This is a genomic window from Catellatospora methionotrophica (assembly GCF_011297335.1).
Lineage (GTDB): Bacteria > Actinomycetota > Actinomycetes > Mycobacteriales > Micromonosporaceae > Catellatospora > Catellatospora methionotrophica.
This window is the reverse complement of sequence record NZ_JAAOTJ010000001.1, coordinates 741,928-1,203,300: the sequence shown is the minus strand read 5'-3', so window position 1 is coordinate 1,203,300 and position 461,373 is coordinate 741,928. Positions and strand designations below refer to the sequence as shown.

Here is a 461,373-nt window from a genome sequence, read left to right as displayed (position 1 = left end):
TGAGGTGGGTGAAACTGGCACAGTGCGGAGGCTGAGGAGCGTCGCGGCGACTACTGCACGTGATCGGTCTCCGGTCAGGACAGGATCTCTACGTACCCGTCGGTGCCGTGTACGCGGATGCGCTCGCCGTCGCGGATCTGCCGGGTGGCGTCGACCACGCCGACGACCGCGGGCAGGCCGTACTCGCGGGCGATCACCGCGCCGTGCGTCATCAGCCCGCCGACCTCGGTCACCAGACCGGCGACGGCGACGAACAGCGGTGTCCAGCTCGGGTCCGTGTGGGCGGTGACGAGGATGTCGCCGGGTGCGAGATCGGCGTGCGCCATGTCCAGGATGACGCGCGCCCGCCCCTCGACGGTCCCCGCCGAGACCGGCAGGCCGACCAGCGCCCCGGCCGGTAGGCCGTCGCGCCGGTAGTTCCCCGTGATGGCCTCGCCGTCCGAGGTCAGCACGCGGGGCGGCTTGAGCGACTCGTACGACCTGAACGCCTCCCTGCGCTGGTCGATGAGCCGGTCGTCGGCCCGGTTCGTGCGTACGACGTCGTGCAGTTCCTGGAACGTCAGGAAGAAGCTGTCCTCCGGCTCGCGGAGCACGCCGGACCGCACCAGCCGCTCGGCCTCGGCCAGCAGCGCCTGCTTGTAGACGAAGTACCGGCTGACCATGGCGTACTTCGGGTACTCCCGGTAGCCGATGAACGTGCGGACCCGGTCGATCATCTGCTTGGTCTCGGCGGCCTTCTGCGCACCGTCCGGCAGCGCCCGCAGGCGCTCCAGCACCTGCTGCTCCTTGTCCCAGGCCTCGTGGCGCCCCTGCTCGAAACGCTGCTCACCCGCTCCCGGCGCGAAGTTGCGGACGTTGCCGAGGATCATCGGCACGACCGTCGACGGGTGCTCGCGCCACCGGGGCCGGGTGATGTCGATCTCGCCGACGCAGCGCATGCCGTACCGGTCGAGCCAGGCCTCAATGGCGTCGCGGGCCTGCGGTCCGCCGGTCAGCCCGGCGAGCCCGTCCAGGACGTCGTCACCGTCGGCGTGCTGCAGATACGCCACCACCTCCGGGTACGGGCGGATCACGTCCGCGACGCCCAGCAGCGCCAGGCCCATCTCCGAGGTGACGTTGTGCGGCGCGGACTGCGTCAGCGTGTCCGCCGCGTTCTTCTCGCCCAGCCACGCCGCCAGGTGCTCGTTGAGCCACCACGTGGCGTCCATCGCCGTCATGAACACCTGGTGGCTGCGCCGGTCGAACAGGATCCGCCGCAGCTCCTGGAGGTCGGCCAGGATGAAGTCGAACAGCGCCTCGCCGGACTTCGCCCGGATGTCGCGGGCCGCCGTGGCGACGGAGGCCTCGCTGGCCGCGACCAGCTCGGCGACGAGGGCCGGATCGGGCTCGATCGGATCGGGCGTGCCGCCGAACAGCGGCCCCGGCTCGCCCTCGCCGGGCAGCGTATGGATGAAGCCGTCGCGGTCGAGCACGGTCCGCAGCGCGTCCTCCATCAGCGGATCGGACCGGCCCAGGAGTTCCAGGAAACTGTCGCGGGTCGCCGGGGTGGCCACCCGCTGGGTCACGTCGACGAACAGGCGGCCCCCGGCCACCGCCATGGGCATGGGGGTGGTCAGCTGCCAGAAGGACAGCCCGAGGGGCTTCATGGGGTCGGTCATCATCTGCTGGTGGCCGACGGAGACGTAGACGTGGTTCTCCTTGTCGGCCGTCTCCGGGACGGGGAACAGGGTGGTGATCGGGCGGCTCTGCACGATCTGGAAACCGTCGTCGGCCAGGCACCATTCGATGTCCTGGGGGCGGCCGAAGTGGGCTTCGATCGTCCGGCCGAGCTGGACGAGTGCTACGGCCTGGGCGTCTGTCAGCGCGGGCTGGGCCTGCCGGTCCGGGGTGGTCGGTTCTTCCCGGGTGCCGCCGGTCGGTGCGGCGACGACGGCGAGCTGCTTGGCGCCGATCGCCTTGGTGACGATCCCGCCGTCGCGCACCCGGTAGACGTCCGGGTTGACCAGGCCGGAGACCAGGGCCTCGCCGAGGCCGAAGCTGGCCTCCACGGTGGCGAGTCGCCGGTCGCCGGTGATCGGGTCGGCGGTGAACATGATGCCCGCCGCGTCCGGGAAGACCATCCGCTGCACCACCACGGCCATGTGGACCGTGCGGTGGTCGATGCCGTTGCGCTGGCGGTACGTGACGGCCCGCTCGGTGAACAGCGACGCCCAGCACCGGCTGACGTGGCCGAGGATCGCGGCCGGGCCGATGACGTTGAGATAGGTGTCCTGCTGACCGGCGAAGGACGCCGTCGGCAGGTCCTCGGCCGTCGCGCTGGACCGTACGGCGTAGGCGGCCTGCTCGCCGAGCCGGGCGAGTGCGCCGGTGATCGCCGCCGCGAGATCGTCCGGGATGGCGGTCTCTTCGATCGTGCGGCGGATGTCGGCGCTGAGCGCGCCGATGGCGTCCCGGTCGTCGGGGTTCAGCCGGGAGAGCTGGTCGATCCGGTCGTCGAGCGACGGCGCCTGCGCCATGATGCGCCGGTAGGCGTGCGTGGTAACGCAGAACCCGGCGGGCACGTCGATGCCGTCGATCCGGGACAGTCCGCCCAGGTGAGCGCCCTTGCCGCCGACGGTCGCGAGCTGCGTTTCGTCGACGTCCCGCAGGTCTGACACGTACTGTTCGATCATTGCGACACCCTCCGGGGCAGCTGGCGGTATACGCCCGTCATGCCCCATTATTCGTCCGTTCCTGGTCCGGTCGACGATTCTGCGGCATGACCCGGGTCTTGCGGCAAGGCCCCAGGTCCGCTATATGTTGATAGTGGCAAGGAGCGCGGATCTCCTTGCCTTGCTTTTTGCCCGTACGCGGCCCGGGGCGGCATCGATCAGGGTGGACATCGGAGTCGGTGCGGGCGAGGCTGGTGCGATGGTGGAGCCCGATGTCGCGCAGGCGTTACGGACCGGGCCGTTCTCGCTGGCGCTGGACGTCGCGATCGAGGCCAGCGGGATGACGCTGGAACGGCTGTCGGCGCGGCTGCGCGACCGCGAGGTGCGCCTGTCGCGGGCCACCCTGTCGTACTGGCGCTCGGGCAGGTCCCGGCCCGAGCGCGGGGCGTCGCTGGCCGCGCTGCCGGTGCTGGAGGACCTGCTCGGCGTGCCGCAGGGCGCGCTGTCGGCGCTGCTGCGCGGGCGCGGCGGGGCGCAGCCGTGGGCGCATCGGCCGGCGGGGTCGGGTTCGCGGCGGCAGCTGTGGCCCGCCCGGCCCGCGCTGCTGGCGCAGATGAACGCGCCGCCCGACGGGCAGCTGGAGTTCCTGGCCGTCGACGACGTGTTCGTGGTCGGCGAGGCGGGCCGCTCCCTGCGGGTGCGGCTGGTGGTGCGCGCGCTGTGCGACGGCGTGGGCCGCGCGGTGGTGTTCCACCAGGCCAACCATGGCATGACCACGCCGCCGCAGTGGCAGGCGCTGGCGCAGTGCCGGCTGGGCAGGGTGCGCGCCGAGGGGCGGGTCAGCGTCGCCGAGCTGGTGCTCGACCAGCGCCTGTCGGCCGGTGAGCTGACGTTGCTGGAGTACGAGGTGCACTTCGGGGTGTCCGACGAGGAGGACAGCGACTTCTACTACCGCACGTTCACCCGCCGGTGCCGGTTGTGGACGTGCCGGGTCGTGTTCACCGGGCGGGTGCCGTCGCGGGTGTTCCGCTACCGGCAGCGCCGTCTCGACGACAGCCACCGGGAGTCGGCGGAGCTGTGGCTGGGCGGCGGGCAGGCGGCCGTCGCGGTCATGGAGAACGTCAGCCCCGGCGTGGTCGGCGTGCACTGGGACGCGTAAATGCCGGGTAACAGCGCTGCACCCCAGCTGAACTGCTCTTATCTCGCTGCGCAGATCACGGTAACTTACGCGACAAGTAACCCTTAAACATCGATCTGCTTCGCTTCTAGGGTGCCTTCACCATTCGTTGCGTACGAAGGAAGGCACTCATGCGAACCCCCCGCATGCTCGCGGCGGCCGGTCTGGCCGCGCTGCTGCTGGCGTTGACACCGGGCTCGGCCTGGGCCGAACCGGAGGCCCCGGTACGTGTCCAGGCGCGCAAACCGGTCGCCGGTTCATACCTGATCACCCTCAAGCCCTCGGCGCTGGCCGCGCAGGACGTGCGCGCCAGCGCGCAGGCGGCCGTCGCCCGTTACGGCGGCACGCTGCACTCCGTCTACACCCGCACCATGACCGGCTACGCCCTGGAAGGGCTGTCGGAACGGGCTGCCCGCCGGATCGCGGCCCGGCCCGAGGTCGAGGCGGTGACCCAGTCCGGCACGGCGGGCATCGCCACCGGCGTCACCCAGCCCAACCCGCCGAACTGGGGCCTGGACCGCGTCGACCAGGCGGACCTGCCGCTGGACCGCGCCTACCACTACGACGACGCGGCGGCCGGGCAGGGCGTCAACATCTACGTCGTCGACACCGGCATCCGGTTCACGCACAGCGAGTTCGAGGGACGCGCCAAGCTCGGCACCGACTTCGTGTCGCCGTCGACCAGCGGCGGTGACTGCCACGGCCACGGCACCCACGTGTCCGGCATCGCCGCGGGCAAGACCTACGGCGTGGCCAAGAAGGCCAACCTCTGGTCGGTACGCGTGCTCGGCTGCAACGGCATGGGCCAGGACATCGACGTGGCCCGCGCCGCTGAGTGGATCACCGCGAACGCGCAGAAGCCCGCGGTGGTGAACCTGTCGGTCTACACCGACGACCCGGACGTCGCCGCCGACGCCATCCGCTCGTCGATCCAGTCCGGCATCCAGTGGTCGCTGATCACCGGCAACAACGGCTCCAACGCCTGCAACTACGGCCCCGGCGGCCAGATCCCCGAGGCGCTGCAGGTCGGCAACGTCACCTCGAACGACACCAAGGCCGGGGACTCCAACTACGGCACCTGCATGGACCTGCACGCGCCGGGCAGCAACATCCTGTCGGCGTACCACAGCTCCGACACCGCCACGACGACCATGTCGGGCACGTCGATGGCCGCGCCGCACGTCGCCGGTGCCGTCGCGCGCCACCTGAGCACGACGCCGGGCGCGACCCCGGCCCAGGTCCACTCGTGGATCATGGACAACGCGACCACCGGCACCCTGACCGGACTGCCCTCGGGCACCCCGAACAAGCTGCTGTACCTGCCCGGCGACGACGACCCGACGCCGCCGACCGGTGACTTCAGCCTGTCGGCGAGCCCGGCGTCGGCGACCGTGCAGGCCGGTGGCACCGCCACCACCCGCATCGCGGCCAGCGCCGTACAGGGCGGCGCGGTGCCGCAGGTCGTGGGTGGGACGCCGACCACCGTCGAGGCCAACCCGTTCATGATCTCCCAGCGCAGGGAGGGCAGCAGCTTCCCCGGCCAGCAGTCCTGCTCGTCGACGCTGATGGGTCCGCGCACCGTGCTCACGGCCGCGCACTGCCTGCTGGAGAGCCCCGGCCGCAAGTGGTACGTGTACGGGGCGACCAACCTCAACGACCCCGGCTTCACCGCCGAGATCGCCTCGTACTGGACCCACCCGTCCTACTCGCACTGGTCCGAGGGCGCCGACGTCGCCGTGGTCACCCTGGACCGGGACGTGCCCGTGCCCGCGGGCATGACCTACCCGACGCTGAACACCTCCACGGCAAGCAACGCGCCGGGCACCATGGGCGTCTCCATCGGCTGGGGCAAGATCGGGGCCAACACGTACAGCGACGTCCTGCGCAAGGCCTCGATCCCGGTGGCTCCCGACTCCGGCTGCCAGGGCCGCTACACCGGCCAGTACAAGACCCCGGCCATGATCTGCACCGGTTACGCCGACGGGCATGCCGCCGCCTGCCAGGGCGACTCCGGCGGCCCGTTCCTGGTCGGCAACACCGTCGTCGGCGTCTTCTCGTGGATGTCGACGGCCTGTGACTGGTACGCGGTCTACACCCGGGTGTCGACGTACGCCGCCGACATCGCCCCGCACCTGCCCGGCGGCAACGATCCGCCCGCCGGTGACATCACCCTGACCGCGAGCGGCCTGCCGACGGGCGCGACCGCGTCGTTCTCGCCGACCGCGATCGAGGTCGGCGGGTCGTCGACGCTGTCGGTGTCGACGACCGCCGGCACCCCGGCGGGCACCTACGCCGTCACCGTCACCGGCAACGACGGCCAGTCCAGCGCGCAGACCACGTTCACCCTCACCGTCCAGGGCGGCGGCACGCCCGGCAACCTGACCATCACCAACCCCGGCGTGCAGACGTCGTACGTCGGACGCCCGGTCAGCCTCACCGTGCGGGCCGCGGGCGGCACGACGCCCTACCGGTTCACCGCGACCGGGCTGCCCGGCGGGCTGAGCATCAACCAGTCCACCGGCGTCATCTCCGGCACACCCACGACCTGGCAGAACGCCAACCCGACCGTGACCGTCACCGACGCGGCGGGCAAGACCGCCAAGGCCACGTTCTACTGGTTCATCTTCCCCGCGTAACAGCCACCTTCTCCCGGGTGCGGACACCGGGCTGGTGGCGATCCCACCAGCCCGGTGTCCAGCGGGACTACGGCAGTAGGTACGCCGGGTGCATGCCGTCGAGTGCGGCCGGGCAGGGGCAGCGGCGCTCGGCGGGCAGCCGGGCGATGGCGGCCAGCAGCAGGCCGCGCATACGGTCGGTGTTCTCCTTGAACACGGCGAAGACCTCGTCCTGGGTGACGCCGCGGTCGCCGTCGACACCCGCGTCGTGGTCGGTGACCAGGGCGATCGCGGTGTAGCAGAGGGCGAGTTCGCGGGCCAGGGCGGCTTCGGGCGCGCCGGTCATGTTGATGACGGTCCCGCCGGTCGCGGCGTGCCAGCGGGACTCGGCACGGGTGGAGAAGCGCGGCCCGTCGATGACGACCATCGTCCCGGTCGGTTCCAGGGCCAGGCCGGTCGCGCGGGCGGTGGCGTCGAGGGCGGCGCGGCCGTGCGGGCAGTACGGGTCGGCGAAGTTGACGTGCACCGCACCCGACTCGACGAAGGTGCGCTCGCGGCCCGTGGTGCGGTCGATGAGCTGGTCGGGCAGCACGAACGTGCCGGGGCCGAGGTCGGGGCGCAGGCCGCCGACGGCGCAGGGCGCGAGGATCTGGCGTACGCCCAGCGAGCGCAGCGCCCACAGGTTGGCCCGGTAGGGGATGCGGTGCGGCGGATGGCGGTGGTCGCGGCCGTGGCGCGGCAGGAACGCGACGGAGCGCCCGGCTACCTCGCCGACGGCGACGGTGTCCGACGGCGGCCCGTACGGGGTGTCGACGCGCACCTCGCGTGCGCCTTCGAGCAGGCTGTAGAGGCCGGAGCCGCCGATGACGGCGATGTCGGCGGTGCTGTTCATGCTGACTCCCTCGGTGTGGGATCGGGGACGGACCGGCGGCGCAGCCCGCGTACGACGAGCACGGCCGCGGTGACCAGCCAGATCGCGGCCAGGCAGATGGCGAACCCGCGCGGGTAGTCGCGGGGCAGCGCCGACGGGTTGTCGGGGCGGCGGCCGTAGCCGAGCACCAGCGGCAGCGCGACGACCGTGAGCGTGACGGTGACCACCAGCGCGCCCTGCACGACGGGTTTGGCCCAGCGGGGCAGCCACCGGGTCAGCACCGCGCCGACGGCGATGGCCAGCGGCAGCACCAGCAGGTCGTGTCCGAACAGCACGGTGACCATGTAGCGGGCGTAGTTCGGCAGCCAGACGCTGCGATCGGTGAGCACGCCGACGACGCCGTACGCGGCGGCGAGCACCCCGGCGGCGACGAGCAGCCGCCGGGTCCAGGCGGTGGACCGGCTGGTGGTCACGGCTCGATCACCTCGATCCGGTGGACCCATTTGGTCTGCAGGACACCGGGCCGGTTGGGGGCGATGAGCCGACACGGGTAACCGTGGTCGAGGTCGAGCGGTTCGCCGCGTACGCGCAGGGCGAGCAGGGTGAGCGGGTCGTCGGCGTGTGGTGGGGCGACGGTCGAGACGCGGTAGAGGCTGTTCGCCTCCAGGGACTCGACGCGTACGCTCGCGTCGCTGCTGCCCCCGACGGCGGCGACCAGGTCCTTGATCCGTACGCCGGTCCAGGTCGCGGTGGCGCTCCAGCCTTCGACGCAGGTGATCGGCAGCTGGGCGGTGTGCTGGGGGAGCGCGGCGAGGTCGGCAAGGCTCAGCTGCCGGGTGCCGGTCGGGCCGGTGAGTTCGAGGCGGTAGGCCGGGTCGGTGGCGGCGGCGGTGACCCCGGCGGCGACCGCGGACTGGTTCACCGGCAGCCCCTGCGGGCCGATCCGCGGGTCGCGCGGGCCGAGCACCGACAGCCAGGCGAAGGGCCGCAGCGTCTGCCCGATCGTCGCGACGGTGATCAGCCCGATGGCCGCGCCGACGGCGGTGAACACCCCGCGCCTGCTCAGACCCTCCGTCTGCACCGGCCGGTGGGGCGCGGCCAGGGCCCGGCGGATGATCGGCAGCTTGACCCCGAGGTGGATCGCGAGCGAGCCGATCAGGATCCACGCGGTCCAGTAGTGGGCCGTGGTGAAGAAGAAGCTCATCGGGGAGTACCACAGCGCGATGTTGAGGATGCCCGTGGTGACCTGGAACAGCGCGGCGGCGACGAGCAGGAGCAGGCTGAGGCGTTCGACGGCCTGCACGGCGTCGCGAAACGGCGGCCAGCGGAACAGCTTCGGGTAGACCGACCACAGCTTCACCGCGAGCAGCGGCACGATGGCCAGCCCGGTGGCGACGTGCAGGCCCTGCGTGACGCGGTACAGGTCGACCGGCCGCGACGGCCAGTAGAACCAGCCGGGCGGGTGCTGGATGGCGTGGCTGAGGTAGCCGGTGACGAAGCACACGGCGACGGCGATGCCCAGGATGCGGCCGATACGGCTGGTCAGCTGCGGTGAGCGCAGCCGGGACGTGAACTGGCGGGACAGGTTCTTCGGATACAGCCGGGTCAGCGGCTCAGGCACGCGAACCATCGGTCCTCCTCCGTCCACGTCTCGCGCAGGCGCAGCCCGGCCTGTGCGGCCAGCGGGCCGAGGTCGTCGGCGCCGACGACGGCCCACGCGAACGGCTCGCTGGTGCGGTCGGCGTCGGTGAGCGCGACCCGGCCGCGCCAGCCCTGGGTGCCGGGCGGTTCGACCTCGGCGAACACGGTGCCGCCGGGCGCGAGCAGGTCGCGGCAGCGGGCCAGCAGCCGTACGGGGTCGCCGCCGATGCCGATGTTGCCGTCGGCGAGCAGCGCGTGCCGCCAGTCGCGGGCGTCGGCCAGCGGCGCGAACACGTCCTGGACGACGGCGTGCGCGCCGCGGGCGCGGGCCAGCCGGACCGCGGCGGGACTGACGTCGATGCCGAGCGCGGGCACACCGCTGCGGGACAGGGCGGCGGCGAGCCGTCCGGGGCCGCAGCCGACGTCGAGGGTCGCCCCGGTGCAGCGGGCCAGCAGGCCGTGGTCGCCGGGGGTCGGGTCGGCGTGCCAGGCGGTGGTGTCGAGGTGGCGCAGCAGCGTTCCGGCCGGGTCGACCAGCCGCAGCGCGCCGTCGCCGCCGCACGCGGCCCGGTGCAGCGCACCCGCGTACACGGCCAGGGCGCTGGTCAACGCAGGGCTCCGTCGGCGGCGGGCAGGTGGGTGCGTACGGCGGCGGCGAACCGGCCGTGCGGGTGCGCGTCGGCGACGGCCCGCGCGTCGGCGGCGGTGTCCACGTCACGCAGCGTGTCCAGCAGCGTGGTGCGCAGGCCGCGCCGGTGCAGGGCGGCCAGGGTGCGCGCGCCGGTGTCGGCCGTGGACATCGGCACCGCGGCCAGCGCCGCCGCGTGGGCGGGGTCGCGGAGCGCGAGGATCCACCAGCCGCCGTCGGTGGCGGGGCCGAGCGCGGCGTCGGCGGTGTGCAGCGCGTCGGCGGCCCCGGCCAGCAGTTCGGGGGTGAGCTGCGGGGTGTCCATGCCGACCAGGACGGTGGCGACGCCGGGCCGGGCGGTGTCGGCGTACGCGCACGCCAGGCGCTCGCCGAGCCCGTCGCCGCGCTGGGCGAGGCTGGTCCAGCCGGGCGGCGGCCGGTGTTCGCCGTCGACGACGAGCACCCGGCGGACGGCCGGGGTCGCGGTGACGACGTCGAGAGTGTCGGCGAGCGCGGCCGCGGCGATGTCGGCGGCCTGCTCGAACGTGCACGGCGGGCACAACCGGGTCTTGACCCGGCCCGGGACCGGGGCCTTGGCGATGACCAGCAGCTGCGCCTTCACCGGGCGAGCACCTTCGACATGTCGCGCACCGCGCGGGCGGTGCCGAGCACGGTGCCGGTGACCTTCGAGCGGGTGCCCTCGGCGCGGGGCGCGTAGTCGACGTCCACCTCGCCGACGTGCCACCCGGCGCGGGCCGCGGCGACGATCATCTCCAGCGGGTAGCCGAAGCGGCGGTCGCGCAGGTTCAGCGCCAGCAGCGCGTCGCGGCGGGCGGCGCGCATCGGGCCGAGGTCGTGGATGGCCACCCGCAGGTTGCTGCGCATCCGCCAGGCGAGCACCGCGTTGGCCAGCCGGGCGTGCGCGGGCCAGGCGGCGGCGGTGCGCGGCCGGCGGCGGCCCAGGACCAGGTCGGCGTGCCGGGCGAGCACCGGGTCGGCGACGCGGGGCAACTGGGTGAGGTCGAAGGAGCCGTCGGCGTCGGCGAAGCACACCACGTCGGAGGTCGCGGCCAGCAGCCCCGCGTGCGCGGCGGCCCCGAAGCCGCGCTGCGGCACGGCCACCACGTGCGCCCCGTGCGCGCGGGCGACGTCACCGGAGCCGTCGGTGGAGCCGTTGTCGGCGACGATCGCCCGGTAGCCGTCCGGCAGACCGGCCAGAACCGCAGGCAGCGCCGCTGCCTCGTTGAGGCACGGCAACACGACATCAATCATGATCTCGACGATAGTGGGGACGAAGACCCCAAATTCTTAACAACCGGAGATAAGTCCTTACAAAACACAAACGTCGCACCGTGACGGCCTGAGCAGCGCCTAGGTTGTGAGTTCATGCGAGTACTCGTCACCGGCGGCGCCGGGTTCATCGGCTCCCACGTCACCCGCGCGCTGACCGACGCGGGCCACCACGTGACCGTGCTGGACTGCCTGCACCCGGCCGCGCACCGCCCCGGCAGCGCCGTGGCCGAGGTCGCCGGGGTCCCGGTCGTGCACGGCGACCTCCGCGACCGCGACGCCGTCGACGCCGCGCTGGCCGGGGCCGAGGCGGTCGTGCACCAGGCGGCCATGGTCGGCATGGGCGTCGACCTGGCCGACCTGCCCGACTACGTCGGCTGCAACGACCTGGCCACCGCCGTGCTGCTGGCCGGGATGGCCCGGCACCGGGTGCCCCGGCTGGTGCTGGCCAGCTCCATGGTCGTCTACGGCGAAGGCGCGTACGCCTGCGCCGAACACGGTCCCGTCAGGCCCAGTCCGCGTGAACTCGCCGACCTCGCGGTCGGCCAGTTCGAACCCCGCTGCCCCGCCTGCGCGCGGCCGCTGACCCCGGGCGTCGTCGGCGAGGACGACCGGCTCGATCCCCGCAGCGTGTACGCCGCCACGAAGCTCGCCCAGGAACACCTGGCCTCGGCCTGGGCCAGGGAGTCGGGCAGCACCGCGATCGCGCTGCGCTACCACAACGTGTACGGCCCGGACATGCCCCGCGACACCCCGTACTCGGGTGTCGCGGCGATCTTCCGGTCCGCGCTGGAGCGCGGCGAGGCCCCCCGGGTGTACGAGGACGGCGGCCAGCGGCGTGACTTCGTCCACGTCACCGATGTCGCTGCCGCGAACCTCGCGGCGTTGACCGCGCTGGACGCCGAGCGGCCGCCGGGGCTGCGCGCGTACAACATCGCCTCCGGTGACCCGCGCACCGTCGCGCAGATGGCGACCACCCTCGCGGCGGCCATGGACGGGCCGCCACCCGAGATCACCGGCGGGTTCCGGGCCGGGGACGTGCGCCACGTCGTCGCGTCACCGCAGCGGGCCCGCGACGAACTGGGCTTCGCCGCGCGGGTGCCGTTCGAGGCGGGGCTGGCCGAGTTCGCGTACGCCCCGCTGCGGGCCTGACATGCTCGACCTGCCCGTCCGCGCCGAGCCCGGCACCGCGGCCTTTCCCCGTGCCGACCGGATCACCACGGCCGCCGCCGCCGCGCTCGTCGTCGCCTCCGCCGTGGCGGGTGTGATGCTCAACGTGTTCGGCACGCCGGTGCAGGCGGGGGCCCCACCGCTGTACGCGCACTGGCGGCCCCACCTCGGCCCCGGCACCCCGGCCGCGCTCGCCATCGCCGCCGCGGTGATCCTGCACGGCCCCCGGCTCGCCGCGGCCCTGCCGTGGCGGCGGCTGCTCGCGGTCGGCTACGCGGCCGCGACGGCCTGGACGCTCAGCCTAGCCATGGTCGACGGCTGGCAGCGCGGACTTGCCGGCAGGCTCACCGCACAGGCCGAATACCTCACCGAGGTACCCGGTGTCACCGACGTCGGCGCGATGCTGGGCGGGTTCACCAGCCGCATCCTGGACTACCAGCCCGACTCGTGGACCACCCACGTGTCCGGCCACCCGCCCGGCGCGCTGCTCGTCTTCGTCTGGCTCGACCGCATCGGGCTGGGCGGCGGCGGCCCGGCCGCGATCGCCTGCGTGCTGGGCGGGGCGCTGATCGCGGTCACGGTGCCGGTGACCCTGCACGCCCTGGGCCGCCCGGCGGCGGCCCGCGCCGCGGTGCCGTTCCTGGTCCTGCTGCCCGGCGCGGTCTGGATCGGAGCGTCAGCGGACGGACTGTTCGCCGGTCTGACCAGTGCGGCCGTCGCGCTGCTCGCCGTCGCGCTCACCATCGGTCGGCGTGGCCGCGCGGCGGCCTTCGGGCTGGCCGGGGGAGCGCTGCTGGCCTTCGGCTGTTACCTGTCCTACGGGCTGGTGCTGATGGCGCCCATCGTGCTCGCCGTGCTGGCCGCTTCCCGACGGTGGCGCGCGGCAGGCAACACGATCGCCGCCGCCCTCATCGGGGCCGGGGCGGTCGTGGCGGCGTTCACGGCAGCCGGTTTCTGGTGGCTGGACGGGTACCACCTGGTCGTTCAGCGCTACTACCAGGGCATCGCCTCCGAACGGGCGTACCACTACTGGGTCTTCGCGAACCTCGCCGCCGTGCTGCTGGCCGCCGGGCCCGCCGCAGCGGTGGTCGTCCGGCGGGTGGCCGCCAAGCTGCCCCGCGAGCGGGCACCCGAGCTGCTGCTACCGGCCGCCGCCGTGCTGGCGATCGCCGCGGCGGACCTGTCGGGGATGAGCAAGGCGGAGGTCGAGCGGATCTGGCTGCCGTTCGTCGTGTGGCTGGCGGCCGGGGCGGTGCTGCTGCCCGCCGCGAGCCGTCGCGGCTGGCTCGCCGCCGGGGCGGTCACGGCGCTGGCGGTCAACCATCTCGTCGTGACGCAGTGGTGACGGCGGATATCGTTGACATATTGATCATTTAACTATGGTTCGCTCATGCCACCGCCGATGCGTGAGCCGACCTTCCTCATCCTGACCGCCTTGGCCGCCGGTCCCCGCTACGGCTACGCGATCATCCAGGACGTCACGACCCTGTCCCAGGGCCGGACGTCCCTGCTGCCCGGCACCCTCTACACGGCACTGGACCGGCTCGCCGCCCAGGGGCTGGTCGAACTCGACCGCGAGGAGACCGTCGACGGACGGCTGCGCCGCTACTACCGGCTCACCCAAGACGGCGTCGCCGACCTGCAGGCCGAGACCGCTCGGCTGCGCGAGCTCACCACCGCCGCCGAGCACCGGCTGCGCGCCCTGCGACCCCGCACGGCCTGACCGGCCATGTCCGAGAGGCAGACCATGCCGGCGACTCCGTCCCCGCTCGCCCGCCGCTACCGGCGGCTCATGCTGACCTACCCGAGGGCCTACCGCCGCGAGCGCGGTGAGGAACTGCTCGCCACGCTGCTCGAACTGGCCACACCGGACCGTGCACGGCCGACCCTGCGCGAGGCCGCCAACCTGATCGGCCACGGCCTGCGCGCTCGCCTCGGCAGACCGGCCAGCCGCACGGTCGTCACCTGGTCGGTGCTGACCGCGCTCGTCTGTGGACTGTACGTCGCCGCGATGGCCACCCGGCTGGCCTGGGAGACCTCCCGGCCGCACCCCGACCAGGCCGAGACCGTGGCCGTGCTCGCCGAGATCCTGCCCGGCCACCAGGTCGACGGGATCCATCCGGCCCAGGCCCTGTTCACGTTCTACACCGAGCCGTTCGGCCCGCAGATGCTCGACTCGCTCATGTTCGGCGACGGCAACGAGTACGCGCTCGGCACGACGACCGCCTCGCGCGACGGCATCCCGCCCGAGCCGCTGGAGCAGGCGGCGGCCGACGCCGAGCGGCGGCTGCGCGCGGGCGGCTGGACGGTGTACCCGGTGACCCACAACGACACGTACAGCTGCATCGGCCCACCCTGCGACCCGGCCACGATCCCGCGCGACACCAGGTTGTTCGCCAAACGCGGCGACACCGTGTTCGAGCTGGAACTGGTGCCGTCGCGCAACACCGACAGCATCTATCTCGGCCTCAGCCTGAGCCGCGCGACCCCGGCCGCGGTGCTGCCGGCGGGCGTCGCGGGAGGACTGGCGGGCGCGGCTGTCGGGTGGCTGCTGTTCGGCTGGGCCAGCCGCCGCACACAGGACCGGCACGCGGTGCGCGGCACGGCCACCGTGCTGTACGCCGTCACGATGCTGTTCTGGTGGGGGCCGATCCTGCCGTCGGTGCCCGCTGCTGTCACGCACCACCTCGACGAGCCGCACCCGCGCTGGCATCCGCTGTGGGAGTGGCTCGGTCAGCCGACGTTCTCGCTGCTGTTCGTCGCCGGATGCGCGGCCGCGCTGCTCGGGCTGTGCCTGGCCGCGCTGCCGTCGCGCAGGCGGCAGCCGGTGGTCTCCCACGCCCCGGGGGTCGAGGCGCGCTGATTCGGATCCGCGCGCCTGGTTTGAATGTCAGAGGTGTAGGGAAACCTGAGCCGGTGGTTGTCTCCGTGAGAATCGAGCAGCAGGTATGACGACAGACCTGGCCCCGCGCCCGGCGGTGCCCGCCTCCAGGCTGCCGCTGCTGCGTCCCGCCGCGGATCTCGACGACGCCCAGCTGCGGGTGGAGCTGGCCAACACACATGCCGTCGTCGGGCTGACCGGCCTGCGGGCCGTCCCTCGTGACCGCGCCATGCTGCAGACCCGGCTCGACGAACTCGACGCCGAGTACCTGCGCCGCTTCCCGGCCGCGGCGGCTTCGTGGCCGTGGCGGCGCTGACGTTCCGCCCATGACGGCGCGGCCCGGTCCTGCTCAGTACACCTTTGCGTGCAGTCCCGCGCCGGTCAGGGTGCCGCCGTGTCGTCCTGGCCGGCGACGTGGACCTTCGGCATGAAGAACACCGCCACACCCATGAGCACCGCCGCCACCGCCACCGCGATGAACACGTCGTGGGAGGCCGCCGCCAGATCCCCGACGGGGCTGCCGGTCGCGCCGGAGCGCAGCGCGTTGTTGGCGACCGCGCCGAACAGCGCCACCCCCAGCGCGCTGCCCATGGACCGGCTGAACATGTTGTTGCCGGTGACCACGCCGCGCTGCGACCAGCCCACCGTGGACTGCGCCGCGATGAGTGTGGGGGCGGCGACGAAGCCGAGCCCGGCGCCGATGAGAAAACAGCAGCCGCCGACCGCGTACACCGAACTCTGCGCGTCGAGCAGCACCATCAGTAGCGAGCCGGTGATCGTGCCCGCGCTGCCGATCAGGGCCGTCGCCCGGAATCCGATCCGCAGGTAGGCCCGCGACGACTGGGACGCCGTGAGCGGCCAGCCCAGGGTCAGCGTCGCCAGCGCGAACCCGGCGACCAGCGGCCCGGTGCCGAGCACGCCCTGCACGAACGTCGGCACATACGAGGTGAGCCCGAACAGGACCGCGCCCACGGCCAGCGACACCAGGCTGCACGTGACGAGCAGCCGGTGCCGGAACACCCACAGCGGCAGCACCGGCTCGGCGGCCCGGCGCTGCACCTGCACGAACCAGCCGAGCAGCAGCACCGCGGCGGCGGGCACGCCCAGCCCGGCGGGGGACAGCCAGGGCCAGCCGACACCGCCCTCCAGCAGACCGAGGATGAGCAGGGTCGCCCCGCAGGTCAGCAGGGCGGCCCCGAGATAGTCGAGCCGGTGGCGGCGCGACTGCACCCGCTCGTGCAGGTTGCGTGCCAGCATCGTGCCCGCCAGCAGGCACAGCGGGATGTTGATGAAGAAGATCCAGCGCCAGGTGAGGTACTCGGAGAAGAGCCCGCCAAGCGTCGGCCCGACGACCGCCGACATCCCCCAGACACTGGCCAGGTAGCCCTGGACCTTGCCGCGCTCGGCGGTCGAGTACGTGTCCCCGGCGATGGTGAGGCTCATCGGCTGGATCGCGCCCGCGCCCAGGCCCTGCACGGCGCGGAACACGATCAGCGCGGGCATGGACCAGGCGAGTCCGCACAGGATCGAGCCGAGCAGGAACAGCCCGATGCCGAACAGCATGACCGGCTTGCGCCCGAACAGGTCGGCGAGCTTGCCGTAGACGGGCACGGTGACCGCCTGGGCCAGCAGGTACACCGAGAACAGCCACGGGAACTGCGCGAAGCCGCCGAGGCTGGCCACCACCGACGGCACCGCGGTGGCGATGACGGTCGCGTCGATCGCCACCAGCGTCGAGCAGAGCATCAGCGAGATGAGGATCGGGCCGCGCTCCGACCGGAACCCGACGTCGACGGGCGCGGATGACATCAGCCGATCATATGCACGCCCGGCCCGCGCCGTCCGTTTCCGGCCCGGACGGCGCGGACCGCGATCGTCAGCCGAGGTAAAGGACCGCGTCCACCTCGATGTCGAAACCCTGGAGGGCTACGGGGACCGTGGTGCGGGCCGGAAGGTTCTCGGTGCCGAAGAACTCCACGTAGATCTCGTTCATCTCCGGGAAGTCCGCGAAGTCGCGCAGGTAGACGCCTACCCGCACGGCCTGGCTCAGGTCGCCTCCGGCGGCGCGGGCGACCTCGGCCAGGTTCGCGAAGGCGGCCCTGGCCTGCTCGGCGAAGGAGCCGGCCACCCAGGTGCCGTCCGGCCGCACGGGACACGCCCCGGAAAGGAACACGTGGTCTCCGGCGACCACGGCGTGCGAGTACGGCCCACCGGGCGGCGCGGCCCCCTCCGCTGTGATGATCTTCTTCGGCACGAGCGACCTCCGGGTCGGGATGCGATGTCACTTGGCTGGAGCGCCGGTGAAGAAGCTACCGGGCGGCCGTCGGGATCGACCGGATCGACGTGCGGCGACGCCTCGGCGGCTCGTGGCACACTTGCCCGGCGGCTCTACGCTCCGCCTGTGAGCGAGAAGCCGCCACCCCGCAAGATGCCCTGGTTCGCCATCGTGGCGGTGCTCGCCATCTGTCTGGCCACGCCCACCTACTTCGTCTACTCGTTCATCGCCGACCGGCGCACCGTGCAGGAGTTGCCCCCACCGGCCGCCGCCTACCTCGACGCGCTCATCGCCGGGGACCGGGCCAAGGGCTACGAGCTGCTGTGCGAACACCGCCGCGACCAGGTGCCGCTGGAGCGGTGGCGGGCCGACCGCAACATGGAACCGCACGTCACCGGATACCGGGTGATCGCGGGCCGGGTGTCCCGCCCGTCCGAGGGCCCGGTCGGCTACAGCGTCGAGGTGGAACTGCGCTACTCGGACAGCCACCTGGAGCAGGTCGCACTGCCCATGGTGGAGGAGGACTCCGGCTGGAAGGTCTGCACCGACCGAGGCTATTGACGAGCGTCTGTTTCGCGCCGATGGCTACTGTGACCGCGCAACGTCGTATTCACCCTCGGCGCGGGAGCGTGCATGAAGGCCGTCGTCTACACCCGGTACGGAACCCCCGACGAGCTGCGGCTGACCGAGGTGCCGACACCGGTGCCGCAGGGTGGCGAGGTGCTGGTCAAGGTGCGCTCGGTGTCGCTGAACCTGTCCGATTGGGAGGGTCTGACCGGCAGTCCGCTGTACTCGCGCCTCGGCGGGCTGCGCCGGCCGCGACGCCACGTGCTCGGGTCCGACATCGCCGGTCAGGTGGTCGCGACGGGTCCCGGCGCGACCCTGTTCCAGCCGGGCGACGACGTCTACGCCGACATCCTCACCTACCTCGGCGGCTTCGCCGAGTACGTCTGCGTGCCGGAGAAGGTGCTGGCCCGCATGCCCGAAGCGATGACCTACGAGCAGGCCGCGGCGCTGCCCCAGGCCGGGGTCATCGCCCTGCAGGGCATCGTGGAGAAGGGGCAGGTCCGGGCCGGGCAGCGGGTGCTGATCAACGGTGCCGGCGGCGGCTCGGGCATGTACGCGATCCAGCTCGCCAAGCTGCACGGCGCCGAGGTGACCGGCGTCGACAACGGCGAGAAGCAGCAGTCGATGCGGGCGCTGGGCGCCGACCACACCATCGACTACACCCGCGAGGACTTCACCCGCAACGGCCGCACCTACGACCTGATCCTCGACCTCGCCGCCTACCGCTCAGTGCGCGCGTACCACCGCGCGCTGGCGCCCGGCGGGCGCTACTTCTGCGTCGGCGGTTCGCTGGGCACGCTGCTGCGGGTGCTGGTGGGCGGGGCATTGACCGGCCGCCGGACGGGCAAGAAGGTCCGGGTGCTGGCGGTGCGGATGGGCGTCGAGCACCTGGCTCCGATCGTGGAGCTGTGCCGGCAGGACAAGATCGTCACGGTCATCGACAGCCGGTACCGGTTGGACGAGGTGCCGCAGGCGCTGCGCCACCTCGGCGAGGGCCACGCCAAGGGCAAGGTCGTCGTCAACCTCGACTGAGGCCGCCGGTCGCTCAGCCGCCGACGCGTTGCCCTGGCGGTCCCGTCCCGCCGTCAGAGTCGATCACCCGTTGGGGCGAACGCGGCCTCCCTCGTTCGGGGTACGTCCGGAATGGAACGACGTTGTTGTCGCGCGCTGGGCCATAACAGATCATCGATGGCTGGCGGTGTCTCATGTGTGCCACTTCGAGGGGGAGTCGGGCTACCTAGCATCGAGGTTCGCATTCATTCGTATTCGTGGAGGTGTGCCTTGAAGCGTGTGCTCACCGCACTCGTAGCGGCCTCGGCTCTGGTCGCGACACCCGCATTCGCCACCGACGGCAACCTGCCCGGCGGCACCAGCATCGCCGTGACCATCACCGGCCCGGCCGACGGTGCGGCCGTCGCGCCCGGACCGGTCACCGTCACCGGCACGGCGTCGGTGGGCACCGGCGCCCCGGTCGCCGACACGTCGCTCATCTACGTGCTCGACGCCTCCAGCAGCACCGCCAACAACGGCGCGCCCAGCTGCGGCAACATCCTGCAGTGCGAGATCGCCGCCGGGCTGGCCCTCAACGCCCAGGCGCAGAGCGGCACCATCGGCGACGTCGGCCTGGTCGCGTTCGGTGTCACCGCGGCCACCGCCGACGTGCAGCCCGCCCCCGGCGACCAGTTGCTGACCGGCCCGTCGACCGACGGCAACGCCAACGGCGTACGCGACATCGAGGAGGTCGTGTCGTCGACCTTCATCAACGGGGTCGCCACGTTCACCAACAAGAACGTCGGCGGTGGCCAGACCAACTTCGCCGACGCGATCGCCAAGGCCCGCGTGGTCGCCCAGGCGTCCACCCGTGCCCGCAAGATCGTAGTGTTCATGTCGGACGGCTTCGCGGTGGGCGGCGGCAGCATCACCGTGCCGCTGGCGGGCATCCCCGACGACATCGACATCTACACCTTCGCCGTCGGCAGCGGCGCGGACTGCGCCAACGCCGGGCCCAACAACGAGGGCAGCCTGGAGCAGATCACCGCCGCGACCGTCCCGGGCGGGCACTGCGTGCAGGTCACCGACGTCGGCTCGCTGCCGGCGATCCTGCCCGGCGTCATCGCGTCCAGCCTCGACACCCTGTCGTTGCAGGTCGACGGCGGCTCGTTCACCCCGATCGGCAACGCGGCCATCACCCCGGACCTGCCCCAGAACGGGCCGGTCAACGTCTCCTACAGCGTCAACACGCCCGCGCTGGGTGTCGGGACGCACCGGCTCTGCGTACGGGCCGACGGCGCCGACGGTGGCGGGCCGGGCTCGGTCGCCGACTGCCACACCGTCGTGGTCAACGGGCCCGGGGGAGCGTTCGCCCTGGAGGCCACCGGCCTGGTCAAGATTGCCCGTACGCCGGAGGCGGTCTGCCCGCCCGGCGCGACCAAGACCCAGGTCCCGGTCAACCTGCCGCTGGTGACGACGGGTGTGCTGAACGCCAGCTGCACGGCGGCCGGCGGCACCACCACGGCGCGCTCATCGGTGGACGGGGCGACGCTGCTCGGCGGGGCGGTGCAGCTCAGCGCCATCACCAGCACCTGCACCGGTTCCAGCAGCGGCAACACCCGCTCGTCGCAGGTGGTCGGCACCATCAACGGCACCCCGATCAGCGCCGGACCGGCCACGATCGGCATCGCGGGCGTCGCCACGATCCACCTGAACGAGAGCACCACCGGACCGGGCGGACGCCTGGTGCAGAACGCCGTGCGCGTGGAGGTGCTGGGCCTGCTGGGCATCGTGACCCAGCAGATCGTCCTGGGCAGCTGCTACCTGGGGTAGGGGCGGCGCGATCCACACGGTCGCACCGGAATGCGCCTGACCGGCCCGTTCCGGTGCGACCGTGCTACCTCACACTGGTGGGCGGCGCGACCAGTCCGGTGCGGGCACGGATGAGGGACGTCAGCTCCGCAGCCTGGGTGACGATGCCGGTGAACGTCACCCGCGCGCCGTCGCGCAGCACGAGCGTGACGCGGTGGCAGTGCGTCGGCGGCAGTAGCCACCGGGCCAGCGGGGAGGTGCGCCGCCGCTCCTCGATCCGCAGCACGTCGGCCCACGGGACCACGGCCCAGCGCGGATAGCCGGGATGCCCCGACATCAGGCCGAAGTCCAGCGACACGACCAGTCCGCGCTCGTACACGGTGAAGAACTCGTACCTGTGCGGGCCGAGTTTGCGCACACCCCAGAAGAAGTATCCCAGCGACGCGGTCATGAACAAGCACATGCCCATCGGCAGCGCGTCACCCATCGTGACGCCGATGGGCTCGTCGCGCCTGGACTGCAGCAGTGCCAGCACGGCGGCGATCACACCCAGGGCGACGAGCGGGACTGCCACGTTGCCCAGCAGGTAGAGCCCCGCGCGGCGGGTGTCGTAGGAGAACCGCCGCTGCGCCGCGCCGAGTTCCGGATCTGCGGTCGAGTCCATGATCAGTCCTCTCCGAGGGCGGGGTACCGGACTCGACGGTAGGGCCGCGTGCGTGCCAGTGGTGCTGCCCGGTCGCCACCGGACCCGGATCGGCGCTGGTCAGGGTGTGTCCACGGCAGCGGTGGCGGGCTCCCTGACCGGCCCGGACCGGGAGCCGGGCGGCCCGGCCGTGCCGTGTGTCGGTGAGGCGATACACCATGGCTCATCGCCGCGGCTGCCGCTATCTTGATCTCGACCTGCTGGTCTGTCGGCGCGGAGGGCGCGGTGGAGCTGTTTCTCGTCGCGCTCGCGTTCATCTGTCTCGGTGTCGCGCTGCGCTACTTCGCCGACGCGCTGCTGGACTACCTCCTGCCCGTCGTGGTGTTCCTCGGCGTGAGCGTGCTCGGGGCGTTCGGCCTGTCGGAGCTGACGGGATGGTCGTTCCCGCTGATGTTCGTGGTGGTCGGCCTGCCGGTGGGTCTGCTCGTGCTGATGCGCCCGTTCGAATGACCGGCTGCCGCGCCGGGCAGTCGCCGTGGCCGGACCGGCGTTCAGCGCAGCGGGTGACCGGTCAGCCGGTGGCTCCGGCCTTGGCTGCGGCACCCGCGATGACCACCTCCAGGCAGTCGTGGAACAGGTCGTCCACCGTCCGGCCGGGGCCGAAGTAGTCGGTGATCGCGGCGACCACCGTCGGGTGCCGTCGCGTGAAGGCGGCCATGTCGAAGTCTTTCAGCCCTTCCGGGTTTGGGCGGGGGGCCTGCTCCTCCAGGACGTGGCCGACGGTGAAGCGCTCGACGGTCAGGACGATCACGCGGGCGTGCCGCAGCGGGATGCCGCGCGTGACCAGGGTGCTCATGGCCAGTTCGGAGATCGCCGCCATGGTGGCGGACAGCTGCGAGGCGGAGACGACCCGGGCACCGTCGGGGTGGGCGAGCAGCGCGCGGCGCAGCCGTCCGGCGAGCTGACGCAGCCAGTCCTGCCAGGGTTGATCCGGCTCGGGCGGTGACATGTCGCCGAACTCGCGGTCGAGGATCGCGTCGGCGATCGCGGTGACCAGGGCCGCCTTGTTGGGCAGGTGCCAGTACAGCGTCGGCGACTGCACGCCGAGCCGCGCGGCGAGTTTGCGGGTGGTCACGCCGTCGAGACCCTCGGCGTCCAGCAGGGCGACGGCCTCGGTGACGATCCGCTGTCGATCAAGCGCCAACGTAGCACCTCCCGCCGATACTCTATCAGTGCTAGGGTCGTCTCTATCGCCGATAGAGAGGAAGATCGACATGGCGTACGAGAGTTCGCTCCGCGGCCTGCTGCACCGGGCGACGCACCGCGTTCCCGGGGTGTCCGCGCACGTCGAGCGGCCCACCGGACACCAGGGAGCGGCGCATCACGGCCGTGCCCAGCGGCGTGGCATCGCGGCTCAGGCTTCGCGGAACCACGGCGGCGATCACTCGTCGGCGCACCCGCCACGGTTCATGCCGGCCTGGCAGCGCCGGATCGCGGCACTGTTCGGCCAGGAGGTCTGACCGCGTTGCTTCCCCATAAAGCGCTAAATCGCCCAAAAGGTCAACTAGTGTCGTAACGGGGCGAATCGACCTTGAGGCTCCAACATCGCAGCACGTCAAGCGGTAGCCGGACCGCAAGGGGGCCATGGTGGAACGTCGGTATGTCGCGCGGGCGGGGTTCGTAGCAGGACTGCTGCTCGCGGCGGTGCTCACCTCCGCGACGTTCGCGCCGGACCCGGCCGCCGAACCCGAGGGCCGGTCCGGCGGCCGCGGTGACGGCGGCGGCTACGGCCCGACTCCGCCGCCGACGTCTCCGCCGCCGTCCGCGCCGCCGCAGGAGGCCTGGGCCTGGACCCAGCTGATCCCGGGCGGCACCCAGGTCAGGGTCGCCACGCCCGCGGCCACCTGCCCGATCCTGGTGGTCACCACCGGCACCCAGGTGGTACGCCACCAGATGGTCCTCGAGAGCACGGTGGCGCTCTACCCGACCACCGCCACGGTCTGCACCCGGCGGGTCGCCGGCACCGCCACCGCGGCCCGCATCGACGTGGCGACCAGCCCGGTCCCGGTGCGCCCCGACGCGGGTGGCGCGGTGCCGCTGCCGAACTGGACCCAGCCCGGCTCGGCCACGCGGCGGCCCGCGAACATCGCGCTGATCGGCGACACCGGCTGCCGGATCCCGGCGGCGGGCACCCCGCAGGCGTGCACCCCGCAGCCGCAGGACTGGCCGTTCCGGCGCGTCGCGAACAGCGCCGCGGCCAACCCCGTGCCGCCGAACCTCGTCGTGCACCTGGGCGACTACATCTACCGGTCCCGCCCCGGCCCGACGCCGTCGCCGCTGTGCGGCGGACCGGGCACGAGCCCGAGCATGCACACGTGGGGCTGCCTGGTCGCCGACTTCTTCCAGCCCGCGGCACGCCTGCTGGCGCAGGCGCCGTTCGTGTTCGTCCGCGGCAACCACGAGACCTGCGGCCGTTCCGGCGAGGTGTGGTTCCGCTACCTGGCGACCACGCCGAGCACCACCGCGTGCGGCGGGCCGAACCCGCAGGACTTCAGCCCGCCGGTACGCGTCGCGGCGGGCACCCTGGACCTGCTGCTCATGGACACCTCCTGCGCCTCCGACGAGTCGGTGCCGCCGTCGTGTGCCCAGGCGCAGCGTCCCGCGCGGTACACGGCACAGTTCAACGAGGTGAACAGCAGCCTCGTGCAGGCGGGGGAGAACTTCCTGCTCAGCCACACGCCCATCTGGGCCGTACGCGGGCAGACCCCGGCCGGCAATCCGGTGTGGATCGACGAGATCCTGTCCAGTGCCGTGGCGGCGACGAGCCTGGGCATCCTCGACCGGCGGATCGACCTGGTGCTGGCCGGGCACATCCACCTGTACCAGATGCTCACCTTCGACACGAGCACCCAGTTCCACCGCCCGCCCGTGGTGACGGTGGGCGCGTCGGGCACCGAGCTGGACCCGAAGACGTGGCAGGACAGCGACCTGGTCGGCAAGCCGGTCGACGGCGTCGCGATCGGCGACCTCGTCACGAGGAGCGAGTTCGGCTACGGCGTGCTGCGCGACACCGGCACGACCTGGAACCTGCGGTTCTTCAACCAGTTCGGCACGCGGGTGCCGGGCACGAACTGCAACCTCGTCGGCGCGCGCTTCCCCAACTGCGGGTGACGGGCAGCCGGGGACGGAGCGGGCGAAGCCGAGGAGAGCGCGGGCGCTGGATGCCAGATCTCCGCTCGCGCGGAGTTCCCGATTTGAACGGAAAAGAAGGAAGCGCCTGCATAGCCTCGGCTGTCGCCGCTTACTCGGGGATCAGCTCACCGAGCCGGTCCAGTGTATACACCTGGGATCCGTCCGGCAGCCCGTCGGGCGCCGTGATGCCGAGGTACGTCACGGGCCCGTCGGGCAGCCGGCCGTCCCACATCGTCACCTCGGCCCGCTCCCGCCACCGGTCCACCAGGTACGACACGGTGAGGTAGCGGCGCTCGACCAGCGCCCGGACCTGCTCGGCGGTGCTGAACGCGTTGCCCTCCACCCGGTTGAACGACGGCGTGCCCGGCAGGTACAGGTGCAGCCACAGCGCCTGCCAGCCGTGCTCGTTCCTGCTGAACACCATCGGCAGCGCGATCCGGCCCCGGCCGCGCAGCACCGAACGCGCCCGTACGGTCCGCGCGTCGAAGGGCGCGCCCCGCTGGTCCAGCGCCCGGGTCTGGTACCCGAACATCGACTCGGCCACCTCGTCGAACGACTCGCCCGCGTAGACGTAGACCTGCGGAACCACGTAGTGGCCGCCGACCGTCAGGGGCACGTCGATGAACTCGGTCGCGCCGTCGGCGGCCTCGGTGACGTCGCCGGAGTGCACGACGCCGTCGTGGTGGTAGTTCGTCCAGGACACCTGGCCCGCGGTGTGGAACTGCTCGTCGAGCAGCAGCATCGACAGGTCGTAGTCGGTGCGGACGCGGGCCTGACGCCAGTACGCGAAGAAGCGCAGCAGCTCGCCGGACACCGATGCCCGCGAGCCGCGCGGCAGCACCGCGAACCCGCTCTCGGACGCCTTTCCCGACAGCGGCAGCGCGACGTCGAGCACCTCCGGGTCCACCAGCAGCGGACCCGGCAGTTCCGGCAGCCGGGCGCCGATCGCGGCGTCGAGCCGGGCCGACAGCTCGCCCACCAGGTCGGCGGGCAGCGGCGCACGCTCGTCGGGGCCGGTCCAGGCGCGCCGCGACCGGTTCACGTACAGCCGGGCCGACGCGGGCGTCAGCCGGTTGTCGACGTGCTCGCGCAGCGACAGCAGCACCCGGCCCGACGCCGTACCCAGCGCCGCGGTGACCGCGTCGAGCACGGCGGCCCGCTCCGCGGCCGGGGCCAGGCGCAGCAGCCGGTCAGCTGACCGCAGCAGCAGGCCCGGCGCGGCCGACAGCACCGACGCCGCCAAGCCGACATTCCCGGCGCGGATCGCGGCCTCGGCGCGCCCGGCGAGGTTGCCGACCCGCTGCTCGCCGCGCGCGACCGCGAACACGGACTGGGCGTGCGGCCACTGACCGTACTCGTGCGGGTGCAGCCGCTCGCCGAGCCGCTTCCACCGTTCGGCATGGCGCGCGACGTCACCGAGCTTGTCCGGATGCGCGCCGACGACCCGGTCCAGGGCGGACAGCAGCATCCGCCGCTCGGGGCGGCGGAAGGCGCGAAACCGCGTGGCGGTGGCCAGCGAGGTGTCCCCGCCGGATACCTGGCAGGCCAGGCGGAGCACGTCGGTCGTCGTGTCGACACCGATCAGCGGCCGCCCGAGGACGAGCCGGATGCCGTTGAGCACGGCACGGTTCTCCCGGACCGGGATCGCGGCGGGCTGCGCGCCGTCCGCGCAGGCGACCGCCAGCTCGCTGAGGATCGCCAGGTCCGCCTCGCCGTGCGGCGTCGTGCTGCCGGCCATGGCCAGGTAGAGCCGTTCGGCCTCCACGTCGGCGGTGTCGCCGAGCGCCAGCAGGGTCACCCGGTCACCGGCCGTGGCGACCAGTGCGTCGTGCACGGCCAGCAGCTCGTCGTAGGTGTGCTGGTAGGTCCCATACGAGGGCAGGTCGAGCAGGTTGACCCCGCCCGTGGCGAGGGCGTCGCGCAGCTGCTCGTCGGTGGCGGTGCCGCCGCCGGTGAGCACGGCCTCGCGCAGCCGGTCGGTCCAGAACGTGAGGGTGTCCGGGACACCGTCGGGGAAGCCGATGAAGTAGGCGTTGTGCCGCACGTGGTCGCCGACCAGTTCGCGTACCGCGGCGACGGCGGTGGCGGCGAGGTCCATCGCCGGTGCCGGGGCCAGGGCGCCGATGTGCTCCAGCAGCGGGCGCGACGCGGAGAACCCGGCGTCGAGCAGGGCCGCGTCCAGCTGCCGGGCCACCGCGCTGCCGTCGCCGGCCGCGCCGGTGCTGGCAGGCACGCGCAGGGTCTTCTGGATGATCAGCTTCTCGAGCACCTGTGCTCCGTTCCGGTCGGCTGCGGCGGTCGCGGCCCTCGGCCGCGGGGGAAGGTGGGCCGCCGGGGACTCGAACCCCGAACCCTTCGATCCAAAAAGGAGAAGGAAGTGCCTCCATGGCCGCATACGCGGAGAACGGACGCACTGACCAGTCGAATGCTCTCCCATTTGAGCTAGCGGCCCACATGTCGATCATCGCATCGGCCGGGCGGGCTCGGCCAGCGGGTTTCAGTGACGTCGGCGGCTATGCGGCGTCAGGGCTGTGGGCGCGGCGGTTTCGGCGCTTTGAGGGCGTACACCAGACGGCTAAGCCCGCTGGTCTCGTTGACGTCGACTCGGCCTTCGATCAGCAGCCCGCCCGCGCCCCAGGTGAGCAGGTAGCTCATGCCGCGCCGGCAGATGCTCGGGTCGCCGTGGTGCCACCTCTTCGGGCTGTCGGCGGTCAGCCGCCGGGCCAGCGCGTTGGTGGCGTCGGCGTCGGACGCTTCGGCGACGCGCAGCGACGGAGCCCACGCCGTGCCGTCGGCGACCTGCGCGCCCGGTGGGACGTAGAGGTAGACGCGGGTGCCGGGCACGTCCGGTGCGGCGGGCACCCATTCGACCGGGCAACCCAGCGCTCTGGCCGCCTGCACCGGTGTGACCAGCAGGTCGGCCGGTGGGGTGTGGGCCTGCGCGGCGTTGGCCGACGCGGGCAGGCGCAGCACCTCCAGCGATCTGACCTGCCGCCCCCGGGCGGTCAGCCGTAGCCGCACCAGGGCACCGGGCGTGACCCGCGTGTAGTCGGCGGCGCTGACGGCGGTGCCGCCGACGGGCGTGCTGCCGTCGTCGACGGCGATCCAGTAGCCGCGGGTGCGCTCCTCGCCGGTGATGAGGATCCGCCGTTCCAGCACCGTGCCCTCGACCACGTCGGTGCGGAGGTAGCCGATCAGCAGCCACCCGCCGACCAGCAGCGAGAGCGCGCTGACACCGGCGGCGATCAGCACGGCGGCCGGTGGCACGGACGGCATCGTGGACAGCACCACCACGCTCGCGAGTGCGGCGCTGCCGCCGATCCACATCCACAGCAGCCCGAACCACAGCGACGACCGAGGGTGGTAGCTGCCGGGCGGCCCGTACCGGATCTCCCTGCCGCCGACGGTCGAGCGGCGCTGCGCCCTTTCCCTGCGGGCGTCCTGGGCGGCGAACACGACGGCCATGCCCAGCAGGGCGATGACGATCGCCCAGGCGCCGATCTGCTTCAGCTCGTCCACGCCGTCATTGTCGGCGCACCGGGCAAGCGGCCAATGTGGACCGAGACCCGCCGGTCACGCCGGGTGGCGCTGCAGGGCGGTGCGCTGGGCGGGCAGCTGGTGCAGCCATACCACCAGCGCCCGCAGCACCTCCTGGTCGAACGAGACCCGCGCGGCTTCGATGGCCGATGGCGGCACGGCCGCGCGTTCGCCCTGCCGCAGGCGCAGCAGGGCCAGGGCGCGATGGGTGAACTCGTCGAAGTCGGCCGGCTCGGCGGCCTCCAGGGCGAGCAGGCCCTGCGCGACGATCTCGTCGGGCGTCGCGGCCGGCTCGACGGTGACCAGGCGCGTCCGCTGGCGTCGGCGTCCGGCTTCGGTCAGCGTGAGCAGGGTCCGGTTGGCCGTCCGCGTGGACGCCGCAGCGGCGCGGTCTTCGACCAGGTGGCCGGTGCGCCGCAGCCGGTTGACCGCCGCCAGCACCCGGCCGAGCCCCACCGCGCCCTGGTGGCCGAAGGTCTGCTGGTGGCGGGCGTGCAGGTCGAAGGCGGTGGTGGGGCGGGCGTGCAGCATGATGAGCAGCACGTCCTCCAGTGACAGTGCCACAGGCCGCCTCCACCAGCTTCTACAAAGTGTAGAAGTTAACAGAGGCTCGGGACGTCCGGTGTCCGCGCTGGTGGAAACTATTCGGCTTCGTCGCGCAGCAGGTCGCGCAGGATCCGCTCGTCCCCGGCGTCGAGGCTGCCCAGGAAGCGGCGCAGCACCGACGTGCGATCGCTCTCGGCGGACAGCAGGCGGGTCATGCGTTCGGCGACCAGCCCGGCGGCGTCGCGGACCGCGGCATACCGGTATGCCCGCCCGTCGCGCTCGCGGATCACCGCGCCCTTGATGTGCAGCCGGCCGAGGATGGTCACGACCGTGCTGTAGGAGAGGTCGGCCTCCGGAGCCAGCCGGTCGCGCACCTCACCGGGTGTCAGCGCCAGACCGGCATCGGTCAGCACCGTGACGATCTGCGACTCCAGCTGGCCGGAGCGGCGGCGGCCGGAGTCGGCGCCGTCTGGTCGGATAGTGCTCATCAAGACCGACTCTATCGCTGCGGCGGGCCCGCCCGGCCACTGCCCGCGTCGGCCCGCACCAGGTCCGGACAACGTGGACGCCCGCGCCGGTGCGGCACGGTCACTGCGCTCCGCTGGCTTTGACGAGCAGTTCGCCGAGGTCGTACGCCGCCTCAGCGGTCCAGACCAGCGAGGACAGGGCGAGCAGCGCGGGCACCAGATACCAGGGTGCGGTCGCCGAGCGCGGCGGGGCCAGCAGGCTCGCCACCCGCTGGGGAACCGCGCCGCCCCGCCCCGCCGCGTACAAGCCGAGTCCGGGGGCCGCCGCCGCGCCCAGCGCGGCCCGCCCGATCGCCTGCGCGACGGTCCGGCGGCTGCCGACGGCCTGGGCGGCCTGCTCGTCCGCGGCACGCTCGACCAGGTAGCCGACATGGCGGGCGACCCACCACAGCGCCGGGTGCGCGGCCGAGGCGATGTCGGCCATCGCGACCAGCCGGTGGTGGTTGTGGTCCAGGTGCGCCCGCTCGTGCGCGATGACGGCGTCGAGCTGGAGGTCGTCGAGGTGGGCGCGCATGCCGGTGGTGACGACGATGCGGCCCGGCCGTCCTGGCACCGCGAACGCCTGCGGGCGCTCGTCGGGGATCGTCAGCACCGTCGCGGTGCCGTCGCTGTAGCGGCGGGCTTCGGCCAGGACACGACGGTGCCGGCGCGCCTTGAGCACCGCCGGGATGACGGAGGTGGCCAGCAGCACCGCGCTGAGCGTCGGCGCCCACGCGACGTCGGCGGTGTCCGCGTAGACGATGCCCGCCGACCAGTGGAAGAGCGCGCCGACCACCGGCAGCTGCGCGACGGCCTTCAGCGTGAACAACGTCAGGTTGGCGATGCTGGCAGCGGCCGTGGCGGCGGCCGACCAGGCCACGACGCGGGCCGCCCGGCCCGGCGGCAGACGGTCGGCCAGCAACCGCACCGTGATGCTGACCAGGACGGGTGCGACGATGACGGACCACAGGAAATGGTCGAACATGAGGGCCTCCCGCCGGATCTGCGCGGTCGAGTCTGCCACGTGACACCGGCGGGGGGCCTGACGGGCTCAGCTGAACAGGGTGCGGCCCCAGTGGTCGCCGTCGCCGGTGACCCCGGGCGGGCAGGCCCACAGGCCGCTGGACACGTGCCGGATGTACTCGTTGAGCACGTCGGCGCGGGCCAGGCTGCGCTGCACGGGCACGAACTGCTTTCGCGGGTCGCGCTGGTAGGCGATGAAGAACAGCCCGGCGTCCAGGCGGCCCAGCCCGTCGGAGCCGTCGACGAAGTTGTAGCCGCGGCGCAGCAGGTGCGCGCCGTTGTTGAAGTCCGGATGCGCGAGGCGGATGTGGGCCTGCTTGGCGATCACCGGCTCACCGTCGTCACCCCGGGCGTTGAAGTCGGGCTCGTCGAACTCCTTGGCCTGGCCCAGTGGCGCGCCCTCGCCCTTGTCCCGGCCGAAGATCGCCTCCTGCTCGGCCAGCGAGGTCCGGTCCCAGGTCTCGACGGTCATCCGGATGCGGCGGGTCACCAGGTAGCTGCCGCCGGCCATCCACGCCGCGCCGTCCTCGGCGCGGGCCCACAGCTGCTCGCGCAGCAGGTCGGTGTCCTCCAGCTTGAGGTTGCGGGTGCCGTCCTTGAAGCCCATCAGGTTGCGGGCGGTGGCCTGGTCGCGTGAGGTGCTGGAGGTGCGGCCGAAGCCGAGCTGCGAGTAGCGGATCGACACGGTGCCGAAGCCGATCCGGGCCAGGTTGCGGATCGCGTGTACGGCGACCTGGGGATCGTTGGCGCAGGCCTGGACGCACAGGTCGCCGTCGCTGATCTCGGGGCGCAGCGCGTCGCCGGGAAAGTGCGGCAGGGGCTCCAGGGCGGCCGGGATCCGGTCGGCGATGCCGAACCGGTCGAGGCCGGCCGCGTCGCGGAACAGGCTGCGGCCGAAGCCGATGGTCAGGGTCAGCCCGGAGGCGGGCAGGCCCAGGGCCTCGCCGGTGTCGTCGGGTGGGGCCTCGGCCTGGCCGCCGACCGCGCCGAGCAGTCCGGCGTCGCGGCCGGCGGTCATCCGGGCGGCGGCGGCGGTCCACTCGCGCAGCATCTCGACCAGCTTGGCCCGGTCCTTGGTGATCACGTCGAACGCGGCGAAGTGCAGCCGGTCCTGCGCGGGGGTGACGATCCCGGCCTGGTGCTCGCCGAAGAACGCCACCGGCGCGGCCGGCGACGCCGAGGCCGGGGTGGGCGTGCCGCCGACGAAGGCCGACCCCACCGCGACGGCCCCGGCGGCGCCTGCGATACCGATTCCGGCCGTGGTCAGGGCCGTTCTGCGGGAAACCATGGTGCTACCTCCAGGGGAGTGGTCCGGCGGCCGGTGGTGTGCGCACCACCGGCCGCCGGACCCGGTGTCACTTGGCGACGACGGCCGCGACCTTGCTGATCGGCTCGGCGAGGGCGTTGATGACGTCGCTGAGCTCCTTCAGCTCGGCCTGGCTGAGCTGGTTGTGCAGCTTCCAGCCGTCACCGGCGCGGTGCTTGCCCAGCGCGGTCTCCACGTTGGCGAACGCGGTGTCCAGCGCGGTGACCAGCTCCGGGGCGCGCTCCTCCAGGGTCGGGCGCAGCGCCTGCACGGACGCCTTCGAACCCTCGACGTTGGCGGCGAAGTCCCACAGGTCGGTGTGGGAGTAGCGGTCCTCCTCGCCGGTGATCTTCCCGGAGGCGACCTCGTCCAGCAGCTCCTTGGCGCCGTTGGCCAGCTGCAGCGGCGACAGCTTCTCCGCGTTGGCCTTGGCCACGATCTCCTTGACGTCGACCAGCAGCTGGTCGGCGATCGGCCCGGACTTGGAGATGTCCTTCTTCTCCCACAGGTCCTGCTCCAGGCGGTGGAAGCCGGTGAAGGCCATGCCCTCCTCGATGACCTCGGCGCGGCCGTCGATCTTCGGGTCCAGGTCGCCGAAGATCTCGGCGACGGGCTCGATGCGCTCCCAGTAGGTGCGCGCGATCGGGAACAGCGCCTTGGCCTTCTCGGCGTCGCCGGCCTTGACCGCGTTCACGAACTCCTCGGTCTTGGGCAGCAGCGCCGCCGTCTGGCTCTGGATGTAGCGCTGGTAGTTCGCCGTCGCCTCGGCGAGCTTGGCGTCGGCGGTCAGCGGCGCGGCCGACCCGGTGACCTTGAACGCGCCCCGGATGCCCTTGCCGATCATGCCCGGCTTGCAGGCCGTCTCGTACGTGCCGGAGGTCAGCTCGACCTTCAGCTCCCGGGTCAGGCCGGGCGCGATGTTCTCGACCTCGCCCATCACCCGGTCACCGGCGGCGTACACGTAGAACTCGGTCACCTTCGCGCCGCCGTTGGCGATCGTGAACGTCACGGTGCCCGCGGCGGTCTCGGCGCGGCCGACCTCGCACGCGGTGTCGGACGCCTTGACCGCGATCGGGCCGGTGGTGTCGCCAGTGGCGGCCGGCTCCGGGTCGGTGGTGCAGGCCGACATGCCCAGACCGAGCACGGCGGTCGCCGTCAGCACGGAGAGCTTGCGCATGGGTGACTCCTATAGGGGATCGGTGTTTTCGGGGGTGGTTCAGCGGTCGCCGACGCTGGCGGCCGGCTCGGCGACGGGTGTGGGCGAGACGGGGGCGCCCGGCCGGGTCGGCCGGTGCGGCAGCAGGAAGAGCACGAGGACCGGCACGGCGTACGCGACCCAGGCGATCGTCTCCAGCACGGTCGGCGCGGGCGTGAAGTTGAACATCCCGCGCAGCAGTTCGGCGTACCAGGTCGTCGGCGGCAGCACCGCCGAGATGTCGAACGCGATCGTGTTCAGGCCGGGCAGCACCCCCGCTTCGAGCAGGTCGTGCACGCCGTACTTGAGGATGCCGGCCGCGACCAGGACCAGCAGCACCCCGGTCCAGGTGAAGAACTTTGTCAGGTTGATCCGCAGCGCGCTGCGGTACATCAGGAAGCCGAGCAGGACCGAGGTCGCGATGCCGCCGACGATCGCCGCCACCGACCAGGTCGAGGTCGCGCCCTGCACGGTCGCGAAGAAGATCAGCGAGGTCTCCAGGCCTTCGCGGGCGACGGCGAGGAACGCGGTGACCACCACGGCGAGCGGGCCCAGGGCGATGGCGGCGTCGAGCTTGGCGCGCAGTTCACCGGAGATCGACCGGGCCGCGCGGCGCATCCAGAAGATCATCCAGGTGACGAAGACGACGGCCAGGATCGAGGTGACCGCCTCGAACAGTTCCTGTCGCTCGAACTCCAGGTGCGCGCTGGTGTACTGCAGCACCGCCGCGAAGCCGACCGACAGTGCCGCCGCGACGGCGACGCCGAGCCATACGAACCGCAGCCGGTCCCGACGCTCGGACTTGACCAGGAACGCCACCAGGATGGTGACGACCAGGGTCGCCTCCAGGCCTTCCCGTAACCCGATGAGGAAGGTGGGCAGGAAGACGTTCGGCATGGGACACCTCGTGGTCTGCTGGCCGGGGTGTGGCCGGTCGGTATCGTGATGCGGCAGCGCTGCCCATAGGTAGGGGAGGCTGCCCTAAATTAGGGTCGCCTAAACTTTCCTTCTACGTCCAGTAGAAGTCAAGTCCGGTGCTGCCGCGGGCGGATGTCCGCCGTGCGTGGTGCCGTTCCGGGTGAGGATGATCACTCCGGTGGCGGGGCCGCACGTGGAGGCGGCTCTGCCTGAGACGTGGCCGCACTGGCAGAATCGCCGGGTGCGCAACGAGCAACGCCTGCCGACGGGCACGCCGCAATCGCGAGCCTTCGCCCGGCGTGCACAGGTCGTCATGGGTCTGACCGCTCGGCTGAACACGCTGCCGTTCGACGACCTGGACGCGCGCGGGACGGTGCTAGCCGAGATCTTCGGTGGGCCCGTTCCCGGCTCGCTGTCGATCCTGCCGCCGTTCTACTGCGACTACGGGCTCGGGGCCACGTTCGGCGAGCGGGTGTTCATCAATCAGGGGTGCTACCGGGTTGCGGGCCAGTGCTCCGCCCTTCAGGGCGGGGGTGAAGGCCTGCGCTGGGAGGGCCGTCAGGCCCGAGCAGTGCCTTAAACCGGGCGGTTCTGCTGCTCGATGTACTGACGCACGACACTCAGCGGCGCCCCGCCCACGGAGCCCGCGAAGTAGGAACCCGACCAGAGTTTGTTTGCCCGGTAGTAGTGCCGGACCAGGTCGGGGAACTCCTGGCGCATCCGCCGCGACGAGACGCCTTTGAGGCTGTTGACCAGCTTCGCCAGGGCGACCTTGGGCGGGAAGTTGACGAGCAGGTGGACGTGGTTGTTCTCGCCGTTGAACTCGACCAGTTCGGTCTCGAAGTCCGCGCAGACCGCCCGCATGATCTCTTCCATCCGGGCGAGGTGCCGGTCACTGAACACCCTGTGCCGGAATTTGGTCACGAAGACCAAGTGGGCGTGCAGAGCAAAAACACAGTGTCTGCCAGTGCGGATGTCTTCGAGATCAGCCATAAACCAACATGGTACAGTGCTTCTCGTGCAGCTCCGTTACAACTACCGGGTGTACCCGGACACTGCGCAGCGCGAGGCGCTGTCCCGGTCGTTCGGGTGCGCCCGGGTGGTGTTCAACGACGGGCTGCACCTACGCCAGCAAGCGCGGGAGGCGGGTGAGAAGTACCTCTCGGACGGCGAGCTGTCCCGGCGGCTGATCACCGAGGCCAAGGCGACCGAGGAACGGGCATGGCTGGGCGAGGTATCCAGCGTGGTGTTGCAGCAGGCACTGGCGGACCTGAACACCGCCTACCGCAACTTCTTCGCCTCGCTCACCGGCAAGCGCAAGGGCCGCAAGGTGGCCCCGCCCCGGTTCCGGTCCCGCAAGGACAACCGCCAAGCCATCCGGTTCACGAAGAACTCCCGGTTCAGGGTCCTGGACAACGGCCGCCTGCGCCTGCCGAAGATCGGCGACCTGGACGTCCGCTGGTCGCGGACCCTGCCGGCGGACCCGTCGTCCGTGGCGATCATCAAGGATGCGGCAGGCCGATATTTCGCCTCGTTCGTCGTGCAGACGGCCGAGGACGAGACGCTGCCCGAAGCGGACTCCGAGGTCGGTATCGACCTGGGCCTGACCCACTTCGCGGTCATGTCCGACGGCACGAAGGTGGCCGCGCCGAAGTTCCTGCGCCGGGCGGCCCGCAAGCTCAAACGGCTCCAGCAAGACCTGTCCCGCAAGCAACGGGGCAGTCAGAACCGGAAGAAGGCCGTCGTGAAGGTCGCCAGGGCGCACGCCCGGGTGGCAGACACCCGCCGGGACTGGCAGCACAAACTCTCGACACGGATCATCCGCGAAAACCAAGCGGTGTACGTCGAGGATCTGTGCGTGGTCGGTCTCGGCCGGACCCGGCTGGCGAAATCTGTGCACGACGCCGGATGGGCGTCGTTCACGGGCATGTTGGAGTACAAGGCCGCCCGGTACGGGCGCACCTTCGCCAGGGTGGACCGGTTCTTTCCATCCACCCGGATGTGCTCGGCGTGTGGTCGGATCAACGAGAATATGGCGCTGGATATCCGAGCGTGGGACTGCCCTTGCGGAGCAGCCCACGACCGGGACGTCAACGCCGCCATCAACGTCAAGGCCGCCGGGCAGGCGGACTTCAACGACCGTGGAGCGCAGGCAAGACCGGGACTCGTTCCGGCACCGCGCGGCGAAGCGGTAACCCACCCGGACGTTGCGTGTTCCACGCGCAGCGTGGAGGGAATCTCCGTCCTTTAGGGCGGAGAGGATGTCAATTCCTGGACTTCGGCGGCATCACCATCGGCGACCGCGTGCTGATCGGGCCGGGGGTCACGCTGAGCACGGCGGGTCACCCGGTCGAGGTCGACGAGCGCTTCGGCTTCATCACGTACGCGCCCATCGTCATCGGCGACGACGTGTGGATCGGCGCCGCGGCCACGATCACCCCCGGTGTCACGATCGGCCACGGCTCGGTGGTCGGCGCGGGCGCGGTGGTCGCCAAGGACGTGCCGCCGCTGAGCGTGGTGACCGCGACCAGCATCGTCGAGCGCAAGCGACTGCGACCACCCTCGCCCAGCTGATAACACCGCAGGAGTCGGCGCGCCGCACGGTGGCGAGGTGGCACCACCCGCTGTTTCACTGACACGGGCACCGGCACCTGCCACTGACCTCGTCGCATCGGAGGCGTCGTCGAGGCCTGGCCTGAACCACCCTGCGCGGAGCCTGTCACGAGACCGACGGCGGCCAGCGATGGGTGCGCCACGCGTCCCAGGTCGCGAATCCGGCCGGGGGATCGCCGACGGGTTCACTGCCGTCGCGTTCGCCCGGGGTCGGGATCTGGATGAACGCGGCCCACGCGGCGAGTTCCTCGTCGGACATGGGCCACGTGGTGTGCGGGGCCTCGGCCTGGCGCTGATCGAGCCGCCTGCGCTGCTCGGCCGGGGTGACCTCGAAGTAGCGCAGTTCCACCGCCGCGCCCCGGTCCGCTGCCGCCTGGCGTAGCGCGGAGCGCTCGTCCCGGCTCCAGAGGCCGTAGTCGATCACGACGTTGCTGCCCAGTTCGAGGGCGCGCAGCCCGATCTGGATGAGCCGTCCTTCGATCACGTCCTGGGCCGACGCCGGATTCTCGTCGCCGTAGAGCGCCTTGACCCACTCGTCCTTGGTCAGGCGAAGCGCGTTCTGCTCGGCCTCGATGCGCCGGGCAGCCGTGGTCTTCCCGGTGCAGGGAAGTCCCACGGTCAGGAACAGTGTCGGCCGCCTCATCGCCGTCCATCATCTGCCAGGGCGTGCCCCGGCACGACATCCGGGGTGCCCGCACGCGGCGGCCGGGTCCGGGCTCAGCGTGCCGTCCACCCGCCGTCGATCATCAGGGTCTCGCCGGTGATCAGCGAGGCGGCGGGGGAGCAGAGGAACACCACCGCGCCCGCGACCTCGATCGGCTCGCCGATCCGGTGCAGGGCGGCGATCCGTTCCACCACGTCGTCGTGGAACGCCTGGTCGGCGAGCACGGCCGAGGTCCCCGGCGTACGCACGAACGTCGGCGCGACCGCGTTGACCGTGATGCCGTGCGGGCCCCACTCCACCGCGAGGCACTTGGTCAGGTGCGCGATGGCCGCCTTCGTCATGCAGTAGACGGACTCGCCCGGCAGGGCGATCGTGCCCGCCTGCGAGCCGAGGTTCACGATCCGGCCGTGTCCCTGCCCGATCATGACGCGGCCGGCGGCCTGGCTGGTGAAGAAGGTGCCCTTCAGGTTGACGGCGAGAGTCGCGTCGAAGGCGTCCTCGGTGACGTGTTCGGCAAGGCTCTCCGGGGCGATACCGGCGTTGTTGACGAGGATGTCGAGGCGGCCGAACTCGCGTACGGTCGCCTCGACCGCCGGGGTGATCTGCTCGGTGCGGGCGACGTCGAGCTGGAGTTTCAGCGCGCGGCGTCCCCGTGCGGCGATCTCGTCGGCGACACCCGCGTCGGCGTGCACGTCGCGCAGCCCGAGCGCCACGTGGGCACCGGCCTCGGCCAGCGCCAGCGCGATGGCCCGGCCCAGTCCCCGGGCGGCACCGGTGACGAGGGCTACCTGGTCGCGTACGTCGAAGCGGGGCAGGGCGGGGGTGAAGTCCATGGTGGTCCACGGTAGTGCAGGCCGGGCTACCCGGCTGTGGGCGAACGTGCGGCCAGATCACCGCCGCGCGGCGGCCCGGCCCGCCTGCTCACCGCTGATGCCGGACGTACCCGCCGGCCCCTGCTCGTCGACGGGCTTCATCCACCGTGGTGAAAACAGGATGATTTCTGGATGAACTTGCCGCAGAGTAGGTCGCTGCGATGAGTTTTGTCGGTGGCGTCAGTCAGGGTTGGTGTGACAACGACTGCCAGCAGGACTCCCAGACAACCCGATCGAGGTACCGTGCCCAGCCAGCTGCTCGACTCACCCGCCACGTCCGCGACCGCGGTCCCAGGTCGCACACCGCCGGTGATCCGGCTGCTGGTGCTGGCCACGTTCGTTGTCATCCTCAACGAGACGATCATGATCAACGCCATCCCGAACCTGATGGAAGCGTTGAGAATCACCGAGCAGACCGCGCAGTGGCTGTCGACCGCCTTCATGCTGACCATGGCAGCGGTGATCCCGGTAACCGGCTGGTTCCTGCAACGGGTCTCCACCCGCGGCGCGTACACCACGGCCATGGGTCTGTTCCTGCTCGGCACCACGCTGGCCATCGTCGCGCCGAGCTTCGAGGTGCTGCTCGGCGCGCGCATCATCCAGGCCTCCGGCACCGCGGTGATGATGCCGCTGCTGATGACCACGCTGATGCACGTGGTGCCCGAACGCGACCGGGGCAGGGTCATGGGCAACGTCTCGCTGGCCATCTCGGTCGCCCCCGCCATGGGCCCGGCGCTGTCGGGAGTGATCCTGAGCCTCGGGTCCTGGCGGCTGCTGTTCGCCGTCGTGCTGCCCATCGCCGCCCTGATCACCTGGGGTGGCATGAAGCAGTTGGAGAACATCGGCGAGCCCGAGGCGGGCACCATCGACTGGTTCAGCGTGGTGCTGGCCGCCCTCGGCTTCGGCGGCCTGGTCTACGGGCTCAGCCGGTTCCAGGACGCCAGCGTCGGCCTGGCCGCCGGGATCGTGGTGGCCGGGCTGGCCGCCATCGCCGTGTTCGTACTGCGCCAGGTGTCGCTGCAGAAGCTCGGGTCGCCGCTGATGGACCTGCGCACCCTCAAGCACCGGACGTACACGATCTCACTGATCCTGATGTCGGTCGCGTTCATGGCCATGCTCGGCTCGATGATCCTGCTGCCGCTGTACCTGCAGAACATCCGTGGCCTCAGCGCCCTACAGGCCGGGCTGCTGGTGATGCCGGGCAGCGTGGCCATGGGCCTGCTCGGTCCGACCGTGGGCCGCCTGTTCGACCGGTTCGGCGGCCGGGTCCTGGTCATCCCCGGCGCGATCGCGATCTCGCTGGCGCTCGCCGGCTTCACCCAGGTCTCGATGACCATGCCGTACTGGCAGATCCTCGGCCTGCACGCGATGCTCATGGTCGGGCTGGCGGCGACCTTCACGCCGGTGTTCACCCTGGGCCTCGGCGCGGTCCCGCCGCACCTCTACGCCCACGGCAGCTCCATCCTCGGCACACTGCAGCAGGTGGCGGCGGCTTTCGGCACCGCACTCGTGGTCACCGTGATGAGCGCGCGCGCCGACGCGCTTAAGGCCGAAGGGGTCGCCGCCACGGCCGCCAGCCTGGACGGCATGCGGCTGGCGTTCATCATCGGCGTGGTCCTGTCCATCGCCGTGATCATCGCTGCGCTGCTGCTGCCGGCCAGAGCGGACAGCGACGCCGCGAGCGTGGGACACGGTCACTGAGGTCACCGCACGAGGAACGGCCGCATCATGTCGTTGTCCTCGTGTTCGAGCAGGTGACAGTGCCACACATAGCGCCCCGCCAGGTCGAAGGCGGCCTTCACCCGGGTGATCTCGCCCGGGAAGACCAGGACGGTGTCTTTCAGGCCGCGGTCGCCCGGCCGTGGTCGCTGCCTGCCGTCCTTGCCCCGGCCGAGGACCTCGAACTGGACCACGTGCAGGTGGACGGGGTGGGCGTGGGCGCTCCAGTTGTGCAGCTCCCAGACCTCGGTGCTGTTGAGGGCGGGCTGCTCGGTGACCGGGTCGTGCCAGTGGCGCGGGTCGGCGTGCCCGTCCGCGCCGATCGTGTAGAGCATCATCTTGACCGAGTGGTCGTGCCCGAGTTCCTCGTCCAGGGCCAGGCGGCGGGTCCTGGTCTCGTGGCCGAGTGGCCGGATCCGGGGCAGGTCCAGGTCCTCGGGCGCGACGCTGCGGTCCCGGCCGGTCAGCCTCCCGACGGTGAACTTCATGACCTGGCCGGTGGTGGCCGGGTCCGACGGGTTGAAGTCGTCGGCGCAGAGCACGTCCGGGCCCTCGTTGATGAGGTAGAGCTCGGTGCCCTCGCGCAGGCCGGTGAAGTCCACGATGACGTCGGCCCGCTCGGCGGGGCCGAGCAGCAGTTGCTGCAGTGACACGGGTTCGGGCAGGAAGCCGCCGTCGTTGCCGATCTGCCAGATCGGAAGCGCGGCGGGCGCCGGGCGCGCGGCCAGCCGGTCCGCCGCGATCTTCATGATCAGCACCCGGCTGTTGCAGGCGTTGAGCAGCCGCAGCCGGTAGCGGCGCGGTTCGACCTCCAGCACCGGCCAGGTGCTGCCGTTGACCATCATGGTGTCGGCGAGGAACGCCGGATTCCAGATCGGCGGGAACGGGCCGTCGGGCAGGTACGGCCCCGCGTCGTCGGTGAAGGCGCGGCTGGCCGGGTAGAACAGCGAGCCGTCGGTGTTGAAGGAGCGGTCCTGCACCATCAGCGGGATCTCGTGGTAGCGGGTGCCGGGCCGGTCGCCCAGCCGCGGCGCGGGCCCCGGGAGCACGCCGGGCGGCAGGTCCGCGGCACCACCGCGCAGCAGGTAGTACCCGGCCAGTCCGGCGTACACGTTGAGGCGGGTCAGGCCCAGGGCGTGGTCGTGATACCACAGTGTGGCCGCGCGCTGGTCGTTGCCGTAGTGGAAGGTCGCCGAGCCGGGCTGCCAGGCGGTGCCGTGGCGGTGGGTGAACTCCTCGCCGAACGCGTCGTGGAAGGTGCCGACGGTGGCGTGCCCGTGGGGGATGTCGCGGGCCTGCGGCAGGTACCAGGCCTCCGGGTAGCCGCAGCTGTCCTGTGTCGAGCGGCCGCCGTGCAGGTGCGTGACGATCGGCACCGGCCCCCGGTAGGGGCCGGGCGTCGCGGTGAAGGTGGGCCGGGAGTCGCGGCCGGACTCGCCGCCCGGCGGGTTGGCCCAGTGCAGGGTGGGGTCCACCGCCAGCAGGTGCGGGCGGAAGCCCCCGGAGCCGTCGACGAGTTCGTTGACCCAGGTGACGCGCACCGGGCGGTCCACGGTCGCCTCGATGGTGCCCGCCGGGGTCCGGAACCTGCCCGGCCGGGACACGTCCCCGTAGCCCCAGACGGTGGTGCGCGGCATACCCTTGGGCAGGATCTGCTGCCGGAACTGGCGTACGCCGATCCGGTAGTGGTCCGGGCCGTCCTTCTCGCGCCGCTCGGGCGACATCACCGGCGGGACCGTCAGCGGCGTGACGTACTTGCGGATCTTCCTCGGGTGCAGGGCGCCCGCCCGGCCCGCCGCCCAGGCCCAGCCGGCCTGCTGGGACAGCGCCGCGGCGGCGCCGATGGCCACGCTCGCCTGAAGAATCCGCCTGCGGTCGACCACGTCGCACACCTTCCGCCACTGCCGCGCGCCACCCCGAGGGCGGCGTCTGCCAGGAGGAACGAGCAGGCCGACCTCGGGAAACGAGCCGTTCTGCCTGGTCACAGCGCTGCCGGCGTCGACGGCGGTCCGGGTGGCCGTGTCGGCTGCGTGGCCGGTCGGCGGTGTCGACGTGGCTCGATGGCCCCACCCGGCTGGCGGAGGTGGCCGCCCCGCCGCATCCCCTACGCTGCAACAGATCGGCGGACATCGAAGTCACGGCCATGGGTTCAGCAGACTAGAGGGGTGCCGCGTGCCCTTTCCGGTGACCATCGACGGTGGGGACATCGTGCTGCGGGAGCTGGGCGAGCAGGACCTGCCCGCGCTGACGAGGCTCTACACCGATCCCGACCTGACCCAGTTCATGGGCTTCGACCAGCTGGCCGCCGAGCAGGTGCCCGAGGCGCTCGACGCGCACCTGGCCGCGGCCCGCCGGGCACCCCGCACCCAGTACACCCTGGCCATCACCGTCGACGGCGCACCCGACCTGGTCGGGGTGGTCCGGCTGCTGGTCGAGGAGTACGGCCGCAACGCGATGCTCGGCGGCCTCATCGTGATCCCCGAGTCCCCGGGCGTGGGCCGGGGCGTGACCGCCTCCCGCCTGCTCATGGCGTACGGGTTCGGCCCGCTGGCCCTGCACCGGATCTGGGGCGGGCGGCGCACCGACTACCTGCGCATGCACGAGCGCATGACCCGCCTCGGCCTGGTCCAGGAGGGGTTCATGCGCGAGCTGTTCCACACCCATGGCGTATGGCACGACGTCGTCAGCTACTCCGTACTGGCGCACGAGTGGAAGCCCGACGGGCCCGAGGTGTCCATCATGGAGTCGGCCGCCCCGGCGGCTCTGTCGGCCTCCGGCCCGGCCGGGCTGGTGTAGAAGGAGCACACGTGACGATCCCGGACCTGCTGGCCCTGCGCGAACGCGAGGGCGACGTGCTCGCCTGGCGGCCCGAACTGTTCCGGCTCGGCGACGGCGGCGACCGGCAGCGGTTCGAGCAGCTGCTGACCTCGGGACGGGTGCGCGAAGTCTGCGACACCTACGCCGAGCAGGTCGCCGACCTGGTCGCGACGCTGCACCCGCCGCTGAAGGGCGACCAGGGCCGGCTGGCCCGCCTCGCCGCCGAGCACCTGGGCGGCGCCGAGCCGTGGCAGGCCGGTACCTGGGTGTTCTACCCGTGGTCGGGACGGCTGGTGCACCTGCTGGACCGCGACGACTTCCGCCTGCTGCGCACCGACCGCAACCGCGGCAAGATCAGCCGGGAGCAGCAGCGCAGCCTGGCCGGCCGCCGCATCGGCGTCATCGGGTTGTCGGTCGGCAACAGCGCCGCGCTGACCCTGGCCACGGAGGGCGTCGCGACCGCGTTCACCCTCGCCGACTTCGACACCCTGGCCCTGTCCAACCTCAACCGGCTGCGGGCCGGGGTGCACGAGCTAGGCGTCAACAAGACCGTCATCGCGGCCCGCCAGCTGTTCGAACTCGACCCCTACCTCGACGTGGACGTCTACCCCGACGGCCTGCACGACAACAACATCAAGCGGTTCTTCCTCGGCGGCAGCGGCCCGATCGACCTGCTGGTCGAGGAGTGCGACGAGCCGCGCATCAAACTCGCCGCCCGCGAATGGGCCCGGACCTGCCGCATCCCGGTGCTGATGGACACCAACGACCGCGGCATGCTCGACATCGAACGCTACGACCTGGAGCCCGACCGGCCGCTGCTGCACGGCATCCTCGGCCCGACCACCTCGGCGGACCTGGACGGCCTCAGCCGCGCCGAGGTGATCGACAACGTGCTCAAGATGATCGGCGAGATCAGCCCGAAGCTGGCCGCCTCGATCCCGCGCATCGGCGTCGAGCTGAGCAGCTGGCCGCAGCTCGCCTCGGGGGTCGGCCTCGGCGGTGCGCTGGTGGCCGACGCCGCCCGGCGGGTGCTGCTGGGCGAGCTGCGGGAGTCGGGCCGCTACTACGTCGACCTGGACCTGCTGATCCGCGACGGCGACGGCGCCGACCCGCTGTCGGCCGCCTGATCGCGAGGCCGCACGAGGGAGGTCTACCTGTATGTCGACGGCCCGGCGATCTGGGCGACGAGGAACTTCGGGGCCATCTCGCCGTAGCTGTCGGTGATCAGCTCGGCGATCTCGGCCCAGTCGGTGTGCTCGCCGAGGATGGCGGCGGCCACGTTGTGGCCCCAGGGCGCGCGGAAGTACGGGAAGCCCTGGGCGGTCAGTCCGAGCAGCTCGTCGACCGGGGTGCGAAACGTCAGCACCGTCGGCGGCGAGCCGTCGACCACATGTTCGGCGTAGACCGGTGAGCGTGCCGGGTCCGGCGTGTAGACGTGGGCGACGGTGCGCGCGCGTATCCGCCAGCGGACGCCGATCCACGCCGGTTCCTCGTACGTCTCAGGCAGCCGCCGGCAGATCGACCGCAACCGGTCGAGGATCTCCTGTGGCACGTCTGCGGGGCTGGACATGGGCTCGACGGTAACGGCTGCCTGGGACATCCCGCCACGGCCATCGAGACGTGGACGCCGGTCAGGAGGCGGGGAAGTCGGCGCCGCGGGAGACGCTCTCGGCCGCGCGCACCTCGGCCAGGTCCCGCTCCAGCGCGGTGACGACGGTGTCGAACCCGTCGCCGCCGAGCACGAGGCGGCGGGGCGGCGGGTCCTGGGCCAGGGCGGCGATCACGGCGCGTACGCCACGGCGCGGATCGCCGGGCTGCCTGCCGTCCTGGCCGACCATCGCGGAGCGGACCTGTTCCAGCATCGGCAGGTACGCCGCGACCGGCTCGCTGATCGGCTCGTCGGCGAAACCGGCGTACGCCCGGGTGCGGAAGGCTCCCGGCTCCACCGCCAGGACCCGGACACCCAGCGGCTCCACCTCCGTGCGAAGCACCTCCGTCACGGCCTCGAGCGCGAACTTGGTGGCGCTGTAGTGGCCGAAGCCGGTCACGCCGACCAGACCCGCGACCGACGACATGTTGACGATCCAGCCGCTGCCCCGGGCCCGCATGCCCGGCAGCACGGCCCGGACGACCGACAGCACCGCGAAGAAGTTCAGCTCGAACTGCTGCCGCACGGCGGCGTCGGCCATGCCCTCGATCGACCCGTACCAGCCCCGGCCCGCGTTGTTGACCAGCACATCGATACCACCGAAGTGCTCCTCGGCCGCGGCCACCGCCCGCCGGACCTGGTCGGCGTCGGTGACGTCCAGTGCCAGCACGAGCGCCCGGCCCTGCTGGGCCTGCTCCCATTCCCGCAACGGGCCGGTGCTGCGGGCGGTCAGCACCACCCGGTCACCGACCTCGAGCGCGGCCTCGGCGTACGCCATGCCGAACCCGCCCGGCGTCCCACCGGTGATGAACCAGGTCCTCATCAAATACCCCTAAAAGTTGAAGATTGGTAGAAAATACACTTCACGCTGCGATCTCCAACGCCGCGATCGACGCGCCGTGCATCGTGAACCGGTATCGCAGGTCCACCACCCCTCCGGGGAAGTCGCCCTCCAGATGCTGGCGCACTTCGTAGCGCGCGGCGTCGACCGCGCTCGCGCCGACCAGCGTGGTGGTGAACGTGTACTCGCTCGCCGTGCTTGCCACCCAGCCGGCTATCTCCGCCAGCCCGTGGTAGGTGTGGCCGTCGTCGGTCACCACCGCGTCGGGCGTGAACGTCCCCACCGCGGTGGGGACGTCGTGGTCGCGGTGTGCGAGCAGGTAGGCCGTGATCGCGGCAGGCAGTTCGGCGGTGGTGATCGTGCGGCCTTCGGCCCAGTCGACGTCGCTCATGAGCCCACTGTCGGATCTCCCCCGGGGAGAGGGTCAAGTCGTGGACCCTCTCCCCGGGGGAGGGCGCAGACTGGGCAGATGAGGCAAGGGCTGACCATCGGGGAGTTCGCCACGCTGACCCACCTCAGCGTGCGTACGCTGCGCCGCTACCACGAGGCGGGGCTGCTGGAGCCCGCGACTGTCGACCCGGTCACGGGTTACCGCTACTACGGCCCCGCGCAGATCCCCCCGGCGCAGGTCATCCACCGGCTCCGTGAGCTCGGCGTGCCGTTGGCCGAGGTGAAGTCGATTCTCGCCACCGGCGACCCGCGGCGGCGCGCCGACCTGATCGCCGGTCACCTGCGGCGACTGGAGTCCGAACTGGACCGCACCCGGGCGGCCGTGGCGTCACTGCGGCAGCTGCTGCGACCCGAACCGGACGAGCTGGAGGTGCAGGTGCGGGCCGTGCCCGTGCGCACCGTCGCCGCGATCAGCGCCCAGGTCGCCGCCGATGAGCTGCTGGCCTGGTACGACGGGGCGATGGCGGAGTTGGACGCGGCATTCCCGCCGGGGGAGCGGACCGGGCCGCCCGGCGGGCAGTACGCCAACGAGCTGTTCACCGACGGGGCCGGTGCCGCGATGGTCTTCCGGCCGGTTCGCGAGCCGCGCGCCGCGGGCCGGATCGGGGCCGTCGAGCTGCCCGCGGTGGAGCTCGCGTCGACCGTCCACCACGGCCCGCACGACGACATCGACGTCACCTACGGCCGGCTCGGCGCGTGGGTGGTGCGGCACGCACTGGCCGTCGACGGCCCGATCCACGAGACGTACACGGCCGGTCCGCGAGACACCCCCGTCGCCGGGCGATGGCGTACGGAGATCGGCTGGCCGGTCTTCCGCCTCGCCGCGTCCTGACCGGCGTCCCGAGGTGGTCGCCGACCGTTCGGCCGGATGCGCAGTCGGATCGAGGACAACCCGACGTCAGTGAGTATCGGCGCGATTACAGTCCGGATCGGCTTCGGCTTCCTGGTAGTCGGGCGCTCCGTGTGGAGAGCGCCTGCTCGCTCTGAAGGTGGACAAGTGGTGGACCAGCAACGCCCGGCGACCGGGTCGCGCGGCGGCGCCCTCTCGGCGATCGCCACCGTCGTCAGCACGGTCGTCGCCCTGCTCGAATTCCTGACCGACCTCGGCGCGCTCGCCATCGTGCTGCTGGGCGCCATCGCGCTCGGCTTCGCCGGCTGGGGGCTCGCCCGGTCCTGGATCAACCGGCAGGCCCTGCCCGCGACCTTCCTCCTGCTGGCGGTCATCGCCGTCTCCGCCGCCGTCGGCGCGGCCGGCGACCGCCTGCTGCGCCCCGAGCAGACCGTCGTGGCGGCCAGCCAGCCGGGCGGCGCGCAGTCGCCGACGCCGGGCACGCCGACCGGCGACCCCGGTCCCAGCGTCGCGCCATCGGCGAGCGCCCCGGTGCCGTCCCCGTCTGCCGCGGTGTCGCCCGAGGCCACGAGTGCGGCCGGGCAGCCCGCCGTCAAGCGCGCGGCCAAGGGGGTAACCCTGCCCGTCTACTACTCGATGGACCTCGACTCGGACGCTCCCAACTGGGGCGTGGTGCGTAACGCGATCTCCGGCTGGGACATCCGCGGCGCTGTCGGCGTGGGCCCCTACGGGATCGCCTCGTACCGTGACATGACGCTGGTCAGCGGGGAGCCGATCCACCAGACCTGTGAGGCGGCGACCGCGCTGCTGCGCGGCGTCGAGCAGGAGAAGACGCGTGCCGGGACCGCGTTCTGTGTGAAGACCGGCGAGGGCCGCTGGGCCTGGGTGAAGATCACCGGCGTGGACAAGAGCTCGGGTGAGGTCACGCTTGACCTGCACGTCTGGGAGGCCGCCTCCTGACGGCACCGCGGAACCGCCGATTCGCTGAGCGCCGCAGGGTCCGCCGTCCGATCGGCGAGGCCGGTGGCCCCGGCGGGAGAAATGCGGAGGCGAGCCGGGCCGGGAATCAGTAGGTTGCGGTCGTGAGCAGGATCATGTCGGTCAATCTGGCGGTGCCCGAACGTAACCCGGCCACGGGCGTGGGCTTGACGGGTATCGCCAAACGCCCGGTCGACCACCTCGTCACCGTGCGCGCCCCGGGGCCGATGACGACGGGGCTGCACAGCGGCCTGGTCGGCGACCAGATCTTCGACATCGCGCAGCATGGTGGCGACGATCGGGCCGTTTACGCGTACGCGCGCGAGGACTACGACTGGTGGCAGGCGCGGCTGAGCCGGCGGCTGGCCAACGGGCTGTTCGGCGAGAACCTGACCACCGAGGGCGTCGACGTCAACGGCGCGGTCATCGGCGAGCGGTGGCGTGTCGGCCCGCGGCTGGTCCTGCAGCCGGTGTTCGGCCGTGTTCCGGGCATCACGTTCCAGCGCAGGATGGGTGTGCCGCGCTGGACGAAGACGTTCGCCCGGTCGCTGCGCCCCGGGGCCTGCCTGCGGGTACTGGAGCAGGGTGAGATCTGGGCCGGAGATCCGGTGACGGTCGAGGACCGTCCGTCACACGGGGTGACGATCGCGCGGGCCTTCCGGGCGTACGCGATCGAGCCGGAGCTGCTGCCGGAGCTGATCGAGACCGACGGCCTGCCCGCCGCGCTGCGGGAGACCCTCACACGGCGGCTCGTGCAGGTGCGGCAGGGAGGCAGGGCCATGTCGGCGGCGGGGCCCGGCACGATCAGGTGATCTACCGCCGGTCCGTGTCCTCGGACTGCGCGGCCGGGCCGTACAGGCGGGCGATGTCGGGGGAGTCGAGCCAGGCGCTGTACGCCGGGCTCTGCGGCCAGCCCTGCGGTGAGTCCTGCCACTGCTCCTGCCGACCGTAGGGCAGCACGTCGGCCAGGGCGAAGGTGAACGTGAGCTGTTCGACGCCCCGGCCGCTGGTGTGCCAGGTGCGGTACACGGTGTCGCCGTCGCGCAGGAAGACGTTGAACGCGAAGCCGCCGCCGGGCGGTGCGTCGACGTCGGCTCCGAACGGGCTGTCCGCGGTGGAGTACCAGGTCATCTTGTTGCCGACGCGGTCGGCGTAGGCCAGGGCCGCGTCGATCGGGCCCTGGGTGACGACGACGAAGCGCGCGTCGTACTCGGCGAGGAAGTCCAGCCGGGTGTACGACGAGGTGAGGCTGGTGCAGCCGCCGCACTGCCACGTCGCGTCCGGGTCGGGGTCCCACATGTGGTTGTAGACGATCAGCTGCGACCGGCCGTCGAAGATGTCGGCGAGCCGGACCGGGCCGTCAGCCCCGACCAGGGTGTAGTCGGGCATCCGCACCATCGGCAGCCTGCGCCGCTGGGCGGCGATCGCGTCGAGTTCCCTGGTCGCCGCCTTCTCTCGGGCGCGCAGTTCGTCCAGTTCCTTGCGCCAGGCCGTGGCGTCGACGACGGGTGGCAGGGCAGCCATGGTCATCATCTCCTTCGTTCGCCGGATGCGTGATCAGTTCGTTCGCGGACGCGGGAATCTGCCCGCAACCGCCGTTACCCAAACTAACGGGAAGTCGGCGCGGGTGGGCTCAGCGCGCCAGGGCGTGCAGCAGTGCCCGTACCGCCGCGGTGAGGTCGGCGCGGTTCCGCGCGGTGCCCGGGGGCGGGGCCGTCAGCGCCCCGGCTCCGGCGAGGCGATCGAACAGCAGACCGTCGACGCAGGCCACGAAGTGGTCCCCGGCCCGCTGGGGGTCGGTCGCTCCCGCCGCGGCGAGCATGGCTCTGGCTTGCGCGCGTGCGGCGGTGCCGTGGCCGAGGATGTCGCGCAGTTCCGGGTGGTGGGTCGCCTCGAGCACGCAGGCGTAGCGGGCCAGCGCGCGGGTGCGGCCGTCGGTCAGCCACCGGTCCAGCAGCGCGCCGGTCGCGGCGGCGATCGCGTCCAGGTCCGTGTCGCTCAGGGGCATGCTCGGGGCGTACGCCGGGACGTCGTCGGCGGGCAGGTCGCCCGCTTGGAGATCGGCGGCGTCGAGGTCGGCGAGCCGCTGCACGAGCGCTTCGATCAGTGCCTTGCGGGTGCGGTAGTACGCCGAGGTGGTGCCCGTGGGCAGGGCGGCCCGTGCGTCGACGGCGCGGTGGGTCAGTCCGCGCATGCCCTGCTCGGCGACGAGCGCGATGGCGGCGTCGGTGATGACGGCATACCGGGTGACCACGTGGACCCTCGCTTTCTACGCCTGTAGTATGCCGCTTCTACAGCTGTAGAAAGGGTGCGGCATGAAGGCGATAGTCATCGGAGCCGGGATCGGCGGCCTGTGCGCGGCCATCGGGTTGCGCCGCCGTGGCTGGCAGGTCACCGTGCTGGAGCGGGCGCCGCGCTTCGGCGAGGTCGGCGCGGGCCTGACGCTGATGGCCAACGGCCTGCGCGGGCTCGACGCGCTCGGCGTCGGCGACGCCGTACGCGCCGCGGGTCGGGCCGACGCGCCCGGCGGCACCCGCACCGCGTCGGGCCGCTGGATCTCGCGGATCGACCCCGGCGCGATGGACCGCCTGCGGGGCACGGCCGCACTGGGCATCCACCGGGCGAAACTGCACGAGATGCTGCGGGCGGCCCTGCCCGCCACGGCGATCGTCACGGCGGCGGAGGTGACCGCGGTCGGGCAGCAGGTCACCTACCGACACGGCGGCGTGACCACGACCGGGGACGCCGCGCTCGTGGTGGCCGCCGACGGCATCGACAGCGCGGTCCGCGCCCAGCTCTGGCCCGGTCATCCCGGCCCGGTGCACTCCGGTTCGACCGCCTGGCTCGGCGTGACCGGACCCTGGTCCGGTGCCCGCGCGGCCGCGATCAGCTGGGGACCGGGAGCCGAGTTCGGCACGGTTCCGCTCGGCGACGGCCGCGTCTACTGGTTCGCCGCGGTCAACGCGCCCGCCGGACTCCGCTGCGACGACGCGATGGCGGCCCTGCGGGCGCGGTTCGGCGACTGGCACGCACCGGTGCCCGCCCTGCTCGACGCGACCGACCCGGCTTCGGTGATCCGCACCGACCTGCGCCACCTGGCCACACCGCTGCCGTCCTACGTGCACGGGCACGTCGCGCTGCTCGGCGACGCCGCCCATGCCATGACGCCGAACCTGGGTCAGGGCGCCAACCAGGCGATCGAGGACGCGGTGGTGCTCGCCGCGCTGTGCGGCCCGCGCGACGACGTCCCGGCCGCCCTGGCCGCCTACGACCGGCTGCGCCGCCCCCGGTCGCAGCAGGTCGCCCGTGCCGCGGCACAGATCGGCCGACTGGGCCAGCAACTGAGCAACCCGGTGGCTGTGGGCCTGCGCAATGCGCTGATGCGGATGACCCCCTCCCGGGTCGCCCTGCGCTCGATGGCCCGGCACGCCGACTGGACCGCTCCACCGGTTCCTGACACGAGCGCGACCTCCTGAACCTGCCGCCGCCCCACCACGCCGCAGTGGTGTCTCGGGTGGTGAGAGCGCTTCCATCAAGATTTCCTGCGAAGACACCTGTTTCGGAGAGCGGTTACCCGTCTAAAAACTCTTGACTGTGGGGGGATGACAGTCATAATTTTCACTGTCTCAATATGTCAGTGAACATTATGCCCACCGTCCCGGGAGGTCCTCATGTTCCGAAAACCCGCCGCCTCAGGCGCGGCGATCCTGCTGCTCGCCGCCGGGCTGGTCAGTGTCGCCGCGCCCCTGCCCGCGGTCGCCGCCAGCTGCAGCGTCCTGTTCGACGACTTCCAGTACAGCTCGTCCGCCGACCCGAATCTGGCCGCGCGTCACTGGACGGTGCGCGGCGGCGGGGGAGGGCCGGGCATCCCCGGCGCCTCCTGGCTGCCGTCCAACGTGACGTTCCCCGTCGCCGACGGGCAGAAGGTCCTGCAACTGTCGTCCTACACCGACGGCACCGGCGGCGGCACGGCCCAGACCGAGATCTACCACCAGCGCAAGTTCTTCGAGGGCACCTACGCCAGCCGGGTCCGGTTCACCGACGCCCCCGTCGCCGGGAACGACGGCGACCGCGTCGTGGAGACCTTCTTCACGATCACCCCCCTGGCGTACGCGATGGACCCCAGTTACGGCGAGATCGACTTCGAGTACCTGGCCAACGGCGGCTGGGGTGAGACCGGCCCGGCGTTCTTCGAGACCACCTGGGAGACCTACCAGGCCGAGCCGTGGGTCGCCGACAACGTCCACGCCGTCCAGCGCCGCAGCTACGACGGCTGGCACGATCTGGTGGCGCAGGTGAGCGGGGGCCGGGTCAAGTACTTCATCGACGGCGCCCTGGTCGCCGACCACGGCGACAAGTACTACCCCGAGACGCCGATGTCGATCAACTACAACCTGTGGTTCATCGACAACTCCGGTCACTCGGGTGGCCGCAGCACCTACATCCAGCAGGTGGACTGGCTCTACTTCGCGGGCAACGAGGTGATCTCGGGCGACGTCGCCCGTAACCGGGTCAACGCCTACCGGGGCCTGGGGACCACCCACGTGGACACCGTCGGCACCGGCGGCAGCTGCCCCGACCCCGGTGGCAGCGGCGGGCCGATCTCCTCGACCACCTGGTACGGCATCGTCAACAAGACCAGCGGCAAGTGCGTCGACGCCCGTGCGGCGGGCACCGCCAACGGCACCGCGATCCAGCAGTACACCTGCAACAACACCAACGCCCAGCAGTACCAGTTCCAGCCCGTCGGCAGCAACGTGCGCGTCAACAACCGCAACAACGCCGCGCAGGTCCTCGACGTCAGCGGGGTGTCCGCCGCCGACAACGCGGTCGTGCACCTCTGGGCGTACGGGGGCGGCGGCAACCAGCAGTGGACGCCGGTGGCCGAAGGCGGGGGCTACTACCACTTCGTGTCCGTGCACAGCGGCAAGTGCCTCGACGTCCCGAACTCCTCCACCGCCGACAGCGTGCAACTGGTGCAGTTCACCTGCAACGGCACCGGTGCGCAGTCGTTCCGGCTGGTGGCGCAGCCATAGTGCGAAACCGGGGCTCCGCGGCAGGCGCGGAGCCCCGGTGCGGGCGGTCAGGCCCGGTAGACCAGCGGCCGGCAGAAGTAGATGACATACGGCGGCCAGTAGACGACCACGCACTCCCACAGGACGACGTCGCCGACCCCGATCTGGCGGGCGACCTGGTCGACCGTCGTGTCGGGAGTCGGGTCCTTGTAGTCACCCAGGCGCTTGACGCCGTCGGCGTCCTTGCCCGACGCCAGCGCCGCGATCTGCTCGTCGCTCAGCTCCCGTGCCGAATCCACCAGCGTCACCTGCGAGGGCGAGGGCAGCCGGACGCCGAGCGCCTTCTCGGCCTCGGCCTGCAGCCGCGACAGCGCGGTGTCGGGCTTGACGTCGTTAATGGTGACGGCCCGCAGGTCGCGGTCACCGGCCGCGGCGGGTCCGGCCACCACCGCGACGGCACTGACCACGGCCATGGTCAGCAGGGTCAGCCTTCTGCTCAGTTTCATCGCTACCTCTTCTCGGTCCGGGAGCCGGGGATTCGGCACCCGTGGCCACACCGTGGCAGCGGCGCCTGACGCGGTTCTGAAGCACGGCTGAAAGCGGCGGCTGCTGCCTAGCCGACAGTCACAAGGGCGACGTGAGGTGGCCGCCGGGAACGGCGGTGACGATGGTGAGTTCCTGGATGCCCCATGATCGAGGAGACCATCATGTTCCGACGTAGACGGCTCGTGGCCGGTGCGCTCGCGCTGGCACTGGCCACACCCCTGGTGCCGGTCGCGGCCGCCGCCGCGCCCACCGGTGTGGACGTGTTCGCCGAGGAGGCGGCGGGTTTCGCCAAGGACCGGGGGATCACCGAGGCCGAGGCCCGGCAGCGGATGGCCTGGCAGCTCGTCGCGCCCGATCTCGACACCCGGCTCACGGCCGAGCTCGGCAGCCGGTACGGCGGGCTGTGGATCGACGTGCGCGACGGCGACCGGGTGACCATCGGGGCCACCGCGGTCGACGGCGGCGTCCAGGCGACGGTCAAGGCCGCCACGGCGGAACTGGGACTGTCGGTGTACGACCTGGTCCCGGTCAAGCGGTCCTGGGAGCGGCTGTCGGCCGACAACGACTGGCTGGCCGGCGAGGTGATCCGGGTCAACGCGGGGGCGGCGGTGGCGCTGAGCGCGGGCATCCGCACCGATCTCAACGCGGTGCAGCTCGGCCTGCCCGCCGACGGGGTGCTCAGCGCCGCGCAGAAGGCGTTCGTGGAGGCGGCGCGGGCCCGGCTCGGCGCGGGTCTGGTCTTCGGCGCCGCGCCGGGTCGCGGGTTCGCGGCGTTCGCGGGCTGTGTCTCGCCGTACTGCGATCCACCGCTGCGCGGTGCAGTGAAGATCAATTATCCGGGCGTGACGTCCTGCACGGCCGGGTTCGTGGCACAGAGCAAGGTCGACACGAAGAAGTACCTGGTGACGGCCGGGCACTGCGCGATGGGCCGGACCGGTAACTGGTGGAGCAAGAACGCGGGGCTGCACGAGTTCAAGATCGGCGCGGTGCACCGCTGGATCTTCGACACCTACATCGGGGACATGGCGCTGATCCGGATCGACGACCCGTCGGAGATCGGGTGGAATCCGCAGCCGTGGGTCATGGTGACGTGGAGCCTGCAGACGACCGAGAACCAGACCTATCACATCAGCTCCGACAACATGAGCGTCGTCGGCATGCGCGTCTGCACGACGGGGCAGGCCACCCGCATGAGCAATTGCGGACACGTCACGGAGCTCGGCCTGACCGCGAATCTCGGCGGCCTGCCGATGCGCAACCTGGGCCGCACCACCAACTGCAGCAAGCCCGGCGACAGCGGCGCGCCGATGTTCGCCAGCCACGTCGCGTACGGCATCCTCGCCGGCGGGGTGGAGGGTGACTGCGACACCGTCTACCAGGGCATCCGCACCGCGGAGCGGGAACTCAACGTCAACATTCTGCACTGATCGGGTGGGTGTACGCGGCGGTCGCCTTCCCGGCGGCCGCCGCTGCCGTACCGGCCATCGGGTTGTTTTGATCGCGCCATCGCCGGTATTGCGATTCTCGGCTGATATGCCCCATTCCTAACTAAACTTCGTGATGGGAATCACCCCAATCCTCGCAAAACGGAGGTTCAGTGAAGAAGAGGCTCATCTCCCTGATGCTGGCCGCGGCGGCTACCGCCGTCGGGCTGGCCAGCCCCGCCGCGGCCGCACCGGGGGACACCATCGTGACGCTGACCGTGGTCGGGTCCGGTGGGCTCACCATCTCGGTGCCGCTCGCGTCCAACCTGGGCACCGGCTCCGAGGGCACCACGATCTCCGGTCAGATGGGCCCGGTGGTCGTCCTGGACCTGCGGGCCCTGCTGACCCCCGCGTGGACCGCCAGCGTCGTGTCCACCGCCTTCACCACCGGCGGCGCGGGACCCGGCGAGACCATCCCGGCGGCCAACGTCAAGTACTGGTCCGGCCCGGCCACGATCACCCTCGGCACGGGCACCTTCACCCCCGGCCAGATCAACGCGGCCGCGGCCCAGGTCATCAACGTGCCCCGCACGGCGTTCTCGCACACCGGCGGCACCGGCAGCAACTCCGCGACCTGGAACCCGACCCTCGTGGTCGCGATCCCCTCGGACGCCGTCGGCGGTATCTACACCGGGACGGTGACGCATTCGGTGGTGTGACCGCGTCCGCCGGCCGGTGCTGCTGGCCTCCGCCGCCCTCGTGGCGCTCGGAGTGCTCGCGGCGCCGGCCGAGGCCGGACGGCAGGCCCGTCAGGACCCGGGGGCAGCCGCCGGTGGGCTGGGCCTGCAGTTGCTGGACATCCCCGTGGCGCGGGTCGAGGACCCGCGGGCACGGGCGTACATCGTGGACCACGTCACGCCGGGCATGACCATCAAGCGGCGGGTGGAGGTCAGCAACAGCTCGCCGAAGACCCAGCGGGTCGAGCTGTACTCGGGCGCGGCGAACATCGAGCAGAACACGTTCACCGTGACCGACGGCCGCGGCGGCAACGAGCTCAGCCGGTGGACCCGGCTGGCCACGAAGCTGATCGACCTCGCGCCCGGGGCCAAGCAGGCGGTGGAGGTCACCATCGCCGTGCCCGACGCGGCCTCGCGCGGGGAGCGCTACGGCGCGGTGTGGGCGCAGATCACCAGCCCGCCCGGCAAGGGCGGCAACGTGCTGCAGATCCACCGGGTCGGGGTGCGGGTGTACCTCGACGTCGGTCCCGGCGGGGAACCGCCGACGGACTTCCGCATCGAGGGCCTGGCCGTCGAGCGCGGCACGGGGCAGTGGCCGGTGCTCACCGCGCGGGTGACCAACACCGGCGAGCGGGCGCTGGACATGACCGGTTCGATGTCGCTGGCCAACGACACCGAGACGGTCCGGGCCGGGCCGTTCGGCGTCACGACCGGCGTCACCATCCTGCCGGGACAGCAGGGCCAGGTCAGCGCCCCGATCGGCCAGTCGATGCCGGACGGGGTGTGGCACGCGGAGCTGAAACTGCGCAGCGGCATGATCGAGCGCGTGGCCACCGGCCAGTTCTCGCTGCCGCTGGCCGCCGACTCGACCGCGCTGGAGCCGGTGTCCGGCGGCGGACCGCTGCTGATCATCGTGGCCGTGCTGGTGGCCGTGCTCCTCGCCGCGCTCGCCTGGTATCTGGTGCGCAGGCGGCGTCGCGCGCGGGCCGAGTACGACGAGGACCTGTACGTCTGAGCCCGGGTAGCCCGGCTGTCCCACTCGGGGGCAGCCGGGCTTTCCATGCCAAAGCAGACGAATGGGCTTCACGTTCGCCGCGCGGTGTCTAGGGTGATCTTCATGCTCCCTGGTACGCCCGACGACAGGTCTCCCCGCCCCGAACCGGCCGGGTCACGCGCAGCCGCCTGGGGCGTGCTCGGGTCCGCCGCCGCAGCCCTGACCCTGACGGTGGGGGTGCTTGCGGCAGCCCCGGTCTCCGCCGAGAGCAGGCCGCCGGGCCTGGCCGTGGCGGCCACGCCACCGCCCGGATCCTCCGGTGTCACCCTGGAAGTCGTTCCGGGCGCGAGCCCGCGGCCGTCGCCGAGCGACGACTCCGACGACGACGGCGACGGCGATTCCGGTGACGACGGATCGGACGGCGGCGGCTCCGGCGACGGTGGCTCCGGCGACGGCGGGTCCTCGCAGAACGGCGGCGGGTCGCAGAACGGCGGCGGTGCCTCCGGTAGCGGCACCTCCGGCGGGGGATCGAACGGTGCCGGGCCCGCGCAGCCTGCCGCCGGGCAGCCACCCGCGCCGCAGCCGGCCGGTGCGGGGCTGCCGGTCACCGGGACCAGCGTCGTCACGCTGCTGCTGTTCGGCATCCTGCTGGTGTGCGCCGGAGCCGCGACCGTGTTCGCCGCCCGCCGCCGCGCACGGGGTCGCTGAGTCCTACAGCACCGAGTGGGTGATCACGGCTTGGTAGGTGCCGGCCACCACCCCGGTGGGCAGCGTCACCGCCAGTCCAGGGTTCCACGCTGCCGAGTTCGCGGCGCTGAGCAGGCCCTGCCAGCCCGCGGCGAACCGGCGCGCGTCCAGCGCGGTGCCCGGCTGCGGCACGAACAGCCCCGTACCCGTGGTGAGCACCGCCGGACCGGACGAGTACACCACCGAGCCGCCGGGGATGGTCTGGCCCGCCGATCCCGTGCCGGTCGTGAAGTCCGTCATGGACACCGACGCGGTCCAGCTTCCGGCGGCCGGGCCGCGGTCGTCGGTCACGGTGACCACGCCGAGCCGCCCGGAGACCGGGCCCGCGTCCGCGCCGGTCGTGCCGAGTGAGGCCGACGCCGGAACACTGATCGCCAGGCCGCCGAGCGGTGCGATGACCAGGGTGACCGGGCGGGTGGCGCTCTGGCCGACGGCGTCGGTGACCCGCACCGTGAACGAGAAGGTGCCCGCCACGGTCGGGGTGCCCGACAGCAGGCCGGTGGCCGCGTTCAGGGTGATCCCGTCGGGCAGCGAACCGGCGCTCACCGACCAGGTGAACGGGCTCGTGCCGCCGTTCACCGTCAGCTGGTGGCTGTACGGGGTGAAGACCTTGCCTCCCGGTGGCGGCGCGAACGTCAGCGTCGGCGGGGCGTTGACCGTCACCGGCGCGGACGCCGCCGACGCCGGACCGGTGCCCGCGGCGTTGGTCGCCGCGACCCGGAACGTGTAGGTGCTGCCCGCGGTCAGCCCCGTGATGTTCTGGGTGGTGGCCGTGGCGGGGAAGGTCCGCACCGGCTGGGCGACGCCGTCGAGGTACGGGGTCACCGTGTAACCGGTGATCGGCGAGCCGCCGTTCGCCGGTGCCGTCCAGCTCAGCGAGGCGGCGTTGTCGCCCGCGGCCACCGCGGTGATCGCCGGGGCGGCGGGCACGGTGTAGGGCACCACGGCCGCCGAGGCGGGGCTGTCGGGGCCGGTGCCCAGCGCGTTGGTCGCCGCGACCCGGAACGTGTACGAGGCGCCCGCGGTCAACCCGGTCAGGGTCCTGGTGGTCGTGCTCGCGTCGAAGGTGACCGCCGGCTGGGCGACGCCGTCCTTGACGGGGGTGACCGTGTACCCGGTGATGGGGGTGCCGTTGGCGGCGGGGGCCGTCCAGGTCACCGTGGCGCTGGTGACTCCGGCGACCGCGGTCGGCGCGGCCGGTGCGGCGGGCACGGCGGCGTACGCGTAGGCGGCCGCCCCGGCCACGCCACGGGTCACCACGGTGACGTTGACCGCGGCGACCGCTGCCCGGCCCGGCATCGACGAGATGGACAGGGTGCCGTCGGCGTTGGTGGTGAAGCAGCCCGCGGCCGGTCCCGACGGGCACGGCAGCAGCACGACCGGCGTGCCTGCCTGCTGCTCGGTCACCGTGCCGATCTCGATCGCGGTCGCGTTGGCGAGATTGGTCCCGCTGACGGTGACCGCGTTGGCGCCCGCGAACGGGCCGACCGCCGGGCTGACGGTGATGCCGCTGGGCGCGGGGGGCGGCGTCGCCGGGGTGGTGGTCGCCGCGTAGCCGGGGCTGGCGTCGTTGGACGACGCGGTCGCGACCGTCGTCGTCTGGATCAGCGCCGGGGTCACCGCCGCTCCGGTCACGATGGACACCACCGTGATCGGCGGCAGGGTGCTGCCCGCCGGGAACGGGCCGCTGCCGCTGACGCAGGTGAAACTCTGCCCCACCGGCGTCGCGCAGGTCCAGCCGGACCCGTAGGCGCCACGGGGCACCACGCCCGCGGGCAGGGTCTGGGTCACCGAGATCGGGACGGTCTCGTCGGCTCCGGCGTCGACCCCTGCCGTGATCAGGTAGGTGACCGGGTCGCCGGGCTGCGGCGACGAACCGGTGTAGCTGGTCTGCGTCACCGACAGGTCCGGCACCTGGTTGAACGACACCGCCTTGGCGTTGTCGACCTCGTGGAAGTCGGTGATCGACCCGGTCGACCCGACCCAGCCGAACGCGAGCTGCTTGGGATAGCCGCTGGCGTTGAGCCAGCTCGGTGACGGGTACAGCGTCGACGGCACGACCGGCAGGTTCCCGGACAGGGTCAGCGCCACCAGCGAACCGACCGGGGTGAACCTGATCCGGTACTGCCCGGCCGGGACGGTGATGCCCGAGGCGGTGACGAACGACGACGCGGTGGTGTTCGCGACGACCTCGACCGGCACCGCCGACGCCGAGCGCGTCGAGGCCCGCAGCGCCAGGGGCAGGGCCAGGGTCGTCAGCGCGGTGCTGTTGATCGCGCAGTAGCCGACGCCGCCGCTGCCCGGTCCGCGTACGACGACCTGCCCGGCCACCCGGCCGGTGGTGCTGATGTACGCCGGGTTGGTGCAGCCGGTGCCCTGGTAGGTGGCGTTGCTGAAGTTGCCGTAGACGTCCAGCCCGACGCCCAGGTAGGCCTGGGACAGCCCGGACGAGCTGCCGCTGAACGCCGCCGAGTAGCCCAGCGCCCCGCCCGAGGGCCCGAGCGTCGACGGTGACAGCGGATTGGCCGGGTCGACCGCGGCCAGCACGAACGCGAGCCCGTCGGCCCCGCCGCTGCCCCCGCCGTACTGGTAGGAGTTGAAGGTGACGTCCAGGCCCTGGGAGGTCGGCACGCTGACCGCGCCGAAGACCCCGCCCTGCTTGTTCGTCGTGGCGTCGGTCAGCCGGAGCTTTCCCGAGCCCTGCGGGTCGGTCGAGGAGCCGCAGGTGCGCAGCACGCCCGTGTTCGGGTTCCCGACCGCGGTCAGGCAGGCGGAGTTCGTCCCGCCGCCGGGCGCGGCCGGCAGCGCCACCGCGCCGAGGCCGTCGGGCCGGTTGTTGTGGAACGGCTGGTCGAACAGCGTCGTGCCGGCCGCCATGCCCCTTCCCGGCAGGCCGAACACGCCGGCCGCGGCCATCGCGAGGGCGAGCGCGGCGGTAGCCGGCCGTCGTGATCGGCGTGACGAGGACATAGGACCCCAACCCCCACTAGGAGATTCCGCAACGCGCCGGGGTACGGGCCGCCGTGCGATCCGCCCCGAGGGTGCTCGATGCCGGGTCGTGCGGGCCTGGCGACGCCCCCGCTCCGCCTGTGAGACACATGCTAGTCAATTATGGACAAAAGGGACGCAGACCCACCGGTGACAGCGCACCGCCGACAACCCGCCACGGCCTACCGCTCTGTCGACCCGCTGGTTTCCGGGGCCGGAGCGTGGCGGCGCTCGCGGACGCGCAGCGCCGGGCGGGGCACCACCACGACGGCGTGATGGTGCGGGTTGTACGGGGCGCAGCCGGTCCCGCTGGTCTTCGCGTCGTGCATGGCCAGGTCGGCGTGGTGCATCAGCAGCCGCAGGTCGCTGGTCAGGCTGCGCTCGGCGACGCCGATGGACATGCGCAGCTCGACCAGCTCGCCGCCGGGCAGCCGCAGCGGGTGCGCGCTGACCAGGTGGCGTACGTGCCAGGCGTGGGCCAGGGCGTCGGTCAGCAGCTCGTGCCAGGCGAACACGAACTCGTCGCCGTGGATGCGGGCGGCGAACGTGTCGGGCAGGTGCGTGCGCAGCACGAGCGCGATGTGCTGCAGCGCCCGGTCGCCGACCTCGTGGCCGTGGGTGTCGTTGAGGGCCTTGAACTGGTCGAGGTCGGCGAATCCGAGGCTCAGCGGCCGGTGGTCGGCGTAGCGGCGGCCCAGTTCGTCCAGCGCGCCGGCCCGGTTGGGCAGGCCGGTGAGCGCGTCGACGTGCACCGCGTGCCACAGTTTGGCCAGCAGCGCCCGTCGCAGGCGGTTGCCGGTGAGCCGGCAGATGATCAGCGCGGTTCCCGCGGACAGCGCCACGAGCGTCAGCACGGTCAGGGTGTTCGACATCGAGGAGTGCGCCTCCTTCTCGGCGTCGGCCGCGGCGGGTGGGGCGTGCCGCGGCGTCAAGGCCGGTCGGTGGTGGCGGCGAGGGGCCGCCAGGGGTGCCACGTACGTACAACGGTCGATGCCTGTGGTGCGTGGCGGCTGCCGGCGACCGGATCTGGGTGCGTGGCCCGGACAACCGGTTCGGGGTACATCCCGACGTCGCCGGCGCGGCCGTGCGCTTGACCTTGACACGGTGGCAAGGTCTTCACTGTGCCGCAGGAGGTGGCGATGACCACGCAGGAGCAGGACACGAACACCATGCAGGCCATCCGGGCCCTGGCCCACCGCGACCCGTCGGTCAGGCTGCGGGCGGCGCTGGCGGTCGGCACGACCCCCGACCCCCGATCGGTCGGCGGCCTGGTCGAGCGGTGCGCCGTCGAACCCGAGTTCTACGTGCGCGAGATGCTCACCTGGGCCCTGCTGCGCCAGCAGCCGTCGAGTACGGTGCCCACGCTCGTCGAGGAGCTGCGCTCCGCCCAGCCGCAGGCACGCAGCCAGGCCCTGCACACGCTCTCCAAGATCGGGGACCGGCGGGCCTGGCCGGCGATCACCCGGGAACTGCTGACCGACCCCGACGACACGGTGGCGCGCACCGCCTGGCGAGCGGCTGTGGCGCTGGTGCCCGAGGGGGGACAATCCGAGTTGGCCGCGGTGCTGGCAACGCAACTGGGGCGCGGGGGGCGCGAGACGCAGTTGAGCCTCAGCCGGGCGCTGATCGCGCTCGGTGAGGTGATCACGCCGATCCTGCACGCCGCGGCCGAGCACCGCGATCCCGGCGTACGCGGGCACGCGCTGGCCACGCAGCAGTTGTGGCTCGACCCGGACGCCGGTTTCCAGCTCGCGGTCGAGCAGGCGAAACGTGTCGCGGCCCTGGGCCCGGCCGGCGAAAGGGGATGACCGGCAGTGTTGATCGGCGAGGTGGCCCGGCGGTCCGGGGTCAGTGCCCGCATGCTGCGCCACTACGAGTCGCTCGGCCTGGTGCGGCCGACGGGGCGCAGCGGCACCGGCTACCGGGAGTACTCCGGCGAGGACATCCGGCGGATCTTCCACATCGAGAGCCTGCGCTCGCTCGGGCTGTCGCTGCGTGAGGTCGGGCGGGCCCTCGACGATCCCGGCTTCACGCCTTCGGGCCTGGTCGACGACCTCATCCGGCAGACGCTCGCCCGCATCGCGGACGAGACGGAACTGCTGACCCGGCTGCGCCGGATCGGCGCGGCCGAGCCCACCGGCTGGGAGGACGTCCTACAGGTCGTCGCTCTGCTCCAGGCGCTGGGCTCGGACAGTGCCGACAGGCGCCAGCGCGCGGCGCTGTCCACGGCGGCCGAGGACAGCATGCCGGTGGAGGCCCTGGTCGAGGCGGTGCTGAGCGAGGCCGACCCGCACGTGGCCGGAGCCCTGCGCTGGGCTCTGGCGCGATCGGGCGACGACGGCCTGGCGCTGCTGGCGCAGGGCCTCGCCGCGCCGGAGGCCGCGGTGCGCAAGCGCGCCGTGCAGGCCATCGCCGGGATCGGCAACGAGGCGGCGTACGCCGTGCTGCATGACGCGCTGGCGAACGAAGACCTCGCGGTCCGCCGCCATGCGGCCCTGGCGCTCGGCCCCCGGGGCGTGGCGGACACCGTGCCGACGCTGCTCGACATGGTCGTCGCGGAGGTCAACGACGTCGAGGCCGGTGACGCCCTCAGCGTCGTTGCCCGCGATCCCGCCTGCGCGGAACGGATCGCGGCCGGGCTCGCCGCCCGCCTGGACGCCGCCGACGCGGCCACCCGCCGGCGGCTGACCCAGGCGCTCGGGGGCATTCCGGGCGGCACCGCCTCCCGCGCCCTGGCGGTGCTGGCCGCCGACGAGGACCGCGGCGTCGCGCTGACCGCGGCGTACGTCATCGGGCTGCGCGACAGCGCCGGACCCTGATCCCCGGGACCTACCGGGGGGTGTGCCCGGCGCCGACGGTGGACGCGCGCACCCGCAGCTCGCAGGGCACCCGGATCAGCTCGTGGCGCTGCTGGCCGCCGTTGACGGCCTCCAGCAGCCGCTGGCCGGCGACCCGGCCCATCTCCAGCAGCGGCAGCGCCACGGTGGTCAGCGGCGGGCGCTGGTGGACGGCCAGCGACCGGTCGTCGAACCCGACGACCGCGACGTCCTCGGGGATGCGCAGGCCGCGTTCGTGGATGGCGGCCAGGGCTCCGGTGGCGAGGTCGTCGCTGGCCCCGAAGATCGCGTCGGGCGGCTCGGGCGCGTCGAGCAGTTCGGTCGCGAGCGCGTAACCGTCCTGGGGCGACCAGGAGGCGGCGTGCCGGATCAGCGCGGGTCGCAGCGGCGCGCCCGCGGCGGCCAGCGTGGCGGTCAGGCCGTCGAGCCGGTCGGCGGTGGCCTCCCACGAGGCGGGCCCGTTGATGAACCCGATGCGGCGGCGGCCGATGTCCAGCAGGTGCTGGGCGGCCAGCACGGCACCGCCCCGGTCGTCGGGCAGGATGCTGGGCACCGGCTCGGTGGCGGCGTACTCGTAGAGGAACACGTACGGGGTCGCGGGCAGCGGCAGCGCGGGTCCCGAGCGGGGGCGCACCCGGTTGCCGGACATGATGATCAGCCCGTCCATCTGCCGGTCGAGCAGGCGGCGCAGGTGTTTGCGCTCCCGGTCGGGGTCGCCGTAGCTGTTGGCCAGCAGCACCGACACGTCGTAGGCCGATGCCGCGTCCTCGACGCCGCGCATGAGGGCGTTGGTGAAGATGCCCTCGAGGTCGTCGGTGAGGATCGCGATGGTGTCGGTGTGCCTGGCGCGCAGGCCGCGGGCGACGGCGTTGGGCCGGTAGCCGAGGCGGGCGATGGTGTCCAGGACACGCTGGCGGACCTCGGGGCCGACGTCGGGCCGGTCGTTGAGCACCTTCGACACGGTGGCGGTGGACACGCCCGCCACGGACGCGACGTCGCGGATCGTCACGCGCTGGGCGGTGCTGTTCGCTGAGGCCACCGTGCTCCCTAATCGATTTCGTAAAGCGTACCGGCCCGGACTGTAGCAGAAAAGCCCTGTACTTGGTCTTGACACCAGATGTAACCGCTGCTGTAACGTTCGCTCAACGAAATCGATTACGTAACCGTGGAAGGCGAACGATGGCGCTGAGTTTATCGGCCCGGACCCGGCCCCGACGGCGTGGACCGCAGGCCCGCCGGCAGCGGCTCGGGCTGCTGTTCGTGCTGCCCGCCGTCGCGCTCGTGCTCGGCATCTTCGTGGTGCCGGTCGTGGTCACCGCCGTGATGTCGTTCTACGACTGGTCGCTGCTCGGGCAGCGCCGGTTCATCGGGCTGGACAACTACCGGCGTCTCGGCGAGGACACGCAGTTCTGGCAGAGCCTGGGCTTCACCACCCTCTACACGGTCATCGTCACCGCGGCGCTGCTGGTGGTCGGGTTCGGACTCGCCCTGGCGGTGCGCCACCGCAGGCGCGGGGTCGGCGTGCTGCGCACCGCGTTCGTGATGCCGGTCGTGATCGGCTTCGCCACGGCGGCGTACCTGACGCTGTGGCTGCTCGACGACCGCATCGGCATCGTTCCGGACCTGCTGCGCCGGGCCGGGCTGGTCGAGGGCAGCGTGTCGGTGTTCAGCACGTTCCCGACCGCGCTGGCCGCCGTGGTGGTGCTGGTGGTCTGGAAGACCGTCGGGCTGACCATGCTGCTGCTGATGACCGGCATGCAGGCCATCTCGCAGGACTTCTACGAGGCGGCCCAGGTCGACGGCGCGCGCCCGGCGCGCATGTTCCGCTCGATCACCCTGCCGCTGCTGCGCCCCACCATCGGGCTCGTGCTGATCCTGACCGTCATCGGCAGCTACCTGGCCTTCGACCAGTTCTTCATCCTGACCCAGGGCGGCCCCGACAACAGCACCATCCCCGTGGTCTACCTGATCTACCGGGCCGGGTTCATCGACTTCGACCTCGGCTACTCCGCCGCGATGTCGATCGGGCTCATGGTCATCCTGCTCATCCTGACCGCCATCCAGCTGCTGGTCGTGCGTAACCGGGAGGACTCGTGAGCACCACCCTGACCGTCCCGCGCGAGCGGGTCGCCGCGCCGAGGCGCACGCTGCGCCCGCAGTGGCTGCCCGCGGCCGCTTTCTACACCGTGTTCGGGCTGCTGGCGCTGCTGTTCGTCGCGCCGCTGGCGTGGCTGGTCGTGTCGTCGTTCAAGAGCAGCGCCGAGTTCGCCCAGACCCCGCCGACGCTGCTGCCGACCCGGTTCAGCCTGGAGAACTACCAGCGGCTGCTCGACGCGGGCCTGTGGCGCAACGTCGTCAACAGCGTCGGCGTCACCGCGGGCACCGTGCTGGCGGCCACCGTGCTGTCGGTGCTGGCCGGTTACGGCTTCGCCCGGTTCCGGTTCCGCCTGCGCGGACTGCTGTTCCTGGTCATCCTGTCCACCATGATGATCCCGTTCCAGTCGATCATCCCGTCGCTGTATCTCATCCTCGACGAGCTGGGCCTGACCAACTCCCTGCTCGGCCTGGTGCTGGTGTACACCGTGTTCGCCCTGCCGTTCGGCATCTTCACCATGCGCGCCGCGTTCACCGCGGTCCCGGCGGCGGTCGAGGAGGCGGCGATCGTCGACGGCGCCGGCTCCCTGTCCACGCTGTGGCGGGTGCTGGTGCCGATCGTGGCGCCAGGGGTGGCCACCGTCGCCCTCTACGCCTTCTTCACCGCCTGGAACGAGTTCCTCGCGGCGCTCATCTTCACCACCCGGCAGGAGCAGTACACCCTCCCGGTCGTACTGGCCAACCTGCAGACCGGCGCCGGCGGCACCCTCAACTGGGGCGTGCTGGAGACCGGAGCGGTCTTCGCCGCGGTGCCCTGCATCGCGATCTTCCTCATCCTGCAGCGCTACTACGTCGCCGGGCTCACCGGCGGCGCCGTCAAGGGTTAGCACTTCCACAGAGGAGCAATACAGATGAACACCACGCCCCGGCCCCGCCGGCTGGCGGCGGTGGCGGCCGCCCTCGTCGCGGCCACGCTGACCGCCTGCAGCAACACCGGCGCCGACACCCCGTCGTCGCCGACCGGGCAGCTCACCGGCTCCGGACCGGCCACGATGTGGGTCCGCGCCGCCGACGAGCCGATGGACAAGGCCCTGGTCGCCGCCTGGAACGAGGCCAACCCCACCCGCAAGATCACGATGCTGACCGTGCCGGACGCCCAGTACGTGCAGAAGTACGTCCAGGCCGTACGCAGCGGCGACGCCCCCGACCTCGCCGCCGTCGACATCGCCAACGTCAAGTCGCTGACCGGTGAGAACCTGCTGACCGACATCACCGCCCAGGTGAATGCGCTGCCCTACAAGGCCGCGCTCGCCCCGGCCGGGGTCGACATCAGCACCGTCGACGGCAGGATCTACGCGCTGCCGCACCAGCTCGACGTGTCGATGCTGTACTACAACAAGACCCTGTTCACCAAGGCCGGACTCGACCCGGCCAAGCCCCCGGCGAGCCTCGACGAACTCGTCGACGCCGCCCGGAAGATCACCGCGCTGGGCGACGGCGTGTACGGGTTCTCCTTCGCCGGCAACTGCGCGGGCTGCAACGCGTACACCCTGCTGCCCTACATCTGGGCCAGCGGCGGCGACATCATGAACGCCGACGGCACCCAGGCCACCCTCGACGACCCGGCCGTGGCCGCCGCGCTCAACGCCCACAAGACCATGTGGGACGACAAGCTCATGCCCGCCGCCGTCAAGGACGACAACGGTGCGACCTGGCTGTCGGGCTTCCAGTCCGGCAAGGTCGGCATGGTCGCGCTGGGCAGCTTCGCGGTCAGCGTCTACAAGGCCCAGCCCGGCCTGGACTTCGGCGTCACCCCCATCCCCGGGGCCAAGGGCACCGCGTCGTTCCTCGGCGGCGACGTCGTCGGCATCTCCAAGGGCGCCAAGAACGCCCAGACCGCCTGGGACTTCATCGCCTGGAGCATGTCCGAAGACGTGCAGAAGACCGTCGTGGCCAAGACCGGCCAGCTCACCGTGCGCGCCGACACCGCCGACAACAGCTTCACCCATGCCGAGCCGCGGCTGCTGACCGCCAACCAGCTCATCGCCCAGGCCAAGGTGCCGGTGACCGCCAAGTACAACGCGCTGTTCATCGACCCGACCGGCCCGTACCTGCAGTTCATCCGCAACTGGGTGTTCGCCGGGGACCCCGCCAAGGCCGTCGCCGACGGCAAGGACGGATTCGCCAGCCGCCTGCGGTCCTGACCCGCACCCGCCCGTACGTCACCACCCGCACGTCGAGGAGAACGAAATGCAAGACCTGAGCTTCCGGTGGCCGCACCCGCGGTTGCACACCCCGCTCGGCCCGGTCAGCGTCCGGGTGCACACCGGCGAGAACGTGCACGGGCTCGACCCGGACCGCCTCACCGTCACCACCGACGGCGACACCACCACCGTCGACGCCGACGGCCTGGTGTGGGCGGGCGGGCAGCAGCAGGGCCCCGGCCGGGTCACCGTTCGCATCACCGAGACTCCTGACGGCGTGCGGATCGGCGTACGGGCGCAACACCCCGACGGCGTACGCTGCGTGGCGCTGGTCCTGCACGACCAGCCCACCGGCGACGTCACCGGGCTGCGCGAGGGCGACCTGCCGGTGCCCGCCACCGGCCGCGTCGTGCAGTATCCCAACGGCTGGTTCGACCTGGCCACGCCACTGCTGGGCCTGCGCCGCCCGGACGGCACGGTCACCGTCGCGCGCAGCCTCGACACGCAGGTGCGCAGCAAGCGCTTCGCGGTAGTGCCGCACTTCGACGCACCCGAGTCGTGCGAGTTCGAGCTCATCGCCGACGCTGACGCCGCCCGGCCCAGCATGGTGTTCGAGGTCCCCGAATGGGAGCTGCGCCGCACCGGCGACCTCGCCCCGGTGCTCGCCGAGCACACCGCACACGTGCGGGCCGCGTACGACCTGCCGGCCTGGGAGCAGCGCGACGACGTGCCGGACTGGCTGCGGCAGACCTCGCTGGTGGTGTCGCTCAACGGCATGCACTTCACCGGCCGGGTCTTCCTCGACTACGACGGCATGCTCGACACGCTGCGCCGCCTGGGCGAGCAGCTCGACCCGCGGCGCATCCTGGCCTACCTGCCGGGCTGGGAGGGCCGGTACTACCGCTGGTACGGCCGCTTCGGCACCGACGAGCGGCTCGGCGGCCCGGACGGGTTCCGGCGGCTGATCGAGGGCGCGCACGACCTCGGCGCGCGGATCATGCCGATGTTCGGCGCGAACGTGGCCGCCCGCGACCTGCCCGGCTTCGAACACTGGGCGGCCCCCGGCCAGCTGCTCAACGCCAGCGGCCACCAGCCGATCGGATCGGTCGACTGGGACGCCTCGCGCCACTTCGACCACTCGTGGGGCTCGCTGGTCAACCCCGCGTACGAGCCGTGGCGTCGGCACCTCGCCGAGCAGATCGTGCAGCTGTACCGGGAGTACGGCTTCGACGCCGCGTTCCTGGACATCTCCGCGATGTACAACAACGACCCGCGCGGTTCCACCACCGCCGGGCTGCGGGCCCTGGTGGAGCTGATCCGCCAGGACTGCCCGGAGCTGCTGATCGCGGGGGAGGCCTGGTTCGACGGGATCGGCGGCATCATCCCGCTGGTCCAGGACGGGCACCGCGACACCGTGCCCACCCACCACGACCAGCCCGACCCGGCGCTGTTCACCGGCACGAACCGCTCCTTCGGGCACGTGTGCCTCGGCGACCCGGCGTTCGGGTCGACCGGCGTGCACGAGGCCGGTTACAACCGCCACTGGCGGCTGCCGGTCCGCGAAGGCGTCCTGCCCACCCTGACGGTCGTCGACGGCACCCTCGACGCCGCCCCCGACCGCGTCGCGCTCGTCGTGCAGGACGCACACGAGTACGCCGCGAAGTTCCTGGGCTGACCGGCCGCCGCCGCCGTTCCGGATGCCGTCACCAGCGGCACCGGGGCGGCGGCGTCCCACTCCGAGGCGACCGCCTGCGATCAGCGGCTGACGTAGGCGCGCAGTCCGCCGAGCTCCTCGCTGGCGATGAACACCGACCGGACGCTGATGATGGCCTCTTCCACGTGGGTGAGGCAGCCCCACGCCGCGTCGCCCCACGAATCGGCGATCTTCACCTCGGCCGGTGCGGTGCAGCCGGCCGATCCGCCGAGCTGGCACCGTTCGGGATGCGGCCGGGCCGCCTGAGCGGCGGCGGCCTCGCGCAGCCGGGCGTTGAGTTCCGCCTCTGCGGCGGCGCGCTGCTCGGCCTCGGCGCGCAACTGCTGCTCGGCGCGCACAGCCCTGGCCAGCTCCTCGTTGGCGGCCTTGGCGCGGGCCTCGGCCACCTGCCGTGCCTGCTCGCTGTGGTGGCGTTCGATGGCCAGCGCCGCGGTGCCGGCGAAGACCCGTGCCAGCGCCAGGTCGGCCTCGCCGGGCACGCGCGGGGTGCGGTGGTACATGGCGAAGGTCCCCAGCAGTCCGCCGTCGCGGGCCAGGATGGGGGTGGACCAGCACGCGGCCAGATCTGCCCGGTCGGCCAGGGAGCGGAAGTCGTCCCAGAACGGGTCGGTGGCGATGTCGGTCACGATGACCGGCTCGCGCCGGTGGGCCGCGGTCCCGCAGGAGCCGACGCCCTCGCCGGTGGCGATGCCGTCGATGGCCGCGTTGTAGAAGTCGGGCAGGCTGGGCGCGGCTCCGTGGCGCAGGTGCCGGCCGTCGGGGTCGGCGAGCAGTACGGAGACGAGGACCTGCTCGGGGGTGAGCTGCTCGATGCAGCGGGCCATGCCGTCCAGGACCTCGGCCAGGGGCGCCTGGCGGGCGATCTGCTCCAGCAGCGCCCGGTGTTCGGCCATCAGCCGTTGGGCCTGCTTGACCTGCGTGGTCTCCACACCGATCATCCGGATGCCGGTGACCTCGCCGTCGGCGTCGCGGCGCGGTTCGTAGCTGAAGTCGAAGAACGCCTCCCGCTCGTCCGGGCCGGTGCCGAGCAGGACCCGCTCGTCGCGGCCGGTGTACGGCTCGCCCGTGCGGTAGACCCGGTCCAGGAGGTCGAGGAAGCCCTGACCGGACAGTTCGGGCATCAGGCGCGCGAGCGGGACGCCGGTGAGTGCCCGCTGGCCTCCGATGGCGTCGAAGAACGCCGTGTTCGCCGCCGCCACGACGTGATCAGGTCCGGCGAGCGCGGCGTAGACGGCGCTGGACTGGCCGAACATCGAGCGGAGGTCCTCGTCCGCCCGTTGCGCCACGGCCACGTCCGCAGCTGTCGACTGTTGGCCGGGCACCGCCATGTGTAAGCCCCTCATCTGCGGAAACCATCGTGATCGTCGGCTGGCCGGTCGGCCGGTCGACGGTGGCCACCCTACGCCGCACGGCGTAGTCGCTGATCACTACCCGTTTCCGGGGTCCGCCAATCCCGGCCGCGCCAGGCGCGGCCGCCCGTCGGGCCCGCGAGGGCCGACGGCCGGTCCGGCGTCACGGGGCGGACTTCGCCGGCTCCAGCGCGCGGATCCGGGTGAACAACCACGGGGTTGCCAGCAGGCTGATGATCGCGCCGACCGCGGCCAGCATGGCGGGCGCGTACACCGACACGGCTCCGGTCGCCCAGGTGAGCAGCGCGGGGGTGAACGCCGCCGCCACGATCGCCGCCATGCCGAAGCTGATCGAGACTCCGGTGGCCCGCACCGCCACGGGGAAGGCCGTCGGCAGGGTCGACGGCGCGACGCCGGCCAGGGCGGAGACGGCCAGGCACAGCACGCTGTGCACGGCCAGCAGCATCGGGAACGTCGGCACGGCGTGCAGCAGCAGCAGGCAGCCGAACGGCAGAACCGTCAGTACCGCGGCACTCACCATGATCACCGGCAGGCGCCCGGCCCGGTCGGCGAGCCGGCCGAACGCCAGGCAACCGACGACCAGGCATGCGTTGCCGGCGACGGAGGCGCTGAACGCCTCCTGGGACGGGAACGTCAGCCCCGCCGCGATGCGGTAGTAGGTCGGCCCGAAGATGACGAAACAGTAGATGGACAGGTGCCACGGGATCGAGAAGAGGAAACCCGCGACGAGGTTGCGGCGATTGCCGACGAACAGCGTGCGCAGGGTCTGGGCGATGGTCGTGGCGGGCTGCCCGGTCCGGAACGCCGCACTCTCCGGCAGGGTGCGGCGCAGGTAGAGGGCGATCGGGATGATGACCAGGCCGAGGGCGAACGGGATGCGCCAGGCCCAGGCGGCCACGGCGGCGTCGGACAGCACACTGGTGATGGCCAGGCCGACGACCGCCGACAGCAGGCTCGCCAGGCCGATCGTGGCCTGCAGCCACGCGGCATACCCGGATCTCCTGCCCGGCGGTGCCTGCTCGACCAGGAACGCCGCCGCTGCGCCGATCTCGGCGCCCACGGAGAATCCCTGCAGCAGCCGTCCGGCGAGCAGCACCATCGGGGCGACGACGCCGACCGCCGTCACCGGTGGGGCGGCGGCGATGGCGACCATGCCCGCGCCCATCGTGGCCAGGGAGAGCATGAGCGCGGCCTTGCGGCCGGACCGGTCGCCGACGAGCCCCCCGACGAGGCTGCCGATCGGCCGGGCGACGAACCCGGCCCCGAAGACCAGGAAGGTGGCGATGAGCGCCTGCGTCGAGTCGCCCGCGACGAAGAAGTTTCCCGCGATGTAGCTGGCGAAGAACGCGTAGACCGCGAAGTCGTACCACTCGACGACGTTGCCGATGCCCACGGCGACCAGGGCTCTGCGCGGGATGGCCGACTCGTTCACGACCCTCCTCCGCGGTGGGGTGATCGCCTGACCGATGTTCGATGAGAGCCGAGGACATCTATATTGATGAAAGTTTATGACATGGCTAGCCTCCGTGGGAAAGTTTTCTCACTCCACTTAGGAGACTGGTCATGTCACTCCTCCGCCGCAGTGTGGCCGCTGCGCTGATCTCGGCCGCCGTCGCCGCCGTCGGCCTGGCCGCTCCGGCCGCCGCGGCCACCGCCCGGACCCTGCCCGGCTACAGCTTCCAGGCACAGCAGACGGGCTACTGGTGCGGACCTGCGGCCACCCGACTGGCGCTGACCGTACGCGGCTACGCCCCGAGCCAGGCCACCCTGGCCGCACGCCTGCCCACCGACACCGCCGGCACCGACTCGATTACCCAGGTGATGGCGGTGCTCAACAGCTACGCCAACGTGAACAACTGGTACGAGCACAAGGTGGTCAACAGCAACAGCGCCGCCGAGCAGAACCTGCTCAAGTACGACATCGTGTTCGACGTCGACCGCAACTACGCCCTGGTGCTCAACGTGCGCGGCGGGCGCTACGACACCGCGGGGGTCTACCACAACTATCCCGGCGGCCACTACCTGACCGTGGTCGGCTACACCAACTCCGGCGCCAACGCCGTCATCGAGGACGTCGCGCTCGGCAGCGGCCACCGGTACACGATGACCCTGGCCAACCTGTCCTGGTGGATCTGGTCCACCAGCGGCTACACCGCCTGATCGACGACCGGCCCAGCCAGGCGAACCCGGCGAGGGCCGGCTGCGCACCGCAGCCGGCCCTCGTGCATCGAACTACTTGGCGTCGGCCAGGTCCGCGATGGCCCGCGCGGCGCGGAAGTACGGGCTGCGGCCCAGCTCGCCGATCGTCTTGATGCCCAGGGCGTCCTTGAGGTGGTCGGCGGCACGCTCGCTCACACCGGCGAGCGCGGCGACGGGCGCGTTGGCGATCTCCTCCAGGCTCTTGTCCTGGTATTCCTTGTCCAGCAGCTTGGCGAGGTCAGCGGAAACAGCCATGGTCGCTCCTTCGGGGTCGTGATCCGGCGTGGTGCCGGACGTGCGCCCGATCCTTTCACTGCCGCGCCGCGCCGATCCCGGGGACCCCGGCTCCCCGGAACCGTTGGCGCAGCACAGCGCGAGGGCGTCGCGACTCTCGGTCAAGGACGGTCGCCGGTGTACTCCGGGTCGTCGGGCCCCTCGGCGGGCTCGATGGGATGCGGGGTGCGTCCCCGCTGCCGGAGGATCTCGGCCTCGTCGTCCTCGCGGACGATCTCCGGCTCCTCGGGTGTCTGGCTCATCACGGCCTCCTGGATCGGCAACCGGGGACGTACCCCTGACGTGCGGTTTTCATTCACCCGGAGAGGGGCGGGTTTCAGTGACCGGGGGATCGGGGAACGGATACACGTCGCCTGCCGGACCGGCGCGGTGACCCCTGCCTCGGAAGGACCCCCGATCATGGCGAAGTTCCTGACCATCGGATACGGCGACCAGGCCGGTTATGACAGCACCGCCGCCGAACTGCGCGAGCGGGCGCATGCCCACGATGGTCGCCTGCGGCAGGCCGGTGCCGAAATGGGGATCGCGGGGTCGCCGGTGCAGGTGAGAAACCATGACGCCACTGGGACTGTCGTGGAGAAGGGGCCGTTCCTGTCGGCCGCTCTGCCGGTGGCCGGGTTCGCCCTCATCGAGGCGGACTCGCTCGACGAGGCGATCGAAGCGGTGTCCGGCACGCCGTGCGCGATCGCGCACGGCGTCGTCGAGGTGTGGCCGCTGAACGAGGCGTAGTCACCGGGTGACCTTGTCCGCCCAGGTAGGGCCGTATGAGGTGACCTCCACCGGGACGCCGAGCACGTCCCCGACCTCGCCGAACCCGGTGTAGACCGGGACGGCGGTGGTCAACGTCTGCGTCAGCTTCTCCTGGTATGCCAGGTCGCCACGCTCGCCGGGCACGATCCTGTCCAGCTGATCGTAGGACAGGCACATCCGCAGCTCGTGGTGTGCGGCCGCGTCGGCGTGGGTGACGGCGAGCGCGTCGACGCCGCCGCAGACCTCGACGGCGTAGCGGTGGGCGACGGCGTCGAAGTGACCGGCCCGCCACGCGCCCTGCCACGGGCCGTGGCCGTTGTGCCGCTCCGGCAGCGCCGCAGTGAGCTGCTCATCCTCGGTGACCAGGGGACCGGCCCCGTGGCGGGTGGTGTAGGTGCGTACGACGCCCAGCCGCAGGGCGTCGCCGTCGCCGTCCTCGGCCAGCAGGGTCTCGGCGTTGTCGAAGGTCGTGGTGGACCAGGTGGTGTACGGGTGCCAGCCGCGCCACTCGTCGAGCAGCACACCCTGGGCCCCTTCGAACACACACGGCCCGGTCAGCGCCTGCCGGGAGGAGTCGACGAGCCCGGCCGCGCTCCCGAACCACCGGAACGCCTCGGCGACGGCGGCGACCGGGGGCGCGTCGAGGGGTCCGAGTTCGGCGGTGAGCGCGTCGCGGACCGCGCCCAGCTTGCGCGCCAGTATCGAAGGGGATGTGGTGTCCCCGGCGCGGACGGCCAGGTCGGGGTGGGCCAGCGCGAACGCGGCGGTCTCGCCGACGCCCATGCCGCACGAACCGTGCCGGTCGTCGCCGCGCGCGGCCTCGCGGCGACGGTTCGCGGCGCGGTGCCACGGCGTGGTCAGCAGTGCCCGCCGGTCCACGGTGAGCAGGTCGAACGGCGCGGACACGCCCAGTTCCACCAGGTGCTCGGCCTCGGCGGCCAGCGCCAGCGGGTCGACCATCATGAACCGGGACAGGTGGGTGCGTACGCCGTGCAGGGTGCCGGAGCCGAACTGGGCGAAGGTGTGGTGACGCCCGCCGGGCGTCACCACGTTGTGGGCGGCCTGCGCGCCCCCGTTGAACCGGATCACCGTGTCCACCGGGCGGGTCGCGCAGAGCCAGTCCACGATCGTGCCCTTACCGGCGTCGCCGTAGCCGAGGTCGACGACGATGACGTGGCGGGGCTGGTTCACAGCCGGGCCGCCGGGGTGGCCCGGTCGCCGAACCCGGCCGGCAGCGCCGAGCGCACCAGCGCACCCCGCGTGCTGCCGAGCGGGGCGAGGGCCTTGCCGACGGTCGGCCCGGCCGCCGACCCGGCCTCGGCGAGGTCGACCAGCCCCGCGTCCAGATCGGTCGCGTCCTCGCCCAGCCCGACCGTCAGCGCGATGGTCTCGCAGACGGCGTCGAGGTCGTCGAGCTCGATGACGTTCTGGCCCAGCAGCTTGCGCCAGAATCCCAGGATCTGCGCGTCGCCGGTGTAGCTGGCCTGCGCGGGCATGATGAAGTACACGTCGTAGCTGCGCCGCAGTTCGGCGACGATCGCCTCGGTGCTGATCGGCTCGGTGATCGCGTCGCCGACGACGCGGCGCACCTCGTCGGGCTTGACCTGCCCGTAGGCCATCTCGTCGCCGATGATGAACAGGTAGCCCCGCCTGCCGCGGGCGACGGCGTCGAGGTCGGTGTGCCGGGCCATGAAGTACATGGCCAGCTCGTAGGACTCGGTGCGCTGCCCGCCGCCGCCGCCTTCGAGCAGGATCCGGCCCAGGTCGTCGTCGGTGCGGTTGTCGGACTCGAACTGCCCGATCTGCAGCGGCGCGCGGTCGCAGGTGGCGTCACCGATCGCACCGAACAGGATCTGCGGATCGGTGCAGTAGCCCTTGCGGATGAGCAGACCGAACAGCTCCGGCAGTTTCGTCTGCAGCACGCGCGGCACCGAGCCCATCGACCCGGTCACGTCGAACAGGATCGCGATCGGCGTCGACTGCGGGTGCTGGTCGCTGTCGCGGCTCTCCCGGACCGTGACGCCGCGCGGGTTCAGGGCGTCATGCACGGTACGCGCGCCGGAGTCGCTGTGCGCGAAGGCGCTCGCCCCGGTCGCTTTGCGGTACTTGGCCGACGCCGTGTAGACGTCGGTGGACCATCGTCCGCTTCCCATGATCTGCTCCTTAGAGGGTGAAGGGCCGGAAGGTGCGCGGCCCGTAGAGCTTTTCGAGCAGCTCGTCGAGTTCGGCGAGCAGCCGCCACGCGTCGTGCGGGCGGGTGTTCGGGTCGGGCAGGGTGCAGCCGCGGGCGAACCGGGCCAGGGCGGGCGGGGTCCGCTCGCCCATGAGCCAGGTCATGCACCGGGTGGCGAGGTGGATGTCGGTCGCCGGACCGGCGGGGCGCTTGCCGGTGACCTCCGGTGGGTAGAGGTCGTGGTATCCGGCGGCCAGCGCAGGGACGGTCTGGCCGGGCTCGGTGACGCTGTAGCACCAGTCGACCAGGACCAGGCCGTGCTCGTCCGGGTGGATCAGCACGTGGCCGGGGACGACGGCGCCGTGCACGACACCGGCGCGGTGGGCGTAGCCGACGGCGACGAGCAGCCGCCGCCACATCCAGGCCGCGTCGCGCGGGTCGACGCCGTCCGGGTAGGACTGCCTGACCCGGGCGAGGTCGACGAATCCGGCCTGGTGGGCGAGGACCGTCGCGGTGCGCCGGTCGCCGCCGGCCGGGTCGCGGTGGGTGAACGACTCGATCAGCCGTGGGGCGTACGCGTGGTGGCGGGTCTCGCCGTGGCCGCGCAGCCGGGTCAGGGCCTGCGCCTCGCGGCGCACCAGGTCGCTGTCGGCGGGGTGGCGGGGCAGTTTCAGCAGCGCCGCGCCGCCGTCGACGTCGTACAGGTCGGCGAGGTCGCCGGTGTACCGCAGCGCGCCGACGCGGTACGTGCCACGGCGGGTGACCATGGTCGTGCCGTCGCGGTGCGCCGCCCACAGGTCCGCGAGCCGGGCGAAGGCCTGCGTCGCGGTCGCTGTCGCCCCGGCCGGTGCGGCATCGGGGTGCAGGACCTTGGCAAGCGTGCGGTACGCGTGCCCGCCGTCCACGCCGCCGAACAGGTCGCCCGGGGTGCGTGCGGCCAGCACACTGGTGACCGCGTCGTCGAAGCCGCTCATCACCGCTCCAGCGAGGGCCGTAGCAGTGCCGGGTGCAGGATGCGGGCGTCCCCGGCCCGGTAGAGCTTGGACCGGGGTCCGCCGCGTTCGCCGCCGCGCTGGGTGGTGGCCCCGGTGTCGGCGACGAAGCCCGGCACGGACAGCACCTTGCGGTGGAAGTTGCCCGCGTGCGGCTCCTCGCCCCAGACGGCCGTGTACACCCCGCGCAGCTGCGCGATGGTGAACTCGTCGTCCACGAACGCGGTCGCCAGCGGCGTGTACTCGATCTTGGCTCGGGCCCGTTCGAGCCCGGCGGCGAGGATCGCGTCATGGTCGAACGCCAGGCCGGACGCGGTGTCGACGGGGACCCAGCGGGCCGCGGCCGCGTCGCCGCCGACGGTCGGCTCGGGCAGGTGCGGCGCGAACGCGAGGTAGGCGATCGACATCACCCGCATGCGCGGGTCGCGGCCCGGGTCGCCGAACGTGGCGAGCTGCTCCAGGTGTACGCGGGGAAGGATCCCGGTCTCCTCGGCCAGCTCGCGCCGGGCGGCCTGGTCGAGCGTCTCCTCACGGACGAAGCCGCCGGGCAGCGCGAGGCGGCCGGCGTGGGGCTGCTCGCCGCGTTCGACCAGCAGCACGTTCAGGACGCCGTCGCGGATGGTGAGCGTGACGATGTCGACGGTCACCGCGACCGCCGGGTAGGCCCGGGGGTCGTAGCCGTCGAGGAACTCGCGCTCGGTGACCATGCCATGTCCTTCTCGATATGAGATTAACTCGAACTGAGAATGACCATAGGCCGAGGGGTGGCTGTTGTCAATGCGGGACCAGCCGGGCCGGGTGTGTACGCCGGGCGCGTGGGAATCCACATGCGATGGTCATAATCTCTGCATGTCGAACCAAGCGCCCGGTCGCACCTCGTTCTGGACCAGTTTCGCCGGCGTCGTCACCGCCGTCGCCGGGCTGCTGTCGGCCCTGATCGCCGCAGGTGCCCTGATCTTCCAGATCGTCGGCAGGGACGGCACGCCCGCACCGCAGCCGCAGGCCCGCTCCACCACGTCGGCACCCGCATCCGAGTCCGTGGCAGGGCCCGGTTCCCAGCCCACCGCCGGGCCCACCCGGGTCGACGATCCCGGCCGGCCGCTGTGGCACGGCGGCCCACTGCGCTTCGACAACAACGGCATCGACTTCGACACGACGCCACCCACCCGTGACCCCGGCCCGAGCATGGACGTCTACGACGGCGACTTCTTCCAGATCGTCGCCTACAACTCCTCGAACAAGGTCGCGCGCTGGACCGGCACGGGCGCCCCCGGGGCCCGCGACTGCAGCGACCTGCTGGCCGCCCAGGGGGACCGCATCGGGAAGTTCACCCAGAGCCAGATCTATTGCGTACGCACCGGCGGCGGCCGGGTCGTGGCGGTGAAGTTCCTGGACGCCAAGCAGGGCGGCGGCTCCCAGATCGACGCGACCGTCTGGCTCGACCCGGCAGCCTGAGCGGGTTGCCGGACATCGGCGACCTCGCTGTCACCGGCGACGCGGCACTAGGCACGATGGTCGGCGTGCCAGCATCGAGGTGGCCGACAGCGGTGCGCTGGTCGGTGACGTGGCGCTGTTCTGGCACAGCACCGAACACCATGGCTGACTGAACCTGCCAAGGCGGCCGGGTTTCGGCCTCGGGGGCTGTCAGGGATGGTCACCGTGATACGGGCAGGTGCGCTCATCGTAGGCCGGTCCGTTGTGCTGTTTGAGTTTCCCGGTCCAGGATCCGTGCTGGGTGTCGCGACTCAGGACCACTCGGTGGTTGATGTTCTCGGCCAGCCCTTCGCGCCACTGCGTGATGAGTGGCGACTGCGGCCCCAGCATCGCGTCAATCCTGCCCTGGACGAACGAGAGCGGGCAGCCGCTGGTCAGTTCGATCATGGCTGTCTGGTCAGATGCCGGGCCGAAGGAAAAGGCGATCGCTCCGGTCGGGGATACGCCGAAGACGACGACCGGAAAGGCGTCATCGGCGGTGACGTGTTCGATGAATCGCTGAAGCTCCGCGGGGTCGATGGGCTGAGGTCGCGAGGCCCGCGCGTACCTGGCCATGGCCCGCACGCCCAGAACGAATACCGCGGCAACCGCGACGTAGTTCAGGACGGTGGCCCACGTGGGAGTGCTGGCCCAGTGCGCCTGCCAGATGTTGAATGCGGTCCACACCGCCAACACCACGAGTTCAAGACATCCCGGAGGCCGACTGAAGACCTTCCGCGCCGTGGAGACCAGTAGCAATGGAAGGACCACCGCAGCGATCGTCGAAGCAATGCCGGGGACATCAGCCATGTACATATTTAATTATCCTGCGTGTGTCGGGTCAAACGTCAGGCGGATTCGAGGACGCGGAAAGTAAGCGTATGGTGCGCCCGGATGGGAGCATGAGTCCACAAGCGAGCGTGGGAGGGGCGATCGTGGGCACAGGCGATGACGGGCCGTCCTGGCGTACACCGGCGCTGATCGCCGTCTCCGGTGGGCTGTTCGCCCTGGTCAGTGGGCTGGCCGTGAACACGGTGGAGATACCGGCGGGTTGGCGGCCCTACATCTGGCTGCTCACGGCCGTGCTGCTCGTCGGCGCGGTGTTCCTCGCGGTTCAGGACGGCCGGAGCGGTGCGGCTGTCGACCTGGCCGGGATCATGCGTCGCCCGGCGGTCTGGCTGGCGGCGGCGGTGGTGGCCGGTTTCGTCCTGGCGGCCCTGGTCCTGCCGGGTGCGCAGCCTGCCGCCGACCCGCCCGCGGACGGCGGGGCCGCCAGCCGAACCACGCCGATGGAACCATCGGTCGCGCCGAGCAGCGACGGGCCGCCGTCGCGGACCCCCGAGGACGCGCCGTCGCCGACCGCCAGCCCGACCGCCGGCCCGACCGCCGGTGTGCCGAGCCCGGCCGTGTCGGTGCGCGTGCGGTGGCAGGGCCTGCTGGTCATGGACTGCTGCGGTGGCCCCGGTTACTCCCTGGACACGGTGCCGCCGAGCGGTGCCGTGCTCGGTGACGTGCAGGGCGTCGGGTACGCCGAGATCGCCGGTGAGGCGCTGGTGGAGTGGACGGCCGCCACGCCGCCGAGCCGGGCCGACTGCGCCCGGCGCCTGAACGCGGTCGTCGGTCAGCGCCGGCTGGAGGTGCAGGTCGGCTCCGTCGCGTGTTTCCAGACGCGGGCGGGCAGGGTCGGTCACCTGACGGTGGTCGCGTTGTCGCGGCCGGGAGCGCTGGACTCGCTGACGACGAAGGTCGAGGCGACGGTGTGGGATAGGGCCTGACCTACCAGGGCGGCCACCTGGCGGACACGCGTCGACAGGACCCTGCTCTACAGTAATTAACCCGACACGGATAGTGTTGAACCCTGCGAACCTGGTGGGACGCCTGTCGCGCCACATCGCGTGCGACGAGGGTGGCGACGGTGTGTGCGCAGCTTACGGGCAGGTTCTTAACGTCCCGTGAACGGTGCCGTGTGACCTCACTCATCCGCAACGACCTTGCATGTATTTCTATTTATCAATAGCCTTCCCGAGGGTCCGAGCACGAGACATTCCGGGGGGAATCATGCAGTATCGCATTCATCTGTCTGTAACGGTCAATTCAGCGCTTCGATAAGGCGGCGAGCCCGCCCGCGCCACCATGCCCGACACCGCCCCACAGCATGCCGCCGCCGACCTGGCGGCCGGCGGACCGCCTCCGACGCGCGAGAACCCGTGCGCCGGAGCACCGCGAGGCATGGGGAGTGACCTGTCCACGAGAGACGTCATGCGGAAAGAGAAGACATGAATCTGAGCGGCTGCATCGCCGCGGGCGACCGTGTGGCCACCGAGCTGCTGCTGGCCGGTGCCGAACACGCGTCCGGCCCGTTAGACGATCACCGTGTCAGCCCACCAGGAGCCCAGGCGGCGCTCACCGCCTACCACGACGGGGGCCTGGCCGAGGCGGTGACCCTTCTGGACACCATCGATCCGGACGACCCGCGTGGCCGCGACCGGGTGCTGCTGGGCTGCCTGGCCTCGGTCTGGTATCGGGCTTGGGGCGACCAGGAACGCAGCGTGGCCTGGCTGCGTCACGCCGAGGCCGGGTCGGCCGGTGTGGACGCGCCGCTGCGGGCGGCCTGCCACCGGGCCATGGCACTGCACGCCTGCCACCGTGGCGACGAGCCGCTCGGCGACGAGCACGCCCGCGCCGCCTGGGACGCCGCGCCGGAGGAGCACACGGTGCTGCTGGAGGTGATGACGACGCTGAGCAGGGCCCGGTGGGGCATCCGCCGGGAGCGTTTCACCGACGCGGCCGCCGACGCCGAGCGGGCCGCCGGGCTGAGCCAGCTGGGCGGGTTCACCGGACTGGAGCCGTTCGCGCTGAGTGTGGCCGCCGAGGCCAAGGCACGGGTCGGCCGGCTGGACGACGCGCTCATGGACGCGGTGCGGGCCGGGCGGCTGCGCGACACCGCGCAGGTGTGCCACGACGAGGCGTACGCGCTGCTGGTGCTCGGTGCCGTGCACCGCCGCCGCCGGGACCTGGTGCAGGCCAAGGCGGCGCTGGAGGGGGCCGCCAAGCATCTGCCGGCCGGGCCCGCGGCGCTCGCGCTCGACGCCGCGATCCACGGGGAGCTGGCCCGGGTCATCGTCGCCGACGATCCGGCCCTGGCCAAGGACCACGCGCAGCAGGCGGTGACGGGGGCGTACGGCCATGGGCGCACGGCGGCGCTGCTCAGCCGGGCGTGGGTGTCGCTGATCTGCGGCGATGTCGCGACCGCGCTGGTCGACGGGGAGGAGGCGCGGATCGTCGCGGCCCGCGAGGAGCAGGTCGCGACCGGCGCGGAGGCGCTGGAACTGCTGGCCCTGGTCGCGGTCGATCCGCGGGTCGCCGCGGGCCTGTTCCAGAAGTCCCGGCAGGGCTATGGCGAGGTCGGGGACTGGCCGGGTGAGGCACGGGTCCGGGCGGTGGCGGCCGCCGTGCGCGGCGCGACCGGCGGCAGGTCAGCGCGGTGGGAGGTGGAGACGCTGCGCCAGGGCGTGTCGCTGGCCCCGGGGGTCGCCGACGCGCTGACCGTCGTCGCGCGGCGCACCCCGCCGATCACGGTGCTGTGCCTGGGCGGTTTCCGGGTGCTGCGCGCGGGATCGGGCATCGCGCCGAACGAGTGGCAGTCGAAGAAGGCCCGTGACCTGCTGAAGATCCTGGTGTCGGCGCGCGGGCGGCCGGTGCCGCGGCCGCGGCTGATGGAGCTGCTGTGGCCGGGGCAGTCCCTGGCCGCCGGAGGCAGCCGCCTGTCGGTGCAGCTGTCGACGCTGCGGCGGGTGCTGGACCCGGACCGCCGCATCCAGCACGCGCACCTGATCGAGGCCGACCGTTCGGCGGTGGGGCTGAACCTGGATCTGGTCAATGTGGACGTGGAGCGGTTCCTGATCGCGGCGTCGGACGCGTGCGCCGCCCACCGGCACGGCGACCCGGCCGCCGCGGAGCTGCTCGCGGCCGCCGAGGCGATGTACGTGGGCGAGTTCATGTCCGACGACCCGTACGCGGACTGGACGCAGGAGCTGCGCGACGAGGCGCAGGCGGCGTACGTCAGCGTGCTGCGTGCCCGCGTGGTGCGTTCGGGCGATGTGGACGAGCAGGTGTCGTGCCTGCTGCGGATCCTGCGCTGCGACTCCTACGACGAGGAGGCGCATGTGGAGCTGGTGCGGCTGCTGCAGCGGGCGGGCCGGCACGGTGAGGCGCGCCGGCGCTACCGCAGCTACGCCCGCTGCATGCAGGAGATCGGGGTGGCCCCGGCCGCCCCGGACGAGCTGGGCGACCCGGTCCACGAGCCGATCAGCAGGGGTGCGCGCCTGCGCTGACCCGGAACGACCGCGGGCCTAGGGGCCGCCGGGGGCAGGTGCGAACAGCACCCGCCCCCGGCGGCCCCTTTCGCGTCGCCCGGTGCTCGCCACGGGGACTGTCATGTGTCGGACCTCTCACTTCGCACCACCGCTGACCTGCGCCGCCCACCCGCACCGGTCGCCACGCGAAGGGTCTCTGAACCTCGCGCGAAGGAAACCCGAAAACCCCTCAAGAGACTGGCCTTCACATCAGGGGAGGGACGACGGTGAGCATGACGCCAGATCAGCAGCAGCTCGGGCAGGGCGCGGTCAGCGTGTCGCCGTTTCCGGGCGAGCGCACGGTGCACGGCCTGTTCGAGGACTGGGCCGACCGCGCGCCGGACGCGCCGGCGCTGGCCTTCGGGGCCGTGGCGCTGACCTACCGGGAACTGGACGAGCGGGCCAACCGCCTGGCCCACCACCTGCTGGCGGCCGGGGTCGGGCCCGAGGCGCGGGTCGGGCTGTGCAGCCGGGACGAGAACTGGATCGTGGGGGCGCTGGCGGCGCTGAAGGCCGGGGCGTGTTTCGTGCCGCTGGACCCGTCGTACCCGGCCGAGCGGCTGGAGTACATGTGCCGCGACGCGGGCGTCGGGTTCGTGCTGCGCGCCGGCGGCCACGGCACCGAGATCCCGGGCCGGCACGTCGACCTGGACACCCTGGACCTGGCCGGGCAGCCGTCGACCCGCCCGCGGGTGCGCGTCGGGCCGCAGTCGCTGGCGTACGTCATGTACACCTCCGGCTCGACCGGCGGGCCGAAGGGCGTCGCGGTCACCCACCGCAACATCGTGCGCCTGGCGCGCAGCGCCGACGCGATCGAGGTGCGGCCCACCGACACCGCCGTGCAGGCGGCCAACATCTCCTTCGACGCCGCGACCCTGGAGACGTGGGGCGCGCTGCTCAACGGCGCCCGGCTGGTCGGGCTCGGCAAGGACGAGCTGCTGGTCGCCCAGCGGCTGCGCGGCGCGCTGACCGCGTACGGCGTCGACGTGCTGTTCCTGCCGACGTCGCTGCTGCGGCAGGTCGCGGCCGAGGACCCGGCGGTGTTCGCCGGTGTACGCCACCTGTCGTTCGGCGGGGAGCAGGCCGACGCGCGCACCATCGCGAGCCTGGGGGCGCACTGCCCGGACACCGAGCTGGTCAACCTGTACGGCCCGACCGAGATCACCGTGTACGCCACCGCCCACCGCTGCACCGCGCAGACCGGCGCGGACCGCATCGTGCCGATCGGCCACCCGGCCGCCAACAGTGCCGTGTACCTGCTCGACGAGCAGCTGCGGCCGGTGCCGGACGGCACGGCGGGCGAGATGTTCCTCGGCGGGGCGGGCGTGGCCCGGGGTTACCTGGGCCGGGCCGCGCTGACCGCGCAGCGGTTCCTGCCCGACCCGTTCGCCGTCGAGCCCGGCGCGCGGATGTACCGCACCGGTGACCTGGCCCGCCGCCGCGCCGACGGGGCGCTGGAGTTCCTCGGCCGGGTCGACCGGCAGGTGAAGGTGCGCGGCCACCGGGTGGAACCGGCCGAGATCGAGGACGCGCTGCGGGCCCTGCCCGGGGTCGTCGAGGTCGCGGTCGTCGCCGACCGGGCCGCGCACGGCGACACCCGGCTGCTGGCCTACGTCGTGCTGGAGGGCGCCGACCCCGCCGCCGTACGCGCCGAGCTGTCCGAGCGGCTGCCCGCCTATCTCGTTCCGGCCGTGTTCACACAGCTGGCGAAGCTGCCGCTCAACCCCAACGGCAAGGTCGACCTGTCCGCGCTGCCGGTGCCCGCCGCCGATGCCGCCGCACCGGCGACGGAGCTGACGGCGGCACAGCGGGCCGTGCTCGACGTGTGGCAGGAGGCGCTCGGGCGGGCCGTCGACGGCGGGGCCGAGGCCGACTTCTTCGCGATCGGCGGCAACTCGATCGACGCGGCCCGGGTCCGCTCGCGGCTGTCGGCCGCGCACGGGGTCGACGTGCCGCTGCAACTGCTGTTCGACCATCCGACCGTCGCGACGCTCGCCACGGCGCTGGCCGGGCTCGCGAGCGCACCGGCTGCCACGGCTGCGCCCGTGCCGGTCGGCGTGGGGGCCGGACGTGACGTGGCCGATCTGCTCGCCGAGTTCGAGCGCTGAGGAGACTGCTGATGACCGCCCCTGATCTGCTCGAACGCCTGCACGCGCTGCCCGCCGACCGGCAGCGGTCGTTCCTGCGGAGCCTGCGTGACGCCGCCGGACAGTACGACCTGCACCCGCTGACCGCCGCGCAGCGCCGGATGTGGCTGCACGACCGGCTGTGGCCCGGCAGCCCGATGTGCCACGTGCACTTCGCGTTCACGCTGACCGGGGCGCTGGACACGGCCGCGCTGGCGGACGCGTTCGACCGGGTCCTGGCCCGGCACCAGGCGCTGCGCACGGTGTTCGTCGAGATCGAGGGCGAGCCGTGGCAGTGGGTGCTGCCGCAGGCCCCGGCGGGCACGCGGCTGCGGGTCGCCGACACGTTCACCGAGGTCCTGTTCGACCTGGCGGTCGCGCCTCCGGTGCGGGCGACGCTGGTCCCGGACGGCCCGCAGCGGTGGACGCTGCACCTGGAGCTGCACCACATCGTCTGCGACGGGTGGAGCATGGGCCTGCTGTTCGACGACCTGTCCCAGGCGTACGCCGGTGGCGAACTCGCCGCCGCGCCCCGCCACGTCGAGGCCGCCGTCGAGTCCGATGCCGACGAGCTGGTCGCCTACTGGCGGTCGCACCTGGACGGCGCGCCGGCGACCGTGGACCTGCCCACCGACCTGCCCCGGCCGCTGGTGCTCGACGAGTCCGGCGCGGAGCTGACCTTCGCCTGGCCGGTGGCGCTGTCCGAGCAGGTGTCGGCGCTGGCCGCGTCGGTCAGCGGCACGGCGTACATGGTGCTGCTGGCGGCCTGGCAGGCGGTGCTGTCGCGGTACGGCGGCGCGGACTTCGTCGTCGCCACGCCCGTGTCGGGCCGCACGACCCTGGCCGCCGAGCAGGCCGTGGGCCTGTTCGCCAACACCGTCGCCGTGCGCGCCCAGGTGCCCGACGGCACCACGTTCCGGCAGCTGCTGCACCGGGTCCGCGAGACGAGCCTGGGCGCGCTGGCCCACCAGCAGTTGCCGTTCGACACCCTCGTCGACCGGCTGCACACCGCCCGCGACCCGGGCAGCACGCCTCTCGCGCAGGTCATGTTCGCGATGGAGAGCGGCTGGGCCGCCCGGCTGCGGCTGCCTGGCGTCGACGTGCACGGTGTCGAGCAGACCACCGGCACCGCCATGTTCGACCTGACCCTGACGCTGACCCCCGGCCCGGACGGGATCGCGGGCAAGCTGGAGTACCGCACGTCGCTGTTCACCGCCGACACCGCCGACCGGATCGCCGGACACGTGCACCGCCTGCTGGCGGCGGCGCTCGCCGACCCCGACCGCCCGATCGCCGTACTGCCGCTGCTGGACGAGCAGGAGCGCCGGGCGATCGAGGGCTGGTCGGTGACCCGGCCGCCGTCGCCGTGGCGGCCGGTGCTCGACCGGATCGCCGCGATCGACCCGGACCGCATCGCCGTCGACTGCGACGATCGGCGGACGACCTACGGCGAACTGCACACCTTGGCGGGCAGCATCGCCGCTGCGGTCTACGACGCCGTGGACGGACCGGAGACGCCCGTCGCGGTATGGCTGCGACCAGGCCCGCAGGCCGTAGCGGCGTTCCTCGGTGTGCTCGCCGCTGGGGCCGTGTACGTGCCGATCGACCCCGACCTGCCCGCCGAACGCATCCGCTACCTGCTCGCCGACTCCGAGGCCGTGCTGGTGCTCACCGACGCGGCGACCGCGCCCGCGGTACCCGCCGGGCCGGTGCTGCTGCGCGTCGAGGACCTGCCGGACGCGCCGCGCCCGGATGTCACGCCGGGTCCCGACGAGGCCGCGTACCTGATCTACACGTCCGGTTCCACCGGTCGGCCCAAGGGTGTGGTGAGCACCCACCGGGGGCTGAGCAACCTCGCCGACGCCATCGACGACCTGCTCGCGATCACGGCCGGCGACCGGGTGCTGCAGTTCCACGGACCCGGCTTCGACGCGGCCGTGTCGGACATGCTCACCGCCCTGTGCGCCGGCGCCGAGCTGCACATCGTGGCCCGCCACGACCGGATGCCCGGCCCCGACCTGGCGCGCACCCTGGCCCGGCGGCGCATCACGATGCTCGACGTGCCGCCGGTCGCCTTGCAGGCGATGGACCCGGCGCAGGTTCCCGAGCTGCGGGTGCTGACCGTCGGCGGGGAGAGCTGCCCGGTCGACGTCGCCGCCGCGTGGCAGCACGGCCGCGCCTTCTTCAACACGTACGGCCCGACCGAGACGTCGGTGATGGTCACCGGCGGGCGGTACACCGGCGGCCCGGCCGTCCCGATCGGCACGCCGATGACCGGGGCGAGCATCCACGTGCTCGACGCGCGGATGCGGCCCGTGCCGATCGGCGTCGCCGGGGAGCTGTTCATCGGCGGGGCGGCCGTGGGACGGGGCTACCTGGGCCGGGCCGCGCTGACCGCGGCCGCGTTCGTGCCGGACCCGTACGCGGCCGAGCCGGGCGCGCGCCTGTACCGCACCGGTGACCTGGCGCGCTGGCGGGCCGACGGCAGCCTGGACATCCTGGGCCGCCGCGACGGGCAGGTGAAGATCCGCGGCAACCGGGTCGAGCCCGGCGAGGTCGAGGCCCGGCTGCGCGACTGCGCCGGGGTCGCCCGCTGCGCGGTCGTCGTCCGCGAGGACCAGCCCGGACACAAACGCCTCGTCGGATACGTGGTGGCGCAGCGGCCGGGCGGGGTCAGCGCCGACGCGCTGCGCACCGAGCTGCTGCGCGACCTGCCCGAGTTCATGGTCCCGGCCGCGTTCGTCGAGGTGGCCGACCTGCCGACGACCCCGAACGGCAAGCTCGACCAGCGGGCCCTGCCCGCGCCGACGGCGGCCCGGCCGCAGCTGGGCACGCCGTACCGGGCCCCGCGCGGGGCGACCGAGCAGGCCGTCGCCGACGTGTGGCGGGCCGTGCTGGGCCTGGACCGGATCGGCGCCGACGACAACTTCTTCGACCTGGGCGGCAACTCGATGCTGCTGGTCCGGGTCCACGCGGGACTACGGGACGCGCTCGGCGTGCAGATCGCCGCCGTCGACCTGTTCCGGTACCCGACCGTGGCGCGGCTGGCCCGGTTCCTCGACGAGGACACCGCGGCCCCCGCCGCGGCGCGGACGGCCCCGGCGGTCGACGGCCGCGCGGCACTGGCAGCGCGCACCCGGCGGGTGCGGGCGGAGATGGGGAGACGATGAGCGACGACAGTGGACTCGACCTCGCGGTAGTCGGCCTGGCCGGTCGGTTCCCCGGCAGCGGCGACGTGGCCGGGCTGTGGCGCGACGTGCTCGCGGGCAAGCCGGTGTCGACCCGGTTCACGGCCGAGGAGCTGGCCGGGTCGGTGCCCGAGGCCGAGCGCACCCGCCCGGACTACGTGCCGGTGTTCGGGGTGCTGGACGGCGCGGACCGGTTCGACGCGGGGTTCTTCGGCTACTCGCCGCGTGACGCCCGGCTGATCGACCCGCAGCAGCGGCTGTTCCTGGAGTGCGCGTGGCAGGCGCTGGAGTCGGCCGGGCACGTCGCCGACGTCGACGAGCTGTCCGTGGGCGTGTACGCCGCGACCGCGCTGAGCGGCTACCTGCTGCACCACCTGCTGCCCGCCGGGGAGCGGGCCGGGTCGGAGTACGAGATGTCGGTGGCCAACGACAAGGACGCCGTGGCGACCCGGGTCGCGTACCACCTGGGGTTGCGCGGCCCGGCCGTGGCCGTGCAGACGGCGTGCTCGTCGTCGCTGGTCGCGGTGCACCTGGCCGGTCAGGCGCTGCTGGCGGGGGAGTGCGACGTCGCGCTGGCCGGGGCGGCGTACCTGCGGCTGCCGCTGGCGGCCGGGTACCGGTACGAGCCGGGCGGGATCATGTCCCGCGACGGGGTGTGCCGCCCGTTCGACACGGCCGCGACCGGCACCGTCGGCGGCAGCGGCGTCGCGGTCGTCGCGCTGCGGCGGCTGGCCGACGCGCTCGCCGACGGCGACACGATCCACGCTGTGATCAAGGGTTCGGCGGTCAACAACGACGGCCGGGCCAAGGTCGGCTACACCGCCCCGAGCGTCGACGGGCAGGCCGACGTCATCCGGACCGCGCTGCGGGCCGCCGACGTCGACCCGGCGACCATCGGCTACCTGGAGGCGCACGGCACCGGCACCGCCCTCGGTGACCAGGTCGAACTCGCCGCGCTGCAGGAGGTGTTCGGCACCGGCCGGCGCGCGCTCGGCTCGGTCAAGGCCGTCACCGGCCACCTCGACGTCGCCGCCGGCGTCACCGGCCTGATCAAGGCCTGCCTGGCGGTACGCGACGGCGTCGTCCCGCCCAGCCCCTACTTCACCCAGCCGCACCCGGCCCTGGCGGGCGGGAGCCTGTACGTCAACACCGCGCCCGAGTCGTGGCCGGTGACCGGGGTGCCGCGCCGCGCCGGGGTCAGCTCGTTCGGGATCGGCGGCACCAACGCCCACGTCATCGTGGAGCAGCCGCCCGCCGTCGAGGTCACGCCGTCGGCGGCGGCCGAGCACGTGCTCGTGCTGTCGGCGCGTACCCCGCAGGCTCTGGACGACGCCCGCGACCGGCTGCGCGAGCACCTGTCCGGCACCGACGCCGACCTGGGCGATGTCGCCTACACGCTGCGCGAGACCCGCCGCCGCTTCGAGCACCGGCTGGCCGTGGCCTGCCGCACCGCCGAGCAGGCCGTCGCCGCGCTCGGGGCACCGGCCACCCTGGACACCGCCACCGGCGACCTGACCGACGGGACCGTGGCGTTCCTGTTCCCCGGGCAGGGCGCGCAGTACGCGGGCATGGCCGAGCAGTTGTACCGCACCGAGCCGGAGTTCGCCCGGCACCTGGACGAGTGCGCCGACCTGCTCACGCCGCTGCTGGGCGTGGACCTGCGGCACGTGCTCTACCGCGACCGCGACGACGCGCTGCTGCGCCAGACCCGGATCACCCAGCCCGCCCTGTTCACGGTCGAGTACGCGCTGGCCCGGCTGTGGATGCACCGGGGCGTACGCCCGGCGGCGGCGGTCGGGCACAGCATCGGCGAGTACGTCGCGGCGTGCCTGGCCGGGGTGTTCACCCTGCCCGACGCGCTGGCGATCATCGCCGAACGCGGCCGCCTGATGCAGTCGATGCCACCCGGCGCGATGCTGTCGGTGCCGCTGCCCGCCGCCCGGCTGGCCGAGCGGCTGCCCCTCGGCGTGGAACTGGCCGCCGCCAACGCCCCGACGCTGTCGGTGGTGTCGGGACCGGCCGCGCAGGTCGAGGCGTTCGCGGCCGCGCTGGCCGCCGACGGCGTGCCGACCCGGCCGCTGCACACCTCGCACGCGTTCCACTCGGCGATGATGGAACCGGTCCTGGCCGAGTTCGCCGAGCACGTGGCCCGGTTCCCGGCGCACCCGCCGCGGCTGCCGGTGCTGTCGAACGTGACCGGGGAGTGGCTGTCCGACCACGACGCCGCCGACCCGAAGTACTGGGCCCGCCAACTGCGCGAACCGGTCCGCTTCGACGACTGCGTACGGCGGCTGCTGGCCGGGCCGTACCTGCTGCTGGAGGTCGGTCCCGGGGCGGCGCTGACCACCCTGGCCCGCCAGCACCCCGAGGCCGAGCAGCGCAGCACCCCGTCGCTGCCGGGCCCGAAGAACGCCGGCGACGACCGGATCGCGATGGCCGCCGCCGTGGGCCGGATGTGGCTGGCCGGGGTCGACGCCGACCTCGGCGACCCGACCGGCCGCCGCCGGGTGCCGCTGCCGACGTACCCGTTCGCGCGCGAGCGGCACTGGGTCGAGGCCGGTGGCACGCTCGCCGCCGAGACCGCCCCGGCCGTGGTCACGGCCGGGCCGCGCGGCACGCCGCTGGAGGTCGTCCACCAGATCTGGGCCGACCTGCTGGGCATCGCGCAGATCGGCCCGGACCAGGACTTCTTCAGCCTCGGCGGGCACTCGCTGCTCGGCACGAAGATCGTCGCGCGGATCCGGGAGGCGTTCGGCGTCGACCTGCCCACCAGCGCCCTGTTCGAGACGCCCACGATCGCGGGCCTCGCGGCCACGGTCACCGGCCTGCTCGCCGAGCGGCCGCAGCAGCCCACCGACGACCTTGCCGACCTGCTCGCCGAGATCGCGGCGATGTCGCCGGAGCAGGTCGCCCACGAACTGAACCAGACGCAGCGGAAGGACCTGTCGTGACCGAGCAGCAGCTTTTCCGGGTGGTCGTCAACCACGAGGAGCAGTACTCGATCTGGCCCGCCGACCGGGAGAACGCTCCCGGCTGGCGCGACGCCGGATACCAGGGCACCCAGCCGGAGTGCCTCGACCACATCGAGCGCGTGTGGACGGACCTGCGTCCGCTCAGCGTCCGCTGAACCGGGGGAGCCACCGATGACCCAGGAGATGTCAGCCCAGCTGACCGACCTCACCGCCGAGCAGCGTGAGCTGCTACGCCAGCGCCTGGCCGCACGCCAGGCGCGCCCGCAGCGGCTGCCGCTGTCGTTCACCCAGGAACAGCTGTGGTTCCTCGATCGTATGGAGCCGGGCACCGCCGTCTACAACGTGCCGTTCGCCCTGGACCTGGACGGCCCGCTGGACACCGGCGCGCTGCGCGCGGCGCTCAACGCCGTCGTGGCCCGCCAGCAGTCGCTGCGGCTCGCGTTCGCCGAGGACGACCAGGGCCCGTACCAGCGGGTGCTGTCCGACGTGGACGTCGCCCTGCCGGTGGTGGACCTGCGCGGGCTGCCCGCCGAGCAGCAGCGGGCACGGGCCGAGCAGACCGCCGTCGAGCACGGCCTGGCCCCGTTCGACCTGACCGCCGGGCCGCAGCTGGCCGCGTGCCTGCTGGCCCTGGCCGACGACCGGCACCGGCTGCTGCTCGTCGTGCACCACATCGTCTACGACGCCTGGTCCGGTGACGTGTTCGCCACCGAGCTGGTCGCGTTCTACCGCCAGTTCGCCCAGGGTGTCCCGGCCGACCTGCCGCCGCTGCGGACCGACTTCGCCGCCTACGTCCGCGCCCAGCGCGAACCCGGCGCGCTGGCGGCCCTCGACGGGCACCTGGCGTACTGGCGGGACCGGCTCGCCGGTGCGCCGCTGACCAGCACGCCGCGCCCGGACCTGCGCCGCCCGCCGGTGCAGACCCACCGTGGCGGCAGGCACGTACTGGCCCTGCCCCCGACGCTGTCGGCGGCGATGGCGTCGCTGGCCCAGCAGTCCGGGGTCGCGTTCAACGCCGTCGCGCTGGCCGGGTTCACCACGGCCCTGGCCCACACCACCGGGCAGGAAGACCTGGTCGTGGGTACGCCGGGCGCGGGGCGGCCGCGTACCGAGCTGGAGCCGCTGATCGGCTCGTTCGCGAACATGCTGGTGCTGCGGCTGGACCTGTCCGGGCAGCCGACGGTCCGCGAGGCCGTGCGGCGTACGCACCAGAGCACCGGGGAGGCGTACCGGCACCAGGACGCCCCGTACGCGCGGGTCGTGGAGGAGGTCGCGCCGCTGCGCGATCCGGGCATCAACCCGCTGTTCCAGGTGATGTTCACGGTCACCGACGCCGGTGCCGCCGAGCGCGACGCGGCCGGGGTCCGGTTCACGCCGGTCCCGGTCGACAACCAGCTCACCGACTTCGACCTGTTCGTGACCCTGTCGCGCCGGTCCGGCGGCGACGAGCTGGTGCTGGACTACAACGCCGACCTGTACCTGCCCGGCACCGTGGCCCGCCTGGCCGAGCGGACCTCGGCGGTGCTGTCGGAGATGGTCGCCGCGCCCGACACGGCGCTGTGGCAGCTCGCGTCGACGGCCCGGCCGCAGGTCGTGGTCGGCGCGACGTTCACCGCCGACCTGCTGGCCGACCCGCTGCGCTGCTGGCTCGACTTCGCCCAGGCCCCGACCACGGTGCGGCTCGCCCCGTACGGGCAGCTCGTGCAACATCTGCTCGCCCCCGGTGACGCGGCCGCGACGGTCGGGCTGCTGCGCTGGGAGGACTGGCTGCGCCGGGCCGAGACCGGCGCGGACCCGGCCGCCGTCGCCGACGCGGCGATGCGCGACTTCGAGGCCGCCGTCGCCGGGTATCGCGCCCGCACGGCAGCGCCGCTGGCCCTGCTGCGCTGCCCCGCGTCCCCGGCGGCCGCCGAGCGGGGGCTGTCCGGGCTGTTCGCGCGGCTCGACGACCGGCTCGCCGCGCTGGCCCACACCGTCGCGGGCGTGACCGTCGACTGGGCCGAGGAGCACCCGTACGAGATCACCCACGACGCGGTCACCGACGAGCTCGGGCACATCCCGTACCCGCCGGTCTCCTTCGCGGCGCTGGCCGCCATCGCGGTGCGCCGCCTGCCGACGCCGCAGGCCGAACCGGAGCGGGCCGCGTACGCCGCCGAGCGGCTGGCCGACCCGGCCGAGATCGCCGAACGGGTCGCGCCGCGCGCCACCGCGGTCAGCGCGGAGCAGCTCGTCGAGCCGAACACGGACACCGAGCAGCGGCTGGCCGTGATCTGGCGCGAGGTGCTGCGGGTGGAGCAGGTCGGCGCGAACTCCGACTTCTTCGCCCTGGGCGGGCACTCGCTGCTGGCCACCCAGCTTTTGTCGGCGCTGCGCCGCGAGTTCGGCCGGGAGGTGTCGCTGTACGCCCTGTTCACCAACCCGACCCTGGCGGCGCTGGCCGCGGTCGTCGACGCCGCCGACGGGCAGGAGGCCGACGTGCTGCGGCCCGCCCCGGCCGGCGCGGTGCCGGTGGCGTCGTCGATCCAGCAGCGGCTCTGGGCGACCAGCCAGCTCGACAGCGACGACGCCCGGCACAACACGATGTTCGCCGCGACACTGCGCGGGCCGCTGGACGTCGAGGTGCTGCGCCGGGCCGTCGCCGAGATCGTGCGCCGCCACGAGGTGCTGCGCACCACGTACGCCGAGCACCGGGGCCTGCCCCGGCCGGTGGTGCACGCCGAGCTGACCGCCTGGTGCGAGCCGGTCGACATCGCGTCGGCCGCCGACCTGCAGCGTGCGGTCGACGCGCACGCGGGTTTCGCGTACTCGCTGGCTGACGGGCCGCTGGTCCGGGTGCAGGTGCTGCGTTCCGGGCCGGACGAGCACCAGCTGCTGGTCGGGATGCACCACATCATCTGCGACAGCACCTCGTGGGGGATCTTCCTCGACGAGCTGGCGGTGCTGTACGACGCGTACACCGCGGGCCTGCCCTCACCGCTGCCGGAGGTCGCCGTGCAGTACGGCGACTTCGCCTACGACCAGCAGCAGTGGCTGTCCGGTCCACAGGTCGACGCGCACCTGGCGTACTGGCGTGACCGGCTGCGCGATGCGGCGTCCCCGGTGGAGCTGCCCGGCGACAGCCCGTCCGGTGCGGACGGCGACGTCGCGGGCCGGGCCGGGCGGATGTTCTCCGCCGAGGTCGGGGTCGCGGTCCGGGAGCTGGCCAGGGCCGAGGGGGTCACCCCGTACAGCGTGCTGCTGACCGTGTTCGCGGCGCTGCTGCAGCAGGAGTCCGGCCAGTCCGACCTGGTCATCGGCATGCCGACCAGCGGCCGGGACCGGGCCGAGCTCAGCGGCGTCATCGGGTGCTTCGCCGACCTGCTGCCGCTGCGGTTGGACGTGTCGGGCGGGCTGACGTTCCGGCGGCTGGTGCGCCGCCTGCACGCGACCGTCAAGGACGCCCAGGCCCACCAGCGCGTGCCGTTCCCGAAGATCATGGAGGCGTTGCGGCTGCCCCGCGACTCGTCGCGGCACTCGCTGCGCTGCGTGCTCAACTACGCCGACGCCGCCGAGGAGCCGCCGCGCCTGCCGGGCCTGGACGTGGAGCCGCTGCCGGTCGGCGCGGCCGGTGCGGACTTCGACGTGCTGTTCACCCTCGACTGGGTCGGGGACCTGCTGGAGGCCGACTTCACGTACTCGGCCGAGCTGTTCAGCGCCGAGCGCGCCCAAGCGGTCGTCGACCGGTTCGGCCGGCTGCTGACCGACCTGGTCACCGCCCCGGACACGGTCCTGGCCGTGGAGGCGGCCGCGCCGGTGCAGGTCGGCGACGTGGTCGGGCTGGCGACGTCGTTCCCGGTCCGGGCGCTGGAGCCGACGCTGCGGTTCTGGTCGCAGGTGCTCGGCGAGCCCGGCCTGACGGTGCGTGCCACGCCCGCCGGGCAGGTGCGCCGCCCGCTACTGGACGGCGAGGGCCCGTTCCGGGACACGGTGCTGGACGTGGTCCTGCTGCGCTGGCAGGACCTGCTGCCGGGCGCGGTCTCGCTGCCCGTGGCGGTGACCGTCTGGGAGCGGGCGCTGTCGGAGCTGGCTGTCGCGGTCGACGCGCACCAGGCACGGACCGGCACGGAGCTGGTCATCGGCGTGTGTCCCGCCTCGGCGGAGCACACCGGGCCGCGCTGGGCGGGTGTGCTGGGCGGGCTCACCGACCGGCTGGCGGCGTTCGCCGCGACCCAGCCCGCGGTACGGGTGATCGCGATGGACGGGTGGGCGGCCCGCTACGGCGTCACCGACCCGTACCCGGGGCGCGACGGCGCGGCGTACACCGAGATGTTCGAGACCGCGCTGGCCACCACGGTGGCCCGGCTCGCCCGGCGGCGACACCACCCGCAGGTGGGCACGGTGACTGTAGACCCCGCCGATTTCGGGCCGGAACTGGTCGCGGTGCTGCGCGAACAACTCTCCCACGGCCGCGAGGTCGTGCTCGGCACCCGGCCGTTCCTGCCGGAGCTCGCGGCGCTGGTGACCGTCGGCGCGGTACGCGTCGGCAGCCCGCCGCCCGGCGCGCTCACCCTCGACCCGGCCCTGCCCACCGCGCACCTGTGGCAGCTCGACGCCCCGGCCGCACACCCGGCCGCACCCGCGCCGCTGGCCGCCGACCTGCTCGCCGAACTCGCCGAGGACCTGTCCACCGCCGACGCCATCGCCGACGCGGTCCGGACCGGGCGCAGGCGATCGGCCCGTGGACAGGTCGCCGCACCGCGCACCGACCGCGAACGGGCCCTGGCCGCGATCTGGGCCGAGGTCCTGCACACCACCGACGTCGGCATCCACGACGACTTCTACGCACTCGGCGGCGACTCGCTGCTGGCCATCACGGTCGCGTTCCACGCCGCCGAGGCGGGCATCACGCTGTCGGCGCGGCAGCTGACCGAGCGGCGCACCATCGCCGAACTGGACCTGGACCGCGACACCGCCGCGCCCGCGGCGGTGTGCACGGACCTGGCCGCCGGGCCGGTGCCGCTGACCCCGGCGCAGCTGTGGTGGTTCGAGGAGGTCGCCGCCACGATGGACAACCCGTCGTGGTTCAACCACCCCTACTACCTCGACGTGCTGCGCCCGATCGCCGCCGAACACCTGGGCGAGGCGGTGCGGCTGCTGGCCGAGCACCACGCGTCGCTGCGGCTGCGGTTCGTGCGTGGTGAGGACGGCACGCTGCGCCAGCACCACGCCGAAGGCTCCGATGCGGTGCCGTTCGTCAGCCACGACCTGACCGGCCGGACCACGGCCGAGCAGGACGCGGCGATGGAGGCGCTGGCCGCCGCCGCGCAGCCGACCCTGGACGCGACCGCCGGGCCGATGTGCCGGGTGCTGCACTTCGCGACCGGCCCGGACCGGCCGGACCGGATCCTGATCATCACCCACCACCTGGTGGTCGACGCGATCTCCCGCGACCTGCTGCTCGGCGACCTGCGCACGCTGTGCACCCAGCTCGACGCCGGACAGCAGCCGCACCTGCCGCCCAGGACCAGCGCGTACAGCACCTGGGCGCAGCGGCTGTCCACCCACGACATGACCGCCCAGCTGCCGTACTGGCTGGGCCGCACCGCCGAGCAGGCGACCATGGTCCCGCCGGACCTGGCCGGGGTCACCACCCTGGCCGCGGGGGCGATGCTCAGCACCACGCTGACCACCGAGCAGACCGACGGCCTGCACGACGTGGTGCGGCGGCTGCGCTTCGGCGTCCGCGACCTGATCATGTGGGCGGTCACCGAGGCCGTCGCGGCCCGCACCGGCGGCCGGGAATGCCTGCTGGCCACCACCGGCCACGGGCGCGAGGACCTGTTCGCCGACATCGACCTCAACCGGACCACCGGCTGGTTCCAGGTCATGTACCCGGTGCTGCTGGCCCTGCCCGACGGCGGCGACCCGGCCGCACGCGCCGCGCACGTCGCCGCGCAGCTGGCCGAGGTCCCCGACAACGGCATCGGCTACGGCGTGCTGCGCTACGCCACCACCGACGACGCCGTACGCGCGCAGCTGGGCGAACTCGTGCAGCCCCGCATCGCGCTCAACTACATGGGCAACTTCGGCTTCGACGAGGTCTCCCAGGCCGACGACCTGTTCGACGTCTGCGACGCCCCCTACGGCGACACCGACGACGGCGCCGGCCGGTGGCCGTACGACCTCGACGTCGGCGGCGTGATCGTCGCCGGTCGGCTCCGGCTCGACGTCGGCTACAGCACCACCGTCTACACCGCCGAGACCGCGCAGGCGTTCCTCGACGAGCTCTGCGCACGGCTGACCGGTCTCCTCGACCAGGCCTCGGCTCCCCTCCAGAAAGGAACCTCACGATAATGCGACGTCCCACCGGATTCGCGGCTTTCTCCGTGCTGTGGGTCGGACAGTTCCTGTCCGTGCTCGGCACCCGGATGACCAACTTCGCGGTCAGTGTCTGGGTGTGGGACCAGACCGGCAGCACCACCCAGTTCACCCTCACGCTGTTCTTCGCGTTCGCCGCGACGGTCGTGTTCAGCCCCATCGCCGGGGCGATCATCGACCGCTGGAACCGCCGCACCACCCTCATGCTCGCCGAGGTCGGCACCGCGCTGGCCACGCTCGTGCTGCTGGCCCTGTTCCTGACGAACACCGCGAACCTGTGGCAGCTGTACGTGCTCAACTTCGTCACCGGCGCGTTCGTGGCGTTCCAGGTCCCGGTGTTCCAGGCCACGATCACGCTGATGATGGAGCGCGGCAACTACCCGCGCGCCAACGCCATGATGTTCGCGGTCCGCACCACCCCGGAACTGTTCGCGCCGCTGCTGGCCGCGCTGCTGCTCGCCACCACCAGCATCGAGCTGGTGCTGGCCCTGGACAGCCTGTCCTACCTGTTCGCCATCGGATCGGTGCTGCTCATCGCGATCCCGGCGATCCCGCCGCGACCGGCCGACACCGCACCGTCGACGTTCTGGCAGGACTGCCGCCTCGGGTTCACCTTCATCATGCGCAGCCGCCCGCTGCGCAACCTGGAGATCTTCCTGATCGTCATCAACATCCTGGCGTCCATCGGCTGGCTGCTGCTGCGCCCGATGGTGCTGGAGCGCACCGGCGACGACGCCGACGCCCTGGCGCTGGTGCTGGCCACCGGCGCGATCGGCGGCATCGGCGGCACGATCCTGGTCGCGCTGCTCAAGACCCCCCGCGACAAGATGCGCTACGTGCTGTGGGCCACCGTCGCGTTCAGCGTCATCGGCCGGATCGTGTACGGCATCTCCGACGTGCTGCTCGTGCTCGGCTTCGCGCTGATCGTGGTGCACATGTGCATCCCCGTCATCGACGGCTACGCCACCTCGGTCTGGCAGGAGAAGGTCGAGCCGCACTACCAGGGCCGCGTCTTCGCCGCCCGGCAGTTCGTCGAGGAGCTGTCCGTGCCGATCGCGACGCTGATCGCCGGGCCGCTGCTGGAGTACGTCATCGTCCCGTGGATGGCCGAGGGAGAGACGGGCGCGAAGCTGTTCGGCGGCGTGGTCGGCACCGGCTCGGTCGGCGGTATCGGCCTGGTCTTCGTCGCCATCGGTGTGCTCGGCACCCTGCTGGCCGTGGTGTCGTTCCTGACGCCCAGCCTGCGCCGCATCGAGACGATCATGCCCGACGTCGCACCGGAGACCGCGGCAGCCGAGCCCGACCCGGCCACCGACACCCCGGTCGAGGCCAAGCAGCCCGTCGAGGCGGGGGCGGCCCGATGACCACGGTCGCCGAACCCGCCCAGCTGCACGACCTGATCGCCGACGTGCTGGACCTCGACCCGGGGACCGTCACCGACGCCGACACCCCCGCCACCCTGCCCGCCTGGACCAGCCTGCGCCACCTGCAGCTGGTCGTGACCCTGGAAGAGGTCTACGCGGTGTCGTTCGCGTACGAGGAGGTCCGCGACGTGCCGTCGATCGGCTTCCTGCGGGACCTGCTACGCGGCAAGGGAGCCGCCGTATGAGCACCCTCACCCCGCACCAGCAGCGCTCGGCCTGGAAACAGGCCGTCCGCGAGGCCGCCCCGGCGGTGCTGAGGATCAGCCTGCTGGCCAGCTACACCGCCGACCAGCTCGTGCCGTACCTCGGCCTGCCGCTGCACCAGGCCGGGCTGCCCGCCCGGTTCCACGTCGGACCGTTCGATCAGATCATCCGCCAGTGCCTCGACGACCAGGGCGAGACCGCGGCCGCCGCACCCGACGTGCTGGTCACCGCCCCGCGGTTCGAGGAACTCGGCCCGGCCGGACCCCGCTGGACCCCGGACCTGGCCGACATCGCCGACGCGGCCCTGGCCGCCGCCGGGCGCTGGCAGGCGACCCTCGTGTTCGTCCTGCCCGCCCTGCCCGACGAACGCGACCTCGGCGTCGGCGACACCGCCGCCGTCGCCGGAACAGCTGCCCTGGCCACCCAGGCCCGCGAAGCCGTCCGGGCCCAGCTCGCCGGGCGGCCCGGGGTCCTGCTCGCCGACGCCGAGGACGCGATCCGCGACGTCGGCGCGGCCCGCGCCCACCACCCGGCGATGTTCGCCCTCGCGAAGGTGCCCTACACCGAGGAGCTGTTCGCCCACCTCGGCGGGCAGCTCGCCCGGCTGCTAGCGGGCCGGTACGGGGCAGGCGTACGCGCGGTCGTGGTCGACGCCGACACCCTGTCCGGCGCGCCCGCCGCCGCCCTGCGCGGACCGCTGCGGGCGCTGGCCCGCTCCGGCACCCGGATCGGCGTGTGCGCCACCGACCACGCCGTCTGGACCGGGCTGGCCGCGCACTGCCCCGAACTGGTCACCCACGCCGCGGCGACCGCGATCCACTCCGGCCCGGCCGACGTACGGCTCGCCGAGGTCGCCACGTCGCTCGGCGTCCCGCAAGGTTCGGCGGTCCTGGTGACCACCGACGCGGACCTGATGCCCGGCCGGGCGGTGCTGCTCGGGCCGCAGCCGGAGACGTGGCCCGCGACACTGGCCGCCGCGGGCCTGTACGACCGGCCCGCACCCCTGGTCACCGGCCCGGCGGTGGTGGTCGCGGCCCCGGTCGAGGCCACGCCGTCGCCGGTGTCGCTGGACGACTTCGTCGCCAACCTCAACGTCGTCGTCGACGTCCACCCGGCGGCCGGGCGGCTGGACAAGGTCGCCGAGGTGGTGGCCCGCGCCAAGGACTTCACCCTCGGCAACGACCAGGACGCCGCCGCCATCGCCGGCTACGACGGCGAAGTCCTTGCCGTCTCGGTACGGGACCGGTTCGGCGACTACGGCCTCAGCGGCGCGGTCGGGCTGCGCCGCGCCGACGGGGTGTGCACCGTCGACCTGTTCTCGCTGTCCTGCCCGGTGCTGGGCCGCCAGGTCGAGGACGCGGTCCTCGCCGAGATCACGGCCCGCGCCGACGGTGCCGACGTCGTGTTCCGCTACCGGGAGACCGCGCACAACGGGGCCGCGCTGACGTTCCTGCGCGGCCTGCCCGGCACCGCCGCCGGGCAGGCGGGCACGCTGCACGCGCTCACCTGGGAGCAGGCCGCCCCGGCCCGCGCCCCGCAGCGCGCCGCGGTGCCGTTCGGCATCGTCGCGATCGGACAGGCCCTGCCCGAACCGTCCCAGGTCGCCGAGCTCGCCCCGGCGTACACCGACGAACTGGACCGGATCCGCGGCTGGGGATACCGCACGTTCCACCGCGCCCCCGACGGCGTCGGCCTGACCGACCTGGCCGCCGACGCCGGACGCCAGGCCCTGGCCGAGGCCGGCGTCGCCGCCGAGGACGTCGACCTGGTCGTGCTCGCCATCGCCGACCTCGCCGAATACCTGTACTGGGACCCGGCCGCGGCCACCCAGGCCCGGCTGGGCGCACACCGCGCCGAAGCGGTCCTGGTCAACCAGGCCTGCGGCGGTGGCGTCGCCGCGTTCGACCTGGTCGCCGGAAAGTTCGCCCTGCACCCCGGCTACCGGACCGCGCTGCTCATCGGCGCGAACCGGGTCGCCGAACCGTACTGGAACCGCATGGCGATGAACACCAGCATCTACTCCGACGGGGCCGCCGCGGCGGTGCTGCGCCGCGACCACGGCGGCTACCGCTGGCTGACCACCGAGACCATCTCCGACGGCACGTACGCCGACTTCATGCGCATGGACGTCGGCGGCGCGGCCAACCCGTTCCTGGCCGGGCAGCCCGACCAGCCGCACGTACGCAACCCGCAGGACCGCCTCGACGCGTTCTTCAACGGCGACGTACGCGCCATGTACCGGTTCGTGTCGATGATCCGCGCGCGCAGCCGCGAGGTCGTCGACCGGGCCTGCGCCACCGCCGGGCTGACCCGCGCCGACATCGCCCGCGTCATCCACTTCAACGACAACGGCCGCCAGCTCGCCGACCTGGCCAAGGACCTCGACATAGCGCTGCAGCACACCAACGTCGAAGCGGCCCTGGACCACGGCCACATCGGCTGCGCCGACCAGCTCGTCACCCTGCGCCGCCTACAGGCGGCCGGGGAACTGAACCCCGGCGACGTGGTGGCACTGACCAGCACCAGCAGCGGCATGCACTGGATCTGCACGCTGCTGCAGGTGTGAGAGAGACGGAGAAGACATGACCACCGAGAACGACGTCCTGGCCCGCGTACGCGCGCTGCGCGACCCGGCCGCACCCGCCGACCCTGACCTGCTCGCCGACCTCGCCACCCTCAGCACCCCCAAGGCGCTGCGCGAAGCGGGCCGCGGCCTGGCCGCCGTCGCACCGGTCCGGTTCACCCCCGACGGCCGGACCGTGCGGCCGCTGCGGGTCGCGGTCGCGGCCACGTTCACCGCCGAGAACATCGCCCCGATCCTGCACGCCGAACTGCTGCGCGCCGGGATCGCGCCACAGCTGCACGTCTGCGGCTTCGACCAGCTCCTGGTCGAACTCAGCGACCCCGGCTCGGACCTGGCCGCATTCGCCCCCGACGTCACGCTGTGCCTGCTGCACGACGGGGCGCTGCTGCCCCGCGACTGGGACCCCACCGACCTGACCACCCTCACCGACGCGACCGGGCACCGCCTCGACATGATCGAGCACGCCGTCGCCGGGTTCACCCAGCGCACCACCGGCACCGTCGTCCTGCACACCGTGCCGCTGGCCCGCAACCAGCAGCGCCGCGTCATCAGCTACGGCGGCCGGGCCGCCCTCGGCCGCGCCTGGCGCGCCGTCAACCAGCACCTGCTCGACCTGCCGACCCGGCACCCGGCCGTACACGTCCTCGACTTCGAAGCGCTGCTCGCCGACCACCCTGGCCCCGTACGCGACGACCGCCTCTACCGCTTCGCCAGCATGGCCTGGACCATCGGCGCCGAAGCCGCGTACGCCCGCGAAGCCGCCGCGTTCTGCCGCGTCACCGCGGGCCTGTCCGCCAAACTCGCCATCGTCGACCTCGACAACACCCTGTGGGGCGGCGTACTCGGCGACGACGGCCCCGAAGGCATCCAGGTCGGCGGCGCCTACCCCGGCAACTGCTACACCGACCTGCAGCAGAGCCTGCAAGCGCTGCGCCGCCAGGGCGTGCTGCTCGCCGTGTGCAGCAAGAACGAGCAGGCCAACGTCGACGCCGTGCTGGCCGCCCACCCCGAACTCACGCTGCGCCCCGACGACTTCGTGGCGACCGTCGCGAACTGGGGACGCAAGGACCACAACATCCGCCAGATCGTGCAGACCCTCAACATCGGCCTGGACAGCGTCGTGTTCGTCGACGACAGCTCCTTCGAATGCGAACTCGTCGCCCGGGAGATCCCCGAGGTCCGCGTGGTCAGGCTCAGCGGCGACCCCGCCGGGCACGCCGCCGCCGTCCTGGAACCGCAGTTCTTCGGCGCGCTGGCCACGACCGCCACCGACCGCGAGCGCACCGGCATGTACCGCGCCCGCGCCGACCGGGAGCAGTTCGCCGCGTCGTTCGTGTCCACCGGCGACTACCTCGCCGGGCTGGGGCTCACCGTCACGGTCACCCCCGCCGACGAGTACACCCTTCCCCGGATCGTGCAGCTCGCCGCGCGCACCAACCAGTTCAACCTGCACCCCCGCGCCCACGGCGAACCCCGCACCCGCGAGATGGCCGCCTCCGCCGACCACCTCGTGCTCGGGTTCGAGGTGGCCGACCGGTTCGGCCGCGAGGGCCTGGTCGGCGCGGCCTGGGTCGCCACGGCAGGCGACCGGTGGACCATCGAGAACTTCGTGCTCAGCTGCCGGGTGTTCTCCCGCGGCGTCGAGCAGGCAGTGCTCGCCCACCTCGCCGCGCTCGCCCGTGGCGCAGCCGCCGACACCCTCGCCGCCGACTACCGGCGCGGCGACCGCAACAAGGCCGCCGCGTCGCTGGTCGAGACGTTCACCGAGGGCGCCGACACCGACGGGGTCACCGCGTACACCCTCGACCTCAGCGCGGCCGTCCCGGCCGTGCCCGCATGGATCACCCTGGAGTGGAAGGAACCTGCCCATGTCTGATGTCACCGGCACCGTCGTCGAACTCGTCGAGCGGGTCACCGAGCTGCCCGGCATCTCCCCGGCGTCGAGTTTCCACAGCCTCGCCAACTGGACGAGCCTGGCCGCGCTGCGGCTGCTCACCGACATCGAGGACGAGTTCGGCGTACAGCTCGACCTGCGCACCTACCTGGCCGTCGGCGACGTCGGGCAGCTGTCCGACCTGGTGAGCACCGCGCTGGGGGACCGATGATCCTGCGCATCGACCACGTCGGCATGGTCGCCGCCGACCTGAAAGCCGCCGCGACCGGCCTGCGGATGCTGACCATGAACCCCGACGAGCACGACATCGTCGCGACCTACGACGTGGAGTGCCAGTTCTGGCGGCGCGAGGGCGACCCGACCGCGATCGAGATCGTCACCCCGGCCGGGCCGTCCAGCCAGGTCACCGGGCACCTGCGGCGCAGCGGGCCGGGCCTGCACCACGTCGCGTTCGAGGTCGACGACATCGTCGCGGAGCTGGCCGTGCTGCGGGCGCGGGGCGCGGTGCTGGTCGACGACGAGCCGCGCCCCGGCGGCCAGCCCGGCCTGCAGATCGCCTTCGTGCACCTCGGGCCCGCGACCGGGCTGCTCGTCGAACTCGTCCAGTACGCCGAGCCCCGCGTGCGGCCGGTCGCCGAGCTGCCCCGGCAGCGCCAGGCCGTCGGCTGAGGAGCGCGTACCGTGAACGCCGGGCACCTCAGCGGGTGCCCGGCGAACAGACTCCACTTCCGAACACCGTGAGGAACCCCGTTGACCGTGCGCGACCTCGTCTCCACGCGCTGGCTGCCGTACGGCGGCACCGGCCGTGGAGTCTCCGTTTTCTGCCTGCCGCACGCCGGGGGAGCGGCCCGCTCCTACGCCGGCTGGGCCTGCCAGGGTGTGGAGTTCCTGCCGGTCGAGCTGCCCGGCCACGGCACCCGGATGGCCGAGGCGCCGGTCGCCGACCTCGACGTGCTCACCGCACAGCTCGCCGAGGTCGTGGGCGGGCACGCCGCCGGGACCGGCCGCCCGTACGCGCTGTTCGGGCACAGCATGGGCGGCAGGCTGGCACACCACCTCGCGGGCCGTCTGGCGGCGTCCGGGCGACCCGGACCGGTCTGCGTGTTCGTGTCCGGCAGCCTGCCGCCGCAGCAGCCGCCGCCCGTGGACCTGCACGGCCTCGACGACGACCTGCTCGTAGCCACGCTGGTGCGCCTGGGCGGCCTGACGGCCGAGATGGCCGCCGAGGCCGAGCTGATGAGGCTGGTCCTGCCGACGCTGCGCGCCGACCTGGGCCTGTTCGGCGCGGCTCGGCCGGACGGGATCGCGCTACCTGTTCCGATCATCACGCTGGCGGGTGCCGCAGATCCGCTGGCGCAGCCGCGCGACCAGGAGGGCTGGCGGGCCCACACCAGCCGGGGCCTGCTGCGGCGCGTGTTCGACGGCGGCCACTTCTTCCTGCACGACGACCCCGGCCCGGTGCTGCGCGAGATCGCCCGCACCCTGGCGGCGCTGGGCGACCCGCCGCCCGGACCGCTGCAGGGGCGGCTCGGACGGTCGGGGGCGCCTGTCGACGCCCCCGACCGGTGTCACGGCGCGCTGTAGGCGAAGGTGTACGAACCGGCGCCCGACGCCGACTGCAGCAGGTACGTGTAGTAGCCGGCGGTGCCGCTGTAGGTGAGCGTCTCGTCGGGTCCGCTGGTCGCGGCACTGGCCACGACCGTCCAGGCGGACCCGTTCCACTTCTGCAGCTGCAGGTTGAACTCGGCACCTGCGGGGCCGTCCAGGCAGGCGCGGTGCGTGCCCGACGCCGCCGTGTAGTAGTAGGTCCCGTCCGGCTGGAAGGCCGAACCGCCGCTGGTCAGGCTGCCGCTGCGGGTGTTCTGGTACCCGGTGCAGCCGCCGCCCCCGCCACCGCCGATCTTCGCGCGGATGGCGCGGTCCATCGCGTCCAGGCCGACCAGGTTGAACGGCTTGCCCAGCGTACGCATCAGCGAGTCCTGCGAAGGCCGGTAGATGCCGTTGGCGTACTGGTGCCCGCCCTGGAAGCAGCCGATAGTCCCGCCGTCCGGGGTGGCCCGGCCCAGATACGACGACCACTTGGCGCAGCCCGACGACTTGGTCACGTTGATCTCGCGTGGCTCGGAGCCGGTGTAGGTGGTGCCCGCGGTCCAGTACTCGTCGGCGAGCCCGCCCACCGAGTGGCCCAGCTCGTGGATGGCGATCTGCCCCGACCGGGCGTTGCCGCCGGAGGCGGTCGCCAGGCTCGGATAACCCGCGCCGCCGTACTTGGTGGTGTTGCCGACCGCGATGATGGCGTCGACGGCGGGGGCCTGCGCGGCGTACTGCTTGGCCTTGGTCTCGTTGAGGCACAGCAGGCGCTCGATGCCGCCGCACCAGAAGTACATGTCGAGCGCGGTGTTGCGGCTGACCCCCTGGGTCGGGTCGTTGTCCACACCGGACTGGGGTGAGACGACCTCGACCAGCCACACGTTGACCGATGCCCGGTGTGTGCTCCAGGGTGCGGTCGCGGCGATCTCGTCCCACTTGGCCTGGGCGTGCTGGCGCAGCAGTCCCATCTCCGCCGACGTGTACCCGTCACCGACGACGACGAGGTCGAACCGCTCGCTCGACGGCCCGGTGTTCTGGATCGCGACCACGGCGGCGGCCGCCGCGGCGGCCCGGCTGTCGGGGCTCATCGTGGCGGTGCGCTCGGCGGGCAGCAGCATGCTGGCGATGGTGCCGTCGGGGGAGAACACCTCCCGCCACTGCCGGTCCTGCGGCACGGCGGCGGCGGGCGTGGCGGCGAGGGTCAGGGCCGCGGACAGCAGCGCGGCCGCGGTGAGACGCAGGGGATCTCGGCGCATGGGCGCCTCCTCTGAGGGCTGGTACGGGAAACGCCCGCCGCCGCCGAGCCGAAGACATCGACAACGGTGCGTGGATGGCGTCTCACTGTGCCGCCCGGCGGTACCGCACCGGCAATCCCGATGCGCCATAACTGCCAGATGATGGCTGGAACCCCGCACGGCCTTCCCCACGAGGCCGAGGTGACATAACGTGCCGCTCGTGGAGCTCGAATTGCGACATTTGCATTCTCTGTGTGTGATCGCCGACTCCGGCAGCCTGACCAAGGCCGCGACCCTGCTCGGCGTATCGCAACCGGCGCTCACCGCCCAGCTGCAACGCGTGGAACGCGAACTCGGCGCGCAGGTCTTCCTGCGTGGCCGGCGCGGCGTGACCCCGACCCCGCTGGGCCAGTACCTGCTCACCCGGGCCCGCGGGGTGCTGCTGGCGATGGACGAACTACGCAGCAGCGCCCGGCAGCACCCGTCGACCGAACGGCCCGTCATCCGGCTCGGCGGGATCGCCGGGGCGGTGTCGGTCGGTCTGGCCGACCGCCTCAGCGACCTGCTGCCCGAGGCCGAGGTCCGCCTCACCACCGAGTACTCGCCCCGCCTGCTGTGGGAACTGCTGCTGGCCGAGCGCCTGGACGCCGTCGCCACCGTCGACTACCCGGGATTCCCGCTGCGCCAGCCGGTCTCGGTGCTGGCCGAGGTCGTCGCGGTGGAACCGGTGTTCGTCGCGATGTCGCAGCAGCACCGCCTGGCCGGTCAGGACCGGGTCGACCTGGCCGACCTGGCCGCCGAGCCTTGGGCGCTGAGCCCGCCGGACGGCTCCGGCTGGCCCGACTGCTTCCTCGTGGCGTGCGAGCAGGCCGGGTTCAGGCCACGGGTGCTGTATACGGTCGCCGACGCGCAGCCGCTGCGTGAGCTGATCGCCACGCGGCGGGCGATCGCGGCCTGCCAGGCGGTCTTCGACGGCACCGACGGCGTGGTGGTCAGGCCGCTGGCCGGTGATCCGGTGAAGATGCGTCACCTGCTGCTGTGCCGTGAGCAGGGGCCGGTGGCGTACATGTTCGACGGGCTGGTGCGCCTGGCCCGCGAGGCGTACTGGGCCTACGCCAGCCGCCGCCCGCACTACCAGGCGTGGCTGCACGCCAACGGTCAGCGTGGCTGATAGCGCACGCCGCGGTCGGGGGGCCGCGGTTCCATGGGGAAGGATCGAACCGCGGCCCCGGCCGGGGATCAGGACGCGTACAGGTACTTGACTCCGCTGAGGGTCAGCACGCCGATCCGTGAGCCGCCGACGTTGGTGTTGAGGTTGCGCCAGGCGTTGTTGCTGGCGGCCTCGTGGACGTAGCCGCCGACCGTGGTGTAGATCAGCTTCACGCCGTTGAGGTTGGTCGCGGCGATGGTGTTGAAGGTGATGCCGGAGATGCCGGTCCAGTTGTTGGCCCAACCGGTGGCGCTGGTCGCCTCGTACACGGCATTGTTGTTGATCACGTAGAGGACCTTCGTGGTCCCGACGGTGATCGCGGCGACGGCCGCACCCGGCACGCCCGTGTTCAGGTTGCGCCAGCCGTTGGCGCTGCTGGCCTCGTGCACGTATCCGCCGACGATGCTGTAGACGTACTTGACGCCCGACACCTGGATCGCCGCGATCGAGTTGTTGGCGACCCCGCCGATGCCGGTGTTGAGGTTGCGCCAGCCGTTGTTGCTGGCGGCCTCGTGCACGTATCCGTCGACGACGTTGTAGACCAGCTTGACGCCGTTGACGTTGAGCGCCGCCAGGGCCGTGCCCTGGGCTCCGACGACGCCGGTGTGCAGGTTGCGCCAGCTGTTGTCGCTGGCCGCCTCGAAGATCATGCCGCCGTTCAGGCTGTACAGGACCTTCGTGCCGTTGACCCCGATGGCGGCCGTGGCCACCCCGGTCACCGCACCGCCCGGCCCGGACACCGCCTGCGGACGCCAGCCGTTGTTGCTGGCCGCCTCGTACACCTGGCCCGCGGCGACGCCGCAGTTGGCGCTGGTGACGTTGCGCGCTGCGGCACCCTCGCTGTTGATGCCGGAGGGCGAGCCGTTGAACCACGCCTCGGTGCCGGAACCGTCGCGGGTCACCTCGTAGTGCAGGTGCGGACCCGTGGAGTTGCCGGTGCTGCCCACCTGCGCGATCGGCTGCCCGGTGATGACGTACTGCCCGACGCCGAGCGGCGACTGCGCGATCAGGTGGTAGTACGTGGTGCGCCAGCCGTTGCCGTGGTCCAGCGTCACGTAGTTGCCGCCACGGGGCGTGGTGCCCTTGCTCGCGACCGCCCCGCCTGCCGAGGCGACGATGGTCCGGCCGTTGCTGCCGCCGCCGGTGAAGGTCATGTCGATGTTGTACGCGCCGTGGCCGCTGTAGGTCGCCAGCCGCCACGTCTCCCCGCACGGGAACGGGAGCTGGAAGAACGGCATCGGACCGGCGGCGCGGGCGGGTCCGACCCCGACCGCGAGCACGCCCAGCAGGGTCGCGCACAGGCCCGCGAGGGCGCGGGAGAGTCCTCTTCTCAAGGGAGTGCCTTTCGGTGGGCCGCGGCTGCCGTGGCCGGGGCGTGCTCGGGGACGCGCACGTCACGACAGGGCCGGGGACCGGATCAACCGCTGTGGATCGGTGCGTGCGCGGATGTTATGACGGCGCGCATACAACCGGTGCACAACCGCCGACCTGGTTGGTCGCTTTCCGGACAGGGCTTCGCCCGCGGTGGTGGCAGTCTGTGCGGGTCTGCGATCGCCGCAGTCGCGTCCTGTCGGGAGCGTTGATGAAGTCCTTGGTGCGTGAGGGTACGAGCCTGGTCGTCGGCCTGGTCGGCATCGTGTTGCTGGGCCTCGGGCTCAACCAGGTGCTCGACATCGGCAGCTGCGCGTCGGGTGGTCCGTACGTGATCGCGCGTCCCTGCCCGGAGGGTCACGACTCCCTGTTCTGGCTGTCCTTTGTCGGAGCGCTGATGTGGATCGCCGCGATCATCGCCAGTAAGCGGAACTTCGTCGGCCCCGGCGCGGGGCAGATCCTGTGGACGGTCGGCTTCGCCGGCGGCGGTATCGCGCTGCTGCTCAAGGTGCTCAACCAGGAGTCGATGCCGCCGGACGCGAGGCTGGGCGCGTCCATCGTGGCGGCGGTGAACATCCCGATGGGCCTGGTCGTCGGGATCATCGGGATCGTGCAGCTGGTGCGGCAGCGCCGTAAGGGTCACCTGCGGCGGCGTGACGCCCCCGCGCCGGCCGCGCCTGACACCTGGTCACGGATGAAGACGCTGAACGCGCTGCGCAGCACCGGGGCACTCACCCGTGCGGAGTTCGACCTGCTCAAAGCCGACCTCGCCGACCCCGCGCCCGCGATCGACAGGGTGGCCCTGATCCGGCAGCTCGCCGACCGGCGGACCGCTGGAGAGCTGAGCACGGCGGAGTTCGAGAACCGGAAGCGCGACGTCCTCCAGCGCTGACACGCTACCCGGGAATGATTTGAGCGTGATTCACATGTTTTCGAGCGATCACACTGGGTAACGGCGGTTCATGCGCGCGACCGACGGTGACAACACGCCGCCCTGCTGGCTGACCATACTTCACGGCATCAGCGTCGAGGAGGCGATGGTGGACAGTCGTGACCTGGCCGGATTACGCGAGGCGGCGGCCAGGGCCGCGCAGGGGCTGGGGCTGCGCGGGGAAGGGCTGGCACGGTTGTGGGCCACCTTCGATCCGGCCCCGGAGCGGGCCTTCAGCTGCCCGCGCGTGATTCAGCAGGTCCTGCTCTGGCACGACAGCCGAGCCGTCTACTGCCAGATCACCGGGAGCCCGGCGGCGCATGACGCGGAGTGCGACTGCCGCGACGAGTGGCGTCGCGGCGCGACGACCCGCATCCAGGTGTTCGAGCTGGCCGGTGCGAGACCGGCCGCGCGCGCCGGACGTGGACCTGCTCGGACGCCGGTGGCCGGGTGAACGCCGCGAACGGCCGCGTCGAGGATCGGAGCTGCCCGACGCCCGCGCGGCCGGTCGGCCACCCTCCTGCCGTGGTCCGGGCCGCTGCCGGAACTCCAGGGCGGCAGCGGCCTCGCCGATCGACCGTTCTGAACGGTTTGTTCCAGTACGCTCGGCATGTGCGTGATCTGATCTTGAAGTGTTCCCGGCAGCTGGAGCTGTCCGCGGCCGAGCGTGCCTTCCTGGCCCCCGCCGCACCCGACGCCGTGGTCTTCTGCGACCTACAGGGCAGGCATCCCGAGCCGCACGTGGCGACCGGCGTCGAGACGTGGGGCGGCACCTGGTGGGTGCACTGGTCCGACTGCGGACGCGAGATCGTCAAGAAGCAGCGCTGCCCCGGACAGGCCGACCACGGCTGCCTGCTGCCCCTGGGTCATCCCGGCGCGCACAGCTACCAGCTGAGCCGCCAGCGCCTGATCAACGCCTGATCAGCGCATTCCTACCGTTCACTCGTCGACGGGGCGCTCGTCGATGACCTGGACGAGTTTGCCCGTCCGGGGGTTGGTCACCAGCCCGTCGCGGGTCACCCACTCGATGCGCAGGTCGTGGATGGCACCGGCCTTGACCTCGGCCGGATACATCGGGCGCGCCTGGTAGACGGCCTCGATCAGGTGCTCGGTCAGCCCGTCCGGCGGTCCGTCCAGGCTCGCCAGGCGCAGGATGAGCCCGTTCCTGCCGTCCCAGCGACGCGTGACCAGCTGCATCCCGGTCACGACGCGGTCGGCGTCGGCCGCGATGAGCACGTCGCGGATGTCTTCGGTGGGCATGGAAACCGCGCCGAGCCGGGCGCCCTCGCCGGAGCGGCCCATCAGGCGGAAACGCTGGCGCTGCGGGTCCACCCACTCGGCGCGGTCGCCCGCGGGGTAGCGGATGATGGGCATCAGCGTCCGGAACAGGTTCGTGACGAGGACCCGGCCGACCACGCCGGTCTCGGTGACGGGTTCGCCGGTCGCGTCGTCGACGATCTCGACCAGCGTCCGGTGCGGGAACGCTTCGTGTACGCGCACGTCGTCGCCCGGCACCGGGCCGCCGACCAGTCCGGCGTCGACCGAGGCGTAGCCGAGCGAGGCCACCGCCGCCTTGGGGAACGCGCGGGACAGCAGCGGGCGCAGGTCGTTGAAGAGGATGTCCCCGGCGAACAGGACCAGTTCGATGCCGTCCGCGGCGTACCCGGTGCGCACGATGTGCTCGGCCAACGACGCCAGCTTCATCGGCTCGCTGGCGATCACGTCGACCCCGAAGTCTTCGACGAGCTGGACGATGTACTCGTTCGACGCGCCGCCGACGGGCAGCCGCACGTTGTCCACCGGCGCGTGGTGCAGCGCGCCCTCGATGTAGAGGAAACCGCCGTAGAGTTCGCCGGCGCGGAACAGGTTGGCGACCCGGTGCCCCGGCCGCAGACCCGCCTGGACCATGCCGGCGCCGAACGCCGTCAGCGAGTCGGCGTGCTCGGTGCGGGTCCACGGCGAGAATTTCGGGGCGCCGGTCGTGCCGCCGGACTTGTACACGCCCGCGTCGGTCAGCGGCCCGGTCAGCAGCCGGTTGTCCGGCCAGCGGTTCGCCGCCCAGAACGCCGCCTGGTCGACGATCGGCAGCTGGGTGAGGTCGGTGATGGTCTGCGGCACGTCGCGGTAGAGCTCGGCGTAGAACGGCGAGTTGCGGCGGGCGAAGTCGACGAGGTCGGCGAGTGACTTGGCCGGCATGGCTGTCTCCTGGTGGCTGCTCAGCGGATGGTCGCGACGGTCATGCTGTTGCCGCGGAACACGGCGATGACCTCGGTGGTGTGGCGGGTGATGGTCACGTCGTAGACGCCGCTGCGGCCGTGGCGGGTGACTTCGGCGGCCTCGGCGACGAGGTGGTCGCCGACTTCGGCGGCGCGCACGAACGTGATCTGGGCGCTGTGGGCCACGGCCGGGCGGCCGTGGCTGTTGCTGGCGTACGCGAAGGCCGCGTCGGCGAGCAGGAACAGGTAGCCGCCGTGGACGGTGCCGTGCAGGTTCGCCATCGCGGGGGTGGCCAGCATGCGCAGCCTCGCCCGGCCGGCGTCCACGTGCTCCAGCCGGATGCCGAGAGCCTGGCAGGCCGGATCCTCGACGGCGGTCATGCGTGGCCGATCCAGGTGCGGGCCAGGGCCTGGACGCGGTCGCCGGTGCGGTCGGCGAGTTTCTCGGACAAATAGTCCTGGGCCCACTGGCTGGTCGCGACGCGGAACGGCGGATCGTCGGCGGTCAGGGTGCGGATCACGGTGTCGGCCACCTCCTGGGCCTGTTGCCCGGTCGCCGCCCAGCCGTGGCCGACGACCCAGTCGAAGTACGCCGCGAACGTCGGGGCGTACGGGCCGGAGGCGGCCTGGATGGTCTTGCGGTTGACGTCGGGGAACACGCCGAAGCGGGTGCCGAGCACGAAGCCGGGCACGACGACCGACACCTTGACGCCGTGGGCTGCGGCGACCGGGGCGAGGCTTTCCATGAAGCCCTCGACGGCGAACTTGGCGGCGCAGTACGCCTCGTTGAAGGGCTGCCCGACGATGCCGTGCACGCTGCCGATGGTGACCAGCCGGCCGCCTGCCGCGCGCAGGTGGGTCATCGCGGCGCGGCTGACGGCGATGACGCCGAAGAAGTTGACCTCCAGGTTGGCGCGCAGGTCGTCCATGGTCGACATCTCCATGGTCGGGTCGAAGTTGGAGATGCCCGCGTTGTTGACGACCGCGTCGAGCCGCCCGTAGGTGTCGACCGCCGCCTCGACGCAGTCGGTGATCGACGCGGCGTCGGTGACGTCGAGGCGGCGTACGTCGACCGTGACACCGGCCGTGTGGGCGGCGTCCAGCAGCGGCTGTGCCCGGCCGGGGTCGCGCATGGTGGCGAGCACGGTGTATCCGGCCTGCGCGGCGGCCACCGCCGTGGCCAGTCCGATGCCCGAGGAGGTTCCGGTGATGAGGACGGTCTTCATGACGGGGTGTCCGCGAGTGCGGCGACCGGTGCGGCGGCGGCCGCGCGATCGCGGTCGGCCTGGTCCAGCAGCGGCTGAAGGCGGATCGCGGAGACGAACGAGAACGCCGCCAGGATGGTGCCTCCCGCCATCGTCCACCGGGCCGCGTCGAGTATGCCCAGCGGTGCGGTGAGCAGGTTGACCCCCAGCCCGCCGACGAACGCGGCCAGCGGGATGATGCCCCAGGTCAGGGTCCGGAACGCGGCGTGCATGACGCCCTGGTTGTCGGCGCTCATGCGGGACTGGCGGATCGGGGCGCTGCAGACGTTGATGCAGGACATGAAGAAGCCGTAGCAGCCCATGGTCACGGCGATCACCGGCCCGGCGGGCAGCGCCGGTGCGGTGAGCACGCCGAGTCCGACCAGGCAGTGCAGCAGCAGGGCCCAGGCCATGGTCCGGCCCGCGCCGAGCCGCCCGGCGATTTTGGGCGCGACGACGGCCCCGAGCAGCGCACCGACGGCGGCGACGGACATGGCCGCGCCGAACGCGCCGACCGACAGTCCGAGGCCCTGGTAGGCCAGGATCGGCAGCACGGTGACGAAGATCGGGCCGCCGGAGTTGAGCGTGATCGCGGCGACCGACACGCGGCGCAGGACCGGGTCGGCCCAGTTGAGCCGGAATCCCAGGGTCAGCCGGGACCACACCGACCCCTGCAGGGTCGCCTTGACGCCCCAGGGGCGCATGTAGCGGAAGCAGGTCGCCGAGATCAGGTAGCTGGCCGCGTCGACGAGCAGCGCGGCGACGCCCAGGGCGCTGTAGAGCCCGGCGGCGATCGACGGGCCGGCGACCTCGGTCACCGAGCGGGTGCCCTCCAGGCGGGAGTACGCCCGGACCAGCTGTGCCTGGTCCATGGCGGCGGGCACGGCGACCAGGGCGCCCACGTTGAAGAAGATCGTCGCGGCGCTGATGGCGGCGACGCACCCGAACAGCAGCGGTGTGGACAGCACGCCGAGCCAGTACGCCACGGGGATGGCGGCCACGGCGGCGAGCCGGATGAGGTCGCAGGCCACCATGGTCAGGCGCTTGTCCCAGCGGTCGACCAGGACCCCGGCGATCGGCCCGATCAGCGGGATGCCCAGGTACTGCGCCATCGCGACGATGCCGACCTCCAGGGCCGACGAGTGCAACGCGAAGATCATGACGGTGGGTACGACGAACGTCGTGATCCGGTCGCCGACGTTGCTGACGGCGCTGCCGGCCCAGAACAGGTTGAACTGCCGCCCGAGCGACTGCGGCAGTTTCACTGCTGCTCCCGCTGGACGAAGTTGGCGGTCTTGCCGGTGCGGTCGTTGGCGATCAGCGAGTCGGTGATCTGAACCTGGAAAGACTGCGGGTCGTGCAGGAACGCGGTGCTGAGCGTGAACGTCGAGGACAGCAGTTCCTGGCGCAGCCGCCCGGCGGCGTCGGTGTCGAAGTCGCCGCCGGCCAGCACCAGCAGCGTCACGGCGGCGGCCCGGCCGCGCTGCTCGGTGATGACGATCTGTGCGCGGGACACGCCCGGCTGCCGTTCGGCGGCCGCGATGATGTCGTCGACGTGCAGGCCGAGCCCGCGTACCTGCACGACGCTGTCGCGGCGGCCCAGCACCCGCATCACCTGCCCGCCGCCGCAGGGGCAGTCGACGAGCTCTCCGGCGTCGCCGGTCTGGTAGCGCAGCACCGGGTTGAGCATGTCGGGGTTGAGGGTGGTGAAGTCGAGCAGTTCGTCGCCGCCGACGTGGACGAGCTGTTCGGGCAGCGTGTGGAAGCAGTCGGGCGGGCACTGCGGGGAGTTGGTGCCCACGACCCAGGTCTCGGTGCTGCCGAACATGCCCCAGCGCTGGGCGTGCGGGGCGACCGCGGCGATGTCGTCGTCGAGCGCGCTGTGCCAGGCCTCGCCGAGCCACAGCAACTTGCGCAGGTGCGGCAGTTCCAGGCCTGCCGCGCGGGCGTTGGCGAACCACAGCCGTAGCACGCTGGGGGTGCCGCCGAGCGCGGTCACCTGCCGGGTGTGGAAGAACGACAGCCAGTCGGCGTACTCGTCGGCGGTCACCGAACCGAGCGCGATGACCTGGCTGCCGGCGTGGTCGGCGTACGCGCCGGCGAGGAAGTGCGCGCCCCACATCCGGCCCGCGCCCCACGCGTTGACGAACACGTCGTCGCGGTCGAGGGCCTTCCAGTGGTCCCATACGCCCTGCATGTAGAAGCCGGTGGGCGCGTAGCCGACCTTCGGCGCGCCGGTGCTGCCGCCGCTCTGGAACAGCCACGTGGCGCCCTGCCGGGCTTTCGGTTCCAGGTGGGCGAGGGCGACGTTGAGGTCGTCCTTGGCCAGCGGCGGCACGGCGGCCACGTCGTCGAGGGTGAGCAGCTTGTCGTGGTCGGCGTAGCGCGATGCCAGGCCGGGCACCGTCTTGAGCAGCCGCAGGTTGTGCTGCGCGACGGGCAGGCGCGGCTCGGCGGCCGGGGCTGTCAGCGAGAAGGCGGTCATCGTGTCACCAGTCCGAGGTTGGCCGGGTTGAAGGACAGCGCGCCGCCGGAGGCCAGCCAGCGCCGGTGCCCGCTGCGGTACGCGGTGAAGCGGGCGCGGATCATGTCGCGTTGCAGGGTCCGGTCCGGGTCGTCGAACTCGGGGGCGATCACGCCGTCGGGTTCGAGTTCGGAGAACCAGAACCGCTCGCCGTCGTGCAGGAAGTCGATGCAGAAGAACGGGATCGGCAGCTTGCGGGCGAAGTAGGCGGCCGCCTCGGCCAGTTCCGGTGGCACGGGCGGGAAGTCCATGATCCCGCCGCGGCTGGCGTTGGACACCGGCGACCCGGCTTCGGGCGTACGACGCAGCACGTGGGGGTGGGGTTCGCCGTCGATGACGTAGACCCGGTAGTCGACGGTGCCGTCGCCGAGGTAGGGCTGGATCACCAGGGACGTGTCGCCGCCCTGGGCGAGGGTTGCCAGGCCCCGGATGTCCTCGGCGCTGCGGGCCAGGTTGACCCCGCCGCCGCCGCACCAGCCCGACGGTTTGACGATCGCCGGATAGGTCAGGTTGTCCAGCGCGGCCTCATAGCCGTACTTGCCGGTGTCGCGGCCGGTGCCGACCCGGACGGTGGGGATGGGCGGGATCGGGGAGTCGGCGAAGTACAGCAGGGTCGCCAGCTTGTCGTTGGCGATCGGGGACAGGCCCGGCGGGAACGGCAGGTAGAAGCCGAGCTGTTCGAGCACGGCGTAGAGGGCGTACTGGTTGAAGATGTCCATCGCCTGGTACGGCAGCGAGTACAGGGCGGTGATGAACAGGGTGTCGCCGGGGGTGACCGGTTCGCCCTCGTGGAACACGCGGGGTTTGCCGGTGTCGAGACCGTCGACGGTGATGGCGTCGGGTGCGTGGCGGCACCAGGTCATCCCTAGTTCCTCGGCGACTTCGGCGTAGGTGTCCCAGAAGAACGGGTGCCACATCGCCAGGGCCATGGTCGACTCCCGGTCGGGGAAGACCCAGCACATGCGGCGCAGCGTGCCGTCGTGGTCAGGCATGGTCGTCCTCCTCACGGCCGCAGCAGGGACGAGAATCTGGTGCGCAGCTCCCGCTTGAGGACCTTGCCGGTCGGGCCCAGCGGGTAGTCCCCGGCCGTCTCGGCGACGGTGACGGCCGCCAGCGGATGCAGGCCCTTGTCGAGCAGTTGCTTGTTGGCGCGGTCGAGGATCGCCTCGGGCGTGCGCTCGGGCGCATCGGCCTGCAGTTGCACCACCGCGATCGGTTCCTGGGCGATCCCGTCGCGGGCGGGCACCCCGATCACCACGCCGTCGCGGACGAGTTCGGCGCAGTCGGCGAGCAGGACCTCCTCCAGTTCCAGGCTGTAGACCGGCCCGGCGGCGGTGTCGATGACGTCGACGGTGCGGTCGAGGTGGTAGAAGTTGCCGTCGGCGTCCTGGCGGGCCACGTCGCCGGTGAGCCACCAGCCGTTGAGCTCGAAGCTCTCGGTCAGCCGCTCGGCCTTCCAGTAGCCGGGCGTCAGCGACGGGCTCTTGATCGCCAGCATGCCGGCGGTGCCGACGGGGACCTCGTTGCCGTCGTCGTCGAGCACGGTGGCGGTGCAGACCTCGGTCGGCTTGCCCACGCACCGGTCGTTGCGCGGCGTCTCAGGTGTGAACAGGCCACCGAACAGGGCCATGCCCATCTCGGATGAGCCCAGGCCGTCGACGTAGCGCGATCCCGGCAGCGGCTGCTCGTCGGCCGCCTCGGACGGCAGCAGCCAGGGTTTGATCAGCCCGGCCGGGCGCTCGCCGAGCGTCACCAGGCGACGGACGTGCCCGTAGTGGGCCGCGTCGGCGGTGTTGAACCACGAATGGACCCTGGCCGCGCCCTTGACCGGCAGGTCGCCGGTGGCCAGTTCGACGTAGGTGCGGGGGAACGAGGCGAGCATGGTCGGCTGGAACGCCTCCATCACCGGCTCGACCGTGACGCGCCGCCAGTCGCCCATGACGACGGTCGGCAGCCCGAGCAGGGTCGCGGTGAGGAAGTAGCTCAGGCCGCCGGCGTGGGTGTGCGGCATGAGCGACATCAGCCGGTCGTACGGCTCGGCCGGGAAGCGGGTCATGCGGGGCTGCTTGCCGTCCCAGAACGACCGGTGGCCCAGCATCGTCGACTTCGGCGTGCCGGTGGTGCCCGAGGAGTGGATCAGCGCGACGATGTCGTCGTCGGCGTGCTTGAACGGGTATCCCTCCGGCAGCGGAGCCGCCGCGGCGTCGAAGGCGGCGACCTCGGCGGCCAGGGCGATGAAACGCGGCCGCTGCCGCGGGTCCTGCCGGTAGGCGCTGAGCAGGCGGGTGGTGTCGTCGGCGACCACGCCCACGACCCCGACGTGGTTGAGGTAGCGCACCATCACGTCGATGCGCATCGCGTCGTTGACCAGCGCCGGGATGGCGCCCAGCGCGTTGAGCGCCATGAAGTGCACGATCGGCGCGAGGCCTTCGGCGACGACGACGCCCACCGGCTCGCCGGGGCGCACCCCGTTGGCGTGGTACCACTTGGCGTACTGGTCGCGCAGGGCGACCAGGTCACGCAGGCTGTGCCCGCGCAGCACGACCGCGCCCCGGTGGTCGGTGTGGTGGGTGAACGCGTAGGGCACGTCGCGGTGGGGGTTCATCGCGGCGGCGTAGTCGAGGAAGTTGCCCGCGCCGAGCCGCGGCTCGGTCATGAACTGCTGGCGTACCGCCAGGGGTGCGATGGGGGTGGGGTCACTCACCGTCGTCTCCTCTCATGCTTGCTGGGGTCGGTGCTGTGCCAGGATTTGTGCGGCAGCGCGGTGCCCGGAGCGGATCGCGCCTTCCATGAGCCCGAAGTACTCGGTGCTGGTCTCCGCGCCCGCCCAGTGGACGCGGCCGTGCGGGGTCGTCAGGTGCGGGCCGAGCAGGTTCCAGTCGCCGGGGCCGAGCAGCGCCGCGTAGCAGCCCCGGCTGTACCGCTCGGTGACCCAGTTGCTCACCTGGAACCCGGTCGGCTCCGGCAGGCTCGGGAAGATCGCCGCCGCCTGGGCGAGGGCTTCGCGGCGCTGCTCGGCAGGTGTCAGCGCCGCGTACCGGGTCGCCTCGCGCCCGGTGACGAAGCCGGTCAGCACGCCGACCTCCCCGTAGGCGGGGGAGTCGTCGACGGTGGACATCAGCGGCCCGTCGGCGTTGACCGACCAGCCCGACAGTCCCTGCTCACGCCACAGCGGCGTGGGGTAGATCAGGTGCACCTTCACTGCGCGGCCCGGTGCGGTGCCCGGCGTCGTGCGCCGCACCGGCGCGTCGGGCAGCAGCCGGATCTCGTCGGCGAGCGCGGGTGGCACGGCGACCACGACGGCGTCGCAGGTGTACGTCGCGCTCGCGCTGTGGACCGTGGCGGACCGTCCGGTCTGGTCGATGGTGTGCACCGCCGTGTCCAGGCGGACCACGCCCGGACCGAGGCCGTCGGCCAGGCGGCGGCACAACTGGTGGGCGCCCGCGTCGACGCGGCTGTCCTGCGCGCCGCCCTCGAACGCGTTGAGGTAGCGCAGGCCGCCGCCGCTGGCCAGGTAGAACGCCATGTGCAGGACGGAGACGTCGGCCGGGTCGGCGGCCATCATCTCGCCGAGGAACAGCGGGAAGAACGCACGCGCGTCGGGACGGGTGAGTTCGCGCTGCGCCCAGGCGGCGGCGGTCTCGTCGTCGGGGATGCCGGAGCGCCACGGGGCGTCCACGCGTACGCGCTGGACCAGGTCGTCGAGGCGGTCGAACAGGTCGCCCAGGGCCACCGCGCTCAGCGGCGGGAAGCGGCCCTCGCGGGTGACCCGGCCGTGGCCGAGCACGAACCGGCTCTGTCCCCGCATCGTGGTCGGGACCGTCTTGAGGCCCAGGTCGGCGATGGTCTTGGCCAGGTCGGTGTGCCGGTCGCCGAGGTAGGCGGCACCGGCGTCGATCCACGCTCCGGGGGCTACCTCGATGCCGTGCGTACGCCCGCCGACCCGGTCGCGGGCCTCCAGCACGGTCACCTCGACCCCGGCCCGGCTCAGGTCGGTGGCGGCGGTCAGGCCCGCCAGGCCCGCCCCGACGACGACCACTCGGCTCACCGCAGGCTCGCGATGCGTTCAGCCAGCGCGGCCGGGGTGGGCGCGTCGGCGAAGTCGTCGAACGACAGCTCGACTCCGTATTCGCGGGCCACCGCGCTCAGCACGCGGGTGGCCAGCAGCGAGTCGCCGCCCAGTGTGAAGAAGTCGGACTCGCTCCCCACGTCGCCGACCTGCAGTACGCGGCCGAAGATGGCCGAGACGCCCTCAACGCTCATGACAGGTGCCTCCTCATGAATTCGCGGTCGATCTTGCCGGTGGCGGTGTGCGGCAGTTCGCCGACGATCGATATCCGGCTGGGTACGAGATGCCGGGGGACCCGGCTGTCCAGGAACGCGCGCAGCTCGGCGTCCAGGGCGGCCGGGTCGGCGTGCGGCCGCGGCACCACGAACGCGGCCAGCGCCACGTGATCGGCGACGGTGACCCCGGCGACGACCACCGCCGCCACCGACGGGTGGGCGGCCAGGTGCACTTCGACCTCGGCCGGGTTGACCCGGATGCCCCGGATCTTGATCTCGCTGTCGAGCCTGCCGCAGTGGGTCAGCATCCCGTCCGGCGCCGCTTCGACCCGGTCGCCGGTGCGGAAGAACCGCACCCCGCCGACGGTCGTGAAGCGCTGCTCGGTCGCCTCCGGCAGGCCCCGGTAGCCCAGCGCCAGGCAGGGCCCGCCGATGGTCAGCTCACCCTGTTCGCTGACGTGCTGCAGGACGTGCGGCAGCGGCCAGCCGATCGGGACCTGGGTGAAGGTGTCCGGCTGGTTCTTGGCCTGCGGCCCGCACAGGTCGCCCGCGTGCGTGATGAGCGTCGTCTCGGTGCAGCCGTACGTGTTCAGCAGCCTGAGGTGTGCGGTGTCCAGCGCGGCCCAGTCGCTGAGCCGGGCCGGGCTGGCGGCCTCCCCGCCGATGATGACCAGGCGCAGGTCCGCCGGCAGCGCGAAGCGGTCCTCCACCAGGTAGTGCACGAGTTCGTGCCAGAACGCCGTCGGCAGATCCAGGACCGTGACCGCCTGGCGCTCGACCAGGCGCAGGAACCGGACGAAGGAGCCGGTGTGGGCCTCGTCGTTCATGACCAGGCAGGCCCCCGCGGTCAGTGTCGGCAGGATCTCCTCGAAGCAGGTGTCCCAGTTCAGCGAGGCGAACTGCAGGACCCGGTCGTCTGCCGCGATGTCGAACAGGTCGCGCAGCGAGCCGACCGTCGTGGCGATCGCGCGCCGGGGCGTGACCACCGGCTTGGGCTGGCCGGTCGAGCCTGAGGTGAACAGGATGTACGCGGGCCGTTCGGCGTCGACCGCGGCCAGGGGCCGGTGGGGCGCGCGGCTTCCGGTGGCGTGCCAGGGCACGTCGGCCGGGTCGAACACGGTCCGGCAGCCGGCCGCCGTCAGCATCGCCTGCTGCCGCTGCGCCGGGAACGCCGGATCCACCGGGCAGTACGCGCCCCCGGCGGCCCAGATCCCCAGCATCGTGGCGATCGTGCCCGGCGAGTACGTCACCGGGACCCCGACCGTGCCGGGACTCGGCCCGAGCAGGTCCGCCACCGCCCATACGGCTTGGGCCAGCTCCGCGTAGCGGATCGACCGCCCGTTGTGGTCGATCGCCGTCCGCTGCGGATACGTCTCGGCGGCTGCGAGAAACGCCTCGATCAGGCTCACGTGACACCTCCTCCCCCCTCGCGGGTCAGGAGGTGACCATCACATCAGCCGCTGTAAATCGACCACGGATTCGATGGGGATCCGCCATGCGTTGAGTTCATCGGCACAGCGCACGGCGAAGCGGTGCACCAGATCGTGGAACCGGTAGCCGTCCGACCCGGCCGCCACGATGAGGTTCGCCGCGACCAGCTCGTCGAACAGCCGCCGGGTGTGGCCCAGATGGGCGTCGGCGGCGGCGCTGCGCAGCTGGAACGACGGCTGGCCGGTCAGCCCCAGGCGGATGAACAGGTGTGCCGCCGCAGGGCTCAGTGTCGCGTACGCCCCGGCCAGCGCGGCCTGGACGCTGCGCTGCTCGCCGCCGAGGACGAGCCCGTCGCCCTGCTCCCACAGCTCGTCGGCGAAGGAGGCGATGGATTGGCCTGGTCGGGCCGCCAGCAGCGCGGCCACCGACCGGATCGCCAGCGGCCAGCCGCCGCACCACGCGACGACGCGGGTCAGCGCCCGATCCGCCAGGCGCTGCCGACCCACGATCCGGGCCAGCAGTTCGTAGGTGTCCTGCGGGCCGAGCGGCCCGATCGCCAGCGCCTGCACCGCGTGGTGGGTGGCCAGCGCGGGAAGCCGCCGACGGCTTGTCACCACCAGGCGGCTGCCCGGTTCCGGCGGCACCAGCGGCAGAACCTGCCCCACGGAGTCGGCGTCGTCGGCGATGATCAGCACCTGCCGCCCGCTGAGCAGCGTGCGGTAGAGCGCCGCCCGCCCGTCTGCCGTCGGCGGGACGTCCTCGGCTGCCGTGCCCAGCGCCGCCAGCGCCGCCGCCGCGACCTCCGCGGGCGGGGTCTGATCGCCGTGCAGGTCGAGGAAGATCTGTCCATCCGGGAAACGCGCCGCACTCAGCTGAGCCCAGCGCACCACCAGCGCGGTCTTGCCCAGACCGCCCGCCCCCGACACCAGCAGGATCTGGGGTTCGTCGTAGTCGGTGTCCACCGCTCTGGTGAGCACCGACATCTCCCGCTCGCGGCCGGTGAAGTGGCCGACGCTCGCCGGAAGCTGCGCGGGTCTGAGCTCGCCGCGCCGTGGCCGCTCCGGCATGGACGGCGCGTAGTCGTCCTCGCCCCGGAGAATGGACGCGTGCAGGTTGCGCAGCTCCGCGCAGGGATCGCCGCCCAACTCCTCGGCGAGCCGATCGCGCAGCGCCTGGTACGCCTTCAGCGCGTCGGCCTGCCGGCGGCACCGGTACAGCGCCGCCATGAGCTGCCCCGCCAGCCGCTCACGCAGCGGATGTTCGGCCACCGCGGCACTGATCTCGCCGACCACCTCCGCATGGTTGCCCGCGTCGAGCTCGGCGGCGAACCGCTCCTCCAGCAACGCGACGCGCAGCTCGCCCAGGCGCGCCCGGTCCACCTCCACGCCGGGCACGTCGACGCCGTCCAGTGCCTCTCCGCGCCAGACGGCCAGCGACTGCCTGAGCCAGCCGGCGATCTCGCCGGGGGACTGGGCCAGGCGCGACTGGCGCGCCAGCTCCTGGCACCTGTCCACATCCACCACGCAGGCCGCCGGATCGAGCAGGTAGCCGGGATGCCGGGTCAGCAGCGCCTCGCCCACCTTGCGGCGCAGTGACGAGACGAGGCCCTGCACCCGCGACCGCGGCGACGCCGGGGGCCGCTCGCCCCACATGCAGTCGATGATCCTGGCCGTGGATACGACGGTTCCCTTGGCCAGGGCGAGGACGACCACCAGGTTGCGTTCGAGTGGCGACAGCGAAACGGTGTGCCCCGGCACTCGGACCTCGACCGGTCCCAGCAGATCCACCTCTAGCATCTGCACACCCGCCCCCATACGCGTCGATGCGAGTCGTTCCGCGAGGCGGAGAGATCAACTGCCCCGGTCGCCCTAGCCAATCATGGCGCTGTATCGATGAACCAGTCCGCGACGCCGAGGCCGACCCCATGGCCTCATCCATTCGGCCGTATGGGTAGTGCCGGATCACCCGATCGCCGATCGTTTCTCAAGGTTGAGTGACTCAACGTTCGGCACTCCTCACTCCGCGCAAGGTTGGTGTCGGCTCCACCGAACGGCGGCAAGGCCGCACGGGGCGGGAGCGCGCACGCGCTCCCGCCGGCCCGCGTCAGCCCCCGACGGCGATGTCGCTGACCTGCCCGCCGCCCGCCATCGTCAGCCACGACGTGTACAGGCCCTGCTTGGCGTGGAAGCTGCCGCTGCCGATGAACCCGAACCAGTCCTGGCCGTTGACCGCGACGTCACGCACCTGCCCACCCGTGGCCAGCGCCACCCAGTCGGCGTACAGCCCGGCCTTGACGTAGAAGTCGCCCGACTGGATCCAGCCGATCCAGTTCCCCGCGAGCACCACCCTGCTCGCGCCGCCCGCGTTGACCGCCCGCCAGGACGTGTACGCCCCGTCCTTGGCGCTGAGGATCCCGGCCGCGTTGACGAACGCGAACCGCTCGCCGCTGATGGCGATGTCGCGGACCTGCCCGCCGCCGGCCATGGTCAGCCAGCCGCCGTAGATGCCCTGCTTGGCCAGGAAGCTGCCGCCCTGGATCACGCCGATCCAGTCGCCGTCGAGCTCGATCCGTGTCGCGCCGCCGGAGTTGATCGCCTGCCAGGCCGCGTACGGTCCGTCCTTGACGTAGGCGACACCGGCGGTGTTGACGAACGCGAACCGGTTGCCGCTGATGGCGATGTCGCGGACCTGGCCGCCGCCTGCCATGGTCAGCCAGCCGCCGTAGACGCCGTCCTTGGCGTAGAAGTCGCCGCTCTGGATCCAGCCGATCCAGTTCCCGCCGAGCGCGGTCTTCGTCGCGCCACCGGCGTTGACCGGCTGCCACGGCGTGTACGCGCCGTCCTTGACGTGGAGCACGCCTGCCGTGTTGACGAAGGCGAAGCGTTCGGTGACCGCGCCGGCGGCGGGCAGGTCGGCGAACGGCAGGTTGATCGGGGCGCCCTTGGTGACGGTGCCGCCACAGCCGTACGCCGGGCTCAGGTCCTGGACGGCGTTGTTGCGCCGGATCTCGAAGTGCAGGTGCGGTCCGGTGGAGTTGCCGGTGCTGCCGACGTATCCGAGCAGTTGCCCCTGGCCGACCGTCTGCCCGGCGCCGACCGAGGGCGCCTGGACCATGTGCAGGTACCGGGTGGTGTAACCGGCGCTGTGGCTGACGGTGACGGAGTTGCCGCCGCCGGAGGTCCAGCCGGCGAAGGTCACCGTGCCGGGGTAGGCCGCCCCGATGGCCTTGCCGCTGTTGGCGGCGATGTCGACGCCGTAGTGGTCGCTGTCGGTGCTGCCGCACCGGTTGGCCAGCACGCCGGTGACGACCCCGTCCACGGGCTGGATCATCGCGCCGGTCTGCGCGGCCGCGGGCTGTGCCGGCACGAGCGCCAGCGCGCCCATGATTGTCACGGCGGCCAGGTTCCACCAGGTTCGCCGCGCTGCACGAACGTTCATCGACCATCTCCTTGAGGGTGTGGTCGGTGAAGGTAGCAACGGTCGCGTACAACGCGCGTACATACCGGATCGGGTGGCGGCGATCATCCAAAGTGGAAATAATCTGTTAACGATATTGACAGATCTATAGACGTCGGTGATACTTCTTTGTCGGGGAGCGCTCCCACATCGGGGTGGCGCGTCGTCTCCTTTGCCGTGGCCAGGTCACGGAACTCCACCTCAAGGTCGGCTGCCGGTCGCCGCGCGCCCTCTGCTGTCACCGCGCCGCCGGTGGCCGTCGTCGTGCGAGCAGGTGTCCCGCGTACGCCGCTTCGGGCTTGCCCTGCGACGGAAGGCGGGAACGTGCGACGTACCACGAAACTGGACCAGTGGAGCCAGGAGCTGCGCGACGTACGCGATCCCGCCGCGCTGTTCGGCGGCAGCGCCCAGGCGGCCGTGCTGCGCCTGCTCACCATGGCCGGCAAGGTGCCCTTCCGCGCCGCGTTCGACGGACTGACCCTGCGTGAGCAGGCCGTCGTCCGGCACCTGCTCGGACGCCAGCAGCTGCGCCTGACCGCGCCGGGCGCCGACGCGCCACCGGCCCAGTTCGTGCTCGCCCACTCACCGCTGGGCAAGCTGACCGTCCACGAGCCCGCCCGAGGCGACCTGCCCACCGACGAGACGGTCGCCGAACTCGCACTGCCTGAGTGGATCATCGAGATGGTCGACGAGGAGTGCCTGCCGACCCAGGCCGAGGAGGAGCACCAGCGCCACGAACTCGACCACATGCTCTACTCCTGGAACGCCGACGGGACGCTGGCCGAGCGGCTGGAGGAGGTCATCGACTGGGTCGAACGCGTCGAGACCGTGCTGATCTACATCGGACGCCGGATCTTCTCCCGCTCCGACTCCGGCTCCAGCACCCTGATCCGGGACGGGGTCCTGCCCGCGCTGCGCGGACGCGCGCCGGGTGACTGGTGCCCGGAGGAGCGGCTGTTCGTCGCCGCGATCCAGCTGCTGTTCCGCACCGGGCGGGCGGTCCGGTTCGAGGAGTTCAACGGCCGCCAGCTCAGCGCCGTCAGCCTGCGCCGGGTGCTCACCACCCGCTGCGCGGCGTACCTGCGCGCCCTCGGCGAGCAGGCCACCGGGCAGCTGAGCACCGCGACGCTGGCCGAACTGGCCGCGCTCGCCGGGGACCTCGTCGGGCTCGTCGACGCGGGCGGGCACATGCGCTACCGGCGGGTCAACGGGCTGACCTACGCCAAGGACGAGTTCCTGATGCCGTGGGAGCCCGACCAGCGGGTCCAGGACGACCTGCCGATGACGCTGTATCCGGCGAGCACCGCCCTGGCCGACGACGACGCCGACGCCGGGGAGTGGGTGCGCCGGGCCACCGCCGACGCGCTGCGCGCCGCGCACACGGGCGGCGACGAGCGCGAGCTGAGCGCGATCCTGGAGGGGATCGTGCTCGGCGCGGTCGTCGACGCCCGCGCCGACTACGGCATGTCCAGCGGCATCCGGGACCTGTCGCGGCTGGACGGACCCGCCGGGCAGTACGGCCAGGACGTGGCGGAGCTGAAGAAGCCGGACTTCTTCTGCTGCGTGCTGCCCAGCCCGCAGATGGCCGCCGACCTGCCCGCCGCCGCCGTCACCGACATCCTGTGGCAGGTCGCGCAGCGGATGATGTACAACCGGTGGCATTTCGTGCCCGGCAACTTCGACCGGGTTGAGGTGCCCCGCCAGCGGCACTACTTCTTCCCGCCGCTGGTGCCCGACATCGGCGAGTGGGGCGACCTGCGCCACGGCGGCCACAGCACCGCCCGGGTGCGCTACACGCTGCGCGCGCCCGGTGCGGCGATGTGGAAGCAGCCGTTCACGGTCGGCGGGCGGCAGTACCGGGGCGCGTTCGACATCCGGCTGGTGCGCATGGAGGGGCCGCCGTTCACGCTGGCCGACATGCGCGTGGCGTGCCGCTACTCGGCGCTGGTCGACGTGTTCTGGCGGGAGATCGCCGCGTACGCCGACGCGCACGGCGGCTGGACCCCGACGATCACGGCCTACAGCGGCGAGTGGTACGCCAAGGAGGCGTGGCGCGAGCCGGTCCAGCGGCTGGAACTGGCCGAGGACAGCGCCGGGGTGCCCGCGTGAGCGCGGACCGCCACCACGCCGTGGTCAACGGCGAGGACCAGTACTCGCTGTGGCCGGCCGAGCGTGCCGTGCCGGGCGGCTGGACACCGGTGTACACCGGCACCGCCGAGCAGTGCGCGCGGCACATCGCCGAGCAGTGGACCGACCTGCGCCCCGCGTCGCTGCGCGGCGGCGACGGCCCGGCGCCCGATCCGCGCCGCGCCGACGCCACGGTCGACGCCGACCTGTCGGTGGCGGCCGGGCCACGCGCGCCGCTGGACCGGACCCCGCTGCACGTGCTCGTCGACCGGGCGCTGGCCGCCGACCCCGGCCGGGTCGCGGTGCGCTGCCAGGGCGTCGAGGTCACCGCGGGCGAGCTGCGGGCGCGGGTCCGGCACACGGCGCGGGTGCTGCGGGCCCACGGCGCCGGACCGGAGACACCGGTCGCGGTGCTGCTGCCCCGTTCGGTCGACGCGGTGGTGGCGATCCTGGGGGTGCTGGCGGCCGGGTCGGCGTACCTGCCGCTGTCGGTCGTGGACCCGGCCGCGCGCCGGGCGCGGATCCTGGCCGACGCGGGCGACCCGGTGCTGCTGACCGGCCCGGCGGGTGGCGCACCCGACGGCTACCCGGCGGCGGTGCTGGACGTCACCGACCTGCCCGATGTGGTCGGCGACGAGGGCGACGGCGGCTGCCAGGCCGAGAACCTGGCGTTCATCATGTACACCTCCGGCACCAGCGGCGCGCCCAAGGGCGTGCTCGGCACCCACCGCCAGCTGGTCAACTACGTGCGCTGGTGCGCGGAGGAGTTCGCGTTCGCACCGGGCGAACGGGCCGTGCTGCACGCCCCGCTGTACTTCGTCGGTTCGGTCATGACGCTGTTCACGGCGCTGGTCGCCGACTGGGAGCTGGAGGTCGCGCCGGAGCCGGTCGCGTTCGACGACCTGATCGCGCTGACCGGCGCGGCCCCGTGCGGGTTCCTGAAACTGACCCCGTCGCACGTGCGGGCGATGACCGCCCTCGGCGGGGTCGACGACCTCGCGCGGCAGGTGATGATCGGCAGCGAGCCGCTGTATCTGACACCGGAGTTCGACAAGTGGATCGCCGGCAGCCCCAGGTCCGGGTTCGGCAACCACTACGGCATGAGCGAGACCGTCGGCGCGACCTGGTACTGGATCGGCGCGGACCGCACCGTCGGGCGGCGGCTGCCGGTCGGCGCGCCGATCCCGAACGCCGAGGTGCACATCGTCGACGAGCAGGGCGTCGCGGTGCCGCTGGGCCAGGCCGGGGAGATCTGTCTGGGTGGGGCCGTCGTCGGCCGTGGCTACCACGGCCAGCCGGTGCTGACCGCCCAGCGGTGGATCCCGCACCCCGACGGCGGCGGCGCGCGGCTGCTGCGCACCGGTGACCTGGGGCGGATGGGCGCGGACGGGGTGCTGGACGTGCTCGGTCGCGCCGACCGGCAGGTCAAGATCCGTGGCCAGCGGGTGGAGCCGCCCGCCGTCGAGGACGCGCTGCGCCGCTGCCCCGGCGTCGCCGAGGCGGTGGTGATCGCCGAACCCGACGGCCACGACCTGCACCTGGTCGCCTACCTGCGCAGCGACGAGCACACACCGCCCAGCGAGGCGCAACTGCGCGCCCACGCGGCCGGGCTGCTGCCCGAGGCGTCCATCCCGAGCCGCTTCCTGTACGTGGCGCAGTATCCGCTGACCCCGAACGGCAAGGTCGACACCCGGCGGCTGCCCGGCACCCCGACGGTGCGGCCCGCGCTGAGCACCGCGTACGCCGCCCCGGCCGGTGACCTGCAGACCGCGGTCGCGGCCGTGGTCGCGTCGGTGCTGCGCGTCGACCGGCTCGGCGCCGACGACGACTTCTTCGAGCTCGGCGGCGACTCGATGCAGGTCGTCGAGGTCGTCACCCGCCTGGACGAGGAGCTGGGCCTGACGGTCGCCATCGCGGACCTGTTCGACCGTCGCACGGTGCGCTCCCTGGCCGCCGCGATGCACGGCCAGTCGGCCCAGGACGTCGCGCAAGCCGCCGCCGTGACCCCGGCGGACCGGCCCACCGCACCCGGCCTGGCCGCTCCGCAGGCCTCCGACGCCGCGGTGCAGGCCCGGTTCTCCGGCGTGCCCGCCGCGTCCGCTCCGCTGACCTGGGGCCAGACCGCCATGTACTGGCCGATGCGGTGGTTCGGCGAAGCCAGCAAGGACTTCAACATCAAGCGGGTGCTGCGGCTGGGCGCACCGGTCCCGGTCGAGCGGGTCACCGCCGCCTGGTCCCAGCTCGTGTCGCGCCACCAGATCCTGCGGACCCTGCTCAGCGACGAGCCCCGCCAGCACCAGCACAGCGCCGGGGCGTACGTGCCGCTGCTGCTCGACACCACCGCCGCGCGGCTGGACCAGGCCGCCGACACCGCGGCCGCCGAACTGGCCGGCACCGCGTTCGCACTGGACCGGCAGTGGCCGGTCCGGTTCGCGCTGCTGCGCGTCGACGGCGGCGTCGAAGCCGTGGCGGTGGCCGCCTCGCACGTGTCGCTGGACGGCTGGTCACTGGAGCTGCTGCTGGGCGAGCTGCGCACCCTCATCGAGGCCGAACGGGCCCTGCCCGCGCCCGGCTGGCAGCCGCTGGACCAGGCGACCTACGAGGCCTCACCGGCCGGGGCGCGCCGGGCGCGGCAGTGCCTGGACCACTGGCGGGCGAAGCTGCCCGCGGTGCCGGAGCGCATCTTCGACGGCCCCGACCGTGACGCCGGGCCGCTGCCGGTGGTCACGTGGCGCATGGAGTCCGCGGCCGTCGCCGCCGCCGCGGCGGAGCTGGCCCGCCGGACCGCGGTGTCGTCGTCGACGGTGGTGCTGACCGCGGCGCTGCTGATCCAGGCAGCGCTGACCGGCCGGGACCGGGCCGTGGTCAAGCTCATCGCCGGTAACCGCAACACCCCCCGGCAGCGGGAACTGGCCACCGGCATCGCCCAGAACGCGCTGCTGGTCTTCGACGTCGTCGGCGGCGACGTCGAGGACGCGATCCGGCGCTGCTACCGCGACTCCACCGAGGCCTACTTCCACGCCACCTACCCGCCGCAGGCCCTCGACGAGCTGATCGCGGCCGAGGGCGCGCACGCCGACATGTCGGTGTACTTCAACGACTCCCGGATGGGCCGCGACTTCGACGTCGCGGCCGCCGGGCCCGACCGGGCCGCCCTGGACGCGCTGGCCGCGCAGACCACGGTGCGGCAGATCGCCGCCGTCGCCCGCCACGACATGACCTTCTTCCTGGCCATGCCGTACCTGCCCGGCGGCTGCGCCCTGCACCTGCTGGCCGACACCCGCCGCGTCGACGCCGACGCCTGCGTGCGGGCCCTGCGCGGCGTCGAGACGCTGCTGTGCGAGGCCGCGCTGCGCCCCGTCGCGCTGTCCGACGTCGCGACTCTGCTTGACCTCGGCTGAACCCCCGACCCGCCAGGAGACCCGATGACCGACCCCTATCCGCTGCTGCACCAGCTCGCCACCGCCGGTGACCCCGCGCTGAACAGCACCCCGCTGCCGCCCGACGGCCGCTACCAGGTCGTCACCAGCACCGTCGACGACGTCACCGCCCAGATCGTGCGGACCCTGCGCGACGGGTTCGCCGGCCGCGCCCCGGCCGACTTCCCGCTGCTGGTGCTCGGGTGGGGGCGCTGCCGGGTCGGTTCGACCGCGGTCACGAACCTGTTCGGCATGGCCGGGGCCGCCGCGTTCTACCAGCCGGTCAAGACCATCGGCCGGTTCGTGCTCACCGGCGGCGAAGGCTCGCCGTGGAAGCTGCCCGACGGCGAGCCGGTGCTGTTCGCCAAGGAGATGGCCGGACCGTACGTGCCGTTCGAGGCGCTGTTCAACCCGGCCCGCTGCCTGATCGAAGCCGGCTGGCCGGTCGAGCGGCTGCGGCTGCTGATCCTCGACCGGCAGCCCCGCGCGTCGCTGGACTCGTGGATGGCCAAGTGGGAGGCCAAGATCGGGCGCAAGCGGGTGGTGGAGAACTTCACCCTCAGCACCCTCAACTACGCCCTGATGCGCGACTACGCCGCCGCGCAGGGCCTGGCGGTGACGCACTTCCCGTACGAGTCCAGCCGCGCGCCCGAGCAGACCGTGTCGCGGCTGTTCGACCGCCTCGGCATCGCCGGGCTGTACCGTCCGCAGATGCTCACCGGCTGGGGCGCGGCCGGTGACCTGAACTCCGACCAGTCGAAGATCCACCACCCGGTCGAGCCGGAGCCGTACGTCGTGCCCGGCCTGCACGGCAACGCCGACGAGTACCGGTTCCGCGACCGGCAGGTCAGCGTCCTGACCGACGAGGAACTGGCCGTGGCCGACAGCGCCGAGGTCGTCGCCTCCTACCAGGAGTCGGTGCGTTCCTGCGCGCGGGAACTGGACCTGCCCGCGCCGCTGCGAGAAGAGATCTTCGGCTGACCCGATGACCGCCCCCACCACCTCGGCCGGGCAGTGGCGCGAGGCCGCCGCCGCCCGGCTGCGCATCGCGCGCCAGCTGCCCGCCGCCGGGACCGCCTGGACCGCCGTCGGGCTGGCGCTCAGCGTCGCCCGCGGCGTGCTGCCCGTCGTGTTCGCGATCGCTGTCAGCACCACCGTCGGGCAGATCGGACCCGTTCTGCACGCCGCCGCCCCACCGTCGCGGGTGTGGTGGCCGCTGGCCGCCGCGGGGGCCGCGCTGATCGCGCTGCAACTGGCCGAAGCCGCGCAGAAAGCCGTCGGCGAGCAGCTCAGCCGCCGCGTCGACGGGCACATGTACCGCCGGCTCATCCAGGCGTCGCTGTCGACCCGCGAGATCACCCCGCTGGAGGACCCGGCGGTCCTCGACGAACTCGGTGAGGCCAGCCACGAGCTGCGGTTCGCGTTCCGCACCCCGGGTGCCGCCTACGCCGGGCTGATAGCGCTCGTCGGCCCGTACACGCAGGTCGCCGGGTTCACGGTCGTGCTCGCACTGGTGCTGGGGCCGTGGGCGGCGCTGGTGATGCTCGCGGTCGTCCTGCTGTTCCGCCACGGCCAGCGCGGTGGCCTGCGCCGCTACGCCCGCGTGATCCGCGACGTCGCCGCGATCCGCCGCGAGAGCCGCTACCTGCGCGGGCTGGCCATGGGCCCGGCCGCGGCCAAGGAACTGCGCGTGTTCGGGCTGACCGGCTGGCTGACCGAACGATACCGGCACGTCTACCGGCGCGCACTGGCCCCGGTGTGGGCCGAACGCCGCCGCATCTACCTGCGCCCGTACCTGGCATACACCGCCGCCGGGCTGCTCGGGGTCGCCGCCGTGCTGGCCCTGGCCGGGATCCGGGCCGCCGACGGCGCGTACGGCCTGGCCGGGCTCGCCCTGGTGCTGCAGGCGGTGATGGCGCTGATCCGGCTGGGGGAGTTCTATCCCGACTCCGACACCCAGACCCAGTACGGCATGAACGCCGAGACCGCCATCACCGCGTTCGAGACGGCCATGGCCCGCCACCCCGAACCCGCCGACACCGGCCGGAGCACGGCACCGGCCGGCACCGCCCCGGCGATCGACTTCACCGGGGTGCGGTTCGGCTACCCCGGCGCCGCCGCACCGGTCTTCGACGGCCTGGACCTGCACATCCCCGCCGGGCGGTGCACCGCCCTGGTCGGCGTCAACGGGGCCGGCAAGACCACTTTGGTCAAGCTCCTGGCCCGGCTGTACTCACCCGGCGACGGCACGGTCCGCGCCGACGGCGTCGACATCGCCGACCTGCCCGCTCGTGACTGGCAGCGGCGCATCGCCGTGGTGTTCCAGGACTTCGTCCGCTACGAACTGTCCGCCGCGGCCAACATCGGCTTCGGCGCGGTCGAGCACCTCGGCGACCGCCCCGGCGTACGCCGCGCCGCCGACGCCGCCGGGCTGCTCGACGCCCTCGACGCGCTGCCCGCGGGCCTGGACACGGTGCTGTCACGGGCCTACGACGGCGGCGTCGACCTGTCCGGCGGGCAGTGGCAGCGCATCGCCATCGCCCGCGCCATGTTCGCCCTGTACCACGGCAGCACCGTCCTGGTCCTCGACGAACCCACCGCCGCGCTCGACGTACGCGCCGAGGCGGCGTTCTTCGCCCGGTTCGCCGAGCTGACCCGCGGCCGCACCACCCTGCTCATCTCGCACCGGCTGTCCAGCGTCCGGCTCGCCGACCAGATCGTGCTGCTCGACCAGGGCCGCGTCGCCGAACAGGGCAGCCACGACGAGCTCATCGCCGCCGGGGGCCGGTACGCGGCCATGTTCGCCCTGCAGGCCGAACGTTTCGCCGACGACCCCGACAGCGACCCGGTCGCGCAGAAGGTGGGATGACCCGATGCTGAAGGCGATCACCGGCCTGCTGCGCCTGTCCTGGCGGCAGGACCGGCGCAAGATGACGGTCGCGCTGGCGCTGATGGCGGGCAACGCCGTCGCGGTGCCGCTGGCCGCGCTCGCGCTCAAACACCTCACCGACAATGCCGCCGCCGGGCGGGTCCAGGCCGCGGCCTGGTCGGGCGTGGCCGTCGCGGCCGCCGCGATCGCGGCCCTGACCTGCGCACACTTCGCGCACATCGCGTACTTCGAGGTGTCCGAACTCAACGTGCTCAGCACCGACGAGCAGCTCATCGCGATCAGCAACGGCACCGCGCACCTGGACCACCACGAACGGCCCGAACACGCCGACCGGATGGCCCTGGCCCAGGACGAGTTGCAGCGCATCGGCGAAGGACTGCAGGCGGTGCTGACCGGCGGCTCCCTGGCCGTCAGCCTGCTGCTGACCACCGTGCTGCTGACCCTGGCGCACCCGGCGCTGGTGGTGCTGCCGTTGCTGGCGGCGCTGCCGCTGCTGGCCGGCCGCCGCGCCCAGGCCGCCGCCGACCGGGCCCGCGAGGACAGCACCGTCGACACCCGGCAGGCCCGGCACCTGTTCGAGCTGACCACCGACGCCGCCTCGGCCAAGGAGCTGCGCCTACTCGGCCTCGTCGAGCACCTGCAGCAGCGCTACGCCGCCCACTGGCGGCGTGCCACGGCCCGGATCTGGCGCGGCGAGCTGACCGCCGGGCTGTGGCGGGCCGCCGGGCAGGCCGTGTTCGCCTGCGGCTACGTAGCGGCCCTGGTCCTGGTCGTCGGCGACGCCGTACGCGGCCACGCCGGCGTCGGTGACGTCGTGCTCGCCGTCGTGCTGGCCTCGCAGCTCAACCAGCAGGTCACCGCCGCCGTCACGATCACCCAGCAGCTCGTGCGCAGCGGCCGGTCGCTGCGCCGCCTCGACGACGTCCGCGACCTCGTCCGGGCCCCGCACACCACGCCCGGCGCGCCGGTGGCCCCGCCCGCGCGGCTCCTGGAAGGCATCCGCCTGCGCCACGTCACGTTCGCCTATCCCAGCGCGGCCGAACCCGTGCTGCACGACGTCGACCTGCTCCTACCCGCCGGCAGCACCGTCGCGATCGTCGGGGAGAACGGAGCCGGCAAGACGACCCTGGTCAAGCTCCTCAACCGGTTCTACGAACCCGACCAGGGCGAGATCCTGGTCGACGGCGTCGACCTGCGCCACCTCGACCTCGACGCCTGGCGCGCCCGGACCACCGCGGTGTTCCAGGACTACGCCCGCCCCGAACTGACCGCCCGGCTCGCCGTCGGCATCGGCGACCTGCCCCGCGCCAAGGACGACACCGCGGTACGCACCGGCCTGGCCCGCGCCCACAGCACCGTCACCGAACACCTGCCGTACGGCCTGGACACCCGCCTGGGCCGCGGCCACGCCGACGGCGGCGTCGACGTGTCCGGGGGGCAGTGGCAGCAGTTCGCCCTCGGGCGGGCCATGATGCGCGACGCCCCGCTGCTGATGGTGCTCGACGAGCCCGCCTCGGCCTTGGACGCCGAGGCGGAGCACCGGTTGTTCGCGCGGTACGCCGACGGCGCGGCCCGGGTCGCCGCCGACAGCGGCGGGGTGACCGTGTTCGTGTCGCACCGGTTCTCGACCGTCCGCGCCGCCGACCTCATCATCGTGATGGGTGACGGGGGAGTGCGCGAGATGGGCACCCACGACGAGCTGATCCGCCTCGACGGGGTGTACGCGGCCCTGTACGCCACCCAGGCCGCAGCTTACCGGTGAGGCTCACGCTGTCGGATAAAATGTAGATCATCAATATTTACGTGTGTGAGTGTCTTCGATATACATGGACTGCCGTGGCGACATCCACGGCAAACCATGCTGTTCGGAGAGGACGCACATGCGACGTACCCTCGCGGGCGCCACCGGCGCACTGCTGCTGGCCGCCCTGCTCACCCCGCTGTCGGGCGGCACGGCCACCGCGGCACCGGCCGGACCCCCGACCCTGGCCGACGTGGCCACCGCCGCGCTCGCCCGGCACCGGGACACGATCCACGGAACCGACGCCGAGACCTACACCGTGCGCCGCACGATCGCCGACCCCGGCGGCACCGGGCACGTCCGCTACGAGCGGACCTATCGCGGCCTGCGCGTGTACGGAGGCGACCTGGTCGTGCACACTGCCCGCGACGGAGCGTTCGCGGGCGCCTCGACCAGCCTCACCGCGCCGCTGGCCGTCCCCACCACCCCGAAGACCACGGCGAACGAGGCCCGGGCCGCCGCCGAACGGGCCTTCACCGGCACGGTGACCACGGTCGGCGTCCCTGACCTGTTCGTTGACGCCAGCCGCCCGGCTGCGCCGAAGCTGGCCTGGGAGACCGTCGTGCGCGGCTGGGCCCCCGACGGGCAGACCCCGTCGGTGCTGCATGTCATCACCGACGCCCGCACCGGGGCGGTCCTGGGCGGCTTCGACGAGATCGAGCACGTGCTGGGCACCGGCAACTCCATGTACTCCGGCACCGTCCCGCTCGACACGACGCTGACCTCGTCGTCGCCGGTGACGTACTCGCTGATCGACCCGTCGCACGGCAACAACCGGGTGTGCAGCATGGGCGGCGCGACCGGCGGCGGCTGCGCGACGATGACCGACGCCGACAACGTGTGGGGCAACGGCCTGCCCACCCACGTGCAGACCGCGGGAGCCGACGCGCACTTCGGCGCGGCCAAGACCTACGACTACTTCAAACTCGTCCACGGCCGGTGCGGGATCTGGGGCGACTGTGTGGGAGTCACCTCCCGCGTGCACTACGGCAGCAGCTACGTCAACGCGTTCTGGGACGGCGTCCAGATGACCTACGGCGACGGCGCGGGCGGCCTCAAGCCGCTGACCGCGCTGGACGTGGCGGGTCACGAGATGAGCCACGGCGTCACCCAGGCGCTGGCCGGGCTGATCTACTCCGGTGAGTCCGGCGGCCTCAACGAGGCGACCAGCGACATCTTCGGCAACATGGTCGAGTTCTACGCGGGCGTCACCGCCGACCCGGGCGACTACACCGTCGGCGAGAAGATCGACATCTTCGGCACCGGGGCGCCGCTGCGCTACATGTACAACCCGGGCCTCGACGGCGCCTCGCACACCTGTTACGGCCCGACCACCCCGAGCGTCGACCCGCACTACTCCTCCGGGGTCGGCAACCACTTCTTCTTCAACCTCGCCGTGGGCACCGGGGCCACCGCGTACGGCACCAGCCCCATCTGCGGCTCGGCCGCGCCGGTCGTCGGCATCGGCCGCGCCAAGGCTGAGAAGATCTGGTACCGGGCGCTGGACGTGTACTTCACCTCCGGCACCACCTACGCCGCCGCCCGCACCGGCACCCTCGCCGCCGCGGCCGACCTCTACGGCTCCTGCTCCATCGAGCACAAGGCCGTGCACCTGGCCTGGGCGGCGGTCAACGTCATCGGCGTCAACCCCTGCGCGGCACCCGCGGCGGGCAGCGTCGTCTGGCTGCGCGCCGACACCGGCGTCACCACCAGCGCCGGCAAGGTCACCAACTGGGCCGACCAGAGCGGCACCGGCCACCACGCGAGCATGCCCGTGGCTGCCCGCCAGCCGAGCCTGGTCGGCGCCGTCGTCAACGGCAAGCCGGTGGTGCGTTTCGGCGGCAGCCAGTCGCTGAGCCTGGTCACCGTCAACCCCACCACGTTCACCGTTTTCGTCGTCGGCAAGAACACCAAACCGACCGAGACGTACAGCATGATCCTCGGACCCGGCGGCGACAACGCCAACAACCAGCTCCGCTGGGAGAACGGCACCCAGGCCCTCGTCTACGGCAGCAACGGCATCCCCGCCACGACCAGCACCGTCGGCAACACCCGGGTCTTCCACGACCTGGTCGTGCGGTACGACGGCGCGACCCTGCGGGTCTACCGCGACGGGACCCTGTACACCTCGACACCGGTCGCCGCCTCCGGCGGCTGGTCGATCAACCAGATCGGGGCGTACTACTCCTCGTCGTTCATGCAGGGCGACCTCGCCGAACTGCTCGTCTACCCGAGCGGGCTCAGCGACGCCGACCGCGTGGCCACGCAGAACTACCTGAAGTCCAAGTACGCCCTGCCCTGATGACCGGCGCCGGTCCCGCCCCGTCCGGGCGGGACCGGCGTAAGGCCCGCCACGTCGGCTGTGCCGCCCGCACGTTGTGCCGGATCGCAGGGCCGACGGAGCGGCCTGGTGGGTTTGCGAAAGACATGTGGTCGACGGTCGTCGATGCCCTACGCTTCCGTCCATCCGGGAGCGCTCCCAGTCCCGGAATCGTCCTGAAGGGAGCCGCCATGCTCCGGCGACCACTCGCCATCCTGACCGCAGCGCTGCTCGCCGCCACGGGACTGGCCGCCACACCACCGAGCCCGGCCGCCGCCGTCGGCGGAACCCCGGTCAGCCCCGACGCGGCCATGTACCCGCGCGCTGTCCGCCTGGCCCACAGCGGCACCGCCAACGGCCGCCTGCTGCTGACCACCACCGGCTTCCCGCCCGGCGGCCCGGTGGGCGCGATCAGCGAGAGCACCGACGGCGGCGTCACCTACCGCCGGGTCGGCACCGTCGCCGACACCGCCGCCCGCGCGGGGCTGTGCTGCACCACTCTGTTCGAACTGCCCCGCCAGCTCGGTGCGCTGCCCGCGGGCACACTGCTGTGGGCGGGCAGCATCGGTCAGGACGGCGGCGGCACCCGGCGCATGTCGCTGCGCGTTTGGCACAGCGGCGACCTCGGCCGCAGCTGGACCTACCTGTCGACGGCGGTCGAGTCCGCGAACAGCGGAGGCCTGTGGGAGCCGGAGTTCGCCGTCGATGCCTCAGGACGCCTGGTGCTGCACTTCGCCGACGAGAGCCAACCCGGCCACAGCCAGCTGCTGGCCCGCGTGCTCACCACCGACGGCAGGCAGTGGGGTCAGCGCACCTGGACCGTCACCGGCACCGCCGCGGGCCACCGGCCCGGCATGCCCTCCGTACGGCGGCTGCCCGGCGGAAGCTACCTGATGGCGTACGAGGTCTGCGGCTACGGCGGCCAGTTCGACTGCGCCGTACGCCACCGCACCTCACCCGACGGCTGGAACTGGGGCGACCCCGCCGACCTCGGCCCGCTGGCCCGCACCGCAGACGGCCGCTACCTGGTGGCGACACCGACCCTGGCGGTCGCCGCGTCCGGCCGGGTGCTGCTGGTGGCGCAGCAGATCCGCAACGCCGACGGCTCGACCGCCGCGGTCAACGGCGTGGCGCTGCTGACCGCGAACCCGGCACTGGACGGCTGGAACGTGCTGCCCGCCCCGCTCGGCGTGCCCGCGGCCGCCACCGGCGTATGCCCCCACTACAGTCCCACCCTGGTCCCGCTCGACGGCAACGGCCTGGCCCAGGTCACCACCGAACCCGGCACCGACGGCGTATGCCGTGCCCACGCCGCCGCCGCGCTGCTGCCCCCGGCGGTCGCGCAGACCGGCGCCCTGAGCGCCGTCGGCGGCACCTGCGTGGACGCGGCCGCAGGCGGCGACGCCGACGGCGAAGCGGTGCAGCTGTGGACCTGCAACACCGCCGCCGTACAGCGGTGGACCTGGCGTCCGGACGGCTCGCTCACGGTCAACGGCCGCTGCCTCGACGTGCCCGGTGCCGCCACCGGCAACGGCACTCCGCTGCAGATCTGGTCCTGCAACCAGCTGCCCAACCAGCAGTGGCTGCGCCGCCCCGACGGGACCCTGGTCCACCCGCGCTCCGGCCGCTGCCTGGACTCGCCCGGCGGTGCGACCGGCAACGGCACCCGCCTGCAGTTGTGGGACTGCAACGGCTCGCCCGCGCAGCGGGTGATCCCGGCCGCGCTCACCCCGCCGCTGCGGCCCGGCGACAGCGTGTCGTTGCGGGCGACCACACCCGGCCAGGCCGACCGGCGGCTGCGCCACCAGGACCGGCTGGCCGTGATCGCGCCGATCGGTTCCGGCAGCCCGCTGGCGGACCGTCGTGACGCGACATTGATCGTGCGCCCGGGCCTGGCCGACCCGTCCTGCGTATCGTTCGAGGCCGCCGGGCTGCCGGGGGAGTACCTGCGCCACGCGGGCTACCGGGTGCGGCTGGCCCCCGACGACGGGTCGGCACTGCTGCGCGCCGACGCCACCTTCTGCCCCGTGCCCGTCGGGCTGGGAGAGGTGGCGCTGCGCTCGCACAACTTCCCCGACCGGCGACTGCGCCACTACGCGTCCGCGGTCCACATCGCCGTTCCCGGCGGTGGCCAGCCCTTCGACGCACCCGCGGGGTTCACCGAGGACAGCACCTGGGCGGTGGATCCCGGCCTTGCGTGAGCGCGCATTCATTGATGAGTATCGACCGCATGGTTCGTCGACTGATGATCGCCGCGGCGGTGGCCGCGCTGGGGTTCGGCATCGCCCCCGCCTCGCCCGCCCTCGCCTACGGCCAGTGCGCCGCGAACACCAAGTGCGGCTGGCTCTACTACGCCGACGCCGCCCGCACCCAGCTGCAGGGCGGCCACACCACCAACTGCCAGGGCGTGGTCCTCGACTGGGGCATCAAGGCAGGCTACTCCACCTACCTCGTCGAGGGCTGCGACGACCGGCCACCCGTCGAGTAGGCGATCATAGTATTTGAGCTGCGTACGGACTGCCGTGGACGGGAACGGGGCAGCCCGTGCGGTGCCCCGATGGGTTAGGCCGTTCGGGCCAATCCGCCGGGCCGGCTCATCGATCGATGGCGACCCTCCGAACAGCTCGATATCGTGCGCATGCCATGGCCTGAGCTGCTGAGGGCCACCACGTTCGAGGGCGGCAGAGGGTGGCAGGATCATGGGCGCAGCGACGGTCGGCACCTCCGCGCCGCCGCTGCGGGCCACCACCGCACGGCTCGCCGCCTGGGCAAGGCTGGGCCTCATGGCCGTGGCCGTCACCCTGGTCCCGCTGACCCTAGTGGCCCCGGTCAGCGCCGCGACGTCGCTGACCGTCCTGGCACTGGTGGCCGCCTGGACCTCGGCATACGCGTACACCGCGCTGCGCACCGGCCTGACGGGTGCACTGACCTGCGCTGACACACTCATCACTGCGGCGACCTGCCTGAACATCGGGCAACTCGTGCCGCTGCAACAGGTCACCGCAGGCGCGAGCTGGGTGCAGGTCCTCCTGACGACCTGCCTGCTCGGCATCTGTTTCGTCTGGCCCTGGCAGGTGTCGGTCCCGGTCGGCCTGACACTGGCGGCCGTGTTCGCCCTCGGCCTGCGGCTCGCCGGCGTGCCGGCCCTCGGCGCGGGCGCCGTGGCAGTGGCGCAGGTGCTGCTGATCGCGACAGTCATGGGACTGGTCCGCCGCGCCGGACGGGACGCGGACGTGACCCTCGCCGCAGCCCAGGCCGACGCCCGAGCCGCCGCGATCGAGCAGGCCCGCCGCGGTGACGAGCTGCGCCAGCTCAGCCTCCTGCACGACACTGCTCTGGCCACCCTGACCACGATCGCCGCGGTCGACACCACACCGTTCGCCGCGGTCGTGCGCCAGCGGTCCGCCTCCGACGTACGCGCGCTGAGCGGTCCGGCCACGAAACCGGAAATCGGCGCGGTGTCACTGCCGGAACGGCTCGCCGCCGTCGTGGACCAGGCGCCGCCGGAACTGCGGGTGCGGCTGGCATCCGCCGCGTGCACCGTGCCCGGTGACGTCGCCGAAGCGCTGTGCTGCGCCGTCGGCGAGGCACTGGTGAACGTGAGCCGCCACGCGGGCGTCCCCGACGTCGAGGTACGGGTCGAGGCGCCACCTGGTCGCGTGATCGTCCACGTCGCCGACCACGGAGCGGGTTTCGACCTCACCACGGTCGGCCCGCACCGCTACGGTGTGCGGAACTCCATCACGGGCCGACTCGACGCCGTCGGCTGCCGCGTTCACCTCGCATCGGCTACCGGCGAAGGAACTCGCTGGACGTTCGAGTGGCCCCATGAGTGACCCCGCCGCCGCCGTCGTCGCGACGCGGTACGCCCGCGGCACCGCCGTCGCCGCCTGCCTCGTCGCCGGTGGCTGGCACGTCGGCAACGACCTCACCGCCCTGCTGACCAACTGGCACGCCTACCGCCCCGGCGGCAACGTCGTCGGCACGGTGGTCTGGGCTGCGTACGCCCTCGTCGGAGTGGTCGCGGCGCTGCGGATGGCGGGCCGCGACGTGCCCGCCTGGTCGACCGCGGCCGGACTGGGTCTGCTCCTGGTCGGCACACCCGCCGTCACCGCCATGAGCCCGCCCGACCTCGCCTTCAGTTTCGGCAACTGGTCCTGGGGCACCGTCGGCTGGTTCGCCCAGCTCCTGCTGTGGCGCCGTCCGCTGGGCCACCTGCTGGCCCTGCTGGCCGTCAACGGCGTACTGATGATCCTCACTGTGGCGGCCACCGCCGGCGTACAGCAGCTCGACGTCGCCCGGTGGGGCATGATCCTGTACGGCACCGCCGCGCTGCAGGTGGTGCTCGCCTTCGGAGCACGTCGGCTGGAGTTCGAGGCGACCCGCGCCGCGGCCGCCGCGGCCGAGCGCCATCGGATCGCCGCGCACGAGGCCGCCGGGCAGCTTGTGCACCACTCCCGCCAGAGCCGCTACCAGACCAGCGCGCGCACCGCGAGCGAACTGCTCGCCGCCGTGGCTGCGGGTAGCGCCGACCCGGCCGACCCTGCGGTCCGGCGACGAGCCGCGATCGAGGCTGCCCGGCTGCGCCGGCTGCTGGCCGAACACGACGACGTGCCGCAGCCGCTGCTGCACGAGCTGCGCGCCTCAGCAGACATCGCCGAACGGCGCGGAGTGTCGATCGACCTGGACGCAGTCGGCACCGTCCCGCCGCTGCCAGCCCAGATACGCCGAGCACTGGTCGACGGGCCGCTGCATGTGATCGCCGCGGCCCGCACGGCCGCCCGGATCTCGGTGGCCGCCGGGCACGGCAGGGTGAGCGTCGGGGTCGTCGCCGACGCAGACGCCGACCCCGGCGTCCTCACCCGGGCCGGTCAGGCGGTGACCGTCGACTGCCATCGGGAAGGGGACCTGACATGCCTGCGGAGCACCTGGCACGCCGCGTCGACGTCGCACTGATCGACGACCACCCGGTGGTGCTGGAAGGCATCCAGTCGTGGATCAGCCGCGACCCGCTGCAGCGGGTGCGAGTCGTCGCCTGCGGATCAGACCCCGACGCCGTTCTCGCCGGACCCGGCGGCGACGCCGACGTGCTGGTCCTCGACCTGAATCTGGGCGGTGTCCTGATGCTCGACCGCGTCGCGGACCTGAGCGCCGCCGGCCGCCGGATCGTCGTGTTCACCCACGACACCGACGAGCACACCATCCTGGCCGTGCTCGACCGCGGGGCATACGCCTACCTCGCCAAACACGAGGGAGCCGCGCACTTCGTCGAGACGATGGCCGCAGCCGCCGCGGACCGTCCCTACGTCACACCGTCGGTCGCCGGGGCGATGTGGGCCGACACCCGCGGCAGCCGTCCACAACTGTCCGAACGCGAACTCGACGCCCTCCTGCTGTGGTTCCAGGGCATGTCGAAAGCCTCGGTGGCGCTGCGCATGGGCATCTCCGTACACACCGCCACGCAGTACATCGACCGGGTGCGGATCAAATATGCCAAGGCGGGACGGCCGAGCCCCACGAAGGCGGCGCTGCTCGCGCGCGCGATCGAGGACGGGCTGATCACGGCGAGCGAAGTCGGCGAGTACCGGTCCCGTGCGGCCGACCCGAGCGTTGACCCCTGATCGAGGGTCGTGCCGCGGCACGGCTCGGCCGCTGTACTTCAGACGTCGCGCTCCACCCCGACGTCAGAAGGCAGTGACCATGAAGTTCGACCGAGTTCCAGCCGCCCCGCAGGCCCCATCGCCTTTCCCCGTCCGCGCCGCGGCCACGCTGCGCGCCACCGTGTTGGCGCTGCTGCTGGCCGCGGTGGCCCTGCCCGCCGCGCCGGCCCACGCGGGCGCGTCATCGTCGACGCACCCGATCCCAGGCGGCGGCTCCGCCGGAGTGACCGTCCTGTGTGGTCCTGACCAGGCCTATTCCTGTACGTCCGGCGGGTACGGCGGACAGAGCGCGGGCTGGCCCGGCGCCCGCTACGGTGCGGGCATCGCGAGTGCCAACAGCCACGGCTACCACAACTGCACCCTGTATGCCGCCTACCGGCTCGCCGCCAACGGGCTGGCCGATCCGGGCTGGAACGACAACGCCAACGCGTGGGACACCCGCGCCCCCGGAACTCTCGTCGACCAGAACCCCGCCGTGGGCGCCATCGCCCAGTGGAACAGCGGGTACGGGCATGTCGCCTACGTCGAGGTCGTTCACCCCGACTACATCGAGATCACCGACGACAGCTACGGCAGCAACGTCACCCGGCGGCTGCGCATCGCCCGGACCTCGCCGACCTGGCCGGACAACTTCATCCACCTTCGTGACGTGGTTGTCGTCGACCCGGTGACCGCGACCGACGTCAGCGCCTTCTACCGCTACGACGGCGACCAGGTGAACCTGTGGACATGGCACGGGCAGCCGGGCGGCGTCAGCGATCCCGTCGGGTCGTGGACGGCGTCGGGCTGGGACGCGACCCGGATCATGCCGGCAGGCAAGGGTGACCTCGACGGTGACGGTTCGGCGGACCTGGCCACGTTCTACCGCCACGACGGCGGGATGCTCGACATGAACGTCTGGTACGGCACCGCCGGCGGTTTCACCCTAGGCCGGCCGTGGCACGTCGACGCTGCCTGGGAGGGTCAGCGGCTCACGCCCGCCGGAGTCGGTGACTTCAACGGCGACGGCCGCGCCGATGTGGCCGCGTTCTACCGCTACGACGGCAACCAGGTCAACCTGTGGATCTGGTACGGCCAGCCGGGCCGCGCGATGAGCGCGCCGGTGATCGCCTGGACCGCGTCGGGCTGGGACGCGACGCGGATCATGCCCGCGGGCGTGGGTGATCTGAACGGTGACGGCCGCCCGGATCTGGCGACGTTCTACCGCCACGACGGCGGGATGCTCGACATGAACGTCTGGTACGGCACCACCGGCGGGGTCACCCTCGCCCGGCCGTGGCACATCCCGACAGCCTGGGAGGGTCAGCGGCTCACGCCCGCCGGGGTCGGTGACTTCAACGGCGACGGCCGCGCCGACGTGGCCGCGTTCTACCGCTACGACGGCAACGAGGCCAACCTGTGGATCTGGCACGGCCAGACCGGGGGAGTGAGTGGCCCCACCGGAGCCTGGACCGCGTCGGGCTGGGACGCGGCCCGGATCATGCCCGCGGGCGTGGGCGATCTGAACGGTGACGGCCGCCCGGATCTGGCGACGTTCTACCGCCACGACGGCGGGATGCTCGACATGAACGTCTGGTACGGCACCACCGGCGGCGTGACCCTCGCCCGCCCATGGCACATCGCCACCGCGTGGGAAGGCAACCGCCTCACCCCGGTCGGCCGCTGACCCCATCCCATCCCCGCCCACCCGAACACAAGGAGATCCCGTGCTCTACTCCAGAACACACCGGGCCACCCGCATGCTGCGGCTCGCGGTGCTGACCTTCGCCACCGCGAGCACCGTGGCGCTTCTGCCGGCGGTCGCATCGCATGCCGCGGTGTCGAACACCACCCACCCCATTCCGGGCACCGGTTCGAGCGGCGTGACCGTGGTCTGCGCACCGCATCCGGGCTACGCGTGCACGGGCGGCGGCTACAGCGGCCAGAACACGGGCTGGCCCGGCGCCCGGTACGCCGCAGCGGCGAGTGTCAACTCCTACGGCCGCCACAACTGCACTCTCTACGCGGCCTACCGCCTCGCTGCCAACGGCCTGGCCGATCCAGGCTGGAACGACAACGCCAACGCGTGGGACACCCGCGCCGCGTCCGGCGGGGCGCTCGTCGACCAGACCCCTGTCACCGGCGCCATCGCCCAGTGGAACAGCGGGCTCGGGCATGTCGCCTACGTCGAGGTCGTGCACGCCGACTACATCGAGATCACCGACGACAGCTACGGCAGCAACGTCACCCGGCGGCTGCGCATCGCCCGGACCTCGCCGACCTGGCCGGACAACTTCATCCACCTGCGCGACGTCGGGGCCGGCGGGCACCTGCGGCAGTTCTACGTGGCCAACGGCAGCTGGACCGCCTTCGACCTCAGCGCCGCCACCGGCGTATCAGTCGCCGGCAGCCCCGCCTCCGGGGCCGGTGGCCTGTGGGCGCGCGACACCAACGGCCAGCTGCGCCAGTTCTATGTCGCCGGCGGCGGCTGGACGGCGTTCAACGCCAGTGCTGCGACGGGGGTGCAGGTGGCGGGAGACCCGGTTCCTGCGGACGGTGTGGTGTGGGTGCGCGACGCGGGCAGTCATCTGCGGCAGTTCTATGTCGCGAACGGGAGCTGGACGGCGTTCGACCTGAGCGCGGCGACCGGGGTGAACGTCGCCGGTGACGCGGCTCCGGGAGCGGGCGGGCTGTGGGCGCGTGACGTCAACGGCCAGCTGCGCCAGTTCTACGTCGCCGGCGGCTGGACGGCGTTCAACGCCAGTGCTGCGACGGGGGTCCAGGTGGCAGGTGATCCGGTTCCTGCGGACGGTGTGGTGTGGGTGCGTGACGCGGGCAGTCATCTGCGGCAGTTCTATGTCGCGAACGGGAGCTGGACGGCGTTCGACCTGAGCGCGGCGACCGGGGTGAACATCACCGGCGACCCGGCCCCCGGGCCCGGCGGGCTGTTCGCCCGTGACACCAACGGCCACCTGCGGCAGTTCTTCGTCGCGAACGGCAGCTGGACGGCATTCGACGTCAGCGCGGCGACCGGGGTGAACATCACGGGCAGCCCGAGCCCGGACAGCGGTGCGGTCTGGGCGCGGGACACCAACGGCCACCTGCGGCAGTTCTTCGTCGCGAACGGCAGTTGGACGGCGTTCAACGCCAGCGCCGCCACCGGCGTCCCGATCAACGGCGATCCGGTCGCGCTGAGCGGGGGCGTCTGGGCGACGAGCTGAGTCCGGGTAACCGCGAGGACCGGGGACTGGGCCGGGCACCGCTGGGTGCCCGGCCCACCCGGATGCGCTGATGTCGATGTCCGGGCGCTGTGACTCACACGGAGTGCGACGCCGCGTACGCGCTGTTGCATAGATTGCGGTGGTCCCTTAGATCGAGAGGAGCCAGCCGTGGCCGAGTATTCCGGTGCCGTCGAGACCGCCCGCAAGCAGGTGGCCGCCGCCCATGCCGTGCTCGCCGGACACCGGCCCTCGTTGTATGGATGCTGCTCGTGCGGCCGCCACCTGCCGTGCAGTGTGGCACTGGCCTGCGCCCGCTCCAGCGCCCACCACACCGGCATCCTCGCGCTACTGCGCCCGGCCGGGTAGGCGGCCGTCGTCGCAGCTCGTCCGGGTCACCCGCAGGCGCGGCCGGCGATGTCAGGGGCCGCCGCGAGCAGCGCGTCACGTTCCGCGGTGGCGGAGGGATCGGACAGCCGGCGCATGTTTGCCATGTGACCACAGCAGCGGTGATGACAGCTGGTTCGTCGCCGGGATCGGTTGTCGGTTGGGCGTGGCCGAACCGGCGCGGATCGGTCTGATGTGGCGCATTACGTGACGGCACCTCAAAGGATCATCCGCGGGGTGCCGATCCGGCGGCTGAACCGCCAGTGTCGGCTGTCCGGTCAGCCAGTGTCGGGCCGATCGGCCAGCAGTTGGGACCGGCCTCTTGACGGTGTTGACGGATCTCCATACCTTCACTGCCAACATCCATTATCAACGGGGGAACACCATCATGATGCGTCCCGCATCTGCGGTTCGTGCTGCCTGGAGACAGGCGGCCGCAGCCGCAGCACTTCTTATCGCCGGCTCGGCGAGCATTATCGCCGCGGCGCCGGCCGAAGCCGCTCCCGTCACCGCTGTGACGCCGGTGGCTGCCAAGCCGGCCAGTCGCGCCGACGTCGCCGCAGCCGGCATTGCCGCCGCGCGGCGATCTGCTCGGGAGATGGGCCGGGCGATGGAGATCCCGGTGTTGACGTCGGCGACCACGCGGGTGTGGGCGCAGCCGGACGGCAGTGAGACCGCTGAGATCTCGGCTGGTCCGGTGCGGCTGCAGCGTGATGGCCGGTGGCTGGATTACGACTTCACGCTGGAGCGTCGTGCTGATGGCACGGTGGCGCCGAAGGTGCACCCGCATGATCTGGTGATCTCGGGTAAGGCCGGTGCCGGTGAGCATGACCTGGCGACGCTGAGCGCCGGGGGTGAGCGTCTGGGTTTCGGGTGGAGCGGCGTTCTGCCGGAGCCGGTGCTCGAGGGCGCGAAGGCGACCTATCCCGAGGTGGCGGCCGGTATCGATCTGGTGGTCGAGGCGCGGCCGACGGGTTTCGAGCAGTTCTTCATCGTGAAGGACCGCGCGGCGGCGGCCCGGGTGGCGGGCCTGCGGGCGCCCCTGAAGGCGGGCAAGGCGTCGTTCGTGGCCAAGCCGGACGGCTCGGGTGAGTTCCGCGGCGCGCAGGGTGTGGTGGCGCGGATGCCGGTCGCGCTGATGTGGGACGCGCAAGGTCTGGACGCGCGCGGTGAGCGTAAGCGCCAGGCGAAGGTCGCGGTGGATGTGGCCGAGGTCGAGAGCGGTGGCCGGACGGTCGGTCGGGATGTGCGGCTGGCTCCGGATCTGGCGTGGCTCAACGATCCCGCGACGAGGTATCCGGTGGTCGTGGATCCGGGTATCGAGGTCGATCACGGGGTCGGGTTCGACGAGTTCGTGCAGAACACGATCGACCTGTCGGACAACCAGTCGAAGACGGAGTTGAAGGTCGGCTACACCAACGACGGCTGCCAGTGTTACGCGCGCAGTTACCTGCGGTTTGACGGGTTGACCGCGTTCGGCGGGGCGAAAATCCACTCGGCGCAGCTGAACCTGTGGCAGACGTGGTCGCACAACTGCACCGCGACGACCTGGAAGGCGGCGCGTACCACTCACGTCGCCGGGTGGGTGCAGTGGAACAACGAGCCCACGCACATGGAGGCGGCTGGCTCGTCGACCGACTCCAAGGGCTGGAACAGCAGCTGCGCGGCGGGCTGGATCGACGTCGACGTCGCGGCCGCGATCGACGACACGTTCAACGCCCGTGGCGACTCGGCCAGTATCGTGATCATGTCGGACAACTGGAACATCGGGTCGTGGAAGAAGTTCTCCTCCGCCGAGGGCGGCATGACCCCGCACATCAAGCTGAGCTACAACCGGGTGCCGACGGTCTCCGACGTCAAGGCCCAGGGCGACCCGACCTGCCGCACCGGTGCCGGTATGCGGCTCTACCTCAACACGCTGACCCCGACGTTCTCGGCCTATGTCGGTGATGAGGACGCCCAGAACGTCAGGCTTCAGGTCGAGATCACGCCGCTGGGCGGCAGTGCGCGGCCGCTGGTGGAGTCCACGGTCGGGGCGCGTAACAGCTACCTGAACGTCACCGTGCCGGGCGGCCAGGCCCTGGCGGTGAATACCGTTTACACCTATCGGGCCCGTGCGGTGGATCTGGCACCGGACGCGTCGGTCGTCGACGTGTCGGGCTGGAGCCCGCCGTGTGAGATCCAGTATGACGCGACGTCGCTGGACAACGCCCCGGTGATCGAGGGTGTGCCGATGGTCGACGCGAACGGTGACGGCGAGTTGTGGCCGGTGCTGAACTTCGGGCGTAGCACCCCGGTGACGTTGCGGCCGGGTGCCGGTGACGGCGGGGAGGTGCTGCGTTACAGCTACGGCTTCCACCCCGACCGGGTCGGTGACAGCAGTGTGAGTGTGCCTGCCGGGCCTGACGGGTCGGCCACGGTGATGGTGACCCCGTGGGAGGTCGACGGCGGCAACGTCCCGGCGGGTGACTCGATGCTGTACGTGCGGGCGTTCGCGGCCAACGGCAGTATCGCCAGTTCCAAGCTGGCCAGTATGCAGGTGTTCTTCGACGCCACCGGCATGGTCGACGGCAACGGGCAACTCCTGGCGCAGCCGCGCAGGAAGGACGACGTCAACGGCGACGGGACCGCGGACCTGTCCGGGTTCCGTGACCTGGGCAACGGCAAAGCCATGTTCTACCAGTACTCGGGCAGGGCCGATGGCAGCCTGCTGGAGCCGGTGTCGCTGATGACCACCAACTCCTACACCGACGCCGACACCAAGGTCGTGCGCGGCGACTTCAACGGCGACGGCAAGCAGGACTTCGCCGCGTTCAAGAACGTGGGCCCGAGCAGCACCACGGTGTCGCTGCTGCGCTCGACCGGCAACATCCCGACCGGCGACATGCTCGCCGACATCCAGGTCAAAACCCTGCCCTACGCCCTGGCGTCGATCAAACCCGTCGCCGGCGACGTCAACGCCGACGGCAAGGACGACCTCGTCTTCGGCCAGGCCATCGACAGCACCCGCTGGATGCTCAAAACCATGCTCGCCTCGGTCGACGCCCACGGCGACACCAACCCCAACAACGACGAGGTCCTCTTCGCCAACGCCACGAACTGGCTCGCCGCCGACGCCCAGTCGGTGCTGTCCAACATCACCCTGCTGATCGGCGACTTCGACAAGAACCCCGGCGCCGACATCATGGAGGCCTACGACCACGGCGGCTGCCGCACCGCCATGTACCTGCACGCCAACCAGAACCTGACCACCTTCGGCCCCGGCGTGTCGATCTGGGACTCCAACAACACCGGCGGATGGTGCTCGGCCAACGCCAAGTACACCGTCGGCTCCTACGCCCTGGGCTACGGCCTGGACGGCGTCGTGGCGACGTACGACCTCGCCGGCTGCCAGATGGGCATCTACACCTTCACGCCCAAGTACGTCTACAACCCGCAGCAGCAGACCGACGTGTTCGTGTTCGAGCCGCACCGCCAGCAGTTCGTCACGTCGGGCACGCAGTACTGGTGCGCGCCCTCCTCCGCGGCGCTGCTGTCGATGGTCGACCTCACCGGCGACGGCAAGGAGGACCTGATCTACGAGTACGGCTGCTGCGGCCCGCACCAGCAGCGGGTGTGGATGTTCACCGCCACCGGCAACTCCGCCGCCGGCACCACGTTCCAGACCCGCACCCTCAAGTGGCAGGGAGCACTCGGCCCGGCCGGCACCGGCTCGGTCAAACGCGACGCCACCACCCGCTACCAACTCGTCGCCAAGCACTCGGGAATGTGCCTGTCGGTCACCGGCGGCAGTACGGTCGAACACTCGGCCACCTCACAGCAGCCCTGCTCGGCCGCGGAACTCAACGAGCAGTTCACCCTGGAGGAGCGGGGGGCGGCCTACGTCCGGCTGCGGCCTGTGCACGATCCGGGCAAGTGCCTCAACGTCTCCGGGGGCCTCGGAGACGATGGACGCCCGATCATCAGCAGTTCCTGCACCGCCGGTCAGGTCAACGAATCGTGGGAGATGAGGTACCACTCCGGTTTCACCAGCGTGCCGGGCGTCCCGCAGGCGGGCGACATCGTCGTCCAGCTCCTGTCGAACATGTCGGGTAAGTGCATCGGCATCTCGGCTGTCAGCATGGCGGCCGGGGCGGCGGCGATCCAGTGGGGCTGCAACGGCTCAGCCGACCAGTACTTCTACCTGCGCCCGTTGCCGCCGGCGCCGACCGGCACCAGCCCCGTCGCCTCCTGGAACATGAACGGCACCGGCGGCACGCTGGCCGACGGCACCGGACGCGGCGCCACCGCGACGGTATCCGGGGGCGGCACCCAGGGCAGTGGCGTGCTCACCCTGAACGGCACCACCGGCCATGCCACGACGGGCGGCCCGGTGCTGGACACCAGCAAGAGTTTCACCGTGGCCGGCTGGATGAAGCCCACCGCGCTGAACAGCTGGTACCAGACTCTCGTCGCGCAGGAAGGCAGCCAGTACAGTGCCTTCTACCTGCAGATGATGCCGTCAGGAAGCTGGCACTTCTCGATCATCAACAACGCCAACAGCACCAGCTGGCAGTTCGCCGAAGTCATCGCGCCGACACCCGCGCAGATGGGGGTCTGGACCCACCTCACCGGGGTCTACAACGCCGCCAACGCCACCATCACCCTTTACATCAACGGCGCCGCGGTCGGTACGGCGGCGGCACCCACGGGTGTCAGCGTCAGCGGGACGATGATCCTCGGTGCGGCGACGTCGCTCGGACGGGTCGACTTCGTCAACGGCGCCATCGACGACATCCGGGCGTACGACCGCCCCCTGACTGCGACACAGGTCGGCGCGCTCTACACGGCCGGTCGCGCCTGACCGACCGCGCCGGCAGCGACGACGCCCCGGTGATCGTCGCTGCCGGCGCCCTGCCCCCGCGCGGGCACTGCCGGGTGGGGCGACGCCGACCGAGACGGGAGCGGCTAGGCGACGGTGACTGCCAGGGTGTGCCAGCCGGTGGCACCGTCGGGGAACGGGGCCGCACGTTGTTCAGGCTGTGTCTGGCCGGTGCCGTCGGTGGCGCGTACCCGCAGGCTGTGGCCGCCGGGGGTGGCCCGCCAGGGGTGCCGCCACTGGACCCAGGTGTCCTTACCCTCGGTGGGCAGCAGCTCGACGGGTTCCCACGGGCCGTCGTCGACCTGAAGTTCGACGGTGCGGATGCCGCGGCCCTGCGCCCAGGCCACGCCCGCGACGGTGACCGTGCCGGCGGCGACCTTCGCGAAGGCACCGGGCCGGTCGATGCGCGAGGCGGTCTTGACGGGGGCTTGGCGGGCCCAGCCGCGGCGGACCCAGTAGGCGTCGAAGTCGGCGAAGCGGGCCAGTTCGATCTCGGTGATCCATTTGCAGGAGCCGGCGTAGCCGTAGACGCCGGGGGTCAGCATCCGTACCGGGAAGCCGTTGGCGGGCGGCAGTGGTTGTCCGTCCATGCCGACGGCGAGCATCGCGTCGCGTCCGTCGAGCACGGTCTGGGTGGGGATGCCGAGGGTCATGCCGTCGACGGAGCGGGCCACGAGCTGGTCGGCCCCGGGGTGGATGCCTGCCTGGCGGAGCAGCGGCGCCAGGGGCACGCCGAGCCAGCGGGTGGTGCCGATGTACGGGCCGCCGACTTCGTTGGAGACGCAGTTGAGGGTGATGTCGCGTTCGATGAGCCCGAGATCGAGCAGCTGGTCGAAGTCGATGGTGACGGGCCTGTCGACCATGCCGTGGATGCGCAGCCGCCACTGCGCGGCGTCGATGCGGGGGACGGTCAGGGCGGTGTCGACGCGGTAGAAGTCGGCGACGGGGGTGTAGAAGCCTGGGCTGGTGTTGCGGGGGCCGGCCGGTTGCGCCGGGGCGGGCAGGTTGATCGCCGCGCGGGATTGTTCGGAGGAGCCTGACACGAGGCCGCGGATGACGGCGCTCAGGGCGCCGGTTGCCATCGACCCGCCGGCGATGGCCAGGGCGGTGATGAGCAGGCGGCGGCGTCCGGACGGCGCGGTCGGCTCCACGGTGCCAGTGCTCGCACCGACCGGCGCGGCCGGACCGGGGGAGGCCGGCATCCGGGTGATGAGGGCGCCGAGAGCGAAGGCGGCCACGACGGCCGCGACGAGCGACGGCAGGGCGTCTGACGGCTCGGCCGCCGGCCGGGTGAGGACCGCGGCCGCGCCGAGCAGGCCGAGTCCCGCGGCCGCGGCCTGTGCGAGCCTGGGTCTGCGCCTGGCCAGCACGCCTACCGCGGCCGCGGCGATGATCACGATCACGGCGATGGACGACAGCAGCAGCGGCTTGTCGTAGGTGCCGAAGGTGCGGACCGCGTACTCCTTGACCGGTGTCGGGGTCGCGTCGATCACCGCTGAACCGATACCGATCAGCGGTGAGGCCTCCGGGCGCACGATCGCCGCGCAGAGTTCGGCCGCGGCCAGTCCGGCCGCTGCGGACAGCACGCCGGCGAGGGCGTACCTGACGACTGCGGGTGTGCTGATCGGCATGGTGGAGGCCTTTGCGGGAGAGGGCCCGCCGGGTAGGACCGGCGGGCGCCGTCGACGGTGAGGTCCGGTGGCGTCTCCGGCCGGAAACCAGGACGGCCGTTGCGTGCGGACTCCGGTGAGTCCGACTTCACCGGGGATTCGGAGGCCGTGCCGGAACGGATGGGTCTCTGATGAAAATTTCGAGTCCGACTACGCCGTTCAGGCGGAGTCGGACTCGCGGCCCAGCTCCGCCTGAACGGCGTAGTCACCCGGCGCTTTCAGACCTGGTTGAGCCCGCCGTCGACGAACACGTCGCCGCCCGTCATGAAGCTGCTCGCTCCGGAGGCCAGGAACACCACGACGTTTCCCACCTCTTCGGGGCGGCCCATGCGGCCCAGCGGCAGCGACTTGGCGAACTCGTCCTTGAGCTCCTTCGCGGCGGCCTCGTTCGGGGCCAGGCCGGTGATGCCGGGCGTCTCGATGGGCCCGGGGCTGATCGCGTTGACCCGCACCTTCCGTTCCGCGAGCTCGGTTGCCCAGGTACGTGCCAGGGCTCGCACGGCGGCCTTGGAAGCGCCGTAGACACCGAAGGCCTTGGCGCCCCGGGTGGCCGCCGTCGACGCGTTCAGGATCACCGAGGCGTCCTCGTTGAGCAGGGGAAGCGCCTTCTGGACCGTGAACAGCAGGGCCTTGACGTTCAGCCCGAACGTGTCGTCGAAGTGCTTCTCGGTGACCTGCTCCAGCGTGGCGAACTCGCCGCCGCCGGCGTTCGCGAAGACGATGTCCAGGCCTTGGCCGCGCGCCTTGACGGCCGCGTACAGCCGGTCAAGGTCGCCGGGCGAGGTGACGTCGCCGACCACGCCCGTCGCGCCCGCGCCGATGTCGGCCACGGCCGCGTCCACCTGCTCCTTGCGGCGGCCGATCAGGAACACGTGGGCTCCCTCCTCGGCGAGCCGTTTCGCGGCGCCCAGCCCGATCCCGGTCGTTCCGCCGGTCACCACGGCTGTCTTGCCCTCAAGCTGCTTGCTCATCTCGAATCCCCGTCCGCGGCGTCTGCCGCTTCATTGTTCGGCCGACGTTGTCGCCGAGCTGTGCCTGGCTACTTCCTCGATCAGGTTGCATCTCCATACCTCTGATGATCACAATGAAGGTCAGATAAAGGTCATTTAACCCTCAAGGTGAACATTTTGTGGCTGGAGATCGCAGGAGCAGCTGTTCCTGGCGGCCATGCCCGGCACCCGCGACGTCGACCTCGTCGTCGAGGGCGGCCCGCGGACACTGCCCGAACGGGTCGCGGCCGCCTACGTCGACCGCATGGAGCACGGCTTCAGAGACGATCCACTGGTGGCGGTCCTGCGCAGCGCGGTGCTCATCGGCGTCAGGTTCTGCCGGTACGTCGTCGGGGTCGGGCCGGTGGCTCAGATGAGCCCCCAGCAGCTGCAGGAGCACCTGACCCGCCTGGTCAGAAGCGCGCTGTTCGACTGACGGGGCGCTGAACGCCGACTTCGGCCTGGGGGCCGGCGCCGCATGCCACAGTGAGGAATGAGCGAGAGCTACGCCTCGATCGCGTTCACCCGGCACGTCCGCCAGGCACAGGAGCGCTACGGCAGCCGGGCCGCAGCCCAGCGGCTCGGCGACAGCGTGCCTGGCGGCGGGGAGCCCCGGGATCCGCTCACCGCGTTCGAGGCTGACTTCATCGAGCTGCGCGACGGCTTCTACCTGGCCAGCACCTCCGACACCGGGTGGCCGTACGTGCAGTTCCGGGGCGGGCCGCCCGGGTTCGTCAAGGTCCTCGACGAGCACACCCTCGGCTGGGCCGACTTCCGTGGCAACCGGCAGTACATCAGCGTCGGCAACATCGCCGGTGACGACCGGGTGAGCGTCTTCTTCATGGACTATCCGCGACAGCTGCGGTTGAAGGTGTTCGGCCACGCCAGCGTCGTCGACGTGCGCGACGACCCGTCGCTGGCGCAGGCCCTGACGGTCGAGGGCTACCGGGCGAAGGTCGAGCGGGCGGTGACCGTCACCGTCGTGGCGTTCGACTGGAACTGCCAGCAGCACATCACGCCCCGTTACTCGGCCGAGGAGCTGCGGGCGGTCATCGGGCCGATGCAGGAGGAGCTGGAGCGCCTGCGGGCCCAGGTCCGCGGCGGCGCGGCCGAGGCCTGACAGCGGTGTGTTCAGCCCTTGGCCGGCAGTGTGCCCAGGAAGCCGCGGATGTAGCCGGTGATGGCGTCGAGGTGGGTCTCCAGTGCGAAGTGCCCCGCGTCCAGCAGGTGGATGTCGGCGTCGGGTAGGTCGCGCTGGAACGCGCGTGCGCCGTCGGGGCCGAAGATCTCGTCGTTGCCGCCCCAGACCGCCAGCAGCGGGACCTGGCTGCTGCGGAAGTACTCCTGCAGGGCGGGGTAGCCGTCGATGTTGGTCGGGTAGTCGTGGAAGAGCTTCAGCTGGATCTTGTCGTTGCCGGGGCGGTCGAGCAGTGTCTGGTCGTGCAGCCAGTTGTCGGGGCTGACCAGGCTGGGGTCGGCCGCGCCGTTGAGGTACTGCCAGCGGGTGGCGTCCAGGGTGAGCACCTTGCGCGCGCCGGGCTCGGTTTCGGGGTTGGGGTTCGCGGCGTAGGCGAACAGGTCCTTCCAGAATGGCTCGACGAAGCCTTCCATGTAGGCGTTGCCGCTCTGGGTGACGATCGCGGTGACCCTGTCCGGTGCGCGCATGGCCAGGCGCCAGCCGATGGGTGCGCCGTAGTCGTGTACGTACATGGCGAATCTGCCGACGCCGATGTGGTCGAGCAGTCCTGCGGTGAGGTTGCCCAGGGCGTCGAAGGTGTAGTCGAACTCGGTGACCGAGGGCTGGGCGGACTCACCGTAGCCGAGGTGGTCGGGTGCGATGACGTGGTAGCGGTCGGCCAGCGCCGGGATCAGGTTGCGGAACATGTGCGAGCTGGTCGGGAATCCGTGCAGGAGCACGAGCGTCGGTGCGTCGGCCGGTCCGGCTTCGCGGTAGAACAGCTGCTGTCCGTCGATGGTCGCGGTCAGGTGCCGTACAGGAACCATGGTCTGCTCCGATGCCTCGGTGAGTGTGTCGAACCGGGGCCGCCGCTGGCCGGCTCTGCGATGCCGACGTCGATGTCTGATACAGGGAGGTTCGATCCCTAATCGTATAGCCAGGGTCGCGAAACGGGGCAGAGCAGGAGCATACGGACCCGAGATTCAGTGGATGACCCACAGCCGACGCTCCGTACCGACGAGACTCGGCGAACCGGACAAAAGGCGCATTCAAGCGGCTCGCGCGCACGACGCGTTCGTGCCGGGCCGGCGAGTGTGGGTGCCCGAGCCGGAAACGGCGGGAGACGGCCTCGGCCGGCTCCCGCCGTCACTGCTCACCGTGAGAGCCCTAGGCGATGGTGCAGGTCGCGGTGGCCGACTTCGTCCGGTCACTCTCCGAGGTCGCGGTCAGCCGGATCTGGGCGGCCGATCCGGCACCCGCCGCACGCTTGGCGTGGACCTGCACCGGCACGGTCTGGCCGAACTTGGCCGTGACCACGGTCGACGGCAGGGCGGTCGTCCATCCCGAGCTGGTCGTCGTCGCCGAGATCCGGTACACGTCGGCGGCGACGTAGGAGGTCACGTCCTCCGGGTGGCCGGAGGGCACGGTCCCGGCCCGGCCGGTGTTCTGCACTGACAACGTGCAGCTGGTCCAGCCGTCGGCCGGTGCCGACGGCGCGGTGGCCGGGGACACGGCCACCCCGCGCTGGTGCTGGCCCGCACCGTCGAGCGAGCGTACGGCGACGGTGTAGGACAGGACCCCGGCGCCGTCGCGCTGGATGTCGAGCACGTACACCTGCAGCCGGTTGGCCTGGTCGACGTACTCGTACTCGCTGCCCGAGTCGGTGCCGGCGTGGAACAGCGCGTCGGACAGCTGCCGGTAGTCGCCGATGGTCATCTTCTGCGGGGTGCCGTCGGGCCGTACGAAGTCGGTCTGGTCGATGTCCTGCGGGTTGGCGTCGACGGTCCAGATGAACGGAGCGGTGTCGCTGTTCTTCGTCTTGGCCAGCAGCACGCCGGAGTCGGGGGTGAACGAGTCGAAGCCCATCCGGTCCACGACCTCGATGGTGTAGTTGTTGTACCCGCCGCCGTCACACCGCGGGTCGGTGCTGACGCTGCAGCTGGGGCTGCGGTCCCCACCGTCCAGTGCCACGTTCAGGCCGGTCAGCCCGGTGGTGCCGGGCTGCACGGCGCGGGCGGTGACCCGCGCGACCACGAGCCCGGAGCGGGACAGTGCGTTGCGGGACAGCCGCAGCACGTTGCGCTCGTCGACGATCCCGAGCTTGATCTTGTTGCGGAGCATGTGCTGCGCGCCCATGCTGGCACCTCCCGTGGCCGGGATCAGCCACCGGCTGTGCGGCCCGCCCGGTCCGTTGAACGTTCCGCGATCGAGCATCTCCCACGGCCCGCTGTAGGCGCGCCGGGCCGGCGTCGAGTACGGGTTGTTGTAGTTGTCGGCGATCCCGAGGATGTGGCTGAACTCGTGGGCGTACACCGACATGCCGGAGCTCTCGGCCTGGGTCGAACTGCCACCGCCGGCGTTGGGCCAGATGTTGGCCGACGCCTGCCACGAGGTCCACTCGACATACCGGGTGTAGTTCCAGTTGGGCAGCCCGGCGTCCGGCGGGCCCCACGGCTCGGTGACGCCGGCCTTCGTGGCGAACTTCATCTCGCCGAACTCCTGCCAGGTCGACGACTCGTCCTGCCCGGCGCTGAGATAGAAGACGAAGTCGTACTGGGCGACCACGGCACTGCCGACGGCGGCGACCCAGGCGGCGCGGGCATCGGTGCGTAGGTCACGCTGGCAGGAATCACCGCTCGGGCAGCCCGCGCCTCGCTGGAAGCTCTCGATGCCGTACTGGTGGCTCTTGGCGGGCATCTGGTACACGCCGAACGCCCCGAGTTCGATCCCGTACCGGCCGCCGGAGTCCTCCATCCAGTACTCGTGGATGGTGTGCCCGCGGTTGAGCTGGTTCGGCGTGTTGAGGAAGTCCTTATAGAACTGAGGGACCTGCGCACGCGGCAGGTTCTGCACGGCCGTCGGATTGCCGTAGATGGTGGAGCCCGCCGGCCGGGTGACGACGAAGGGCTGGTTCGGGTAGTCCACCAGCACCAGCGCGCCCTTGAAGGTACGCACCGAGCCGCGCACCGCCGGGTTCGCCCAGTTCGTACCAGGGATGGACCGGTAGTCGTCCCAGGTCATGGTGTCGGGTTGCTCGAAGTTCTGCGGGTCGATCGGTCGCGGCGCGTCCGCCGCGAACATCCGGGGCTGGACCTGCGCCCGCTGCCACGGCTGGGTCTGCGGCCAGTGCCGCCGCTGCCACGGATTCGACGGCGCGTCCGACACCGGGCCGGCCGCGACCGGCGCCACGGCCAACCCGCCCCAGGCCAGCGTCAGCACTGCGGCCCATGCCGCACCTCTTCTCCAAGCGATCATCGCGTGCCCCTCAGCAGGTAGGAGTCAAGTCATAGCAATATTGACATGCATGAGTCGATGTTCGCCATGGGTGTCAGGGTGGCTGGCATACTCCATCGCCGACCCCACTCGGAGGATCGTTGCCGGGTTCATCCGACGGCCCACAGCCGCACCCGCCGCCAAGATCGAGGTAGTCGGCGGTCGCCTATGCTCGCTGCCATGCTGCGACGTCTGGCCGTTCCGTTGGCGTTCCTCACCCCGTTGGCCCTGATCGCCGCCTGCGGCCCCGCCACGGCCACCAGCGAGTCGACGCCGGCAACATCGGCTCCGGCTCTGCTCGCCCCCTCAGCCACCGACGGCGGTGCCGCACACGGACTCCGGGACCGGTACGCAGCCACCCAGCGCCTGGCTGGGCTGGCGGAGATGCCTGAACACTCGGACGAGAAACTCGACTACGACGGGGTCGTATGCGGCCGACCGGTGCCGCTGCTGGACCGGCGCCTGGCTGCCGTGGTGCACGCCTTCGGCACTCCTGACGACGCCGAACCGCAGGACTTCGCCAACGTCAACCAGGAGACCGTCGTCTATACCAGCGAAGCCGACGCGACCGAGGCACTGCGGCAACTCTTCGACCTACTGGACGAATGCGAGCGGGATGTGGAGGCGGACCAGGTGACCGACGGTCATGCGGCCGTCGAGCTGCCGAATGAGGTCGGCCTGCCCGGCCGCGCCGTGGCCGCCACCATGACGATCCCCGAAGGTTATCGATTCCCGTACCGCTATGGCTGCCTACGGCACACCCGAGTGGTGCAATGTGTCGCCGTCTGGACCCGTTCCGTCGAACACACCGCAACGTGGTTCGACAAGGCCATCATCGTCACAGCGGAGGGCCTGCGCACCTGAAGCGCTCTCCAGGTGACAGGCGAGAGAGGTGTAGGCCGTCGTCTGTGCGGACCAGGGTCAGTGCGCCGACCCATGCGGAATCTTCTGGATAGTCCCAGCTCGTTGGGTTCGCGAGGACGTGGATCAGCTCCGCCGGGGGGACGACGTCACCGGGAGTCAGGCCTTCACGTCCGTCGTCGGTTACCCAGCTGGCATACCGGCGGACCTCGATCAGACCTTGATCGACAACAGAACATCGGCTAGGTCATGCAGTGGAAGAGTCTGCTCGGCCTCTGTGAGATCGCCGAATACGCCTGGGAGAATGTCCATCTCCATCGCGTTGACGAGGAATGCCCGCTCGATGGCTGTCAGGGTGTCCCACTCGCGCTCTGTCACGCAGGCGATCATGGCACGTGGTCAGTTCCTGGACGAGATGCTAGGCGAGGTGTGCTGATGGGCGGGGGCTGCGGTTCGCCGCAGTCGACCTGTGCCGTTCTCAAGTTCTGCTCCGCGCCGAACGTATCAGGTGTTCGAGTCCGGGACCGGTGGAGTAATGGCAGCTCCGATAGTCTCGGCCGGGTGGAACGCCTGGTCCGACGTGCATACCTCGACATGATCAAGACTATTCTCGCTCCACCGCTACGTGAACGTGGCTTCGTGCGCTCGCACGGCACATTCCGGAGGATCGACGAGTACGGCGACGCTACCTTGCTGGACATTCAGGGTTCCATGGGCAGTGGGATCAACGAGTCGATGTTCTACGTGAACGTCGGAGTATCGACCAGTCGATGGTTGAGGTTCCGCGAAGCCCAGTTCGGCGACGCGCGGTTCCGCAGCCATCCGACTGCGTCCGACGCTCGATGGCATGGACGCCTTCGGCCGCCACCTGAGCACTCCGACGGCATGCCGTGGACGGACCGATGGTCGATCCGCACGGTCGAGACGGCGGACCTGTGCGGAGCGGCTCTACGCCAGGCGCTCGAACATGTCGCATTGACGGCATCTGCCAGCTGGCTCGCGTACTGCCGCCGGATCGAACAGGCGCTGCTGGAGCGAAACGCCGATGAGGTGGTGCGACTCTGCGAGCAACGTCCGCGCCGCCCCGACACGCTCAAGGGCATCGACCAGCTCGATCGCATCACGGATGCTGAGCACTTCTACGCGCGCTGGCTGCTCGACGGGGCTCTGCCGTAACCCGGCGTCAACGGACCGGCACATTCGTCGCCTCGCCGGAGCGGAGGTCGTGAGGCATGGCAGGATCTCCGCGTGGAGTTTCAGCTCTCTGTGTCCGCCTCGCCGGACAGCCACCCATTCGACCTCTGGATAGAACCGGAGGGCATGATGTACCAGTTCCCGGCGAGGAGCACGGTCATCCTTTCATTCCGCGGCCCTGACGCGATGAAGGCCGAGATATCCCACCGATCCGACGGACTGATCGTCTGGCGTCCGGCGGACACCGAGGTCTGGGCCACCACACCCGACGGCAGCTGCGATCAGATCGCAGGATGGCGGGACCTGCCCGCGCCCGGTCTCGACTCGGGCGGTGCACCCATGACGGTCACGCCACGCCAGCTGATCGAAGACCTCTTCCACCCCGAACCTCCCGACGCGCACAGCGACGGCTCGCGGTAACAGGGCTGAACCGCAGGTGCCAGCGGGTCGAGGCCAAGCGCAACAAGCCCTCGCCCGATCACCCCACCAGGCGTCGCATCGGCGCCCGCCCCGGCCCGCAGCTGCCAGCGTTTATCGGCGACCTTGCTCTCGATCACCGGCACACCGCGCCTTCGAGACAGTGTCTAGCGCTGGCGACGCGGCATCGGTGATGCGCGACGTTCACGACGTTGCCCGCGTCGATTGTCAGGCCGCCAATGCGACAGTTCCCGGGACGGGCGTCCCATTGACACCGAGACGGGCCGCCCGCATGGTGGCGCGGGCCCTGCCGCGCCGATTGGAAGACGCCGGGCCTGCGCCAGATCAGGCCGAGACTCCCCGTGGGCAGTGTGGCTCTGTTAGTGAACGATGGCCCCATCTACCCCCCATCTCTGGCCCCACGCTGTCGCCTCGGGGATTCTTGCGAGCGAGAACTGGCCCCACCCGGGCCAGCAGCCATCACCGGCATGTCGACGCTACGCACGGTTACGGCCGAGATTCCTGGTCGGCGATCCGGTCGTACGGACTGGCGCCCGGATCGCGGCAGAACCATGCGTTGCGGCGGTTGAGCATTGCTACGGTTACGCCAGCTTGGCGAATTCGTCGGTGAGTACGGCGTACACCGCCACATCCCGGTGACCATCCGGGAACTGAACCGCCCCGCGCAGGACGCCCTCAAGGGTGAAGCCGAGACGTTCCGCCAAGCGCCGGCTGCGGTCGTTGGTGGTCAAGGTCCGCATCTCGACACGGTGCAGGCCGAGGTCATCGAAGGCGTGGCCGAGCACGGCGTTCAGTGCCCGGGTGACCAGTCCCTGGCCTTCTGCGGCGGCGTCGATCCAGAAACCCACCTCGGCACTTCTCGCGGAACTGTCGATGGCCAGATTCATCGCGCCGACCAGGCGGTGGCCGTTGTCGGCGGGAACGCCAATCGCCAGCGGAAGGCGGGTGCCGTCGAGCCAGGCATGCCCGGAGCGTTCCAAGGCGGTGCGGGTGGTCTCCGGAGTGGGCTCCTGGGAGCCGGGTGACCAGACAGCCAGGCGGACATGGTTGGCGGCGAGCAGGGCGTGATAGGCGGTGGCGATCGCTGGCGTGCGCGGAATCAGGACGGTACCGTCCCCGATCGGCCAGATGAACCGGGTGATGGTGGTCGACATGCAGCGGATCTTAAAGGTGGAATGCTGCGGACGCCGGGGATCAGTGGCCGTCCAACGACGGTCGTCAGGCCGGGCAACGCATCATCTCGACAGATCCGGACGCACTGCCCTCATCGGTAACCTCCCGGCGAGCAGTCGCCGACTGTAACCGCTGCCTGCCGCTCGACCGGCAAAGCCGGGGCCGCTACTCGTTCCCGATCGGAGCGGCCGGAGATCGACATGTGGAGCCAGAATCCGCTCCCAGGTGGGGCCAAAACTCACCCTCGCAGCCAGCAGTGATCACCCGATCTTCCTCGTCGGGCTGTGGCGGCTGTCGCAGCCTCGCGCGTCGTGTAGCCATCCGAAACCCGGCTGACTACCGGGGAAGCACCGGCAACGGCCACCGTCGGCTTCACGACGAGCTTCGCGCTCACCGTCTCGCACTTCCGACACCGCGGCGATCCTGGACCCTGCGCGCGTCCGGAACCACCTCGGTTCGAAGGCTGCGTCGTCGGCAGTCCCGGGACAGCAGACCCATTGACCGCGGGACAGCCCCGAACGGAGGGTGTTGCTGGTCCGTCAGCCACGACCGGGGACCGCGCCGAGCCCGGCACGCGGCCCTCGTTCTGCCCGCTGGCACGCCGAGTTCGACCAAGGAGTCACCATGGCTGACAACACGGCCCAGGTCCTGGAATACCTGGCCCACAAGAAGGTGCCGGAGAAATTCGTGGGGCCGGAAGTGCCGGACGGCGGTCTCCGCCTGGAAACCATCGAGCTGGTCGGCACGCTGCAGGCCGGCAACGCGCAGGAGATCCACGTCCTCAGCGGTGGCGTCGTACTGCGGCTGCCCACAGAGGCCGTACTCGCCATCGACGACTCGAAGTTCGGCCCGACCGGGTCGGCCCGCATGGTCGTGAGCACCACTGCCGTCGCCGAAGCGCGTCACCGTCTTCTACTGCTGCCCGAGATCCGCGACAACACCCCTTTGCCGGTCCTGGAGACTTCGGGGGAGCACATCGACTACGGGATCTACACCGACAAGACCCTCGAGCGGTACAAGGACGTCATCGAGAAACTGCGCCAGATGGCGCTGTCCGTCCCGGTCGGCGCCGGCAGCAACTCGGAGACCGTCTCCTTCGCCTCGAGCGCCACCGGTGACGGCAACGGCAACTCCGACTCCGACCCGATCCGCATGACGGACGACTAATGGCTTCGATCGGCCGCCCGTTCGAGCCGAAGTCGGTCACGATCGTCGCCGATGCCGACGACCTGCACGCCCTCGCCGTACATCGCGAAGTGGATCTGCTCGGATACCCGTGTGTCATCGCGGACCCGCGCGACAGCAACACGCTGACGGCCTACAGCCTGGACACCGCAGACGGGCTGTCCGTCCCGAACGCCGGGCCGGTGGCCGAGACGACGACCTCCGTGTGGTGGCGGCGTCCCCGCAAGGCGGTCGCCGGCGACCACGTCCGCCACCGGGAGTTCCGGCGCTTCATCGGGGCGGAGTGGGATGCCGCGTTCTACGGCTACCTGCGCGCGGTGGCTCTGCAGATCGTCAACGACCCGGCCGCCGAGGACCGGGCCGCGTTCAAGGTCGTGCAGCTCGCCACCGCTCGCAAGGCTGGGCTCACCGTCCCGCGCACGCTGGTCACCAACGATCCCGACCGGGCCGGCGAGTTCATCGACGCCAACGCCAGGGCGGGGCTGCGTACGATCTACAAGCCGCTGACCCCGCCGGCGTACCAGCTCGGGGAGACCCGGGTCATCGACGGAGTCGACGGCAAGCGGGACGCGCTGCGGCAGGCCCCGGTGATCATGCAGGAGTGCATCGAACGCGGCACGGATCTGCGGATCACGATCGTCGACCAGGAGATGTTCGCCGCGACGATCGAAAGCGATACCGACCAGCTCGTCGACTGGCGGCCGACCGCAATGTCAGCTACCGGCGCACCACCCTGGACCAGCAGCTGCACAGCCGCCTGTCCACGTTCATGGCCGACATCGGGCTGCGGACCGGCTCGGTGAGGACGATCTGAGCTGTCTTATCGGCCCGTCGACTATTTGCTGCGGGCCTGGGACAGTTCGCGTTTTCCACCATCGCATACGGAAAGGGTTCGCCTGATGCCTGAGGACCTGACCGGAGACTTTCATGGCTGATGGAGCTGACACACCCAGCCGAGTCGAAGTGCCATGTCCGAGCAGCCCAGAGGTATGGACCCGCCGCTTGCGCCGAGCGCGCGTCCGTGTTCCACCCCGTCGGCCCAGCCCGGATTATTGTCCATGAAGTATTCGACCAGCGGTGGTATGAGCTGGGGCCGTTGTCTGAAGATCAGCCACTCGACGATGCCGGCTGGGTTGCCACAGATCTCGACCGCTCGGGAGAAGACGATGGCCTCGGGGTGGGATGCTTCATCGAGGTACGGGATCACTCCGGTGCGAACCTTGGCGAGCCATGTATGGAGCTTGGGCAGCCGTTGCGACGGGTCGGTGAGGTTCAGCTCCCCGTCGGTGTAGTCGCCGTATCGGAATCCGTTGGCTCTGCCACTGGCGTAGCCGAGAGCTGTCCCACAGATGTAGTCGCCGCCTGAACTGACCCGGCTGGCGTTGGCCGTACGCCAGCGACCGAGCGCTGGCTCACGGACGCCGATCGCGCCTTGCGCCGAGATCCAGCTTCCACGGCGGTTGTACCGATCGGGCTGCAGCGTGATCTCCTGGATCAGCCCGTCGACCTCGCGACGGAGAAGCCGCTTGCTGGGCAGCCAAGCGAATCCCTCCGCTGCCAACTGCGTGGCGAGCCAGTCGCCCGCCGCTCGAATGACATCACGCGGTGCATCGCTGGCCTCACCCAGTGCACTTGCCGCCACCCCGACCCTTTCGTCTCCATCTCCGCGGGTGGGTAGAGGAACCTCCCCGGCTCTATCGTATGGCTGTCGATCATGCTTGCATGCTTCGCACCGGCAAGTCCAGGACGTGATGTGGTGTTGTCCAGAAGCGCGCAGCGGGATAGTGGTTGCCGGGTGTAGTGGCGTGGTGGAAGGTAGGGCTGAGATGTACGTCCTCGTTGATTCGCACATATCAAAGCCGTCCTGGGGTGTATTCGAACTGGCTGCCGGCCTGTTCTGGATGGCGTCCGCAGTCGGCCTGTATCTGGCTTCACGTCGCATCGCCCGTGGTGCCACCAAAGCGCGAGACCGGCTCGTCGGGCCAAAATATTCGAGCTGGCGATTTATCGCCGAACGGCCGAAGCTCGCTGCGGTCGTGGCTACGATGTTCTTCTCTCTTGGCGCATTCGTGATAATTCTGATTGCAGTGCAATGGATCCGCTGGTATCTGAACCACTAGCATCTTGCTGTAGCGCTGTTCAGCGACGCGGCTTACTGCTCAGAGACATGCCTGCTCGGTGGACTGCTGTCGCGTGGCTGGAGCGGCGACGCCGCGGTCCGCGAGCACGGGCTGCGGTTGGGATACGTTGACCCGTTTCAGGAATACGATCCGGTCCTGCAAGCGTCGTCGGAGCCATTTGGTAGGAATCGGCTGTGATCGACGACATCCTTCGGCTGATCCGAGTCGAGACCCCCGCAAGCCAACTGCCGCGACCTGCCCCACTCGCTGCGGTGATTGAGCCGTGCCAGCCGGCACGGCCGGGCACCTTCATGGCGCACAGCCGGTCGACGTTCCGATCGGAGCACGGCGACCAGCGACGATCGCCGCCGAAGACCCTTTAGCCGGATCGGTTGTGGCCGAACGGATACGGGCCGCTGCGGTAACGTCGGCGCGTCGATGATGCGACGACCGTGGATGGGGCCATGAACGAGCTGTTGCGGTTCGCCACCGAGGACGGCGGCGAGATCGTCGTCCAGATCGACGACGAGGAACCCGGTTTCCAGCGCGCGTCCCGGGTCACCGACGGCGTCGCCACCGCCACCGAGACCTTCGAGGGCGCGCTGCGCAGCGTGTCACACGCGGCGAGCTCGGCGCTGCGGGTGTTCCGGGAGGGCGCCCTGCACCCCGACGAGATCGAGATCGAGTTCGGCATCCGGCTCAACGCCGAGGCTGGCGCGGTCATCGCCAAGACCAGCGTCGAGGGGCACCTGTCGGTGAAACTGCACTGGTCGCGCAACCCTGCCGCGCCGGCGGGCGGCGCGCAGTGACCGCCGCCGGCGGGGTCGACGACCCGCGCGCCTACCGGCACCTGGTGCGACTGCGTGGGCGCAACGGCCGCGTCGTCGGCGCGGGCGTGCTGCTCCAGGGCCGGTACGTGCTCACCTGCGCCCACGTCGTGAACTCCAGCCTGGGCCGGGCGCAGATGTCGCAGCCCGCACCCGACGAGACCGTCCTCGTCGAGCTGCCCGCGCTGCCGGAACTGGGCGTGCTCGCCGCGACGGTGATCGGCCAGACCTGGATCGCGGCCGACGAGTCCCGGCCCGAGGACGTGACCGTGCTGCGGCTGGCCACGCCGGTGCTCGGACCGTTGGACACGCCGCCGCTGCGTACCCGGGTCCGGGTCGACAGCGACTTTCGCTGCTACGGATTCCCCGACGGCCGTGACGAGCCGGTGCTGGCGCTCGGCGCGGTCCAGGGCGCGATGGGCCCCGAGTTCGGCTGGCACCAGCTGGTGACCCACGGCGTCAACGGATACCAGATCGCCCCGGGGTTCAGCGGCGGTCCGGTGTGGAGCGACACTGCCGGGGCGGTCATCGGGATCGTGGTCACCGTCGACGGCAGGCAGGGCCGCCGGGTCGGCTGCATGCTGCCGCTGAGCCGGATCGCGTCGCTGCCCGTCATGGGCGAACTGCTGGCCGAGTCGGCCCGGTTCGACCCGACGGCCTGGCAGGCCCACTGGGAGCCGGCCGTACGCGGCACCCGGCTGCGCCCCGGCGACGACACCTGGTACTTCACCGGACGCCGGGCCGTGCTCGCCGACCTGCGGAACTGGTTCGGCACGCAGGGCCCGGAGCAGCCCATCGGCTGCGTCGTCACCGGACCGCCCGGCAGCGGCAAGTCGGCCGTGCTCGCCCGGGTGGCGACGCTGTCGTCGGCGGCGTACCGGGACCAGCATCCGCAGGCGTGGCAGGGCGCGCCCGCCGACACCGTGCCCGAGCCCGGCGCGGTGGACGTGGCGATCCACGCCCGTGACCTGGACCTGGCACAGGTGTGCGCCACGATCGCCGAGGCCGCCGGCTGCCCCGACGAGCGTCCCGAGCGGCTGGTGGCGGCGCTGTGCGCGCGGCCGGAGCCGTTCACGCTGCTCATCGACGCCCTCGACGAGGCCGTCGACGGCGGCGCGTCGATCGTGCAGGGCCTGCTGCTGCCGCTGGCGGCGTACGGCCGCCCCGGGGTGCTGCGGGTGCTCGTCGGCGCGCGCCCGCACCTGGTGCCCGAACTCGGCGGCGGGTACGAGGTCGTGCAGCTCGACGACGACGCCTACCTCGACCGGGACGACCTGCTCGCGTACACCTCGACCAGGCTCAACGCGCACCCGGCGGCCACGGGGGCGGACATCGCGGCCCTGTCGGCGACCATCGCCGACGCCGCCCACCCGCTGTTCCTCGTCGCGCAGCTGACCGTCGACGCGCTGTGCGCCGGGGACGGCCCCGCGGGCTGGACCGGTGACTTCCCGTCGACCGTGCCGCAGGCGATCAACACGTACCTGCTGCGCTCGTTCGCCCCGCAGGACGCCCGGCGCGCCCGGGACCTGCTGCGCCCGCTGGCGTACGCGCAGGACACGGGCCTGCCCACCGGCGAGCTGTGGGCGGCGCTCGCCTCGCACCTGGCCGGGCGCGACTACGGCACCGACGACGTGCGCTGGCTGCGCGACCGTGCTGCGGCGCTGCTGGCCCGCTCGGCCGTCGGCGCCGAGGGCGAGCACCACCGGCTGTTCCACGCCGCGTTCGCCGCCGGGCTGTTTCCCGACCCCGAGTCAGGGGCGAGCGCGTTCTTCGACGCGCTGCTGTCCACCGTGCCGTTGCGCCCCGACGGCACCCGCGACTGGCCCGCCGCGTCCCGCTACCTGTACCGGCACCTGGCGTACCACGCCGAGCGCGCCGGGCGGATGGCGGAGCTGGCGCAGCACCCCGGCTTCCTGCCCGTCGCGGACACCGCCGACGTGCTGCGCGCCCACACCCGATCCGGCCACGTCCTCGGCAGGGAACTCAGCCACGTGCTGGCCTCGTTCGCCGGTGAGACGACCACCGAGGACCCGGCCGAACGCGCCGCTGCCCTCGCCCTGCACCTGATGTACCGGGGACGGCGGGACCTGGCCGACGGCCTGCTGGCCCAGGCCCGGGGCAGCCGCTGGCGGCCGCTGTGGTTCACCGGCGGCGACACCGCGGCGGTCATTCACCGGGGTGCGGTGCGGGCACTGGCCGAGTACGAGGTCGAGGGGCGGCGCCTGCTCGCCTCCTGCGCCGACGACGGCAGCGTGATCGTGCACGCCATCGACCCGGCCCCCATCGGCGGAGTGCTGCGCGGCACCGCCACGCTGACTTTCGTCGCCTCCGTCGACGCGCACGTCGGCGGCGCGACCGCGCTGACACCCCTCGCCGACGAGCCCCGGCTCGCCTCCGGCGGCGCGGACGGCGTAATCCAGGTATGGGACGCCGCCACGCTCGAACCCGAGTTCTCCCTCGACGCCCACCACGGGCCGATAACCGCCCTGTGCTCGTACCGGGACGCCGACGGCCTGGTGATCGTCTCCGGCGGCGCCGACGGCGCGGTGCGGTTCTGGCACTCCTTCGACGACGACGGCAACGTCGGCATCACCAGCCGCCGCGCCCACGTCGGCGGCGTCGCCGCGCTGCGTACCGTCTGGTTCGGCGACGACCTGCTCGTGCTGTCCGTCGGCCGCGACGGCGCGCTGCTGCTCTGGGACCCCGCCGAGCGCGACGTCACGATCACGCACCGGACCGACCGGGACCACGCCGTCAGCGCCGTCGACGTCTGGTCCTCCGACGCCGCGATCCAGGTGACAGCGGTCGCGGCCGACGGCGTCGCGCAGATCTGGGACATCTCCCAGGGCGTCGACGGCGACGGCGACACCGTCACCTCGATCAGCCACCAGGTGACCACCTTCCACGCCCGGCCCGCGTTCTCGGCCGTACGGCTCGCCGCGCACCAGCACGGCCTCCAGCTGATCCGGGCCGCCGGACCCGAGGTCACCGTCACCCCGCTGGCCGAGTCCGACGACGTGCTGACCGTCGAGGGCGTCGAAGGCGTTTCGACGCTCGCCTGCCTGTACTCGGCCACCGGCCCCGATCTGCTGGTGCTCGGCGGCACCAGCGGCACCGTCCGGGTCTGGTCCTACCAGGACGGATACCCGGCCCCTGGGCGCGAGTACGCCACCGTCCCGCAGTCCGCTACCGCCGTCGCCACCGTCGAGCAGGTCGGCGGGCCGGTCGCCGTCATCGCCCACGGCGGCAGCGGCGGCTACTCGTTCCAGCACGAAGTCGGCGGGTCCGTGACCAGCACCGTCACCACGTCCAGCCAAGCCGACCGATACCCCCGGGTGGAGATCCGCCGCCTGCACGACGGCGCCGAGACCGGACCCGCCAAGGTCCTGGCCGCCCCGGCGGTGCTGCAGCTGGTGGTCGGCCGCGAGCCGTCGGGCCTGCGGCTGGGCGCGGTATCGCGGGACACCACCTGCCGCACCTGGATCACCGGCACCGAGGCGGTCGCCGAACACGGCGTGCTCGGCAAGCGCGAGTTCGCGGTGGCGGCGGCCGTCGCCGCGGGCACGCTCGACAGTCGGGCCGTGGTCGCGGTCGGCTCCCGTGACGGCGGCGTGTGGTTCTTCGACCTGGTCACAGGGCGTTCCCGCCGCATGAAGTGGTTCCAGCGCGACCATCACCCCGTCGTCATCGCCCTCGGCCGCATCGGTGACCGGGACGTCCTTGCCACCTGGGACCCGGCACACCGGGAGCGGATCCGGCTCTGGAACGCGGGCAACGGCCGGGAACTGGCCGCCGTCGAACGTACGCACACCGCGCCGGTCACCGCGTTGTCGCTGCACGACGGGCTGCTGGCCTGGGGCGGGTCCGACGGCGTCGTCGCCCTGCACCGGCTCGACGCCAAGGTCGGGGCGGTCAGCGCGGACCTGCGCCAGGCCCACACCGGGCGGGTGACCGCCCTGTGCGGTCTGCGCCTGGGCGACGAGACGGTCACGGTGTCGGGCGGTCACGACGGGCAACTGCGTTTCTGGCCGGTACGCGACGGTGCGACCTACCCGGACGCGGTCTGGCTCGGCACGCCGGTGCTCAGCACAGCCGCCGGGCCGTCCGGTCACCTCGCCGTCGGCACGGAGATCGGCCCGCTGGCCCTGCACGTCGGGCGGACCGCCTGACGGATGCGGCCGGCGGTCCGCGCAGCTCCTCGACCGGCCCCCACCCCTGACCAGGGGTCGATCCGCTCGCGGTGCCGGGATCTACCCCAGCCGCAGCACGTTTCCGAACGGCGTGACAGGGACAGGAGCGTCAGGGCCTACCGGTCGGCGGCCCGGCGCCGGTGGCACGGTGGCCACCGGCGCCGCTGCGCGCGGACATGGGTCAGAGCTTGGTCGGGTAGCGGTAGCCCTGGTCGTAGAGTTGCTGGCGGTAGGCCGCATTGCTGTCCCAGTCGGTGGGGTATGCCTGCTTGCTGTACACCGGCGCGAGGGCGACCACCCACGCCGGGGTCGGGGCCTGCATGCCCTTGAAGCCCGGGATGAAGACCTTGCCGCTGGAATGGGGCTTGCCGCTCTCGACGTGCACGTGCGCCTGCACGATGTAGCGCCATCCGTCGAGCACCACCTCGTAGGTGTAGCAGAACGAGCCGTCGAAGCTGTACTTCTGGTCCAGCGAGTCGTAGTAGTGCAGCAGGCTGTGCGCGGGCTGGGCGGCGTCCCAGGCGGCGAAGACCTCCTGGAACGTGTTCGGGGGCTGGGCTTGGGAGCTGGTCACGGTGTCCTCCTCGTCGGTGACGCCGCCCGGTGACGGCGTACGTGAGGACAGATGGCACGGCGGTGCCCTCGGATACCTCCCGTCGGTTTTCCGACGTCGTGCCTCGTCCGGCACCTGGATTCATCAGCGCAGCCCCGCCGGCAACGGGCGGCGCAGCAGTCGTGCGGCCCGCTGCGCCGGCCGGCGGCAGAGTCGATGATCATCGGTGAGGGAGGCGTCGACCGAGGTCGGCAGCGCACGCCGTCGGGTTCGACAACGGTGTTGTTGTTGCCGTCCTTTACGACATGCGTGCCGTCGTAGTCTCCGCGCCGCAGGTTCTGCGGGCTGCGTCAGGGGTAGGTGGGCGGTAGGTAGGTGGCGAGGATGTCCTTGACGCTGAGGTCGGTACGCAGGTGTCCCTTGCCGGTCTCGGCGTATGCGCCGATGCGGCGGGCTTCGCCGTCGCGGCGGGTCAGGTAGGTGCGGTATGCCGGGTCGTCGGTGGCCGCGGCGAGGGCGCCGGTGTCGATGGTGAAGCGCAATCGTGGCTCGGCGGCGGTGGCGAGCATGATCTCGTCGGTGACGCAGTGGGCGATCACGTCGAGGTCTGTGGTGTCGCTGGCGACGTTCATCAGCGTGATGTCCGGCTCGATGGCATCCAGTGTTGTCCGGGTGGTCAGGTAGGCGCGCAGGGAGTGGTAGAGCGAGGTCACCTGGATGACCGAGCCGGCCCCCGTGTCGCGGACGTAGCCGGCGATGGACTCCGCCTTGTGTCTGGTGTTCTGGGAGGTGTTGAGAACGGTGGGGACGACGCCGCCGTGCTCGCACCAGGACGTGATGGTTTCGGGGCTGATGTCTCCGGACGCGCCACCGACCACGATCAATCGTGCGCCGGGCATGCTCGGTGATACCGCCAGGTAGGTCCGGACTCCCGCTTCGACCCGCTGCCGGCACTCGACCGGGTCGTCACCCCTTTGCTGGACCGCCACCACACACGAGGACGACCCACCTGACAGTTCCAGCATCCGACATCTCCTGACATGGACGGTCCGTTTCGCTCTGTGAAACGATCATCACCCTCAGTAAGAGTCGGGGGTTTGGTGTCATGCTCAGCAAGCTCGCACCACCGCCCGCAACCCGCGTTTTTCGGTGCCCGGTGTCCGGTGTCCGTTTCTTGAGTCACCTCCACCTCGTCGGCCGTGGTCACGGCGCGAGCAGGAGCTGGCCGACGACGAGGACCGCACCCGTCGGCCCCACGCGGGCGGGGGAGTCCGCGGCCAAACGTCGGGCAGTGCCGGCTGCTCGACCCGAACCGTCTGCTCGCTACCGCGGCATGCGCTCAGGTTGGTGGGGCGCGGACCGGACGGCCGAAGATCCGCCTCGGCAGCGCCGGCCGCCGGTCGGCACGGCTCCCATGGATGGGCGACGAGACTCGGCAGGCTCCCGACATCGCGATCGAGGCATGGCGGAGGCGGCGCACTCGGGTAGGCATGGCGGCTTGCCCCGCAACGGCCCATACATGATGATTGCCTCTAAATAGACAAAACGACTGGCAGCGTCGGGTTTGAGGAGTGCACGTGGCGAACGGGTTCCCCGATCAAAATTTCCGGATCATCAATGCCGACACCGGACATTGTCTGGTCAGCCTCCACGGCGGGGTGACCCACGGGTCGCAGGACGCCGCTGACCGGTTGACGGGGGAGAAGGGGCAGATCGCGTACGCCCACACCAACGACCGGGTCCTGGGTGTGCAGAAGCCCGCCGCCGAGGAGCATGAGATCTGGTACCTCAGTGGCCGGGCCGATCCCTGGGGCGTGCCCCTCAACTACCTGTACAACAAGGTCAGCGACATCCGTTCCAACTGGGTCTTGCAGCCGGGGCGACGGGTCGCGGCTAAAGGCGACCAACTTTCGGGTATGGGCATGGGTATGGGTGCCGGTCTGGTACACCCGCTGCTGTCGCAGTCCGGCGTCAGTGACCGGCCGGCCAACCACCCGTACCGGGACATCACCGAACCGGTCAACGAGCTGATGATGTTCGGGTCCGGTCGCGACGGCGTCTGCAAGTGGCGCTCCGCCGACGGGATGATCTTCCCGCAGGACTCGCCCGACCGGGTCGTCACCCTGGCCCTCCGTGCTGCGGACGGCCGACCCGAAGCGGTTCTCGCGACCAGGGGTGCCGCCCCTAACCAGACCTGGAACTTCCCGTCCGCAGTGACCAGGTAACCTGCCACTCCAGCCCTTCTGATGCAGCTGGCAAGACGGCTGGACCTTCGTCCGCCAGAGCATCGGCTACCAGCTCGTCGACCGCCGTTACGGCAGCTGCCTGAGCGCTGCATGGCGCCAGCCCGACCAGATGCTGTCTACTGCGTGCCGTGGGTGGAACGGCGTTGAGCGTCCTGAGTGCGTGCACGGCTGAGCACGTCGAACCAGTCGTGCTGGAGGAGATGGCGGCCGAGGGCCTCGTCCGGTACGAGCCCGACCCTGACTACTGGCTGTCCGCCGAGGGCCTGCCCTACGGATACGACTGTCAGGCGCCGGATCTGGAGGTCGACGTCGGGGAGCTTGAGCTGATCGCGCGGGCCGCCGGTGCGGTCATGCGCTGTGACATCGTGCTGCACATCCTCGTCAGCGATCTCGCCGGCCGGCCGGCCCTGGCCCGCATTGCCCAGCGAGTGGCACGCCGGACCAGCGGCTGGGTGTTCGTCGAGTTCCACACCCCGCCCTCGGCAGACCTGCTCGAGGATCTGGCGAGCGCGGGTCGCTGCATCCGCGTCGGCGATGCCGTCTACCTCGACGCGGCGGCGATGACCACCTGGATCGCCCATCCTGACTTTCACGTCCTCAAATGAGCATCACGCATGCATTCGGCGTTGCCTGTCGTTTCAGAGCCACTCGTTGCGCCATGTGCGGTGAAACCGCCAATGTCGCGCACGCGAAGCGACCATGCTGGACGCGACGCTGGAGCGTGACGCCGGCAGGCGGTTCCTCGACCTAATCGGGGTACCGGCGGACAGCCTTCTGATCAGGTGAAATGGTCGGGATATGACAGTTGTTGCCGTACTGCTGGGCGGCGGGCTCGGCGCCACCCTGCGGTATCTGCTGGGTCTCGCCCTCGCGCCGCCGACCCCTCCGGACTTCCCTTGGGTCACCTTCGCGATCAACGTGGTGGGGGCCTTCGCGCTCGGCGCGGTCATGACGATGCTGACGCTCAAGCGGCTGCGGGCACCGTGGGCCAAACCTTTCCTGTCCACCGGCCTGATCGGCGGCTTCACGACCTGGTCCCACTTCATCGTCGAAGCCGACCAGCTCATCGGCGCCCGCCAGGTTGGCCTCGCCGTCACCTACCTCGTCGTTTCGATCGTCGTCGGCGTGGCCGCCGCGGCCGCCGGAGCGGCTCTGGTGGAACGACTGACCCGCCTTCACTCGGCAGGCGCCTGATGTGGCTGGGCGTGTGCATCTTCCTGGCCGGCGGCCTTGGCGCGCTGTGCCGCGCAACCCTCGACGCGTACGTGACGGCCAGGTGGCGACGGCGGGTGAGCGGGCCGTTCCGGGCCTTCCCCGCCGGCACCTGCCTCATCAACGTCTCGGGCGCCTTCGTGCTGGGCGTGGTGACCGGCTTTGCCGCCGCGAACACCAGCGGCTCCGCGCGGGACTTCGCGACCGTGCTCGGCGTCGGCTTTCTCGGCGCGTACACCACCTTCTCCACCGAAGAATGGCACACCCTGGGCCTGCTCAGAGGCAAAGCCGCCGTGGAGGCATGGAACGTGCTCGGCAGCCTGGTCGCCAGCCTTCTGCTCGCCGGGCTTGGACTGTGGCTGGGCAGCCGCTTCTGAACACGCCCGTGACGCGGGCGCAAGTGGCCGACCCGGATCACGTCTTCCCTGCCAGACCTGCTGTCCCGGCCGCACCGGTGAGACGCGGCGGGCGAGGCCGGAAGGCGAAGTGCCGGCTCGCCTTCTGACAGCTCTTGCGGGACCGGCTAGAGCCAGGTGGTGGTGACGCGTCGGACCGCCCACCCCATCGGTGTACCGGGCCAGGGTCCACAGCCTTGCGGGTTGTCCGGACGCAGTGCAGGCGTGGTGTCAGGAACCGTTGGCCACGAACGGCGCGCGCCTGAGGTACAGGCGTTGTTCCACGACGTCGGCGACAAAAGCTGCCAGATCGGCCCGGGCGATCTTCGTCTGGCGGGTGGACTCGTGCGCATGGTGCTCCACTTTGCCGGTGGCGGGGGAGTCGGTGAGCCGGGGTGGGCGGACCAGCGTCCAGTCCAGGTCGCTCGCAGCCCACACGGCGAGTTCGGCGGGCTTGTCCTCGACTACCGCGCCGCCCAGAGTGTTGATGAGGAAGCTGATCATCTTGTCGCGGCCGGACTTACGGTCGCCGGGTGCGTTGACGCCGGCGCCGCTGATGCCGACGAATCGCTGCGGGCCCTGCTCCGCCATGATCTGCACGAGCGCCCGGGCGGTGCAGGTGTGAAGGTCTGGCTGCTTGCCGGTGGGGCCGAGCGCGGACACCACGGCGTCGGCGCCGGCGGTCAGTTGCCGTAGGGCGTCGGCGTCGGTGGCCTCGCCGGTGACGACGGTAAGGGCGGGGACGCCTGCGGGGACGCGGTTGCTGTCGCGGGCCAGGGCGGTCACGGTGTGGCCGCGCTCGACCAGTGTGGTCAGCAGATGTCTGCCAGTGCGGCCGGTGGCGCCGATCAGGGCGATCTTCATCAGGTGCTCCGGGGGTTGAAGAGGTCGCGTTCGCGGTGTGCGAACTGCGTGAAGTCAATCGGGTCGCGGCCGAGTACGGTGCGTACGTCGTCGCTGAGGCCGGCGGCCATGCCCAGCCGGGCCGTGGTGTAGATCGCGCTGGTGACAGCGACCATCGGCCAGGGCATGCCAAGCCGGGTGCGGGCGTGACGGGTGTAGGCCAGCAGTCCGGGGCGGGTGTAGCGGATGGTGCGGCCGCATTCGGCTGACAGCAGCCAGGCGATCTGCTGGTAGGTCAGTGCCCGAGGCCCGGTGACGGTCCAGGTGCGCCCGGCGTGGTGCGCCGTGTCGAGTAGCGCAGCGGCGGCGACCTCGCCGACGTCAAGGGCGTCGACGAACGCGGTGGCGCCGTCGCCGGCCGGTACGGCGATCTGGTCGCGATCGCGGATGTCGGACAGATGTACGCCGGTCAGGTTCTGGCAGAAGAATGACGGCCGTACGAACGTCCACGTCATGCGGCTGGCGCGGAGCCACCGCTCCACGGCCGAGTGCGGGACGATCTTGTTGCGTTCGGCGCCCTGCAACGACAGGAACACCACGTGACGCACGCCGGCCTCACCTGCGGCCGCGACGGCCGGCAGCAGGTCCCGCCGGACGTTGCCGACCGCCGGTGGCCGCATCAAGAACAGCGACTCCACGCCCTTGAACGCGGCCGGCCATGTCGACGGCCGAGTGAAGTCGAGCACGACGCCCTCGCATCCGGCGACCGGCCCTCCCGTGCGGCTTGCCGCCAGCGCTTCGACGTCGGCAGCCGCGAGCGTCGCGGCGACCACCTTGCCGATGGTGCCGCTCGCACCGGACACCAGAACCCGCCCAGCCATGATCACCGCCTGTCAACGTGATGCATGTACCATACATGTATGTCGGAAGATGATCTGATGGCCCTCGACCGAGCGCTGATCAGGCTGCGGCGCTTCCTGGAGCCGCCGGGCACCATGCCTGACGGCGGCCAAAATGTTGATCTGTCGACACTGCTGGTGGTGGACGCGATCGCCGCAGCCCCGCAACCGGTGACGATCTCTGCGGTCGCGGATGCGCTCGACGTGACGCACTCAACCGCCAGCAGGCTGGTCAGCCGCGCAGTGTCGGCGGGGGCAGTTCAGCGTCTGCCCGATGGCGACGACAGACGTCAAGCCGATCTCGGCCTCACCAGCGACGGTGCCGCCCTGCACGAGCGTGCCGTCGGTCACCGCCTTGCCAGGCTCGCCCGGCTGCTGACCGACTTCACCCCCGAACAGACCCGGCAGTTCGCCGGGCTACTGTCCCGCTTCGCTGATGCAGCCTCCCGCCGACCGCCAGAGCGGCCCTCGCCGGGGAAAGCGGCCTGACGGCTGGTCGTGACGCCGTCGGCGTACGCCGGCTGTTCAGACCGTGGGCTGGTGCCGACTCTACGGCGAGGGCACCCCTCTCGTGGGGCCGCCGAGCGTATCTGGCGTCTTCGCGCTGCTGCGCCGCAGTCCCGCGCCTGCGGCCGGCACCGGCGGGTGGGCGGCACGACGTCGCTTTCCCCGATGCACCGCAACGCCGCCCGGGTCGCAGATGCGGCCCGAGGGGCCTCGCGGTCACTCGAACGGGTGAAACGTCCAGACACGACGATTCTCGCCATTTACGCAGCTCACGCCCCCTGGATGTTAGTAGATGATCTCGGGGCTGGTGTGCGCGCGCCCGTGCCCGAAACCGTCGACCAGAAAGATCGTTATGCCTCTGAAGTCCCACCTGAGCCGGGCCGCCGTAGGTGTCGGCGCCACACTCGCTCTCACGGCGATGTGGGCCACCCCTGCGGTCGCAGACCCCTTCGTCGGCCAAGACGTGCCCAGCACCGCGGTCATCGCCCCAGGCGACACCGGGCCCGTCCGGTTCACGTACCACAACACCGGCGGTCCCGGCCTGTTCCCCGCGTCCGGCAGTTCCGTCGTGTTCACCGCGCCGGGCAACACCACCTTCGCGCCACAAGCCACGATGCCCGGCCAGTACAGCCCGGACGGCACCGACTGGATCTCCAACAACCTCAGCCTGCGCGGCTGCGCCCTCAGCAACAACGCCACGACCCTTACCTGCGAGGCATTCGGCATCAGCGGCGGCTACAGCAGCTGGCCGTCCGGCGGCTTCTTCCGCTTCACCCCGCAGGTCACCGTCAACCCCAACGCCCCCGCCGGCACCACGCTGAGCCCGTCGGGCACCGCCGCCATCACCTACAACGACGTCAACGCCGGCAAAACCCTGACGATCACCGACGGTACGCTGACCGTCGCCACGCCCGCGCCCGTGACCGGCCGCGCCGGCATGTGCCTGGACGTCGGCGGGCGTAGCAACGGTGACAACGTCAGGATCTGGCAGTGCCTCAACCACACCAACCAGCGGTTCGAAATCGAAGGCGGGCGGGTCAAGATCGCCGACACCGTCGGCACCGCCAACGAGATGTGCCTCGACGCGGGCGCCCGCAACAACGGCGCCAACGTGTTCCTCTGGAAGTGCGCGGCCGGTAACACCAACCAGCAGTGGGTCGTCCGCAACGGCAACCTCGTCCTGAAGGACACCATCGGCACCACCGCACAGATGTGCCTGGACATCGGCGGCACCCGCAACAACGGCGACAACGCCAGGATCTGGCAGTGCCTCAACCACACCAACCAGCGGTTCGTGGTCCAACGCGGTTACCTCAAGGTTGAAGACACTCTCTGACCCGAAACCAGGCCCGCCTCCCGGCCTCGGCCGCGAGGCGGGCCAACGCTGTTGATCAAACCCTTCCCCGATCTCGCGGATGTAGGCGCCTTTGGATCCCAGTGCCAGCGCCGAAGTTGTCGGCCCATCGGTCGCCGTGGGTGGGGATCGTGACGAGCTGGACGCGCAGTCTCGGATGTGCGGTGCGCAGGTCGTCGGCGACGAGGGTGGCCTGGGCCAGAGCGAGGATGGTGCTGCGGGCGCCGAGTCGGAGCGTGGTCACTTGCCCCACCCGAGATCGCGGCCGGGCGTTGGCTATTTCTGTGGAAGGCGTGTCGCCTGATCGGATGGCACTTGTCGGCGCAGGCACTGCAGGCATTGCGCTGTCGAGTGTTCAGGCGCCTTTCTGGGCAACTGTGCCCGCCGGGCTCGGACGCTGTTCGGCGCGGTTAACGGGCATGTTCTCGATACAGCTCGGCGATCTTGGCTAGGAAGCGGTGCATGTGCGGGTCAAGATCGTCGAGTGGCATCTGCAGGACTTCCTGTGGGCTGTGCCATCCGATCGCGGTGAACTCCGCAGTGTTGATGAGTCTCGGATTACGCTGCGTCCGTGTCAGCGCTCGCACTTCCAGACCGCGGTGGGCCTGAGCCCGGCGTTCCTGCAGAACCTGCGCCGCAGACACTACGAGATCGCAATCGACACCCCGCCGGCCCGGCGGGTCGCCGCGGCGTTCGCCGAACTCGCCAAGGCGATCTGAACTGGCGCCGAACCGGAGCTTCGCCATGCACGACGATCCGCGAACGCACAGAGCCGGTGAGAGCGCCGTCAAGAATCGCTTGACCGGGGCTTCGAAGCACCGTCGACTCTGCATGCTCAGACACATGCGATGGAGTGTTATGAGGACATGCCTGCGCGCTGAAGATCCGTCCCGAGTGCGAGTTCTGAGCGGATGACCTCCAGCAGGCGTCCGAACCAGTTCGCGCCGTACCCGCCACTGCTGAAGTAGCTGTCATCGAGTGCGGAGTAGGTGATGCGGCCGTCGCCCGTCGAGAGCAGGACTTCTGCCAGTTCGGGATGCTGTGAGAACTTCTGGCGCAGCAGCACTGCCATGACAGCGAGCCGGCGGTCGGCCCAGTCGGTTCGGCGGGATGCGCCTTTCGCCGCGGTCCGGGCAGCCTTCGGGCCCTCCGCCTGGGCGATCCGGTCGTGCCACTCGGGGTCCGAGGTCGACAATGCGAGGATCGCGTGGGTGATCGAGGGGTAGGTGTACCCGAAGGCAGTGATCTCGGCGGGATAGTCGGGTGTGAGCGCGTCAATGCCGGGTTGCTCCGGCCAACCTCGCGCGTAAGGCACCTGGGTCAGGTTCACGGTCGGCGACAGGCGGTCGTCATGTAGGGAGGCTGACCGATGCTGCAGTGTGCTGGCGGCATGCTCGGCGCGTCGAACGAAGTACTCGATCGCCTTCAGGTGGTCGTTCTCGGTCACGGCGAAACTGCCCGCTCCGCCCACGGCCGGCTGGCCGATGTCGCTGATGAGCACCCTGACCGGGAAGTCCTTGCTGTCCATGTCACCAAGCATGCTGCGGCGCTGGTGTTCGGGAATCGTGAAGTAGGCGGCACGAATCGCCAGACGGTTCTCCTCGCTCCGATCGGCTAGGTACCGATCGATGAGCTGACGGCATCGCTCAGACGAGTCCGGCCGCCGGTTCAACTTGTCGACCACATCGAGCAGCTCTCCGATGAGCATGTCGGCGGAGACATGGCTGCGAGGCTCGGCGAAGCGCCACCGCGCGAGGTCGTGAGCCGAAGCCTGTCCATTGTCCAGCGGTTGTGTGGTGATCCACCCGGTGGCGAGCTTAGTCCTCAGTTCGTCAAAACTCATCAAACCCCAGCAGTCGATGACGCCGTCGGCGTAGACAGTCAGGTTCGTCAGGAAATGGGTTCCGCCGTTCTTGACGAAGACAAGCCGGGATTTGCCAGGGATGTGCTCGCCGTCAGCGACCCGATAGATTCGTTCGTACACCATCGGTGCAGGTTAGGGCTCCGCTACGAAGCTTCGGGCACCAGGGCGGACAGTTCGATCTGCAGGCGGCTCGCCAAGCAGGGCGATGCGTCCGAGTCGGCCTGCTGGCGCTACTGCGCGGCACCTCATGCCAGGAACTACGGCAGTTGACCATCGACGACATCGACCACCACCGACAGTCGATCCAGTTGGGCCGACGACCCCATCCGACCGTGACACGGGGTAGGAACGGCGATGCGAAGACGTCCAGCTGTCGATGCTGCGCTGGCGGCGCTGCTGGCGGGCATGGTGCTGGCAGGAGGCTCAGGTGCGTTGCTGGATCGGCGGACGCGTTGAACCGAAGCTGCGGCTGTGGTCAGATCGCCGTGACGAGTTCGGCGTACGCCGCGGCGACCCTCCGGGCAGTCGGGATGTCGATCGCGAGTTCGTAGTGTCCGCGGCGCAGGTTCTACATGAACGCGTGTCCGGCGATGATCACTTGCGCGGTCTTGTCGGTCTGCATCCCGCGCATCGGTCTCAGTCGGTGTTTGAGCTGGCTGTGGTCGGCCTCGATCGGGTTGTTGGCGTAGCGTTCGACGCGGTGCCACGCCTGTGGGGCCATCTCGTCGAGCGCCGCCGGGTACACCGGTGCGGCATCGGTGACCACCTCGGTGGGGGTCACCTTCAAGGTCGCCAGCGCCCTGCGGAAGAACCTGCGGGCCGCGTCGGCGTCGCGGCGGGCGGACACGAGCACGTCGATGACCTGCCCGTGCTGGTCGATTGCCCGCTATACGTACCGCCACACTCCGCCGACCTTGACGTAGGTCTCGTCGACGAACCATCTGTCGCCCGGTGAGTGCCGGCAGAACCGCGCCGCGTCGGCGAGCAATGGCGTGAACGCTGTACCCACCGATAGATCGTGACGTGATCGACCTCGACGCCACGCTCGACCAGCAGTTCCTCGACATCGCGGTAGGAGAGGTTGAACCGCAGGTACCAACGCACGGCGACCACGATCACCTCAGGGGGAACCGGAACCCGGCGAACGTCGTCTTCGCGTTAAACGCCGTTCGTAAGCGGGGCGACGACTTCACCGCTCGAGTGTGCCTCGGCCACACCGAGGCTCAATGCAACGGACCCGACCACCCTGCCCTTCGGCCAGGTGACCTCAAGAAGAAGATTCAGCACACTGTAGTCCGATTCTGCAGGTAGGCCCTGCTCGGCGATAACCCAGCGTCGAAACCGTAACGCTACCGGCAGCAGCCGGAAAGCCTACGGACGGCTGCACCGCCTGTCGGATCGGCGAACCGGGCGGGCGGCCCGTCATCCGAGCGGGTCCGGCTGGTGTGACAGGCTGAGCGGGTGACGCTGGAGCCGACGACCGAAGTCCGCCTGCACCGTGCCGCCCGCATCGAGGACGCCGCGCACATCGCATTCGAACGCCGCCTCAAGAAGCGCGGCTGGGAGCCCACCATCGTCGCCTTCCCCGGCTACGGCCTCGCCGGAAAGGACGGCCCCGGCTGGGTCCGCGTCCTGGGCCGGGTCCTGCTCGCCCGGCCCGACAACGGCAAGCCGCGCAAGCGGGCCAAGAAGGTCCGCGGCTGGCGCAGCTTCGCCACCCTGTCGGTGATGGACGCACCCGTGGTCGTCGAGGTCAACGGCGTCCGCCACGAAGCCTCCGCCGACCGGAGCGGCTTCATCGACGTCACCTGCCCATCCGACCTGCCAGCGGGCCTGTGCGCCGTGCGCATCGGCTGCGAGGGCGCCGAACCGGTCGACGCTCCCGTCCACATCGTCGACCCGGCGGTGACCTTCGGCATCCTGTCCGACATCGACGATACTGTGATGGTCACCTCGCTGCCGCGCCCGCTGCGCGCCGGCTGGAACACCTTCATCCTCGACGAGTTCGCCCGCGCATCGGTCCCGGGCATGTCGGTGCTCTACGAGCGGCTCACCAACGCCCACCCCGGCGCCCCGGTGATCTACCTCTCCACCGGCTCGTGGAACGTCGCGCCGACCCTGACCCGGTTCATGTCGCGCCACCTCTACCCGGCCGGGCCGTTGCTGCTCACCGACTGGGGACCGACCAAGGACAGCTGGTTCCGCAGCGGGCGCGCACACAAGCTCGCGACCCTCAACCGGCTGGCGACTGAGTTCCCGGACATTCGGTGGCTGCTCATCGGCGACGACGGCCAGCACGACCCGGCGATCTACGCGGAGTTCGCCACCAGCCATCCCGCGAACGTCGCGGCGATCGCCATCCGGCGCCTGTCGCCCACCCAGTCCGTGCTGGCCGGCGTGCTGCCGTCGCTGTCCGAGCTGCCGCAGGCGTCCGGTCCGGCGGATCGGCGCCTGCTCTCCGCGCCCGACGGCGCGGGGCTCGCCGGGCTGATGCGCGAGGCGGGATTGCTGTAACGGTGGGATGCCCGCCGCACGGCCTCGCAGGACTCGTCGACGACGTCAAAGCTGTGGTGCCTGTTCGGGACATCGATGATCTCCACCGGCACGCCAGCGCCATCATCCGCGATGGTCGCCGCGATCTCCGGGCTCTCCTGCCCGACCCTGGTCAGCAGGATCGGCGCCGGGTCCGTTGCGTTGAGCCTTGGCACCGTTCGAGGCACACTCGAGCGGTGATGTAGTCGCCCCGCTCACGTTCGGTGTCGCCCGCGAAGACCGCGTTCGTGGGGTTTCGGTTTCCGGCTGAGGTGATCGTGGTCGCCGTGCGCTGGTAGCTGCGGTTCAACCTGTCGTATCGCGATGTCGAGGAACTACTGGTCGAACGTGGCGTCGAGGTCGACCACGTCACCGTGTTCCGGTGGGTGCAGCGGTTCACCCCGCTGCTCGCCGATGCGGGCGATCCCCGGACGCAACAGCGCCAGCAGAGCCGCTCCCTGAACAGATGCCGAACGGCGCTGAGTAGCGCCAAACGGCGCTGATCATGGTTTGTGGGGCTTGTTGGACCTTGTACCCGGGTAAAGGGCGCTTCCGGCACTGCCGCCGGAGTCGGCGCCCTTCGGGTGGCACCGGTTAGGCAGGTTCCTAGGATGGTCTAGACATAGCGGGTTGGATCACCCAGTAGAACCAGCATGAAACGGACACGGGGGCCGTGTGCGCAGCCCCGGTCAGAGTGCGCTACGCTGTACGGGCTGCCGCGGTGAGAGATCAACACGGCAACGGGCTGTAGCGCAGCTTGGTAGCGCACTTGACTGGGGGTCAAGGGGTCGTCGGTTCGAATCCGGCCAGCCCGACGGTGCGAAGATAAGGGCCTTGACCGGGGTTTCTGCTGGTCAAGGCCCTTGGTCTATCAGGTGGTTGGTGCTGTCAGTGAGAGCCGGTCATGATCGCTGGGGACCAGTTGGGGACCAGGACACCATCGCGACACTCTCCAGATGCGCGCTGAGTGACGCTTCGGCGGCGTCGATTGCCCGCCGGTCGGGGTGTAGGTAGCGCTGTGTCGTGGTGAGCGAGCCGTGCCCGGCAATCTTGCGGAGGACATGAACGGGCACACCTGCGTCCGCCATCCACGTGAGGCCGGTGTGCCGTAGGTCGTGTCGGCGTAGGTGCTCGAACCCCAGCTCCTTGACGACGTCGTCCCAGTGCGTTGTGTCGTGGAGCACCGCCGTGGTGATCCGGCCACCGCGCGGGCCGGTGAACAGACCTGCTTCGTCCTCCTCGGCCGAGTCCATGCAAGCCGCGACGAGTGGCCGGATCTCCTCGATGATCGGGACTCGGCGTGCCCGCTTGCCTTTCGTCCCCTTGTCGACCAGGCCGCCCGGCGCGGCCGTCGTCTGCCGGCGCACGGTCCACAGCCACGTTTCCCGGTCGATGTCCGCCTTGCGTACGCCTGACATTTCGCCGATCCGAGCCGCGGTGCCAGCGGCGAACTTGACGACTTCGCCCCAGCCCGCGAAGCGTCCGAGAGATCGTTTCACGAGTGCGTCGGCGAGAGTCGTGACTGCCTGCCAGTTCGGCAGCGCGAGCGAACGCGGGTCGTCCAGCTCGTCCTCTGCTGGCCGATACTCGCGCTGCCAGCCGACGACACGTGCCGGGTTGTGTTCGATGATGCCGTCACGTACGGCCTGCTCCATGACTCTGACCAGGATCGCGAGGCTGTTCTTGACGGTTGATCGGCTGCATTCGTCGGCGAGCGTGGGCCTGGGTCACCATCCTCGACGAGGGCGAGGGCTGCCACAGCCTGCTCGTGCGCCGCGGCAGCGACGGACAGGTGGCCTACTACCTGTGCTGGACCCCGGTGCCGGTGCCGCTGGCACGGCTGGTCACCGTCGCCGGCAGCAGATGGTCGGTAGAGGAGGCGTTCCAGACCGCGAAGGGGCAGGTCGGGCTCGACCAGTACCAGTGCAGAGGATGGACCGCCTGGCACCGGTTCACGCTCCTGGCGATGATCGCCCTGGCGGTGCTGACCGTCGTTGCCGTCGCAGAACGCGCCACGGCCAGCAGCGCCGACATGATCGACCTGACCCTCGCCGAGACCAGACGACTGATCAACACCACCATCCGCAAGACCGTGCCCGCCGACCTGGCGATGGCATGGTCACGGTGCGACGCCGGCAGCAGGCCATCGCCAAGCGCAGCCACTACAAGCGCCGCCACGACTCCACTACCAGCGCATAAGCGCTACAAGCTGCCGCCGCACCAGGCTGGCTGTGCCTGTACGCTGCCGACGTGAGCTGGGAGTTCATGATCCATGCGTATCGCCCGCAGCATGATCGCGTGCGGCCGTTGCTGGACGATGGGCGGGCAATGCCGGTGCCCGAGCCTGGAACACGGCCGACTGCGGCCCAACTCGTCGCAGCCTTCGCCGAAGCTGGCCTACACGGGCAGCTCGGATTCGAGATTGCCGGCCTGGAGCTGCCACAGCAGGATGGGGACGACTACGACCACGCCCGGTATCTCGGGACCGTGTACATGAGCAGCAACACGCCTGCGCGCCGCCCTGATGCTCCGGTCCGTGAGATCACGCTGTACAAGCCGGGCGAGTCGACCTTGGCGGCCACGTTGGCCGTCCGTCATCTTCTCGGCGCTGTCGTCGTCATCGCCTGTGATGATGACCTTGAAGACAGTGTGCTTTTGGTCCGTCCAGACGACGATCCGGCAGCGTTGGCGGCAGTGTGGCAGTGGCCCTGACCAGAACCACCCTGGCCGCCCTACTCGCCTTGTCACGATGTCGCCGTCGACACCAAGCCAGCACCCAAACGAAGTCACCACCAGCAGCGCTCCGAGCCAGCTACCTGCGCATAAGCGCTAAATGCCGCTGCCGTATTAGGGAGTTGCGGGTACCAGCTGGGGACGACACGCCACGCGCTCCCGTACCCTGCTGGAAAACGGCGTTCGCTCACGATGCAGGCCGTGTGTGACGTGCGTATACGGTTGGTCACCCGTCCTGGGGTCAAGGGGTCGTCGGTTCGAATCCGGCCAGCCCGACAGGGTAAACATGCAGGTCAGAACGCCTTACGGGTAAGGGCACGCATCAGTCTGGGCCCTTGATCGTTTTCGCAGAGCGATCCGGACACTGCAGTTCCCTGTGGAGCAGGCCCGGGTGCTACGACGATCGTTGCGCCGCTGTATGTCACGGACATCGGGGTCCGCTGCACCGATAGGTGACAGTTGTAGTCACGCGGCCTGACTGGCCTTCGGGGTCAGTGCTGCTCACGCCTGTCCGGTCCCGGCGTCGACGTCGGCGGCACGCATCCACTTGAACAACGTCATCGGGTGCACGCCGAAGTCGTTGGCGATCTGCTCGACCCTAACGCCGGCACCGCGGGTCTGTGCGACCCGCACGACGTCGTCACGGAACTCTCGGGGGTAGGGCTTGGGCACAGCGACATCCTTCCAGCCTGCCCACAGGGCAAGCCATCTCAGATGTCACCTATCGGCACAGCAGACCCTTACCTCCAAGGAAGGCGAGTCCTGGTCGATCGACGTTCCTGCGGTTCTGTGGATCATGGAACGGATTGCTGCAGGTGATGTCGACCCTCATGAAGTCTGCGATGAGCTTCGCGTCGGGGTAGGCGGTCAAGAGCATGTCGAGGAAGTAGCAGAACACGACAGAGACGTTCTCGACCGACACGTGTTAGTGCCACGCGCCGGTGACGACGTTGACCGCACCGTGCAGGGTGCGGCGGATGTTGGAGCCGGGTGTCATCACAGTACGCAAGCTGATGGCGTCGTGGCCGATCAGCTGCCGGGCACCGTCGCCTGTCCCGGCAGCGGTAGTAGGACCGCAGTCCTGTTTGTGTCGTGCACGATGGTCAGGGCTGCGATGAGCGCACTTTGTGCACCAATTCCTGCCTGGTGGGATTCCTGATCCGTGCCAGATAGCCCGTCGACACCGCTGCGGTGTGCGCCGGGCCCGGACGCGGGCGGGCCCGGCGGCGGTCGCTCAGGAGCAGTTGTCGTTGAACTGGTACCAGGTGGAGCCGGGAATGGTCCCGTCGACGATCGGCCCGATCTGGTACATGTTGGGCGCGGTACCCACGCAGTCGTAGGACAGGTAGCCGGTGCCGGTGGTGACGAAGGTCCAGCCCGTCCCGGCCACCCAGCGGTAGAGGACCATGTAGCCGCCCCCACCGCCCGGGGTGCAGCGGTTGGCTGCGGTGGCCTGGATGTGGGTGCTGTCGATGGAGTACGAGTAGTTGTAGCCGTAGCAGGTGGCCTGGGCCGGGGCCGCCGCGGCCACGGTCAGCGCGCCTGCGGTGAGGGCGGTGGCGGCCAGGGCACGCAGGATCTTCACGTCGAGGGGCTCCGTTCGTTCGTAACAGTGGTTACGGCGGAGCGGACGCCGCGATCGGCCGTCGTCGATCACAGCAGATCGTACTCGATCACGGTCGGAAAAGGCCAGACCGGTCGACCCGACGGTGCGAAACGCCCGGAGTGGTCGTTCTGGACAGGGCTTCTCCGGGTGACGGGCGATCAGGTGGAGCCGTAATGCCTGGTGTGAGCCCGGGGCCACCAGCCACGTCTGGCGGCCACGGTCTTGCCGCATCCCGACGGCCCTGACAGCACGCTGACCGCCCAGGCGCCGGCCCGCAGGCACACCGCATAAGTCGTACCTCGGAGAGGCGTTCGTCATCGGGACGGGCACCATCAACCTCCTGGGTGTCTGGTGTCATCCTCGGTCCCGGCCGTCAGGAGGGCGGTCGACGTCGTCGGAGGTGAGCACCGGGTTCTGCGCGGACCCGGCGCGCCCACCGGGACGTATCTCGATGGGCGCGCCTACCCGAGCCGGGCCGGAGCGGCTAGGACGTCTTGACGTAGACGTCGTGCGCGGCCTGGACGTAGTAGATGTTGGTAAAGGTGACCTGCACGAAGCAGGTGCTGCCAAAGCCTTCACAGTTGGTCTGCAGCACCCCGCCGTTGATCATGCCGGCGGCCTTGACCTTGCCCGGGTCTGCGGCGGTGACGACGAAGACCGGGCCGCCGCTGTCACCCAAGCCCACCGCCGGCCGGCCCTGCTGCTGAGTGGCCAGTGACGAGCGCACCACGATCCCGCTCGGCGCGAGCACGTGCTCGAAGTTGGTGAGGTTGATGACCACGTCGCAGTGCGCCCCCGTCGCCGCCCCGGACGTGCAGACGTACTGGCCGGGCAGGTTGCCGGTCACGCCGACGACGGGCTTGGAGAACTCGCCGACCCCGACGCCGCCGTCGTAGATGCGTGCCGCGCTGCCGCCGGGAGCCCGCACGTACAGCGAATCGGTCTTCGGTAGTGTCGACGGCGCGCCCGCGGTGCCGATCCGGATGCCGCTGCCGCTGTCGAAGGCGACCCCGCCACCCGGGGCGCAGTGCTCGGCGACGATCACACCGCTCTCCGTCGGGATGCCCAGGAACCGCTTCTCGACGGCGAACCCGGTGCTGCACACCGGCCCGCCGTTGACCGGCTGTGCCACCGACCCGGCCCACCACGGAGCGATGTCGAACCCGCGGCTGACCTGCTGCACCACCGGCATCTCCGTGATGGTGCTGCCGGGCGGCAGCATCTCCAGGGTGATGGTGACCAGGATCTGCGGGTTGACGTAGACCGCCAGTCCGCTGCCCTCGACCGCCGGGGCCACCCCCACCAACTCGGGCAGGTCGCCGGACCGGCGCGACAGGCCTTCGGTGGCCTTCAGCAGTTCGCGCTGGCTGTAGCGGGACTCGCCGACCTCGATCCGGATGCCGTCGGCCGCGCGGAACCGTTCGATGGCGTCCTTGACCTTCGCGGGAACGTCGCCGCGCCACCATACGTGCAGGGTGTTCTTGGGCACGTCGAGCCGCAGCCCGCCCAGGCCGCCGTCGTCGAGTTCGCTGATGGCCAGGCCGGCGTCGAGCAGCGGCTCCTGCCGGCGCATAACCTCGGCCGCCGCATTGGAGCCGGCTTTCGGGTCGTCGCTGGTCTCGGCCGGCTTGTCCTCGGCGGGGTCGTCGCCGTCCTTGCCCTTGCCGGCCGGGGCGATGTGTGACGAGACGTCGGCCGGGCGTGGCGCCGCCGCCGCGCCGGGCGCCGCGCCGGCCGCCAGCACCGCCGCCAGCGTCGTGACGCCGATCAGCGCCAGCGGGGTGACCCGCCGCCGGGGCGTGGGGAAGACGAGCATGTGATGCCTCCTGTACGGGATACCGGCCATGACGCGCCGGACGCCACCGATGATGCGGGCTTCGCCGCCGGCACCGCGTCCGCCTGCGACCGGACCCGCCCCTGCCACTGGCGGCAGCGACGGCCGTCCTCGGGTCCCCCCGTGGTCGGAGGGCGTGCCGTCCGATGTGCACCACCGGAGGGACGCAAAGCCGACTGGGCACGGCATCGCCACACCCGCACCCGGCCACTACGCTGCGGAGGCCATCTGATCGATCATGGGAGTAACACATGTGTATCGGCACGTCGGTGCACGCCGACATCCGGGTGTCCGTACAGGACCGCAACGCCCCCGACCGTGCCGCAGGGCACCTCACCGCTGCCGTGCTCGTCGACGGCGACGCCGTGCTGGTCCCCAACCCCGGTCCCGAAGTCCTCGATCCCAAGGCCGAGCTGGAGATCCTCGTCTTCCCGGCCGACCCGGGCGCGCACCTGCCCGTCGAGGTCATCCCGATCTGGAAGTGGAGCCCGTTCCACCTCACCGGCCAGCAGGACCGCCCCCTCGCCGCCGTCGCCCGGCTGCGCCGGCACAGCAGCTACAGCGCCCAGATCAGTCACGTCGACAGCGCCGCGCTGGCCAAGGCGACCGCCGCCCTCGACGGCGACCTGTGGGCCGCGCTGGACAAGCTGGAGGCGATTCCCGAAGGCATCGGCGCCATCAACCCCGACCTGCTCGCCGCCGTCGGCCGGGTCGAGCGTGAGCAGCGTCAGCCTCGGCGATCCGAGCACGGGTTCGAGTCGTACGAGGCCATGGTCGGCGGCTTCTGCATCTTCTTCTGCTTCTGCCACCCGCACGATCCCCGGTAGTCGGCCGTGACCCCGCGTCGCGCCGCCCGGCGCCGCCTCACCGACCTCGCGCTGGCGCTGGGCGCCGGGGTGCTGGACGTCGCCGCGTTCTCCACCGCCGGCGCGAACCTTGACGGTGCCGACCCGCGGTCCTGGCCGCCCGCCGCGCTGCTCGGCTACGGCCTGCTCGGTGCGTCGGCCCTGGTCTGGCGCCGCCGCCAGCCGGTTGCCGTGCTGGCCGCGGCGATCCTGCACGCCCTGGTCGGCACCGTGCTGGTCGCCGGCTACCAGCCGGTCGTCGTGCTGCTGGTCGCGGTCTACACCGTCGGCGCCTACCGGCCGGTCCGGTCCGGCTGGCTGATCGCTCCGGCGGTGCTGCCCTTCGCGGTCATCGCCGTCAACGAAGCCTGGCGTGCTGAACGCGCCGCCGGCCCGCTGCCCGACGGCGCCACCCCGGCCGACCGGTTCTGGCCGGTGCTCGGGGCGCTGCTGGTCATCTACCTGCTGCTGCTGGCGGGGGTGTGGGGTGCCGGCTGCTGGGCCGGGCTCAACCGACGCCGCCTGGCCGCCGCGCAGCGGCAGCGCGCCGAAGCCGCGGCCCGCGCGGTACGCGCCGAGCGGCTGCGGGTGTCCGGCGAGCTGCACGACATCGTCGCCAACGCGGTGACGGTCATGATGCTGCAGGCCGGTGGTGCCCGTGCCGTCATGGCTCGTGACCCCGACCGGGCCCGCGCCGCCCTGGACCAGGTGACGGCGCAGGGCGGGCAGGCCATTGCCGAGTTGCGCCGCCTGCTCGCCCTGCTGCAGGACGAGCCGGATCCGCCGGTCGCCGCCCCCGGTCCGGTCGCCGGGGCCGGTGCAGAACGGCCGACGGCGGATCCGGTCCGGGCGGTCGGGGAGATTGCGGCCGTCGGCGCGTCCACGGCGACCGGCCTCGCCGCGCTGCCTGCGCTGCTGGACCGGTTCCGGGCCACGGGGCTGAGCGTGGATTACGTCCAGGCGGGCCCGCTCCGTGCTGTTGATCCGAGCATCGAGCTGGCCGTGTACCGGGCCGTTCAGGAGGCGCTGACCAACGTGCTGCGCCATGCCGGTGCCGCCGCGCGCGCCGACGTCAGGGTGTGCTGGGGTGACACGGATCTGGCCGTCAGCGTGCGCGACCACGGCCCGGCCACCGCGCCCGACCAGGTGCCCGCCGTCGACCTCGCCGGCCTGTCCACCGGGAACGGTCTGGCCGGTCTGCGCGAGCGCCTGCGCCTGCTCGACGGTGAACTCACCGCCGGCGGTGACGGCGACGGCTTCACCGTCGCGGTCCGGCTTCCGGTGCGCCCGGCCGTCGCCGAGCAGGTGATGGCATGACCATCCGGGTCCTGCTCGCGGACGACCAGCAGCTGGTCCGGTCGGGCATCGCGATGCTCCTGTCGGCCGACCCCGACATCGAGATCGTCGCCGAGTGCGCCGACGGTGCTGCGGCCGTCGCCGACGCCCGCGCGACCGCACCCGATGTGGTGCTCATGGACGTGCGGATGCCCGGCACCGATGGCGTGACGGCCACCCGCGAGATCACCTCCGACGGCTTCTCCGGCGATCCGGACCGTCCGGTCCGGGTCGTCATGCTGACCACCTACCACGTCGACGAGGCCGTCCACGCCGCGCTGCGGGCGGGCGCCTCGGGGTTCCTGCTCAAGGACTCCGCCCCCGCCGAACTCGTGCTCGCGGTCCGCGCGGTCGCGGCGGGGGAGGCGTGGCTGGACCCTGCGGTGGCCCGCACGATGATCGACGATTTCACGGCCCGCCCGCGACCTGCGGGTCTGGTGGCGGTCACCGGCGGACAGGCGGGGCTGACCGGCCGGGAACGCGACGTGCTGGTGCTGGTCGCGTACGGGCTGTCCAACGCGGAGATCGCGACCCGGCTGCTGATCGGGGAGGCGACCGTCAAGACGCACCTCGGCCGGGTGCTGATGAAGCTCGGGCTGCGGGACCGTTCCCAGGCGGTGGCGCTGGCCTACCAGAGCGGCCTGGTCGTACCGGGCACAGCTCCGGGTCTCGACCAGGTCGCCGGGTCACTGCGCCATGACCGGGCTGCCGCTGTCCAGCCGCAGCAGTCCTTGACTAAATCTTACTCATCTATGGGGCATTCCGTTCCCTTGGCATGATCGACACCCGCGAGCGGCGGTCGGGGGACCAGTTGGTCAGGTGCGCTTGGCTGGAAGCGCATCTTGACCGGGGGCTGGACGCCACCGTCAACGGAAGCCAAATCCGATTCGGAAAGTCGCAGGTCGGAAAGATGCGCACGCGGCGCCGTAAGGTATATGTCACGTTGTGATCGTTACGACGGGAGCGCTGTGGGAGCGCAAGATCATAAGCGGTCCTGCGAACCTTTTCGCAGGCGGCGATGAACGTGATCTGGCGTGGATAGACCCGCAGCGCGCTGCGGCAGATCCATGGTGTGGTGAGATCGCCAGTCGGCGAGACCCCGAACCCGTCTGACGCGTGAGACGCGCGCTGGTCGGGCGCGGTAACGACGTCGCACGAGGTCGCGTCGGCGCGGTAGGGTGCCGGCGTGGTTGAAAGGGAAGACGAGCGCCGCGCGCGGGAGATCGTCGCAGCAGCGCTGGGCGTGCGGGTCGTGCGCCACGATGACGGATCCGCGCCCTCGCAGGTGGATGCGCTCATCATGTACGCAGAGGGTCCGGCGCCGCTGGAAGTCATCGGCGATCACGACGACGCCTTCAACCGCGTCTGGCGCGCGATCGAGAAGTATGGCAAGGATCTGCATGTGGAGGGGCTTCGGTCCCGGTGGGTGGTGACCGTAACAGCGAACGCCCATATCAAGGGGCTGGTCCGCGCCTTGCCTGCTCGCTTGCTCGCCGCGCAGGATGAGCCGGGGGCTGATGCGGGATGGCGCCGCCCGCGGCTGCCGGAGATGCTGGACGATCTGGACCTGAACGGGGCCTACCCCTGTGCGGGCGAGCCTGTCGGGCAGGTCAGGTTGCGCCACCCGGGCTGGTCGGGGACGGCCGGCGCCGATGCGATCTCGCTGTGGATCGGGCAGGTGCTGGCGCGCCAGGCGGACGTCCCGGTCAAACTGGCCGCGCACCCGTCCACGCAAAAGCATGCGTTCCTCTGGGCCACCATCGGATCGGACTACGGAACACAGCTCGATCTCGAAGATCGCGGCCAACCTCTACCGACGTCAGCCCCTGTCCTACCCCCAGGGGTAACCCATATCTGGGTCGCCGGGACGATGAGTTCGCAAGGATGCCTGGCCTGGTTTCCCGACCGGGGGTGGTGGCGCGTGCCGATGCCCGCCTTCTCGACCTGCGACTCGACCACCGACGCCAGCGCGGTCTGACGCGAAGCCGCTGTGGGGCGGAACGCCCCCGTTCCCATCAAGGTCATGCGCGTATGGCTCTCGCATGCTCATACAGAGTGATGCAATATGCGGATCGTCATTGCGCGACAAGATTGACAGCTGGCTGCCCCGTCCATGGTCTACGAGGAGCCGGTTAGCGCGTCTTGAGGGGTTGTCACGGGCCACGTCCGGTCCGGTCGTCGTATGGCTGTGTCACCGCGGGCGTACGCGGCGATGCCGGTGGGCAAGTTAGCCCAGAGCTCAGCCCTCCATTCCCGGCCGGATCTCGTGACGATGAGCGGCCATTCCACCAGCCGTGCATCGGCACGCCGACCGTGGTGATGACCTAGATGTCGACGAAGGCGCGCAGCGCGTCCAGCGTCGCCAGTACAGCCTTGCGCTTCCCGTGGCCTTCGATGCGGACGGCGCCGTGCCCATCGAGCTGCGCCCCGGGCAGCTCATCGACGGCATCGTGCAGTGCGCTACGTGTCAGCAGCCAGCTGAGTTCTGTGCGGAAGTCGGTTCGTTCGAACGTCGTGCCGAAGGCCGCCCCAGCGAGTTGCGCGGAGTAGCCGCTCAGCGCGTGGGCTGGGGCGTTGGCGAGCCATTCACGCCATTCGGTGTACTCCTGGCGCAGCTCTTCGAAGCCTTCGCGGAGAGCAGGGTCGGAAACGTCATGCAGGGCGATGCCGCGGTGCAGGGCGAGCAGGCCGACGGTGGCGAGCGCTGCGTGTTCCTCGGTGATGGACGGGTCCGTCTCGGTGGTCCAGAGCTTGACGAGCGCCTCGTGGACCAGGGGCATCCATTCGTCGGCCGTGGGCCATACTCCGGCCGCGGCCATGATGAGGGTGATGCGGGTTGCGGCGAGAACCGCCGGAAGCGGCCAGTCTGCCGCCGAGTCCAGCAGACGTTGGGTGATGCGGTGCAGTTGGCGTCGCCGGGCGGCGTCGAGCCGAAGGTCGCTACGGCGGGTTTCCTCCGCCGGTTCTTCGCTGTCGGTGTCGTCGCACCGTCCGGGTCGTGGTCCGACGATGCACCAGGGCCCGGGCCACCTGCGCGTTGCCCGAGGCTGAGGCCGAGGGTCAGCCCGGCGAGAACCGGACCGACAGCGTCGGTGACGGATTTTCTGGTCTGGTGGCGGCTCTCGGCGCCGCCGTGCGGGGCCTGAACAGGTTCCGGCCAGACCGTGGCGAGGTGTTCCAACGCCCTGTACAGGGCATTCAGCTGTGCAGGGTCGGTGATGACGTCGGCCAGTGGAGATTGTTCCAGTGGTGAAGGCCGTTGAATGCGGCTTTGGGCGGCGTCGATGTCGGTGACGGTGGCGGTGGCGGTGACCTGTCCGGCCGGGCCAACCCATTGCGATTTGTCCGGGCACGTCTTTGTGAGTGTTCGAGGAGTTCGAGCCGCCGACGTCCGCGGCGATGTGGGAGCCGCGCTGAGCTGGTAGAGGCTGCCTGTCCCGTCGGGATGCCTCGCGAGTTTGCGGGATTTGATCTAGATATCGACTGGTGTAAGATTATTGAACGGTCCCCGGTGGCTTGTGGCACACGGGGATCTTGGCATGTCCGACGGGGGCCGGGGGTACTGAAAGTTGTCCAGCAACGGCAATGGGCACTACGAGACCGACGACGCCCGGCAACTGCTGGCCAGGGAACTGCGCCGACTGCAGGTGCAGTCGGGGATGAGCCTGCGTGAGCTTGCCCGGCAGACGCTCAGCAGCGACTCGGCATTGTCGCGATACCTCGCCGGCCAGGTGGTGCCGCCGTGGCCGGTCACCGAGGCGCTGTCCGTGACCGGCAAGGGCGACCTGGACTCGCTGCGGGTGCTGTGGGAGCAGGCGCGCAGCGCCCGGCTCGACGACCGGCTGCGGCCCGCTCCTTCCCCGCCGACAGTCGCTGAGCATCCGGGAGCTGGCCCGGACCTCGGGCCGGACGCCACGACGGCGTCTCCGACGCCTGTCGCGCCCGCCACCGTTGCGGGCACGGACTGCGACGCGGATGGCTGGCGGCAGCCGATGATGATGCGCAGGTCCGTAGCGGCATGGGTGGCGATGGCGTCGGTCGGGGTCGGCCTGCTGATCGGACGGCTGACCTGGGGCGCCGACCCGCCGGACGAGGTCATGGACGGCCCCGTTCTTCAGTCCGCCACCGCACGGCCCACGCCGGCGCGGGGCGTCCCGCCGACCATTCCCTCCGCGCAACCGTCCAGGTCGGCGTCCCAGAACGGCGCGTCGCCGGCACCGTCCGCCAGCGCCCGGCCCGGCGCTGTGGGCACGACAGAAGTGGCCCCCTCGACGCAACGGCGCCTGCTGGCCGGCGGCACCGGCGAGTGCCTGGCCGCGGACTATCTCGCCGTGTACATGATCTCGTGCGCGGACGCGCCGGCAAAGGCCCAGACCTGGCTGCTCATGCCGCTCGGCAACGCCCAGTACAAGATCCAGGCAGCCATCGGGCGATGCCTCGCGAACCTGGACTCGCACACGGTCCGCACCGTCGACTGCAGCGGCGGCGACCCGGGCATGATCTGGATCTGGGACTCGAACTCCCGGCTCTGGAACGTCCACACCGGCCACAGCTTGGTGGCGGACCTCGCGCACAACGTCTACCTACATCCCGATGAGGCCCCCGGCCAGTTCTGGACGTTGCGCTAATCTCGAACGGCCACGCTGCCCCGGGAGCGCCCCGCAACCGTCCCGCCGCGCCGGAGATCACCGCCAGCGCGTGCCGCCAGCGCGCCCCGGGAATGCCCCACAACCGTCCCGCAGCCTTGTCCTGCACCGCTGACGTGGCCAAACATCGAGACATCGAGGTGGCCCGAAGCCGGCCGGCGCCACCCTCGGTCGATGCTCGTCAAGCGATGAAAGGAACTTGAATCTTGTTCAAGCGATCGATTGTGTTGGTTTTCGCGCTGATCACGGCGGTGGGCGGCAGCCTGCTGGCGACCTCTCCGGCGGCGGCCGCCCCGGGATCCGTCAGCGAGTCGTCCGCCGTCGCGGCAGCCAGCCCGCTGCTCAAGTCGACGGTCACCAACAACTGCGTGGCCACCGACTACAACGGCAACGTCTCGATGGTCAGCTGCCCGACCGCCGACGCCGGCGGCCAATACTGGCAGCGGGTGTGGACCGGCACAGCCACCTTCAGGTTGCAGTCGGTGCTCGGCACCTGCCTGGCTAACCTGAACTGGACGCAGGTTTACACCGGCCCCTGCGGCAGCGCCGGGACCACCTGGCAGCGAATTAACGGCCAGCTGTACAACGTCCACACCGCCCGCTGGCTGGCCACGGACTTCTCCAACCAGATCTACCTCACCACCAATGGCACTGGACAGATCTGGGACGTCTCGAACCTGCCGAACCTCTGACCGGTCCCGGCTCCCACCTTCTCCGGAAGGTGGGAGCCACCAGCCGTGCGGGCACCAGCTGCTCGCTACGGCCGCCGGTGAGTAAGCTTTGGTGGCCGCCGACGGAAGGTCTGACCGCGACCGGCGCTGCGACCGGCGTCGCATCGTTAAACCAACTGGATTGACGTGGACAGTGTCGGACCCAGTTGGGTATTGGTTCGTGTCGATCCCGAGACAAACCATTTACCAACATGCAGGTCACTGCTTCGCGGTATGTATGTGTCGGTGGCCGAGTTGAACCTCCACCCCGGCCAGTGATGCCTCTTGAGGAAATGGCGCGGACGCTGACCACGCTCGCGCCGCCCCAGGCCGCGTGACTACACCTGTCACCTGTTGGTGCAGCAGACCCAACGCCATGAGTAGTGGGTAGAACTCGGCACCGATGCATACTCGGCCGGGTGGGTCGCCTGGACGGGATCAGAAGTTCGGCCGAGCTTATCCCGAAAGCCTGTTAGAACCGGTCGGAGCCGCTGGCCGTTTGCCTGGGCCCGCCGCACCCACCAGGATGGGTGGGTGCGTTGGTGGCTCGCAGGAATCGGGACGTTCGGATTTCTTCTGCTCGTCTTCTTCCTAACCCGGCAGGGTCGCAGTCAGGCGGATGAGTGGATGAGCATCCTCGGTGGCCTGGCCGGAGTCGCCGGCACGGCGGTGCTGATCGGACAGCTGGTGCTGCATGCGCACGGCCGGCCCCGATTACAGGCCCGGCGCGAGGTCCTGCGGCGGTGCGCCCTCCACCTATCCAAGGGGGACCTGCCCCGGGTCCGCGACGTGCGCCCGGCCCAGCTCGGGGTAAAGGCGGCCATCGGTTCCACCGGGCCGACCGCCCGGAACGCCCTTCCCTACCTCGAACGCGAGGTGGACAAGGAGCTGGACTGGTTGGTGGCCGGCGGCGGCGTGGTGCTGGTGCACGGCCGTGCCGCGGCGGGCAAGACCCGTACTGCCTATGAGGCGATTAACCGCCTGCGGCCAGAGCACGGGCTGCTGGTTCCGGAGTCAGGCCGGGCGCTCCGAGAACTGGCCGATTCCAGGGAGGAACTGCGGAACGTCGTCGTCTGGCTCGACGACCTTGAGCGTTACCTGACGCCGCAGGGGCTCGACCGCAGCGTGCTGGAGCGGCTGTGCCCGCCAGGCCGTTCCGATGTCGTCGTTCTTGCCACATGCGAGGCGAGGAACTCGACCGGCTGCACTGGCGACCGGCCGATCCGGACAGCGTGCCGGCCGCCGAGGTGTTCTGGACTGGTATCGCTGTGCTCGAACGCATCCCGGAGGACCGGCGCGTCCGCATCGATCAATATCTGAGCGCGGCGGAGCAGCGGCTCGCCCGGCGGAGCGACGACGACCGGATCGTGCGGCGGCTCATCGACCGGATTTCCGCGGTGGTGCCCGGCGCAGCGCTGTCGGGCCTGCACATGGGTGCTGTTGCATGTCGCTGAACCGAGGCCGGGGCGCACCGTGTCGTTGCGCTGTCCCTACACGGCGCTGTCATCGCCGAGGTGGGTTACGGCGTTCGCTGTCGCATGAACGCGTACACCTGCCTGCCGGTCATCTCGGAGACGTTGATCAGGTCCCAGCCGAACCGGTCGAGGATCTCGACGGCGGCGAGCAGTTGGGTGATGCCTTCGCCTGCGGCCATGAGCTGGGACACGATCGCGAGGTGCCGGTGCGGGTAGGGGCGTAGGTCGGCTTTGTTCTCGAGGATGGTCCGCGCGCTGATCATGCGCCGGTGGGCGATCAGTTCGGGGGTCTCGTTCGACATAGGGGGACCCTACACACGGCTTCAGTCACGTGTCCCTACTCGACGGTAGGGGAGCGTCGCATTGACTGAACCAGCTAGGTTGCCGGGCGTGGTCTCCTACCCCGCGCATCGTGCGTCTCGAGCAGCCGTGTCCGGGTCCCTGGTCCTCGCGCTGGCGACCGCAGCGTGCACGAGCCGGCCCGAGTCGACGGTCACGCCCCCGTCCGTAGTCCCCTCGCCATCGGTACCGGCAATCTCGAGTCACGCAACGCCGAAGTATGAGGCCGGCACGGTCGGCCTGTGCGCCAAGACCGACCTCGCGCCGCTGGTCGACCTGTCCCTGAAGGTCGTGCGCAAGGATCCGACGCCGCCGACATCAGGTCCGGGCGAGGCGTGCCTGTTCGAGATGACCACGCCCGACGGGCATATTGCCAGTCTGCGGGTCGAGGCGGTGGCGCTGGCTTCGGCTGGTGATGCTGAACGGCTCTACCGGGCGGAGCGGGCGGTCACCCGGATGATCTCGGACGGGTCAGTGGCGGGGGTGGGGGAGCAGGCGGAGGCGTTCGCGATCCAGTCGGAGCCGGGTTTCAAGTATGCCGAGTACAAGATCCACGTCAGGGATGCGAACCTCGTTCTGGAGGTGTGGCTGGCCGTGGGCGGCAACGTCTTCACGCCGAAGGCCACCCTGGCCGCCGCGACGAGAGCCGTGGTCGACTCCGCCTTCGCCACTGTGTCCCGGGCCTGGGTGGCACGATCCTGAGCGCGGCCGGGTAGGCGTGCGGGGTGTCATCCCCGGACGGCTTCGGGCCACCTGCCGCCCGGCAGCTTCGAATGGTCGCCGACCTGTGTGGCCAGGTCTCGGACGTTGCCGAGCGCGTCGATGAACCGCTCGCCGATGCTGAGCAGGTTGTTCAGGCCGTCCTCGACGAGGTCGCCTGCCGATTCGGCGAGCGTGTCGACGGCCCAGGGGATGTCGATGACGGTCGTCGCGTCGACTGCTGCCTGGGTGAGCTTGCCGGCCAGACCGGTGACGATCTTCGCGAGTTCGACGGCGTAGTCGACGTTCGCCTGGGCGATCTTGAACAGCCATTGGCTGATGAACTCGGCCTTGGCGACCGTCTCGTCGACGGCGGCCTTCTGCTTGGCGGCCTTGTCCCGGTAGGAGCTGGCTGCGTCGCCGCTCCATTTGGCGAGGTTCTCGTTGCGGGGTTCGGTCGTCGCGAACGACAGCTCCGAGACGGGGCCCTTGACGTGGTGCACCCACTTGAAGCTGGTCGTGATCAGTGAAAGGACCGGCAGTTCGTGGTCGAACGCGTACCGGACCCGGTCGAGGATCTTCTCAAGTCCGTCCCTGACCGCATCGAGGTTATTCTTGATCCACCACAGGGCGGCCCCGCCGAGCAGCCAGGCCCAGTCCTTGACCTGCTCGACGATCTTGTAGAACTCGTCGATCGCCTTCTTGACGCCGGTGCGGATCTCCGCGAAAGCCTTGAGGTACGGCTCTCTGTACTCGATGTCGGAGCTGGGTGGTGCCATGCCGAAGTCCTTCCCGGGCCGCGTCAGCCTCAGGCGCTGTAGATCTGGTTGAGGTCAAGGGAGGCGAACGCGTCAGCCTTGTCGTACTCCTTGGCGATCTTCACCAACGCGCCGGCGACCTGGTCGAACTCGACCGCCGCACCACTGAGCACCGTGACCATGAACTCCTGGAAGTCGTTATAGGCCTGGGAGTGCACGAGGGCGTTCATGTCGCCTATGAAGAACGCCGTCACACCCAGGCCCAACCCGTCGGCGGCGTTCCTGACCGGTGCCACCTGATCGGACAGGTCCCGCCATTTCGCGGCCTCGTCCAACAGGGCGTCGGTGACGACAGTTACCTCTGCACCCACGACTCGACTCCCTTCTCACCCGTGGCGGCGGTCATGGCTGGTCGCCGGACTGCGCCGCGCGGAATATGGCAAGAGCCGCGGCGCGCAGCTGTTGCGAGTCGGCTCCACGGATACGGCGCGTATCGCCGCTGATGGCCGTGACGTGGCCCGCGCGGCACGTCGCCGTCAGATAGCCGTGCGGACTGGCAACCTTGCGCTCAACCTCGACTGCAGACGTTTGACGCTCAAGCCGGTGCAAGGTGTCGTCGACTTCGCGCAGGTCGGCCCAGACCGATGCGAGCCATTCGCGGGAATCGACCGAGGGCTCGGCAATCGCCCCGCCGCCTGCAGCCGGACGACCGCTGTCGTCGTTCTGCTCGGACTCGGCGAACTTGCGCAGCGCCACCGTGTTGATCGCCTGCATGAGGGCGGCCCTGTATGCCTGGAACAGCTGGCCCGCGAAGGCATCAGCCTCGATCTTGGTGCTCCAATCGCGGCTGACCTGGACGTCGTCGACCTGGCCCCGTGCGTTGGTGGTGACCTGGATCGAGCCCCCCGCAGCCTCGCCGACCGACCGACCCACCGTGCCGAGCGCCGCACCAGCAGCCCGCACCTCGGAGCAAGCGCGCTCGCGCAGCTCGTGCTCGCCGCCCAGGAAGTCCAGGCTGGCCAGGGCCAGATCGTTGCCGGCTCCGTGCGGTGACAAGTCACGCTCCCGAAGTGGTGGCTGACAGGACGAGTCCCACGGCGGTCCTGTGAGGTTGGCGCCGCGTTGTCGCGTGGTACTCAGGACTGCGGAAGAATACCGCAACGTCGATGCCTCGTGGGGACCCGGCGAAACGTAGAAGCGGGCACCTACGCGCTTGACGGGGTCGTCGGTTCGAATCCGGCCAGCCCGACAGCGAAATAGTTTCTGCTGGTCACGGACCACGGAGACGCTCCTTTGCGGTCCGGGGTCGTCGGTCAAAGGCAAATACACCGGTGATCGACGATCTCAGCCGACTCCACCGGGCATCCGCCGTCTACATCGACTGCTACGAGGCTCTCGGCGACGCTTCGTGATCCCCAGCACCCCGGTCCGGGTCCTGCACGCGCCCACGGTCCGGGGTGCCGAGTCGCTCCCGGCGCTGCAATCGCTGTTCGAGGGACGGCACGAAACCCCAGTGTGGTTCAGCACTGACCGCAGTCGGCTCCCGCGCCAACCCAAGTCGGTGGCCAAGCAGCCCGAGGGGTGGCCCCACCGCTGTCAGCGGTGGGGCCACCCCTCGGGCCGGATGAAATGCCTGCGACAGGGACGCCGCAGCCCGGCGCAGGACCTCGTTCTCCTGCGCCAGTAGTTTCAGCCGCTTGCGCGCCTCGCGGAGCTCTGCGGACACGGTGCCGGTCACGCCTGGTTCGGTGCCGGCGTCGACGTCGGCGGCGGGCATCCATTTGAACAGCGTCATCGGGTGGATGCCGAAGTCGTCGGCGATCTGCTCGACGGGCCTGCTGCACGAATAGGTGACAACCGAGATGGCTTGCCCTGCGGGCAGGCTGGAAGCGTATCTTGACCGGGGTCCATAGGGCCGCGATCCATGGTCTCGACCGGCGGCGGTCAGATCTTCCAGATCGCGTGGACGAGGTTGCCGGTCATGAGTTGGAGGTATCCGCCTCGCGCCGACGTCGCCGGGAGGTCGAAGAAGAACCGGCCGCCGCTGCGCTGCCCGGTCGTGGTCAGTGGAACCGACGGCAGGGCCGGGCCAGACATGTCGGTGTTGGTCTTGGCCTTGTAGAACGCACGCGCCGTATCGAGGAAGCGGAAGTTCTCCGGCCCGCCGGTGATCGGGTCGCCGGCCTTGTCGAGCAGGATCGCGACCGTGACGACGAGCCGCACCCGGTCCGGTGAGAGCGCCGAGACCTCGGCGGCGGTGACGGTGATGGTGGCGTGGCCGTCGCCTCGGAGGTCGGCGCCGAAGGACTCGCCGACACCGAGTACAGGCACGGGGATGTCGACCTCCGCCGACTCGCGGATCACGGGCTTGGGCGTCACCGACGCGTCGGGCTGGACGGCCGGGGTGCAGCCGCCGATCGCGAGCGTGAGCAAGACGGCGGCGAGGCGGGCGGGCGAGGCGGTCATCGGTCGTCAGCTCCAGACGGTCGAGAGACGGGGCGCACCCGGTGCGGGGCGCGCCCCGGTGGTCCACTACGAGGGGTCGGCCCAGCCGGCGATCGGCGTGCCGTAGCTCAGGTTGTGCTTGTACACCTGGTTGTTGAAGTTGCCGGAGACCACCTTCGGTGAGCCGTTGACCCAGCCGACGAAAGTGCCGACGTGATCGGAGTCGACGAAGGGGTCGCCCGAGCTGTTGTAGGTCACTGCGGCGCCAGGGATGATCCCGGCCGTGCCCGGGTGCCACCGGCCGTAGGTACGCGCCCAGCGGGCCGTCGTGCCGGCCTCGGAGTCGAGCCGCTGCCAGTCGTACACACCGGCGTTCTTCCAGACGACCTTGATGAAGTCGGCGCACCAGGCCTGGCAGGGCTTGTTCCACAGCGAGGAGTAGTAGTTGCAGTTGGAGCCCATCGGGGTCTCCATCGTGCGATCGCTGTTGAGTTCCTGGTAGGCCATCTCGACGACCTTGTCGCCCCTGGCGGAGTTGAGGCCGGTACGGGGGACGACCACATTCGCGGCGCCAGCGGCGATCTGCGGTTCGCTGGTCTCGGTGTCCGGGGCGGCGAAGGCGGGTGCGCTGGTCGCCAGGGCGGTGAGCACCCCTGCCGCGGCCATGGCCATCACCGCGCGGTGGCGGTTACAGTTGAGATTCATCGAATCTCCTTCCTGCGCCGCTCCGATGAAGCGACGCTTGTGGATGGGGGAGGGCCCTGCCCGGTGGGTCGCGGTTGGCCGCTGCACCTAGCGGGGCCGACTCCGGTCGCCGCGCCAACGGCGGCCGGAGGTCAGGAAGCCGCGGGCTCGCGACCGGCGGGGTAGATCGCGCAGATGTACTTGTCCCAGAGGCGCCCGGCGTAGTAGTCGTGATCGCGAAGGACCCCCTCGACCTGAAAGAGGCTGCCCTGGCCGCTCTGCACCTGCGGCCAGTTCATCCCCGGCACCTCCATGTAGATCTTGTGCAGGGGGAACGTGTGGAAGAGATGCCGGACGAACAGCGAGACGGCCTGGGCCGGCAGTCCGGTGCCCGCGCTGCTCGGGTGGAACACCGCCCCGATGTAGGTATGCCGCAGGCTCAGCTCGTCGCCGTAGGCCACCACGTGCCCGACCGGTGTGTCGTCGGCGACCCGGCGCACCACGTACTGCAGGAGCACCTGGTTCCACAGCTCCGCCCGGAACCGCTCCAACTGCGGGATCGATCCCCGGTAGCGCCAGCGGAAACCGGTCTCCGGTTCGACGGCGAGGGCGTAGAGGAATCCCAGGTCTTCGCCGACGATCGGGGTCAGCCGCAGCGCCCGGGTCTCCAGCACCGGCACGAGCGGGTCGTGAGGTGGTGCCGCCCGCAGGTGCTCGGGTATCCCGGGCAGCCCGCCGATCCGCAGCCGCGGCCCCTCGCCGCGGCTGTCCAGCCGCGACAGCAGGTCGCCCACGGTCGCGGGGAGCAGTTCCTCGGCGATGACCGGCACGCCGCGCGTCTCCAGCCAGGTGAGCACGCGCATCATCGTCAGGCTGTCCAGGGCCAGGCCGTCGCGCAGTGACGCGCGGTCCGGCACGGCGGTGAGGTCCACGTCGAGCAGGGCCGCGAGGTCGGCGCGGGCTCGCTCGCGCGGCGGGGCGGCCGCGATGTCCGTCGTCATCGGAGGCTCCGATCTGGTGAGGGTGAGGTGCCGTCGGTGAGTTCGCCGGCGAGATAGCGGCGCCGGGTCTCCGAGCGGCGCAGTTTGCCGGAGGATGTCTTGGGCAGACGGCCGGGGCGGACCATCACCACCTCGGCGGGGGCGAGGCCGGTCTCGCCCGCGACGGCGACCGTGACCGCGCGGCGTAGTGACTCGATGTCGGTGTTCCGCGACTCGACCGCGACGACGAGCCGGTCACCTCGGTCGGCGGGGATGGCGAAGGCCGCCGCACCGCCGGGGCGTACGCCGGGCACCCCGGTCGCCACCGCCTCGACGTCTTGCGGGTAGACGTTGCGCCCGGCTGCGAAGAGCACGTCCTTGACCCGGCCGCAGATGACCAGCTCGCCGTCGGCGAAGTAACCGAGATCGCCGGTGCGCAGCCAGCCGCCGGTCCTTCTCGGCTCGCCCCAGTAGCCGCTGACGACTGATCGTCCGCTCACCTCGACCTCGCCGACGGTGCGTGCGGGAACCGACTGCCCGGTTCCCGGGTCGACGATCCGCAGCGAGGTTCCCGGCACGGCATTGCCGAGCCGGACCAGCCTCCGGGTCGCCCGACCGGTGCAGGCGGGCAGCGCCACGCCGTCGCGTTCCAGCGTCTCCCGGTCGACCTCGTCCACGGTGACGCCCCTGCCGATCTGGGCGAAGGTCACCGCCAGAGTCGATTCGGCGAGCCCGTAGGCGCCGACGACGGCACCGGGATCCAGCCCGTGCCGCGCCGCGGCGTCGGCGAAGCGGGACATCGTGGGCGCGTCGATGGGCTCCCCGCCGGAGAAGAGGAGGCGCACCGAGCTCAGGTCGGTGCCGGTTTCGCCTTCCAGCAGCTGCGCCATCAGCCCGAACGCGAAGTTGGGTGCCCCGGTGCTCGTGGCGCGGTGCCGGGAGAGCCGTTCCAACCAGCTCGCCGGCCGCATGGCGAAGGTGATGGGGGACTGCAGCACCAGCGGGCAGCCGCGCGACATCGGCAGCGCCAGGAAGCCGATCAGGCCCATGTCGTGGTAGAGCGGCAGCCAGCTCAGCCAGCAAGCGGTCGCGGGGTCGAGAGAATCGCGGCCCAGCGCCGCCTCGATCGCGTCGAGGTTGGCGGCGAGGTTCCCATGCGTCACCGGCACCCCGCGCGGAGTGCTCGTCGAACCCGACGTGTACTGCAGCACCGCCAGCGCGTTCGGCCCGGGGTGGACGACCTCGCCGGGCAGGGCGGGCGTCGCGGTCAGCGTCTGCAGGGACCGCACCGCCACGGCGGGCCGCAGTTCGTCGGCGAGCCAGGTCAGGTCGTCGTCCACGATGACCAGGTCGAAGGCTGCGTCCGCGGTGACGGCGCGCAGGTGAGCCAGGTGCGTGCGGCGTCCGGTAAGGCCGGGGACCGGCAGCACGGTGAAGGCGGCCCCGCGCAGCCAGATCGCCTGCATCGCCGTGATCAGGCCGATGCTCGTGTCGCCGAGCAGGCCTACCCGGCTGCCGGGACCGATGTGGTGGGCGGCCAGCGTGGTGGCGAGCCGGTGGGCCCGGTCGTGCAGCCGCGCCCAGGGCAGGCTGGTGTCGGGCCGGGATCCGATCCCCGCCACCGTCACGGTGCCGCCACGGCCGGCCGCCGTGGCGATCGCGTCCATCACCGTCTTCATGGCAGGCAGCATGGCCGGGGCGTTTCATCGAAACCGCACGGTTTTCTTCACTGGCAATTCACCCGCACCAGCGGCTACACCTAGTTCAATGAATCCATTATCATGAATGTCCTGCGGAAGCGCTCGGCGCACCACCGTGGAGGACCAGTGAGATACCGGATTCTTGGCGCACTGCGTGTCCTGGGCCAGGACGGGCAGCCGTGCACACTCGACCGACGACAGAGCCGGATCCTGGCCGTACTGCTGCTGGCACCCAACCAGCTCGTGGGCCGCGACTACCTCATCGACGCGGTCTGGGACACCGCCCCGCCCGCCACCGCACCCCGGCAACTGCAGAACTGCATCTCCGCCCTGCGCCAACGGCTGCCCGGCGCCGGCAACTGGAAACACGTCATCGCGGCGGAACCGGCCGGCTACCGCATCCACCTCGATCCCGGACAGCTCGACGCGCAGGTCTTCGAGGCGGGCGTCGCCGAGGCCCAACAACAACAGGCGGTCGGCAGGATCGCCGACGCGGCGGCGAAGCTCCGCGACGCTCTGGCGCTGTGGCAGGGCCCGGCGCTGGCCGGACTCGCCGGCCGCGCCATCGAGGCCGGCAGCGCCCGCCTCAACGAGCGGCGACTCACCATCGTGGAGGACTGCCTCGACCTCGAACTGCGCCAGGGCCGCCACCATCAGGTGGTCTCGGAACTGATCGAGCTCGTCGCAGAGAACCCCCTCCGGGAGATCATGGTCGGCCTGCTGATGCGCGCCCTGCACGGATCCGGTCGGCAGAGCGACGCCCTGCGCGCCTACGACCTGCTGCGACGGCGCCTTCATGACGAACTGGGCCTAGACCCCGGCCCGCAACTGCAGGACCTGCACGCGAACATCCTGCGCAACACCGTGCCCACCGCACCGCCCCCGACCAGCCCCGTCGTCGCGGCGGCGCCGGCCGGGCCGACCGCCCTGCGGCAGCTGCCCGCCCCGGTGCGGCACTTCGTCGGCCGCGACGCCGCCCTCACCACGCTCGACCGCCTCGTCGACGCCACCGGCCAGGACGCGGTGGTCATCGCGGTGATCCACGGCACCGGCGGCATCGGCAAGACCGCACTGGCCGTGCGGTGGGCGCACCGGGCAGCCCTCGGGTTTCCCGACGGCCAGCTGTTCGTCAACCTGCGCGGGTTCGACCCGACCCGCGAGCCGGTCACCACGGCCGAGGCCATCCGCGGCTTCCTCGACGCCTTCGCGATCCCGCCCGACCAGATTCCGATCGGTCTCGACGCCCAGGCCAGCCTCTACCGCAGCCTGGTCGCCGAACGCCGCATGCTGATCGTGCTCGACAACGCCCGCCACGTCGACCAGGTCCGACCCCTGCTTCCCGGCAGCAGCGGCTGCCTCGTCGTCGTCACCAGCCGCAACCAGCTCACCGGCCTCGTCGCGGTCGAAGGCGCACACCCGATCACGCTCGACCTGCTCAGCACCGACGAAGCGAGCCGTCTACTCGCCGGACACCTCGGCCCGGCCAGGATCGCGGCCGAACCAGGCCCGGTGAGCGAACTCGTCACCCGCTGCGCCCTGCTGCCACTGGCCCTGGCGATCATCGCGGCCCGAGCAGCCGCACACCCCACCTTCCCGCTCGCCACCTTCTCAGCCGAACTCGCCGACGCCCAGCGGCGCCTCGACGCGGTCGACGGCGGCGACCAGTTCAGTCAGGTCCGCTCCGTCTTCTCCTGGTCCTACCAGCGGCTGCCGACACGGGCCGCTGCCCTCTTTCGCCTGCTCGGACTCCATCGAGGCCCGGACATCACGGTGCCCGCCGCGGCAAGCCTCGCCGGGATCCCGGCCGGGCAGGCCCGGCAACTGCTCACCGACCTGTCCCGAGCACACCTCGTCAGCGAGCACGCCACCGGGCGATACGCCTTCCATGACCTGCTCAGCGCCTACGCCATGGAACAGGCCGAGGCGCATGACACCGCCGGCGACCGCCGGCTCGCCGTCCGCCGGCTGCTCACCTACGACCTGCGCGCGGCTGCGGCAGCCGACGCGCTGGTGGCGCCGCATCGCCGGCGTACCCCCGGATGGGGTGAGGAGGCGACGGCGGGTGAGGTGCCGGCGTTTGTCGACCACGACGAAGCGCTCGCCTGGTTCGAGGTCGAGCGGGGCAACCTCGTCGCTGCGGTCCGGCTCGGCTGGGAACACCGCGAGTACGAGATCGGATGGCGTCTGGCCAACCTGCTCTGGGGCCTGTTCCACCTGGAGAAGCACTGGGACGACTGGATCGCCACCCACACGATCGGGCTCGCCTGCGCTCGGGGCTGTGGCGACCGCCGGGCCGAGTTCACGATGCTGAGCAGCCTCGGCACTGCCTATCGCGAACGGCAGCGGTTCGCCGAGGCGACCCGCTGCCACCAGCAGGCCCTGGAACTCAGCCGGGAGACCGGCGACCGGCACGGCGAGGCCCAGGCCCTCAACGGGCTCGGTGCGGTCTGCGGCGACCAGCGCGATATCGCACAGTCGCGGCGCTACCTGCTGGCGTCGCTGGCGATCCGTCGCCAGGTCGGCGACCGCTGGGGTGAAGCGATCACCGTCTGCAACCTGGGCGAGGAGGACCTGCAAGCCGGTGACCTGGAGTCCGCCCGCAAGCTATTCCTCACGGCACTGGCGATCCGCCGCGAGATCGGGGACCGCTGGGGCGAGGCGACCGCGCTCAGCTACCTCGGCCAGGTATGTCAGGCCGCCGGCGACCACGCCGAGGCCGCCCGGTCGCTCACCGAGGCGCTCGTCATCCACCGAGAGCTGCGTGCCTACTCGATGGAGGCGCTGGACCTTCACCACCTCGGCGTCGCATGCCGCAGCCTCGGCGAGGGCGCGCGCAGCGAGCAGGCACTGCGGGAGGCCCTGGCGATCTATCGCCGGCTCGGCATGGCCGACGCCGCAGAGGTCGAACTGCTCCTCGCCGCCGACGGCCGTGCCCCGTCGTCGGCGCTGCCGACCCTGGACATACTCGGTAGCTGAGCGGGCGGTCGCGACGAACCCCGGGTCCCGCCGGACGTGGAGCCGTCCACCTGGAGTCCAGGCTGGCGGCTTCGGCGTGCCCGAGAAGAGTGAGAGGCAATACGTCCACTGGACTCTGCCCGATCGGCAGCGCACCGCCGCTGCTGAAGCAGCCGCAGTCGATGGACGATCCGCGCCCACGCCGAGGAGATCCCGGCGACGACCACGACAATCATGATCGGCGTCACGGCCGCGGCGAGCCGTCTCGCCAACCCGGCCAGCAGCCGGATCCCGACGGCGACCGCGAGCATCGGCGTCACCGCACCGACGACCTGCGCCACGTCCCACGGCATCAGCTCGTAGGCGTTGACCGCCCGCGCCGCCGCCTGCGAGTCACCGACCTTGACCAGGCCCGCCACCGACATCGCCCGGCCAGGGCCAGGCGTGCCGCGGTCGAGCACCAGGCTGCCATCGTGCCATCCACGGCCTACGATCGCTGAGGGCATGCCGGTTTTCACGCGTTTGCGGGGCGGCGCGCCTTTCGGCGTGCCGCCCCACAGGGCACCGTACGTTCAGGCGGTGATCTTCTCACGGAACGTTCGCCGACACCCGTTCGTCGGGCAGACCAGCCGACGCACCGTCGCCGCGATCGTCACCCGGCGCGCATCGACGCAGACGTCGTTCACGGTCCGCTCGTGATAGTCGTGCACACGCCCACTGGCTGCGCCGCAGTCCGGGCAAGGCAACGCATGGGCTCTCGTGAGTGCCCGGATCCTGATCCACGCGCCTATGTCGACGACCTCTTCCAGGACCAGCGGCGCCAACCCGGCGAACACCGCCCTGACAACTTGATCATCTTCACACCCGAGCGAGTATCCAACATAGATGTTCGCTACCGACCGTCACCACCGAATGTGCACCTGACCCGTTTTTTGTACATTCCCGTGTGGCGGTGCTGCGGAGGCGGACCACACGGGCTCCGCCACCGCTGCCAGTGGATCCGACGCTCAGCGGAGGGCGCGGAAGAATTCCCGGATGTCGGAGGCCACCAGCTCCGGCTCCAGATGAGCGGCATAGTGCCCGCCGGGAGCGTCGTACAAGCGCCACTGTGTGATGTTCTTGTGGTCGCGCTCGGCGAAACGCCGGACGCCCGTGAAGTCGCCTCTGAAACCGGCCACGCCCAAGGGGTACGTGCTCGGCTCAGCGGGCGCGTGGTCGGCGTCTGCGTCCTCGTGGTAGAAGCGGATCGACGAACCGGCGGTGTTGGTGAGCCAGTAGATGGCGGCGTTGGTCACCACGAAGTCGTCGTCCAGGCGCGTGCCGCCCATCGCTTCGTCGTCCATCAGCTGCAGGTTCCAGCCGAGCAGGCCGGCCGGTGAGTCGGCCAGCGCGTGGGCGAGGGTCTGCGGCTGCTGCGAGTGGAGCTGATTGAACGAGAACTTCGCGGCCATGAACCATTGCAGCTGCTGCATCTGGTCCATGTCTTGATCGGACATGTCGGCGAATTCGGCAGCGTCCCCGGAGGGGAAGGAGAACACCTGCATGACGTGTACGCCGACGACCCGCTCACCGGCATGGGCGGCCAGCCGCGGCGAGATCATCGAGCCGGCGTCGTTGCCGTGCGCTCCGTAGCGCTCGTATCCCAGGCGCGACATCAGCTCCGACCAGGCCGCGGCCGTGCGTTCGGTGCCCCAGCCGGTGTCGGTGGCCGGGCCGGAGAAGCCGAAACCCGGCAGGGACGGGATCACCAGGTGGAACGCATCCGCCGCGTCGCCACCGTGCGCGATCGGATCGGTGAGCGAGCCGATCAGGTCCAGGAACTCCACGACTGATCCAGGCCAGCCGTGGGTGAGGATCAGCGGCATCGCCGCCGGCTCAGCCGAGCGTACGTGCAGGAAGTGGATGTTCTGCCCGTTGATAGCGGTGGTGAACTGGGGATACTGGTTGATCCGCGCCTCCTGGGCGCGCCAGTCGAAGCCGGAGCGCCAATGGTCCACGAGCCGGCGCACCTCGTCCAGACCCACCCCGTAGCCGGGTCCGGGCGCGGGATCGGTCCACCTCGTCCGGTCCAGGCGGGCCCGCAGGTCGGCGAGATCGGCCTCGGGAATGTCGATCCGGTACGGCCGGATCTCCGCGTTGTTCGTCATGATCCGATCCTGCGCCGTGTCAGGTGCCGGCGGCAGTGCACGAGCGCACCGGCCCCTGGCGCACAGTGCCGCCCATCATGTTGACAGGTGCGGGCCGGACGTATGCAATATGCACTCTATCGAGGTCACGGAGGCGGAGTGGGGCGACGGGCCACCACGGCCCAGGCGCTATTGATCATCACCCTTGCCGCCTGGTTCGTGGCTCGCAGTGGATTCGTCTTCTCCGGCGAGTACGGGCCATCGGGGCTCACCGCACTGTCAGGCCTCATCGCCGTGGCAGCGGTCGGCGGTCTCGCGGCGACGGTGCTGGTCATCGGCGCACGGCGGCTGTCGCCGCGGGCGAACCTGTGGGCACTGGCCGGGCAGGCGCTGCTGGCGTTCGGCCCGTACCTCCTGATCGGTGAGGTGTGGGGGCCGGTCGCCGGAGCGGTAGTCGCCTCGGTGCTGTTCACCCTGCCGCACCGGATCTCCTGGCTCTCGGCCGTCATGGTGATCGCGCTCGACGTCGGCCTGAGCGCGGTGTTCGGCCGGGTGGGCGCGGACGGGCTCGCCCTGGTCGGCAGGCTGGTCATCGACGTGCTCGTCGGGGCGAACCTGTTAGGCGTGCTGCTGCTCACCGACGTGACCCGGCGCCTGACAGCCGAACGAGCCGCTTACGCAGCCCTCGCGGTGGCCGAGGAGCGCATCCACAATGCCGAACGGATGCGAGTCACGCTGGGCGCCGACCTGTCCTCGGTGGTTCGGCTGAGCCGGCTCGGCCTGGACGGCGAGCAGGCACGGGCCCGGCTGGCCGAGATCGCCGTGACCGCTCGGCGAGCGGCGCACACGGCACGGTCGATCATCGATACGCGGCGGGAACTTGCCGGCGGGCAGACCGACCCGGACGCCTCCGCGTTCCCGTCGACCACGATCTCGCCGCGGCTGGCCTGGTTGTTCACCCTGGCGACGACCGTCAACTGCGCGCTGCTGGTGCTGGTCAACTTCGCGTTCTACGTTCGGCCGAGCTTCGCGGGGTGGGTGCTCGTGCTGCTGACGCTGGCCGGGTGCGCGATCCTGCAGATGTACCACGGTGCTCCTCAGGTGACCGGTCGCCCACCCCGCCGGTGGCGGTGGACCCTGCCCCTGCACCTGGTGATCCTCGCGGTGGCGGTCGCGCTGACCGGCCCGCATTTCGCCCCCACGATCACGTTGGCGGCCGGGGCGGCGCTGTACCGGTGGCGTCGGCCGTGGTCGTTCGGTGTCCTGGCGATCGTGACGGCGGAGCTGCTGCTGGTTCTGCCGTCCGGCGCAACCGTGGGGGACCACGTCTACCTGGTCGCGAGCCTCACCGGGGCACTGATCCAGGCGTACGCCTACTGCCGCCTGCCGGAGGTGGCGCGCGAACTCGCGCAGGCCAGTGCCGGACTGGCCCGGCTGGCGGTGGTCCGCGAACGTCTCCGGGTCACCCGGGACGTCCACGACCTGCTGGGGTTGAGCATCACGGCGATCGGCCTGAAATGCGAGCTGATCACACGGCTCGTCGACGCCGACCCCGTCCGGGCCCGGCACGAGTTCCGCGAGCTGGGCACACTTGCGCTGCGCGGGCTCGCGGACATCCAGGCGGCAATCTCGGGCGCCCCGGAACTCCGGCTCGCCGAAGAGCTCCGGGCGGTCTGCTCCCTGCTCGACGCGTCGGGGATCCACGCCGAGGTGGCGGTCGGCGCCGCCGCCCTGCCGGCCGACATTGACACGCTGCTGGCCACGGTGGTGCGGGAGGCGGTCACCAATGTCGTCCGCCACACCGCCACCGCCACCACCTGCAAGATCACGCTGACCACGCGGGACGGGACGGCACGGCTGCGCGTCACCAACGACGGTGAACCCGGCCTCGCCGCCGCCGGCGCCGGAACCGGGTTGGTCAACCTGCGGGCCCGGCTCGCCGCCGCCTGCGGTCGACTCAGTGCGGAGTCCGACCACGACGGTTTCGTGCTCACCGCATACGTTCCGTTGCGGCCCGCTCAGCGTGGTCGGCTACACCCAGCCGGCCTCGGCCGCGATCCTGATCGCGTCGACCCGGTTCCTGGCGTCGAGCTTGGTCACCGCTGAAGCCAGGTAGTTGCGGACCGTGCCGTAGGTGAGGAACAACTTCGTGGCCACCTCGCGCGGCGTGGCTCCCGCAGCGGTCAGCCGCAGCACATCGGTCTCCCGCTCGGTCAGCGGGCTGCGGCCGGAACCGAGCGTCGCGTAGGCCAGGTGGGGGTCGATGACCCTCCCACCAGCGGCCACGGCGCGAATCGCGTCGACAACCTCGCGCGGCCCGCAGTCCTTGAGCATGAATCCGGCCACCTGCGCCTGCACTGCACGTCGCAGGTTGGCCGGCCGTCCCACCCCGGTCAACACCAACGTCCGGCAGGTGGGCAGCTCGCGCTGCAACTGCAACGCGGCGTCGATCCCGTCGAGGCCCGGCATCTCGATGTCGACCACGGCCACATCTGGCCGGTGCCGCAACGCGGCCGCGACGACCTCGTCGCCGCGCTCGACGGTCCCCACGACCTCGATGTCGTCCTCGAAGCCCAGCAGCTCCGCCAGCGCCTCCCGCAGCACGCGTACGTCCTCGGCCAGCAACACCCGGATCATCCGCGCTCCCTTCGCCGCCGGCCAGCATACGTCCACCCGCGCGTGCCCGGCGCGCGGCGACCTCGCCGCCGCCGGTCCCTGGTCCGTCCGCGCCCGCCGCAGATCACAGGGCGATCGACGTACAGGCCTCGACGTGTTCGATGATCTCCTCGGCCGTCCAGGATCGCCCGGCAGGCCAGTAGATCTCGTCGCTGATGTGCGGACATCCGGTTCGCCGCTCCAGACCCTCCAGCCGCCAGTTGATAGATCGTTTGTCCCCGCCTGCAGCGGCCAGGAGTGTGCGCACGATGTCGGTCGCGGCGTCTTTCGAGGCGGATCAGGCAGCCGACTGGACCCTACGTAGTCAAAGTAGTCCTCGGCGGCGACGCCGAAGTTCGCCCACCGCTCCCGGACGGCGCACTAATCTCCAGGTCACGGGCGGCCGTGACCAGCCCAGTCCGCAGACGCGGCGTGTCGCTGATCGATATAAAGCGAGATCTCCGGTAGACCGTCCAACGACGAAGAAGAACGCAAACCGGCTACCACGTGGCCACCATACCGGCGGCGAGGTGGCAGGACCTGACCGATGCGCAGTGGGCGGCGCTTGAACCGCTGCTGCCCAAGGGCCGCAAGCCAGGACGGCCGCCGAAGTGAGACAAACGACAGCTCAGCGACGGGATTCGCTGGCGGGTGCGGGTCGGCCTGCTGTTGCTTCACCCACTGGCCGCGGCGGAAGCGACGGCACACGGCCGTGACCACGAGCGCGGCCGTTGACCGTGCAACTGCCAAGGCCGTCGATGGTGACGAGGTCGATGAGGGACGTGCCGGCGCGCAGCTGCAGCAGGCCGACGTCCTCGCGGCGGTCCTCGACCGTGCAGCCGAGGACGTTGCGGTAGAAGGTTTCCATCGCGGCGGCGTCGATGACGCGCAGGACGACATGGTCGATGGCGCTGAGGGTGATCATCGGGTCTCCAGGGCGAGGGCCTGGTCGAGCCAGGCGGTGAACAGAGCGGGGTCGATGTCGGCAGGGGCGCGCAGTTTGACTGCCGCCATGGCTCGGGCGCCGGGCTGCAGGCGGCCGGACGGGTCGGAGATCTCCTGGCCACGCCACAGGCCGAAGGTCACGTATGTGCTGTGTGCCTTGAGGTAGGCGACCGGGGTGTTTCCTGGCTTCGGGCCCAGGCTCCACACCGGGTGACCGTGCCAGAGCGCGCCGCGGCCGGGCAGCACGCTGTCGATCAGCGGGGTGAGGGTGTCGGTGACCTCGCGCTGGGCTGCGGGCAGGGCGGTGAGGTAGCTGTCCACGATGATGATTCCTCCTAGACGGTGCGGTAGGTGGCGTGCACGACGCCGGTGCTGAAAGTGGCCGAGTGGACCAGCGCGAGGCTCTGCTGCTGGTCGCCGTCGAACAGCCGCTGGCCCTTGCCCACGACGATCGGGTGGATGAGCAGGGAGATCTCGTCGAGGAGATCGTTGGCCAGCAGCCAGCGCGCCAGGGTCGGGCTGCCGGTGACCGAGATGTTCTTGCCGGGCTGCTCCCTGAGTTGCCTGATCTGCCCGACGGGGTCGGCCCCCGGCAGCGTGGTGTTGCGCCAGTCGGCGGAGCTGAGCGTGCGGGACACGACGTACTTGGTCGTACCGTTGATCTGGTCGGCGAACTCGACGTCACTGCCCTGCGTGGACCAATGGGCGGCGAACTCCTCGTAGGTCCGGCGGCCCAGCAGCAGCGCGTCGGACTCGGCCATCTGGGTGCCGACCGCGGCGCCCATCTCGCTGTTGAAGTACGGGAAGTGCCAGCTCTGGGGGGACTCGACGACGCCGTCAACGGAGATGAAGTAGCTGGCGACAATCTTGCGCATTGATGATCCTTTCATTGTAGCGATACGCTACGTATCGTTGCGTTGGTGACTGTAGGGGCGGTGGGCGATTCTTGTCAACGCGAAACGTTGCGTATCGTGGATGGGGTAGGATCAGCGCCATGACCCCCGCCCCGAACCCGGACCGGCGCAGCGCCCAGGCCCGCAGGAACATCCTCGACACCACCATCGAGCTGATCGCCCGCAACGGCCACGCCAACGTCACCATCGAAGCCATCGCCGCGGCGGCCGGCGTCGGCAAGACGACGATCTACCGCTGGTGGCCGTCCAAAGGCGCCCTGGCGCTGGACGCGATCAACGACCACGTCGGCGAGGCGCTCGACTTCCCGGACACCGGAGACGTCGTCGCCGACCTGCGCGGCCAGATCACCGAACTGGTCAACCTGCTCAACGGCGACATCGGCGTCGTGTTCCGCGGCGTGATCGCCGAAGCGCAGAGCGCCCCGGCGATCGGCGCAGCCATCCTCGAAACGATCATCGAACCCCGTACCCGAGCGTGCCAGGCACGGCTGGTCACAGCCGTAGCCGTCGGTCAGTTACGCGCCGACATTCCCACCCGGGCCATGGTCGAGCTGCTCTACGCCCCCGTCTACTATCGACTGCTGCTCGGCGCCGACGCCCTTCGCCCTCAGGACGTGCCCGACCTCCTCGATCACTGCCTCACCGGACTCCGATCGCCAGCCGGCGACCGTATGGCGCCATAGCGGCTCGGGATGCGTTCGAACGACAGCGGCTGCCCTGGCCGTGTGCGTCGGCGGACACCAGTGCCGCCAGTCGGGTCCGAGACCCCCGCCCTGGTAACCGCCGGCCGTTCGCCGGCGCGACCGGGCCGTCGGTGCCTACCATCCCCCTCAGCAGACGCGGCGGGCCCGGAGCCGGGCGACCTCGGCAAACGTTGCCTATTACACCGCTGGCCCTCACAACAACCCTGGGGGTCAAGGGGTCGTCGGTTCGAATCCGGCTAGCCCGACAGGGTAAATATGCAGGTTAGAAGGCTGTTCCCGGTCAGGGGATCGGCCTTTCTTGCGTCTGGGGGACCAGTTGGTGGGCTGGAAGCGCATCTTGCCGCTGGTCAAGTGGCCCAGGCAATGCAGGCGCCGGACAGAGTGCCCACCGCATGAAGATCGGGCCGCACCGGCGACGACGAGCGCACCACATCTCCGGATCTGCCGGGACTGACCCAAGCCACGGCGACGCGGACGCTTCGCGGGCTGGGAGGCAGACGTCCGCCCTGCCGCGAGAGGAGTGCGACGCAGCGGCATGGCGGCCTGGCATTGGCTATTCGGTCTTGCCGCGATGAGTGCGGCGCGCCCATCCGAACGCCTGGTCGTACGATGCTGGCGTGACTGTCTACGACATCGCTGCGCAGATGCCCTCTATAGAGGTGCTGCGGCAGCGATGCAAGGCGTTGGCAGTCCTTGACGCGATCATCGGAGGCGACTACTACACCTACAACCGCGCGTGGGGCAATGGCGAGGCGGCGTCGATGCGCAACGGCAGCGGCGAGGAGTACGACATCGTCTTCACGGCCGACGGTGCCTTCATCCGTGGCGTCTACCACGAGTCTTCGATGTTCTCCTACACAGATGGGCAACTGTGGCCAGGCCTGCTCGACGGCTTGCCGGACGTGTTCCGGTCCCAGGTTTCCGAGCCCGCCTTCAGTCATCCGGATGGCACGCTGAACGCCAGCTTCGTCCTGTGGCGCCGTGCGGGCGACGAGCAGTGGCAAGCCGGAGATGACATCGATTTCTCGCCTGCGGACGACGACGAGGTGAATCCGGACGGCTCCTGGCTGCTGGACATCCTCCTTGACGACATCGCGGGGAAGTACCTCGAGTACGCCGAAGACGTCCACGAGGTCGACTTGGTTCGGTCAGTGGTCGAACACATCGTTGCGTTCCTGCCCCTCAGTGAAGAGGTAATTCGGGCACTCAATCCCGAGGCCGAACCGACTTACATCCGGGCGAAGGCGGAGGAGTACGGCTATCCGCTGGCAACCGTGGCTGGGTAGAGGTCAACGACCACCGGCACTGAGACGTCGCATCTGCGGCGAGCCGGGCGGCCATGCCGAGATCAGTGCGTCAAGTGTGGCCGGCCAGCGGAGGTTCCAATCGGCTGGCACTACGATGGCCGCTTGGTTCATAGAGTGCCTGGTGTGCTGGTAGAGCTGGAGGGGTGTATGCCGTATCTGCCGGACTTGGCCACGGTGTTGGCTGACGGTGCTCGGATCACTCGAGACGACGTCGAATATGTCGTTGAGGCTCGTGCGGTGGGCATGGTGGCGTTGCCGAGCGGTCAGGTTGTCGGCTGTGATCCGTTGGTCGACGCGGTGGCAGCGATGCCGTTCACGGTCGCGGTTGCGCCCGGCCGGTATCGGTTGCGCGCATGGGTCGCGGCGGTACACCAGAGCGGGAGCGATAAGCAGGATCGCACTGCCGCTCTCCAGCTCGTTGTCACCGATCAGCCTGCGGTGCGCTGGGAGCTGGCGCTAACGGATGGGCAGGACCCCGCCGAGCTGGGAGCGGACGGGTTCTTCGGCTATCCCGTTGATGCGGGCGTCGGCACGCTGGCGGACATGGTGGCGGTGCAGGCGCTTGCCCGTGGGAGTTCGACCAACTGGACGAGGTCTACATCCCGGCACAGGTTCCTCCGGCACCCGCCGCAGTCGATGCCCTCACCGATGAACCCACCGGAGCGAACGTGATCACCGTAAGCTCCGGCTGGGGCGACGGTATCTACCCGACCTTCATCGGCTATGCCGCCGAGGGCAAGGTGACCAGTTACGTCACTGACTTCCTGGTGATCCCAGATCTGCCGACACTGATCTGACGCGCACATCTGCCGCGAGTCACACGGTCGTGACCCTAGCGCCGCACACAGGGGACCAAGCGGGACTCGTTCAACGGTCACCAACCGCAAGTGCGGCGACAAATGTCCACATACGACTCATGCACCTAAAGATCTTGGAAGATTGACTAAGTCATCGCAAGATCAGCGACAGAGCCCGTTCACTCCTGCGCGCCTCTGTACTCCAGCGCGTACGTCGACAGCAGGTCGGGGTGTTCCTGGCTTACGTGTCCCCGCGCGGGCGTGCGCTTGTCGACCGCAGGCTGTACCTGCCCAGGTCGTGTCGGACGACGAACTGCGCTGCACCGCCGCCGGAGTCCCTGACACGGACGAGTTCGCCACCAAACCCGAATTGGCAATGGCCATGATCCGCCAAGCCGTCGACGCCGGGATGCCGGCCGCGTTCGTCACCGGCGACGAGGCCTACGGACTGGACCCGCTACTACGCGCTGGCCTGCAAGACCTCGGCCTGGGCTACGTCCTGGCGATCGCCCGCAACCGCCGCATCCCGGTCAGCGACGCCCACACCGAACGCGTCAACCAGGTAGCCGTCGACCTCAGCGAACACCTCCAGCGCGGCCAGCCGCACCAGGGTGCCTGGATCACCCGCGCGCCGTGGCGGTTCGCTCACCGTGGGTGGCTGCATCGGCACACTGACGCAGCCGAGTCGCCGCAGCCACGGACAGGTCGCCACCGCGTCGCAGGCGGCCCGCGGCGAACCGGACGCGCCTCAACGCCTGCAACAGCGGTCGGTGGTTGCCGAGATCGTGACGTTCCTGGAGCTACCGCGGGTGGGGCCGCCGCTGTCACCTGTAGTCCAGGCGGTCCTCAGCCCCATGGTGAAGAACACCGAAGCTCCCGCAGATGCGGGCTTCGCGCTCTGCGGGAGCTTTGGTATGCGAGCTCATGCTGGTGACGGCCCCTTTGGATACGGGCCGTGCAGTCCCTACCGGCCAGGCCTACTTCGAGGCGTTGGCGGCCTCGATGATGAGGTCGGCGACTGCGCCGGGTTGGGATACTGGGACGGCATGGGATGCCTTGACTTCCACGGTCTTGGACTTGGCGCGTTCAGCCATGAACTTCTGGGCGGCCAGCGGGATCGCCTTGTCGTCGGTGGCCAGCAGCGCCCACGACGGAATGACCTTCCAGGCTGCCTCGGCCGCCTTGCCCTCCAGTGCGGCGGTCGCGGCCGGACGTTGGGTGGCCGCCATCAGGGCCGCGGTCGGTGCGGGGACATCGGCGGCGAAGTGCTCCCGGAACGCCTCCCGCTTGACGTACAGGTCGGTGCCCTCGCCTCCGCCGGGCAGCGGGAACGGCACGGATTGCAGGTTCGTTCCCAGCGTGTTGCCCGGGAACTTGTTGACCAGCTCCGCTGTGGTCTCGCCGACGTCCGGAGCCAGCGCAGTTATGTAGACCAGGGCTTTCACGTCCGGATCACCTGCGGCGGCGCTCGACATGACGGCCCCGCCGTAGGAGTGCCCGGCCAGCACGATGGGGCCTTCTACGCTGTTGAGGACACTGCGCAGATATGCCGAGTCCGTTGTCAGGTCCCGCAGTGGGTTGGCTGGCGCCACCACAGGGTATCCCTCGGCCTGCAGACGTTCGATCACGCCGTTCCAGCTCGACGCGTCGGCGAATGCGCCGTGCACCAACACCACCGTCGGCTTGTCCTGCTGTTGAACGGGCTGGGGTTCTTCGGCGCGCGCAGATGTGGCGAAGGAGTTGGCCAGGATCGGTGTGGTCACGGCGATAGCCGCTACCAGCGCACTGGTCAGGACTCCGAACGAACGCGTTGTCGATGTGAACTTCATGTTCTCTCCTTCGAAGGTTCGCGCCACGCCACCGTCGAACTTGCGATGGTGCTTGCTCAAGCATTGGTAATGCGAGACGTGATGCGGTCCGAGCGGGCGCAAGAGGCAGATGCGCTATTAGGGCGATTCGTCGCCGCCATCGGATGCTGCGCTGCGGACGCCATTCTACGCCCGTTACGGTATTCCTATACCGGTTTGATATGAAAGCTAGGCACGGTTGCCAGGCGGCCATGGCCGGGATAGTGCCTGCCGTAGACCCTGCGAGCATCGCGGCCGTGCGGGGCATGGACGTGCACAGCCCGCTAGACCCCGGCCCGGATCAGTTCAGCGCCGCGCTCGGCGATCATGATGGTGGCGGCGTTGGTGTTCACGCTGACAAGTGTCGGCATCACCGACGCGTCGATGACGCGGAGGTTATTGATGCCATGCACCCGTAGCTGCGGCGTGACCACGGACTGGTCGTCAGTGCCCATCCTGCAGCTTCCGGCCGGATGGAAGTAGGAACCCGTTCCTGCGCGGACATACTCTTCGACCCCGATGTTGCCGCCTGGGAGCCGTTCCGGTCCGCGCCAAGGATCGAATGCCGCACTCGTGGCGATGGTTCGCGCCTTCTCCACGCCCTCGGCCAGGCGACGCCGATCGCTGGGGTCAGCCAGATAGTTCGGATCGATCAGCGGACCGGTTTCAGGGTCGCCGTCCGCCAGTCGGATGGACCCTCGGCTGCGGGGCACGACGGTCACACCGAAGGTGAAACTGTTCTGCGGAGTGCTGGCCGCTGGCAGATAGTGGAAGGGCACGTGCAGGAACATGATCTGCGCGTCCGGCCCACCGACGGCTTCGCTGCTGCGATAAAGCAGCGAAGTCTCCGCATGGTTGGCGTTGCCGGGCGGAATCTGTCGAGTGGACTCATAGACCACACTGGTCAGCGGATGGTCCTGCAGGTTCTTCCCGACACCGGGAAGGTCGTGCACCACCTTGACGCCCGCCTGTCGCAGTTCGTCCGCGGGCCCGATCCCCGACAACAGCAGAAGGCGCGGTGAATCCACCGCGCCGGACGACACGATCACCTCTCGGTTGGCGCGTACGTCGACAAGTTCGCAGTTATGGCGCACGAGGACACCCGTGCAGCGTCCATCGCGCACGAGCAGGCTTGTCGCGCGCGACTCGGTCCACACCGTGAGGTTGGGGCGGCTCAGCGCAGGTCGCAGGTACGCGACCGCGGTACTCTGCCGCTTTCCGACATTGATGGTCAGGTCATGCCAGCCGACACCCTCCTGCAGCGCGCCGTTGAAGTCTTCGGTGACCGGATGGCCAACCTGTGCGGCGGCGTCCACGAACACCTGCGACAGCGGATTGGGCGTGGTCGACCTCTGCGGCAGCAACGGTCCGCGGAAGCCGCGATACCGCAGATCCCCGTGCGGCACGGTCTCCATCCGCTGGAAGTACGGCAGGACGTCGTCATACGCCCAACCAGGTGCGCCGTCCTGGGCCCACGTGTCGAAGTCGTTGCGATGGCCACGCAGGTAGACCATGGCGTTGATGGAACCGCTTCCGCCGAGCGTCCGCCCGCGCGGCCAGTCGCGCTCCAGGCCGTCCATCGCCTCCTGCGGTACCGTCCGGTACGCATGATCGACTTCGGTGCCCCACAGTGTGGGCCAAGCCGGCGGCACGTGAATCTCCGGGCGGGTGTCCGCGGGGCCGGTCTCCAGCAGCAGGACGCTCGCATCCGGCTGTTCAGACAGCCGTGCCGCCAGGACGCAGCCTGCCGAACCGGCACCGATGATCACATAATCGAATTCCACGCTTCCCCCGATTCGAATGCGCTAGCCAGCGCCGCGCCGCGCCTGGCCACGGCCGCGTAGCAACGGCCGGATGGACTTCTGACGTCGACCGACGCTTCGGCGAGGTAGACCGCAGAACGACCATGCGGCTTCTGGCGACGTCAGGCTGAGCCTTAAAAGCTAGCTTACGTTTAGCTTGTGCACAAGCTTTCTGTGGGCTGCGCCCAGTTGTTGGCTGCGTCGTGGACAATCGCGTCGGCTCGGGTCGAGGTGCTTCCGGCGGTCTGCTTCGCCCGGAGGTCGTGACTTCGGGTGACAGCACGCGAGTGCTGCGCCGTCCCAAGCCCGCAATTCTCATTCCCCTCGGTGATCTGTCTTCGGCCAGCTGACATCGCGCATATGCCAACAATCCCATCTCCCTCGGGCGGAGGGTCAAGCCGCGATCTCAGGTGAGGGTGGCGGACCGCGCGGCCAGCTGGGGAATATCTCGCTCGCCAACCATCGTTCCGTAATCGGAACGCTAAGCGATCGCTCGACCAGTCAGCCGATCGAGCGTCAAAGCTAAAACGCCCAAGGAGACACGGGTCGGTTGAAAGAGCCAGCTCGCGCCGCCTGGATCGGGGGAACCGGCGCCGTGTTTTATGGCTGATCGCGAGAGCGGCCGGCGGCTCGACGCGACCCCCAGCCGAAGTGACTGTCATCTAGACCAGCTGGAAGGTCCACGTTCGTTGACCTGGGCGGCAGCCCCACCGTGAGTCAACACAATTGACTTCAAATTACGACCAAATACCTTGTACACGAGGAACACGTGGACTAGGTTTTTACCATACAGGCGGGGCCAGGAACCAGCTCCCGCGCACTCCCTGAGGAGGAACCATGGGCAACACAGAGCAGCCGGCAGTCGTGATGGTGTTCGCTGAACCGTCCACTTTGAGTGAAGCGGTCGAACTCCTGCGGCGAGACGGCCGCCCAGTGGCCCCGACGAACTGGAGCTGGGACACGGCTTCGACTGCGGCGCACGTGCAAACGCTCCTCGGCGGCATCGGCGGTTCGATGATCCTCGTCGGGCATCCCCGCCGCGGTACCGCGATCTCAGACACCGATGCCGACCGTTCGGCCGTCATGGCGCTGGTGTGCATCGAACTGCTGGCTCTCCGGGCGGGCCGGCCCACCGTGGAACCAGGCGGCGACTTCCCGGGCGACACGCTCGTCTCCAGCCCGGCATCTGCGCGGCGCGAACGCACGACACCGGTCGACTCCGAAGGCACGCTCCCACAGGACCTGGTGTGGATGGCCGACAAGATCGACGCCGTCCTGAGCGAACGCGAGCACGGCACGGCCGTCGCGCGGTGGGCCGAACAGACCGCCGCGCGTCTGGGTCTTGATCGGCGGACGCAGCTGCGCGCGGCCGCCGCGGGACGCCTGCACGACGTGGGGAAGATGAGCATCGACGAGTCGCTGCTGGCGAAGCCCGGCCGGCTCACCGCCGATGAGTGGGTCCAGATGCGCCGCCACCCGGACGAAGGCGCCCGGCTGCTCGTGGAGATGAACCGGCCGGATCTGGCCCCGCTGGTCGCGGCACATCACGAGCGGTATGACGGCAACGGCTATCCGCGCGGCCTGGCCGGCGCCGACATCCCGGTCGAGGCGCGGATCATCGCGGTGTGCGATGCCTGGGCCACGATGCGCGTCGACCGGCGGTACGCCCGCGCGCTCGGGGTCGGCGAGGCGCGCAAAGAGCTGGAGGCGGGGCGTGGGACGCAATTCGATCCCCGTGCGGTCGACGCCTTCCTCGGACTTGCCGACGAGGGGGCCATCGACGAGCCCGCACTGCTGTCCGAGTACGGCAGCCGACAGCCGGCCGGGCACGGCCGCTGCTGATGCTGCGCCGACTCTCAAGCAAGGAGGACTGCCGACATGACCGCAGCAACAGGACTCGTCGATGAGGTCGCCCAAGCCGTGCGCGCCTGTGAATCCGTCTACCGAACGTGCAATGCGGTGGTCGACGCCGTCAGCACCCGCACGGGCGCCTCGGTGAACGTTCTGCTGATCAACGCAAACCATCTGTACCTGGGTGCCTGCAGCGGTGTCTGGCACGCGCCGCAGGCAGTACGCATCGACTACGGCATGGCCGGGCAAGTGCTGACAACCGGCCATACGATCGCGCGCCGCGGCGCTGCCATCGGCTGCCCCGGCCAGCACGCGCGCCGACCGGTCGGCTCGATGATCTGCGCGCCAGTACGCGGCACGCACGAGACCGTCATCGGCGTGGTCACGGTCGAGTCCGACGTCGCCCTGGCCGATCTCAAGCACTGGGCATCGGTGCTGGCCGAGATCGGCACGCTCCTGGGCGCGCGTATCCACCAGCTGGATGGCCCGTCCGAGCCGAGCCCACCCCAGTGGCTGCTCAGCCACACCTTGAGTATCGCCACCGCCAACGACCTCACGGAACTGGCAGCCCGCTTCTGCCGCGCGGCGGTCGACCTGTCCGGGCTGCGATGCGCGGTGACGCTCATCCGTAGGGCCAACGACCTCGTCGACAGCGGTCCGCCGCTCACCGTCGTGGCGGACCACTGCGGGTCCGGCTCCCGGCGACTGGTCGACACCATCGGCGCCCTCCCGCCGGAAAGTCTGTCCAAGCTGATAGACGCCGCAGCACGACACCAGTCCGCATACTCACGAGGCGAAGTGGGCATCGTCGGCCTCGGCGGTTTCGAACCACTCGTCGACGTCGGCGTGCGCACTCTGGTCGCCGCCACTCTGCCGCCGGGCACGCCGCATCCTGACTTCGACGCCGCTACGCTGATCATGGACGAGCTCTCGGTCCAGCCGCTCCCGGACACAGCCGTCATCCTGGAACTGCTGATGATCAACGCCGTCGCTTCCTACGAGCGCATGTCCACACAGCACAGGCTGCAGACTCTGGCCGACTCCGACCCGCTCACCGGGCTGCGCCACCGCCGCCCACTGGCCCGGAGACTGGCCTCCGGCGCTCCATGGTCCACCGCGGTGCTCGCCATCGACATCGACAGCTTCAAGGCCATCAACGACACGTGGGGCCATGACGTCGGCGATCGTGCGCTCATCGAGGTGGCCGACGCCATCCGTCAGGCGCTGCGCGAGGGTGACGAGGTGTTCCGCGTCGGCGGTGACGAGTTCGTCGCGTTACTGAATGTGGCCAGCCGGGACGAGGCACTGCAGATTGCGAACCGGATAGCGGCTGCGGTGGCCGATGGCGGCCGGACCATCAGCGTCGGGGTGACACTGCGGCAGCTGGAGGACGCGGAGACGACTCTGCGGCGCGCCGATGAGGCGCTGTACGCGGCAAAACACGGCAGAGAGCACCACCTCGGCGGTCAATCGGTGTCCGCACGAGGCGCCTGCGGGCAGGTCCGCTGATCCTGCGCGGGCCGGGTGGCGCGCGGCCCGCGCAGAAATGCGGGGCCGAGTGCAGCCGCCATGATCACGTCGATCATGCCAGCCGCCTCACCAGGCGAACATGGGGCGGTCCTGCCGACGGATACCTTGTGCAAGAGTAAACCGTGCTAAAGTTAGTTTGTTGGCGGTGCTGACGCCGCAACGGGCTGAACGAGGCCGCGTGAGCGAGTCGCAAGCACTGTCGATCGAAGCCCGATACGGACGCAGGAGGTCTCGTGACGCAGTCACCAATACGCCCGAATGAGCCCGACTACGCCTCGATGCGCCTAGACGACCAGTTCTGCTTCGCGCTGTACGCCGCCTCGCGCGCCGTGACCAGCGCCTATCGCGTCCTCCTCGAACCAGTAGGGCTGACATATCCCCAGTATCTCGTGATGCTGGTTCTCTGGGAGCGCAAGACCGTCACGGTAAAGGACCTCATTTCCGCTCTACAGTTGGAGTACGGCACCCTGACGCCCTTGATCAAGCGGATGGAGACGAACGGGCTGATCACGCGTCGACGTCGAGGCGAGGACGAACGTGTTGTCGAGGTCGCACTCACCGCGGAAGGTGAAGCACTCAGGGAACGCATCCGTTGCGTGCCGACGACGATCGGTGAAGCGTCAGGACTCACCCAGGAGGAGATCGCCATAACGCGGATGCTGCTTCGGCGCCTCACGGCGAACGAGCTCGCCTTCGCGGCGGCATCCTGATCTCCTGACGGCGGCCGACCGTCAGCTTCGCCACCAGGCTGTGCCCGCAGCGCAGATGGACCATGACGGGCGGCGCCTGCCGGGCGGGTGACAGCTTGCGCCACCGCTCGGCCGAGCTCCGGCGGCCGGGGGGACTCAGCGGGCCAGGAGCTCGCCCAGCCGCCGAATGCCCTCGGCGATGACGGCAGGGCGGTGGGTGGTGAACGACAGCCGCAGGGTGCGCGGGTCGGGCTGCTGGGCGAAGAACGGGCTGCCCGGCACGTAGGCGACGTCGTGCGCGACTGCCGACGGCAGCAGCGCGGCGGCGTCGTGGCCCGCGGGCAGGCGGACCCAGACGAACATGCCTCCGTCGGGGGTGGTCCAGGTGCTGCCGGGCGGCATCGCGGCGGCCAGCGCGTCGAGCATGGCGGTGCATCGGCGGCCGTACTCCTCGCGCACCGTCTTCAGGTGACGGTCGAGGTCGTACCGGGTGAGGTACGCCGCGGCCGCGGCCTGGTCGATCGTCGAGGTGTGCAGGTCGAGGGCCTGCTTGGCGAGCAGGCACGCCCGGTGGACCTCGGCCGGAGCCCGCAGCCAGCCCAGCCGCATGCCCGGTGCCACCGTCTTGGACAGGCTGCCGAGCAGGATGGTGTGGCCGCCTGCATCGTCCAGCGACGACAGCGCCGGCACGGGCTCGCCGCGGAAGCGGAGCTCGTGGTACGGGTCGTCCTCGACGACCCATACGCCGTGCCGGCCGGCGACCCGGACGACCTCGGCGCGGCGCTCGGCGGGCAGGGTGTGCCCGGTCGGGTTGGCGAAGGTCGGCACCAGGTAGATGAGCTTGGGCCGCTCGCGCCGGACGAGGTCGGCCAGCTGGTCGGTGCGTATGCCGTCGGCGTCGGTCGGGGCCGCGACGACGCGCGCCCCGGCGTAGCCGAAGCACTGCAGGGCGGCCAGGTAGGTCGGATCCTCGACCAGCACCGTGTCGCCGGGTTCGAGCAGCACGGTGGACAGCAGCGACAGGGCCTGCTGCGCTCCGCTGGTGATCAGCAGGTCACCGGGATCGGTGGGCATACCGGTGCGGGACAGCCGCGCGGCGACGGCTTCGCGTAGCACCGGGTCGCCGTCGGTGGTGGAGTACTGCAGCACCCGCGGTCCGCTGTCGGCCAGCACCCGGTCGTAGCACTCGCGCAGACCGGACACGTCGAACAGTTCCGGTGCGGGCAGCCCGCCGGCGAACGAGATGATCTCCGGCCGGGAGATCAGCGCCAGCGAGTCGCGGATCACCGACGACGGGGCGGCACCGGCCCGGGCCGCCAACCGGGGTGGGCCCGCGCTCATGCGGAGACCTCCGCTGCCGTACGGCGCTCCAGCACGCTGATCAGCGCGGGCCCGGCGAACGCCAGCACGATGCTCCCGCCGATCAGGACGAACGTGACGGCGTCGAAGCCCTGGCGACCGGCCGCCGACGCGGCCAGATAGGTGAGCCCCGGCAGCGCCGAGACCACCATGGACGCCTTCATGGGCGGCGTGGTCTGCAGCCCGGCCTGGAGGATGAACAGCGGCAGGGCGGTGCCGAGCGTCGCGACCAGCAGCAGGAACCCGGCACGTCCGCCGAGCGCGTCGACCGTCGACCAGCCCGACGTGACGGCCAGCAGCACGGCGGCGGCCGCGTAGGTCAGGTGGAAGCGGTGCGCCGTCACCCGGGCCGGTGAGACGCGCAGCTCGCCGAGCCGGTAGGACAGCACCGCGATGCCGGCTGCCGACGCGCCGGCGACGGCCGCGACGGCCACCCCGAACAGCTGGGTGCTCACGGCCGTCGTGGAGTCGACGATGATGCGGTTGGCGGCGGCGACGGCCAGCGCGACCGTGACACCGCCGAGCAGGAGCTGCCCGGTGCGCTGCGCGCCCGCCAGCGTCCGCCACCGTACGCCGGTGAGGATGAGCGGGCCGATGCTCGCCTCGACGGCCACCGCGAGCGGTGCCGGGATGAGCGACAGCGACCAGAAGAAGCTGAGGAACGTGACCGCGGTCGCGACGTTGAGCAGCACCAGGGCCCGCCCGGCGCCCGGCGGCAGCCGGCGGCCGCCGGCACCGGCCGCTGCGTCGCGCGTGCGCCACCGGTCGACGCCGAGGAAGACGACGGTGGCGATGCCGAAGGCCAGGAACGACAGCAGCAGGCTCTCCGTGCCCGACAGGTTCTCCGAGAGCAGGCCGTTGCCCGCGGCCTGCAGGACGACCGCGACGACGACGAGGGCGAGGCCGGTCACGAGTCGCTCATCGTGTAGAGCCGGCCGCTGTCGACGATGTCGTGGGTCGTCTCCATGTCGGCGACGATCGCCGCGGCGTCCGGGCCGCTGTAGTAGGCGACGCCGGCGGTGCCGGTGGTCATCAGCGGGTCCTTGATCTGCATGCCGAGCTGCGGCAGCCGGATGAAGCACCGGAACGTCGGCAGCCGGCGGATCTCGTCGAGCCCCGGCATGGCGCTCACCGTTCCCCGCCCCGCGGCCCGCATCATGACGAAGCCGATGTCGCCGCGCGGCTGGTAGGGCCGGGCGGCGAACGCGTCGAACTCGGGGCGGCCGAGCAGCGCGTCGGCGAACAGCGTCGCATGGCTGTAGCCGTGCGCCTGGACGAAGACGTCCGCGGCCAGGCCCAGGCCCATCAGCCGGTAGTTGACCTCGATCAGCCGCGGCCCGTCGGGGGTCAGCCGGATCTCCGAGTGGGTCGCGCAGTTGACCACGCCGAGGGCGTCCAGGCAGGCGAAGGTGTACTCGACCACCGCCCACTCGGCCGGGTCCAGGGTGCTGTGGGAGACCTGGTGGCGCAGGATCGGCCGGCCCTCGATCTCGTCGAAACGGCAGATCCAGACGTCGGTCAGCACGTGCCGTCCGGCGACGCTGACCGCGTTGACGACGTACTGCGTGCCGGTCAGGTGTTCCTGGAGCAGCACCGTGTCGTTGACGCCGCCGACCGCGCTGGCGGTGCCGAGCAGCTCGCCGACCGCGCGGTGGACCTGCTCGGCGTCGGCGCAGACGGCCAGGCCGTCGCTGCCGGCGCTGGCCACGGGCTTGACGACGACCGGGAACCGGGTGAAGGCCGCCAGCGCCGCGGGCACCGCCGCCAGGTCGCCGACCTCGACGGTCACCGGTCCGGGCACACCGGCGGCCGCCAGCGCCCGCGCCTTGTGCAGCTTGCTGCGGCGGGCCTCGGCCCGCTCCGGGGCGTTGTGCGGCAGGCCCAGCGCGGCGGCCAGTTCGTCGGCGAGGGTCACCCCGGTCTCGGTGCCCGCGACGACCGCCTCCACGCCCATGTCGCGCAGCACGGCCAGGGTGTCGTCGAAGGACTCGTGCAGCAGCTTCCCGCCGGGCGCGGGATCGGCGGCGAACGCCCCGGCGAGCACGGGCCGGTACAGCAGGAACGGCTCGGTGCCGCGTTCGCGGAGCGCGTCGGCGAGCGCGGCCCCGCTGGAGATGGGGTCGACGACGACTACCTTCACTGTGCTGTCACCTCTCGGGGTCGGGCGCGGTGGTGCTGGTGCCGCAGCGCGGCCAGGACACGGGTCATGAAGCCGCTGGTGGTGTCGTGGCCGCCGACGTCGGGCGTGCCCCCCTCGGCGCGGGCCGCGGCCAGGGCCGCCCGCAGCGCGTCGGCGGGTGCGCGGTGGCCGAGGTGGTCGAGCATCAGGGCCAGGCAGAGCACGGTCGCGTACGGGTTGGCGACGCCGGTGCCGGCGATGTCCGGGGCGCTGCCGTGGACCGGCTCGAACAGGGCGAGCCGGGCCTGCGGGCAGATGCTGGCGCTGGCTGCGAGCCCGAGGCCGCCGAGCAGCGCGGCGCCGATGTCGCTGATGATGTCGCCGAACAGGTTGGGCGCGACCACGCCCTGGTAGCGGCCGGGGTCGCGGACGAGGTGGTAGCAGAACGCGTCGACGTACTCGTCGGTGCCGTCGAGTTCGGGGAAGGCGGCGAGTTCGGCGGCGTACAGTTCCCGCCACAGCCGGCCGGTGTGCGGGACGGCGTTGGCCTTGTGCACGAGCGTGACCCGCCGCTGGCCGGCGTCGCGGATGCGCCCCAGGCTGTAGCGCAGGAAGCGCTGCACGGTGTCGCGGGTGTAGACGCACTCGTCGATGGCGACGGTGGGCCGGTCCGGCGGGCCGACAGTGCCGCCGACCCCGGCGTAGAGGCCCTGGGTGTTCTCCCGGAAGAGCTCGATCGTGCCGGTGGCCAGCGGCAGCGGCCGGTGGTTGACGCACAGGTCCAGGCCGCGGCGCAGCCCCAGCAGGATGTCGCGGCCGTGTGCCATGTCCGGGATGCGCGGGTCGCCCAGCGCGCCGAGCAGCACCGCGTCGAACTCGGCGCGCAGCTGCGCGACGGCGCCCTCGGGCAGGCCGACACCCGTGCGCAGCCACCGGTCGGCACCCCAGTCGAACTGCTCGACTGTGGCGTCTAGGTCGAAGATCTCGGCGACCAGATCCAGGGCGGGCAGGGCGGCGGCCACGACCTCCTGCCCGATGCCGTCGCCGGGGATGACCGCGATCCTCATGCGGCGCCGCCGGTGGTGAGCATGTCCTCGACCGAGCTGAGCCGGCCCGCGATGGCTGTGGCCGCCACGACGTACGGTGAGGCGAGGTAGACCTGGCCCGGCCCGGAGCGGCCGGGGAAGTTGCGGTTCTGGGCGCTGACGGTGACCTCGTCGGGGGTGAGCGACACACCGGGCCCGGCGTTGATGCACGCGCCGCACGACGGCGGGAGCACGGTGACGCCGACCGCGGTGAACAGGTCGACGTAGCCGCGTTCGGTCGCGTACCGCAGCACCTCGTCGCTGCCCATCTGGATGTAGGCCTGCACACCGTCGGGGACCCGGGCGCCGTTCGCGCGGGCCAGGTCGAACACCGACGCGTACATGTCCATGTCGTACGCCTTGCCGCCGGTGCACGAGCCGCCGTAGATCTTGTCGACGCGTACGTCGGCCGGCGCCTGCGACAGCGGGACCGCGTTGCGCGGGTCGCCGGGCAGCGCGACCATCGCCTCGACCGAGCCGAGGTCGACGGTGAGCTCCTCGGCGTAGGCGGCACCGGGGTCGCAGGCGACCGGCGGGCGCGGTGCGGCCCGGCCGGCGGGGCGGGCGGCGAGGTAGGCGGCGGTGACGTCGTCGGGCTCCACGATGGCCGTCATCGCGCCGGCCTCCACCGCCATGTTGCACACGGTGGCCCGCTCGTCCATGTTGAGCCCGTGCCGGCCCGCGCCGGTGAACAGCAGCACCGCGCCGAGGCTGCGACCCTCGGCCACGAGCGGGTCGGCGAGCAGCGTCAGCATCAGATCCTTGGCGCAGACCCCGGGCCGCAGCGCGCCCCGCAGCTCGATGCGGACCACCCGGGGCACCTTGACCAGGATCTCGCCGGTGTACCAGGCGTTCGCGACGTCGGTCGCGCCGATGCCGAAGGCGAGCGCGCCGACCGCGCCCGCGGTGCAGGTGTGGCTGTCGGTCCCGATCACGACCTGGCCGGGCTCGGCGACCCGCTCGACCATGTAGTTGTGGCAGATGGCCTGGCTGCCGCCGGTGGGCACGGCCCCGACCAGGGTGCCGCCGGAGGCGGCGGCGAACTCGGCCTGCCGGCGGGCCAGGTCGTCGACCCGGCGGGTGAGCTGCAGCCCGTTCGGGCGTGCGGCGAGCACCTGCCCGGCCAGTGACAGGTGGTCCTGGAAGAAATACGTCGACGACGGGTCGACGACGGCGGCGTCGGCACCGAACTGCTCCTCGAACATGCCCGCCGCCATCGGGGTCACGTACTCGTGGGAGAAGCGCACGTCGGCTTTGACGAAGTAGGTCTCGGCGACCGTGACGGTGGCGCCGTCGTCGCGCGGGTGCCGGTCGGCCAGATGGCTCTGGACGATCTTCTCCACGCAGTTGAGCGGGCGCGGCGGCCCGAACGTCGCCGCCGCCTGGGTGAGCTTGCCGGCGCGGAAGGCGTGGTTGTAGCCGAACAGGCCGCCGGTGTCGATGATCGCGCGTTCCAGGCCGGTCGCCTGCCTGGTCAGCGCCGACAGCGGCAGCTCGGCGCCGTCGATCAGCTCGGCCAGCACGCCGAAGTCCTCGCAGGTCACCATGCCGACGTTGCGGCAGTTCTGCTGGTAGATGCGTTCGAAGGAGCGGGCGAAGACGAGCTGGACGCCGGCGTACTTCTCGGCGTAGACGGCGTGCTCGCGCGACGATCCGCAGCCCTTGCCGGAGCCGCTGACGATGATCTGCGGCCCTAAGGCCCGGATCGCGCCCTCCTCGAACTGCCGGTCACGCAGGCCGAGGTAGGCGAAGTCGCCCAGGCGCTGGTCGTACCAGTAACAGCACCAGCCGGGGATGATCTCGTCGGTGGAGATGTTGTCGCGCAGCGGCTGCCGGATCAGCTCGGCCGCCGGCGGCCCCTGCCCGCGCAGCTGCGCGGCGATCAGCGCCGGATCCTCCGTCAGGACCAGGACGCCGCCGTCGAGCCGGACCGTGGGTGGTGTGGACATGGTCAGCTGACCTCCGCGAGCATCTGCCGGATCTGTTGGTCGTCCAGCGGGGTGGTGGACGTCTTCGCCGTGTCCAGGATCCGTTTGATCGACGAGTCCTCGACCGGGAAGCCGTGCATCGTCAGCCAGTACCGGATGTTGTTCGCGCCGGACGAGGAGTCGATGAGGACCTCCTGCGCCCGGCCCAGCGAGCTGGCCGGCACGCTGGAGTACACGGTGTCCTTGACGCGCTGGTTGCCCTTCTCGTGGGCCTTGAGGATGGCCGTGGCGTGCACACCGGCGCTGGTCTTGAAGACGTCGCGGCCCATCGCCGGGTAGTTGTCCGGGATGTCCACGCCGAGCACGTCGGCGGCGTAGTCGCAGTAGCGGCGCAGGGCGAGCAGGTCGTATGCCGAGCCGTCTTCGAGGTGGTGGTTGACGATGAGCTGGTCGATGGACGCGTTGCCGGCGCGTTCGCCGACCCCCAGAATCGTGCCGTGGACCCGCTGGCAGCCCAGCGCGAGCGCGGTCAGCGAGTTGGCCAGCGCGAGGCCGCGGTCGTTGTGGCCGTGCCAGTCCAGGCCGACCGGCCGGCCCCGGTCGGCGAAGTACCGCGTCGTCCAGCGGATCAGCGACGCGGTGCCGGCGGGCACGGCGGCGCCGACCGTGTCGCAGAGCGTCACGCGGCCGACGCCGCAGTCGATGGCGACGTCGTAGATCTGGCCGAGGATCTCGGGCGTGCAGCGCACGGTGTCCTCGAGCACGAGGACGAACTCGACGTCCTCGCGGCGGCAGCTGTCGGCGGACTCGACGATGTTGGCCTTGATCATGTCGAGGTCCCAGTCCTCGACGTACTGGCGGATCGGGCTGACCCCGATGAACGCGTACGCCTCGACGCGGACTCCGGCGCTCTGCGAGACGCCGCAGATCGCCGCGATGTCGGCGGGGTGGGTGCGGCCCGCGTAGCCCTGCGCGATCGGCAGGCCGCGGTCGGCGATGTGCCGCGCGATGCGGGCGCACTGCTCGGCCGCGGCCGGTCCGGACCCGGGGAAGCCGAGGTCGGCCGAGCCCACACCGACCTCGGCCATGAAGTCCACGATCCGGAGCTTCTCGTCGATGCTGGGCGTGCGCACGTTCGGCGCCTGGATGCCGTCGCGCAGCGTCTCGTCGAACAGGATGCCGTCGGCGGCGTCGGGGGCCGGCGGCTCCGGCTCCTCGACCGGAACGTTGTTCCAGTTGAACCACATGTCTGAACTGGGCGTGTGCTGGGTGGCGTGCATTCGTTCCCCCCGGAAGTCGTCTGCGGAGCCGTCGGGTCAGTCGTCGAGGCGCTCTACGAACGCCAGCGTGTCCGGTAGGTGGTCGCGGTAGAGCTGGGCGGCGATGTGGTCGGCGACCACCGGTGCCACGTGCTGGATGCTCTGCAGGCCCACGGTGGCGTGGACCAGGTCGGCGAGGCTGTACACGTCGGACAGGCCGGCGTCGTCGCCGTCCTTGGCGCGCAGCTGGTAGTGCGTGGTGAGCTTGGGATAGGCGGCCAGTTCCGGCGGCGTGGTCCGGGCGCCCGCGGTGTGGTCGCCCCAGGTCAGGACACGGTCGGCGAGCGACGCCAGCTCGGGCCGGTGGTGCAGCCCCGGCTGCGGCCCGGTGGCCAGCACGATCCGGTCGACGGCATGGGTCCGGTCCCCGCTGCGGATGAGCACCTTGCCGGCCGTGGCGTCGTAGTCGACGCCGTCGACGGGGCAGCCTTCGAGGATGCGGATCCGCTCGACGTCGCGGACCCTGGCGAGATAGTCCGGATTGGCCGGCGAGCGCCCGTGCGCGAAGAGCCGGTCGAGCAGCCGCAGCCGGTCGTGGTCGGGCAGCAGCCGGTGGTAGGCCAGCAGGGCGTCCAGCAGGTCCGCCGGTGGATGCCCGGCCTCGTCGGGGCGGACGCCGCTGTCGTCGCGCCCCCGCCACATCTCGAAGTAGAGATCCTTCTTCGGGAACGGGCGGCGGGCGAACACGGTCACCGAGCGGCAGCCGGCGTCGAGCGCCCGCACCGCGTTGTCGAACCCGGTGGCGCCGGCTCCGATGACCGCCACCTCGGTGTCGCGCATCGACGTCCAGTCGACGGGCTCCCACGCCCCGGTCACGGTGTGCGCGGGCAGGCCGTCGACCAGGCCGTCCGGTGGGGCCCACCGGCCCGCGCCGGTCATCCCGGTCGCGAGGCAGACCTTGCGGGCGCTGAGCCGGCCACCGCCGCCGGCGGCGACCGTGTCCAGCTCCAGGTGCCCGCCAGGCTGCCCCGCGCCGGCCGTGCGCAGGCCGACGACCTCGGTGCCGCCGATCACGTCGATGTCGAGCACCCGCCGGAACCAGGCCAGGTAGTCGCGCCACAGCGGCAGCGGGATGAACTCGAAACGCGCGTACTCCTGCGCCGAGTAGGCCGAGCAGAACCAGGTCTTGAACCGCAGCAGCGGGTAGCCGCAGTCCGGGCCGGGAATGGACTTCGGCGTACGCAGCTGCGGCATCCTGGCGAACGTCGACCAGGGCCCCGGTTCGTCGACGGGCTGGCGGTCCACGACGACGACCCGCCGGACGCCGCGGAGCTTGAGCTGCGCGGCCAGCGCGAGCCCGCTCTGGCCGGCGCCGACCACCACCACGTCGTGCACCGGATCGCCGTCCGCCGTCACGGTGGGCGGCACCCAGCTCTGCCGCGAGTAGAAGCGGTGCTCGTCGAGCTCCTCACGGATGCGCTCGTCGAGCACGCTGAGCGACTCGAACAACTTTCTCTCCCCCCGATGAGCCGGCGACGTCAGATGGGGTCGCCGAGCATCAGCTCGCGGCGCCACGCCCGGACCGTGTCGTCGTAGCGTTCGACCGCCATCGCCTCGGCGACCGGGCAGTCGATGCCGACCTGCAGCGGCCGGGCGGGACCGCCGGGCACGGTGTCGGAAAGCGACCGGTAGAGGGCGTCGACCGCGCGGTGCCGCTGCGTCGAGTCGGCGTGCGCGGCGGCGAGGACCGGCTCGGTCTCGGCCCAGATCCGCTCCTGCAGCGCGGCCCGCTCGGGGCCCTGCGGGAGCCGGGTGACCCGCCCGAGGACCGCGTGCAGGTCGGGGTAGAAGGGCACGCGGTTGGCGTCGACGACCTTCGCCGCGAACGGGTCGCGCCCGAACCGGAAGTTGATCGACATGCCGGTGTCGATGTACTCGACGTAGTGCCAGATCGACGGCGGGAAGTAGATCGCCTCACCCGGCTGCAGGACGCAGTCGTAGGCGCCCAGATAGCGCAGCAGGTGCAGCTTCTCCTCCTCGCCCATGTTCTGGATCAGCAGTTTGCTGAAGTTCATCGCCGGCGAGATCTTCTCCTGCGCGTCGAGCGGCACCATCACCACCCGCTTGCGTCCGAAGACCTGGTAGAGCAGCACGTTGCGGAAGTCGCCGTCGAAGTGCAGGTGCGCGTAGTTGCCCTGGTTGGCGACGAAGGTGAAGGTGACGAGGTCCTCGGCGCGGTCGGCGCCGAGGCAGATCTCCGGCACCCGCAGCGCCGCGGTCAGCGCCTGCGGCGTGCGGTACTCGACGCACAGCAGGTCGGTGTCCGGGTTGTCGCGCACGTGCTCCAGGTAGGCGTCCAGCCGCTGGTCCTCGATCCGGTTGCGGACCTTCTGGCTCAGGCCCTGCCGGCGCGCCGCGGCAGTGCTGCGCGACAGCGGGCTGGTGTAGTTCTGCTGCACCTGGATGACCTGGTCGCCGAACGCGGCGGCGAACGCCTCCTCGGTGGTCAGCCCGCCCAGCCGGGTTCCCTGCTGGAGGTTGCGGACAATCACCGGCGTGTGCGTGGACACGTGGTCGCGCTGGAAGTCCTCGACACTGATCGAGTCGACGCGCTTGACGTTGTCGAGAGTGATCGGCATGTCTGCCATGGTTTTCGGCACGCTCCTTAGCCCCCTGCATGGGGAGGCGATCCGACACGCGAAACGGAGACCGGTGCCCGGCAAGAGGCCCGGCACACCGATGTGCCGAATTGAACGAACCGACGCCGCTATCGCACCCCGCGGTGGTTCACGGCAGGGCGGCAGGCTGGCAGATCCCCGTTTGCTTGCTCAAAAAGACTCTCATCAACGTCCACATTAGTCAACGGCAGGCGATTCCGGGATGAGTGGGCAATCTCTCCCTCGGCGATGACGTGCGAGGCTGCGCTCCATGATATCGACGATGGTGCGCGTCCGGACGGTCAGTTCCGCGTCTGGGCCAGTGCCGCGTGCACCGGTTTGAGCGCCTGGTACGCCGCCCGGTAGACGTCGTACAGCTCGTCGAGGGCCGCGCCGTCCGGCGACGGGGCGAACTCGCGCTCCACCCGTACGGCGGCGGCCGCGGCGGCGGCCATGCTCGGATAGACCCCGACGCCGACCCCGCCGAGCAGCGCCGCCCCGAGCACGGCGCTGTCCGCGACGGCCAGCCGCCCCAGCGGCCTGCCGAGCACGTCCGCCTTGATCTGGCACCACAGGTCGCTGCGGGCCCCGCCGCCGGACACGGCCACGCCACGCACCGGCACCCCGGCCGCCGCGGCGACGGCGTCGAACGCCTCCCGCGCCGACATCGCCACGCCCTCCAGCACGGCGCGGGCCAGCTCCGCCCCGGTCGTGTCCGCGCTGACACCGAGGAACGACGCCCGCACGTCGGCGTCCCACAGTGGCGCGCGCTGGCCGGCCAGGTGCGGCAGGAACAGCACGCCCCCCGCGCCAGGCGGCGCCGTGGCGGCGTCGGCCAGCACGGCCGCGATCGACCGGCCCTGGGCCTGAGCCCACCAGCGCAACGCGTCGCCGCCGGCCTGGGTCGGCCCGGCGTGCACGATCAGCCCGTCACGCGGCGGAAACGCGATCACCCCGAACGTCGGCACGATCCGGTCGGACACCACGGCCGCGATCTCCGACGTGCCGCACACGAGCATCCCGTCACCGACCCCGACGGCCCCGGACCCGTACAGGTTGCCCCAGGCGTCCATCGTCCCGGCCACCACGGGCGTGCCCGCCGGCAGTCCCCACCGCCCGGAGCCGATCCGGCCGACGACAGCGGCGGGCTCCGCCAGCGGCGGCAGCCGCTCGCCGAGGCCGGGCACCAGCTCGACCGCCTCGCCGAGGTAGCCGTCCGGGCCGGTCAGGCCCACGGCCGACACGGGGTCGGTGGTCACCTGCCCGGTCAGGTCCGCCACGACGAGATCCTTGGGCAGCAGGACCCAGCGGGTACGCGCCCACGCGCCGTGCTCGGCGAACCACGCCGCCCGCGAGACCAGGTACGACGCGTCGATCGTGAACGGGCCGCCCCAGATCCGCTCCCGGTCGGCGGCCGAGAACCGGGCGTCCAGCTCGGCCGCGACGGCCGCGCACCGCTGGTCCTGCCAGACGATCGCCGGACCGAGCGCGCCGTGCGACGCGTCGACGAAAGCGTGCGTGTTGACCTGGCTGACCAGACCCAGCGCGGCGACACCGGTCAGGTCGCAGGACCGGCCGAGCTCCCGCAGGACCTGCGCCGTGGCATCCCGCCAGTCCTGCGGATCCTGCTCCGCCCAGCCCGGCCGCGGCCGGTGCACCGGATAGGCCGCCGTCGCCGCCGCGAGCAGCCGCCCGCCGCCGTCGAAGACCGCCGCCTTCGTCGCGGTCGTGCCGATGTCGAGGCCGACCAGCAGCGGCTCACGCATCGGCGGTCACCTGCGCGCGCGACGGCCCGGCCGCGGCGGTCACCTGTGGGCGCAGCAGCTCCCGCAGCGACGTGCGCAGCTCGGGGTAGCGCTCGTCGGCGATCAGCGAGGCGACCGAGCGCTCGGGGCCGAACGGCACGTCCACGATCGAGGCGATGCGGGCCGGGCGTTGGGTCATGACGACCACCCGGTCGGCGAGCAGCAGCGCCTCGTCGATGTCGTGGGTGACCAGGATGGTGGTGCTGTCGGTGCGGCGTACCAGGCTCAGGAGTTCTTCCTGCAGGTAGGAGCGGGTGAGCGCGTCCAGTGCCGCGAACGGCTCGTCCATGAGCAGCAGGTCGGGCTCGATGGCCAGGCCCCGGGCCAGCGCCACCCGCTGCTGCATGCCGCCGGAGAGCTGGTTGGGGTACTTGTCGGCGTGCTCGGCCAGGTGGACGAGTTCCAGCGCCGCCGCGGCCCGTTCACGGACCGCCGACCGGGACGCGCCGGTCTGTTCCAGGCCGAATTCCACGTTGCGCCGGGCGGTGCGCCACGGCAGCAGGCGGGGGGCCTGGAACACGTATCCGATCCGGACCGTGCCGTCGCCGACGGTGACCGTGCCCTCGGTGGGGGAGACCAGGCCGGCGAGGACGTTGAGCAGGGTGGACTTGCCGCAGCCGGACGGACCGAGCACGGCGACGAACTCCGAGCGGCGCACGCTGAGCGTGACGTCGCTCAGCACGGGACCGCCGCGGTCGCGGCCGAACCGGTGGCTCAGACCGGTGATCTCGACGAAGGACATGTCAGCTCCTGCGGGTGTGGCGGGTCAGGTACGCCTCGACGGGACGGAACATGCCGTACTCGAACAGCAGCGTGAACGCCACGATGCTCAAGCCCCACATGAACACCCCGGACGTGTCCAGCAGCTTGATCGCCGAGCTGATCTGGAAGCCGACGCCCGCACTGCCGACGAGGTACTCCGCGAACAGCGTGACCTGCCACGCGACGCCCAGCATGATCCGGGCCCCGGCCAGCACGTAGGGGACCACGGCGGGCAGCAGTACGGCACGCATGATGACCGACTCGCCGGCGTGGTACGCCTTGGCCATCTCGACCAGGTCCCGGTCGATCGCCCGGGTGCCCTGCACGACCGACAGCATGAAGTAGGTCAGCCCGCTGGCGACCGTCACCGTGACCACCGCCGTGGTGTTGGCGCCGATGAAGATCAGCGCGATGGCGATCAGCACGACCGTGGGAACGGTCTGCAGGAACACCAGCCACACCCGGGACAGGTCCTCGGCGATACGCGAGCGCCCGATGACGATGCCGAGCGGCAGCCCGATGAGCAGGATCACCCCGGCCGCGCTGAGCGTGTGCAGCAGCGTGTCGCCGACCATCTCCATCCAGACGCCGCGCGACACCGCGCTGGTGAACGCCGACCAGACACTGGGCACGGACGGGAAGATGTAGTCGGCGTAGAACTGCGAGCCCAGCCACCACAGAAAGAGCAGGACCAGCGCGGATATGGCGATCCGCGCCGGCCGGAACACTCGGTTCACTTCTTGAGCTGCGAGGTCAGGACGAACATGGCCGGCACGTCGGCGGGCGCGACCTCGATGAAGCCCGCCTGCTGCAGCAGCGGGAACAGCTTCGCCCAGGTGTCGATGTCGCGCTGGGTGACCTGGCGCTGGTCCAGCGGCATGGTCTTGAGGTCGAGCACCTGGCCGACGACGTCGAGCTGCTCCACCGGGATGCCGCTGACCTTGCTGGCGACCTCGTTGACCGCCTTGGGGTCCTGCTGGTACTTGTTCCAGGCGTCCTCGGTGGCCGCGACCAGGTCCTTGAGGAACTGCTGGTTGCCGGCGACGAAGTCGCGCCGCACGATGTAGCCGCCGTTCATCACGGCCGGGTCGCTGAACGCGGCCTGGAACGCGTCGTGCACGCTGTAGATCGCCTCGAACTGGCCGCCCTGCAGCAGCGGGTACGTCGTCGGGGCCTCGATGAACGCGGCGTCGACGCGGCCCAGGGTCAGCTGCTGCGCGGCGGCGGAGGTCTGCTCCAGCTTGAAGTAGTCCTCGATCTTCTGGCCGGTGGCCCCGAGCACGGCGGCCTGCTCGGCGCCGAAGCGCTCCTTGAGCGGCGAGATGGCGACCGTCCTGCCCTTGAGGTCGGCCAGCGTCCGGTACGGCGAGCCCTTCTTGACCAGGATCTGCGGGCCGACCGTCCAGCGGGCCAGCGGGAAGACGTACGTGGTGTCGATGCCGTACTGCTTCTTCACGATGGGCATGAAGCTCGGCACGGTCGTCATCACCTGCAGGTCGCCCTTGCCGAACGCGGGCACCTGCGTGGTGGCGTCGAGCACCTTGAATTCGACCCGGTACGGCTTGCCGCCGAAGTAGGTGTCCTTGTTGGACTGGACATAGTTCCAGATCGGATGGAACGGAACGTCGATGCCGATCGTGATCGTCGACGCCGCGCCCGCGGGCGCGCTACTGCCGTTCTGGCCCTGCGCGTTCTGCGCCGCGGGGGAGCCGGCACACCCGGTGGCCAGCACCGCGGCGGCGACGGCGACACCGAGCAGGCGGGTGGTTCGTATCGTGAGGCGCATTCAGGATCTCCGTGCGTTCGGGGGGTCGGGCGGCAACGAGTCATGACCATAACGGGTCGGTGATCGATGCACCATGGTCCGTCCACAGTGTCCGCCGGCCGTCCACACACGCCGGACGATCATCCGACCGCCGCCAGGACCAGCTCGCGCTCGCGCGGGCCCAGCCCCACCAGACCGTCGACGTCCGGGCCGGTCAGCAGGACCTTGCGCCGCTCCCGCGACAGCATGATCTTCATGCGCAGCAGGTCGACCTCGCCGGCCAGGGCGCGGTAGCCGGCCAGCACGCCGGGGTCGGCGGTCAGTCGCGACAGCCGGGCCAGCAGCAGCCGCTTGTGCTCGGCGAGCAGGTGGAACATCGGGTAGTTCAGCGGCAGCCCGGCGTCCAGATGCCCGCGCAGGTGCTCGCCCAGCAGGGCGTAGACGTCGGTGCCGTAGCTGACGGCGGTCCCCGGCGACAGGTCCAGCGCGCGGTCGAACCACCACCAGCCCTGCCGCGGGTCGAAGCCGGGCGGCGCGGTGCCCAGGGCGTACGCCGTGACCTGCGCGGCCAGGTCGGCGCGGGGCGGGCGTGGCGGCTCGGCGCGGGCGGACAGCAGCTGCGCGTACGCCGTGACCGGCACAGGGCCGCCCGCCTGCTCCTGCAGACGCAGCCCGGCCCGGAAGGCGTCGCGGACCTGCTCGGCGGTGAACTCGACGGTGGTGAACCGGCGCCTGGCGTCGAAACCGACCGCGGTCAGCCGGTCGCCGGCGTGCCCGACGAACAGGTACTCGCGAAACCGCGCGCCGGGCTGCCCGGTCAGCGCGGAGTCCTCGGTGAACAGCACGACGCGGCGGCCGACGGCCAGGTGCTCGCGGACGAAGCCCGCCGCGTCGGTGATCGCCCGCGCGGCGGCGGCGGGCACGGTCTCGGTGGGCAGGAAGCGCTGGTAGGCGAACGCGTCGACGAGGTCGAGGTGGACCTCCTCGGGGCGGGTGGTGAGCCGGTAGGCGTGCAGCTGGACGAAGCCGGAGTCGAACCAGTCCGCGCCGCCGGGTTCGGCCAGTGCCGCGCACAGCGGCAGCGCCAGGTAGGCGTAGGCGTTGTAGTGCCGCTGCACGACGTACGGCAGGGTGTGCGCGACGGTCATCGGGCCTCCTCGGGGGCGGATGCTCCGGCGGATGTCACGACTGCAGCATCCGCCGCCACCGGCCGGCGGCCAGGGCGCAGGCGGCCAGCCCGAGCAGCAGCAGGTAGCCGGCGGACAGCGCCGCGTGCTGGTCGATGCGGCCCAGGCACACCTGCCGCAGGAGCGTGACGGCGTGGTAGAGCGGCAGCGCCTGCACCACGGGGCGGACGGCGTCGGGGAAGCGGTCCAGGGGGAAGAACGTGGTGGCGAACAGGAACATGGGCAGCATGAACAGCTGCAGGTACAGGTAGTCGTACCAGCTGCGCAGCAGGGTCGCCACGAGCAGCCCGCAGGCGGCGAACGCGAACCCGACCAGGGCCGCGGCGGGAATCGCCAGCAGCGCGAACGGCGAGCGCACCAGCCCCATCGCGGTCGCGGCGACCAGGAAGCCGGCGGTGGTCGCCAGCCCGCGCAGCACGGCCCAGCTCACCTCCCCGAACTGGATGTCACGGACCGTCATCGGTGTCGTGATCATCGTCTGGTAGGTCTTCTCCAGCTTGATGCGCATGAAGACCCGCTGGGACGCCTCGTTCATCGCGCTGTTCATCGCCGAGGTCGCCAGCAGCGCGGGCGCCAGGTAACGCGCGTACGGCACCCCGGTGCCCGCGACCTCGCCGACGAGGCTGCCGATGCCCAGGCCGATGGCGATCAGGTACAGCAGGGGTTCGGTGACGTCGGCGACGAACACCGACCACGACCGGCGGTAGACGAGCAGGTGGCGTTCGACCAGCCACCACGGCCGGCCCGCGCCGCGGTGGCGGGTGGTTGCGGTGGCGGCGCTGCCCATGGCGACTCCGGTCATGAATGCAGGTGGCGGCGGTAGCTGCGGCGGGCGGCCAGGTAGCCGGCCAGCGCGGTGAGGGCCAGCAGGGCCAGGTCGACGCCGGCGTCGAGCGGGTTCACGGTCCCGACGGACAGGTCGCGGCACAGCCGGGCGCCGTGCCACAGCGGGCTGAGGTACACCAGCGGCTGCAACCACCCGGGCATGACCTCGACGGGGAAGAACGTCGCGGAGAACAGGTACAGGGGCATGACGACGAACCGGGAGAAGTTGCCGATGACCGACGGCTGCTGCACGGTGATCGCCCACGCGGCGGTCGGCGCGGCGCAGGTGACGCCCAGCAGCACCGCCACGGGCACCGCCAGCGCCGCGCCGGGTGAGGCGGGGATGGCGAAGGCGTACATCACCGCGACGAACACCGCGCTGCTGAGCAGGATGCGCACGGCGATGAACAGCAGGTGCCCGTGCAGGATGTCGTGCGGCTGCAGCGGCGTGTACGCCGCGACCCGGTAGCTGCGCCGGGTGCGTACGGCGTTGAACACGGCCTGGCCGCCCTCGACGACGGCGGTCTGCATCGCGGCCGCGGCCAGCAGCCCGGGGGCGAAGAACGCCGCGTAGCTCAACCCGCCGTCCAGCGGCGAGCGATCGTCGACGAGCCCGCCCAGCCCCAGGCCGATGCCGGCCAGGAACAGCACCGGGTTGACCACGCTGTTGACCAGCACCGGCCGCCACGACTTGGCGAAGATGGCACCCCAGTACCGGAACTCGGCGAACGCGGGGGAGTAGGCGGGGGTGGTCACGGCTCACTCCACCAGGGCCCGGCCGGTCAGCGCCAGGAACACGTCCTCCAGCGTGGCCCGGCGGACCAGGCTGGCGCGGGGCAGCACCCGTGCCTCGATGCGGCGCTGGGCGTCCTGCCCGTCGGCGGCCGCGACGAGCAGCCGGTCGGGCAGCACCTCCAGCCGCCACGGCGCACCCTCGGCGATCAGCTCCTTCACGGCGGCGCAGCCGGCGGCGTGCTCGGTGCCGGTGAAGCGCAGCTCCAGCACCTCCGGCAGGACGTGCGCGCCGATCAGCTCGCGCGGGCTGCCGCCCGCGACGAGGGCGCCGCGTTCCATGATGAGCACCCGGTCGCAGAGCTGCTCGGCCTCGTCCATGTAGTGCGTGGTCACGATGAGCGCCACGCCGTCGTTCTTGAGCCGGATCAGCCGGTCCCACAGCAGCTGACGGGCCTGCGGGTCGAGGCCCGTGGTCGGCTCGTCCAGCAGCAGGATCTCGGGCTCGTTGACCAGGGCACGGGCGATGGTCAACCGCCGGCGCATGCCGCCGGACAGGGCCGTGACGGGGGCGTCGGCCTTCGCCTCCAGCGCGGCGAACTCGATCAGCCGCTCGGCCCGCTCCCGCAGGACCCGTTTCGGCAGGCCGAAGTACCGGCCGTAGACGACCAGGTTCTCCCGGACGGTGAGTTCCTGGTCGAGCATGTCGTCCTGGGGGACGACGCCGAGCCGGGCCCGGATCCGGGGTCCGTCGTGCAGCGGGTCCAGCCCGAACACCCGCAGGGTGCCGTGCGTCGGCGGGGACACCGCGGCGAGCATGCGCATGGTCGTGGACTTGCCCGCGCCGTTGGTGCCCAGCAGGCCGAGCGCCTCGCCCCGGCGCAGCTCCAGGTCGAGGCCGCGCACCGCCGGGACGGCGGCGCCGCCCGGCCCGGCGGGGTAGGTCTTGCCGAGCCCGGACCCCTCGACCAGAAGGGGCTCACGGTGGGCTGAGGTCATGGTGGTGCTCCCCCGCGGCGGACGGCTGGGCATTCGGCCTCGACGGCATCGTCGCGTGCTCGCGCCTGTTGCATATGCGGCGATCGAACTCTAGGGGCAGGCGAGCAGCGCGCGCAAGCCGCTGCACCCGGGGTCGCGGCGGCGGCCACCCCTTCCGCATGCCGGGACCGCGTGGACAGCGGCGGCCGCGTCCCTCCAAAATGGTCGACAATGTGCACGGGGGTTCACGGCTCTTTGCATGAAGAAGTCGTGATTCGAGCTACAGCCTCTTTCGTCAGGCGGGAGCACGACGCTCGCATGACCTCGCGCGTGCGCCGACCCCGACCCGCGCGACGAGAGGAAGCAGCGCCCATGTGGATGCACGCGTCACCCCGGCCGTTGAACGGCCTCGCCGCGCTGGCCGTCCGGGCGCTGCGGGTGTTCCCGCAGCGGCTGCCCGCGGAGCAGGCCGCCCGGGTGCTGGCCGAGCTGGGCGAGCCGGCCGCCTCCGGCGACGGGCTGGTGCCGCTGCTGATGAGCCGGCGCCTGAGCCACGTCGTCCGGGCAGTCTGCGGCGAACTCGACGAGATCGGCGGCGCGGGCAGCGACCTGACCCGGCTGCAGCAGGTGGCCACCGCGATGGCCGACCTGCACCTGGAACAGCTGCGGCTGGTGCAGGCCGAGCTGGGCGCCAAGGGCGTGCCGGTGCTGGTGCCCAAGGGCGTCTTCTACGCCGCGACCGTGTACCCGCACCTGGAACCGCCGTTCTCCACCGACGTCGACCTGCTGGTGCGCTCCGGCGACTTCGACACCACCTGCGACACGCTGCGCCGACTGGGCTACATAGACGACCTCATCGTGCGCGCGAACGTGCCGCTGAAGCTGCCACCGGCGGTGGCGGCCCGCGAAGGCGCGTCGTTCGGCCACTTCGGACAGAGCCGCAGCTGGGTGAAGCTCGTCCGCACGCCGCACCTCGACGAGCACGCCGACTTCATCGCGCGCACCCTGCCCGGCGAGGTGGTCCTGCTGGGCGGGCAGGTGCACCTGTGCGCCCTGTTCGACGTGCACCACAACCTCAACAGCGTGCACGACCCGACCGCGGCCGCGTTCCGGCCCACCGAGGCCGACTGGTGGCAGCACCCGCAGCGGGTCGCCTACCGCGGCGTGGCCTTCGACGCCATCAGCGACGTCACCGCGGCCTGGTTCGCGGCGAACCACTTCTACACCGACGTGATGCTGTACGGCGACCCCAACCTCAAGATCCTCGGCGACCTCGCCGCGCTCACCCGCGCCGGCCGCGTCGACTGGCCCGCCCTGGCCGACATCGCCCAGCGGCACGTCGCCCTGCGGCCCCCGCTGGGCTACGTCTTCCGCATGCTGGGCGGGGTGTTCGGCTGCGAGGTGCCGGGTGACTTCCTGGCGGCCCTGGCCGTGCCCGCCCCCCGCAACAGCGCGCACTTCGCCGACTTCGGCGACCCGCTCGCGCGGGTGCTGGACCTGCCCATCGAACTGACCGTGGGGGAGCACCACCCGTGACCGAGCCGACCACCGTCACCGTGCCCGGCGCCCGCGCCGCCGCCCTGGCGCCGTACCGCACCCGGCTCGGCCGCGACCTGCTGGTGCTGCGCTACGCCGCCGACCCCGACGAGGTCGACCCGCTCGCGCTGCGCCAGGACCACGCCGCCACCCGGCCGCGCCCCGACCGCTTCGCCCGCGCCGACGACCTCGCCGACCCGCTCGACCTCGGCGACCCCCGCCCCCCGGTCGGCACGCCGTACCGGCCGCCCGCCACCGACACCGAGGCGCAGATCGTCGACATCTGGGCCGAGGTGCTCGGACTGGAGGAGGTCGGCGCCGACGACGAGTTCTTCGAACTCGGCGGCGACTCCCTCGGCGCGGTCGAGGCCATCGTGGCGCTGACCGGCGTCTACGGCCCGCGGTGGCGCGGCGACGTGCCACTGGAGCTGGCGCTTCTCGGCGCGCACACCGCGGCGCAGATCGCGGCCGTGCTCACCGACGGCGGGGCCGCCCGGTGAGCGAGGTGACCCTCGACCAGTGGCTCCGCCGGCGCGTCGCCGAGCACCCCGACCGCGTCGCGCTGCGCGAGGGAGACCGGGCGTGGACGTATGCCGCGCTCGACGCGCACATCGAGCAGGTCGCCGCAGCCCTGCGCGCGAGCGGCCTGACCCCGGGCGAACTCGTCGCGGTCGACGTGCCCCGCGCCGCGGGCAGCGTGGCGGCGATCCTCGGCGTGCTCCGCGCCGGCGGCGCCTACCTGCCCGTCGACCCCGCCTACCCCGCGACCCGGCGCGCGCACCTGCTCGACTCCAGCCGGGCCCGGCTGCACCTGGCCTGCACCACCGGCGACGACACGGCGGCCACGGTGCGGCGCCTGCACGACGGCGAGCCGGCCGAGCTGCCGCCGGGCACCGCGTACGTCATCTACACCTCCGGCTCCACCGGAGCGCCCAAGGGCGTCGCCGTCACCCACGGCAACGTGATCAGCCTGCTGCACGCCGCGGCGCAGCGCTTCACCTTCGGGCCCGACGAGGTGTGGCCGTCGTTCCACTCGTACAGCTTCGACGTCAGCGTGTGGGAGATCTGGGCGTGCCTGCTGCACGGCGGCTGCCTGGTCGTGGTCGACGAGCAGACCGCCCGCGACCCCTACCGGCTGGCCGCCCTGCTCGAACAGGAGCGGGTCACGGTGCTCAACCAGGTGCCCACCGTGTTCGGCGCGCTGGTCAAGGCGGCCCTGCGCAGCCGTCCCGACCTGTCGTCGCTGCGGTACGTGGTGCTCGCCGGCGAGGCGGTGCGGATGAGCGTGCTCGCCCAGTGGCGGCGCGGCGAGCTGGCCCCCGGCGCCCGCCTGATCAACATGTACGGCATCACCGAGACCACCGTGCACTCCACCTTCGCCGACGTCACCGACCTGCCCGCCGGGACCGGCGGGGCCACCCTGGTCGGGCACCCGATGGCGCACCTGCGGGCCCGGCTCGTCGACACCGACCTGCGCGAGGTGCCCTTCGGCGAGCCCGGCGAGATCCTGCTCGCCGGGGCGGGCGTCGCCGCCGGCTACCTGCACCGGCCGGAGCTGACCGCGCAGCGTTTCCTCACCCTCGACGGTCAGACGTGGTATCGCAGCGGCGACCTGGCCTACGCCTCCGCCGACGGGCTGTGGTACATCGGGCGCAACGACGACCAGGTCAAGATCCGCGGGTTCCGTATCGAGCTCGGCGAGGTCGAGGCCGCGCTGCGGGCCGCGCCCGGCGTCGACGACTGCATCGTGGTCGCGCCGGCCAACAGCAGCGGGCAGCGCTCGCTCGTCGGCTTCTACACCGGACCCGGCCCGGACGGCGGCGAGCCCGGCCGGGCGCTGGTGAGCCACCTGGCGCGGCACCTGCCCGCGCATCTGGTGCCCGCCACGGTGGTCCCCGCCGCGCAGCTGCCCCGCACCCCCAGCGGCAAGGCCGACCGCCGCCGGATGGAGGACATCTGGCTCGGCCGCGCCACCGCCTGACCGCCCGGCGGATCAGCCCTGCCGGGCCCCGCGCACGACGTCGAGGCACTGCCGGACCAGCTCCGCGGGGTCGGCCTCGGCCCGCAGCACGGTGAGCCCGTTCGCGTCGGCCAGGCGCCGCAGCGCCGCGTTGTAGCGTTCGACGAAGGCCACGTCCTGGTCGAACCGGCCGGGCATCGCACCGTCGCGCCGGATGATCCGGTCGACGAACACGTCCGCCGGGCCGTCGAGCACGAAGCAGAAGTCCGGCCGGACGAGCTGCGCGACGGCGTCGGGCAGCCACGCGGGCGCGCTCAGCCCGCGCGCCTCGAACAGGGCGAGCATGTCGTACAGGTAGCGGTTGCCGACGACGAGTTCGCCGCGGTCCAGGGCGGGCAGCAGCACGTCGGCCTGGTGCAGGTGGCAGTCGGCGAGGTTGAAGTGCAGCAGCGCCTGCTCGGGCAGCACCTGGCCGGCGCCCTGCCCGAACAGGGTCCGGCTGACGTGCGCGTCGTTGCGCCACCACGGCGTCGGCGCCCACGCCGGCACCACCGGCCCGGTCGCCGCCAGCCCGGCCAGCAGCCCCTGCTCCAGGGTGGACTTGCCGCTGCCGTCGAAGCCGCAGATCGCCACCAGGGTCCCCGGGCGGCCGTGCGGCTCAAGGTAGATCTTCATCGGGCTCCTGAACAGACGGGTCGGGGATGGTCACAGCAGTGTCGCCGCGGCTGCTGCCCGCTCGCACCACCAGCGCAGCTCGCCGGGCTCGCCCGCCGCCGCGTCCAGTGCCTTGCGCCAGCCGCGGATGAGCAGCCCGCACAGCACCGTCAGCGACTCGTGCCGCTCGTGCAGGCCGCGCTCGATGGTGGAGCAGGACGTGTACGCCGCCAGCGCCGCCGGCACCGGGACCGGCAGCACACGGGAGTTCATCGCCAGGAACCAGCCCAGGTCGACGGCGGCCGGGGCGATCAGCGGCATGGACCAGTCGATCAGCGACAGGCCGCCGTCGGGGCGCAGGCCGATGTTGTCGAGCTTGAGATCGCCGTGCAGCAGGCTGTCGGGCAGCTCGCCGAGCGCGGCCTCCAGCGGGCCGGTGTCGTCGAACAGGGCCCGGACCAGGTCGCCGACGTCGCCCGGCGCGTACTGGAAGAACAGCTCCCAGCCGCGCAGGATGTCGTCGGCGATCCGGAAGCCGGCCAGCTTGCGCTCGTCGGGCAGGAACAGGGTCACCCGGTCGCGGACCGAGCACCAGGGAACGTCCGCGGTGACCGGCGGCGTCAGCGCGTGCAGCCCGCTGACCGCGCGCAGGACGACGTCGAGCTGTCCGGCGGTGAGCGGTGCGTTGGGCAGCAGCTGGTCGCCGATGTCGTGCATCAGGATCGAGCAGACGTCGCCGTCGCGGGCGGCTCCGATCGCCGGTGAGGTGACCGGGCCGCCGCCGATTCCGCCGGCCTCGGCCAGCACGGCCTCCCGGCACCGCCGGTCGCCGGTCGCCCGCATGATCCAGTCGGTGTCCGCCGCCGTCACTTTGATCACGAACGGCACGCCCGGCCGGTCGGCGTTGCGGTAGATCCGAGCCCCGGAGAACCCCTGCTGGTTCGCCTCCGACCAGCCGGCCGCGGTGACGCCATGGGCGCTGAGCAGCCGCTGGAGGTGGGGAAGGCCGGGCAGGCCCGTCACGCGGTCCACGCCGCATGACGGGCCGGCCCGGGCCGGCGGCGCTCACGCATCGGCGAGCGCCTGCAGGTAGCGGATCGGATCCGAGTTGAAGATCGCGCCGCCCGCCACGAGCAGGGTCGCGCCGGAGACGTACGACGACGCGTCGGAGGCCATGAACAGGGCCGCGTTGGCGACGTCGGCCGGCTGGCCGATGCGGCCCAGCGGGTAGTACTGCGCGCGCTGGCGCACGATCTCAGGCGTGGCCAGATAGGGCTCCAGCAGCGGCGTCTGCACCAGGCCGGGCGCGATGGCGTTGACCCGGATCTGGTAACGGCCCAGCTCCACCGCCATGGACTGCATGATGTGCGTGATGGCGGCCTTGGCCGCGCCGTAGGGGCCCTCGCCGCCGGGGCAGGCGTTCAGCGCGTCGAGCGAGCTGATGAAGATCATCGAGCCGCCCCGGCCGCCGTCGCGCATGACCCGGGCGGCGGCCTGGGCCCCGTACACGTAGGACGACACGTTCAGCGTCCACATCCGTGCCATGGCGTCGGCCTCGACGTCGATCCAGTCGCACATGGCGCCGTCGACGAAGCCGCCTGCGTTGTTGACCCACACGTCGATCGTGCCGTACTTCTCGACGGCCGCCGCAGCCAGCGCGTCCACCTCGCCGCGCTGGGTCACGTCGGTCCGGACCACCAGGGCTTCGCCGCCGACGCCCTCGACGTCCTTCTTGAGCTGCTCCAGCTCGTCGAGGCTGCGCGCGGCGCCGACGACGATCCCGCCGTGCCTGGCGTAGATCATCGCGATGGCGTGGCCGATGCCGCGTCCCGCGCCCGTGACCACGCACACCTTACCGCTGACGTCGAACATGCTTTTCCTGCTTCCCGGGTTGCCTGACGGATCGTCCACTTCGCAGGGCCGCGCCTAGGCCTCGATGCCCAGCGCGTGGCGGCCGAACTGCTCGGCCGCCGTGTCCCAGTTGAGCGCCGCGTGGTGGGAGGCGGCATGGACGTCGCGGTGCAGGCGCTGCATCGGCTCCGCGTCCATGATCCCCCGTGCGCCGCTGGCGTCGTACAGGCGGTTGGCGGCCTGCACGCACAGCCTGACGGCGAAGGACGCGTCCCGCACGAGACGGGCGCGGTCCAGCGCCGGAAACGATCCGCCCTGCTCGCCGCGGTCGAGGATGTCACGGACCGCGGCCCGGTGCAGGGTGCGGGCCGCGTCGACCTCGGCGGCCGCCTCGGCCAGCCGCAGCTGCTGCGCGACCGGCGCCGCGGTGCGGTTCGGGCCGGAGCCGCGCCGGGCCCGCGCCGCGAAAGCGTCCACCATGCCCTGCGCCATGCCGATGACCGGCGCGGACACCGCGTACTCCAGGAACACCTTCAGCGGCACGGCGTAGCTCGCGCGTTTGTGCAGCTCCCAACCCGTCCGGTCGGTGTCGCCGGCGGTATTGGGGTTGATCGTGCGGTGCTCGGGGACGAAGACGTCGCGCACCACGATGTCCTTGCTGCCGGTGCCCCGCAGCCCGGCCGCGTGCCAGGTGTCGACGATCTCGCCCTCGGCGCGCGGCACCAGCAGCCACCGGCGCTCGTCGGAACGGGGACCGCACGCCACCATGAACCAGCTCGCGGCGTCGCAGCCGCTGGAGAACGTCCACCGGCCGGTCACCCGGTAGCCGCCGGCGACCCGCTCGGCCGTGCCGCCGGCCGGGTTGAGCGCGCTGGAGAACAGGGTGTCCGGCCCGGCGGCGAAGTACTCCTCCTGGCACTGCTCCGGGAAGTGGCCCAGCCACCAGTTGTGTGCCGCCCACACCGAGTAGCACCAGGCCGTCGAGCCGCAGCCGCGCCCCAGCTCGTCAGCCACGGCGAAGGCCGTGTCGATGTCGAGGCCGGCGCCGCCGAAGCGCTCGGGATTGCCGACCTGGACCAGCCCGGCGGTCAGCAGGTCCTGGACGGACTCGGCCGGCACCTGGCGCAGCCGCTCGGCCTGCGCCGCACGCTGGGCCAGCACCGGCGCCAGGGCGCGGGCGCGTTCGAGCACGGCGTCGCGTGCGGTGATCGCGGTCACGGGCGGCGCGCCTTCGCGACCGCGGGCCGGCACCGTGCTCCGGCCAGCTGCTGTATCCCGACGTGCAGGGCTTGCGCGATCATGCTCGGCGTCTCCTCCGCCTCGATCCGGTGGACGATGTCGAAGCGGTCCGGGGCCAGGGCGGCGTAGTAGGCCTGGTCCTCGGCGAGCCTGAGCCTGCGGGCGGGTTCCCCGCCGACCCGGTCGTCGCTCCATCGCTCATCGGGCAGCCACAGCAGCACCGAGATCGTCCCGGGCAGCTGGGCGAGCACCGCCGGGTGGTTCTTGGCGTGCATCTCCTTCACCGCGAACCGGCCGCCGTCGGTGATCTCCTCGATCGCCCGGCGGCTCATCGCGTAGTAGTCGCCGTAGGCCTCGTCCAGGCTGAACAAGTCGCCGGCCGCGGACATCGCCAGCATCGCCGCGCGGGTGACGAACCGGTACTCCCCGTCGCCCTCGCCGGGGCGTCGTGCGCGCGAGGTGAACGACGGGACCCGGGCGTAGACCGCGGGCAGGTCCGTGACGAGCTGCTCGACGACGGTCGTCTTGCCGCAGCCCGACCGGCCGCCGATGAGGACGAGGCACGCCGCGCCGTTCGGCGGGGCCGGGTCGGCGTGGACGCCCCGCTCTCCACGACGTGTATCCATCTTACCCCCGTTCCGCGCCGAGGCATCATTACACACTGGACGGTCGAGCGCCACGGGCCGTCACCGTGGCAAGGGGCCTTCTAGCAGCGGCGGCAGCCGACTCCCCGGTTCCGCGTTCCGCATCGGATGTCGACCGGGACTGTGTCCACGATGGAATCGATGTTAATATTTTGCGACGCTGCTGCGATTTTTGCACGCCCTGGCGTCGATGTCTGGGGTGAAGACGGGGGAACAGTTGGTGAACGGAACGGCCATGTCTCGCGCCGACGCGTTGCCAGGTCTCCGTCCGCCCCGCCACACCGCCGCCCGGCCGTCCCGGCGGGGACCCGGTGAGAAAGCGACCGCCCCGCAATCACGATGACCAGGCCAGCAAGCAAGGCGTGACCACCTTGGCCCCCACTTCCGCTCCGCGGCGGCCCGCCGCCCCCGACGCCACGCCCGCAGCGCCGCAGGCAGGTCCGCTTGACGTCTCGTCGCCGCCGACCCCAGCCCACGCACGAAAGACTGGTCATGCTGCAGCCAATATCCAAGCGCGCCACCCTGATCGCCTTTGAGGGCATCGACGGCTCAGGCAAGACGACGGTGGCGAACCTGCTGGTGGAGCGCCTCACCGCACATGGCGTGAGCGCAAGCCTCCACCTCAACCGCAGCCTCAAACCGGTGCGGGACGCCCTGGACACCCTGGCCCGCGAGGACGGCCACCGCGACCGGTTCGAGCTGCTGGGGGCCGGCACCGCACAGCTGATGGCCGCGATGCTCAAGTGGCGGGAGCTGCTCGACGTCGCGCCGTCGCTCGACCGGCCGGAGCACGTCGTGGTGGTCGACCGATACCTGTACACCCATCTCGCGCTCGCCGTCGCCCACGGCACGACCAACGTCGACCTCCTGCGCCGGCTGTTCGGCGTCTTTCCGGAGCCCGACATCGTGCTGTTCGCCGACGTCGACCCCCAGGTGGCGGCCGATCGGGTGCGCCGGCGCGGCCGCGACCTGGACTCGCTGGACTTCCTCACCCGGCTGCGCGCGGGCTACCTGTCGCTGCCGGAGGCCCGGCGGTTCCACCTGCTGCCCGGGGCGGCCGACCCGGCCGAGGTCCTGGACGCCGCCTGGCGCGCGGTGGCGCCGCTGATCCCGGCGGCATCGGCGGTGCGGTCGTGACCGGCCGCGTCCAGCCCGCCACCGCCGTCACCCACCCGCCGCGGGTCGAGGTCCCGGCCGACAACCGGCCGCTGGTGGCGCCGATCTACCAGTCGGTGAAGTTCACCTTCGACGACGTCGCCGAGACCAAACGGCTCTCGCAGGGCGAGCGCGACGGCTACTGGTACTCCCGCAAGTCCAACCCGACGCTGCGGCAGCTCGAACTCACCCTGGCCGCGTTGCAGGGCCGCGAGGCATGCCTGGTGACCGCCTCCGGCGCGGCGGCGGTCAACCTGGCGATGCTCGCCCTGTGCCGGCAGGGCGACCACGTCGTGTGCTTCGCCGAGATGTACCAGCCGACGCGCACCATGATCCGCCGCGTGCTGGAACGGTACGGCGTCCGGCACACCCTGCTGTCGATCGGCGACCTCGACGCCGTCGAGCGGGCGCTGTCGGCGACCCCGACCCGGCTGGTCGTGTTCGAGAGCCCCACCAACCCCGTCCTCAAGATCGCGGACATCGGGCGGATCACCGCGCTGGCCCGCCGGCACGGCGCGCTGACGCTGCTCGACAACACCCTGGCCGGAGTGCACAACCACGCGCAGTTCGACGTCGACATCTTCGTGCACAGCCTGACCAAGTACGTCTCCGGTCACGGCGACGCGATGGGCGGCGCGATCATCGCCGACCAGGCCGTCATCGACGACCTGCGCGCGGAAATGGCGATCCTCGGCGCGACCCTCGATCCGCAAGCCGCGTTCCTGCTGCAGCGCGGCCTGAAGACCTACTTCCTGCGCTACGAACGCCAGTGCCACAACGCCATGGCGGTGGCGCGGCACCTCGCGACCCGGCCGCAGATCCGCGACCTGCGCTATCCGGGCCTGGAGTCGCATCCGCAGCACGAGCTGGCCCGCGCGCAGCAGCGCGACTTCGGCTCGATGATCGCGTTCGACCTGCCCGGCGGCCCGGACGTGGCCAAGCGGTTCGCCGAGGCGCTGGAGCTCTTCACGATCAGTTCGAGCCTCGGCTCGACGGAGTCGCTGATCCTGCCGCCGCAGCTGCTGCAGCCGCGCGACTTCGACGCCCGGCAGCGGGCCTGGTCGGCGATCACCGAGTCGACCGTGCGGCTGTCGGTGGGCATCGAGGACAGCGGAGACCTGATCGCCGACATCGACCGCGCGCTGGCCGCCAGCGGCGCGGCATGACCCAGGCCGAGCAACGGGGGAGCACGTGACGACCGGCGAGAACAGTTCGTACTGGGAGCGGGCCTGCCGCTTCTTCCGCGGCTCCGGATGGGCCGACACGGCGGGCAGCTACCTCGTCCACAACAAGAACAGCGGCACCGTGAAGATCGGGCTGATGCCCCAGCGCACGGTGTCGGTCGGCGGCGGCATCCTGCGGTGCGTCGAGGACGGCCGGCAGACCCTCTCCGCACCGGTGTCCGAAGACCAGATCTTCAAACGGGTCGAGCAGAGCCTGCACCAGGACGCGCCGAGCTTCTTCATCGTCAGCCCGGACCTGCGCCGGCGGTACGTCGACAGCGCGCTGCCGCTGGTGCTGTTCGTGCAGCCCGCCGTCGAGTTCACCTTCTCGGCCGAGCATCCCGACGGCCGGATCGGCTACGCCCGTGACCCGGCGACCGAGCAGCAGGGCGCCGACCTGCTGCGGGCCGCCCTCGCGCAGCCGCTGCCCGCCCCGCCGTCCGGCGCCGGTGAGCCGGGGGAGTGGGCCGAACTCGCCGACGGCTGGACCCCCGCCGAGGACGACGACAGCTTCCTGGCCCGGCTCACCGACGCGGTCGGCGTCCTGCAGGAGCACCCCGACGGCAAGATGACGCTGACCCGCGCCTACACCCACCCGCGAGACCCCGGGCACAGCCCGTTCACGCTGTACGAGCTGCACGCCCGCCGCAACGGCGACTACGCCTGCGGCCACTTCGCCTGCCTCGACGACGGGGTCTACTCCCTGGGCACCACCCCGGAGAACATCCTCGAGGTCGACGGGCCGACGCTGACCGTCGACGTGGTCGCCGCGACGTGCCGGTCGACCGGCGACGAGGACTACCTGGCCGCCGAGCTGTACGACAATCCCAAGCAGCTCAAGGAGCACCGGTCCTCGCTGCGCAACCGGCAGGACCGGTTCCGGCCGTACTGCCGGCCGGACTCGATCCGCGTCGTGCAGGACATGCGCGTCAAGACGCTGCGCAACGTCTGCCACCTGCACTCGGTGTTCAGCGGCGAGCTGCTGCCCGGGGTGACGGTCTTCGACATGCTCGACAACATCTTCCCCCTGCTGGGCGCCCGGCCGCGGCAGCTGCTGGCGGTCGCCGACGCCGAGCCCGCGCCGCACCGCTACTACGGCGGAGTGTTCGGGCACCTGCACCGGGCGGCCGGCGGCTGCTTCCTGAACATCCGCAACGCGCTGCTGCACGACGACGTGATCCACGCCAAGGTCGGCGTCGGCGTTCTGAAGGAGTCGAACCCGTACAGCGAACTGGTCGAGACCAGGGACAAGCTGGCGGGTCTGCTGGAGGCGACCCGGCGGTGGCGGTCGGCTCCTCGCGAAGACAGACCTGACGCCGGTGAGGAACCGGCCCCGCTCCAGGTCGCCCGGGACGCCGCGCGCTGAACGCGCCGCGGTGACCCAGTCCCCTTGGATGGAAGGAGAGCGAATGTCACAACCAGTGTCAGAAGCGTCGCTGGCGCTGAACGGCGGCCAGCGGACCCGGACCACGGAGTGGCCGACGTACGACAAGGGCTACGTCGACCTCTGCGGCGACGACGAGTCCGCCGCGCTGCGCGCCATCAAGAGCCGGCGGCTGTTCCGCTACGACAACCGGCCGCACACCGAGACCGAGGTCGGCCAGCTCGAACGGGAGCTCGCCGGGTTCTTCGACTCCCGGTACGCCCTGGCCTGCTCGAGCGGCACGACAGCGATGGCGCTGGCCCTGTTCGCCGCCGGGGTCCGGCCGGGCGACTCGGTGGCGTGCCCTGCGTTCACGTTCGCGGCGACACCCAGCGCGATCATGCTCACCGGGGCGAAGCCGGTCGTCGTCGAGGTCGACGAGAACCTGCACATGGACCCGGTGGACCTGCAGGCGAAGCTGACCCCGGACGTCAAGGCCGTGGTCGCCGTGCACATGCGCGGCTTCGCCTGCGACGTCGAGCGCCTGGTCGCCGTCGCCGACGGCCACGGCGTCCCGCTGTTCGAAGACGCCGTGCCGGCCCTCGGGGTCAGCCTCGGCGGCCGCAAGCTCGGCACGTTCGGCAGGGCGGGCGCGTTCAGCACCCAGTCGGACAAGAGCATCAACACCGGCGAGGGCGGGTTCCTGATCACCTCGGACCGTGACCTGTTCGAACGCGCGGTGGTGCTGTCCGGGGCGTACGAGCAGCAACTGCACCGGCACACCGATCCCGTCCTGCCGACCATCTCCGACCTCACCCTGCCGATCTTCAGCTTCCGGCTGGACGAGATCCGCGGCGCCATGGCCCGCAACCAGCTCGCCGGGCTGGACAAGCGGGTGGCCACGTTCCAGGGCAACTTCCGCTATGTCGCCTCCCGCCTGGCCGGGCTGGCGCCGATCCGGCTGCGCCAGCCGGTCGCCGAGGACGCGTTCCTGGGCGAGTCGCTGCTGTTCCGCCTGCCGGGAGCCACCCCGGAGCAGGTCGGCTGGTTCGTGCGGGCGCTCAACACCGAGGGCATCGGGGCCCGCGGCCTCGGCGACGCCAGCCGCCCGAACAACCGGTGCTTCTGGAACTGGCGCTTCGCCTTCCCGCACGAGACCGAGCAGGACACCATCCGGCGCTACCAGCGCAGCGCGACGCTGCTCAAGGAGACGGTGGACGTTCCGCTGTCGATCACGCTGTCGGAGGCCGACTGCGACGACGTCGTCGAGGCCGTCACCAAGGTGTGCAACGCCTACCGCCCGCCCAACTCCCCGATCGGAGGCTGATATGACCGGGCCCCTCATCTCCTGTGACGATCACATGGACCTCAGCCAGCTCCCGGCCGACCTGTGGACCACGCGGCTGCCCGCCGCGCTGCTCGACCGCGCGCCGCGGGTCGAGGAGCGCGACGGCCGGGCGGTCTGGGTCTGCGACGGCAAGGTCTGGGGCCGCTGGGTCGGCATGCCCACGGCGGACAGCGGCACGCAGCGGCCGGTCAAGGCGAAGTACGACGCCTTCGACCGGGCCGGGATGCACGACCCCAGCCCGCGTCGGGCGGCCGTGGCCGAACTCCGGCTCGCCGACATGGACCGCGACGGCGTCACCACGCAGGTGATCTACGGGCCGGTGCACCAGCTGGCTGCCGACGACCCCGAGCTGCGCGCCGCCTGCTACCAGGTCTACAACGACTGGCTGCTGGAGTTCTGCACCGCGGCGCCCGAGCGGCTGATCGGCCTGCCGATGCTGCCGGAGACGCCCGCGGCCGCGCTCGCCGAACTGGAGCGGCTGCGCGCGCGGGGCGGCGTCCGCCAGGTGGTCTTCATGGTCGCCAACATCGACCCCAAGCTCGACGACCCGGCCTGGGAGCCGTTCTGGCAGGCGCTGGAGGACAGCGGCATCATCCTGTCCTGGCACATCACGGCGTTCGCCAAGCCGGATCCGCGCATCGCCGGCAAGGCGGCGAGCGTCTTCGAGAACACCAAGCTGTTCCTGTCCAACTTCGTGGAGCCCTTCGTCGACCTGTTCTCCTGGGGCATCCTGGAACGCCACCCCGGGCTGCGGCTGGTGCTGGCCGAGGGCGGCGCGGGCTGGCTGCCGTGGCTGGTGCAGGAGCTGGACCACCTGCACGACCAGCTGTGGGAGGCGAAGGAGTTCTGGGCCGACAAGGGCGGAGCCGAACTGGTCACGAAGCCGAGCGAGCTGTTCAAGCGGCAGGTGTGGGCCACGTTCCAGGACGACCAGGTGGCGATGTCGCTGATCCCGTTCTTCGGCGAGGGGCACCTGCTGTGGGCGTCGGACTACCCGCACCCCGACAGCGTGTGGCCGTTCTCGCGGCAGGCCATCGAGCGCCAGATGCACCACCTGTCGCCGGAGCTGCGGCGTAAGCTGACACACGACAACGCCGCCGCTCTGCTGGGTCTGTGAGCCGCTAAGCTGTTGATGATGAAAACCCCAGAGTTGACCATACCGGCAGAGCCTTCCTGGGCGCCCGGTCGTGATGGCTACTACGGAGACTTCGGCGGCGCTTTCGTGCCCGAGGTGCTCCACGAGACCCTCGCAGAGTTGCGGGACGCCTTCGACGACGCACGGCGCGACCCGTCCTTCTGGAACTCCTACGTCGCGCTGATGGCGAACTACGCGGGCCGGCCGACGCCGGTCACGTACTGCGACAACCTCACCCGCAGGTTCGGCGGCGCGCGGATCTACGTCAAGCGCGAGGACCTCAACCACACCGGCGCGCACAAGGCGAACAACGTCATGGGCCAGGGCCTGCTGGTGCAGCGCATGGGCAAGCGGCGGGTGATCGCCGAGACCGGCGCCGGGCAGCACGGCGTGGCCACCGCGACCATGGCGGCGCGGCTCGGCCTCGAGTGCACGATCTACATGGGTGCGGAGGACGTCGAGCGCCAGCACCCTAACGTCTTCTGGATGCGGCAGCTCGGAGCCGAGGTCGTCGCCGTGACCGACGGCACCCGGACGTTGAAGGACGCGATCAACGCGGCCCTTCGCGACTGGGCGGACTCGATGGCCGACACCCACTACGTGCTGGGCACCGTGTGCGGGCCGCACCCGTTCCCGGAGCTGGTGACCTACTTCCAGACGATCATCGGGTACGAGGCGCGCCGGCAGATGTTGGAGGTCGCGGGCACGCTGCCGAGCCGGGTGTACGCCTGTGTGGGCGGCGGCTCCAACGCGTCCGGCATCTTCACGGGCTTCCTCGACGACCCGGCGGTCGAACTGGTCGGCGTCGAGGCGGCCGGCAAGGGGATCGCGACCGGCCAGCACGCGGCGCGCCTGGCCGGCGGCCAGGGCCGGACCGGTGTCGCGCAGGGCTACAAGACCGTGTTCCTGCAGAACGAGGAAGGCCTGATGCGCGACACGCACTCGGTGGCCGCGGGCCTGGACTACATCGGCGTCGGGCCGATGCTGGCCCACCTGCACCAGCAGGGACGGGTCCGGTTCGAGTCGGCGACCGACGCCGAGGTCGTCGACGCGCTGCGCGTCACGATGCGCAGCGAGGGCATCATCCCGGCGCTGGAGAGCGCGCACGCGTTCGCCGGGGCGTTCCGGGAGGCGTCGGGCCTGTCGAGCGACGACACGATCCTGATCAACCAGTCGGGCCGCGGCGACAAGGACATCTTCACCGTCGCCGACGCGCTAGGCGACGAGGGCTGGGTGGACTTCATCCGCCACAAGGCCGAAGGCTACGCGCGGTGAGCGCCGTGCCGGGCACGAGCCTTGAAAGCCACCTGCGGGGGCGGCTCGAGGACAAGCCGTTGCTGCTCATGACGCACCTGGTCGTCGGCTACCCGTCCCTGGAGGCCAACTGGACGATGCTGGAGGCGATGGACGCCGCCGGGGTGGACCTGGTCGAACTCCAGCTGCCGTTCAGCGAGCCCATCGCCGACGGCCCGGCGTTCGTGAAAGCCAATCACGACGCCATCGAAGCCGGCATGGGCTGGGAGGTGTACTTCGACTTCGCGGCCCGCGCCGCAGCGCGATTCAGCTTCCCGATCGTGTTCATGGGCTACTACAACAGCGTCTTCCAGATGGGCGCGCAGCGCTACTGCGCCCGCCTGGCCGAGGCCGGCATGAAGGGCTTCATCCTGCCCGACCTGCCGCTGGAGGAGGCGTCGCAGCTCACCGCGCTGGCTCGGGAACACGACCTGTCGCCGGTGTTCATCATGTCGCCGACGAACTCGCAGGAGCGGCTGAACGAGATCGGCCGCCAGGCGTCGGGCTTCGTCTACTGCACCGCGCGGCGGGGCGTGACCGGGCGCAAGACCGACCTGTCGCAGGGCGTCGCCGAGTTCATGCAGCGGTGCCGCACCGCGACGCCGGTGCCGCTCGGGCTCGGCTTCGGCATCCGGACCGCCGCCGACGTGCGCAACGTGCGCGGCCTGGCCGACATCGCCATCGTCGGCACGGCCGGCCTCGACGCCTGGCAGGAGCTCGGTGAGGAAGGCTACCGGCTGTTCATGAAGGGCCTCGTGGCAGAGACCTGCTGACCACCACGGCCCGGGGCCGGACCGCCGAGAGCGGCCGGCCCCGGGCCGTGAACAGGGTCAGCGCGGGTTCGACAGGATCCGGTCCTCCAGCCGCACCAGGTGCGCCTGGGTCCACCGGGCGATCCGCCGGGCACAGTCGGCATCGGACTCACCCGGCCGCGCCCCGTCGAGGACCACCGACCGGTACTCGTCGGCCGTGATACCGCACTCCGGGGTGCGCTCCAGCCGCCGCAGCAGCCACTTCTGCCCCCGGCACACCTCGCCGTGGAAGGCGAGGCTGGAATCGGCCATCTTCCAGGCGGCGAGGGTCGCCGACACCCGGGCGGTCATCGCGTCGCCGGAGTCGAGCTGGCCGGCGACGTCGGTGAGGGCGTTCTCCGCCTCGGTCTTCGACGCCCGCGCGAGCGCCCGCCGGTACGACGACCGGTCGAGCAGGTCCTTCATCCGCGCGAAGAAGTCCGGGTTCTTCAGCGGCACCCCGACCGACAGCCGGTAGATGAAGTCCTGGAAGTTCGCGCTCGTCGCGGCGAATTCGACCTCGGTGGCGAGGTAGCGGTCCAGCACGACCGCCAGCGTCGCGGTCGGCCAGACCTTGAGGTCGACGCGGTTGTCGCCGTAGGCGCCGATCCACCTGTTCCACGACAGGCCCAGGGCCGGGTCCTTGCCCGGCCACATCTCCATCGTCTCGTCGACGGGCAGGTCGATGTCGGTGTCGGCGAACGCGTACAGGTCGATGTCACTGAAGGTGTTGCCCCAGCCAGCGGCGATCGACCCGGTCAGGCAGACGGCCTCGGCCTCGGCCAGGCCCGGGAAGCGGCGCAGGAAGCCGTCGAAGGAGACGTCCGGCGGGGCGAGCACGGCCGGTTGTGCGTACAGCACTTCGAGTGCGGGTGAGAACATGATGCGATTCCCGTCGCGAGTGATGGTCGGTGGGCAGTGCGCGCGGGTCAGGCCCGCTCCAGGTGCGCGGCGAGGTCGGCGACGGTCGGGTTGTCGAACACGTCGATGATCCGGATGTCCGGCCAGCGGGTGCGCAGCACCCGGACCAGGCGCAGCGCGGTCGCCGAGGTCAGGCCCAGGTCGAAGAACCCGAAGTGCGGGTCGACGTCGTCGAGTTCGAGGATCTCGCCGAGCGCGGCCGTGATGATCTCGTCGGCGGGCGCGTCCAGGTCGGGCCCGGCCTGGATCTCGACGGGGCTGTCAGCCACAGAGCACTCCTCGGATGGTCGTCGCGACCTCGTGCAGGTGGTCGAGATCGCTCGGGTTCAGCAGCGTCACGATCATTCCGTCGACGCCCGCCGCGCGATACTCGGCCACCTGGCGCCGCACCTCGGCGCGCGAGCCGCACAGAGCCATCCCGCGGGCGGCGCTCGCGGGCAGGTGCAGGCGGCTGCCGAGCAGCTCCAGGCTGTCCTGCAGCTCCTGCTCGGAGTCCGCGATGATCGCGGTGCCCAGCCACGTCTTGGTGATCTCACCGGGATCGCGGCCGACGTCCGCACAGGCCCGGGTCAGCACCTTGATCTTGTGGGCGACCGTGGCGGGCCCGCCGAAGAAGTTGCACGCGTCGCCGAGCCGGGCCACCGTCGGGATCAGCACCTTCTCGCCGCCGCCGCCGATGAGGATCGGCGGGCCGAGCGGACTGATCGGCGGCGGCACGTTCAGCGGCTCGTCGATGCGGTGGTGGACACCCTCGAAGCGCGGCAGGTGCTCGGTGAACATCGCCCGGCAGATCTGCACCGCCTCAGTCAGGGCCTTGAGCCGCTGCCCGGCCGGGGGGAAGTCCATCCCGTACGCGCGGCACTCCTCCTCGTGCCAGCCGGCGCCGATGCCGAGCACGGCCCGCCCCCGGCTGATGATGTCGATCGTCGTCACCATCTTGGCCAGCAGCGCCGGGTTGCGGAAACCGCACGCGGACACCAGCACGCCCAGGCGGGCCGAGGACGTGACGGCGGCCAGCCCGGCCAGCGCCGTGTACGCCTCCAGGATCGGCTCCTCGCGGTCGCCGACGGACTCGATCTGGTGCACGTGGTCCATCGTCCACAGGCTGTCGTAGCCGGCGGCCTCGGCGGCACGGGCGATCCCGGTCAGGTGCTCGAACAGGTCGTGGTCCAGCACGCCGGGGAAGGTGTATCCGGCGAACTGCAGGCCGACCCGCGTCAGCGGCGCCCGGGTCATCCGGCGGCCATCAGCGCGATACCGGCCGCGTCGGCCGCCGAGACCGCCTCGACCAGCCGGAACTCCAGCAGCCGGGCGCACAGGTCGAGCACCGGTTCGCGTACCTCGTCGACGGGATGGCCCGTCTTCGCGGCGACCTCGGCGACGATCTGCTCGACGCTGCGCCGGCCGTCGATCGCCAGCCAGACCGGCCGCGCGTCGCCATTGAGGACGTACCGGCCGATCAGTGTCTCCAGCAGGATGCCCCCGTCGGTCTGCGCGGCGATGGCCGCCACCGTGTCGGTGATGCGGGCCGTCACGTCCAGGCCCCGTACGAGGACGGCGTCGGCTGCGGGGTGGGTCACTTGTCTGCCTCCGTTGCTAGTGCCTGTTCGACGGCCTGCGCGGTCGCGGTGACCGTCGGCGCGATGAAGGGGAGATCCAGGGGCAGGCGCAGCCGGAACTCGTCGTTCAGCCGGGCGCCGATCTCGACGGCGTACATCGAGTCGCCGCCCAGGTCGTCGACGAAGTGCGCGTCGGGCGCGACCGGGTCGACGCCGAGCACCTCCTGCCAGACCGTCCGGACCCGGTCGCGCACGCCGGCCGCGCCGGTGCGCTCCGGCCGGGACGTGCCCGCCGGTGTGCCGGGCGCGGCCTGCGGCCGGTCGAGCCAGAAACGCCGCCGGGTGTAGGGGTAGGTCGGCAGCGGGACCCGCCCGCGGGCCTCGCCGTCGTGGTAGGCGGCCCAGTCGACGGCGACGCCCGCCTGCCACACCGCCGCGACGGCGGCCGGCAGGGTGAACGACGGGCCGATCGGCAGGACCCCGGTGCCCTCGCGGGCGGCTCCGCCGTCGCCGTCGCCGTCGCACGCGGCCAGCGCGGCCGCCAGGGACGCGGCGTCGCCGGGCGCGGCCAGCCACTGCGTCACGGGCCGCGCCCAGGCCGGGGCGTCCAGCCGCGAGTAGGCCACCCCGGCCCGGCGCAGCAGGCGCACGACGGCGAGCACGGTCAGGCCACCGGCCGCGGACCCGGGCAGGCCGTCGAGGTCGGCGCGCCCGGCGAGCTCACGCAGCTCGCGCCGCATCATCGGCTCCTGCGCCAGCAGCCGGGACCCCATCGTGGCGATCTCGCCCGGGGTGCCGTGCACGGCCAGCGACCAGCGGGTGGTCGCGCGCGCCGCCGCCGCCGGGCGGCGCAGGCAGGCGACGGCGTCGGCGTGGCCCGACACGGCCGCGGCCCACCGCTTCGGGAACGTCGCGCGGCCCACCGCCAGGGTGTACGCCACGTCGGCCAGCTCGGCCGGGGAGGTGGCAGGCCGGTGTTCGAGCCAGGCCGCGAGGCGCTGCCGCAGCTGCTCCAGCTCGTCGTCGGTACGCGCGGACAGCGCGAGGACCTGCAGCGGGCGGGCCGGGTCGGCGGCCGGAACGGGCGGCGCCGACTGCAGCACCACGTGGGCGTTGAACCCGCCGAGCCCGAACGAGCTGATCCCGGCGACCCGGGGGACGCCCGCCGCCCACGGCCGGCCGGCCGCGGTGATCGTGAACGGGGAACCGTCGAGGTCCAGGGCCGGGTTCGGCTTGTCGAAGTGCAGGGTTCCGGGGATGGTGCCGGTCTCGACCACCAGCGTGGCCTTGATGAGCCCGGCGACTCCCGCCGCGGCGTCGGTGTGGCCGATGCTCGGTTTGACCGCGCCGAGCACCAGGCTGCCGGCTGCCCGGCCGGGGGTGGCGAACACGCGCCGCAGCGCCTCGAACTCGACCGGGTCGCCGATCGCCGTGCCGGTGCCGTGGGTCTCGACGTATCCCACGTCGTCGGGCGCCATCCCGGCCCGTGCCAGCGCGGCACGGATCACCGTCTCCTGACCGGCGATGTTGGGAACGGTGAAACCGGCGCGGGACCCGCCGTCGTTGTTGACGGCCCAGCCGCGGATCACCGCGCGCCGGCGGTCGCGGTCGGCCGCCGCGTCGGCGTCGCGACGCAGCACCACGATGCCGGCCCCGGATCCCGGTACGGTGCCGTCGGCCTCGGCGTCGAACGCCCGGCAGCGGCCCTGGGCGGACAGCACCCCGCCCTCCTGGCACACGTAGCCGTCGACATCGGGCATGAGCAGGCTCACCCCGCCGGCCAGGGCGATGTCGCAGTCACCGGCGGCCAGGGCGGAGCAGGCCAGCGCGACCGCGCTCAGCGACGTGGCGCACCCCGTCTGCACGGTGATCGCCGGTCCGGTGCAGCCGAGTTTGAACGCCAGCCGCCCGGCGAGGAAGTCCTTCTCGTTGCCGAGGGTGATCCGGGTGTCGGGCTCCCGCCCGGCAGCGGCCTCGGCGGGGGCGATGAAGTCGCGGTGGTAGTGGTTCTCGCCGCAGCCCACGAACACGCCGACGACCGCCTCGCGCCGGCCCGCGTAGCCGGCCTCCTCCAGGGCCTGCGCCGCGACCTCCAGCAGCACCCGGTGCTGGGGGTCGAGCGTCGTCGCCTCGGCCGGGGTGATCCGGAAGAAGTCCGCGTCGAACAGCTCGACGCCGTCCAGCTTCCCGACGGCGTCGACGTACCGGCCACCGGTGCGGACCGGGCCGGCCGGACCATCACCGGTGCGGCTGACGGCGTCGACACCGCCGAGCAGGTTCGCCCAGTACTGCTCGACGTCAGTGGCCTGCGGCAGCCGCGCGGCCATGCCGATGACCGCGATGGGCAGCGCGTGCAGAGGGGGGTGCATCGAAACTCCAGTCGGTCGGCGTCGATCGGCGCCCGCTGCGCTGCAGTCGCCCGTCGGCAGGGTGCGCGGAACGCACCGCAGAGGCGCTCTCACGCGATTGGCGCAGCCGGCACTACCGAAGGCGCTCCGTGGCGGCGTCCGGCGCGGCTTCGGCGGCGCGGACACAGGCGACGAAGTCGCCGAGCCGGGACGCGTCGAACAGGGTCTGGGTGCGCAGCTGCACCCCGAGTTCGGCGCGGGTCCGCCGGATCACCGTGATCACCTGCAGGGAGACCCCGCCGAGGTCGAAGAAGTCGTCGCCGGGCGCGACCTCGTCGAGGTCGAGCACCTCGGCCCAGATGCGCGCGACGGCGGTGTGGCACGCATCGACGGGCTGCCCTTCGTGCAGTGGCGTGGAATCGTGGCGGTCAGGCCTCTCGCCGCTGTCGCTGACCGTCTCGACCGGAGCCGAGGCATGACCGACCGTCGTGCCGTGTAATTCCAACGCGATTCCCCAGTGTGTCGATGAGCGTCGACCGCAGTCTACGCCTACCCTGGATGGCCGGCACGCACCCGCCCGCACGGCGGTCCTATCAGGCCGGTGGGCCGCCGCAGGTGAATGCCGTTGCGGCGGTTACGCTTCCGGCATGCGAAAGGCGGCCGGGCTCGCGTACGTCCGATGTGGAGTCGGGCCGCGCCTGCTGCTGATGCAGGGCGCCGCGGCCACCCACCGGCACTGGGGGGACGGGTTTCTGTCCGCGCTCGCGGCACACTTCGAGGTGGTCGCCGTCGACCACCGCGGGACCGGGCAGTCCGCGGCGGCCGACGGTCCGTTCACCGTCGCCGACCTCGCCGACGACGCGGCCGGCCTGCTCGACGCCGTCGGCTGGTCCAGCGCCCACGTCGCCGGCGTATCCATGGGCGGCATGGTCGCCCAGGAGCTGGCGATGCGCCACCCCGGCCGGGTGGCGAGCCTGTTCCTGGGCTGCACCCGCGGCGGGCGGCCGCTGCCGCGCCCGGCCGCGGCCGCCGGGGTCGCCGCGGCGGTGGTGCGCGGGGACGCGTCGGCGACCGCGTACAACCTCTTCCGGCTGGGGGTGCGCGATCCGGGGACGGTGCGTCCCGACGCCTGGGCGGAGTACCGCGACGCCATGCTGACGACGCCGGTGCCGCCGCGGACCACCGCGCTGCAGATCGGCGCCATGTCCGCCCACGGCCCCGCGGACCGCCTGCACCTGGTCACGGCACCGACGACGGTCGTGCACGGCGACACCGACCGCCTGCTCGCCGCCGACGCCGGAGCACAGTTGGCGGCCGAGATCCCCGGCGCCCGGTTCGTGCTGCTGCGGGCCGGCCACCTGTTCTGGCTGGAGCAGCCGGAACAGGCCGCCGACCTCATCCGCCGGGGCGCCGCGCGGGCCTGAGCCGTCAGCCGTGCCCGGCCAGCGCCAGCCGCCAGCGGTCCAGCACGGAGCGAACCCGGCCCTCGTCCACCACCCCGGCGTCGTGGTCGACCCAGCCGACGATCTCGTCACCCTGGTCGTCGAGGTTGAGCCACAGGTCGAACCGGGTGGGCTCGGGCACGCCGACGTCGACGCACAGCCGCATCCGCGCGCCGCCCGCCAGCGTCCAGGCACGCGGACCGGGCGGTTGCAGGGTGAACATCGTCTGCGTGATCGGGTGACGGGCGGTTCTGCGGTCGACGCCGAGCCGGGTGAGCAGCTCGGCCAGCGGCGCGTCGCGGTGCCCGAGCGCCCGCGACACCTCGGCCTGGGTACGCGCCACGAGCTCGGTGAACGACGGCGCCCGCCCGGCCAGCGGCAGGAGCACCGTGTTGAGCAGCAGGCCCACGCACTGCGCGTCCTGGGCGGTACGCCGGGTCGACACGGGGACCGCGACGCACGTCCCGCCGTCGTCGCCGGCGGTGACGGCGGCCCAGGCCGCCAGCATGACGGCGAACGGCGTCGCCTGCCCGGCACGGGCCGCCGACCGGACCGCGCCGACCTCGGCGGGGGACAGGGTGAACGGCAGGCGGCGCAGGTCCGGTGCCCGGCCGCGCGCGTCGGCCCCGTCGGCGGGCGGCCGTCCCGTCACCGGGCGCAGCCGGTCCAGCCAGTACTCGACGTCCGCCGCGACGTCGCCCGCCGCCGCGGCCTGCCACGGCTGCACCGGCGGCGGCAGGTCCGCCCCGCCGTACAGGGCGGCGAACTCCTCGCACAGCAGCGCCACCGACCAGCCGTCGCAGCAGGCGTGGTGCACCCGGATCAGCACGCGGTGGCGCTCGGCGCCGGTACGCGCGATCACGACCTGCGGCACGGCGACGTCGCCGAGTTCGTAACGCTGCCCGCACAGCCGCGCGGCCAGCCCGCCGACATCGTCGCCGTCGGATCGATGCACCAGTGCCCGGGCACCGGCCACGTGCTCCTGGCACAAGCCGCGCCCGGCGAAGTCGAACCGCGTACGCAGGGCGTCGTGGCGCGCGGTGAGCCGGTGCAGGGCGAGTTCGGCCCGGTCGGGGTCGAACGGCCCGGTGACGTCGAGCTCGATCAGCACCCAGTGCGACGGGCCCTCGTCGGCGAGCAGCTCACCCACGAGGATCTGTTCCTGCATGGCACTGACCGGGTACGGGCCGTCCACCGGGGCAGCGGCGAGCCGGGGCGCGGGCCCGGCGGCGAGCACGAGTTCGGTCAGGTGCTCCACGGACTTCGCGCCCAGCACCTCGTCGACGGCGACGTGCACGCCGAACTGCCCGGCGATCCGCGCGGCCACCCGGGCCGCGGCGAGGGAGTCCACGCCGGCCTGCCGCAGGTCGTCGGTCTCGTGGCCGGCCGAGCGCAGTTCCGACCGCCAGATCTCGGCCAGCCCGGCGACACCGCCGTCCTCGGCCGGCGGTGTCGCCGCGGCCTCGACCAGCGCGGCCCGGTCGAGCTTGCCGCTCGGTGTGGTCGGCAGGGCCGCCAGCACGAGCACGTCGTGCGGCAGCAGGTGGGCGGGCAGCGTGCCGGTGATCCCGCGCCGCACCAGGGCGGTGTCGACGGCGCCCGGTGCGCCGGTCACGAAGGCGAACAGCCGCGTGCCCGTGTCGGGATCCTTGCGGGCGACCACCGCCGCCTCCCGTACGCCGGGAACGGCCCGCAGCGCGGCCTCGATCTCGGCGGGCTCGACCCGGATGCCGTTGATCTTGATCTGGTCGTCGTCGCGGCCCAGGTAGTGCAGCTCGCCGTCGTGCCACCGCACGATGTCGCCGGTGGCGTACATGGTCCCGGCCCCGTCCGGCTCGGGTCGGAACCGCTGCCGGGTCAGCTCGGGCGCCCCGGCATAGCCGGCGGCCACCGCGACCCCGGCGACGTGCAGCTCGCCGGACCCGCCCGGCGGCACCGGCAGGCCGTCCTCGTCCAGCACGTACAGCCGCACGCCGTCGACGGCGGTGCCGATCGGCGGCAGCAGCGGCCAGCTCCGCCGGTCCGCGGGCAGCAGGTAGCGGGTGCACACGTGCGTCTCGGTCGGCCCGTACTGGTTGACCAGGCGGCAGCCGGGCAGCCCGGCGAACAGCCGCTTGATCCGGTCGCCGCACTGCAGCTGCTCCCCGGCGGTGATGACCTCCCGCAGCGGCGGAGCGCCGCCGCCGAACTCGCCGGCGAACAGCGCCAGCGTCTGCAGCATGACGAACGGCAGGTACAGGCGGGCGACCCGCTCCTCGGCCAGCACGCCCCACAGCAGCCTGGGGTCGCGGCGCACCTCGTCGTCGAGGCAGAGCAGGACTCCGCCGGCGGCCAGCGTCGCGAAGACCTCCTGGAACGACACGTCGAACGAGATCGGGGCGAACTGCGCGGTGACGTCTCCCTCGCCGACGGCGGAGTCAGACAGCTGCCACCGGATCAGGTTGGCCAGCGCCGCGTGGGTCTGCATGACGCCCTTGGGCACGCCGGTGGAGCCCGAGGTGAACATGACGTACGCGATCTCGCCGGGGGAGCCGAGATCGTCGGCCGGCAGGGCGGCGACCCCGTCGAGCGACTCCAGCCAGACCGGCGCGCGGTCGCCCGCGAGCGCGGCGGCGACGTCCCGGTGGCCGACCAGCACGCCCGCTCCGGCCTGGTCGAGCATGTAGCGCAGGCGGTCCGCCGGGTAGGCGGGGTCGAGTGGCAGGTAGGCGCAGCCCGCGCGCAGGATGCCGAGGACGCCCGCGACCAGGTCGGCCGAGCGGCGGGCGCAGATGCCGACGGTGTCGCCGGGCCGTACGCCGTGCCCGCGCAGCGCCGCGGCGACGCGGCCGGCCTGTTCCCAGAGCTGCCCGTAGGTCACCGACCGGCCGCGCCACCGCACGGCCGGTCGGTCCGGACCGTGCCGCACCTGGGCCCACACCGGACCGAGGACGTTCGGGTGCGGGCCGGACGGGCCGCGACTCGGCCGGGTCGACACCGGTGACACCGGTCAGCCGGCCGACGGCTCGGCGGCCAGGGTGCCCGCAGGGGTGGCCCGCGAGGCGGCCCAGTGGCGCTCGACCATCGCGCAGACCACCCCGGCGACGGTGACGATCACGCCCAGCGCCACCCAGCCGAGTTTGCCTGCGCTGATGCACAGCGTGATGACGACGGCCGGAGCCACCGCCTCGGCGATGCCGTGGCCCAGCCCCATGACACCTTGATACTGGCCGTGCGCATCGGGCCGGGCCAGCGCGAAGGACAGCTCGAACGTGCCTGCGGCCTGCCACACCTCGGCCAGCGAGTGCACCACGACCCCGACCAGCAGCAGGCCGGTCGCGATCCATGCCGAGGGGCCGGAGGCGTACGCCATCAGGATCCAGGCCACCAGGAACAGCGGCCCGGACCGGACCAGCAGCCGCGCGGCCGACCGCGGCCCGTCGATCGAGCGGGTGGCCGGCACCTGCAGCGCCGCGACGAGCACGGAGGCGACGAACATGACCATGGCCGCCATCCACCGCGGCGACTCCGTGCGCAGCACGATCCACACCGGCAGCGCCTGGATCAGCACGCTGTACTGCAAAGATGCCACCGCGGCCGCGGCGGTCAGGCCGAGGTAGTGGCGGTCGCGCAGCGCGATCCAGCGCCGGTCGGGCCGGGCGTCGGCGTCGCGGTTGAGCACCCGGGTCGGTGGCAGGTGCGGCAGCCGGGACAGGATCGCCGCGCCGCCGAGGAACGTCAGCGTGCTGACGATGATCATCGCGAGGTACGCCTGCCGGGTGTCGAAGGCCAGCACCGCGGCGGCGCCGAGCGTCCCGATCGCGAGCCCGACATTGGTGACGGCCCGCAGGTAGGTGCGCAGCTGCGCGCCCTTGCCCTCCTCCGCCAGGATGCCGATCAGGGCGCCCCGGGCGCTGACCGAGCCCGTCCGGCCGACCGCGGCCAGTGTCGCCACCGCGATCAGCGACCACAGGCTGTCCACCAGCACCAGGCCGAGGCTGGCGATGGCCTCCAGTGCCATGGCGACGACGACGACCTCGCGTGCGCCGCGTCGGTCCGCCAGGTCGCCGATCAGCACCCCCGCGCCGACGCCGACCAGCGAACCGACGGTCAGTCCGATGCCGACCGTCGTCGGGCTCAGCCCGGCAGACCGGATGAGGAAGATGGTTCCGGCGGAGATGAAGATCCCCATGCCGATGGTGTTGACGATCGTCGACAGGGCGAACAGGCGCTGCCGCGGCTCGGACGGCCCGCGGAGCGTGGCGAGCAGTCTGGCCGTGCGGCTGTCGTCTGCGCTGGTGGTCACATCAAGTCCCATCGTTGTGTCAGCGGGGTTCCCGACTCCCGCGAGTCGCGTGCCGACCTGCTCGATCCGGCGGCTCGGCACACCATATGCCGAACCCGGCCCTCATCACAGGCACCCGTGTGATCCATGTTGGACGTTGTTCATGTCGTTGTTAGACATTTCACAACCGGATTGCGGTCACTGCCCGCGTATGATCACATGCGCTGTGCGCGAACCGACGCCGTCGCTCGTCCCCTGGAGCGCATCCACCGACACCGGCACCGCGCTGGTATGCGTGCCGTGGGCGGGAGCCGGAGCGGGCCCGTTCCGCTCCTGGGGGCGGGTGGTCACCACGGCCGCCGTGCACGGCGTGCGCATCGCCGGACGGGAGAACCGCCGGCACGAGCCGGCGCCGGCGACGCTGTGCGGCCTCGCCGCCGGACTCGCCGCCGAGCTGGCGGCGCTGCCGTGGCCGCGGGTGGCCCTGTTCGGCCACTGCTCAGGCGCGCTCGTGGCCTTCGAGACCGCGCGGGCGCTCCGCGGGCTCGACCGGGCGCCGGAGCTGACCGCCCTGATCGTCGCGTCCCAGCTGCCCCCGGCCGACGTCGCCGGGGACTCCGTCGACATCGACCGCGACCAGGACCGGTACGTGCCCGACGAGCTGCGCGAGGAACCCGAGCTGGTCGAGCTCCTGCGGCCGGTCGTCGCGGCGGACATGAGGCTCGTCGCCGGCTACCGGTACGCGCCCGCCGCCCCGCTCACCGTGCCGCTGACCGTGCTCTACGGGTCGGCCGACGGGCGGCTCGACCGGGCGGCCGTCGACGGCTGGCGCCACGAGACCACCGCGGCCACCGACGTGCGCGAGATCGCCGGCGCCGGCCACCTGTTCGGCGGCGCCGCCTGGCACAGCCTCGCCGAGACCGTGGCCGCCGCGGTGCGGCCCCCGGCCAGCCAGGCGCACGGGCCTGACCGCGCCTGACCGCCTGCCGCAGGCGACCCGACATCCGCGCAGCGCCGCGCTGATCGACCATCTCCGTGCCGACCACCGAGCCTGCGAGGCCCCCACCATGACCATGCTGCACGAGCTGATCCTCGCCCAAGCCGGCCGGACGCCCGACGCCGTCGCGGTCCGCGACGAGCGGCGGGAGGTGACCTTCGCCGGACTGGTCACCGAGTCCCAGGAGGTCGCCGCCGGGCTGCGGGCTGCCGGCGCGGGCGCCGGCAGCGTGGTCGCGGTGTGCGCGGACCGCTCGGTCGAGCTGGTCACCGCACTGGTCGGCATCCTGCTGGCCGACGCCGCGTACCTGCCGGTCGACGTGGGCCATCCGGCGTCGCGGCTGGAGTACATGTTCGCCGAGGCGCGGCCCGTCGCGGTGCTCGCCGATCCGGCCCACCACGACCGGCTGCGGGCGATCAGCCCGGCCCCTGTCGCGGACCTGAGCGCCGCCGGGCTGCCCGTCTCGCCCGCGCGGCCCGGACCCGGCGGGCCGGGGTCACCGGCCTACGTCATCTACACCTCGGGCTCGACCGGGCGGCCCAAGGGCGTGGCGGTCCCGCACGAGGGCATCGTGAACCGGCTGCTCTGGATGCAGGACTACCTGGCCCTCACACCGGCTGACGTGGTGCTGCAGAAGACCCCGTACACCTTCGACGTGTCGGTGTGGGAGTTCTTCTGGCCGCTGGTCGCCGGCGCGCGGCTGGTGATGGCGGCGCCCGACGCCCACCGCTACCCGGAGTACCTGGTCGAGGTGGTGCAGCGGGAGGCCGTCACCACGATGCACTTCGTGCCGTCGATGCTGGAGGCCTTCGTCCGCGAGGAGGGCCTGGCCGCGTGCGGTTCCCTGCGGCAGGTCATCGCCAGCGGCGAGACGCTGACCCCCGCGCTGGCCAACCGGTTCACCGCCGCGCATCCGGCGCAGCTGTACAACCTGTACGGGCCGACCGAGGCCTCGGTCGACGTCACCGCGTGGCACTGCCGCCGGCCGGAGACCGGGCTGTCGGTGCCGATCGGCCACCCGATCACGGGAGTGTTCTGCCACGTGGTGCGCCCCGACGGCACGGTGTGCGGGCCCGGCGAGCCCGGCGAGCTGCTGCTCGGCGGGGTGTGCCTGGCCATCGGCTACCTGGGGCGGCCGGAGCTCACCGCCGAGCGGTTCGTGCCCGGTCCCGACGGCCGGCGGGTCTACCGCACCGGTGACCTCGCCCAGTGGCACCCCGACGGCCACCTCGAGTACCTCGGCCGCATCGACAACCAGGTCAAGCTGCGCGGCTTCCGGATCGAACCGGGCGAGATCGAGGCGGTCCTGGCCGCCCATCCGCAGGTCGCCGGAGCGACGGTGCTGCTGCGGGACCTCGGCGTGCGCGGCCCGCGGCTGATCGCCTACGTCTCGACGATCCGCGCCGCCGCCGCGGCCGACCTCGTCGCGTACGCCGCCGAGCAGCTGCCCGACTACATGGTGCCGAGCTACTTCGTACGCGTGGACGAGTTCCCGGTGACCGGCAACGGCAAGGTCGACCGCGCCGCCCTGCCGCAGCCGGCCCGGGAGCACCTGGCATCGGCGTGGGGCGGTCGCGCTCGCGGTGTCGAGTAGTCGACTACCTGCCGCGAGGCGACCTCTGGTGGCTGAACACGACGACATACTGTGCCAGGCGCACGGCGACATCTGCTACGGCCGATGGAGTTCCTTGTTGCCCCGCCATGGGTTCTGGCACCTGACCAACCGCCCGAGGAAGCTCGCATTTCGCATGTCTCGACTCGGGGCGCATCGCCTCAGTGACCGCGGCGCGGCAGGGAACATGCCGTAGGCGGCACCGCCAGCGCGGCGCCTACTTGTGGCGGGAGAGCCGGTGGACCTGCTGTATCCCGGCGGCCTGCGCCTGCCGCTGCCGCCGGAGCAGGTGCCCGCGCCGCGGGCGGCCGAGGCCGCAGCCCCGGATGCGCTGGGCACCGGTTACCGGATGCTTGGCCGCTGGACCAGGCAGCGGAGTCCTACCTGAGGTCACGGGCGGTCGGCGAGCAGGACTCCCGCCCGGCGCGCTCGCCGACGTGGCACCGGAGGGGTTTCGTTTCGCCAGGCTGGTCTCGACCGGTGACGGGGCCTGGAGCCGCGTCATGCATGGGGCCCCGTGGATTGCTCGGCTAGGAAGCCGGGCACCGCTCTCGAATGGTTGGCGCCCCGGACACAATAGACAGTGTGAGATTATTCTCAGTCGATGCAGTAGGCGCCCTCAATTGGACCTGACCTGGGCTTGATCGCCCTCTGTCGCAGTGTGCAAGTTGGACCGGGCAGGTGCTGGTTCCGTATCCGCACAGCTCACATCCGCCGTATGCGGCTGGATGGCTGCGTCGTCTCACATCCTAGGCTTGCACTTGCCGCGGTCGATGACCTCATACAACGATAAAGTGGCTTGTATGAATACGGGGGAACGGGGAAGTGCTGTGCGCGTGTTGTTCGTCGGGGGAGGCTCGGCGCAGCAGCCGAGACTCAGGCGCATCGCTCAGAACGTGTCGAGTGTCGTGCTGTGTCGGGCTTCGGTGCTCGAATGGGTTCATCAACTGCCTGAGAACGAGGCCGTAGTCATCCTCAATGACGACGCCGATCTGGACAAATGGCTGGCTGCGGGCCGCTACCTCCATCGGCAGTGGCCGCTGGACGCCGTCGCGGCGCTCGCGGAGATCGATCAGGACAAGGCGGCGGCTATCGCCGAAGACCTCGGCCTGCGGTTCCACGCGCGGGCGACCGTCCAAGCAGTGCATGACAAGACCTTCATGCGCGAGCGGCTGCGGGCCTCCGGTCTGGAGGACGTGCCGTTCCGCCAGGTCGCCTCCCTGGAGCAGCTGAAGGACTTCTACGGTGAGGTGGGGCCACCGCTGCTGCTCAAGCCATCGCGGGGACGAGCCAGCACCGGGATCGCGACGGCTCGCGACGAGACACAGTTGGCCGCGGCGTTCGACCTCGCCAGCGGTGCGACGGCGCCGCGGCTGGAGCCGTCACCCCCGATCGCGGAACGTTACGTGGAGGGGCCTGAGTTCAGCGTCGAGGCTGTCACCCACGACGGCCACCACTACATCTTCGCGATCGTCGAGAAGTTCAAGGAAGAGATCAGCAAGGTCGAAACGGGTCACCTGGTGCCGGCGCGGATCTCGCCGGAGACCGCGCAGGCGCTGGTCGCGCACGTCCGGCGGTGCCTGTCGGCTCTCGGGGTGCAGCACGGGATCACCCATAGCGAGCTGATCCTCGGGGTCGACGGCCCGTTCCTCGTCGAGACGCATCTGCGTCAGGCTGGCGACTCGATCGTGCCGCTCACCGAGTCGGCCACCGGGGTGGACATCTGCGACCTGCACCTGCGCCAGATCGTCGGCGAGGACTTGGCGGCCTTGCCCGACGTCGCCGCCAGAGCGCAGGCCCCGCAGTACATCGCCGGCAGCGCTATCGGCTTTCTCGTCCCGGACGCGGCCGGACGGCTCGACGGCATCGACGGGCTCGATGAGGCCCGGCAGGTCGACGGGGTCGTCGAGGTGAAGCAACTCGTGCCGGACGGGACCGCCGTGGACGGTCTTACCAGCTCCTATTCGAGGCTCGCCTCGGTGCGCGCGGATGCCGCCGACGGCGACGGGGCGCTCAAACGAGTCGAAGAGGCGCTGGCCCTGCTGCGGGTTCGAATCGTTCCGTAACCATGAGCAGCACGCAAGCTCAGCAACACAGCGTCCGGGTCTACCTGACCGGGTTCTTCCTGACCAATGTCGGCGTCGGCGGGTTCACCCTTGCCACGGGGCTGGCGCTGTTCGCGCAGACCGGCTCGGTGGGCACGTTCGGGCTGCTGGTGGGCGTCGAATACCTGCTCGGCTTCGTCGGTCAGCTGGTCGGGGGCAGCATCCTCGACCGGCGCGACGTGCTGACGGTCGCGCTGATCTCGAACTGCCTGCGCGGCGTCGCGGTGGTCGCCGGCGGCCTGCTGTACTGGTGGACCGAGGCCCCGGCTGCGCTGATCGGGGTGTTCCTGCTGTCGGCGTTCATCCGGCCGCTGTACCGAGCCGCCAGCTTCGTCATGGTCCGGCAGGTTGCGGACACCGACAAGCTGACGCAGGTCAACGCCGTGCGGTTCGGCCTGTTGCAGGTGGCGCAGCTCGGTGGGCTGGGCGTCGTCTCGGTCATGTTCGCCTTGCTGCCCGGTGGCGGCGTGATCTGCGCGATCGGCCTGTTCTTCCTGGCCGGCACCGCCGTGCACCTGCGCCTGCGGAGCATGCCGAACCGCAGGCCGGCCGCGGTGACCAACGGCACCCCGGCTGTCGGGCCAGCCATCACGCTGCGTCAGAATTGGCGTGAACTCGGCCAGCTCCTGGTAAGCAACCCCGGCCTGCGGGTGCACCTGGTGCTCGCGGTGATGCCGTCCGTGATCACGTCTTTGGCGACGGTGCTGGTGGCCCCCGTGAATCAGGCCATGGCAGGCGGCTCGGCGGGCATCGCGGTGCTGGACGGTGGCGCGGCGATCGGCGCACTCGTGACCGTCCTGCTCGTGCGCCGCATCTCCGCCGCACGGCCATACCTGATCGGCGTCGCGTGCGCCACCGCGGCGCTAGCGCTGGGCCTGCTCGCCGTGGCGCCGTCGTTGGCGCTGGCGGGTGCGGCGTTCTGCCTCATCGGCGCAGCCAGCACGTTGGGCGCGACGAGCGGCGACACCCTGCTGCAGTTGCGCTCGGCAAGTGAGGTGCTGGGCCGGCTGTCCATCGCGAGGGAATGCATGACGTCGCTCACCGCCATCGCGCTGATCCCGCTCACCGGACCACTGACCGCGCGCTGGGGAGTCGACAGCACCGCGCTGGTCTTCGCCGCTATCGCGGCCGGCTATCTGGCGCTGTTCCTGACGACAGCCGCGGTGCTGCGTGAGCGGTTCTTCGGTCAGCGTGCCGTCCTGCCGCCCGCAGCCGCATCCACCTACAGAATGGCAGCCTCCACATGACTTCCATGGACTGGGCCACCGCCCTCGACCGACTTTTCGACCAGCCCAACGACCCCGAGGCCCGCACCTGGCTGGAGGGCGCGGTGGCCGCCGGGACCGGCACACCGGGCCAGCGACGCGCCTACGACCTGCTCGTCGCCGGGCAGGACGTCATCGAGCTGCTCGACGCGCTGCCCGAGGCCGTCGCCCAGGCCGTCGCGAAGGCCGGCGCCGACCGGCTCACGATCAGTCCGGCGCCTGGCGAATGGAGCGCCTCCCAGCTCATCCACCACCTGGCCGACAACGAAGCGGTCAACGCCGTACGGATCCGGTCCATCCTCACCGAGGACACTCCGACGATCTTCGGTTACGACTCGGACCCCTGGTCGCGCTTCTACGGCGTGGAGCCGTGGGAGCACGCACTCGAAAGGTTGCGCTGCGCCCGGCGCAACACGGTCGCCCTGGCCCGTTCCCTCAGCGCGGAGGAAATGGACCGGCGGGGCGTGCTGTCCTACCGCGGCGCCGAGTCACTGCGGGTGCTGCTCGCGGTGCTGGCGGGGCACGACCGCGACCACCTCAACCAACTCGAGTCGACGCTGACTGCCACACGTTGACGCGCTCCTCGGGGAGCGTTCGACCACCATGGGGGAAACACCGTGAGCTTTGCCGTGCTCAAACAAACCGTGCTGGACCCGGGCCTGTGCGCCAGCTGCGGCGCCTGCGCAGCCGTGTGCCCGGAAGACATCCTGCGGATCTCACCCGATCAGCCGCTGCCACAGCTGGCAGCCGACAGCGCGAGCGCCTGCGGAGCATGCACGCTTTGCGTCGACATCTGTCCGGGCAAGCACACCGCGGTTCCCGAGTCGGAGCTGCGGATCTACGGCCGGACCAGGTCGGCGGAGGAACGGTGGACGGGCATCGTCCGCAACACGTACTCGGGGAGGGCAGCGCAGACCGCCGTCGCCGGGGCGGCTTCGGCCGGGGGTGCGGCGACCGCCCTGCTGGTGTCCGCGCTGCGCCTGGGGCAGATCGACGCGGCGCTGGTCATCGGCAGGGACGAGACCCGGCCCTGGGTTCCCGTGCCGCGCCTGGCGACGACCGTGGCGGAGATCGTCGCCTGTGCCCAGGCCAGCTACTGCCTTACCCCGAACCTGCAGTTGCTGCGCGACGCGCCGTACACCCGGATCGGGGTCGTCGGCCTAGCCTGCCAGATCGAGGCGCTCAACCGGATGCGCAACCTGCCACAGGTTCCGGCGGCGGCGCAGAAGGTCGCCTTCACCATCGAGCTGGGCTGCGCATCCAACACCCGCCGTGAGGGCACTGAGTACCTCATCGAGCACCGCCTCGGGATCCCGCTCACCGACGTCACCAGGTTGAAGTACCGCGACGGGGAGTATCCGGGCGAGTTCACGGTCTGGGACCGCGAGGACCAGCGCCGCTCACTTCCCTTCCATGAGCTTGTCACCGAGTTCAAGAAGTACAAGACCTACCGCTGCCTGGCGTGCCCCGACTGGTGGAGCGGCCTGGCTGACGTGTCGGTCGCCGACGGCGACCCGAACATCTTCCGCACCAGCCGCGAAGGCGAGCAGATGGACAAGACGTCCTTGCTGATCACCCGCACGCCGACCGGCCAGGACCTCGTCGACAGGGCAGTGCGCAACGGTGACCTGCTCGTGCAGGAGACCGGGTTCCTTCCCGATGAGAGCCTCGGGCTCCAGCGCAAACGCCACCGCTACGCCAAGTACGCGGCGGACTCCCCGCAAGCGGTGCCCAGCCCGCCGGTCGCCGGAGTCGAGGTCGGCGTGCCTCTGGACGACGACGTCCTGATCGAACTGATGAGCGGCGGTGCCGACCATGGGCGCTGACTCCCTGCTCGCGGAGATCTTCGGGCCGGCACGTGAGAACCCCGATCGTATCCGGGTCCGCGCGACAGCGGCGCCGATCGCCGAAGGCGCCGGCCTGATGCTGCGGGCGCACCCCGACAAGGCGATCAGCCAGCGCGCCACCCTGCTGTCGGCGATCGCCAACGGCACGTCGACGCTGCGCAACCTGGCCGACTGCGACGACGTTCGCAGCAACCTCACCGCCCTGGGCGCGCTCGGCGTGCCGCTGAGTGCCGAAGGCCCGGGCTCGGTACGCATCGTCGGCAGGCAGGTCCGCGACATCCGGCTCCGTGACCGGACCCTCGACGTCGGCAACAGCGCCACGACGTCGCGGCTGCTGCTCGCGGTGCTGGCCGGAAGCGGCTCGGACTGTACGGTGACAGGCAACCGGCTGCTGCGGTCGAGGCCGATGAGCGAGGTCATCCAGCCATTGCTGGAGCTGGGCGCGGACCTCGTCGAGCTCGGCGAGCCCGGCCGCCTGCCGGTCAGGGTGCGCGGCACGCGCCTGCACGGCGGCCCGGTCACGGTCGACGTCGACTCGGCACAGCCGGTCTCGGCGCTGCTGTTCGCCGCGACCCACGCCACCGGCACGGTTCGTATCCACCGCCGGACCGTGGCACGTGACCACACCGAGCGGCTGTTGCGCTGGACCGGGGTGCCGGTCGACGAGACACCCGACGTCCTCATGGTGACGCCGCACCGGCCAGCCGCGTTCGACCTGACCGTGCCGGGTGATCCCTCCGGCGCGGCCCTGCTCGCCGCCCTGCACCTGGCTTCGGCGCACCGGCACCGTGAGCTGACGATCCCGCAGGTCTGCCTGAACCCGCTGCGTACGGGCTTCTTCCGCATTCTCGAGTCGATGGGAGCTGCCGTCACCGAATCACCCCGAGCAGCGCACCGCACCGCGGACCCGGAACCGGTGGGGGACCTGCGGGTCCGGTGTGACCGGCGCCTGCGCGGCACCCGGGTGGCCGGGCCGCGGCTGGTGCAGAGCGCCATCGACGAACTGCCCATGGTCGCGGCCCTCGCCTCGGTCGCCGACGGCGAGACGGTGATCACCGACGCGGGGGAGCTGCGGGGCAAGGACACCGACCGGATCAAGACCACACTGGACCTGCTGACTGCTTTCGGCGTCGACGCGCAGCCCACGCCTGAGGGCCTGGTGGTCCGGCCGGGCGGCCCGGTCGTGCCGGCCCGTGTGGACCTGCCCGCCGACCACCGCATCCTATTCGCGGCGTTTGTGCTGGCGGTGCTGTCCGGTGGCGAATGCGAGCTGGCCGGGACCCGTTCGGTCGCCACGTCGCATCCGGGCGCCCTGGACGACCTGCGCTACTTCGCCGAGGTGGTGGCCCGATGAGCGCCGGCTACGCGCTGATTGGCGGCGGCGCCGGGCAGCTCGGCACGGCGGTCGCCGACCGGCTGCTGCGCGCCGGCCGCAAGGTGGTGGTGCTCGACCTGGCGGGTCCCGCCCTGCCCGGCGTCGAATTCCACGAGACGGACCTCGCGGACGAGACGGCTACCGGCGAGCGGGTGCGTCTGCTGCTCGACCGGCTCGGGGCTCCGGAAGTGCTGGTGCTGTGCCAGGGCTGGTCCCCCAAGGGGCCCGACGGTGAGCCGGTCGCCGAGGCCGAGGTTTCGGCGGCACTGTTCCGGCAGGTCATCGACGTCAACCTGACCAGCTGCTTCCTGCTGACCCGCACGATCGTGCCGGCCATGGCGGCTGCGGGTCGCGGGCGGGTCGTGCTCGTGGGCTCCACCGCCGCCGACACCGGGCGCACGACCGCCGGAGCGGCGTACGCCGCCGCGAAAGCGGGCCTGGCGGCACTGACCCGGCTTTTCGCGGTGCGCTACGGCCGCGACGGCGTACTGGTGAACACCGTCGCCCCCGGCAAGATCGCCAATCCCGGCTGGGCCGGTTCGGGCGCGTCGACCGCGGCCTACGTCGCCGACATCCCGCTGGGCCGCCTCGCCGACAAGGACGAGGTCGCGGAGGTCGTCACCTTCCTGGTCTCCGACCGCAACACCTATCTGACCGGACAAACAGTGATCGTAGATGGAGGGCGACTCGCATGACGACGGCGGAATTCATTTCAACGGGCAGGGCCGGCGCGCACGACGCAGTCTGGCTGGAGGATCTGACATGGACCGAATTCGAGGCGAGCGCCCCGCAGGTGCCGTACTGGATCGTGGTCGCGGGCAGCACGGAACAGCACGGCCCGCACCTTCCGCTGGCCGCCGACACCCTGGTCGCCGAACGCATCGCCTCCCTGGCCGCGCGACAGCACGGGGCGGTGATCCTGGGTTCGGCGCGCACGGGTGTGCTCCACGCGTTCCAGGACTGGCCAGGCAGCCAGCGCGTATCGGTCGAGGTGCTCATCGGCCAGGTCGTCGGTATGGCCGGGCCGGCCGTGCAGCACAGCAACCGGGTTCTGATCCTCAACGGCCACGACGAGAACCATGAACCGCTGATGGTGGCCGCCCGCATCCTCAACGAGCGGCACGGCACCGACGTCGTCGTGGTCGAGTGGGCACAGCTGGTCAGCGACGTCATCAAGGAGGTGTCCGACTCGACCAGCGAGTCGCACGGCGGCGAGGGGCTGACCTCGGTGTTCCTGCACTGGTATCCCGAGCGGGTCCGCAGCGAGCTGATCGCGGCCGGAACGATGCCCCAGGGCGACATCACCCGCGCGGACCTGCACGTGCGTAAGCGCTCCCACCTGGTGGAGCGGTTCCGGCTGGAGGACATCCCGTCAGGGGTGCTCGGCGATCCGCGCGCGGCGACCGCCGACAAGGGCAAGGTCGTCGCGGAGGCGCTGCTGACCCGGGTCGACGCGCTGGCCAAGGAGCGGGCGTGGGTATGACCGACAATGCACGACCGGGCACGGCTGCCGGCAGCCTGGCGGTCCTGGCCCGGCTGGAGAGCCCGTCCATGGCTGCGACCGTCGTCGACGAGATCGGCATCGCGGCCGTCCGGGGGCAGGGCAGCCGGATCTGGGACGAGGCCGGGCGGGAGTACCTGGACCTGACCGCCGGGTCCGGCGTGCACGCCCTCGGCCACGGCGACCCAGGGGTGCTGGCCGCCATGCACGCCCAGCTTGACCGCTTCGCCCACGGCGGCTGGCAGGTCAGCTCCCCGGCCAGAGCGGACCTCAGCGAGCAGCTCGCCGCGCGGCTGCCCTGGCCCGACCCGGTGCTGCTGTGGTGCACCACCGGGTCCGAGGCGGTTGAAGCGGCACTGAAAACCGCCCGCTGCGCCACCGGCCGGCGTCAAGTGCTCGGGTTTCTCGGCGGATACCACGGCAAGACCGCCGGCGCGCTCGCCGTCACCGCCAACTCCGCCTACCGCTCAGTCGCGACCGAGGTGCCGGTGGCGGGCCTATCGCTGCCCTACCCGGTGGCGCCAGGCTACCTGCACCGCGACGCTGCGCAGCAGCAGGGGCTGCGATTCGGCCAGGAGATCCTGGAGCACCCGGACTTCGGCGCCGCCGACGTCGGCGGGCTCATCGTCGAGACGGTGCAGGGCGCCGGTGGCATGAACGCGGCCGCGCCGGGCCTGCTGTCGGAGCTGAGAAGCTTCTGTTCGGCGCGTGGCCAGCTGCTCATCGTCGACGAGATCTTCACCGGATTCGGCCGCACCGGCGCCGGTTTCGGGTTCGAACACGAGGGCGTGGTGCCCGACCTGGTGGTGCTCGGTAAAGCCCTGGGCGGCGGACTGCCGCTGTCGCTGGTCGCCGGACCGCGGGCGCTGCTGGACGCAGTCCCGCCGCTGCGGCAGACCAGTACCTTCTCCGCCAATCCGGTGGCCTGTGCCGCCGGGGCGGCCGTCCTGAAACGCCTGGCCGCCGACGACCTGGCAGCTCGCGCGGCCGCCCTGGGCGAGCGGTTGGTCGCCGGGGTGGCCGCAGCGGCCCCGCCGCACGTGCGCCTGGAGACCCTCGGCCGGGGGCTGATGGTCGGCGTACGGATCGCCGAGGCGCCGGCCGACGACCGGGCGGCCTTCACCAGGGCCGTATTGGCGCGGATGCGCAGCATGGGCGTGTTCGCGCTGCGCGGCGGCACCGACGGCGCGGTCGTCAAGTGGACGCCGCCGCTGACCATCGCCGAGGACGAGATCGACCAGTCGGTCGGGGTGTTCGCCCAGGCGCTGGCGATGCAGTCGGCCGACGGGAGGCCGCCGCGTTGACCGGCGTGACTGCATGGTGGGGGCGGGTGTTCGCCGACGGCCTGCTGGGCGGCAACCACACTGTCGTGATCCTCGGCCCCACCGCGGGCCTCGACCACGCGGTGATCGCCGCACGGCTGGCGGTTCCAGACACTGCGTACGTGACCTCCACCGGGTCCGGCGAGATCGTGCTGCGTACCTTCTCGCCGGTCGAGGAGCTAGCGCAGTGCCTGCAAACCTCGCTGGCCGCGCTGAGCGCGCTCGGCGTCGCCGACGGGCAGCGGCGGCTGGTCCGCCACGGCGGTGGCGAGCCCATGGAGGTCCACCGGGAAGGGACGCTCACCTGGGCCCGGGAGCTGAGCGGGGGTCCCGATCCGGTGCCCACGTCATGGCCGGGCTTCGTGCGGGCCGAACCGGCCCCCGGCACCCAGCCGCTCCTGCTGCGCCAGGCACGCAGCCGGATTCATCTGCGCTGCGCCGACTCCGCGCAACTGGAGAGCCTCGACATCGCGCCCGAACAGGTGCTGACGCTGTGCGCGCGGACCGGCGCGAACGGTCTGGTGCTCGAGTCCACCGCCGACGACGGCAGCCAGCGGGTCCGGGTGTTCACCACCTCGCTGTCCGGGCGGGAGGACAACGCCACTGGCGGCGCCGTGCTCGGCGTAGGCCGGATTGCGGCGGCGGAGGGACGGCGCGGCGACATCGCGGTGTGCCAGGGTCCACCGGACCGGCATCGGCAGAGCAAGCTGCACCTGCGTATCACCGACAGCGGCGACGTGCTGCTCGGCGGAACAGTCGAATCACTCCTCACCGGAAGGCTGGCGCTGTGAGCACCACCATCGCTGCGGGAATCCGGGTCTACTCGCGGGCCGACGACCTGCCGGCGGAGCAGGTCCGACTGCTCACCGCAGACGGACGCCTCTACGACTCGCCGGGCTGGCTGCGATACTGCGAGAGCTCGGCCGGGGGCGCCCTGCGCTACCTGACCCTCAGTGACGACACCGGGCGGCTCATCGGGCTGTCGTCGCTGCGGCTGGTCCCGGATCGGCGGGTACTTCGGCTGTATGACCTGAGCACGCTGGTCGGCATGGAGCAGTCGCCGGAGGCGCTGTTCCCGAACGGTGTCGCGGCGGTGTCGGGCGCGCACTGCGTTCTGCTGCCCGCCGGCCACCTCGGGCCGCAGGAGCGCGCGCGGGTGCGCGGCCGGCTGGCTCGCGCGACCGCCGACCTCGCGGAGCAGGAGAGCTGCCGCGCGGTCGGTTTCCTCTACCTCGACGACCTGCAGGCGGCGCAGGACGTCGCCGATGCGTTGCAGGCCGGGCCTCCATTTCTGGCCGCGGCACAGACCGTGCTCGTGCGCGACTGGTCCGACTTCGACGGATACCTCGCCACGCTGCACAAGGGCAGGCGGACCAACATCCGCCGGGAGCGGCGCCAGTTCGCCGAGTCGGGCCTGCGCGTGCGGGTCCTGCACGGCACCGCCGGACTCGACGAGCGCACCGCCCGGCTGCAACTCGCCGTCCGCCGCCGGTACTCCGCGCCGGGCTCGGTCGAGTCGATCCTGGCCGACTACGGCCATCTCGGACGTACCGTCGACGACCAGGTGCGGGTCTTCCTCTGCGAACGCGACGGCGTTCCCGTCGGGCTCAGCCTGGCGCTGCTGGACGGCGACCGGCTGCACCTGCGCCTGGTCGGGTTCGACTATGAGGCCACTGGCGCGGACTTCGCCTACTTCAACATGCTGTTCTACGAGCCGATCCAGTGGGGCATCGACAATGGGGTCGCCGAGTTCTCCTTCGGCTCCGGCAGCTACCCGGCGAAGCTGGCCCGCGGCTGCCGGCCGGTCCCCACCTATGGCGTGGTGCGGTGGCCCGACGAGCTTCGCGAGCAGGCCCAGCGCCGCGTCGCCGAGCGAGCGGACGCGCTGCGTGCCGAACTCGGCCTGCCCCTCGCCCCGCACCCGACCGAAAGGGGAGCCGCGTCGTGACCGAACGCCCTCGCCTCATTGTGCTCGACGCCCCCGGCGGCCCGCACCCCTCCGCATACCTTCCTTCGCTGCTGAAAGAATTCCACGTCGACGTGGTCTGGCTCGCCGTCGAGCCGCAGGAGGCACGCGCGCAGCGAGCCGCCGCCATGGCCAGCGTCACCCAGGCGGGAGGCAAGGTGACCGCCGTGCTCGCCGCACCGGACATGGCGGCGGTGGCCGGCTCACTGCTCCACGAGCGCGACGTGGCGGGAGTGGCGGCCTTCAGCGAGCGGGTCGTCCACATCGCACAGCGGGCCGCCTGGCAGGCCGGCTTGCCAGGCAACCCGCCCGAAGTGCTGGAGGCGCTGCAGGACAAGCGGGTCCAGCGCGCCCGGATGGCCGCGGCGGGGGTGCCCGTGCCGCAGCAGCGCCAGCTGCACACCATCGACGACGTACGCCAGGCCGAGCGGCACGCGTCGTTTCCCGCAGTCCTCAAGCCTTCCGTCGGGATGGGCAGTCTCGCCACCTTCCGGGTCGAGCGCGCCGAGGACCTGGCGGTCTGCTGGCGGCACGGGCTGGAGCTGACGCGCGTGGACCCGCGGGTTGCCCACCACCACCCGGTGATGCTGCTGGAGGAGGAGTTCGTCGGCGATCCGGCCCGGATGGCCGGCGGGCTGGGCGACTACCTGTCGGTCGAGGCCGTCGTCGTCGGGGGAGAGATGACCGTGCTCGCCGTCTGCGACAAACTGCCGCTGTCGGCGCCATACCGGGAGAACGGGCACCTGCTGCCCTCCTGGCGGCCCCTCGACGAGCAGGATGAGGTCGTCGCCCAGGTCCGGGCGGCCCACGTGGCGCTGGGCATCACCTTCGGCGTCACCCACACCGAAGTCAAGCTGACCGCCGCCGGACCGCGCATCATCGAGGTCAACGGCCGCCCCGGCGGCAAGGTCGCCGACCTGCTCATGCTCGCCGCGGGCTACGACCTGCCGCTCAACCTCGCCCGACTGTCCGCTGGCCTGCCCGCCGACGTCGCGGTGACCTGCCGGCGTTACGCCCTCTACGCGACACCGCAGCCGCCGCAGGGCCGCCATGAGGTCGTCCAGGCACCGACAGCGGAGCAGCTTCAGCAGGTCGGCGGGGTACGCGGGGTGCACCACATCGTCCGCGCCGGCCAGGTGGTCGACTCCGCCGTCGGGACGGCATGCCAACTGGCGAGGGTCGCCGCCGACGCGGACAGCGCAGCGGAGCTGATGGCCCTCGCGCACCGGCTGGCTGACCCCGCCTGGTTCACCCTTCGCACCCCCATCGAGCGTGAGACGGAAGGCGCAACCACATGACCCACCATCACCTGACGGACGATCCGCACCCCCACGATGTGGTGCGGGTGTTCATCGGCGAACCGTCCTCGATCGACCCGAGCAACGGCTTCGAGCACGACGGCGCGCTGCTTCTGCGGTTCCTCGCCGACCCGCTGGTCGACTACAGCCCGGACACCGGAGAGGCCCGGCCTGCCGCCGCCGAGAGCTGGCAAGTCTCCCCCGACGGCACGTCGATCGACTTCCGGCTGCGGCCCGGAGTGCGCTTCCACCACGGCCGCGAGGTCACCGCAGCCGACTACGTCTACTCGCTGTCCCGGGTCGTACGCCCCGCCACCGGCTCGAAGTTGGCCTACCATCTGGCCTTCGTGGAAGGTTTCGAGGCAGTGCGGGAAGGCCGGGCCGACACGCTCAGCGGAGTGCTCGCACTGGACCGCCACCTGCTCAGAGTGCGCCTGCAGCGCCCGTTCCACGAGGTGGCGTCGGTGTTCGGGCACCGGGTGACCGCGGCGGTTCCGCAGGAGCTCGCCGACGGTGATCCGGAGGCTTTCCGGGTACAGCCCGTCAGCACCGGGCCGTACCGGGTCGTCCGGCCCTGGGCGCCCGGGCTGGGGCTGACGCTGGAGCGGTTCGCGGGCTATCACGGTGCCAACGGTGCCTTCCCCGACGGCGGCGGCGGGCACGTCGAGCGGCTGGAGTTCCGCATCTACGACGATGTCGAGCAGGCCTACCACGACTGGCACCAGGGCAAACTCGACGTGGTCAAGGTGCCGCCGGCACGCATCGCGCAGGCACTGCCGCTGGGCGAATCGTTCCGCCGTACGCCCTGCGCGCTCATGCAGTACGTGGGCTTCCCCACCGAGGTCGCCCCCTTCGACAACCCCGCGGTGCGGCGCGCGGCCGCGATGGCGATCGACCGCCAGTCGGTGATCGACACCGCCTTCAGCGGCACCCGCCCGCTGGCACAGCGGATCCTGCCGCCCGCGCTGACCGGGGACGACCGGTCCGATCTGACCGGTGTCCGCTACGACCCGGCCGCGGCCCGGGATCTGCTCGCGCGCGAGGGCGTCGAGCCGGTCACGATGGAGTTCAGATACAACGCGGGCCTGGGCCACGACGCCTGGGTCAACAGCGTCATCGACCAGCTCAACACGAACCTGGGCTGGCACGTCACACCGCATCCGATGGTGTGGCCGGAGTTCCTGGCCTGGCTCAAGCACGCCGACACGCTGTTCCGCATGACGTGGGCGATCGACTACCCATCCGCGGACAACTTTCTGTACCCGCTGTTCCACTCGGCTTCCATCGGCAGCAGCAACTACACCCGCTACCACAGCGCCGACGTCGACCGCCTGGTCAGCGAGGCGCGGGCCACCGGGCCCGCGCAGGACAGGCGGAAGCTCTACCTCGAAGCCGAGGCGCAGGTCTGCGCCGACCTGCCGCTGCTGCCGCTGTGGTTCGGCGTCCAGTACCACCTGGTGAACCTGGACCGCTTCACCGTCAACGGCCCGGTGGTCGACATCTTCGGCGAGCCGGTGCTGCGATCGTTCCGGCATCGCAGCTGACGGCACGGGCCGGTCGTCGTGGGGCGACCTGCCCGTGCCGTGCACGGCCCCGAGCTGATGCGGCGGCGGACAGCAGCCGCTGGGGGAGTGCTGGCGGCTGTGTGCCCACTGCGAAGCCGGCCGTACGACGCCGCAACTGTGCGGGCCGGTTCAGGCGCTGCTCAAGGATCGGAACCGGACGAGTTCCTCGTGTACGCGGGGAACCAGGTCGCTGTCCCCACCAGCCGGCAACGCGAGCGTCGGAGCGATGTCGTGGCAGTAAGCCTCGAGTTCAACGGTATGGCGGACCACGGCTTCTGATGCCCCGACGCTGTCGATTAACCACTCAACATGCCACATCTTGCCCAGTCAGGCGCAGTCCTCGATGACTGCGCGGCAGCCGCGGCGACGGGGTGCACCGCGGCTGCGGACGGCGGCGCGCCCTGCCTGCGGTCACCGGCAGGGCGCGCCGCCGCGCGCAGTCAGCGTGTGATCTCGAAGTCGAGCGCGGTGACGGGTGCACCCGACGACGAAACGATGTAGTTGGTCTTGGTGTGTGGGCCGCCCCAGTAGGTCTCCCAGACGTTCCCACTCACCGGTCCGCTGAACACGTGGTACACCCCGGTGGGGGACTCGACGAACTCCGGACTCGCGATCGCGTCGGCATGGACCGTGCTGGAACGGCGGACTGGCGGAGGAGGTGTCCAGGAACCGGCAAGCGGTTCGCCAGGTTTCGGCAAGCCGCTGGATAAGACGTCGGCCCCAGGATGTGCGCACCGGTTCATGCCCTCGCGTGTGAACCGCCTTTCCCACCTACTCCCGAATGGGGTGAGAAACCCATGCGCAGACTCCTTCCGCGTGCCCTGGTGACCGTGCTGGTCGCCGCCGCGATCGTCGTACCTTCCGCTCCGGCGCTGGCCGCGCCGGTCTTCAAGGTGCCGTTCCCGTGCGGTCAGGTCTGGGGCGGGCAGACCCGCACCGACCACAGCCCGGTCAACGCCGTGGACTTCAACCGCGCCGACGACGTCGACGACCTCGTGTACGCCAGCGCCCCGGGGATGGTGGACCTCGTCGGCGACCAGGGCGCCAGCGGCTACGGCAAGTACCTGCGGATCAACCACGGCGGCGGCTACACCACCTACTACGCGCACCTCAACAACTGGTACGTCGCGGTCGGGGCGCAGGTGGGCTACGGCTCGCCCGTCGGGATCGTCGGCTCGACCGGTAACTCCACCGGGCCGCACCTGCACTACGAGCAGCGCCTCAACGGCAGTTCGGTGCGGGTGAAGTTCGACGGCGTCGAGGCGCTGTACTACGGCAGCCGGAACTACACCAGCAGCAACGCCTGCGACGGGGCGGGCACCGGAGCCGGGTACATCGACACGGCCAACAGCGGCGCGCAGAACCTGTACTCCGCACCGGGCACGTCCTATCCGGTCGCCGGGTCCCGCAACGACGGCACCTACGTGACGATCTACTGCCAGAAGGCCGGCCAGTCGGTCACCGGCAAGTGGGGCACCGGCAACGTCTGGAACCGGATCGGCACCAATCAGTTCGTACCGGACGTGAACACCGACACCGGATACACCGGCTTCATCCCGAGCGTCGCGCGATGCCCGTGACCAGCACCTGTCTCGCCGTCGACTCATCCGAAGTCCAGGGAAGGCCGTTCGTGCCCAGATATCGTCAGGTCAGGCCGCGCGGCCTGAGCAGGGTCCTCGCCGCGCTCTGCATCGCGTTGCTCGGTGCCGCTTTCGTCCAGGTGGCCGGCCAGACGGCCGCAGGGGCGGTGACTTTGCGCGCCCGCCAGGGCATCCAGGCAGGCGATGTGATCAATCTCGACGCCGGGTGCGCGTACACCGACTCCGGCAACCTGCTGCTGGCCGACACCGAGGTGCAGCAGCGCAGCGGCTGGCTGCGCCTGGACCTGCGCGGCGCGGCCGACACCGGCGGCTGCGCCCGCGGGGCGTACGCGAACCTGCTCGGCGCCCTCGACCCCGACATGAAGGTCATCGGTCTCCTGAGCAGCAGTTTCGCCTCGGCCGCTGTGCCCGCGGACTTCGCCGCGCACGCCGCCGCGATCGCCTGCGACGGCGCCTACGCCGGGGTGGACGCGTGGGAGGTGTGGAACGAGCCGAACCTGCCCGGCGGGTCGTACCTGTCCGAGGTGGTCTTCGCCGAACTGCTCGCCCGGACCTCCGACAAGATTCACCAGTGCGGCGGGGACGCCAAGAAGGTCGTCAGCGGCGGCGTGACGCCCAACGACCCGATCGGCTACCTGCAGCAGGTCAGCACGGAGATCGGCGCGCACCCGGAGTGGACCGACCACTTCGACTACGCGAACCTGCGCGCGACGATCAACGGCATCGGCCTGCACCCGTACGTCAAGGCGATCGACAGCACCACCTACACCGGCGACACCGGCACCCACCAGCCGCTGTGGAACATGGTGTGGCAGTTCACCTCGAACAGCGCGCTCGAGTTCGCGGGGGAGCCGGTCTACCTCACCGAGTTCGGGTGGCGGCTGCCCGACGACGACGGCGTGCCGAACCACGGGGAGGAGACCACCGAGGCCGAGCAGTGCTTCAACCTGGTCAGCGCGTTCGACCACATCGCGGGCATGCCGAACGTGGTGGCCGGGACGTGGTTCACGCTGAAGGACTTCGGTGACACCGGGCGGCGCTTCGGGCTGTACGACGTCAACGGCGGCGTGCGGCTGGCCCGCTCCGGGTACGTCAACGACCACTGCAACGGCGCGACCGACGGGGCGTACAACACCGACGCCGAGCAGCTGCAGTGGCGCGACGCGGTGGCCCTGGCGGCGGCCGGCGGCCGCAGGACGGACTCGGGGATGACGCAGGCGGCCGCCGCGACCTACGAGGTGGTACTCGCGCCGTCGGACTCGCCGTCGTACACGATGACGCGCAGCACGGGCAGTCTCGCGCTGCCGCTGTCGTCGTTCTACCCGCCGCTGCCGGTCGGCACGTACATCTGGCGCGTCAACAAGATCGTCAACGGGTTGCGCTACCCGGGCAAGGACCAGTGGAAGTTCACCTTCCAGGGCAAGCCCGCCCCGCCCTCCGGCGCGACCGCGACCCCGGCGGCCGACGGCGCCAGCATCAAGATCGGCTGGGTGGACGGGTCCAACACCGAGGACGGCTTCGCCGTCACCGACGGGGCGACCACGGCGAACGCACCGGCGAACGCCACCACCCACACCTGGACCGGCCTGGCGCCGGGCAGCACCCACTGCTACCGGGTACGGGCGTTCAACGCCTACGGCGCGTCGGCGGAGATCGGACCGGTGTGCGCGACGACGCCGTCACTGCCCGCGGCCCCGTCCGGGGTCACCGCCACGGTCGTGACCGGCACGAGCGTGCGCGTCGACTGGGCTGACAACTCCGGCAACGAGACCGCCTTCGACGTCAGCGACGGCACGTCCACCGTCGCGGTGGCCGCCGGGTCCATCTCGTACACCTGGGCGGGTCTGGCCAACGGCGCGACCCGGTGCTTCCAGGTGCGCTCGCGCAACCTGGTCGGGCACTCGCCGTGGGCGGGCAACGCCTGCGCGACCACGCCGACGATCCCGGCCGTGCCGACCTCTCCCACCGCGGCCGCGCCCACCGGCACCAGTATCAAGGTGAACTGGGCCGACCAGTCGGCCAACGAATGGGGATTCGAGGTCTCCAACGGGACGACCTCGCAGGTCGTCGGAGCGAACACGACCACCTTCACCTGGGGCGGGCTGGCCAACGGCACGTACATGTGCTTCCGGGTCCGGTCCTACAACCTGGCCGGATACTCGGCGTGGACGGCATACGCCTGCGCGACCACGCCGACGATCCCGGTCGCGCCCGCCTCCCCGACCGCCGTGGTGGCCAGCGGCACCAGCATCAGGGTCGGGTGGGCGGACCAGTCCACGAACGAGATCGGGTTCGAGATCTCCAACGGTGTCACGTCGCAGGTCGTCGGGGCCAACAGCACCGCCTACACCTGGGGCGGGCTGGCCAACGGCACGTACATGTGCTTCCGGGTCCGGTCCTACAGCCTGGCCGGATACTCGGCGTGGACGGCCTACGCGTGCGCGACGACGCCGACGATCCCGGCCGTGCCGACCAGCCCGTACGCCGCCGCGCTGAGCACGTCGCAGATCAGCGTCTCGTGGCAGGACCGCTCGACGAATGAGACGTCGTTCCAGGTCTACAACGGCGTCTCGACGATCACCGTCGGCGCGAACGTCACCAGCTACACCTGGGGCGGGCTGGCCGCGGGCACGTACATGTGCTTCGCGGTGCGTGCGGTCAACCTCGCCGGAGCCTCGGCGTGGACGCCGTACGCCTGCGCGACGACACCGGCTCCGCCCGCGGGGCCGACGGGGCAGGCCGCGGCACCGCTCAACACCTCCCAGATCAGGGTGACGTGGCAGGACCGGTCGACCAACGAGACCGGCTTCCAGATCTACAACGGCGTATCGACCGTCACCGTCGGCGCGAACGCCACCGGCTACATCTGGGGCGGGCTGGCGTCGCGGACGTACATGTGCTTCGCGATCCGCTCGTACAACGCCTACGGCTACTCGGCCTGGACGCCGTACGCCTGCACGACGACCCTCTGAGCCCTGCGGGGGCGGGTCCGGTCCCGCACCCGCCCCCGCAGCTCAGATGGGTATGGAATCGCGCAGCTGCGCCGCCACCGCGTTGGGCAGGTCGTCCAGGATCGCCGAGGCCGCCTCCCACGCCTGGGCGCAGGCCTCGGTCGCGCCGACCGCCTGATGGGTCTCGCCGAGCCGGATCAGGCTCTCGGCCTCGCCGTAGCGGTGGCCCGTCTCCCGGTACAGCCGCACCGCCTGCAGGTAGTAGGACACGGCCAGCTCCGCCTCACCCCGGCAGCGGTGGATGAAGCCGAGGCTGTCCAGGGTGTGCGCGAGCGCGTTGCGGTTGCCCATCGCGTCCAGCTCACGTGCGGCCCGCTGGCAGTGCGCCAAGGCCTGCTGGTGGTCGCCGAGCTGCGCGTGCAGCCAGCCGACGAGGTTGCGGGCGCGGGCGGCCGACATCGCGTCGCCCAGCGAGTCGGACACGGCCACCGCCTCGCGGGCGTGAGTCAGGGCCTCGTCGTGCCTGCCCTGCTCCTCCAGCAGGAAGGCGATGCTGCGCAGCGAGCGGGCGGCGCCCTGGCCGTCGCCGATCGCGGTGGACAGCGCCAGCCCCTGCTGGTGGTGGCCGTAGGCCTCGTCGTGGCGGCCCATCTTGCTCAGCGCGGTCGCCAGGCCGCGGTGGGAGCTGGCCCGCATCGACGGACTGCCGTGGCGCTGCGCCGCCGCCAGCGCCGGCAGCTGCGAGTCGTGCCACTCCCGCCAGCGGGCGCGCCGGTCCAGGTACGTCTCCAGCGACCAGGCCAGCAGCCACGCCTGCTCGTCCCAGCCCGCCTCGGCGGCCCGGTCGACCGCCGCCAGTAGCGCCGCGCGTTCCCCGTCGAACCAGGCCAGGGCCTCGTCCATGTCGCTGACGGGGTGGACGGTCACGCCGTCGGGCGCCGGGGCAAGGGCGGTCGGCTTGCGGAACGGCTGCAGCACGGTGTCGGCGGCGTGCGCGGTGTGCAGCAGGTGGTCGACCAGCCGCCGTACGGCCTGCGCCTGCTCCTGCTCGGGCAGTGACTCCTCGGCGAGCTCCGCGGCGAACGTGCGCAGCAGGTCGTGCATCGACCACCGGCCGGGGGCGTGCTCTGCCAGCAGGTTGGCGTGGACCAGCTCGACCAGCAGCAGTCGCGCCGCCCGCAGCGGCACTGCTGCCAGGCTGGCCGCCGCCGGTGCTGCCACATCCGGGCCCGGATGCAGCCCCAGCAGCCGGAACAGCGCGGCCCCGGACGCGGACAGGGCCTGGTACGACCAGCGGAACGCGGCCCGGATACCGGCCTCGGTGTCGGGACCGGCGAACGGGTCGAGCCCGTGGCGGGCCGGGCGCAGCTCGTCGGCCAGCCTCGACAGCGCAAGGTCAGGGTAGGTCGCCGCGCGGGCGGCCACGATCGTCAACGCCAGCGGCAGCCGGGCACACGCCTGCACGATGGCGTCGACAGCGGCACCGGCCTCGGCGACGCGACGCGGGCCTAGGCGCGTGCCCAGCAGTTCGCGCGCTTCGGCGGCCGACAGCAGGTCGAGCAGCACCGGTTCGGCGCCTTCGGCCGCGACCAGCCCCGGCAGCTGGTTGCGGCTGGTGACCACGGTCAGGCTGGCGGCCGATCCGGGCAGCAGCGGCCGGGCCTGCTCGGCGTCGCGGACGTTGTCCAGCACGAGCAGCACGCTGCGTTCGGCGAGCAGGCTGCGCAGCAGGCCGATCTGCGCGTCGAGACGCTCGGGGATCTGGTGGACGTCTTCGGCGACGGCGTCGATGAGGGTCCGCACGGCCTCGGCGGTGCCCATCGGCCGGCGGCCGTCGAACCCGCGCAGGTTCAGGTAGAGCTGCCCGTCGGGGAACCGGTCGGCGACGCTGTGCGCCCAGTTCAGGGCTAGTGCGGTCTTGCCGACGCCGGCGGTGCCGACGACGGCGACGACGGCGGGTGTGCGCGGGCGCATGGCGGCGAGGACCCCGTCGAGCTGGGCCCATTCGCGGCGGCGGCCCGCGAATACGGCCGGGGCGGCGGGCAGCTGGCGGGGCACGACCCGGGCGGTGCGGTCCGGACCGGCCGGCGGCGGTGAGGCGCGCAGCGTGCCGCGCAGCAGTTGCAGATGCACCTGCCGCACGGCCGGACCCGGGTCGGTGCCGTACTCCTGGGCCAGGTGGCGGCGCAGGTTCTCGTAGACCTGCATCGCCTCGGCGGTGCGCCCGCAGCCGTGCAGCGCCAGCATCAGCCGTCCGGCGAGCCGCTCGCGCGAGGGGCGCAGCTCGACGAGGTCGCTGAGCAGCCTGATCGCCTGCTCGGGGCGGCCTCGGGCGAGTTCGGCGTCGGCGAGCTGCTCTTCGGCGTCGAGGCGGTGGTCTTTCAGCCGCTGGCGGGCTGTGGCGGCGAACGCGGCCCGTACATCGGCCAGCGCCTCGCCGCGCCACAGTGCCAGCGCGTCGGTCAGCAGCCCGGCGGCGCGGGCGTGCGCCCCGGCGGCGGTGGCCTGCCTGGCGGTGGCGACGGTGTCGGTGAACAGGTGCGCGTCGACGGTGGCGCCGTCGAGGGTGAGCCGGTAGCCGCCCGCGGTGGTGAGGACGGCGGTGTCGGCGGGCAGTGCGCGCAGGGATCGGCGTAGCGCGGACACGGCGACGTGGATCTGGTCGCGTGCCGAGGTGGGTGCGTCATCGCCCCACAGGGCGCCGATGAGCTGGTCGATGGTGGTGACGCGGTGCGGGTGCAGGAGCAGGTATGCCAGCAGGGCCCGGTGTCGCGGCTGGCCGAGGGTGACGGTGTGGTCGCCGGTGAACGCCTCGACCGGGCCGAGAATGCCAAACCGCAAGGTCCGTCCTCCCCGCGCCGTCACTGACCGCCACACCCTATGCACACCCCGTCGCTGCGGCAAGCGCAACGGCTGTGGTCCAGTTCGGACTGCGGGTGGGTGGTAAGGCGAACAGGCACGTGCCGCGGGTGACCCCGGGTCACAGGTATGCGGGCAGCGTGGTGGGGCGGAGTACACGCCGCCACCACGCCGTGCCTACGTCAGTTGCAGTTGTAGTAGTTGCTCGCGCAGCCGTTGTAGACCTTGTAGCAGTTGTACCCGTCGTAGGCGTAGCAGTAGCGGTAACCCTGCGTCCGTGTCCCGCTGCAGTAGCAGCCGGTCACGTAACACGGCGGGCACGCCGCTGCCGCGTCGGCCTTCGGCACGACGAATGCGGTCATGCGGTCACTGATACGCTCGATCAGCTTGATCATTGAAGCTCCTTTCTTCGGGTAGCCGACGCTAACGCCGCGGTGTACACGAACCGCCCGATCGCGCTACGCATCCAGGAATGTATCCGCTTTGTATGTCGCGGCGGCATGCTTGGCCAATGTGGACCGTCGCCGTTGCCGGATTGTTGATCGCCACCGTCTGCGTCGTGCTGGTGATCCGGCGGATGCGCGGGCGGCTGACCGTGGTGACGGTCCACGGCCAGAGCATGGCTCCGGCGCTGCACCCGGGCGACCGCGTGCTCGTGCGCCGCACCGCCCTTGCCGGCGTACGCAGCGGCGACGTGGTCATGGTGGCGCGCCCGTCGCTGGCCGAAAGCGCCACCTGGACCGTGCCGGGCGTGGCGAAGTCCGCCGTCGTCGCCGATGACGCCTGGGCCGACGCGACCGGCGCATGGCTGATCAAACGGGTGGTCGCCGTCCCGGGCGACGAGGTGCCGCGGGACACGGTGGAAGCGCTGCGCCACACCGCCGAGCAGGCGGTGCCCCCCGGCCGGTTCGTCGCGGTCGGCGACAACGCCGAGCTCAGCTTCGACTCCCGAACCTGCGGCTACTTCACCGACGAGCAGCTGTGGGGTCTGGTGGTCAAGCGGCTGGAACCCGCCGTGCCACCGCACGCCTAGCATCGACATCGGCGACGGGATCGGGAGGCGTGAATGGGTTGGGAGTTCTGCCTGCTCGGCCCGCTGGAACTCAGACGCGACGGGGTCGCCGTCGCCGCGGGCTCCGTCAAACAGCGGATGCTGCTCGCCTCGCTGCTGCTCGACGCCAACCGTGTCGTCTCCGTGAACCGCCTCATCGCGACCCTGTGGGAACGTGATCCGCCCACCTCGGCCGTCGCGAACATCCGCACCTACGCCTCGCAGCTGCGCCTGACGCTGACCGACGGCAGCGGTGACAGCCGGCTCGCCGGTCGCCCGCCCGGCTATCTGCTGACGGCGGCCGACGATGAGCTCGATGTCACCGTCTTCACCCAGCGCGCGGCGGCCGGGCGGGCCGCGATGGGCCGTGGTGAGCTGCGGCAGGCGGTCGGCGCCTTCCGGGAGGCGCTGGCGCGATGGCGGGGCGCTGCCGGCGAGGACACCTGCCGGTCCGGCCTGCTCGCGACGCGCCTGGCCGGGCTGGACCAGCAGCGGCTCACCGTCATCGAGGAGCTGGTCGCGGCCCGGCAGCAGCTCGGCGAGAACGCGCAGCTCATCCCGGAACTACGGCAGCTCACCTACGAGCACCCGCTCCGGGAGCAGTTCTGGCAGCAGCTCATCGTCTGCCTTTACCGTACCGGCGACATCGCCGGTGCCCTGGACGCCTATGAGCAGGCCCGCTCCGCGCTCGTCCGCGATCTCGGCGTCGACCCCGGCTCGGAGCTGTCCGCCCTCTACCAGGCTGTGCTCAGCCGCGACCCGGCGCTGCTGCCGGAGCCGAGGGTCGCCGACGGGGCGGAGATCCGCCCGCGGGAGCTCCCCTCGGACGTGGCGCGCCTGGTGGGCCGGGACCGGGAGGTCGCGATGGCGACGGGGGCGCTGGCGGACGTGGCGACCATCGCCTTCTACGGCGCCGGCGGCGTCGGCAAGTCGGCGCTCGCGGTCCATGTCGCCCACCAGATCGCACCGTCGTTTCCCGACGGCCAGATCTATGTGGACCTGAGCGGCCCCGGCGGGCAGCCGCAAGCTCCGGTGGACGTGCTGCGACGGGTCATCCGGACGCTCGGCGTACCGGCCGATCAGATGCCGCAGAGCGAGGCGGAGGCGTCGGCGCGCTACCGGTCCTTCGTGGTGCAGCGCCGGATGCTCGTGCTGCTGGACAACGCGACCAGCGCGGAGCAGGTCCGTCCACTGCTGGTCGGCGGGGGCGGCACCGTCGTCATGATCACCAGTCGGCGGATGCTCGCGACGATCGACCGCGCCGTGCACATCGAGGTGAACCGCCTCACCGAGCAAGCCGCGGCGCAGCTGCTGGCGGCGGTCTGCGGACCCGAGCGGATCGCGGCCGAGCCGACGGAGACCGCGCGCCTGACGGTGCTCTGCGACCGATTGCCGCTCGCCCTGCGCATCGCCGGCGCCCGTCTGGCCGCCCGGCCGCTGTGGAGCATCGGCGAACTGGTCCGGCAGCTGTCCGACGAGCGGACCCGGCTCGATACGCTCGCATGCGGCGATCTGGCCGTGCGCTCCAGCGTCGAGCTGAGCTTCCGTGCGGTCGGCGGCGACGCCGCGACCCTGCTCGGTCTGCTCGGCCTGGTCCGCATCGACGAGTTCACGCTCACCGCGGTCGCCGCCCTGGGCGACCTGTCATCGGCTCAGGCGGCGACGGCCTTCGACCAGCTGATCGAGCAGCGCCTGGTCGAGCAGACCGGGCCCGGCCGGTTCCGGATCGGCGACCTGGTCCGGCTGTTCGCCGGGGACCTCGCCGTCGCGGGCCGTCCCGAGGCGCTGCACCGCCTGCTGTGCTTCTATCTCTGCACGGTGCGCCGGGCCTGGGAACTGGTACAGCCCGCGTTCCGGCCGGCCCGCGACGACGGGTTCTTCGAGACCGTCCCACGGCTGGAGTTCGCCGACGCGCCAGCGGCGACGGCGTGGCTGGATCAGGAGCGGGCCAACCTGCTGACGCTGGCGCGCCAGGTGGCCGACGAGCGCGCCGCCGTCGCCCGCTTCGTGCCGCTGTTGCTCTCCTGCCTGCACCAGTACCTCGCGGCCGACGACAGCTGGGACGACCTGGACGAACTCGCCCAGCTGTCGCGGGCCGTCGCCGTGCGTGATGCCGCCTGGCATGCCGAGGCGGAGGCGATGGTGTGCCTCGCCGCCGTCTGCCGGGCCCGCGGCACGTTCGCCCAGGCCGTCTCCTATCTGGAGCGGGCGGGCGAGCTGCGGCGCCGTTTCGGCGACGAGCACGGCGTCGCCGACTGCCTCACGGCGCTGGGCCGGACACTGGTCCGCTCGGGTGACCTTGAGTCGGGACTGGCCCGGCTGCGGGACGGCGCGGCGCTGTACGACCGGCACGGCCTGCGGCTGGCGGCGGGCCACGCGCTGCACGAGGCCGGGGAGGTCCTGTGCCGCCTGGGTCGTTACGCGGAGGCGGAGAGTTCGTTCGAGCAGGCGCTGGCGGTCCGCCAGGCCGAGCGGGACCTCACCGGCGAGGCGATCACCCTGGCCGCGATGGGCATCACCGACTGCCTGCGCGGCAGCGATCTGCGCGCCGTGGGCAGGCTGACCGACGCGCTCGCCCGGTGCCGGGCCACCTCGGCCCACCATCACAGCTGGCAGGCACTGGTGTGGCGCGCCGCGGCGCACCAGCGGCTGGGGCAGCGCAGCCAGATGGCGGCCGATCTGCGGTCGGCCTGGGACCTGTCACGGTCGTACGGGGACGGCAACCGCGAACGCTTCGCCACCATGCTGCTGGACAAGCTCAGCCGGGGCGACGAGGGCGACCTGAAGGACCGCGTCGCCGCCGAGTACCTGCTCTAGTCGCCGTGGCCCGCCTGCTCCGACAGCTGGTAGCCGGTGGCCTGCAACTGGAACAGCTGCGCGTAGGCGCCGTCGGCGGCCATCAGCGTCACGTGGTCGCCCTGCTCGGTGACGACCCCGTCGGCGAGCACGACGATGCTGTCGGCGTCGCGCAGTGAGCCCAGCCGGTGGGAGATGAGCAGGCTCGTCCGGTCCGCCCGGTGCTCGCGCAACCGCTGGTGCACCTCGAACTCGGCCTGCGCGTCGAGGCCCGCGCTCGGCTCGTCGAGGATCATCAGGTCCCGCTTGTCCCGCAGGAACGCGCGGGCCAGCGCCAGCCGTTGCCACTGCCCGCCGGAGAAGCGGACTCCGGTCTCCGGGTCGCCCTGGTCGGACTCGCCGAAGAACATCCGGCTCAGCATCGTGTCGTACCCTCGGGGCAGCGCCGTGACCGCGGCGTGCACGCCCGCCCGCTGCGCCGCGGCGACCAGCACCGGCCGGTCGTCGATGCTCGCGATGTCACCGAGCCCGATGTTGTCGGCGGCGGTGAGGTCATAGCTCATGTAGTCCTGGAACACCGCGCCGATGCGCGTACGCAACTCCGTGATCTCCACGTCGCGCAGGTCCACGCCGTCCCAGGTGATGCTGCCACGGTCCGGGTCGTAGAACCGGCAGACCAGCTTCACCAGGGTGCTCTTGCCGGCGCCGTTGAGGCCGACGAGCCCGACCGTCGTGCCGTGCGGGATGAACAGGTTCACCCCGCGCAGCACCCACGGGTGCTCGTCGCTGTAGCGGAACCACACGTCGCTCAGTTCGATGCCGCGCCGCAGCACGGGCAGCGCGCGGGGGTCGGCACTCAGCGGCAGGTCCGGTGCGGCGTCGACGACCATCGCGTAGTGGTGGAAGACGGTGAGCTGCTGGTGCGTGTGCGCCACCGACACGATCAGCTGCTGCATCGCACCCAGCACTCCCGGCACGACGACGAGGAACATGGCGACGTCACCGACCGTGAGCGCCCCCGCCCGCGCCTGCCGGGCGGCCCAGACCAGGCCCGCCCCGGCGACGATCGCGCTCAGCGCGGCGAGCCCGCCCTGGGTGATCAGCTCGCGGCGGTCCATCCGGCGCTTGGCCCCGAACACCTCCCGCAGTTCGGCCAGCATCCGCCCGCGCAGGAAGCCGCCGGTGCCGAACAACCGGATCTCCTTGGCGGCGTCGACGCTGCCGAGCAGGTTGCGGTAGAAGAACTCGCGCCGCTCGGTCGGGCCCAGGTCCCAGATCATCGCCGCCCGCCGCCGGGACAGCTGCAGCTCCAGCAGGAGTGTCGGCACCGCCGTCGCGAGGACCGCCAGCGTCATGACCGGGCTGATCACGGCGAGCGAGCCGAGGAAGCCGAGCAGGGTCAGCACCCCCCGGGTCAGGCCGAGCGAACCGTCGACCACCTGAGCCGGTGCGGCGGCGCCCTGCTGCGCCAGCCGGAGCCGGTCCAGGAAGGCGGGGTTCTCGAAGTAGGCCAGCCCGCTGAAGCGCTCCACCGCGCGGTAGAGCTCATCCTGTGCCAGCAGGGCGACACGCTGGTCGAGCTGCGTGCGCAGATACTGGGTCAGCTGCGGAAACGCCGCGGTGGCCAGGCCCGCGACCGCGAGGCCGCAGCCGACCGCCGTGACCGTGGCGAGCGCCCCGCCGGTGGTGATCAGGTCGAGCAGCATCTTGGTGAGCCAGGCGGCGGCCACCGGCACCGCCGCCCCGGCGAGGGCGCAGACGGCGTACGAGGCGGTGGTGGCGGCGGCCCCCCGGCGCGCGATGACGGCCGCGAGCCTGCCCGCGCGCAGCAGCTCCCGGCGGCTGGGCGGGGCGGCGGCGGTGAACTCCGTCGTCATACGGCGGCGGGCCGGGGCAGGCCGGAGAGCATGGAGCCGCTGGCCACCATGGTTCCGTCGGCGGAGACGAGACCGACCGCGGGGAAGCCCTTCACGCCGAAGGCGGCGGCGACCGGCCCCTCGTCCTTCTCCAGCACGACCCGTGCCACGTCGGTCAGCTGCTCGACGGTGGCGGTGGCCTCGGCGGCCACATCGGCGACGACGACGGCGAAGACCCGGTCCCGGCCACCGAGTTCGGCGGCGTAGGCGACGAACTCGGGCAGGCGCTCCCGGCACGGCGCGCAGCCGGGGGAGAAGAAGCCGACGAGCGTCCCGTCGGCGAACGAGGCGGTGGAGACCGCCTCACCAGCGGTGGTGACGGCTGAGAACGAGCCGATCTGCGCGCCCGCCGGCAGGATCAGATCCGTGGCCGTGGGCCCGGTCGGCATCTTGGACAGCAGCGCGCCGTGCTCACGCAGACGGCGGATCATGCCGAAGGCCAGGAGCAGATTGAGCAGGCAGATGGTGGTGACGATGGCGAAAGCGATCCATAGGTATGCCATCCGCGCAGGCTAGCCAGCACGGATACAAGCGCCATACATTTCTGATTCAGCGGTGACGATGTCCAGTCCACATTGGCCGCCCTCGCCCGGTAGGATTCAGGTTGGTTGATCAATCGAGGGATGGTGCTGAGGTTGTCCCTGCGGTTTCGGTGTCTCGGCTCGCTGGAGATCCGCAGCGCGCACGAGTGGCAGGCGGTAGCCGGGGGCAGGGCGCGAACACTGCTCGCCATCCTCATGATCCATGCCGGCGAGCCGATCCCGGTCGGCCGCGTCGCCGACGAGCTGTGGTCCGGTGCTCCGCCGGCCTCGGCGCGGTCGCTGCTGCGCGGCTACGTCCTGTCGCTGCGGCGAGCCATCGGCCAGGACGGCACGGCAGTGCTCACCGCCGAGGCCAACGCCTACTGCCTCCACGTGGGCAGGGAGTCCGTGGACGCGTACCGGTTCGAGCAGCTCGCCGCCGACGGACAGGAGGCGCTGCGAGCCGGTGACGTCGACCGGGCCGCCCGCCTGCTCGATGCGGCGCTGACCCTGTGGTGCGGCCCGGCCTTCGCCGCGGTGGCCACCTCACCGCTGATCGCCGCCTACGCGTCCCGCCTGCATGAACTGCACCTCGCCGCGCTGGAGGCACGGATGGAGGCGGACCTGCTCACCGGGCGGGCCGACAAGCTCCTCGGCCCGCTGAGCCAGCTCATGCAGGAGCATCCCGCCCGGGAGCGGATCACCGCCCTGTGGATGCGAGCCCTCAACGCCCAAGGGCGGCGGGCAGAGGCGCTGAACGCCTACGTGGACGCGCGGCGCAGGCTGGCCGAGGACTTCGGCATCGAACCGGGACCACACCTTCGCCAGGCCCACCGCGACATCCTCGCCGAGCACAGCGTCGACGATCCGCCCGCCTCGGATCCACCGGCGACCCCGGCGGCCGCCGGCCGAAAGCAGCCCGACGGGACCCGCGACGCACCGTGGCAGGCACCGGCCTCCATCGGCGACTTCACCGGACGCGACACGGAACTCGCCGGCTGCCTGAAGGTTCTCGACCAGGGACCGGGCACGGCGATGCACCTGGTCGCGGTCTCCGGCCGGGCCGGCGTGGGCAAGACCACGCTCACCACCCGCCTGGCCCACCTGCTGCGTGACGCCTACCCCCACGGCCAGCTCTACGCCGACCTGCACGGCGACAGCGCGCAGCCGACCGCGCCGGGCGATGTCCTCGGACGCTTCCTGCGGGCGCTGGGCGTCCAGGGATCGGAGATGCCGGAGACCACCGACGAACGCTCGGCCCTGCTGCGCAGCCGCCTGGCCGGGAACAGGGTACTGATCCTGCTCGACAACGCCGCCGGCGAACAGCAGGTCCGGCCGCTGCTGCCCGGCTCCGGCCCCAGCGCCGCCGTCGTGGTCAGCCGCCGGCGGCTGTCGGCACTGGATGTCAGCCACTTCGTCGACCTGGATGTCTTCAGCCCGGCCTGCGCACTGAGCCTGCTGGAGCAGATAGCCGGCACCGAACGCGTCACCGCCGAGCCGGCCGCCGCCAGCGCGCTGACCGCCCTGTGCGGCCACCTTCCGCTCGCCGTACGCATCGCCGCCGCCCGCGTCTCGGCCTCGCCCGGAACGCCGATGTCGTGGCTCGTCCAGCAGCTCGTGGACGAGCGAAGCCGGCTCGACGAGCTCAGCATCGGCGACCTCGACGTGCGCACCACCATCGCCGCCGGATACCAGGGCCTGTCCACCGTGGAGCAACGCACGCTGTGCCGGCTGGCCCTGCTCGACGCCGCCGACTTCCCGGCCTGGGCGGTGGCGGCGGCCGCCGACCTGACGACGGCTGAGAACCGCCAGGTGCTGCGCGCCCTGGTCGACCGGCGCCTGCTCGACGAGGTCCGCGTCGACCAGGCCGGCCAGCTGCGCTACGGACTGCACTGCCTGGTGCGGATCTTCGCGCGGGAACCGGCCCGGCAGGAACCACCGGCAGCACAGCTCGCGGTGATCGAGCGTGCGCTGGACAGCTGGCTTGCCCTGGCCCAGACCGCCAGCGCGGCCCTGGCGGCCGCGACCCTGGCCGACATCCGGCCGCCCCGCCCGGCCGCTGCCGGCGGCGACGGGGTCGAAGCCGCCGCGGGCTCCCCGTCGGCGTGGTTCGAGGCCGAACGCGCGGCCATCGCCGCGGCCGTCGCACAGGCGGCCGGACTCGGCCGCGCCGACCTGTCGTGGGGACTCGCCGCGGCGGCCCACGGCTTCTACGAGCTGCGTGACCTCTTCGACGACGGCCAGCACGCCCACGAGACCGCGCTGTCCGCCTGCCGTGCCGCCGGCGACCGGCTCGGCGAGGCGGTCATGCTGCGCGACCTCGCGGACCTGCACAGTTCCAAACCCGGCTCCGACATCGGGCGCAAGCTCGAACTCGCCGCCGCCGCACTGCGGCTCTTCCAGCAGGTACGCCACACCCGGGGCGAAGCCGACGCGCTCTACCTGTGCGCGACGGTGCACCGCACGCGCGGCGAGCACGCCGAGGCCGTCACCCGGCTGGAGGAGAGCCTGCAGGCCTGCCGCGCAGCGGACTACCACCTCGGCGAGCTGCACGTCTGGCAGCTACTCGGCATCGTGCGCCGGCAGCAGGGACGCAACGATGAAGCGCTCAACTACGCGAACCGGGCCCTGACCATCGCCCGGGACCTGGGCAGCTCCCGCGACCAGAGCGTCGCGCTGGGCCTGATCGGCATCATCCGCCGCGACCAGGACGAGCCCCACGAGGCCGAGCAGGCGCTGGTGGCGGCGATCGCCATCGCCGAGGAGTCCGGCGACCCGGTGCAGCTGGCCTTCCTGCACGGGCACCTCGGCGCGCTCTACGTCGGCAGCGGGCACCCCAGGGCGCGGCCGGTGCTCGAACGCGGGCTGGAGCTGAGCAGAGCGAGCCACTCCGTGTTCGGGCAGGCGCTGGCGCTCAACGCCCTCGGCCGGCTCGATCTCGCCGACGGCGACGCGCCCGCGGCACTGGACCGCCTGGGCGCCTCGGCGCAGCTCTACCGCGACGCGCAGAACACCTACGCCGAGGCCAGGGCCCTCGCCGCCCTCGCCGAGGCGCACCGGCTGGCTGGCGACCCCGAGCAGGCGCGGTCCAGCGCCCGCGCCGCCGTCCTGATCTTCCGGCAGCTGGGCAACGACACCGAGGCCGACCAGACGGCGCTGCTCGCGGGCGAGCGGTAGGAGCCGGGGCCGCTGACCGGGCGCTGCTGCGTGTCGACGACATACAGCCCAGATACATTCCCTGTGGGGGCAGTGATCGCAGGCTGTGATGACCGCGGTGTCCGCGGATCACCGGGGAGCGTCCCGCGAGGCCGCACACCTGCGGCACATCCCGCTCGGCAAGGAGCGAAAGGCCAGCTCGGGATGCCCCGAACGGGTCGGGGCCACGGGCCGGGGCCGAGGTGCCGACCGGTCGGGAGCTATTCGGTCATAGCACAGATACCGCCGAGCCTGCCCTCATTCGTGCATCACTGTGCGTAGTTCGACCTTGTTTGGTGCCACCCGATCTTCAGCTATGGTCCCCACCGTTTGACATCGCCGTCAGAACGGGTGTGGCATGGGCATCCTTGACCAGTTGGCATCGCACGCCGCGACCACGCCGGACACTCCGGCAGTCGAGTGTGGACCCACAGTGCTCACGTACCGTGAGCTGAATCTGGCCGCAGCGCGGCTCGCGGAGCGGCTCGCGGACGCGGGCGTCGGCCCGGAGACCGTCGTCGGGTTGTCCACCGAACGGTCCCCGGAGCTGATCGTGGGGATGCTCGGCATCGCGATGGCCGGGGGAGCGTGGCTGCCGCTCGACCCGGGCCTTCCGGCCGCGCGCCTGTCCTACCTGATCGACGACGCGAACGTCCGGCACCTGGTCGCCGGGCCCGGCAGCGCGGAGCACCTGGCCGGGTGCGGCGCGGTCGGCATCATCCGCCCCGACCTGTCGGCCACCGGCGAAACGGCCTCTCCGCGCCAGGTGCACCCGGACGCCCTCGCGTACGTCATCTACACCTCCGGTTCCACGGGCCGGCCCAAACCCGTCGGCCTGACCTGTGCCGGGCTGGACCACCTGGCCGAGGTCAAAGTCCGGCGCTACGGTGTGCGGCCCGGCGACCGCGTCGCCCAGTTCGCCCCCGCCAGCTTCGACGTGTCGGTGGCCGAGACGGTGATGGCGCTGTCGGCCGGGGCGACCCTGGTCCTGGTCGACAGCGAGGACGCGCTGCTGCCCGGCCCCGACACCGTCGCGTTCCTGCGGGACCGGCGGATCACGCACCTGCTCGTCGCCCCGTCGGTGCTCGCCGCGCTGCCCGAGGCCGACCTGCCCGACCTGGCCGTGATCGGCTGCGGCGGCGAGGCGCTGCCCGCGGCGCTGGCCCGCCGGTGGGGTACGGGGCGGCGGCTGCTCAACGGATACGGGCCGACCGAGGTGACCGTCTGGGCCACCGCCGGTGACGTGCCCGCCGACGCCGCCCGCCCGTCGATCGGGGCCGGCTTCGACGGCGTGACCCTGGCCGTCGGCGACGCCGCACTGCGCCCGATGCCCGCGGGCGCGGTCGGTGAGCTGCTGATCGGAGGGGCAGGACTGGCCCGCGGCTACCTCGGCAGGCCGGGGCAGACCGCCGAGCGGTTCGTGCCCGACCCGGCCGGTCCGCCCGGCGCGCGCACGTACCGCAGCGGCGACGCCGTGCGGCAGCTGCCCGACGGCGGGTTCGACTTCGTCGGGCGGCTGGACCACCAGGTGAAGATCCGCGGATTCCGGATCGAGCCCGGCGAGGTGACCGCCGTCCTGCGGGAGCACCCCGGGGTCCGCGACGCGGTCACCGTCGTCGACGCGCACGGCGACGGCCCGGCCCGGCTGGTCGCCTACGCCGTCGCGGACACCGCCGCCGAGCAGCTGCGCGCCTACCTGGCCGAGCGGCTGCCCGCGTACCTGGTGCCCGCGCTGCTGGTCCTGCTGCCGTCGCTGCCGCTGACCGCGCACGGCAAGGTCGACCGGGCCGCGCTGCCCGCGCCCGACCGCAGCGCCGCCCAGGTCGCCGCAGTCGCCGCGCCCGCGCGGACCGCGACCGAGCAGCGGCTGGCCGCCATGTTCGGTGACCTGCTCGGCATCGCCGCCCCGGGCGTGCACGACGACTTCTTCGCCCTCGGCGGGCACTCGCTGCTCGTCGGCAGGCTCGCGCTGCGGCTGCGCACCGAGTTCGGCGTCGACGTGCCGCTGCCCGCGATCTACCGGGCGCCGACCGTCGGCGCGCTCGCCCCGCTCGTCGACGCCGCTCCGCGCGGTGCGGCGAGCAGCCCGGCGGTCGCGCCGCCGCTGGTGCCGGCGCACCGCGACGGGCCCGTGCCGCTGTCGCTGCCGCAGGAGCGGGTCTGGTTCCTGGAGAGGTTCGCGCCGGGCAACCTGGCCTACAACACGCAGGTGTCGGTACGCCTGCGCGGCCCGCTCGACCACGGGGCGCTGGCCGGGGCGCTGACCCGGATCGTGGCCCGCCACGAGGTGCTGCGCACCCGGTTCGTCGAGGTCGACGGGGTGCCGGTGCAGGAACCGGTGCCGCCGATGCCGATCGACGTGCCGGTGCTGGACGTCGCCGACGCCGACGCCGAGGGCGTCATCGCCGCGCAGCTGCGCCACCGGTTCGACCTGTCCCGCCCGCCGCTGGCCAAGTGGCTGCTGCTGCGCCACGGCCCCGACGACCACACCCTGGTCCAGGTCGAGCACCACTTCGTGCACGACGGCTGGTCGTTCGCGCTGCTCATGTCCGAACTGGTCGCGATCTACCCCGAGCTGGCCGCCGGGCGCGAGCCGCGGCTCGCCGAGCCGCCGCTGCAGTACGCCGACTACGCCCTGTGGCAGCGCGACTGGATGCGCGGCGACGTGCTGCGCGAGCACCTCGACCACTGGACCGCCCTGCTCGACGGCGCGCCGCACGTGCTGGACCTGCCCACCGACCGGCCCCGGCCGCGTACGCAGTCGTTCGCCGGGGCGGCGCTGCGGGTGGTGCTCGACACCGAGCTGACCGCGGCCCTGTCGGCGTACTCGCGCGAGCACCGCAACAGCCTGTTCGCGACGATGTTCGCCGGGTTCGCGGCGCTGCTGACCCGCTACAGCGGGCAGCGCGACCTGCTCGTGGGCACCGGGTCGGCCAACCGGCACACCGCGCAGCTGGAGGAGCTGCTCGGCATGGTCGTCAACACGCTCGTGCTGCGCATCCGCACCGGCGGCCGGCCGAGTTTCGACGAGCTGGTCACCCGCGCGGCCGAGGCGACGGCGGCGGCGTACACCCGCCCCGACCTGCCGGTCGACGAGCTGATCCGGGAGCTGGACCCGCCCCGGGACCCGTCGCGCAACCCGCTGTTCCAGGTCATGTTCAGCTTCCACGACTCGGCGGTGCCCGACCTGGACTTCGGCGGCCTGACCGGCACCCTCACCGAGCGGCACAACGGCTCGGCCAAGGCCGACCTGAACGTCGTGGTGATCCCGCGCGCGGCGCAGCGCGTCGGACGCGCGGCCAGCGCCGCCGACGCGCAGACGGTGCTGGTCTGGGAGTACGCCACGGACCTGTTCGACGAGCCGACCATGCGCCGGATGATCGACCACTACCTGCACCTGCTGGCCGCCGCGGTCGCCGCGCCCGGCACGCCCGCCGACCGGCTGCCACTGGAACCGGCCGACCCGCACGCCGCCGCCGAGGACGGCACCCCACCCGGCGTCCTCGACCTGATCGCCGGGCACGTGCACGCGACCCCGGACGCGGCGGCGATCGTCGACGCCACTGGCACGGTGACCTACGGGCAGCTGTGGCAGCGGGCCGGTGACCTGGCCGAGCGGCTAATCGCGGACGGGGCCGGGCTGGACAGCCGGGTCGCGGTGTACGCCCGCCGCGGCTCGTCGCTGGTGCTGGGCCAGCTCGCCGCGCTGCGGGCCGGGGCCGGATACGTGCCGATCGACCCCGACTACCCGGCCGCCCGCGTCGCGCACCTGCTCGCCGACGCGCATCCGGTGGCGCTGCTGACCACGGCCGACCTGGCCGCCGACCTGCCCACCGCCGGATGCCCGGTGCTGGTCCTCGACGCCGGACGGCCGGACGCACCGAGCCCGCAGACCGGCGCGGCTCGTGGTCCGGCCGCGCTGGACCGGACCCACCCGCAGGCGCTGGCATACCTCATCTTCACCTCCGGTTCCACCGGCCGGCCCAAGGGCGTCGAGGTCACCCGCGCCAACCTGGACCGCCTGCTGGCCTGGCGGCGCGACCTGGCCGGGCCCCGGCCGGGGGAGCGGTGCACGCAGGTCGCAAGCCCCGGCTTCGACGCGTCCGTGATGGAGACCTGGGCGACCCTGACCGCCGGGGCGAGCCTGCACGTCGTGCCCGACGCGCTGCGTACGGACCCGGCCGCGCTGGTCGCGTGGCTGGCCGAGCACCGGATCGACGTGTGCTTCCTGCCGACGCCGCTGGCCGAGGCCGCCCTCGACGAGCCGTGGCCCGACGGGACCAGGCTGCGGGTGCTGGACACCGGCGGGCAGCAGCTCACCCGGACCCCGCCCGCCGGAGCACCGTTCGTGCTGGTCAACCACTACGGGCCGACCGAGACCACGGTGATCGCGACCGGGGACGTGCTGACCGCCGGGCAGACCCCGACGATCGGCACCCCGCACGCCGGGGTCCGCGCGCGGGTCCTCGCCGGGCACGAGCCCCAGCCCGCCGGGCTGCCCGGTGAGCTGTGCCTGGGCGGACCAGGCGTGACCCGTGGCTACGCCGGCGACCCGGCCCGTACGGCGGCCGTGTTCGTGCCGGACCCGTCCGGGCCGCCCGGCTCGCGCATGTACCGCACCGGCGACCAGGCCCGGCTGCGCCCCGACGGGCGGCTGGACTTCCTCGGCCGCACCGACCAGCAGGTGAAGCTGCGCGGCTTCCGGATCGAACTCGGCGAGATCGCGGCCGTGCTGCGCGAACACCCCGACGTCACCGACGCCGTCGTCGTCGTGCAGGGCGCCGGCGGCACGCAGCGGCTGGTCGCGTACACCGTCGGCGGTGCCGAGCCAGCCGAGCTGCGGGCCTTCGCGGCCGAGCGGCTGCCCGGCTTCCAGGTCCCGGCGACGGTGGTGGCGATGGCCGCGCTGCCGATCGGGCCGCACGGCAAGGTCGACCCGGCCGCGCTGCCGCCCGCCGTGCCTGCCGCGACCGCCGGGCGGGCCCCGGTGACCGCGCTGCAGCAGCAGCTCGCCGCGCACTGGGCCGCCCTGCTCGACCGCGCCGATCTCGACCTCGACAGCGACTTCTTCGCCGTCGGCGGCCACTCCCTGCTCGCCGCCCGGCTGATCAGCCGGATCGAGCACAGCCACGGCGTACGCGTCCCGCTCGCCGGTTTCTTCGCCGCACCGACCATCGGCTGGCTCGCCGAGACCGTGGCGGCGACCGGCGCGACGCCGGACCCGGTGGACGCGCCCGACCTGGACCTGGACCTGCTCACCGATGCCGAGGTGGAAGCCCTGCTGGCCGTGGAGAGCGCGGAGGAACGATGAGCGACCCGTCGACCGCCCGGCAGCGGCTGGCCGCCCTGCGCCGCGCCGGTGACCCCGGCCTGGCCCCGCTGTCCAGTGCCCAGCAGCGCATGTGGCTGGCGGCGCAGGCCGTGCCCGGCCTGTCGGCGTACCACATCTGCCGGGTCCTGCGGCTCGACGGGACACTCGATCCGGCGGCGCTGAGCGCGGCGCTGGCCGAGCAGGTGGACCGGCACGAGGCGCTGCGCACCGGAGTGCTGGCCGTCGACGGCCAGCCGCTGCAGCGCGTCACCGCGCCGGGCCGGTTCGCCCTGGACACCGTCGACCTGTCCGGCGGGCCCGATCCGGCCGCCGCCGCCGACGACTGGGCCGCGGCGGCGCTGCGCGGCCCGCTGCCGCTGGACGGCACGCCGCTGCTGCGCGCCGGGCTGCTGCGGCTCGACCGCACCCGGCACCGGCTGGTCCTGGTCGTGCACCACCTGGTCGCCGACGCGTGGAGCCTGGACGTGCTGCTGCGCGACCTGGCCGCCGCCTACTGTGCCCGCCTCGACGGCACCGGCGCGCGCCGCGACCCCGCCCCGGCCTACCGCACCCACGTCGAGCGTGAACGCGCGTTCGCCGCCACCGACGCCGGGCGTGAGCATCTCGCGTACTGGTGCGAGCAGCTGCGTGGCAGCACCGCGCTGGACCTGCCGACCGCGCGGGCCCGCACCGCCGCGCCCGTACGCCGCGGCGGCCTGACCGACGTCGTCGTGCCCGCCGGGACCGCCGACGCGCTGCGGCGGCTCGGGCCCACCCTCACCCCGGTGCTGCTGGCCGCGTACGCCGTGCTGCTGCACCGTTTCACCGGGCAGGACGACCTGGTCGTCGGCCTGCCCGCCGGCCGCCGCGACGAGCGGTTCGCCGACGCCGTCGGCCTGTTCGTCGGCGTGCTGCCGATCCGCCTGCGCCTGTCCGGTGGCGCGCCGTTCACCGAGGTCGCCGGGCAGGCCGCCGCGACGGTGCTGGCCGCCCTCGACCGGGCCGCCGTGCCGATGGAGCAGGTCGTCCGGGAACTGGCTCCCGTCCGTGAACCGGGCCGCAACGCCCTGTTCGACGTCACGTTCGGGATGCTGCCCGGCGGCGGTGACGCGCTGGCGCTGCCGGGCCTCACCGCGACCGTCGACCGGGTGTACGGCGGGCACGCCAAGTTCGACCTGCACCTGGAGCTGCGCGACGACGGGCCCGGCACGGCGCTGGCCGGGCAGCTGGAGTACGACGCCGACCTGCTGTCCGCCGCGTTCGCCGGCGCGCTCGCCGGGGCCTACCCGGCGCTGCTGGCGGCGGTCGCGGCCGACCCCGCGGCGAGCGTTGCCGCGCTGCCGCTGACGGCCCCGCCCGCGACCGTCACGGATGGCTGCCTGCCCGCGCCGGTGCGGATAGACGCCCTGTTCGCCCGGATCGCCGCCGCCGACCCCGACCGGGTCGCGCTGCTGTCGCCCGAGGGCACCCGGCTCACCTACGGCCAGGTAGCGCAGCGTATGCGGCAGACCGCCGCGATGCTGCGCGGGCTCGGCGTGCGGCCCGGCGACTTCGTCGGGCTGGCCCTGCCACGCGGGGTCGACCTGGTCGAGGCCACCCTGGGGGTGCTGCACGCCGGTGCCGCGTACGTGCCGCTGGATCCCGGCTACCCGCCGGACCGGCTCGCGGGGATGATCGCCGACGCCGGCGTCCGGCTGGTGCTGGCCGCCCCCGGCGACATCCCGGCGCTGCCCGTGCCGGTCGTGCGGTTCCCGCCGCCGCGCCCGGCCGACGCGACCGGTTTCGTACCCGCGCCGGGCGACGAACGCGGCGACGCCCCCGCGTACGTCATGTTCACGTCGGGTTCGACCGGGCGGCCCAAAGCCGTGCTGGTCACCCACCGCGGCGTGGTCCGCCTGGCCCGCGACCCCCAGCACGCAGACCGCCGCTGGCTGCACGCCGCCGCACCGGTCTTCGACGCCGCGACGCTGGAGATGTGGACGCCGCTGCTCGGCGGCGGGAGCCTGCTCGTCGTGCCGGGCCGCCCCGGCGTCGCCGAACTCGGCGCGCTCATCGCCGAACACGGCGTCGAGGTCGCGTTCCTCACCACCGGGCTGTTCAACGTCGTCGTCGACGAGGACGCCACCGCGCTCGCGCCGCTGCGGCAGATCCTCACCGGGGGCGACGTCATGTCACCCGACCACGCCCGCCGCGCGTTGGAGGTCGTGGACACGGTCGTCAACTACTACGGACCGACCGAGAACACCACCGCCACCACCGGCCACCGCCTTATCGCCGGGCAGCCGGTGCCCGACGACGTCCCGATCGGCACGCCGCTGCGCGGGACCACCGTCCACATCGTCGACCGCTACCTGCAGCCGCTGCCGGACGGCGTACCCGGCGAGATCCTGACCGGCGGCGACGGCCTGGCCCTCGGCTACGCCGGGCAGCCGGCGCGCACCGCCGAGCGGTTCGTCCCCGACCCGTTCGGGCCGCCCGGATCGCGGCTGTACCGCACCGGCGACTTCGGCCGCCGCGACCGCGACGGCGTCATCAGCTTCGGCGGGCGACGCGACGACCAGGTCAAGGTGCGCGGATACCGGATCGAGCTCGCCGAGATCGAGAACGCCGCCGCGACCCACCCGCGGGTGCGCCAGGCCGCCGTCGTCGCGCACACCGACCCGGCCGGAGACAAGCGCCTGGTCGGCTTCGTCACCGGTGACGCCGACCCCGCGTCCCTGCCCGCACACCTGCGCCGCCTGCTGCCCGCCCACCTGGTGCCGGGGGAGTGGATCGCGGTGCCGCAGCTGCCGCTCGGCGTCGGCGGCAAGATCGACCGCAAGGCCCTGGCCGGCCAGGCCGCACAGCTGACCACCGGACCCGCCGACACCGCCGCGACCCACGAGCCGACCCTGGTCGAGCAGCTGCTCGCCGCCTGGTTCGTCGACCTGCTCGGCGTCGCCGAGGCCCACCCCGGCACCGACTTCTTCGCCGCCGGCGGGCACAGCCTGCTCGCCGCCCGGCTGGCCGCGCGCATCCGCGCCGCGTTCGGCGTCGACCTGTCGCTGGCGGCGGTGTTCGCCACCCCGCGCCTGGGCGACCTCGCCCGCGCCGTCGCGGCCGCACCACGGGCCGGCGCCGCGCCGCTGACCGCGGCCGTGCACACCGGACCCGCGCCCATGTCGTACGCGCAGGAGCGGCTGTGGTTCCTGGAGCAGTACGCTCCCGGCAGCCCGCAGTACCACGTGCCCCTGGCACTGCGGCTGACCGGCCCGCTCGACCGGGCGGCGCTGCGCGCGGCGCTGGCCGCCACCGTGGACCGGCACGCCGCGCTGCGGACCGTGTTCGGCCACGACGACGGCGACCCCTACCAGGTGATCCTGCCCGCGGGCACCGTCCCGCCGATCACCGAGGTCGACCTGAGCGCCCTCGACCCCCAGGTCCGGGCCGCCGCACTGGCCGAGGTCAGCGCCGCCGCGTACCGCGAGCCGTTCGACCTGCGCGCCGCGCCGCCGATCCGGGTGACGCTGATCGCGCTCGGCGACGGGCAGTGGCAGCTCGTGCTCGTACTGCACCACCTCATCGCCGACGGCGGCAGCGCCGCCCAGCTCATCGGCGAACTCGCCGACCACTACGCGCATCCGGCCCCCGCGCTGCCCGAGGCCCGGCCCGGCTACGCCGACTTCGCCGCCTGGCAGCGGGCCCTGCTCACCGGCCCTGCCGGGCAGCGCGCGACCGACTACTGGCGCCAGCAGCTCGCCGACGCCCCGGCGCACCTGGACCTGCCCGGCGACCTGCAGGAAACCCCCACCGGCGACGGCGCGCTACACCGGCTGACCCTGCCCGCCGATCTGCTCGACGGCGTACGCGCGTTCAGCAGCCGCACCGGCGTCACCGTGTACGCCGCGCTGCTGACCGCGTTCGCGGTGCTGCTGTCACAGCGCACCGGCCGCCGCGACCTCGTCGTCGGCACTCCCGTCGCCAACCGCACCGACAGCGCCACCGCCGACATGGTCGGCCTGTTCGTCAACACCCTGCCCGTACGCTGCGACACCAGCGGCGAACCGACGTTCGCCGCACTGGCCCGGCGCGTCTCGCAGACGGTCATCGCCGGGCTCGGCCACGCCGAGCTGCCCTTCGAGCGCATCGTCGACCTGGTGCGGGCCCCGCGCGACCCGGCCCGGCCGCCGCTGGCCCAGGTCATGTTCGCGCTGCAACCCGAACTGCCCGACACGCTGCGGTTCGGGCCCTGCCAGGCCCGGCTGCTGCCCGCCCACCACGGCACCGCCAAGTTCGACCTCACCATGTCGCTGTTCGACACCGGCACCGCCGTCCGGGGCTTCATCGAGTACCGCACCGACCGCTACAGCCCTCGCTGGGCCGCCGCGTTCGCCGACGACTACGCGGCACTGCTCGCGCTGCTGCCCGGCGACGGACCCGCCCCGCTGCACGCCCCGGCCCCACCGCACCCGGCCGACCCCGCCCTGCCCGCTGCCGACGGTGTCGGCACGGTCGGCGGGCAGCTCGCGGACACCGTGGCCGCGATCTGGACGTCACTGCTCGGCGTGGACGCCACCGCCCCCGACGCCGACTTCTTCGCCCTCGGCGGGCACAGCCTCACCGCCGTACGGCTGATCGCCCGGCTGCGCGAGCGGCTCGGCGTCGAGGTGCCGCTGCGGGACCTGTTCGAGGCCCCGCGGCTGGCCGGATTCGTCGCCAGGGTAGGGCAGGCCGCCCCAGCCCGCCGCCGCCCGCCGCTGCGCCCACAGCCGGTGACCGGCCCGGTGCCGCTGGCCCCCGCCCAGGAGCGGCACTGGGTGCTGCACCAGCTCGACCCGGGCTCGGCCGCCCAGAACGTACCGTTCGTGCTGCGGTTGCGCGGCCCGCTCGACCACGCCGCCCTCGAACGCGCGCTGACCCTGGTCGCGGTCCGCCAGGCCGTACTGCGCACCACCTTCACCCTCGTCGACGGCGTGCCGACCCAGTCGGTGCGCGCACCCGCGCCGGTGACCGTCCCGGTGACCGACACCCCGACCCCGGGCGAACTCGCGCACGCCCTGGCGACGGAGGCCGCGACACCGTTCGACCTCGGCGCGGCCCCGCCGTGGCGGGCCCGGCTGCTGCGCACCGCACCCGACGACCACCACCTCGTGCTCGACCTGCACCACATCATCACCGACGGCTGGTCCACCGGAGTGCTGCTGAGCGAACTCGCCGCGTTCTACAGCGGCACACCGGCGCCCGAGCCGCCGCCGGTCCAGTACACCGACTACGCACGCTGGCAGCGAGCCGCCGCCGACGGCGACGACCTCGCCTTCTGGCGCACCTACCTGGCCGGGGTGCCCGACCTGGAACTGCCTGCCGACCGGCCACGGCCCGCGCTCGCCACGCACAGCGGCGGGCACCAGCCGGTCCGGCTCGACCCGGCCCGGCGCGCGGCGATCGAGGCCGCCGCTCGGCAGGCCGGCGGCACCCTGTTCACCGCCGTGCTCGCCTGCTGGGCGGCGACCCTGGGCCGGTACGCCGGGCAGCGGGACTTCGCCGTCGGCACGTTCCACGCCAACCGCGGCCCCGGCGCGACCGACGGCCTGGTCGGATTCTTCGTCAACAACCTGGCACTGCGCTGCGACCTGTCCGGCGACCCGAGCTGGCGGACCCTGATCGGCCGCCTGTCGGGCGGCGTCACCGGCGCGTTCGCCCACGCCGACGTGCCGTTCGAACGCGTCGTCGACACGCTGGGCATCCGCCGCTCGCCGCGCCGGACGCCGCTGTTCCAGGCCATGTGCGTGCTGCAGAACCTGCCGCAGCTGCCCGCCGCGTTCGGCCCGGTGACCGCCGAGTACGTACGCCAGCCCTACCAGCGCGCCGACTTCGACGTCACGCTGTGGCTCACCGAGCAGCCCGACGGCAGCCTCGACGGCGGCCTGTCCTACGACGCCGACCTGTTCGACCCGCAGACCGCCCGCCGCCTCGCGGACCTGTTCACCGCGCTGGTCGATACGGCACTGTCCGACCCGGACGCGCTGGTCGAGGCCAGCGCCCGTGGCGTTCCGGTCGCCGAGATCCCCGTCGGCCCGGGGCCGGCCGGCGTGTTCCTGCCGCAGCGCCTCGCCGAGCAGGCCCGCCGGTCTCCGGACGCGCCCGCGCTGGTGTGGCAGGCCGGGACGTCGGTGGCGACGATGAGCCACGCCGCCCTCGACGCGGCGGCCAACCGGCTCGCGCACCGGCTGCACGCCGCGGGCATCGGGCCCGACGACCGCGTCGCGGTGCTGCTGGAACGCTCCCCGCAGGCGATCGTCGCGTTCCTGGCCGTGATGCGCGCCGGGGGTGCCTACGTGCCGGTCGACCCGGCGTACCCGCGGCCCCGCGTCGCGGCGCTGCTGGAGGTCGCCGCGCCCGCGCTCGTGCTCACCGAACAGCGGTGGCTGCCACTGCTCGACGGCCGCGGCGAACGCGTGCTGCGGGTCGACGGCGACGCCGACGCGGACCTGCCCGGCACCCCACCAGCGGTGGCGCTGCACGGCGACGCGCTGGCCTATGTCATCTTCACCTCGGGTTCGACCGGGCGGCCCAAGGGCGTCATGGTCAGCCACGCCAACCTCGCCGCCTACCTGGACGCGATCATCGGGCCGTTGGCCTTGACCGCCGCCGACCGGGTGCTGAACTTCGCCTCGGTCAGCTTCGACGCCAGCACCGAGGAGATCTACCCGGCGCTGCTGGCCGGCGGCTCGGTGCTGCTGCGGCCCGCCGCGCTACGGGTGCCCGACGCGGCGTTCGACGACCTGCTGGCGGCCGGGCAGCCCAGCGTGCTGAGCCTGCCGGTGACGTTCTGGCACGCCTGGACGCAGCGCCTGGCCACCGGCGACGGTGACGTTCCGGCGGCGGTGCACACGGTGCTGCTCAACGCCGAGGAACCGGCGGTGGCCCGCTACCGGCAGTGGCAGGACGCGGCCGGGGACCGGGTGCGGCTGGTCAACACGTACGGCCCCACGGAGGCGACGGTCACCGCGTCGCTGTACGACCCGGTGGCCGACGGCCGCCAGGCGTGGCACGAGGTGTGGCAGCGGTTCCCGGTCGGCGACCCGCTGGCCAATATGCGGCCGTACCTGCTGGACGCGGCCGGGCGGCCGGTGCCCGCCGGTGCCGTCGGCGAGCTGTGCCTGGGCGGGGTCTCGGTCACGCGCGGCTACCTCGGCGCGCCGGGAGCCACCGCCGGGGCGTACCGGCCGGACCCGTTCGCGGCCGTACCCGGCGCGCGCCTGTACCGCACCGGCGACCTCGCCCGGGAGCTGCCCGACGGGACGTTGCTGCTGCTGGGCAGGGCCGACCGGCAGGTCAAGATCCGCGGGTTCCGGGTCGAGCCGGGCGAGGTCGAGGCGGCCCTGGCCGCCTGCCCCGGAGTCGCCCACGCCGCGGTGCTGACCCGCGACAGCGGCGGCGTACGCGACCTCGTCGGCTACGTGTCCGGCGACCGCGCCCCCGAACCGGGCGAGCTGCGCGCGCAGCTGGCCGAACGCCTTCCCGAACACCTCGTCCCGGCGCGGCTGGTGCGGCTGGCGGCGCTGCCGCTGAGCCCGAACGGCAAGGTCGACCGCACCGCGCTCGCCGCCCGCCTCGAAACCGACCTGGCGGCCGCGGCCCCCGACGCGCGGCACACGGCACCACGCGACGCCGCCGAGCAGACCCTGCACGGCATCTGGGCAGAGGTGCTGGGCCGCGCCGACTTCGGGGTGCGGGACGGCTTCTTCGCCCTGGGCGGCGACTCGATCCGCGGCCTGCTGATGATCAACCGGGCGGTGGCGGCCGGGCTGCGGCTGACCGCCCAGGACCTGTTCCTGCACCAGACGATCGCCGAGCTGGCCGCCACCGCAGGACGGGCACCGGCCGCCACCACCGCGACGATCCCCGCGCAGCGCGCCGGAGGGCTGAGCCGCCAGCAGCTCGACCGGGCGCTGTCCCGACTGAAAGGCGACCGCCCGTGACCGTCGTCGACCTGTACGGCCTGACCCCGGTCCAGGCGGGCATCCTGTTCCACGCGGTGGCCGCCCCGGACGAGCCCGCGTACCTCAACCACCTGCAGTTCGAGCTGCACGGCCCGGTCGACGCCGCACGGCTGGCCGCCGCGTTCGGCTGGGTGACCGCCCGGCACGAGATCCTGCGCACCAGCTACCACTGGGCCGAGGCCGACGAGCCCCTGGCCGCCGTACACGACCAGATCGACTGGCAGCCGACGCTGCATGACGTGTCCGCCGACCCCGACCCGGCGGCGGGCCTGCGACGCATCGTGGAACAGCGGCTGGCCACCCCGCTCGACCCGGCCGAACCCGGCCTGACCCGCCTCGACCTGATCCGGCTCGCCCCCGACCGGCTGCACGTCCTGTGGACCCACCACCACCTGGTCCTCGACGGCTGGAGCCTGGCGACCGTGTTCGCCGAGGCGATGCGGCGCTACCGCGACGGGGCCGCCTACGCGCCGCCGCCCGCCCCGCAGTTCGGGCAGCACGTGGCCTGGCTGGCCGACCAGGACCGGGCGGCCACCGCGCGGTACTGGGCAGGCGAGCTGGCCGGCGTGACGCCGACCGTGCCCGCCGTCGCCCGCGCCACGTCAGGTGACGGCTACGGCCGCCACGTCCACACCCTCGACGCAGCCGCCACGGCCGCGCTGACCGGGCTGGCCCGCGACCATCAGGTCACCCTGGCCACCATCGTGCAGACCGCCTGGGCGCTGTCGCTGTCGCGCTACGCCGACACCGACGACGTCGTGTTCGGCACGACGGTCGCGGGCCGCCCGGCGGGCGTCGACGGCATCGAGTCGACCGTCGGCATGTTCATCAACACCGTGCCGGTCCGGATCACGATCCCCGCCGGGCAGCCGGCCGGGCAGCTGTTGCACACCGTGCTGCGCGGCCAGGCGTCCCGCGCCGCGCACGAGCACGCGGCGCTGACCGACGTCAACGCCGCCGCCGGGCTCACCGGCGGCGGCCAGCTGTTCGACACCCTGCTGGTCGTCGAGAACTTCCCGCTCGGCGCGGCCGCCGACGCCGTCGGCGACGGCCTGACCATGGTCCCGGTACGCGCCGACGAGCACACCCACTACCCGCTCACGGTCACGGTCCTGCCCGGTGACATCCTGCGCATCGAACTCGACCACCGGCGCGACACCGTCACCGACCACGTCGCCACCGGGCTGCTCGACCTGTTCGCGCAGGTGCTCCACCGCCTCGTCGCCGACCCGGCACAGCCCGCCGACCGGCTCGCCGACGCGCCGCGGCCCGCCCTGGGCACGCCCGCGCCGGCCGGGCCGACCGTGGTCGACCTGTTCCTGGACCGGGCCCGGCGCAGCCCGGACGCGACCGCGGTCCTATCCGGAGCGGCGACGCTCACCTATGCCGAGCTGGAGGCGCAGTCCGGCGCACTGGCCCGGTGGCTGTCGGCAAGCGGCGTGGGCCCCGGCGCGATCGTGGCGCTGCGGCTGCCCAGCAGCCCCGAACTGGCGGTGGCCGTGCTCGGCGTCCTGCGCAGCGGCGCGGCATACCTGCCGCTGGACCCGCACGCTCCGGAGGCCCGCGCCGCCGACCTCGTCAGCAGGGCCGGCGCGGTGCTGCGGCTGGACTCCGGGGCCGTCGCGGCCGCGCTCGACGGTGCGGGTGCCACACCGGCCGTGTTCGCACCCGCACCGCCGAGCGCGGCCGCGAACGCGTACACCGTCTTCACGTCCGGCTCGACCGGCGTGCCGAAGGCGGTGGTGGTCGGCCACGCGGCGCTGGGCGCGCACGCCGCCGCGATGGTCGCCGAGTACGGGCTGGACGCCGCCGACCGGGTGCTGCAGTTCACCAACCCGGCCTTCGACGTCGCCGCCGAGGAGCTGTTCCCGACGTGGGCGGCCGGCGGCACCGTGGTCTGCGCCCCGCAGCGGCTGCCCGGCACCGTCGAGGAGTTCTGCGAGCTGCTGTCGGCCACCGGGGTCAGCGTGGTGAACCTGCCCGCCGCGTACTGGCACCTGTGGGTGCAGGAGCTGGCCCGCGTCCGGCTGCCGGAGCGGCTGCGGCTGCTGGTCGTCGGCAACGAGCCGGTGTGGACCGAGCAGCTGCGGCAGTGGCGCGAGCACACCGGCGACCGGGTGCAGGTGCGCAACGCGTACGGCACCACCGAGACGACGATCACCACGACCGTGTACCGGCCCGGCGACGACCTGCCGCCGACCGAGATGCTGCCGATCGGCACACCGCTGCCCGGCATGAGCGTGCGCCTGCTGGACCGCCGCGGCCGCCCGGTGCCCGACGGGGTCATCGGCGAGCTGCACGTCGGCGGGACCGGCGTGGCCGTCGGCTACCTGGGCGACCCGGCCCGCACCGCCGAGCGGTTCGGCCCCGACCCGCAGAACGCGGGCGGGCGGCTGTACCGCACCGGCGACCTGGCGTACCGGCTGCCGGGCGGGGCGCTGGTGCTGACCGGGCGCGCCGACGAGCAGGTGCAGATCCGCGGACACCGGGTCGAGCCCGCCGAGGTCGAGGCGGCCGTCGCCGCCCACCCCGCCGTGACGCAGGTAGCGGTGCTCGCCCACGGCGGCACCCCGGACCAGCCGCCGTACCTGGTGGCGCACGTCGCCGCCGCCGACGAGCAGGCCCTGCGCGCGGTGCGCGCCCACGTGGCTGGCGCGCTGCCGGACTACCTGCGCCCGGCGCGGTGGGCACGCTGGGACGCCCTGCCGCTGCTGCCCACCGGCAAGATCGACCGGGTGGCGCTGGCCGGCAAGCTGCCGCCCGCCCCGGCCGGGGCCGACGCCGCCGCTGCGGCGACCGCGACCGAGCAGTGGCTCGCCGACACCTGGCGGGAGGTCCTGGGCGTACCCGTGCCGTCCCGCGACGCCGACTTCTTCGCCCTCGGCGGCCATTCGCTGGCCGCGACCCAGGTCACCGCCCGGATCCGGCGGGCCTTCGAGGTGGCGCTGCCGGTGGCGTCGGTGCTGGCCGCCCGTAGCCTCGCCGACCTCGCCCGCGTGCTGGACCAGGCCCGCCGCGACCACGCGGGCCGCCCGCTGCCCGCGCTGAATCCCGCCGATCCGGCGGCCGAGCCGGTCACCTCGTTCACCCAGGAGCGGCTGTGGCTGCTCGACCAGCTGGGCGCCGACGGCGGCGCGTACAGCGTGCCCGCCGCCTGGCTGCTGACCGGACCCGTCGACGCGGCGGCGCTGCGGCGCGCGTTCGCGGCGGTCGTCGACCGGCACGCGGTGCTGCGCAGCAGCTACCCCGCCCGTAGCGGCCGCCCGGCGGTGCGCATCCGCGCCCACGTGCCCGTCGACCTGGCGACCTCGACCGCCGCCGACGAGCCGGGCACGATCCGCACGCTGCTGTCGGCCGAGGCGCAGACACCGTTCGACCTGGCCGGCGGCCCGCTGTTCCGGTTCCGGCTGGTGGCGCTCGGTCCGCACCGGCACCTGCTGGTGATCAACCTGCATCACATCGTGTTCGACGGCTGGTCCCACGCGCTGCTCATGGGAGAACTCGCCGACCGCTACGCCGCCGAACGCGACGGTACCGCCGTCCCGGCCGCCCCGCTGCCGGTGCAGTACGCCGACTACGCCGCCTGGCAGCGGTCCTGGCTGGACGGTCCGGCCACCGACCGGCTGCTCGGCTACTGGCGCGACGCCCTCGACGGGCTGCCCGAGCAGCTGGAACTGCCCACCGACCGGCCGCGCGCGCAGCCGCCGCGCTTCGACGGGGCCGTGCACTCCTTCGACGTGCCCGACGGCGTCGCCGCAGAGCTGCGCACCCTCGCCCGCGACGGCGACGCGACCCTGTTCACGGTCCTGCTGGCCGGGTACGCCGCCCTGCTGCACCGCTACAGCGGCCAGCCGGATCTGGCCGTCGGCACGCCCGCCGCCGGGCGGCTCGCCCCGGAGACCGAGCAGCTGATCGGCTGCTTCTTCAACACCCTCGCCCTGCGTTCGCGCCTCGCGCCCGCGACCACGTTCACCGGGCTGGTCGACCAGCTGCGCCAGGTCGTCTACGGGGCGCTGGACCACCAGGAGGCCCCGTTCGAGAAGGTCGTCGAGGCCGTCACCACCGGGCGGCGGCTCGATCGGCCGCCGCTGGTCCAGGTGATGTTCGTCTACCAGAACACCCCGCACCGGCCGCTGCGCCTGGCCGGGCTCGACGCGGCCGCCGTGGACGTGCCCGAGGCGGCCAAGTACGACCTGACGCTGACCATGGCCGAGCAGGACGGTCACCTGCTGGGGCGCTGGGAGTACAACGCCGCGCTGTTCGACGCCGCGACCGTCGAGCAGCTCAGCGGCGCGCTGGTCACCCTGCTGACCGCCGCTGCCGCCGCGCCGGACACGGCAGTGGCGCAACTGCCCCTGTTCTCCCCCGAACAGCAGCGCCGCCAGCTCGCCGCGGGCGCCGGACCGGTCGCCGGCCGCGCCGCCGGGGTGCTGCCCGCGCTGCTGCGCGAGCAGGCCGCCCGGACCCCCGAGGCGGTCGCGGTCCGGGCCGCCGGGCGGCGGCTGACCTACCGCGAACTCGACGTGCGCACCGACGCCCTCGCCCGGCGGCTGGGCGAGCACGGCGTACGCCGCGGCGACCTGGTCGGCGTCTGCGTGCGCCCCGGCACCGACCTGCCGGTGGCCCTGTGGGCGGTCCTGAAGGCCGGGGCCGCGTACGTGCCCCTGGACCCGGCGTCCCCGGCCCGCCGGCAGGCCGCCATCTGCGCGCAGGCCGACGTCGCGCTGGTGCTGGCCCAGCCGGACGCCGTCGACACGATGGCCGAGGTCACCGCGCCGGTGCTGACGTTTCGCAGCACGACCGTCGACAACGTCGACCTCACCGCGGCCGCCGACCCCGGGCCAGCCGACGACTGTGCCGACCCCGTCTGGGCGGCGACCGCCGCCGACCGCGCCGTGCAGACAGGACTGCGAGCACCGGCGGGCCGGCACCCCGCCCGGCGCACCCCGGCACCCGACACCGCGCTGACCCCCGACGACCTCGCCTACGTGCTGTTCACCTCCGGGTCGACCGGGCAGCCCAAGGGAGTGGCCGTCACCCACGGCAGCGTCACCGCGTTCCTCGGCTGGCTCGGCGCGGCGCACCGGCTCGGCTCGGGCGACCGGATGCTGGCCCAGCACGCGGCCGGTTTCGACCTGTCCGTGGGGGAGCTGTTCGGGCCGCTGCTGACCGGCGGCACCGTCGTGGTCGCCGAGACCGCCGACCGCGGCGACCCGGCCCGGCTGCTGCGGCTGCTACGCGACGAACGCATCACGATCATGTACGCCACGCCGACCCTGCTGCGCCTGCTGACCGCTGACGGCGGGCTCACCGGCTGCCCCGACCTGCGGCTGATCATGTCGGCGGGGGAGACGCTGCCCGCCGACCTTGCCCGCACGATCATCGCGCAGTCCGCGGCCGTGCTGGAGAACCAGTACGGCCCGACCGAGGCCACCGTCGGCGCGGCCCGCCACCTGCTCGCCCGCCACCACGACCAGCCCGCCGTCCCCGTCGGGCGGGCCATCGACGACATGGCCGTGCAGGTCGTCGACGCCTGCGGGCTGCTCGCCGCGCCCGGAGCCGTCGGCGAACTGCACCTGACCGGACCGCAGCTGGCCCGCGGCTACCACCGCGCGCCGTCGCTGACCGCGCTGGCGTTCGTGCCCGACCCGTACTCCCCGGTGCCCGGCGCGCGCCGCTACCGCACCGGCGACCTGGGCCGCCTCGGACCCGACGGCACCCTGCACCACCTGGGACGCCTCGACCGGCAGGTCAAGGTGCGCGGCCACCGCATCGAGCCCGGCGAGGTCGAGGCGGTCCTGCTCCAGCACCCGGCGGTCACGCACGCCGCGGTGCTCGCCGTCGGGCAGCGGCTGATCGGGTTCGTCGCGCCCGGCACCGCCGATCCCGCCGCCGTGCAGGCGCACGCGGCCCGGCTGCTGCCGCCGTACCTGAACCCGGCGCAGGTCCTGGCACTGCCCGCACTGCCCCGCACGGCCAGCGGCAAGACCGACCTGGGCGCGCTGGCAGCCCTCGCCGGCAGCGCCTCGGCCCCGGTCGGCAGCATCCCGCCCGCCGACGGCACCGAGACCGAGGTCGCCGCGATCCTCGCCGATGTGCTCGGCGTGCCCGGCCTCGGCGCGCACGACGACTTCTTCGCCACCGGCGGGCACAGCCTGCTCGCCGTCCAGGCCGTCGACCGGCTGCGCCGCCACTTCGGCGTCGCGTTGCCACTGCGCGAGCTGTTCGCCGCCCCGACCGTCGCCGGGCTGGCCGCGCGGATCGAACACGAGATCCTCGCCGACGCCGACGACGACCTGCTGCTGGCCGCGTTGCAGGCCGCCGAAGCCCACCACCCGGACGCCGCCCGCACCACCCAGGAGGACCAGTGACCGACAGCAGCCTCGCCCAGCGGCTGGCCGGGCTCAGCCCGCAGCAGCGCGCCGCACTGGTCCGCGACCTGCGCCAGGCCGCCCCGCAAACGGCCGAGCAGCCGATCGCGCGCCTGCCACGCCAGGAGCCGACGCTGTTCGGCGTGTCGTTCGAGCAGCGCCGGGTGTGGTTCCTGGACCGCTTCGACCCCGGCGGCGCGGCGCACAACATGCCGCTCGCCCTCGACCTCGACGGCGACCTCGACCTCGGCGCGCTGCAACGCGCCCTGGACGGCCTGGTCGTGCGGCACGAGGCGCTGCGCACCACGTTCCTCGACGTCGAGGGCAGCCCCCGCCAGCTCGTCGGCCGCCCCTACCCGGTGGCGCTGGCGGTGGTCGACCTGACCGGCGAGCCCGCCGACCAGCGCGAACCGATCGCGCAGGAGGTCATCGGGGCCGAGGCCGCGCGCGGGTTCGACCTGGACACCGGGCCGCTGTGGCGGGCCTTGCTGGTGCGGCTGGCGCCCCGGCACGCGATCCTGCAGCTCACCATCCACCACAGCGTCTGCGACGGCTGGTCCACCGGGGTGCTGCTGCGGGACCTGGTCGCCGGATACCGGGGCGAGACCCGGCCAGCGCCGCCGATCCAGTACGCCGACTACGCTGCCTGGCAGGCCGAGCACGTCAGCGGGCAGCGCCTGGACGCGCTGGTCGGGCACTGGCGCGAGCAGCTCGCCGGCACGCCGCCGCTGAACCTGCCCACCGACCGGCCGCGGCCCGCGGTCCGCCGCTCCCGAGGTGCGCTGGACACCACCGCGCTCGGGCCGGCACTCAGCGAGCAGCTTCGCGCGTTCTCGCACCGGCACCAGGTCACCCCGTTCGTGACGCTGCTGGCCGCCGTCGAGGTGCTGCTGATGCGCTACTGCGGGCAGGACGACTTCGCCGTCGGCACCGTCCTGGCCGGCCGGGACCGGCCCGAACTGGCCGACGTCATCGGTTTCGTGGCCCGCACCGTGGCGCTGCGCTCCGACATCGCGGGCCCGCAGGCGTTCGCGGCGCTGCTGCGCCGCGTGCACGAGCGGGTGCTCGTCGCGCACGAGCACTCGCAGCTGCCGTTCGAGAAGCTCGTCGACGAGCTGAAACTACCGCGCGACCCGTCGCGGCCGCCGCTGTTCTCGGTGCTGCTGGTCCTGCAGAACACCCCACGCACGGCCGTGGACCTGCCGGGCCTGCGGCTGCGGGCCGTCGAACCCGACAGCCGGGCGGCGCAGTTCGACCTGAGCTGGTACGTGTCGGACACCCCGGCCGGGTTCGAGGTGTCCGTCGAGTACGACACCGACCTGTTCGACGCCGCGACCGCGCGCCGCCTCACCGGGCACCTGCGCACCCTGCTGGCGGCCGCGATGTCCGCACCGGACACCTCGATCCGGCAGCTGCCGCTGCTGTCCGCCGCCGAGCTGCGCCGGCAGCTGCACGACTGGAACGACACCGCCGCCGCCTACCCGCACGCGCCGCTGGGCGAGCTGGTCGCCCGGCAGGCCACCGCGACCCCGGACGCGGTCGCGGTCCGGTCCGTCGACGGCACCGCCCTCACCTACGCCGAACTGGACCGCCGCGCCAACCAGGTGGCGCGCTGGCTGCTGGCCCGCGGCGCGGCCCCCGGCACCCTGGTCGGCGTCGGCGCGGGCCGCGACCCGCAGCTCGTCGCGGCGCTGCTCGGGGTGCTGCGCACCGGGGCGGCGTACGTGCCGCTCGACGCCGACTACCCCGCGGCGCGGGTGGCGCAGATGGTCGACGACGGCCGGGTGCGGCTGCTGATCGCCGACCGGGCCACCGCCGGGCGGCTGCCCGCCGACGGTCTCGAACACGTCCTGCTCATCGACGCCGACACCGAGCTCGGCACCCTGCCCGACGGCCCGGTGCCGGTCGCCGTCGACGCCCGCCAGGCCGCGTACACCATCTTCACCTCGGGCTCGACCGGCCGCCCGAAGGGCGTGACGGTCAGCCACCGGGCCCTGGTCAACCTGCTGGAGTCGGTGCGCCGCCGCTGCGGCCTGGACGCCGGCACGGTGCTGCTGGCCGTGACGTCGCTGTCGTTCGACATCGCCGGGCTGGAGCTGTACGCGCCGCTGCTGGCCGGCGGCCAGGTCGTGCTCTGCGACCGGGAGACCGCCTCCGGGGCCGACACGCTGCGCGCCGCCCTGGAGCGGATCGCGCCGACCGTCGTGCAGGCAACCCCGGCGACCTGGCAGCTGCTGCTCGACGGCGGCTGGCCCGGCGCACCCGGCCTGGTCGCCCTGTGCGGCGGCGAGGCGCTGCCCGCCGAACTCGCCGGTGTCCTGGCCGGGCGGGTCGGGCAGCTGTGGAACATGTACGGCCCGACCGAGACCACGATCTGGTCGGGCGCGCTGCGCCTGGACGGCCCCGACGTCGCGATCGGCGGCCCCCTGGCCAACACCCGGATCTACCTGCTCGACGCCCACGACCAGCCGGTGCCGCCGGGCGCCGCCGGGCAGGTGCACCTGGCCGGCGACGGCCTCGCCGACGGCTACCTGCACGCCCCGGCGCTGACCGCGGACCGCTTCGTGCCCGACCCGTACACCCCCGGCGCGCGCATGTACCGCACCGGTGACGCGGCCCGCTGGCGGCCCGACGGCCGCCTGGACTTCCTGGGCCGGCTCGACCACCAGGTCAAGGTCCGCGGCCACCGGATCGAACTCGGCGACATCGAAGCAGCACTGGACACCGCCGCCGGGGTGGCCCGCGCGGTCGTCACCACCTACGCCGCCGACGGCGGGCAGGCACAGCTCGCCGCGTACATCCAGCCCGCCCCCGGGGCGTCGCCGACCGTCGCCGCGCTGCGCGAACACCTCGCAGGGCTGCTGCCCGGCTACATGGTCCCGGCCCGGTTCGCGGTGCTGGCCGCGTTCCCGCTCACCCCCAACGGCAAGATCGACCGCAAGGCGCTGCCCGCACCGGACACCGCGGCCCTGGACACCGGCACCGCGTACCGCCCGCCGGCCGGCCCGACCGAGCAGACCCTCGCCGAGATCTGGGCCGAACTGCTCAACCGCGACCAGGTCGGCCGGGACGACAACTTCTTCACCATCGGCGGCGACTCGCTGATCGCCGTGCGCATGGTCGCCCGCGCCGGGCAGCTCGGCGTGCAGCTGACCACCAAGCAGGTGTTCCTGCACCAGCAGCTGCACCAGCTCGCCGCCGCGGCCGGCACGGTCCGGCTGGTCGCCGAACAGGGCGAGGTCACCGGCACGATGCCGTTGCCGATAGCCACCCACCAGTTCTACGACGGGGTCAACCCGCGCCCGGACTACCACGCGCTGGCGTTCCGGTTCACCGCCCGCGAACGCCTCGACCCGCGGCTGCTCGACCAGGTCCTCGACGAGCTGGTCCGCCAGCACGACGCGCTGCGCATCCGGCTGCTGCCCGGCGAGCACGGGCAGCGGGGCCGGCTGCACGTCGACCCGTACCGGCCGCGGCCGCTCGTGGAGCAGGTGGACCTGACCGCCCTCGACGAGGCCGCGCAGGAGCGGGCACTGGAGCAGTGGACCGACACCGTCGAGACCGGCTTCCGGGCCGAGCACGGCGACCTGTTCCGGGCGGTGCTGCTCGACGTCGGACCCGACCGGCCCCAGCACCTGCTGCTGGCCGCGCACTACCTGGTCGCCGACGTCGTGTCGTGGCACATCCTGGCCGCCGACCTCGACGTGATCTACCGGCGGCGCAGCCGCCAGGAGCCGTACCGGCTCCCGGCGAAGACGACGTCGCTGCTGGAGTGGATCGACCGGCTCGTCGAGCACTCCGCCGGCCCCGAGGTCGCCGCCGAGACGCCGCTGTGGACCGACCCCGCCCGCCGCGAGGCCGTCCCGATCCCCGTGGACCGCCCCGACGGCGACAACCGGGTCGCCGCCAACGACGCGGCGTTCCTGATCCTGACCGTCGAGGAAACGCGCGACCTGCAGGAGCGGGTCGTCAAGGCGGCCCGGCTGCCGATGGACGCGGTGCTGCTCGCCGGGATCGGCCACGCCCTGACCGCCGCCACCGGCGCGACGACGCTGCCCGTCGACATCTACGTGCCCGGCCGCGACTCGCCCTTCGCGGACATGGACCTGTCCCGCACCGTCGGCTGGCTGACCTACCGCTACCCGATGTGGCTCGACGTGCGCCGCGAACCGTCCCTGCCCGACCAGGTCAGGGCGATCGGCTGCCAGCTCGCCGCGGTGCCCCGCGGCGGGCTCGGCTACGGCTCGCTGCGCTACTACCGCGGCGAGCGGGCCGTCGCGGCGCGACTGGCCGACCAGCCCGTGCCCGACGTGCTGTTCAACTTCTTCGGCGCGGCCCCCGGCGGCTTCCAGGTGCTCAAGCCGCTGGCCGGGACCTCCGGGCACTACCACGACACCGAGTCCGAACGCATGCGCCTGCTGATGATCAACGGGGCGGTGTTCCGCGGCCAGCTGCGCCTGGAATGGGAGTACAGCAGCGACCGCCACGACGCCGCGACCATCGAGGCCTTCATCGCCGCCTGCCGCCGCTACCTGCTCGACCTGATCGACGCCTGCCCACCGGCCGGCAACTGACCTGTCACCCCTTCGGAAGGAACTGCTTTGTCCAAGTTGACCGGCTGGCGCGCGTTCACCGCGCTCTGGGGCGGGCAGACCGTGTCGATGATCGGCTCGGGGCTGTTCGCGTTCGCCGTCGGCGTGTGGGTCTACCAGCGCACCGGCTCCGCGACCATGTTCAGCCTCATCCTGTTCTTCGACATGATGCCCGGCATCCTCATCGCCCCCTATGCCGGAGTGGTGGCCGACCGGGTCAACCGGCGCACCCTGATGCTGCTGGCCAACACCGGCTGCGCGATCAGCTCCCTGCTGGTCGCCGCGATCGCCCTGGCCGACCCGTCCCCCTCCTGGCTGTGGCTGCTGTACCCGGCCCTGATCCTCGGGGGAGTGTCGGCGTCGTTCCACGGCGCGGCCTACGAGGCCTCGTTCGCGCTGCTCGTCGAGGAGCGGCACCTCGGCCGGGCCAACGGGCTCATGCAGTTCGGCTACGGCGTGGCCGAGGTCGCCGCACCCCTGGCCGCCGGCATCCTGCTGCTCTACATGGACATCTGGACGCTGATCCTGTTCGACGTGCTGACGTTCGTCGTGGCGAACATCGCCCTGCTGCTGCTGGCGATACCCCGGCCGGATCCCGAGGACGGCCAGGACGAGCCCACCGGACGGCTGCGCGAGGACCTCACGTACGGCCTGCGTTTCCTGCGCCGCAGGCCCGGCCTGCTGATGCTGCTGGGCCTGTTCGCGATGCTGAACTTCCTGGCCAGCCTCGCCGTCGTCGCGGTGACACCGCTGGTGCTGTCCTTCGGTGACGAGGCGGCCCTGGGCACGGTCACGGCGCTGGGCGGCGCCGGCATCATCGTCGGCGGTCTGCTGATGACCGCCTGGGGCGGCACCCGGCGGCGCATCGTGGGCCTGCTGGCCGCGACGGCGCTGGCCGGGGTCTTCCTCGCCCTGTACGGCGTACGCCCCTCGGTGCTGCTGGTGGCCGTCGGCGCGTTCGGGTTCTTCTTCTCCCTGCCGATCATCAACGCGTCCAGCGGCGCGATCTGGCAGGCCAGCGTCCCGCCCGCCGTCCAGGGCCGGGTGTTCGCCGTGCGGCGCATCCTCGCCCAGGCCAGCGGGCCGATCGCGTTCATCGTCGGCGGTCTGGCCATCGACCGCTGGCTCAGCCCGCTGCTGGCCGAACCCGGCGGCGCGGCCGACGTGCTCGGCCCGGTCTTCGGCACCGGCACCGGCCGCGGCATCGGGCTGCTGTTCGTCGCGATGGGCGCGCTGATGATCGTCGTGGCGGCGCTCGGCGCGGCCAGCCCTGCCCTGCGCGGCGTCGAGCACACCCCCGCCGAGCCCGCCGCCGACGGGCCCGCCCCCGTCGAGCCGCTGCCCCCGACCGGCCCGACGATCCTGCCCGAGTCCGCCCGCACCCACCCCGCCGACGCCGCCCCGCACGCCTGACCCACCACGACAGGAGAAGATCATGGACGAGGACGACCAGCAGTACGCCGTGGTGCTCAACCACGAGGAGCAGTACTCGATCTGGCCCGCCGACCGGGAGCTGCCGGCCGGCTGGCACGGCGACGGATTCACCGGCCGCAAGGCCGAATGCCTGGCCCACATCGACGCCGTGTGGACCGACATGCGGCCGTTGAGCCTGCGCAGGGCCATGGAGGCCGCCGCGGGCTGAGCCGCCGCACCCTCGCGCCGCCCGCCGGTTTCGGCCCGGCGGGCGCGCGGGAACACAGCACCATGCGGCAACGTCAGCGAGACCGGCAGGGACCGAGCGGTCAGGCCCGCCGACCCGGACGGGCCACGTCCCGGCAGGTGGTAGGGTGACCGGCCCGCCACCGTCCGGATGCGCGCCCAGCAGGCCGCGCCGGCTGACACCCTGCCCGCCGAGGTGATCATGTCCGTCCAGTTCGAGCTGCTCGGACCGCTGGCGGCCACCCGCGACGGCCGACCGGTTGCACTCGGCTCCACCAAGCAGCAGCTGGTCCTCGCGGCGCTGCTGCTACGCCCCGGCGAGGCCGTCTCCACCGACGAACTGGCGCGGCTGCTCTGGGGCGAGCGGCTGCCGCCGTCGGGCACGTCCAACATCCGGACCTACGTACGCGGCCTGCGCCAGGCCCTGGGCTCCGGAACCGGAGCGCAGATCCAGACCGTTCCGGGCGGCTACCTGCTGCGCCTGCCACCCGGCTCGCGCGACCTCGACCGGTTCGACGCCGCCACAGCCCGCGGCCGCGCGGCGCTGACCTGCGGCGACCCGGCCACCGCCAGGGCCGAGCTGGCGACCGCCGTCAACCTGTGGCGCGGCGCCCCGCTCGCCGGCCTGCCCCTGCCGCCGGCTCTCACCGGCTCCGTCGCGGACCTCGCCGAGCGGCGGCTGCTGGCCGAGGAGGACTTCGCCGCGGCCGGCATCGCCCTGGGCGAGACCGCCGCCGTGATCCCCCGCCTGCGCGCGCTGCTCGACCGGCACCCGCTGCGGCAGCGGGCCTGGGCGCACCTGATGACCAACCTGTACCGCGCCGGCGACGTCGCCGGCGCGTTGGCCGCGTTCCGGCAGGCCAGGCAGGCGCTCGTCGAGCAGACCGGGATGGACCCCGGCCCGGACCTGGTCCGCCTGCACGACGACATCCTGCACCACCGGCTCGACCCCGGCGAGCCCGGCGCGCGACCCGCCGCCCCGCCGGCAGCCGACCCTGCGGCACACCCCCGGCAGCTGCCCCTCGCCCGGCCCGGCTTCGTCGGCCGCGGCACCGAACTGGCCCAGCTCGACGCGATCCTCACCGATCCGCCGCCGGGACCCGCGGGCATCGCCATCGCCACGATCAGCGGCATGGCGGGCGTCGGCAAGACCACCCTCGCGCTGCACTGGGCCCATCAGGCCGCCGACCGGTTCCCCGACGGGCAGCTGTACCTCAACCTGCACGGATACGACGACGCCGCCGCGTTGTCCCCAGCGGACGCGCTCGTCACCTTCCTCGAGGCGCTCGGCGTGCCGGTCAGCCGCATCCCCGCCGGCGTCGACGCCCGAGCGGGCCTGTACCGCAGCCTGCTCGCAGCCCGCCGCATCCTGATCGTGCTGGACAACGCCCGCGACGCCGACCAGGTCCGCCCGCTGCTGCCGGGCGCGGGCCACTGCTCCGTCCTGGTGACCAGCCGCGACCAGCTCACCGGCCTGGCCGCGGCCGAGGGGGCCCACCCGCTGACCCTCGACGTGCTCACCGCCACCGAATCGTTGGAGCTGCTCCGCAGCCGGCTCGGCGCCCAGCGCGTCGCCGCGGAACTGCCCGCCACCGCCGAGATGATCGAGCTGACCGGCCGGTTGCCGCTCGGGCTGTCCATCGTCGCGGCGCGGGTCGCGGCCAGACCCAGCTTCCCGCTCGAAGCCGTCGCGGCGCAGCTTCGCCCGTCGACGGCCAGGCTGGGTGTGCTCGCCGCAGGCGACATCCGGCGGGTCTTCTCCTGGTCGTACCGTGCCCTGACCCCGCCGGCGGCCCACCTGCTGCGCCTGCTCGGGCTGCATCCGGGACCCGACCTCACCGGCGCGGCCGCCGCGGCGATGCTCGGCAGGCCCCCCGCCCAGACGATCCCGCTGCTGCAGGAGCTGACCCACCTGCACCTGCTCACCGAACACCTGCCCGACCGGTACGCGCTGCACGACCTGCTCCGCTCGTACGCCGCCGAGCTGGCCCAGTCAGCCGACCACGCCGACGAGCGCCACGCCGCCGCGCACCGGATGTACGACCACTACCTGCACAGCGCCCATCCTGCCGCGATGCTGCTCCAGCCCACGTGGACCCCGGTCGAGCCCGTGCCCGCCCTGCCCGGCAACCCGCACGTGCCGCCGCCGGACCGGGCCGCGGCCATGGCCTGGTTCCAGGCCGAGCACCCCGTGCTGCTGCGGGTGCTGCGCCAGGCCGCCGACACCGGCTCCGAGCAGTACGCCTGCCGACTCGCCTGGTCCCTGGCCGCCTATCTCGCACCGCGCGGCCTGTTCCAGGACCAGCGGGCCGCCCAGCAGGCGGCGCTGGCCGCGGCCGAACGCATCGGCGACCTCGACGCACAGGCGCTGGCCTGCCGGATGCTGGCACGAGCCCTCCTGCGCCTGGGTGACCAGCAGGCCGCCGAGGACCACCTGCAGCGCGCCCTGGACCTGTACGAGCAGCTCGGCGACCTGGACAGCCTCGCCCTCTCGCTGCGCCACTACACCGAGCTGTGCACCGAGTGCGGCCGCCTCGACGAGGCGCTCAAGCACGCGACCGAGGCGCTGCGGGTGTCCCGGCAGACCGGCAGCCGGTACGCGCAGGCGCGGGCCCTGAACACCAAGGGCTACCTGCACGCCCTCACCGCCGACTACCCGCAGGCCATCGCGGACTGCGGGCAGGCGCTGGCGCAGCAGGAGCAGATGAACGACCGGGTGGGGCAGGCGGCGACCCTGGACAGCCTGGGCTTCGCCTACCACCGGCTCGGTGAGCCGGACCGGGCGGCCGACTGCTACGAGCAGTCCGTCGTCCGCTTCGGTGAGTCGGGCAACCGCTTCCACGAGGCGCTGACCCTCATCCACCTCGGCGAGGCGCGGGAGGCGCTGGCGGATCTGCCCGCCGCCCGCCAGGCCTGGCAACGGGCGGTGCGGATCTACGACGACCTCGGCGACCGCCCGGCCGCGGACCGGGTGCGGCAGCGGCTCGCCGGGCTGCCACCGCGCTGACCCGTCCCGCTGCACGACGGCCCGGCCCGCGCGGTGCGGGAGCAGGTGTCACGCGGCTCAGCTGGGCACCGGCCGCGTGACATGGAAACGGGATCAGTCCGCGGGGTGCGGGGCCAGAGCCTGCCAGACAAGCCAGCCGGGCAGCAGCAACGCACCGACCTATGCTGCTGCGCGTACGTGATGGCGGATGATCCGATTTGATCTCAACTCAGGTTGAGGTTCTACGCTGCGGCGGTGTCGTCGGAACCGTTCTCACACCCCAACGACCTGCTCACCGTCCGGGAGGTCGTCGCCCGCACCGGGGTGGTCCCGTCCGCGCTGCGGTTCTACGAGGCACGAGGGCTCATCACGGCCGAGCGCAACCACGGTAATCAGCGGCTGTACCGGCGGCACATGCTGCGGCGCATCTCGCTCGTTCTCGCAGCCCGGCGGCTGGGCATTCCGCTCGCCGACGTCGCGGAGATCTTCACCACGCTGCCGGCCGACGGACCGCCGAGCCACCGGGACTGGGTGCGGGTTTCGCGTGGGTGGAAGCGCCAGCTCGCGGAACGGCGGCGTTACATCGTCAACCTTGAGCGCCAGCTCACCGCCTGCATCGGGTGTGGCTGCCTGTCCATGAAACTGTGCGATCTACTCAACCCCGACGACCGCCTACGGACTCGCGGCCAGGGACCGGTCCGTCTCCACGACCCGAGTGACAGCAAGGATGGACCGTGACCTCACGCCAGGGCACCGTCGTCGGCCTGCAGCGGCAGGGCCGCCACGAGCGGGTGGTCGCCCGCGACGGGGCCTCCCCGCGGCGCCCCTCCGGGTGAACCGATCGAGGTGAAGAACCCGGCGTTGACAGCGATGTACCCGCTGAACTCGGAAGGTAGGTCATCTTCGAAGAAGATGGCTTCGACGGGGCATGCGGGTTCGCAGGCGCCGCAGTCGATGCACTCGTCAGGATGGATGTACAGCATCCGGTCACCCTCGTATATGCAGTCGATCGGGCACTCGTCGACGCATGCCTTGTCCATCACATCCACACACGGCATCGCGATCACGTAGGTCATGCTCCGAAAGGCTAGGAGCTGAACCGCACTTGAGCGCAAGCCCGGCCCGGTGCACGCGCCGCCGGAACAACCCGCGAAGAGCCGCAAGGGTGGCCCGCAGCCGTCAGACCTCCGGCGCACGGTGCGCGGCAGTGGCCGCTCCGGTCGATCCATCGGGCGGTGAGGAGTCGGGGCGCTCCAGCACGATCTCGACGAGGCCCGCGTCAGCGTAGCCGAGCCGCAGCAGGACCCCCTCGACGGCGAACTCGTCCGAGGTCGCCCCCGCGGTGTCGCCGAGGATCGTCCGCGCGTGCTCGCGATCGCTGCCTGCGGTCAGTCCGGCGATCAGCGCGGCGGGACGCGGATATGCGTCGTCGCCGACGAGGCGAAATGTCATGCCGCTCAGACCGTCAGGTCCGGTCGTGATCAGCGCCGTCCCGGCGGCGAGGCTCCGCGAGAGCTCGCCCTGCTCACCGTCTTCCGGCTGCCCCAGCGCGGCGAGGTGCCACCAGAGCTCGCCCGCGAACCGGGCCGGGATCGGGTGCTTGCGGCAGGGGAACCACCGCTCCGGCAGCCACGCCCCGCCGCTCGGGTGGAACAGGCGCAGGTCGTTGTGCTCGCCCCGCCAGCACTCGCCCTGGAACTGCCAGAGTGTCCCGCCGTCGTCGAGCGCCGCGGCGTACGCCTGGTCGGTCAGGGCGAACAGCGCATCGGCCGAACCGTGGCCGACCTGCTGGTCGACGCCGATCCACGCCCGGCCGGTCGACAGCTCGACGCCGATGCTCGGGTTCGCGGCGACCTGCACGAAGCACGTGATGTCGGGCTGGACACCGCCGCGTCTCGGGGTCATCGTGCTGCCTCCGGTGTGTTTGCCCGCAGCTTCGCGAGTTCGGCCGTGGGTCCGCCTGGTACGCCACGGTCAGCGATCATGGTACGGCGCTCAGCGTCCGTGCTCGGCGAGCAGATGGTCATGGTCGCGGATCATGGCAGCCGGATCCCACGGTGTGTCGCCTACACCCGATGGGACGCCGACGGCGTCACGGCTGCGGGCTAGGTGGTCCGGCCCAGGTCAGGCACCGACCCGATGTGCGGCGAGGATGCTAGCGTTCGCCGTCGACCCGTGAACCTGGAGCGCGCCGCCATGAAGTACACCGTCTCGATCGAGATCGCCCAACCGAGGGAGCGGGTGGCCCAGCTGCTCGCCGACCCGGCCCAGCTGCCGAAGTGGCTGCGGGGGATGGTGCTGCACGAGCCGCTGAGTGGAGTGCACGGGCAGGTCGGGACCACGTCACGGGTCGTGTTGCAGATGGGGCAGCAGAAGATCGAGGCCACCGAGACCATCACCCGCAGGGAACCGGCAGACCTGCACGCGATTCCGAAGGACATCGTCGTGCACTTCAGCCGCGAGATCGTCAGCGACGGCATGTGGAGCGCCGCGCACGAGCACCTCACCGAAGTCGGCCCCGAGGCGACGCTGTGGGTGAGCGAGAACGAGTACCGGTTCGGCGGCTGGCTGATGCGGTTGGTGGGGCTGGTGATGCCCGGTGCCTTCCGCAAGCAGTCGCTGCGGCACATGCGGGACTTCAAGGCGTTCGCGGAGCAGGGTAAGGACGTCCGTGAGGAGCGGGATTGACCTGCTGCCGCCGCCTCGCCTTTAGCCCGCAGGCTCGTGTGGGAGCCGCGGGCAAGGTCAACGGGGGGTGCGGCGGTGGACAGTCACTCCGCGGGCCTCTAGACGGGCCAGGACCTCGGGATCGTCGAGGTGCGCGAGTCTGACGTCCAGGGTGAGCAGCGCCGGCAGCGACTCCAGCGCCGCCGAACCGGTGCACACGCCGGTCAGCAGCAGGTCCGACAGCGCGGGGTGGCCGGTCAACGGCGTCAGGTCCAGCGGCAGCGGGTGGTAGCCGTGGCCGTCGAGATCCAGCGACCGCAGACCGGACAGCGACTGCACGCCCTCCAGCGAGGTCACGTTGTAGTCGTCGGACTCGCCGCCGGTGTCGATGTCGAGTGTCTGCTCGATGAGCATGTAGACGTCGTTGCCGCCGTCGAAGTCCAGGTGGGTGATCGCCGAAACCTGGCCGGGCGGCACCGCGACGGCGTGCAGCAGTTCCAGCGACGCGTCCAGGCGCGGGCCCGGACCGGGGTAGCCGTCATCCGGGCCGTCGGGGCCGGTCGACTCGATGATCGCTCGCAGCTCGGCGGCGGTCGCATCATCGGCCATCAGGGCGTTCAGAACGCCCAGGTGCAGGCCGCGGTCGGGGAAGGCGATGGTCACGATCTCGACCGTATCGTGCTGCGCGAGCCGCATGCGAGGCGGCACGGACCGGTAGTCGCCCACGTGGTTCCGGACGGCACCGGAGCCCGTGCGCTCCGCGGGGTCACCGCGACGGGCGCGATGACCCCGGCAGTTGCCTCAACGGCAGGGATAGTTGCTCTTGGTGCAGGTGACACCGGTGTTGTAGGCCTCGTTGAAGTGGGTGTAGTAGGCGTCGTACAGGGGGTGCGCGGTGCCGGTCTCCGGGCCCATCTTGACGAAGATCTCTTCGTTCTCGTTCAGCGCGTCCTGGGTCCAGTTCTGCGATCCGGTGTAGACGCGGTACTGGTAGGTGCCGCCGTAGCTGCCGTACGCCATGAAGAACTTGTCGTGGATGGCGGCCTTGCGCCGGATGGCGACCCCGGCGGCGAGCAGTTCGTCGTAGACCGACTCGGTCATGGCTATGCCGCCGGAGGAGTCGGTGCCCACGGCCATCCAGACGTTGCAACCGCCGGACCGGTACGACTTGACGACGTCGACGACCTTCGGGCGGCCGCTGGTGACCGAGGCCATGCCGATGCGCAGCCGACAGTTGCTGTTGGGGGTGAGGTCGTTGAGCCGCGTCGCGATGGTGTCGGTCTGGCCCGCGCCCTCGGGCGAGGCGTACGCGTCGGCGGCGGTGGCCTGGTAGTAGCCGCGGCCGGAAGCGGAGTCGTAGTAGTCGTTGCCGGAGTAGTGCCGCCGGTTCCACAGGTCGGCGAAGTTGGCGTTGAGGCCGTTCATCAGGGCGGTGTCGCCGTACACGGTGATGGTGTTGTTGAAGGCGTCGGTGCCGGTGGCGTAGGTGAGGTTGGCCGACCCGAACCATGAGACGTTGGCGCGCCGGACCCCGTTGGGGTCGGTGGTCGAGGAGAAGGTGAACATCTTGGTGTGCATGTCGCCGTCGGCGCTGGTGCTCATGCACCCGGTGCCGCCGTTGGCGTTGGTGCAGAACCTGTGGTTGGTCAGCTTCTTGACGGTGGTGACCGCGGGGTCGGTGGACGGGGCGTTCTTGCCGTCGATCACGACCATAACGGCGACCCCGCGGGTCTGGGCGCGCAGTAGCGCGTCGGCGGCGGAGTCGATGCTCAGCGAGTGGATGGTGCCCTTGATGGTGGCGCCTGCGGGGGTGTTGTCGATGAGCCGCTGCAGCTCGTTGATGATCGTGTAGTCGCGTCCGGCGGTCGGGTTGGCGAAGTGTGCCCATACCGGATAGCCGCCGATGGTGGCGGAAGTGCTGTGCAGCGCGGCCGTGGCGGGCGTCGCGGTGAGCAGGGTCGTGGCGACGGTGACTGCGGCCATGGCGGCCAGTGACCGGCGGAACCGGCCCGTATCTGAGAAAAGCTTCATGATGGTCGATCTTGTGAAAGAAACCTTCGTCTGTCAATCCGGACGCCGGCCGCGGGTCGGCGAGGCACCGCGTCCGCCTTACCGCACTCCCATCTCAGGCAATCGAGGTTTGTGTATATATCACGCGATGCTGTGGGAGCCGCGCGGCTCCCACAGCATCGTCATGACCTCAGCGGCTGCGGACAGCTCACATGTTCTTGGTGAAGTCGTACAGGTCCAGGGCAGTCTGGTCGAAGTACGGCGACGCCACGATCGTGGGGTTGGGCAGCTGGTCGACGCGGCTGTTGATGCCGTTGACCAGGCCCCAGTTGCCGTCCCAGTTCAGCAGCCAGCCGCCGCCGCTGGCACCCTTGTTGAAGTTGCAGGGAATCTTGATCGTCTCGGTCCAGACATTGGCGTTCTCCTGCGTGGAGTAGCCGTTGCAGCGCAGCAGGTTGCCGCCGTCGAACGGGGCCTGCGCGGGGTAGCCGAACGCGTTCTGCAGGTTCTGCGTGCCGGCGAACGTCCACAGGCCCTGGCCGCCGAGGTAGCTGACGATGTGGTTGCCGTTCAGCGTGCCCATGATCGCCACGCCCATGTCCTCGGCCGGGGCCGACGAGTTGATCCACGCGGTCCTGGTCCAGATGCTGACCGCGGACCAGGTGCCGTACGGCCGCGGGTTGGCCAGGTCGTCGTCGTAGGCCGGGACGAACGCCCAGCTGGAGGCAGCCACGCCGCCCGCGCCGCTGTGGATGCAGTGTCCGGCCGTCCACACCGTGTCGGCGCCGGCGGAGTTCACCACGGTGCCGGAGCACTGGTAGGAGAGCCCGCCGAGCACGAAGAACGCCTTGCCGCTGGTACGCGCGGTCGGGTGGGACGAGGCGAAGTTCGGGTTGACGGCCAGGGTCGACGCGCCGCCGCCCTTGGGGGTGCCCAGGGCGCCTTCAAAGGGCGGGATCACCGTGGGCTTACGGGCGTCGGTGGCCGCCTGTGGCACCACGGTCTCCGCCGCCGCGCTGCCCACGGCCATCGCGCGGGCGTACTCGGGCGACTCCTCGATGGGCCGGGCCGCGCGCATGCGCGCCGGCGTCCAGAACGCGTCGATCGCCTGGGCCGCGGTGACGTTCCGCCCGTACTTCGCCTGCCCGGCTGCCCAGGCGTCGGCGTGGACGGCCACCGCGCCTCCGGTCACACCGGCCTTCGCTGACAGGCCCGCGTCGTCAGGGGTGGCCGCAGCGGACTGGGGCACAGCCAGGGCTACCCCGGCCGCCAGGGCGACGGCCGAGAGGATCCGGGCCGTGGAGGCCTGGCGCCTGGTCGTTGTGACTGCCATTCATGTTCTCCCAACCTGTGGCGGAGCCCGTGCGGCTTCCGCTCAGGCGGTTACTGTTGTCGATGGAGCGAACGTCCAATGAGGATGTTGGACAGCGTTGGACACCTGGACCCGTGGCGTAGGCCACCGCACTGGCGCGGTGGAACGCCACCGCCGGCGGAATGGGCCCCGCTGCGGTGGTCCACACAGACGTAGGGAACCGGACCTCGGCCACGGCCGGCCCTCGGCATGCCCGCCTTTGCGACGTCCATCCTTTATGGGCGGGTCGAGTCGGTGATGTGCCAGCGATGACAGAACGGCCGAACACTCGCGGTGCCCGCACACAGGGCGACCGGGTGGTCGGCAAGGGAGGCAGAATGTACGACCAGCCAGTGTGTCCCGGCGCGAGGCAGGCGTCCCACCACGCACCCGAGGCCCCCCGTCCCGCACTCGCGGTGGATCGTGACGTGCAGACGGTGCACGATCTGGCGCTGCTGCTGCGCAAACTGAGGCACCGCCACGCCCGCCAGCAGGGCGGCACACTGCTGACGTATCGGCAGCTGGCGGCCAAGACCGGCTGGTCGCACGGCATCATCGGCGAGTACTTCGCGGGAAACGTGCTGCCCCCTACCGAGCGGTTCGACGTCCTGACCCGGCTGCTCGGGGCCAGCAGCGCTGAACAGGGGGCGCTGGCCACCGCGCGGGACCAGGTCGAGGAAGGCCGACGTCGCATGAACCCGGGCGGGCCTCAGGAGCCGGTGCCGCAGGGGCTCAGGCGATCGGCATGGCGGCAGGCGCTCCCGTGCCGCAGCAGCTGCCACCGGCCCTGCCCGCGTTCGTCGGCCGCGTGGCGCTGCTCGCCCAGCTCGACGAGGCCACCACCGGTGGGGCAGGCGGCCCGGTCGCGACGAGCGTGGTGCTGTCGGGCACCGCCGGGGTCGGCAAGACAACCCTCGCGGTGCACTGGGCCCACCACGTCGCCGAGCGCTACCCGGACGGCCAGCTGTACGTCAACCTGCGCGGATTCGACCCCAGCGGCTCCCTGATGCCGCCCGCCGAGGCACTGCGCGGGTTCCTGGAAGCACTCGACGTGCCAGCCGAACGCCTCCCGATACACCTGCCCGCGCAGGTGGGGCTCTACCGGAGCCTGCTCGCCGGCCGCCGGATGCTGATCGTGCTCGACAACGCCCGCGACATCGAGCAGGTCCGGCCTCTACTGCCCGGCAGCCCGAGCTGCCTGGTGCTGGTGACCAGCCGCAACCGTCTCGCCGGCCTGGTCGCCGCCGAGGGCGCCGTGCCGGTCACCGTCGACCTGCTGTGCTTCGACGAGGCATGGCAGTTTCTGGCACGGCGCCTCGGAGCAGACCGGCTGAGCTCAGAACCGCAGGCCGCGAACGAGATGATCGAAAGGTGCGTGCGGCTGCCGCTGGCGCTGGCGGTGGTCGCCGCCCGAGGAGCGGCGCATCCGTCGTTTCCGCTGTCCACCCTCGCCGCCGAGCTACGGGAGACCCGGCGGCTGCTCGACGCCCTCGACGGCGGCGACGCCAGCACCGACGTACAGGCGGTCTTCTCCTGGTCGTACCAGCACCTGAGCCCGCCCGCCGCGCGCCTGTTCCGGCTGCTCGCCTGCCATCCAGGGCCGGACACCGCCATCCCCGCCGCCGCCAGCCTGGCCGGGCTGCCCCGCATGCGGGTGCACCGGCTACTGGCCGAACTCGCTCACGCGCACCTGGTCACCGAACACGCGCCGGGCAGGTTCAGCCTGCACGACCTGCTGCGGGGGTACGCGGCCGACCTGGTGGAAAGCATCGACCCACCGGACGCCCGGCGGACGGCGATCCAGCGCGGCCTGGACCATTACCTGCACACCGCACACGCGGCCGCGCTGCTGTTGCAGCCCGGCTGGGATCCGGTCGGCCTGGCCGACGCCCCAGCCGGGGTGACGCCCGAGGAGATCGCCGATCACAGCCACGCCCTGGTCTGGTTCACCGCCGAGTACCGCGTGCTCCTGGCCGCGGTCGCCCATGCCGAACGGGCCCGGTTCGCCGGGCACGCCTGGCGGCTGGCCCGGACACTGGTGGATTTCCTGCAACGCCAGGGCCACTGGTCTGGCCTGGTCGCCGCTCAGCGGACCGCCCTCGCCGCGGCGCAGCAGGTGGACGAGCGGCCCGGCCAGGCGGGCGCGCACCGTGACCTCGCCCGTGCGCTGGCCCGGGTCGGCGAACGGGAGGAGGCCGAAGGCCACTTTCTCGCGGCGCTGGAGCTGTTCAGTGAACTCGGTGACCACACCGGGCAGGCCCGGACCCACCGGGCGTTCGGCGCGCTGCTGGACCGGCTCGGCCGCCATGCCGACTCCCTGCACCAGGCACAGCAGGGCCTGCAGCTGTACCGGGTCGCCGGTCACCTGTCCGGTGAGGCCAGCGCGCAGAACGGGGTGGGGTGGGCCCATGCCATGCTCGGCCAGTACGGGCCGGCGCTCGACCACTGCCGTGCGGCCCTGGTGCTGTTGCGCGAGACCGACGACCGGCACGGCGAGGCGAACACCTGGGACAGCCTCGGCCTCATCTACGCCCGGCTCGGCCGCCACCGCCGGGCGGTGGCGTGCTACCACCGGGCCCTGACCCTCCTCACGCGGCTCGGTGACCGCTACGACGAGGCGGAGACCTTGAACCGGCTCGGTGACAGCCGGTGGTCGCTGGGCGACCGGGCAGGCGCCCTGCGGACCTGGCAGCGGGCGCTGCGCATCTTCGACGACCTCGGCCATCCCGATGCGGAGGGGGTGCGCGACCGGCTGGTTCGCGCCGGCGGCACTGCGGCGAGGGCCGGACGATCCTGATGGTGCCGGGCTCGAACACCGCCGGCCGACCGGGTTCCGGTCGGCCGGCGGTGCCGGTCAGGTGCTACTGGCGGGGGTTGCCGTCGAGCACGGGAGGGGCCGCGCCGACGTAAGCCTGCGCTGCCCTGGCGTCGAGTACCGCGACGTCCAGGGTGCAGTTGTTGAGCCATGCCTGGTGGATCCCGGCCCGGACGCAGACGGCCTGTGCCTGCTGGCGGAGGTCCTGCGGCAGGTCATTGGCGAAGAACGGCCTGCTGGGCGTGCCGTTCTGGATCTGGCCGCTGCAGGGTGCGAGCAGTGTGGCGGTCGGCGGGACCCGCCAGCTCTTGCCGTAGACGTTGTACAGGTCGTTGAACGACAGCGGAACGTTGAAGACGGTGCCGTCGGCTGCTTCGAGTTTGGTGACGTCGTTGTTCGGGTTGCCGAGCAGTCCGCGTACCGTCGTCGGCCAGGTGCCCAGGCCCACCGACAGGTCGACGTGAGTGGCGTTGACCTGGGCCCTGATGCTGTCGCCGGCTTCGTTGACGACGGTGTAGGTGTTGCCGCTGCGGTTGACGACGACGCCGCCGGGCACGGCGAGCTGGCCCGAGGCGAGGGAGGTTAGCGCACCGTTCACGTAGAGCTTCGGGCCCAGCGCCACGACCACGCTGGTGCTGCCCGTCCGCGCGCCGACACACGAGTTGATCGAGGTGTTCGGCCAGTTCGGCGCACCGGACACCTTGCGCGTCTCGACCTCGAAGCCGGTGCCGGTACGCGCCTCGACGAAGTCGCCGCTGGCCTGGAAGTCGTAGGACAACCCGGAGAAGGTGTGCTGGTGGGTGTCACCGATGGCGGTGGCGAACGCGCAGTTGGCGGTCGAGGAGTTGGTCGTGTTCTCCGTGAACACGATGGCGGGGCCCGGCGGGGTGGCGGGCGGCGGGGGAGACCCGAAGCTGAGGTTGTTGGTCTCGCCGGTGAAGCCCTGGGCCACACAGATGGGTGCGGCGGTGCCGCCGTAGTTGATCCTGGTCCGTACGGTCAGCGACGCGCCGGGGTTGAAGTTGGCCTGGAATCCGCCGCCGTCGCCGAACACGTTGAACTCGGCGATCTTCCAGCCCGCGGCCGCGTTGACGTAGTTGCCGCCGGCGATCGTGTAGGCGGTGAGCCCGACGAACGTGGTGACGCTGTCGCTGCCGGGGTTCGCCGTGCCGGACACCCGCAGGTTGGCCAGGTTCGTGATCGGCTGCATGGGCACCACCGCGCCGAAGGGGCTGTTGCGGTAGCAGTGGATGCCGTAGGTGAACCACCCGGCGGGGCAGGGGGCGCTGTAGAAGATGAGCCAGTACTGGATGAACGACAGGCCGGTGGTGCCGTCCTGTGCGTAGATGAACTGCTCCCAGCCGCGGCAGTTCGGGTCGGGCGAGGCCGCGCAGGCGGTGCTGACGAAGAAGTCGGTGTTCAGCTGCAGCGAGTACGCGTTGGCCACCGGCGCCCCCACACCGTTGGGGGGACTGCTGACGCTGGTGACACCCGATACGTTGTCGAACGAGCCGATGGCGTTGAAGATGAACCCGCTGGGCGCCTTGGCCGAGAGGTCATCGCCGTTGCCCACCACCATGGGGCGCGGGCCGGTGCGGGGGCCCATCGGCAGCGCGGGGCGGGGGACCATCGGGTTTCTCGACGGCGTCGCGCACGCCGAGTCCTGCCATGCCAGGTCCGGATAGGTCGCCGTGTAGCAGCCCTTGGTGGGTTTGGCGAGCTGTGAGATCTTCGTCTGCCAGGTCTGCTGGGCCGCCGCGCTGGGGATCGCGTCGATCGCGGCGCTGGCCTGGGCTCCAGTGGATACCAGTAGCAGGGCCGTCATGGCGACCGCGCTCAGTACCCGGCGCCTGGTTCGTGTGGGGCGGGATAGCCTCATCGTTCTCCTCCCGAGTCTTGCCTGTGGGGCATGAGTCAGGACAGCAGACGGCTGTTGTGATGCGGCTGTGAAACGGTTGTGGCCCGCGTGACAGGCATCGACATGCGTCTACGGCAGCGCGGCGACCGTAAACCGCTACGCCGGTGGGGAGGTGGCAAGTACGGTGTGGCTGCGTCCGGTGACCGCGTGCGGCGACGGCTGACCGAGACGGACGCGCTGACGCGAAGGAGCGAATGGTGCCAGCCGCCGTATTGCGTGGTGTCACTCTGGACTGTGCCGACCCGCGCGCACTGGCGGACTTCTACGGTGCGCTCACCGGGATGCGCGAGCTCTTCGGAACTGACGAGTACGTAGCTCTGACGGCCGGCTCCGGCTGTGATCTGGGTTTCCAGAAGGTCGACGCGTACCGGGCTCCGCAGTGGCCGGGCCAGGACGTGCCCCAGCAGTTCCACCTGGATTTCCTCGCCGACGACCTCGACGCGATGGAAGAGCTGGCCCTGGAACTCGGCGCGGCCAAGCCGGACCATCAGCCCGGTGACGGGCGCTGGCGGGTGCTCCTGGACCCGGCCGGCCACCCCTTCTGCCTGACATCCTCCTGACGTCAGCGGCCTTCCCGCATACTGCCGAGCGCGATCCGGCGGGAACGCGACGTCGCGGACCGGCGGCGCCGAAGACTCACGCTGACCGGCCCGCAGCAGGCCGGGCTGATCACGGCGCTGGACGCGCTGGCAGCGCGCCACCTGGCCGTCCCCGGCCCGGACGGCCAGGGATCGGTCGACTGAGCGGGGGTCAGAACCACACCGGGGACCACGTCGAGACTCCGCCACCGCCCGGGGTCCACACGTTCTCCGTGGCAGTGTGCGGATCCGCGCCGTTGGCCACGAACACGTGCCGCCAGCCGTTCGCGGTGACGAAGGACGAGATGTCGGACGGGGCTCCGCCCAGCGTCTTCACCGCGATGGTCGGTGGCTGGCCCGCGGGCCAGACCGCAGCGTTCACCGTGCCGTTGGGCCCCGCGGTGAACGCCTGCCAGTAGGTCTCCTTGACCGTGCCGTCGGGCTGCACCGTGAACACCTCCATCACCAGGCCGCTGCGGGCGGCGGTCACGCCGACGGTGCCGGGAACCTCGGCGATCAGGCGCGAGGCAAGGCTGCTGACACCCGGCGACCAGCGCGTTTCGGTGATCCATCCTTCACGGGTGGCGACATACACATGACGGTATCCGTTGTGCAGGACGGCGCTGATACTCGTGGGCGTACCGCCACCCAGTTGGGTGGTGAGGACGGTCGCAGGGGTCTGGTTCCACAGCCAGTAGGTCTCGCGGACGTTGCGGCCCGCGTCGACGCTGAACACCTGGGTGAGGCCGGAGCCGGCGTCATGGGTGGCGGTGATCCCGACCAGGCCGGGGATCGTGGCCGTGGGGTTGATGCGCCTGGTGGTGGCGGCCGAACCGGCTTGCCAGACGGTCTCGTAGACATGTCCGGCGTCCGTGGCGATGTACACGTGCCGCCAGCCGTTGGCGACCACCGCACTGACGTCGACGGCCCGGCCGGTCAATGTCGCGTTCAGCGCGACCGTGATCGTAGCGGGGGTCTGACCCCACAGCCAGTAGGTCTCCCGCAGCGTATTGTCCTCGTCGACGCTGAACACCTGGGTGAGCCCGGTGCTTTCGTCGTAGGCGACGCCGGTGTGCAGGGTACGCGTGATCGTTTCGTTGCCGAGGCCCTTGTTGGGCCCGTTCACGTCGATGTAGTGGTCCCAGGCGCCGGGAGCATAGGTCTGGTAGCGGTACTGCCCGGTGGGGTTGCCGTTGGCATCCACGCTGCCGTTGAGCTCTGCCACCTCGACGGATGTCACGTTGCCGGTCGCGCTCTTGTTGACCTTGGCCACGAATCCGACGTGCCCGTACGAGGTAGGACCCTCGGACTGGGCGAGATCGCCGGGCTCGATGCCGTCGGACGTGCTCGCTTTCACGGTGTGTCCCGCAGCCGCAGCCGCGTTGTCCCAGTTTCGGGCATTGCCCCATCCGGACACGCTGACACCGGTGTACTTCATCACCCAGTACGCCGCACCGTCGGTGCAGTTGCGGAACACGTATCCGCGCGAGCTCATGTCGGTGCCGCCCTTGCACCAGTCGGACCAGCCGCAGGGCGAGGCGTCCAGATCGGGGTAGTCATTGCCGAAGGTCGTCGTGGCAGACGCCGGCAGTGCGAGCAGCAGCGAGCCGATCGCGGTAGCCAGCACCACCAAGGCGCTTGCTGCCATCGCCCTGATGCTTGTGGCGCGAAGCATGAACATGCGACTCCTGCTCATCGGTCTGACCGGCCAGTACGCCCCCGAGTGCAAGCGGATTCTCGGGCAGCGCGCACTCCGCGCGGCAGACAGGCTGTCCGTCGCTGCGGGCCGCGAGCCAGGATCGCCAGTACGAGAACGGCATCCGCCCTCGTCGTGCCGGCTCAGGCGGCACCTTCGTCTCATCTGCGCTGTGCGACCGGCCGGCCTTGTCGGCCTAGAGGAGAGGGCCGACTGCCAGGTCCTCCGCCTGTCTCGCGTACAGGGTGCGGCGGTATTCGCCCGGCGGCTGCTCGAATGCCTGCTTGAAGGCGCGGTTGAAGGTCGACGGATCGGTGAATCCCCATCGTGCGCCGATCGCGGCCGCGCTGCGTGTGGCCAGCAGGGGGTCGGTGAGGTCGGCGCGGCAGCGCATCAGCCGCTGGCGTCGGATGAACTGACCGATGCTCAGCTCCTCTTCCCGGAACAGATGGTGCAGGTAGCGGACCGAGATGTGCAGGCTGGCGGCCACCGCCGCCGGCGACAGCCGAGGGTCGCCGATGTTCTCCGCGATGTGGGTCTTGATCTGCCGCAGGAGGCCCACCCTGCGGATGTCCGGGGTCAGCTCGTCGGTGACGTCGGTCTGTGCCGCGAGGTACGTGGTCGCGATGTCGACGGCGGCCGTGCCGAGCTTCGTGTCGTGCCTGCTGTCCATGGCGCTCGCCTCGGCTGAGAGGCTGTCGACATAGCCGGCCAGCACCGCTCCGATGCCGGACTGCGCGGGCAGCGGTCGAGCCAGTAGCCCGCGCAGCGCGGCCCCGGGGATGGGCAGTTCGCGGGGCAGGTGAAGGATCACCATACGCGCCGCGCTGCTCAGCACCGCCCCGTCGTACGGCCGCGAGTTGTCGTAGAGCAGGAAGTTGCCCGGTTCGATCCGGGCCTGCGCGTCGTCCTGGTCGATGCCCATCACTCCATCGGTGACCAGTGCGAGTGCCCAATCGTGCGGGTCGGACCGCTGGATCAGGCGCTGCGTGCGCACCGATCTCAGGTCCGGCATCTCCAGGACGGATATGCAGGTGTCACCGGCCGTGATCCGGGTCGCCGAGGCCTGGAAGTCGGCGGAACAGGCACTGCTGACGTGGGTCGGCGCCATCTCCCGGTTGGCCATCTCCCGCCAGCATTCGAATCGGTGCTCCGGTGGCAGGTCCCTGGTATCGAGTTTGACAGCGATCCCCATACATCGAACCTTATCCCTAGCTGCACGTCAGTAAACCCGCAGAGATGCCCGGTGTCGTGATTAGACGTGAAGTCCATCCGGGTAGCCGCAGTGCGGCCGAGCGGCGATGTCGGGATACGGCATCGGTCACAGTGCGCGGATCGCCAGGCGGCTTGCACCGAGCGTCAATGCCCGTCCGGCGCGACTCGTGAAGGCTGGTGGCGAGCGAGCGGTAAGGCTCGCTGTCCAGCTGATGTGACAGACCGGGGCCTCACCACCGAGCGGAACCTCGGCCCTCGCTGGTTGAGGTAGCCGAACATCGCGGTGGGCGGGTCGTGGCCTGTCACCGAATGGAGGAAGCAGTGCGTTCACCCAAGCAGATCATCGCGTCGATCGGCCTGGTCGGCCTCATGACCACGCTGGCCGTCGGCGGGCTCACCGGCACGGCCAGTGCCGACGCCTGCCCGTCCGGAGCGACGTGCGCCTACACCACGACGAACTACGGCGGCGCGCCCGGCCCCGTCTACGGCAACAACACGGATCTGCGGTCCTTCGCCAAGTGGACCGGCGCCGAGTCGATCTACAACAACGGCACCCAGTGCAACGTCTACGTCTATTCGTCGACCAGCTACGGCGGCGCCCGGTATCCGCTGAACAAGGGCACTGGATGGAAGACCATCTCCGGGTCGTCCATCTGGCATCACGCCTGGAGCAACAAGTGGTTCGGCACGGGCTGCTGATGACACGGCCGCGACGAGCTGCCACGGCGTCGGCCGTAGCGGCGTTCGCCCTGGTGGGCCTGGTCGGCTGCGGGACATCGTCCCCGGCCGACCGGGCTCGCCCGGCCCGGCTCTACCCGTTCGCCAGCGCCGTCTACTACACCGACGCCGAGCAACGCGCCGTCGATGTCCAGCTGGAACAGGCCACGGCGACCTGCATGCGCGACCGCGGGTTCAGCTACCCTCCGGCGGCGGCCGCGGCCGGGCCACCGTCGGCGTCAGAGCCGGACAACCCGTACGGCCTGCTCGACCTGGGCACGGCCCGGACCCACGGGTACGGCATCGTGCCGGCGGAGGTGCAGCATCGGCGGCGCAGCCAGGCGGCGACGCCGACTGCCCCCGATCCCGGGTACGAGCTGGCGCTCGTCGGCGACCAGCAGCGCCAGACCATACTCGACCTGCCCGACGGCAGCCAGGCGACGGTGGCCAGCGACGCGTGCGTGACCAGGGCGAGGCAGGCGGTCTACGGCCGCGACTGGGACCGTCTCTACTTCACCGTCCAGGCTCTCAGCAACATGGTCATCACCCGTACCGTGACGGACCCGGCAGTGGTGACAGCGCAGACCGCGTGGTCCTCGTGCCTGAGCCGAGCCGGTCACCGGGCTGAGTCGCCGGACGATCTCCGCAGGGCCATCCAGGTCCGGGCGCAGTCGGCCGCCGACGACCCGGCCATCCGCGCCGTCGCGAAAGCGGAACTGGCGGCGGCCGAGGCGGACGCCTCGTGCCAGGAGCAGGTCGAGCTGGGGCAGGCGATACGCACCGCGCAGGATCGCGCCGAGCAGCGGACGCTCAACGATCAGTTCCGGCGCGACCTGGAGCAGCTCAGGAACCTCAAACAGGCTGCGCTGGCCCGTTGAGCGGTGACAACGGCCGGATGCGAGGGTGCCGCCATGGGTACACCGTCGGCGTCATCGGGCAGATCTGGTCGGCGGAGCTGGCACGGACCGCTGCCGGTGGACCTGCCAGCCGGTGGCGACCACCGCGATCGCGAGACCGGCCACCGGCCCGGCCGGCGAACCGGCGAGGGTCAGCGCGGTCGCGGCCACTCCGGCGGGCAGCCAGGTCCAGACCGGCACCAGCCGGGCCGGTCGTCCCTGTCTGCGCCGCCAGCCCTCGACCGCCATCGGAACGATCAGCGGTGGCAGGGTGGCCGCCAGCACGGTCAGCCAGGTCAGCAGCGCCCGGTCGAAGCGCGCCGCGGCCAGGGTGCCGCCGAGGGCCGCGACGATCGCCATCCCGGAGGTGGCCGACAGTCGGGGCCAGACCGCCCGCAGCGCGAGCGCGCCGGAGAACGTGGTGGTCAGCGCGGGTGCGAACACCCCGACGGTGACGAAGACGTTGCCGTAGACCGCGATGCCCGGCGCGCTGGCCAGCACCGCGACCACGTCGGTGCTGCCGGTGCGCAGCCAGACCCCGGCACCGGCCACGGTGACTGCGATGGCCGGTCCGACCAGCAGGGCCACGCAGATCGCCAGGTCCCGCCGGGTGGCCAGGCCTCGGCTGAAGTCCGGCGCGCGCAGCGCGAACACCGCGACGTAGCCGCCGATCGCGGCGACGTCGGCGAGGCTGGCCCAGCCGCCAGGGTCGGCGGTCAGCGGCGCGGTGTCCGGGCGCAGCAGCAGCACGCATACCGCGACCAGCGCCAGCGCCGCGACCGTGGTCAGCACGGCGATCCGGTTGTTCCACCGGCCGGGCGCGAACGACGCGGCCAGCACGGCGGCGGCCAGCAGCAGGGCTCCGGCCGGGCCGGGCAGCCCGGTGACCTTGGCCAGTGACGCGCCGCCCAGGCCGACGTTGAAGCCGTTCCAGCCGATCATCGCGGCGGCGAGCACCGCGCCGAGCAGGACACCGGCCCGTTCCGGCAGGTAGCGCGGGGCCAGTTCGGTGAGGGCGGCGTTCTCCCCGTACGGCTGGCGCAGCCCCAGCGCGCCCTGCCCGAACAGCAGCGCCGCCATCAGGGCCGCGCCGCCGAGCAGTGCGAGCAGCGGGACGGCGCCGTCGTGCCGGTGGGCCATGCCGGCGCCCAGGATCAGCGCGGCGGGCGCGGCCCCCAGGCCGAGCCAGGCACCGGCCGCCGCGCTCCAGCGGCGGGCCGGCGCCGGCGTCGCGTTCAGTGGTTCGCTCCGGCCCCGAGCAGGCCGCGGATCTCGGTGGCGTACCGGTCGAAGCGCTGGTCGGACATCACCTTGGCGTAGTCGCGTTCGGCCGGCAGGTCGACGTCGATGGTCCGCATGATCCGGCCGGGCCGCGGGCTCATCACCTCGACCCTGGTGGCGAGGAAGACCGCCTCGGCGATGGAGTGCGTGACCAGCAGGATGGTGGTGCCGGTCTCCCGCCAGATCCGGTTGAGCTCGGCGTTGAGCTGCTCGCGGGTCAGCGCGTCCAGCGCGCCGAACGGCTCGTCCATCAGCAGCACCGACGGCTGGTGCAGCAGCGCGCGGCACAGCGCCACCCGCTGCTGCATGCCGCCGGACAGCTCGTGTGGCAGCGCGTCCTCGAAGCCGGTGAGCCCGGTGAGCTCGATCAGCTCGTCGGCGCGGCGGGCCGCCTGACGCCGGTCCATGCCCCGGATCTCGGCCTGCAGCAGGATGTTCTTGCGCGCGCCCCGCCAGTCGAGCAGGGCGGCGCGCTGGAACACGTACCCGATCTCCTTCTGGGCGCCGGTGACCGGCCGTCCCATCAACGAGACCGTGCCGGAGGTCGGCGCCACCAACCCTGCGACGATCTTGAGCAGGGTGGACTTGCCGCAGCCGGACGGGCCGACGATCGTCACGAACTCACCGGGGGCGACCCGCATCGTGACGTCGTCGACCGCGACGGTCTGGGTGCGCTTGGACTGGAAGCGCACGGTCAGGCCGGTGATGTCCACCGCCGGCGCGGCCGTTGACGGGACGGTCACCGGGTCAGCCCTTCGCCGCGTACGTGCCGGACCAGTACTTGCTCGGCGCGCCCGGGTCCTTCAGCTCGGCGTGCTTGGTCATCAGGTCGATGGTCTCGGTCCACTTGGCTTCGGCGTTGACGCCCGGCGCTGCCGCGTCGACCAGTGGCAGGCACAGCGTCAGCTGCTTGACCAGGACGTCCTTGGCGGGTTCGTTCTCGGCGAGTTTCTCCATCGCGGCGGCCGCGGCGGGGATGTCCTTGGCCGCCTCGGCCCAGGACTTCTGGGTGGCCCGGACGAAGGCCTTCACCAGCTCCGGGTCCTTGGCCAGCGTGTCGTCGTGCACGACCAGGCCGGTGCCGAGCAGGTTGAGCCCGAAGTCGGCGAACAGCAGGTGGTCGACCTTTTTGCCGGTCTTGGCCTCGATGGTCGGGGCCTGGTCGTGGAAGAAGCCCTGGATCGCGTCGACCTTGCCCTCGGCCAGCGCGGCGATCTTGCCGGCCGCGTCGACGTTGACGACCTTCACCTCGGCCGGGTCGACGCCGTTGGCCTTGAGCAGCGCGGGGAAGGTCGCATACATCGCGTCACCCGGTGTGCCGCCGACGGTCTTGCCCTTGAGGTCGCTGATCTTCGTGATGTTCTTGTCGGACAGGAACTCCACCGACGAGGGCCCCTTCTGCAGGAACACACCGACGCTCTTCACCTTCATCCCGGTGGTGATGGCCTTGAGCAGCGGCGGAGTGTCGGCCCAGCCGAACTCGGTCTGCTGCTGGGCCACGGCCTGGATGGTCTTGCCGGAGCCGCCGCCTGCCTTGATCGTCAGATCGATGCCCTCGGCCTGGTAGAAGCCCTTGTCGAGGCCGTAGTAGAACGGCGCGTGCTCGCCGTACGGGACCCAGTTGAGGGTCAGCGTGACCTTCTTGTTCTCGCCGGGCGCGGCGGGCTGGTCGTTGGTGCCCGGTGCGCAGGCCCCGGCGGCCAGCAGCAGCGCGGACGCGGCTGCCAGCAGGGGAAGTCTTCTCATGTGGTTGGTCCTCCTAACGCGGCGACGGGAGGCTGATCCCCGTCAGGATGTGGTGAGCGGGACCCCGGAGCGCCTGCTGGCGTGCCAGGGGATGAGTGCTGCCTCGGCCACCTCGACGATCGCGAACAGCACGATGCCGATCAGTGACATCAGGAACAGGTCGGCGAACAGCAGGGCCGAGTCGAGGTTGCCGTTGGCAAGCAGGAGCACGTATCCCAGGCCTTCGTTCGCGCCGACGAACTCGCCGACCACGGCGCCCACCACCGCGAGGGTGACGGCCACCTTTATCCCGGCCATCAGGTGCGGCAGGGCGTTGGGGAATCTGATCTTCCGGAAGGTCTGCCAGGGGCTCGCGCCCATGGTCTTGGACAGGTCCACCAGTTCGGGATCGGTGGACCGCAGCCCGGCCACCCCGGAGATGACCACCGGGAAGAACGCGATCAGCACCGCGAGAATGATCTTCGGGGCGAGGCCGAAGCCGAACCAGACGATCAGCAGTGGAGCGATGGCGATCTTGGGAATGACCTGGGCGAACAGGACTATCGGGTAGAGCGCCCGCTCCATGGTGCGGGAGTAGGCGATCAGGACGGCGGTGAGCAGGCCGAACACCACGGCCAGCACGAAGCCGATGACGGTCTCGTAGAGCGTGACGTAGGTGTTCAGCCAGAGGAACGCCCGCTTCTCGACCATCGTCGCCCACACCTGCGCCGGGGTCGGCACCAGGTAGTGCGGGACGGAGCCGCTCTCCGACAGCGCCCACCACCCCGCGAACACGATGCCCAGCAGCAGCGCGGGCCGCCACAGCACATCGCCGAACCGGACCAGCCGGGTCAGCGGCCGGACCTTGGTCCGCAGGGCCAGCGTGGGTTGACCGGCCGTGCGCGCTGCCGCGCTGCCGACGGTTGATCCACTTGCTGATCCTTGGCGCACGAAGGCTCCTCCCGGGCGGACGGAAAGTTGCCTGGCGATTGCCGGGAAGCGCTTTCCGATTAACGGACAGTAGAGAGGATGGCGTCCATGAGGCAAGGGCTGCCCTGAAGATCTTTACATATTTACATGGAATGTTTGCAGGATCGCTGAGCGGTCCGAACCGTCACCGGATCGGATACGTGTTCAGCAGCCCGCACATACCGTGCCGCCCCTGCTCGCCGGGCACGGCGAAGCCCCGCACCGTGGCGGCGGCCAGATGCTCGGACCGCCCTGCGGCCAGCGCGTCGAGCTGGGCGGCGGTGTCCTGCGCCGCCCGCAGCGCCCCGGCGGCGAACCGCTCCCGCCAGCGCGGCAGGTGCGGCGCCACCAGCCGGGCGGCCGCCCGGTGAAAGTCCTGCAGCGGCCCGAAGTCACCGGCGTCGGCCGCCGCCCGCAACCGCTCGAACCCGAGCACCGCGAGATCACGCCGGGCGTACGCGGCGGCCAGCGTAGCGCTGGGTGCGCCGTCGGAGGGCGGGACGTCATCGGGAGCCCCGCCACCGGGCAGGGTGGCTGCCGCGGCATACCGCTGCGGGTCGGCCAGCACCGCGGGAGGAAACGTCAGCACCGCGTCGCCGGCCTCCGGCAGCCCGCTGTTCTGCATCAACACGGTGATCTCCAGGCCGCCGTGGTTGACCAGCCGGTGAATGGTGCCCGGCGTGAACCAGACCACCGTGCCGGGCCGCAACACCGTCTGCTCGAACCCGCTCATCGTCAGCGTCTGGACCGTGCCCGCCCCGGCCTGCACCACGTACGCCTCGGTGCAGCACAGGTGCAGGTGCGGGGTGCCGCCGACCAGGCCGTCGGGCGCGGTGGTGCCGTACACCCGCAGCTGCGAGACGCCGACCCCGCCGGGCAGTGGCACCATGCCCGGGGCGCCCGACTCAGTCGAAGTATTCATCGGCGTCGTTCGCAGCGGGCAGGCAGACCACCAGGGCCCGCAGGTCACCCAGCGCCCGGTGCCGGGTGCCGGGCGGGATCAGGAACGCCGACATCGGCTTCGCCGGATGGCGTACGCCGTCGAGCTCCACCTCGCCGACCCCGTCGAGGATCACGTACACCTCGGTCGCGATCCGGTGGTGGTGGGTGACCGCCCGGTCGACCTGCAGCAGGTGGACGCTCACCGCACCGGCGGACTCCTGCACGAACGCCCGCCGGGTGGTGCCGCAGGAACACTGCTTGGGGGCGATCTCGTCCAGCGCGATCGTGGCGCTGCTGGCCGGTTCCGGGGTCGTCATCGCGCGGCTCCTGGTCGTCGGTCGTGCCTCGGCTGAAAAGTCGGGAAAGGGTTTTCCCGACGGTGGCTAGACGCTAATGTCCCGCGTAGATGAACGTCAACGTGTCGATGTACGAGGCCGACTCCCGGAGGTGTTTCACGAGGCGACAGCAGCGAAGTCCTTGAGAACGCGACGTGGCGGCGCACGTCCCACCTGCGTCAGGCGACCCGCCTGACCCACCCGACATCCGGGCCTGCGCGTGCGCTGCGCCCGGGTGCGATCGCGAGAAGGATCGCCATGAGTTCTCCCACCGTCCCGCAAACCGCCCGCCGCCGCCGGGCCCCAGCCCTCGCCCTGGGGCTGAGTCTGGTGCTGCTGCCCATGTCCGTGCCCGCGGCCGCACAGGCCGCGATCCCCCCGCAGGATCCCGGCGTCACCCTGCGCACCTACAGCCTCAGCACCGCGCTGACCGGGCTGTGCACCCTCAAACCGGGGCAGACGCCCAACTTCGACAAGCTGATGCCGCTGGTCAACTGGTCGACCCTGGCCGACTTCGGCATCGCCGACAGCTTCCTCACCCAGGTCGTCGCGAACATCAACATCACCACCGCCGGCACGTACGCCTTCCGGCTCACCAGCGACGACGGCTCCCGCCTGCGCATCGACAAGAGCACCGTCGTCGACAACGACGACTCCGACAGCACCTTCACGACCGTCATCAACCACGACGGCGTGCACGGCACGTCCTCGAAGGACGGCACCGTCGACCTGACGGCCGGCTACCACAAGCTGCGCATCGAGCACTTCGACAACACCGGTGGGCAGGTGCTCAAACTGGAGTGGCAGCCACCGGGCGCCACCGCGTTCGCCGTCGTGCCGACCACCGCGCTGAGCACCGAATCCGGCGTCACGCGGGTGACCGCGCCGGGGGCCAAGGAATGCGTCGAAGGCGGCGACGCCCCCGGCGACGGGCTGCCCCTGAACGCCGTACACCCCAACTACACCCTGACCGACCTGCGCCCCAGCGGCTTCCAGCCCAAGGTCACCGGCATGGACTGGCTGCCCGACAACCGGCTGGCCATCACCACCTGGGGCGGCGACTACGGCACCACCCAGCCGCTCGGCGAGGTCTACCTGCTGGGCAACGTCACCGGCACCACCTCCGCCGCGCAGGTGACGGTGAAGAGGATCGCCACCGGCATGCAGGACCCGATGGGCATCAAGTACGTCGACGGCAAGCTGTACGTCACGGAACGGTCCCGGCTGGTCGAACTGAACGACACCAACGGCGACGAGATCATCGACACCAAGCGCACCGTGGCGACCTGGCCCTTCGGCGGGACCTACCACGAGTTCGCGTTCGGCCTGCTGTACAAGGACGGCTACTTCTACCTCAACCTGTCGGTGCAGATCACCCCCGGCGGGCGTACCACCCGACCGCAGCTCGCCGCCAACCGCGGCACCGCGATCAAGGTGAACAAGGCGACCGGCCAGGTCGAGTACACGGCCAGCGGACTGCGTACGCCCAACGGCATGGGCTGGGGTCCCGAAGGCGGGATCTTCGTCACCGACAACCAGGGCGACTGGCTGTCGGCCAACAAGCTGATCCAGCTCAAGCCGGGCCGGTTCTTCAACCACTACAACGACCCGGCCGGTCCGTTCGACACCAGCGCCGTCACCCAGCCGGTCCTGTGGCTGCCGCACAACGAGATCGCGAACTCGCCCAGCACCCCGATCATGCTCACCCAGGGCCTGTTCGCCGGGCAGATGCTGTTCGGTGACGTCACCTACGGCGGCATCCAGCGCGGATACCTGGAGAAGGTCAACGGCGAGTACCAGGGCGCGGTCTTCCGCTTCGCCCAAGGCCTGGAGGCCGGCATCAGCCGCCTCACCCTCGGCCCCGACGGCGCGATCTACGCGGGCGGCATCGGCGACGAACGCGCCAGCAGCAACTGGCGCCAGCAGGGCAAACTCCGTTACGGGCTGCAGAAGCTGACCCCCAGCGGCAGCAGCGCCTTCGACATCCTGGCGATGCGGGCGGTGGCCGGCGGCTTCGAACTCGAGTACACCCAGCCGCTGTCGGCCGCCACACTGAGCTCCCTGACCTCGCGGTACCGCGTCCAGCAGTGGCGTTACACCCCGACCTCGTCCTACGGCGGCCCGAAAGTCGATCTCGAAACGCTGGGCGTCACGTCGGCCATCCCGTCGGCCGACGGCAGGAAGGTCACGCTGCGCATCAACGGCCTGGAAGCCGGACGCGTCGTGCACGTCCACTCGCCACGGCCGTTCAGCGCGGCGTCCGGGCAGTCCCTGTGGAGCACCGAGGCCTGGTACACCCTCAACGCGCTGCCCGGCGTCACCTATCAGGCCGAGCAGGCGGCGCTCAGCAGCGCGACCGTCGGGACCGAACATGCCGGGTACACCGGAACCGGCTACGCCGACTACGCCGACGCGGCCAACACCGGCGGGTACGTCGAGTGGACGGTCAACGTGCCGACCGCCGGAGCCCACGCGCTGGCCTTCCGCTACGCCAACGGCAAGACCGTCGACCGCCCGCTGGCCATCGCGGTCAACGGCACGGCGGTCAGCCCGGCCTTCCCGTTCCCGCCGACAGGGGCGTGGACGACCTGGCGAACCGCGTCACTGACCACGACGCTGCCGGCGGGGCAGGTCAAGATCCGTGCGACCACGACCGGTGCCAACGGCAGCAACCTCGACCAGCTGGTCGTCACTCCGGTGCCCCGTATCTCGCTGTTCGACGGTACGGGTCTGGCTTCGTGGGAGAACGCGGACGGCAGCCAGGCGGCCTGGCCGGTGTCCGGAGGATCGATGGAGTCGCTGGGCGGCAACATCCGCACCAGGGCGAAGTTCGGCGACTTCAAGCTGCACGGCGAGTGGCTGCAACCCGTCTACCCGGCAGACGTCACCGGGCAGGCCCGCGGCAACAGCGGGTTCTACCTCCAGGAACGCTACGAGATCCAGGTGCTGGATTCGTACGGTGACACCACCCTGGCCAACAACGAGGCCGGTGCCATCTACCTCAAGCGCGCCCCTGACCGGAACATGGCCACCGCACCGAACACCTGGCAGACGTTCGACATCACGTTCCGCGCCGCGCGGTTCAACGCGACGGGTACGAAGACCGAAGACGCCAGAATCACCGTGGTGTGGAACGGCGTCGTCGTGCACAACAACGTCGCTGTCAACGGTCCCACCGGCAACGGCCAGCCCGAAGGGCCGACACCCGGCTCCATAGGCCTGCAGGACCACGGCGACCCGGGCGCGAACCCCCGCTTCCGCAACATCTGGATCGAACCGCTGAGCTGACGAATCCCCTGGTGCCGCCGGTCTGGGCGGCACCAGGGTGCCCAGATCCGGCGTACTGGTGGCCGGTGGACGCGGTGCCGACACTCGTTTCCGGACGTTCTGGCCGACCCGAGACGGGTCAGCCTCAGCTGTCAGGTGTGGCACTGCACACCGACGACGATCACGTCGTCGGGGAGTGCGGCCAGGATGGGCACCAGGTCGCCCGGATGAGTGGGCATGTCGGCACGATGCGTGCAGCTCTCGTGGGTGTCGCAGCTGCCGTGCGTCGCCCGGCCGTCCCGCTGGACCCACCAGCCGTCCAGCGTGAGCAGGTCGCTCCGCTGCCCCGCGAGCAGGGCGGCGGTGGCCAGGATCTCATCGCGACCGCTGGCGAACAGCCGGGTCAGGTCGTCCCGGTAGCCCAGCACCGTATCGAGCTGGTCCCACGGATGGACGGCCAGGAACTGCTTGACGATCGGCTGGAGCTCGTAACCGCGCCGCTGCGCCGCGATGTCGTCGAACAGGGTGAGGACACTGACCTCGCCGAAGGTCTCCAGTGGCCGGGGCGGGACATACCGCGCCGACAGCTGCTCCCAGAGATCACACATGTCGTCCGCCAGGCCGACGGCGTGGTCACGTGCCCCGGTCAGGTTCAGCAGCCCGACCGGGCCGCCGGCGCACCGGCCCTGCCTGCTGGGCAGCGGCTCGCCGTCGTACCGTGGCGCATCGTGTAGCAGCCAGGGGTCGTCCTCTGCTCCGGGGCGGATCCAGAATCCCCAGCCGTCACTGCCGCCACGGATGGTCCACGAGTCCCAGATATCCCGCTCGTCCGGATGGCCCTGCATCGCCTCGAACGGTGCGAGCGCGTCCGCGATGGCGGCCTCGACCTCGTTGCGCCGGTGCGCGGGCAGACACACCGTGACGCGGGTGGAGCCCATCCGATCTCCTTTCGCCGGCGCGGACACGTCAGCCGGGGCCGCTCAAGATCGGTGCCCATGGTGCCGGATGACCCGGCTGGCGCGCGCAGCGGTGCCGGGGTCGGCGGCACCGCTGCGGTGTACGAGGTCAGGCGCAGAGCGCGGTGCTGGTGTACTTGGTGCCGGACGGGGTGGTCACCTCGCCGACCACGCACACGGTGGCGTTGCCTCCGTAGAGCTGGTCGCCGTAGTACTGAGCCCCGGTGCCGCCGTACTTCGCTGTCGTGGCGGCCGGGCTCTGGCGGTATACCCACACCTTGACGGTGTTGTTCGGGCTCACCCGGTTCGAGATGCTGGCGGGGCGCCACCCAGGTCAGGACCGTGCCCTGAGGCCGACGGCCAGCCTGCGACCGGAAGCGGGGCGGATTGTCGACGGGACCATGCGCGTTGGTGAATGAGGCGTTGCCGCGTGCCATACGGCTGCTGTCCTGAGCTTGTCGCGGGTTCATCCGCGGGCGACTCACGAACGCATTTCAGCGCATCGAGAAAGCACTTAGGAAGATGCGCTGCGCACGGGCCGGATGCCAGGGTCTTATAGCGGCGGGCGTCGATGGATGCCCGGCTGGGCAGCCCTGGGAGGACATCAGGCATGGACACCACCAGTGCCGGAGCAATGGGCCATGCGATGACGGGACCGCCGGACGGGCGCTGGTTGCGCCGCTTTCGAGACAGCGACGACGGCGAAACCAAGGTGATCTGCTTTCCCCACGCCGGTGCTGTCGCGGGGGAGTATCGCACCTGGCCGGAGGGGTTGCCGCCGGACATCGGCGTGATGGCCGTCCGCTATCCGGGCCGGGAGGAGCGGTTCGACGATCCGATTCCGCCCCGGCTGGAAGCCCTCGCCGACGACATCGCCGGCGCGCTCGGCGAACTGGCACGGCAACCGGTGGTGCTGTTCGGGCACTGCTTCGGGGCCACCGTGGCGCACGAGGTGGCGCTGCGCCTGCAGGAACAGGGGAGCCCGCCGGCCGCCCTGTGCGTGTCGGGCACCCGGCCGCCGCACGCGCTGGCCGGTCGTAGCACCGTCCCCAGCACTGACGAGGACATCATCGCGCACGTCAGGACCCTGGACGCGAACCGTGCCGCGGCCTTCGCCGACCCGATGTTGCGGGAGGCCGTGCTGCCCGCCGTCCGCGGCGACTACCACCTGGTGGGGGGCTACTCCGGCGGGTCGCGGCCGCCGCTCGCGTGCCCGATCTACGCGTACGCCGGTGACGAGGACCCGGAACTGGCACCGGAGGAGATGCGGGGCTGGGCGGACATGACGCGCGGCGGGTTCCGGTTCCGGGTGCTGCCCGGCGGGCACTTCTTCCTCAAATCCGCAGAGCCCGCGCTGCTCGCGGACATGCGCAACGTGCTGGACGCCGTCAGAACCGGCACGACCGTCGCCTGACGCGACCCGGAAAACCCTCCGCAGTGAACGACAACCGATTGGGCATGTGCAGACAATGGTCGACGCGACAAGCTCTCACGACGACACCGTACGGGTCGAGGATCACGCTCAGCTCATCAGTCTCGTCCGTTCGGCTTGGCAACAGACTCTCGGCTACGACACTCCCGACATCGACTCCAGCTTCTTCGACTCAGGCGGCGACTCGTTCGTCCTCATCTCTCTCATCGGCAGGATGGAGAAGGCCTCCGGAGTCACGATCAGGGCCGTCGACGTCCTCCGGGCTCCCACGATGAGAAAGCAGGCCGCGCTGCTCGGCCGGCTGATGGACAAGGACCGTGTGGCGGACTGATGGAATCCCGTTGTCCGCATGATGGCGGCACTCGCGTCAGCCGATACCCGATCATGTTGTCCGCCGAGATCGCGGCGTCAGTGCGGCAGCGGTCGCAGACGCTCCACGTGTCGCCGTCCTGCCTGCTCGTGGGCGCGTTCTGTCTCACCCTGTCCAGGCTCACCGGGGTCGGTGCCGTCGTGGTCGACGTCGGTCATCCCGACCCGGTCGCGGTGCTCGTCGACATCGACGACGACCTGACGCCGGAGGCCTTCATCCGTGGCGTACACGAATCGCTGACCCTGAGCCTGGGCCGACACGCGTATCCCGCCGGTGGAGTCGACGCACCGCTGGACGTGAAGCACTCCGGCGAGCGTCACCTCCTCGCTGTACGGCTGAACCACACCGATGGATACCTCGACTGCGCGGCAGGCGTGTGGGAGGACGGCGAGGCGCAGAGATTCGTCCTGGACTTCCTGGCGGCGGTGGAACAGCTCGCCAGAGCCTCCACGGCGGGGAGCGCCGACGTGACCCTGGCGGATGTCCGATGCATCTCCGCCTCCTCGCTGAAGATCCTCGAAGCGATCAACGACACCGGGCAGGTCTTTCCTGACTCCTCCGTGGACGAGCTCTTTCGCGAGGCCGCCGGCCGCTGGCCCACCGCGTTGGCGGTGCGCGACGCGGAGTCGGTGCTGACGTACGCCGAACTGGCCGTCGCCGCGGCTGAACAGGCCCACCTGCTGCGCGCGGCCGGCGTCGCCGAAGGCGACACGGTGCTGGTCGGTGTGCCCCGGTCGGTGGCGGAGGTGGTGGCCGTGCTGGGCACGCTCTGGACGGGCGCCACCTACTGCGGGGTCGATCTGAGCCAGCCCGCGTCGCACACCGCGAAGGTGCTGGCCAAGGCGTCACCGGCCGCCGCGATCGTGACCGACGACGCGGCGGGCCAGCTCGCCCCCTACGGTGTCCCGACGGTCAGCGCGTGGCAGCCCGGCTGGAAGGGCGGCGGCCAGGCGGCACCCCCGGCCCAGCCCGACCCGGCCCGGCTGGCCTACCTCGCCTTCACCTCGGGCTCGACCGGCGAGCCGAAAGGCGTCGCGATCCCGCACCGTGGCGTGATCCGGTTCGTCCATGACAGCCCGTATCTGGCGCTGGGCCCCGGCGAGCGCTGCCTCCGGCTGGCGCCACTCGCCTTCGACGCCTCCACGCTGGAGATATGGGCCACCCTGCTGACGGGTGCGACCCTGGAGATCTGCCCACCGGACGCGCTGTTCCCCAGTGAGATAGGCGCCCACCTCGCGGAGCGCCGGATCACCGTCGCCTGGCTCACCGCCGGGCTGTTCGGGCTCGTTCAGGAACTCGCCGGGCCGTCCCTGGCGAGCCTGCGGCACCTGCTGGTCGGTGGGGACGTGGTGCCCCACGAACACGTCAGGAACGCGCTGACGAACAACCCCGGCCTGGTCGTCACGAACGGCTACGGCCCTACGGAGAACACCGTCTTCACGACGTACCACTCGCTCCGCGACCCCGACAGCATCGACGGGCCGATCCCCATCGGCAGACCCGTTCCCGGTACCCGGATCTACGTGCTGGACCGACGCGGCAGGCTGCTGACGCCCGGGGCCGTCGGGGAACTGTACGCCGCCGGCGACGGCCTGGCCGCCGGATACGTCGACGACGAAGCCGAGACGGACCGGGTGTTCGGCTACTTCTCGCCGGACGTGCCGGAACGCCTGTACCGCACCGGTGACCTGGTCCGCATCGACGCGGCCAGGCGGCTGCAGTTCCTGGGACGGGCAGACGACCAGGTCAAGATCCGCGGCTTCCGGATCGAGCCCCACGCGATCAGAGCGTCGCTGCTCGCCCAGGACGGGGTCGAGGAGGCGTTCGTGACCGTCACCGACGGCGACAGCCTCGACAAGAGGCTCGTCGCCGCGGTCCGGCTGACACCGGGTTCGGCGATCACACCGGTCGACCTGAGAGACCGCCTGCGGGACGAGCTGCCCTCGTACATGGTCCCCGGCCTCTGGGCGGTCGTCGATCAGCTGCCGATCACGGCGACCGGGAAGATCGACAGGCGGCGGCTCGCGGCCGACGCCAGGCCGGCCCACTCGTTCGCGGTGAGGAAGCCGCATGTATGACGCGATCGTGGTCGGGGCGCGCTGCGCCGGTGCGCCGACCGCGCTGCTGCTGGCGCGCGCGGGCCACCGGGTGCTCCTGCTCGACCGGTCGGCGTACGGCTCCGACACCCTCTCCACGCACCTGCTCCACCAGCCCGGAGTCGCCGCGCTGGCCCGCTGGGGGGTGCTGGAGCACGTCCGCGCGTCGGGCTGCCCGCCGGTGGCGCGAACCGTCTACGAGGTCGCCGACATCCGCATCGACGGCTACGCCGGCGGCGTGGCGGGACAGCGCGCGAAATACGCCCCTCGGCGGCGGGTCCTGGACGCGCTGCTGGTGGACGCGGCGGTCGCGGCCGGTGCCGAGTTCCGCGAGCACTGCCGGGTGACCGGCCTGCTGCGCGACGACACGGGCCGGGTCGTCGGCGTCGAGGGCAGGCACGGGGACCGGGCCTTCACCGAACACGCGCGGCTGGTGATCGGCGCGGACGGGATGCGCTCCACTGTCGCCAAGCTGGTGGCGGCGCCGGTCGAGGTCCAGGACCCGCTGATGACCTGCGCGTACTACACGTACTGGTCCGATGCGCCGACCGACGCCGTGGAACTGTACGAGCGGCCCGGCGGCTGGGTGGCCGCCCTGCCCACCAACGACGCGCTGACGCTGGTGCTGGCGTACTCCCCGCAGTCCCGTTTCGGCCAGATCCGCGCCGACCCGAGCCGTGCCTACGATGAGCAGATACGCGTCACCGCGCCCGCCCTGTACGAGCGGCTGCGCAGCGCCGAGCCCGCCGAGCGCCTTTACGGCAGCGGCGACCAGCAGAACTTCTTCCGGCAGGCGACCGGACCCGGCTGGGTGCTCGTCGGTGACGCCGGCCATCACAAGGACTCCATCACCGCACGCGGCATCAGTGACGCGTTCCAGCAGGTGGAGAGCCTGGCTGGGGAGATAGGAAACGTGCTGGGCGGCGATCCCTGCGCGCTGGACGCGGCCCTGGCCCGGTTCGCCGGGCAGCGGGACGCGACGATGGCCGGCGGCTACCAGGCCACGCTCGGCGTCGCCCGGCTGGCTCCGTTCAACGAGCAGCGCCTCGCCCTGCTGCGAATCGTGCGGTCTGACCCAGAACTGACGGCGACCTACCTCGACATGGTCGCCGGGATCGTGTCCGTCGACGCCCTCTACACCCCCAAACTGCTCGCCCGCCTCTGAACACCAGTATCCGGAGTGGAAGATGGTCGCCTTCAGCGATGAGCACCACATGCTGCGCAGGCTGGTCCGGGACTTCGCCGAGAAGGAGATCGGGCCGTACACCGTCGCATGGGAGGCGAACGGCAGCTTCCCCGCACACGAACTGTTCGCCAAGATGGCCGCGCTCGGCCTGCTCGGTCTGGAGTACGACCCGGCATACGGCGGCCAGGGCGCGGACCACCTCTGCACGGTGGTTTTGCACGAGGAGCTCGGCCGCGTCGGACCGGCGGGAGTGGCCCTGGGCATCGCTGTCCAGACAGACATGGCGACCCCGTCGCTGCACCACTTCGGCAGCGACGAACTCAAACAGCGCTACCTGGTCCCGGCGCTGAACGGCGAGGCGGTCTGCTCGGTCGCGGTCACCGAACCCGACGCGGGCTCGGACGTGACGGCCCTGCGCACCCGGGCGGTGCGCGACGGCGACGACTGGGTGATCAACGGCTCGAAGCACTACGTCACCAACGGCACCCAGGCGGACTGGATCTGCCTGCTGGCCCGCACGTCCGACGAGCCCGGCTACGGCGGCCTGTCCCAGATCGTCGTCCCGACGGACACACCGGGCTTTCAGGTCCAGCGCAGGCTCGACAAGCTCGGCATGCGCTCCTCCGACACCGCGGAACTGACGTTCACCGACCTGAGAGTTCCGGCGAGCAACACGATCGGTACGCCCGGCCTGGGCTTCTACCAGCAGATGAGCCAGTTCCAGAACGAGCGCCTCGCGCTGGGCTACATCGCGGTCGGCGCCATGGAGACTGCTCTGACCAGGACCGCGGACTACCTGAAGGTGCGCCACGCCTTCGGCAGACCCCTGATCGACAACCAGCACCTCGGCTTCACGCTGGCAGAGCTGAGCGCGCGACTGGACATGCTGCGGCAGTACAACTACGCGGCCGCGGAGGCGTACATGCGCGGCGAGGACGTGGACCGTTTCGCGACGGTCGGAAAACTGCAGGCCGGACGCCTGGCGCGGGAGATCGCCGCGACCTGCCTGCAGTTTCACGGAGCCGTCGGGTACATGGAGGAGATGTGGACCGCCCGCTTCTTCCGGGACAGCCCTGTCTGGTCGATCGGCGGCGGCACCGACGAGATCATGCTCTACGTCCTGTCCCGCCTGGACGGCTACCACGCCTAGAACCCGCATCCCGTGACGACGCCGCTTGACTTCGAGTGTGCTCTAACTGCGAGGCTGGGCGGCATGGCGGATGGGCTCACGGTCGGCGAGGTCGCGGACAAGACCGGACTGACGGCGTACACATTGCGCTGGTACGAGCAGGTCGGCCTGCTCGACCCGATCCCGCGCGACCACGCGGGCCGCCGCCGCTACCGGCTGCGCGACGTCGAGCGGCTCGACCTGCTGACCAAGATGCGCGCGACCGGCATGCCCGTGCGGGAGATGGTCCGCTACGTCGCGCTGGTCCGCGCGGGCACGCACAACCGCCGGGAGCGTCTGGAGCTGCTGGAACAGCACCGTACGACGGTGCTGCGCCAGATCAGCGAGCTGCAGCGCGACCTGGCCGTCATCGACCGGAAGATCACCAGATATCGGGGGCACCTGCATGCTGAACAGACTGATTGACCCGGCCGGCCCGGCGATCCCGGCGCTCGGCCTTGGCTGCATGGGCATGAGCACCAACTACGGCCCCGCCGACCAGGATGAGTCGCTGGCGACCCTGCACCGGGCGCTGGAGCTGGGCGTGACGCACTTCGACACGTCGGCGTCCTACGGCGACGGCCGCAACGAGCAGCTGCTGGCGCGTTTCCTGCCCGGCAACCGGGACCGGGTGTTCCTCGCCACCAAGTTCGCCATCCGCCGCGACGGCGGGGTGCACCGGGTCGACTCCAGTCCCGGCTGGGCCCGGCAGTCCTGCGAGGACTCCCTGCGCCGCCTCGGCGTCGACGTGATCGACCTGTTCTACCTGCACCGCCGCAATCCCGAGGTCCCGATCGAGGACACCGTCGCGGCGATGGCCGACCTGGTCCAGCAGGGCAAGGTACGCCACCTCGGGCTGTCGGAGGTCGGTGCGCAGACGATCCGGCGGGCACACGCGGTGCACCCGATCAGCGCCCTGCAGATCGAGTATTCGCTGTTCAGCCGTGACATCGAGGAGGAGGTGAGGCCGGTGTGCCGGGAGCTGGGCATCCGGATCGTGGCGTACTCCCCGGTCGGGCGCGGGCTGCTCACCGGCGCGATCCGGTCGACGGCGGGCCTGGCCGAGGGCGACAACCGGTTGAGCCATCCGCGGTTCGCCGACGGCAACCTCGATCACAACCTGGCCCTGGTCGACCGGATCCGCGACATCGCCGGGGCGGCCGGGTGCACGCCTGCCCAGGTGGCCATCGCCTGGGTGCTCGCGCAGGGCGACGACGTGCACGCGATCCCGGGTACGACACGCCGTACACACCTGGCCGAGAACGTCGCGGCCGCCGACGTCGTGCTCACCGACGAGCAGCTCGCGGCGCTGAGCGGGCTCGGCGAGGCGGCGGGCGCGAGGCTGTCGGCGTTCGCGCAGGCGATGGTCGGTCACTGACCGGCCACCCGTACGGGCCGGAGGCGGCAGGTCTACCGTGACGTCGGCTCCTGGTGACGCCGCGCCACGGGGACCTGCCGCAGCGGCTCAGACGCGGGTCCAGCGCTGGTTGGCCGCAGTGGTGCAGGACCAGAGGATCACCGGGGTGCCGTTGGCGGTGGCGTTGCCGGAGACGTCCAGGCAGAGTCCGGAACCCGCGTTGCTGACGGTGCCGTTGCCGTTGATGTTCCATCGCTGGTTGGCCGCGCCGCTGCAGGCCCACATCTGGACCTTGGTCCCCGGGGTGGCTCCGGTGGGCGAGTCCAGGCACTTGCCGAGCGACTGGATGGCCTGCCCGCTGACGGTCCACTGCTGGTTCGGGCGGCCGCCGCAGTCCCAGATGATCGGCTGGATCCCGTTGGCCGTGCTGCTGCCGGGCACGTCGAGGCAGCGCCCGGAGGCCGCGCCGACCAGCGCGGACGATGTCGGGGTGGTCTGCGTGCCGATGCTGCCGGGCACCGCGCGCAGCGCGGCGTACCAGGTGGCGGCCATCTTGTCGTAGCCGGTCGCGGTCGGGTGGATGCCGTCGATGAGGTCGGCAGTGGTGAGCGCGCTGCGCATGTCGACGAGGTGGACGCGCCGACCGGCGTTGACCTTGCTCTGGACGATGCCGGGAATGGCGGAGTTGAAGGCGCGGGCGGCGCTGTCCTGGCCGGTGTTGCTCAGCGCGATGATGGTCGCGACGAAGACGTCGGCTGACGGGACCGCGGCGGTGATGCGGTCGAGCAGCCCGGACAGTCTGCCCGGAGCGCCGGAGAGCTGGTAGTTCTGCAGGACGTCGTTGGTGCCGATGTGCAGCAGGACCGTGCGCGGGGCCGTGTTCTGGAGCCAGCCGCCGATGTTGGCGTCGATCTGGTCGATCCGCCACCCGGGGTGGCCCTCGTGGTCGTGGTCGCCGAGGGCGGCGGGTCCGTTGAACTGCGTGCCGACCAGGTCGACGCGGTATCCGGCGGAGGCGGTCCGCTGCCAGAGCCCGATCCGGTATCCACCCGGCACCTGGGTGCCCTCGGTAATCGAGTCGCCCAGCGGCATGACCCGTACCCCGCCGTTGGATTCGGCGTGGGCCACGCCACCCGGCATCGCGGTCACCGCGACGGTCAATGCCAGCGTGGCCGCCGCCGTGGCGAGCCGGCGCGCGTACCTGCCCATGGTCGTTCCCTTCGTTCACAACATGGATGACGTGTGATGTATTCGCTCCAATGTGACCGATAACATTGGATGCGTCAAGGGATGAATCTGCCATCTACCTTGGTAGTACTGACGGTCGTTGACATGTGACGTGTTACGTCGTTACGGTGGCGCTGTCCCACTGGGACAGTCGGCCTGGGGCAGCGAGCCGACCGCCGCTCAGCCCGCTGAGCGGTGCGGCGACCACCGGGCCGGTGACCGGCTCACCGGCCGTCACATCCAGGTCCGGCACCACCCCCGCAGACAGATCAACCGCCTGCCCGCCCGGCGCGGCGGTCTGGCCGTGCTGTCCCGCCCCGGTCGCAACCGGATGACGGCAGTGCGGTTCCCTCCCGGCAAGGAGACGACACCGTGACATCCATCCACCACCGACAGGCCCGGCAACGATGGTTCGCCGCGCTCGGCGCATCCGCCGTCGTCCTCGCGGGAACCCTCGTGGCCACCGCGCTGACCGGCCCGGCGGCGTACGCCGCGACGACCGCCGGATGCGGCAAGGCCCCGACCCTGCGCACCGGCACGTACACCATCCAGAGCGGCGGTCAGAGCCGCAGCTTCAATCTGCGCGTTCCCGACGGCTACAGCAACTCCCGCCCCTACCGGCTCATCTTCGCCTACCACTGGCGGGGAGGGACCATGAACGACGTCTCGTCGGGCGGCAGCAGCGGGACCACCTGGTCGTACTACGGCATGCAGCAGCAGTCCGACAACAGCGCCGTCCTGGTCGCCCCGCAGGGACTCGGCAACGGCTGGGCCAACTCCGGCGGCGCCGACGTCACCTTCACCGACGACATGATCCGCATGATCGAGACCGACCTGTGCGTCGACACCACCCAGCGGTTCGCCATGGGCTTCAGCTACGGCGGAGGCATGAGCTACGCGCTCGCCTGCGCCCGCGCGGCCGTGTTCCGCGCCGTGGTGGTGTACTCGGGCGCGCAGTTGTCCGGCTGCGGCGGCGGCGGCCAGCCGATCGCCTACTTCGGCATCCACGGCATCTCCGACAACGTGCTCAACATCTCGCAGGGCCGCTCGCTACGCGACGCCTTCCTGCGCAACAACGGCTGCGCGCAGCAGAACGCCCCGGAACCTTCGGTGGGCAGCGGTCGGCACATCACGACCACCTACTCCTGCCGGTCGGGGTATCCGGTGCAGTGGGCCGCGTTCGACGGCGGTCACGGGCCGGCGCCGGTGGACAACTGCTCCGGCTGCGAGGACGGCGCCCGAACCTGGACCAAGGCGGAGGCCTGGCGGTTCCTGTCGCAGTTCGGCTCGAGTTCCCCACCGAGCTCCGCGCCGCCGAGCAGCCCCACTCCCGGCCAGTCGAACGTACTGCTGGTGGCCCAGCAGTCGGGACGCTGCGCCGACGTGCCCAACTCCAGCACCGCCAACGGCGCCCAGCCGCAGCTGTGGGACTGCCACGGCGGCACCAACCAGCGCTGGACCTACACCGCGAACCGGCAGCTCACGGTGTACGGCAACAAGTGCCTGGACGCCAACGCCAACGGGACCGCCAACGGCACCGCCGTGATCATCTGGGACTGCAACGGCCAGGCCAACCAGCAGTGGGTCCTCAACGCCAACGGCACCGTCACCGGTGTCCAGTCGGGGCTGTGCGTCGACGTGTCGGGCGCGGCGACCGCCAATGGTTCCAAGCTCCAGCTGTGGAGCTGCCACGGCGGCGCGAATCAGCAGTGGAGCACCCGGAGCTGACCGGGACCACCGGGCCGGCCGCACAGTGCCGGCCCGCACGCACTCCGGACGCAGCGGCGGGCACCGCCGAGCTGCGGTATTCGAAAGGAAGAGACGTGAAGTCAGCTCTGTCGACCGTAGGACGATCACTGGTGGCGGTCGCGGCCCTCATCGGTGCCTCGATGGCGGCCGCCGTAGCCGCGCCGGCACCGGCCTCGGCCGCGGTCCAGGCGACGTACTACGTCGCCCCCAACGGCAACGACGCCAATCCCGGCACCATCGGCTCGCCGCTGCGGACCGTGCAACGCGCCCGGGACCTCGTCCGCACCGTCAACACGAACATGACCGGCGACATCCATGTGTATCTTCGCGGCGGCACGTACCCGGTGAGCAGCACCGTCGAGTTCGGCACAGCCGACTCGGGCACCAACGGCCACCGGGTCGTCTACGCCGCTCACCCCGGTGAGACGCCCATCCTGGACGGCGGCGTGCAGGTGACCGGGTGGACCCAGCACAGCGGCAACATCTGGAAGGCGCCGCTCAGCCGCGCCAACAAGCTGCGCGCGCTGTACGTCAACGACAGGCGCGCGTACATGGCGTCCAAGACGATCTCGTCTGCCGGATGCTACGGGACGTACAACATCACGGCCGGTCAGGCCGCATGGGCCTGGGAGTCCGGTGCACAGTGTGACGGTGCCAGGTACAGCGCGTCGGACTTTCCCGCCGTCAACGGCAACCACGACGACATCGAGATCGAGACCGGCACCACCTGGACCACGGCCATCGTCGGAGTCCGCCAGGTGACCAGCGACGGCTCCGGCCGCATCGCGCTGTTCCAGCAGCCGGGCGCGGCCATCGCCCAGGGCGCCTTCAACGGCAACGCCCAGGTCGGCGGCAGCCACAAGGTCATGAACGCCTACGAGTTCCTGGACACCCCCGGCGAGTTCTTCTTCAACAAGTCCACCGGCACCCTGTACTACTACAAGGCGAGCTCGGAGAACATGGCGACCGCCACGGTCTTCGCCCCCGCCAACGTGACCACACTGCTCCGGATCGCCGGCACCTCCACCAGCGGCCACGCCCGCAACATCACGCTGTCCGGGCTCACCGTGCAGCACTCGGACTGGAACCTGTTCACCGTGGCGGGCTCGTCGTACAAGCAGGCGCAGCAGGGCAACCTGGGTGCCACCGCGTACGCGAAGGGCAACTTCCACGTCTACCACTACCGCAACGTCGACGTCACCCCGACCGCCGTCGACATCCAGAACGCCGACGGGATCCTGCTGCAGCGCAACCGGATCCAGCACACCGGCGCCGACGGCGTCGGCATGGTCAACGACGTGCAGAACTCGTCTCTGATCGGGAACTTCACCAACGACATCGCCGGGTCGGCCGTCAGCGTGGGCCACCCCCAGCACGTGTACATCGGCGACCATACGTCGAGCAACCGCGAGAAGTACCCGGTCGGTGTCGAAGGCCTGCCCAAGAGCATCGAGATCAGGAACAACTACCTCTACGACAGCGCCGTGCTGTTCAACGGGCACAGCCCCGTCACCGCCTACTTCGTCGACACCCTGACGGTGCAGCGCAACCGCATCGAGAAGGCGCCGTGGTCGGGCATCACGATGGGCTGGGGCTGGTGGAACTTCGACGGCTCGGCGGGCTCGATCGCGCCCAACCGCCCGACGACCACGGCGCGCAACAACAACATCAGCTACAACCACTTCGTCGACACGGTGCAGCGGCTCAGCGACACCGCGCCCATCTACACCCTGGGCAGCCAGCCGGGAACCACCATCAGCGACAACTACCTGCAGGGCGTGCCGTCCGGGCACAAGTACGGGCTGCACCCCGACGAGGGCTCCGCGTACCTGACGTTCCGCGACAACGTGCTGAGCGTGGACAAGAACGTCACCTGGCTCGTCAACTCCGACGACTGGGGCCGCAAGCACGACCTGAGCATCACGCAGACGTACGGCCCCGTCAACAAGGTGTCGAACAAGAACCTGCCTGGCAGCACGGTCCACGACATCCTCGTGTCGTCGGACTACGTCTGGCCCGCGGCGGCCTACGGCATCGCCGTGAACTCAGGGCTGGAGGACGCCTACCGGAGCATCATCCCGCCGGGCAATCTCGTCCTGCCCGACTATGTGCTCCCGGCCGGCACCTACGTGGGCAGCTCCGGAACGTCGATCCCGATCCGGAGCACCGGCGACGCCACCAGGTCCGTCTGGCTCGCCCCCTACGGCACGACCAGCTTCACCGCGGGGGCGACGATGACCCGCGCCGACGGCACCGCGACCTCCGTCGCCGTGCCCACCGCGGCCGGTGAGTACCGGCTCTACGTGGTCGACGCGCAGGGCGTTCGCTCGGTGGAGTCGAAGTCGATCGTCCGGCGGGAGGGCGCCGGCGGGGGCGGTCGGCAGAACGTCCAGATCGTGGGCGGCCAGTCCGGCCGCTGTGTCGACGCCCCCAACAGCGCCACCGCCAACGGCAGCCAGCTGCAGCTGTGGGACTGCCACGGCGGCACCAACCAGCGCTGGACGTACACCAGCGGCAAGCAGCTGACCCTCTACGGCAACAAGTGCCTGGACGCTTCCGGGAGCGGCACGGCCAACGGCACGGCTGCGGTGATCTGGGACTGCCACGGCGGCACCAACCAGCAGTGGAACCTCAACGCCAACGGCACCATCTCCAGCGTGCAGTCCGGTCTGTGCGTCGACGCCACCGGCGCGGCGACCGCCAACGGCACCAGGCTCGTCCTGTGGGCGTGCAACAGCGGTGCCAACCAGCAATGGAGTCTGCGCAGCTGACGATGCGCCGTCGACCCGGTCTCGCCGATCACGAGACCGGGTCGACGACCCTCGTCAGCGCGCGGACGCCGGCAGGCGGTGCTCAGGCAGCCGCACAGGTGAGTAGACCAGCGGTTTCGGCGTGAACTGGACGTTCGTGTCATGGCATTTCCTCGATAGCAACAGTCGCGGGTCGGCCTGCCCTGGCCTACCCCTGTCCGTGTGCCGGACTTCCATTGCGTACGCGTCGGGCTCCCTCGACGACGTGTGCCATGAAGGATGCCGGTCGGACAGGAAAGTGTCAATCGAAAGCCTCGGATGGCCACCGCTGTCCCGGCGTCGCACCTACGATGGGCGCAACCCCGGGCCGCGGGGTGTGGTCGTCGCAGCGCCGGAGTCCTGGTGAACCTGTTCGAGATCGAGGAGACCTTCCCCGATGTGGCCGGCTCCCGGCTGCCCCGGCGCCAGGCGGGCAACTCGCCGCAGGGTTTGGCGACGACGCTGGTCGCCGACTACACGCTGCCCACCCGCGCCTGGCTGCCGTCGGCCGCCGTCACCACCCTGCTCGGCGAGTTCGGGATCACCAGCGGCGCGGCCCGGACCGCGATCAGCCGCCTGGCCCGCCGGGGCGTGCTGGAGGGCAGCCGCGACGGCAGGCACAGCTTCTACCGGCTGACCGGCGACGCCGCCGACGAGCTCGCAGCGGGGGGAACCTGGATCGCGCGCTTCGCCGAGCAGCCGCGCCCGTGGGACGGCACCTGGACCCTGGTCGCCTTCTCGGTGCCGCAGGAGCACGACACGCGGCGGCGATCGCTGCGCGGCCAGCTGCGATGGCTGGGCTTCGCGCCGCTGTACGACGGGCTGTGGGTCTCGCCGGATCCGTGGAATCCCACCGTCGCCAGGCGGCTGGCCATGCACGGAGCCGGTGCGATGACCGTCTTCCGGGCAGCGCATGTGGACCTCGCCGCCACCGCGGACCGCAACCCGATCGAGGCGTGGGACATCGCCGGGATCGCCGAGCACTACGCGGCGTTCGACCGGCAGTGGCGGCCGCTGCTGCCGGACGTCCGCGAGGGGCGGATCGCCGGAGCGGCCGCGGTCCGGGCCCGTACCCAGATCATGGACGCCTACCGGCACATCCCCCTGCTCGATCCGCAGCTGCCCGTGGAGCTGCTGCCGGCGGGCTGGCCGCGTACGCGCGCCCGCGAGGTGTTCGTCGAGATCTACGACGGCCTGGCCGAGCCTGCGCGCAGGCACGTCGTCGAGGTCGTCGGCCGGTCGGCGGGCGAACCCCCGATCGGCATCACGGCGCACACCGTCGCGATGATGGCCGCCGCCTGAGCCGTTCCGAAGGTGGTCCGGAAGTTTCGGTAGTACCACGATGGATCAACTATGCCGTCTATTTTCGCGCCGCGCGACGGGCGGATTTCGGCCAGTCATGATGATCGCTATAAGAGCGCCGAGAGCTCTATAAACGTCGCCCCAGACGGGTGTGGATCCGGTGTTGCGACGAGCCCGTGTCCCATTTGCTCAGTGATCATCTTCCGGAAGTTATCGAAAAGTTCCCGTTGCGGCAGACATCCAAGCGTGGCAACATGCCCCGGTATCGATGCCCGATCCCACGGTGCCGCGCCGATCGCCCGAGACGACGCAAGCGCCGACCACGAAAGGAGATCCGTGATGACAGCGCCTTCCGCCGCGCATCATGGCCGGAACCCACGGCGACGATCGCCGCTGCGCACCGCCTCGCTCACCCTGGCCGCCGGTGCGCTCACCGTGCTGACCGTCGTGCTCGTCATCCCGAACGCCAACGCGGCGGCCAGCACCCTCGGCGCCGCGGCCGCGCAGTCGGGGCGGTACTTCGGCACCGCCATCGCCGCCAGCCGGCTCGGCGACTCGACGTACACCTCGATCTCGGCCCGCGAGTTCAACATGGTGACCGCCGAGAACGAGATGAAGCCCGACGCCACCCAGCCGAACCGGGGCCAGTTCAGCTTCAGCGCCGGCGACCAGATCTACAACTGGGCCAACCAGCGCGGCATCAAGGTCCGCGGACACACCCTGGCCTGGCACTCCCAGCAGCCCGGCTGGATGCAGAGCCTCAACGGCAGCAACCTGCGCCAGGCGATGATCGACCACATCAACGGCGTCATGGCCCACTACAAGGGCAAACTCGCCGCCTGGGACGTGGTCAACGAGGCCTTCAACGAGGACGGCAGCCGCCGCTCGTCCAACCTGCAGGGCACCGGCAACGACTGGATCGAGGTGGCCTTCCGCACCGCCCGTGCGGCCGACCCGTCGACCAAGCTGTGCTACAACGACTACAACATCGAGAACTGGAGCTACGGCAAGACCCAGGGTGTGTACCGCATGATCCAGGACTTCAAGTCCCGGGGCGTGCCCATCGACTGCGTCGGCCTGCAGACCCACTTCACCGGCGGCAGCTCGCTGCCCGGCAACTTCCAGACCACCCTGTCGAGCTTCGCCGCCCTCGGGGTCGACGTGGCCCTCACCGAGGTCGACGTCACCAACGCCTCGACCTCGCAGTACGCCGGCCTCACCCAGGCCTGCATGAACGTGGCGCGCTGCATCGGCATCACCGTGTGGGGCGTGCGCGACAGCGACTCCTGGCGCTCCAGCGAGAGCCCGCTGCTGTTCAACAGCGGCGGCGGTGCGAAGTCGGCGTACACCTCGGTGCTCAACGCCCTCAACGCCGCCTCGCCGCAGCCGTCGCAGTCGCCGCCCACCTCGCCCTCGCCGGGGACCTCGCCTGGCCCGAGCGCCTCGCCGACACCTCCGTCGGGCGGCATCGGCCGGATCGTGGGCGCACAGTCGGGCCGCTGCGTCGACGTGCCCAGCGCGTCGCAGAACAACGGCACGCGGGTGCAGCTCTACGACTGCAACAACCAGGCCAACCAGCAGTGGACCTACACCTCCGGCAAGCAGTTGACCGTGTACGGCAACAAGTGCCTGGACGCGGCCGGTTCCGGCAACGGGGCCCAGATCCAGATCTACAGCTGCAACGGTCAGGCCAACCAGCAGTGGAACCTCAACGCCAACGGCACCATCACCGGGGTCCAGTCCGGCCGGTGCCTGGATGTCTGGAGCGCCGCCAACGGTGCCCAGGTGCAGCTCTACGCCTGCAACGGCCAGGCCAACCAGCGGTTCAGTCTCATCTCCCAGTAAACCCGCACCACGATCGGGTGGCCCCGGCGGCCGGGGGCGCAAGTCGCCTCCGGCCGCCTCGCCATCGATCAATTGACGTATGACGTATGATGGAACTACGGTGGGGCCCAGCGCGGGCCGCGGTGCCGGAGCCAGGTCACCGCGGCCCGCGTCCGCTGCCTCGGGCTAACGGCGGGTCCAGCGCTGATTGGCCGCACCCGTGCAGGTCCACAGCAGCACCAGCGTTCCGTTGGCGGTGGCGTTGCCGCTGACGTCGACGCACAGCCCGGACTGGCGGCTGCTGACCGTGCCGTCGGAGTTGACGTTCCACTGCTGGTTGGTGCCGCCGTTGCAGTCCCAGAGCTGCACCTTGGCCCCCGCCGTGGCATTGAGCGGTGCGTCGAGGCACTTGCCCAGCGCCTGCAGCGCAGCGCCGTTGACGGCCCACTGCTGGTTCGCGCCGCCGTTGCAGTCCCAGATGACCGGCTGGGTGCCGTTGGCGGTGCTGCTCTGCGGGACGTCCAGGCAGCGTCCGGACGGCGCGCTCACGAAGGTCGCCGTCGTGGGCGGGGGAGTGGTGCCGCCGCCGCTGACGCGGTACACCACCGTGCCGTGCGCCGGAACGCTGGCCGCGATGGTCCCGCTCGTGGAACTGGTGGCGTTCGTCCACGCGTCCAGCAGGGTGAAGGACGTGCCGGTCTTGCCCGCGGCCGCAGCGGTCGTGGAGACGTTGGTGGTGGTCGAGCCCTGGTTGAACAGCGCGACCGCGACATCGCCGTTGGCCAGCCGCTTGGCCAGCACGCGGCGGGTGCCGTCGTGGGAGACCTGGGTGGCCTGCAGGCCGAGCGCGTCCTGGTTGATCGCGATCAGGTTCGCGTTCTTGAGGATGGTCTGCGTCGCGCCGGACATGGAACGCAGGTCGTTTCCGGCGATCAGCGGCGAGGCCATGACCGCCCAGAGCGCGAAGTGGCTGCGCATCTCCGTGTCGCTCATGCCGCCCCGGCCGACCTCCATCATGTCCGGGTCGTTGAACTGGCCGGGCCGGGCGTAGGAGGCCAGGGGGACCGTGACGTTGACGATGTTCTGGATGCCCATCGGGTAGCCGTTGGCCTGCCCGGTGTCCCACGCGTTGGTGATGTCCTCGGTGGTCCGCCACATGTTGGCCACGTCGCCCCAGTTGCGCAGCGGCCCGGTCTTCGCGTGGATGCTGTTGGGGTTGATGCTGTACACGATCGGGCGGCCGGTGGCGGCGAGTGCGTCGCGCATCTTGGCGAAGGTCGCGACCTGCTGGTCGATGGTGCCGGTCGGCGAGCACCAGTCGTACTTGAGGAAGTCCACCCCCCAGGCGGCGAACTGCCGGGCGTCCTGGGCCTCATGGCCCTGGCTGCCGGTCGCGCCGGGGTAGGACCCGAAGTACTGCGCGCAGGTCCGGTCCAGGGGCACCTGGTAGATGCCGAACTTGAGGCCGCGGCCGTGCAGGTAGTCGCCGAGCGCCTTCATGCCGCTGGGGAACCGGGTCGGGTCACCCTGTAGGTTGCCGGCCGAGTCCCGGTTCGGGTTGAACCAGCAGTCGTCGACCACGACGTACTGGTAGCCGAGGTCGCGCATGCCGCTGCTGACCATCGCGTCGGCGTGCTGCCGGATCAGGCCTTCGTTGATGTTGCAGCCGAAGGTGTTCCAGGAGTTCCAGCCCATCGGCGGCGTACGGGCGACCCCGTTGTCCAGGGCGTGGGCGGTGGTGCTGGGCAGGCTGACGGCCGATGCGGCCAGTAGCAGGCCGACGGCGAACGCGGCCAGCCTGTGGCGGGGCCGGTGGCGCAGGTTCATGTTCTCTCCCAGGGTTGTCGCGTGAGCGGGCCAGGAACGTGTGACGTGATAGCCCCGCCGGTGGTCGCTGCTGTCCACAGTGGTGCGTTGACATCACACATCATATGACTTAGCTTGGCTGCATTCCAGCTGACGGCCGGCACTTCCGGCCATTCTCGAGATGAGAATCAATGAAGCAGCGCGTACTCTGGCCGGCCGCCGTCGCGGCGATGCTGGCCTTGGCAGGCTGTGGAAGCGCCACGGGCGACGAACCCTCGTCCAACGCGGCGAGCGGCAAGCTCGTGGTGTGGGACTGGAAGTCCAGTGACAAGACCGCGACCGCATACGTGGAGAAGGCGAAGGCCGACTTCGCGAAGAAGCACCCAGGCGTGACCGTCGAGTTCGTCGCCCAGCCGTTCGACCAGTACTACACCCTGCTCGGCGCAGCCATCCAGGCGGGCAAGGGCCCCGACGTCATGATGTTCAACGGCGGCGGCCAGATCCGCGACCGCGTCGACGCGCTGGTCCCGCTGGACCAGTACGTCACCCCGGACAGGGACCGGCTGACCGGGTGGGCCGCGTTCACCAGGGACAGCAAGGTGTTCGCCGCCCCGGTGACACTGCAGGGCCACCCGATCTACTTCAACAAGAACCTGTACAAGAAGGCCGGGCTCGACCCGCAGCGCCCCGCGACCACCTGGAGCGGCTTCACGGCCGACTGCGCCGCCATCACCAAGGCGACGAAGGCCACCTGCTTCGCTCTGGGCAACAAGGAGGGCGCCGGCATCCAGTTCTTCCTGTCGGCGTTCGGCTCGGGGGCGCTGTCCCCCCAGGAGTACGACGACTGGATCGCCGGTCGCCGCGACTGGAACTCCCCGCACGTCAGGCAGATCTTCCAGCTGTGGAAGGACGTCGAGGACCGCGGGCTGAACAGCAAGGGCGGCAACTCGACCACGATGTTCACCGACGCCTTCGGCATCTTCCAGGCGGGTAAGGCGACCAACATCATCGGCCTGATGTCCGACATCGGGCACTGGAAGGACTTCAACGAGTTTCTCGGCCCCGAGAACGTCGGCGTGATGAAGTCGCCGGTCATCACCGACGGCGCCACCCCCAGCCTGCCGTTCGACGGCGGCATCGGCTACGGGGTCGCCAAGTGGACCAAGGACCCGGCCCTGGCCGCCGACCTGGTGCGCTCGCTGACCTCGACCGAGGCGCTGACCGCGTTCTACACCAACGCCGGCGCGGTCGTGTCCGACACCACCGTCAAGGCCGCCGAGCCTGCGGTCACCTCGCTGGTCGCCGACCTCAAGACCGGCAAGCCCGCGTTACACGTCGCACTGTCGTCGAAGACCATCGAACTGATGGGCCGGCTGTCCCAGCAGATCCTCGACGGTTCCGTCACCGTCGACGCCGCGCTCAAGCAGCTCGGCGAGTCGGACCGAGGCTGACCACCGTGCCGCTCGGTGATTTCACGCCGCTGTCGGCCCGCTCCGCTCTGGCGGGGCGGGCCGATGGAGCGGCCACCACGGCACGCGGCCGGCGCAGGACCGGCGCGCTGTCGGGCGAACGGCTCTCCCCGTTCGTGCTCATCGCCCCCGCCGTCCTGGTCATCGTGCTGTTCCGGCTGTGGCCGCTGCTGCTCGGCGTCAACTTCTCCTTCACCGGAGACGGCGAGCGCAACGGTGCGGCGGTCGGCCTGGACAACTACGCGGAGCTGTTCGCCGACCCCCTGTTCCTCGGCGCCCTGCGCAACGTGGCCTGGCTGGTGCTGCTGCTGCCCGTGGCGGTGGCGATCCCCGGCATGCTCGCGACGTTCATCTACCTGCGCGTACCCGGGCACCGTCTCTACCGCAGCGTCTACTTCTTCCCCGCGGTGCTCTCCCCGGTGATCGTAGGATCCATCTTCAACCTGCTCCTGTCCTTCGACGGCCCCGCGAACAAGCTGCTGGAGGCCTTAGGGCTCGGCCCGGTCGACTGGCTGGGCGACTCCGACGTGGCGATGTTCACCGTCGTCGGCGTACACGTCTGGGCCACCTTCGGGATGTCGCTGGTGGTGTTCCTGTCCGGCTTCGCGACGCTGGATCCGGCCCTGCTCGACGCCGCCCGGTCCGACGGGGCGCGGCTGTCGCAGGTCATCTGGCACGTCATCATTCCGGGCCTGTCCCGGACCATCCAGTTCGTGTTCGTGACCACCATGATCGGAATGCTGACGTCGATGTTCGGGCTGATCTACGTGATGACCAGCGGAGGTCCGGGCGGGTCGACCTACCTGCCCGAGTACTACATCTGGATCCAGCAGGGCCAGATGAACCGCCCGGCGTTCGCCTCGGCCGCCTCCACGGTGCTGTTCCTGGTCATGCTCGTCGTAGGGCTCGCACAGGTCAGTTTCCTGCGGCGCACCGGCCGGGAGGACTGATGCGCGGCGCACGCCTCAGCCGATGGCTGATCGCCCTGCCCATGGCGCTGCTCGCGCTCGCGACGATCTACCCGCTGGTGTTCACCGGCAACGCGGCGATGAAGACCCGGCGCGAGTACATCCTGGACCGGTTCACGTTCGCCGACGCGATCCGCTGGGACAACATCGCCACGGCCTGGACCAGCGCGGGCACGGCGCGCTACTTCGCCAACTCGGTGATCGTCGTGACCGGTGCCGTCGCGCTGCTGCTGCTACTGGGTTCGATGGCCGGATTCGCGCTCAGCCACCTGCGCTTTCGCGGCTCGCGGGCGCTGTTTCTGGGGTGCCTGGCGGCGCTGTTCGTGCCCTTCCAGGTGATCATGGTGCCGCTGGTGCGGACGATGGCCGACACCGGGCTGGTGGACACCTATCCGGGGCTGATCCTCGCCTACGTGGCGCAGTACCTGCCCTTCACCATCTACCTGATGACCAGCTACTACAGCGCCATTCCGGCGGAGATCGTCGACGCGGCGCGCATCGACGGCAACACGACCTACGGGGTCTACCGCAGGATCATGCTGCCGATGGGCCGGCCCGCGCTGCTGTCGGTCGGGGTGCTCAACGCGCTGTTCTGCTGGAACGACGTGCTCGTCGCGCTGCTGATGATGCCGTCAGCGGAGCATCGCACCCTCATGGTCGGAGTGACGTCGCTGCGCGGTCAGTACTCGGCCGACATCCCCACCTTCGCCTCGGGGGTGCTGATCGCTGCCGTGCCCGTACTGGCGGTCTACCTGTTCTTCCAGCGCCGGATCGCCGACGCTGTCACCGCTGGTTCGACGAAAGGCTGACATGCGCATCACTGGGTATCGCGCCCTCAACACCGTGCAGGAATGGGGCCGCCCCGTCGGTGACGCCAACGGCGTGTACGCCGACGGACTCACCGAGGTGCCCGTCGTCGTGGTGACCACCGACGACGGCCTCACCGGCGTCGGCATGGGCCCGCACGTGGAGCTGGACGCGATCTTCGCCGCGATCGACGGGGAGGACCCGCGGGCGGTGACCGCGCTGTACGACCGGATGCTGCGCCAGACGTTCAAAGCCGGGCACTCGGGCGCGGTCTTCGGGGCTATCGGGGCGTTCGACACCGCGCTGTGGGACATCAAAGCCAAGGCCGCGAGCCAGCCCCTGTGGCGGCTGCTCGGCGGCCGCGACCGCCAGGTGCCCGCCTACGCCTCCGCACTCGACATCGGCCTGCCCGACGACGACCTGGTCGCCACCTACCGGTCCTACGCCGAGCGCGGCATCCGGGCGGCCAAGCTCAAGGGCGGTCTCGACGTCGATCGCGACCGGCACCGGCTCGCCCTGGTCGGCGACATGCTCGCCGAGGCCGGTGGTGGGTCCCGGCCCGGCCTGATGCTCGACGCGAACGAGTGCTGGAGCCGCAAGCAGGCGGTCCGGTACGTCGCCGAACTCGAGCGCACGCTGGATCTCATCTGGATCGAGGAACCGGTGCGCCGCTGGGATGCCGAAGGGCATGCCGCGGTGGGGCGGGGCACGCGTGCCTCGGTCGCCAGCGGCGAGAACCTCAGCGGGCTGGAGCAGTTCCGGCCGCTGCTGGCGGCCGGTGCACTGGACATCGTGCAGACCGCGTCGGTGTGGGGCGTGACCCACTTCCTGCGGGTGTCGGCCCTGGCCCACGCCTACGACCTGCCGATCAGCCCGATCGGCACCAACCCGGTCGGGCTGCTGCACGCGGCGACGTCGGTGCCCAACCATCTGGTCAGCGAGCTGCAGGTGCTGTGGCCGCCGGTCGGCATGGACATCGACCTGCGGATCGAGGGCGGATCGTTCGTCCTGGGGGATACGCCGGGGCTGGGGATCTCCCTGGACGAGGCCGCGATGGCGGCCTGTGCGTTGCGTCCGGCCACGGTGCCCTTCGACGGGCCGGGCGTGCGTCCGGAACGGGCCGGCCGGCGACTGCTGGCGGTCGGCGGTTGAGCGGGGGTGGCCCGCGTTCACGGGTGCGGGCCCGCTCGGGCGGGTGCGGTTGAGTGAGGGCGGCCGCCCGAGCCGATCGCAGTGTCAGCGCGCCGTCGGCGTGCGCGCTGACACTGCGATCCGAGGGGCATCGCATCCATGCGACCCTGCCCGGTGCGCGCAGATAACCATTCGTGCAAGAATCTTCCTGGTACGGAGACAGGACAGTGACGTATGACATCTGACCTGTGACGTCTTAACAGCGTGCCGTACACTCGTCGTCGTCGGGTCTGGTGGTCCGGCGACCACTGATCCGGGAGGGCGCGTTGACGCGGCACGTAGTGGCCGACCCGTTCGGCATACCCCATGCATCCGCAGGTGACGCCATCCCGCCCCGGGCCCGTGGGACCAAGCTGGGCATCAACGTCGTGCAGCAGATCGTCAACGACATCGTGCGCGGTGTCCTCCCCCCGGCCTCGACCCTGCCGCCGGAGGCGGATCTGTGCGACCAGTTCGGGGTCAGCCGCACGGTGATCCGCGAGTCCGTCAAGGTGGTGCAGGAGAAGGGCCTGGTCCGCATCGAGCACGGCCGGGGCACCCAGGTCACCGACCCGCGCCAGTGGAACCTGCTCGACGACGTGGTGCTGACGGCGATCATCGCCCACGACGCCAACCTCTCCTTCCTGGACGAGCTGGTCGCCACCCGCACCGCGCTGGAGGCCGACATGGCCGCGGCCGCGGCGACCTCGTACACCGGCGAAGACCGGTTGCGGATCAGCGCCTCCCTCGAACTCATGCGTTCGAAGATCGACAATGTGGCGGAGTTCGCCGCCGCCGACGCGCACTTCCACGACATGGTCATGGCCGCGTCGCGCAACAGGCTCGGGCGCGCCATCGTCAACAGCATCCATGACAAGGCTCGCGGCAGCATGCGCTACCACGGCGAGTACAACGAGGCCGTGATGCGCCAGACCCTGGACGAGCACCAGGCGATCCACGACGCCATCCTGTCCAGGGATCCGGCCGCCGCCGCGGCCACGATGCGTTCCCACATCACCGGCTCGTGGAGCCGCCGGCGGCCGCAGGCCGACGCGCAGGCCCCGTCGGCTTCGGCCGCCCGCCGCCAGAACGCCCGCTGACCCGAGTCGCCCAGCCCGACGCTCTTCATGATGCGATCCGCGGCAGGTCGCCCTGCGATTTCTCGCATCGGGTCTTGCTATGACGTCATACGTATGATGAGCTAGCGCGCAGAGTGCAGCGCTCAGATGGGCACGATGCCTTCCTGGACCCTTGCCGGGTCGGAACGTGCCCGCCTCAGCAGCGTGAACACCCTCAGCCGACGCCGGCCCGCACCCCGCCGCGTGCGGGTCGGCGTCACCTGGGTCGGACCTGAGCCCGGCCACCGCCGATCGCCACGACGATACGGAGTACCGCAGTGCAGCAGCTCGACTGCGCCGGCCGCGCCGCGGACCGGTCTTCTGCCTGCCCGGCCAGGCCCGCCGTTCGCGCGGCCGTCACCGATCACCGGCGGCACCGGTGATCGTCGACGCGCACGCGCAACTGTGGGCGGCGGACAGTCCCCACCTCGCCGCCGACGGGTACGCCCCTGTCCGGCGTGACCACGGCCTCGGCGAGCTGAAGGCGGAACTGAGCGAATCGGAGGTCGACGCCTGCGTGCTCGTCGAGGCAGAAGGCGTGACCTCGGCCGACACCACGCGGTGCCTCGAGATCGCCGCCTGGACCCCGTGGGTGGTGGGCGTGGTGGGCTGGGCCCCGCTGGCCGACCCCGACCTCGGTGAGATCATCGGCAAGCTCCGCGCCGAACCGGGCGGGCAATGCCTCGTCGCGCTGCACGAGCGCGTGTATGAGCAGCCCGAGGACTTTCTCGACCGGCCGGCGGTGCGGGCCGGTCTGTCCACCGTGGCCGGACTCGACCTGGTGATCGAGTTCGCGGTGCGCGCCGAGCAGCTGGCTTCCGTGGCGCGCCTGGCCCAGGCGATGCCGCACGCCCGGATCGTGCTCCAGCAGGCCGGGTCGCCGTGGGTGACCGGCGGTGCCGATGGGCTGAGCGACTGGCAGCGCGAGATCGAGCCGGTCGCCGCGTGCGACAACGTGCTGGCCAAGCTCAACGGGCTGGTGACGCTGGCGCACTGGGAACGGTGGTCGGTGGACGACCTGCGGCCCTACGTGGACCACGCGGTGCAGGTGTTCGGCGCGCGACGGCTGATGTTCGGCTCGGACTGGCCGATGTGCCGGCTGGCGGCCACCTATCCCGAGTCGCTGCGGGCGATCACGACGCTGTTCGGCGGGCTGCACCGGGACGTCTTCGCGGCGACCGCGGTCAGCGCCTATCGGCTGGACGTGGCCGACCTGACCCGGCCCGCCTGAGGTGATCCCGCACCAGGCCACGGCCCGGTGTCGCCGGGGCGGCACCGGGCCGGGCCTGTCACGAGCGGGCTGCGGCGACCCGGTTCTGGTCGAGGCCGTAGACCCGCGTGGCGGTGCCGGCGAGCACGTCGCGCCATCCGGCGGCGTCGAGGTCGGCCAGGCCATGGCGGAGGAGGTCCAGGGTGCGGCCGTAGCGCTCGTGGAGCAGGCAGATCGGCCAGTCGCCGCCGTACATCAACCGGTCCGTGCCGAACAGCCGCAGCGCGTCACGGAGGTGCACACCGAGCCGGGCCAGTGCGTCGCCTTCAGGGTCGGGTCCCAGGTAGAGCCCGGAGAGCTTGGCGTAGACGTGGGGGCGGCCGGCGAGGAACTCCAGCTGTTGCGACCAGCGTTCGGCATGGTCGTGTCCGGTGCGGAGCGCGGGCGCGCCGAGGTGGTCCAGGATCAGGTGGAGCCCGGGGTGGCGGCGGGCGACCTCGGCGGCCGTGGCCAGCGCCTCGGGGCCGCCGGCGACGAAGTCGAACGGCACACCGGCCTGTTCGAGCAGGCCGAGTCCGGCGTCGACATCCGGTCGCAGGATCCAGGCCGGGTCCTCGCGTTCGTGGATCAGGTTGCGTACTCCGACGAACAGTGGATCGTCGCGCAGCCGCGCGAGCCGGGCGGCGGCCACGGACGGCCGGTGCAGCGGAACGTAGCCGACCACCCCGACGACCCGGCGGTCGGATCCGGCGATCTCGAGCATCAGATCGGTGTCGAAGTCGTCGTCGGCGGACTGCACCAGCACGACCCCTCCGACGCCGCGGTCGGCCAGCTCGGGTGCGACCTCGGACAGTGTCATGGTGCGGTCGATCGGTGCGAGGTGGTTGCCGAGCCACGGGTAGACGCCGCGGTCGGGATCCCATACGTGCAGGTGGGAGTCGATGATCGTCGCAGGTGGAGGGTGGGCCATGTGACGCTCCAGGGGTAGGCGGAAACGGGCGGGCATTGTGATGCGGGTAAACATATGATGTCATATCTTCGCTCGATCCGATCCCGGCAGGCGAGAGGAAAGCCATGCATCGCGCGGTATACGAAGGCGAGCGCCGCCTGAGCGTCATCGACGTGCCCGACAGCCCGCCCGGCCCCGGCCAGGTGCAGGTCGACGTGGCCTACACCGGCATCTGCGGCACGGACCTGCACATCCTGCACGGCGTGATGGATCGGCGGGTGGGCGTCCCGGCGGTGATCGGGCACGAGATGTCGGGAACGGTGGCCAGGCTCGGCGACGGCGTCGACGGCTGGCACCCCGGCGACCCGGTCACCGTCCTGCCGGTGCTGCCCTGCGGCGCCTGCCGGACCTGCGCCGCCGGACACGGCAACGTCTGCCCCCAGCTCACCTTCATCGGCATCGACAGCGCCGGGTCCATGCAACAGCGCTGGAACGTGCCCGCGAGCGCACTGGTCCGCCTGCCCGGCACCCTCGATCTGGCCCACGGCGCGCTGGCCGAACCGACCGCCGTGGCGGTGCACGACGTACGCCGCAGCGGTCTGGCCGCCGGTGAGCACGCCGTCGTGGTCGGCGGCGGGCCCGTGGGACTGCTCATCGCCGTGGTCGCCCGGCGTATCGGAGCGCACGTGCTGGTCCTGGAGCCAAGCCCGCAGCGGCGGGCCGTCGCCGACCAGCTCGGCTTCACCGCCGCCGACCCCGCCACCGCCGACACGAACGCGCTCGTCGGCGACTGGACCGGCGGCGAGGGAGCCGCCGTCAGCTTCGAGGTCTCCGGTGCGGCCGCCGGAGTCGCCACCGGCGTGCGGGCCCTGGCCCCCCGCGGGCGGCTGGTGATGGTGGCGATCCATGCCGCACCGCGAGAGGTCGACCTCCACCGCTTCTTCTGGCGCGAACTGACGATGCTGGGCGCGCGGCTCTACAGCAGGCACGACATGGCGACCGCCGTCGAGCTGGTGGCCGCCGGCCACATCCCGGCCGCGGAGCTGATCACCCAGGTGGAGCCGCTGAACCGCGTCGGCGAGGCGTTCGCCGCACTGGAATCCGGGACCGGCGTGATGAAGGTGCTGCTCGACTGCGCGGCCGCCCGGTGACGACGATCGACAAGGAGCACCCATGCAGGTGATCGCACTGCACACCCGGCTCAGGCCCGGCCTGGAAGCCGAGTACGAACGCATCCATGCCAAGCTCTCGCCCGAGCACGAACAGGCCCTGCGCGACAGCGGGGTCCACTCGTGGCACATCTGGCGCGACGGGCTCGACCTGTTCCACACCGTGGTGTGCGACGACTGGGACGGGATGGAGACCGCGATGGCGCGACTGGCGCTGACCGGACGCTGGCACCAGGTCATCCACCCGATGCTGGACATGACGGTGTCCCAGCGCGGACCGCTGCCCCTGGTGTGGCGCCTGCCCTGACCCGCCGCCCCGGCCTCGACCGGAACCAGAGGAGCCACCGTGAACCCACCCGCCCCGGCCACGATGCCCACCCGGCCGCTCGGCCGCACCGGACTGAGCGTGTCCACGCTCGGCTTCGGCGCGGCCGGGATCGGCAACCTTGGCTACGCCGGATCAGACCTCGACGCCGCGCGGGCCGTGGACGCCGCGTGGGAGGCAGGGATCCGCCATTTCGACACCGCACCCCACTACGGGCTCGGACTGTCCGAGCGGCGGCTGGGCGCGGCGCTGCGCGCCCACCCGCGTGACGCCTACGTCCTGTCCACCAAGGTCGGCCGCCTGCTGCACCCGCATCCCGCACCGACCGGCTCCGACCTCGCGGCCGGCGGCTTCGACGTCCCCGACGACCTGGTGCGCGTCTGGGACTTCACCGCCGACGGGGTGGCCCGCAGCATCGAGGAGAGTCTGACCAGGCTGGGCGTCGACCGTATCGACATCGTCTACGTCCACGACCCTGACGACGCCGTCGACGAGGCGGTCAACCAGGCGATTCCCGCCCTGATCGCGCTACGTGACCAGGGTGTCGTCCGTGCCGTGGGCGTCGGCATGAACCAGTGGCAGGCACCGCTGCGTATGGTGCTGGAGACCGATCTCGACGCCGTCATGCTGGCCGGCCGGTACACCCTGCTGGACCGGTCCGGTGAGCGGCTGCTCGACGAGTGCGAGCGCAGGGGAGTGGCCGTGGTCGCGGCAGCGCCCTTCAACTCGGGCATCCTGGCCCGGCCCTGGCCGCCCGACGGCGCCAGCTTCAACTACCGACCGGCGCCGGAGCGGGTGCTGCAGCAGGCCCGGCGGCTGGCCGAGACCTGCCGGGAGCACGAGTTGACCCTGCCGGCGGCCGCGCTGCAGTTCCCGCTGCGTCACCCGGCTGTGGCCGCGGTCGTCAGCGGCATGAGATCGGCCGAGCACGTGCGAGCCGCCGCGGCGGGAATGCGTATACCCGTGCCGGACGCTTTCTGGCGGGCCACGCGTTAGCACGACAGCGGGGTGGGGACGACATCGTCCCCACCCCGCTGCACGGCCGGATCAGCTGCGCAGGGCCCACTGCTGGTTCGTGCCGCCGTGGCATCCCCACAGGTGCAGCAGGGTCCCGTTGGCGGTGCCGTTGCCGCTCGCATCCACGCACAGGTTCGACTGCACGCCGGTGATCGTGCCGTTGGCGTTGACGTTCCACTGCTGGTTGGCTTGCCCGTTGCAGTCCCAGACGACCAGGCGGGTGCCGTTGGCGGTGCCCTGGCCGGTGGCGTCCAGGCACTTGTTGCCGTAGACCATCAGCTGCCTGCTCGTGGTGTAGGTCCACCGCTGGCCGGTGCCGCCCCCGCAGTCCCACAACTGCACCTGGGTGCCGTTGGTCGAGCCGGCGTTCGGCACGTCGACGCAGCGCCCGGACTGACCGCCGGCGATGGTGACGCCCTGCTGGGTGGAGGGCCGCACGCCTGCGGAGTTCATCACCGTACGCGCCGCCGTCGGCCAGTTCCCGCCGGTGACGACCACCGTGCCGGTGTTGGTGTTGCCGCGCGAGCCGCTGGTGATGTTGGTGTTGGTGCTGGTCGTCCAATTGTTGGTCAGGGTCAGGTTGCCGGTGTTGTTGTTGGCCCAGTGCTGGCCGTAGGCCCACTGCCCGATGTTGTCGAACACGTTGTTGCCGGCCGACATGTACCGCGCGCCTTCGTCGAAGTACAGGCCGAGCCAGCCGTTGGTGTTGCGGAACCAGTTCTGGCTGATCGTCGTGCCCGGCAGCGCGGACAGGGCGTAGAACGCCGCACCGTCGGTCATCTGGCGCATGACGTCGTGGACGTAGTTTGCCTGCACGCGGTAGTTCGCCGCGATCGTCGCGCTCGTGTACCGGGGCTGATAGTTGTACAGCCCGCGGTCGATGTAGTCCTGCGCGCCGCCGGCATCGTTGGCGCCCCAGCCGTAGCCGATCGAGATGCCCGTGTACGGCAGGTTGTAGACCTCGTTGTTGGCCATGGCCGAGTCGGCGGCGTACGTGATGAGCAGCCCGACGTGGCTGCGGTAGTCGATGGCCACGTCGTGGACGGAGTTGTCGCTGTAGACGATGTCCCGGTTGGTCATCCGGCTGTCGCCGGGGTGGTGCGCGTCGGCCTGCACGCCACCGGCGATGACGGCACCGGCCGCGATCTGCTCGAAGGTGTTGCCGATCACGTCGATGTCGGCGGCGCCGAGCCCGACGCCGGTCGCGTGGGCGTTGGCGTCGTTGCCGATGCCCAGGCCGACCTGGCCGAGGTTGGTGAACCGGTTGCCGGTGAACCTGATCGCGTTGGCCGCCGACACCTGCACCGCCGCGGGCATCTGCCGCCAGTGGGGCCGGGTCGCCTCGAACTGCGGGCAGCCCGACTGGCACGAACTCAGCCAGTTCGACGGCCGGGACCACGTGCCGTAGATGTACGCGCCGGTCTGCTGGTCGGCGTAGCCCTGGCCGGTGTTGGGCTGCAGCCAGCTGGTGTGCGAGAACTGCAGGCCCGCGAAGGCGAGGTGATGGGCCGGCGCCGCGTAGGTGCCACCCACCCGGAGCAGCGACTCCAGCCGGGGGAGCCGCACATCGGCGGTGGACATGTTCTCGCCGCTCAGCGGCTTGTAGTAGAGCTGGCCGGCGGAGGTGTCCAGGTACCACTCGCCGGCGGTGTCGAGGAACTCACGGGCGTTCACGAGGTACATCGGCCCGGCGCGGAACGGGCTGCTCAGCGTGTCGTAGCCGAAGGTGTTGTTGTTCCAGGCCGGCTGCTCCATGGTGATGGCGTTGCCGCTGATGGACTGCACCGGCACGTACCGGTCGGTGAACGAGTTCACCGACTCCAGCTCGACGCGGTCCTCCGCGGCGACGTTGTTCAGGTACGCCAGCGCGCTGCTGGTGAAGGTCATACCACTGGTCGTCATCGTGAAGTCACCGCGGTTGACCTGGGTACGGGCCCGGGTCGCGATACGGCCGTCGACGTAGAGCTGGCGGCTGTCGAAACCGGCGTTCGCCGCGGCGCGCCAGATGTTCTGCGTGGCGTCGACCTGGGTCCAGCCCGTGACGCGCTGCCCGCCGGAGATGACCGGCTGGGTGCCCGTCGCGGCCTGCCAGAACACGGTGTAGCCGTTCGCGCCCGAGTCCGCGGACGTGAACGTCAGCGGCGCGGACAGGGCGTAGGTGCCACCGGCCAGCTGTACCACGATGTCCCCGCTCATCGTCGGCGCGAGACCGCGCACCGTCGACTGGGCCTGGGTCAGCGAACACGGTTGCGCGGTGGAGCACCCCGTGCCGGACCCGGTGGGCGATACGTACAGGGTGGTCATGACCGCGGCGGCGGCGGGCGTGGCCGACAGCGCCGAAACGGCGACCAGCAGTGCGGCGGTGTAAAGGGGCAGCAGCCGGGATCGGCGTTTCGTCAATCGAGGGGTGCGGCCGAGTGCAGAAGCCACGGGGGCGTCCTTTCGCGAGTTGAGCCGCTGGCGGAGGCGCAGCAGGCACCGGTGACGTCATCAGCGCGAAACGCTGGCGTGCATCACATCACACGTATGACGTCATAGCAATGTGGAGATCGATGGCCGGGCCCTGCTACGAGCCGATCGCCATGGCGAAGATGTGCATCGTCGGCACGCCGGACGCCGGTCGTGAACTGATGTTGGGCAGCTCGACGCGCACGACGGGCTTAGCCGACAGGGACACGCCCGCGTAGTAGATGGTGGCGGCCGTGTTCTCCCGGCGGTTGCCGGGCCGGTTCTGGTAGGCCATGGCGATCGCCGCGGTGGCGCCGCTCTTGGGTCCGCCGTACCAGTCGGGGACGCTGAGGGTGAACGACTGGCGTGTGCCGTCGGCGTAGACCACGGTGGCGGTGCCGCCGACCGCGCCGTACGTTCCGGCGGCCAGGAACCCCAGCTTGCTGCCGGTGCCGCTGATGGCCACGGACTGGCCCGAGGCGATCGCGTTGTCCGCCCCGCCCGGCTGGACGTTGGGCCACCGGAAGGTGATTCCCTCACGGGTCAGGGTCGCGCCGGGAACCACCCCGACCAGGGCGAGGGCCTGCGCGGACAGCGTCGCCCCGTTGCCGTCGAAGTCGCCCACCCCCGTGTTGGCGTCGTTGGTCGTGCTGGCGTTGGCGAAAAGCTGCTCCAACATCGGCGTCGTCTGTCCCGTCGGCTGCGCGCGGTAGGTGCGGCCGGCCTGGACGGTGATCCGTACGCAGTCGGACTCGACCCTGGCGGGGGTCACCGCGGAGCCGTCTGCGGTGTCGACCACGGTGAAGCCGCCGGTGAACAGCCGCGCCCGCACCTGCACCACGCCGGCCCGGTCGGCCCGGATCACCGCCTCGGTGAGCTGGCCCGAGCTCCAGGTCAGGCCCACGGTGTATCCGCCGCGGCCGCGCAGGCCGGTCACCCGGCCGGTGGACCACGCCGAGGGCAGCGCGGGCAGCAGGTGCAGCTCGGCGTTGTGGCTGTGCAGCAGCATCTCGGCGATGCCGGATGTCGCCCCGAAGTTGCCGTCGATCTGGAACGGCGGATGCAGGTCGAACATGTTCGGCGCGAGCCGGGACGTGTTGACCAGGTCCCTGATCAGCTTGTGGGCCCGCGCGCCCTCCTCCATCCGCGCCCAGAAATTGATCTTCCAGGCGAGTGACCACCCGGTGCCGTCGTCGCCGCGCAGCTCCAGCGTCCGGCGCGCGGCTTCGAACAGCGTGGGCGTCGCCCGCCTGGTGATCTGGTTGCTCGGATGCAGGCCGTACAGGTGGGAGACGTGGCGGTGGTACTGCTCGGTCTCGACCCAGTCGGCCAGCCACTCCTGGATGTTGCCCCGCGAACCCACCTTCATCGGCGCCAGGCGCTGCCGGGCCGCGCGGACCTGCGAGCGGAAGTCGGCGTCCACGCCGAGCACCTCGCTCGCGGCGGCGCACCCGTCGAACAGGTCCCGCAGGATCTGGTTGTCCATCGTCGGACCGGCGCAGACGCTGACGTTGGCGTGGTGGGACAGCTCGGGGGAGTTGGACGGGTTGGTCACCAGGTAGCCGAGATTCGGTTCGGTGACCAGCGTGCTGAGGAAGAACTGGGCCGCGCCCTTCATCGCCGGATAGTTGGCGCCCAGGAACGAGACGTCGCCGGTGAACCGGTAGTGGTCCCAGATCAGGGTCGCCAGCCACGCGCCGCCGGTCTGCCACATGCCCCAGAACGCGCCGTCGACCACCGAGGTCGCGCGCCAGGCGTCGGTGTTGTGGTGGGTGACCCAGCCGCTCGCCCCGTACTGCGCCTGGGCGGTCCGGGCCCCGGTGACCGCCAGATCCCGGATCATCGCGAACACCGGCTCGTGGCACTCGGCCAGGTTCGTCGTGTCGGCCGGCCAGTAGTTCATCGGCAGGTTCGCGTTGATCGTGTACTTCGAGTCCCACGGCGGGCTCATCTGGTCGTTCCAGATGCCCTGCAGGTTGGCCGGCTGCGTACCGGGCCGGGAGGAGGCGATGAGCAGGTACCGGCCGTACTGGAACAGCAGCGCGGAGAACTGCGGGTCGGTGACGGACGCGTGCTGGCTGATGCGTACGTCGGTGGGCTGGTCCGCCGCGGAGGTGCGGCCGAGGTCGAGCGTCGTCCGGTTGAACAGTGCCTGGTAGTCGGCGGTGTGCCGGGCGAGCAGGCTGTCGTAGGACAGGCCGCGGGCGGCGCTGAGGTGGCGGCGGGCGATGCCCTGGTGGTCGCCGCTGACGTCGCGGTAGCTGAGGTAGCTCGACCCGATCGACACGAACAGGGTCACGCTGGTCGCGCCGGAGACCCGCAGCGTGCCGCCGGAACTGGAGACGGTGCCGCCGCTGGCGCTCACCCCGGCGAGGGCGTGGAACCGGACGGCCCCGGTCACCCCCTCCATGGAGCCGGAGGTGCCGTTCAGGGCGATGGTGCTGCTGTCCGGGCTGGACACGCTCGACGACTGCGGGCTGTCGAACGCCGCGGTGAACGTGACCGCCCCGGTGCGGTCGGCGGTCAGCCGCATGACGATCACCTGGTCGGGCGCGCTGGCGAACACGTCGCGCTGGTAGCGAACGCCGTTCATCACGTACGTGACCGAGGTGGTGGCGGTGGTCAGGTCGAGCCGGCGGTGGTACTGCGAGGCGCTGCCGGAGGTGGGGAACGTCAGCCGGAGGTTGCCGACCGGCTGGTAGGCGAGCTGCCCGACGGGCTTGCCGAGCATGCGCGCGTTGATCAGGTCCTGGGCCTGGCCCCACTGGTTGGCGAAGACCAGCCGCCGGATCTCTGCCAGCGCCGCCGCGCCCGCGGTGTTGGCGGGATCGTGCGGGCCACCGGCCCACACCGTGTCCTCGTTGAGCTGGAGCCGCTCGGTGTCGACGTTGCCGAAGACCATCGCGCCCAGGCGGCCGTTGCCGACGGGCAGGGCGCGCAACCAGTCGGTGCCGGCGGATTGGCCGTACCACAGCGCCAGGTCGTCGGCCGCGAGCACCTCGGCGGGCGCAGCCGAGCCGGCCTGCGCCTCGGCGGTCCAGGGCAGCGGCATGAGCAGGGCTCCGGCGCCCACGGCACCGGTCTTGATCACTTGTCGGCGGGTCGGATCGGACATCGCTCAACTCCTTGAAGCAACAGCGGGATGGGAGAAGCGCGCCGGAGGTCGACGTGGTGCAAGACAGGAAGTGCGCTGTATGACGTCTGAGCACGCCGCACGCCTGACCCGAACCGCCCTGACGTGCTCGATCGGTGCCCTGCCAGCCGAGGCGGGTGACGGTGCCGACCCTCCCGCGGTCCATCGAATGTGAACGATAACAGGGCGTGAGTCAAGATGTGACGAAAAGGTTTCGCGTGTGCGCAGGTCAGCTCAAGCATCCGCATCGGAGGTAATCCACCGGAGAAGATCGATGGGTGCGGGTGGGTTGACAACCAAGATGTGAACGATAACATCGACCGAGCCGACTTACTGGTAACACGTCATATGACATAGCCACCAAAGCATGTGACGGGTCGGCAAGGTTTCGTCGAGGCGTGCCGGCGGCGCGGCACCCACCGACCGGCGATCTGTGATGGCTCCATCCGCCGTCAGAGGCCGCCACCTGTCAGGTGCGGCACCTGGCAGGCAGCACCCCCACGGCACTCGGCGCGATGGTTCGCGCCCGCCTGGCCATCACTTGTCAGGAAGGGTCCTCATGTCCATCCGGGACGGTCTCCCCCCGCACCGCACCAGACGATGGTTCTCCGCAAGCTCAGCGCTGTTGCTGACCACGACCGGCGCGATCGCCATACTCGCCGCGGGCCCCGCCGGGCTCGGCGGCCCGGCTCCGGCGCAGGCCCACACGATCGTCAGCACCGACTACCAGCAGGTCACCCTCGCCAAAGGGCTGTCCGAAATGGGCGAGCCGATGACGCTGGCCGTGCTGCCGGACCGGTCGGTCCTGCACACCGCGCGTAACGGCACGCTGCGCCGCACCGACGCGGCAGGCAACACCTCCGTCGTCGGCACCATCGCGGTCTACACCCACGACGAGGAGGGCCTGCAGGGCGTCGGCGTCGACCCGAACTTCGCCACGAACCGGCACATCTACCTGTACTACGCCCCGCCGCTGTCGACCCCGAGCGGTGACGCCCCGTCCACCGGCAGCAACTGGTCGGCCTGGCAGGGCGTCAACCGGTTGTCGCGGTTCACGCTGAACTCCGACTTCACCGTCAACCAGTCGAGCCGGGTCGACATCCTCGACGTCGCCGCCGACCGGGGCATCTGCTGCCACACCGGCGGCGACATCGACTTCGACGCGGCCGGCAACCTGTACCTGTCCACCGGCGACGACACCAACCCGTTCGAATCGGCCGGTTACGCCCCGCTCGACGAGCGGACCAACCGCAACCCCGCCTACGACGCCCAGCGGTCGGCGGCCAACACCAACGACCTGCGCGGCAAGATCCTCCGCATCAAGGTCAACGCCAACGGGTCGTACGCGATCCCGGACGGCAACATGTTCGTCGACTCCGACTCCCGGACCCGTCCCGAGATCTACGCGATGGGTTTCCGCAACCCGTTCCGGATCAGCGTCGACAAGGCCACCGGCGTCGTCTACGTCGGCGACTACGGCCCGGACGCGGGCAGCACCTCCAACCGTGGCCCGAGCGGGCAGGTCGAGTTCAACCGGGTCACCGGGCCGGGCTTCTACGGCTGGCCGTACTGCACCGGCACGAACACCTCCAACGAGACCTACGCCGAGTGGGACTTCGCGGCCAACTCCGCCGGATCGAAGTACAACTGCGGCGGCGGGCCGACCAACAACTCGTTCCGCAACACCGGCCTGCCCACCCTGCCGGCCGCGAAGACGGCCTGGATCCGCTACGCCGGGGACTCGGGCAGCCCGTCGGAGTTCGGCGGCGGCTCGGAGTCGCCGATGGGCGGCCCGGTCTACCGCTACGACGCCTCCTCGTCGTCGAGCACCAAGTTCCCGCAGGGCTTCGACGGGCAGTTCTTCGCCGGCGAGTTCGGCCGTGGCTGGGTCAAGCCGATCCACGTCAACTCCGACGGCAGCCGCGGCGCCATCGAGACCTTCCCGTGGAACGGCAAGCAGGTCATGGACATGACCTTCGGACCCGACGGCGCGCTGTACGTGCTGGACTACGGCACCGGCTACTACAACGGCGACGCCAACTCGGCCCTGTACCGCTACGACTACGTCGGCAGCGGCAACCGGGCCCCGACCGCCGTCGCGACAGCCGACCGGACGTCAGGCACGGCGCCACTGACCGTGAACTTCTCCTCCGCCGGTTCGGCAGACCCCGAGGGCGGCACGCTCACCTACTCGTGGGCCTTCGGCGACGGCACCACGTCGACGTCCGCCAACCCGGCCAAGACCTACAGCGCCAACGGCGCCTACACCGCCACCCTGACGGTCCGGGACCCGCAGGGCGCGTCCGGCACCTCCAGCGTGCAGATCGGCGTCGGCAACACCGCGCCGACGGTCACCATCAACAGCCCCGCCAACGGCCAGCTGTTCAGCTTCGGCGACACCGTGTCGTTCAGCATCACGGCAAGCGACCCCGAGGACGCCACGATCGACTGCACCAGGGTCAAGATGACCTACGTGCTCGGCCACGACAGCCACGGCCATCAGATCACCTCGCAGAACGGCTGCACCGGCACCATCGTGGTTCCCGTCGACGGCGAGCACGACGACGCGGCCAACATCTTCGGGGTCTTCGACGCCGAGTACACCGACGCCGGCGGCCTGACCACGCACACCCAGCACACGCTGCAGCCGCGCAAGCGCCAGGCCGAGCACTTCAAGACCTCGTCGGGGATCTCCACCTTCGACAAGAGCGCCGCCGAGGGCGGCAAGACCGTCGGTGACATCCACAACGGCGACTGGATCGCGTTCCAGCCCTACCGGATCAGCAACGTCACCGGATTCAGCGCCCGCGTCTCATCCGCGGGCAGCGGCGGCACGCTGCAGATCCGGGCCGGTTCGGCCACCGGCACCGTGCTCGGCTCGGCGACCGTGCCGGTCACGGGCTCGTGGGACACCTTCGCCACGGTCACCGGCACGATCAGCGGCCCGCCGAGCGGCGCCACCACCCTGTACCTGACCTTCGCCGGGTCGGGGACCGGCTTCCTGTACGACCTCGACTCGTTCACCCTGTCCACCGGCGGAACCTCCCCCGGGACCGGTCCGGTCAAGGGCCTGGCGGGCAAGTGCCTGGACGTGCGCAGCGGCTCGTCGGCCGACGGCACGCAGATCCAGCTACTGACCTGCAACGGGACCTCTGCGCAGACGTGGACGGTGTCGGGGTCGACGCTGCGTGCGCTGGGCAAGTGCCTGGACGTCAGCGGCGGCGGCACCGCGAACGGCACGAAGATCCAGCTGTGGACCTGCACCGGCGGTGCGGCGCAGGTCTGGGCGGCGCAGTCCGACGGGTCGCTGCGTAACCCGCAGTCGGGCAAGTGCCTGGACGTGTCCGGCAACAACTCGGCCGACGGCACTGTCGTGGCCCTGTGGACCTGCAACGGCGGCGCCAACCAGAAATGGACCCTGCCCTGACGCGACGGCCCCTCACCGGTGGTCCCGCACCGGTGAGGGGCCTCGCGTCCCCTTCCCGACCAAGGAGAGCCCCCATGCGCAGACTCCTGCGACCCGCCCTCGGCGCGGCCACCGCCGTCCTCGCCGCCCTCGCCGCGACCGCTGCGGCCAGCCCCGCCAGCGCCGCCGACACCCCCTACGACGTGCTCGTCTTCTCCAAGACCGCCGGCTTCCGACACGACTCGATCGCCGCCGGCATCGCCGCGATCCAGTCCCTCGGCGCGGCCAACAGCTTCACCGTCACCGCCACCGAGGACGCCACCGCCTTCACCACCGGCAACCTCGCCCAGTACGAAGCGGTCGTCTTCCTCAACACCACCGGCGACGTCCTGAACTCCAGCCAGCAGACCGCGTTCGAGTCCTACATCGGCTCAGGGGGCGGCTTCGTCGGCGTGCACGCCGCCGCCGACACCGAGTACAGCTGGCCGTTCTACGGCAACCTCGTCGGGGCGTACTTCGCCTCCCACCCGGCGATCCAGCAGGCCAACATCAAGGTCGAGAACCGGTCCCACCCGGCCACCGCCCACCTGTCGCCGACCTGGACCCGCACCGAGGAGTGGTACAACTACCAGACCAACGCCCGCTCCACCGCACGGGTGCTGGCCACCGTCGACGAGTCCTCATACTCCGGCGGCTCCATGGGCACCGACCACCCGCACGCCTGGTGCAAGACCTACAGCGGCGGCCGGGCCTTCTACACCGGCGGCGGGCACTCGCCGTCGGCCTACTCCGAGACGGCGTTCCGCGGCCACCTGCTCGGCGGCATCCGTTACGCCGCCGGCCGGGCCAAGGCCGACTGCCGCCCGGAGACCGGCTACACCGCCCTCTACAACGGTTCGACCAGCGGCTGGTCGCAGGTCGGGCCGGGCAGCTTCGCCAACTCCGACGGGACACTCACGTCCTCCGGTGGCATGGGCATGCTCTGGTACACCACCCGCGAGTACGTCAACTACTCGCTCAAGCTCGACTGGCGGGTGCCGGGCGACGACAACTCCGGTGTCGTCATCGGGTTCCCCACCCCCAGCAGCGCGCAGGGAGCGCTGGACAGCGGCTACGAGGTCCAGATCGACGCCACCGACTCCGCCGACAAGACCACCGGCGCGATCTACGGCCTGCAGTCGGCCGACCTGACCGCCCGCGACGCGGCCCTCAACCCGCCAGGGGAGTGGAACACCTTCGAACTGCTCGTCGAAGGGGAGCGGCTGCAGGTCTTCCTGAACGGCTCGAAGATCAACGACTACACGAACACCAACGCGGCCCGGTCGATGGCCGGATACGTCGGTATCCAGAACCACGGCACCGGCGACGACGTCGGCTACCGCAACATCCGGATCAAGGACCTCGGCGGCACCCCGCCGACCGGCGACATCACCCGCCAGGCCGAGTCGTACTCCTCGGCCGCCGGAGTCTCGGCGCTGGCCAAGTCGGGCGCCAACGGGGGGCAGGTGCTGGGCAACATCGAATCCGGCGACTGGGCGGCGTACAACGGCCTCGATCTGACCGGCAGCACCTCGTTCCGGGCCCGGGTGGCCTCCGCGGGCGCCGGTGGCACGATCCAGGTCCGGACCGGCTCGGCCGGCGGAACAGTGCTGGGCACCGTCACCGTGCCCAACACCGGCAGCTGGACGAACTTCCAGAACGTCACCACCAGCCTGTCCGGTGTCCCGTCCAGCACCCAGACCCTGTACCTGACCTTCACCGGGCCGAGCGGCTTCCTCTTCGACGTGGATGAGTTCGTCCTGGTCAAGGGCACCGCGAGCACGGGTGTCGGTCCGGTCAAGGGCCTGGCGGGCAAGTGCCTGGACGTGCGCAGCGGCTCGTCGGCCGACGGCACGCAGATCCAGCTACTGAGCTGCAACGGGACCTCTGCGCAGACGTGGACGGTGTCCGGTGCGACGCTGCGCGCACTGGGCAAGTGCCTGGACGTCAGCGGCGGCGGCACGGCGAACGGCACGAAGATCCAGCTGTGGACCTGCACCGGCGGTGCGGCGCAGGTCTGGGCGGCGCAGTCCGACGGGTCGCTGCGTAACCCGCAGTCGGGCAAGTGCCTGGACGTGTCCGGCAACAACTCGGCCGACGGCACTGTCGTGGCCCTGTGGACCTGCAACGGCGGCGCCAACCAGAAGTGGACCCTGCCGTGACCGGCCCCGAGTGCCCCGCGATCCGCACCCCGGGAGGTGGCCCGATGATCACCCCGACAACCCGCCGTCCCCGCCGGCTGGCGGCCGCCACCGTGGCGGCGGCCCTGGTCGTCGCTGGTCTGGCCGTCGCCGTCCAGGCCGACGTCGCACTGGCCGCGACGGTCGGCACGCCCACGCGGATCGTGGGCGGCCAGTCCGGCCGGTGCCTGGAGGTGCCGAACTCCAGCACCGCCAACGGCCCGCAGACCCAGCTGTGGGACTGCAACGGCAGCACCGGACAGGCCTGGACGCTCACCACGGGCGGCCAGCTGACGGTCTACGGCAGCAAATGCCTCGACGCCTCCGGCCGGGGCACCGCCAACGGCACACAGGCCATCATCTGGGACTGCAATGGCCAGAACAACCAGCAGTGGAACCTCAACACCAACGGCACCATCACCGGCGCGCAGTCGGGCCTGTGCCTGGACGCCAACGCCGCGGCGACCGCCAACGGCACGAAGGTCCAGCTCTGGGCCTGCAACGGCGGCGCCAACCAGCAGTGGGCGCAGTCGGTGCCGGGCTCGCCCAGCCCGACCCCGACCTCGACACCACCCGCCGGGGGCGGACCATGCGACATCTACGCCGCGGGCGGAACCCCCTGCGTTGCCGCGCACAGCACCACCCGAGCCCTGTACCGCTCCTACACCGGAAACCTGTACCAGGTCAGGCGCTCCTCGGACGGCACCACCCGCAACATCGGGGTGCTGAGCACCGGCGGTACGGCCAACGCGGCGGCGCAGGACACGTTCTGCGCGAACACCACGTGCGTCATCACGGTGCTGTTCGACCAGTCCGGGCGCGGCAACGACCTCTGGTACCAGGGTTCGAGCGTGGTCCCCGGATCACCGCAGAGCCGGCCGGCCGTGGCGACCACCGAGTCGCTGACGGTCGGCGGCAGCAAGGCGTACTCGCTGTACATCAACCCCGGCAACAGCTACTGGCGCGACGGCCACCTGACCGGTGTCCCGACCGGCAGCGCGCCCGAAGGCATGTACATGGTCACCAGCGGCACGCACGTCAACAGCGGCTGCTGCTTCGACTACGGCAACAGCGAGACCACCCGCAAAGCCGACGCGGCCGGCGCGATGGACGCCATCTACTTCGGCACCAGCTGCTGGTTCGGCGGCTGCTCGGGTTCGGGACCGTGGGTGCAGGCCGATCTCGAATGGGGCCTGTTCCCCGGCGGCAGCAGCACCTGGAACCCGAACCAGCGGGCGTTCACCAGCAAGTTCGTCACCGCCACGCTCAAGAACAACGGCGTCTCGCGATTCGCCATCAAGGGCAGCAACGCCCAGTCCGGCAGCCTCTACACGCTCTGGGACGGCGCTCTGCCCAGCGGATACAGCCCCATGAAGAAGCAGGGGGCCATCGTGCTGGGCAGCGGCGGTGACTGCTGCAAGCCCGACGGCGGCGCCAACGCCAGCGCGGGCACCTTCTACGAGGGGGCCATGGTCGCGGGCTATCCGACCGACGTCACCGAGAACGCGGTCCAGGCGAACATCGTCGCCGCCGGGTACCGCTGATGCGGCCCTGGTGAGGTCAGCGCCGCCGCTGACCTCACCAGGCAGGCTCACCCGCCCGACGCGGGTATAGTCATCTGCACCGAACTTTCCTTGAGCCAGGTTCGGCTGACTCCTCGCAGAGCCTCGCCGCCAGCCGTGCGGCCGCTCTGACCTGCCAAACCGGCAACCTGCGCCGAACAGCCCACGGCCGGGAACGACACGACGCGCCGGGATGCCTACGCAACCGGTTTGCCCCGTCGGGTCCCGGGTACGCGCTGCGCGAGCCGGCAGAGACGCTACGGTGGTGCTCGCCATGTCGGTTGGAGGAGTCGCAGTGAGCGGTACGTCGGTGGAGGACCTGAAGCCAGGTGATCATGCCTGTCTGACATTCTCCGACAACGACGAGCGCCTGGACATCGTCGCGGCGTTCGTGCGCGACGGCCTCCGACTCGGCGAGAAGGTCCTGTGCCTTACCGAGGCGGTCAGCCAGACGGCACTGGCCGACGAACTCGCCGGTCGCGGCCTGGGCGTAGCGTCGGCCACCCGGTCCGGGCAGCTACAGGTCGGCCCCAGCGGCGAGTTCTTCACGCCGCAGGGATCGTTCGACCCCACCAGCACGATAGACAGCCTGCAGGAGCAGATCGACCTGGCCCACCGGGACGGGTACGGCGGCCTGCGGGTGACCGGCGACATGTGCTGGGCGCTGCGCCCGGTCAACGGCGTGGCGGGACTGATGGAGTACGAGTCGCGGCTGACCCGGCTGCTCGCCGGGCAGAACGCCACCGCGGCATGCCAGTACGACCGCCAGTGCTTCGACACCGTGACGATGGCCTCGGCAGCCGACGCCCACGGCATGAACGTCACCGCCGTCACCTACCACGACGACGCCATGCTGCGGATCTGCCGCCAGTACGTGCCGACCGGCGTGCGCGTCGCCGGTGAGATCGACTACCGGGCGATCGAGCCGCTCACCCTCGCCCTGTCCGAGGCGCTCGCGCTCGACGACCACCTCGACGTCAACCTGACCCGGCTCAGGTTCATGGACACCAGCACCGCCGGGGTGATCGTTCAGACCGCGTTCGGCCTGACCGGTCAGCAGACCATGACCGTGCGCTGCACACCGATCTCGGCCCAGGTGCTCGCCGCGCTCGGACTACAGGGCCTGGCGCGGGTCACCATGACGACGGTCCGCCATGACGACTGAACCCGGAAGCCGCTCCGCCCAGGCCCCGGCCGAGGGCCTGCCTGCCGACGCGGTGCTGCTGGTCGAGCTGCCGTTCGCCGAGGCGGAGCTGGCCAGCCTGCGCCCGGCGGTGGCCGCCCACGCCGACGCGGCCGGTCTGCCCGCGGACCGTGTCGACGCGCTCGTCTTCGTCGCGTACGAGCTGGCCACCAACGTCGTGCGACACGGCGGCGGCGAGGGCCGGATACGGCTGTGGGCCGGAACCGACGCCGTCTACTGCAGCGTCTCCGACAGCGGCCCGGGCATCCCGGCCGGCATCGATGGACAGGTGCGCCCTGAGCCCGGCACGCCCGACAGCCGGGGCCTGTGGCTGGTCCGCACGCTCGCCGACGGGATGGAGATCGGCACCGGCGACGGTGGCGGCACGACGGTGACCGCGACGATCACCCACCGGCGATAGGCCGGGGCCGACCTGCGGCGCAGGGCCTCCTACGTGGTGTAGGTGGATGGAGTTTGCCGGAGCCCGTCGGTTGGTATCGGCAGGACATGAGCCTCACCACCACGGCCCGTCGTAAGGCGCGGACGGCCGGCGACAGCCCCGCACTGGAGAAACTGACCCGAGCCGGTCTGCTCGGCTACGGCCTGCTGCATCTGGCGGTCGGCTGGCTCGCCCTGCAGATCGCCCACGGCCGGTCGGCCCGCGGTGACCAGTCGGGTGCGTTCCGGCTGCTGGCCGGGCAGCCGTTCGGCAGGGTCCTGGTCTGGGCCATCGCCGCCGGGCTGGTCGCGATGGCGATCTGGCAGCTGTTCGAGGCGGCGGTCGGCCACCTCGACGAGCAGGGTGGCAGGCGCGTGCTGGAACGGGTCGTCTCCGCCGGGCGCACCATCGCCTACGGCGCGCTGGGCGCGACCGCCATCCAGGTGGCCGACGGCGGCGACCCGGCCACCGGCAGCCAGCAGCGCGAGGCCACATCCGGAGTGCTCGGCCAGCCGGGCGGGCAGTGGCTGGTCGGCGCCGCGGGCATCGCGGTCACCGTGGTGGGACTGGTCCTGGTCGTCCACGGCATCAGGAAGGGCTTCGTGCGAAACCTGCGGCGGAACCTGATGAGCGCGGGGGAGTTCCAAGCGGCGGTTCGCACCGGTCAGCTCGGCTATGCCGGCAAAGGCGCGGTGTACGCCGTCGCCGGGGTGCTCGTCACGATCGCGGCCGCCACCTTCGACCCCGCCAAGTCGGCCGGGCTCGACGGGGCGCTGCACACCCTGGCGCAGCAGCCGTTCGGATACGCGCTGCTGCTCGTCGCGGCGGCCGGTTTCGCGCTGTTCGGGGTGTACTGCTACTTCCAGGCCCGCTACCGGAAGGTGTGACGGCCGCGCCCGGCGCATAACAGTCTCCGGGCACGCTCGTCGACCCCGGTGGGCCACGCAGCCGAACCGGGCGATACCACCGCGTAGATATGGTTCAGGGGATGAATGACAGCGCCGGTCGCCGCCGTGCCGCGGGCGAACTCGAAGGCCAGGTGATGACCGTCCTGTGGTCCGGGGGCCGGTCGATGACCCCGGCCGAGGTTCAGGCACGGCTCGACCCGGCGCCCGCGTACAACACCGTGCAGACGATCCTGATCCGCCTCGTGGACAAGCAGCTGGTACGCCGCAGCCGCGCGGGCCGTGCCCACGCGTACGAACCGGTGCGCAGTGAGGCCGACGCCGCCGCCGCGCAGCTGCGCGCGACACTCAGCGGTGTCGGCGATCGCCACCTGACCCTGCAGCGCTTCGCGGAGACCCTCGACGACGCCGAAGCTCAGGTGCTGCGGCGGCTGCTGTCCGACACGCAGCCGGGGAGCGCCTGGCTCGGCATGATCAGCTAGGGCGCTTCGTCGCCGGGTCGGGCCGATGCCGCCAGGCTGTCGGCGACGTCGGGATCGCCGGTTCCGTGGTCGGGCTGCCACCGATACGTGACGACGTGCGGCTGCGGCATGAACGACGGCAATCGGGGTACCGGGTGCGTGGCCACGTCGGCGCACCGGGCTTCGTCAGCGGCCAGTGTCCAGGCGTTCGGCCGCTGGCAGATGACCGTGGACGGATGGCAAGGTGAGCACATGTGGGCGGGTGCCAGGTGACAGCTTCGGGTGACGGTCTCAACGACGACGTGTTCTCCGCCGACCCTGCCGTCGCTGCTGACATGCGTGCGGTCGACTGGGCGGCGACGCCGCTGGGCGCGGTGGGCGACTGGCCGCAGAGCCTGCGGACCGCGGTGGGCATCCTGCTGTCGTCACGATTCCCGATGTGGATGGCCTGGGGTCCGCAGCTGACCTTCTTCTGCAACGACGCGTACCGCCGCGACACGCTCGGGCACAAGTACCCGTGGGCTCTCGGGAGGCCGGCCAGCCAGGTCTGGGCCGAGATCTGGGACGACATCGGCCCGCGCATCGAGACGGTGCTGACCACCGGCAGGGCGACCTGGGACGAGGCGCTGCTGCTGTTCCTGGAACGGTCCGGCTACCAGGAGGAGACCTACCACACCTTCTCCTACAGCCCGCTGCGGGACGAGTCCGGCACGGCCGTGGGCATGCTCTGCGTCGTCAGCGAGGACACCACCCGGGTCATCAGCGAACGGCGGATGGCCACCCTGCGCGACCTCGGATCCGATTTCAGCATCGTGCGCACCCAGCAGGAGCTGCTGACGTTCACCAGCCGCCAGCTGGATCGCAACCGGTGGGACCTGCCCTTCACGCTCACCTATCTCATCGACGGCACGACGGCACGACTGGCCGGATCGACCGGCGTCCGCACCGGGCATCCGGCCGCCGCGCCGGCGATCGCCCTGGGCGGGCCGGATCAGGTGTGGCCGGTCGCGACCGGCGTCGATGACCAGCTCGTGGACCTGAACTCACCCCGATATGCCGAGCTGCCGGCCGGAGTATGGCCGCTGCCACCGGCGCAGGCCATGATCGTGCCGCTGCTGCGCCATGGCGGAGCGGCGTACGGGTTCATCGTCGCCGGGCTGAACCGCTACCGCCCCCTCGACGACGGATACCGGTCCTTCCTGGAACTCGTGGCCGGACATGTCGCGACCGGGATCGCCAGTGCCCGCAGCTACCAGGCGCAGCAGCGGCGGGCCGAGGAACTCGCCGAGCTCGACCGGGCGAAGACGGTGTTCTTCTCCAACATCAGCCACGAGTTCCGCACCCCGCTGACGCTGATCATGGGACCGATCGAGGACCTGCGGCGCCATCCGGACACCGGTCCGGCGGTGCGGGCGGAACTGGACGTCATTCACCGCAACGGCCTGCGGCTGGGGAAGCTGGTCAACAGCCTGCTGGACTTCTCCCGGCTGGAGGCCGGGCGGATGCAGGCCAGCTACGAGCCGGTCGACCTCGCCGCCGTCACCGCCGACCTGGCCAGCATCTTCCGGTCGGCGGTGGAGAAGGCCGGCCTGCGCCTGGTCGTGGACTGCCCGCCTCTGGGCAGGCCTGTTCACCTCGACCGCGGCATGTGGGAGAAGGTGATCCTCAACCTGCTCAGCAACGCCCTGAAGTTCACCTTCGACGGCTCGGTCACGGTCACCGTCCGCGGATCCGGCGACCACGCGGTCGTCGAGGTGACCGACACCGGCATCGGCGTCGCCGCCGAGGAGATCCCCCGGCTCTTCGAACGTTTCCACCGCATCGAGAACGCACGCTCCCGGTCCAACGAGGGCAGCGGCATCGGCCTGGCGCTGGTGAAGGAACTGGTCGCCCTGCACGGCGGAACCATCGTCGCCGACAGCACCGAAGGCGAAGGCACCCGCTTCACCATCAGCATCCCCTTTGGCAGCGGACACCTGCCGGCCGCCGCGCTGACCGCCGCGACCAGCGCCGCGGGTCCCTCGGTCGCCGCCGAACCCTACGTGCAGGAAGCGCTGCGCTGGGGGCCCGGCCACCTGTCGGCGGAGTCGGTCAGCGCCGCCGAGCAGGCGACGCCGTTGCTCACCCCCCAGCTGTCCAGGCCGGCCAGCGTGCTCATCGCCGACGACAACGCCGACATGCGCGACTACCTCGCCCGGCTGCTGACCGCCGCCGGCTACCACGTCAGCACCGCCGTCGACGGCCGGCAGGCCCTTGCCCAGGCCCGCGCCACGCCGCCGGAGCTGATCATCAGCGACGTCATGATGCCCCAGCTCGACGGCATGCAACTGCTCAAGGCGCTGCGCGCCGACCCGCGCACCGAGGCCGTGCCCGTGGTCCTGCTGTCGGCACGGGCCGAGCAGGAGGCGTCCATCGAGGGCCTGCACGCCGGAGCCGACGACTACCTCATCAAACCCTTCGCCGCGGCGGAACTGCTCGCGCGGGTGCGGGCCAACGTCGAACTGGCCCGGACCCGCAACCACCACGCCCGCTGGCGAACCGCGCTGATCGACTCGCTGCAGGAGGCGTTCTTCGTCTGCGACGGCGACGGCGCGGTCATCGAGATCAACACCGCGTTCACCGACATCCTCGGCTACGGCCCGCAGGGGCTGCCCTACCAGCCGACACACCCGTGGTGGCCCGACGCCGACACCGACCCCCACGCGCACCACGAGGTGGCGACCGCGTTCGACACGCTCCTGCACGACGCGCGGGGCAGCTACACGATCCCCGTCGTGCACCGCCAGGGTCACCGGGTATGGGTCAACGCCACCTTCAACAAGGCCCAGGACCCCGACAGCGGCCGCACCGTCACCGTCGGCACCTTCCGCGACGTGACAGCCGAGCATCACGCGATACAACGTGACTCCGCGATAGCCGCCCTCAACGTCCGGCTGACGCAGGCGGCCGACCTCGCCCATGCCGCCACCGGCGCGCTCACCGAACTGCAGCGGATCTGGCGCGGCGCTCAGGCATGGGGCGTCGTCTTCCGCGCGGCCACCCCACCGGCGGTCACCGGCGCCGACGGAGCGCCGCTGGACTGGGCACAGCTGCCCGAGGACCACCGCGACGCCATCACCGCCCTGCGCGACGGCCCCAACCTCACCGCGACGGCCTCGGGCGCCGACCGGGCCGGCATCCGGCTGGAACACCCGCACGGCACCATGGTGATCTGGCTCGACCTCGGTCCGGACCGCCCCTTCGCCGAGCACGACCGGCTCCTGCTGTCCCTGCTCGCGGCGAGTCTCGCGCAGGGACTGGCCCGCGCCCACCAGATCGACCAGCAGCGGGAGACGGCCCTGGCCCTCCAGCGCGCCATCCTCGGTCCCGCACAACTGCCGCACGGTTTCGCCGTACGCTACGAACCCGCCGCCACACCCCTGGAGGTCGGCGGCGACTGGTACGACACCATCGCCCTGCCCGACGGCCGGATCGGCATCGTGGTCGGCGACTGCGTGGGCCGCGGCCTGCCCGCGGCAGCGGTGATGGGGCAGCTGCGCAGCGCCTGCCGGGCGCTGCTCCTGCAGGACCCCAGTCCCGCCCGCACCCTGATGGCCATGGACCACTTCGCCGCGGCGACGACCGGAGCCGTCTGCACGACGGTGTTCTGCGGCGTGCTCGACCCCCGGACCGGTCACCTCACCTACGCCAGCGCCGGACACCCGCCGGGCATCATCGCCCACCGCGACGGGCGGACCGACCTGCTCGACGGGGGCCGGTCCCTGCCGCTGGCCGCCGCACCGGGCAGGATTCGCGGCCAGGCCGAGCACGTCATGCCGGCGCGAGCGACGATGATGCTCTACACCGACGGCCTCGTCGAAAGACGCCGCCGCCCCCTGGATCAGGGCATCGCCAGCGCCACGACGACGCTGCACGAAGGTCGCGACGCCGACGTCGACCAGCTGGCGACGCATGTCATGGATCAGCTGACCCCGGAAGGCGGCTTCGAGGACGACGTCGCGTTCCTGGTCTACCGGCATCCAGGTCCGCTGCAGATGACCTTCCCCGCCGATGCTGGCCAGCTTGCCCCCGTCCGCAGTGCCCTGCGCGACTGGCTTCGCCGGTGTGAACTACCGGGCGACACCGCCCACGGGGTCCTGCTGGCCGCCGGTGAAGCCTGCGCCAACGCCATCGAGCACGGACACCGCGACAATCCGGGAGAACCCATCGAACTGCGCGCCGAAGCGTTCGCCGACCGGCTCAGGCTCGTCGTCGCCGACACGGGACGGTGGAAGAGCCCGACGCCGAACCCCGCTCGTGGCCGAGGCGTGGGCCTGATGCGCACTATGATGCAGCACGTCAACATCAACTCCGGCAGCGCCGGCACGACCGTCGACATGTACGCGAGGATCCCCTGATGACCGCCACGCCACTGGACGTCAGCACAGCCCGCACCGAGGACGGCAGCACCCGGCTGACCATCTGCGGTGAGATCGACATGACCAACAGCGCCCGGCTCGCCGAGGCCATCAGCAGCGCGTCCGCGCCTGTGCTGCTCGACTTCGCCGCAGTCGAATACCTCGACAGCGCGGGGCTGGCAGTCCTGTTCGCCCAGGCCGACCGCATAGAACTCGTGGCGAACAGGATGCTCCTTCCCGTGCTGACCGTGTCGGGACTCACCGAGCTGATCTCCGTGCGCGAGGCACCGGCGGGCTGAGTGCCCACGGATCGGTCAGCGTCGGTGCGCAGGGCAGGCCCATGATCAGGATCACGGCAGGTCGGCACTGGTTCCGACTACACTAGTGGATCTCTCACATCCGAACGAAGGAAGCACATGGCGCGTCCCTACAAACCCGGCCCGAAACAGTTCGTCTTCGCCGTCGGTGACGGCAACGACCAGCAGGTCACCGTGGGCGACGCGCAAGAGGCCTACATGGCGTTCTCTGACTTCTTCCGGGGCCGCGAGTCCGACACATACACCGTCACGGACGAGCCGGCCGGACAGCGCCTGGTGCTCATGCCCGGTGCCGGGGTGATCTCCCGGAGCAAGGATGGCGACCAGCCCCGGTCGGAGTACCTCAAGGTCGACAGGCCCAATCGCTACCTTCCGAGCGCGATGCTGTTCTTCGAGAACGGATTCGGCGGACTCGACCGCTTCGGCCAGTGGTTCGGCGACCTCGACGACCTCGACGCGTCACCGGAGACCCGCGGCACCGCCCGCGCCGCCACCTTCACGACGGAAGCGGCGGCGATCGAGGAGGTCGCTCGGATCTGGTCCAATTCCGGCATCGTCGACCCGACTGACCAGTACTACATCTTCTTCGACTCCCATGATGCCGACGACGACCGCGCCGAACGGGCCGAGCTGCTCAAACTGATCGAATTCCTCGGCCTGAGCCGCGTCGAGGCTCCCGTCGAGGGCGCCGGGGGCGAGGTCTGGGTGCGCACCGACCCGCGTCTGGACACCGAATTCGCGCGGTGGTCATGACAGGGCGACACGACGTCGTCTTCACGCGCCGCAGCGGCTGGATCCCGCAGGTGATCCGCGAGGACGGCGAGCTGAGGCTGATGCTCGGCGCCGGGGCCGACGCCAACCATGATCCCCGCACGTTCACCTTCCCGATCGGGCCGGCCCATCTCGCGGTGATCCAGGACGACCTGGCCAGACACCTGCTGCTGTGGAGCGCGGTCCTGCCGCTGTGCGAGGCCGCCGGAACCCGGGGCGCGCTCGACGAGAACGCCGCCGTCGCGCTCCTGGACCCGATCCTGCTCGGTGCGCCCGCGGACGTCGACGCGCTCTTTCGGCGCATACCCTGGGAAAAGAGCCGGCTCATCACCCACGGGGCCGACATCGCACTGCTCGAGCGCGGTCAGGTCTGCGCGGCGATGCGCACCGCGACAGCGGAGGCGGACCAGAAGCGGGCGCAGGAGTATCTCGCGGACCGCCGTCGCGCCGAGCGCGGAATCGTCCTCGGCCCGCTCGACGCCGCGCTGCTGCGGTACACAGGCCAGTACGTGCACGGTTCGACGATCCCGAAGCGGCTGCCTGACGCCGTCGACCCCGCGCTGCTGCCCGAGGTCCTGGCCGTGATCGCCACCGCGGAGCAGGCGTGCGCCGGGATGCGGATCGGACTCGATCCACGGCGCGGAAAGCGGGCCACGGACAAGCGCGACTGGGACCGGATGGCGGCGGCGGTCGAGACGGCCGTACGCCGTGAACACCCCGCACTCGCCGACGACGCGGTGCGTACGGTGAGCTTCCTGATGTGCTCGGAGGCCGCGGGCCGCTCCAGGAACACGCCCGTCGAGGATGAGGACGAGGCTGCCGACCTCGGTGAGGGTGCGCGCAAGACGGCGCTGACGTTCACCGATGACAAGGGCGGGGAGAAGAAGTGGGTGCGGGACGGTTCCCGCACCGCCTCGGCCGCGTTCTGGGAGTTCGTCACCGATCGCCACGCCGGGGACAACGAGGTGTTCACCATCGAGGACGAGGCGATGGGCGAAGGGATCCAGCTTCACCTCTACGCGGACTCCGTCGCCCGGATCACCACCGTGCGACAGGGCGAAGCCGGATCGGAACCGGAATACCTGGTCGAGTACGGCCTGGTCGACGGGATCGGCGGATACCGGAAGCTGCTGAGCGCCTTCGTCGGCGGCGGCTGCGCCGCACTCGAACCGTACGGTCCCTGGATGTCTGACGTCGCCGACTTCGAGAGCGCACGCCGGCGGCGCGACGCCCGGTGAGCCCCGGCCTGGGCCAGGGCTCACCGGTGGTTCAGGTGCGAAGCGTCAGCTCACCGGTCACGCGGGGGACAGGGCCTCCGCGTAGTCGTAGAGGCTCTTGATGTCGTTGTCGAAGTAGGGGCCGTCGAACTCGCCGTTGCCGGGGTTGTCACCGTGGCTCACGACGCTGTTGATGTACCCGTAGCCGGTGGCGTCGTTGTACTCCTGCAGCCAGGGGCCGCCGCTGGAGCCGTACGTCATCGGGCAGTACATGCGGATCACCTGGTCGTGGCCCTGCCATGTGCCGCTCTGGCAGAACCACTGGATCTCACCGCCGCCGAGGTTGGACGGGTAGCCGATCGCGGTCATGTACGGCCCGTAGCCCCAGTTCCAGCGCAGGCCGTGCCCGCCGACCGTGTCGACGACCTTCAGGCCCCAGTAGCCGCCGTTGTTCATGATGACGATGGCCATGTCCTCGGGGTAGCTGCCGCTGTTGACCCACGCGGAGCGGGTCGCCACGGTGTAGGCCGCGAACGAGCCGTACGGCTGGCTGCCGCTGCGGTACTGCGGGACGAACACCCAGTTGCCGTACCAGGACCCGCCGGCCCCGCCGCTGTGCACGCAGTGCCCGGCGGTCATCACCAGGCGGCGCTTGCCGCTGGAGACGGTGCTGGCCGAGCACGACGAGCCGCCCCAGGGCGTGTTGAAGTACAGCTTGCCGATGGCCAGCGACTCGTTGAGCAGATTCGCGCCGCGGTCGACGCTCATGCGCGGTGCCACCGGCGCGATCGTGCCGGCTTTCCCGTTCGGCTTGGACGTGGTGTTCGTTTCCTTGCCGGTCGCCTTGGGCCGGGCGAAGTCGAGGTCGACGGCGGCGGCCATGCGCTCGGGCGTCCAATAGGCGACGACCTCTTTCGCGGCCGCCTCATTGGTGACGGGCCGGCCGTCGATGGTGCGGTTGACCGCGGTGATGTTTCCGTTGCGGTCGGCGACGGTGGTCGGCTGGTCAGCCAGGGCTGCCGTCGCGCTGGTCAGCACGAGTGCGGCCGCCAGGCCGGTCACTGCTGACCATTTCGAGATGGGACTCACAAGACTTCCCTTCGGTTGGGGGGAGCGATGTGCGTCCATCCTTATTGGAACATCCCTATGCGTCAATGTATGTGGGGGGATGCGTCTCTCGGGAGAGATTGTTTGGCTGCAATAGGATCTGATGAGAGATGGGAGTGATTCTCGCATCATTCACTGTTGTAGTGATTATTGCGAATTCAGCATGCGTGTATGGAAATCCGCTGTCGCGCCGGTTGATGACGAGTGGCCGGGCAGTCGGCACCACGGCCGTCCGGCCGCCGCGCGGCGAGATCGCCGAAGGTGAGTCACGGTTCGGCGCTTGCGGCGGTGTGCGGCTCCAGGCGGCGACCAGACATGCGGGGCGTGATCATGCTGGCTCACTCGCGAACCGCTCCCGCGTCTCCAGGCGACGCGCGCGCCGGTGAGCAAAATCCAGGATCCCAAGATGTCGAGACATTTAAGTACAATGATGTTCCGTCCTATCCGGTCCCCGATCCTGGAGTCACTGATGCGCGCACGACTAGCAGCCCTGACCGTCGCCCTGCTCACCGCTGTCGCAGGGTCCCTCGCCCTCACCTCTCCGGCGTACGCCGTCACCGGAAGCGCGGCCTGCCGCGTCCAGCCCGGCCCGAGTGGCTACACCAGTTCCTGTGGCACGAGCACCGCAGCCTTCACCTACGTCGTCTCGTTCCAGGTCACCGGTGCCGCACCGGGCACCACGTTCTCCTGGTCGGTGAGCGGAGCGACCGCGAGCAACTCCTACGGCTGCGGCAGTACCGATCCGTTCTGCACCAAATACATCCCTGCCGTGCAGGGCGACCGGGTCCTGTCGGCGACAGTGGGGCTGAGTCTGAGCGGTCAGACGAGCTACGCCTACTCCGATGCCTTCATCCCGGCGACCTGCTCGCTCGGTGGGTGGCCGGTGCTCTGCTGACCACAGACTCTCCCCATCGCTCAGCCGGGGTCGACCCTGGCTGAGCGACCCTCAGCACGGCCAGGGCCGCATGGACCCGCTCCTGTTCACGTCCTTCGGCGATGCGTGAACCCGCTTCCGTTCCGGAAAGGCATCTCGCATGCTTGAAAGAAGACATCGCCGATCGGTGCTCCTGCGCGGCGCGCTGGCCCTGGTGCTGCCAGCGGCCATCGTCTGCGTCACCCCCGGCTCCGCCGCCGCAGCGACCACCTGGACGGTCAGCGGGCCGTCCACCGGTTCGCCGACCTCCGCCCACGTCACGCTCAACGACAACGGCACCCTGTCGTTCGCCGTGTCCAGCCAGGGCGCCACGGTGCTGTCCCCGTCAGCCATCGGCATCGAGACCAGCGCGGCCGACCTGACCAGGAACCTCGCCTTCACCGGCCGGGCCGACCGGACCGTCACCGAGGCCTACGCGATGACCACCGGCAAGCAGCGCAACCGGTCCACCGCCTACAACGAGACCACCCTGTCCTTCACCGGCACCGGCGGTGCGCGGCTGGACGTCGTCGTGCGCGCGTCGAACACCGGCGCGGCCTACCGCTACGTGCTGCCAGGCAGCGGATCGGTCACCGTACGCCGCGAAGCGTCGTCCTGGACCGTGCCGGCCGCGGCCAACGCCTGGCTGCTGCCGGCCCACAGTGAGGACCAGGGCTACCCGGTCCAGACGACAGCCGGAGCGGCGGCCGCGGGCACCTTCCGGGTCCCGGCGCTGTTCGAGGTCAACGGGGTCTTCGCCCTGCTGGCCGAGGCCGGCCTCGACGGCCGGTACGCGGCGGCCAGCCTGACGCACACCGCCGGAGCCGGGACCTACAACACCTCGCTGGACAGTGCGGCCATCACCGCTAATCTGCCGCTGTCCACGCCGTGGCGCACCGCGGCCGTCGGCAACCTGGCCGCGATCACCGGGTCCACGATCGTCGACGACCTGTCCGCGCCGTCCCGGTTGAGCAGCACGTCCTGGGTCACACCGGACACCGTCGCCTGGTCCTGGCTCACCGAACACGCCAGCCCGTCGAACGAGAGCCGCCAGCGCCAGTACATCGACTTCGCCGCCCGCAACGGCTGGGGTTACGTGCTCATCGACGAAGGGTGGCAGGAGAGCTGGGCGCCCAGCGTGGTGAGCTATGCCCGCGCCAAGGGCGTACAGGTGATCCTGTGGTTCAACTCCGCCAACCTCTGGACCGCCCAGCAGCGGGAAACGTGGCTGCCACGGATCAAGAACTGGGGCGTGGCCGGGGTGAAGGTCGACTTCATCTACGAGTTCACCCAGCCCACCCTGCAGTGGTATGACGCGATCCTGGCCCGGACCGCCGAGCTCCAGCTCATGGTCAACTTTCACGGCTCGGCCACCCCGCGCGGCATGCAGCGCACCTGGCCGCACGTCATGACCGCCGAGGCCGTGCACGGCGGCGAGCAGTACCTGCGGGCGTCGAAGAACACGATGGTGCCGTTCCACCGCAACGTCATCTCCAGCATGGACTACACCCCCGTCATCTTCAGCCCGTACAACCGCGACACCACCTTCGCCCACGAACTCGCGACCGCGATCGTGTTCGAATCAGGCTGGCAGCACCTGGCCGACAACCCGGAAAGCTACGAATCCCAGCCGGAGGCGCTGCGCATCCTCAACCAGCTCCCCACCACCTGGGACGAGACGCGGCTGCTCGGCGGCCGACCGGGGCAGGAGGCCTACTTCGCCCGGCGCAACGGCGGCAGGTGGTACATCGGCGGGGTGTCCGCGCTGGCCGCGAAGACGTATACGGCGCCGCTGAGCTTCCTGGGCGGCGGCCAGTGGCTGCTGGAGACCGTCCGGGACGGCGCGAGCGCGCTGACGCGCGAGACCCGCGTGGTCACCAGCACCGCCACCCTGTCGGTGGCGATGCTCCAGCGCGGCGGCTTCGCCGCCGTCGTCTGTCCCTACACCGCGGGCATGACCAGCTGCGGCTCCACCGCCAGCGGACTGCTCAAGGGTCAGGGTTCCGGCCGCTGTGTCGACGTGCCCAACAACACCCAGGCCAACCGGACCCGGGTCACGCTCTTCGACTGCCACGGCGCCGCCAACCAGACCTGGACGGCGACGACGTCACGGGAGCTGAGGGTGTACGGCACGAAGTGTTTGGAGGTCGACGCCGCCAGCACCGCCGACAGGGCCGCGGTCACCATCTTCGACTGCAACGGCCTGGCCCATCAGCAGTGGAACGTCAACGCCGACGGCACGGTCGTCGGTGTGGCGTCCGGCAAGTGCCTGGACGCGGTCGACGCCGGGACCGGCAACGGAACGCTGCTGCAGATCTGGCCCTGCAACGGCGGCCCCAACCAGAAGTGGTCGCGGAGCTAGGGTCCCGCCCACGCCGCTGACCTGCCCACCCCTGAACGGGCAGGTCAGCGGCGGCTGTCAGCTGACGGTGAACTCCAGCTCACCCACGGGGTTGGCGAACTGGCTGACGCGAAGCGACACCTGCATCCGCCACGTTCCGGCCACCGGGAGCATGACCTGCGCGGTGTAGTGGCCCGCCGACACCTGTGTCAGCGGGATGGCGCCCAGTGCCGCCCCGTCGGCGGTCAGGCGTACCACCGGTGGTGCGACACCCTCGGTGGGCTCGCCGGTCGCGGTGCTCAGCCGCAGGGTGATGGTGTTGGGGCCGCGGGTGAGCGGGGTGAGCGAGGCCCGCACCCTGATGTCGCCCAGGGTCGTGTCACGGGTGTCGGGATTGGCCTCGGTCGACGCGCTCGCGGGCCGGGTGCCGCCCTCGGGGCTCGTGTCGACGAGGAATCCGGTGACCAGCAGGGCGACGGCGAGCAGCACGCCCTCGATCGCGGTGGCGCGGGCCACCGGTCGCACGTGCGCCTGACGGGTCCTGCTCGCCGCGTGCTGGAGCCGGGGGAGCAGCGACCACCTGTTCCATGCCGCGATGGCGATGGCGGCCAGCGCGATGGCGATCTTGGCCACCACGAGGCGGCCGTAGCCGGTGTCGGCCAGCGCGGTCCACGAACCGAGGATCCGCCAGACGAGCAGCGTGCCGGTGGCGACCAGGGCCGCGAGGACGCCGGCGGCGGCGCTGGAGAACCGGGCGAGCACCCCGGCCGCGACGGTGCCCTGACCGGACATCGTCGGCAGGGTCAGCGCCAGGCCGGCCAGCCCGCCGAGCCAGACGCCGCCCGCGAGCAGGTGCAGCACATCCGCGCCGACGACGAGCAGTTCGGGGCTCGCCGCGCGGGCGTGCCCGACCAGCGCGGGAGCCGTGACCGCCAGCGCGGCGGCGACCACCGCCGCAGTGCGCCGGGGTGCCGGGCCGGGGCCGAGCAGGGTCACGGCCAGCGCCAGTCCGCCGACGACGGCCGCGGTGACGGTGTACTCGGTCAGCGGCACGGAGGACCAGGTGGCTCCCTCGCCGAGCAGCGAAGGTCCGCCGCCGAGCAGGTACACCGCGGTGATCGGCAGCGCGGCGAGCCAGGCCACGGCGGCGACGGCCGCGGCGGCGCGGGCGAGCCTGGCCAGGCGGCGCCGGGGCTGGTCGAGGCCGGGGTCGGCGGGCAGGAACAGGGTGGCGAACGCGACGAGCCCGGCGGCGAGCAGGAGGCCGAGATAGCCGAACACGCGGGACACGGTCAGCGTCCAGGGCACTGCGGGGGTGCTGTCGGAGCCGTTCGCGGCCGGGGTCTTGACGGGGGTGGGCGCGCCGACGGAGAAGGTGAGCGCGCCGCTGATGGGGTGGCCGTCCTCGGAGACGACCCGCCAGGTGATCACGGTCGTGCCGTTGTTCAGCCGGGCGGGCAGCGCGACCTCCAGCTCGGTCCCGGTGACGGCCGGACGCGCCTCGACCTGTTCCCCCTGTGGTCCGTAGACCTGGACGCCACCGGGGACGCCGCGGACCGCTTCGTCGAAGGTGAACAGGACCCGGTCGGGCGGGCTGGGCAGCACCGCGCCTTCGGCAGGGGTGCTGCTGAGCAGGTGCGCGTGGGCTTGGGCGGGCTGCGGGAAGCCGAGCAGGATCGCGGGTACGAAGACCAGCACCAGCAGTGTCGTCGCCCTGATGCGCCGTGACCGCCGTCCGGTCATGGCCTGCGGCGCTGTCGTACTAGCGCGGCACCGCCGAGGATCGAGCCGAGGATGCCGGCCGCCAGCGCGGCGAGCGTCAGCGCGCGATCGGTCGCCGGGGCAGCCGCGGTGGCGGGCGGCTGCATGGCGTGGGCGTCACCGGTGGCCGGGTGGTGGGCGGTGCCCGCCGTGGGGGCGGTGGTGGTGAAGCTCGGCGCGGGCAGTTCGAGTTCCGCGACGTTCCGCCCGTCCTGCGGGACCTCGATCCAGGCCGATTCGCCCTGCTCGCAGGTCTGGATGGTCGGGAAGACGAGCGCGGTTCCGGCGGCTTCGGGTAGCTGGACGGTGAGTTCGAGGACCTCGCGGTAGCCGTCCGGGAGCGGGGTCTGCGTGGTGAACGTGACCGAGGCGACCCGTTGGGTGATCTTGTTGCCGTGGGCGTCCACGGCGGGCGGGTCGACGGTCGCGGTCTGCTTGGCGATCGTCCACAGCGCTGTGCGGGTGGGGGTGACCGCGGTGATCTGCGCGGGGATCTGAATGGTGACCTTGGTGGTCGGCGAGTCCCCGCAGCCGTGCCCGATGCTGAACTGCAGGACGGCGTGCGCCCCGGCCGCGGTCGTCGACGGGGTGACGCTGACGTGGGCGGCGGCCGGGGAGGCGAAGCCGAACACGCCGACGGTCAGCGCCGCGGCGCTGACCCGCGTGACGCGCCAGGTCAGGGTCCGGGCCGAGCGGCGGTGGTGCCGGACGGCCGGGACCAGGGCGGATCCGATGTCGTTGCGCCGCATGTCGCATCCTCGTGCCTCAGGACGAGTCGGCTCGCCGGGGGTCCGTGCGCGGGCTCGCCGCCGCGGGGGTCGCAGTGATTCGACCAACAGGTCGAACCAATGTCAAGTATGTGAACTGGACCGGGGTGCTGTCCTGCGTTGCGACGCACCAGGCGGCGCGGTAGCGTGCGTTCACATCAGTGAACTCAGGTCCATCACGTGGACAGCCATTTGGGGAGGGCGCAATGCCTAACATCACCGTCGAACTGCTCGCGGGCAGGTCAGTCGAGCAGCGCAGGGCGTTCGCGCGGGCCGTGACCGACAATGCCGTCGAGATCCTGGGGGCCCGTGCGCAGGACGTCCGCATGGTGTTCACCGAGATCACGCCCGACGTCGTCGCCAACGGCGGCGTGCTGGCCAGTGAGGACGCCAGTCGCGCCGGTGTGATCGCCGCGCTCGACAAGGGCTGACACCGCCGTCGGGGTGCGCGTGGCTCGGCGCGGCCGGGCGGTGCGCACGCGCGGCTACCGACGCCTGTCGGCAGCGGCCTGGACGGGTGGCGCGGTGGGGTCGACCGGTGGGTGGTCGGCCCCACCGCCGTGAAGAGGGCGCGTCAGCGCGCGAGGCGGTTGTCGCGCATCGCCGTCAGGCGGGCCTTGACGCTCAGCAGGGTCTCGATGATGAAGTCCTCCCGGCCCTTCTTGAGCCGGCTGATCGGGACCGCGATGCTCAGGGCGTCGACCGACTGGTGCGACAGGGGCAGCGCGACGCCGAAGCAGCGTACGCCCAGGCAGGATTCCTCGGTCTCCTCCGCGTAGCCGAGCTGGGCGGCCTTGTCGATGGTCGCGATGAGGACGTCGCGGTTCGTGATCGTCTGGGACGTGATGGCCTTGATCTGGTGCGGGACGAACGTGCCGCGCACGTCCTCGGGCATCTCGGCGAGCATCGCCCGGCCGAGCGCGGTGCTGTAGGCGGGCAGTCGGCGGCCGACGGCGGAGTACATGCGCAGCGGGTGCTTGGACTCGCGCTTGGCCGTGTAGATGACCTCGGCGCCCTCCAGGCGGCCCAGGTGGACCGTCTCCTCGGTGGCCGCCGCGATCTCGTCCATCACGGCGCTTGCGCGGGCCAGGACCGGGTCGCCGTCGATGTAGGCGGAGCTGACCGTCAGCGTGTGCACGCCCAGCCGGTAGACGCTGCCGGTCTGGTCGGTGTCGAGCCATCCGCGCGCGCACATGGTGCGCAGCAGCGCGTGCAGGCTGCTCTTGGGGATGCCGAGGCGGGTGGCCAGCTGCAGCTGGGTGCCGGGGCCGTTGGCGGCTATGTCGTCCAGGACGTCGAGGACACGCGCGGCTGATTTGACCTCCGAGGTGCCGGAGCTGCCGTTGACCGTTTTGTCCGCGTCCACCGCGGGCCTCCTCATCAATCAACCATGTTCGCACGTACCCGGCGTACAACACTAAACCACAGTTCACATGGAGGGACCGACTTCGGCCCCTTGACTCGTGATCGGGGCCATAGGTATGGTCGCGGTCAGTTCACATAGCGGAACCGGGTTCACAAACGAGGAGAAGTTTTGATCGAGGTTAGGCACTCCGCATCGCCGTCCAGCGTGGAGACGGCGACGAATGCGGACCTGCGAAAGAACTTTCTCGTCGAGAACCTGTTCAGCACCGGCGAGGTGCACGGGGTCTACACCCACGACGACCGGCTGGTCGTCGGCGGTGCGGTGCCCGGTGCGGGCCGGCTCGAACTGCCCGCCTGGGACGTGCTCGGCACACCCTCCCACCTGACCCGCCGGGAGCTGGGCATCATCAACGTCGGCCAGTCGGGCCACGTGCTGGTCGACGGCGAGAAGTTCGAACTGGGCCACCTCGACGGGCTGTACGTCGGCCGCGGCAGCGAGGTCGTGTTCGCCGGTGCCGACGCCGCGTTCTACTTCGTCTCCTCCCCGGCGCACGCGACCTACCCCACCGCCCTGCTGAGCCACGCCGCGATCGAGCCGGTGAAGCTCGGCACGGCGCAGGGCGCGAGCCAGCGCAGCCTCTACCGCTACGCCTGGGGCCAGGAGCTGCAGACCGCGGTGCTCCAGTTCGGCGTGACCGTGATCGCCGAGGGCTCGGTCTGGAACACGTTCCCGCCGCACCTGCACGACCGGCGCACCGAGGTCTACATGTACGTCGACCTGGCCGACAACGACCGGATCTTCCACCTGATGGGCCAGCCGGGCGCCGCCCGCCACCTCGTCGTGCGCGACCGCGAGGCCGTCATCTCGCCGCCGTGGTCGATCCACTCGGGCGTCGGCACCGGCTCGTACGCCTTCATCTGGGCGATGGGCGGGGAGAACAACGACTACACCGATCTGCAGCCAGTGGCGCTGGAGGATCTGTGAACGCCGCTTCCCCGTTCGACCTGACCGGCCGACGCGCCGTGGTGACCGGTGCGGGCCGCGGCCTGGGGCAGGCCATCGCCCGCGGGCTCGCCCAGGCCGGAGCCGACCTGGTCCTGCTGGGCCGGCCGGGCAGCCAGACCGCGACCCGCGACCAGCTGGCCGACCTCGGCCGTGACGTGCGGATCGTCGAGCTCGACGTCAGCGACCACGACGCCGTCGAGCGGGTCGCCGCGCAGGTCAACAGCGACCACCAGGTCGACATCCTGGTCAACAACGCCGGGATCATCGACCGCGCGGACTCGGTGGACGTGAGCCGCGAGTCGTGGAACCGCGTGGTCGACGTCAACCTCAACGGCCTGTTCCTGCTCTGCCAGCAGTTCGGGGCACCGATGACCGAGCGCGGCCACGGCAAGATCGTCAACGTGGCCAGCCTGCTGTCCTTCCAGGGCGGCCTGCGGGTGGCGGCGTACGCGGCCAGCAAGCACGGCGTCGCCGGGGTCACCAAGGCCCTGGCCAACGAGTGGGGCCCGCACGGCGTGCAGGTCAACGCCATCGCACCCGGCTACATGAACACCGACAACACCACCGCGCTGCGTAACGACCCGGACCGCTCCCGGTCCATCCTCGAGCGCATCCCGGCGGGCCGCTGGGGAGACGCCTCCGACATCGCCGGAGCGGCCGTCTTCCTGAGTTCCGCCGCCGCCGACTACGTCAACGGCCATGTCCTGGTCGTCGACGGAGGCTGGATGGCCCGCTGACCCTGGCCTCCAGCGCACCAAACCCGTACGATCCGCCGACCGCCACCAGCCCACCGGCGGCAGGTTTTCTCGCTCGATTTGCGTCACCCCCAGCCGGATGTTCCGGCACTGAAGAGATCGAGGATCAACGTGAAGATCGAATTCCGTCCCACCGCAGTCTTATTGACCCTGTCCCTGGCAGTCGCAGGCCTGACCGCGTGCAGCGAGGCGCCGGCCGGCGAGGCCGACCCCAACGCCGCGGGCGCCTGCAAGCCGGCCGACGTCAAGCTGGTCGGCCAGGTCCGCAACGAGTCGAACCCGTACGAGGCCTCGTGGCTGAACGGCGGCGACGCCTTCGCCAAGTCGGTCGGCCTCACCCAGCAGCGCCTCACCTACGGCGGTGACTCGACCAAGCAGCAGGAGCAGATCAGCCAGATCCTCGCCGGTGACACCAAGTGCCTGGTCATGAACGTGCTCCCCAACGGCGACTCGGACACCGCGCCGATCGTCAAGGGAGCCGACAAGGCCGGCGCATTCCTGGTCACCCAGTGGAACAAGCCGGCCGACCTGAAGCCGTCGGACTACAAGACGTGGATCAGCCACATCACCTACAACGGTGTCGAGTCGGGCAAGCAGATCGGTGACGCGCTCGCCAAGTCGATCGGCGGCTCGGGCGGCATCATCGCGCTGCAGGGCGTGCTGGACACCGCGGCCGCCAAGGACCGGTTCGCCGGCCTGCAGGAGTCGCTGAAGGCGAACCCGGGCGTGCAGCTGCTCGACCAGCAGACCGCCAACTTCTCCCGCGCCGAGGCGCTGACGGTCACCAAGACGCTGCTGACCAAGCACGGTGACAAGATCAAGGGCATCTGGACCGCCAACGACGACATGGCGCTCGGCGCTCTGGAAGCCCTCCAGCAGGCGGGCAAGTCCGGCAAGGTCGCGGTCGTCGGCATCGACGCCGTGCCCGACGCCGTCACCGCGGTCCAGAACGGCACCATGACCGCCACCGTCTCCAGCGACGGCACCTGGCAGGGCGGCATCGGCCTGGCGATCGGCTTCTGCGCCGCCACCGGCAAGATCAAGGTCGCCGACATCGCCGCGGACAACCGGGCGTTCTTCGCCGAGCAGTTCCTCATCACCAAGGACAACGCCGCCCAGTTCGCCGCTCCGAAGACCGACCCCGCGGACTTCGACTGCGCCAACGTCTTCAAGCGTGTGGCCGGGCCCCTGAAGTGACGGTCACCACCGGGGCCGCCGTGCCCCGCCGGATCATTCGGCGGGGCACGGCGTTTCGCGACGCCGGCCCACCGGTCGCGCTGGTCGTCATCTTCGCGGTGTTCGCGGCCCTGAGCCCGCAGTTCCGCAGCATCGCCAACGTCCAGAACATCGTCGACGCCGCCGCCGTGCTCGCCGTAGTCACCTGCGGCATCACCTTCGTGCTGATGATGGGGTCCATCGACCTGTCGTCGGCGGGGGTGATGGGCGCCTCCGCGCTGACCGTGTCACTGCTCGTGGCCAACAACCGCAACGACAACGACCTCGGGCTGCTCGGCATCGCCGTCGCCGTCGCGATGGGCTGCGCGTTCGGTTTCCTGAGCGGGCTCGCGCTGGTCACTTTGAAGGTGCCGTCGTTCATGGCCACGCTCGGGGTGTCGGCCATCGGGCTCGGCGTCGCGACCCTCATGTTCGCCGGGGTCCAGCCCAACATCTCCGACGTCATGCTCAAGAGCTGGGCGATCGAGCGCTTCCTGGGCCTGTCCTACCTCACCTGGATCGCCGCCGCGTGCATCCTGGCGGGCTGGCTCATCCAGCGCTACACCAGGCTCGGCCGGTACGCGTACGCGATCGGCGGGGCCGAGGAGGTGCTGACGCTGTCCGGGGTCCGGGTCAAGCCGTACAAGGTCGCGGTCTTCACCCTCGCCGGGGCGTTCTACGGGCTGGCCGGGGTCATGGTGACCAGCCAGCTCGGCGCCGGTCTCGTGCAGGCCGGCAACGGATACGACTTCTCGGCCATCACCGCCGCCGTCGTCGGCGGCACCCTGCTCACCGGCGGCCGGGGCGGCATCCTGCACTCCGCCGTGGGTGTCCTGCTCGTCATGGTGCTCACCAACGGTCTCGTCCAGGTCGGGGTCAGCCCGTACTGGCAGGGTGGCGTCGAGGGTCTCATCGTCGTGGCCGCGGTCGCCGCCGCGGTCATCCCGCAGCGTCGAAGGAACCAGGTGGTCAAGTGAGCGTCCCAGCCGAGCGGGAGCCCGCGACGTCCGCGCCGGTGCCGGCGCTGGAGGTCCGCGGCCTCGTCAAGCACTACCCGGGGGTGAAGGCCCTCGACGGCGTCGACCTGGTCGTCCACCAGCACGAGGTGCTGGGTCTGGCCGGGGAGAACGGCGCGGGCAAGTCCACGCTGCTCAAAGCCCTGGTCGGCCTGGTCACCCCCGACGCCGGTGAGATCTACGTCCGGGGTGAGCCGGTCAAGCTGCGCAGCGTCGTCGAGGCCGCCGACCACGGCATCGGCATGGTGTTCCAGGAGCAGTCCCTGGTGCCCAACCTGACCGCGGCGGAGAACATCCTGCTCGGCAGCGAAGGCGGCGCGGTCCGCCGTGGCGTCTACCGCTGGGACGTCATGCGGCGGCTGGCCCAGGAGCAGCTCGACAAGATCGGTTCGAAGATCGACCCCCTGGCGCGTACCGACAGCCTCTCCTTCGCCGACCGGCAGATGGTCGAGATCGCGAAGGTGCTGCGCATCGAGCAGCGCAGCCAGCACCCGCCGGTCATCATCCTGGACGAGCCGACCTCGGTGCTGGAGTCCAAGGAGATCGACACCCTGTTCGCGCAGATCCGCCGGCTGCGCGAGTTCGCGTCCGTCGTTTTCGTCTCGCACCGCCTGGACGAGGTGCTCGACGTGTGCGACCGGGTGACCGTGCTGCGCGGCGGCCAGTCGGTCGGCGAGGTCGCCACGGCCGGGGCCGTCCCGCGCGAGCTGCACCGCATGATGATCGGCTCCACCGGGTCCGACGACCACTACCACTCCAACGCCGCCACGCCCGTCGGGGCCGCCGAGCCTCGGCTGTCCGTACGCGGCCTGTCGGGCGCGTCGTTCCGCGACGTCGACCTGGACGTCGCGGCGGGTGAGGTCGTGGCGATCGTCGGTGTGCACGGCTCGGGCCGCGAGGACGTCTGCCGGGCCCTGTTCGGCATCGAGCCGACGACCGCAGGCGAGATCCGGATGGACGGCAAGCGGATCAGCCTGCCCAACACCCGCGCCGCGTGCGCCGCCGGTATCGGCTACGTGCCCGCCGAGCGCAAGACCGAGGGCATGGTCGGCCCGATGTCGGTCGCCGAGAACATGACCCTGACCAAGCAGAAGGCCCGCTGCGCGGGCCCGTTCGTGGCCCCCGCGAAGCAGGCCGGGCTGGTGGACCGCTGGATCGAGCGGCTGTCCATCCGCACCCCGACCCGCGACACCCCGATCCAGCGGCTGTCCGGCGGCAACCAGCAGAAGGTGGTCCTGGCCCGCTGGCTGGTCGCCGGCGACATCCGGCTGCTGCTGCTGGACCACCCGACCCGCGGCCTGGACATCGGCGCCCGCTCCGAGGTGTACCGGCTGATGCGCGAACTCGCCGCCAGCGGCGTCGCCACCGTGCTGCTGGCCGACAGCCTCGAGGAGGCCATCGGCATGGCCGACCGCATCCTGGTCATGAACGACGGCCGGGTCGTGACCGAGGTCGCCTGCCCCAACGGCGGCAAGCCGAGCCCCCTGGACCTCGTGAAAGAGATGGTATGAGCACTCCCGTCGCCGTGACGCCGGTCGCCGAACCCGCGACCGCCAAGAGCGGCCCCCGCCGCGCCCAGCGGATCACCGGGTTCATGCCGCTCATCGCCCTGGTGGCGCTGGTGGCCGCGCTGACGATCGCCGACCCGGACTTCCTGACCCAGCGCAGCCTGACCGCTGTCGCGCGCACCGCCGCGCCGCTCATCGTGCTCGCGGCGGGGGCGACGCTCATCGTCCTGTGCGGCGGCATCGACCTGTCCATCGCGGCGCTGGCCTCGCTGTCGACCGTCCTGCTGGCCCTGTGGCTGCCGGACCTCGGCGGCCTGGCCACCCCGGTCGTCATCGCCGTCGCGGCCGCGATCGGCGCGGTACAGGGCGTGGCCCACGTGCTGCTGCGGATACCGTCGTTCATCGTCACCCTGGGCGGGATGAGCATCCTGTCCGCGGTCGCCCTCGTCGTGTCCGGCGCGGGCACCGTACGGGTCGTCGACGACACGCCGGTCGCGTGGCTGGAGCTGTACCTCGCCGGTTACGTGCCGATGTCGGCGGCGACGGCGCTGCTCGTCGTCGCCCTGATCGCCGCCGTCGTCAAGGCGACCCCGCTGCACAGCTGGATCTCGGCCACCGGCTACTCCGAGTCGGCCGCGCGGCTCGCGGGCACACCCGTCGACCTGGTCAAGATCGGTGCGTTCTGCGTCTCCGGCGCGTGCGCCGGGCTCGCCGCGGTCATGCTGGTCTCCCGGCAGTTCAGCGGCGGCCCCACCATGGCCGACAACCTGCTGCTGCCGGCGGTCGCCGCGATCGTCGTCGGCGGCACCGCCATCACCGGCGGCCACGGCAGCCTGTGGCGGAGCCTGGCGGGCGCGCTCGTGGTGACGCTGCTGCGGGTCGGCCTGCCGATCGTCGGCGTGCCGTCCGCCTACGAGCAGATCCTGTACGGCGCGATCATCATCGTCGCCGTCGCACTCACCCTCGACTGGTCGAAGGTATCGATCATCAAATAACCGTTCGACCCCCGTGTATCCGCACATATGGAAGGCCACCATGTCCCACGAGAACTCCACGCTCCTGCCCGCCGTCCGCTCGTTCCTGTCCTCGCCCAAGCAGCTGCTCATCGGCGGCGAGTGGGTGGACGCCAAGGACGGCAGGACGTTCGACACGATCAACCCGTCGACCGAGGAGGTGCTGGTCCAGGTCGCGCACGCGTCCGCGGTCGACGTGGACCGCGCGGTCGTGGCGGCGCGTACGGCGTTCGAGTCGCCGTCGCCGTGGTCGCGGATGACCCCGCGCGAGCGCTCGCACCTGCTGTGGCGCATCGGCGACCTCATCGACGCCCACGCGGAGGAGTTCGCCCAGCTGGAGGCGCTCGACAACGGCAAGCGCGTCGAGGCGGCCCGCGACGGTGACGTCGCGATCTCCGCCGAGCTGTTCCGCTACTTCGCGGGCTGGGCGACCAAGATGGAGGGCACCTCCATCCCGATGTCGGTGCCGGGTAAGCAGTTCCACGCCTACACCCGCCGTGAGCCGGTCGGTGTCGTGGCGGGCATCGTGCCGTGGAACTTCCCGCTGCTGATGGCCTGTTTCAAGATCGTCCCGGCGATCACCGCGGGTAACACGGTCATCCTCAAGCCGGCCGAGCAGACGCCGCTGACCGCCCTGCGCCTCGGCGAGCTGCTGCTGGAGGCCGGCGTGCCCGCTGGGGTGGTGAACATCCTGCCCGGCTTCGGTGACACCGGGGCCGCGCTGGTCGACCACCACGGCGTCGACAAGGTCGCCTTCACCGGCAGCACCGAGGTCGGCAAGAAGATCGCCGCCGCGGCGTCGGGCAACCTCAAGAAGGTTTCCCTGGAGCTCGGCGGCAAGGCGCCCAACATCATCTTCAACGACGCCGACATCGACGCCGCGATCGCCGGTGCGGTGCTGGGCGGCTACTTCAACGAGGGGCAGTGCTGCGTCAACGGCTCGCGCCTGTACGTCCAGCGCGGCGTCTTCGACCAGGTCGTCGAGGGGGTGGCGGCGGCCGCGCGGGCGATCCGGGTGGGCGACGGCTTCGACGCGGCCTCGCAGATGGGCCCGCTGGTCTCGCGGGAGCAGCACGAGAAGGTGCTGGGCTACATCCGTGGCGCGGTGGCCGACGGCGCGGTGCTGAACGCCGGCAGTGCCGACGCGGTCGGCGACCGCGGCTTCTTCGTCGCGCCGACGCTGATCACGTCGGTGAACGAGCAGATGGCCGTGCAGACCGACGAGATCTTCGGCCCGGTCGTGACGGCGATCCCGTTCGACACCGAGGACGAGGCCGTCGCGGCGGCCAACAACACGGTGTACGGGCTCGCCGCGGGTGTCTGGTCGAACAACATCGGCACCGCGCACCGCGTGGGCGCGCGCCTGCGCGCCGGCACGGTGTGGCTGAACACGTGGCACGCCGACGACGTCACCCTGCCGCGCGGCGGTTTCAAGCAGTCGGGCTGGGGACGCGAGCTGGGCTCGTTCGGCCTGGACGACTACACCGAGCTCAAGACCGTCATCGCCGAACTGCGCTGACCGACCGCTCACTGTCGCGGTGAGCGGCAGGCACGACCTGATCAGGTAGGCCCCCGGAGACGCCTCCGGCGGGCCTACCTGCGTATCCAACGCCGCCTGCGGTGCGCCCGATTCGTCAGACAGCGAGGCAACTGTCCGGCGATACGAGATCGGCATGCGAATCTTGGTTCTCATATGCGAACGGATCAAATCAAGGGTTCATGTATGTAGACCCAGTTCTTGACAGTCGATTCACGAGTGTCTTACCTTCAGGCTCCGTGGCGGAGTCCGTCCTCTCGCCGCCACGCCGCCGAACCTCAAGGGATCTCTTATGAAAGTGCCCCGCAGGTCTGCCCGCTCCCATCTCGACCGCATGCTGGGAGGTCTGTCCCGCAGAGCCGTCGCCACCGTCGCCGCGCTGGCCCTGGTCCTCACCGGACTGTCCATCCCCGTCGCGGCGCACGCAGCCCCCGACAACGACGGCCGGCTCAGCGTCCTGCTGTTCTACAAGCCCAACTTCCACGCCTCCAACGTGCAGGCCCGCCAGGCCGTGCGCGACCTGGCCAACCAGCTCGGCACGCAGTACGGCCAGCCGGTCGACATCCAGGAGACCGACGACCCGGCGGCGTTCAACACCGCCAACCTCGCCATCCGCGACACGGTCGTCTTCGCCCAGACCGGTGGCGTGCTGTTCAACGCTTCGCAGCGCTCCGCGCTGGAGACCTACATCCGCGGTGGCGGCGGCTTCATGGGCCTGCACTACACCGGATGGTCGGTCGGCGAGAGCGAGCACGACGTCAACCCGTTCTACGCCCGCCTCGTCGGCGCCGTGTCCGAAGGCCACCCGGAGAACCCGGGCGTGCGGCCGGGCCGGGTGTTCGTGACGAACACCAGCCACCCGCTCACCCAGGGCGTGACGGCCAGCCTCACCCGCAGCGACGAGTGGTACGACTGGGTCGTCAACCCGGCGCCGTGGGTACGCACCCTCATCCAGGCCGACGAGTCCTCCTACGGCATGGGCCGTCAGGGCTCGACGCACCCGGTCACCTGGTGCCAGACGATCGATTCCGGCCGGTCCTGGTACACCTCCATGGGCCACGAGGGCACCGCCTACAGCGAGTCCTACATGCTCGCCCAGATGAAGAACGGCCTCGCCTACGCGGCGAAGCTGCTGGCCGGCGACTGCTCCCCGCCGGTCAAGGACCAGGCCGGTTCCTGGAGCGGGGTCACCCCGTGGCCGCTGGTGCCGATCAACATGGCGCTGACCTCCGACGGCCGCGTGCAGTCGTTCGGCAGCGTCGGCGGCTGGGCCAACGACACCACGCCGTACGACTGGACCGGCAACGACGGGGTGACGCAGGGCGGCCAGATGGAGGTCGACATCTGGGACCCGGCACAGCCACGGACCCTGGCGAACCTGCGTAACGGCATCCTGCCCAACACCACCTACACCGACCTGTTCTGCGCCATGCAGGTGCAGTCCCCGCACGACCACTCCACGATGACGGTCGGCGGCGACGACGGCATGGGCGGCAACGCCCCCAATGACGGCGCGGTCGGCGTCACCAGCTACACCACGAACAACGGGCTGCAGAACGAAGCGCCCATGAACTACCCCCGGTGGTACCCGACGGGCACCACCATGCCCAACGGCGACGTCGTCGTGCAGGGTGGCAGCCTCTCCGGTGGACCGGGCGGGCGCGGTGTGCTCACCCCGGAGATCTACACCCCGGAGCAGGGCTCGGGCTGGAAGAAGCTCACCGGCGCGACGAACTCGGCCGCGTACGGCGACGGCGGGTCCGACCACGCCGGCAACGACGAGAACCGCTGGTGGTACCCGCGGGCGTTCGTGTCCCCGACCACCGGGACGCTGTTCAACGTCACCGGCACCCAGATGTACGAGCTCAACCCGTACGGCAACGGCGGCACCGGCCAGCTGACGCTGCGCGGCACCCTGCCCACCAACATCTCCAACCAGGGCGCCAACGGCAACCCGGTCGGCGCCACCTCCACCGCCACGATGTACCGCCCTGGCAAGATCCTGCAGGTCGGCGGCGGCTGGTGGGGCAACGGCGGCGGCCCCGACGGCGCCCGTGCCGGTTTCATCATCGACATCACCGGCGGCACCGCCAACCCGGTCGTCACGGCGACCCAGCCGATGAAGTACCAGCGCCACTGGGCGACCTCGACGCTGCTGCCCGACGGCCGCGTGCTGGTCACCGGCGGTGGCCGGGAGAACAACGGCAACGGCGGCTACGTCACCAACCCCGAGATCTGGAACCCGGACACCGGCGCCTGGACCGAGGTCGTCATCCCGAACGAGCGCGCCCGGCTCTACCACTCCACCGCGCTGCTCCTGCCGGACGGCCGGGTGATGGCCGGCGGTGGCGGTGCTCCCGGTCCGCGCAACTACACCGATGTGGAGTACTACTCCCCGTCGTACCTGTTCGACGGCAACAACCCCGCACCTCGCCCGGTGATCAACACGGCACCGGCGAAGATCGGCTACAACGGCACCTTCCAGATCACCGCGACCGGCACCATCTCCAAGATCGCGCTGCTCCGCAACGGCTCCGTGACGCACGGGTTCAACAACGACCAGAACTTCCAGAACCTGGCGTTCACCCAGTCCGGTGGCACGGTGACCATCAACTCGCCGGTCAACGGCAACTACGCCCCGGCCGGTGCGTACATGCTGTTCGCCTTCGACGCCGCCGGCACCCCGTCGGTCGCGAAGATCATCAAGATCGACCCCGCGGTCATCATGACCAACCTCAACCCGCGGGTCGTCGACCAGTTCGAGTACCCGCGCCTGCCCGCCGAGTGGCGCACCAACAACCCGCCCGCGACGGTCGACGTCGCCGCCGGCAACAGCCGGATGGTGCCGTGGACGGTCACCAGCCAGGTCCAGCTCGTGCGCGGTAACGCCACCGGTCAGGGCGGCCTCGGCTACACCGGCTACCAGCTGTCGCTGGGTGCCTCGGGCAGCCTCCGGCGCACCGTCAGCGATCTCACCCCCGGTGCCACATACCGGATATCGCTGCGCTATGCCCGCGACGCCCGGGTCTCCGGGACCGCCGCGGCGACGGCCAACCTGTCGATCGGCAGCCTGAGCACCACGCTCACCGCCACGACAGCGCAGCCGTCGACAGCCGCCTACGCCACCTACTCCGGCACCTTCACCGCCGCGACCGCCTCGCAGGTGCTCACCCTGACCGGGACCGGCACCGGCCTGATGGTCGACGACCTGGTGATCGTCGGCGACAACGCCCCGCCGCCCGCCACGGGCATCCCGGTGCGTTACGAGTTCGAGGAGGGCCAGGGCACCACGGCCGCCAACACCGGCTCCGTCAACGTGGGCTCGGCCGTGCTGACCGGGACCACCAGCTGGTCCACCAACGGTGTGCTCGGCAAGGCGATCAACCTGCCCGGCGGCGCCAACACCAACGCGGTCGACCTGCCGGACAACCTGCTGCAGGGCGCGGCGAACTTCTCCACGTCCTTCTGGGTCCGCCCCGACACCAAGTCGAACTGGACCGGCCTGTTCCACATCGGTGACGGGCTCGGCTCCGCGGGCAGCTACTACCAGATCCAGATGCAGACACAGGCCGGTGGCAGCACCGGACTCGCCGTCACCTTCAAGGGCAAGACCGGCCCCGAGGAGCGCGTCTTCGCCACCCCGGCGCAGGACGTGGCCGTCAACCAGTGGAGCCACGTGGCCTTCACCCGGCAGGGCTCGATCGGCACGCTGTACCTCAACGGCGTGGTGATCGCGACCCGTACCGACCTGACCGTCGGCATGACCGAGGTCGGGCCGACGGCCAACAACTGGCTGGGCCGCAACGGATACGGCGACGCACCGTTCGACGGTCTGATGGACGACGTACGCCTGTACACCTCCACGCTGTCCGCCGCGGACATCGCCAAGGTGTACAACGAGGGCGTCGCCGTCCGCTACACCTTCGACGAGAACACGGGCACCTCCGCCGCGAACACGGGAGCGAAGTCGTCGATCGGGGCGGCCTCCTTCCTGGGCACGACCGGCTGGAGCGCAGCCGGCAAGTACGGCAGCGCGGTCTCGCTGCCCGGCGGTGCCGCCAGCACGAACAACCACGTCAAGATGGCCGACAACATCGCGGCCGGACTCGACGAGCAGTTCACCGTGTCGTTCTGGGCCCGCCCGGACACGCTGCCGAGCTGGGTGCCGCTGGTCCAGATCGGCAGCAGCACCGACACGTTCTTCCTGATCCAGTCGTCGACGAACGGCACGACGACCGGGCTCGGGGCGACGTTCAAGGCGGCCGGAGTCGCCAACCAGGAACGGCTGCTGCTCGGTGCGGGCAGGGACCTGCCGCTCAACGAGTGGACGCACGTGGTGTTCACGATGAACGGATCGACCGGAAAGATCTACTTCAACGGGGTCCTGCAGGCCACCCGTACCGATTTCACCATCGGTATCGGTGACGTAGGCGTGGGCGGCACCACCACGGCCAACTTCATCGGTGGCACGAGCTGGGGGGATTCGAGGTTCGACGGACTGATCGACGACTTCCGGTTGTACGGGTACGAACTCACCGCCGACCAGGTGACGCAGCTGAACCAGGGTCGCCGGTAGGCGATGAGTCACCTCTCTCGCCGGGCCGTGAGTCTGCGGTCCGAGCGAGACGGATGACATGACGACGTGGGCCCCGGGAGTCTCCCGGGGCCCACGTTCTGTTGGATATCGCGTTGCGGGCGATCGGCACCGCGGGGAGCATGACGCGCATGTCGCTGCCCACCCCGACCCTGCACAGCGAGCGCCTTCGACTGCGTCCCTTCGGGGACGCGGACGCCGACGACCTGTTCGCGCTGCACAGCAGTGCCCATGTGTTGCGCTTCTGGGACGCGCCGCCCTGGAGCGAGCGCGACCGCGCCGAGCGGTTCATCGCGGCATGCGGCCACATGGCGCAGGAGGGCACCGGTGCCCGGCTGGCCGTCGAGCGCGTGTCCGACGGGATGTTCCTCGGATGGTGCAGCCTGAACCGGTGGAATCCGGTCTACCGCAGCGCGTCGCTGGGCTACTGCTTCCAGGAGGCGGCGTGGGGCCACGGCCACGCGACGGAGTCCGCGCGTGCCCTGCTGCTGTGGGCGTTCGACACGCTGGACCTCAACCGCGTCCAGGCGGAGACCGACACCCGCAACGTCGCATCGGCCCGCGTGCTGGAGAAGCTCGGGTTCGTACGGGAAGGAACGCTGCGGGAAGACTGCGTCGTGAACGGCGAGGTCTCCGACTCGTGGGTCTACGGGCTGCTCAGGCGGGAGTGGCAGCCGTCATCGGCCTGACGGAGCGGAGCCTGCGCGCCGAACGCGACGACGTGGTGACCCGCTCCTGCCAGATCGCCGGGCGCGGCGTGAACTCACCGATCCGGAGAGAACGAACGCTATGGCCGGGAGGGTGATCTACTGCGCCGTCGCCCGCCAGACGGTCACCGTGAAGTCGAGATTCGTCGTGGCGAGATGACGGCCATCGGGTGAGTGGGACAGTGACACCACGCCGCCACCGTGGCTGGGCAGGGTGTACTCCAGGCTGCCGGTGGTCGCGTTCCAGAACCGCGCGAGCATGTCCGTGCCCCAGGTGGCGATGCGACGTCCGTCAGGGGAATACGCCAGTGACGTCGTGCCGCCAGGGTGGCCGGTGAGGGTGCGTTGACGGCCGTCGGCGTCGAGGTTCCACAGGCGGATGACCCCGTTCTCGTCGGCTGCCGCGAGTTCAAGCCCGCCAGGGGAGTACGCCAGGCACCTCGCCGCCGTATGTGCGGCGATGGTGCGCTCAAGCCGGCCGGTGTCGGGATTCCAGAGCCGAATCGTCGCGTCGTCCCCCGTCGTCGCCAGGTAGCGTCCGTCCGGCGAGTACACCGCCATGCGGACCCAGTCGGTGTGACCGGTGAGGACGGCCACCTGACTGCCGGTGACGGGGTCCCAGATCCTGGCCGTGCCGGGATGCGGAGCGAAGAGGGAGTCGCCGCTCGCGGTGGCCAGGTGGCGTCCGTCCGGCGAGTACGTGACGGACCATACGGAATCGTCATGGCCGTGGAGGGTCTGCAGGGGAGCGCTGTCGGCTGTGCTCCAGACCCGGACGGTGCCGTCCGCGCCGGTCGTGGCGAGCCGGCTCCCGTCGGGTGAGTACGCCACCGAGAACACCGCGCCGCGATGTCCGGCGAGGGTGTGGAGCGGTGTACCGGCGGCCGTGTCCCAGAGCCGGACCGTGCCGGCTGCGTCGGCTGTCGCGAGTTGGCGTCCGTCCGGCGCGTACGCGACCACCCATACGTGTTTGTCATGGCCGGTGAGGACGAGGCTCACCTCGTACCGGACCGTGTCCGGTCCTCCAGAGGACGCCAGCCGCCGGAGGCGGTCCAGGACCTCAAGCTCGGGCATGCGGCCGCCGGTCACGTTCGCGAAGTGGAGATCAGACAGGCTGAAGAAGCCGCTGCCCTGCAGTAGCAGCGGGAGAATCGGTTTACCGTGGTTCTCGGCGTGGTTCAGTTCCCGCTTGACCCAGCGTGAACCGTCCGAGTCGGGCGTCATCACCACCACGAGCGCCGCGCAGCCCTCGACCTGGGTGCGGATCACGTCCTCCCACTGATCGCCCGGCGCGAGCGCGTGGTCGTACCAACACGCTATGCCCGCTGCGGCGAATTGGGCTGCGAGTTGCTCTACATAGGAGCGATCTGCCCGGCTGTAGCTGATGAACACGTACCCGCTCACACGGGCACCCTACAACCGGCCGGCGACGCCTGACCGCGACTGACCCGGCCGCACGCCTCTGACCCGAGGGCCTTGACGCGGATAACGGCTCAGTCGGCCTGTCGCGCAGCCGACAGTACCGTCGTCTGAGGCACCGGATGCTGTTGCGGGCGGTCGGTTCTTCATGAGGAGTACGCCATGGCAGTAACGATCATCGAGGACGTGCCGGGCGGGCACGGCTGGAGCTCCCTGGGCCGGTTCCTGGCCGTGTGCATCGGCGTGGCACTGCTCGTGACCGGAGCCCTGGCGGCTGTCCTGCCGCTGGGCGCGTTGGTGCTCTACGGCTCGAACATCGTGGAGGGAGTCGAGAACACTCCGCCGTCCGCCACCGGCCTGGGGCAGTTGCTGCTGCTCGCCGCAGTGGCAGTGGTGTTCCCGGTGGTCGGCCTGCGTGTCATCCGCGGTCGCCGCCTGCTCGGGCTGTACCTGCGCAAGTTCGGTTTCGGCGACACCACCCGGACGGTGAGTTTCGCGTTGAAGTCGGCCGCCGGCCGTTCGCTGCGGCTGGTCACGCTCGACGACGCGATGGTCGTCCCGATCGGCGCGGGTGCGGGCAAGCGGCGCGTGGCGGCCGGAGTCTGGATCCTGATGGGCGGGCTCGCCGCGATCGTGATCTTCTACCTGTGCGGCGGCGGATACGACGCCGACGCACAGCGCAACCTCGACGAGGCGATCAACAGCGCCGACTCGACCGCGGAACGTTTCCTCGCCGGTCCCATGATCGCCATCATCAACGCGTTAGCCTTCGCGGTCGCCGTGTTCTTCGTGTGCCTGGTGGTTGTGATCATGGCGGTGGCGCTGGGCGCGCACCGCGCCGCTCGTCGCGCCGAACGTGCGGCGAGCCGGGCACTGACCAGCCAGCACGAGGTCGGCGGCGCGGCGCGGCAGCTGGCGGCGGCCGCGCGCAAGACCTTCGCGCCGCGCCTGATGGTGGTGGCGGTGCCGACGGCGTTCTGGCAGCAGGCGATCAGAGGCCTGGCGGGGGTATGCGACATCGTCGTGATCGACGTGTCGAACCCGACCGACGCGCTGCTGTGGGAGGTCCGCAACATCAAGCCGATGTTCGCCGGCCGGTGGATCCTCGTCGGCGCGCGCGACCGGGTCGCCGTGCTGGCCGACGAGCGGGTCGCGCTGACGGGCACGCCCCAGGGCCTGCTGGCGAAGATGCTCGACGGTGAGCGGATCCTCGCCTACGGACCCGGCCCCGACGACGTCCGGCACTTCGCCGGGGCGCTGCGCCGCGCGATCGCCGAGGTCGGGCGGCGGTGACCGGCCGCCGGGGCCTCACGCGCCGCGCGGTTGCGGCACGCCCGTGGCGGTGCGCTGCGGCAGCCGGACGACCTGCAGCCCGAAGTCGGCCAGGATCAGCGGGATGTCGCGTACCACGTCGCGGTCCTTCTCACGTTCGGACTCGGGCAGCTGATCCCAGGGCTTGATGCTCGGGTGGGTCTTGGCATGCTCGTCACGCACGTCGCCATACGTCCAGCCCTGCCGGACGCGTTCGTCCATCCACCGTTCGTGCTCGGTCACGGCGAGGGACTCCACCTGCACGTCGTCGGCGGTCTCGATGCCGTCGCCGGTGCGGGGCGCGACGGTGCACCCCAACCGGGTGAGCTTCGCGCCGATGTCACGCGCCTGCCTCACGTTGGCCAGACGGTAGGCGGGGTCCAGCTGCTCCCACGGCACCAGCGCCGCCGTCTCACCGAATCGACCGCCCCGGTCCTGCTGGCGACGCAGATAGAGGTGGTGGATGGATTGGGCCAGACGCTGGTAGGTGTCCTCATGGATGGTGCCGTCGTCGCTCTGGACCGTGTTGACGATCAAGCTGCCGACGCTGACCGGCCACAGGACACCCTCGAAGTCGTCGAGCAGACTGGCCGGGTCGCTGCCGAAGGTATCGGCCAGCCGGGACAGCCGGTCCAGGCGCAACACCAGCGACCGGGGGCCGCCGTGCCACAGGGCTGTCACCGTCAGCGCCGCGAGCACCGCGGCGTCCTCGTCCTCGTGGCACAGGTACGTGCGGTGCGGCGGCGGCGACACCGCCTGCCCGGCCATGTCGCCGAGGTGGCCGGGCATCGGGCGCAGGCGGCAGGACTCCGCCACCGCGGGCCAGCGCCGTCGCAGCTGCTCGGCGAGGTCAGCGGCTGCCGGGTCGACCAGCGTCACCGTCAGCTGGTCGCCACGGCCCCGCAGCTGCCACATCCGCGCCAGCTCGACGACCATCGCCTGCCCGAACGCGCCGAGGCCCGCGATCACCACGTGCGCGGGGCCGTGCTCGAACGTCGCGGCGTCGCGGCGCACCAACTCCCGGGCGGCGAGCTCGTCGATGTTGAAGAAGTCCGCGCCGACGTGGGGCTGGCTGAGGTGCCGTGCCCGCAGCGACAGGGCGTAGGCGGGGTCGCTGACGTGGGCGTACACCGCTAGCGGGCCAGCCTTGCCGGAGCGGCGGGCCTGGCTCGCGGTGGCCACCGTGAGCACGTTGACGCTGCTGTCGGTGCGGTCGTCGGCGCAGGCGTACACCACGGCGGCTCCGGCCACACCCGCATCGTGCAGGGCGGCGGCGTCGCCGGTGTCGGCGTGGACCACGTACCGGCCGGTGGAGCGCAGCTCGGCGGAGATGGCGGTGGCGGTGGGTGTGTCACCGACGACGATGGCGTGACCGTGGCGGCGGCGACGGCGACGGCGCTGCCACTCGACGGCGAAGATCGCCCGGCCGGCCTCGAACAGGGCGTAGACGGTGGCGGCGGGGGCGAGGAACCGGGCGATCTCCAGCTGCCACGGGAAGGGCCCGCCCGCCTCCAGCGGACTGGAGTCGAGCACGAACAACTGCAGGTCGTGATAGACGAGATCGAGCAGGCTGAGGTCGATCGGATGGCGTGGATCGCGGGTGTAGAGCTCCAGCCCCCACAGGCCCAGCACGACCGAGGCCACCACGGTCAGCGCGAAACCCCATCGGGCCGCGGGCAGTGCACGGCCGCGACGGCCGGCCGGTGGTGTCGTCCGCATACGCGTCCCGTTCCTTTACCACGATGATCTACTGACCTTTGTCGACAGTCAGGCTAGGACACCCGGTACGCCGCTGGACTGCAGAACTGATGACGTCAATCGCCGGAGATCGCCTCCGCGTCCCGGCGCGGGGTAACGGGCAGGTCTGAGCTGGCATGTCGGCTGTAGAGGGACCGGCACGGCCGGTGTCGCATCGGCGACAGCCGCGCCCCTGAGCGGCGAAGTCCTGCTGCTCCGGGGGCACGCGCCCCGCCACGCACGGTTACACAGAGTGTCCCGAGGGCAAGCGCTGTGCCACCATGGTCCCTTGCGCCACCACGTCGACCTCGACACGGGAGCATCCCTTGGCGACCCGCTACGCGGCCTTCATCTCCTACCGCCGATCAGCCGACCGCGACCTGGCGACCAGCCTGCAACACGGCCTCCAGGTGCTCGGCAAGCCGTGGTACCGGCCGCGCGCCCTGCGGGTGTTCCGCGACGACACCGACCTGTCGGCCAACCCGGCACTGTGGCCGTCGCTGCAGCAGGCGATGGACGACTCCGGCCACCTGATCCTGCTCGCCTCTCCCGGCGCGGCCGAGTCGGCCTACGTCGACCGGGAAGTGCGGCACTGGCTGCGACACCGCTCACCATCGTCGATCATCATCGCGCTGACCGGCGGTGAACTCGTCTGGGACGAGCACCTGCGCCGCTTCGACCCCGAGCAGACCACGGCCCTGCCACCGGCGCTGTGGCGGCAGACGCCCGGCCCGGACGGGACGCCGATGCTCGCCGGCATCCACGACGACGAGCCGCGCTGGGTGGACCTGCGCGGCATCCGCGACGCCGGGCCGCTGACCCTGGGCCAGCCGCAGCTGCTCGCCGCCGTCGGCGACATCGCCGCACCGCTGCACCGGGTCGCGAAGGAGGAGCTGCTCAGCACGCATCTGCGGCGGCACCGGCAGGCCATCAGGGCCGCAGGGGCCGGGGGAACCGCGCTGGCGGTGCTGCTCGTGGCGGCCGCCGTCGCCACCGTGTACGCGCTGCGCCAGTCCGCGCGCGCCGAGCAGCAGGCCCAGGCCGCGCAGGACCAGCGGGACATCGCCGCCGCCGGGACCCTGACCGAGCTGGCCGCCAAGGTCCGCGGCAGTGACCCGGTCCGGGCGATGCGGCTGGGCCTGGCCGCGTACGCGCTGCACCCGCAGCCCTCGGTGGGGCAGCCGCTGGTGGCCACGACGGCGGCCAGCCGCATCCGCGCCGTGCTGGCAGGGCACGACGACATCGTCAGCGCCGCCGCGCTCCGTCCCGACGGCCAGGTGGCCGCCACCGGTGGCAGCGGCGACCAGACCGTCACCCTGTGGGACACCGCGGCCGGCAGCCGCCACCGCGCACTGGCCACCATCAGCGGGCACTCCGGCGCGATCATCGACGTGGCGTTCAGCCCCGACGGGAAACTGCTGGCCACCGCCTCCGCCGACACGACCGCGATGCTGTTCGACGTCGGCGATCCGGCCCGGCCCCGGCAGCTGGCGACCCTGGCCGGGCACACCGGCCCCGCCACGAGCCTCGCGTTCACGTCCGACGGGCGGCTGCTGGCCGTCGCGTCCGCGGACGGGTCGGCGGTGTTCTGGGACCTGGCCGACCCCGGCACCCCGCAGCGGCGCGGGGCGTTCGGCAATCCGGACACGCCGATGCTGTCGATCGCGTTCGCGCCCGGCGGCAGGCTGCTCGCGATCGGCGCGGCGACGAAGAACGTGCTGCTCGTGGACGTCAGCGAGCCGAAGGCCGCCCGCCGCGTCGCCGTCGTGACGGGCCGGTCGGACTGGGCCGCGCGAGTCGCGTTCGGCCCGGGCGGCAGGCGCCTGGCAGTTCTCGGGCGCGACGGCCGCACGAACCTGTACGACACCACCGACCCCGCCGCGCCGAAAAAGTCCAAGACGGTCATCGACACGTCCTCGGCGGGCCTGGCGTTCAGCCCCGACGGCACCCGCCTGGCCATCGGCGGGGCGTCCGGGACGATCGACCTGTGGCGGCTGCCCGACGCCGGTGACCCGGTGAAGGCGGCCACCCTCACCGGCCACACGGACGCCGTGTGGGACCTCGGATTCGACGCGGCGGGCACCGCCGTCGTATCGGGCAGCGCCGACCAGACCGCGATCGTGTGGAACCTCGACCAGCCCGCCGACGGCGTCGCCGTGGCGAGACTTCCTCCGCGCGCCGACCAGATCACGTCGACGGCGTTGCACCCAGACGGCCGGACCGCCGCCGTCGGGGGAGCGGACGGCCTGACCGTGCTGTACGACCTCAGCGTCCCGTCCGCGCCGACCACGACCGCCACCCTGCGCGGCCACACCGGCACCGTCACCGCGGTCAGGTTCAGCCCGGACGGGCGCACCCTGCTCACCGCGTCCGACGACCGCACCTCCGCGCTGTGGGACGTGAGCGACCGGGCCGCACCACGGCGGCTGTCCACCCTGTCCGGTCACACCGACGTCGTATGGGACGCCGCCTTCGCCCCCGACGGCCGTATCGCCGTCACCGCCAGCCGGGACCGTTCCGCGGCGCTGTGGGACGTCGCCGACCCGGCCCGGCCGCGGCGGCTCGCGACCCTCGGCGCGCACACCGGCAGCGTCCAGTCGGCGGCGTTCTCCGCCGACGGCAGGCTGCTGGCCACGGGCAGCACCGACCAGACCGCCGCGGTGTGGGACGTCGCCGACCCCGCCGCGCCGCGGGTCGTGGCGACCGTGCCCGGTCAGCCGCAACCGGTGTGGGCCGTGGCCTGGACGCCCGGCGGGGCGACCCTCGCCGTGGCGGGCAAGGGCATGCCGGTGCTGTGGGACCTGTCCGACCCGGCACGGCCGCAGCGGCTGACGACGTTGCAGGTGCCCCGCGCGGGTGTCGTCCAGCTCGCCGCCGGGCCGCAGCCGCTGCTGGCCGGCGGCGCCGTCGACGGCACCGTCGCCGTGTGGGACACCACCACGGGCCGGCCCGAGCCCCTGCTGACGATCCCCGCCTCGGCCGAAGCCGTCACCACGGTGGCATTCGACGCCGGGTCGGGCAGGCTGCTGTCCGGCGGTGACGACCGCATCGTGCGGCTGTGGGACCTGACGCCGGTTCGTGAGCTCGTCTCCGCGCCGTCGGCGGCCTGCGCGATCGTCGGGCGGGGGCTGACCGAACAGGAGTGGGCCGAGGCGGGGCCGGGCGTCGCCTACCGGCAGACGTGCCCGTCCGCCGGTTGACGTCACGGCCTACGGCCGTCGTGCGCCCTCAGCCCTGGCGGCGCACCATGCGCAGACCCCCGAGGGCCAGCAACAGTGGAATGCGGCGTACGACGGAGCGGTCCTTGTCCTTCTCCGACTCGGACAGCTCCGACCACGGTGTCAGGGACGGATGATGCTTCGCAGCGTCGTCGCGGACCGGGGCGTACGTCCAGCCCGCCGCGACGCGCTGCGCGCACCAGCGGTCGTGCTCGTGCACCGACAGCAGTTCCAGCTCGGCGTCGGAGAAGGCGGTCTCCGCGTCGCCGGAGGCCGCGGGCGCGGCGGCGCACCCCACCATGGCGAGCTTGGCCGGGATGTCGGCGACCTGGTCGAGGTTGGCCTGCCTGAGGTCGTCGGGCAACGCCTCCCAGGTGGCCATGGCCGGGGTCTCGCCCATCGGCACACCCGCGGCCGTCTGCTCGGCCAGGTATCGCTCATGCCCGGCGCGGGCGAGGGTCTCCGGCGCAACACCAAGATCGCTCATGCGTCGGGAGCGTAGTCCATTCACGCCAGCACAGCGGCGTGGCGGGCGGACCGGTGCGGCCTTGCCTGGAGCTCAGCACCCCACGGCCAGGCAAGGCCGCTCACCCGTCCGGCGTCAGTGCCCAGCGCAGCAGGACACGGCGGATCCGGTCGGCGCGACCCCGGGCCGGCTCCACTGCGCGGTCGGGCGGCCGTCGACGCGCCACTGGTGCCCGTCGATTCTCGGCCAGCCCTCGGGTGAGTCCTCCCACCGCTCCTGGCGGCCATACACGGTCAGGTCCAGCGCGTGGTAGCTGGTCGTCAGCGCCTCAACACCACGGTCGGTGGTCCAATAGGTCTCGTACACCTGGTCGGCGTCGTCGCGCAGGTAGCAGGCGATCATGCCGAAGCCCCGCCCGTCGAGCAGCACCGGATCCGCGTCCCGGGCCGAGTACCACGGAAACCGGTAACCCATGAACTCGGGGAACGGGGCGCTCTCGGCGTACGTGCCCTCGCAGAACACGGCGTAGGTGACGTCCCTGGCGTGCAGGTAGTCCAGCATGTCCATGTGGCAGGTGGCGAACGTGCAGCCCTCACACTGGTTCTCCCAGGGCTGCCCGTCGTGCCACATGTGGTAGTACACGATCAGCTGTCGGCGGCCCTCGAACACGTCTACCAGCGAGGTCTCGCCGCCCGGGCCCTGCACGGTGACCGGCGGCACGAGCGTCATCGGCAGCCGCCGGCGTGCCGCGGCGATGGCATCGCCCTCGCGGGTGTGCGCCTTCTCTCTGGCCAGCAATGCGTCACGGGCGCGCGACCAGGTCTGCCGGTCGACGATCTGCGGCGTCGCAGCACCCTGCACGATGTCAGCCGTCATGGCTCTCCTTCCGGTTGATGGTCCATCACCGGATATGACGGCCGGCGGCGCGCGAAATCATCGCTGAAGCGCAGTGTGACGCAGATCGGGCGACTCTTCGGTGGGAGCCGGGCGACGAGGGTCAGCCGCCGGAGTGCGCCGCGAGTTCGTGCGCGATCGAGTCCAGCGCCTCGTCGAGCGCGTGCTGTATGCCGGGGTGCTCGTCGGCCGCGTCGAGTTGCAGGCTGAGCAGGGTGGTGTCGTCTCCTGCGGGTGTGACCTTCAGCGAGCCGTGGTACTCGCTGTGCTCCGGCGAGCCCCAGGTGATCTCGTGTGCGGCCTCGTCGGCGTGGAACCACGCCTCGCCGGATACCCGCTCCGGCTTGCCGTCGCCGTCGGTGTCGACCGCTGCCGTCGTCTGCACCAGATCGGGTCCGACCTTTCTGGCCGAGGTGATCCGTGGGAAGTAGTCGGGGAGGTTGGCGGGGTCGGCCAGGTAGGCGAAGGCATCGGTCACGTCATGGTTGACGCGTTTCTCGGCATGGTAGGTCGTCATGATCACTCCTCCGGTCTCCCATCAACCATATGCGAAAAATGCCCGCATCGTGCCCTAGGTGACCGGGCCGAGCCGCTGACCGCGGGTCCCGACCATCCCTGACCTTTCCGTTCCCGGTCATCGACGACTTCCGGGTCGCCCAGCCGAGCACGGTGGTCGTGACCGGCTACGAAGACGAGTTCGGCAACCCCGACGTCTGGGCCGCCGAGGCGTACGCCACCTGCGCCGCGTAGGACGGCGAACGTCAGGTCACCCCGCGCGCCCGTTCGATGCGATGCGCCGCCGCAGCACCGACACTGCGGCGGCCAGCATGGCGATGACACCCGCGACGACCCGTGCCCACAGCGGCCAGAGACCGCGCTCGGGACCCGCACTGGTAGGCACGGCATCCCCGGCCAGGTCGGCGGCCAGTTCCAGGACGGTGACCCTGCTGAACCAGCCCTCGTCGGCCGTGCTGAGCGTCGTCACCGGCCCGTCGAACGGCGCGGCCAGCACCCGCCCGGTCCCGCCCTCGGTGAGCCAGGACGGCGCGTAGAGGATGGGGCCGTTCGCGGAGCGCCACGCGAGGGCGTTGCTGACAGGCTGGGGCAGTCGCGTATCGCGAAGAACGGCACCGTCGGTGGCCGAGACCAGCCGTAGTTCCGGGTCCACCTCAGGACTGGTCGTCACCAGCAGCGATCCATCGGGTGCGCAGCCGATCAGGTGCCATTCGCCGGTGAGCGGCAGGGTGCGCGGGGCCGAGCCGTCGACCGGATACAGGGCGACCGCCGGTCCCTGATCGGTGTAGGTGCCGGCAGCGATCGTCCTGCCGTCACCGGTGAAGCAGTGGTGCCCGTCGGATTCCGTCAGTGCCTTCTGGACCGTGGCGAACAAGCCGGTCGCCAGATCGAGCAGGACCAGGTCGGCTTCGCTGCCCGGCGCTGTCCCGTAGCTGTCGGGGTCGGCGCCCGCGCTGGTGAGAATGGCCAGGGTCCTGCCGTTCGGCGACCATCCCAGCAGGCGGTACGTCGACGGCTGGGCCAGGGGATATGCACGGCGCTGCCCGGTGACGAGATCCAGCACGACGATGTCGGGCGTGCTACTGCGGCGGCGGTCGCCGATCGCCACGAGACGCCCGTCGGGGGAGAGGCTGGTCGGCGCGTGGAGCCACTCGCTGTCGTCCCCGACCGTGCCGCGCTGCTCGGCCAGGTCGAGCCGACGGTAGGTCCGGCCGTCGGCGGCGATCACCACGACCTGGCTGCTGCCCCAGGTCGAGCCGAGGTTGCCCTGATCCAGCACCGCCATGGCGGGCTGTCCGAGAGGTGCGTCCGACACGGTCGCGGTGAGCAGGGACAGCCCGGCGAGTTCGTCCGGCAGGAACGCCGCGTCGGCGCCCGCCGCGGGGCGGTGGTCCACCGGTGGCAGCCCGATGGCGAAGACCGCCACCAGTACCGCGAGTGCCGCGAGTGCGGGTACGGCATACCGGATCAGCCAGGGGCGGCGGGCGGTGACGGCGGGCCGGGGTGGCACGGGCACGTCGGGTTCGTCGGCGATGGCGCGGATCGCGGCGCGCAGCCGCTGTTCGAGGTCACTCACCGAGCACGTCCTTCATCCTGGTCAGCGACCGGTGCAGCAGCGACTTCACGGTGCCGGGGCGGCAGGCGAGTTCGGCGGCGACCTGCGCCTCGGGCAGATCCAGGTAGTAGCGCAGGAACACCGCCGCGCGCTGGCGCGGGGTCAGGCGCCGCAGCGCGGCTCGCACCGCCGCGATGTCAGCCTGGGACGGGGCGTCGGAGGCCGGTGGTGTCAGCGCCGGGGCCGCGGCGTGGCGGCGTTCCAGGACCCGTCGCCGCACCCACGACGTGCACCGTGAGAGCACCGCCCGGCGCAGGTAGGCCGCCGGTTCGCGGATCTCGTCGCGGCGGTCGCCGTCGAGCCGGAACCAGTCGGCGAAGACGTCCTGGACGACGTCCTCGGCGGCGGCGAGGCTGCCCGTCGTCACGTAGGCGAGGCGGACCAGCCCCGCATACTCGTGGGCGTACACCTCGCCGGGGGCACGCTGTCGCGCCTCGTTCACCTGCACATCCTGCATGGCGCGCGAGGAGGTGGATCGGTTCCCTGCCATCTCGGCGCGACGCCGATCATGGCCGGGCCCTCAGACTGCCGAGATGACGAATGTCATGTATACCCTTCAATATGCGAACCCATCTGATCCGGTTCACCGTGACCGGACTCGTCGCCGGGCTGCTGTGCGCCGTGGCCACCGCCACCCCTGCCGCCGCCGATCCGGCACCCCGGACCACGAACGGCCCCTGCCGGTACGCCGAGACTCCTGACGATCCGCCCGCCCGGCCGGTCGGGCTGCCGTTCGACCCGCGGCGTCAGCAGACCTGGAACACCCATGTCGTACTCCGCACCAGCCACGGCAAGATCACGATGAAGCTGGACGCCGCCAAGGCGCCCTGCACGGTGCAGAGCTTCGAACACCTGATCCTGCACCGGTTCTACAACAACACCAGCTGTCACCGGCTGACGGCGTACCCGACGCTGAAGGTGCTGCAGTGCGGTGACCCGTCCGGCACCGGCAGCGGCGGCCCGGGTTACCAGTACAAGGACGAACTGCCCACCGACCTGCCTCCGGTGCCGGACCGGCCGGACCGGGTCTACTACCCGCGCGGCACGCTGGCCATGGCCAACGCCGGGCCCGACACCAACGGCAGCCAGTTCTTCCTGGTCTACGCCGACTCGATCCTGCGGCCCAACTACACCGTCTTCGGCACCATCGACGAAGCCGGGATGGTGGCCCTGGACGCCATCGCCGCCGGTGGGATCCAGCCGACGCCCGAGGACCCGGCGCCCGTCGACGGCGCACCCGTGCTGAGCGCCGACATCCAGCGGGCCTGCGTACACCTGTTCCCGCTGCCGATCTGCTGACCCGGCACGGAAGACGTCCCGCTGGGCTCGAACGCGGTTCGGGCCCAGCGGGACATCACCACCCGGGGCCGCGCGCGAGGCGGACCGGTCCCACCGCCGTGGCCGCGTCGACATCGACGCCGTGCTGGCGAACGGTCAGGACCCCCTGCCGCGACAGTTCCCCCGCCACCTCCCGCGCCGCCGTCATCAGGCTGCGCCACGCGTCGCCCCCGGCGACCCGGGCCGCGTCGCTCGGGCAGATGGTGGCGTCGGGGCGGCGGTGCCACAACAGGGCGCGCATCGCTGCGGCCAGGCGCTCACGGCGGCCGTCGGGCGTGGGCTTCCACCACGGGTCGCCGCGTTCGCCGAGGGCCACCTTGGCGTCGCGCACCCGTGGGCGGGCGGCCTGCGGATCGGTGCGGACGAGCCGGCGGGCGGCCATCAGCTCGTCCACCAGTTCCTGGCGCAGTGGCTCGGGGATGGCCGGGTCGGTGGCCCGCCACCGCCGGCCGGACACGATCAGATACCGGCCGTCCGGCGTCAGCGCGCCGTGATCGCGCGGGTCAGCGGGTTCCATCGGGCTTCGCCATGACGACCGGCGCGGTGAGCGTCGCCACCGCACCGCCCGGCACCGCGCGTCGGCAGTCGTCCACGAGCCCATCCTCCCAGAGAAGTGTCCAGGCCCCGGCCGTTCGTGAACCGCGAATGGCACCGGCACGGCGCGCTGCTGCGCGCCGTGCCGGTGGCGCTCAGGCGGCGAAGCGCCGTCGCGTGGCGAACACCAGCAGCGCGCCGCCCAGGGCCGCGGCCAGGCCCACCCCGATGATCAGGCCCGTCTTGGAGCCGGTGGTGGGCAACTGGCCGTCGGTGCCGGGTGAGGGGCTGGCGGTGCCCGTCTCGCCGGTGCCCAGCACCGACACCCGGATCGGGGCGGTGTTGTCGGCGGGGGTCGGGTCCTCGTAGTCAGCCTCGGGGTGCTGGCCGGTCGTGTTGGACAGCGTCGCGGTGACCCGTCCTTCACCGACGGTCGCTGACACGATCTTCAGTGGCCAGGTGACCCGGCGGGCGTTGGCCGCGCCCGGCTTCACGACCACGAACCAGCAGTCCAGGTTGGTCTTGGACGCCGTGCGGTCGTTACAGCCGAGGCCTTCGGGCTTGGTGATCTGCGCCAGCGGGGGGAACTCGGTGCCGGCGGGTGCGGTCAGCTTGATCATGCCCGGGTAGTCCCACACCGCGTCCGGCCCGACGTTGGTGAGCGTCCAGGTGAATTCGACGGTCTCGCCGACGTGTCCCTGGGCCGGCGCGCCGGTGGTCACCACGAAGTCGGACTCCGGCTTGACCCGGTTGGCGACGAGGGTTCTGCGCTGCGACAGCTCACCGACGGTGACGGTCATCTCGACCTCGGGCCTGCCGGGCGGGCCGGGCGGGCCGATCCGGTGGCCGAAGGTGAACTCCTCGTCCTTACCCGCGGTGATCTGCCTGGTGTACGCGCATTCCACGGTGGCGGCCGGGGCGGTGCCGAGCGTCCGGCAGGCCGGGTCCGCCTGGTCGGCCAGGAACCCGGCCGGAGCGCCGACCTGGCTCGTGTCCAGGTCGAACCGGAAAGTGATCTGCTGCGTGCCGACGAAGCCGATCTCCATGACGACCTTGTCGACGCGCAGGGTGTCGCGGGTGGCCACGACGTCGCCGATCGACCGGATACCCATCACGGGGACACTCGGGTTGGCCTGGTGCGCGGCGACCGGGGTCGCGAGGACGGCGGTGCCCATCAGTGCCGCGAGCAGTGCGCCCGGGAAGGCGGCGGCGCGCAGCGGCAGCCGTCGGCGAATGCGTGCCACGTTGTTTTCCCCCGTGAAGGTGTTTCATGTGCAAGGCAGGTGGACCATAACGGAGAGATCATCACCGCGCAACGGAAGGTAGTCGCAGTTATGACCATGTGCGGCATTGGCGTTGTTCGCAGGCCCGCCGCCGCCGGTCAGGTCGCGGCGCGTTCAGACACCGCGGCCGCGCGGGGGTGCGATGAGTCCCCGTCGTTCTTCTGCTACCCGCTCGGTTTGGGACCTCGACCTGTCCGGTCCCTGACGTGCTGTGCGTCCTGCGGCGGCCGTCGGCTCGGCCGGCCGCCGCAGGACGCGGCTCAGCCGCGGGTGGCGCTTTCGGCCGCCGGAACGGCACGCGCGGTCTGGCGCAGGTCCGCAGGGTGGCTCTCGCGCGGCGGGTTGATCGCGCCCGGTGGTGTGCCGGGGTTCGACGGCCACCAGAACCGCCGTCCCAGCAGCACGGCGATGGCGGGCACGACCAGGGTGCGGACGAGCAGCGTGTCGAGCAGGACGCCGATGCCGACGATGATGCCGAGCTGGGTGAGCACGATGACCGGCAGCACGCCCAGCACCGCGAAGACCGCGGCGAGCAGGACCCCGGCGGAGGTGATGACGCCGCCGGTCGCCGACAGTGCCCGCAGCATGCCGACGCGGGTGTCGCCGCGTGCCGTGGTCTCCTCCTTTGCCCTGCTGACGAGGAAGATGTTGTAGTCGACGCCGAGCGCGACCAGGAACAGGAACGCCAGCAGGGGCACGCTGGAGGCCAGGGCCGGGATGTCCAGCGCGGCGAACACCAGGCTGGCGGCCCCGAGGCTGGCGGCGAAGCTGATGACCACGGTGAGCAGGAGCAGCAGCGGCCCGACCACCGAGCGCAGCAGCGCGATCAGCACGAGCAGCACGACGGCCAGCACGAGCGGGGCCACCACCGCGTTGTCGCGGGCGTTGGCGTCACGCTGGTCGAGGTCTGCGGCGGGCTGGCCGCCGACGAGTGTGCCCGCGGGTGTCAGCCGGTCGCGCAGGGCCGTGACGGTGCTGTCGGCGCCGGTGGTGCCCGACTTGTCGGTCAGCTGCACGCTGATCAGCGCGAGGGCGCCGTCCGTGGAGGTCTCAGGTCGGCCGACGGCGGCCACGCCGGCGGTCTGCCGGGCGGCGTCGGCGGTCTGCCCGGCGGTGGCGGCGTCGGTCACGACGAGCACCGGCTGGGCGGACCCGGCGGGGAAGTGCGCGGCCAGTGCCTTCTGCGCCTCCACCGATTCGACCTTCGTGCGGAACTGCTCGGTCTGGGACAGCCCGATGCTCGTGGTGAGCAGGCCCGCGCTGAGGGCGGCGAGCACGACCCCGGCGGTGATGAGCACGCCGACGGGTCGTCGGGCGACCAGTGCGGCGATGCGCGCCCAGATGCCTGATTCGCTGGTCTCGGCGCTGCCGACGGTGGGCACCAGCGGCCAGAACGCCCCGCGTGGCAGGAAGGCCAGCGCGGCGGGCAGCACGATGAGCCCGAACAGCAGGGCCACGCCGACTCCGGCCGCGGCGGCGATACCGAGGGTGCGGTTGCTGGTGAGCACCGCGGTGATGAGGGTCAGCAGGGCCAGGATGACGGTGCCCGCGCTGCCGATGACCGCCGGGCCGGCGGCGCGTACGGCGGTGGCCAGGGCGGCCCTGCGGTCAGGAGTGCGCCGCAGCTCCTCGCGGTAGCGGGAGATGAGCAGCAGGGCGTAGTCGGTGCCGGCGCCGAAGACGAGCACCGAGACGATGCCGCCGATGGAGGCGTCGGTGGGTTCGCCGATCAGGCGGCCGATCCAGGGCAGCAGTTTCGCGGCGACCTGGTCGCCGAGGCCGACGACGGCGAGCGGGACGATCCAGAGAATGGGGCTGCGGTAGGTGACCAGCAGCAGCACGGCCACGACGATCGCGGTGGCGATCAGGAGCGTGACGTCGGCTCCGGCGAATGCGGCGGAGATGTCGCGGCCGAAGGCGGCACCGCCGGTGACCTGGGCGGTCAGCCCGTCGGGCAGCGCGGCGGCGTCCGCGCGCAGCACCGCGCGCAGGTTGTCGACGGTGCCGTTGCGGGTCTCGTCATCGAGGCCGGGTGCCAGGGGCACGACCAGTAGCGCGGCGCGTTCGTCGGTGGCGTAGCGCAGCGGCGGTGGCGCGGTCACCTGGGCCTGGCGGGCGATGGTGTCGCGGGTGGCGTCCAGCGACTGGCGGTCGGCCGGGGTGAGGGCGGCGTCGGCGCGTTCGAACACGACGATCGCGGACTCGGCCCGGCCGCTGGGGAAGCGGTCCATCAGCTCGGTCACCCGGGTGGACTGCTTGCCTTCCGGGAGCCCGTCGGTGGGGCCGGCCTCAGGCTGGGCCGGGCTGGTGAGGAATACCAGCGTGGACAGTGCCAGGGTGGTGAGCAGGACGATGCCTGCCCCGAGCCGGCTGGTGATCCATATGGCGAGGCGCGCGCCCATGGTCTGGTGACTCCTGTCGTTCTGGCGGACGGTACCATATTATTTCGTCTATCGAATTATTCGATCGTCGAAATGATATAGTGACCGCCATGGCCGAGCAACACGGGGTCCCCGAGCGGGTGGCCGCACTGGACGAGCTGATCCGGTCGCTGCAGGCGAGCTCGGTCGAGAGCGACGTGTTCGTCGACGTCTTCGCCAGAGCGCATGGACTCGGCCGCAACGACCTCAACGCGATCATGTGGATCGCCGCCGGCAGCCAGGAGGGCCAGCCGCTCACCGCCGGCGAACTCGCCGCTCGCCTGGGCCTGGGCGCGCCCGCGACCACGTCGCTGATCGACCGCCTGGAGGCCGCCGACCATCTGGAGCGCCAGCGCGACCCGCGCGATCGCCGCCGGGTGACGCTGCAGGTGCGCCCACGGGCGCTGCAGATGGCAAGGGAGTTCTTCCAGCCGCTGGGCCGCCGGATGGAAGCCGCCGCCGATGGCCTGCCCACGGCTGACCTGGTGATCGCCGCCGCCGTGATCAGGAGGATGACCGCCGCCATCGTCGAGTCTCGTGAGGCTGCCAGGCGGGAAGGGCCGGTCCAGCCCAAGCGCGTCACCGACGGATGAGTGAAGCCCGGCGCGGTCAGTACTGGTCGGCTGTGCCCCTGCTGCGGCGGGGCGCGCCTGCCCGCAGGAGGGCTGCTCGGGAGATCATGCGCAGACCGGCGGGGCTCCACCAGCGCCGCAGTCGTCCGGCGTGCCAGTAGAGCCGCAGCAGCCAGGTGCCGTCAGGTCTCCTTACCTCCACCCGGCCCAGCGCGGCGAGCCTGCCGACCGTGGTCCGCAGCGCTGCGGACCGCGGCAGCGACGCGACCACGAGGGCGGTGTCGTCGAAGGTGACGACGATGGGCGCGCCCGGGGCGGCCAGCAGCCGCCCCGTGGTGCCGCCGCCGCCCGTGGTCACCACGATGTCGACCGCACCGGAAATGGCCGCGGTCCGGCTACCGGCGTGCAGCATCGTCGCCGTCGCTCGTGGTGATCTCCAGCGCGCCGTTGAGCACCCAGATGGCGCGGGGTGAGTCGGTCCCGGTGCTCCGGGGGACCTGGACCTCCATGTCCCGGAACCGGTACGAGATGCTCGCATGCCGTCCCGTGAGGAAGTCCCACATCTCCTTGCCGAAATCGGCGAAGTGCACGTCGTCGCGTACTGCTGTCGTCATTGCCTTCTCCTCTGGTCGTGCGGGAAGCCGTCAACCTCGAGCATGGGCCGGAATGCGGTGCGGTGGGGTGTGCTCGGCGATGCTGCGTCGATTCGTGCGTTGATTTGCCCGGTTAAGGGCTGATCACCCCAAACCTGGTTAAGGGCTGATCACCCCAAACCTGGTGCGACGTTCGCCCAGGTCGCCTGGCCGGGTCGACGTGCCTACGATGGCGGACATGGTGGAAAGCGTCTGGGACTATCCGCGCCCGCCGAGGTTGGAGCGGTGCCCGCGCCGGGTCGCGGCACGGCACGGCGCGCACCTGGTCTTCGACACCGAGCAGGCATGGCGGGTGCTGGAGACGTCACATCCACCCGTCTACTACGTGCCCCGCGACGCGGTGCTCCTGCCGTTGCGGCCGGGCGGGCGCCGCAGCTGGTGCGAGTTCAAAGGGGCGGCATCCTATTGGGACCTCGTCGTGGACGGCGCCGTCATCACGGAGGCGGCCTGGTCCTACGAGTCGCCCACACCCGGCTACGAGGACCTGGCCGGGATGCTCGCCTTCTACCCTTCCAAACTCGACGCCTGCTCCGTCGACGGGGAGACGGTCGTGCCGCAGGCCGGGGACTTCTACGGCGGCTGGATCACCCGCGATGTCATCGGCCCGTTCAAGGGCGGCCCGGAGACGTCAGGCTGGTGACGGGGCAGGTACGCGAGCGCCGTGAGGTCGGACCCGCCGATTCAGCAGGGCACCTTGGTGAGTACGACGTGATCTTTGTGAACCTCGCCGACCATGGCGAATGCGGAGCTGTCGACATCGCAGCAGAAGCCCAGGTCGCGCGAGATGTCGACGCGTTCGGCCGCGGGTAGCCGCGCATAGTGCCGATCATGTTCCGCGGCGCCGTCCCTGATGCCGGAGACCAGTTCCGCCGTTCGCGGTGCCGACCCGTCGAGCAGGGCGTTCAGGTGCTTCGCACAGGCCCGGTCCTCGGCGGTCTGACCGGTGCAGACGAGCGTCCACGCGACCCCGGGGTGGTTGCCGGCGATCCACCGCGCGGTGGCACCGACGTTGCGCGCCGACACCGCCAGCAGCGCCGCCGGGGCCGGACACCGGGAGAGCCCGAGCGTGCCGTTCGACGTCGCCTGGATCACCCGCCGGCCGTGCAGCGGCGCCGTCGACATCTCGAACGGCGAGTTGCCGAAGTCGAAGTCCGCCGGCCTGAGCCCACCGGTCTCCCCGATCAGCAGGCGGTCCGGGTGCAGCCGCCGCAGGCCGCGGCCTGCCTCGGCGGTCGGCGCGCAGGCGATCTCGGGCACACCACGCTCAAAGGCGACCGCCGCCGTCGTGAAGGCCCGGATGACGTCGATGACGACGACGACTCCGCCGGGCGCAATTGCGGCGTCCATCCCTACGATCGGCACGGCACTGATCGTTCGCCGGGGACGTCCACCTTGGCAAGGCCTTTCCTGCCGGGTGTCAGCGGGGTATCGAGGAGAGTCACCGGATGCGCCAGGCCGCGCTCCGGCACCCGGCCGGGGCGGCGCGGCGGGTATCGCGCGCACCGCCCCGGCCGTGGGAGAGGTCAGATGAGCTTGAGCAGCTTGGCGAGGTCGTGGGCCTTGTTGCCGCCCAGTTCGAGGCGCTGGATGTCGAGCTGGAACACCTTGCCGACCACGGCGTTCAGCAGGTGGACGAACTGCTGGTAGTCGGGCTGGTCGAACACGGCAGGGTTCTCCAGGTCGGCCGGCACGTGGTAGGGCCGCACGATCTGCGGCGCGGCACCCACGAACTGGTTGATCCTGTCCTTGACCGAGGTCTTCTTGGGCGCGTCGCCGTCGCCGCCGGTGGTCGGGCCGCCGGAGGTCGCGGCCTGGGTCAGCGCCGGGTGACCGACGCCGAACTCGAAGCTGTAGACCGCCGCCGACCGCCCGTCGCCGAGCCGCCCGGTGGCCTTGTCCGCGCTGAAGTCGATCTGCGTACCGTTGGCCAGCGTCATCGTGAACGTCTCCCGCTTCGACACGATCGTCAGCGTCGGCACGACGTCCTCCTGCGCCAGGCGCACGAGCACCGGCCGCGCGTTCTTCAGCGCGTGGCACATCGTACGGCCGACCGCGTTGTCTGCCGAGTCGTCGGTCAGGAACCGGCGCAGCAGCACCTGCCCGGCTGTGGTCGTCAGCGCAGTCGTCTTGAGCTGGCACTGCGCGGCCAGGCGCAGCCGCCGGTCCTTGTCGTTGTGGTAGGTCGCGCCCTTGAGCGCGAACAGGAACGTGCCCTCGGCGTCCTTGGCGCGGTGCCGGCGGCGCAGCACGATCTGGTTGGTCAGCAGGTCGCAGGAGTCGGGCAGGTCGAAGTAGGTGTCCTCGTACTCCTTCTGCTCCCCGGTCATCTTGAGGATGCCCAGCGCCTTCTGCAGTTCTCCGTCGCCGTGCAGTTTCTTCATGGCCATGATGACCTGGTCGAGGTCCTCCTCGCGGGGCAGCTTGTACTCGGCCTCGCACTCCAGGGTCGTCATCATCTCCTTGCCGCCCTGCAGGATCTCGCCGAAGGTGACGAACACGGGGCGGCTGGTGTTGAGCTTCTCGCTCATGTTCCACGACGTGTTGCGCCGGGTCTCGGTCCCGGCCAGCTCCAGCAGCGTGTACGGGACCAGCCGCAGCTTGCCCGAGCCGCCCTTCTGGTCCAGCCCGCCGCTCTCGTGCCGCACCCCGTTGATCTGGACCTCCTGCTGGTCGGCCACGCCGAGCCACTGCGCCCGCAGGCCCAGCTCGCGATACCGCTGGGTGATGGTGTTCGCGGTCACCGCACCGCCCGGGTTGAGCTTGAGGATCGTGGCCAGCTGGTCCAGCGTGTACTCGACCCGGATCTCCCAGTGGTTGTAGTCCCATGTCGGCTCGATCACCACGACCATCAGCTGCCGCTCGCCCGGCTTGTTCGGCTCGGCGGTCGGGGTCTCCAGGTAGATCGGGATCAGGTCCTGCGGCTGGGCCATGTAGTCCGGGTTGCCGGTCACGCTGAAGTGCAGCGTCAATCCGTCGTTGGACAGCAGGGCCGGTGACTCGATCTCCAGGTGCGCGGTGCCCTCCCACTTGCGGTACGACTTCTCGATCGTGATCGCCGGGCCGTGCGTGCCGAAGATCTCCTGCTCCCGCGCCCAGGTGTCGATCATGGCTAGTGGCGTCTTGTACATCTGCCGCTCCAGCGGCGAGACCAGGTTGTCGCCGCAGACCCGGTTCTCGCTCTTGGTCGGCCGCGCCGGCTCCTCCTTCGGCCGCGGCAGCGCCTTGATCGTCACCGTCTGGTCGTAGCGCAGCTGTCCCGCCGTACGCTCTGCCTGCATCGCCCACTCCTCGTCCCGCACTGCGGTGACTCTCACCGCGGGTACCCGACCAGAGGGCCCGCGAGCGCCGCGAATACATGCTGTCCTGTTTGCGACCTCGACCGGGAGCATGCGGCAGCACGCCGCGGGGCCGGTGCGGCCGTCCTGGCGCTCCGGCAGCCGCCGCCTGAATGTGCCTGCGTTGTACGGTCCGATATGTACGGTGTCTCACGCGGCCGGCGTTCGGCACCGCTCCACCCGGTGCCGACTCGGCGTGCCGCAACGTCCGACACCCCTGTCGCCCCCTCGCGGAGGAACCCCCATGTCTGCCCTCACCCGCCGAAGCGCACTCGGCCTGTTCACCGCCACCGCCGGGCTGGTGGCGATGTCTCCGGCCACCGCGGCGAAAGCCGCCTGCGGCTCCATCCCCTCCACCGCCGACCCGGCGGTCCTGAGTGCGGTCTACGCCGTCGCCACGGAACTCGGGGCCAGCGAACGTGTGCTGCTGGCCGGGTTCGAGGCGGGCTGGGTCGAGTCGCACATGAACAACCTGAACTGCGGTGACCGGGACTCCCTGGGCGTCTTCCAGCAGCGGCCCTCGCAGGGTTGGGGCACCGCGGCGCAGATCCTGGACGTGCGGTTCGCCAGCAATTCGTTCTTCAGCCGGGCCATCCCGCTGGCCGCGGCGAATCCGTCCTGGTCGCCCGGGCAGGTCGCCCAGGGTGTGCAGCGGTCGGCGTTCCCGACCCGCTACGACGAGGCGCGGCCGGTCGCCGAGCAGCTGCTGGCCCAGGCGCGTGCCACCGGGGCGCGGCAGGTGTACGAGGCGGCCAGCAACAACGGCTGGCGGGCGCTGGCCGTGGGCGGACCCAGTGGCCCCGTGACCGGTTCGGCCACGGCCGCGATCTCCCTCGCCGGTACGAAGATCGTCTACAGCCTGCGGGGCGGCCAGGTGTTCGAGGCCGCCAGCAGCACCGGCTGGAACAACCTGTGGACCGGGATCAGCGGCGCGCAGGGCACGGCGCTGGCCGCGGTGACCCTCAACAACGTCAAGTACATCTACACGGTCGTCGGCGGGTACGTGCACGAGGCGCACAGCGCCAACGGATGGCGCAACCTCAACACCGGCATCGGCGGGGTCGGCACGTCGTCGATCTCGGTCATCGCCCTCAACGGCGTGATCTACATCTACAGCATCGTCGGCGGTTGGGTACACGAGGCGCACAGCGCCAACGGGTGGCGCAACCTCAACACGGGCGTCCCCGCGTCCGCGGTGGCGGCGATCGCGCAGGGCACCACAAAGATCATCTACTCGGTCAACGGCGGCGCGGTGTACGAAGCGGCCAGCAACGCGGGCTGGACCAACCGGGGGACCGGCATCACCGGCGTCTCCAGTGCCACCATCGCCGCGACCGCCAACGGCGCCGAGAAGCTGATCTACACCTCGGCCGGCGGCTACATCCACGAGGCCAGCAGCAACACGGGCTGGCGCAACCTCAACAGCGGCGTGCCCGGTTCGCGTACGGCCGCCATGGCGGTCTCCGGCGTCAAATACCTCTACAGCTGCTGAGTCGGTATTCGGGTCCCCGCGCCACGCTCGGCCACGCGGGGACCCGAACCGGTCAGTGCAAGTTTTCGAAAACCCATCGTAATATTTCTACGTTTTCTCTGCCAGAATCCAATCGAACTATTCAGCTAAGTGATCGTCTTCTGTTATACAGCCACAGTGGACATCGCCTTCGCCTTCGACGAGACCTACGCCGACCATGCGCGGGTCGCGCTGGAGTCGATCCTCGACAGCCGTCAGCACGACGACGTCACCTACTGGCTACTGACCACCGACCAGGTCGCCAAGGAGTACGAACGGCCGCTGCGACGCCAGCTCGCCGGACGGGGCTCGCTGCGCCTGCTCACCACCGGTGACGCGTTCCGGTCCCTGCCGGTCGCCGAGCACGAGGCCCTGGCCTGGCTCAGCCCCGGCATGTACCTGCGCCTGCTGCTGCCCGAGCTGATCGGTGACGGGCCGGCGCGCCTGCTCTACCTGGACTCCGACATCCACGTCTGCGGCGATCTGAGCCCCCTGTGGCAGGTGCCGCTCGACGGCGTGCCGCTGGCGGCAGTCCGCGACGCGTTCGGCGACCGCTTCGACGCCTTCGGCGGCATCCCCGGCTCCGGACCCGAACACCCGGCCGACGCACCGTACTTCAACTCCGGCGTCATGCTGATGAACCTGGCGCACTGGCGCGCGACCCAGGTGACCGAGCGCTGCCTGGACTACCTGGCCGCGAACGCGGACCGGCTGCGGTTTCCCGACCAGGACGCGCTGAACCTGGTCGCGTACCAGCGCTGGCTGCGGCTGCCGCCGCGCTGGAACAACATGGCCAGTTTCCTGCTGGAGCCCATGGACGAGGCGCAACGCGGCGAACAGGACGTACGCGTCATGCACTTCGCCGGACCGCGCAAGCCCTGGACCGAGGGCTTCCGTCCGGGCTTTCGCCTGCAGCGCCACCACACCCTCGCGGCCAGGGTGGCAGCCTTCGGCTGAGCGCGTGTCGGGGCGCGACGCTATCGTCGTCGGCGACCCCATCCCGCGGACGAACGAGGCAGGTCATGCACAGTCCAGGAGCGCTGCTCGGCGGCCGTTACCGGCTCGATGAGCGGATCGGCGCCGGCGGCATGGGAGAGGTCTGGCGGGCGACCGACACGGTCCTCAAGCGCGTCGTCGCGGTGAAGACGGTGCTGCCGGCCCTGCTCGACGACCCCGGGTTCGTCCGCCGGTTCCTCACCGAGGCAAGGGCGATGGCGGGCGTACGCCACCGCGGCGTGGTCACCATCCACGACTACCACGGCGACACCGGCGGCGCGTACCTGGTGATGGAGCACATCGACGGCGAGCCGCTGTCGCGCGCCCTCGCCCGGCACGGCCGGCTGACCGCCGAGTCCACCCTGGGCCTGCTCGCACAGACCGCCGAAGCACTGCAGGCCGTGCACGACCAGGGCATCGTGCATCGCGACGTCAAACCGGGCAACCTGCTGGTACGCCTCGACGGAACCGTCATGCTGACCGACTTCGGCATCGCCCGTACGCAGGACGACACCTCACTGACCACGCCCGGCGGAATCCTGGGCACACCGTCCTACCTCGCGCCGGAGCAGGTGCTCGGCCAGCCCGCCGACGCGCGCAGCGACATCTACGCGCTGGGCGTCGTCGCCTACGAGTGCCTGTCCGGACACCGCCCGTTCACCGGCGACAACCCGTTCGCCGTGGCCATGCAGCGGGTGGGCCAGCTGCCGCCGCCGCTGGGCCCCGACGTTCCCGCCCCGGTCGCCGCCCTGGTCGAACGGGCACTGGCGGAAGATCCCGAACAGCGGTGGCCGTCGGCCGCGGCACTGGCCGAGGCCGCCCACGGCGTGCTGAACGGTTCGCACGCCCCTGCCCCGAGTCCACGCAGGAGCGTCGGCCGTGGAACCGGCGGGAGAGCGAGGAACCGCCGCGTCCGGGTGCTCGCGGCGGCGGTCGCGCTGGTCGTGCTCGCGGGTGGCGGCCTGGCGGGCTGGGCGTTCTGGGGGTCGGACACGTTCCCGCGCTGGACGTCGCCGGACGCGCCCGCCGCCGATCAGCGGGTTCCCGCCGGGTATGTGGCGTGTGGCGCGTACGCGTGCCCGCCCGAGCCCGAGTGCTGGGGCGGCCTGACCAGCTCGGGCGGCACGGCACACCGGCCGAAGCGGATCGCCTGCGACCAGCCGCACCCCTGGGAGACGGTCGTCGTGGCGGCTCTGCCGGCCGGAGCGGAGTTCGTCCGGCAGGACGAGCTCATGGCACGCGCCGACATCGCGGCCCTCTGCTCGGCGCAGGCCGTGGCGCAGCGCACCCGCGACGGCGTCGCCACCGCGAACTGGCAGCGCGAGCCCTGGCCGATCCAGGTCGACCAGGACACCTGGCTGCTGTACTGCCTGGCCAGCCAGCCCGAGGGCGGCGTGACCACCGGTCCGGCGTTCCAGAACGCCGGCTGACCCGCCCGGTCAGGATGCCGGAGTCACTTAGCGCGCTGACCGCATCCGCCCTGCGGGGAACGGGTTTGGCCCGTTCTGGCAAGGCAGCGACCGGTCGTCACATAGCGTGATCGTCATGTGCCGGGCGTCGGCACTCCGGAACGACCTACGCGGAGGAATTATGGCGATTTTCCTGGCCAACGGCGAATGGGCGGAAGGCTCGCTCAAAGTGACGACTTACGACGACGCCGTGGGCGCAGGAGTGCGTGAGTTCGCCGACACCCGCCACAAGACGACGTTCGGTCGCGAGCGCACCATGGTGTGCCGCGGAATCGCGACGTACATCGAGATTCCCGACGAGTTCGAGGACGAGATCAGTTCCAATCACGCGGATAAGCCGACCACCGGATAGCTCGATCACATCATCGGTGAGCAGCGACGGCACAAGATCACCCGGAACTGGACGGGTGGCCTGATCCACGTACCGGCGGCCATGGTCCGCGCGGCCCTGAGCAGCTTCCAGGCACCGCTGCCGACGCTCGGCGGCGGCATGCGCGAAGCGCTCGCAGCCGAACTGAAAGACCTGGGCATCGACCTGTCCAAGCCGACGGTCGAGCAGCTGGTCTCCATGCTCGACCTGGCGAAATGCCCGACCTCCGGCCCGGTGCTGTACGTGGATCCCACGACGTGGCGGTTCGAGGACGGCGACCCCGGCACCCGCCTGCACTACCTGACCGCCCTGTACGACCCGCACGCCTACGGCTTCACCGCATCCGACCCGACGCTTGCCCACCAGGTCCGTCCCGGCTTCCGCGGCAGCCAGACCGGATACGTCACGCAGGGCCACCACACCGATGGCGGCACCGCCTGACCAACGACGCCCGCACGGCGATGGTGGTCAGCTGCGGACGGCGCCGGTGAGGTCGCTCAGCACGAGTTCGACACCCGACGGCTCGCGGTCCAGCAGGTGGACCGATTCCTGCTCGTGGGGATCGGTGCGGGCCACGATCGCGACGACCTCATCCTCGGTCGTCACCGGCATGTGCGGCACGTCCGCAGGGATGTAGACCATGTCGCCCGCGCGCAGCACCTGGCTGAACTCCAGCGCGTGCCCGTACCGGATGGTGTGGGTTCCCCTGACGACGTAGATGCCCGACTCGTGTCCGGCATGCACGTGGGGCGCACCCTGCGTGTGCGGGGGCACCGTCACCACGTGCAGGCAGAGCCGTTGCGAGCCGCATGACTCGGCCGAGATGCCCTGGAAGAAGTACCCACCCTGTTTTCCGCGATATCCAGCCGACGACTTACGCAGCACCGTGCATTCCATGGGAGAGTTCTACCTGCTCAAGGTCACCATAGCGGGCTTTGACACGCCAGTCGGGCGGCCGTCACTCGAGGCGGGCCAGACACAGCGCGTTGGCGAGCTGGCCGAGTTTCGCGGCCGACAGCGCACCTGCCCGCTCAAGCAGGCTTTCTGCGGTCAGGGTCGTCAGCCAGGTGCAGAAGATGCGATCGTCACGGGCAAGCGCGACCCGGATGACCCCTGCGAATGAGAGTCCTTCGGCGGCTCCGATCACCACCTCGATGCCGACACCTCTGATGCCGGTGTCCACCGGGTCGGCGAACTGTCGCAGCAGGCGCGAGTCGGCCGCCTCCTCTCCCGACAGCACGACGAAACCGCGCTTCTCCTCGGCGGTGGCAGGGCGCACGATCTGCATCGCCCGCAGTTCAGGCTCGTCGCCTCCCGAGAGCAGGACGACCGGGCGTCGTTCATCGATCCACGCCCACCAGACCTCGCCTCGTTCCACCAGTTCTCCTGCCGTCGAGGCGATCCCCGCATCGAGCGGGTGCCGGTGAGGGTGCCGGATACATGTCGCGGCGCGAGCGCGCAAAGCGTACCTGCACATAGTCCAGCGGTGACGAAAGCGATCAACGACTACGACCCGGTCTGGCATGGGCTCGCCGAGGGCGCTGCCGGTCCGTCGCCGACGTCACCGTTCCGTGATCAGCGGAGCATTCCGTGTTCTCCACGGCAGTGGCAGACTCGGCCGTGGTGATCAACGCGAATCGGATTCACGACGGACGGGCCCCGTGACGGCCGAGGACCCCGGCTCTTCACGGCGGGGCGGCGGTCCAGCCGGTCGCGGCCGTGCCGGTCTGCTCGGCCGAGCGGCCGCTGTGCTGACCGGACGGCTCGCGACGGTGACGGTGGGCGCCGCCGGGTTCGGGGCCGTGCTGGCAGCGGGGGAGTCCGCCGGAGTCGCCATGGTCGTCGGCGTGGCCGCCGCGGTGGCCGTCGATCCGCTGCGCAGACGCGGACAGCGCTGGCTGCTGCGGCACACCGATCCACGCCGCCAGCTCGCCGCCGCGCTCACCACGCGACATCTCCGGCAGCTGATGGCCGACACCCCCTACGAGCCGCCGTCGGGCAACGCCGGACACCTGGCACAGGACACGATCCGCGCCGCTTTCGACGATCCTGCCGCGGTTCTCACGCTGGCCCTGCCCGATGGCCGGGGCTGGGTCGACGTCGACGACCGGCCCGCACCCGCGCCGCTGGAACACCACCACGGGCACGTGGAACTGGTGGCGGGCTCAGGGGGGCAGGTCATCGCCTACGTCCTGCACGGCTCCGCGAGCACCGCAGGCCTGCCGGGCGCGGCCGGTGTGGTCGACGAACTGCGTGTGCTGATCGAACGGGCGGTGTTCGGCGCCACCGTACGCGACCAGGCCGAACGGATCGTCCATGAACGGGCACGGGCCGAGCGGGCGGCGCTGGCCGAGCGCGTCCGCCTGGAACGCGACCTGCACGACGGTGTCCAGGGCCGCCTGCTGGCGCTCGCGCTCCAATTGCAGCTGGCACGCCAGACCGTCGCCGACACCGCGACCAGCGAGCTGCTGCAGGGCTCCGTCCGGGATCTGCGGATCGCACTGGACGACCTGCGCAGCATCGCCGCCGGCCGCGCACCTGACCTGCTGAGCACCCACGGCCTGGCCACGGCCGTGCACGACCTGGCGTCGAAGCTGCCGCACTCCGTCCGGGTCGAGGTCACCGCGCAGCGGTTCGCACCGGCGACCGAGGCGGTGGCCTTCTTCGTCATCGCGGAGGCGCTGACCAACGCCGTCAAACACGCCGACGCCGGTCGCATCGACGCCCGCGTCACGGCCGAGCGGCTGGCCGTGCGCATCGAGGTGAGCGACGACGGCCGCGGCGGCGCGAACCCGCAAGGCGCGGGCCTGCAGGGCATCCGAGCGCGGGTGCGCCTCGCCGGTGGTGTCCTGACCGTCCAGGAGCGGCCGGGCGGCGGCACGGTCGTACGCGCCGAACTGCCGCACGGCCCGGGCGAACCCGCACCGGCGTGAGCGGCCCGGTCGCTCACTCCGCCAGGAACGTGGCGACCGCGTCGTAGAACTCCGCCGGGCGTTTGCTGTGGACCAGGTGTCCCGCGTCGATCGTCACCAGCCGCGCGCCCGGCACCGCGTCGGCGACCAGCGCCAGCCGCTCCAGGGACAGGTGGCTCGCCGGGCCGCCCCACACCACCAGCGTTCTGGCCCGGATCGTCGCGAGCCGCGCCCACCACTGCGTCTGCGGGCGGCGCAACTGCCGTAGCGCGGACACGACAGCGCGGCGGTGGAAACCGCGCCGGAAGACCAGCAGGCTGAGGCTCTCCAGCAGGAACCGGGGCGCGTACAGGCCGTCGTCGTCGGCGCTGTCCCGCCCCGGGACCGGGGGCTCCTCCAGGATGAGATGGCTGACCAGGCCGGGCCGTTCGAACGCGACGAGCGAGGCGACGTACGCGCCCAGCGAGTGCCCGACGACCACCGCCCGCTCCAGCGCCAGGGTGTCGAGCAGCCCGACGACGTCGGTGCAGTACGCGGCCAGCGGGTAGGACACGGCACGGGTGCTGCCGCCGTGCCCGCGCAGGTCGACGGCGATGGTGCGCCAGCCCTGCGGGGCCAGTGCCGACGCCAGCCGGTCCCACGTCGCGGAGCTGCTCGCGCCTCCGTGCAGCAGCACCAGGGCTGGTGCCTCGGGGCTGCCGTACTCCCGGTAACGCACCGTGATGTTGCCCAGCGCCATGGTGACGTCCCGGGGCGCGAGGTCCAGCGGCGCGGAGATCTCGGTCATGGAGGCAATCTAGTGCTTCCGTGCCCGTGCTCCGTGGCGGGTTCCGTGGCCACCACGGATGTGGGGGTGGCATCTGCGCGGCGAAGCTGTCACCAGACACAGCGATCCACGACAGCCTGCTGAGGAGCACTCCATGACCGTCATCGACCACCTCACCCTCGAAGTCACCGACCCGGCCGCGGCCGAGTCGTTCTACACCGCAGCCTTCGGGCTGGGCGAGCGCATCCGGGTGCGGGCCGGTGCCGAACCGTCGGCCGGATTCCGTGGGTACGCGATCTCGCTGGTGGTGCCCCAGCCCTGCGACGTGGACAGCTTCTTCGCCACCGCCCTGGCCGCCGGAGCGACCGTGCTCAAGCCCGCGACCAAGAGCTTCTGGGGTTACGGCGGCACCGTCCAGGATCCGTTCGGCACCATCTGGAAGCTCGCGTCGGCGGAGAAGAAGAACTCCGGGCCCGCCACCCGGCAGGTCAACGATGTGGTGCTGCTGCTCGGTGTCGACAACGTCAAGGCGACCAAGCAGTTCTACGTCGACCGGGGCCTGCCGGTCGCCAAGAGCTTCGGCAGCAAGTACGTCGAGTTCGGCACCTCGACCATCAAGATGGCGCTGTACAGCCGTAAGTTCGCCGCCAAGGACTCCGGTGTGGCGCCCGAGGGGTCGGGCTCGCACCGCATCACCGTCGGCAACGACGCCGGGGGCTTCGTCGACCTCGACGGCTTCCGGTGGGAGGCCGTGCCCGCCTGAATCCCTTCGCGCGGACCGGCTGCGGCTCGTGGCCGGTCCGCAAGCCCGGTCAGGAGGCCGCGGCGAGCCAGGTCAGCGTCGCGCGGACGCGGCGGTTGTCGTCGGCGCTGGGGTGCAGGTCGAGTTTGGCGAAGATGGACCGCAGGTGGGCGTCGACGGTGCGTTCGGAGACCAGCAGCCGCCGGCTGATCGCGGCGTTGCTCATGCCCTGCGCCAGGCCGGACAGGACCTCCCGCTCGCGGGTGCTGAGCACGTCGAGCCGGGTGTCGCCGGTGTCGCCGAGAAGCCGGTCGACGATGTGGGCGTCGACGACCGTGCCGCCGTCGGCGACCCGGCGCAGGGCGGCGAGGAAGTCGTCGACGTCGAGGACCCGGTCCTTGAGCAGGTATCCGAACCGGGCCGGCGGGTCGTCGAGCAGCCGCGTCGCC

The 461,373-nt window shown here is 71.5% G+C and carries 375 protein-coding genes, 2 tRNA genes and 7 pseudogenes (1 of these 384 only partly in view); 214 read left to right on the top strand and 170 right to left on the bottom strand.

From position 1 onward, the window contains the following. Window positions 1-74 precede the first annotated feature (74 nt). A complete protein-coding gene (gene rph, locus HAV40_RS05210; protein ID WP_166379472.1) occupies window positions 75-2,672 on the bottom strand; it encodes a rifamycin-inactivating phosphotransferase in 2,598 nt (865 codons plus the stop codon). Between the two features lie 238 nt (window positions 2,673-2,910). Between rph and HAV40_RS37915 the strand changes: the two genes are divergently transcribed. Then, the gene (locus HAV40_RS37915; protein ID WP_203671415.1) at window positions 2,911-3,810 is read left to right on the top strand and encodes a hypothetical protein; all 900 of its coding nucleotides are present in this window, start codon (window positions 2,911-2,913) and stop codon (window positions 3,808-3,810) included. 149 nt (window positions 3,811-3,959) lie between these two features. Beyond that, on the top strand, window positions 3,960-6,464 hold the full coding sequence (locus HAV40_RS05200) for a trypsin-like serine protease (protein ID WP_203671413.1): 2,505 nt from the start codon (window positions 3,960-3,962) through the stop codon (window positions 6,462-6,464). Window positions 6,465-6,531: 67 nt separating this feature from the next. On the opposite strand, the gene HAV40_RS05195 is transcribed toward HAV40_RS05200, so the two are convergent. From HAV40_RS05195 to HAV40_RS05170, 6 genes are read right to left on the bottom strand one after another with little or no spacing between them, the layout of a single operon-like run. Beyond that, window positions 6,532-7,335, bottom strand: a complete 804-nt coding sequence (locus HAV40_RS05195) for an S-methyl-5'-thioadenosine phosphorylase (protein ID WP_166379470.1) — start codon at window positions 7,333-7,335, stop codon at window positions 6,532-6,534. Continuing rightward, window positions 7,332-7,787, bottom strand: coding sequence for a hypothetical protein (locus tag HAV40_RS05190; RefSeq protein ID WP_166379468.1), 456 nt, complete (start codon window positions 7,785-7,787; stop codon window positions 7,332-7,334). Before HAV40_RS05190 ends, HAV40_RS05195 begins: the two co-directional genes overlap by 4 nt. Further along, the gene (locus HAV40_RS05185) at window positions 7,784-8,944 is read right to left on the bottom strand and encodes a molybdopterin-dependent oxidoreductase (RefSeq protein WP_166379466.1); all 1,161 of its coding nucleotides are present in this window, start codon (window positions 8,942-8,944) and stop codon (window positions 7,784-7,786) included. Before HAV40_RS05185 ends, HAV40_RS05190 begins: the two co-directional genes overlap by 4 nt. Further along, window positions 8,920-9,564, bottom strand: a complete 645-nt coding sequence (locus HAV40_RS05180) for a class I SAM-dependent methyltransferase (protein WP_203671411.1) — start codon at window positions 9,562-9,564, stop codon at window positions 8,920-8,922. Before HAV40_RS05180 ends, HAV40_RS05185 begins: the two co-directional genes overlap by 25 nt. Then, complete coding sequence (locus tag HAV40_RS05175; protein ID WP_166379464.1) at window positions 9,561-10,205, bottom strand: TIGR04282 family arsenosugar biosynthesis glycosyltransferase; 645 nt, start codon at window positions 10,203-10,205, stop codon at window positions 9,561-9,563. Before HAV40_RS05175 ends, HAV40_RS05180 begins: the two co-directional genes overlap by 4 nt. Beyond that, window positions 10,202-10,855 carry a glycosyltransferase family 2 protein gene (locus tag HAV40_RS05170; RefSeq protein WP_166379462.1) on the bottom strand — a complete coding sequence of 218 codons (654 nt, stop codon included), beginning with the start codon at window positions 10,853-10,855 and terminating at the stop codon, window positions 10,202-10,204. Before HAV40_RS05170 ends, HAV40_RS05175 begins: the two co-directional genes overlap by 4 nt. Window positions 10,856-10,969: 114 nt before the next feature. Here HAV40_RS05170 and HAV40_RS05165 point away from each other — a divergent pair, with 114 nt between their 5' ends. The 5 genes from HAV40_RS05165 (at window position 10,970) to HAV40_RS05145 (ending at window position 15,240) form a co-directional block, all read left to right on the top strand. Then, window positions 10,970-12,025 carry an NAD-dependent epimerase/dehydratase family protein gene (locus HAV40_RS05165; protein WP_166379460.1) on the top strand — a complete coding sequence of 352 codons (1,056 nt, stop codon included), beginning with the start codon at window positions 10,970-10,972 and terminating at the stop codon, window positions 12,023-12,025. Between the two features lies 1 nt (window position 12,026). Next, a complete protein-coding gene (locus HAV40_RS05160) occupies window positions 12,027-13,388 on the top strand; it encodes a hypothetical protein (RefSeq protein WP_166379458.1) in 1,362 nt (453 codons plus the stop codon). 45 nt (window positions 13,389-13,433) lie between these two features. Further along, the gene (locus tag HAV40_RS05155) at window positions 13,434-13,766 is read left to right on the top strand and encodes a PadR family transcriptional regulator (RefSeq protein ID WP_203671409.1); all 333 of its coding nucleotides are present in this window, start codon (window positions 13,434-13,436) and stop codon (window positions 13,764-13,766) included. Between the two features lie 24 nt (window positions 13,767-13,790). Next, window positions 13,791-14,906 carry a hypothetical protein gene (locus HAV40_RS05150; RefSeq protein WP_166379456.1) on the top strand — a complete coding sequence of 372 codons (1,116 nt, stop codon included), beginning with the start codon at window positions 13,791-13,793 and terminating at the stop codon, window positions 14,904-14,906. A gap of 85 nt (window positions 14,907-14,991) precedes the next feature. Next, window positions 14,992-15,240 (top strand): DUF6158 family protein, encoded by a 249-nt coding sequence (locus tag HAV40_RS05145; RefSeq protein ID WP_166379454.1) that lies wholly within the window; start codon window positions 14,992-14,994, stop codon window positions 15,238-15,240. A 65-nt stretch (window positions 15,241-15,305) separates the two neighbouring features. Here HAV40_RS05145 and HAV40_RS05140 read toward each other — a convergent pair whose 3' ends face one another. Then, window positions 15,306-16,733, bottom strand: a complete 1,428-nt coding sequence (locus HAV40_RS05140) for an MDR family MFS transporter (protein WP_166379452.1) — start codon at window positions 16,731-16,733, stop codon at window positions 15,306-15,308. A 67-nt stretch (window positions 16,734-16,800) separates the two neighbouring features. Then, window positions 16,801-17,178 carry a RidA family protein gene (locus HAV40_RS05135; RefSeq protein ID WP_166379450.1) on the bottom strand — a complete coding sequence of 126 codons (378 nt, stop codon included), beginning with the start codon at window positions 17,176-17,178 and terminating at the stop codon, window positions 16,801-16,803. Between the two features lie 147 nt (window positions 17,179-17,325). On the opposite strand from HAV40_RS05135, the gene HAV40_RS05130 reads away from it, so the two are divergent. The 3 genes from HAV40_RS05130 to HAV40_RS05120 all read left to right on the top strand — a co-directional run bounded on the left by HAV40_RS05130 (window position 17,326) and on the right by HAV40_RS05120 (window position 20,589). Beyond that, window positions 17,326-17,760, top strand: coding sequence for a hypothetical protein (locus tag HAV40_RS05130; protein ID WP_166379448.1), 435 nt, complete (start codon window positions 17,326-17,328; stop codon window positions 17,758-17,760). A 72-nt stretch (window positions 17,761-17,832) separates the two neighbouring features. Further along, the gene (locus HAV40_RS05125; RefSeq protein ID WP_166379446.1) at window positions 17,833-18,798 is read left to right on the top strand and encodes an NAD(P)-dependent alcohol dehydrogenase; all 966 of its coding nucleotides are present in this window, start codon (window positions 17,833-17,835) and stop codon (window positions 18,796-18,798) included. A gap of 258 nt (window positions 18,799-19,056) precedes the next feature. Further along, entirely contained in the window at window positions 19,057-20,589 is a 1,533-nt protein-coding gene (locus HAV40_RS05120; protein ID WP_239086368.1) for a vWA domain-containing protein, read from the top strand. Between the two features lie 64 nt (window positions 20,590-20,653). On the opposite strand, the gene HAV40_RS05115 is transcribed toward HAV40_RS05120, so the two are convergent. Next, entirely contained in the window at window positions 20,654-21,232 is a 579-nt protein-coding gene (locus tag HAV40_RS05115) for a hypothetical protein (protein ID WP_166379442.1), read from the bottom strand. Window positions 21,233-21,496: 264 nt separating this feature from the next. Between HAV40_RS05115 and HAV40_RS05110 the strand changes: the two genes are divergently transcribed. Continuing rightward, complete coding sequence (locus HAV40_RS05110; protein ID WP_166379440.1) at window positions 21,497-21,721, top strand: hypothetical protein; 225 nt, start codon at window positions 21,497-21,499, stop codon at window positions 21,719-21,721. Between the two features lie 61 nt (window positions 21,722-21,782). On the opposite strand, the gene HAV40_RS05105 is transcribed toward HAV40_RS05110, so the two are convergent. After that, window positions 21,783-22,415: a TetR/AcrR family transcriptional regulator C-terminal domain-containing protein gene (locus HAV40_RS05105; RefSeq protein ID WP_166379438.1), complete on the bottom strand. Its 633-nt coding sequence runs from the start codon at window positions 22,413-22,415 to the stop codon at window positions 21,783-21,785. Between the two features lie 70 nt (window positions 22,416-22,485). On the opposite strand from HAV40_RS05105, the gene HAV40_RS05100 reads away from it, so the two are divergent. Then, on the top strand, window positions 22,486-22,731 hold the full coding sequence (locus HAV40_RS05100) for a hypothetical protein (RefSeq protein WP_166379436.1): 246 nt from the start codon (window positions 22,486-22,488) through the stop codon (window positions 22,729-22,731). Between the two features lie 127 nt (window positions 22,732-22,858). Beyond that, entirely contained in the window at window positions 22,859-24,382 is a 1,524-nt protein-coding gene (locus HAV40_RS05095; RefSeq protein ID WP_166379434.1) for a metallophosphoesterase family protein, read from the top strand. 130 nt (window positions 24,383-24,512) lie between these two features. On the opposite strand, the gene HAV40_RS05090 is transcribed toward HAV40_RS05095, so the two are convergent. The 9 genes from HAV40_RS05090 to efeU form a co-directional block, all read right to left on the bottom strand. Continuing rightward, on the bottom strand, window positions 24,513-26,672 hold the full coding sequence (locus tag HAV40_RS05090) for a TerD family protein (RefSeq protein WP_166379432.1): 2,160 nt from the start codon (window positions 26,670-26,672) through the stop codon (window positions 24,513-24,515). A 55-nt stretch (window positions 26,673-26,727) separates the two neighbouring features. Then, window positions 26,728-26,855: transfer RNA gene (locus HAV40_RS05085), tRNA-OTHER, on the bottom strand. Between the two features lie 71 nt (window positions 26,856-26,926). Then, a complete protein-coding gene (locus HAV40_RS05080; protein ID WP_166379430.1) occupies window positions 26,927-27,922 on the bottom strand; it encodes a hypothetical protein in 996 nt (331 codons plus the stop codon). A gap of 54 nt (window positions 27,923-27,976) precedes the next feature. Next, complete coding sequence (locus HAV40_RS05075) at window positions 27,977-28,504, bottom strand: hypothetical protein (protein ID WP_166379428.1); 528 nt, start codon at window positions 28,502-28,504, stop codon at window positions 27,977-27,979. Between the two features lie 77 nt (window positions 28,505-28,581). Further along, complete coding sequence (locus HAV40_RS05070) at window positions 28,582-28,974, bottom strand: BlaI/MecI/CopY family transcriptional regulator (RefSeq protein ID WP_166379426.1); 393 nt, start codon at window positions 28,972-28,974, stop codon at window positions 28,582-28,584. A 100-nt stretch (window positions 28,975-29,074) separates the two neighbouring features. Beyond that, entirely contained in the window at window positions 29,075-29,977 is a 903-nt protein-coding gene (locus HAV40_RS05065) for a M56 family metallopeptidase (protein ID WP_166379424.1), read from the bottom strand. 66 nt (window positions 29,978-30,043) lie between these two features. Continuing rightward, entirely contained in the window at window positions 30,044-31,303 is a 1,260-nt protein-coding gene (efeB, locus tag HAV40_RS05060; RefSeq protein WP_166379422.1) for an iron uptake transporter deferrochelatase/peroxidase subunit, read from the bottom strand. A gap of 67 nt (window positions 31,304-31,370) precedes the next feature. Next, window positions 31,371-32,498, bottom strand: a complete 1,128-nt coding sequence (gene efeO / locus HAV40_RS05055; protein ID WP_166379420.1) for an iron uptake system protein EfeO — start codon at window positions 32,496-32,498, stop codon at window positions 31,371-31,373. 39 nt (window positions 32,499-32,537) lie between these two features. After that, entirely contained in the window at window positions 32,538-33,413 is an 876-nt protein-coding gene (gene efeU / locus HAV40_RS05050; protein ID WP_166379418.1) for an iron uptake transporter permease EfeU, read from the bottom strand. Window positions 33,414-33,675: 262 nt separating this feature from the next. On the opposite strand from efeU, the gene HAV40_RS05045 reads away from it, so the two are divergent. After that, window positions 33,676-34,014, top strand: coding sequence for an LbetaH domain-containing protein (locus HAV40_RS05045; RefSeq protein WP_166379416.1), 339 nt, complete (start codon window positions 33,676-33,678; stop codon window positions 34,012-34,014). Here the strand turns inward: HAV40_RS05045 and tnpA are convergent. After that, window positions 34,011-34,427, bottom strand: a complete 417-nt coding sequence (tnpA, locus tag HAV40_RS05040) for an IS200/IS605 family transposase (RefSeq protein ID WP_166379414.1) — start codon at window positions 34,425-34,427, stop codon at window positions 34,011-34,013. The genes HAV40_RS05045 and tnpA overlap by 4 nt on opposite strands. A 16-nt stretch (window positions 34,428-34,443) precedes the next feature. Here tnpA and HAV40_RS38325 point away from each other — a divergent pair, with 16 nt between their 5' ends. Next, a complete protein-coding gene (locus tag HAV40_RS38325; RefSeq protein WP_239086345.1) occupies window positions 34,444-35,685 on the top strand; it encodes an RNA-guided endonuclease InsQ/TnpB family protein in 1,242 nt (413 codons plus the stop codon). A gap of 53 nt (window positions 35,686-35,738) precedes the next feature. Further along, window positions 35,739-36,008 (top strand): DapH/DapD/GlmU-related protein, encoded by a 270-nt coding sequence (locus HAV40_RS38320; RefSeq protein WP_275413484.1) that lies wholly within the window; start codon window positions 35,739-35,741, stop codon window positions 36,006-36,008. A 145-nt stretch (window positions 36,009-36,153) separates the two neighbouring features. On the opposite strand, the gene HAV40_RS05030 is transcribed toward HAV40_RS38320, so the two are convergent. Continuing rightward, window positions 36,154-36,690 carry a P-loop nucleotide/nucleoside kinase family protein gene (locus tag HAV40_RS05030; protein ID WP_166379412.1) on the bottom strand — a complete coding sequence of 179 codons (537 nt, stop codon included), beginning with the start codon at window positions 36,688-36,690 and terminating at the stop codon, window positions 36,154-36,156. Between the two features lie 74 nt (window positions 36,691-36,764). Next, window positions 36,765-37,544, bottom strand: a complete 780-nt coding sequence (locus HAV40_RS05025) for an SDR family NAD(P)-dependent oxidoreductase (RefSeq protein WP_166379410.1) — start codon at window positions 37,542-37,544, stop codon at window positions 36,765-36,767. Between the two features lie 282 nt (window positions 37,545-37,826). Here HAV40_RS05025 and HAV40_RS05020 point away from each other — a divergent pair, with 282 nt between their 5' ends. Beyond that, window positions 37,827-39,284, top strand: a complete 1,458-nt coding sequence (locus tag HAV40_RS05020) for an MDR family MFS transporter (protein ID WP_239086344.1) — start codon at window positions 37,827-37,829, stop codon at window positions 39,282-39,284. A gap of 2 nt (window positions 39,285-39,286) precedes the next feature. On the opposite strand, the gene HAV40_RS05015 is transcribed toward HAV40_RS05020, so the two are convergent. Next, entirely contained in the window at window positions 39,287-41,185 is a 1,899-nt protein-coding gene (locus tag HAV40_RS05015; RefSeq protein ID WP_166379408.1) for a multicopper oxidase family protein, read from the bottom strand. Window positions 41,186-41,474: 289 nt separating this feature from the next. On the opposite strand from HAV40_RS05015, the gene HAV40_RS38315 reads away from it, so the two are divergent. Together HAV40_RS38315 and HAV40_RS05010 are read left to right on the top strand one after the other, a co-directional pair. Continuing rightward, window positions 41,475-42,098, top strand: coding sequence for a GNAT family N-acetyltransferase (locus HAV40_RS38315; protein ID WP_239086343.1), 624 nt, complete (start codon window positions 41,475-41,477; stop codon window positions 42,096-42,098). A gap of 11 nt (window positions 42,099-42,109) precedes the next feature. Further along, complete coding sequence (locus HAV40_RS05010) at window positions 42,110-43,246, top strand: ThiF family adenylyltransferase (protein WP_239086341.1); 1,137 nt, start codon at window positions 42,110-42,112, stop codon at window positions 43,244-43,246. A 23-nt stretch (window positions 43,247-43,269) separates the two neighbouring features. On the opposite strand, the gene HAV40_RS05005 is transcribed toward HAV40_RS05010, so the two are convergent. The 3 genes from HAV40_RS05005 to HAV40_RS04995 all read right to left on the bottom strand — a co-directional run bounded on the left by HAV40_RS05005 (window position 43,270) and on the right by HAV40_RS04995 (window position 44,999). Beyond that, window positions 43,270-43,689, bottom strand: a complete 420-nt coding sequence (locus tag HAV40_RS05005; RefSeq protein ID WP_166379404.1) for an MmcQ/YjbR family DNA-binding protein — start codon at window positions 43,687-43,689, stop codon at window positions 43,270-43,272. Between the two features lie 61 nt (window positions 43,690-43,750). Further along, the gene (locus HAV40_RS05000; RefSeq protein ID WP_203671406.1) at window positions 43,751-44,590 is read right to left on the bottom strand and encodes an SDR family NAD(P)-dependent oxidoreductase; all 840 of its coding nucleotides are present in this window, start codon (window positions 44,588-44,590) and stop codon (window positions 43,751-43,753) included. A 40-nt stretch (window positions 44,591-44,630) separates the two neighbouring features. Then, complete coding sequence (locus tag HAV40_RS04995) at window positions 44,631-44,999, bottom strand: nuclear transport factor 2 family protein (RefSeq protein ID WP_166379400.1); 369 nt, start codon at window positions 44,997-44,999, stop codon at window positions 44,631-44,633. 78 nt (window positions 45,000-45,077) lie between these two features. On the opposite strand from HAV40_RS04995, the gene HAV40_RS04990 reads away from it, so the two are divergent. The 3 genes from HAV40_RS04990 to HAV40_RS04980 all read left to right on the top strand — a co-directional run bounded on the left by HAV40_RS04990 (window position 45,078) and on the right by HAV40_RS04980 (window position 47,698). Continuing rightward, window positions 45,078-45,890, top strand: a complete 813-nt coding sequence (locus HAV40_RS04990; RefSeq protein ID WP_166379398.1) for a MerR family transcriptional regulator — start codon at window positions 45,078-45,080, stop codon at window positions 45,888-45,890. Window positions 45,891-46,058: 168 nt separating this feature from the next. Further along, window positions 46,059-46,868 (top strand): hypothetical protein, encoded by an 810-nt coding sequence (locus HAV40_RS04985; RefSeq protein ID WP_166379396.1) that lies wholly within the window; start codon window positions 46,059-46,061, stop codon window positions 46,866-46,868. A 122-nt stretch (window positions 46,869-46,990) separates the two neighbouring features. Next, window positions 46,991-47,698: an MOSC domain-containing protein gene (locus tag HAV40_RS04980; RefSeq protein WP_166379394.1), complete on the top strand. Its 708-nt coding sequence runs from the start codon at window positions 46,991-46,993 to the stop codon at window positions 47,696-47,698. Window position 47,699: 1 nt separating this feature from the next. Here HAV40_RS04980 and HAV40_RS04975 read toward each other — a convergent pair whose 3' ends face one another. Together HAV40_RS04975 and HAV40_RS04970 are read right to left on the bottom strand one after the other, a co-directional pair. Then, a complete protein-coding gene (locus tag HAV40_RS04975; RefSeq protein ID WP_203671402.1) occupies window positions 47,700-48,410 on the bottom strand; it encodes a DUF899 domain-containing protein in 711 nt (236 codons plus the stop codon). A 109-nt stretch (window positions 48,411-48,519) separates the two neighbouring features. Then, window positions 48,520-49,140 (bottom strand): TetR/AcrR family transcriptional regulator, encoded by a 621-nt coding sequence (locus HAV40_RS04970; protein ID WP_239086337.1) that lies wholly within the window; start codon window positions 49,138-49,140, stop codon window positions 48,520-48,522. Between the two features lie 61 nt (window positions 49,141-49,201). Here HAV40_RS04970 and HAV40_RS04965 point away from each other — a divergent pair, with 61 nt between their 5' ends. Continuing rightward, window positions 49,202-50,362 carry an FAD-dependent oxidoreductase gene (locus tag HAV40_RS04965; RefSeq protein WP_166379390.1) on the top strand — a complete coding sequence of 387 codons (1,161 nt, stop codon included), beginning with the start codon at window positions 49,202-49,204 and terminating at the stop codon, window positions 50,360-50,362. Window positions 50,363-50,557: 195 nt separating this feature from the next. Beyond that, window positions 50,558-51,922 (top strand): RICIN domain-containing protein, encoded by a 1,365-nt coding sequence (locus tag HAV40_RS04960; RefSeq protein WP_239086336.1) that lies wholly within the window; start codon window positions 50,558-50,560, stop codon window positions 51,920-51,922. Window positions 51,923-51,969: 47 nt separating this feature from the next. Here HAV40_RS04960 and HAV40_RS04955 read toward each other — a convergent pair whose 3' ends face one another. Beyond that, window positions 51,970-52,407: a hypothetical protein gene (locus HAV40_RS04955; RefSeq protein ID WP_166379387.1), complete on the bottom strand. Its 438-nt coding sequence runs from the start codon at window positions 52,405-52,407 to the stop codon at window positions 51,970-51,972. 201 nt (window positions 52,408-52,608) lie between these two features. Here HAV40_RS04955 and HAV40_RS04950 point away from each other — a divergent pair, with 201 nt between their 5' ends. The 4 genes from HAV40_RS04950 (at window position 52,609) to HAV40_RS37910 (ending at window position 56,310) form a co-directional block, all read left to right on the top strand. Next, the gene (locus HAV40_RS04950; RefSeq protein ID WP_166379385.1) at window positions 52,609-53,874 is read left to right on the top strand and encodes a S1 family peptidase; all 1,266 of its coding nucleotides are present in this window, start codon (window positions 52,609-52,611) and stop codon (window positions 53,872-53,874) included. 170 nt (window positions 53,875-54,044) lie between these two features. Then, the gene (locus tag HAV40_RS04945; protein ID WP_203671400.1) at window positions 54,045-54,590 is read left to right on the top strand and encodes a hypothetical protein; all 546 of its coding nucleotides are present in this window, start codon (window positions 54,045-54,047) and stop codon (window positions 54,588-54,590) included. 16 nt (window positions 54,591-54,606) lie between these two features. Beyond that, window positions 54,607-55,623 carry a hypothetical protein gene (locus HAV40_RS04940; RefSeq protein WP_166379383.1) on the top strand — a complete coding sequence of 339 codons (1,017 nt, stop codon included), beginning with the start codon at window positions 54,607-54,609 and terminating at the stop codon, window positions 55,621-55,623. 102 nt (window positions 55,624-55,725) lie between these two features. Next, entirely contained in the window at window positions 55,726-56,310 is a 585-nt protein-coding gene (locus HAV40_RS37910) for an LPXTG cell wall anchor domain-containing protein (RefSeq protein WP_203671398.1), read from the top strand. Window positions 56,311-56,313: 3 nt separating this feature from the next. Here the strand turns inward: HAV40_RS37910 and HAV40_RS04930 are convergent, their stop codons facing one another. Both HAV40_RS04930 and HAV40_RS04925 read right to left on the bottom strand, forming a co-directional pair. Continuing rightward, the gene (locus HAV40_RS04930) at window positions 56,314-59,226 is read right to left on the bottom strand and encodes a fibronectin type III domain-containing protein (RefSeq protein ID WP_203671396.1); all 2,913 of its coding nucleotides are present in this window, start codon (window positions 59,224-59,226) and stop codon (window positions 56,314-56,316) included. A 293-nt stretch (window positions 59,227-59,519) separates the two neighbouring features. Further along, window positions 59,520-60,269: a GGDEF domain-containing protein gene (locus tag HAV40_RS04925; protein WP_166379379.1), complete on the bottom strand. Its 750-nt coding sequence runs from the start codon at window positions 60,267-60,269 to the stop codon at window positions 59,520-59,522. Window positions 60,270-60,476: 207 nt separating this feature from the next. Here HAV40_RS04925 and HAV40_RS04920 point away from each other — a divergent pair, with 207 nt between their 5' ends. Together HAV40_RS04920 and HAV40_RS04915 are read left to right on the top strand one after the other, a co-directional pair. Next, window positions 60,477-61,145 carry a HEAT repeat domain-containing protein gene (locus HAV40_RS04920; protein WP_166379377.1) on the top strand — a complete coding sequence of 223 codons (669 nt, stop codon included), beginning with the start codon at window positions 60,477-60,479 and terminating at the stop codon, window positions 61,143-61,145. Window positions 61,146-61,151: 6 nt separating this feature from the next. Then, window positions 61,152-62,156, top strand: coding sequence for a HEAT repeat domain-containing protein (locus HAV40_RS04915; RefSeq protein ID WP_166379375.1), 1,005 nt, complete (start codon window positions 61,152-61,154; stop codon window positions 62,154-62,156). A gap of 10 nt (window positions 62,157-62,166) precedes the next feature. Here the strand turns inward: HAV40_RS04915 and HAV40_RS04910 are convergent, their stop codons facing one another. Continuing rightward, on the bottom strand, window positions 62,167-63,213 hold the full coding sequence (locus HAV40_RS04910) for a LacI family DNA-binding transcriptional regulator (RefSeq protein WP_166379373.1): 1,047 nt from the start codon (window positions 63,211-63,213) through the stop codon (window positions 62,167-62,169). A 140-nt stretch (window positions 63,214-63,353) separates the two neighbouring features. Here HAV40_RS04910 and HAV40_RS04905 point away from each other — a divergent pair, with 140 nt between their 5' ends. The 4 genes from HAV40_RS04905 to HAV40_RS04890 are packed head-to-tail and all read left to right on the top strand — an operon-like array spanning window position 63,354 to window position 68,147. After that, complete coding sequence (locus tag HAV40_RS04905) at window positions 63,354-64,271, top strand: carbohydrate ABC transporter permease (RefSeq protein ID WP_166379371.1); 918 nt, start codon at window positions 63,354-63,356, stop codon at window positions 64,269-64,271. After that, on the top strand, window positions 64,268-65,155 hold the full coding sequence (locus HAV40_RS04900; protein WP_203671394.1) for a carbohydrate ABC transporter permease: 888 nt from the start codon (window positions 64,268-64,270) through the stop codon (window positions 65,153-65,155). Before HAV40_RS04905 ends, HAV40_RS04900 begins: the two co-directional genes overlap by 4 nt. A 24-nt stretch (window positions 65,156-65,179) precedes the next feature. Then, a complete protein-coding gene (locus HAV40_RS04895) occupies window positions 65,180-66,472 on the top strand; it encodes an ABC transporter substrate-binding protein (protein ID WP_166379369.1) in 1,293 nt (430 codons plus the stop codon). Between the two features lie 46 nt (window positions 66,473-66,518). Further along, a complete protein-coding gene (locus tag HAV40_RS04890) occupies window positions 66,519-68,147 on the top strand; it encodes an alpha-amylase family protein (protein ID WP_166379367.1) in 1,629 nt (542 codons plus the stop codon). Window positions 68,148-68,227: 80 nt separating this feature from the next. Here HAV40_RS04890 and HAV40_RS04885 read toward each other — a convergent pair whose 3' ends face one another. Beyond that, window positions 68,228-69,472, bottom strand: coding sequence for a GAF domain-containing protein (locus HAV40_RS04885; RefSeq protein WP_239086335.1), 1,245 nt, complete (start codon window positions 69,470-69,472; stop codon window positions 68,228-68,230). Between the two features lie 226 nt (window positions 69,473-69,698). Further along, complete coding sequence (locus HAV40_RS04880; protein WP_166379365.1) at window positions 69,699-70,988, bottom strand: MFS transporter; 1,290 nt, start codon at window positions 70,986-70,988, stop codon at window positions 69,699-69,701. 131 nt (window positions 70,989-71,119) lie between these two features. On the opposite strand from HAV40_RS04880, the gene HAV40_RS04875 reads away from it, so the two are divergent. Then, a complete protein-coding gene (locus tag HAV40_RS04875; RefSeq protein WP_166379363.1) occupies window positions 71,120-71,716 on the top strand; it encodes a C39 family peptidase in 597 nt (198 codons plus the stop codon). A gap of 72 nt (window positions 71,717-71,788) precedes the next feature. Here the strand turns inward: HAV40_RS04875 and HAV40_RS04870 are convergent, their stop codons facing one another. Together HAV40_RS04870 and HAV40_RS04865 are read right to left on the bottom strand one after the other, a co-directional pair. Further along, the gene (locus tag HAV40_RS04870; protein WP_166379361.1) at window positions 71,789-72,010 is read right to left on the bottom strand and encodes a hypothetical protein; all 222 of its coding nucleotides are present in this window, start codon (window positions 72,008-72,010) and stop codon (window positions 71,789-71,791) included. Window positions 72,011-72,150: 140 nt separating this feature from the next. Continuing rightward, window positions 72,151-72,291 (bottom strand): hypothetical protein, encoded by a 141-nt coding sequence (locus tag HAV40_RS04865; RefSeq protein WP_166379359.1) that lies wholly within the window; start codon window positions 72,289-72,291, stop codon window positions 72,151-72,153. A 157-nt stretch (window positions 72,292-72,448) separates the two neighbouring features. Between HAV40_RS04865 and HAV40_RS04860 the strand changes: the two genes are divergently transcribed. After that, the gene (locus tag HAV40_RS04860) at window positions 72,449-72,778 is read left to right on the top strand and encodes a YciI family protein (protein ID WP_166379357.1); all 330 of its coding nucleotides are present in this window, start codon (window positions 72,449-72,451) and stop codon (window positions 72,776-72,778) included. On the opposite strand, the gene HAV40_RS04855 is transcribed toward HAV40_RS04860, so the two are convergent. Genes HAV40_RS04855 through HAV40_RS04840 form a run of 4 tightly spaced genes read right to left on the bottom strand, consistent with a single transcriptional unit; the run spans window position 72,779 to window position 76,671 of the window. Beyond that, window positions 72,779-73,990, bottom strand: coding sequence for an adenylosuccinate synthetase (locus HAV40_RS04855; RefSeq protein ID WP_239086334.1), 1,212 nt, complete (start codon window positions 73,988-73,990; stop codon window positions 72,779-72,781). Then, on the bottom strand, window positions 73,987-74,952 hold the full coding sequence (locus HAV40_RS04850) for a hypothetical protein (protein ID WP_166379355.1): 966 nt from the start codon (window positions 74,950-74,952) through the stop codon (window positions 73,987-73,989). The genes HAV40_RS04855 and HAV40_RS04850 overlap by 4 nt, the downstream gene beginning before the upstream one ends. Before the next feature lie 10 nt (window positions 74,953-74,962). Then, entirely contained in the window at window positions 74,963-75,946 is a 984-nt protein-coding gene (locus HAV40_RS04845) for a lipopolysaccharide kinase InaA family protein (protein ID WP_166379353.1), read from the bottom strand. Continuing rightward, window positions 75,946-76,671, bottom strand: a complete 726-nt coding sequence (locus HAV40_RS04840; protein WP_166379351.1) for an NUDIX hydrolase — start codon at window positions 76,669-76,671, stop codon at window positions 75,946-75,948. The genes HAV40_RS04845 and HAV40_RS04840 overlap by 1 nt, the downstream gene beginning before the upstream one ends. Before the next feature lie 142 nt (window positions 76,672-76,813). Here HAV40_RS04840 and HAV40_RS04835 point away from each other — a divergent pair, with 142 nt between their 5' ends. Next, window positions 76,814-77,419 carry a hypothetical protein gene (locus HAV40_RS04835; RefSeq protein WP_166379349.1) on the top strand — a complete coding sequence of 202 codons (606 nt, stop codon included), beginning with the start codon at window positions 76,814-76,816 and terminating at the stop codon, window positions 77,417-77,419. Between the two features lie 189 nt (window positions 77,420-77,608). On the opposite strand, the gene HAV40_RS04830 is transcribed toward HAV40_RS04835, so the two are convergent. Next, window positions 77,609-78,247, bottom strand: coding sequence for a hypothetical protein (locus tag HAV40_RS04830; RefSeq protein ID WP_166379347.1), 639 nt, complete (start codon window positions 78,245-78,247; stop codon window positions 77,609-77,611). 125 nt (window positions 78,248-78,372) lie between these two features. Here HAV40_RS04830 and HAV40_RS04825 point away from each other — a divergent pair, with 125 nt between their 5' ends. The 14 genes from HAV40_RS04825 to HAV40_RS04760 all read left to right on the top strand — a co-directional run bounded on the left by HAV40_RS04825 (window position 78,373) and on the right by HAV40_RS04760 (window position 104,125). Then, window positions 78,373-79,212 (top strand): hypothetical protein, encoded by an 840-nt coding sequence (locus tag HAV40_RS04825; RefSeq protein ID WP_166379345.1) that lies wholly within the window; start codon window positions 78,373-78,375, stop codon window positions 79,210-79,212. A gap of 501 nt (window positions 79,213-79,713) precedes the next feature. Then, window positions 79,714-81,771 carry an AfsR/SARP family transcriptional regulator gene (locus HAV40_RS04820; RefSeq protein WP_166379343.1) on the top strand — a complete coding sequence of 686 codons (2,058 nt, stop codon included), beginning with the start codon at window positions 79,714-79,716 and terminating at the stop codon, window positions 81,769-81,771. A 254-nt stretch (window positions 81,772-82,025) separates the two neighbouring features. Next, the gene (locus HAV40_RS04815; RefSeq protein ID WP_239086364.1) at window positions 82,026-83,900 is read left to right on the top strand and encodes a non-ribosomal peptide synthetase; all 1,875 of its coding nucleotides are present in this window, start codon (window positions 82,026-82,028) and stop codon (window positions 83,898-83,900) included. An 11-nt stretch (window positions 83,901-83,911) separates the two neighbouring features. After that, complete coding sequence (locus HAV40_RS04810; protein ID WP_166379340.1) at window positions 83,912-87,088, top strand: non-ribosomal peptide synthetase; 3,177 nt, start codon at window positions 83,912-83,914, stop codon at window positions 87,086-87,088. Beyond that, window positions 87,085-90,057 (top strand): type I polyketide synthase, encoded by a 2,973-nt coding sequence (locus HAV40_RS04805; protein WP_166379338.1) that lies wholly within the window; start codon window positions 87,085-87,087, stop codon window positions 90,055-90,057. The genes HAV40_RS04810 and HAV40_RS04805 overlap by 4 nt, the downstream gene beginning before the upstream one ends. After that, a complete protein-coding gene (locus HAV40_RS04800; protein ID WP_166379336.1) occupies window positions 90,054-90,233 on the top strand; it encodes an MbtH family protein in 180 nt (59 codons plus the stop codon). The genes HAV40_RS04805 and HAV40_RS04800 overlap by 4 nt, the downstream gene beginning before the upstream one ends. 16 nt (window positions 90,234-90,249) lie before the next feature. After that, entirely contained in the window at window positions 90,250-96,411 is a 6,162-nt protein-coding gene (locus tag HAV40_RS04795) for a condensation domain-containing protein (RefSeq protein ID WP_166379334.1), read from the top strand. Continuing rightward, window positions 96,411-97,799, top strand: a complete 1,389-nt coding sequence (locus HAV40_RS04790; RefSeq protein WP_203671392.1) for an MFS transporter — start codon at window positions 96,411-96,413, stop codon at window positions 97,797-97,799. The genes HAV40_RS04795 and HAV40_RS04790 overlap by 1 nt, the downstream gene beginning before the upstream one ends. Continuing rightward, window positions 97,796-98,044, top strand: coding sequence for an acyl carrier protein (locus HAV40_RS04785; protein WP_166379332.1), 249 nt, complete (start codon window positions 97,796-97,798; stop codon window positions 98,042-98,044). Before HAV40_RS04790 ends, HAV40_RS04785 begins: the two co-directional genes overlap by 4 nt. Next, window positions 98,041-100,629, top strand: a complete 2,589-nt coding sequence (locus HAV40_RS04780) for a 3-oxoacyl-[acyl-carrier-protein] synthase III C-terminal domain-containing protein (protein ID WP_166379330.1) — start codon at window positions 98,041-98,043, stop codon at window positions 100,627-100,629. The genes HAV40_RS04785 and HAV40_RS04780 overlap by 4 nt, the downstream gene beginning before the upstream one ends. A gap of 16 nt (window positions 100,630-100,645) precedes the next feature. Next, a complete protein-coding gene (locus HAV40_RS04775; RefSeq protein WP_166379328.1) occupies window positions 100,646-102,523 on the top strand; it encodes an HAD-IIIC family phosphatase in 1,878 nt (625 codons plus the stop codon). Then, entirely contained in the window at window positions 102,516-102,752 is a 237-nt protein-coding gene (locus HAV40_RS04770; RefSeq protein WP_166379326.1) for an acyl carrier protein, read from the top strand. The genes HAV40_RS04775 and HAV40_RS04770 overlap by 8 nt, the downstream gene beginning before the upstream one ends. Continuing rightward, complete coding sequence (locus tag HAV40_RS04765; protein ID WP_166379324.1) at window positions 102,749-103,210, top strand: VOC family protein; 462 nt, start codon at window positions 102,749-102,751, stop codon at window positions 103,208-103,210. Before HAV40_RS04770 ends, HAV40_RS04765 begins: the two co-directional genes overlap by 4 nt. A gap of 87 nt (window positions 103,211-103,297) precedes the next feature. Further along, window positions 103,298-104,125: a thioesterase II family protein gene (locus tag HAV40_RS04760; RefSeq protein WP_239086362.1), complete on the top strand. Its 828-nt coding sequence runs from the start codon at window positions 103,298-103,300 to the stop codon at window positions 104,123-104,125. On the opposite strand, the gene HAV40_RS04755 is transcribed toward HAV40_RS04760, so the two are convergent. Further along, window positions 104,110-105,387, bottom strand: coding sequence for a M64 family metallopeptidase (locus tag HAV40_RS04755; protein WP_166379320.1), 1,278 nt, complete (start codon window positions 105,385-105,387; stop codon window positions 104,110-104,112). The two genes, HAV40_RS04760 and HAV40_RS04755, sit on opposite strands and share 16 nt — an antisense overlap. A 235-nt stretch (window positions 105,388-105,622) precedes the next feature. Here HAV40_RS04755 and HAV40_RS04750 point away from each other — a divergent pair, with 235 nt between their 5' ends. Then, window positions 105,623-106,537 (top strand): LysR family transcriptional regulator, encoded by a 915-nt coding sequence (locus HAV40_RS04750; protein ID WP_239086332.1) that lies wholly within the window; start codon window positions 105,623-105,625, stop codon window positions 106,535-106,537. A gap of 68 nt (window positions 106,538-106,605) precedes the next feature. Here the strand turns inward: HAV40_RS04750 and HAV40_RS04745 are convergent, their stop codons facing one another. Beyond that, window positions 106,606-107,910, bottom strand: a complete 1,305-nt coding sequence (locus tag HAV40_RS04745; protein ID WP_166379316.1) for a M23 family metallopeptidase — start codon at window positions 107,908-107,910, stop codon at window positions 106,606-106,608. 248 nt (window positions 107,911-108,158) lie between these two features. On the opposite strand from HAV40_RS04745, the gene HAV40_RS04740 reads away from it, so the two are divergent. The 3 genes from HAV40_RS04740 to HAV40_RS04730 all read left to right on the top strand — a co-directional run bounded on the left by HAV40_RS04740 (window position 108,159) and on the right by HAV40_RS04730 (window position 109,799). Next, window positions 108,159-108,839: an SHOCT domain-containing protein gene (locus HAV40_RS04740; RefSeq protein WP_166379314.1), complete on the top strand. Its 681-nt coding sequence runs from the start codon at window positions 108,159-108,161 to the stop codon at window positions 108,837-108,839. Window positions 108,840-108,909: 70 nt separating this feature from the next. Next, window positions 108,910-109,332, top strand: a complete 423-nt coding sequence (locus tag HAV40_RS04735; RefSeq protein ID WP_166379312.1) for a hypothetical protein — start codon at window positions 108,910-108,912, stop codon at window positions 109,330-109,332. A 158-nt stretch (window positions 109,333-109,490) separates the two neighbouring features. Next, complete coding sequence (locus tag HAV40_RS04730) at window positions 109,491-109,799, top strand: hypothetical protein (protein ID WP_166379310.1); 309 nt, start codon at window positions 109,491-109,493, stop codon at window positions 109,797-109,799. Between the two features lie 18 nt (window positions 109,800-109,817). On the opposite strand, the gene HAV40_RS04725 is transcribed toward HAV40_RS04730, so the two are convergent. From HAV40_RS04725 to HAV40_RS38805, 12 genes are all read right to left on the bottom strand, one after another. Further along, entirely contained in the window at window positions 109,818-111,074 is a 1,257-nt protein-coding gene (locus tag HAV40_RS04725) for a phenylacetate--CoA ligase family protein (RefSeq protein ID WP_166379308.1), read from the bottom strand. Between the two features lie 20 nt (window positions 111,075-111,094). Continuing rightward, on the bottom strand, window positions 111,095-111,475 hold the full coding sequence (gene paaI / locus HAV40_RS04720) for a hydroxyphenylacetyl-CoA thioesterase PaaI (RefSeq protein ID WP_166379306.1): 381 nt from the start codon (window positions 111,473-111,475) through the stop codon (window positions 111,095-111,097). Next, window positions 111,472-112,320, bottom strand: a complete 849-nt coding sequence (locus tag HAV40_RS04715; RefSeq protein WP_166379304.1) for an SDR family NAD(P)-dependent oxidoreductase — start codon at window positions 112,318-112,320, stop codon at window positions 111,472-111,474. The genes paaI and HAV40_RS04715 overlap by 4 nt, the downstream gene beginning before the upstream one ends. After that, complete coding sequence (locus HAV40_RS04710; protein WP_166379302.1) at window positions 112,317-113,603, bottom strand: MFS transporter; 1,287 nt, start codon at window positions 113,601-113,603, stop codon at window positions 112,317-112,319. The genes HAV40_RS04715 and HAV40_RS04710 overlap by 4 nt, the downstream gene beginning before the upstream one ends. Beyond that, entirely contained in the window at window positions 113,600-114,823 is a 1,224-nt protein-coding gene (locus HAV40_RS04705; RefSeq protein ID WP_166379300.1) for an AMP-binding protein, read from the bottom strand. Before HAV40_RS04705 ends, HAV40_RS04710 begins: the two co-directional genes overlap by 4 nt. Further along, on the bottom strand, window positions 114,820-115,854 hold the full coding sequence (locus HAV40_RS04700) for an ATP-grasp domain-containing protein (RefSeq protein ID WP_166379298.1): 1,035 nt from the start codon (window positions 115,852-115,854) through the stop codon (window positions 114,820-114,822). The genes HAV40_RS04705 and HAV40_RS04700 overlap by 4 nt, the downstream gene beginning before the upstream one ends. An 11-nt stretch (window positions 115,855-115,865) precedes the next feature. Beyond that, window positions 115,866-117,566 carry a class I adenylate-forming enzyme family protein gene (locus HAV40_RS04695; RefSeq protein ID WP_166379296.1) on the bottom strand — a complete coding sequence of 567 codons (1,701 nt, stop codon included), beginning with the start codon at window positions 117,564-117,566 and terminating at the stop codon, window positions 115,866-115,868. Window positions 117,567-117,578: 12 nt separating this feature from the next. After that, window positions 117,579-118,910 carry a flavin monoamine oxidase family protein gene (locus tag HAV40_RS04690; RefSeq protein WP_166379294.1) on the bottom strand — a complete coding sequence of 444 codons (1,332 nt, stop codon included), beginning with the start codon at window positions 118,908-118,910 and terminating at the stop codon, window positions 117,579-117,581. Next, complete coding sequence (locus tag HAV40_RS04685) at window positions 118,907-119,125, bottom strand: acyl carrier protein (protein ID WP_166379292.1); 219 nt, start codon at window positions 119,123-119,125, stop codon at window positions 118,907-118,909. Before HAV40_RS04685 ends, HAV40_RS04690 begins: the two co-directional genes overlap by 4 nt. Beyond that, entirely contained in the window at window positions 119,122-120,555 is a 1,434-nt protein-coding gene (locus HAV40_RS04680) for an AMP-binding protein (RefSeq protein WP_166379290.1), read from the bottom strand. The genes HAV40_RS04685 and HAV40_RS04680 overlap by 4 nt, the downstream gene beginning before the upstream one ends. Window positions 120,556-120,594: 39 nt before the next feature. Further along, window positions 120,595-122,373: an AfsR/SARP family transcriptional regulator gene (locus HAV40_RS04675; RefSeq protein WP_166379287.1), complete on the bottom strand. Its 1,779-nt coding sequence runs from the start codon at window positions 122,371-122,373 to the stop codon at window positions 120,595-120,597. Between the two features lie 307 nt (window positions 122,374-122,680). Further along, window positions 122,681-124,015, bottom strand: a complete 1,335-nt coding sequence (locus HAV40_RS38805) for a M23 family metallopeptidase (protein ID WP_166379285.1) — start codon at window positions 124,013-124,015, stop codon at window positions 122,681-122,683. A 342-nt stretch (window positions 124,016-124,357) separates the two neighbouring features. Here HAV40_RS38805 and HAV40_RS04665 point away from each other — a divergent pair, with 342 nt between their 5' ends. The 15 genes from HAV40_RS04665 (at window position 124,358) to HAV40_RS04595 (ending at window position 150,677) form a co-directional block, all read left to right on the top strand. Continuing rightward, window positions 124,358-126,142, top strand: a complete 1,785-nt coding sequence (locus HAV40_RS04665; RefSeq protein WP_166379283.1) for a hypothetical protein — start codon at window positions 124,358-124,360, stop codon at window positions 126,140-126,142. After that, complete coding sequence (locus tag HAV40_RS04660) at window positions 126,139-129,561, top strand: AMP-binding protein (protein ID WP_166379281.1); 3,423 nt, start codon at window positions 126,139-126,141, stop codon at window positions 129,559-129,561. The genes HAV40_RS04665 and HAV40_RS04660 overlap by 4 nt, the downstream gene beginning before the upstream one ends. 24 nt (window positions 129,562-129,585) lie before the next feature. Continuing rightward, window positions 129,586-130,560, top strand: a complete 975-nt coding sequence (locus tag HAV40_RS04655; protein WP_166379279.1) for a sulfotransferase family protein — start codon at window positions 129,586-129,588, stop codon at window positions 130,558-130,560. Window positions 130,561-130,564: 4 nt separating this feature from the next. Next, window positions 130,565-132,448, top strand: coding sequence for an ABC transporter ATP-binding protein (locus HAV40_RS04650; RefSeq protein WP_166379277.1), 1,884 nt, complete (start codon window positions 130,565-130,567; stop codon window positions 132,446-132,448). Window positions 132,449-132,452: 4 nt separating this feature from the next. Further along, a complete protein-coding gene (locus tag HAV40_RS04645; protein ID WP_166379275.1) occupies window positions 132,453-134,231 on the top strand; it encodes an ABC transporter ATP-binding protein in 1,779 nt (592 codons plus the stop codon). 118 nt (window positions 134,232-134,349) lie between these two features. Further along, the gene (locus HAV40_RS04640; protein WP_166379274.1) at window positions 134,350-136,572 is read left to right on the top strand and encodes a M4 family metallopeptidase; all 2,223 of its coding nucleotides are present in this window, start codon (window positions 134,350-134,352) and stop codon (window positions 136,570-136,572) included. Window positions 136,573-136,781: 209 nt separating this feature from the next. Next, the gene (locus HAV40_RS04635) at window positions 136,782-138,791 is read left to right on the top strand and encodes an AbfB domain-containing protein (protein WP_166379272.1); all 2,010 of its coding nucleotides are present in this window, start codon (window positions 136,782-136,784) and stop codon (window positions 138,789-138,791) included. Window positions 138,792-138,820: 29 nt separating this feature from the next. Continuing rightward, complete coding sequence (locus HAV40_RS04630) at window positions 138,821-139,078, top strand: DUF6289 family protein (RefSeq protein WP_166379270.1); 258 nt, start codon at window positions 138,821-138,823, stop codon at window positions 139,076-139,078. A 211-nt stretch (window positions 139,079-139,289) separates the two neighbouring features. Further along, window positions 139,290-140,426 carry a sensor histidine kinase gene (locus tag HAV40_RS04625; RefSeq protein ID WP_166379268.1) on the top strand — a complete coding sequence of 379 codons (1,137 nt, stop codon included), beginning with the start codon at window positions 139,290-139,292 and terminating at the stop codon, window positions 140,424-140,426. Continuing rightward, complete coding sequence (locus HAV40_RS04620; protein ID WP_166379266.1) at window positions 140,419-141,546, top strand: hypothetical protein; 1,128 nt, start codon at window positions 140,419-140,421, stop codon at window positions 141,544-141,546. The genes HAV40_RS04625 and HAV40_RS04620 overlap by 8 nt, the downstream gene beginning before the upstream one ends. After that, on the top strand, window positions 141,504-142,211 hold the full coding sequence (locus tag HAV40_RS04615; protein ID WP_166379264.1) for a response regulator transcription factor: 708 nt from the start codon (window positions 141,504-141,506) through the stop codon (window positions 142,209-142,211). The genes HAV40_RS04620 and HAV40_RS04615 overlap by 43 nt, the downstream gene beginning before the upstream one ends. Window positions 142,212-142,290: 79 nt before the next feature. Continuing rightward, a complete protein-coding gene (locus tag HAV40_RS04610; protein WP_166379262.1) occupies window positions 142,291-143,916 on the top strand; it encodes an FG-GAP-like repeat-containing protein in 1,626 nt (541 codons plus the stop codon). 40 nt (window positions 143,917-143,956) lie between these two features. Next, a complete protein-coding gene (locus tag HAV40_RS04605) occupies window positions 143,957-145,450 on the top strand; it encodes a CHAP domain-containing protein (RefSeq protein ID WP_166379260.1) in 1,494 nt (497 codons plus the stop codon). A gap of 168 nt (window positions 145,451-145,618) precedes the next feature. Beyond that, window positions 145,619-145,816, top strand: a complete 198-nt coding sequence (locus tag HAV40_RS04600) for a hypothetical protein (protein WP_166379258.1) — start codon at window positions 145,619-145,621, stop codon at window positions 145,814-145,816. 616 nt (window positions 145,817-146,432) lie between these two features. Next, window positions 146,433-150,677 carry a LamG-like jellyroll fold domain-containing protein gene (locus HAV40_RS04595; RefSeq protein WP_166379256.1) on the top strand — a complete coding sequence of 1,415 codons (4,245 nt, stop codon included), beginning with the start codon at window positions 146,433-146,435 and terminating at the stop codon, window positions 150,675-150,677. 104 nt (window positions 150,678-150,781) lie between these two features. Here HAV40_RS04595 and HAV40_RS04590 read toward each other — a convergent pair whose 3' ends face one another. Next, complete coding sequence (locus HAV40_RS04590) at window positions 150,782-152,326, bottom strand: molybdopterin-dependent oxidoreductase (RefSeq protein ID WP_166379254.1); 1,545 nt, start codon at window positions 152,324-152,326, stop codon at window positions 150,782-150,784. A 257-nt stretch (window positions 152,327-152,583) separates the two neighbouring features. Next, on the bottom strand, window positions 152,584-153,336 hold the full coding sequence (locus tag HAV40_RS04585; RefSeq protein ID WP_166379252.1) for an SDR family NAD(P)-dependent oxidoreductase: 753 nt from the start codon (window positions 153,334-153,336) through the stop codon (window positions 152,584-152,586). A gap of 196 nt (window positions 153,337-153,532) precedes the next feature. Here HAV40_RS04585 and HAV40_RS04580 point away from each other — a divergent pair, with 196 nt between their 5' ends. Then, window positions 153,533-153,790 (top strand): hypothetical protein, encoded by a 258-nt coding sequence (locus HAV40_RS04580; protein ID WP_166379250.1) that lies wholly within the window; start codon window positions 153,533-153,535, stop codon window positions 153,788-153,790. A 57-nt stretch (window positions 153,791-153,847) separates the two neighbouring features. Next, a complete protein-coding gene (locus tag HAV40_RS04575; protein WP_166379248.1) occupies window positions 153,848-154,474 on the top strand; it encodes a pyridoxamine 5'-phosphate oxidase family protein in 627 nt (208 codons plus the stop codon). A gap of 11 nt (window positions 154,475-154,485) precedes the next feature. Here the strand turns inward: HAV40_RS04575 and HAV40_RS04570 are convergent, their stop codons facing one another. After that, window positions 154,486-155,358: an alpha/beta fold hydrolase gene (locus tag HAV40_RS04570; protein ID WP_166379246.1), complete on the bottom strand. Its 873-nt coding sequence runs from the start codon at window positions 155,356-155,358 to the stop codon at window positions 154,486-154,488. Window positions 155,359-155,698: 340 nt separating this feature from the next. Beyond that, complete coding sequence (locus HAV40_RS04565; RefSeq protein ID WP_166379244.1) at window positions 155,699-157,786, bottom strand: M6 family metalloprotease domain-containing protein; 2,088 nt, start codon at window positions 157,784-157,786, stop codon at window positions 155,699-155,701. Between the two features lie 198 nt (window positions 157,787-157,984). Between HAV40_RS04565 and HAV40_RS04560 the strand changes: the two genes are divergently transcribed. Then, window positions 157,985-158,668 (top strand): subtilase-type protease inhibitor, encoded by a 684-nt coding sequence (locus tag HAV40_RS04560; protein ID WP_166379242.1) that lies wholly within the window; start codon window positions 157,985-157,987, stop codon window positions 158,666-158,668. Between the two features lie 210 nt (window positions 158,669-158,878). Here the strand turns inward: HAV40_RS04560 and HAV40_RS04555 are convergent, their stop codons facing one another. Next, entirely contained in the window at window positions 158,879-159,043 is a 165-nt protein-coding gene (locus tag HAV40_RS04555) for a hypothetical protein (protein ID WP_166379240.1), read from the bottom strand. Between the two features lie 183 nt (window positions 159,044-159,226). Between HAV40_RS04555 and HAV40_RS04550 the strand changes: the two genes are divergently transcribed. Beyond that, window positions 159,227-159,841 (top strand): DUF4304 domain-containing protein, encoded by a 615-nt coding sequence (locus HAV40_RS04550; protein ID WP_166379238.1) that lies wholly within the window; start codon window positions 159,227-159,229, stop codon window positions 159,839-159,841. Window positions 159,842-159,913: 72 nt separating this feature from the next. Beyond that, window positions 159,914-160,279 carry a hypothetical protein gene (locus HAV40_RS04545; RefSeq protein WP_166379236.1) on the top strand — a complete coding sequence of 122 codons (366 nt, stop codon included), beginning with the start codon at window positions 159,914-159,916 and terminating at the stop codon, window positions 160,277-160,279. 599 nt (window positions 160,280-160,878) lie between these two features. Here HAV40_RS04545 and HAV40_RS04540 read toward each other — a convergent pair. Beyond that, window positions 160,879-161,451, bottom strand: a complete 573-nt coding sequence (locus HAV40_RS04540) for a GNAT family N-acetyltransferase (RefSeq protein ID WP_166379234.1) — start codon at window positions 161,449-161,451, stop codon at window positions 160,879-160,881. A 643-nt stretch (window positions 161,452-162,094) separates the two neighbouring features. On the opposite strand from HAV40_RS04540, the gene HAV40_RS04535 reads away from it, so the two are divergent. Next, complete coding sequence (locus tag HAV40_RS04535; protein ID WP_166379232.1) at window positions 162,095-162,637, top strand: hypothetical protein; 543 nt, start codon at window positions 162,095-162,097, stop codon at window positions 162,635-162,637. Next, entirely contained in the window at window positions 162,637-163,458 is an 822-nt protein-coding gene (locus tag HAV40_RS04530; RefSeq protein ID WP_166379230.1) for an MvdC/MvdD family ATP grasp protein, read from the top strand. The genes HAV40_RS04535 and HAV40_RS04530 overlap by 1 nt, the downstream gene beginning before the upstream one ends. Window positions 163,459-163,580: 122 nt before the next feature. Here the strand turns inward: HAV40_RS04530 and HAV40_RS04525 are convergent, their stop codons facing one another. Beyond that, a complete protein-coding gene (locus HAV40_RS04525) occupies window positions 163,581-164,297 on the bottom strand; it encodes a hypothetical protein (protein WP_166379228.1) in 717 nt (238 codons plus the stop codon). A 184-nt stretch (window positions 164,298-164,481) separates the two neighbouring features. Between HAV40_RS04525 and HAV40_RS04520 the strand changes: the two genes are divergently transcribed. The 3 genes from HAV40_RS04520 to HAV40_RS04510 all read left to right on the top strand — a co-directional run bounded on the left by HAV40_RS04520 (window position 164,482) and on the right by HAV40_RS04510 (window position 169,771). Continuing rightward, a complete protein-coding gene (locus HAV40_RS04520) occupies window positions 164,482-164,775 on the top strand; it encodes a hypothetical protein (protein ID WP_166379226.1) in 294 nt (97 codons plus the stop codon). A 464-nt stretch (window positions 164,776-165,239) separates the two neighbouring features. After that, on the top strand, window positions 165,240-165,584 hold the full coding sequence (locus HAV40_RS04515; RefSeq protein WP_166379224.1) for a CU044_2847 family protein: 345 nt from the start codon (window positions 165,240-165,242) through the stop codon (window positions 165,582-165,584). Beyond that, window positions 165,581-169,771 (top strand): trypsin-like peptidase domain-containing protein, encoded by a 4,191-nt coding sequence (locus tag HAV40_RS04510; RefSeq protein ID WP_166379222.1) that lies wholly within the window; start codon window positions 165,581-165,583, stop codon window positions 169,769-169,771. Before HAV40_RS04515 ends, HAV40_RS04510 begins: the two co-directional genes overlap by 4 nt. A 202-nt stretch (window positions 169,772-169,973) precedes the next feature. Here the strand turns inward: HAV40_RS04510 and HAV40_RS04505 are convergent, their stop codons facing one another. After that, window positions 169,974-170,366 carry a hypothetical protein gene (locus HAV40_RS04505; protein ID WP_166379220.1) on the bottom strand — a complete coding sequence of 131 codons (393 nt, stop codon included), beginning with the start codon at window positions 170,364-170,366 and terminating at the stop codon, window positions 169,974-169,976. 329 nt (window positions 170,367-170,695) lie between these two features. After that, a complete protein-coding gene (locus tag HAV40_RS04500; protein ID WP_166379218.1) occupies window positions 170,696-171,370 on the bottom strand; it encodes an ElyC/SanA/YdcF family protein in 675 nt (224 codons plus the stop codon). Between the two features lie 552 nt (window positions 171,371-171,922). Between HAV40_RS04500 and HAV40_RS04495 the strand changes: the two genes are divergently transcribed. From HAV40_RS04495 to HAV40_RS04480, 4 genes are all read left to right on the top strand, one after another. Continuing rightward, window positions 171,923-172,570 (top strand): hypothetical protein, encoded by a 648-nt coding sequence (locus HAV40_RS04495; protein WP_166379217.1) that lies wholly within the window; start codon window positions 171,923-171,925, stop codon window positions 172,568-172,570. A gap of 209 nt (window positions 172,571-172,779) precedes the next feature. After that, the gene (locus HAV40_RS04490) at window positions 172,780-173,196 is read left to right on the top strand and encodes a hypothetical protein (protein ID WP_166379215.1); all 417 of its coding nucleotides are present in this window, start codon (window positions 172,780-172,782) and stop codon (window positions 173,194-173,196) included. A 193-nt stretch (window positions 173,197-173,389) separates the two neighbouring features. Further along, window positions 173,390-173,785 (top strand): fluoride efflux transporter CrcB, encoded by a 396-nt coding sequence (gene crcB, locus HAV40_RS04485; protein WP_166379213.1) that lies wholly within the window; start codon window positions 173,390-173,392, stop codon window positions 173,783-173,785. Beyond that, window positions 173,785-174,180, top strand: coding sequence for a fluoride efflux transporter FluC (locus tag HAV40_RS04480; RefSeq protein WP_166379211.1), 396 nt, complete (start codon window positions 173,785-173,787; stop codon window positions 174,178-174,180). The genes crcB and HAV40_RS04480 overlap by 1 nt, the downstream gene beginning before the upstream one ends. Before the next feature lie 249 nt (window positions 174,181-174,429). On the opposite strand, the gene HAV40_RS04475 is transcribed toward HAV40_RS04480, so the two are convergent. Then, on the bottom strand, window positions 174,430-175,062 hold the full coding sequence (locus HAV40_RS04475; RefSeq protein WP_166379209.1) for an NAD(P)-dependent oxidoreductase: 633 nt from the start codon (window positions 175,060-175,062) through the stop codon (window positions 174,430-174,432). Then, window positions 175,062-175,922 (bottom strand): NmrA family NAD(P)-binding protein, encoded by an 861-nt coding sequence (locus tag HAV40_RS04470; RefSeq protein WP_166379207.1) that lies wholly within the window; start codon window positions 175,920-175,922, stop codon window positions 175,062-175,064. Before HAV40_RS04470 ends, HAV40_RS04475 begins: the two co-directional genes overlap by 1 nt. Window positions 175,923-175,961: 39 nt before the next feature. Here HAV40_RS04470 and HAV40_RS04465 point away from each other — a divergent pair, with 39 nt between their 5' ends. Both HAV40_RS04465 and HAV40_RS04460 read left to right on the top strand, forming a co-directional pair. Beyond that, complete coding sequence (locus tag HAV40_RS04465; RefSeq protein WP_166379205.1) at window positions 175,962-176,429, top strand: MarR family winged helix-turn-helix transcriptional regulator; 468 nt, start codon at window positions 175,962-175,964, stop codon at window positions 176,427-176,429. A 436-nt stretch (window positions 176,430-176,865) separates the two neighbouring features. Continuing rightward, a complete protein-coding gene (locus HAV40_RS04460; RefSeq protein WP_166379203.1) occupies window positions 176,866-177,783 on the top strand; it encodes an RICIN domain-containing protein in 918 nt (305 codons plus the stop codon). Window positions 177,784-177,838: 55 nt separating this feature from the next. Here HAV40_RS04460 and HAV40_RS04455 read toward each other — a convergent pair whose 3' ends face one another. Continuing rightward, a complete protein-coding gene (locus tag HAV40_RS04455; protein ID WP_239086721.1) occupies window positions 177,839-178,141 on the bottom strand; it encodes a hypothetical protein in 303 nt (100 codons plus the stop codon). Between the two features lie 124 nt (window positions 178,142-178,265). On the opposite strand from HAV40_RS04455, the gene HAV40_RS39145 reads away from it, so the two are divergent. Then, window positions 178,266-178,520: a hypothetical protein gene (locus tag HAV40_RS39145; protein ID WP_166379199.1), complete on the top strand. Its 255-nt coding sequence runs from the start codon at window positions 178,266-178,268 to the stop codon at window positions 178,518-178,520. Between the two features lie 137 nt (window positions 178,521-178,657). On the opposite strand, the gene HAV40_RS04445 is transcribed toward HAV40_RS39145, so the two are convergent. Continuing rightward, window positions 178,658-179,788 carry an NADAR family protein gene (locus tag HAV40_RS04445; RefSeq protein WP_166379197.1) on the bottom strand — a complete coding sequence of 377 codons (1,131 nt, stop codon included), beginning with the start codon at window positions 179,786-179,788 and terminating at the stop codon, window positions 178,658-178,660. Between the two features lie 352 nt (window positions 179,789-180,140). Beyond that, window positions 180,141-180,858: pseudogene (locus HAV40_RS04440) on the bottom strand (IS6 family transposase). Between the two features lie 268 nt (window positions 180,859-181,126). Between HAV40_RS04440 and HAV40_RS04430 the strand changes: the two are divergent. From HAV40_RS04430 to HAV40_RS04420, 3 genes and pseudogenes are all read left to right on the top strand, one after another. Further along, window positions 181,127-182,179 carry an App1 family protein gene (locus HAV40_RS04430; protein WP_239086720.1) on the top strand — a complete coding sequence of 351 codons (1,053 nt, stop codon included), beginning with the start codon at window positions 181,127-181,129 and terminating at the stop codon, window positions 182,177-182,179. A gap of 242 nt (window positions 182,180-182,421) precedes the next feature. Then, window positions 182,422-182,625: pseudogene (locus tag HAV40_RS04425) on the top strand (IS6 family transposase); the annotation flags it as partial. 313 nt (window positions 182,626-182,938) lie between these two features. Then, window positions 182,939-183,012, top strand: a tRNA-Pro gene (locus HAV40_RS04420). An 87-nt stretch (window positions 183,013-183,099) separates the two neighbouring features. Here the strand turns inward: HAV40_RS04420 and HAV40_RS04415 are convergent. Beyond that, window positions 183,100-183,912, bottom strand: a pseudogene (locus HAV40_RS04415) (tyrosine-type recombinase/integrase); the annotation flags it as partial. A 2-nt stretch (window positions 183,913-183,914) separates the two neighbouring features. Between HAV40_RS04415 and HAV40_RS04410 the strand changes: the two are divergent. Beyond that, window positions 183,915-184,396, top strand: a pseudogene (locus HAV40_RS04410) (IS701 family transposase); the annotation flags it as partial. A 51-nt stretch (window positions 184,397-184,447) separates the two neighbouring features. Beyond that, window positions 184,448-184,909, top strand: a complete 462-nt coding sequence (locus HAV40_RS04405; RefSeq protein ID WP_166379191.1) for a hypothetical protein — start codon at window positions 184,448-184,450, stop codon at window positions 184,907-184,909. 522 nt (window positions 184,910-185,431) lie between these two features. On the opposite strand, the gene HAV40_RS04400 is transcribed toward HAV40_RS04405, so the two are convergent. From HAV40_RS04400 to HAV40_RS04390, 4 genes and pseudogenes are all read right to left on the bottom strand, one after another. After that, a complete protein-coding gene (locus HAV40_RS04400) occupies window positions 185,432-185,602 on the bottom strand; it encodes a transposase (protein WP_166379190.1) in 171 nt (56 codons plus the stop codon). 166 nt (window positions 185,603-185,768) lie between these two features. Beyond that, window positions 185,769-185,930, bottom strand: a pseudogene (locus tag HAV40_RS39070) (IS630 family transposase); the annotation flags it as partial. Window positions 185,931-186,164: 234 nt separating this feature from the next. Then, window positions 186,165-186,515 (bottom strand): hypothetical protein, encoded by a 351-nt coding sequence (locus HAV40_RS04395; RefSeq protein ID WP_166379188.1) that lies wholly within the window; start codon window positions 186,513-186,515, stop codon window positions 186,165-186,167. A gap of 505 nt (window positions 186,516-187,020) precedes the next feature. Continuing rightward, window positions 187,021-188,352, bottom strand: a complete 1,332-nt coding sequence (locus HAV40_RS04390) for a chymotrypsin family serine protease (protein WP_166379186.1) — start codon at window positions 188,350-188,352, stop codon at window positions 187,021-187,023. Between the two features lie 269 nt (window positions 188,353-188,621). On the opposite strand from HAV40_RS04390, the gene HAV40_RS04385 reads away from it, so the two are divergent. The 4 genes from HAV40_RS04385 (at window position 188,622) to HAV40_RS04370 (ending at window position 192,528) form a co-directional block, all read left to right on the top strand. Beyond that, the gene (locus HAV40_RS04385; RefSeq protein WP_166379184.1) at window positions 188,622-189,197 is read left to right on the top strand and encodes a hypothetical protein; all 576 of its coding nucleotides are present in this window, start codon (window positions 188,622-188,624) and stop codon (window positions 189,195-189,197) included. A gap of 6 nt (window positions 189,198-189,203) precedes the next feature. Then, window positions 189,204-190,532 carry a sensor histidine kinase gene (locus HAV40_RS04380; RefSeq protein WP_166379182.1) on the top strand — a complete coding sequence of 443 codons (1,329 nt, stop codon included), beginning with the start codon at window positions 189,204-189,206 and terminating at the stop codon, window positions 190,530-190,532. Next, the gene (locus HAV40_RS04375; protein ID WP_166379180.1) at window positions 190,529-191,329 is read left to right on the top strand and encodes a response regulator; all 801 of its coding nucleotides are present in this window, start codon (window positions 190,529-190,531) and stop codon (window positions 191,327-191,329) included. Before HAV40_RS04380 ends, HAV40_RS04375 begins: the two co-directional genes overlap by 4 nt. 407 nt (window positions 191,330-191,736) lie before the next feature. Beyond that, a complete protein-coding gene (locus HAV40_RS04370) occupies window positions 191,737-192,528 on the top strand; it encodes a hypothetical protein (RefSeq protein ID WP_166379178.1) in 792 nt (263 codons plus the stop codon). A gap of 346 nt (window positions 192,529-192,874) precedes the next feature. Here HAV40_RS04370 and HAV40_RS04365 read toward each other — a convergent pair whose 3' ends face one another. Beyond that, entirely contained in the window at window positions 192,875-193,369 is a 495-nt protein-coding gene (locus tag HAV40_RS04365; protein WP_166379176.1) for a hypothetical protein, read from the bottom strand. A 750-nt stretch (window positions 193,370-194,119) separates the two neighbouring features. Here HAV40_RS04365 and HAV40_RS37905 point away from each other — a divergent pair. The 4 genes from HAV40_RS37905 (at window position 194,120) to HAV40_RS04345 (ending at window position 197,360) form a co-directional block, all read left to right on the top strand. Then, on the top strand, window positions 194,120-195,178 hold the full coding sequence (locus HAV40_RS37905; protein WP_239086719.1) for a helix-turn-helix domain-containing protein: 1,059 nt from the start codon (window positions 194,120-194,122) through the stop codon (window positions 195,176-195,178). A 242-nt stretch (window positions 195,179-195,420) separates the two neighbouring features. Further along, window positions 195,421-195,888, top strand: a complete 468-nt coding sequence (locus HAV40_RS04355) for a hypothetical protein (RefSeq protein ID WP_166379174.1) — start codon at window positions 195,421-195,423, stop codon at window positions 195,886-195,888. 552 nt (window positions 195,889-196,440) lie between these two features. After that, window positions 196,441-197,226: a hypothetical protein gene (locus HAV40_RS04350; RefSeq protein ID WP_166379172.1), complete on the top strand. Its 786-nt coding sequence runs from the start codon at window positions 196,441-196,443 to the stop codon at window positions 197,224-197,226. Next, a complete protein-coding gene (locus HAV40_RS04345) occupies window positions 197,175-197,360 on the top strand; it encodes a hypothetical protein (protein WP_166379170.1) in 186 nt (61 codons plus the stop codon). Before HAV40_RS04350 ends, HAV40_RS04345 begins: the two co-directional genes overlap by 52 nt. Window positions 197,361-197,425: 65 nt before the next feature. On the opposite strand, the gene HAV40_RS04340 is transcribed toward HAV40_RS04345, so the two are convergent. After that, a complete protein-coding gene (locus HAV40_RS04340; protein WP_166379168.1) occupies window positions 197,426-197,683 on the bottom strand; it encodes a transcriptional regulator in 258 nt (85 codons plus the stop codon). 88 nt (window positions 197,684-197,771) lie between these two features. Here HAV40_RS04340 and HAV40_RS04335 point away from each other — a divergent pair, with 88 nt between their 5' ends. Then, window positions 197,772-198,422, top strand: coding sequence for a hypothetical protein (locus tag HAV40_RS04335; protein WP_166379166.1), 651 nt, complete (start codon window positions 197,772-197,774; stop codon window positions 198,420-198,422). A gap of 26 nt (window positions 198,423-198,448) precedes the next feature. Here HAV40_RS04335 and HAV40_RS04330 read toward each other — a convergent pair whose 3' ends face one another. The 8 genes from HAV40_RS04330 to HAV40_RS04295 all read right to left on the bottom strand — a co-directional run bounded on the left by HAV40_RS04330 (window position 198,449) and on the right by HAV40_RS04295 (window position 204,965). Continuing rightward, window positions 198,449-199,198 (bottom strand): hypothetical protein, encoded by a 750-nt coding sequence (locus tag HAV40_RS04330; protein WP_166379164.1) that lies wholly within the window; start codon window positions 199,196-199,198, stop codon window positions 198,449-198,451. Window positions 199,199-199,227: 29 nt separating this feature from the next. Further along, the gene (locus HAV40_RS04325) at window positions 199,228-199,548 is read right to left on the bottom strand and encodes a hypothetical protein (RefSeq protein ID WP_166379162.1); all 321 of its coding nucleotides are present in this window, start codon (window positions 199,546-199,548) and stop codon (window positions 199,228-199,230) included. Between the two features lie 31 nt (window positions 199,549-199,579). Next, on the bottom strand, window positions 199,580-200,233 hold the full coding sequence (locus HAV40_RS04320; protein WP_166379160.1) for a hypothetical protein: 654 nt from the start codon (window positions 200,231-200,233) through the stop codon (window positions 199,580-199,582). Between the two features lie 328 nt (window positions 200,234-200,561). Further along, window positions 200,562-200,972: a hypothetical protein gene (locus tag HAV40_RS04315; RefSeq protein ID WP_166379158.1), complete on the bottom strand. Its 411-nt coding sequence runs from the start codon at window positions 200,970-200,972 to the stop codon at window positions 200,562-200,564. Between the two features lie 149 nt (window positions 200,973-201,121). Beyond that, on the bottom strand, window positions 201,122-201,643 hold the full coding sequence (locus HAV40_RS04310) for a hypothetical protein (protein WP_166379156.1): 522 nt from the start codon (window positions 201,641-201,643) through the stop codon (window positions 201,122-201,124). 66 nt (window positions 201,644-201,709) lie between these two features. Further along, window positions 201,710-202,327, bottom strand: a complete 618-nt coding sequence (locus HAV40_RS04305) for a hypothetical protein (RefSeq protein WP_166379154.1) — start codon at window positions 202,325-202,327, stop codon at window positions 201,710-201,712. Window positions 202,328-202,458: 131 nt separating this feature from the next. After that, a complete protein-coding gene (locus HAV40_RS04300; protein ID WP_166379152.1) occupies window positions 202,459-203,307 on the bottom strand; it encodes an acetyltransferase in 849 nt (282 codons plus the stop codon). After that, complete coding sequence (locus HAV40_RS04295; protein WP_166379150.1) at window positions 203,304-204,965, bottom strand: fatty acyl-AMP ligase; 1,662 nt, start codon at window positions 204,963-204,965, stop codon at window positions 203,304-203,306. Before HAV40_RS04295 ends, HAV40_RS04300 begins: the two co-directional genes overlap by 4 nt. Window positions 204,966-205,112: 147 nt before the next feature. On the opposite strand from HAV40_RS04295, the gene HAV40_RS04290 reads away from it, so the two are divergent. Continuing rightward, on the top strand, window positions 205,113-207,962 hold the full coding sequence (locus HAV40_RS04290; RefSeq protein ID WP_166379148.1) for an AfsR/SARP family transcriptional regulator: 2,850 nt from the start codon (window positions 205,113-205,115) through the stop codon (window positions 207,960-207,962). Here the strand turns inward: HAV40_RS04290 and HAV40_RS39065 are convergent. The 3 genes from HAV40_RS39065 to HAV40_RS04280 all read right to left on the bottom strand — a co-directional run bounded on the left by HAV40_RS39065 (window position 207,854) and on the right by HAV40_RS04280 (window position 210,088). Next, window positions 207,854-208,366 (bottom strand): MauE/DoxX family redox-associated membrane protein, encoded by a 513-nt coding sequence (locus HAV40_RS39065; RefSeq protein ID WP_338076409.1) that lies wholly within the window; start codon window positions 208,364-208,366, stop codon window positions 207,854-207,856. The two genes, HAV40_RS04290 and HAV40_RS39065, sit on opposite strands and share 109 nt — an antisense overlap. Before the next feature lie 147 nt (window positions 208,367-208,513). Beyond that, window positions 208,514-208,627, bottom strand: coding sequence for a hypothetical protein (locus HAV40_RS38290; RefSeq protein ID WP_239086722.1), 114 nt, complete (start codon window positions 208,625-208,627; stop codon window positions 208,514-208,516). A gap of 321 nt (window positions 208,628-208,948) precedes the next feature. Next, window positions 208,949-210,088, bottom strand: a complete 1,140-nt coding sequence (locus HAV40_RS04280) for an epoxide hydrolase family protein (RefSeq protein WP_166379144.1) — start codon at window positions 210,086-210,088, stop codon at window positions 208,949-208,951. A gap of 138 nt (window positions 210,089-210,226) precedes the next feature. Here HAV40_RS04280 and HAV40_RS04275 point away from each other — a divergent pair, with 138 nt between their 5' ends. Continuing rightward, window positions 210,227-212,173, top strand: a complete 1,947-nt coding sequence (locus tag HAV40_RS04275) for a sensor histidine kinase (RefSeq protein WP_166379142.1) — start codon at window positions 210,227-210,229, stop codon at window positions 212,171-212,173. Here HAV40_RS04275 and HAV40_RS04270 read toward each other — a convergent pair. After that, window positions 212,099-212,704 carry a response regulator transcription factor gene (locus HAV40_RS04270; protein ID WP_166379140.1) on the bottom strand — a complete coding sequence of 202 codons (606 nt, stop codon included), beginning with the start codon at window positions 212,702-212,704 and terminating at the stop codon, window positions 212,099-212,101. The two genes, HAV40_RS04275 and HAV40_RS04270, sit on opposite strands and share 75 nt — an antisense overlap. 525 nt (window positions 212,705-213,229) lie before the next feature. Between HAV40_RS04270 and HAV40_RS39140 the strand changes: the two are divergent. Further along, a pseudogene (locus HAV40_RS39140) lies at window positions 213,230-213,334 on the top strand (transposase); the annotation flags it as partial. A 16-nt stretch (window positions 213,335-213,350) separates the two neighbouring features. Here HAV40_RS39140 and HAV40_RS04265 read toward each other — a convergent pair. The 3 genes from HAV40_RS04265 to HAV40_RS04255 are packed head-to-tail and all read right to left on the bottom strand — an operon-like array spanning window position 213,351 to window position 214,542. Beyond that, window positions 213,351-213,647 (bottom strand): VOC family protein, encoded by a 297-nt coding sequence (locus HAV40_RS04265; RefSeq protein WP_166379138.1) that lies wholly within the window; start codon window positions 213,645-213,647, stop codon window positions 213,351-213,353. Continuing rightward, window positions 213,644-213,988 (bottom strand): DUF1801 domain-containing protein, encoded by a 345-nt coding sequence (locus HAV40_RS04260; protein WP_239086718.1) that lies wholly within the window; start codon window positions 213,986-213,988, stop codon window positions 213,644-213,646. Before HAV40_RS04260 ends, HAV40_RS04265 begins: the two co-directional genes overlap by 4 nt. 14 nt (window positions 213,989-214,002) lie before the next feature. Further along, a complete protein-coding gene (locus HAV40_RS04255) occupies window positions 214,003-214,542 on the bottom strand; it encodes a dihydrofolate reductase family protein (protein WP_166379136.1) in 540 nt (179 codons plus the stop codon). A 119-nt stretch (window positions 214,543-214,661) separates the two neighbouring features. Between HAV40_RS04255 and HAV40_RS04250 the strand changes: the two genes are divergently transcribed. The 5 genes from HAV40_RS04250 to HAV40_RS04235 all read left to right on the top strand — a co-directional run bounded on the left by HAV40_RS04250 (window position 214,662) and on the right by HAV40_RS04235 (window position 218,323). Next, window positions 214,662-215,264 (top strand): TetR/AcrR family transcriptional regulator, encoded by a 603-nt coding sequence (locus tag HAV40_RS04250; RefSeq protein ID WP_166379134.1) that lies wholly within the window; start codon window positions 214,662-214,664, stop codon window positions 215,262-215,264. Between the two features lie 638 nt (window positions 215,265-215,902). Continuing rightward, window positions 215,903-216,571 (top strand): hypothetical protein, encoded by a 669-nt coding sequence (locus tag HAV40_RS04245; protein ID WP_166379132.1) that lies wholly within the window; start codon window positions 215,903-215,905, stop codon window positions 216,569-216,571. A gap of 144 nt (window positions 216,572-216,715) precedes the next feature. Next, a complete protein-coding gene (locus HAV40_RS38795; RefSeq protein ID WP_275413499.1) occupies window positions 216,716-217,264 on the top strand; it encodes a DUF4241 domain-containing protein in 549 nt (182 codons plus the stop codon). Further along, complete coding sequence (locus tag HAV40_RS38790; RefSeq protein WP_275413498.1) at window positions 217,261-217,389, top strand: DUF4241 domain-containing protein; 129 nt, start codon at window positions 217,261-217,263, stop codon at window positions 217,387-217,389. Before HAV40_RS38795 ends, HAV40_RS38790 begins: the two co-directional genes overlap by 4 nt. 298 nt (window positions 217,390-217,687) lie before the next feature. Then, window positions 217,688-218,323 carry a transposase gene (locus tag HAV40_RS04235; protein ID WP_166379130.1) on the top strand — a complete coding sequence of 212 codons (636 nt, stop codon included), beginning with the start codon at window positions 217,688-217,690 and terminating at the stop codon, window positions 218,321-218,323. 43 nt (window positions 218,324-218,366) lie between these two features. Here HAV40_RS04235 and HAV40_RS04230 read toward each other — a convergent pair whose 3' ends face one another. Both HAV40_RS04230 and HAV40_RS04225 read right to left on the bottom strand, forming a co-directional pair. Then, window positions 218,367-219,218, bottom strand: a complete 852-nt coding sequence (locus HAV40_RS04230) for an alpha/beta fold hydrolase (protein WP_166379128.1) — start codon at window positions 219,216-219,218, stop codon at window positions 218,367-218,369. A 302-nt stretch (window positions 219,219-219,520) separates the two neighbouring features. Beyond that, complete coding sequence (locus tag HAV40_RS04225) at window positions 219,521-221,020, bottom strand: GMC family oxidoreductase (RefSeq protein ID WP_239086717.1); 1,500 nt, start codon at window positions 221,018-221,020, stop codon at window positions 219,521-219,523. A gap of 855 nt (window positions 221,021-221,875) precedes the next feature. Here HAV40_RS04225 and HAV40_RS04220 point away from each other — a divergent pair. From HAV40_RS04220 to HAV40_RS04210, 3 genes are all read left to right on the top strand, one after another. Further along, complete coding sequence (locus HAV40_RS04220) at window positions 221,876-222,880, top strand: HD-GYP domain-containing protein (protein ID WP_166379126.1); 1,005 nt, start codon at window positions 221,876-221,878, stop codon at window positions 222,878-222,880. A 36-nt stretch (window positions 222,881-222,916) separates the two neighbouring features. Beyond that, window positions 222,917-224,398, top strand: coding sequence for a GGDEF domain-containing protein (locus HAV40_RS04215; RefSeq protein ID WP_166379124.1), 1,482 nt, complete (start codon window positions 222,917-222,919; stop codon window positions 224,396-224,398). 299 nt (window positions 224,399-224,697) lie between these two features. Further along, complete coding sequence (locus HAV40_RS04210; protein ID WP_166380069.1) at window positions 224,698-225,129, top strand: MarR family winged helix-turn-helix transcriptional regulator; 432 nt, start codon at window positions 224,698-224,700, stop codon at window positions 225,127-225,129. Between the two features lie 135 nt (window positions 225,130-225,264). Here HAV40_RS04210 and HAV40_RS04205 read toward each other — a convergent pair whose 3' ends face one another. From HAV40_RS04205 to HAV40_RS04130, 16 genes are all read right to left on the bottom strand, one after another. Continuing rightward, complete coding sequence (locus HAV40_RS04205) at window positions 225,265-226,449, bottom strand: aminotransferase-like domain-containing protein (protein ID WP_166379122.1); 1,185 nt, start codon at window positions 226,447-226,449, stop codon at window positions 225,265-225,267. Continuing rightward, entirely contained in the window at window positions 226,446-227,378 is a 933-nt protein-coding gene (locus tag HAV40_RS04200; protein ID WP_166379120.1) for a hypothetical protein, read from the bottom strand. The genes HAV40_RS04205 and HAV40_RS04200 overlap by 4 nt, the downstream gene beginning before the upstream one ends. Further along, window positions 227,375-228,607, bottom strand: coding sequence for an ATP-grasp domain-containing protein (locus HAV40_RS04195; protein ID WP_166379118.1), 1,233 nt, complete (start codon window positions 228,605-228,607; stop codon window positions 227,375-227,377). The genes HAV40_RS04200 and HAV40_RS04195 overlap by 4 nt, the downstream gene beginning before the upstream one ends. Next, window positions 228,604-229,653 (bottom strand): isocitrate/isopropylmalate family dehydrogenase, encoded by a 1,050-nt coding sequence (locus HAV40_RS04190; protein WP_166379116.1) that lies wholly within the window; start codon window positions 229,651-229,653, stop codon window positions 228,604-228,606. The genes HAV40_RS04195 and HAV40_RS04190 overlap by 4 nt, the downstream gene beginning before the upstream one ends. Further along, window positions 229,650-231,620 carry an aconitase family protein gene (locus HAV40_RS04185; RefSeq protein ID WP_166379114.1) on the bottom strand — a complete coding sequence of 657 codons (1,971 nt, stop codon included), beginning with the start codon at window positions 231,618-231,620 and terminating at the stop codon, window positions 229,650-229,652. Before HAV40_RS04185 ends, HAV40_RS04190 begins: the two co-directional genes overlap by 4 nt. Before the next feature lie 2 nt (window positions 231,621-231,622). Continuing rightward, on the bottom strand, window positions 231,623-232,846 hold the full coding sequence (locus HAV40_RS04180; protein WP_166379112.1) for a LeuA family protein: 1,224 nt from the start codon (window positions 232,844-232,846) through the stop codon (window positions 231,623-231,625). A gap of 69 nt (window positions 232,847-232,915) precedes the next feature. Further along, window positions 232,916-234,367, bottom strand: coding sequence for an FAD-dependent oxidoreductase (locus tag HAV40_RS04175; RefSeq protein WP_166379110.1), 1,452 nt, complete (start codon window positions 234,365-234,367; stop codon window positions 232,916-232,918). A 29-nt stretch (window positions 234,368-234,396) separates the two neighbouring features. Further along, window positions 234,397-235,497, bottom strand: coding sequence for a cupin-like domain-containing protein (locus HAV40_RS04170; protein WP_166379108.1), 1,101 nt, complete (start codon window positions 235,495-235,497; stop codon window positions 234,397-234,399). Between the two features lie 320 nt (window positions 235,498-235,817). Beyond that, window positions 235,818-237,281, bottom strand: coding sequence for a xylulokinase (locus HAV40_RS04165; RefSeq protein WP_166379106.1), 1,464 nt, complete (start codon window positions 237,279-237,281; stop codon window positions 235,818-235,820). Continuing rightward, the gene (locus tag HAV40_RS04160; protein WP_166379104.1) at window positions 237,274-238,062 is read right to left on the bottom strand and encodes an ABC transporter ATP-binding protein; all 789 of its coding nucleotides are present in this window, start codon (window positions 238,060-238,062) and stop codon (window positions 237,274-237,276) included. The genes HAV40_RS04165 and HAV40_RS04160 overlap by 8 nt, the downstream gene beginning before the upstream one ends. Before the next feature lies 1 nt (window position 238,063). Further along, the gene (locus HAV40_RS04155) at window positions 238,064-238,810 is read right to left on the bottom strand and encodes an ABC transporter permease (RefSeq protein ID WP_166379102.1); all 747 of its coding nucleotides are present in this window, start codon (window positions 238,808-238,810) and stop codon (window positions 238,064-238,066) included. Between the two features lie 5 nt (window positions 238,811-238,815). Beyond that, window positions 238,816-239,868 carry an ABC transporter substrate-binding protein gene (locus HAV40_RS04150; RefSeq protein ID WP_166379100.1) on the bottom strand — a complete coding sequence of 351 codons (1,053 nt, stop codon included), beginning with the start codon at window positions 239,866-239,868 and terminating at the stop codon, window positions 238,816-238,818. A 119-nt stretch (window positions 239,869-239,987) separates the two neighbouring features. Beyond that, a complete protein-coding gene (locus HAV40_RS04145) occupies window positions 239,988-240,995 on the bottom strand; it encodes a hypothetical protein (RefSeq protein WP_166379098.1) in 1,008 nt (335 codons plus the stop codon). Between the two features lie 34 nt (window positions 240,996-241,029). Next, the gene (locus tag HAV40_RS04140) at window positions 241,030-241,836 is read right to left on the bottom strand and encodes an ABC transporter permease (protein ID WP_203671654.1); all 807 of its coding nucleotides are present in this window, start codon (window positions 241,834-241,836) and stop codon (window positions 241,030-241,032) included. After that, window positions 241,833-242,615: an ABC transporter permease gene (locus HAV40_RS04135; RefSeq protein ID WP_166379096.1), complete on the bottom strand. Its 783-nt coding sequence runs from the start codon at window positions 242,613-242,615 to the stop codon at window positions 241,833-241,835. The genes HAV40_RS04140 and HAV40_RS04135 overlap by 4 nt, the downstream gene beginning before the upstream one ends. A 3-nt stretch (window positions 242,616-242,618) precedes the next feature. Further along, complete coding sequence (locus HAV40_RS04130; RefSeq protein WP_166379094.1) at window positions 242,619-243,590, bottom strand: ABC transporter ATP-binding protein; 972 nt, start codon at window positions 243,588-243,590, stop codon at window positions 242,619-242,621. Between the two features lie 351 nt (window positions 243,591-243,941). Here HAV40_RS04130 and HAV40_RS04125 point away from each other — a divergent pair, with 351 nt between their 5' ends. The 3 genes from HAV40_RS04125 to HAV40_RS04115 are packed head-to-tail and all read left to right on the top strand — an operon-like array spanning window position 243,942 to window position 247,086. Beyond that, window positions 243,942-245,105 carry a nucleotidyltransferase family protein gene (locus HAV40_RS04125; RefSeq protein WP_166379092.1) on the top strand — a complete coding sequence of 388 codons (1,164 nt, stop codon included), beginning with the start codon at window positions 243,942-243,944 and terminating at the stop codon, window positions 245,103-245,105. Further along, window positions 245,102-245,605, top strand: coding sequence for a phosphopantetheine-binding protein (locus HAV40_RS04120; protein ID WP_166379090.1), 504 nt, complete (start codon window positions 245,102-245,104; stop codon window positions 245,603-245,605). The genes HAV40_RS04125 and HAV40_RS04120 overlap by 4 nt, the downstream gene beginning before the upstream one ends. Beyond that, entirely contained in the window at window positions 245,602-247,086 is a 1,485-nt protein-coding gene (locus tag HAV40_RS04115) for an amino acid adenylation domain-containing protein (RefSeq protein WP_166379088.1), read from the top strand. Before HAV40_RS04120 ends, HAV40_RS04115 begins: the two co-directional genes overlap by 4 nt. Window positions 247,087-247,098: 12 nt before the next feature. Here the strand turns inward: HAV40_RS04115 and HAV40_RS04110 are convergent, their stop codons facing one another. Genes HAV40_RS04110 through HAV40_RS37900 form a run of 5 tightly spaced genes read right to left on the bottom strand, consistent with a single transcriptional unit; the run spans window position 247,099 to window position 251,435 of the window. Beyond that, a complete protein-coding gene (locus HAV40_RS04110) occupies window positions 247,099-247,740 on the bottom strand; it encodes a dTMP kinase (protein WP_166379086.1) in 642 nt (213 codons plus the stop codon). Window positions 247,741-247,770: 30 nt separating this feature from the next. After that, window positions 247,771-248,751, bottom strand: coding sequence for a phosphotransferase family protein (locus HAV40_RS04105; RefSeq protein WP_166379085.1), 981 nt, complete (start codon window positions 248,749-248,751; stop codon window positions 247,771-247,773). A 33-nt stretch (window positions 248,752-248,784) separates the two neighbouring features. Beyond that, window positions 248,785-249,591: an SDR family NAD(P)-dependent oxidoreductase gene (locus HAV40_RS04100; protein WP_166379084.1), complete on the bottom strand. Its 807-nt coding sequence runs from the start codon at window positions 249,589-249,591 to the stop codon at window positions 248,785-248,787. 54 nt (window positions 249,592-249,645) lie between these two features. Further along, window positions 249,646-250,788: an acyl-CoA dehydrogenase family protein gene (locus HAV40_RS04095; RefSeq protein ID WP_203671652.1), complete on the bottom strand. Its 1,143-nt coding sequence runs from the start codon at window positions 250,786-250,788 to the stop codon at window positions 249,646-249,648. Beyond that, complete coding sequence (locus HAV40_RS37900; RefSeq protein ID WP_203671644.1) at window positions 250,785-251,435, bottom strand: nucleoside/nucleotide kinase family protein; 651 nt, start codon at window positions 251,433-251,435, stop codon at window positions 250,785-250,787. Before HAV40_RS37900 ends, HAV40_RS04095 begins: the two co-directional genes overlap by 4 nt. Window positions 251,436-251,945: 510 nt before the next feature. Between HAV40_RS37900 and HAV40_RS04090 the strand changes: the two genes are divergently transcribed. Genes HAV40_RS04090 through trpA form a run of 7 tightly spaced genes read left to right on the top strand, consistent with a single transcriptional unit; the run spans window position 251,946 to window position 259,743 of the window. Then, a complete protein-coding gene (locus HAV40_RS04090; protein WP_166379082.1) occupies window positions 251,946-252,590 on the top strand; it encodes a dTMP kinase in 645 nt (214 codons plus the stop codon). Next, window positions 252,587-253,774 carry a trans-sulfuration enzyme family protein gene (locus HAV40_RS04085; RefSeq protein WP_166379081.1) on the top strand — a complete coding sequence of 396 codons (1,188 nt, stop codon included), beginning with the start codon at window positions 252,587-252,589 and terminating at the stop codon, window positions 253,772-253,774. Before HAV40_RS04090 ends, HAV40_RS04085 begins: the two co-directional genes overlap by 4 nt. A gap of 25 nt (window positions 253,775-253,799) precedes the next feature. Next, complete coding sequence (locus HAV40_RS04080) at window positions 253,800-255,197, top strand: chorismate-binding protein (protein ID WP_166379080.1); 1,398 nt, start codon at window positions 253,800-253,802, stop codon at window positions 255,195-255,197. A 43-nt stretch (window positions 255,198-255,240) separates the two neighbouring features. Then, window positions 255,241-256,521 carry a DegT/DnrJ/EryC1/StrS family aminotransferase gene (locus HAV40_RS04075; protein ID WP_166379079.1) on the top strand — a complete coding sequence of 427 codons (1,281 nt, stop codon included), beginning with the start codon at window positions 255,241-255,243 and terminating at the stop codon, window positions 256,519-256,521. Between the two features lies 1 nt (window position 256,522). Next, entirely contained in the window at window positions 256,523-257,659 is a 1,137-nt protein-coding gene (locus tag HAV40_RS04070; RefSeq protein WP_166379078.1) for an amidohydrolase family protein, read from the top strand. Window positions 257,660-257,677: 18 nt separating this feature from the next. After that, window positions 257,678-258,952, top strand: a complete 1,275-nt coding sequence (gene trpB / locus HAV40_RS04065) for a tryptophan synthase subunit beta (RefSeq protein ID WP_203671642.1) — start codon at window positions 257,678-257,680, stop codon at window positions 258,950-258,952. Further along, window positions 258,949-259,743, top strand: coding sequence for a tryptophan synthase subunit alpha (trpA, locus tag HAV40_RS04060; RefSeq protein ID WP_166379076.1), 795 nt, complete (start codon window positions 258,949-258,951; stop codon window positions 259,741-259,743). The genes trpB and trpA overlap by 4 nt, the downstream gene beginning before the upstream one ends. A gap of 57 nt (window positions 259,744-259,800) precedes the next feature. Here trpA and HAV40_RS04055 read toward each other — a convergent pair whose 3' ends face one another. The 6 genes from HAV40_RS04055 to HAV40_RS04030 all read right to left on the bottom strand — a co-directional run bounded on the left by HAV40_RS04055 (window position 259,801) and on the right by HAV40_RS04030 (window position 265,094). Next, a complete protein-coding gene (locus HAV40_RS04055; RefSeq protein WP_166379075.1) occupies window positions 259,801-260,643 on the bottom strand; it encodes a hypothetical protein in 843 nt (280 codons plus the stop codon). A 47-nt stretch (window positions 260,644-260,690) separates the two neighbouring features. After that, on the bottom strand, window positions 260,691-260,951 hold the full coding sequence (locus HAV40_RS04050) for an acyl carrier protein (protein ID WP_166379074.1): 261 nt from the start codon (window positions 260,949-260,951) through the stop codon (window positions 260,691-260,693). Beyond that, entirely contained in the window at window positions 260,944-261,918 is a 975-nt protein-coding gene (locus HAV40_RS04045; RefSeq protein WP_166379073.1) for a TIGR03560 family F420-dependent LLM class oxidoreductase, read from the bottom strand. The genes HAV40_RS04050 and HAV40_RS04045 overlap by 8 nt, the downstream gene beginning before the upstream one ends. Continuing rightward, window positions 261,915-262,262: a PqqD family protein gene (locus tag HAV40_RS04040; protein ID WP_166379072.1), complete on the bottom strand. Its 348-nt coding sequence runs from the start codon at window positions 262,260-262,262 to the stop codon at window positions 261,915-261,917. Before HAV40_RS04040 ends, HAV40_RS04045 begins: the two co-directional genes overlap by 4 nt. Beyond that, a complete protein-coding gene (locus HAV40_RS04035; protein WP_166379071.1) occupies window positions 262,259-264,610 on the bottom strand; it encodes a polyketide synthase in 2,352 nt (783 codons plus the stop codon). The genes HAV40_RS04040 and HAV40_RS04035 overlap by 4 nt, the downstream gene beginning before the upstream one ends. A 112-nt stretch (window positions 264,611-264,722) precedes the next feature. Beyond that, a complete protein-coding gene (locus tag HAV40_RS04030; protein WP_166379070.1) occupies window positions 264,723-265,094 on the bottom strand; it encodes a phosphopantetheine-binding protein in 372 nt (123 codons plus the stop codon). A gap of 142 nt (window positions 265,095-265,236) precedes the next feature. Between HAV40_RS04030 and HAV40_RS04025 the strand changes: the two genes are divergently transcribed. Continuing rightward, on the top strand, window positions 265,237-266,013 hold the full coding sequence (locus tag HAV40_RS04025; RefSeq protein WP_166379069.1) for an alpha/beta fold hydrolase: 777 nt from the start codon (window positions 265,237-265,239) through the stop codon (window positions 266,011-266,013). Between the two features lie 4 nt (window positions 266,014-266,017). Here the strand turns inward: HAV40_RS04025 and HAV40_RS04020 are convergent, their stop codons facing one another. Both HAV40_RS04020 and HAV40_RS04015 read right to left on the bottom strand, forming a co-directional pair. Then, window positions 266,018-269,008 carry a non-ribosomal peptide synthetase gene (locus HAV40_RS04020; RefSeq protein WP_166379068.1) on the bottom strand — a complete coding sequence of 997 codons (2,991 nt, stop codon included), beginning with the start codon at window positions 269,006-269,008 and terminating at the stop codon, window positions 266,018-266,020. Window positions 269,009-269,020: 12 nt separating this feature from the next. Continuing rightward, window positions 269,021-270,316 (bottom strand): MFS transporter, encoded by a 1,296-nt coding sequence (locus tag HAV40_RS04015; protein ID WP_166379067.1) that lies wholly within the window; start codon window positions 270,314-270,316, stop codon window positions 269,021-269,023. Between the two features lie 205 nt (window positions 270,317-270,521). Between HAV40_RS04015 and HAV40_RS04010 the strand changes: the two genes are divergently transcribed. The 17 genes from HAV40_RS04010 to HAV40_RS03930 all read left to right on the top strand — a co-directional run bounded on the left by HAV40_RS04010 (window position 270,522) and on the right by HAV40_RS03930 (window position 291,721). Continuing rightward, window positions 270,522-271,274, top strand: a complete 753-nt coding sequence (locus HAV40_RS04010; RefSeq protein ID WP_166379066.1) for a thioesterase II family protein — start codon at window positions 270,522-270,524, stop codon at window positions 271,272-271,274. A gap of 88 nt (window positions 271,275-271,362) precedes the next feature. Beyond that, a complete protein-coding gene (locus tag HAV40_RS04005) occupies window positions 271,363-272,886 on the top strand; it encodes an amino acid adenylation domain-containing protein (RefSeq protein ID WP_166379065.1) in 1,524 nt (507 codons plus the stop codon). Between the two features lie 256 nt (window positions 272,887-273,142). Further along, window positions 273,143-273,292 (top strand): hypothetical protein, encoded by a 150-nt coding sequence (locus HAV40_RS04000; RefSeq protein ID WP_166379064.1) that lies wholly within the window; start codon window positions 273,143-273,145, stop codon window positions 273,290-273,292. Window positions 273,293-273,734: 442 nt separating this feature from the next. Continuing rightward, window positions 273,735-274,970: an ATP-grasp domain-containing protein gene (locus HAV40_RS03995; protein ID WP_166379062.1), complete on the top strand. Its 1,236-nt coding sequence runs from the start codon at window positions 273,735-273,737 to the stop codon at window positions 274,968-274,970. Between the two features lie 2 nt (window positions 274,971-274,972). Beyond that, on the top strand, window positions 274,973-276,256 hold the full coding sequence (locus HAV40_RS03990; protein ID WP_166379060.1) for an MFS transporter: 1,284 nt from the start codon (window positions 274,973-274,975) through the stop codon (window positions 276,254-276,256). Next, on the top strand, window positions 276,253-276,849 hold the full coding sequence (locus tag HAV40_RS03985) for a DinB family protein (protein WP_166379058.1): 597 nt from the start codon (window positions 276,253-276,255) through the stop codon (window positions 276,847-276,849). Before HAV40_RS03990 ends, HAV40_RS03985 begins: the two co-directional genes overlap by 4 nt. 42 nt (window positions 276,850-276,891) lie before the next feature. Beyond that, window positions 276,892-278,100: a Coenzyme F420 hydrogenase/dehydrogenase, beta subunit C-terminal domain gene (locus tag HAV40_RS03980; RefSeq protein WP_166379056.1), complete on the top strand. Its 1,209-nt coding sequence runs from the start codon at window positions 276,892-276,894 to the stop codon at window positions 278,098-278,100. Beyond that, window positions 278,090-279,475: a 3-phosphoshikimate 1-carboxyvinyltransferase gene (locus HAV40_RS03975; RefSeq protein WP_166379054.1), complete on the top strand. Its 1,386-nt coding sequence runs from the start codon at window positions 278,090-278,092 to the stop codon at window positions 279,473-279,475. Before HAV40_RS03980 ends, HAV40_RS03975 begins: the two co-directional genes overlap by 11 nt. Next, window positions 279,472-280,191 carry an SDR family NAD(P)-dependent oxidoreductase gene (locus HAV40_RS03970; protein ID WP_166379052.1) on the top strand — a complete coding sequence of 240 codons (720 nt, stop codon included), beginning with the start codon at window positions 279,472-279,474 and terminating at the stop codon, window positions 280,189-280,191. Before HAV40_RS03975 ends, HAV40_RS03970 begins: the two co-directional genes overlap by 4 nt. Then, a complete protein-coding gene (locus HAV40_RS03965; RefSeq protein ID WP_166379050.1) occupies window positions 280,188-280,979 on the top strand; it encodes a creatininase family protein in 792 nt (263 codons plus the stop codon). Before HAV40_RS03970 ends, HAV40_RS03965 begins: the two co-directional genes overlap by 4 nt. Next, window positions 280,976-282,301: an aspartate aminotransferase family protein gene (locus tag HAV40_RS03960; RefSeq protein WP_166379048.1), complete on the top strand. Its 1,326-nt coding sequence runs from the start codon at window positions 280,976-280,978 to the stop codon at window positions 282,299-282,301. Before HAV40_RS03965 ends, HAV40_RS03960 begins: the two co-directional genes overlap by 4 nt. 5 nt (window positions 282,302-282,306) lie before the next feature. Next, complete coding sequence (locus HAV40_RS03955; RefSeq protein WP_166379046.1) at window positions 282,307-283,110, top strand: PhzF family phenazine biosynthesis protein; 804 nt, start codon at window positions 282,307-282,309, stop codon at window positions 283,108-283,110. Further along, entirely contained in the window at window positions 283,107-284,267 is a 1,161-nt protein-coding gene (locus tag HAV40_RS03950; RefSeq protein WP_166379044.1) for a GNAT family N-acetyltransferase, read from the top strand. Before HAV40_RS03955 ends, HAV40_RS03950 begins: the two co-directional genes overlap by 4 nt. Continuing rightward, window positions 284,264-285,583, top strand: a complete 1,320-nt coding sequence (locus tag HAV40_RS03945) for an ATP-grasp domain-containing protein (protein ID WP_166379042.1) — start codon at window positions 284,264-284,266, stop codon at window positions 285,581-285,583. Before HAV40_RS03950 ends, HAV40_RS03945 begins: the two co-directional genes overlap by 4 nt. Next, window positions 285,580-287,127 (top strand): ABC transporter substrate-binding protein, encoded by a 1,548-nt coding sequence (locus HAV40_RS03940; RefSeq protein WP_166379040.1) that lies wholly within the window; start codon window positions 285,580-285,582, stop codon window positions 287,125-287,127. Before HAV40_RS03945 ends, HAV40_RS03940 begins: the two co-directional genes overlap by 4 nt. Before the next feature lie 818 nt (window positions 287,128-287,945). Next, window positions 287,946-288,728 carry a M23 family metallopeptidase gene (locus HAV40_RS03935; protein WP_166379038.1) on the top strand — a complete coding sequence of 261 codons (783 nt, stop codon included), beginning with the start codon at window positions 287,946-287,948 and terminating at the stop codon, window positions 288,726-288,728. 50 nt (window positions 288,729-288,778) lie between these two features. After that, on the top strand, window positions 288,779-291,721 hold the full coding sequence (locus HAV40_RS03930; RefSeq protein ID WP_166379036.1) for a fibronectin type III domain-containing protein: 2,943 nt from the start codon (window positions 288,779-288,781) through the stop codon (window positions 291,719-291,721). A gap of 42 nt (window positions 291,722-291,763) precedes the next feature. Here the strand turns inward: HAV40_RS03930 and HAV40_RS03925 are convergent, their stop codons facing one another. Continuing rightward, window positions 291,764-294,541 (bottom strand): AfsR/SARP family transcriptional regulator, encoded by a 2,778-nt coding sequence (locus tag HAV40_RS03925; protein ID WP_166379034.1) that lies wholly within the window; start codon window positions 294,539-294,541, stop codon window positions 291,764-291,766. Window positions 294,542-294,741: 200 nt separating this feature from the next. Beyond that, window positions 294,742-294,954 (bottom strand): hypothetical protein, encoded by a 213-nt coding sequence (locus HAV40_RS03920; RefSeq protein WP_166379032.1) that lies wholly within the window; start codon window positions 294,952-294,954, stop codon window positions 294,742-294,744. Window positions 294,955-295,070: 116 nt separating this feature from the next. Here HAV40_RS03920 and HAV40_RS03915 point away from each other — a divergent pair, with 116 nt between their 5' ends. Continuing rightward, window positions 295,071-295,592 carry a S26 family signal peptidase gene (locus HAV40_RS03915; RefSeq protein ID WP_166379030.1) on the top strand — a complete coding sequence of 174 codons (522 nt, stop codon included), beginning with the start codon at window positions 295,071-295,073 and terminating at the stop codon, window positions 295,590-295,592. A gap of 33 nt (window positions 295,593-295,625) precedes the next feature. Then, the gene (locus HAV40_RS03910) at window positions 295,626-298,427 is read left to right on the top strand and encodes an AfsR/SARP family transcriptional regulator (protein ID WP_166379028.1); all 2,802 of its coding nucleotides are present in this window, start codon (window positions 295,626-295,628) and stop codon (window positions 298,425-298,427) included. On the opposite strand, the gene HAV40_RS03905 is transcribed toward HAV40_RS03910, so the two are convergent. Together HAV40_RS03905 and HAV40_RS03900 are read right to left on the bottom strand one after the other, a co-directional pair. Beyond that, window positions 298,424-300,283: an ABC transporter ATP-binding protein gene (locus HAV40_RS03905; RefSeq protein ID WP_166379026.1), complete on the bottom strand. Its 1,860-nt coding sequence runs from the start codon at window positions 300,281-300,283 to the stop codon at window positions 298,424-298,426. The genes HAV40_RS03910 and HAV40_RS03905 overlap by 4 nt on opposite strands. Continuing rightward, a complete protein-coding gene (locus HAV40_RS03900; RefSeq protein ID WP_166379024.1) occupies window positions 300,280-300,825 on the bottom strand; it encodes a TlpA family protein disulfide reductase in 546 nt (181 codons plus the stop codon). Before HAV40_RS03900 ends, HAV40_RS03905 begins: the two co-directional genes overlap by 4 nt. Before the next feature lie 132 nt (window positions 300,826-300,957). On the opposite strand from HAV40_RS03900, the gene HAV40_RS03895 reads away from it, so the two are divergent. The 9 genes from HAV40_RS03895 (at window position 300,958) to soxR (ending at window position 333,677) form a co-directional block, all read left to right on the top strand. Continuing rightward, window positions 300,958-304,020, top strand: coding sequence for an AfsR/SARP family transcriptional regulator (locus tag HAV40_RS03895; protein ID WP_166379022.1), 3,063 nt, complete (start codon window positions 300,958-300,960; stop codon window positions 304,018-304,020). A gap of 376 nt (window positions 304,021-304,396) precedes the next feature. After that, a complete protein-coding gene (locus HAV40_RS03890; protein ID WP_275413497.1) occupies window positions 304,397-309,349 on the top strand; it encodes a non-ribosomal peptide synthetase in 4,953 nt (1,650 codons plus the stop codon). Continuing rightward, complete coding sequence (locus tag HAV40_RS03885) at window positions 309,346-317,310, top strand: non-ribosomal peptide synthetase (RefSeq protein ID WP_166379018.1); 7,965 nt, start codon at window positions 309,346-309,348, stop codon at window positions 317,308-317,310. The genes HAV40_RS03890 and HAV40_RS03885 overlap by 4 nt, the downstream gene beginning before the upstream one ends. Continuing rightward, on the top strand, window positions 317,307-323,702 hold the full coding sequence (locus HAV40_RS03880; RefSeq protein ID WP_166379016.1) for a non-ribosomal peptide synthetase: 6,396 nt from the start codon (window positions 317,307-317,309) through the stop codon (window positions 323,700-323,702). The genes HAV40_RS03885 and HAV40_RS03880 overlap by 4 nt, the downstream gene beginning before the upstream one ends. Continuing rightward, window positions 323,699-328,276 carry a non-ribosomal peptide synthetase gene (locus tag HAV40_RS03875; protein WP_166379014.1) on the top strand — a complete coding sequence of 1,526 codons (4,578 nt, stop codon included), beginning with the start codon at window positions 323,699-323,701 and terminating at the stop codon, window positions 328,274-328,276. The genes HAV40_RS03880 and HAV40_RS03875 overlap by 4 nt, the downstream gene beginning before the upstream one ends. A 27-nt stretch (window positions 328,277-328,303) precedes the next feature. Continuing rightward, entirely contained in the window at window positions 328,304-329,707 is a 1,404-nt protein-coding gene (locus HAV40_RS03870; RefSeq protein WP_166379012.1) for an MFS transporter, read from the top strand. 22 nt (window positions 329,708-329,729) lie between these two features. Then, window positions 329,730-329,936: an MbtH family protein gene (locus HAV40_RS03865; RefSeq protein WP_166379010.1), complete on the top strand. Its 207-nt coding sequence runs from the start codon at window positions 329,730-329,732 to the stop codon at window positions 329,934-329,936. A gap of 168 nt (window positions 329,937-330,104) precedes the next feature. After that, window positions 330,105-332,960 (top strand): AfsR/SARP family transcriptional regulator, encoded by a 2,856-nt coding sequence (locus tag HAV40_RS03860; protein WP_239086715.1) that lies wholly within the window; start codon window positions 330,105-330,107, stop codon window positions 332,958-332,960. Between the two features lie 234 nt (window positions 332,961-333,194). Beyond that, window positions 333,195-333,677, top strand: coding sequence for a redox-sensitive transcriptional activator SoxR (gene soxR / locus HAV40_RS03855; RefSeq protein ID WP_166379008.1), 483 nt, complete (start codon window positions 333,195-333,197; stop codon window positions 333,675-333,677). 2 nt (window positions 333,678-333,679) lie between these two features. On the opposite strand, the gene fdxA is transcribed toward soxR, so the two are convergent. Together fdxA and HAV40_RS03845 are read right to left on the bottom strand one after the other, a co-directional pair. Then, window positions 333,680-334,015 carry a ferredoxin gene (gene fdxA, locus HAV40_RS03850; protein WP_166379006.1) on the bottom strand — a complete coding sequence of 112 codons (336 nt, stop codon included), beginning with the start codon at window positions 334,013-334,015 and terminating at the stop codon, window positions 333,680-333,682. 103 nt (window positions 334,016-334,118) lie between these two features. Then, window positions 334,119-334,844: a hypothetical protein gene (locus HAV40_RS03845; RefSeq protein WP_166379004.1), complete on the bottom strand. Its 726-nt coding sequence runs from the start codon at window positions 334,842-334,844 to the stop codon at window positions 334,119-334,121. A gap of 291 nt (window positions 334,845-335,135) precedes the next feature. On the opposite strand from HAV40_RS03845, the gene HAV40_RS03840 reads away from it, so the two are divergent. Beyond that, window positions 335,136-335,627 carry an SRPBCC family protein gene (locus tag HAV40_RS03840; protein WP_166380066.1) on the top strand — a complete coding sequence of 164 codons (492 nt, stop codon included), beginning with the start codon at window positions 335,136-335,138 and terminating at the stop codon, window positions 335,625-335,627. 57 nt (window positions 335,628-335,684) lie between these two features. Here HAV40_RS03840 and HAV40_RS03835 read toward each other — a convergent pair whose 3' ends face one another. The 3 genes from HAV40_RS03835 to HAV40_RS03825 form a co-directional block, all read right to left on the bottom strand. Continuing rightward, window positions 335,685-336,269 (bottom strand): DUF6892 domain-containing protein, encoded by a 585-nt coding sequence (locus HAV40_RS03835; RefSeq protein WP_166379002.1) that lies wholly within the window; start codon window positions 336,267-336,269, stop codon window positions 335,685-335,687. 138 nt (window positions 336,270-336,407) lie between these two features. Continuing rightward, on the bottom strand, window positions 336,408-337,637 hold the full coding sequence (locus HAV40_RS03830) for a phospholipase D-like domain-containing protein (protein ID WP_166379000.1): 1,230 nt from the start codon (window positions 337,635-337,637) through the stop codon (window positions 336,408-336,410). A gap of 187 nt (window positions 337,638-337,824) precedes the next feature. After that, window positions 337,825-338,949, bottom strand: a complete 1,125-nt coding sequence (locus HAV40_RS03825) for a trypsin-like serine peptidase (protein WP_166378998.1) — start codon at window positions 338,947-338,949, stop codon at window positions 337,825-337,827. A gap of 161 nt (window positions 338,950-339,110) precedes the next feature. Between HAV40_RS03825 and HAV40_RS39060 the strand changes: the two are divergent. Then, window positions 339,111-339,548, top strand: a pseudogene (locus HAV40_RS39060) (hypothetical protein); the annotation flags it as partial. Between the two features lie 164 nt (window positions 339,549-339,712). Next, on the top strand, window positions 339,713-341,764 hold the full coding sequence (locus HAV40_RS03820; RefSeq protein WP_166378996.1) for an ATP-binding protein: 2,052 nt from the start codon (window positions 339,713-339,715) through the stop codon (window positions 341,762-341,764). A gap of 64 nt (window positions 341,765-341,828) precedes the next feature. On the opposite strand, the gene HAV40_RS03815 is transcribed toward HAV40_RS03820, so the two are convergent. Beyond that, the gene (locus HAV40_RS03815) at window positions 341,829-343,607 is read right to left on the bottom strand and encodes a VWD domain-containing protein (protein ID WP_166378994.1); all 1,779 of its coding nucleotides are present in this window, start codon (window positions 343,605-343,607) and stop codon (window positions 341,829-341,831) included. Window positions 343,608-343,897: 290 nt separating this feature from the next. Between HAV40_RS03815 and HAV40_RS03810 the strand changes: the two genes are divergently transcribed. Next, on the top strand, window positions 343,898-344,260 hold the full coding sequence (locus HAV40_RS03810) for a VOC family protein (RefSeq protein ID WP_239086713.1): 363 nt from the start codon (window positions 343,898-343,900) through the stop codon (window positions 344,258-344,260). Between the two features lie 190 nt (window positions 344,261-344,450). On the opposite strand, the gene HAV40_RS03805 is transcribed toward HAV40_RS03810, so the two are convergent. Beyond that, entirely contained in the window at window positions 344,451-345,926 is a 1,476-nt protein-coding gene (locus HAV40_RS03805) for a CHAP domain-containing protein (RefSeq protein WP_166378992.1), read from the bottom strand. Between the two features lie 244 nt (window positions 345,927-346,170). Next, the gene (locus HAV40_RS03800) at window positions 346,171-347,169 is read right to left on the bottom strand and encodes an AraC-like ligand-binding domain-containing protein (protein WP_166378990.1); all 999 of its coding nucleotides are present in this window, start codon (window positions 347,167-347,169) and stop codon (window positions 346,171-346,173) included. A gap of 341 nt (window positions 347,170-347,510) precedes the next feature. On the opposite strand from HAV40_RS03800, the gene HAV40_RS03795 reads away from it, so the two are divergent. Continuing rightward, window positions 347,511-347,888, top strand: coding sequence for a peptidase inhibitor family I36 protein (locus tag HAV40_RS03795; RefSeq protein WP_166378988.1), 378 nt, complete (start codon window positions 347,511-347,513; stop codon window positions 347,886-347,888). Continuing rightward, a complete protein-coding gene (locus tag HAV40_RS03790) occupies window positions 347,888-348,784 on the top strand; it encodes a hypothetical protein (protein ID WP_166378986.1) in 897 nt (298 codons plus the stop codon). The genes HAV40_RS03795 and HAV40_RS03790 overlap by 1 nt, the downstream gene beginning before the upstream one ends. A gap of 51 nt (window positions 348,785-348,835) precedes the next feature. Here HAV40_RS03790 and HAV40_RS03785 read toward each other — a convergent pair whose 3' ends face one another. The 6 genes from HAV40_RS03785 to HAV40_RS03760 form a co-directional block, all read right to left on the bottom strand. Then, window positions 348,836-349,942: a purine-cytosine permease family protein gene (locus HAV40_RS03785; protein ID WP_166378984.1), complete on the bottom strand. Its 1,107-nt coding sequence runs from the start codon at window positions 349,940-349,942 to the stop codon at window positions 348,836-348,838. Window positions 349,943-350,037: 95 nt separating this feature from the next. After that, window positions 350,038-350,826 carry an ABC transporter ATP-binding protein gene (locus HAV40_RS03780; RefSeq protein WP_166378982.1) on the bottom strand — a complete coding sequence of 263 codons (789 nt, stop codon included), beginning with the start codon at window positions 350,824-350,826 and terminating at the stop codon, window positions 350,038-350,040. 4 nt (window positions 350,827-350,830) lie between these two features. Further along, window positions 350,831-351,829 carry an ABC transporter substrate-binding protein gene (locus HAV40_RS03775; protein WP_166378980.1) on the bottom strand — a complete coding sequence of 333 codons (999 nt, stop codon included), beginning with the start codon at window positions 351,827-351,829 and terminating at the stop codon, window positions 350,831-350,833. A 42-nt stretch (window positions 351,830-351,871) separates the two neighbouring features. Beyond that, a complete protein-coding gene (locus HAV40_RS03770) occupies window positions 351,872-352,759 on the bottom strand; it encodes an ABC transporter permease (RefSeq protein WP_239086712.1) in 888 nt (295 codons plus the stop codon). Window positions 352,760-352,922: 163 nt separating this feature from the next. Further along, window positions 352,923-353,699 carry a cupin domain-containing protein gene (locus HAV40_RS03765; RefSeq protein ID WP_239086706.1) on the bottom strand — a complete coding sequence of 259 codons (777 nt, stop codon included), beginning with the start codon at window positions 353,697-353,699 and terminating at the stop codon, window positions 352,923-352,925. After that, window positions 353,683-354,036 (bottom strand): cupin domain-containing protein, encoded by a 354-nt coding sequence (locus HAV40_RS03760; RefSeq protein ID WP_166378978.1) that lies wholly within the window; start codon window positions 354,034-354,036, stop codon window positions 353,683-353,685. The genes HAV40_RS03765 and HAV40_RS03760 overlap by 17 nt, the downstream gene beginning before the upstream one ends. A gap of 276 nt (window positions 354,037-354,312) precedes the next feature. Between HAV40_RS03760 and HAV40_RS03755 the strand changes: the two genes are divergently transcribed. After that, complete coding sequence (locus HAV40_RS03755) at window positions 354,313-357,342, top strand: 3-keto-alpha-glucoside-1,2-lyase-like domain-containing protein (RefSeq protein WP_166378976.1); 3,030 nt, start codon at window positions 354,313-354,315, stop codon at window positions 357,340-357,342. Between the two features lie 131 nt (window positions 357,343-357,473). Here the strand turns inward: HAV40_RS03755 and HAV40_RS03750 are convergent, their stop codons facing one another. Next, the gene (locus HAV40_RS03750) at window positions 357,474-358,259 is read right to left on the bottom strand and encodes a hypothetical protein (RefSeq protein WP_166378974.1); all 786 of its coding nucleotides are present in this window, start codon (window positions 358,257-358,259) and stop codon (window positions 357,474-357,476) included. 127 nt (window positions 358,260-358,386) lie between these two features. After that, window positions 358,387-358,578 (bottom strand): hypothetical protein, encoded by a 192-nt coding sequence (locus HAV40_RS03745; RefSeq protein WP_166378972.1) that lies wholly within the window; start codon window positions 358,576-358,578, stop codon window positions 358,387-358,389. 309 nt (window positions 358,579-358,887) lie between these two features. On the opposite strand from HAV40_RS03745, the gene HAV40_RS03740 reads away from it, so the two are divergent. The 7 genes from HAV40_RS03740 (at window position 358,888) to HAV40_RS03710 (ending at window position 365,907) form a co-directional block, all read left to right on the top strand. Further along, a complete protein-coding gene (locus HAV40_RS03740) occupies window positions 358,888-359,691 on the top strand; it encodes a thioesterase II family protein (protein WP_240935347.1) in 804 nt (267 codons plus the stop codon). A 55-nt stretch (window positions 359,692-359,746) separates the two neighbouring features. Next, window positions 359,747-360,040: an acyl carrier protein gene (locus HAV40_RS03735; protein ID WP_166378970.1), complete on the top strand. Its 294-nt coding sequence runs from the start codon at window positions 359,747-359,749 to the stop codon at window positions 360,038-360,040. A gap of 56 nt (window positions 360,041-360,096) precedes the next feature. After that, window positions 360,097-362,157: an amino acid adenylation domain-containing protein gene (locus tag HAV40_RS03730; protein ID WP_203671635.1), complete on the top strand. Its 2,061-nt coding sequence runs from the start codon at window positions 360,097-360,099 to the stop codon at window positions 362,155-362,157. Further along, window positions 362,150-363,340: an FAD-dependent oxidoreductase gene (locus tag HAV40_RS03725; protein ID WP_166378966.1), complete on the top strand. Its 1,191-nt coding sequence runs from the start codon at window positions 362,150-362,152 to the stop codon at window positions 363,338-363,340. The genes HAV40_RS03730 and HAV40_RS03725 overlap by 8 nt, the downstream gene beginning before the upstream one ends. A 22-nt stretch (window positions 363,341-363,362) precedes the next feature. Next, the gene (locus HAV40_RS03720) at window positions 363,363-364,511 is read left to right on the top strand and encodes an acyl-CoA dehydrogenase family protein (RefSeq protein ID WP_166378964.1); all 1,149 of its coding nucleotides are present in this window, start codon (window positions 363,363-363,365) and stop codon (window positions 364,509-364,511) included. A gap of 63 nt (window positions 364,512-364,574) precedes the next feature. Next, a complete protein-coding gene (locus tag HAV40_RS03715; protein WP_166378962.1) occupies window positions 364,575-364,955 on the top strand; it encodes a MerR family transcriptional regulator in 381 nt (126 codons plus the stop codon). Then, entirely contained in the window at window positions 364,936-365,907 is a 972-nt protein-coding gene (locus tag HAV40_RS03710; RefSeq protein WP_166378960.1) for an aldo/keto reductase, read from the top strand. The genes HAV40_RS03715 and HAV40_RS03710 overlap by 20 nt, the downstream gene beginning before the upstream one ends. Before the next feature lie 87 nt (window positions 365,908-365,994). On the opposite strand, the gene HAV40_RS03705 is transcribed toward HAV40_RS03710, so the two are convergent. Beyond that, window positions 365,995-367,095 (bottom strand): RICIN domain-containing protein, encoded by a 1,101-nt coding sequence (locus tag HAV40_RS03705; RefSeq protein WP_166378958.1) that lies wholly within the window; start codon window positions 367,093-367,095, stop codon window positions 365,995-365,997. 130 nt (window positions 367,096-367,225) lie between these two features. Here HAV40_RS03705 and HAV40_RS03700 point away from each other — a divergent pair, with 130 nt between their 5' ends. From HAV40_RS03700 to HAV40_RS03680, 5 genes are all read left to right on the top strand, one after another. Beyond that, window positions 367,226-367,489, top strand: coding sequence for a hypothetical protein (locus HAV40_RS03700; RefSeq protein ID WP_166378956.1), 264 nt, complete (start codon window positions 367,226-367,228; stop codon window positions 367,487-367,489). Then, the gene (locus HAV40_RS03695) at window positions 367,486-368,841 is read left to right on the top strand and encodes a ricin-type beta-trefoil lectin domain protein (RefSeq protein WP_239086703.1); all 1,356 of its coding nucleotides are present in this window, start codon (window positions 367,486-367,488) and stop codon (window positions 368,839-368,841) included. The genes HAV40_RS03700 and HAV40_RS03695 overlap by 4 nt, the downstream gene beginning before the upstream one ends. 95 nt (window positions 368,842-368,936) lie before the next feature. Then, a complete protein-coding gene (locus HAV40_RS03690) occupies window positions 368,937-371,633 on the top strand; it encodes an RICIN domain-containing protein (RefSeq protein WP_166378954.1) in 2,697 nt (898 codons plus the stop codon). A gap of 381 nt (window positions 371,634-372,014) precedes the next feature. Then, window positions 372,015-372,953, top strand: a complete 939-nt coding sequence (locus HAV40_RS03685) for a PaaX family transcriptional regulator (RefSeq protein ID WP_308441052.1) — start codon at window positions 372,015-372,017, stop codon at window positions 372,951-372,953. Window positions 372,954-373,292: 339 nt separating this feature from the next. Continuing rightward, a complete protein-coding gene (locus HAV40_RS03680; RefSeq protein WP_166378952.1) occupies window positions 373,293-374,798 on the top strand; it encodes an endo-1,4-beta-xylanase in 1,506 nt (501 codons plus the stop codon). Window positions 374,799-374,963: 165 nt separating this feature from the next. Here the strand turns inward: HAV40_RS03680 and HAV40_RS03675 are convergent, their stop codons facing one another. Next, a complete protein-coding gene (locus HAV40_RS03675; protein ID WP_409364991.1) occupies window positions 374,964-376,472 on the bottom strand; it encodes a glycoside hydrolase family 27 protein in 1,509 nt (502 codons plus the stop codon). 302 nt (window positions 376,473-376,774) lie between these two features. Between HAV40_RS03675 and HAV40_RS03670 the strand changes: the two genes are divergently transcribed. The 6 genes from HAV40_RS03670 to HAV40_RS03645 all read left to right on the top strand — a co-directional run bounded on the left by HAV40_RS03670 (window position 376,775) and on the right by HAV40_RS03645 (window position 383,346). After that, a complete protein-coding gene (locus HAV40_RS03670; RefSeq protein ID WP_166378948.1) occupies window positions 376,775-378,034 on the top strand; it encodes an ABC transporter substrate-binding protein in 1,260 nt (419 codons plus the stop codon). Window positions 378,035-378,039: 5 nt separating this feature from the next. Further along, window positions 378,040-379,002 carry a carbohydrate ABC transporter permease gene (locus tag HAV40_RS03665; RefSeq protein WP_203671634.1) on the top strand — a complete coding sequence of 321 codons (963 nt, stop codon included), beginning with the start codon at window positions 378,040-378,042 and terminating at the stop codon, window positions 379,000-379,002. Next, the gene (locus HAV40_RS03660) at window positions 379,002-379,829 is read left to right on the top strand and encodes a carbohydrate ABC transporter permease (RefSeq protein ID WP_166378946.1); all 828 of its coding nucleotides are present in this window, start codon (window positions 379,002-379,004) and stop codon (window positions 379,827-379,829) included. The genes HAV40_RS03665 and HAV40_RS03660 overlap by 1 nt, the downstream gene beginning before the upstream one ends. A 1-nt stretch (window position 379,830) precedes the next feature. Further along, the gene (locus HAV40_RS03655) at window positions 379,831-380,979 is read left to right on the top strand and encodes a mandelate racemase/muconate lactonizing enzyme family protein (RefSeq protein ID WP_166378944.1); all 1,149 of its coding nucleotides are present in this window, start codon (window positions 379,831-379,833) and stop codon (window positions 380,977-380,979) included. Window positions 380,980-381,284: 305 nt separating this feature from the next. Then, complete coding sequence (locus tag HAV40_RS03650) at window positions 381,285-382,097, top strand: FadR/GntR family transcriptional regulator (protein WP_166378942.1); 813 nt, start codon at window positions 381,285-381,287, stop codon at window positions 382,095-382,097. Between the two features lie 397 nt (window positions 382,098-382,494). Then, window positions 382,495-383,346 (top strand): amidohydrolase family protein, encoded by an 852-nt coding sequence (locus HAV40_RS03645; protein WP_166378940.1) that lies wholly within the window; start codon window positions 382,495-382,497, stop codon window positions 383,344-383,346. 58 nt (window positions 383,347-383,404) lie between these two features. On the opposite strand, the gene HAV40_RS03640 is transcribed toward HAV40_RS03645, so the two are convergent. After that, the gene (locus tag HAV40_RS03640) at window positions 383,405-384,295 is read right to left on the bottom strand and encodes an amidohydrolase family protein (protein WP_166378938.1); all 891 of its coding nucleotides are present in this window, start codon (window positions 384,293-384,295) and stop codon (window positions 383,405-383,407) included. 104 nt (window positions 384,296-384,399) lie between these two features. Here HAV40_RS03640 and HAV40_RS03635 point away from each other — a divergent pair, with 104 nt between their 5' ends. Genes HAV40_RS03635 through HAV40_RS03625 form a run of 3 tightly spaced genes read left to right on the top strand, consistent with a single transcriptional unit; the run spans window position 384,400 to window position 386,764 of the window. Further along, on the top strand, window positions 384,400-385,425 hold the full coding sequence (locus HAV40_RS03635; RefSeq protein WP_166378936.1) for a zinc-dependent alcohol dehydrogenase: 1,026 nt from the start codon (window positions 384,400-384,402) through the stop codon (window positions 385,423-385,425). A 22-nt stretch (window positions 385,426-385,447) separates the two neighbouring features. After that, window positions 385,448-385,750: an L-rhamnose mutarotase gene (locus HAV40_RS03630; RefSeq protein ID WP_166378934.1), complete on the top strand. Its 303-nt coding sequence runs from the start codon at window positions 385,448-385,450 to the stop codon at window positions 385,748-385,750. A gap of 39 nt (window positions 385,751-385,789) precedes the next feature. Then, on the top strand, window positions 385,790-386,764 hold the full coding sequence (locus HAV40_RS03625; protein WP_239086702.1) for an aldo/keto reductase: 975 nt from the start codon (window positions 385,790-385,792) through the stop codon (window positions 386,762-386,764). Between the two features lie 51 nt (window positions 386,765-386,815). Here the strand turns inward: HAV40_RS03625 and HAV40_RS03620 are convergent, their stop codons facing one another. Together HAV40_RS03620 and HAV40_RS03615 are read right to left on the bottom strand one after the other, a co-directional pair. Then, on the bottom strand, window positions 386,816-389,215 hold the full coding sequence (locus HAV40_RS03620) for an RICIN domain-containing protein (RefSeq protein WP_239086700.1): 2,400 nt from the start codon (window positions 389,213-389,215) through the stop codon (window positions 386,816-386,818). A gap of 136 nt (window positions 389,216-389,351) precedes the next feature. Further along, the gene (locus HAV40_RS03615; protein WP_166378932.1) at window positions 389,352-392,348 is read right to left on the bottom strand and encodes a glycoside hydrolase family 95 protein; all 2,997 of its coding nucleotides are present in this window, start codon (window positions 392,346-392,348) and stop codon (window positions 389,352-389,354) included. Between the two features lie 577 nt (window positions 392,349-392,925). Between HAV40_RS03615 and HAV40_RS03610 the strand changes: the two genes are divergently transcribed. The 11 genes from HAV40_RS03610 to HAV40_RS03560 all read left to right on the top strand — a co-directional run bounded on the left by HAV40_RS03610 (window position 392,926) and on the right by HAV40_RS03560 (window position 409,264). After that, window positions 392,926-395,793 (top strand): PQQ-dependent sugar dehydrogenase, encoded by a 2,868-nt coding sequence (locus HAV40_RS03610; protein WP_166378930.1) that lies wholly within the window; start codon window positions 392,926-392,928, stop codon window positions 395,791-395,793. A gap of 74 nt (window positions 395,794-395,867) precedes the next feature. Beyond that, window positions 395,868-397,973 carry a ThuA domain-containing protein gene (locus HAV40_RS03605; protein WP_166378928.1) on the top strand — a complete coding sequence of 702 codons (2,106 nt, stop codon included), beginning with the start codon at window positions 395,868-395,870 and terminating at the stop codon, window positions 397,971-397,973. Between the two features lie 44 nt (window positions 397,974-398,017). Then, window positions 398,018-399,535 carry an arabinofuranosidase catalytic domain-containing protein gene (locus tag HAV40_RS03600; protein WP_166378926.1) on the top strand — a complete coding sequence of 506 codons (1,518 nt, stop codon included), beginning with the start codon at window positions 398,018-398,020 and terminating at the stop codon, window positions 399,533-399,535. 313 nt (window positions 399,536-399,848) lie between these two features. Then, complete coding sequence (locus tag HAV40_RS03595) at window positions 399,849-400,718, top strand: MEDS domain-containing protein (RefSeq protein WP_166378924.1); 870 nt, start codon at window positions 399,849-399,851, stop codon at window positions 400,716-400,718. Further along, window positions 400,708-401,157, top strand: coding sequence for an ATP-binding protein (locus tag HAV40_RS03590; protein ID WP_166378922.1), 450 nt, complete (start codon window positions 400,708-400,710; stop codon window positions 401,155-401,157). Before HAV40_RS03595 ends, HAV40_RS03590 begins: the two co-directional genes overlap by 11 nt. Before the next feature lie 86 nt (window positions 401,158-401,243). Then, window positions 401,244-402,062: a DUF1206 domain-containing protein gene (locus tag HAV40_RS03585; protein ID WP_166378920.1), complete on the top strand. Its 819-nt coding sequence runs from the start codon at window positions 401,244-401,246 to the stop codon at window positions 402,060-402,062. Between the two features lie 101 nt (window positions 402,063-402,163). Then, complete coding sequence (locus HAV40_RS03580) at window positions 402,164-402,562, top strand: BlaI/MecI/CopY family transcriptional regulator (protein WP_166378918.1); 399 nt, start codon at window positions 402,164-402,166, stop codon at window positions 402,560-402,562. 248 nt (window positions 402,563-402,810) lie between these two features. After that, on the top strand, window positions 402,811-406,938 hold the full coding sequence (locus HAV40_RS03575; protein WP_239086699.1) for a SpoIIE family protein phosphatase: 4,128 nt from the start codon (window positions 402,811-402,813) through the stop codon (window positions 406,936-406,938). Beyond that, a complete protein-coding gene (locus HAV40_RS03570) occupies window positions 406,938-407,237 on the top strand; it encodes an STAS domain-containing protein (protein ID WP_166378916.1) in 300 nt (99 codons plus the stop codon). Before HAV40_RS03575 ends, HAV40_RS03570 begins: the two co-directional genes overlap by 1 nt. A gap of 117 nt (window positions 407,238-407,354) precedes the next feature. Beyond that, window positions 407,355-408,008, top strand: coding sequence for a hypothetical protein (locus HAV40_RS03565; protein ID WP_166378914.1), 654 nt, complete (start codon window positions 407,355-407,357; stop codon window positions 408,006-408,008). Next, window positions 408,005-409,264, top strand: coding sequence for a DUF6357 family protein (locus HAV40_RS03560; protein WP_166378912.1), 1,260 nt, complete (start codon window positions 408,005-408,007; stop codon window positions 409,262-409,264). Before HAV40_RS03565 ends, HAV40_RS03560 begins: the two co-directional genes overlap by 4 nt. Window positions 409,265-409,321: 57 nt before the next feature. On the opposite strand, the gene HAV40_RS03555 is transcribed toward HAV40_RS03560, so the two are convergent. Next, complete coding sequence (locus tag HAV40_RS03555; protein ID WP_240935346.1) at window positions 409,322-410,332, bottom strand: trypsin-like serine peptidase; 1,011 nt, start codon at window positions 410,330-410,332, stop codon at window positions 409,322-409,324. A 487-nt stretch (window positions 410,333-410,819) separates the two neighbouring features. Here HAV40_RS03555 and HAV40_RS03550 point away from each other — a divergent pair, with 487 nt between their 5' ends. Both HAV40_RS03550 and HAV40_RS03545 read left to right on the top strand, forming a co-directional pair. Then, entirely contained in the window at window positions 410,820-411,245 is a 426-nt protein-coding gene (locus tag HAV40_RS03550; RefSeq protein WP_166378908.1) for a hypothetical protein, read from the top strand. 139 nt (window positions 411,246-411,384) lie between these two features. Then, window positions 411,385-413,625 (top strand): glycoside hydrolase family 97 protein, encoded by a 2,241-nt coding sequence (locus HAV40_RS03545; RefSeq protein ID WP_166378906.1) that lies wholly within the window; start codon window positions 411,385-411,387, stop codon window positions 413,623-413,625. Between the two features lie 57 nt (window positions 413,626-413,682). Here the strand turns inward: HAV40_RS03545 and HAV40_RS03540 are convergent, their stop codons facing one another. Then, window positions 413,683-415,347 carry a copper resistance CopC/CopD family protein gene (locus HAV40_RS03540; protein ID WP_203671631.1) on the bottom strand — a complete coding sequence of 555 codons (1,665 nt, stop codon included), beginning with the start codon at window positions 415,345-415,347 and terminating at the stop codon, window positions 413,683-413,685. Beyond that, complete coding sequence (locus HAV40_RS03535) at window positions 415,344-416,114, bottom strand: YcnI family copper-binding membrane protein (protein ID WP_166378904.1); 771 nt, start codon at window positions 416,112-416,114, stop codon at window positions 415,344-415,346. Before HAV40_RS03535 ends, HAV40_RS03540 begins: the two co-directional genes overlap by 4 nt. A gap of 224 nt (window positions 416,115-416,338) precedes the next feature. Here HAV40_RS03535 and HAV40_RS03530 point away from each other — a divergent pair, with 224 nt between their 5' ends. Next, a complete protein-coding gene (locus HAV40_RS03530) occupies window positions 416,339-416,563 on the top strand; it encodes a tautomerase family protein (protein WP_166378902.1) in 225 nt (74 codons plus the stop codon). A gap of 143 nt (window positions 416,564-416,706) precedes the next feature. On the opposite strand, the gene HAV40_RS03525 is transcribed toward HAV40_RS03530, so the two are convergent. Continuing rightward, entirely contained in the window at window positions 416,707-417,498 is a 792-nt protein-coding gene (locus HAV40_RS03525) for an IclR family transcriptional regulator (protein ID WP_203671629.1), read from the bottom strand. A 168-nt stretch (window positions 417,499-417,666) separates the two neighbouring features. Between HAV40_RS03525 and kduI the strand changes: the two genes are divergently transcribed. The 9 genes from kduI (at window position 417,667) to HAV40_RS03480 (ending at window position 430,830) form a co-directional block, all read left to right on the top strand. Further along, the gene (kduI, locus tag HAV40_RS03520; protein WP_166378898.1) at window positions 417,667-418,482 is read left to right on the top strand and encodes a 5-dehydro-4-deoxy-D-glucuronate isomerase; all 816 of its coding nucleotides are present in this window, start codon (window positions 417,667-417,669) and stop codon (window positions 418,480-418,482) included. Further along, window positions 418,479-419,240 (top strand): 2-dehydro-3-deoxy-D-gluconate 5-dehydrogenase KduD, encoded by a 762-nt coding sequence (gene kduD / locus HAV40_RS03515; protein WP_166378896.1) that lies wholly within the window; start codon window positions 418,479-418,481, stop codon window positions 419,238-419,240. Before kduI ends, kduD begins: the two co-directional genes overlap by 4 nt. A 129-nt stretch (window positions 419,241-419,369) precedes the next feature. Next, window positions 419,370-420,455 (top strand): sugar ABC transporter substrate-binding protein, encoded by a 1,086-nt coding sequence (locus HAV40_RS03510; RefSeq protein WP_166378895.1) that lies wholly within the window; start codon window positions 419,370-419,372, stop codon window positions 420,453-420,455. Further along, window positions 420,452-421,450, top strand: coding sequence for an ABC transporter permease (locus tag HAV40_RS03505; RefSeq protein WP_203671627.1), 999 nt, complete (start codon window positions 420,452-420,454; stop codon window positions 421,448-421,450). Before HAV40_RS03510 ends, HAV40_RS03505 begins: the two co-directional genes overlap by 4 nt. Beyond that, on the top strand, window positions 421,447-423,000 hold the full coding sequence (locus HAV40_RS03500) for a sugar ABC transporter ATP-binding protein (protein ID WP_166378893.1): 1,554 nt from the start codon (window positions 421,447-421,449) through the stop codon (window positions 422,998-423,000). The genes HAV40_RS03505 and HAV40_RS03500 overlap by 4 nt, the downstream gene beginning before the upstream one ends. Further along, window positions 422,997-423,992 (top strand): ABC transporter permease, encoded by a 996-nt coding sequence (locus HAV40_RS03495; RefSeq protein ID WP_166378891.1) that lies wholly within the window; start codon window positions 422,997-422,999, stop codon window positions 423,990-423,992. Before HAV40_RS03500 ends, HAV40_RS03495 begins: the two co-directional genes overlap by 4 nt. 40 nt (window positions 423,993-424,032) lie before the next feature. Beyond that, window positions 424,033-425,529 (top strand): aldehyde dehydrogenase family protein, encoded by a 1,497-nt coding sequence (locus HAV40_RS03490; RefSeq protein WP_166378889.1) that lies wholly within the window; start codon window positions 424,033-424,035, stop codon window positions 425,527-425,529. Between the two features lie 352 nt (window positions 425,530-425,881). Beyond that, complete coding sequence (locus tag HAV40_RS03485; RefSeq protein WP_203671625.1) at window positions 425,882-430,123, top strand: LamG-like jellyroll fold domain-containing protein; 4,242 nt, start codon at window positions 425,882-425,884, stop codon at window positions 430,121-430,123. A gap of 149 nt (window positions 430,124-430,272) precedes the next feature. Continuing rightward, window positions 430,273-430,830, top strand: coding sequence for a GNAT family N-acetyltransferase (locus HAV40_RS03480; protein WP_166378885.1), 558 nt, complete (start codon window positions 430,273-430,275; stop codon window positions 430,828-430,830). A 117-nt stretch (window positions 430,831-430,947) separates the two neighbouring features. Here HAV40_RS03480 and HAV40_RS03475 read toward each other — a convergent pair whose 3' ends face one another. Further along, entirely contained in the window at window positions 430,948-432,252 is a 1,305-nt protein-coding gene (locus HAV40_RS03475; protein WP_166378883.1) for a toll/interleukin-1 receptor domain-containing protein, read from the bottom strand. Between the two features lie 177 nt (window positions 432,253-432,429). On the opposite strand from HAV40_RS03475, the gene HAV40_RS03470 reads away from it, so the two are divergent. After that, window positions 432,430-433,560 carry a hypothetical protein gene (locus tag HAV40_RS03470; RefSeq protein WP_166378881.1) on the top strand — a complete coding sequence of 377 codons (1,131 nt, stop codon included), beginning with the start codon at window positions 432,430-432,432 and terminating at the stop codon, window positions 433,558-433,560. Between the two features lie 15 nt (window positions 433,561-433,575). Here the strand turns inward: HAV40_RS03470 and HAV40_RS03465 are convergent, their stop codons facing one another. Then, the gene (locus HAV40_RS03465) at window positions 433,576-435,297 is read right to left on the bottom strand and encodes a RyR domain-containing protein (protein WP_166378879.1); all 1,722 of its coding nucleotides are present in this window, start codon (window positions 435,295-435,297) and stop codon (window positions 433,576-433,578) included. 344 nt (window positions 435,298-435,641) lie between these two features. On the opposite strand from HAV40_RS03465, the gene HAV40_RS03460 reads away from it, so the two are divergent. Then, the gene (locus HAV40_RS03460; protein ID WP_166378877.1) at window positions 435,642-438,515 is read left to right on the top strand and encodes a TIR domain-containing protein; all 2,874 of its coding nucleotides are present in this window, start codon (window positions 435,642-435,644) and stop codon (window positions 438,513-438,515) included. A gap of 28 nt (window positions 438,516-438,543) precedes the next feature. Here the strand turns inward: HAV40_RS03460 and HAV40_RS03455 are convergent, their stop codons facing one another. From HAV40_RS03455 to HAV40_RS03435, 5 genes are all read right to left on the bottom strand, one after another. Beyond that, the gene (locus HAV40_RS03455; protein WP_166378875.1) at window positions 438,544-439,020 is read right to left on the bottom strand and encodes a RyR domain-containing protein; all 477 of its coding nucleotides are present in this window, start codon (window positions 439,018-439,020) and stop codon (window positions 438,544-438,546) included. 114 nt (window positions 439,021-439,134) lie between these two features. Next, window positions 439,135-439,875, bottom strand: coding sequence for a DUF899 family protein (locus tag HAV40_RS03450; RefSeq protein ID WP_166378873.1), 741 nt, complete (start codon window positions 439,873-439,875; stop codon window positions 439,135-439,137). A 121-nt stretch (window positions 439,876-439,996) separates the two neighbouring features. After that, on the bottom strand, window positions 439,997-440,410 hold the full coding sequence (locus tag HAV40_RS03445) for an SRPBCC family protein (protein ID WP_166378871.1): 414 nt from the start codon (window positions 440,408-440,410) through the stop codon (window positions 439,997-439,999). Between the two features lie 249 nt (window positions 440,411-440,659). After that, the gene (locus HAV40_RS03440) at window positions 440,660-441,985 is read right to left on the bottom strand and encodes a TolB-like translocation protein (protein WP_166378869.1); all 1,326 of its coding nucleotides are present in this window, start codon (window positions 441,983-441,985) and stop codon (window positions 440,660-440,662) included. Next, the gene (locus HAV40_RS03435) at window positions 441,978-442,466 is read right to left on the bottom strand and encodes a sigma-70 family RNA polymerase sigma factor (RefSeq protein ID WP_239086695.1); all 489 of its coding nucleotides are present in this window, start codon (window positions 442,464-442,466) and stop codon (window positions 441,978-441,980) included. Before HAV40_RS03435 ends, HAV40_RS03440 begins: the two co-directional genes overlap by 8 nt. A gap of 119 nt (window positions 442,467-442,585) precedes the next feature. Between HAV40_RS03435 and HAV40_RS03430 the strand changes: the two genes are divergently transcribed. Further along, a complete protein-coding gene (locus tag HAV40_RS03430; protein WP_166378865.1) occupies window positions 442,586-443,323 on the top strand; it encodes a peptidylprolyl isomerase in 738 nt (245 codons plus the stop codon). 55 nt (window positions 443,324-443,378) lie between these two features. Here the strand turns inward: HAV40_RS03430 and HAV40_RS03425 are convergent, their stop codons facing one another. From HAV40_RS03425 to HAV40_RS03415, 3 genes are all read right to left on the bottom strand, one after another. Beyond that, window positions 443,379-443,879 carry a DUF3253 domain-containing protein gene (locus HAV40_RS03425; RefSeq protein WP_166378863.1) on the bottom strand — a complete coding sequence of 167 codons (501 nt, stop codon included), beginning with the start codon at window positions 443,877-443,879 and terminating at the stop codon, window positions 443,379-443,381. A 172-nt stretch (window positions 443,880-444,051) separates the two neighbouring features. Beyond that, window positions 444,052-445,140, bottom strand: a complete 1,089-nt coding sequence (locus HAV40_RS03420) for an LPXTG cell wall anchor domain-containing protein (protein WP_166378861.1) — start codon at window positions 445,138-445,140, stop codon at window positions 444,052-444,054. A gap of 299 nt (window positions 445,141-445,439) precedes the next feature. Continuing rightward, entirely contained in the window at window positions 445,440-447,581 is a 2,142-nt protein-coding gene (locus HAV40_RS03415; RefSeq protein WP_166378859.1) for an MMPL family transporter, read from the bottom strand. Between the two features lie 89 nt (window positions 447,582-447,670). Here HAV40_RS03415 and HAV40_RS03410 point away from each other — a divergent pair, with 89 nt between their 5' ends. Continuing rightward, the gene (locus HAV40_RS03410) at window positions 447,671-448,192 is read left to right on the top strand and encodes a MarR family winged helix-turn-helix transcriptional regulator (protein ID WP_166378857.1); all 522 of its coding nucleotides are present in this window, start codon (window positions 447,671-447,673) and stop codon (window positions 448,190-448,192) included. A gap of 16 nt (window positions 448,193-448,208) precedes the next feature. Here HAV40_RS03410 and HAV40_RS03405 read toward each other — a convergent pair whose 3' ends face one another. Together HAV40_RS03405 and HAV40_RS03400 are read right to left on the bottom strand one after the other, a co-directional pair. Then, window positions 448,209-448,583, bottom strand: coding sequence for a hypothetical protein (locus HAV40_RS03405; protein ID WP_166378855.1), 375 nt, complete (start codon window positions 448,581-448,583; stop codon window positions 448,209-448,211). Beyond that, complete coding sequence (locus tag HAV40_RS03400; RefSeq protein ID WP_166378854.1) at window positions 448,567-448,785, bottom strand: hypothetical protein; 219 nt, start codon at window positions 448,783-448,785, stop codon at window positions 448,567-448,569. Before HAV40_RS03400 ends, HAV40_RS03405 begins: the two co-directional genes overlap by 17 nt. A gap of 217 nt (window positions 448,786-449,002) precedes the next feature. Here HAV40_RS03400 and HAV40_RS03395 point away from each other — a divergent pair, with 217 nt between their 5' ends. Beyond that, complete coding sequence (locus HAV40_RS03395; RefSeq protein WP_239086694.1) at window positions 449,003-449,464, top strand: DUF427 domain-containing protein; 462 nt, start codon at window positions 449,003-449,005, stop codon at window positions 449,462-449,464. Window positions 449,465-449,505: 41 nt separating this feature from the next. Here HAV40_RS03395 and HAV40_RS03390 read toward each other — a convergent pair whose 3' ends face one another. Together HAV40_RS03390 and HAV40_RS03385 are read right to left on the bottom strand one after the other, a co-directional pair. Further along, the gene (locus tag HAV40_RS03390) at window positions 449,506-450,186 is read right to left on the bottom strand and encodes a 2-phosphosulfolactate phosphatase (RefSeq protein WP_166378850.1); all 681 of its coding nucleotides are present in this window, start codon (window positions 450,184-450,186) and stop codon (window positions 449,506-449,508) included. 161 nt (window positions 450,187-450,347) lie between these two features. Then, the gene (locus HAV40_RS03385) at window positions 450,348-452,102 is read right to left on the bottom strand and encodes a hypothetical protein (RefSeq protein WP_166378848.1); all 1,755 of its coding nucleotides are present in this window, start codon (window positions 452,100-452,102) and stop codon (window positions 450,348-450,350) included. A 301-nt stretch (window positions 452,103-452,403) separates the two neighbouring features. Between HAV40_RS03385 and HAV40_RS37895 the strand changes: the two genes are divergently transcribed. The 5 genes from HAV40_RS37895 to HAV40_RS03360 all read left to right on the top strand — a co-directional run bounded on the left by HAV40_RS37895 (window position 452,404) and on the right by HAV40_RS03360 (window position 456,945). Further along, complete coding sequence (locus HAV40_RS37895; protein WP_203671618.1) at window positions 452,404-453,651, top strand: hypothetical protein; 1,248 nt, start codon at window positions 452,404-452,406, stop codon at window positions 453,649-453,651. Between the two features lie 156 nt (window positions 453,652-453,807). Then, entirely contained in the window at window positions 453,808-454,626 is an 819-nt protein-coding gene (locus HAV40_RS03375) for a glycosyltransferase family 8 protein (protein WP_166378846.1), read from the top strand. A gap of 65 nt (window positions 454,627-454,691) precedes the next feature. Continuing rightward, window positions 454,692-456,095 carry a serine/threonine-protein kinase gene (locus tag HAV40_RS03370; RefSeq protein WP_166378844.1) on the top strand — a complete coding sequence of 468 codons (1,404 nt, stop codon included), beginning with the start codon at window positions 454,692-454,694 and terminating at the stop codon, window positions 456,093-456,095. Window positions 456,096-456,255: 160 nt separating this feature from the next. After that, window positions 456,256-456,486 carry a hypothetical protein gene (locus HAV40_RS03365; protein WP_166378842.1) on the top strand — a complete coding sequence of 77 codons (231 nt, stop codon included), beginning with the start codon at window positions 456,256-456,258 and terminating at the stop codon, window positions 456,484-456,486. Between the two features lie 81 nt (window positions 456,487-456,567). Continuing rightward, entirely contained in the window at window positions 456,568-456,945 is a 378-nt protein-coding gene (locus HAV40_RS03360) for a hypothetical protein (RefSeq protein ID WP_166378840.1), read from the top strand. 27 nt (window positions 456,946-456,972) lie between these two features. On the opposite strand, the gene HAV40_RS03355 is transcribed toward HAV40_RS03360, so the two are convergent. Further along, a complete protein-coding gene (locus HAV40_RS03355) occupies window positions 456,973-457,401 on the bottom strand; it encodes a cupin domain-containing protein (protein WP_166378838.1) in 429 nt (142 codons plus the stop codon). Between the two features lie 61 nt (window positions 457,402-457,462). Further along, window positions 457,463-457,882 (bottom strand): hypothetical protein, encoded by a 420-nt coding sequence (locus HAV40_RS03350; protein ID WP_166378836.1) that lies wholly within the window; start codon window positions 457,880-457,882, stop codon window positions 457,463-457,465. A 370-nt stretch (window positions 457,883-458,252) separates the two neighbouring features. Here HAV40_RS03350 and HAV40_RS03345 point away from each other — a divergent pair, with 370 nt between their 5' ends. Next, window positions 458,253-459,437: a sensor histidine kinase gene (locus tag HAV40_RS03345; protein WP_166378834.1), complete on the top strand. Its 1,185-nt coding sequence runs from the start codon at window positions 458,253-458,255 to the stop codon at window positions 459,435-459,437. 13 nt (window positions 459,438-459,450) lie between these two features. On the opposite strand, the gene HAV40_RS03340 is transcribed toward HAV40_RS03345, so the two are convergent. Further along, a complete protein-coding gene (locus HAV40_RS03340; protein WP_166378832.1) occupies window positions 459,451-460,203 on the bottom strand; it encodes an alpha/beta fold hydrolase in 753 nt (250 codons plus the stop codon). A 133-nt stretch (window positions 460,204-460,336) separates the two neighbouring features. On the opposite strand from HAV40_RS03340, the gene HAV40_RS03335 reads away from it, so the two are divergent. Continuing rightward, window positions 460,337-460,945: a VOC family protein gene (locus tag HAV40_RS03335; RefSeq protein ID WP_166378831.1), complete on the top strand. Its 609-nt coding sequence runs from the start codon at window positions 460,337-460,339 to the stop codon at window positions 460,943-460,945. A 49-nt stretch (window positions 460,946-460,994) separates the two neighbouring features. Here HAV40_RS03335 and HAV40_RS03330 read toward each other — a convergent pair whose 3' ends face one another. Continuing rightward, window positions 460,995-461,373, bottom strand: the 3' portion of a protein-coding gene (locus HAV40_RS03330) for a LuxR C-terminal-related transcriptional regulator (protein ID WP_275413496.1). The gene runs 284 nt beyond the window's last position; only the last 379 of its 663 coding nucleotides appear in the window; its start codon lies off the right edge, out of view — the gene reads right to left on this strand; its stop codon occupies window positions 460,995-460,997.

What these genes read in the sequence shown, in the direction of transcription:
- rph (WP_166379472.1), bottom strand. Translation starts at nt 2,672, where the DNA reads ATGATCGAACAGTACGTGTCAGACCTGCGGGACGTCGACGAAACGCAG.
- HAV40_RS37915 (WP_203671415.1), top strand. Translation starts at nt 2,911, where the DNA reads ATGGTGGAGCCCGATGTCGCGCAGGCGTTACGGACCGGGCCGTTCTCG.
- HAV40_RS05200 (WP_203671413.1), top strand. Translation starts at nt 3,960, where the DNA reads ATGCGAACCCCCCGCATGCTCGCGGCGGCCGGTCTGGCCGCGCTGCTG.
- HAV40_RS05195 (WP_166379470.1), bottom strand. Translation starts at nt 7,335, where the DNA reads ATGAACAGCACCGCCGACATCGCCGTCATCGGCGGCTCCGGCCTCTAC.
- HAV40_RS05185 (WP_166379466.1), bottom strand. Translation starts at nt 8,944, where the DNA reads ATGGTTCGCGTGCCTGAGCCGCTGACCCGGCTGTATCCGAAGAACCTG.
- HAV40_RS05170 (WP_166379462.1), bottom strand. Translation starts at nt 10,855, where the DNA reads ATGATTGATGTCGTGTTGCCGTGCCTCAACGAGGCAGCGGCGCTGCCT.
- HAV40_RS05165 (WP_166379460.1), top strand. Translation starts at nt 10,970, where the DNA reads ATGCGAGTACTCGTCACCGGCGGCGCCGGGTTCATCGGCTCCCACGTC.
- HAV40_RS05160 (WP_166379458.1), top strand. Translation starts at nt 12,027, where the DNA reads ATGCTCGACCTGCCCGTCCGCGCCGAGCCCGGCACCGCGGCCTTTCCC.
- HAV40_RS05155 (WP_203671409.1), top strand. Translation starts at nt 13,434, where the DNA reads ATGCCACCGCCGATGCGTGAGCCGACCTTCCTCATCCTGACCGCCTTG.
- HAV40_RS05150 (WP_166379456.1), top strand. Translation starts at nt 13,791, where the DNA reads ATGCCGGCGACTCCGTCCCCGCTCGCCCGCCGCTACCGGCGGCTCATG.
- HAV40_RS05145 (WP_166379454.1), top strand. Translation starts at nt 14,992, where the DNA reads ATGACGACAGACCTGGCCCCGCGCCCGGCGGTGCCCGCCTCCAGGCTG.
- HAV40_RS05140 (WP_166379452.1), bottom strand. Translation starts at nt 16,733, where the DNA reads ATGTCATCCGCGCCCGTCGACGTCGGGTTCCGGTCGGAGCGCGGCCCG.
- HAV40_RS05125 (WP_166379446.1), top strand. Translation starts at nt 17,833, where the DNA reads ATGAAGGCCGTCGTCTACACCCGGTACGGAACCCCCGACGAGCTGCGG.
- HAV40_RS05115 (WP_166379442.1), bottom strand. Translation starts at nt 21,232, where the DNA reads ATGGACTCGACCGCAGATCCGGAACTCGGCGCGGCGCAGCGGCGGTTC.
- HAV40_RS05100 (WP_166379436.1), top strand. Translation starts at nt 22,486, where the DNA reads ATGGCGTACGAGAGTTCGCTCCGCGGCCTGCTGCACCGGGCGACGCAC.
- HAV40_RS05070 (WP_166379426.1), bottom strand. Translation starts at nt 28,974, where the DNA reads ATGAGCACTATCCGACCAGACGGCGCCGACTCCGGCCGCCGCCGCTCC.
- HAV40_RS05065 (WP_166379424.1), bottom strand. Translation starts at nt 29,977, where the DNA reads ATGTTCGACCATTTCCTGTGGTCCGTCATCGTCGCACCCGTCCTGGTC.
- efeB (WP_166379422.1), bottom strand. Translation starts at nt 31,303, where the DNA reads ATGGTTTCCCGCAGAACGGCCCTGACCACGGCCGGAATCGGTATCGCA.
- efeO (WP_166379420.1), bottom strand. Translation starts at nt 32,498, where the DNA reads ATGCGCAAGCTCTCCGTGCTGACGGCGACCGCCGTGCTCGGTCTGGGC.
- efeU (WP_166379418.1), bottom strand. Translation starts at nt 33,413, where the DNA reads ATGCCGAACGTCTTCCTGCCCACCTTCCTCATCGGGTTACGGGAAGGC.
- tnpA (WP_166379414.1), bottom strand. Translation starts at nt 34,427, where the DNA reads ATGGCTGATCTCGAAGACATCCGCACTGGCAGACACTGTGTTTTTGCT.
- HAV40_RS05030 (WP_166379412.1), bottom strand. Translation starts at nt 36,690, where the DNA reads ATGAGGCGGCCGACACTGTTCCTGACCGTGGGACTTCCCTGCACCGGG.
- HAV40_RS05025 (WP_166379410.1), bottom strand. Translation starts at nt 37,544, where the DNA reads ATGGACTTCACCCCCGCCCTGCCCCGCTTCGACGTACGCGACCAGGTA.
- HAV40_RS05005 (WP_166379404.1), bottom strand. Translation starts at nt 43,689, where the DNA reads ATGTCCAGCCCCGCAGACGTGCCACAGGAGATCCTCGACCGGTTGCGG.
- HAV40_RS05000 (WP_203671406.1), bottom strand. Translation starts at nt 44,590, where the DNA reads ATGAGGACCTGGTTCATCACCGGTGGGACGCCGGGCGGGTTCGGCATG.
- HAV40_RS04995 (WP_166379400.1), bottom strand. Translation starts at nt 44,999, where the DNA reads ATGAGCGACGTCGACTGGGCCGAAGGCCGCACGATCACCACCGCCGAA.
- HAV40_RS04990 (WP_166379398.1), top strand. Translation starts at nt 45,078, where the DNA reads ATGAGGCAAGGGCTGACCATCGGGGAGTTCGCCACGCTGACCCACCTC.
- HAV40_RS04975 (WP_203671402.1), bottom strand. Translation starts at nt 48,410, where the DNA reads ATGGCTGCCCTGCCACCCGTCGTCGACGCCACGGCCTGGCGCAAGGAA.
- HAV40_RS04965 (WP_166379390.1), top strand. Translation starts at nt 49,202, where the DNA reads ATGAAGGCGATAGTCATCGGAGCCGGGATCGGCGGCCTGTGCGCGGCC.
- HAV40_RS04960 (WP_239086336.1), top strand. Translation starts at nt 50,558, where the DNA reads ATGTTCCGAAAACCCGCCGCCTCAGGCGCGGCGATCCTGCTGCTCGCC.
- HAV40_RS04955 (WP_166379387.1), bottom strand. Translation starts at nt 52,407, where the DNA reads ATGAAACTGAGCAGAAGGCTGACCCTGCTGACCATGGCCGTGGTCAGT.
- HAV40_RS04950 (WP_166379385.1), top strand. Translation starts at nt 52,609, where the DNA reads ATGTTCCGACGTAGACGGCTCGTGGCCGGTGCGCTCGCGCTGGCACTG.
- HAV40_RS37910 (WP_203671398.1), top strand. Translation starts at nt 55,726, where the DNA reads ATGCTCCCTGGTACGCCCGACGACAGGTCTCCCCGCCCCGAACCGGCC.
- HAV40_RS04930 (WP_203671396.1), bottom strand. Translation starts at nt 59,226, where the DNA reads ATGGCGGCCGGCACGACGCTGTTCGACCAGCCGTTCCACAACAACCGG.
- HAV40_RS04920 (WP_166379377.1), top strand. Translation starts at nt 60,477, where the DNA reads ATGACCACGCAGGAGCAGGACACGAACACCATGCAGGCCATCCGGGCC.
- HAV40_RS04905 (WP_166379371.1), top strand. Translation starts at nt 63,354, where the DNA reads ATGGCGCTGAGTTTATCGGCCCGGACCCGGCCCCGACGGCGTGGACCG.
- HAV40_RS04895 (WP_166379369.1), top strand. Translation starts at nt 65,180, where the DNA reads ATGAACACCACGCCCCGGCCCCGCCGGCTGGCGGCGGTGGCGGCCGCC.
- HAV40_RS04890 (WP_166379367.1), top strand. Translation starts at nt 66,519, where the DNA reads ATGCAAGACCTGAGCTTCCGGTGGCCGCACCCGCGGTTGCACACCCCG.
- HAV40_RS04875 (WP_166379363.1), top strand. Translation starts at nt 71,120, where the DNA reads ATGTCACTCCTCCGCCGCAGTGTGGCCGCTGCGCTGATCTCGGCCGCC.
- HAV40_RS04870 (WP_166379361.1), bottom strand. Translation starts at nt 72,010, where the DNA reads ATGGCTGTTTCCGCTGACCTCGCCAAGCTGCTGGACAAGGAATACCAG.
- HAV40_RS04865 (WP_166379359.1), bottom strand. Translation starts at nt 72,291, where the DNA reads ATGAGCCAGACACCCGAGGAGCCGGAGATCGTCCGCGAGGACGACGAG.
- HAV40_RS04860 (WP_166379357.1), top strand. Translation starts at nt 72,449, where the DNA reads ATGGCGAAGTTCCTGACCATCGGATACGGCGACCAGGCCGGTTATGAC.
- HAV40_RS04850 (WP_166379355.1), bottom strand. Translation starts at nt 74,952, where the DNA reads ATGGGAAGCGGACGATGGTCCACCGACGTCTACACGGCGTCGGCCAAG.
- HAV40_RS04845 (WP_166379353.1), bottom strand. Translation starts at nt 75,946, where the DNA reads ATGAGCGGCTTCGACGACGCGGTCACCAGTGTGCTGGCCGCACGCACC.
- HAV40_RS04840 (WP_166379351.1), bottom strand. Translation starts at nt 76,671, where the DNA reads ATGGTCACCGAGCGCGAGTTCCTCGACGGCTACGACCCCCGGGCCTAC.
- HAV40_RS04835 (WP_166379349.1), top strand. Translation starts at nt 76,814, where the DNA reads ATGTCGAACCAAGCGCCCGGTCGCACCTCGTTCTGGACCAGTTTCGCC.
- HAV40_RS04830 (WP_166379347.1), bottom strand. Translation starts at nt 78,247, where the DNA reads ATGGCTGATGTCCCCGGCATTGCTTCGACGATCGCTGCGGTGGTCCTT.
- HAV40_RS04820 (WP_166379343.1), top strand. Translation starts at nt 79,714, where the DNA reads ATGAATCTGAGCGGCTGCATCGCCGCGGGCGACCGTGTGGCCACCGAG.
- HAV40_RS04815 (WP_239086364.1), top strand. Translation starts at nt 82,026, where the DNA reads ATGACGCCAGATCAGCAGCAGCTCGGGCAGGGCGCGGTCAGCGTGTCG.
- HAV40_RS04810 (WP_166379340.1), top strand. Translation starts at nt 83,912, where the DNA reads ATGACCGCCCCTGATCTGCTCGAACGCCTGCACGCGCTGCCCGCCGAC.
- HAV40_RS04805 (WP_166379338.1), top strand. Translation starts at nt 87,085, where the DNA reads ATGAGCGACGACAGTGGACTCGACCTCGCGGTAGTCGGCCTGGCCGGT.
- HAV40_RS04795 (WP_166379334.1), top strand. Translation starts at nt 90,250, where the DNA reads ATGACCCAGGAGATGTCAGCCCAGCTGACCGACCTCACCGCCGAGCAG.
- HAV40_RS04790 (WP_203671392.1), top strand. Translation starts at nt 96,411, where the DNA reads ATGCGACGTCCCACCGGATTCGCGGCTTTCTCCGTGCTGTGGGTCGGA.
- HAV40_RS04785 (WP_166379332.1), top strand. Translation starts at nt 97,796, where the DNA reads ATGACCACGGTCGCCGAACCCGCCCAGCTGCACGACCTGATCGCCGAC.
- HAV40_RS04780 (WP_166379330.1), top strand. Translation starts at nt 98,041, where the DNA reads ATGAGCACCCTCACCCCGCACCAGCAGCGCTCGGCCTGGAAACAGGCC.
- HAV40_RS04775 (WP_166379328.1), top strand. Translation starts at nt 100,646, where the DNA reads ATGACCACCGAGAACGACGTCCTGGCCCGCGTACGCGCGCTGCGCGAC.
- HAV40_RS04770 (WP_166379326.1), top strand. Translation starts at nt 102,516, where the DNA reads ATGTCTGATGTCACCGGCACCGTCGTCGAACTCGTCGAGCGGGTCACC.
- HAV40_RS04765 (WP_166379324.1), top strand. Translation starts at nt 102,749, where the DNA reads ATGATCCTGCGCATCGACCACGTCGGCATGGTCGCCGCCGACCTGAAA.
- HAV40_RS04755 (WP_166379320.1), bottom strand. Translation starts at nt 105,387, where the DNA reads ATGCGCCGAGATCCCCTGCGTCTCACCGCGGCCGCGCTGCTGTCCGCG.
- HAV40_RS04740 (WP_166379314.1), top strand. Translation starts at nt 108,159, where the DNA reads ATGAAGTCCTTGGTGCGTGAGGGTACGAGCCTGGTCGTCGGCCTGGTC.
- HAV40_RS04735 (WP_166379312.1), top strand. Translation starts at nt 108,910, where the DNA reads ATGCGCGCGACCGACGGTGACAACACGCCGCCCTGCTGGCTGACCATA.
- HAV40_RS04725 (WP_166379308.1), bottom strand. Translation starts at nt 111,074, where the DNA reads ATGCCGGCCAAGTCACTCGCCGACCTCGTCGACTTCGCCCGCCGCAAC.
- paaI (WP_166379306.1), bottom strand. Translation starts at nt 111,475, where the DNA reads ATGACCGCCGTCGAGGATCCGGCCTGCCAGGCTCTCGGCATCCGGCTG.
- HAV40_RS04715 (WP_166379304.1), bottom strand. Translation starts at nt 112,320, where the DNA reads ATGAAGACCGTCCTCATCACCGGAACCTCCTCGGGCATCGGACTGGCC.
- HAV40_RS04705 (WP_166379300.1), bottom strand. Translation starts at nt 114,823, where the DNA reads ATGACCGCCTTCTCGCTGACAGCCCCGGCCGCCGAGCCGCGCCTGCCC.
- HAV40_RS04700 (WP_166379298.1), bottom strand. Translation starts at nt 115,854, where the DNA reads ATGCCTGACCACGACGGCACGCTGCGCCGCATGTGCTGGGTCTTCCCC.
- HAV40_RS04685 (WP_166379292.1), bottom strand. Translation starts at nt 119,125, where the DNA reads ATGAGCGTTGAGGGCGTCTCGGCCATCTTCGGCCGCGTACTGCAGGTC.
- HAV40_RS04675 (WP_166379287.1), bottom strand. Translation starts at nt 122,373, where the DNA reads ATGCTAGAGGTGGATCTGCTGGGACCGGTCGAGGTCCGAGTGCCGGGG.
- HAV40_RS38805 (WP_166379285.1), bottom strand. Translation starts at nt 124,015, where the DNA reads ATGAACGTTCGTGCAGCGCGGCGAACCTGGTGGAACCTGGCCGCCGTG.
- HAV40_RS04655 (WP_166379279.1), top strand. Translation starts at nt 129,586, where the DNA reads ATGACCGACCCCTATCCGCTGCTGCACCAGCTCGCCACCGCCGGTGAC.
- HAV40_RS04650 (WP_166379277.1), top strand. Translation starts at nt 130,565, where the DNA reads ATGACCGCCCCCACCACCTCGGCCGGGCAGTGGCGCGAGGCCGCCGCC.
- HAV40_RS04645 (WP_166379275.1), top strand. Translation starts at nt 132,453, where the DNA reads ATGCTGAAGGCGATCACCGGCCTGCTGCGCCTGTCCTGGCGGCAGGAC.
- HAV40_RS04640 (WP_166379274.1), top strand. Translation starts at nt 134,350, where the DNA reads ATGCGACGTACCCTCGCGGGCGCCACCGGCGCACTGCTGCTGGCCGCC.
- HAV40_RS04635 (WP_166379272.1), top strand. Translation starts at nt 136,782, where the DNA reads ATGCTCCGGCGACCACTCGCCATCCTGACCGCAGCGCTGCTCGCCGCC.
- HAV40_RS04630 (WP_166379270.1), top strand. Translation starts at nt 138,821, where the DNA reads ATGGTTCGTCGACTGATGATCGCCGCGGCGGTGGCCGCGCTGGGGTTC.
- HAV40_RS04625 (WP_166379268.1), top strand. Translation starts at nt 139,290, where the DNA reads ATGGGCGCAGCGACGGTCGGCACCTCCGCGCCGCCGCTGCGGGCCACC.
- HAV40_RS04620 (WP_166379266.1), top strand. Translation starts at nt 140,419, where the DNA reads ATGAGTGACCCCGCCGCCGCCGTCGTCGCGACGCGGTACGCCCGCGGC.
- HAV40_RS04615 (WP_166379264.1), top strand. Translation starts at nt 141,504, where the DNA reads ATGCCTGCGGAGCACCTGGCACGCCGCGTCGACGTCGCACTGATCGAC.
- HAV40_RS04610 (WP_166379262.1), top strand. Translation starts at nt 142,291, where the DNA reads ATGAAGTTCGACCGAGTTCCAGCCGCCCCGCAGGCCCCATCGCCTTTC.
- HAV40_RS04595 (WP_166379256.1), top strand. Translation starts at nt 146,433, where the DNA reads ATGGGCCGGGCGATGGAGATCCCGGTGTTGACGTCGGCGACCACGCGG.
- HAV40_RS04590 (WP_166379254.1), bottom strand. Translation starts at nt 152,326, where the DNA reads ATGCCGATCAGCACACCCGCAGTCGTCAGGTACGCCCTCGCCGGCGTG.
- HAV40_RS04585 (WP_166379252.1), bottom strand. Translation starts at nt 153,336, where the DNA reads ATGAGCAAGCAGCTTGAGGGCAAGACAGCCGTGGTGACCGGCGGAACG.
- HAV40_RS04580 (WP_166379250.1), top strand. Translation starts at nt 153,533, where the DNA reads ATGCCCGGCACCCGCGACGTCGACCTCGTCGTCGAGGGCGGCCCGCGG.
- HAV40_RS04575 (WP_166379248.1), top strand. Translation starts at nt 153,848, where the DNA reads ATGAGCGAGAGCTACGCCTCGATCGCGTTCACCCGGCACGTCCGCCAG.
- HAV40_RS04570 (WP_166379246.1), bottom strand. Translation starts at nt 155,358, where the DNA reads ATGGTTCCTGTACGGCACCTGACCGCGACCATCGACGGACAGCAGCTG.
- HAV40_RS04565 (WP_166379244.1), bottom strand. Translation starts at nt 157,786, where the DNA reads ATGATCGCTTGGAGAAGAGGTGCGGCATGGGCCGCAGTGCTGACGCTG.
- HAV40_RS04560 (WP_166379242.1), top strand. Translation starts at nt 157,985, where the DNA reads ATGCTGCGACGTCTGGCCGTTCCGTTGGCGTTCCTCACCCCGTTGGCC.
- HAV40_RS04540 (WP_166379234.1), bottom strand. Translation starts at nt 161,451, where the DNA reads ATGTCGACCACCATCACCCGGTTCATCTGGCCGATCGGGGACGGTACC.
- HAV40_RS04535 (WP_166379232.1), top strand. Translation starts at nt 162,095, where the DNA reads ATGGCTGACAACACGGCCCAGGTCCTGGAATACCTGGCCCACAAGAAG.
- HAV40_RS04530 (WP_166379230.1), top strand. Translation starts at nt 162,637, where the DNA reads ATGGCTTCGATCGGCCGCCCGTTCGAGCCGAAGTCGGTCACGATCGTC.
- HAV40_RS04520 (WP_166379226.1), top strand. Translation starts at nt 164,482, where the DNA reads ATGTACGTCCTCGTTGATTCGCACATATCAAAGCCGTCCTGGGGTGTA.
- HAV40_RS04515 (WP_166379224.1), top strand. Translation starts at nt 165,240, where the DNA reads ATGAACGAGCTGTTGCGGTTCGCCACCGAGGACGGCGGCGAGATCGTC.
- HAV40_RS04500 (WP_166379218.1), bottom strand. Translation starts at nt 171,370, where the DNA reads ATGCTGGAACTGTCAGGTGGGTCGTCCTCGTGTGTGGTGGCGGTCCAG.
- crcB (WP_166379213.1), top strand. Translation starts at nt 173,390, where the DNA reads ATGACAGTTGTTGCCGTACTGCTGGGCGGCGGGCTCGGCGCCACCCTG.
- HAV40_RS04480 (WP_166379211.1), top strand. Translation starts at nt 173,785, where the DNA reads ATGTGGCTGGGCGTGTGCATCTTCCTGGCCGGCGGCCTTGGCGCGCTG.
- HAV40_RS04475 (WP_166379209.1), bottom strand. Translation starts at nt 175,062, where the DNA reads ATGAAGATCGCCCTGATCGGCGCCACCGGCCGCACTGGCAGACATCTG.
- HAV40_RS04470 (WP_166379207.1), bottom strand. Translation starts at nt 175,922, where the DNA reads ATGGCTGGGCGGGTTCTGGTGTCCGGTGCGAGCGGCACCATCGGCAAG.
- HAV40_RS04465 (WP_166379205.1), top strand. Translation starts at nt 175,962, where the DNA reads ATGTCGGAAGATGATCTGATGGCCCTCGACCGAGCGCTGATCAGGCTG.
- HAV40_RS04460 (WP_166379203.1), top strand. Translation starts at nt 176,866, where the DNA reads ATGTGGGCCACCCCTGCGGTCGCAGACCCCTTCGTCGGCCAAGACGTG.
- HAV40_RS04455 (WP_239086721.1), bottom strand. Translation starts at nt 178,141, where the DNA reads ATGCCTGCAGTGCCTGCGCCGACAAGTGCCATCCGATCAGGCGACACG.
- HAV40_RS04445 (WP_166379197.1), bottom strand. Translation starts at nt 179,788, where the DNA reads ATGGTGTACGAACGAATCTATCGGGTCGCTGACGGCGAGCACATCCCT.
- HAV40_RS04390 (WP_166379186.1), bottom strand. Translation starts at nt 188,352, where the DNA reads ATGCTCGTCTTCCCCACGCCCCGGCGGCGGGTCACCCCGCTGGCGCTG.
- HAV40_RS04385 (WP_166379184.1), top strand. Translation starts at nt 188,622, where the DNA reads ATGTGTATCGGCACGTCGGTGCACGCCGACATCCGGGTGTCCGTACAG.
- HAV40_RS04375 (WP_166379180.1), top strand. Translation starts at nt 190,529, where the DNA reads ATGACCATCCGGGTCCTGCTCGCGGACGACCAGCAGCTGGTCCGGTCG.
- HAV40_RS04365 (WP_166379176.1), bottom strand. Translation starts at nt 193,369, where the DNA reads ATGGCCGCGGCCGGAGTATGGCCCACGGCCGACGAATGGATGCCCCTG.
- HAV40_RS04340 (WP_166379168.1), bottom strand. Translation starts at nt 197,683, where the DNA reads ATGTCGAACGAGACCCCCGAACTGATCGCCCACCGGCGCATGATCAGC.
- HAV40_RS04330 (WP_166379164.1), bottom strand. Translation starts at nt 199,198, where the DNA reads ATGGCACCACCCAGCTCCGACATCGAGTACAGAGAGCCGTACCTCAAG.
- HAV40_RS04315 (WP_166379158.1), bottom strand. Translation starts at nt 200,972, where the DNA reads ATGACGCTGTTCAAATGGATGCCCGCCGCCGACGTCGACGCCGGCACC.
- HAV40_RS04310 (WP_166379156.1), bottom strand. Translation starts at nt 201,643, where the DNA reads ATGACCGCCTCGCCCGCCCGCCTCGCCGCCGTCTTGCTCACGCTCGCG.
- HAV40_RS04305 (WP_166379154.1), bottom strand. Translation starts at nt 202,327, where the DNA reads ATGAATCTCAACTGTAACCGCCACCGCGCGGTGATGGCCATGGCCGCG.
- HAV40_RS04300 (WP_166379152.1), bottom strand. Translation starts at nt 203,307, where the DNA reads ATGACGACGGACATCGCGGCCGCCCCGCCGCGCGAGCGAGCCCGCGCC.
- HAV40_RS04295 (WP_166379150.1), bottom strand. Translation starts at nt 204,965, where the DNA reads ATGAAGACGGTGATGGACGCGATCGCCACGGCGGCCGGCCGTGGCGGC.
- HAV40_RS39065 (WP_338076409.1), bottom strand. Translation starts at nt 208,366, where the DNA reads ATGTCGGTGGCGGGCCTGGTCAAGGTCGGTGACTCGCAGGCGGCGGCG.
- HAV40_RS04280 (WP_166379144.1), bottom strand. Translation starts at nt 210,088, where the DNA reads ATGACGAACAACGCGGAGATCCGGCCGTACCGGATCGACATTCCCGAG.
- HAV40_RS04270 (WP_166379140.1), bottom strand. Translation starts at nt 212,704, where the DNA reads ATGATCCGGGTGTTGCTGGCCGAGGACGTACGCGTGCTGCGGGAGGCG.
- HAV40_RS04265 (WP_166379138.1), bottom strand. Translation starts at nt 213,647, where the DNA reads ATGATCACCCTCAGCGCCATCGACCATGTCGTCCTGCGCGTCATCGAC.
- HAV40_RS04255 (WP_166379136.1), bottom strand. Translation starts at nt 214,542, where the DNA reads ATGCGCAAGATTGTCGCCAGCTACTTCATCTCCGTTGACGGCGTCGTC.
- HAV40_RS04250 (WP_166379134.1), top strand. Translation starts at nt 214,662, where the DNA reads ATGACCCCCGCCCCGAACCCGGACCGGCGCAGCGCCCAGGCCCGCAGG.
- HAV40_RS04230 (WP_166379128.1), bottom strand. Translation starts at nt 219,218, where the DNA reads ATGAAGTTCACATCGACAACGCGTTCGTTCGGAGTCCTGACCAGTGCG.
- HAV40_RS04220 (WP_166379126.1), top strand. Translation starts at nt 221,876, where the DNA reads ATGGGCAACACAGAGCAGCCGGCAGTCGTGATGGTGTTCGCTGAACCG.
- HAV40_RS04215 (WP_166379124.1), top strand. Translation starts at nt 222,917, where the DNA reads ATGACCGCAGCAACAGGACTCGTCGATGAGGTCGCCCAAGCCGTGCGC.
- HAV40_RS04210 (WP_166380069.1), top strand. Translation starts at nt 224,698, where the DNA reads ATGCGCCTAGACGACCAGTTCTGCTTCGCGCTGTACGCCGCCTCGCGC.
- HAV40_RS04205 (WP_166379122.1), bottom strand. Translation starts at nt 226,449, where the DNA reads ATGAGCGCGGGCCCACCCCGGTTGGCGGCCCGGGCCGGTGCCGCCCCG.
- HAV40_RS04190 (WP_166379116.1), bottom strand. Translation starts at nt 229,653, where the DNA reads ATGAGGATCGCGGTCATCCCCGGCGACGGCATCGGGCAGGAGGTCGTG.
- HAV40_RS04185 (WP_166379114.1), bottom strand. Translation starts at nt 231,620, where the DNA reads ATGTCCACACCACCCACGGTCCGGCTCGACGGCGGCGTCCTGGTCCTG.
- HAV40_RS04180 (WP_166379112.1), bottom strand. Translation starts at nt 232,846, where the DNA reads ATGTGGTTCAACTGGAACAACGTTCCGGTCGAGGAGCCGGAGCCGCCG.
- HAV40_RS04170 (WP_166379108.1), bottom strand. Translation starts at nt 235,497, where the DNA reads ATGCCGATCACTCTCGACAACGTCAAGCGCGTCGACTCGATCAGTGTC.
- HAV40_RS04165 (WP_166379106.1), bottom strand. Translation starts at nt 237,281, where the DNA reads ATGCGTGAGCCGCTGCTGGTCGGCCTCGACATCGGCACGACCGCGACG.
- HAV40_RS04160 (WP_166379104.1), bottom strand. Translation starts at nt 238,062, where the DNA reads ATGTCCTTCGTCGAGATCACCGGTCTGAGCCACCGGTTCGGCCGCGAC.
- HAV40_RS04150 (WP_166379100.1), bottom strand. Translation starts at nt 239,868, where the DNA reads ATGCGCCTCACGATACGAACCACCCGCCTGCTCGGTGTCGCCGTCGCC.
- HAV40_RS04145 (WP_166379098.1), bottom strand. Translation starts at nt 240,995, where the DNA reads ATGACCGTCGCGCACACCCTGCCGTACGTCGTGCAGCGGCACTACAAC.
- HAV40_RS04140 (WP_203671654.1), bottom strand. Translation starts at nt 241,836, where the DNA reads ATGACCGGAGTCGCCATGGGCAGCGCCGCCACCGCAACCACCCGCCAC.
- HAV40_RS04130 (WP_166379094.1), bottom strand. Translation starts at nt 243,590, where the DNA reads ATGACCTCAGCCCACCGTGAGCCCCTTCTGGTCGAGGGGTCCGGGCTC.
- HAV40_RS04125 (WP_166379092.1), top strand. Translation starts at nt 243,942, where the DNA reads ATGTGGATGCACGCGTCACCCCGGCCGTTGAACGGCCTCGCCGCGCTG.
- HAV40_RS04110 (WP_166379086.1), bottom strand. Translation starts at nt 247,740, where the DNA reads ATGAAGATCTACCTTGAGCCGCACGGCCGCCCGGGGACCCTGGTGGCG.
- HAV40_RS04100 (WP_166379084.1), bottom strand. Translation starts at nt 249,591, where the DNA reads ATGTTCGACGTCAGCGGTAAGGTGTGCGTGGTCACGGGCGCGGGACGC.
- HAV40_RS37900 (WP_203671644.1), bottom strand. Translation starts at nt 251,435, where the DNA reads ATGGATACACGTCGTGGAGAGCGGGGCGTCCACGCCGACCCGGCCCCG.
- HAV40_RS04090 (WP_166379082.1), top strand. Translation starts at nt 251,946, where the DNA reads ATGCTGCAGCCAATATCCAAGCGCGCCACCCTGATCGCCTTTGAGGGC.
- HAV40_RS04075 (WP_166379079.1), top strand. Translation starts at nt 255,241, where the DNA reads ATGTCACAACCAGTGTCAGAAGCGTCGCTGGCGCTGAACGGCGGCCAG.
- HAV40_RS04070 (WP_166379078.1), top strand. Translation starts at nt 256,523, where the DNA reads ATGACCGGGCCCCTCATCTCCTGTGACGATCACATGGACCTCAGCCAG.
- trpB (WP_203671642.1), top strand. Translation starts at nt 257,678, where the DNA reads ATGAAAACCCCAGAGTTGACCATACCGGCAGAGCCTTCCTGGGCGCCC.
- HAV40_RS04055 (WP_166379075.1), bottom strand. Translation starts at nt 260,643, where the DNA reads ATGTTCTCACCCGCACTCGAAGTGCTGTACGCACAACCGGCCGTGCTC.
- HAV40_RS04045 (WP_166379073.1), bottom strand. Translation starts at nt 261,918, where the DNA reads ATGACCCGGGCGCCGCTGACGCGGGTCGGCCTGCAGTTCGCCGGATAC.
- HAV40_RS04035 (WP_166379071.1), bottom strand. Translation starts at nt 264,610, where the DNA reads ATGCACCCCCCTCTGCACGCGCTGCCCATCGCGGTCATCGGCATGGCC.
- HAV40_RS04025 (WP_166379069.1), top strand. Translation starts at nt 265,237, where the DNA reads ATGCGAAAGGCGGCCGGGCTCGCGTACGTCCGATGTGGAGTCGGGCCG.
- HAV40_RS04005 (WP_166379065.1), top strand. Translation starts at nt 271,363, where the DNA reads ATGACCATGCTGCACGAGCTGATCCTCGCCCAAGCCGGCCGGACGCCC.
- HAV40_RS03990 (WP_166379060.1), top strand. Translation starts at nt 274,973, where the DNA reads ATGAGCAGCACGCAAGCTCAGCAACACAGCGTCCGGGTCTACCTGACC.
- HAV40_RS03985 (WP_166379058.1), top strand. Translation starts at nt 276,253, where the DNA reads ATGACTTCCATGGACTGGGCCACCGCCCTCGACCGACTTTTCGACCAG.
- HAV40_RS03975 (WP_166379054.1), top strand. Translation starts at nt 278,090, where the DNA reads ATGGGCGCTGACTCCCTGCTCGCGGAGATCTTCGGGCCGGCACGTGAG.
- HAV40_RS03970 (WP_166379052.1), top strand. Translation starts at nt 279,472, where the DNA reads ATGAGCGCCGGCTACGCGCTGATTGGCGGCGGCGCCGGGCAGCTCGGC.
- HAV40_RS03965 (WP_166379050.1), top strand. Translation starts at nt 280,188, where the DNA reads ATGACGACGGCGGAATTCATTTCAACGGGCAGGGCCGGCGCGCACGAC.
- HAV40_RS03960 (WP_166379048.1), top strand. Translation starts at nt 280,976, where the DNA reads ATGACCGACAATGCACGACCGGGCACGGCTGCCGGCAGCCTGGCGGTC.
- HAV40_RS03940 (WP_166379040.1), top strand. Translation starts at nt 285,580, where the DNA reads ATGACCCACCATCACCTGACGGACGATCCGCACCCCCACGATGTGGTG.
- HAV40_RS03935 (WP_166379038.1), top strand. Translation starts at nt 287,946, where the DNA reads ATGCGCAGACTCCTTCCGCGTGCCCTGGTGACCGTGCTGGTCGCCGCC.
- HAV40_RS03920 (WP_166379032.1), bottom strand. Translation starts at nt 294,954, where the DNA reads ATGATCAAGCTGATCGAGCGTATCAGTGACCGCATGACCGCATTCGTC.
- HAV40_RS03915 (WP_166379030.1), top strand. Translation starts at nt 295,071, where the DNA reads ATGTGGACCGTCGCCGTTGCCGGATTGTTGATCGCCACCGTCTGCGTC.
- HAV40_RS03910 (WP_166379028.1), top strand. Translation starts at nt 295,626, where the DNA reads ATGGGTTGGGAGTTCTGCCTGCTCGGCCCGCTGGAACTCAGACGCGAC.
- HAV40_RS03905 (WP_166379026.1), bottom strand. Translation starts at nt 300,283, where the DNA reads ATGACGACGGAGTTCACCGCCGCCGCCCCGCCCAGCCGCCGGGAGCTG.
- HAV40_RS03900 (WP_166379024.1), bottom strand. Translation starts at nt 300,825, where the DNA reads ATGGCATACCTATGGATCGCTTTCGCCATCGTCACCACCATCTGCCTG.
- HAV40_RS03890 (WP_275413497.1), top strand. Translation starts at nt 304,397, where the DNA reads ATGGGCATCCTTGACCAGTTGGCATCGCACGCCGCGACCACGCCGGAC.
- HAV40_RS03885 (WP_166379018.1), top strand. Translation starts at nt 309,346, where the DNA reads ATGAGCGACCCGTCGACCGCCCGGCAGCGGCTGGCCGCCCTGCGCCGC.
- HAV40_RS03865 (WP_166379010.1), top strand. Translation starts at nt 329,730, where the DNA reads ATGGACGAGGACGACCAGCAGTACGCCGTGGTGCTCAACCACGAGGAG.
- HAV40_RS03860 (WP_239086715.1), top strand. Translation starts at nt 330,105, where the DNA reads ATGCGCGCCCAGCAGGCCGCGCCGGCTGACACCCTGCCCGCCGAGGTG.
- fdxA (WP_166379006.1), bottom strand. Translation starts at nt 334,015, where the DNA reads ATGACCTACGTGATCGCGATGCCGTGTGTGGATGTGATGGACAAGGCA.
- HAV40_RS03845 (WP_166379004.1), bottom strand. Translation starts at nt 334,844, where the DNA reads ATGACCCCGAGACGCGGCGGTGTCCAGCCCGACATCACGTGCTTCGTG.
- HAV40_RS03840 (WP_166380066.1), top strand. Translation starts at nt 335,136, where the DNA reads ATGAAGTACACCGTCTCGATCGAGATCGCCCAACCGAGGGAGCGGGTG.
- HAV40_RS03830 (WP_166379000.1), bottom strand. Translation starts at nt 337,637, where the DNA reads ATGAAGCTTTTCTCAGATACGGGCCGGTTCCGCCGGTCACTGGCCGCC.
- HAV40_RS03825 (WP_166378998.1), bottom strand. Translation starts at nt 338,949, where the DNA reads ATGGCAGTCACAACGACCAGGCGCCAGGCCTCCACGGCCCGGATCCTC.
- HAV40_RS03820 (WP_166378996.1), top strand. Translation starts at nt 339,713, where the DNA reads ATGGCGGCAGGCGCTCCCGTGCCGCAGCAGCTGCCACCGGCCCTGCCC.
- HAV40_RS03815 (WP_166378994.1), bottom strand. Translation starts at nt 343,607, where the DNA reads ATGACGGCCCTGCTACTGGTATCCACTGGAGCCCAGGCCAGCGCCGCG.
- HAV40_RS03805 (WP_166378992.1), bottom strand. Translation starts at nt 345,926, where the DNA reads ATGGCAGCAAGCGCCTTGGTGGTGCTGGCTACCGCGATCGGCTCGCTG.
- HAV40_RS03800 (WP_166378990.1), bottom strand. Translation starts at nt 347,169, where the DNA reads ATGGGGATCGCTGTCAAACTCGATACCAGGGACCTGCCACCGGAGCAC.
- HAV40_RS03790 (WP_166378986.1), top strand. Translation starts at nt 347,888, where the DNA reads ATGACACGGCCGCGACGAGCTGCCACGGCGTCGGCCGTAGCGGCGTTC.
- HAV40_RS03785 (WP_166378984.1), bottom strand. Translation starts at nt 349,942, where the DNA reads ATGGCCCACCGGCACGACGGCGCCGTCCCGCTGCTCGCACTGCTCGGC.
- HAV40_RS03775 (WP_166378980.1), bottom strand. Translation starts at nt 351,829, where the DNA reads ATGAGAAGACTTCCCCTGCTGGCAGCCGCGTCCGCGCTGCTGCTGGCC.
- HAV40_RS03765 (WP_239086706.1), bottom strand. Translation starts at nt 353,699, where the DNA reads ATGAATACTTCGACTGAGTCGGGCGCCCCGGGCATGGTGCCACTGCCC.
- HAV40_RS03760 (WP_166378978.1), bottom strand. Translation starts at nt 354,036, where the DNA reads ATGACGACCCCGGAACCGGCCAGCAGCGCCACGATCGCGCTGGACGAG.
- HAV40_RS03755 (WP_166378976.1), top strand. Translation starts at nt 354,313, where the DNA reads ATGAGTTCTCCCACCGTCCCGCAAACCGCCCGCCGCCGCCGGGCCCCA.
- HAV40_RS03750 (WP_166378974.1), bottom strand. Translation starts at nt 358,259, where the DNA reads ATGGGCTCCACCCGCGTCACGGTGTGTCTGCCCGCGCACCGGCGCAAC.
- HAV40_RS03740 (WP_240935347.1), top strand. Translation starts at nt 358,888, where the DNA reads ATGGACACCACCAGTGCCGGAGCAATGGGCCATGCGATGACGGGACCG.
- HAV40_RS03735 (WP_166378970.1), top strand. Translation starts at nt 359,747, where the DNA reads ATGGTCGACGCGACAAGCTCTCACGACGACACCGTACGGGTCGAGGAT.
- HAV40_RS03725 (WP_166378966.1), top strand. Translation starts at nt 362,150, where the DNA reads ATGTATGACGCGATCGTGGTCGGGGCGCGCTGCGCCGGTGCGCCGACC.
- HAV40_RS03720 (WP_166378964.1), top strand. Translation starts at nt 363,363, where the DNA reads ATGGTCGCCTTCAGCGATGAGCACCACATGCTGCGCAGGCTGGTCCGG.
- HAV40_RS03715 (WP_166378962.1), top strand. Translation starts at nt 364,575, where the DNA reads ATGGCGGATGGGCTCACGGTCGGCGAGGTCGCGGACAAGACCGGACTG.
- HAV40_RS03710 (WP_166378960.1), top strand. Translation starts at nt 364,936, where the DNA reads ATGCTGAACAGACTGATTGACCCGGCCGGCCCGGCGATCCCGGCGCTC.
- HAV40_RS03705 (WP_166378958.1), bottom strand. Translation starts at nt 367,095, where the DNA reads ATGGGCAGGTACGCGCGCCGGCTCGCCACGGCGGCGGCCACGCTGGCA.
- HAV40_RS03680 (WP_166378952.1), top strand. Translation starts at nt 373,293, where the DNA reads ATGACAGCGCCTTCCGCCGCGCATCATGGCCGGAACCCACGGCGACGA.
- HAV40_RS03675 (WP_409364991.1), bottom strand. Translation starts at nt 376,472, where the DNA reads ATGGGCTGGAACTCCTGGAACACCTTCGGCTGCAACATCAACGAAGGC.
- HAV40_RS03670 (WP_166378948.1), top strand. Translation starts at nt 376,775, where the DNA reads ATGAAGCAGCGCGTACTCTGGCCGGCCGCCGTCGCGGCGATGCTGGCC.
- HAV40_RS03660 (WP_166378946.1), top strand. Translation starts at nt 379,002, where the DNA reads ATGCGCGGCGCACGCCTCAGCCGATGGCTGATCGCCCTGCCCATGGCG.
- HAV40_RS03655 (WP_166378944.1), top strand. Translation starts at nt 379,831, where the DNA reads ATGCGCATCACTGGGTATCGCGCCCTCAACACCGTGCAGGAATGGGGC.
- HAV40_RS03640 (WP_166378938.1), bottom strand. Translation starts at nt 384,295, where the DNA reads ATGGCCCACCCTCCACCTGCGACGATCATCGACTCCCACCTGCACGTA.
- HAV40_RS03635 (WP_166378936.1), top strand. Translation starts at nt 384,400, where the DNA reads ATGCATCGCGCGGTATACGAAGGCGAGCGCCGCCTGAGCGTCATCGAC.
- HAV40_RS03630 (WP_166378934.1), top strand. Translation starts at nt 385,448, where the DNA reads ATGCAGGTGATCGCACTGCACACCCGGCTCAGGCCCGGCCTGGAAGCC.
- HAV40_RS03615 (WP_166378932.1), bottom strand. Translation starts at nt 392,348, where the DNA reads ATGTCCGATCCGACCCGCCGACAAGTGATCAAGACCGGTGCCGTGGGC.
- HAV40_RS03610 (WP_166378930.1), top strand. Translation starts at nt 392,926, where the DNA reads ATGTCCATCCGGGACGGTCTCCCCCCGCACCGCACCAGACGATGGTTC.
- HAV40_RS03605 (WP_166378928.1), top strand. Translation starts at nt 395,868, where the DNA reads ATGCGCAGACTCCTGCGACCCGCCCTCGGCGCGGCCACCGCCGTCCTC.
- HAV40_RS03600 (WP_166378926.1), top strand. Translation starts at nt 398,018, where the DNA reads ATGATCACCCCGACAACCCGCCGTCCCCGCCGGCTGGCGGCCGCCACC.
- HAV40_RS03590 (WP_166378922.1), top strand. Translation starts at nt 400,708, where the DNA reads ATGACGACTGAACCCGGAAGCCGCTCCGCCCAGGCCCCGGCCGAGGGC.
- HAV40_RS03585 (WP_166378920.1), top strand. Translation starts at nt 401,244, where the DNA reads ATGAGCCTCACCACCACGGCCCGTCGTAAGGCGCGGACGGCCGGCGAC.
- HAV40_RS03580 (WP_166378918.1), top strand. Translation starts at nt 402,164, where the DNA reads ATGAATGACAGCGCCGGTCGCCGCCGTGCCGCGGGCGAACTCGAAGGC.
- HAV40_RS03570 (WP_166378916.1), top strand. Translation starts at nt 406,938, where the DNA reads ATGACCGCCACGCCACTGGACGTCAGCACAGCCCGCACCGAGGACGGC.
- HAV40_RS03565 (WP_166378914.1), top strand. Translation starts at nt 407,355, where the DNA reads ATGGCGCGTCCCTACAAACCCGGCCCGAAACAGTTCGTCTTCGCCGTC.
- HAV40_RS03560 (WP_166378912.1), top strand. Translation starts at nt 408,005, where the DNA reads ATGACAGGGCGACACGACGTCGTCTTCACGCGCCGCAGCGGCTGGATC.
- HAV40_RS03550 (WP_166378908.1), top strand. Translation starts at nt 410,820, where the DNA reads ATGCGCGCACGACTAGCAGCCCTGACCGTCGCCCTGCTCACCGCTGTC.
- HAV40_RS03545 (WP_166378906.1), top strand. Translation starts at nt 411,385, where the DNA reads ATGCTTGAAAGAAGACATCGCCGATCGGTGCTCCTGCGCGGCGCGCTG.
- HAV40_RS03540 (WP_203671631.1), bottom strand. Translation starts at nt 415,347, where the DNA reads ATGACCGGACGGCGGTCACGGCGCATCAGGGCGACGACACTGCTGGTG.
- HAV40_RS03535 (WP_166378904.1), bottom strand. Translation starts at nt 416,114, where the DNA reads ATGCGGCGCAACGACATCGGATCCGCCCTGGTCCCGGCCGTCCGGCAC.
- HAV40_RS03530 (WP_166378902.1), top strand. Translation starts at nt 416,339, where the DNA reads ATGCCTAACATCACCGTCGAACTGCTCGCGGGCAGGTCAGTCGAGCAG.
- HAV40_RS03495 (WP_166378891.1), top strand. Translation starts at nt 422,997, where the DNA reads ATGAGCACTCCCGTCGCCGTGACGCCGGTCGCCGAACCCGCGACCGCC.
- HAV40_RS03490 (WP_166378889.1), top strand. Translation starts at nt 424,033, where the DNA reads ATGTCCCACGAGAACTCCACGCTCCTGCCCGCCGTCCGCTCGTTCCTG.
- HAV40_RS03485 (WP_203671625.1), top strand. Translation starts at nt 425,882, where the DNA reads ATGCTGGGAGGTCTGTCCCGCAGAGCCGTCGCCACCGTCGCCGCGCTG.
- HAV40_RS03480 (WP_166378885.1), top strand. Translation starts at nt 430,273, where the DNA reads ATGTCGCTGCCCACCCCGACCCTGCACAGCGAGCGCCTTCGACTGCGT.
- HAV40_RS03470 (WP_166378881.1), top strand. Translation starts at nt 432,430, where the DNA reads ATGGCAGTAACGATCATCGAGGACGTGCCGGGCGGGCACGGCTGGAGC.
- HAV40_RS03465 (WP_166378879.1), bottom strand. Translation starts at nt 435,297, where the DNA reads ATGCGGACGACACCACCGGCCGGCCGTCGCGGCCGTGCACTGCCCGCG.
- HAV40_RS03455 (WP_166378875.1), bottom strand. Translation starts at nt 439,020, where the DNA reads ATGAGCGATCTTGGTGTTGCGCCGGAGACCCTCGCCCGCGCCGGGCAT.
- HAV40_RS03450 (WP_166378873.1), bottom strand. Translation starts at nt 439,875, where the DNA reads ATGACGGCTGACATCGTGCAGGGTGCTGCGACGCCGCAGATCGTCGAC.
- HAV40_RS03445 (WP_166378871.1), bottom strand. Translation starts at nt 440,410, where the DNA reads ATGACGACCTACCATGCCGAGAAACGCGTCAACCATGACGTGACCGAT.
- HAV40_RS03430 (WP_166378865.1), top strand. Translation starts at nt 442,586, where the DNA reads ATGCGAACCCATCTGATCCGGTTCACCGTGACCGGACTCGTCGCCGGG.
- HAV40_RS03425 (WP_166378863.1), bottom strand. Translation starts at nt 443,879, where the DNA reads ATGGAACCCGCTGACCCGCGCGATCACGGCGCGCTGACGCCGGACGGC.
- HAV40_RS03415 (WP_166378859.1), bottom strand. Translation starts at nt 447,581, where the DNA reads ATGGGCGCGCGCCTCGCCATATGGATCACCAGCCGGCTCGGGGCAGGC.
- HAV40_RS03410 (WP_166378857.1), top strand. Translation starts at nt 447,671, where the DNA reads ATGGCCGAGCAACACGGGGTCCCCGAGCGGGTGGCCGCACTGGACGAG.
- HAV40_RS03405 (WP_166378855.1), bottom strand. Translation starts at nt 448,583, where the DNA reads ATGCTGCACGCCGGTAGCCGGACCGCGGCCATTTCCGGTGCGGTCGAC.
- HAV40_RS03400 (WP_166378854.1), bottom strand. Translation starts at nt 448,785, where the DNA reads ATGACGACAGCAGTACGCGACGACGTGCACTTCGCCGATTTCGGCAAG.
- HAV40_RS03395 (WP_239086694.1), top strand. Translation starts at nt 449,003, where the DNA reads ATGGTGGAAAGCGTCTGGGACTATCCGCGCCCGCCGAGGTTGGAGCGG.
- HAV40_RS03385 (WP_166378848.1), bottom strand. Translation starts at nt 452,102, where the DNA reads ATGCAGGCAGAGCGTACGGCGGGACAGCTGCGCTACGACCAGACGGTG.
- HAV40_RS37895 (WP_203671618.1), top strand. Translation starts at nt 452,404, where the DNA reads ATGTCTGCCCTCACCCGCCGAAGCGCACTCGGCCTGTTCACCGCCACC.
- HAV40_RS03370 (WP_166378844.1), top strand. Translation starts at nt 454,692, where the DNA reads ATGCACAGTCCAGGAGCGCTGCTCGGCGGCCGTTACCGGCTCGATGAG.
- HAV40_RS03365 (WP_166378842.1), top strand. Translation starts at nt 456,256, where the DNA reads ATGGCGATTTTCCTGGCCAACGGCGAATGGGCGGAAGGCTCGCTCAAA.
- HAV40_RS03360 (WP_166378840.1), top strand. Translation starts at nt 456,568, where the DNA reads ATGGTCCGCGCGGCCCTGAGCAGCTTCCAGGCACCGCTGCCGACGCTC.
- HAV40_RS03355 (WP_166378838.1), bottom strand. Translation starts at nt 457,401, where the DNA reads ATGGAATGCACGGTGCTGCGTAAGTCGTCGGCTGGATATCGCGGAAAA.
- HAV40_RS03340 (WP_166378832.1), bottom strand. Translation starts at nt 460,203, where the DNA reads ATGACCGAGATCTCCGCGCCGCTGGACCTCGCGCCCCGGGACGTCACC.
- HAV40_RS03335 (WP_166378831.1), top strand. Translation starts at nt 460,337, where the DNA reads ATGACCGTCATCGACCACCTCACCCTCGAAGTCACCGACCCGGCCGCG.